This is a genomic window from Serratia sp. CY82433 (assembly GCF_052166535.1).
Lineage (GTDB): Bacteria > Pseudomonadota > Gammaproteobacteria > Enterobacterales > Enterobacteriaceae > Serratia > Serratia sarumanii.
This window is the reverse complement of record NZ_JBJNOR010000003.1, coordinates 115,343-454,652: the sequence shown is the minus strand read 5'-3', so window position 1 is coordinate 454,652 and position 339,310 is coordinate 115,343. Positions and strand designations below refer to the sequence as shown.

Annotated in this window: 327 protein-coding genes, 2 tRNA genes, 1 other RNA gene, 2 pseudogenes and 1 riboswitch (1 of these 333 only partly in view); of the genes and pseudogenes, 136 read left to right on the top strand and 196 right to left on the bottom strand. The window is 59.7% G+C overall.

Annotated elements, in window-relative coordinates:
* Window positions 1-209 (bottom strand): annotated as a pseudogene (locus ACJ8PI_RS18410) (transketolase); the annotation flags it as partial.
* 238 nt (window positions 210-447) lie between these two features.
* Here ACJ8PI_RS18410 and ACJ8PI_RS18405 point away from each other — a divergent pair.
* Window positions 448-1,200: a M48 family metallopeptidase gene (locus ACJ8PI_RS18405; RefSeq protein WP_164134835.1), complete on the top strand. Its 753-nt coding sequence runs from the start codon at window positions 448-450 to the stop codon at window positions 1,198-1,200.
* 41 nt (window positions 1,201-1,241) lie between these two features.
* On the opposite strand, the gene ACJ8PI_RS18400 is transcribed toward ACJ8PI_RS18405, so the two are convergent.
* The 14 genes from ACJ8PI_RS18400 to ACJ8PI_RS18335 form a co-directional block, all read right to left on the bottom strand.
* The gene (locus tag ACJ8PI_RS18400; RefSeq protein WP_164134854.1) at window positions 1,242-2,882 is read right to left on the bottom strand and encodes a thiamine pyrophosphate-binding protein; all 1,641 of its coding nucleotides are present in this window, start codon (window positions 2,880-2,882) and stop codon (window positions 1,242-1,244) included.
* Between the two features lie 52 nt (window positions 2,883-2,934).
* Window positions 2,935-4,404 (bottom strand): aldehyde dehydrogenase, encoded by a 1,470-nt coding sequence (locus tag ACJ8PI_RS18395; protein ID WP_049195191.1) that lies wholly within the window; start codon window positions 4,402-4,404, stop codon window positions 2,935-2,937.
* Between the two features lie 16 nt (window positions 4,405-4,420).
* Window positions 4,421-5,215, bottom strand: coding sequence for an aspartate dehydrogenase (locus ACJ8PI_RS18390; protein WP_049195190.1), 795 nt, complete (start codon window positions 5,213-5,215; stop codon window positions 4,421-4,423).
* 15 nt (window positions 5,216-5,230) lie between these two features.
* The gene (locus ACJ8PI_RS18385) at window positions 5,231-6,025 is read right to left on the bottom strand and encodes an SDR family oxidoreductase (RefSeq protein ID WP_164134836.1); all 795 of its coding nucleotides are present in this window, start codon (window positions 6,023-6,025) and stop codon (window positions 5,231-5,233) included.
* Window positions 6,022-6,840 (bottom strand): alpha/beta fold hydrolase, encoded by an 819-nt coding sequence (locus ACJ8PI_RS18380; RefSeq protein ID WP_164134837.1) that lies wholly within the window; start codon window positions 6,838-6,840, stop codon window positions 6,022-6,024. The genes ACJ8PI_RS18385 and ACJ8PI_RS18380 overlap by 4 nt, the downstream gene beginning before the upstream one ends.
* Complete coding sequence (locus tag ACJ8PI_RS18375) at window positions 6,840-7,364, bottom strand: cupin domain-containing protein (RefSeq protein ID WP_004937634.1); 525 nt, start codon at window positions 7,362-7,364, stop codon at window positions 6,840-6,842. Before ACJ8PI_RS18375 ends, ACJ8PI_RS18380 begins: the two co-directional genes overlap by 1 nt.
* Window positions 7,365-7,396: 32 nt before the next feature.
* Window positions 7,397-8,653: an MFS transporter gene (locus tag ACJ8PI_RS18370; protein WP_033635897.1), complete on the bottom strand. Its 1,257-nt coding sequence runs from the start codon at window positions 8,651-8,653 to the stop codon at window positions 7,397-7,399.
* 23 nt (window positions 8,654-8,676) lie between these two features.
* Window positions 8,677-9,888 carry an NAD(P)/FAD-dependent oxidoreductase gene (locus tag ACJ8PI_RS18365; RefSeq protein ID WP_164134838.1) on the bottom strand — a complete coding sequence of 404 codons (1,212 nt, stop codon included), beginning with the start codon at window positions 9,886-9,888 and terminating at the stop codon, window positions 8,677-8,679.
* The gene (locus ACJ8PI_RS18360) at window positions 9,885-10,826 is read right to left on the bottom strand and encodes a VOC family protein (RefSeq protein WP_164134839.1); all 942 of its coding nucleotides are present in this window, start codon (window positions 10,824-10,826) and stop codon (window positions 9,885-9,887) included. The genes ACJ8PI_RS18365 and ACJ8PI_RS18360 overlap by 4 nt, the downstream gene beginning before the upstream one ends.
* Before the next feature lie 109 nt (window positions 10,827-10,935).
* Window positions 10,936-11,730 carry an IclR family transcriptional regulator gene (locus ACJ8PI_RS18355; RefSeq protein WP_004937625.1) on the bottom strand — a complete coding sequence of 265 codons (795 nt, stop codon included), beginning with the start codon at window positions 11,728-11,730 and terminating at the stop codon, window positions 10,936-10,938.
* Window positions 11,731-11,766: 36 nt separating this feature from the next.
* Complete coding sequence (locus tag ACJ8PI_RS18350; RefSeq protein ID WP_033635901.1) at window positions 11,767-12,522, bottom strand: SDR family oxidoreductase; 756 nt, start codon at window positions 12,520-12,522, stop codon at window positions 11,767-11,769.
* Window positions 12,519-13,562, bottom strand: a complete 1,044-nt coding sequence (locus tag ACJ8PI_RS18345; RefSeq protein WP_033649620.1) for an aromatic ring-hydroxylating oxygenase subunit alpha — start codon at window positions 13,560-13,562, stop codon at window positions 12,519-12,521. Before ACJ8PI_RS18345 ends, ACJ8PI_RS18350 begins: the two co-directional genes overlap by 4 nt.
* Window positions 13,563-13,582: 20 nt before the next feature.
* Complete coding sequence (locus tag ACJ8PI_RS18340; protein ID WP_004937617.1) at window positions 13,583-13,891, bottom strand: recombinase-like helix-turn-helix domain-containing protein; 309 nt, start codon at window positions 13,889-13,891, stop codon at window positions 13,583-13,585.
* Between the two features lie 2 nt (window positions 13,892-13,893).
* Window positions 13,894-14,211 carry a non-heme iron oxygenase ferredoxin subunit gene (locus ACJ8PI_RS18335; RefSeq protein WP_004937614.1) on the bottom strand — a complete coding sequence of 106 codons (318 nt, stop codon included), beginning with the start codon at window positions 14,209-14,211 and terminating at the stop codon, window positions 13,894-13,896.
* A gap of 399 nt (window positions 14,212-14,610) precedes the next feature.
* Here ACJ8PI_RS18335 and ACJ8PI_RS18330 point away from each other — a divergent pair, with 399 nt between their 5' ends.
* Window positions 14,611-15,852, top strand: a complete 1,242-nt coding sequence (locus ACJ8PI_RS18330) for an MFS transporter (protein ID WP_049212884.1) — start codon at window positions 14,611-14,613, stop codon at window positions 15,850-15,852.
* Window positions 15,853-15,961: 109 nt separating this feature from the next.
* Here the strand turns inward: ACJ8PI_RS18330 and ACJ8PI_RS18325 are convergent, their stop codons facing one another.
* The 3 genes from ACJ8PI_RS18325 to speA form a co-directional block, all read right to left on the bottom strand.
* Window positions 15,962-16,114, bottom strand: coding sequence for a Hok/Gef family protein (locus ACJ8PI_RS18325; RefSeq protein ID WP_193146725.1), 153 nt, complete (start codon window positions 16,112-16,114; stop codon window positions 15,962-15,964).
* Window positions 16,115-16,449: 335 nt separating this feature from the next.
* Window positions 16,450-17,370 (bottom strand): agmatinase, encoded by a 921-nt coding sequence (gene speB, locus ACJ8PI_RS18320; RefSeq protein WP_004937606.1) that lies wholly within the window; start codon window positions 17,368-17,370, stop codon window positions 16,450-16,452.
* 195 nt (window positions 17,371-17,565) lie between these two features.
* On the bottom strand, window positions 17,566-19,542 hold the full coding sequence (speA, locus tag ACJ8PI_RS18315; protein WP_033649617.1) for a biosynthetic arginine decarboxylase: 1,977 nt from the start codon (window positions 19,540-19,542) through the stop codon (window positions 17,566-17,568).
* Between the two features lie 909 nt (window positions 19,543-20,451).
* On the opposite strand from speA, the gene metK reads away from it, so the two are divergent.
* A complete protein-coding gene (gene metK, locus ACJ8PI_RS18310; RefSeq protein WP_016926681.1) occupies window positions 20,452-21,606 on the top strand; it encodes a methionine adenosyltransferase in 1,155 nt (384 codons plus the stop codon).
* A gap of 123 nt (window positions 21,607-21,729) precedes the next feature.
* Here metK and ACJ8PI_RS18305 read toward each other — a convergent pair whose 3' ends face one another.
* The 7 genes from ACJ8PI_RS18305 to hrpB form a co-directional block, all read right to left on the bottom strand.
* The gene (locus ACJ8PI_RS18305; RefSeq protein WP_039567912.1) at window positions 21,730-21,882 is read right to left on the bottom strand and encodes a Hok/Gef family protein; all 153 of its coding nucleotides are present in this window, start codon (window positions 21,880-21,882) and stop codon (window positions 21,730-21,732) included.
* A gap of 311 nt (window positions 21,883-22,193) precedes the next feature.
* Window positions 22,194-24,182: a Fe(3+)-hydroxamate ABC transporter permease FhuB gene (gene fhuB / locus ACJ8PI_RS18300; protein WP_164134841.1), complete on the bottom strand. Its 1,989-nt coding sequence runs from the start codon at window positions 24,180-24,182 to the stop codon at window positions 22,194-22,196.
* Window positions 24,179-25,087 carry a Fe(3+)-hydroxamate ABC transporter substrate-binding protein FhuD gene (fhuD, locus tag ACJ8PI_RS18295; protein WP_164134842.1) on the bottom strand — a complete coding sequence of 303 codons (909 nt, stop codon included), beginning with the start codon at window positions 25,085-25,087 and terminating at the stop codon, window positions 24,179-24,181. The genes fhuB and fhuD overlap by 4 nt, the downstream gene beginning before the upstream one ends.
* Entirely contained in the window at window positions 25,087-25,884 is a 798-nt protein-coding gene (fhuC, locus tag ACJ8PI_RS18290; protein ID WP_164134843.1) for a Fe3+-hydroxamate ABC transporter ATP-binding protein FhuC, read from the bottom strand. Before fhuC ends, fhuD begins: the two co-directional genes overlap by 1 nt.
* A 47-nt stretch (window positions 25,885-25,931) precedes the next feature.
* Entirely contained in the window at window positions 25,932-28,130 is a 2,199-nt protein-coding gene (fhuA, locus tag ACJ8PI_RS18285) for a ferrichrome porin FhuA (protein ID WP_060453161.1), read from the bottom strand.
* Window positions 28,131-28,381: 251 nt separating this feature from the next.
* On the bottom strand, window positions 28,382-30,874 hold the full coding sequence (gene mrcB / locus ACJ8PI_RS18280) for a bifunctional glycosyl transferase/transpeptidase (protein WP_164134844.1): 2,493 nt from the start codon (window positions 30,872-30,874) through the stop codon (window positions 28,382-28,384).
* Window positions 30,875-30,992: 118 nt separating this feature from the next.
* On the bottom strand, window positions 30,993-33,431 hold the full coding sequence (hrpB, locus tag ACJ8PI_RS18275; RefSeq protein WP_193146624.1) for an ATP-dependent helicase HrpB: 2,439 nt from the start codon (window positions 33,429-33,431) through the stop codon (window positions 30,993-30,995).
* Window positions 33,432-33,620: 189 nt separating this feature from the next.
* Here hrpB and thpR point away from each other — a divergent pair, with 189 nt between their 5' ends.
* From thpR to folK, 6 genes are all read left to right on the top strand, one after another.
* Window positions 33,621-34,163, top strand: coding sequence for an RNA 2',3'-cyclic phosphodiesterase (gene thpR / locus ACJ8PI_RS18270; RefSeq protein ID WP_033649609.1), 543 nt, complete (start codon window positions 33,621-33,623; stop codon window positions 34,161-34,163).
* Entirely contained in the window at window positions 34,160-34,867 is a 708-nt protein-coding gene (gene sfsA, locus ACJ8PI_RS18265) for a DNA/RNA nuclease SfsA (protein ID WP_004937572.1), read from the top strand. Before thpR ends, sfsA begins: the two co-directional genes overlap by 4 nt.
* Window positions 34,868-35,050: 183 nt before the next feature.
* Window positions 35,051-35,506: an RNA polymerase-binding protein DksA gene (gene dksA, locus ACJ8PI_RS18260; RefSeq protein WP_004937569.1), complete on the top strand. Its 456-nt coding sequence runs from the start codon at window positions 35,051-35,053 to the stop codon at window positions 35,504-35,506.
* Window positions 35,507-35,578: 72 nt separating this feature from the next.
* A complete protein-coding gene (gene gluQRS / locus ACJ8PI_RS18255; RefSeq protein WP_060439194.1) occupies window positions 35,579-36,490 on the top strand; it encodes a tRNA glutamyl-Q(34) synthetase GluQRS in 912 nt (303 codons plus the stop codon).
* Between the two features lie 61 nt (window positions 36,491-36,551).
* The gene (pcnB, locus tag ACJ8PI_RS18250) at window positions 36,552-38,099 is read left to right on the top strand and encodes a polynucleotide adenylyltransferase PcnB (RefSeq protein ID WP_072008431.1); all 1,548 of its coding nucleotides are present in this window, start codon (window positions 36,552-36,554) and stop codon (window positions 38,097-38,099) included.
* The gene (folK, locus tag ACJ8PI_RS18245) at window positions 38,099-38,599 is read left to right on the top strand and encodes a 2-amino-4-hydroxy-6-hydroxymethyldihydropteridine diphosphokinase (protein WP_060436638.1); all 501 of its coding nucleotides are present in this window, start codon (window positions 38,099-38,101) and stop codon (window positions 38,597-38,599) included. The genes pcnB and folK overlap by 1 nt, the downstream gene beginning before the upstream one ends.
* 5 nt (window positions 38,600-38,604) lie before the next feature.
* Here folK and qseC read toward each other — a convergent pair whose 3' ends face one another.
* Window positions 38,605-39,963 carry a quorum sensing histidine kinase QseC gene (gene qseC / locus ACJ8PI_RS18240; protein ID WP_048321935.1) on the bottom strand — a complete coding sequence of 453 codons (1,359 nt, stop codon included), beginning with the start codon at window positions 39,961-39,963 and terminating at the stop codon, window positions 38,605-38,607.
* Window positions 39,960-40,622, bottom strand: a complete 663-nt coding sequence (gene qseB / locus ACJ8PI_RS18235; RefSeq protein ID WP_004937550.1) for a quorum sensing response regulator transcription factor QseB — start codon at window positions 40,620-40,622, stop codon at window positions 39,960-39,962. Before qseB ends, qseC begins: the two co-directional genes overlap by 4 nt.
* 166 nt (window positions 40,623-40,788) lie before the next feature.
* Here qseB and panB point away from each other — a divergent pair, with 166 nt between their 5' ends.
* From panB to panD, 3 genes are all read left to right on the top strand, one after another.
* Window positions 40,789-41,583 carry a 3-methyl-2-oxobutanoate hydroxymethyltransferase gene (gene panB, locus ACJ8PI_RS18230; protein WP_041036647.1) on the top strand — a complete coding sequence of 265 codons (795 nt, stop codon included), beginning with the start codon at window positions 40,789-40,791 and terminating at the stop codon, window positions 41,581-41,583.
* A 23-nt stretch (window positions 41,584-41,606) separates the two neighbouring features.
* Window positions 41,607-42,461 carry a pantoate--beta-alanine ligase gene (gene panC / locus ACJ8PI_RS18225; RefSeq protein ID WP_074026744.1) on the top strand — a complete coding sequence of 285 codons (855 nt, stop codon included), beginning with the start codon at window positions 41,607-41,609 and terminating at the stop codon, window positions 42,459-42,461.
* A 145-nt stretch (window positions 42,462-42,606) separates the two neighbouring features.
* Window positions 42,607-42,987: an aspartate 1-decarboxylase gene (gene panD, locus ACJ8PI_RS18220; RefSeq protein WP_004937544.1), complete on the top strand. Its 381-nt coding sequence runs from the start codon at window positions 42,607-42,609 to the stop codon at window positions 42,985-42,987.
* A 34-nt stretch (window positions 42,988-43,021) separates the two neighbouring features.
* On the opposite strand, the gene ACJ8PI_RS18215 is transcribed toward panD, so the two are convergent.
* The 3 genes from ACJ8PI_RS18215 to ACJ8PI_RS18205 all read right to left on the bottom strand — a co-directional run bounded on the left by ACJ8PI_RS18215 (window position 43,022) and on the right by ACJ8PI_RS18205 (window position 46,170).
* Complete coding sequence (locus ACJ8PI_RS18215; RefSeq protein ID WP_033635920.1) at window positions 43,022-44,302, bottom strand: polysaccharide deacetylase family protein; 1,281 nt, start codon at window positions 44,300-44,302, stop codon at window positions 43,022-43,024.
* Window positions 44,303-44,479: 177 nt separating this feature from the next.
* On the bottom strand, window positions 44,480-45,250 hold the full coding sequence (locus ACJ8PI_RS18210) for an ABC transporter permease (RefSeq protein WP_033635921.1): 771 nt from the start codon (window positions 45,248-45,250) through the stop codon (window positions 44,480-44,482).
* Window positions 45,247-46,170, bottom strand: coding sequence for an ABC transporter ATP-binding protein (locus tag ACJ8PI_RS18205; RefSeq protein WP_049196066.1), 924 nt, complete (start codon window positions 46,168-46,170; stop codon window positions 45,247-45,249). The genes ACJ8PI_RS18210 and ACJ8PI_RS18205 overlap by 4 nt, the downstream gene beginning before the upstream one ends.
* Window positions 46,171-46,380: 210 nt before the next feature.
* Between ACJ8PI_RS18205 and can the strand changes: the two genes are divergently transcribed.
* On the top strand, window positions 46,381-47,037 hold the full coding sequence (gene can / locus ACJ8PI_RS18200; protein ID WP_033635923.1) for a carbonate dehydratase: 657 nt from the start codon (window positions 46,381-46,383) through the stop codon (window positions 47,035-47,037).
* A 37-nt stretch (window positions 47,038-47,074) separates the two neighbouring features.
* Here the strand turns inward: can and hpt are convergent, their stop codons facing one another.
* Both hpt and cueO read right to left on the bottom strand, forming a co-directional pair.
* A complete protein-coding gene (gene hpt / locus ACJ8PI_RS18195) occupies window positions 47,075-47,611 on the bottom strand; it encodes a hypoxanthine phosphoribosyltransferase (protein ID WP_048234659.1) in 537 nt (178 codons plus the stop codon).
* Window positions 47,612-47,709: 98 nt separating this feature from the next.
* Window positions 47,710-49,377 carry a multicopper oxidase CueO gene (cueO, locus tag ACJ8PI_RS18190; protein WP_164134845.1) on the bottom strand — a complete coding sequence of 556 codons (1,668 nt, stop codon included), beginning with the start codon at window positions 49,375-49,377 and terminating at the stop codon, window positions 47,710-47,712.
* Window positions 49,378-49,594: 217 nt separating this feature from the next.
* On the opposite strand from cueO, the gene ACJ8PI_RS18185 reads away from it, so the two are divergent.
* The 3 genes from ACJ8PI_RS18185 (at window position 49,595) to speD (ending at window position 51,752) form a co-directional block, all read left to right on the top strand.
* Window positions 49,595-49,942 carry a YacC family pilotin-like protein gene (locus ACJ8PI_RS18185; protein ID WP_004937515.1) on the top strand — a complete coding sequence of 116 codons (348 nt, stop codon included), beginning with the start codon at window positions 49,595-49,597 and terminating at the stop codon, window positions 49,940-49,942.
* A gap of 124 nt (window positions 49,943-50,066) precedes the next feature.
* Window positions 50,067-50,930, top strand: coding sequence for a polyamine aminopropyltransferase (gene speE, locus ACJ8PI_RS18180; RefSeq protein WP_041036651.1), 864 nt, complete (start codon window positions 50,067-50,069; stop codon window positions 50,928-50,930).
* Window positions 50,931-50,957: 27 nt separating this feature from the next.
* Window positions 50,958-51,752: an adenosylmethionine decarboxylase gene (speD, locus tag ACJ8PI_RS18175; protein WP_004937510.1), complete on the top strand. Its 795-nt coding sequence runs from the start codon at window positions 50,958-50,960 to the stop codon at window positions 51,750-51,752.
* A gap of 32 nt (window positions 51,753-51,784) precedes the next feature.
* Here the strand turns inward: speD and yacL are convergent, their stop codons facing one another.
* The 6 genes from yacL to pdhR all read right to left on the bottom strand — a co-directional run bounded on the left by yacL (window position 51,785) and on the right by pdhR (window position 62,547).
* Complete coding sequence (yacL, locus tag ACJ8PI_RS18170) at window positions 51,785-52,147, bottom strand: protein YacL (RefSeq protein WP_004937507.1); 363 nt, start codon at window positions 52,145-52,147, stop codon at window positions 51,785-51,787.
* Window positions 52,148-52,286: 139 nt separating this feature from the next.
* Window positions 52,287-54,884 carry a bifunctional aconitate hydratase 2/2-methylisocitrate dehydratase gene (acnB, locus tag ACJ8PI_RS18165; RefSeq protein WP_164134846.1) on the bottom strand — a complete coding sequence of 866 codons (2,598 nt, stop codon included), beginning with the start codon at window positions 54,882-54,884 and terminating at the stop codon, window positions 52,287-52,289.
* A 514-nt stretch (window positions 54,885-55,398) separates the two neighbouring features.
* The gene (gene lpdA / locus ACJ8PI_RS18160) at window positions 55,399-56,823 is read right to left on the bottom strand and encodes a dihydrolipoyl dehydrogenase (protein WP_004937500.1); all 1,425 of its coding nucleotides are present in this window, start codon (window positions 56,821-56,823) and stop codon (window positions 55,399-55,401) included.
* A gap of 233 nt (window positions 56,824-57,056) precedes the next feature.
* Window positions 57,057-58,940 carry a pyruvate dehydrogenase complex dihydrolipoyllysine-residue acetyltransferase gene (gene aceF / locus ACJ8PI_RS18155; RefSeq protein ID WP_060423006.1) on the bottom strand — a complete coding sequence of 628 codons (1,884 nt, stop codon included), beginning with the start codon at window positions 58,938-58,940 and terminating at the stop codon, window positions 57,057-57,059.
* 13 nt (window positions 58,941-58,953) lie between these two features.
* The gene (gene aceE / locus ACJ8PI_RS18150; protein WP_039567225.1) at window positions 58,954-61,617 is read right to left on the bottom strand and encodes a pyruvate dehydrogenase (acetyl-transferring), homodimeric type; all 2,664 of its coding nucleotides are present in this window, start codon (window positions 61,615-61,617) and stop codon (window positions 58,954-58,956) included.
* A gap of 165 nt (window positions 61,618-61,782) precedes the next feature.
* On the bottom strand, window positions 61,783-62,547 hold the full coding sequence (gene pdhR, locus ACJ8PI_RS18145; RefSeq protein WP_004937490.1) for a pyruvate dehydrogenase complex transcriptional repressor PdhR: 765 nt from the start codon (window positions 62,545-62,547) through the stop codon (window positions 61,783-61,785).
* 631 nt (window positions 62,548-63,178) lie between these two features.
* Between pdhR and ACJ8PI_RS18140 the strand changes: the two genes are divergently transcribed.
* Window positions 63,179-64,555, top strand: coding sequence for an amino acid permease (locus tag ACJ8PI_RS18140; protein ID WP_164134847.1), 1,377 nt, complete (start codon window positions 63,179-63,181; stop codon window positions 64,553-64,555).
* Window positions 64,556-64,618: 63 nt separating this feature from the next.
* Here the strand turns inward: ACJ8PI_RS18140 and ACJ8PI_RS18135 are convergent, their stop codons facing one another.
* From ACJ8PI_RS18135 to ACJ8PI_RS18125, 3 genes are read right to left on the bottom strand one after another with little or no spacing between them, the layout of a single operon-like run.
* Entirely contained in the window at window positions 64,619-65,854 is a 1,236-nt protein-coding gene (locus tag ACJ8PI_RS18135; protein ID WP_164134848.1) for a cytochrome c, read from the bottom strand.
* On the bottom strand, window positions 65,851-66,405 hold the full coding sequence (locus ACJ8PI_RS18130) for a (2Fe-2S)-binding protein (protein ID WP_033635931.1): 555 nt from the start codon (window positions 66,403-66,405) through the stop codon (window positions 65,851-65,853). The genes ACJ8PI_RS18135 and ACJ8PI_RS18130 overlap by 4 nt, the downstream gene beginning before the upstream one ends.
* Window positions 66,402-69,191: a xanthine dehydrogenase family protein molybdopterin-binding subunit gene (locus ACJ8PI_RS18125; RefSeq protein ID WP_060426998.1), complete on the bottom strand. Its 2,790-nt coding sequence runs from the start codon at window positions 69,189-69,191 to the stop codon at window positions 66,402-66,404. The genes ACJ8PI_RS18130 and ACJ8PI_RS18125 overlap by 4 nt, the downstream gene beginning before the upstream one ends.
* A 208-nt stretch (window positions 69,192-69,399) precedes the next feature.
* On the opposite strand from ACJ8PI_RS18125, the gene ACJ8PI_RS18120 reads away from it, so the two are divergent.
* Window positions 69,400-69,984 carry a nucleotidyltransferase family protein gene (locus tag ACJ8PI_RS18120; RefSeq protein ID WP_033649596.1) on the top strand — a complete coding sequence of 195 codons (585 nt, stop codon included), beginning with the start codon at window positions 69,400-69,402 and terminating at the stop codon, window positions 69,982-69,984.
* A gap of 8 nt (window positions 69,985-69,992) precedes the next feature.
* Window positions 69,993-71,045: an XdhC family protein gene (locus tag ACJ8PI_RS18115; RefSeq protein ID WP_101427351.1), complete on the top strand. Its 1,053-nt coding sequence runs from the start codon at window positions 69,993-69,995 to the stop codon at window positions 71,043-71,045.
* On the opposite strand, the gene ACJ8PI_RS18110 is transcribed toward ACJ8PI_RS18115, so the two are convergent.
* Together ACJ8PI_RS18110 and fumA are read right to left on the bottom strand one after the other, a co-directional pair.
* Window positions 70,969-71,835 carry a helix-turn-helix domain-containing protein gene (locus tag ACJ8PI_RS18110; protein ID WP_164134849.1) on the bottom strand — a complete coding sequence of 289 codons (867 nt, stop codon included), beginning with the start codon at window positions 71,833-71,835 and terminating at the stop codon, window positions 70,969-70,971. The two genes, ACJ8PI_RS18115 and ACJ8PI_RS18110, sit on opposite strands and share 77 nt — an antisense overlap.
* Window positions 71,836-71,985: 150 nt before the next feature.
* Window positions 71,986-73,632: a class I fumarate hydratase FumA gene (gene fumA, locus ACJ8PI_RS18105; RefSeq protein ID WP_033649593.1), complete on the bottom strand. Its 1,647-nt coding sequence runs from the start codon at window positions 73,630-73,632 to the stop codon at window positions 71,986-71,988.
* 372 nt (window positions 73,633-74,004) lie between these two features.
* On the opposite strand from fumA, the gene ACJ8PI_RS18100 reads away from it, so the two are divergent.
* From ACJ8PI_RS18100 to ruvX, 6 genes are all read left to right on the top strand, one after another.
* A complete protein-coding gene (locus tag ACJ8PI_RS18100) occupies window positions 74,005-74,517 on the top strand; it encodes a SprT family zinc-dependent metalloprotease (RefSeq protein WP_060441036.1) in 513 nt (170 codons plus the stop codon).
* A gap of 101 nt (window positions 74,518-74,618) precedes the next feature.
* Entirely contained in the window at window positions 74,619-75,314 is a 696-nt protein-coding gene (gene endA / locus ACJ8PI_RS18095) for a deoxyribonuclease I (RefSeq protein ID WP_164134850.1), read from the top strand.
* Window positions 75,315-75,383: 69 nt separating this feature from the next.
* A complete protein-coding gene (gene rsmE / locus ACJ8PI_RS18090) occupies window positions 75,384-76,115 on the top strand; it encodes a 16S rRNA (uracil(1498)-N(3))-methyltransferase (protein ID WP_033635938.1) in 732 nt (243 codons plus the stop codon).
* A 10-nt stretch (window positions 76,116-76,125) separates the two neighbouring features.
* Entirely contained in the window at window positions 76,126-77,076 is a 951-nt protein-coding gene (gene gshB / locus ACJ8PI_RS18085; RefSeq protein ID WP_047729854.1) for a glutathione synthase, read from the top strand.
* A 141-nt stretch (window positions 77,077-77,217) separates the two neighbouring features.
* Entirely contained in the window at window positions 77,218-77,781 is a 564-nt protein-coding gene (locus ACJ8PI_RS18080; protein ID WP_033635940.1) for a YqgE/AlgH family protein, read from the top strand.
* A complete protein-coding gene (gene ruvX / locus ACJ8PI_RS18075; protein WP_015379046.1) occupies window positions 77,781-78,203 on the top strand; it encodes a Holliday junction resolvase RuvX in 423 nt (140 codons plus the stop codon). Before ACJ8PI_RS18080 ends, ruvX begins: the two co-directional genes overlap by 1 nt.
* Here the strand turns inward: ruvX and ACJ8PI_RS18070 are convergent.
* The gene (locus tag ACJ8PI_RS18070; protein ID WP_164134851.1) at window positions 78,200-79,222 is read right to left on the bottom strand and encodes a type IV pilus twitching motility protein PilT; all 1,023 of its coding nucleotides are present in this window, start codon (window positions 79,220-79,222) and stop codon (window positions 78,200-78,202) included. The two genes, ruvX and ACJ8PI_RS18070, sit on opposite strands and share 4 nt — an antisense overlap.
* A 20-nt stretch (window positions 79,223-79,242) precedes the next feature.
* On the opposite strand from ACJ8PI_RS18070, the gene ACJ8PI_RS18065 reads away from it, so the two are divergent.
* From ACJ8PI_RS18065 to hemW, 6 genes are read left to right on the top strand one after another with little or no spacing between them, the layout of a single operon-like run.
* The gene (locus ACJ8PI_RS18065) at window positions 79,243-79,950 is read left to right on the top strand and encodes a YggS family pyridoxal phosphate-dependent enzyme (RefSeq protein ID WP_033649587.1); all 708 of its coding nucleotides are present in this window, start codon (window positions 79,243-79,245) and stop codon (window positions 79,948-79,950) included.
* 19 nt (window positions 79,951-79,969) lie between these two features.
* Complete coding sequence (proC, locus tag ACJ8PI_RS18060; RefSeq protein WP_049213489.1) at window positions 79,970-80,791, top strand: pyrroline-5-carboxylate reductase; 822 nt, start codon at window positions 79,970-79,972, stop codon at window positions 80,789-80,791.
* A 31-nt stretch (window positions 80,792-80,822) separates the two neighbouring features.
* A complete protein-coding gene (locus ACJ8PI_RS18055) occupies window positions 80,823-81,377 on the top strand; it encodes a YggT family protein (RefSeq protein ID WP_033635944.1) in 555 nt (184 codons plus the stop codon).
* Window positions 81,374-81,664: a DUF167 family protein YggU gene (gene yggU, locus ACJ8PI_RS18050; protein WP_004948014.1), complete on the top strand. Its 291-nt coding sequence runs from the start codon at window positions 81,374-81,376 to the stop codon at window positions 81,662-81,664. The genes ACJ8PI_RS18055 and yggU overlap by 4 nt, the downstream gene beginning before the upstream one ends.
* A 17-nt stretch (window positions 81,665-81,681) precedes the next feature.
* Complete coding sequence (locus ACJ8PI_RS18045) at window positions 81,682-82,275, top strand: XTP/dITP diphosphatase (protein WP_033635946.1); 594 nt, start codon at window positions 81,682-81,684, stop codon at window positions 82,273-82,275.
* Window positions 82,268-83,410 carry a radical SAM family heme chaperone HemW gene (hemW, locus tag ACJ8PI_RS18040; RefSeq protein WP_033654661.1) on the top strand — a complete coding sequence of 381 codons (1,143 nt, stop codon included), beginning with the start codon at window positions 82,268-82,270 and terminating at the stop codon, window positions 83,408-83,410. Before ACJ8PI_RS18045 ends, hemW begins: the two co-directional genes overlap by 8 nt.
* Window positions 83,411-83,446: 36 nt before the next feature.
* Here hemW and ACJ8PI_RS18035 read toward each other — a convergent pair.
* From ACJ8PI_RS18035 to trmB, 5 genes and pseudogenes are all read right to left on the bottom strand, one after another.
* Window positions 83,447-83,533 (bottom strand): annotated as a pseudogene (locus ACJ8PI_RS18035) (DUF2442 domain-containing protein); the annotation flags it as partial.
* Window positions 83,534-83,649: 116 nt separating this feature from the next.
* Entirely contained in the window at window positions 83,650-84,372 is a 723-nt protein-coding gene (locus ACJ8PI_RS18030; RefSeq protein ID WP_033654660.1) for a DUF2884 domain-containing protein, read from the bottom strand.
* Window positions 84,373-84,402: 30 nt separating this feature from the next.
* Complete coding sequence (gene glsB / locus ACJ8PI_RS18025; RefSeq protein ID WP_164134852.1) at window positions 84,403-85,326, bottom strand: glutaminase B; 924 nt, start codon at window positions 85,324-85,326, stop codon at window positions 84,403-84,405.
* A 95-nt stretch (window positions 85,327-85,421) separates the two neighbouring features.
* The gene (locus ACJ8PI_RS18020) at window positions 85,422-85,748 is read right to left on the bottom strand and encodes a YggL family protein (RefSeq protein WP_025304256.1); all 327 of its coding nucleotides are present in this window, start codon (window positions 85,746-85,748) and stop codon (window positions 85,422-85,424) included.
* A complete protein-coding gene (trmB, locus tag ACJ8PI_RS18015; protein WP_033654659.1) occupies window positions 85,748-86,467 on the bottom strand; it encodes a tRNA (guanosine(46)-N7)-methyltransferase TrmB in 720 nt (239 codons plus the stop codon). Before trmB ends, ACJ8PI_RS18020 begins: the two co-directional genes overlap by 1 nt.
* 177 nt (window positions 86,468-86,644) lie before the next feature.
* On the opposite strand from trmB, the gene mutY reads away from it, so the two are divergent.
* The 3 genes from mutY (at window position 86,645) to mltC (ending at window position 89,154) form a co-directional block, all read left to right on the top strand.
* Window positions 86,645-87,745 carry an A/G-specific adenine glycosylase gene (mutY, locus tag ACJ8PI_RS18010; RefSeq protein ID WP_239509802.1) on the top strand — a complete coding sequence of 367 codons (1,101 nt, stop codon included), beginning with the start codon at window positions 86,645-86,647 and terminating at the stop codon, window positions 87,743-87,745.
* Window positions 87,742-88,014 carry an oxidative damage protection protein gene (locus tag ACJ8PI_RS18005; protein WP_004937404.1) on the top strand — a complete coding sequence of 91 codons (273 nt, stop codon included), beginning with the start codon at window positions 87,742-87,744 and terminating at the stop codon, window positions 88,012-88,014. Before mutY ends, ACJ8PI_RS18005 begins: the two co-directional genes overlap by 4 nt.
* A gap of 63 nt (window positions 88,015-88,077) precedes the next feature.
* Window positions 88,078-89,154 (top strand): membrane-bound lytic murein transglycosylase MltC, encoded by a 1,077-nt coding sequence (gene mltC / locus ACJ8PI_RS18000; protein WP_033649581.1) that lies wholly within the window; start codon window positions 88,078-88,080, stop codon window positions 89,152-89,154.
* A 50-nt stretch (window positions 89,155-89,204) separates the two neighbouring features.
* Here the strand turns inward: mltC and speF are convergent, their stop codons facing one another.
* Window positions 89,205-91,370 carry an ornithine decarboxylase SpeF gene (gene speF / locus ACJ8PI_RS17995; RefSeq protein WP_041038110.1) on the bottom strand — a complete coding sequence of 722 codons (2,166 nt, stop codon included), beginning with the start codon at window positions 91,368-91,370 and terminating at the stop codon, window positions 89,205-89,207.
* A 705-nt stretch (window positions 91,371-92,075) separates the two neighbouring features.
* On the opposite strand from speF, the gene ACJ8PI_RS17990 reads away from it, so the two are divergent.
* Window positions 92,076-92,151 (top strand) — tRNA-Phe (locus ACJ8PI_RS17990).
* Between the two features lie 702 nt (window positions 92,152-92,853).
* Here ACJ8PI_RS17990 and ACJ8PI_RS17985 read toward each other — a convergent pair.
* The 10 genes from ACJ8PI_RS17985 to ACJ8PI_RS17940 all read right to left on the bottom strand — a co-directional run bounded on the left by ACJ8PI_RS17985 (window position 92,854) and on the right by ACJ8PI_RS17940 (window position 101,434).
* Window positions 92,854-93,396, bottom strand: a complete 543-nt coding sequence (locus ACJ8PI_RS17985) for a helix-turn-helix transcriptional regulator (protein ID WP_041036684.1) — start codon at window positions 93,394-93,396, stop codon at window positions 92,854-92,856.
* 93 nt (window positions 93,397-93,489) lie between these two features.
* Window positions 93,490-94,473 (bottom strand): fimbrial protein, encoded by a 984-nt coding sequence (locus ACJ8PI_RS17980; RefSeq protein WP_239509790.1) that lies wholly within the window; start codon window positions 94,471-94,473, stop codon window positions 93,490-93,492.
* A gap of 62 nt (window positions 94,474-94,535) precedes the next feature.
* The gene (locus ACJ8PI_RS17975; protein WP_041036686.1) at window positions 94,536-95,048 is read right to left on the bottom strand and encodes a fimbrial protein; all 513 of its coding nucleotides are present in this window, start codon (window positions 95,046-95,048) and stop codon (window positions 94,536-94,538) included.
* Between the two features lie 46 nt (window positions 95,049-95,094).
* Complete coding sequence (locus ACJ8PI_RS17970; RefSeq protein ID WP_070099209.1) at window positions 95,095-95,598, bottom strand: fimbrial protein; 504 nt, start codon at window positions 95,596-95,598, stop codon at window positions 95,095-95,097.
* A gap of 13 nt (window positions 95,599-95,611) precedes the next feature.
* Window positions 95,612-96,274, bottom strand: a complete 663-nt coding sequence (locus ACJ8PI_RS17965) for a fimbrial protein (protein WP_041036688.1) — start codon at window positions 96,272-96,274, stop codon at window positions 95,612-95,614.
* Window positions 96,275-96,309: 35 nt separating this feature from the next.
* Window positions 96,310-96,843, bottom strand: a complete 534-nt coding sequence (locus tag ACJ8PI_RS17960) for a fimbrial protein (RefSeq protein WP_077791485.1) — start codon at window positions 96,841-96,843, stop codon at window positions 96,310-96,312.
* Between the two features lie 56 nt (window positions 96,844-96,899).
* Window positions 96,900-97,655, bottom strand: coding sequence for a fimbria/pilus periplasmic chaperone (locus ACJ8PI_RS17955; RefSeq protein WP_154232823.1), 756 nt, complete (start codon window positions 97,653-97,655; stop codon window positions 96,900-96,902).
* A gap of 14 nt (window positions 97,656-97,669) precedes the next feature.
* On the bottom strand, window positions 97,670-100,210 hold the full coding sequence (locus tag ACJ8PI_RS17950) for an outer membrane usher protein (protein ID WP_041036690.1): 2,541 nt from the start codon (window positions 100,208-100,210) through the stop codon (window positions 97,670-97,672).
* A gap of 44 nt (window positions 100,211-100,254) precedes the next feature.
* A complete protein-coding gene (locus tag ACJ8PI_RS17945) occupies window positions 100,255-100,797 on the bottom strand; it encodes a fimbrial protein (RefSeq protein WP_223479952.1) in 543 nt (180 codons plus the stop codon).
* 91 nt (window positions 100,798-100,888) lie between these two features.
* A complete protein-coding gene (locus tag ACJ8PI_RS17940; protein ID WP_041036694.1) occupies window positions 100,889-101,434 on the bottom strand; it encodes a fimbrial protein in 546 nt (181 codons plus the stop codon).
* Window positions 101,435-101,942: 508 nt separating this feature from the next.
* Here ACJ8PI_RS17940 and ACJ8PI_RS17935 point away from each other — a divergent pair.
* The gene (locus ACJ8PI_RS17935) at window positions 101,943-102,719 is read left to right on the top strand and encodes a transcriptional regulator (RefSeq protein ID WP_049235435.1); all 777 of its coding nucleotides are present in this window, start codon (window positions 101,943-101,945) and stop codon (window positions 102,717-102,719) included.
* A 136-nt stretch (window positions 102,720-102,855) separates the two neighbouring features.
* On the opposite strand, the gene ACJ8PI_RS17930 is transcribed toward ACJ8PI_RS17935, so the two are convergent.
* The gene (locus ACJ8PI_RS17930) at window positions 102,856-103,341 is read right to left on the bottom strand and encodes a hypothetical protein (RefSeq protein WP_164134651.1); all 486 of its coding nucleotides are present in this window, start codon (window positions 103,339-103,341) and stop codon (window positions 102,856-102,858) included.
* Window positions 103,331-104,089, bottom strand: coding sequence for a winged helix-turn-helix domain-containing protein (locus tag ACJ8PI_RS17925; protein ID WP_033636029.1), 759 nt, complete (start codon window positions 104,087-104,089; stop codon window positions 103,331-103,333). Before ACJ8PI_RS17925 ends, ACJ8PI_RS17930 begins: the two co-directional genes overlap by 11 nt.
* A gap of 886 nt (window positions 104,090-104,975) precedes the next feature.
* Between ACJ8PI_RS17925 and ACJ8PI_RS17920 the strand changes: the two genes are divergently transcribed.
* The 12 genes from ACJ8PI_RS17920 (at window position 104,976) to ACJ8PI_RS17865 (ending at window position 120,237) form a co-directional block, all read left to right on the top strand.
* On the top strand, window positions 104,976-106,271 hold the full coding sequence (locus ACJ8PI_RS17920) for a lysine N(6)-hydroxylase/L-ornithine N(5)-oxygenase family protein (RefSeq protein ID WP_164098149.1): 1,296 nt from the start codon (window positions 104,976-104,978) through the stop codon (window positions 106,269-106,271).
* A 50-nt stretch (window positions 106,272-106,321) separates the two neighbouring features.
* The gene (locus ACJ8PI_RS17915) at window positions 106,322-107,206 is read left to right on the top strand and encodes an ATP-grasp fold amidoligase family protein (RefSeq protein ID WP_060426977.1); all 885 of its coding nucleotides are present in this window, start codon (window positions 106,322-106,324) and stop codon (window positions 107,204-107,206) included.
* Window positions 107,207-107,809: 603 nt separating this feature from the next.
* Window positions 107,810-108,724, top strand: coding sequence for an alpha/beta hydrolase (locus ACJ8PI_RS17910; RefSeq protein ID WP_164134652.1), 915 nt, complete (start codon window positions 107,810-107,812; stop codon window positions 108,722-108,724).
* Window positions 108,725-109,151: 427 nt separating this feature from the next.
* Window positions 109,152-109,562: a GNAT family N-acetyltransferase gene (locus ACJ8PI_RS17905; protein WP_004937348.1), complete on the top strand. Its 411-nt coding sequence runs from the start codon at window positions 109,152-109,154 to the stop codon at window positions 109,560-109,562.
* A 27-nt stretch (window positions 109,563-109,589) separates the two neighbouring features.
* Window positions 109,590-110,279, top strand: coding sequence for a helix-turn-helix transcriptional regulator (locus tag ACJ8PI_RS17900; RefSeq protein WP_060422946.1), 690 nt, complete (start codon window positions 109,590-109,592; stop codon window positions 110,277-110,279).
* A gap of 20 nt (window positions 110,280-110,299) precedes the next feature.
* A complete protein-coding gene (locus ACJ8PI_RS17895) occupies window positions 110,300-111,601 on the top strand; it encodes a cytosine permease (protein ID WP_033649111.1) in 1,302 nt (433 codons plus the stop codon).
* 529 nt (window positions 111,602-112,130) lie between these two features.
* Window positions 112,131-112,745 (top strand): helix-turn-helix domain-containing protein, encoded by a 615-nt coding sequence (locus tag ACJ8PI_RS17890; protein WP_033636033.1) that lies wholly within the window; start codon window positions 112,131-112,133, stop codon window positions 112,743-112,745.
* Window positions 112,746-113,642, top strand: a complete 897-nt coding sequence (locus ACJ8PI_RS17885; protein ID WP_004937338.1) for a queuosine precursor transporter — start codon at window positions 112,746-112,748, stop codon at window positions 113,640-113,642.
* Complete coding sequence (gene queF, locus ACJ8PI_RS17880; RefSeq protein WP_033649092.1) at window positions 113,620-114,459, top strand: NADPH-dependent 7-cyano-7-deazaguanine reductase QueF; 840 nt, start codon at window positions 113,620-113,622, stop codon at window positions 114,457-114,459. The genes ACJ8PI_RS17885 and queF overlap by 23 nt, the downstream gene beginning before the upstream one ends.
* A 123-nt stretch (window positions 114,460-114,582) precedes the next feature.
* The gene (locus ACJ8PI_RS17875) at window positions 114,583-116,730 is read left to right on the top strand and encodes a phosphocholine-specific phospholipase C (RefSeq protein ID WP_060453172.1); all 2,148 of its coding nucleotides are present in this window, start codon (window positions 114,583-114,585) and stop codon (window positions 116,728-116,730) included.
* Between the two features lie 86 nt (window positions 116,731-116,816).
* A complete protein-coding gene (locus ACJ8PI_RS17870; RefSeq protein ID WP_033636036.1) occupies window positions 116,817-117,953 on the top strand; it encodes an ABC transporter substrate-binding protein in 1,137 nt (378 codons plus the stop codon).
* 160 nt (window positions 117,954-118,113) lie between these two features.
* Window positions 118,114-120,237, top strand: a complete 2,124-nt coding sequence (locus ACJ8PI_RS17865) for a TonB-dependent receptor family protein (RefSeq protein ID WP_197772320.1) — start codon at window positions 118,114-118,116, stop codon at window positions 120,235-120,237.
* A 27-nt stretch (window positions 120,238-120,264) separates the two neighbouring features.
* Here ACJ8PI_RS17865 and ACJ8PI_RS17860 read toward each other — a convergent pair whose 3' ends face one another.
* Window positions 120,265-121,161, bottom strand: a complete 897-nt coding sequence (locus ACJ8PI_RS17860) for a LysR family transcriptional regulator (RefSeq protein WP_025304273.1) — start codon at window positions 121,159-121,161, stop codon at window positions 120,265-120,267.
* A 272-nt stretch (window positions 121,162-121,433) separates the two neighbouring features.
* Here ACJ8PI_RS17860 and ACJ8PI_RS17855 point away from each other — a divergent pair, with 272 nt between their 5' ends.
* The 8 genes from ACJ8PI_RS17855 (at window position 121,434) to ACJ8PI_RS17820 (ending at window position 132,429) form a co-directional block, all read left to right on the top strand.
* Complete coding sequence (locus ACJ8PI_RS17855; RefSeq protein ID WP_164134653.1) at window positions 121,434-122,750, top strand: M20 family metallo-hydrolase; 1,317 nt, start codon at window positions 121,434-121,436, stop codon at window positions 122,748-122,750.
* Window positions 122,747-124,198 carry a M20 family metallopeptidase gene (locus ACJ8PI_RS17850; protein ID WP_060439216.1) on the top strand — a complete coding sequence of 484 codons (1,452 nt, stop codon included), beginning with the start codon at window positions 122,747-122,749 and terminating at the stop codon, window positions 124,196-124,198. The genes ACJ8PI_RS17855 and ACJ8PI_RS17850 overlap by 4 nt, the downstream gene beginning before the upstream one ends.
* Before the next feature lie 99 nt (window positions 124,199-124,297).
* Entirely contained in the window at window positions 124,298-125,824 is a 1,527-nt protein-coding gene (abgT, locus tag ACJ8PI_RS17845; RefSeq protein ID WP_164134654.1) for a p-aminobenzoyl-glutamate transporter, read from the top strand.
* Window positions 125,825-126,004: 180 nt separating this feature from the next.
* Window positions 126,005-126,931 (top strand): aminoimidazole riboside kinase, encoded by a 927-nt coding sequence (locus ACJ8PI_RS17840; protein ID WP_041036709.1) that lies wholly within the window; start codon window positions 126,005-126,007, stop codon window positions 126,929-126,931.
* 195 nt (window positions 126,932-127,126) lie between these two features.
* Window positions 127,127-128,536: a carbohydrate porin gene (locus ACJ8PI_RS17835; RefSeq protein ID WP_164134689.1), complete on the top strand. Its 1,410-nt coding sequence runs from the start codon at window positions 127,127-127,129 to the stop codon at window positions 128,534-128,536.
* 63 nt (window positions 128,537-128,599) lie between these two features.
* On the top strand, window positions 128,600-129,970 hold the full coding sequence (locus ACJ8PI_RS17830; protein ID WP_033654840.1) for a sucrose-specific PTS transporter subunit IIBC: 1,371 nt from the start codon (window positions 128,600-128,602) through the stop codon (window positions 129,968-129,970).
* The gene (locus tag ACJ8PI_RS17825; RefSeq protein WP_442528142.1) at window positions 129,970-131,364 is read left to right on the top strand and encodes a sucrose-6-phosphate hydrolase; all 1,395 of its coding nucleotides are present in this window, start codon (window positions 129,970-129,972) and stop codon (window positions 131,362-131,364) included. The genes ACJ8PI_RS17830 and ACJ8PI_RS17825 overlap by 1 nt, the downstream gene beginning before the upstream one ends.
* Window positions 131,365-131,394: 30 nt before the next feature.
* Window positions 131,395-132,429 (top strand): LacI family DNA-binding transcriptional regulator, encoded by a 1,035-nt coding sequence (locus ACJ8PI_RS17820; protein WP_060438203.1) that lies wholly within the window; start codon window positions 131,395-131,397, stop codon window positions 132,427-132,429.
* Window positions 132,430-132,487: 58 nt separating this feature from the next.
* On the opposite strand, the gene exbD is transcribed toward ACJ8PI_RS17820, so the two are convergent.
* Together exbD and exbB are read right to left on the bottom strand one after the other, a co-directional pair.
* Window positions 132,488-132,910: a TonB system transport protein ExbD gene (gene exbD / locus ACJ8PI_RS17815; protein WP_004937307.1), complete on the bottom strand. Its 423-nt coding sequence runs from the start codon at window positions 132,908-132,910 to the stop codon at window positions 132,488-132,490.
* A 3-nt stretch (window positions 132,911-132,913) separates the two neighbouring features.
* Window positions 132,914-133,891, bottom strand: a complete 978-nt coding sequence (exbB, locus tag ACJ8PI_RS17810) for a tol-pal system-associated acyl-CoA thioesterase (RefSeq protein WP_072264955.1) — start codon at window positions 133,889-133,891, stop codon at window positions 132,914-132,916.
* 430 nt (window positions 133,892-134,321) lie between these two features.
* Between exbB and metC the strand changes: the two genes are divergently transcribed.
* Window positions 134,322-135,533: a cystathionine beta-lyase gene (gene metC, locus ACJ8PI_RS17805; RefSeq protein ID WP_164134655.1), complete on the top strand. Its 1,212-nt coding sequence runs from the start codon at window positions 134,322-134,324 to the stop codon at window positions 135,531-135,533.
* 130 nt (window positions 135,534-135,663) lie between these two features.
* On the top strand, window positions 135,664-136,326 hold the full coding sequence (locus ACJ8PI_RS17800; protein WP_033636044.1) for a DedA family protein: 663 nt from the start codon (window positions 135,664-135,666) through the stop codon (window positions 136,324-136,326).
* Window positions 136,327-136,393: 67 nt separating this feature from the next.
* On the opposite strand, the gene ACJ8PI_RS17795 is transcribed toward ACJ8PI_RS17800, so the two are convergent.
* On the bottom strand, window positions 136,394-137,281 hold the full coding sequence (locus tag ACJ8PI_RS17795) for an AraC family transcriptional regulator (protein WP_194243347.1): 888 nt from the start codon (window positions 137,279-137,281) through the stop codon (window positions 136,394-136,396).
* Between the two features lie 226 nt (window positions 137,282-137,507).
* On the opposite strand from ACJ8PI_RS17795, the gene yqhD reads away from it, so the two are divergent.
* The 3 genes from yqhD to ACJ8PI_RS17780 all read left to right on the top strand — a co-directional run bounded on the left by yqhD (window position 137,508) and on the right by ACJ8PI_RS17780 (window position 140,531).
* Complete coding sequence (gene yqhD, locus ACJ8PI_RS17790) at window positions 137,508-138,671, top strand: alcohol dehydrogenase (protein ID WP_060426964.1); 1,164 nt, start codon at window positions 137,508-137,510, stop codon at window positions 138,669-138,671.
* Window positions 138,672-138,958: 287 nt separating this feature from the next.
* Complete coding sequence (gene dkgA / locus ACJ8PI_RS17785; RefSeq protein WP_033654835.1) at window positions 138,959-139,783, top strand: 2,5-didehydrogluconate reductase DkgA; 825 nt, start codon at window positions 138,959-138,961, stop codon at window positions 139,781-139,783.
* A 142-nt stretch (window positions 139,784-139,925) separates the two neighbouring features.
* Window positions 139,926-140,531, top strand: a complete 606-nt coding sequence (locus tag ACJ8PI_RS17780; RefSeq protein WP_033649078.1) for a transglycosylase SLT domain-containing protein — start codon at window positions 139,926-139,928, stop codon at window positions 140,529-140,531.
* A 63-nt stretch (window positions 140,532-140,594) separates the two neighbouring features.
* Here the strand turns inward: ACJ8PI_RS17780 and ACJ8PI_RS17775 are convergent, their stop codons facing one another.
* Together ACJ8PI_RS17775 and ACJ8PI_RS17770 are read right to left on the bottom strand one after the other, a co-directional pair.
* Window positions 140,595-142,763, bottom strand: coding sequence for a YgiQ family radical SAM protein (locus ACJ8PI_RS17775; RefSeq protein WP_164134656.1), 2,169 nt, complete (start codon window positions 142,761-142,763; stop codon window positions 140,595-140,597).
* A gap of 80 nt (window positions 142,764-142,843) precedes the next feature.
* The gene (locus ACJ8PI_RS17770) at window positions 142,844-143,578 is read right to left on the bottom strand and encodes a GntR family transcriptional regulator (RefSeq protein WP_033636050.1); all 735 of its coding nucleotides are present in this window, start codon (window positions 143,576-143,578) and stop codon (window positions 142,844-142,846) included.
* A 658-nt stretch (window positions 143,579-144,236) separates the two neighbouring features.
* Here ACJ8PI_RS17770 and ACJ8PI_RS17765 point away from each other — a divergent pair.
* Window positions 144,237-145,634, top strand: coding sequence for a purine-cytosine permease family protein (locus ACJ8PI_RS17765; RefSeq protein ID WP_025304294.1), 1,398 nt, complete (start codon window positions 144,237-144,239; stop codon window positions 145,632-145,634).
* A complete protein-coding gene (locus ACJ8PI_RS17760; RefSeq protein WP_049196192.1) occupies window positions 145,631-146,563 on the top strand; it encodes a PfkB family carbohydrate kinase in 933 nt (310 codons plus the stop codon). The genes ACJ8PI_RS17765 and ACJ8PI_RS17760 overlap by 4 nt, the downstream gene beginning before the upstream one ends.
* Before the next feature lie 33 nt (window positions 146,564-146,596).
* On the opposite strand, the gene ACJ8PI_RS17755 is transcribed toward ACJ8PI_RS17760, so the two are convergent.
* Both ACJ8PI_RS17755 and xapA read right to left on the bottom strand, forming a co-directional pair.
* The gene (locus ACJ8PI_RS17755) at window positions 146,597-147,847 is read right to left on the bottom strand and encodes a nucleoside permease (protein WP_033636053.1); all 1,251 of its coding nucleotides are present in this window, start codon (window positions 147,845-147,847) and stop codon (window positions 146,597-146,599) included.
* An 81-nt stretch (window positions 147,848-147,928) separates the two neighbouring features.
* Complete coding sequence (gene xapA / locus ACJ8PI_RS17750; protein WP_041036721.1) at window positions 147,929-148,750, bottom strand: xanthosine phosphorylase; 822 nt, start codon at window positions 148,748-148,750, stop codon at window positions 147,929-147,931.
* 137 nt (window positions 148,751-148,887) lie between these two features.
* Between xapA and ACJ8PI_RS17745 the strand changes: the two genes are divergently transcribed.
* Window positions 148,888-149,799, top strand: a complete 912-nt coding sequence (locus ACJ8PI_RS17745) for a LysR family transcriptional regulator (RefSeq protein ID WP_060453181.1) — start codon at window positions 148,888-148,890, stop codon at window positions 149,797-149,799.
* Between the two features lie 17 nt (window positions 149,800-149,816).
* On the opposite strand, the gene ftsP is transcribed toward ACJ8PI_RS17745, so the two are convergent.
* From ftsP to parC, 3 genes are all read right to left on the bottom strand, one after another.
* A complete protein-coding gene (ftsP, locus tag ACJ8PI_RS17740; protein ID WP_039569305.1) occupies window positions 149,817-151,232 on the bottom strand; it encodes a cell division protein FtsP in 1,416 nt (471 codons plus the stop codon).
* Between the two features lie 132 nt (window positions 151,233-151,364).
* Complete coding sequence (locus ACJ8PI_RS17735; RefSeq protein ID WP_033636057.1) at window positions 151,365-152,099, bottom strand: 1-acylglycerol-3-phosphate O-acyltransferase; 735 nt, start codon at window positions 152,097-152,099, stop codon at window positions 151,365-151,367.
* Between the two features lie 246 nt (window positions 152,100-152,345).
* Window positions 152,346-154,619, bottom strand: coding sequence for a DNA topoisomerase IV subunit A (parC, locus tag ACJ8PI_RS17730; protein ID WP_039569308.1), 2,274 nt, complete (start codon window positions 154,617-154,619; stop codon window positions 152,346-152,348).
* 315 nt (window positions 154,620-154,934) lie between these two features.
* Here parC and ACJ8PI_RS17725 point away from each other — a divergent pair, with 315 nt between their 5' ends.
* Window positions 154,935-155,516 carry an NAD(P)H-dependent oxidoreductase gene (locus tag ACJ8PI_RS17725; RefSeq protein WP_039569311.1) on the top strand — a complete coding sequence of 194 codons (582 nt, stop codon included), beginning with the start codon at window positions 154,935-154,937 and terminating at the stop codon, window positions 155,514-155,516.
* Window positions 155,517-155,549: 33 nt separating this feature from the next.
* Window positions 155,550-155,858 carry a putative quinol monooxygenase gene (locus tag ACJ8PI_RS17720; RefSeq protein WP_033638602.1) on the top strand — a complete coding sequence of 103 codons (309 nt, stop codon included), beginning with the start codon at window positions 155,550-155,552 and terminating at the stop codon, window positions 155,856-155,858.
* A gap of 5 nt (window positions 155,859-155,863) precedes the next feature.
* On the opposite strand, the gene ACJ8PI_RS17715 is transcribed toward ACJ8PI_RS17720, so the two are convergent.
* The 6 genes from ACJ8PI_RS17715 to nudF all read right to left on the bottom strand — a co-directional run bounded on the left by ACJ8PI_RS17715 (window position 155,864) and on the right by nudF (window position 161,300).
* Window positions 155,864-156,778 carry a LysR substrate-binding domain-containing protein gene (locus ACJ8PI_RS17715; RefSeq protein WP_039569315.1) on the bottom strand — a complete coding sequence of 305 codons (915 nt, stop codon included), beginning with the start codon at window positions 156,776-156,778 and terminating at the stop codon, window positions 155,864-155,866.
* Window positions 156,779-156,861: 83 nt separating this feature from the next.
* Window positions 156,862-158,757: a DNA topoisomerase IV subunit B gene (gene parE, locus ACJ8PI_RS17710; RefSeq protein WP_025304305.1), complete on the bottom strand. Its 1,896-nt coding sequence runs from the start codon at window positions 158,755-158,757 to the stop codon at window positions 156,862-156,864.
* A gap of 46 nt (window positions 158,758-158,803) precedes the next feature.
* Window positions 158,804-159,388, bottom strand: a complete 585-nt coding sequence (yqiA, locus tag ACJ8PI_RS17705; protein ID WP_025304306.1) for an esterase YqiA — start codon at window positions 159,386-159,388, stop codon at window positions 158,804-158,806.
* On the bottom strand, window positions 159,388-160,215 hold the full coding sequence (cpdA, locus tag ACJ8PI_RS17700; protein ID WP_079656808.1) for a 3',5'-cyclic-AMP phosphodiesterase: 828 nt from the start codon (window positions 160,213-160,215) through the stop codon (window positions 159,388-159,390). Before cpdA ends, yqiA begins: the two co-directional genes overlap by 1 nt.
* A 27-nt stretch (window positions 160,216-160,242) precedes the next feature.
* The gene (locus ACJ8PI_RS17695) at window positions 160,243-160,668 is read right to left on the bottom strand and encodes a DUF1249 family protein (protein ID WP_004937244.1); all 426 of its coding nucleotides are present in this window, start codon (window positions 160,666-160,668) and stop codon (window positions 160,243-160,245) included.
* Window positions 160,668-161,300, bottom strand: coding sequence for an ADP-ribose diphosphatase (nudF, locus tag ACJ8PI_RS17690; RefSeq protein ID WP_033649068.1), 633 nt, complete (start codon window positions 161,298-161,300; stop codon window positions 160,668-160,670). Before nudF ends, ACJ8PI_RS17695 begins: the two co-directional genes overlap by 1 nt.
* 347 nt (window positions 161,301-161,647) lie before the next feature.
* On the opposite strand from nudF, the gene hasF reads away from it, so the two are divergent.
* Window positions 161,648-163,165: a multidrug efflux transporter outer membrane subunit HasF gene (gene hasF, locus ACJ8PI_RS17685; protein WP_033649067.1), complete on the top strand. Its 1,518-nt coding sequence runs from the start codon at window positions 161,648-161,650 to the stop codon at window positions 163,163-163,165.
* A 150-nt stretch (window positions 163,166-163,315) separates the two neighbouring features.
* Window positions 163,316-165,265 (top strand): dihydroxyacetone kinase operon transcriptional regulator DhaR, encoded by a 1,950-nt coding sequence (gene dhaR, locus ACJ8PI_RS17680; protein WP_164097513.1) that lies wholly within the window; start codon window positions 163,316-163,318, stop codon window positions 165,263-165,265.
* 4 nt (window positions 165,266-165,269) lie between these two features.
* Here the strand turns inward: dhaR and dhaM are convergent, their stop codons facing one another.
* The 4 genes from dhaM to ACJ8PI_RS17660 are packed head-to-tail and all read right to left on the bottom strand — an operon-like array spanning window position 165,270 to window position 169,576.
* On the bottom strand, window positions 165,270-166,700 hold the full coding sequence (gene dhaM, locus ACJ8PI_RS17675; protein WP_049212938.1) for a dihydroxyacetone kinase phosphoryl donor subunit DhaM: 1,431 nt from the start codon (window positions 166,698-166,700) through the stop codon (window positions 165,270-165,272).
* Window positions 166,701-166,711: 11 nt separating this feature from the next.
* A complete protein-coding gene (gene dhaL, locus ACJ8PI_RS17670; RefSeq protein WP_033636066.1) occupies window positions 166,712-167,344 on the bottom strand; it encodes a dihydroxyacetone kinase subunit DhaL in 633 nt (210 codons plus the stop codon).
* 9 nt (window positions 167,345-167,353) lie between these two features.
* Window positions 167,354-168,424, bottom strand: a complete 1,071-nt coding sequence (gene dhaK / locus ACJ8PI_RS17665) for a dihydroxyacetone kinase subunit DhaK (protein ID WP_033649064.1) — start codon at window positions 168,422-168,424, stop codon at window positions 167,354-167,356.
* Between the two features lie 51 nt (window positions 168,425-168,475).
* The gene (locus ACJ8PI_RS17660; RefSeq protein ID WP_039569331.1) at window positions 168,476-169,576 is read right to left on the bottom strand and encodes a glycerol dehydrogenase; all 1,101 of its coding nucleotides are present in this window, start codon (window positions 169,574-169,576) and stop codon (window positions 168,476-168,478) included.
* A gap of 353 nt (window positions 169,577-169,929) precedes the next feature.
* Here ACJ8PI_RS17660 and ACJ8PI_RS17655 point away from each other — a divergent pair, with 353 nt between their 5' ends.
* Both ACJ8PI_RS17655 and ACJ8PI_RS17650 read left to right on the top strand, forming a co-directional pair.
* On the top strand, window positions 169,930-170,592 hold the full coding sequence (locus ACJ8PI_RS17655; RefSeq protein WP_164097514.1) for a DUF1190 family protein: 663 nt from the start codon (window positions 169,930-169,932) through the stop codon (window positions 170,590-170,592).
* A gap of 3 nt (window positions 170,593-170,595) precedes the next feature.
* On the top strand, window positions 170,596-171,756 hold the full coding sequence (locus tag ACJ8PI_RS17650) for a glutathionylspermidine synthase family protein (RefSeq protein WP_033649062.1): 1,161 nt from the start codon (window positions 170,596-170,598) through the stop codon (window positions 171,754-171,756).
* Window positions 171,757-171,803: 47 nt separating this feature from the next.
* Here the strand turns inward: ACJ8PI_RS17650 and ygiD are convergent, their stop codons facing one another.
* Window positions 171,804-172,586, bottom strand: a complete 783-nt coding sequence (ygiD, locus tag ACJ8PI_RS17645) for a 4,5-DOPA dioxygenase extradiol (protein WP_033654819.1) — start codon at window positions 172,584-172,586, stop codon at window positions 171,804-171,806.
* Window positions 172,587-172,908: 322 nt separating this feature from the next.
* Between ygiD and ACJ8PI_RS17640 the strand changes: the two genes are divergently transcribed.
* Window positions 172,909-174,441: an alkaline phosphatase gene (locus tag ACJ8PI_RS17640; RefSeq protein ID WP_164097515.1), complete on the top strand. Its 1,533-nt coding sequence runs from the start codon at window positions 172,909-172,911 to the stop codon at window positions 174,439-174,441.
* Window positions 174,442-174,494: 53 nt separating this feature from the next.
* On the opposite strand, the gene ribB is transcribed toward ACJ8PI_RS17640, so the two are convergent.
* Entirely contained in the window at window positions 174,495-175,148 is a 654-nt protein-coding gene (gene ribB / locus ACJ8PI_RS17635; protein ID WP_033636071.1) for a 3,4-dihydroxy-2-butanone-4-phosphate synthase, read from the bottom strand.
* A gap of 109 nt (window positions 175,149-175,257) precedes the next feature.
* Window positions 175,258-175,418: riboswitch (FMN riboswitch) on the bottom strand.
* 147 nt (window positions 175,419-175,565) lie between these two features.
* Here ribB and ubiK point away from each other — a divergent pair.
* Complete coding sequence (gene ubiK / locus ACJ8PI_RS17630) at window positions 175,566-175,841, top strand: ubiquinone biosynthesis accessory factor UbiK (protein ID WP_033654817.1); 276 nt, start codon at window positions 175,566-175,568, stop codon at window positions 175,839-175,841.
* A 57-nt stretch (window positions 175,842-175,898) separates the two neighbouring features.
* Here ubiK and hldE read toward each other — a convergent pair whose 3' ends face one another.
* The 3 genes from hldE to ACJ8PI_RS17615 form a co-directional block, all read right to left on the bottom strand.
* On the bottom strand, window positions 175,899-177,329 hold the full coding sequence (gene hldE, locus ACJ8PI_RS17625; protein ID WP_043148025.1) for a bifunctional D-glycero-beta-D-manno-heptose-7-phosphate kinase/D-glycero-beta-D-manno-heptose 1-phosphate adenylyltransferase HldE: 1,431 nt from the start codon (window positions 177,327-177,329) through the stop codon (window positions 175,899-175,901).
* Between the two features lie 77 nt (window positions 177,330-177,406).
* Window positions 177,407-180,244, bottom strand: a complete 2,838-nt coding sequence (gene glnE, locus ACJ8PI_RS17620) for a bifunctional [glutamate--ammonia ligase]-adenylyl-L-tyrosine phosphorylase/[glutamate--ammonia-ligase] adenylyltransferase (RefSeq protein ID WP_164134657.1) — start codon at window positions 180,242-180,244, stop codon at window positions 177,407-177,409.
* Between the two features lie 45 nt (window positions 180,245-180,289).
* Window positions 180,290-181,597, bottom strand: coding sequence for a CYTH domain-containing protein (locus ACJ8PI_RS17615; protein WP_164134658.1), 1,308 nt, complete (start codon window positions 181,595-181,597; stop codon window positions 180,290-180,292).
* Between the two features lie 278 nt (window positions 181,598-181,875).
* On the opposite strand from ACJ8PI_RS17615, the gene ACJ8PI_RS17610 reads away from it, so the two are divergent.
* Both ACJ8PI_RS17610 and ACJ8PI_RS17605 read left to right on the top strand, forming a co-directional pair.
* Window positions 181,876-182,496, top strand: a complete 621-nt coding sequence (locus ACJ8PI_RS17610) for a TIGR04211 family SH3 domain-containing protein (RefSeq protein ID WP_019453078.1) — start codon at window positions 181,876-181,878, stop codon at window positions 182,494-182,496.
* Window positions 182,497-182,618: 122 nt separating this feature from the next.
* Entirely contained in the window at window positions 182,619-183,863 is a 1,245-nt protein-coding gene (locus ACJ8PI_RS17605) for a multifunctional CCA addition/repair protein (RefSeq protein WP_164134659.1), read from the top strand.
* 39 nt (window positions 183,864-183,902) lie between these two features.
* Here the strand turns inward: ACJ8PI_RS17605 and bacA are convergent, their stop codons facing one another.
* Together bacA and folB are read right to left on the bottom strand one after the other, a co-directional pair.
* A complete protein-coding gene (gene bacA / locus ACJ8PI_RS17600; RefSeq protein WP_164134660.1) occupies window positions 183,903-184,727 on the bottom strand; it encodes an undecaprenyl-diphosphate phosphatase in 825 nt (274 codons plus the stop codon).
* 136 nt (window positions 184,728-184,863) lie between these two features.
* A complete protein-coding gene (gene folB / locus ACJ8PI_RS17595) occupies window positions 184,864-185,223 on the bottom strand; it encodes a bifunctional dihydroneopterin aldolase/7,8-dihydroneopterin epimerase (RefSeq protein ID WP_033636077.1) in 360 nt (119 codons plus the stop codon).
* 107 nt (window positions 185,224-185,330) lie between these two features.
* On the opposite strand from folB, the gene plsY reads away from it, so the two are divergent.
* Complete coding sequence (gene plsY / locus ACJ8PI_RS17590) at window positions 185,331-185,969, top strand: glycerol-3-phosphate 1-O-acyltransferase PlsY (RefSeq protein ID WP_033636078.1); 639 nt, start codon at window positions 185,331-185,333, stop codon at window positions 185,967-185,969.
* A gap of 30 nt (window positions 185,970-185,999) precedes the next feature.
* Here the strand turns inward: plsY and tsaD are convergent, their stop codons facing one another.
* Window positions 186,000-187,013: a tRNA (adenosine(37)-N6)-threonylcarbamoyltransferase complex transferase subunit TsaD gene (gene tsaD, locus ACJ8PI_RS17585; protein WP_033649054.1), complete on the bottom strand. Its 1,014-nt coding sequence runs from the start codon at window positions 187,011-187,013 to the stop codon at window positions 186,000-186,002.
* A 325-nt stretch (window positions 187,014-187,338) separates the two neighbouring features.
* On the opposite strand from tsaD, the gene rpsU reads away from it, so the two are divergent.
* The 3 genes from rpsU to rpoD all read left to right on the top strand — a co-directional run bounded on the left by rpsU (window position 187,339) and on the right by rpoD (window position 191,438).
* Window positions 187,339-187,554, top strand: coding sequence for a 30S ribosomal protein S21 (rpsU, locus tag ACJ8PI_RS17580; RefSeq protein WP_001144069.1), 216 nt, complete (start codon window positions 187,339-187,341; stop codon window positions 187,552-187,554).
* Window positions 187,555-187,690: 136 nt separating this feature from the next.
* Window positions 187,691-189,439, top strand: a complete 1,749-nt coding sequence (gene dnaG, locus ACJ8PI_RS17575; protein ID WP_025304325.1) for a DNA primase — start codon at window positions 187,691-187,693, stop codon at window positions 189,437-189,439.
* A 157-nt stretch (window positions 189,440-189,596) separates the two neighbouring features.
* A complete protein-coding gene (rpoD, locus tag ACJ8PI_RS17570) occupies window positions 189,597-191,438 on the top strand; it encodes an RNA polymerase sigma factor RpoD (protein WP_033636080.1) in 1,842 nt (613 codons plus the stop codon).
* Between the two features lie 74 nt (window positions 191,439-191,512).
* On the opposite strand, the gene mug is transcribed toward rpoD, so the two are convergent.
* Window positions 191,513-192,001, bottom strand: coding sequence for a G/U mismatch-specific DNA glycosylase (gene mug / locus ACJ8PI_RS17565; RefSeq protein WP_033649053.1), 489 nt, complete (start codon window positions 191,999-192,001; stop codon window positions 191,513-191,515).
* Between the two features lie 146 nt (window positions 192,002-192,147).
* On the opposite strand from mug, the gene ACJ8PI_RS17560 reads away from it, so the two are divergent.
* A tRNA-Ile gene (locus tag ACJ8PI_RS17560) sits at window positions 192,148-192,223 on the top strand.
* 175 nt (window positions 192,224-192,398) lie between these two features.
* On the opposite strand, the gene ACJ8PI_RS17555 is transcribed toward ACJ8PI_RS17560, so the two are convergent.
* From ACJ8PI_RS17555 to ACJ8PI_RS17425, 27 genes are all read right to left on the bottom strand, one after another.
* Window positions 192,399-192,827, bottom strand: a complete 429-nt coding sequence (locus ACJ8PI_RS17555) for a type II toxin-antitoxin system PemK/MazF family toxin (RefSeq protein WP_319861372.1) — start codon at window positions 192,825-192,827, stop codon at window positions 192,399-192,401.
* 9 nt (window positions 192,828-192,836) lie between these two features.
* The gene (locus ACJ8PI_RS17550; protein WP_319861373.1) at window positions 192,837-193,121 is read right to left on the bottom strand and encodes a hypothetical protein; all 285 of its coding nucleotides are present in this window, start codon (window positions 193,119-193,121) and stop codon (window positions 192,837-192,839) included.
* Between the two features lie 249 nt (window positions 193,122-193,370).
* A complete protein-coding gene (locus ACJ8PI_RS17545; RefSeq protein ID WP_319861374.1) occupies window positions 193,371-193,601 on the bottom strand; it encodes a DNA-binding transcriptional regulator in 231 nt (76 codons plus the stop codon).
* Between the two features lie 90 nt (window positions 193,602-193,691).
* Window positions 193,692-194,840 (bottom strand): phage late control D family protein, encoded by a 1,149-nt coding sequence (locus ACJ8PI_RS17540; RefSeq protein WP_319861375.1) that lies wholly within the window; start codon window positions 194,838-194,840, stop codon window positions 193,692-193,694.
* Complete coding sequence (locus tag ACJ8PI_RS17535; RefSeq protein WP_319861377.1) at window positions 194,837-195,322, bottom strand: phage tail protein; 486 nt, start codon at window positions 195,320-195,322, stop codon at window positions 194,837-194,839. The genes ACJ8PI_RS17540 and ACJ8PI_RS17535 overlap by 4 nt, the downstream gene beginning before the upstream one ends.
* Window positions 195,323-195,326: 4 nt before the next feature.
* The gene (locus ACJ8PI_RS17530) at window positions 195,327-198,173 is read right to left on the bottom strand and encodes a phage tail tape measure protein (RefSeq protein ID WP_319861379.1); all 2,847 of its coding nucleotides are present in this window, start codon (window positions 198,171-198,173) and stop codon (window positions 195,327-195,329) included.
* Window positions 198,166-198,288 carry a GpE family phage tail protein gene (locus ACJ8PI_RS17525; protein WP_023456045.1) on the bottom strand — a complete coding sequence of 41 codons (123 nt, stop codon included), beginning with the start codon at window positions 198,286-198,288 and terminating at the stop codon, window positions 198,166-198,168. Before ACJ8PI_RS17525 ends, ACJ8PI_RS17530 begins: the two co-directional genes overlap by 8 nt.
* A gap of 32 nt (window positions 198,289-198,320) precedes the next feature.
* On the bottom strand, window positions 198,321-198,602 hold the full coding sequence (locus ACJ8PI_RS17520; protein ID WP_060418393.1) for a phage tail assembly protein: 282 nt from the start codon (window positions 198,600-198,602) through the stop codon (window positions 198,321-198,323).
* Window positions 198,603-198,656: 54 nt separating this feature from the next.
* The gene (locus ACJ8PI_RS17515) at window positions 198,657-199,166 is read right to left on the bottom strand and encodes a phage major tail tube protein (RefSeq protein WP_023447563.1); all 510 of its coding nucleotides are present in this window, start codon (window positions 199,164-199,166) and stop codon (window positions 198,657-198,659) included.
* 15 nt (window positions 199,167-199,181) lie between these two features.
* Window positions 199,182-200,351 carry a phage tail sheath protein gene (locus ACJ8PI_RS17510; RefSeq protein WP_319861433.1) on the bottom strand — a complete coding sequence of 390 codons (1,170 nt, stop codon included), beginning with the start codon at window positions 200,349-200,351 and terminating at the stop codon, window positions 199,182-199,184.
* A gap of 276 nt (window positions 200,352-200,627) precedes the next feature.
* Window positions 200,628-201,047: a tail fiber assembly protein gene (locus ACJ8PI_RS17505; RefSeq protein ID WP_319861382.1), complete on the bottom strand. Its 420-nt coding sequence runs from the start codon at window positions 201,045-201,047 to the stop codon at window positions 200,628-200,630.
* Between the two features lie 5 nt (window positions 201,048-201,052).
* The gene (locus tag ACJ8PI_RS17500) at window positions 201,053-204,064 is read right to left on the bottom strand and encodes a phage tail-collar fiber domain-containing protein (protein ID WP_440530927.1); all 3,012 of its coding nucleotides are present in this window, start codon (window positions 204,062-204,064) and stop codon (window positions 201,053-201,055) included.
* Window positions 204,065-204,073: 9 nt separating this feature from the next.
* The gene (locus ACJ8PI_RS17495; protein ID WP_015379109.1) at window positions 204,074-204,607 is read right to left on the bottom strand and encodes a phage tail protein I; all 534 of its coding nucleotides are present in this window, start codon (window positions 204,605-204,607) and stop codon (window positions 204,074-204,076) included.
* Window positions 204,600-205,508, bottom strand: coding sequence for a baseplate assembly protein (locus ACJ8PI_RS17490; protein ID WP_319861384.1), 909 nt, complete (start codon window positions 205,506-205,508; stop codon window positions 204,600-204,602). The genes ACJ8PI_RS17495 and ACJ8PI_RS17490 overlap by 8 nt, the downstream gene beginning before the upstream one ends.
* 4 nt (window positions 205,509-205,512) lie before the next feature.
* On the bottom strand, window positions 205,513-205,863 hold the full coding sequence (locus ACJ8PI_RS17485) for a GPW/gp25 family protein (protein WP_033639346.1): 351 nt from the start codon (window positions 205,861-205,863) through the stop codon (window positions 205,513-205,515).
* Window positions 205,860-206,489: a phage baseplate assembly protein V gene (locus ACJ8PI_RS17480; RefSeq protein ID WP_319861385.1), complete on the bottom strand. Its 630-nt coding sequence runs from the start codon at window positions 206,487-206,489 to the stop codon at window positions 205,860-205,862. The genes ACJ8PI_RS17485 and ACJ8PI_RS17480 overlap by 4 nt, the downstream gene beginning before the upstream one ends.
* A gap of 72 nt (window positions 206,490-206,561) precedes the next feature.
* Complete coding sequence (locus ACJ8PI_RS17475) at window positions 206,562-207,008, bottom strand: phage virion morphogenesis protein (protein WP_197813216.1); 447 nt, start codon at window positions 207,006-207,008, stop codon at window positions 206,562-206,564.
* Window positions 206,995-207,468, bottom strand: a complete 474-nt coding sequence (locus ACJ8PI_RS17470) for a phage tail protein (RefSeq protein WP_319861386.1) — start codon at window positions 207,466-207,468, stop codon at window positions 206,995-206,997. The genes ACJ8PI_RS17475 and ACJ8PI_RS17470 overlap by 14 nt, the downstream gene beginning before the upstream one ends.
* A complete protein-coding gene (gene lysC / locus ACJ8PI_RS17465; RefSeq protein WP_241016074.1) occupies window positions 207,440-207,670 on the bottom strand; it encodes an Rz1-like lysis system protein LysC in 231 nt (76 codons plus the stop codon). The genes ACJ8PI_RS17470 and lysC overlap by 29 nt, the downstream gene beginning before the upstream one ends.
* Window positions 207,564-207,992 (bottom strand): Rz-like lysis system protein LysB, encoded by a 429-nt coding sequence (gene lysB / locus ACJ8PI_RS17460; RefSeq protein ID WP_319861387.1) that lies wholly within the window; start codon window positions 207,990-207,992, stop codon window positions 207,564-207,566. The genes lysC and lysB overlap by 107 nt, the downstream gene beginning before the upstream one ends.
* Window positions 207,989-208,501, bottom strand: coding sequence for a lysozyme (locus ACJ8PI_RS17455; protein ID WP_319861388.1), 513 nt, complete (start codon window positions 208,499-208,501; stop codon window positions 207,989-207,991). Before ACJ8PI_RS17455 ends, lysB begins: the two co-directional genes overlap by 4 nt.
* Window positions 208,485-208,694, bottom strand: coding sequence for an HP1 family phage holin (locus ACJ8PI_RS17450; protein WP_118891667.1), 210 nt, complete (start codon window positions 208,692-208,694; stop codon window positions 208,485-208,487). The genes ACJ8PI_RS17455 and ACJ8PI_RS17450 overlap by 17 nt, the downstream gene beginning before the upstream one ends.
* Before the next feature lie 2 nt (window positions 208,695-208,696).
* Window positions 208,697-208,900 (bottom strand): tail protein X, encoded by a 204-nt coding sequence (locus ACJ8PI_RS17445; RefSeq protein ID WP_172574965.1) that lies wholly within the window; start codon window positions 208,898-208,900, stop codon window positions 208,697-208,699.
* Window positions 208,900-209,388, bottom strand: coding sequence for a head completion/stabilization protein (locus tag ACJ8PI_RS17440; protein ID WP_319861389.1), 489 nt, complete (start codon window positions 209,386-209,388; stop codon window positions 208,900-208,902). Before ACJ8PI_RS17440 ends, ACJ8PI_RS17445 begins: the two co-directional genes overlap by 1 nt.
* 93 nt (window positions 209,389-209,481) lie before the next feature.
* On the bottom strand, window positions 209,482-210,222 hold the full coding sequence (gpM, locus tag ACJ8PI_RS17435; protein ID WP_060387513.1) for a phage terminase small subunit: 741 nt from the start codon (window positions 210,220-210,222) through the stop codon (window positions 209,482-209,484).
* A gap of 3 nt (window positions 210,223-210,225) precedes the next feature.
* A complete protein-coding gene (locus ACJ8PI_RS17430) occupies window positions 210,226-211,407 on the bottom strand; it encodes a phage major capsid protein, P2 family (RefSeq protein WP_319861390.1) in 1,182 nt (393 codons plus the stop codon).
* 33 nt (window positions 211,408-211,440) lie between these two features.
* The gene (locus tag ACJ8PI_RS17425; protein WP_319861392.1) at window positions 211,441-212,286 is read right to left on the bottom strand and encodes a GPO family capsid scaffolding protein; all 846 of its coding nucleotides are present in this window, start codon (window positions 212,284-212,286) and stop codon (window positions 211,441-211,443) included.
* A 160-nt stretch (window positions 212,287-212,446) separates the two neighbouring features.
* Between ACJ8PI_RS17425 and ACJ8PI_RS17420 the strand changes: the two genes are divergently transcribed.
* Window positions 212,447-214,219 (top strand): terminase ATPase subunit family protein, encoded by a 1,773-nt coding sequence (locus ACJ8PI_RS17420; protein ID WP_319861393.1) that lies wholly within the window; start codon window positions 212,447-212,449, stop codon window positions 214,217-214,219.
* Entirely contained in the window at window positions 214,216-215,232 is a 1,017-nt protein-coding gene (locus tag ACJ8PI_RS17415) for a phage portal protein (protein ID WP_319861394.1), read from the top strand. Before ACJ8PI_RS17420 ends, ACJ8PI_RS17415 begins: the two co-directional genes overlap by 4 nt.
* A gap of 159 nt (window positions 215,233-215,391) precedes the next feature.
* Here the strand turns inward: ACJ8PI_RS17415 and ACJ8PI_RS17410 are convergent, their stop codons facing one another.
* The 16 genes from ACJ8PI_RS17410 to ACJ8PI_RS17335 form a co-directional block, all read right to left on the bottom strand.
* Window positions 215,392-216,105, bottom strand: coding sequence for a hypothetical protein (locus ACJ8PI_RS17410; RefSeq protein WP_060426798.1), 714 nt, complete (start codon window positions 216,103-216,105; stop codon window positions 215,392-215,394).
* 2 nt (window positions 216,106-216,107) lie between these two features.
* A complete protein-coding gene (locus ACJ8PI_RS17405) occupies window positions 216,108-216,923 on the bottom strand; it encodes a hypothetical protein (protein WP_060426800.1) in 816 nt (271 codons plus the stop codon).
* 402 nt (window positions 216,924-217,325) lie between these two features.
* Complete coding sequence (locus ACJ8PI_RS17400) at window positions 217,326-218,327, bottom strand: phage exclusion protein Lit family protein (protein ID WP_319861395.1); 1,002 nt, start codon at window positions 218,325-218,327, stop codon at window positions 217,326-217,328.
* A gap of 118 nt (window positions 218,328-218,445) precedes the next feature.
* Complete coding sequence (locus tag ACJ8PI_RS17395) at window positions 218,446-219,330, bottom strand: hypothetical protein (protein WP_440530929.1); 885 nt, start codon at window positions 219,328-219,330, stop codon at window positions 218,446-218,448.
* A 392-nt stretch (window positions 219,331-219,722) separates the two neighbouring features.
* The gene (locus tag ACJ8PI_RS17390; RefSeq protein WP_319861397.1) at window positions 219,723-219,947 is read right to left on the bottom strand and encodes a hypothetical protein; all 225 of its coding nucleotides are present in this window, start codon (window positions 219,945-219,947) and stop codon (window positions 219,723-219,725) included.
* 15 nt (window positions 219,948-219,962) lie between these two features.
* Entirely contained in the window at window positions 219,963-220,160 is a 198-nt protein-coding gene (locus tag ACJ8PI_RS17385; protein ID WP_319861398.1) for a hypothetical protein, read from the bottom strand.
* A 73-nt stretch (window positions 220,161-220,233) separates the two neighbouring features.
* Window positions 220,234-222,447 carry a replication endonuclease gene (locus ACJ8PI_RS17380; RefSeq protein WP_319861399.1) on the bottom strand — a complete coding sequence of 738 codons (2,214 nt, stop codon included), beginning with the start codon at window positions 222,445-222,447 and terminating at the stop codon, window positions 220,234-220,236.
* Window positions 222,444-222,725 (bottom strand): DUF5405 family protein, encoded by a 282-nt coding sequence (locus ACJ8PI_RS17375; RefSeq protein WP_117287275.1) that lies wholly within the window; start codon window positions 222,723-222,725, stop codon window positions 222,444-222,446. Before ACJ8PI_RS17375 ends, ACJ8PI_RS17380 begins: the two co-directional genes overlap by 4 nt.
* Window positions 222,726-222,734: 9 nt before the next feature.
* Window positions 222,735-222,908 (bottom strand): hypothetical protein, encoded by a 174-nt coding sequence (locus ACJ8PI_RS17370; protein ID WP_319861437.1) that lies wholly within the window; start codon window positions 222,906-222,908, stop codon window positions 222,735-222,737.
* The gene (locus tag ACJ8PI_RS17365; protein ID WP_442528141.1) at window positions 222,848-223,060 is read right to left on the bottom strand and encodes a TraR/DksA C4-type zinc finger protein; all 213 of its coding nucleotides are present in this window, start codon (window positions 223,058-223,060) and stop codon (window positions 222,848-222,850) included. Before ACJ8PI_RS17365 ends, ACJ8PI_RS17370 begins: the two co-directional genes overlap by 61 nt.
* Window positions 223,061-223,071: 11 nt before the next feature.
* Window positions 223,072-223,383 (bottom strand): DUF5405 family protein, encoded by a 312-nt coding sequence (locus ACJ8PI_RS17360; protein WP_319861401.1) that lies wholly within the window; start codon window positions 223,381-223,383, stop codon window positions 223,072-223,074.
* A complete protein-coding gene (locus ACJ8PI_RS17355) occupies window positions 223,383-223,625 on the bottom strand; it encodes a DUF2732 family protein (protein WP_319861402.1) in 243 nt (80 codons plus the stop codon). Before ACJ8PI_RS17355 ends, ACJ8PI_RS17360 begins: the two co-directional genes overlap by 1 nt.
* Before the next feature lie 63 nt (window positions 223,626-223,688).
* On the bottom strand, window positions 223,689-223,991 hold the full coding sequence (locus tag ACJ8PI_RS17350; RefSeq protein WP_319861403.1) for a hypothetical protein: 303 nt from the start codon (window positions 223,989-223,991) through the stop codon (window positions 223,689-223,691).
* Between the two features lie 11 nt (window positions 223,992-224,002).
* Window positions 224,003-224,182 carry a phage filamentation protein Fil family protein gene (locus tag ACJ8PI_RS17345; RefSeq protein WP_319861404.1) on the bottom strand — a complete coding sequence of 60 codons (180 nt, stop codon included), beginning with the start codon at window positions 224,180-224,182 and terminating at the stop codon, window positions 224,003-224,005.
* Between the two features lie 10 nt (window positions 224,183-224,192).
* Entirely contained in the window at window positions 224,193-224,702 is a 510-nt protein-coding gene (locus tag ACJ8PI_RS17340; protein WP_319861405.1) for a phage regulatory CII family protein, read from the bottom strand.
* A gap of 31 nt (window positions 224,703-224,733) precedes the next feature.
* Window positions 224,734-224,997 carry a hypothetical protein gene (locus tag ACJ8PI_RS17335; protein ID WP_072009646.1) on the bottom strand — a complete coding sequence of 88 codons (264 nt, stop codon included), beginning with the start codon at window positions 224,995-224,997 and terminating at the stop codon, window positions 224,734-224,736.
* Window positions 224,998-225,132: 135 nt separating this feature from the next.
* Here ACJ8PI_RS17335 and ACJ8PI_RS17330 point away from each other — a divergent pair, with 135 nt between their 5' ends.
* Both ACJ8PI_RS17330 and ACJ8PI_RS17325 read left to right on the top strand, forming a co-directional pair.
* The gene (locus tag ACJ8PI_RS17330) at window positions 225,133-225,720 is read left to right on the top strand and encodes a phage repressor protein CI (RefSeq protein ID WP_193168753.1); all 588 of its coding nucleotides are present in this window, start codon (window positions 225,133-225,135) and stop codon (window positions 225,718-225,720) included.
* Window positions 225,720-226,718, top strand: coding sequence for a phage integrase (locus ACJ8PI_RS17325; RefSeq protein WP_319861406.1), 999 nt, complete (start codon window positions 225,720-225,722; stop codon window positions 226,716-226,718). Before ACJ8PI_RS17330 ends, ACJ8PI_RS17325 begins: the two co-directional genes overlap by 1 nt.
* Before the next feature lie 96 nt (window positions 226,719-226,814).
* Here ACJ8PI_RS17325 and ACJ8PI_RS17320 read toward each other — a convergent pair whose 3' ends face one another.
* Window positions 226,815-227,936 carry a PIN domain-containing protein gene (locus ACJ8PI_RS17320; protein ID WP_319861407.1) on the bottom strand — a complete coding sequence of 374 codons (1,122 nt, stop codon included), beginning with the start codon at window positions 227,934-227,936 and terminating at the stop codon, window positions 226,815-226,817.
* A gap of 419 nt (window positions 227,937-228,355) precedes the next feature.
* On the opposite strand from ACJ8PI_RS17320, the gene aac(6') reads away from it, so the two are divergent.
* Window positions 228,356-228,796, top strand: a complete 441-nt coding sequence (gene aac(6') / locus ACJ8PI_RS17315; protein WP_164134667.1) for an aminoglycoside 6'-N-acetyltransferase — start codon at window positions 228,356-228,358, stop codon at window positions 228,794-228,796.
* Here aac(6') and ACJ8PI_RS17310 read toward each other — a convergent pair whose 3' ends face one another.
* Window positions 228,797-229,513, bottom strand: coding sequence for an HPP family protein (locus ACJ8PI_RS17310; protein WP_049234204.1), 717 nt, complete (start codon window positions 229,511-229,513; stop codon window positions 228,797-228,799). It lies immediately after the preceding gene.
* Window positions 229,514-229,684: 171 nt separating this feature from the next.
* On the opposite strand from ACJ8PI_RS17310, the gene yfcF reads away from it, so the two are divergent.
* On the top strand, window positions 229,685-230,320 hold the full coding sequence (gene yfcF / locus ACJ8PI_RS17305; RefSeq protein WP_041036793.1) for a glutathione transferase: 636 nt from the start codon (window positions 229,685-229,687) through the stop codon (window positions 230,318-230,320).
* 73 nt (window positions 230,321-230,393) lie between these two features.
* On the opposite strand, the gene ACJ8PI_RS17300 is transcribed toward yfcF, so the two are convergent.
* The 3 genes from ACJ8PI_RS17300 to ACJ8PI_RS17290 are packed head-to-tail and all read right to left on the bottom strand — an operon-like array spanning window position 230,394 to window position 234,426.
* Window positions 230,394-231,635 (bottom strand): aromatic amino acid transport family protein, encoded by a 1,242-nt coding sequence (locus tag ACJ8PI_RS17300; RefSeq protein WP_039569357.1) that lies wholly within the window; start codon window positions 231,633-231,635, stop codon window positions 230,394-230,396.
* A gap of 58 nt (window positions 231,636-231,693) precedes the next feature.
* On the bottom strand, window positions 231,694-233,148 hold the full coding sequence (locus tag ACJ8PI_RS17295; protein WP_041036795.1) for an NAD-dependent succinate-semialdehyde dehydrogenase: 1,455 nt from the start codon (window positions 233,146-233,148) through the stop codon (window positions 231,694-231,696).
* Window positions 233,149-233,160: 12 nt separating this feature from the next.
* A complete protein-coding gene (locus ACJ8PI_RS17290; RefSeq protein WP_164134668.1) occupies window positions 233,161-234,426 on the bottom strand; it encodes a 4-aminobutyrate--2-oxoglutarate transaminase in 1,266 nt (421 codons plus the stop codon).
* Window positions 234,427-234,547: 121 nt separating this feature from the next.
* On the opposite strand from ACJ8PI_RS17290, the gene pdxR reads away from it, so the two are divergent.
* Complete coding sequence (gene pdxR, locus ACJ8PI_RS17285; RefSeq protein WP_033654788.1) at window positions 234,548-236,038, top strand: MocR-like pyridoxine biosynthesis transcription factor PdxR; 1,491 nt, start codon at window positions 234,548-234,550, stop codon at window positions 236,036-236,038.
* Between the two features lie 15 nt (window positions 236,039-236,053).
* Here the strand turns inward: pdxR and ACJ8PI_RS17280 are convergent, their stop codons facing one another.
* A complete protein-coding gene (locus ACJ8PI_RS17280; RefSeq protein ID WP_164134669.1) occupies window positions 236,054-237,673 on the bottom strand; it encodes an ABC-F family ATP-binding cassette domain-containing protein in 1,620 nt (539 codons plus the stop codon).
* A 307-nt stretch (window positions 237,674-237,980) separates the two neighbouring features.
* Here ACJ8PI_RS17280 and ACJ8PI_RS17275 point away from each other — a divergent pair, with 307 nt between their 5' ends.
* Window positions 237,981-240,002 carry an oxidoreductase gene (locus ACJ8PI_RS17275; protein ID WP_164134670.1) on the top strand — a complete coding sequence of 674 codons (2,022 nt, stop codon included), beginning with the start codon at window positions 237,981-237,983 and terminating at the stop codon, window positions 240,000-240,002.
* 193 nt (window positions 240,003-240,195) lie between these two features.
* Here the strand turns inward: ACJ8PI_RS17275 and rlmG are convergent, their stop codons facing one another.
* On the bottom strand, window positions 240,196-241,335 hold the full coding sequence (rlmG, locus tag ACJ8PI_RS17270) for a 23S rRNA (guanine(1835)-N(2))-methyltransferase RlmG (RefSeq protein ID WP_164134671.1): 1,140 nt from the start codon (window positions 241,333-241,335) through the stop codon (window positions 240,196-240,198).
* Between the two features lie 230 nt (window positions 241,336-241,565).
* Between rlmG and ACJ8PI_RS17265 the strand changes: the two genes are divergently transcribed.
* From ACJ8PI_RS17265 to sstT, 7 genes are all read left to right on the top strand, one after another.
* Complete coding sequence (locus tag ACJ8PI_RS17265; protein WP_164134672.1) at window positions 241,566-241,856, top strand: type II toxin-antitoxin system RelE/ParE family toxin; 291 nt, start codon at window positions 241,566-241,568, stop codon at window positions 241,854-241,856.
* A gap of 14 nt (window positions 241,857-241,870) precedes the next feature.
* Complete coding sequence (locus ACJ8PI_RS17260) at window positions 241,871-242,194, top strand: HigA family addiction module antitoxin (RefSeq protein ID WP_033636093.1); 324 nt, start codon at window positions 241,871-241,873, stop codon at window positions 242,192-242,194.
* Window positions 242,187-242,699 carry a M48 metallopeptidase family protein gene (locus tag ACJ8PI_RS17255; protein WP_033636094.1) on the top strand — a complete coding sequence of 171 codons (513 nt, stop codon included), beginning with the start codon at window positions 242,187-242,189 and terminating at the stop codon, window positions 242,697-242,699. Before ACJ8PI_RS17260 ends, ACJ8PI_RS17255 begins: the two co-directional genes overlap by 8 nt.
* A gap of 50 nt (window positions 242,700-242,749) precedes the next feature.
* Window positions 242,750-243,730: a Gfo/Idh/MocA family protein gene (locus tag ACJ8PI_RS17250; protein WP_103799136.1), complete on the top strand. Its 981-nt coding sequence runs from the start codon at window positions 242,750-242,752 to the stop codon at window positions 243,728-243,730.
* Between the two features lies 1 nt (window position 243,731).
* Window positions 243,732-244,463 (top strand): glutamine amidotransferase, encoded by a 732-nt coding sequence (locus ACJ8PI_RS17245; RefSeq protein ID WP_164134673.1) that lies wholly within the window; start codon window positions 243,732-243,734, stop codon window positions 244,461-244,463.
* Between the two features lie 252 nt (window positions 244,464-244,715).
* A complete protein-coding gene (locus ACJ8PI_RS17240; protein WP_033649013.1) occupies window positions 244,716-245,690 on the top strand; it encodes a TerC family protein in 975 nt (324 codons plus the stop codon).
* Between the two features lie 256 nt (window positions 245,691-245,946).
* A complete protein-coding gene (gene sstT, locus ACJ8PI_RS17235) occupies window positions 245,947-247,182 on the top strand; it encodes a serine/threonine transporter SstT (protein WP_033649012.1) in 1,236 nt (411 codons plus the stop codon).
* 54 nt (window positions 247,183-247,236) lie between these two features.
* Here sstT and ACJ8PI_RS17230 read toward each other — a convergent pair whose 3' ends face one another.
* The 3 genes from ACJ8PI_RS17230 to ACJ8PI_RS17220 are packed head-to-tail and all read right to left on the bottom strand — an operon-like array spanning window position 247,237 to window position 250,380.
* Window positions 247,237-248,724 (bottom strand): UxaA family hydrolase, encoded by a 1,488-nt coding sequence (locus ACJ8PI_RS17230; protein ID WP_033654795.1) that lies wholly within the window; start codon window positions 248,722-248,724, stop codon window positions 247,237-247,239.
* 20 nt (window positions 248,725-248,744) lie between these two features.
* Window positions 248,745-250,157, bottom strand: coding sequence for a glucuronate isomerase (gene uxaC / locus ACJ8PI_RS17225; protein WP_164134674.1), 1,413 nt, complete (start codon window positions 250,155-250,157; stop codon window positions 248,745-248,747).
* A gap of 55 nt (window positions 250,158-250,212) precedes the next feature.
* A complete protein-coding gene (locus tag ACJ8PI_RS17220; RefSeq protein ID WP_154067248.1) occupies window positions 250,213-250,380 on the bottom strand; it encodes a hypothetical protein in 168 nt (55 codons plus the stop codon).
* Window positions 250,381-250,457: 77 nt separating this feature from the next.
* Here ACJ8PI_RS17220 and ACJ8PI_RS17215 point away from each other — a divergent pair, with 77 nt between their 5' ends.
* The 11 genes from ACJ8PI_RS17215 to ACJ8PI_RS17165 all read left to right on the top strand — a co-directional run bounded on the left by ACJ8PI_RS17215 (window position 250,458) and on the right by ACJ8PI_RS17165 (window position 257,990).
* Window positions 250,458-251,756, top strand: coding sequence for an MFS transporter (locus ACJ8PI_RS17215; RefSeq protein WP_033636101.1), 1,299 nt, complete (start codon window positions 250,458-250,460; stop codon window positions 251,754-251,756).
* A gap of 119 nt (window positions 251,757-251,875) precedes the next feature.
* Complete coding sequence (exuR, locus tag ACJ8PI_RS17210; RefSeq protein WP_033636102.1) at window positions 251,876-252,652, top strand: transcriptional regulator ExuR; 777 nt, start codon at window positions 251,876-251,878, stop codon at window positions 252,650-252,652.
* Window positions 252,653-252,838: 186 nt separating this feature from the next.
* Window positions 252,839-253,285 (top strand): hypothetical protein, encoded by a 447-nt coding sequence (locus ACJ8PI_RS17205; RefSeq protein ID WP_033636103.1) that lies wholly within the window; start codon window positions 252,839-252,841, stop codon window positions 253,283-253,285.
* A gap of 135 nt (window positions 253,286-253,420) precedes the next feature.
* Window positions 253,421-254,101, top strand: coding sequence for a DedA family protein (locus ACJ8PI_RS17200; RefSeq protein ID WP_033636104.1), 681 nt, complete (start codon window positions 253,421-253,423; stop codon window positions 254,099-254,101).
* Window positions 254,098-254,472 (top strand): EnvZ/OmpR regulon moderator MzrA, encoded by a 375-nt coding sequence (mzrA, locus tag ACJ8PI_RS17195; RefSeq protein ID WP_004937130.1) that lies wholly within the window; start codon window positions 254,098-254,100, stop codon window positions 254,470-254,472. Before ACJ8PI_RS17200 ends, mzrA begins: the two co-directional genes overlap by 4 nt.
* Window positions 254,473-254,713: 241 nt before the next feature.
* Window positions 254,714-255,085, top strand: coding sequence for a DUF1090 domain-containing protein (locus tag ACJ8PI_RS17190; protein ID WP_033649008.1), 372 nt, complete (start codon window positions 254,714-254,716; stop codon window positions 255,083-255,085).
* A 164-nt stretch (window positions 255,086-255,249) separates the two neighbouring features.
* The gene (locus ACJ8PI_RS17185; RefSeq protein ID WP_004937125.1) at window positions 255,250-255,555 is read left to right on the top strand and encodes a DUF883 family protein; all 306 of its coding nucleotides are present in this window, start codon (window positions 255,250-255,252) and stop codon (window positions 255,553-255,555) included.
* 2 nt (window positions 255,556-255,557) lie between these two features.
* Window positions 255,558-255,959 carry a phage holin family protein gene (locus tag ACJ8PI_RS17180; protein WP_033636106.1) on the top strand — a complete coding sequence of 134 codons (402 nt, stop codon included), beginning with the start codon at window positions 255,558-255,560 and terminating at the stop codon, window positions 255,957-255,959.
* On the top strand, window positions 255,956-256,243 hold the full coding sequence (locus tag ACJ8PI_RS17175) for a YqjK-like family protein (RefSeq protein ID WP_004937121.1): 288 nt from the start codon (window positions 255,956-255,958) through the stop codon (window positions 256,241-256,243). Before ACJ8PI_RS17180 ends, ACJ8PI_RS17175 begins: the two co-directional genes overlap by 4 nt.
* A gap of 294 nt (window positions 256,244-256,537) precedes the next feature.
* Complete coding sequence (locus ACJ8PI_RS17170) at window positions 256,538-256,933, top strand: DoxX family protein (protein ID WP_004937119.1); 396 nt, start codon at window positions 256,538-256,540, stop codon at window positions 256,931-256,933.
* A gap of 70 nt (window positions 256,934-257,003) precedes the next feature.
* Window positions 257,004-257,990 (top strand): glutathione S-transferase family protein, encoded by a 987-nt coding sequence (locus tag ACJ8PI_RS17165; RefSeq protein ID WP_060431400.1) that lies wholly within the window; start codon window positions 257,004-257,006, stop codon window positions 257,988-257,990.
* A gap of 51 nt (window positions 257,991-258,041) precedes the next feature.
* Here ACJ8PI_RS17165 and ACJ8PI_RS17160 read toward each other — a convergent pair whose 3' ends face one another.
* A complete protein-coding gene (locus ACJ8PI_RS17160; RefSeq protein ID WP_004937113.1) occupies window positions 258,042-258,938 on the bottom strand; it encodes a LysR family transcriptional regulator in 897 nt (298 codons plus the stop codon).
* A 107-nt stretch (window positions 258,939-259,045) separates the two neighbouring features.
* On the opposite strand from ACJ8PI_RS17160, the gene ACJ8PI_RS17155 reads away from it, so the two are divergent.
* Complete coding sequence (locus ACJ8PI_RS17155) at window positions 259,046-259,747, top strand: pirin family protein (protein WP_164134675.1); 702 nt, start codon at window positions 259,046-259,048, stop codon at window positions 259,745-259,747.
* Window positions 259,748-259,804: 57 nt separating this feature from the next.
* Here the strand turns inward: ACJ8PI_RS17155 and rnpB are convergent.
* Together rnpB and rsmI are read right to left on the bottom strand one after the other, a co-directional pair.
* An RNA gene (gene rnpB / locus ACJ8PI_RS17150) (RNase P RNA component class A) lies at window positions 259,805-260,182 on the bottom strand.
* A gap of 41 nt (window positions 260,183-260,223) precedes the next feature.
* Window positions 260,224-261,087 (bottom strand): 16S rRNA (cytidine(1402)-2'-O)-methyltransferase, encoded by an 864-nt coding sequence (gene rsmI / locus ACJ8PI_RS17145; RefSeq protein ID WP_074026945.1) that lies wholly within the window; start codon window positions 261,085-261,087, stop codon window positions 260,224-260,226.
* A gap of 62 nt (window positions 261,088-261,149) precedes the next feature.
* Between rsmI and ACJ8PI_RS17140 the strand changes: the two genes are divergently transcribed.
* The 4 genes from ACJ8PI_RS17140 to dolP are packed head-to-tail and all read left to right on the top strand — an operon-like array spanning window position 261,150 to window position 264,763.
* Complete coding sequence (locus ACJ8PI_RS17140) at window positions 261,150-263,186, top strand: penicillin-binding protein activator (RefSeq protein ID WP_164134676.1); 2,037 nt, start codon at window positions 261,150-261,152, stop codon at window positions 263,184-263,186.
* Window positions 263,183-263,536 carry a YraN family protein gene (locus tag ACJ8PI_RS17135; protein WP_086556960.1) on the top strand — a complete coding sequence of 118 codons (354 nt, stop codon included), beginning with the start codon at window positions 263,183-263,185 and terminating at the stop codon, window positions 263,534-263,536. The genes ACJ8PI_RS17140 and ACJ8PI_RS17135 overlap by 4 nt, the downstream gene beginning before the upstream one ends.
* Before the next feature lie 51 nt (window positions 263,537-263,587).
* Entirely contained in the window at window positions 263,588-264,178 is a 591-nt protein-coding gene (diaA, locus tag ACJ8PI_RS17130; RefSeq protein ID WP_004937103.1) for a DnaA initiator-associating protein DiaA, read from the top strand.
* Between the two features lie 9 nt (window positions 264,179-264,187).
* Window positions 264,188-264,763 carry a division/outer membrane stress-associated lipid-binding lipoprotein gene (dolP, locus tag ACJ8PI_RS17125; RefSeq protein WP_033636114.1) on the top strand — a complete coding sequence of 192 codons (576 nt, stop codon included), beginning with the start codon at window positions 264,188-264,190 and terminating at the stop codon, window positions 264,761-264,763.
* Window positions 264,764-264,802: 39 nt separating this feature from the next.
* Here the strand turns inward: dolP and mtgA are convergent, their stop codons facing one another.
* From mtgA to arcB, 3 genes are all read right to left on the bottom strand, one after another.
* Window positions 264,803-265,534, bottom strand: coding sequence for a monofunctional biosynthetic peptidoglycan transglycosylase (gene mtgA, locus ACJ8PI_RS17120; RefSeq protein WP_060430954.1), 732 nt, complete (start codon window positions 265,532-265,534; stop codon window positions 264,803-264,805).
* Window positions 265,531-266,184 (bottom strand): isoprenoid biosynthesis glyoxalase ElbB, encoded by a 654-nt coding sequence (gene elbB, locus ACJ8PI_RS17115; protein ID WP_060439242.1) that lies wholly within the window; start codon window positions 266,182-266,184, stop codon window positions 265,531-265,533. Before elbB ends, mtgA begins: the two co-directional genes overlap by 4 nt.
* A gap of 226 nt (window positions 266,185-266,410) precedes the next feature.
* Window positions 266,411-268,762, bottom strand: coding sequence for an aerobic respiration two-component sensor histidine kinase ArcB (gene arcB, locus ACJ8PI_RS17110; RefSeq protein ID WP_164134677.1), 2,352 nt, complete (start codon window positions 268,760-268,762; stop codon window positions 266,411-266,413).
* Between the two features lie 411 nt (window positions 268,763-269,173).
* Between arcB and ACJ8PI_RS17105 the strand changes: the two genes are divergently transcribed.
* Window positions 269,174-269,881 (top strand): acid phosphatase, encoded by a 708-nt coding sequence (locus ACJ8PI_RS17105; RefSeq protein ID WP_041036815.1) that lies wholly within the window; start codon window positions 269,174-269,176, stop codon window positions 269,879-269,881.
* Here ACJ8PI_RS17105 and ACJ8PI_RS17100 read toward each other — a convergent pair.
* Window positions 269,876-270,808, bottom strand: a complete 933-nt coding sequence (locus ACJ8PI_RS17100) for a TIGR01212 family radical SAM protein (protein WP_103799133.1) — start codon at window positions 270,806-270,808, stop codon at window positions 269,876-269,878. The genes ACJ8PI_RS17105 and ACJ8PI_RS17100 overlap by 6 nt on opposite strands.
* A gap of 691 nt (window positions 270,809-271,499) precedes the next feature.
* Here ACJ8PI_RS17100 and gltB point away from each other — a divergent pair.
* The 3 genes from gltB (at window position 271,500) to ACJ8PI_RS17085 (ending at window position 278,038) form a co-directional block, all read left to right on the top strand.
* Window positions 271,500-275,960 carry a glutamate synthase large subunit gene (gene gltB, locus ACJ8PI_RS17095; protein WP_039569401.1) on the top strand — a complete coding sequence of 1,487 codons (4,461 nt, stop codon included), beginning with the start codon at window positions 271,500-271,502 and terminating at the stop codon, window positions 275,958-275,960.
* A gap of 14 nt (window positions 275,961-275,974) precedes the next feature.
* Window positions 275,975-277,393: a glutamate synthase small subunit gene (locus tag ACJ8PI_RS17090; protein ID WP_033649001.1), complete on the top strand. Its 1,419-nt coding sequence runs from the start codon at window positions 275,975-275,977 to the stop codon at window positions 277,391-277,393.
* Window positions 277,394-277,558: 165 nt separating this feature from the next.
* Window positions 277,559-278,038, top strand: a complete 480-nt coding sequence (locus ACJ8PI_RS17085) for a hypothetical protein (RefSeq protein ID WP_033649000.1) — start codon at window positions 277,559-277,561, stop codon at window positions 278,036-278,038.
* 62 nt (window positions 278,039-278,100) lie between these two features.
* Here ACJ8PI_RS17085 and sspB read toward each other — a convergent pair whose 3' ends face one another.
* The 5 genes from sspB to zapE form a co-directional block, all read right to left on the bottom strand.
* The gene (sspB, locus tag ACJ8PI_RS17080; protein WP_004937084.1) at window positions 278,101-278,601 is read right to left on the bottom strand and encodes a ClpXP protease specificity-enhancing factor; all 501 of its coding nucleotides are present in this window, start codon (window positions 278,599-278,601) and stop codon (window positions 278,101-278,103) included.
* Between the two features lie 5 nt (window positions 278,602-278,606).
* Window positions 278,607-279,248 carry a stringent starvation protein SspA gene (gene sspA, locus ACJ8PI_RS17075; RefSeq protein WP_025304366.1) on the bottom strand — a complete coding sequence of 214 codons (642 nt, stop codon included), beginning with the start codon at window positions 279,246-279,248 and terminating at the stop codon, window positions 278,607-278,609.
* Window positions 279,249-279,572: 324 nt separating this feature from the next.
* Window positions 279,573-279,965, bottom strand: a complete 393-nt coding sequence (gene rpsI, locus ACJ8PI_RS17070) for a 30S ribosomal protein S9 (RefSeq protein WP_004937080.1) — start codon at window positions 279,963-279,965, stop codon at window positions 279,573-279,575.
* Between the two features lie 15 nt (window positions 279,966-279,980).
* Window positions 279,981-280,409: a 50S ribosomal protein L13 gene (rplM, locus tag ACJ8PI_RS17065; RefSeq protein WP_004937079.1), complete on the bottom strand. Its 429-nt coding sequence runs from the start codon at window positions 280,407-280,409 to the stop codon at window positions 279,981-279,983.
* Window positions 280,410-280,673: 264 nt separating this feature from the next.
* Window positions 280,674-281,801 (bottom strand): cell division protein ZapE, encoded by a 1,128-nt coding sequence (gene zapE, locus ACJ8PI_RS17060; RefSeq protein ID WP_033648999.1) that lies wholly within the window; start codon window positions 281,799-281,801, stop codon window positions 280,674-280,676.
* 231 nt (window positions 281,802-282,032) lie between these two features.
* On the opposite strand from zapE, the gene zapG reads away from it, so the two are divergent.
* From zapG to degS, 3 genes are all read left to right on the top strand, one after another.
* Window positions 282,033-282,434: a Z-ring associated protein ZapG gene (zapG, locus tag ACJ8PI_RS17055; protein WP_004937074.1), complete on the top strand. Its 402-nt coding sequence runs from the start codon at window positions 282,033-282,035 to the stop codon at window positions 282,432-282,434.
* A 180-nt stretch (window positions 282,435-282,614) separates the two neighbouring features.
* Window positions 282,615-283,985 (top strand): serine endoprotease DegQ, encoded by a 1,371-nt coding sequence (gene degQ / locus ACJ8PI_RS17050; protein WP_033636125.1) that lies wholly within the window; start codon window positions 282,615-282,617, stop codon window positions 283,983-283,985.
* Window positions 283,986-284,073: 88 nt separating this feature from the next.
* Complete coding sequence (gene degS / locus ACJ8PI_RS17045; RefSeq protein WP_033636127.1) at window positions 284,074-285,132, top strand: outer membrane-stress sensor serine endopeptidase DegS; 1,059 nt, start codon at window positions 284,074-284,076, stop codon at window positions 285,130-285,132.
* 71 nt (window positions 285,133-285,203) lie between these two features.
* Here the strand turns inward: degS and murA are convergent, their stop codons facing one another.
* From murA to mlaF, 7 genes are all read right to left on the bottom strand, one after another.
* A complete protein-coding gene (murA, locus tag ACJ8PI_RS17040; protein ID WP_004937068.1) occupies window positions 285,204-286,463 on the bottom strand; it encodes a UDP-N-acetylglucosamine 1-carboxyvinyltransferase in 1,260 nt (419 codons plus the stop codon).
* Window positions 286,464-286,518: 55 nt separating this feature from the next.
* Window positions 286,519-286,773 (bottom strand): BolA family iron metabolism protein IbaG, encoded by a 255-nt coding sequence (gene ibaG / locus ACJ8PI_RS17035; protein WP_004937066.1) that lies wholly within the window; start codon window positions 286,771-286,773, stop codon window positions 286,519-286,521.
* A 140-nt stretch (window positions 286,774-286,913) separates the two neighbouring features.
* The gene (gene mlaB / locus ACJ8PI_RS17030; protein WP_016930202.1) at window positions 286,914-287,216 is read right to left on the bottom strand and encodes a lipid asymmetry maintenance protein MlaB; all 303 of its coding nucleotides are present in this window, start codon (window positions 287,214-287,216) and stop codon (window positions 286,914-286,916) included.
* Window positions 287,216-287,845 carry a phospholipid-binding protein MlaC gene (mlaC, locus tag ACJ8PI_RS17025; RefSeq protein WP_033636128.1) on the bottom strand — a complete coding sequence of 210 codons (630 nt, stop codon included), beginning with the start codon at window positions 287,843-287,845 and terminating at the stop codon, window positions 287,216-287,218. The genes mlaB and mlaC overlap by 1 nt, the downstream gene beginning before the upstream one ends.
* 14 nt (window positions 287,846-287,859) lie before the next feature.
* Window positions 287,860-288,408 (bottom strand): outer membrane lipid asymmetry maintenance protein MlaD, encoded by a 549-nt coding sequence (gene mlaD / locus ACJ8PI_RS17020; RefSeq protein ID WP_164134678.1) that lies wholly within the window; start codon window positions 288,406-288,408, stop codon window positions 287,860-287,862.
* 4 nt (window positions 288,409-288,412) lie between these two features.
* Entirely contained in the window at window positions 288,413-289,195 is a 783-nt protein-coding gene (mlaE, locus tag ACJ8PI_RS17015; RefSeq protein ID WP_004937059.1) for a lipid asymmetry maintenance ABC transporter permease subunit MlaE, read from the bottom strand.
* A gap of 4 nt (window positions 289,196-289,199) precedes the next feature.
* Window positions 289,200-290,015 carry a phospholipid ABC transporter ATP-binding protein MlaF gene (mlaF, locus tag ACJ8PI_RS17010; RefSeq protein ID WP_028127533.1) on the bottom strand — a complete coding sequence of 272 codons (816 nt, stop codon included), beginning with the start codon at window positions 290,013-290,015 and terminating at the stop codon, window positions 289,200-289,202.
* 303 nt (window positions 290,016-290,318) lie between these two features.
* Here mlaF and ACJ8PI_RS17005 point away from each other — a divergent pair, with 303 nt between their 5' ends.
* The 13 genes from ACJ8PI_RS17005 to ACJ8PI_RS16945 all read left to right on the top strand — a co-directional run bounded on the left by ACJ8PI_RS17005 (window position 290,319) and on the right by ACJ8PI_RS16945 (window position 299,380).
* Window positions 290,319-291,296 (top strand): calcium/sodium antiporter, encoded by a 978-nt coding sequence (locus tag ACJ8PI_RS17005; RefSeq protein ID WP_025160120.1) that lies wholly within the window; start codon window positions 290,319-290,321, stop codon window positions 291,294-291,296.
* 16 nt (window positions 291,297-291,312) lie between these two features.
* Entirely contained in the window at window positions 291,313-292,299 is a 987-nt protein-coding gene (kdsD, locus tag ACJ8PI_RS17000; RefSeq protein ID WP_033636133.1) for an arabinose-5-phosphate isomerase KdsD, read from the top strand.
* A 17-nt stretch (window positions 292,300-292,316) separates the two neighbouring features.
* Complete coding sequence (gene kdsC, locus ACJ8PI_RS16995) at window positions 292,317-292,871, top strand: 3-deoxy-manno-octulosonate-8-phosphatase KdsC (protein WP_021505108.1); 555 nt, start codon at window positions 292,317-292,319, stop codon at window positions 292,869-292,871.
* Window positions 292,868-293,446 carry an LPS export ABC transporter periplasmic protein LptC gene (gene lptC / locus ACJ8PI_RS16990; RefSeq protein ID WP_033636134.1) on the top strand — a complete coding sequence of 193 codons (579 nt, stop codon included), beginning with the start codon at window positions 292,868-292,870 and terminating at the stop codon, window positions 293,444-293,446. The genes kdsC and lptC overlap by 4 nt, the downstream gene beginning before the upstream one ends.
* Entirely contained in the window at window positions 293,415-293,954 is a 540-nt protein-coding gene (lptA, locus tag ACJ8PI_RS16985) for a lipopolysaccharide ABC transporter substrate-binding protein LptA (RefSeq protein ID WP_004937045.1), read from the top strand. Before lptC ends, lptA begins: the two co-directional genes overlap by 32 nt.
* 6 nt (window positions 293,955-293,960) lie before the next feature.
* Window positions 293,961-294,686, top strand: coding sequence for an LPS export ABC transporter ATP-binding protein (lptB, locus tag ACJ8PI_RS16980; protein WP_004937040.1), 726 nt, complete (start codon window positions 293,961-293,963; stop codon window positions 294,684-294,686).
* A gap of 52 nt (window positions 294,687-294,738) precedes the next feature.
* Complete coding sequence (gene rpoN, locus ACJ8PI_RS16975) at window positions 294,739-296,172, top strand: RNA polymerase factor sigma-54 (protein ID WP_033648997.1); 1,434 nt, start codon at window positions 294,739-294,741, stop codon at window positions 296,170-296,172.
* 23 nt (window positions 296,173-296,195) lie between these two features.
* The gene (gene hpf / locus ACJ8PI_RS16970) at window positions 296,196-296,483 is read left to right on the top strand and encodes a ribosome hibernation promoting factor (protein WP_004937038.1); all 288 of its coding nucleotides are present in this window, start codon (window positions 296,196-296,198) and stop codon (window positions 296,481-296,483) included.
* 155 nt (window positions 296,484-296,638) lie between these two features.
* Entirely contained in the window at window positions 296,639-297,100 is a 462-nt protein-coding gene (ptsN, locus tag ACJ8PI_RS16965; protein WP_016930212.1) for a PTS IIA-like nitrogen regulatory protein PtsN, read from the top strand.
* 129 nt (window positions 297,101-297,229) lie between these two features.
* Entirely contained in the window at window positions 297,230-298,084 is an 855-nt protein-coding gene (rapZ, locus tag ACJ8PI_RS16960; protein ID WP_164134679.1) for an RNase adapter RapZ, read from the top strand.
* Window positions 298,081-298,353 (top strand): PTS phosphocarrier protein NPr, encoded by a 273-nt coding sequence (gene npr, locus ACJ8PI_RS16955; RefSeq protein WP_033648996.1) that lies wholly within the window; start codon window positions 298,081-298,083, stop codon window positions 298,351-298,353. The genes rapZ and npr overlap by 4 nt, the downstream gene beginning before the upstream one ends.
* Window positions 298,354-298,649: 296 nt before the next feature.
* Window positions 298,650-298,961: a type II toxin-antitoxin system HigB family toxin gene (locus tag ACJ8PI_RS16950; protein ID WP_033636137.1), complete on the top strand. Its 312-nt coding sequence runs from the start codon at window positions 298,650-298,652 to the stop codon at window positions 298,959-298,961.
* The gene (locus ACJ8PI_RS16945) at window positions 298,958-299,380 is read left to right on the top strand and encodes a helix-turn-helix domain-containing protein (protein WP_033636138.1); all 423 of its coding nucleotides are present in this window, start codon (window positions 298,958-298,960) and stop codon (window positions 299,378-299,380) included. The genes ACJ8PI_RS16950 and ACJ8PI_RS16945 overlap by 4 nt, the downstream gene beginning before the upstream one ends.
* Before the next feature lie 4 nt (window positions 299,381-299,384).
* Here ACJ8PI_RS16945 and ACJ8PI_RS16940 read toward each other — a convergent pair whose 3' ends face one another.
* From ACJ8PI_RS16940 to ACJ8PI_RS16895, 10 genes are all read right to left on the bottom strand, one after another.
* Complete coding sequence (locus ACJ8PI_RS16940; RefSeq protein WP_033648995.1) at window positions 299,385-301,301, bottom strand: BglG family transcription antiterminator; 1,917 nt, start codon at window positions 301,299-301,301, stop codon at window positions 299,385-299,387.
* A gap of 51 nt (window positions 301,302-301,352) precedes the next feature.
* Window positions 301,353-302,567 (bottom strand): lactonase family protein, encoded by a 1,215-nt coding sequence (locus ACJ8PI_RS16935; RefSeq protein ID WP_164134680.1) that lies wholly within the window; start codon window positions 302,565-302,567, stop codon window positions 301,353-301,355.
* Between the two features lie 94 nt (window positions 302,568-302,661).
* Entirely contained in the window at window positions 302,662-303,402 is a 741-nt protein-coding gene (gene dagF / locus ACJ8PI_RS16930; RefSeq protein WP_004937022.1) for a 2-dehydro-3-deoxy-phosphogluconate aldolase, read from the bottom strand.
* The gene (locus ACJ8PI_RS16925) at window positions 303,399-304,517 is read right to left on the bottom strand and encodes a DgaE family pyridoxal phosphate-dependent ammonia lyase (RefSeq protein WP_049234180.1); all 1,119 of its coding nucleotides are present in this window, start codon (window positions 304,515-304,517) and stop codon (window positions 303,399-303,401) included. The genes dagF and ACJ8PI_RS16925 overlap by 4 nt, the downstream gene beginning before the upstream one ends.
* Window positions 304,501-305,640 (bottom strand): amidohydrolase/deacetylase family metallohydrolase, encoded by a 1,140-nt coding sequence (locus ACJ8PI_RS16920; RefSeq protein WP_164134681.1) that lies wholly within the window; start codon window positions 305,638-305,640, stop codon window positions 304,501-304,503. Before ACJ8PI_RS16920 ends, ACJ8PI_RS16925 begins: the two co-directional genes overlap by 17 nt.
* A 60-nt stretch (window positions 305,641-305,700) precedes the next feature.
* Entirely contained in the window at window positions 305,701-306,351 is a 651-nt protein-coding gene (locus ACJ8PI_RS16915; RefSeq protein WP_033636148.1) for a DUF4310 family protein, read from the bottom strand.
* A gap of 11 nt (window positions 306,352-306,362) precedes the next feature.
* Complete coding sequence (locus ACJ8PI_RS16910; RefSeq protein WP_004937006.1) at window positions 306,363-307,139, bottom strand: DUF4311 domain-containing protein; 777 nt, start codon at window positions 307,137-307,139, stop codon at window positions 306,363-306,365.
* 30 nt (window positions 307,140-307,169) lie between these two features.
* Entirely contained in the window at window positions 307,170-307,466 is a 297-nt protein-coding gene (locus tag ACJ8PI_RS16905; protein WP_033636150.1) for a DUF4312 family protein, read from the bottom strand.
* On the bottom strand, window positions 307,466-307,831 hold the full coding sequence (locus tag ACJ8PI_RS16900; protein ID WP_033636151.1) for a glycine-rich SFCGS family protein: 366 nt from the start codon (window positions 307,829-307,831) through the stop codon (window positions 307,466-307,468). Before ACJ8PI_RS16900 ends, ACJ8PI_RS16905 begins: the two co-directional genes overlap by 1 nt.
* A 36-nt stretch (window positions 307,832-307,867) precedes the next feature.
* Complete coding sequence (locus ACJ8PI_RS16895) at window positions 307,868-308,194, bottom strand: glycine dehydrogenase (protein ID WP_089185451.1); 327 nt, start codon at window positions 308,192-308,194, stop codon at window positions 307,868-307,870.
* A gap of 444 nt (window positions 308,195-308,638) precedes the next feature.
* On the opposite strand from ACJ8PI_RS16895, the gene rnk reads away from it, so the two are divergent.
* A complete protein-coding gene (gene rnk, locus ACJ8PI_RS16890) occupies window positions 308,639-309,049 on the top strand; it encodes a nucleoside diphosphate kinase regulator (RefSeq protein ID WP_004936993.1) in 411 nt (136 codons plus the stop codon).
* A 37-nt stretch (window positions 309,050-309,086) separates the two neighbouring features.
* On the opposite strand, the gene ACJ8PI_RS16885 is transcribed toward rnk, so the two are convergent.
* From ACJ8PI_RS16885 to ACJ8PI_RS16875, 3 genes are read right to left on the bottom strand one after another with little or no spacing between them, the layout of a single operon-like run.
* Entirely contained in the window at window positions 309,087-309,875 is a 789-nt protein-coding gene (locus tag ACJ8PI_RS16885) for a sulfite exporter TauE/SafE family protein (protein ID WP_047570414.1), read from the bottom strand.
* Entirely contained in the window at window positions 309,868-310,749 is an 882-nt protein-coding gene (locus tag ACJ8PI_RS16880; protein ID WP_033636154.1) for a formyltransferase family protein, read from the bottom strand. The genes ACJ8PI_RS16885 and ACJ8PI_RS16880 overlap by 8 nt, the downstream gene beginning before the upstream one ends.
* Window positions 310,746-312,200: an FAD/NAD(P)-binding protein gene (locus tag ACJ8PI_RS16875; protein ID WP_164134682.1), complete on the bottom strand. Its 1,455-nt coding sequence runs from the start codon at window positions 312,198-312,200 to the stop codon at window positions 310,746-310,748. The genes ACJ8PI_RS16880 and ACJ8PI_RS16875 overlap by 4 nt, the downstream gene beginning before the upstream one ends.
* A gap of 283 nt (window positions 312,201-312,483) precedes the next feature.
* On the opposite strand from ACJ8PI_RS16875, the gene ACJ8PI_RS16870 reads away from it, so the two are divergent.
* The gene (locus ACJ8PI_RS16870; RefSeq protein ID WP_041036839.1) at window positions 312,484-313,266 is read left to right on the top strand and encodes an AraC family transcriptional regulator; all 783 of its coding nucleotides are present in this window, start codon (window positions 312,484-312,486) and stop codon (window positions 313,264-313,266) included.
* A gap of 4 nt (window positions 313,267-313,270) precedes the next feature.
* Here the strand turns inward: ACJ8PI_RS16870 and cybC are convergent, their stop codons facing one another.
* Window positions 313,271-313,657 (bottom strand): cytochrome b562, encoded by a 387-nt coding sequence (cybC, locus tag ACJ8PI_RS16865; protein WP_164134683.1) that lies wholly within the window; start codon window positions 313,655-313,657, stop codon window positions 313,271-313,273.
* A gap of 138 nt (window positions 313,658-313,795) precedes the next feature.
* The gene (gene pmbA, locus ACJ8PI_RS16860) at window positions 313,796-315,136 is read right to left on the bottom strand and encodes a metalloprotease PmbA (RefSeq protein ID WP_033648986.1); all 1,341 of its coding nucleotides are present in this window, start codon (window positions 315,134-315,136) and stop codon (window positions 313,796-313,798) included.
* Window positions 315,137-315,315: 179 nt separating this feature from the next.
* Here pmbA and yjgA point away from each other — a divergent pair, with 179 nt between their 5' ends.
* A complete protein-coding gene (gene yjgA / locus ACJ8PI_RS16855; RefSeq protein ID WP_004936968.1) occupies window positions 315,316-315,864 on the top strand; it encodes a ribosome biogenesis factor YjgA in 549 nt (182 codons plus the stop codon).
* A 30-nt stretch (window positions 315,865-315,894) separates the two neighbouring features.
* On the opposite strand, the gene ACJ8PI_RS16850 is transcribed toward yjgA, so the two are convergent.
* The 5 genes from ACJ8PI_RS16850 to aaeX all read right to left on the bottom strand — a co-directional run bounded on the left by ACJ8PI_RS16850 (window position 315,895) and on the right by aaeX (window position 320,055).
* Entirely contained in the window at window positions 315,895-316,194 is a 300-nt protein-coding gene (locus ACJ8PI_RS16850) for a barstar family protein (RefSeq protein ID WP_004936963.1), read from the bottom strand.
* Between the two features lie 5 nt (window positions 316,195-316,199).
* Window positions 316,200-316,661, bottom strand: a complete 462-nt coding sequence (locus tag ACJ8PI_RS16845; protein WP_047570407.1) for a ribonuclease — start codon at window positions 316,659-316,661, stop codon at window positions 316,200-316,202.
* Window positions 316,662-316,941: 280 nt separating this feature from the next.
* Window positions 316,942-318,909, bottom strand: coding sequence for a p-hydroxybenzoic acid efflux pump subunit AaeB (aaeB, locus tag ACJ8PI_RS16840; protein ID WP_164098124.1), 1,968 nt, complete (start codon window positions 318,907-318,909; stop codon window positions 316,942-316,944).
* Complete coding sequence (gene aaeA / locus ACJ8PI_RS16835) at window positions 318,909-319,844, bottom strand: p-hydroxybenzoic acid efflux pump subunit AaeA (RefSeq protein WP_033648981.1); 936 nt, start codon at window positions 319,842-319,844, stop codon at window positions 318,909-318,911. Before aaeA ends, aaeB begins: the two co-directional genes overlap by 1 nt.
* A 7-nt stretch (window positions 319,845-319,851) precedes the next feature.
* Complete coding sequence (gene aaeX / locus ACJ8PI_RS16830) at window positions 319,852-320,055, bottom strand: p-hydroxybenzoic acid efflux pump operon protein AaeX (protein ID WP_004936952.1); 204 nt, start codon at window positions 320,053-320,055, stop codon at window positions 319,852-319,854.
* A gap of 314 nt (window positions 320,056-320,369) precedes the next feature.
* Here aaeX and aaeR point away from each other — a divergent pair, with 314 nt between their 5' ends.
* Window positions 320,370-321,281 (top strand): HTH-type transcriptional activator AaeR, encoded by a 912-nt coding sequence (gene aaeR, locus ACJ8PI_RS16825; protein ID WP_033636163.1) that lies wholly within the window; start codon window positions 320,370-320,372, stop codon window positions 321,279-321,281.
* On the opposite strand, the gene ACJ8PI_RS16820 is transcribed toward aaeR, so the two are convergent.
* On the bottom strand, window positions 321,272-321,616 hold the full coding sequence (locus tag ACJ8PI_RS16820) for a hypothetical protein (protein ID WP_049234169.1): 345 nt from the start codon (window positions 321,614-321,616) through the stop codon (window positions 321,272-321,274). The genes aaeR and ACJ8PI_RS16820 overlap by 10 nt on opposite strands.
* Window positions 321,613-321,888 carry a zinc ribbon domain-containing protein gene (locus tag ACJ8PI_RS16815; RefSeq protein ID WP_049234168.1) on the bottom strand — a complete coding sequence of 92 codons (276 nt, stop codon included), beginning with the start codon at window positions 321,886-321,888 and terminating at the stop codon, window positions 321,613-321,615. The genes ACJ8PI_RS16820 and ACJ8PI_RS16815 overlap by 4 nt, the downstream gene beginning before the upstream one ends.
* Before the next feature lie 207 nt (window positions 321,889-322,095).
* Here ACJ8PI_RS16815 and uriH point away from each other — a divergent pair, with 207 nt between their 5' ends.
* The gene (gene uriH, locus ACJ8PI_RS16810; protein ID WP_033636166.1) at window positions 322,096-323,037 is read left to right on the top strand and encodes a uridine-preferring nucleoside hydrolase UriH; all 942 of its coding nucleotides are present in this window, start codon (window positions 322,096-322,098) and stop codon (window positions 323,035-323,037) included.
* Between the two features lie 693 nt (window positions 323,038-323,730).
* Window positions 323,731-325,413, top strand: coding sequence for a PglL family O-oligosaccharyltransferase (locus ACJ8PI_RS16805; RefSeq protein ID WP_164134684.1), 1,683 nt, complete (start codon window positions 323,731-323,733; stop codon window positions 325,411-325,413).
* Window positions 325,414-325,458: 45 nt separating this feature from the next.
* On the opposite strand, the gene ACJ8PI_RS16800 is transcribed toward ACJ8PI_RS16805, so the two are convergent.
* The 10 genes from ACJ8PI_RS16800 to csrD all read right to left on the bottom strand — a co-directional run.
* Window positions 325,459-326,223: a CDP-diacylglycerol diphosphatase gene (locus ACJ8PI_RS16800; RefSeq protein ID WP_041036851.1), complete on the bottom strand. Its 765-nt coding sequence runs from the start codon at window positions 326,221-326,223 to the stop codon at window positions 325,459-325,461.
* A gap of 122 nt (window positions 326,224-326,345) precedes the next feature.
* A complete protein-coding gene (tldD, locus tag ACJ8PI_RS16795; protein WP_047570394.1) occupies window positions 326,346-327,791 on the bottom strand; it encodes a metalloprotease TldD in 1,446 nt (481 codons plus the stop codon).
* A gap of 7 nt (window positions 327,792-327,798) precedes the next feature.
* Window positions 327,799-328,659: a deaminated glutathione amidase gene (nit1, locus tag ACJ8PI_RS16790; RefSeq protein ID WP_033636170.1), complete on the bottom strand. Its 861-nt coding sequence runs from the start codon at window positions 328,657-328,659 to the stop codon at window positions 327,799-327,801.
* On the bottom strand, window positions 328,656-332,459 hold the full coding sequence (gene yhdP, locus ACJ8PI_RS16785) for an AsmA2 domain-containing protein YhdP (RefSeq protein ID WP_164134685.1): 3,804 nt from the start codon (window positions 332,457-332,459) through the stop codon (window positions 328,656-328,658). Before yhdP ends, nit1 begins: the two co-directional genes overlap by 4 nt.
* 87 nt (window positions 332,460-332,546) lie before the next feature.
* Complete coding sequence (gene rng / locus ACJ8PI_RS16780) at window positions 332,547-334,016, bottom strand: ribonuclease G (RefSeq protein ID WP_016930237.1); 1,470 nt, start codon at window positions 334,014-334,016, stop codon at window positions 332,547-332,549.
* Window positions 334,017-334,054: 38 nt separating this feature from the next.
* The gene (locus tag ACJ8PI_RS16775) at window positions 334,055-334,639 is read right to left on the bottom strand and encodes a Maf family protein (RefSeq protein WP_041036858.1); all 585 of its coding nucleotides are present in this window, start codon (window positions 334,637-334,639) and stop codon (window positions 334,055-334,057) included.
* 10 nt (window positions 334,640-334,649) lie between these two features.
* Window positions 334,650-335,138 carry a rod shape-determining protein MreD gene (gene mreD / locus ACJ8PI_RS16770; RefSeq protein WP_004936918.1) on the bottom strand — a complete coding sequence of 163 codons (489 nt, stop codon included), beginning with the start codon at window positions 335,136-335,138 and terminating at the stop codon, window positions 334,650-334,652.
* Complete coding sequence (gene mreC / locus ACJ8PI_RS16765; protein WP_033636173.1) at window positions 335,135-336,160, bottom strand: rod shape-determining protein MreC; 1,026 nt, start codon at window positions 336,158-336,160, stop codon at window positions 335,135-335,137. Before mreC ends, mreD begins: the two co-directional genes overlap by 4 nt.
* Before the next feature lie 94 nt (window positions 336,161-336,254).
* A complete protein-coding gene (gene mreB / locus ACJ8PI_RS16760) occupies window positions 336,255-337,298 on the bottom strand; it encodes a rod shape-determining protein MreB (protein WP_003855260.1) in 1,044 nt (347 codons plus the stop codon).
* A gap of 413 nt (window positions 337,299-337,711) precedes the next feature.
* A protein-coding gene (csrD, locus tag ACJ8PI_RS16755) for an RNase E specificity factor CsrD (RefSeq protein ID WP_033636174.1) crosses the window boundary here: on the bottom strand, window positions 337,712-339,310 show its 3' portion. Its footprint extends 336 nt past the window's final position; 1,599 of the gene's 1,935 nt are visible here — the last part of the coding sequence; its start codon lies beyond the right edge, outside the window; its stop codon occupies window positions 337,712-337,714.

Sequence of the window (339,310 nt, the reverse complement as noted above, 5' to 3'; positions counted from 1 at the left end):
AACATGGAGCCGTGGCCGTTGGAGAGCACGAAACGGTCGCGGTCAGCCCAGTGCGGGTTAGTCGGGTTGTGGTTGAGGTAGTCACGCCACAGGACTTCGGCGATGTCCGCCATGCCCATGGGGGCACCCGGGTGGCCGGAATTGGCTTTTTGTACGGCGTCCATGCTGAGTGCGCGGATGGCGTTGGCAAGCTCTTTACGAGAGGACATGTTTTACTCCAGGTCGGATAAAAAAAGCAGTCAAGTTCCCTATTTTCTCAGACTCCACATCACAACGGCAATCCCTAATGCCAAATGAGAGCGAGTTCACCACTTATTAGCACGATTGGACGCTTTTTCGGAATAACACTATTCTCGCCCCGGCTGGCGTACACTAGGCTCTTGCAACAAGATTTCCTCCAAGCAAAATGACTCTTTTACCTTGTTACCTTCACAGGAAGATGGCGTTATGAAGATCCGTACCTCTTTGATTGCGTTGGGCATTGCCACCTTGGCAACCGGCTGTCAAAACCTGAATACCGAAACCTTGATGCAGTCCGGCGCGCAGGCGTTCCAGGCGGCGACCCTGAGCAACAACGACGTTAAGGCCCTGAGTGATAAATCCTGCGCCGAGATGGACAGCAAGGCACAAATCGCGCCGGCCGACAGCACCTACGCCAAGCGTCTCAACAAAATCGCCGCGGCGCTGGGCGACAACATCAACGGCACCCCGGCCAACTACAAGGTCTACGTGACCAAAGACGTCAACGCCTGGGCGATGGCCAACGGCTGCATCCGCGTCTACAGCGGCCTGATGGACATGATGAACGACAACGAAGTCGAAGGCGTGCTGGGCCACGAAATGGGCCACGTGGCGCTGGGCCACACCCGCAAGGCGATGCAGGTGGCTTACGGCACCGTGGCGCTGCGCACCGCTGCGTCCTCCGCCGGCGGCGTCATCGGCTCGCTGTCGCAGTCGCAGCTGGCGGACATCGGCGAGAAGCTGGTCAGCGCCCAGTTCTCACAGAAGCAGGAAAGCGAAGCAGATGATTACTCGTTCGATCTGCTGAAAAAGCGCGGCATCGATCCGAATGGCCTGGCCACCAGCTTCGAAAAACTGGCCCAGATGGAAGCCGGCCGTCAGAGCAGCATGTTCGACGACCACCCTTCTTCCCAAGCGCGTGCGCAGCACATTCGCGATCGCATCGCGTCAGAGAAATAACCACGAAAACGCCCGGCAATCGCCGGGCGTTTTTTATCGTCTCAATACAGGGTTTTCTGCGGCGGTCCGGCGAAGGTCAGCGGCCCGACCTGCTTCATGTCCACCTCGACCACCGACGGCCCCGGGTAGTTGATCGCCTCGGCCAGCACGCCGTTGAACTGCGACGCCGCGTCCACCTTCCAGGCTTTCAACCCCATCGCTTCGGCGACCTGGGTAAAGGCTGGCGTATGCAGCTCGTTGTAATACTGACGCCCGGCGAAGTACTTGTCCTGAATGCCGCGCATCACGCCATAACCGCCGTCGTTCATGATAATCAGGGTGATGTTCACCTGTTCCTGCGCCATGGTCGCCAGCTCGCCCAGGCCCAGCGCCAAACCACCGTCGCCCACCAACCCCACCACCTTGCGCTGCGGGTTGGCAATCGCGGTGCCGATGGCCATCGGCAGCCCCATGCCGATGGCGCCGGCCAGCGAGTGAATGTTGCACAGCGGCGAGATGGCACGGAACAGACGGCTGCCCCAGACGCTGCCGGAAACGGTGATATCGCGTACCAACAGCCCGTCCTGCGGCAGCGCGGCGTCGATGGCATCGTTGAGTTTGGCGTATTCGCCGGACTGTTGGCGCAGCGCGCGCTCCGCCTGCTGCACCGCCCCCGCGATCTCGGCATCCCACTCGGCGTTGACCTTCTCGCCGGGGCTCAGCCGCGCCGCCAGCGCCGCGAGCAGCGCCGCACAGTCGCCGTTGATCTGTTCATCGGCCAGATAGTTGCGGTTGGCCGCCGCCGGATCGATGTCAATCTGCACCAGCGGGCGCGGCAGCGGCAGCGTCCAGGTACGGGTTTCATTGCTGCGCAGGCGCGAACCGGCCACCAGCGTCAGATCGCACTGCGTCAGGATCGCTTCGATGCTCGGTGAGTTATGGAACGCCCGCAGGCTGCGCGGATGGCTGTCCGGCAGAATGCCGCGCCCGTGGGTGCTGGAGATCACCGCTACGCCGGCGTCCGCCAGCTTGCGCACCGCGTCGCCGCAGGCCAAGGCGCCGCCGCCCAACCACAGCAGCGGACGCTTGGCCTGTTTCAGCCGCTGATGCAGCCGTTCCACCGCCGCATCGTCCGCCTGCGGCAGCGGCGCCGGCGCCAACGGCTCGGTCAGCACCGAACGGGAAACCAGGCTGCTTTGAATATCGATCGGGATCTCGACCGCCACCGGGCCGCAGGGCACGGTTTGCGCATCCAGGATCGCCCGCTGGATCACCGCCACCGCCTGCTCCGGCGAATTGACCCGGTAAGCGCGTTTGGAGCAGGCGCGCAGGAAGCCGAGCTGATCGCGGGTTTCATGAATAAAACCGGCGTCGGCGTCCAGATAGGCTTTTTCCACCTGGCCGGTGATATGCAGCAGCGGCGTGTTGGCGTTGAGCGCCTCAATCATCGCCCCCACCGCGTTGCCGGCGCCGGCGCCGGTGCTGGTCAACGCCACGCCCAGGCCGGAGAAGCGCCCGTGCGCGTCGGCCATGGTGACCGCCCCCGCTTCGCCGCGCGCCGGCACGAAGCGAATTTTATCGCGCTGCCCCACCGCATCGGCGATCGGCAGATTATGAATCGAAATGATGCCGTACATCGCCGACACCGCGTACTGTTCCAGAGTCCGGGCTATCGCCTCGCCAACCGTGATTTTATCGCTCATCATCTGCCTTCTTAGGGTATTCGTTATTAGGGTTATGCGTAGAGGTGTCGGCCTAGTCGCTCCAGCGGTTCACCTGATGGCTCAGCGCCAGATACACGCTTTTCTGCTGCATGTAGGCCTTGATGCCGTTCAGGCCTTTTTCGCGGCCCAGCCCGCTCTCCTTGAAGCCGCCGAACGGCGTGGAAATCGAGAACGTTTTGTAGGTGTTGACCCAGACGGTGCCGGTTTCCAGCCGCTCCGCCAGCGCCATCGCACGAGGGAAGTCGCGGCTCCAGATGCCAGCCGCCAGGCCGTACACCGAGTCGTTAGCCTGTTCAGTCAGCTGTTGCTCGTCGTCGAACGGCAGCGCCACCAGCACCGGGCCGAAGATCTCTTCCTGGCAAACGCGGGCGTCGTTGTTCAAGCCTTCGATAATGGTCGGCAGGTAATAGCTGCCGCTCGCCAGTAGCGGATCGGCCGGCACTTCGCCGCCGATGATCACCCGGCCGCCCTCCTGCCGCGCCAGCGCCACGTAGTCCGCTACGCTTTGCCGATGTTTGGCGCTGATCAGCGGGCCGAGATGCACGCCCGGCACCAGCGGGTTGCCGATGCGCAGCCCCGCCGTCAGTTCGGTCAAGCGCGCCAGCAGCGGCTGATACAGCGAACGATGCACGAACAGCCGCGAACCGGCGATGCATGCCTGGCCGGCGGAGCTGAAAATGCCATAGCAGATGCCGCGCGCCGCCTGTTCCAGATCGGCGTCCTCCAGCACGATGGTCGGCGACTTACCGCCCAATTCCAGCGAAGTGGGGATCAGCTTGTCGGCGGCGATGTGCGCCAAATGGCGCCCGGTACTGGTCCCGCCGGTAAAGGCGATCTTTTTCACCAGCGGATGGCGCGCCAACGCCTCGCCGATCACCGAACCTTTGCCCGGCAACACGCTGAGCAGCCCGGCAGGCAGGCCCGCCTGTTCGAACAGTTCGGCCAGCTTCAGTGCCATCAGCGGCGTGGCTTCGGCCGGTTTGAGCACCACCGCGTTGCCCGCCGCCAACGCCGGCGCCACCTTCTGCATTTCGCTGGCGATCGGCGAGTTCCACGGCGTAATGGCGGCGATCACCCCCATCGGTTGGTACTGGCTGAGCGTCATCACCTCGGCGCTGCGCGGGGTCGGCAACTCGCCTTCCAACACCTCGCAGGCGGCGGCAAAGTAGCGCGCGGTCGCCGCCGCGCTGGCCACCAGCCCGCGGGTCTCGGCCAGCGGCTTGCCGTTGTCGCGGGTTTGCAGCTCGGCCAACTGCTCCTGCTGCGCCAGGATCAGGTTGCTGACGCGGTAGAGGATCGAGGCGCGTTGATGCGGCACCAGCCCGCGCCATTCCGGCGCGCGCCAGGCGCGCTCCGCCGCTTCCACCGCCTCGTTCACGTCCTCGACGTTGGCGGCGCGCAGCCGCGCGTTGACGCTGCCGTCGGCCGGGAATACCGAAGCCATCTCTTCGCCACGCCCTTCACGCCAGCGCCCGGCGACAAAAATATTCAATCGTTCCATGCTCCGCTCCTGCCGTTCAGGCAATAAAACCGCCGTCCACCAGACGGCGGCAGGCTTGTACCGCGCTCAGCGCCGCCAGGGTTGATGTTTTGGGATTGCTCGCCAGCGGGGTGCCGCTCAGCTCGATGTGAAATTCGCCAAAGTCGCCGCATACCTGCAGACGATGGGTATTGCGCCGGGTGGCGGGATCGACCTGCAGGCGCACCCGGGTGGCGTCCATCCCCAGGCCGTTGAGCGCAATGGTGGCCGCCACGTTGGCATTGGCCGGGAACAAACGCGCCGCTTCGCGCGCCGACCCTTCGAAAAATACCTGCGCTTCGCTCACCGCATCGAGGTCGATCAGCTGCTCCGCCGGGCTGCCTCGCCAGCTGGCCGGGCTTTTGCTGGCCTGATAAGTCACGCTCTCCAGCCCGCCTTCGCGCGCCGACGCCAGCCCATCCATCCCCGCCACCGCACCGGACAGCACGATCAGCTGCCCGTGATGGCGGCGGCAAACCTGCTGCAGCCGCTGTTGCAATGCGGCGTCCGCCAGCGCGCCGGTCGAGATCAACGCCAGCGGCCAACCGCGCTGCAGCACCGCTTCGCCGAACTCCGCCACCGCCTGCTGGCTGGCGCACTCCAGTACCAGATCCGGCCGCTGCAAACACTGCTCGGGATGGGTCAGCGCCTGCACCCGCCCGCCAAAGGCCGCGGCGATCGCCGCATGATGAGCTGCGCGCGCCAGGATCCAACCGACCTCCACGCCTTCCGGCAAACGGGCGATCACTTCCTTCGCCATCGAGCCGTAGCCAATCATCATGATCTTCTTCATCTTTATCGGCCCCTGCTACACATGGCGGTTAAAGCCGCCGGATACGTCCAGCGCCGCGCCGGTGGTAAAGGAAGCCAGCGGCGAAGCGAGGAACAGCAGCGCCTGCGCCGGCTCCTGCGGCTTGCCGAGGCGCTTCATCGGGATGCCGCGCCGTTCGGCGATCGCCGCCGTCCACTGTTCCCAGCTTTGATCTTTATCGCTGCGCTCGTCGAAACGGCGGCGCCACTGGCCTGACTCCACCATCCCCAGCAAGATCGAGTTAACGCGAATGCCCTTGCCCACCAGCTCTTTCGACAGCGTCAGCGTCATGTTGAGCAGCGCGGCGCGCGCCGCCGAGGTGGCGATCATGTGTTCTTCCGGCTGCAGCGCCAGCAGCGAGTTCACGCAGGTGATAGACGCGATCGCCGACCGTTCCAGCGCCGGTAAGAACGCCTGCACCGGGTTGATCACGCCGAACAGCTTCAGCTCGGCCTCATGCAGCCAGGCTTCGCGCGGCGTCTGGTCAAAATGGGCGACGAAGCCCTGACCGGCGTTGTTGATCAGCAGATCCACGCCGCCGAAATGCGCCGTCACCTGAGCGGCGAACTGCGCCACCTGCTGCGCGTCCAGCACGTCGCAGCGCAGCGCCAGGATCCCCGCCTGCGGAAACTCCGCACGCAGGCTGGCCTCCGCGCCGGCCAGTTTGTCCGGATCGCGGCCGCAGAACGCCACCTTCGCCCCTTCGGCCAGCAGCAGCTTCAGGGTTTCGAAACCGATGCCCGACGAGCCGCCAGTCACCACCGCCACCCGGTTTTCAAGCTGAAAATTCATCGTTGGATTGCTCCCGTAAAGTCCCGCAGATAGCGGTTGAAACACGCCGACGCGTCGAGGTAGCTGGCATGGCCGGCGGCGGCGATCAAACGCAGCGTCGCGTCCTGCTCACGCGCCAGCTCGGCCGCCTTCTCCGGCGGCGTAATGCGATCCTGTTCACCACACCACACCTCCAGCGGGCCGCGATAGCGCGCCAGATAGCGGCCGATATCGTCGTTGGCCAGCATCCAGGCGGCTCTCAGAAAGCCGTCGGGATCGAGCTGCTGCATGCCGTTGCGCACCCAGGCGATGTCCTGCGGATCCGCCCCTTCACGCAGCAAGGCCGCCGCCCGCTGCTCGCCGTAGCCCACCGGCCCCAGCGTCTCTATCATCTGTTGGCGCTGGCCATAGACCTGCCGGCGTTTTTCCTCCGGCGCCGTGGCATAGCCCTGCGCCGGATCCGCCAACGCCAATCCGCATAACCCGTCCGGATAGCCGGCGGCATAGGCGCTGCCGATCAGCGCCCCCAGCGAATGGCCGACGATCAGCGGCTGCGCCAGCTGCAGCTCATCTATCAGCGCCGCCAACGCCGCCGCATAACCGGCGGCATCGGCCTGCGGATGCGCCAACGGCAGGCTGCCGCCGTAGCCCGGCGCGTCCCACGCCAACAGACGGTGGCCATCCGTCAGGCCGCTATCGTTGAGCTGCTTGATCCACGAGGCCGATCCGGAGCTGATGCCGTGCAGCAACACCACCGGCCGCCCCTGCCCGGCCTCGCGCCAGCTCAGGGTATACGCCCCGCAGCGCGCCCGTTGGCGTTGCGCCAGGCCGTTCATCAGTTGCGCTTCACTTTGGATAGCGGATGATCCGCCGGATAGGTCGGGATCTCCGGCTTGGCGGTGCCGAGCATCACGCACATCAGCGCTTCTTCCTCACCGTGGTTGAACAGGCCGCGATACACCCCCGCCGGCACCGAGATCAGATCGCGCTCTTTCAGCCTGGTTTCGTAATACTCTTCGCCGTCCTGGATCATCAGCGTGATGCTGCCCTTCAGCATGAAGAACACTTCTTCCACGTCGTCGTGCAGGTGCAGCGGGCCCTCGCACTTCGACGGCAGCACCATGGTGGAGAAGGTGAAGTTGCCCGCCGGAATGGTGTTGGCGTCGCTGGCCACGCCGGTAGCGCCGGTACCGATGTAGCGCATCTGCGCGCGGCGGTATTTCGGGTCAAAGTCGGCCTGGAATTTCAGCGCGTTCCAGTCGTATTTACGGCCTTCGAAACGGGCGATGCGCGACTCTACCCAGTTTTCCATCGACAGATCCTGCGGCTTGACGCCGGCTTTGTTCTCAACCTGAGACATGTTGTCACTCCTCTGTTGAATCGATTGATTAATCAGTACTTTCTCAGTAACGGCAGCAGAATGAGGCAGCCGACGAAAGCCATCACCACCAGGAACAGCAGGCCGTTATCCATATTGCCGGTAGCGGCGATCAACGCCCCCATCAGCACCGGCGCCAGCGCGCCGGCAAAATTGCCCAACCCGTTGAAGATGCCGCCGGCGGTGGCGCTGACCTTGCTGCTGGTCGCCTTCGCCAACAGCGCGAAAATATTCGGCGCGCCGGCGCCCCACATAAAGGTGCTGAAGGCCATGGCGGCGATTACGCTGTAGGTGCCCTGCAGGTGCAGCACCACCGCCAGACCGAGGCCGGCGCCGCACAGCGACAGGAAACAGGCCAGCGCGCGCCGATCCAGCTTGTCCGACAGCCAGGCGCCCAGCACTTCGCCAAGCAGCATGGCGATGAACGGCAGCGAAGAGAGGTAACCGGCATGCTCCAGATGAATGCCTTTCCCCTTGATCAGGTAGCTCGGCAACCAGCCGTTCATGCCCCACAGGTAGGTCAGGAAGGCGATGTTGAACAGGCAGATCATCCAAAAGTGCGGGCTGCGCAGCAGCTCGCGGCGATGCTGTTTACGTTCGGACACCGCCGGCTTGGTCGCCGCCGCCGGGCGCGCGACGTTCAGGTGGCGCATGCCGAACAGCACCAGCAACATCACCGGCAGCGTCAGAAACGCCATAAAGAAGAAGGTGGCCTGCCAGTCGAAGGTATTGAGGATGTACAGGGTGACCGGGAAGCCAAGCGCGGCGCCCAGCGGCGTGCCGAGCAGCCACAGCATGGTGGCGCGCGCCTGCAGCTGCGGCGGGAAGGCCTGACGAATAATGGCGTAGGCCATCGGCAGCAGCGGCCCTTCGGCGATGCCGAGCAGAATGCGCAGCGTCATCATGGCGTGATAGGAACGCGTCATCCCCATCAACACCATCAGCACGCCCCACACCACCATCATGCCAATCAATACCTTGACCGGATTAAGCCGATCGCCGATGCCGCTGAGTAGCATCGAGGAAATGCCGTAGGAGAACAGAAACGCGCTCATCAGCAAACCCAGCCGCGCCGGGTCAAACCCGATGCCCAACGCCTGCTGAAACTCACTATCGGAAAACAGCGCCGCGATGCTGATCTTGTCGAAAAACGCCAGCAGCACGCAGGCGAACAGCGCGATCGGCACCGACCAGCGCACCCGCTGCTGCGGATTTTCGGCAACGGCTTCCCCCGCCCGTCCAGCGCGGGCGTCAATGTCTTGCGTAGTCATAAAACGCTCCCGAGGTTCGGGCGTTATTTCAACGCCATCAAAGAAAACTCCGCATCCGCCAGCTGCTGCGGATCCAGCACCCGGCCGCTCGCCAGCCAACGCTTGCCGAGCTTGATGGTGCGCGCATCGTTGAACGCCACCATCTGCACCAGCTGCCGATCGGCGTTCAGCGTGAAGAACACCTGCGACTGCGGCGTGCGGCGCACCACATGGTGCACGCCGCCGCTCGGCACGCCGAGGATCTGGATATTGGCGTCGTATTGATCCGACCAAAGCCAGGCCACGTCGTCATACGGTGCGGCGAAGGCGTCGAGCATCGCGCAGGCGGTGCTGATGGCCTGATTTTGCGCGTAGGCCCAGGACTGCAGGCACAGGCCGAGCGTCGGGTGGCGCGCCACGTCACCGGCGGCGAAGATCGCCGGATGGCTGGTGCGCCCCTGGCCGTCGACCACGATGCCGGACTCGATCGCCAACCCGGCGCTGCGCGCCAGTTCGAGATTCAGCTCGACGCCGATCCCCACCACCACCAGGTCGAAGGCCTGCGGATCGCTGACTTCACTGCCGATCCAGGCGGCGCCGTCGCGATCTTCCAACGAGATCTCGCCGCAGCCGCACAGCACCGTGACGCCCTGCTGACGATGCAGTTCGAGCAACGCCTGTGAAACGTCGGCGCCGACGCTGCGCATGCACAGCGCGGGCTGGCGTTCAAACACCGTCACCTCGGCGCCGAGACGGCGCGCGGAAGCGGCGATCTCCAGCCCGATCCAACCGCCGCCAACGATCGCCAGGCGGCGGCAACCCTGCAGGCCCTGCCGCAACCGAGCCGCATCGTCCCAGGAACGCAGCGTCATAACGCGCGGGTGCTGCGCCCAGGCGGCGCCCGGCAAACGCGGCCGACCGCCGGTGGCGATCAGCAACTGCTCGAACTGCAGCCGTTGCCCGTCGCTGAGCGTGACGATTTGCTGTTCTGCATCGATGAACTCGGCGCGCAGCGGGCGGCGCCAGTCGATATTCAGCTCCGCCACCGTCTGTTCGCTGAACAGCCGGCTGAGGGGAGCCGCGGCATCCAGCAGCGCCGCTTTCGACAGCGGCGGCCGCTCGTAAAAATCGTAGGGTTCGTCGCTGACCACCGTCAGCCGGCCGCTGTAACCGCGATCGCGCAGCGTCTTGGCCGCCCAGCCGCCGGCCTGGCCGCCGCCGACGATGACGATGCCCACATGTTCCGGCCGGTTCATAACGCCGCCGCCTTTTTATGCTGGCGGCGCGTGTCGTGATCGATGCCGCCCTCTACCGCCCATTCGGTGAAGGAGACCAACGAATGCTCCAGCTCGCGCGGCCGCCAGTTTTCCGTCAGATAATCATCGTTGGTGTAGTACTCGAACGCGCCGCCGGTCGGGCTGTTGACGTACCAGAAATAAGCCGAGGAGATCGGGTGGCGGCCGGGGCCGATAAAGGTGCTCCACTTCTCCTTGTTCATGGCGATGCCGCCGCCGATCACTTCGTGGATATCGCGCACGGTGAACGCCACGTGGTTCAGACCCCGTGGGCGGTTCGGCAGCTTCAGCAGGAACAGGTTATGGTGGCCGCCGCGCGCCTGGGTGCGCAGGAAGACGGCGCGATCGATATAGCGATCGGAAACCTGGAAATCCAACAGCTCGCGATAGAAACGCTCGGTCGCCGCCAGGTCCTCAACGAAGAACACCACGTGGCCAATGTTGATCGGCTGCGCCTGCGAATAGACCGGGCTGGGTTGATCGATGCGGCGCACGTCGCCCCATTGGTTGATCGGCGTGACCGGCACCTCGACCGCCTGCTGGCGGCTGACGACGAAGCGCAGCGTCATGCCGTTGGGATCGAGGCATTCCAGCTCTTCTCCCACCTGACGGAAGCCGGGCATCAGCGCCAAACGCGGCTGCAGATGCGCCAGATCGGCAGGCGAGGCCACGCCCCAGGTCATGCGGCGCAGGGTTGAACCGCCCTCAAACGCCGCAGGCAGCGCCGCACTTTGCAACGGATGCAGGACAACCCGCGCCCCGCTCAGGGTGGTGAATTCGCGCTGCGGTTCGCCCCAATGTTGCGTGGCGGGCTGCAGGCCGAAGTCTTGCATGAATTTTTCGCAGGTTGGCAGATCTTCGACGCCAAATTCCAGTTTTTCGATTCCGATTACGCTCATTGTTCAGCCTCACGTTCTCGCTGCATACGGTTTTCAGGCATGAGTGAACCCCGGCCCCTGTTTGCTACGGGCCTTATCCCTGCCTGAGTAAAAGAGTCGGTCCTGTCGGTTAGCCGACGTTGGCCTGCGGCGGCGCGCCGAGGAAGCCGGAAATTTTCTCCGCCGCGTCGCGTACTTCCATGCGCAGCCGCTCGCGATCCGCTTTCGGGATCTCATCGGACGGCACCATGATGCTGACCACCGCCTCGACCCGCTGCTCGCGGTTGAAAATCGGATAGACGATCGAGGAGATGCCGTGGCGGAAGAACGACTCGCCGATCACATAGCCGCGCGCTTTGTCTTGCTGCACCATCTGCCACAGCGTTTCGCGATCCGCCGGGGTGCCCGGCGCATTGCCCGGCAGCTGCGCGTCCGGATAAAGTTGTTCGAACTCGCTGCGGGTGGCGCTGGTCAACAGCATGCGGCCGAGCGAGGTTTGATGCACCGGCAAGCGAGTGCCGACGCTGACCTGATTGATCTGCGAACCGGCGGCGCTGACGCGGGCGATGTAGATAACGTCGCGCCCATCGCGGATCGCCAGATGACTGCTGCACTGGCTGCGATCGCGCAGCTGCTCAATCACCGGCTGGCCGGCCTGCGCCACGTCCAGCGACGCGATGTATTCAAAGCCGAGGCGCAGCACCTTGATGCCGAGCGCAAAGGTGTTGGTGCGCGGATTGCGCTCCAAAAAGCCCAGGTGCTCAAGCGTCTGCACCACGCGGTAGGCGGTGGCCTTCGGCATATCGACCAGGCGATGCAACTCGGCGAAAGTCATTTCCTTATGCTGCTCGCCAAACGCCAGCAGCAACTGCAACCCGCGATCCAGCCCCGGGATCAGATACTTACATGCTTGCTCGTCCGCCATTTCTCGCTCCTGCGCTGTGCGCCGGCCCTGCGGGCCTCAGTTGAATACGAAGCCGCCGTTGACCGGCAGCAGTTGGCCGGTGACGAAATCCGCCAGCGGCGACAGCAGATAAAGCACCGTACCGTTCACATCGTCCGGGTGCTGCGCCCCGGCCAGCGCGCGCCCCTGCTCGTACAGCTGATGACGCTCGGCGGGCACATACTCGGTGGCTTCCACCCGCGTCAGGCCCGGCGCGATGGCGTTGACGCAGATCCCCTGCGGGCCCAGCTCGCGCGCCATCGATCGGGTCATCGCGATCAGCGCGCCTTTGCTGGCGACATAGGCCATCAGACGCGGCGCGCCCCACAGCGCAGTGTCCGACGCCACGTTGACGATCTTGGCGTGCGGGCTGCGCGCCAGCAGCGGCACCGCCGCCTGGCTCACCAGCCAGGTGCCGCGCACGTTGACCTGCATCACCCGATCCCACAGATCGATATCGTATTCCATCATGGTTTTGCCGCCGACGCCGGTCGCCAGCGCCGCGTTGTTCACCAGACCGTCGATCCCGCCGCCTGCGGCGATCTTCTCGAACGCCGAGCGGATCGAATCCGGTGACGCTAGATCGATCGTCTGCGTTTCCACCTGAGCGCCCTGCTCGCGCAGCGCAGCGCCGCTCGCCGCCAGCTCATCCGCCAGAATGTCGCACATCACCACCTGCGCGCCGGCGGCGGCGATGGCGGCGGCGAAGCTGTAGCCCAGGCCGCGCGCCGCGCCGGTGACAACAATGCGTTTGCCGTTCAACAGGCCGTTCACTGCGCCGCCTCCCGCTCGCGCAGCGTCGCCAGCTGTTTCTGCGCTTCTTTCTGCATCAGGCGGCGCAGGCGCGAAAGGCCGACGTCGTGCTGGTACAGGTATTCGCGGCCGCGGGCGTTAGGCGCCATATTTTCAAGCACGATGCGATCCTGCTCAAGCACGTCCCAATGCAACGATTCCAGGCGGTTGCGGTACATGAAGCGCCACATGTCGCGCTGCCAGTCTTTGACCTTGCGGATGCGCCAGAAGAACACCCGGCAGTGATCCTTGTCTTCCGGCACCACCATGCCGATGATCCAGAAGTGACCGCCCGGCCCGAAGCGCTTTTTGTACGGGATCGACAGGCGCATCCAATACGCGCCGCTGTTGCCGAACTCCACCCAGTCGAAGTTGACGCCAATCTGGCCGTTTTTCTTGAAGATAAACCCGCTGTCGGTCGGCTCCAGCCCCATATCCGCCTTGCGGTCCCCTTCCGCCATCGAGTGCGAGGAGGAGTGCAGGTAGGTGCCGTGCATCGGATCCATCACGTTTTCCAGGGCGTATTGGTAGTTGCAGTTCCAGCTGGCGGTGCACAGGAAATTGCTGTACGACGCTTCGTCCGCCAGCTCTTGCGGGAAAGTCAGCTCCGCCGGCGCTTCATCCGCCGTCACGCCGAAATAAAGGAACACCGCGCCGTAGGCTTCTTTGGCCGGGTAAGACCGCAGGCATTTTTGCCCCACCAGCGGGCAACGATCCACCGCCGGCACGTCTTTCACCGTGCCGTCGCCGCCGACCTCCACCCCGTGATACCAGCAGGCGATGCGATCGCCGAGGTTCCATCCCATGGAAAGCCGCGCGCCGCGGTGCGGGCAGCGGTCTTCCAACGCGTGGATCTGGCCTTCACCGTCGCGCCACACCACGATTTGCTGCTCCAGACGGGTGATGCCGACCGGATTGTTGCCCACTTCCCAGCTGGCCAGCACCGGATACCACATGCCGCGCAGCCCCTGGTCAAGATAGTCCTGCAAGCTCTGTTCGGAGGATGTTGTATTTGCTGTCATTGTCTTCTCCCGGATGTGGCTCAGAAACCGTTAACGTGAAGGAATTCGCGGAACGTCGCCTCATTCCACGGTTGGCCGCTGCGATCGAACAGGCGGCGCTGATTCAACGCGCTGACGATCTGCTCCAGCTCTTCCGCGCCCTGATCGAAGATCGTTTCCAGCGCCGCCACCAGGGCGGTTTCGAAACCGTCCGGCACACGAGCACGGTTTTGCCAGATCACGTTGCGAAATTGGCCCGGCTGATGGATTTGACCGTTGCCGCCTTCGCGGGCCGGCGTCACCTGTTGGGTGTCCGGCAGCCAGGGATTGAAATCGGTGATGTGCTGCATGATTACTCCTCCGCGATAAAGGTGATCTGGATTTGGTTGTCGACCACCCGGGTGGGATAGGTTTGCAGATCGCGGCCGCCCGGCTCGCGCAGGCACTGGCCGGTGCGCACGTCAAACAGCGCTTCGTGCAGCGGGCACTCAACCTTGCCGTCGTCTACAAACCCCTGGCTGAGCAAGGCATAGGCATGCGGGCAGACGTCTTCCAGCGCGTAGTAGTTACCGTCGAGCAGGTATACCCCGATCTCTTTTCCTTCCACTTTGCCGGAAAAAGGAAAATCTTCTTTCACCTGAGACACTTCGCACACATTCTTCCAGCTCATTGCTTTTATCCTCTATCTGATTGTTTCATATATGAAACTCAGTTTCTTATTTAATACAGTCACTATAAGTCTGGCGAAACTTTCGTCAAGCGAGCGGAACGGCAAATGTTAATGAAAGGTTGTTTAAAAATGACAAATGCGGGAAGGATCACGAAATAATGCACCGATATGAAAAACCTATGTCAGTTGTGCGCTCCCCTGCTAATTTATGGCAAAAAACGCGTTGATTCCGGCGACGCATTGCGCGTAAAAGTGTTTTCTCTCTGTCTTTCACACCCTATTTGATAACAATAATTTTACATCAATCAGCCTCATCCTCCCGCGTTTGCGCTAACTGGCATCCTCGGGTGAGTTTGCTGCTGCCTGAATTCGTCAACCGCTCGCACTGAGGAACGCGCCGTGCAACAACGTCAACGCTGGTTTGGAGTGATCGCCCTGCTGTTTCTGATCGTTATCGCCTATGCGGATCGGGTCAATATCGCCGTGATGTTGGTCAATCCCGACTTCCTGCAACACTTCCAACTTGGCGGTGACCGCGCTCACCAGGGCACGCTGATGACGGTGTTTTTGCTCGGCTACGGGCTGTCCGCCATGTTGCTGACGCCGTTTCTGGAAACGCTGATGGGCTACCGCCGCGCGCTGACGCTGAGCGTGGTGCTGTGGGCGCTGCTCACCGCCGCCTCGCCGCTGGCGGGCTCGCTGATGCTGCTGTGCGTGGTGCGCGCGCTGCTTGGCGTCAGCGAAGGGCCGCTGTTCTCGCTGAAGACCATGTACATCGGCGACCATTTCGCCGCCGACGAGCGCGGCAAGCCCAACGCGGTCAGCGCGCTGGGCGTTTCGTTGGGGCTGGTGCTCGGCTTTCCGCTGGTGAGTTTTCTGATGGCGCACTTCGGTTGGGCGATGTCGTTTCACCTGCTGGCGCTGCTCAACCTGCTGCTGGGGCTGGCGCTGGTGCGGCTGTTCGTTCACCCGCTCCCCTTATCCTCATCTTCACGCCCTGCCGATCCGCAACCGGTGCTGAACCGCGTCTGGCGCACCTTTGCACTGGCCTGGCGCACGCCGATGCTCGGCTGGATCCTGCTGATCGAGATCGCCACGCTCAGCTATCTGTGGGGCTCCAGCGCCTGGCTGCCGGCGTATCTGACCGATGAAAAGGGGTTTTCCATCAAGCAGATGGGCTGGATGGCCGCGCTGCCTTTCATCGTCAGCATCGCCTCCAAATACCTCGGTGGCGTGTTGCTCGATCGTATCCGCCCTTATCAGGCGCCGCTGATCTTCGTCTGCGGCGGCGCAGCGACCGCGCTGTGCATTTATGGCGTGATGCACAGCCATCAGCTTGGCTGGATCGCCTTCTTTCTGCTGGCGGCCAACGCCTGTTGGGGGGCGCAGGGCGCGGCGATACCCACGCTGCTGCAACATTATGCGCGGCCGGAGGCGGTCGGCAGCGCCTATGGGCTGATCAACGGCATCGGCAATCTGTTCTCGGCGTTTGTGCCGATGGCGATGGGCATGGTGATGGCCAGCCAGGGCAAGGTGTCTTCAGGCTTTGCGGTGCTGATCGCCTCGCAGTTGCTGACGCTGCTGGCGGGCGGCGCGCTGTTTGGCCGCATGTTGCTGGCGCAGCAGATGAAGCGGGCATAAACCCGTTTCTCTGCCCTGTGCGGCGGAAAACCGAAAGCGTTGAGAGGGTGCTCGTGGATCTGGACGCCAACAGCCAGCAGACGGGGAACATCCCCGTCGCCGGGTTGCCTTACCGTTCGGATTCGTAAGCCAAAATGGCCGCAACCTCCGTGTTGCCCGATCGGATCCGCAGCTCACACAGCGTACTGCGAGTTCTCCATGCCAGTGATATTACCGTGGCACAAATAACCACCAATTTTAACAGGCTCCGTTTGTTCGGCATCATGCCTTCTTCTCCTTGCCTCGCGGCGGGTAAGAGGCTAACTTAACGTTGTCTGGCGTTAGAGTTGGCCTCGGGTTGATGGATATCGACTCGGGGCTTTTCTCTTTGTACCTTTCACGCAGGCTCCAGATACAAAGATCCAGAGCACCCGCGCGCAGTATATTCATCCTCCCCACTCTCCCGATTCCTTTTTACTGACTCAGTTTCATTTCTGCGCGGTGTTGTGCAAAGGCGTTGCAACGGACTGAAAAGGGCAGCGCGGATGGCGACAAATGCAATAAAAAAAGCGGCTCCATACGATGGGAGCCGCTTTTTCAGCGAGGAGTAGCCTGGCGTCAGGCGTGTTTCTTGGCCGCCTGCAGGTACAGCATCTCCAGGCCCAGGGTCGCCGCGGCCAGCGCGGTGATCTCGGACTGGTCATAAGCCGGCGCCACTTCCACCACGTCCATGCCGACGATGTTCAGCGACTGCATGCCGCGCACCAGCTTCAGCGCGCGATCGGAGGTCAGGCCGCCGATCACCGGCGTGCCGGTGCCCGGTGCGAACGCCGGATCCAGGCAGTCGATGTCGAAGGTCAGATACACCGGCATATCGCCGACGATGCCCTTGATCTGGGTCAGCAGGTCGTCCACGCTGCGATCGTTCACCTGCGCGGCGTCCAGCACGGTAAAACCGTTGTCATGATCGAACTCGGTACGAATGCCGATCTGCACCGAGTGGTGCGGATCGATCAAGCCTTCGTTCGGGGCATGGTAGAACATGGTGCCGTGGTCGAACTTGCTGCCGTTGGCGTAGGTATCGGTGTGGGCGTCGAAGTGCACCAGCGCCAGCTTGCCGAAATGCTTGGCGTGCGCGCGCAGCAGCGGCAGGGTCACGAAGTGGTCGCCGCCGAACGAGAGCATGCGCTTACCGGCCTTCAGCAGTTTCTCCGCGTGCGCCTGCAGCTTGTCGCTCATGTCTTGCGCGTCACCGAAGTTGAACACGATATCGCCGCAGTCAACCACGTTCAGCCGATCGCGCAGATCGAAGCTCCACGGCCAGCGGTTGCCTTCCCAGGCCAGGTTGGTGGACACCTGACGGATGGCCGCCGGGCCGTGACGGCCGCCGGCGCGACCGGAGGTCGCCATGTCAAACGGAATGCCGGTGATGACCCACTCTGCATCGCTGTCGTAAGGCATGAAGTTCAGCGGAAAGCGCAGGAAACCAAAGGCGTTGGACACTAATGAATTATCGGACTGATGGCCTAAGGTGCTCATAGTAAACCCTCGTAGTTCAACAAGTTGCCGGGCGCAGAGGCCGGGCCGTTACAAAAAAAAAATCCCTCCCGCGTCGTTAGCCCGACGAGAAAGGGATTTGTTCGATGTTTGTTTCGGTGCTACCGATACGGCTGATTATGGCCGCATTTTATCCATGCTTCAAGGGGGCCGATATCGCCCCCCTGAAGAGGGCAGTTACTCGTCTTCCAGATACGTGTAGCCGTACAGGCCGGCTTCAAACTCTTCCAGGAATTGCGCCTGCAGCTCGCTGTCCAGATCGGTTTCTTTGACCTGATCGCGGAACTTGGCCAGCAGCGCACCCGGATCGAGCTGCACGTACTCCAGCATGTCCGCCACGGTGTCGCCCTCGTCGGACAACTCGGTCTCGACGCTGCCGTCCGGGAACACGTACACGTCAACCGAGGCGGTGTCGCCGAACAGGTTGTGCATGTTGCCGAGGATCTCCTGGTACGCGCCGACCATGAAGAAGCCCAGCGCCGGCGGGTTCTCCGGATCGTACGGCGGCATCGGCATGGTGGTCGCCACGCCGTCGCCGTCGACGTAATGGTCGATAGTGCCGTCGGAATCGCAGGTGATGTCGAGCAGCACCGCACGGCCTTCCGGCGGCTTATCCAGCCCTTCCAGCGGCAGCACCGGGAACAGCTGATCGATACCCCAGGCATCCGGCATCGACTGGAACAGCGAGAAATTGACGTAGAACTTGTCCGCCATGCGCTCTTGCAGCTCGTCGATGATTGGACGGTGCGCGCGATTGCTCGGATCGAGCTGCTGCTGGATCTTGTTGCAGATGTTCAGATACAGCTGCTCGGCCCAGGCGCGCTTGGTCAGATCCAGCATGCCGTGCGCGTATTGGGTATGCACGTCGTGCAGATCCATCTGGCTGTCGTGCAGCCATTCGCGCAGCGAGCGGCGGTTCTCCGGCTCGTTCATTTCCAGCCAGGTTTCCCACATGCTTTCCAGCGCGCGCGGCGCGTCGGCTTCCGGCGGCAACGGTTCGCTGAATTCGTTGCGCTCGACGCCGATCACGTTGGAAACCAGCACCGTATGGTGCGCGGTCACGGCGCGGCCGGACTCGGTGATCACCGTCGGGTGCGGCAGGCCGTGTTCGTTACAGGCATCGCCGATACCCCAAATCACGTTGTTGGCGTATTCGTTCAGGCCGTAGTTCACCGAGCAGTCGGACTGCGAGCGGGTGCCTTCGTAGTCGACGCCCAAGCCGCCGCCCACGTCGAAGCACTGAATGTTGACGCCCAGCTTGTGCAGTTCAACGTAAAAGCGCGCCGATTCGCGCACGCCGGTGGCGATATCGCGAATGTTGGCCAGCTGCGAGCCCAAGTGGAAATGCAGCAGTTGCAGGCTGTCGAGACGGCCCGCTTCGCGCAGGGTTTCCACCAGCTTCAGCACCTGCACCGCCGCCAGACCGAACTTGGATTTTTCGCCGCCGCTCGACTGCCATTTGCCGGAGCCCTGCGACGCCAGGCGCGCACGCACGCCCAGGCGCGGCACCACGTTCAGCCGCTCAGCCTCTTCCAGCACCAGGTTGATCTCGGACATCTTCTCGATCACCAGGTACACCTTGTGCCCCAGTTTTTCTCCGATCAGCGCCAGGCGAATATATTCACGATCTTTATAGCCGTTACAGACGATCACCGAGCGGGTCATGCCGGCATGCGCCAGCACCGCCATCAGCTCGGCCTTGGAGCCGGCTTCCAGCCCCAGCGGTTCGCCGGAGTTCACCAGCGACTCAATCACGCGGCGATGTTGGTTCACCTTGATCGGATACACCAGGAAATAGCCGCCCTGGTAACCGAAAGACTCACGCGCGCGTTTGAACGCGGCGTTGATCGAACGCAGGCGATGCTGAAGGATCTGCGGGAAGCAGAACAGCGCAGGCAAACGTTGGCCGTCTTGCTGGCGCGTTTTCACCAGTTCTGCCAGATCGACGCGCGCCTGCGGGACATCCGGGTCCGGGCACACGCTGATATGGCCCAGCTCGTTGACGTCATAGTAATTGTTGCCCCAGTAGGCGACGTTATAAGTACGCAGCATCTTGCTGGCATTACGATCATTCATGGCAACCTCCTGCATGGAGCGCAAAGATAAAGACTCGCCCGCAACCGGCGGGCGGTGAATCAACAGATCATCAGACATGGTTCGCCTCACATTCCGCACTGACGAAACCGTCAGCCACTATCGCAGCTACCACCCGCGAGAACAACCCAACAAGCCGCGCTGGCGGCAGCGAAGAGAACCGCCGTTCGCGGTCAGCGATCGGTTTATCACTCATATAATTGTAAGACACCCTGTTCAAACCTCGTGAATCGGGCCAAGAAACATCCCACAGGAAGGCTGCAGGCTACCCTTGTTCAGTTCTTCAGACGACCGTTAGCCGGCCCGAGAATCCTGAGTAGCGGCCAAGTGTTTATCGCACCTGGTAAGTGACAAAGAGACAAGACGGGAAATAGCAGAAGAATGTGCGCCAGAACGGCACTGCTGTTGGGAACCAACAACCGGTAGACAACGGATCATTAATCCAACCACCTCCACGCGCGCCGTTCGGAGTGAACGACCAAGCCTCTAAAATAGTGTAAGAACGTGACCGTTCGATGAAGCGGCGGCGCTCACGGCGAACGCCTGCGACGGATAATAGCGCAACGGCGGCGAATGCAAAGCGGAAGTTTATCGCGCCTTCCCCCACTCAAGACCGCCGTACTGTGCAGCAAATGAACCGCGCGCGCAGTTTATACCGGTAAGCAGGTGAAAAAGCAAAATGAAAATTCGCCGAAAACTGTTTCAAGCGATGAAAATGGCGCCAACCCGTTTGCGCAAAAGAGCGAAAGCGCAAAAAATTACTGGCAATCTGGCTAAACCCTGACCTAAAATAGACGTCCAGATGTTAATCCATCTATACTGGTTAACTGATAAACTGCTTAACGGCTTTGCCTGAGGGGCGTTGCAGGATGCATCTCGCGCCATCAGCGGAAGACCCTTCGCTTTGATGCCGGATCTCCAGCGCTGTGCAGTAATTTCTAACCCGTCTTATGCAAGGTAAAGAACACAATGGCTAAACACCTCTTCACGTCCGAATCCGTCTCCGAAGGACATCCCGATAAAATCGCCGATCAGATCTCCGATGCCGTCCTCGACGCCATCCTGGAACAAGATCCGAAGGCGCGCGTCGCCTGCGAAACCTACGTGAAAACCGGCATGGTGCTGGTCGGCGGTGAAATCACCACCAGCGCCTGGGTCGATATCGAAGAGATCACCCGCAAGACCGTGCGCGAGATCGGCTACGTTCATTCGGACATGGGCTTTGACGCCAACTCCTGCGCAGTATTGAGCGCCATCGGCAAACAATCCCCGGATATCAATCAGGGCGTTGACCGTACCGATCCTCTCGAGCAGGGCGCCGGCGATCAGGGCTTGATGTTTGGCTACGCCACCAACGAAACCGACGTGCTGATGCCGGCCCCGGTGACCTACGCGCACCGTCTGGTGCAGCGCCAGTCCGAAGTGCGTAAAAACGGCACCCTGCCGTGGCTGCGTCCGGACGCGAAGAGCCAGGTGACCTTCCAGTACGACGACGGCAAAATCGTCGGCATCGACGCCGTGGTGCTGTCCACCCAGCATTCCGAAGATATCTCGCTGAAAGATCTGCAAGAAGCGGTGATGGAAGAGATCATCAAACCGGTCCTGCCGGCGGAATGGCTGACGGCGGGCACCAAATACCACATCAACCCGACCGGCCGTTTCGTTATCGGCGGCCCAATGGGCGACTGCGGCCTGACCGGCCGTAAGATCATCGTCGACACCTACGGCGGCATGGCGCGCCACGGCGGCGGCGCCTTCTCCGGTAAGGATCCGTCCAAGGTTGACCGTTCCGCGGCCTACGCGGCACGCTACGTGGCGAAAAACATCGTTGCCGCCGGCCTGGCCGATCGTTGCGAAATCCAGGTGTCTTACGCTATCGGCGTAGCGGAACCGACCTCCATCATGGTGGAAACCTTCGGTACCGAGAAAGTGCCAACCGAACAGCTGACGCTGCTGGTGCGCGAATTCTTCGATCTGCGCCCATATGGCCTGATCCAGATGATGGATCTGCTGCAGCCGATCTACCGCGAAACCGCTGCCTACGGCCACTTCGGCCGCGAGCACTTCCCGTGGGAAGCGACCGACAAAGCCGCGCTGCTGCGCGATGCCGCCGGCCTGAAATAAGCCCCGACATCAACATGAAAACGGCGAGCCCTGGCTCGCCGTTTTTTTTGAGCGGATGGGTGCTCCTGGATCAACGCATCGACTGCCGGCCGGCGGAGGCACCGCCCCCGCCGCCGGGTTGCCTTACCGTTCTGATTCGTAAGCCAAAATGGCCGCAACCTCCGTAGTGCCCGCTCGGATCCGCAGCTCACACAGCGTGCTGCGGGTTATCCATGCCAGTGATATTACAGTGACACAAATAATCACCAGTTTTAACGGGCTGCGTTTGTTCGGCATCATGCCTTCTTCTCCTTGCCTCGCGGCGGGTAAGAGGCTAACTTAACGTTGTGACGCGTTAGAGTAGGCCTCGGGTTGATGGATATCGACTCGGGGCTTTTCTCTTTGTACCTTTCGCAGAAGCTCCAGAGACAAAGATCCAGAGCACCCGCCCGCAGTATATTCATCTCACCGCCACGCCTCGCGTTCCTTTTCGCACGCAATATCGTTTTTGCGCATCCGTTCGCAGCGCCTTGCAACATCATGAAAAATAAAAAAGGCCCAGCAACGCGGAGCCTTTGATGACAGAGAAAACGCAGCCGAGATGCCGCTTACGAGGTCTGCTTACGCAACAGATACACGAAGTACGGTGCACCGATAAAGGTCGCCAATAACCCGGCGGGGATCTGATACGGGAACAGCAGCATCCGTCCGCACCAGTCGGCAAACACCATCAGCAAGCCGCCCAGCAGCGCGGCGATCACCATTTGCGGCAGCGCGCGGCGGAAGCCCAGCATGCGCGCCATATGCGGCGCCATCAGCCCGACAAAGCTCAGCGGCCCTACGGTCAGGGTCGCCATCGCGGTCAGGGTGGCAGCCAGCAACAGAATGCTCAACCTCGCCGGCGTCAGCGCAATGCCCACAGAACGGGCGGTGGCGCCGCCGAGCGGCAGGATGGTCAGCCAGCGGCGGCACAGCGGCGCCAATACCAGCAATCCGGCGGCGATCAGCGCGGTGCGCAGCGCCTGCGCCGGCTCCACCGAATAGGTCGAACCGGAGAGCCAGGTCAGCAAGCCCCCCATACGCGGATCGCCGCTGGCCAACAGCAGGAAGATGACGGTGGTAAAGGCGGTGCTGAGCGCGATACCGGCCAGCAGCATGCGTTCGGTCGAGAAACCGCCGCGGCCTGCGGCGATCATGATGATCAGCAACGTGGCGGCCGCTCCCAGACTGCCGGCGGGCAGCAGCCACACGAAGGCGTCGCCCGGCACCATAAACAGCATCATCACGACGCCAAAAGCGGCGCCGGAGCTGATGCCCAACACTTCCGGGCTGGCCATCGGGTTGCCGGTCAACTTCTGGATCAGCGTGCCGGCGACCGCCAGCATCATGCCCGCCGCCAGCGCCGACAACACCCGCGGCCAGCGCCACGGCAGCAGAGCGTCCAGTTCCGCGCCCAGGCTCCAGTGCCAGCCGCCGGCATTTTTGCCCAGCATCAGCGCCAGCGCCAGGCCGATCAGCAGCACGAGGCCGCCCACCAGGATCCAGCCGGGCAGATTCCCGCGTTCGGCAGGCACCTTGTCGCCGAGGTTCATCGGCGGCGGCGTGGCGGCGCTGCGCAAACGCGGCAGCAGCCACAGCAGCAGCGGCGCGCCGAACAGCGCGGTGGCTGCGCCGGTCGGGATCTCGCGCCACACCTGCGTTACCCCGAGCATCACCTGATCGGTCAGCCACAGCAACAGCGCCCCCAGCAGCGGCGCCAGCATCATGCGGTGCGCCAGGCGGCGAGCCCCCAGCATCTTCGCCATCAGCGGTGCAAACAGGCCGATAAAGCCGATAACGCCCACCGCGCTCACCAACATGGCGCTGAAGATGATGGCCAACCCCAAAGCACAGAAGCGCGCCATCGATAGCCCTAACCCCAGGTTGCGCGCCACACCGTCGTCCAGCCCCAGCAGCGTCAGCGGGCGCAGCAACAGCGCCGCCAACAGGCCAGCCACCAGCAAACGCGGCAGGAGGAACCGCACGGCGCTCCAGTCCTGTTGGTTCAACGCGCCGGTGCCCCACAGGAACATGCCCTGCAGCTGATCGTAATTAAACAGCGCCAACAGGCTGTTGACCGCGCCGCAGTACAGCCCCAGTACCAGCCCGGCCAGAATCAGCGTGACCGGCGACATCCGTTTGCCCCAGGCGACGCCGAACACCAGCCCGCCCACCACAATCGCGCCCACCATAGCGGCCAACTGGCGGGTAAACTCACCTCCCGGCAGCACCCACAGCGTGGCGATGGTCAGGCCAAGCTGCGCGCCGGCGGCGACGCCGAGCGTCGACGGCTCCGCCAACGGATTGCGCAACACCTGCTGGAACAGCACGCCGACCAACCCCAGACCGGCGCCGGCCAACAGCGACACCGTCAACCGCGGCAACAGGCTGTAATGGAACAGCATTTGCCGCACGTCGTCGATGTCCGGCGCGCTGAGCGCCCGCGCCCATTGCGCCGGCGGCAGCTGCTGCGCCAGGTTGTATATCGTCAGGCCACCTGCCGCCGCCAGCAACAGCAGGATCAGCGTCAGCGGCAATTTCCGGATGCCCGAACTCATGACGCACTCTCCTGAGCCTGCGCCAACAGGCGGCAAAACCGCATCGTCGACAGCGTGGCACCGTAGAACCACACCGCCGGCACCTGCCGCAGCTGGTTTTGCCGCACGAAGGGCAACGACTGCCACAGCGGCGTCGCGCTGACCTTGTCCATCATCGCCTGATTACCGTGATCGAGATAGATGACCCGGGCATTACGCACCGTGGCCAACCGTTCAATGCCCACCACCGCCGTGCCCCAGAAATTGGTTTCTTCCTGCCAGGCGTTGCGGATGCCCAGTTGATCCATCGCCTCCTGGAACAGGCTTTTCTGGCCGATGATCAACGCATGGCGCGTGTCGATCAGCGAAAACAGCAGCAGCGGTTGCTGGGTGTAGCTTTGCAGGCGCTGACGCGCGTCCTGCATAAAGCGGTCAAACTGCGCCAGGTGCTGTACCGCGCGGCTTTCTATGCCCAATCGTTGCCCCAGCGCCATCAGCGACTGGCGGGCGACGGTCAGCGGTTTGCCGCTGCCGTCGTTGAAGCCAAAGCTCATGGTTGGCGCGATGGGTTGGATTTTTTGCGGCGTTGGGCCATAGCCTTGCGACAGCAACACCAGCGAAGGCTGGAGCTGCTGCAGCAGTTCGAGGTTAGGTTCGGTGCGCTGGCCGACGTCGACCACCGTCGCCGGCAGCTTCGGCTCCGCCACCCACAGGTTGTAGTTATGCACATCGGCCACCGCCAGCGGCGTCACGCCCAATGCCAACAGCAGTTCGATCGGCAGCCATTCCAGCGCCGCAACGCGGGCGATATCCGGCGGCGCATCCGCCGCTCGGCCGGGCAACGAACCCAACAGCGGCGACAGCGCCAGCGCCATCAACAAACGGCGGCGCAGCGGATCGTGAGAAGAAGTGAATGCAGAGGACATCAGTAGACAAAACTCACCGGCGCGCCGCCGCTCGGGTGCGGCAACGTGCCCATAGGAATACCGTAAATTTGTTCCAGCACCGGCCCCTGCATCAGTTCCAGCGGGCCGCCCTGGGCGATCATTTCACCGCCGCGCAGCGCCACCAGATGGTCGCAGTAGCGTGCCGCCATGTTGATGTCGTGCAGCACGGCGATCACCGTGAGATCGCGTTCGCGGCTCAGGCGCTGGATCAGCGCCAGCACCTCGACCTGGTGCGCAATGTCCAGCGCCGAGGTCGGTTCGTCAAGCAGCAGGCAGCGGCTGTCCTGCGCCACCATCATCGCCAGCCAGGCGCGTTGGCGCTCGCCGCCGGAGAGGCTGTCCACCAGGCGGTTGGCGAACGGCTTCAGCCCCACCAGCGCGATGGCCTCCTCCACCAATTGGCGATCGTTGGCGCCAAAACGCCCCAGCGCGCCGTGCCACGGATAGCGGCCGACGGCCACCAGCTCGCGCACCGTCATGCCTTCCGCCGCCGGCAACTGCTGCGGCAGGTAGGCCACCTGGCGGGCGAAGGATTTGCTGTCCCACTGCGCCAATGGCTGCCGATTGAGCAACACCTGGCCGCCGCTGGGCGCATGATGCCGCCCGAGCAGTTTCAACAGGGTGGATTTACCGGAACCGTTATGGCCGATCAGGCCGCAGACTTTGCCCTGGGGAAAACTGAGCGACAGCGGTTGCAACAGCACCCGGCCGGGGACGGCGAAGCTGGCGTTATCCAGCGCGAAGGTCGCGCCGAGATTAAGAAGTTTGTCCTGCATAGATCCTGCTTTGTCCGGGGCGACGCAGTGCCGCCCCGGCTATCCGGTTAGAAACGGAAGGTTGCGGTGGCGACCACCTGGCGTTCTGCGCCCCAGTAGCAGCCATAGGTAGCAAAGCAGCTGGAGACATATTCCTTATCAAACAGGTTGTTCACATTGATGCCAATCGAAGAGCCCGGCAAATTGAAACGCGCCAGATCATATTTTATCGCGGCATCAAACACCGTGTAATCCTTCACTTTAAACGTATTGGCCTCGTCACCATAGCTGGAGCCAACATAGCGAACGCCTGAACCCAAGGTCAAACCGCTAATCGCAGTTTCATGGAAGGTGTAATCCGCCCACAGAGAAGCCATGTGTTTAGGGATAGCGGAAGGTGTATTCCCCTGTAGCGAAGTATCTTTAGTATATTCAGCATCCGTGTAGGTGTAAGAGCCCAACAGATTGAGGTTAGCCGACAAGGCCGCTTTCGCCTCCAACTCAATCCCACGAGAACGGACCTCCCCACCCTGGACGCTAAAGAACGGATGTTCTAAGTCAGCCACTTTATTGTTGGTTTTAGTCAACTGGTAAAACGCCACACTGGCGGTGATCGGACGATCCTTAGGTGCGTATTTAACCCCAGCCTCATACTGCTTGCCTTTAGAGGCAGCAAATGTATTGCCTGAGAAATCAGTGCCTGAGGTTGGCTCAAACGATTCGCTGTAGCTGACATAAGGCGCGATGCCGTTTTCGAAAACATAGTTCAAGCCAGCACGGCCGGTAAACTGGTTATCCTGCTGCTTAGAGACGGAATTCTGGTTCAGGCGATTGGTGCTGTTGGTATCGCTCCAATCATAGCGCCCCCCCATCGTCAGAACCCAGTTGTTCCATTCAGCCTGATCTTGCACATACAGGCCGGTCTGCTCCTGACGGTTAACCTGACTGGCACCACCGGTAATGGTATAGCTCCGATTGCCGTACTGTGGAGCGATGACATTCAGATTGGATGCACTGCCATATTGATACACAACATCATTGCGCATACGCATATAATCCACACCCATCAACAAGATATGGTCAACTTGCCCGGTCGCAAATTTAGCCTGTGCCTGTGTGTCGACCGCAAAGCTGGACATATGCTCTTTGGAATTCATCACGCCACGCTTCAGCTCAGCTGAATTATCTGGATCAATGCCTAGGCCGTAAATAGAACGGTAGTCCACATCCATTTTCGAATAACGCAGGTTTTGGCGCACGGTCCAAACATCATCAAAACTATGCTCAAAGGCATATCCGACCATTTGCTGCTTGCGGGAAATGTTGTTATAGCCAGGCTCACCATCGTTGAAACTGGTCGGTAACTTACCGTTGATACCATTTTGCACCGTACCTTCTTTCGGCAACCAGCCATAGAAGCCAACGCTAGGATCATCCTGGAAGCTGCTGAGGAAAGTCAAAGAAGTGCGATCATCAGGTCGCCAACTGAAGGAAGGAGCAATAGCATAACGTTTACTTTTCTCGCCAACCTGCTGCTGATCTTCATCGCGCGCCACCCCCGTCAGACGATATGAGTAAACCCCCGCATCATCCAAAGCGTCACTGAAGTCAAAACCGGTCTGGAACAGATTATCTGTCCCCATTTTGAATTGAACTTCGCGCAGCGTCTCTGTTGTCGGCCGCTTACTGACCAGCGCGACCACCCCACCAGGGTTGCTTTTGCCGTACAATACCGAAGACGGTCCGCGCAGTACTTCCGCTCGCTCAAGGAAGTAAGGGTCTATCTGATAAATCGAATAGTTATCGTCCTGCAGTTTCAGGCCATCCAGATACATATTGGTACCTACCGAGCTGAAACCACGGATGTTCACTGCATCATAGGCGGTGGAGGCACCGCGATTTCCAATCATCACACCTGGCGTATAGGCCAGTGCGCCCTTCACCGTATCCGGCTGACGCATGTCCATCTCTTCACGCGTCACTACGGAAACGGACTGCGGGTTCTTCTCGATTGGCGTATCGGTTTTGGTACCGGTGGCGCTGCGTTTGGCGACATAGGTGCCGACCGGCCCCCAGGCGCTTTCCTGCTGGGCGGTATTGCTGCCGCCCACAACGGTAATCGTGTCTTCCTTGGCGGCCGGCTTGGCGTCGGCGGAAAAAGCCGGCATCGCCAGCGTGCCCAACGCCGCAGCGACGGTGATCGCTAACGCGCTGACGGGGGTACGGCCCTGCTTGGCCGCGGATGACGAAAGACGCTTGGTCGGCATAGTTGATTTCTCTGATGAATTATTAAATGAAGAATGTAAACGATAATAATTATTATAAGCGTCGCATTTTATGCAGAAGCCAAATTAAACTGCAAGCCGAATTCATGGGGCAAATAGGTTAAGGATTAGGCGCTTAGCCATGCGGTTAACAGGGAAATAAAACGAGCGAAAAAATAAAAAAGCCCGCAACCAAGGTTACGGGCTTAATAACAAAGAAAAAATTTTCACCGGGGCCGACGCCCCGGTAGCGATTACTGGCCGAACATATCCTTGATCCAGCCGGCGACGCCATCGCCATCTTTTTGCTCACCCGCCGCCGGTTGCTGCTGTTGCTGCACCGCCGCCTGGCTGGCCTGGCACAATCCCTGCGGATTGTCGGTCCAGACCGGGATGGTGCGCCAGCTGCCGCCGCCGCAGATAAAGTTGCCGGCAGAGTCGATGCTCATCTGGTTAATGCCTTCCGGCGGCTGCAGCATCAGCGGCAGCGGCGTCTGGTTTTCCAGATAACGACGATACAGGGTCAACGCGCCGTTGGCGCCGGTCAGCTTGGCCGGGCCGTTGTTGTCGCGCCCCACCCAGGCGATCGCCACTTCCTTGCCGTCGATGCCGGCGAACCAGCTGTCGCGCAGATCGTTGGTGGTACCGGTTTTCGCCGCCAGGTTGTAGTTCGGGAACTTCACCGACAGCGAGCGGGACGTCCCGCGCGCCACGCCTTGCTGCATCGCGTACAGCGTCAGGTAAGCGGCCTGCGCCGGCACCATGCGTTCGGCCTGCGGGAAGCTCTGGTACAGCACCGTGCCGTCTTCGGCGATCACCGAACGCACCGCCGACAGCGGCGCACGGTTACCGCCGCTGGCGATGGTCTGGTACTCCTGCGCGACTTCCATCGGCGTCAGGCCGATCGCCCCCAGCAGCATCGAAGGCACCGGATTGATCTCCGCTTTCGGGATGCCCAGACGTTGCAGCGTGGCGCTGATTTGATCCAGCCCCACCGACAGGCCAAGGTTCACCGTCGGCACGTTCAGCGAGTTGGCCAACGCATCCACCAGCATCACCTGACCGCGGAATTTGCGATCATAGTTGTTCGGCTGCCAGACGGCGCCGTTCGGCTGTTTCAGCGACAGCGGCGCATCCGCCAGCCAGGTGTTGAGGCGGTATTTATCCGGTTCGGACAGCGCGGTCAGGTACGTCGGCGGCTTGGCCAGCGAGCCGACCAGCCGGCGCGCCTGCATGGCGCGGTTGAAACCGGCGAACTGCGGATTGGCGCCGCCGACCATGGCGCGCACTTCACCGCTGAAGCGATCGACGATCACCATCGCCGCTTCCAGATCCTGCACGTGACGCGCAGCGCGCAGCGCCGGGATGCCGTCTTCGACCGCTTTTTCCGCCGCGTCTTGCGACACCGGATCCAGCGTGGTGAAAATCTTCACGCCGGACAGATCATTCACCTTATCGCCCAGCCTGGTCTGCAGCTCCTGACGCACCATCTGCATAAAGGCCGGCTGTGGCGTAATGACGCCGCCTTTCGGCTGCACGCCCAGCGGACGCGCGCTCAGCATGTCATACAGCTCGCCGTCGATCACGCCCTGGTTCTGCAGCAGCTTGAGCACCAGATTGCGGCGTTCCAGCGCCAGTTTCGGGTTACGCCACGGGTTATACAGCGACGCGCCCTTGACCATGCCGACCAGCAGCGCCTGCTGATCGAGGCTCAGCTCGTCCACCGGACGGCCGAAGTAGTACAGGCTGGCCAACGGGAAACCGCGGATCTGGTCGCTGCCGCTCTGGCCGAGGTACACCTCGTTCAGATACAGCTCCAAAATGCGGTCCTTGCTGTAACGGTAATCGACCAGCAGCGCCATATAGGCTTCGTTGGCCTTACGCCACAGCGAGCGTTCGTTGGTCAGGAACAGGTTCTTCACCAGCTGCTGCGTCAGGGTACTGCCGCCCTGCACCGCACGGCCGGCGGTCAGGTTGGCCAGCACCGCGCGGCCGATGGAGTACGGGCTGATGCCGTCATGCTCATAGAAGTGGCGGTCTTCCGTGGCGATCAGCGTATCCACCAACAGATCCGGGAAACCGGCGCGCGGCACGAACAGACGCTGTTCACCGTTTGGCGACTGCAGCATGGTGATCAGGCGCGGATCGAGGCGGAAGAAGCCGAAGCTGCGGCCGCTGTCCAGGTTTTCGATCTTAGCCAGACGGTTGTTCTGGAAATCGAGACGGGCGCGGATCTGCCCTTCTTTACCATCCGGGAAATCGAACGGGCGGCGCAGCATCTCGATGCTGTTGGCCTGCACGGTAAACTCGCCCGGACGCGTCATGCGGCTGACCTGGCGATACTGCATGCCTTCCAGCAGGTTGACCATTTCCTTCTTACTGTACGGCATGCCCGGTTCCAGGTTGACCATGCGGCCGTACACTGCCGCCGGCAGCTGCCAGACTTTGCCGTCGATACGGCTGCGGATCTGGGAATCCAGATAGACGCCGTAGATCGCCAACAGGACGGCGATCACCAGGATCAGTTTGATAATCAGGCCGAGCCAGCGGCGTTTTTTACGCGGCGGAGTCGCTTTTACCTTACGCGGCATGCGTTCCTCCTCCTCTTCATACTCATCATCGTCATACTCGTCTTCTTCGTAATCGTCATAATCGTCGTCTCGGCGACGGCGCGGCGTCTTGCGCGACGCGGTATTTTTTGGTTGTTTTCCTTTGCGCCCGATGGGCTCGCGGTCATCCCCAGCCATGGCTGTTGTTCTCCGAGCTTGCCGACACTGCCGGCCATGATTAGTCGCTTAATCTGTGCCTACGCCGCAGCGCTGACCAGAAGAAACATCTGAATTCCAAACCTTGAATGATCGCGACCTACTGATATTTCTTCGTTCGGCGCGTCGGTACCGCCGTGGCCGGATCGTCCGGCCAAACGTGTTTCGGGTAGCGGCCCTTCATCTCTTTTTGCACCTCGCGGTAGGCGCCTTGCCAGAAGGCCGCCAGATCGCCGGTGATTTGCAACGGCCGGTGCGCCGGTGAGAGTAACTCAAGCACCACCGGGATGCGACCCTCCGCCAACATCGGGCTGCGCTGCTCGCCGAACACCTCCTGCAAACGCACCGCCAGCGCCGGCGGTTTGCCGGCCTCATAACGGATCGGCAGGCGGCTGCCGGTCGGCACAGTGTAATGAGTGGGTAGCGCATTATCCAGCCGCTGCTTTTGCTGCCAGTCCAGCAGGCGGGACAGCGCCTCAGCGATGTTGACCTGCTTCAAGCCGCGCAGATCGCGCACGCCGTTCAGCGACGGCAACAGCCACTGCTCCAGCGCCGCCAGCAGCGGCTCTTCATCCATCGCCGGCCATGCCGCCTCCGGCAGCCAGGCTTGCGCGCACTGCAGGCGCACCCGCAATTGTTCGGCGGCGCCCTCCCAGTTGAGCACCGCCAGCCCCTGCGCACGCACCCAATCGAGCAGCGCCTGCTGCAGCTCTTCGTCCGCCGGTTTGGCCAGCGGCTGGGCGCGCAGCGTCAGACGGCCGATCTGCTGGCGCTTCCAGGCGCGCAGCGTGCCCTTCTCGTCATCCCACTCCACCGCCGTGCGCTGCGTGACGATCGCCGGCAGCTGCGCCGCCAGCGCGTCGATGTCCACCGGCAGCGCCAACAGGATGCGCGCATCGGGGCTGTTGTGGCCCTGCAACAGGCTGGGGACGATGAGCCAGGGCGCGCGCGACAGCGCCTCATCCTGATTCATCGCCGCCCCCATGCCGTTGGCCAGCAGGTAGCGGCCGTCCTGGCCTCGCCGCTGGGCGATGCGATCGGTAAACGCCGGTGCCAACAGCCGCGGCGCCAGATCGACGTCGACTTGCCCCGCACGTTGCGGCAGGCGTTTGGCCAACTGCGCGGCACGCTGCCGCCAGTTCGGTTGCGGGCGGCTCAGCCAGTAGCCGATATCCATCTGCCCGCCGCGCGGCGGTTCTTCCAGCAATGCCGCCAGCAACGCCGCCGTCGCCAGGCCGTCGGCACTCAGCGCCGCGCCGGCGGTCAGCATCGCCGCCAGCCGCGGCTCGCATCCCAGCGCGGCCATCTGGCGCCCCGGTGCGGTAAGTTTGCCACCGTCATCCGTGGCCCCCAGCCGGTGCAACAGCGCCCTGGCCGCTGCCAATGCGGCGGCAGGAGGCGCATCCAGCCAGGTCAGCTGCGCCGGGTCGTGGCAACCCCACTGCAACAACTCGAGCCAAAAGCCGGTGAGATCGCTCTGTAAAATGTCCGGTTCGGCGTGTTCCGCCGCGCGCTCCGCCTGTTCTTTGGCGAACAGATGCCAGCAAATGCCCGGCTCCAGACGCCCGGCGCGCCCGGCGCGCTGCACCATCGAGGCCTGACTGATGCGCTGCGTCGCCAGCCGCGTCAAACCGTTGCGCACGTCGTAACGCGCCACGCGTTCCAGGCCGCAGTCCACCACCAGCCGAATGCCCTCGATCGTCAGGCTGGTTTCAGCGATGTTGGTCGCCAGCACCACCTTGCGGCGGCCAACCGCCGCCGGCTGAATCGCTTTTTGCTGCTGCGCCAGAGGCAGCGCGCCATACAGCGGGCAAAGATCGGTATCGCTCGCCACCTCGCCGGTCAATCGCTCCAGCACCCGATTGATCTCCGCCACGCCCGGCAGGAACAGCAGCAAAGACCCCGGCTGTTCGGCCAGCAACCGCTTCACCGCCGCCGCTACGCCATCTTCCAGCCGCTGATGGCTGGCCAACGGCTGATATAAACGTTCAACCGGGAAGCTGCGCCCCTCGGACACCACCACCGGCGCTGCCGGCAGCAGTTGCGACAGGCGCGCGTTGTCCAGGGTGGCCGACATGATCAGCAGTTTCAGATCGTCGCGCAGCCCTTGCTGCACGTCGAGCAGCAGCGCCAGCGCCAAATCGGCCTGCAGGCTGCGTTCGTGGAACTCATCGAGGATCACCAGCGACACGCCCTGCAGTTCGGCGTCCTGCTGCAGCATGCGGGTGAGAATGCCTTCCGTCACCACTTCCAGCCGGGTCTGCGGCCCGCTTTTACTCTCGGCGCGCATGCGGTAGCCCACGGTCTGGCCGGGCTCCTCCCCCAGTTGCTGCGCCAGGCGATAAGCGACGTTTTTCGCCGCCAGCCGCCGCGGCTCCAGCATGATAATGCGCCCCGGCAACCCGGCCTTAGCCAGGATCTGCAGCGGCAACCAGGTGGATTTACCGGCGCCGGTCGGGGCGTGCAACAGTACCTGAGGAGCGGACTGCAACGCAGCCAGCAACTCATCAAGCACCGCGCTGACGGGCAATGAAGACACTGAACTCTCCGTGGTGGTTAACGTTAAACGGCGTACAGTGTAGCATTAGCTTTGCCCCCGTAGCCTTTCAAACTGCGGCGTCGTTAGCTATAGTACGGAGCTCGTCCAGGCGTCCCGCTTCGCGCGAGGCCGCTGCAAGCCGCATTCAAATCTGTTCCTGACGGATTTGTCATTATTTACCGAGCCCCCATGTCCAATTCGCGCCGCCTGTTTTTCGCCCTGTCCTTGCCTGATGCCCTGCAACAGCAGGTGATCCGCTGGCGCGCCGAGGCGTTTGCGCCGGAGGCCGGCCGGCCGGTGGCGGCGGCTAATTTGCACCTGACGCTGGCGTTTCTCGGCGAAGTCACCGCGCAGAAAGAGCTGGCGCTGCGCAAACTTGCCGGCCGCATCGTGCAACCCGGCTTCAGCATGCGGCTCGACGATCTCGGCCATTGGCCGCGCCCCGGCGTGGTCTGGCTCGGTACCCGCCGCGCGCCGCGCGGGCTATTGCAGCTGGCCGAACTGCTGCGTTCGCAGGCCGCCCGCAGCGGCTGCCATCAAAGCGCGTTGCCGTTCCATCCGCACATCACGCTGCTGCGCGCCGCCACCCAGCCGGTGGCGATCCCGCCGGCGACGCCGGGCTGGGCGTTCAGCGCCGACGCCTTTTCCTTGTATGAGTCGGTGTTCGAAAACGGGCGCACCCGTTACCAACACCTCGAACAGTGGCCGCTGGCCACGCAGGCATCCGCATGATTTTCTCTCCACCGCTGCGTTCCGCCACGCTGATAAAACGTTACAAACGCTTTCTGGCGGACGTGATCACCCCGGAAGGGGAAACCTTTACGCTGCACTGCGCCAATACCGGCGCTATGACCGGCTGCGCCACGCCCGGCGACACCGTTTGGTACTCCACCTCGGATAACCCCAAGCGCAAATACGCCCACAGCTGGGAACTGACCCATACCCAACAGGGGCACTGGATCTGCGTCAACACCCTGCGCGCCAACGCGCTGGTGCGCGAGGCGATCGAACACAATTTAATCAATGAATTATCCGGTTACAGTAAAATCAGCGGCGAAGTGAAATACGGCGGTGAAAACAGCCGTATCGATTTGTTATTACAGGCAGAAAATCGGGTTAACTGCTATATTGAAGTTAAGTCAGTCACATTACTGCAACAACAACGTGGTTACTTTCCTGATGCGGTAACGCTCAGAGGGCAAAAGCACCTGCGTGAGTTGCTCAGCGTGGTTGAAAGCGGGCAACGGGCGGTGTTGTTCTTTGCCGTGTTACACAGCGGTATTGAGCAGGTCGCACCGGCACATCATATAGATGAGCGCTATGCGGCGCTGTTGGCACAGGTCCGGCAGTTGGGAGTGGAAGTGGTTTGCTACGGGGCAAAGTTATCACCTGACGGTATTTATCTCTGCGATAAGCTGCCGTTTTTTATCGATTAGCGCGGTCGGGTCCCTATAAATAGACAACCGGCCAGCACGATCGCCAAATACGCCCTCCTTCACACGATTGTCAAGCGGGCGACAGGAATAATTGCCAACCTACCTTCCTTCTGTTATTTATAGCGGCCTGTTTTTCCCCCGCATTGGGGATTCGATAGTGCGTGTGTATGTAGGAGAAGCAACATGCAAGAAGGGCAAAACCGTAAAACCTCGTCCTTGAGCATTCTCGCCATCGCTGGGGTGGAGCCGTACCAAGAGAAGCCGGGCGAAGAGTACATGAACGACGCCCAGTTGTCGCATTTCAAGCGCATTCTTGAAGCGTGGCGCAACCAGCTCAGGGACGAAGTGGACCGTACTGTATCGCATATGCAAGAAGAGGCAGCCAACTTCCCTGATCCGGCCGACCGTGCTACCCAGGAAGAAGAGTTCAGCCTTGAACTGCGTAACCGTGACCGTGAACGCAAACTGATCAAAAAGATCGAGAAAACGCTGAAGAAAGTGGAAGACGATGATTTCGGCTACTGCGAATCTTGCGGCGTGGAGATCGGCATTCGTCGCCTCGAAGCGCGTCCGACCGCCGATCTGTGCATCGACTGCAAGACGCTGGCTGAGATCCGCGAAAAGCAGATGGCCGGCTAATACCGTTGTTACCGCTGCGGCGTGCGCACCCGCGTGCGCCGCACAGAGAAAAGGGAACCACTCCCCTCTGATATGCAAGAAAGTCATTATGTGGGGCGCTTTGCCCCATCGCCTTCCGGGGATCTGCATTTCGGTTCGCTGATTGCCGCTCTGGGAAGCTACCTTCAGGCTCGCGCCCAACGCGGGCAGTGGCTGGTTCGCATCGAAGATATCGACCCGCCGCGCGAAGTCCCCGGCGCCGCCGCTCGCATCCTGTCCGCGCTGGAACATTATGGTCTCCACTGGGACGGCCAGGTCATCTATCAATCCCAACGTCACGACGCCTATCGCGCCGCGCTGGATCTGTTGCAGCGTCAGGGGCTCAGCTATTACTGCACCTGCACCCGCAGCCGCATCCAGCACATCGGCGGATTGTACGACGGCCACTGCCGCGATTTGCAGCTCGGCCCACAGGGCGCCGCCATCCGCTTGCGCCAGACCGCGCCCGTTTACGGGTTCCACGATCGCCTGCAGGGAGAATTGCACGCCGATCCGGCGCTGGCGGGGGAAGACTTTATCATTCGCCGTCGCGACGGGCTGTTCGCCTACAACCTGGCGGTGGTGATCGACGACCATTTTCAGGGCGTGACCGAGATTGTGCGCGGCGCCGACCTGATCGAACCGACGGTGCGCCAAATTGCCCTCTATCGCCAGCTGCAGGCGCCGGTGCCCGCCTATGTGCATCTGCCGCTGGCGCTGGGCGCCAACGGCATCAAGCTGTCGAAGCAAAACCATGCGCCGGCGTTGCCCGCCGGCGATCCGCGCCCGGTGCTGGTCGCCGCGCTGAAATTTCTGCGCCAACCGCTGCCGGAAAGCTGGCAAGATCTTGACCTGCCATTATTATTGAGCTGGGCGGTCGCACATTGGCGGTTGGAAAACGTGCCGCGTCAGGAGGCTATCCCTCTGGATGAAAACACGCCGGCATTCTCAAAGGAGCCATGGTGAGCTATGATTAGCCGCTATTTTTTGTTAGCTCCATTTTTATCAGTCACTATCGAGGTGTACCATTTTTACCCGAGTAGCCAACTTCTGTCGTAAGGTACTGACCCGCGATGACAAGCTGCCCCGCGACGACGCGGCGGCCGGCGATAAAAACGTAGTCCGCGAAGAGCGTGCCGCGGCGCCAAGCCGCCCTGCGCCGCAGCCGCGCGCCGCCGATAACGGCAGCAACGCCCCTGCCCGCCGCTCAACGCCGCGCAAGCGTCCGCCTTTTCCTATCGCCGAGAGCAACGACTCGATGACCGTGATCCCGCGCGAACAGCACTCGATTTCCCGCAAAGACATCAGCGAAAATGCGCTGAAAGTGCTTTACCGCCTGAACAAGTCCGGCTACGAAGCCTATCTGGTCGGCGGCGGCGTGCGCGATCTGTTGCTCGGCAAAAAGCCGAAAGACTTCGACATCACCACCAACGCCACGCCGGAGCAAGTGCGCAAGCTGTTCCGCAACTGCCGCCTGGTCGGCCGGCGCTTCCGCTTGGCGCACGTGATGTTCGGGCCGGAAATCATCGAAGTGGCCACCTTCCGCGGCCACCACGAACAGAACCCGGAATCCGACAAGAACTCGTCTCAGCAGGCGCAAAACGGCATGCTGCTGCGCGACAACATCTTCGGTTCGATCGAGGAAGACGCCCAGCGCCGTGACTTCACCATCAACAGCCTGTACTACGGCGTGGCGGATTTCACCCTGCGCGATTACGTCGGCGGCCTGAACGATCTGAAACAGGGCGTGATTCGCCTGATCGGCGATCCGGAAACCCGCTACCGCGAAGATCCGGTGCGCATGCTGCGCGCGGTGCGCTTCGCCGCCAAGCTGGATATGCGCATCAGCGAAGAGACCGCCGAGCCGATCCCGCGCCTGGCCTCGCTGCTGCATGAGATCCCGCCGGCGCGCCTGTTCGAAGAATCCCTCAAGCTGCTGCAGGCCGGTTACGGTTTCCAGACCTACCTGAAGCTGTGCGAATACCAGCTGTTCCAACCGCTGTTCCCGCTGATCGCCCGCAACTTCACGCCGAACCACGATACGCCGATGGAGCGCATTCTGGTGCAGGTGTTGAAGAACACCGATCACCGCCTGCAGAACGACATGCGCGTCAACCCGGCGTTCCTGTTTGCCGCCATGCTGTGGTACCCGCTGCTGGAGCACGCGCAGAAGCTGGCGCAGGAAAGCGGCCTGGCCTACTACGACGCCTTCGCGCTGGCGATGAACGACGTACTCGACGAGCAGTGCCGCTCGCTGGCCATCCCGAAACGCATCACCACGCTGGTACGCGATATCTGGCAGCTGCAGCTGCGCCTGTCCCGCCGCCAGGGCAAACGCGCGCACAAGTTGATGGAACACCCGAAATTCCGCGCCGCCTATGATCTGCTGGCGCTGCGTGCGGAAGTGGAAGACAACCAGGAGATGCTGCGTCTGGCCGAGTGGTGGGGCGAGTTCCAGGACGCCACGCCGGCGCGGCAGAAAGCCATGCTGAGCACCCTGGGGGACGATCCGGCGCCGCGCCGCGCGCGTCAACGCCGCCCTCGCCGCCGGACACCGCGTAAAGAAGGGGCATAATGATCCGCGTTTATATCGCGCTGGGCAGCAACCTGGCGCAGCCGCTGCAACAGGTTAAAGCCGCACTGGAGGCGCTGGAGCATCTCCCGCGCACCCGGCTGGTCACCTGTTCTTCGTTTTACCGCACCAAGCCGCTGGGGCCGCAAAACCAGCCGGACTTTCTCAACGCGGTGGTGGCGCTGGATACCCTGTTGCCGCCCGAACAGCTGCTCGACCATACCCAAGCGATAGAACGCAATCAGGGGCGCGTGCGCAAGGATGAACGCTGGGGGCCGCGCACGCTCGATCTGGACATCATGCTGTACGGCGACAAGGTGATCCATACCGAGCGCCTGACGGTGCCGCATTACGGTCTGAAAGAGCGCGAATTCATGCTCTACCCGCTGGCGGAAATCGCTCCCGATCTGATTTTCCCCGATGGCGAGCCGCTCGCCAGCTGCCTCAAGCGCGTACCGGAAAACGGCATGGCGCTGTGGCATCAGCCAAAACTCAAGTCCTGACCCGCCTACAACGTCAGCCGCGCAACGAACCCGCCCGCCGGGCGATTGGCAAAGCCGATCTGTAAACCATGCAATCCGGCGATACGCTGCACGATCGAGAGGCCCAGCCCGCTGCCGGTTTGCTCCTGCCCCGGCGGGCGATAGAAGCGTTCTCCCAGCCGCGCCAGATGCTCCGTGGTGACACCCGGACCGTCGTCCTCCACCGTCAGCGAACGTTCGCTCAGCGTCACGGTGACGACGCCGCCCTGCGGGGTATAGCGCACCGCGTTATCCAGCAAGTTGCGCAATAGCAGCGACAGCAGCAAGGTTTCCCCCTGACGCGGCGGCGGCGTTCCCTGATGTTCATAGCGCAGCGTCACGCCCGCCGCATGGGCCTGCCGATCCTGCTCCGCCAGGGTCATCGTCACCAGTTCGTTCCAGTCGATCGGCGCCAGTTCGGCCAGATCCGACAGCGAATCCAGCCGCGACAGCGTCAGCAGCTGATCCACCAGCCGGGTGGCGCGATCGATGCCGACCGTAAGATTGTCCAGCGCGTGCTCGCGCATCGGCGCATCGTCCCCCGCCAGTTGAACCACTTCGGTCTGCACCCGCAGCGCCGCCAGCGGGCTGCGCAACTCGTGCGCGGCATCGGAGGTGAAACGCCGCTCCCGCACCAGCAACGCGTTGATGCGAGCGAACAGCGCATTGAGCGCATCCACCAGCGGACGCACCTCGGTCGGCACCTGGCGCGCGTCCAACGGCGTCGCGTCATCGGGCGCGCGCCGGCGCAAACCGGCCGCCACCGCGCGCAGCGGCCGCAGCTCGCGCCCGACCATCAGCGCGATCAGCAGCATCAGCACCGGCAGCGTCGCCAGCCAGGGCACCAGCTGGCCAGTCACCATGCCCAGCGCCATATCGCGCCGGTAATCCCACTCCTGGCCGACCACGATGCGATAGCGCCCATCCGGGCTGGTCAGCCACAGCAGGCGCCAGCTGTCGTCATCGCCTTTGCGCTCGCCGTCGGTAAAACCTTCACGTTCCCCGTCAAACAGGAAATCGGCGCCGTTCTCGCCGTCGTTGAGCAGCATCTTGCCTTGGCGATCGAAGATGGCGAACGCCAGCGCGTCGTCGTCCTGATCGCCACGCTTGCCATGATGCACCAGCTTCTTGGTTTTCGGCAGGCTGCGCGCGCTTTCATCGGCCAGCAGATCGCCGAGGTTGGCGGTCGCCAGCCGTTTGGCGAACAGCATCTGCTGGGTGTCGAACACTTCATTGATGGTGTTGCGCGACATCACCCAGGCCACCACGCTGGCGGTGCACCAGGTCATCAGCGCCAACAGGCTGAAGATCAGGATCAAACGCAGCCGCAGGCTGAGACGCTTCACGGCGCATCCCCCAGCGTGTAACCCACGCCGTGAATGGTGCGGATGAAGCCGTTGCCCAGCTTGCGCCGCAGGTGGTGAATATGCACCTCCACCGCGTTGCTGCTCACCTCGTCGTCCCAGTTGTACAGCTTCTCCTGAATCAACGGCCGCGCCAGCACCCGCCCCTTGTTGTGCAGAAACAGCTCCAGCACCGCCAACTCGCGCGGCGTCAGCGTCACCGGCTCGCCGTTGCAGCTCACGCTGCGGGTGGCGCTGTCAAACACCACGTTGCCGTGCGTCAGCTGCGGCATCAGTTGGCCGTGGCGACGGCGGATCAGCGCCTGCAGGCGCGCCGCCACTTCGGCCAGCGCGAACGGCTTGCACAGATAATCGTCGGCGCCGCTTTGCAGCCCGCTGACCCGCTGCTCCAGCGCATCGCGGGCGGTGAGGATCAGCACCGGCACGTCCTGCCCGGCCTGGCGCCACTGGCGCAGCAGATCCAGGCCATCGAGGCCCGGCAGGCTGAGATCGAGGATCACCGCGTCGTACGGCGCGCTGTCCAGCGCATTTTTGCCGACGGCGCCGTCGGTGAACCAGTCCAGATTGAAGCCGAGTTTGGTCAGCCCGGCCTTGATGCCGTCCCCGATCAGTTTGTCATCTTCGATCAGCAGAATTCGCATGAGTATCCCTTTTCAGTCATTGCGCCATTGCACCACAAGGTTCTTAAGAACCGCTTAAGCATGGCGATCCGCGCTACCCACCCCGATCGGGTTACAGTAGAATGGCTGCACTTTTTTGCAGCCTGGGCCTGCGCAAGCCGCACGCCCCGTTTCAGGAGACGTTGTGATGAAACCCACCACCGTGACCCACTTGCGCCAGTGCAAACAGGAGCAACGCAAGTTTGCTACCCTTACCGCCTACGATGCCAGCTTTGCCAAACTGTTTGAAGAGCAAGGCATCAAAGTCCTGTTGGTGGGCGATTCGCTGGGCATGACGCTGCAGGGCCACGACTCCACGCTGCCGGTCACCGTCGCCGACGTAGCCTACCACACGCGCGCCGTGCGCCGCGGCGCGCCGGCCTGCCTGCTGCTGGCCGATCTGCCGTTCATGAGTTACGCCACCCCGGAACAGACCTTCGCCAACGCCGCCGAGCTGATGCGCGCCGGCGCCAACATGGTGAAACTGGAAGGCGGCAGTTGGCTGTGCGACACGGTGAAAATGCTTGCCGAGCGCGCGGTGCCGGTGTGCGGCCATCTGGGCCTGACGCCGCAGTCGGTCAACGTGTTCGGCGGCTATAAGGTGCAAGGGCGCGACGAACTGGCCGCCAAACAGCTGCTGCAGGACGCGCAGAACCTGGAGCTGGCCGGCATTCAGCTGCTGGTGCTGGAATGTGTGCCGACCGAGCTGGCGCGCCAGATCACCGAAGCGCTGTCCATTCCGGTCATCGGCATCGGCGCCGGCAACGGCACCGACGGCCAGATCCTGGTGATGCACGACGCCTTCGGCATCACCGGCGGCCACACGCCGAAGTTCGCCAAGAACTTCCTGGCGCAGAGCGGCGATATCCGCACGGCGGTGCAGCACTACATTCAGGAAGTGGAACAAGGCCTCTACCCGGCGGCTGAACACTCTTTTAACTAAGCGATGGTTCCAGGAGTCACCCAATGATTATTATCGAAACCCTGCCGATGCTGCGTCAGCAGATCCGCCGCTGGCGCCAGGAAGGCAAACGCATCGCGCTGGTGCCGACCATGGGCAACCTGCACGACGGCCATATGACGCTGGTCGATGAAGCGCGCGCCCGCGCCGACGTGGTGGTGGTGAGCATCTTCGTCAACCCGATGCAGTTCGATCGGCCGGACGATCTGGCGCGCTACCCGCGCACGCTGCAGGAAGACAGCGAGAAGCTGACCCGCCGCGGCGTCGATCTGGTGTTCGCGCCAGCCCCGGCTGCAGTCTATCCGCAGGGGCTGGAGCAGCAGACTTACGTCGACGTGCCGGGCATCTCCACCATCCTGGAAGGCGCAAGCCGGCCGGGCCACTTCCGCGGCGTTTCCACCATCGTCAGCAAGCTGTTTAACCTGGTGCAACCTGACTTGGCCTGCTTCGGCGAGAAGGATTACCAACAGCTGGCGCTGATCCGCAAAATGGTGGCGGATATGGGTTACGACATCGACATCGTCGGTGTACCGACCGTGCGCGCCAAAGACGGCCTGGCCCTCAGCTCGCGCAACGGCTACCTGACCGCCGAAGAGCGCAAGGTAGCCCCGCAGCTGAGCAAAATCATGAATGGGCTGGCGCAGCAGTTGGCCAATGGCGAGCGCCATATCGAAACGCTGCTGGAACAGACCGCCGAGCAGCTGCGCGCCGCCGGCTTTACGCCGGATGAGCTGTTTATTCGCGACGCCGACAGCCTGCAACCACTGACGGTGGACAGCCAGCGGGCGGTGGTGCTGATGGCCGCCTGGCTGGGCAAGGCGCGTCTTATCGACAATCAGCAGGTCGATCTGACGCTGTAAGCCGTTTTTTATACTGTCGTCACCCTTGACCGCTGACCATTGGTAGACAATGGTGGGGCAATCGGTGACGATAGAGATTGCAGGGATGCAGGAGAGATGTTCAACCCCAGCGCCTGTGAAGGCCGATATTCAGTTAGGTAAAGCTATGATACGTACTATGCTGCAAGGCAAGCTGCATCGCGTCAAAGTCACTCAGGCTGACTTGCACTATGAAGGGTCCTGCGCCATCGACCAGGATTTCCTGGAGGCCGCCGGCATTCTGGAATATGAAGCGATCGATATTTACAACGTGGATAACGGCCAGCGCTTCTCCACCTACGCCATCGCCGCCGAGCGCGGTTCGCGCATCATTTCGGTTAACGGCGCCGCCGCGCGCTGCGCCTGCGTGGGCGACAAACTGATCATCTGCTCCTATGTGCAAATGACCGACGCCGACGCCCGCCAACACCACCCGAAAGTCGCCTATTTCGAAGGTGACAACAACCTGCAGCGCAAGGCGAAAGCCGTGCCGGTTCAGGTCGCCTGATACTAAAACGGGCGCCTTACGCGCCCGTTCTTCCTTACTGCACCACCACCGTGCCCGGCTTGTTGGCTATCCGATCCGCCATGGTCTGGATCGAGTCGGTGCGCAGAATATACAGCCGCTTCAGCGTATAGGGGTTATCCCCCGGCTTCACCTTGCCCTGCACCGTGGTCACCGCCAGATGGAAACCGGCGTCCTGCGCCGCCTGGATCGCCCGCTGGTTATAGCCGCCGAACGGGTAGGACAGATACAGCACGTGCGGGTTGAACTGCGACAGCGCGCGGCGCGAGCGCTCAAAATCGAACTCGATATTGTGCAGCGAACGGCTCAGCAAAATCGGCTGGCGATTGCCGTCGGTGCGGTGCAGGAAGTGAGTGTGCGACTGCACGTCGAACACGTCCTGAATCTGCTTCAGCTCCGAGACGCTCATAAACTGCAGCGAGTCCGGGTTCCATTTCTGCGGGTGGCGTTTGATGCGCGAAGAGATGATGAACGCCGTGGCGCGGAAACCGTAATCCTTCAGCACCGGGTAAGCGTAGCGATAAACCGATTTCAGCCCGTCGTCGAAGGTCAGCACGATCGCCTTGCCCGGCAGGTTGATCTGGTTCTTCAGGTAGGCTTCCAGCTGATACAGCGAAATGGTGTCGTAACCCGCCTGCTTCAGGTAGGTCATCTGGTTGCTAAACGCCACGTCTGAGGTGGTGGTCGAGGTGTGGCGGAAGCGCTTGTTCTCTTCGTTTTTCAGCAGGTGATGATAGGTCAGCACCGGTATGCCGCTATCTATCTCGCAGTCCAGCTCATTGACAAACCCCAGCCGCTCGCCGATGTTGACCTCGTACCAGGTGTTGTTCAGGCGATCCTTCAGCTTGCCGATGATCGGATAGCGCAGGTTGCCTTCCAGCGTGCCCAAGACCTCGCTGTCCTTGTCCGCCGCGGTATAAACGTCGATCGTTTTTTGGGTGATCAGATTCTGGTTGGTCAGCGGTTTGTTCAGCTCGCCCAGATCGTCTTGTACCTTGCGCGACTTCTTCAGTTCGCGCACGTCATCTTTATCGATAAAGCCGGTGCCGTGCCCGAATTTGAATTCGTAGTATTCCGCATCCGCCGGGAACACCTGGATCAGCTGCCCGCGCTTCACTTCTCCTACCGGGATCACATGCTCGCCCACCAACGCATAGACTTCGCTATCGCGCTGCGCTTCCATGTATTCAGATTTAACCGCGCCGTCTTCCGACAGCAGATTCGCCAGGCTCACAGGGGAAACCAACGACATCAGAATGCCGAGGAAACCAGCCGCTAACGTGTATTGAGGCCGCATGATGATGTTCTACTTACGAGTGCGTAATGACTAAAGTGAAGGAAATGTGGAGCGCCAGCATAGCACGATTTGAACAACGGGGAACTAGCGGTTATTTGAGCAATTCTATTGATTTACGCGCCGCCTGCGCCAAATCAAGAAAAGCGCCCCCGCCGAAAAAGCGGGGGCGCGATACCATCAGCTGCGCAGGCCGCGGCCGCGCTCGATCAGGTACCAGGAAAGCAGGTAAAACACCGCGATAAACGCCAGCAGCACCGCCATGGTGAACGCCAGCGGCACGTCGTTGATGCCGAGGAAACCGTAGCGGAAACCGCTGATCATATAGACGATGGGGTTCAGCTTGGACACCGCCTGCCAGAATGGCGGCAGCAGCGACAGCGAGTAGAACACCCCGCCCAGGTAGGTCAGCGGCGTCAGCACGAAGGTCGGGATCAGGCTGATATCGTCGAAGGTGGTGGCGAACACCGCATTGATCAGCCCCGCCAGCGAGAACAGGATCGCCGTCAGCAGCAGCGTCAGCGCAATCACCCACCAGGCGTGCACCTGCAGCGGCACAAAGAACAGCGAGATGATGGTCACCAGCACGCCGACGCAGATGCCGCGCGCCACGCCGCCGCCGACATAGCCGGCGATCACCACGTGGGTCGGCACCGGCGCCACCAGCAGTTCCTCAATGTTGCGCTGGAATTTGGCGCTGAAGAACGACGAGGCGACGTTGGCATAGGAGTTGGTGATCACCGCCATCATGATAAGGCCGGGCACGATGAACTGCATGTAGCTGAAGCCGTGCATATCGCCGATGCGCGAGCCGATCAGATTGCCGAAGATGATGAAGTACAGCGTCATGGTGATCACCGGCGGCACCAGGGTCTGGATCCAGATGCGCGCGAACCGGTTCACCTCTTTGGCCCAGATGCTCTGCAAGGCCACCCAATACAAACGCGTCATGCTTTTTCTCCATTGCCGTTAACCAGGGTGACAAACAGTTCTTCCAGGCGGTTCGCCTTGTTGCGCATGCTCAGCACCTGCACGCCCTGCGCGCTCAGTTGGGTGAACAGGCCGTTCAGCCCCTGCTCGCGCATCACTTCCACTTCCAGCGTCGAGGTATCCGTCAGGCGGCTGTGGTAACCGTCCAGCTTCGGCAACGGGCTCTTCGCCGCCAAATCGAGGATGAAGGTTTCCGACTTCAGCTTGGCCAGCAGCCCCTTCATCGAGGTGTTTTCCACCAGCTCCCCGTTCTGGATGATGCCGATATTGCGGCACAGCATCTCCGCCTCTTCCAGATAGTGGGTGGTGAGGATGATGGTGGTGCCCTGGGCGTTCAGCTCTTTCAGGAAGCCCCACATCGAGCGACGCAGCTCGATATCCACCCCGGCGGTCGGCTCATCGAGGATCAGCAGCTTCGGCTGATGCATCAACGCGCGGGCGATCATCAGGCGGCGCTTCATGCCGCCGGACAGCATGCGGGCGCGCTCGTTGCGCTTGCCCCACAGATCCAGCTGATTGAGGTATTTTTCGGCGCGCGCCATCGCTTCACGCCGCGTGACGCCGTAGTAACCCGCCTGGTTCACCACGATCTGCAACACGGTCTCGAACGGGTTGAAGTTGAACTCCTGCGGCACCAGGCCGAGCTGGCGCTTGGCGTTGACGATGTCTTTATCGATGTCGTAACCGAACACCCGCACGCTGCCGGTCGTTTTGTTCACCAGCGAGCTGATGATGCCGATGGTGGTGGATTTTCCGGCGCCGTTTGGCCCCAGCAGGGCATAAAAATCCCCCGCTTCGACGCTCAGGTCGATACCGCGCAGCGCCTTGACGCCACCGGCGTAAGTCTTGGTCAGCTGCGCTAATTCCAGTGCATAATTCATATGTAAAATAGTACCTTATGACGATGAGTATGCCGCCGCGCCCCTGTTTGCGAGGCTTGAAACACTAACGATAATCCTAGCATCGGCGACGTTTTCACTGAGTCGAATCCGTGCGTAAAATGAGGCTGCACCACTGTTCCGATTTCCAAAGTGTGACGCTTACCCTATATTACCCCAACGCAATCTGTCCGTTACGGGTCAATCACCTCCATGAAAGAAATCGAAGAGCTTATCGCCAACAACCAGGCCTGGTCGGCCAACATCAGCCAGGAAGACCCGGAATTTTTTGAACGTTTAGCCCAGGCGCAAAAGCCCCGCTTCTTATGGATTGGTTGCTCTGACAGCCGCGTTCCCGCAGAACGCCTGACCGGCCTCGAGCCGGGTGAACTGTTCGTCCATCGCAACGTGGCGAACCTCGTTATCCACACCGATCTTAACTGCCTGTCGGTGGTGCAGTATGCGGTAGATGTGCTGGAAGTCGAACACATCATCATTTGCGGCCACCTGGGCTGCGGCGGCGTGCAGGCGGCGGTGGAAAACCCGGAGCTGGGGTTGATCGACAACTGGCTGCTGCACATTCGCGATCTGTGGTACAAGCACAGCTCGCTGCTGGGCGAGCTGCCGCCGGAGCAGCGTTTCGACATGCTGTGCGAGATCAACGTCATTGAGCAGGTATACAACCTGGGCCACTCCACCATCATGCAGTCCGCGTGGAAGCGCGGCCAGAAGGTGATGATCCACGGTTGGGTGTACGGCATTCAGGACGGCCGCCTGCGCGATATGGAAGTGCTGGCGACCAGCCGCGAGAGCCTGGAGATGGGCTACCGCAAAGCGATAGCCAAACTGAAGCAGGATAAGGGCATATAACCCCGCCGCGGGCGCGGCTGGCCGCGCCCCACATCAATTACTCGTCCAGCAGCACCACTTTGCCGACGTACGGCAGGTGACGGTAGCGCTGAGCGTAGTCGATGCCATACCCCACCACGAACTCATCCGGGATCGAGAAGCCGACATATTCGACCGGCACCTGCACTTCACGGCGCTCAGGCTTGTCCAGCAAGGTGCAAATCGCCAGCGATTTCGGCCCGCGCAGCGCCAAAATCTCGCGCACTTTGTTCAGCGTGTTACCGGAATCGATGATGTCTTCCACGATCAGCACGTCTTTGCCGCGAATGTCTTCGTCCAGATCCTTGAGGATCTTCACGTCGCGGGTGGTGGACATGCCGCTGCCGTAGCTGGAGGCGGTCATAAAGTCGACTTCGTGCGGCACGTCGATGGCGCGGCAGAGATCGGCCATGAACATGAAGGAGCCGCGCAGCAGCCCGACCAGCACCATGTCGCTGCCGCTGTCGCGGTAATGTTCGGTGATCTGGCGGCCAAGTTCGGCGATACGGGTCTTAACTTCCTGCTCGGAAATCATTACGTCTACAGTGTGTTTCATAGTATTCAGGTCAGTTGCCGGAAGAAAGGCGCAGAGTTTAGCATAGCCTTTTGCCGGTGGCGACGCGAGCGCGCCGCCACCTGAGCGACGGGCCGCGATCATTCGCCGACGGTGAAGCCCATCATCATGCCGGTATCTTCGTGCTCCAACAGGTGGCAGTGGGCCATGTACGCATGTTCGCTGCTGGCCGGATGGTCGAAGCGCACCAGCACTTCGCTGCGCCACCCTTCGACGCGCACCGTGTCCTTCCAGCCGCTGCGATGCGCCGCCGGCGGTTTGCCATTTTCCGACAGGATACGGAACTGGGTACCGTGAATATGGAACGGGTGCAACATCATGTCGCCCTCGCCGGAAATGGTCCACTTCTCATACTGGCCCCGTTTGGCGGCGAACATCGGCTTGGTCATGTCGAAGGCCTTGCCGTTGATCATGTTGCCGTGGCTGAAATCGAACGGTTTGGCTTTACCCTGCGCGCCACCGTGATCCATCCCGGCCATCTTGCCATGATCCATGCCCTTCATGTTGCCATGATCCATGCCCTGCATGCCGCCCTTTTCCATGCCTTTCATGTTGCCGTGGTCCATGCCTTTCATGTCTCCACCGCCCATCGCGCCATGATTCATGCTCATGCCGGCCATCGCCTGGTGACCATAACGATCCATCAGCGCCTGCATGCCGAGCATATCCAGCTGCGGATCCATCATCAGCTGCAGCCAACGCTCCTGGATACCGGTGGCAGCGGGTAATGTCGGCAGCTTCACCAGGCTGTCCGGCATGGTTTTGATGCCCTGCGCCAGCGACGGCTGAATGCGCAACACCGGCAGCGGTTGATCGAACGGCGCCAGCGTCATACCCATCTGCTTCACCGGCAGCGTCACGATGTCGAACGCTTTCCCGTCGGAGGCATCCACCAGCACTTCAAAACGTTCGCCCATCAGCATCGGCAGCTCGGTCAGTTTCACCGGCTCCGTCAGGAAACCGCCGTCGCTGGCGATGACATACAGCGGACGGTTGTCACTGGCCGCCAGATTCAGCGAGCGGGCGTTGCAGCCGTTGAGGAAGCGCAGACGCAGCCAGCCGCGCGGCGCCAAATGTTGCGGATACTGCGCGCCGTTGGTGAACATGCGATCGCCAAACCAGCCCACCGCCGCGCTCATCACATCCAGGCGGTATTCGATTTGTGCGTCTTTGCCCAACCGCTTATCTTGCAGGATCACCGGAATATCATCCTGCCCCCAGGTTTTCGGCAGCGGCAGTTTGGCGCTCTCCTCATCTTCCAGCAGCACCAGCCCCGCCAGCCCCATCATCACCTGGCTGCCGGTTTTACCGTGGGTATGCGGGTGGAACCAGCAGGTGGCCGCCGGTTGATCGACAGTGAAATTCACCGTGCGCGTCGCGCCGGGATGAATCAATGCCTGCGGGCCGCCATCGACGTCGCCGGGAATTTCCAGGCCGTGCCAGTGGACGGTGCTGGCCTCCGCCAGGCCGTTTTTGATATCGACCGTCACCGGCTGGCCACGCTGCAGCTGCACCGCCGGCCCGAGCAGCGCGCCGTTGAATCCCCAGGTTTTGGTGGCGGCGCCGGGCAACCAGCGGGTTTCCCCCGCCTGCAGCGCCAGCGCAATTTTTCCCTGCGCGTCCGGCGTCAACAACGGCGGCACCGGCAGGGCCGGCCGATCGGCCGCCCAGGCGGCCCGGCTCCATAACGGCAATGTGCTCGCAGCGCCCAGTGCGGCGGTTAATTTAATAAAATCACGGCGTAACATCGCTGACTCCCTTTTCTCAGTGACATAACTCAATGCCGCCAGCCTAAACCTTCCCCCTGGCGGAAGGTCAAGCCTTTCCTGGCGGTATTTTAAGCTATGCCTCACAATCAAGAGAATATGGCTGGCAAACGCAACGCCGGCCCGGCAGCAATAAAATTTGGTGCCTTTACAGGCAAGTGTGGTAACGTCAGCAAACGACAAACAGGCCTATTTCATGATGAAAAAAACAACGTTATCGATGCTGTTGCTGGCGATGCTGGGCTTCTCCAACGCCAGTCTGGCGCTGAATGAATCCGAGGCGGAAGATCTGGCCGATCTGACGGCGGTATTTATTTATTTGAAAAATGATTGCGGCTACAACGATTTGCCAAACGCGCAAATCAAACGCGCCATCGTCTATTTCGCGCAACAAAACCGCTGGGATTTGAGCAACTACAACAGCTTCAATATGAAGGCGCTGGGCGAAGACAGCTATCGCGATCTCAGCGGCATCGCCATTCCAACGCCCAAGAAGTGCAAATCGCTGGCGCGCGACTCTTTGAGCCTGCTGGCCTACGCCAACTAATTCCTTCCCCTTTCCCGCCCGCCTAACGCTCTCTCTGTCTGAAATTCAACCGTGCATCGCCAGGCAGAGTTAGCTATGATGTTGCGCCGATTTTTCATGGCTGTTATTACGGAGTTTCCCGCACATGACCCAGAAAGAAATTTGGTACGAAACGCTGCATACGGGCTTCGGCCAGTATTTCTCGGTAGAGAAGGTGCTGTACCGCGAGAAGACCGATCACCAGGATCTGGTGATCTTCGAGAACCCGGTGCTGGGGCGCGTGATGGCGCTCGACGGCGTGGTGCAAACCACCGAGCGCGACGAGTTCATCTATCACGAAATGCTGACCCACGTGCCGCTGCTGGCGCACGGCGCGGCGAAGAAAGTGCTGATCATCGGCGGCGGCGACGGCGGCATGCTGCGCGAAGTCAGCCGGCACCCTGGCGTGGAGCAGATCACCATGGTCGAGATCGACGCCGGTGTCGTCGAGTTCTGCCGCCAGTACCTGCCCAACCACAGCGCCGGCGCCTATGACGATCCGCGCTTCAAGCTGGTGATCGACGACGGCGTCAACTTCGTGAACCAAACCGACGAAACCTTCGATGTGATCATCTCCGACTGCACCGATCCGATCGGCCCCGGCGAAAGCCTGTTCACTTCGGCGTTTTATGAAGGCTGCGCCCGCTGCCTGAATGAGGGTGGCATTTTCGTCGCGCAGAACGGCGTCTGCTTCCTGCAACAGGACGAGGCGGTCAACAGCCACGCCAAACTGAGCCGCTACTTTACCGACGTCAGCTTCTATCAGGCGGCGATCCCGACCTATTACGGCGGCATCATGACCTTTGCCTGGGCGAGCCAGAACCCGGCGCTGCGCCAGCGCGATCTGCCTACTCTGCAACAGCGCTTTAACCAAAGCGGCCTACACTGTCGTTATTACAACCCGGCAATTCACGTCGGCAGTTTTGCCCTGCCGCAATATTTGCTCAATGCCCTGAACGTAACACGTTAAGCGAGAAGATAAAGGAGGTGGCCCAAATTGCATAAGCTAAAACTGCACGGCTTCAACAACCTGACCAAGAGCCTGAGTTTTTGTATTTACGATATTTGTTACGCCAAGACCGCGGACGACCGCGACGGCTATATCGCCTACATTGACGAACAATATAACGCCAACCGGCTGACCGAGATCCTGAGCGAAACCTGCTCGATCATCGGCGCCAATATTCTGAACATCGCGCGTCAGGACTACGAGCCGCAGGGCGCCAGCGTCACCATCCTGGTCAGCGAAGAGCCGATCGATCCGAAAGACGTCGATACGTCGGAGCATCCCGGCCCGCTGCCGAACACGGTCGTTGCGCACCTGGACAAGAGCCATATCTGCGTACACACCTACCCGGAAAGCCATCCGGAAGGCGGGCTATGCACCTTCCGCGCCGATATCGAGGTTTCGACCTGCGGCGTCATTTCGCCCCTCAAGGCGCTGAACTACTTAATTCACCAGCTGGAATCCGACATCGTCACCATGGACTATCGCGTGCGCGGTTTTACCCGCGACGTGAACGGCGTGAAACATTACATCGATCATGAGATCAATTCGATCCAGAACTTTATGTCGGAAGACATCAAGGCGCTGTATCACATGATGGACGTGAACGTTTACCAGGAAAATATCTTCCATACCAAGATGTTGCTGAAAGATTTCGATCTGAAGCACTACCTGTTCAACGCGGAACCGGAGGCGCTGAGCGCCGCCGAACGCAAGCAGATCACCGATCTGTTATGGAAAGAGATGCAGGAAATCTATTACGGCCGCAATATTCCGCATCTGTGATGGAAAGGGCGCGGCACGCCGCGCCCTGATGCTTAGTATTTCAGCATGAAAGAACGATAGGCCTTCAACACCAGCAGGAAGTCCTCAACGCCGCAGAATGAGAGGCTTTCTTCGTCGTAGTAATTCATCCCCTCTTCCATTTCATCGCCCTCGAACTCCAGCTGATTGGCGCGGATCATCACTTCTTCACCATCCATCAGCAGCGTATATTCATGGCCTTCCAGCTGCCATTGACGTTCACTGCCTTTGACCTCGGCCGCACCGGCTTCAATCCGGTCCAGCAGGTTGAAATCGCCTTTGACTTCTTCGTTGATCCAGTGGCCAATCGCTTCATGCCCCATCGAAAATCTGACGATCACCTGACCGGTGACGTCACGCAGAAATTCGTAATCCATAGCATGCCCTCCTGAGCCCTTTTTCTTAGTGTAAACATAAATGGCGGACTAACTCAGTGAGCGCTCGCAAAGTTGGCAACTGAGCAAAATAAAACGGGAGGCCAAGGCCTCCCGTTAAACAGTTGCGCAATATAGCGGCTTACACGGCGGTTTGGAAGATCACGCCGTCGGCTTTTTCGGTGTACTGCCCCAGCTGGTCAAAGTTCAGGTAGCGGTAGGTATCCGCCGCCGTCTTGTCGACCTGCGCCATATAGGTCTGGTACTCGTCCGGCGTCGGCAGGCGGCCCAGCAGGGACGCAACCGCAGCCAGTTCGGCAGACGCCAGATAGACGTTGGCGCCGGTGCCCAGACGGTTCGGGAAGTTACGGGTCGAAGTGGAAACCACCGTCGCACCGTCCGCCACGCGCGCCTGGTTGCCCATGCACAGCGAGCAGCCCGGGATCTCGATACGTGCACCGCTCTTGCCGAAGACGCTGTAGTAGCCTTCTTCGGTCAGCTGAGACGCGTCCATCTTGGTTGGCGGCGCCACCCACAGACGGGTTGGCAGCTGGCCCTTGTGCTGATCCAGCAGCTTGCCGGCCGCGCGGAAGTGGCCGATGTTGGTCATGCAAGAACCGATGAACACTTCATCGATTTTGCTGTTGGCCACGTCGGACAGCAGGCGCGCATCGTCAGGATCGTTCGGCGCGCACAGGATCGGCTCCTTGATCTCGTTCAGATCGATGTCGATCACCGCCGCGTATTCCGCATCCGCATCGCCTTCCAGCAGTTGCGGATCCGCCAGCCATTTTTCCATGCCCTGAATACGGCGCTCAAGCGTACGGCGGTCGCCGTAACCTTCGGAGATCATCCACTTCAGCAGCACGATGTTGGAGTTCAGGTACTCTTCGATCGGCGCCTTGTCCAGCTTGATGGTACAACCGGCGGCGGAACGTTCGGCGGACGCATCGGTCAGCTCAAACGCCTGCTCGACCTTCAGATCCGGCAGGCCTTCGATCTCCAGGATGCGGCCGGAGAAGATGTTTTTCTTGCCCTTCTTCTCGACGGTCAGCAAGCCTTGCTGGATCGCGTAGTAAGGGATAGCGTGCACCAGATCGCGCAGGGTGATGCCCGGCTGCATTTTGCCTTTGAAGCGCACCAGCACCGACTCAGGCATATCCAGCGGCATTACGCCGGTCGCGGCGGCAAACGCCACCAGGCCGGAACCGGCCGGGAAGGAGATGCCGATTGGGAAGCGGGTGTGGGAATCGCCGCCGGTGCCGACGGTGTCAGGCAGCAGCATGCGGTTCAGCCAGGAGTGGATCACGCCGTCGCCCGGACGCAGCGAGACGCCGCCGCGGTTCATGATGAAGTCAGGCAGCGTGTGGTGCGTGGTCACGTCGACCGGTTTCGGGTACGCGGCGGTGTGGCAGAATGACTGCATGACCAGATCGGCGGAGAAGCCGAGGCAGGCCAGGTCTTTCAGCTCATCGCGGGTCATCGGGCCGGTGGTGTCCTGAGAACCGACGGAGGTCATCTTCGGTTCGCAGTATTCGCCAGGGCGAATGCCGGCGACGCCGCAGGCGCGGCCGACCATTTTCTGCGCCAGCGAGAAGCCTTTGCTGCTGGCGGCGACCGGCTTGGCGATACGGAACACATCGCTGTGCGGCAGACCCAGCGCTTCGCGCGCCTTGGTGGTCAGGCCGCGGCCGATGATCAGCGGGATACGGCCGCCGGCGCGCACTTCATCCAGCAGCACGTCGGTTTTCAGCTCGAAGTTGGCGATCAGCGCGCCGGTTTCGTGGTTGCGCACTTCACCTTTGTATGGGTAAACGTCGATCACGTCGCCCATGTTCAGCTCGGACACGTCCACTTCGATCGGCAAGGCGCCGGCATCTTCCATGGTGTTGAAGAAGATAGGCGCAATCTTGCCGCCCAGCACCACGCCGCCGCCGCGCTTGTTCGGCACGTGCGGGATATCGTCGCCCATAAACCACAGCACGGAGTTGGTGGCGGATTTACGGGAAGAACCGGTGCCGACCACGTCGCCGACGTAAGCCAGCGGGAAGCCTTTTTTGTTCAGCAGCTCGATCTGTTTGATCGGGCCGACGCTGCCCGGCTGATCCGGCACGATGCCTTCACGTTCGTTTTTCAGCATCGCCAGCGCGTGCAGCGGGATGTCCGGGCGCGACCAGGCATCCGGCGCCGGAGAAAGGTCATCAGTGTTGGTTTCGCCGGTGACTTTGAACACGGTGACGGTGATCTTTTCCGCCAGCTCAGGGCGCGACAGGTACCATTCGGCGTCGGCCCAGGACTGCATGATCTGCTTGGCGTGCGGGTTACCGGCCTTGGCCTTCTCTTCCACGTCGTAGAAGTTGTCGAACATCAGCAGCGTGTGGGACAGCGCTTTCGCGGCGATAGGCGCCAGCGTTTCGTTATCCAGCGCTTCGATCAGCGGGTGAATGTTATAGCCGCCCTGCATGGTGCCTAACAGTTCAATGGCTTTCTCGGGGGTAACCAGGGGGGATGTCGCTTCACCTTTGGCGATGGCCGCCAGGAAACCTGCTTTGACGTAGGCGGCTTCGTCGACGCCCGGTGGAACACGGTTAATCAGCAGGTCTAACAGGAATTCTTCTTCGCCTTTTGGCGGATTCTTCAGTAGTTCGACCAGCGCGGCCATTTGGGTGGCGTCTAGCGGCTTAGGGGCGATGCCCTCAGCAGCACGCTCGGCTACGTGCTTACGGTATTCTTCTAGCACGACGTTCTCCTCGCTCTCATTGTCATTTATTGTGCCTGGCGTATATGCAAACCGGGTTTATACCCTTGGGGTTTCACTCTGTGGCTAGGCGATCGGCCCGTAAAGGCCCCGAAACGGTGATTGGGGCAAACAGACACGGTCAAACAGCGTTACAGCATGAAAGACTGATGGGTAGAGCGCACGGCGATATTGATGCCATCTATCCTGACGGGGCACTGCTGTCGATGTCCTGGACTGTAAGGTACAGTGCCCGGTTCCGCTCAGCCAGCATATCAGGATTTGAAACGGTTGTTAATTCGTTCACATAAAAGCAACATTAAATCTTTGCTGAATCGTTGAGCGCAGCGTAATCGGCTGCCGGACTAGCAGGGCATTATATCCATATAATTAGAATGGATATAAGCAGAGGGATCGAAATTTGGCGCGGCGGCCACAAAAATACCGCTTTCTGAGTTTGAGCAAAAAAAACGGCTCCTTATCAGGAGCCGCTTGTTAACCGGTCAAGCCAGCAGAATTACTTCTTCTTGGCTTTCGGGTTAGGCAGGTCGGTGATGCTGCCTTCGTAGATCTCCGCCGCCAGGCCCACGGATTCGTGCAGGGTCGGGTGAGCGTGGATGGTCAGCGCGATGTCTTCCGCGTCGCAGCCCATCTCGATAGCCAGACCGATTTCACCCAGCAGTTCGCCGCCGTTGGTGCCGACAATCGCGCCACCGATGATGCGGTGAGTTTCTTTGTCGAAGATCAGTTTGGTCATGCCGTCTGCACAGTCGGAAGCGATCGCACGGCCGGAAGCCGCCCACGGGAAGGTGGAGGTTTCGTAGCTGATGCCTTTCTCTTTCGCTTCTTTCTCGGTCAGACCCACCCATGCCACTTCCGGCTCGGTGTAAGCGATGGATGGGATCACTTTCGGATCGAAGTAGTGCTTCATGCCGGCGATAACTTCTGCGGCAACGTGGCCTTCGTGCACGCCTTTGTGCGCCAGCATCGGCTGACCGACGATGTCGCCGATAGCGAAGATGTGCGGCACGTTGGTGCGCAGCTGTTTGTCGACGTTGATGAAGCCACGCTCGTCAACTTCAACACCGGCTTTGCCGGCATCCAGCAGTTTGCCGTTCGGCACGCGGCCGATCGCCACCAGCACCGCGTCGTAACGCTGTGGTTCTGCCGGCGCTTTTTTACCTTCCATCGTGACGTAGATGCCGTCTTCTTTGGCTTCTACCGCGGTCACTTTGGTTTCCAGCATCAGGTTGAACTGCTTGCTGATACGTTTGGTGAAGACTTTCACCACGTCTTTATCTGCCGCCGGGATAACCTGATCGAACATCTCAACGACGTCGATCTGTGAACCCAGCGCATGGTATACGGTGCCCATTTCCAGGCCGATGATGCCGCCGCCCATAACCAGCAGACGCTCTGGGACGGTTTTCAGCTCCAGCGCATCGGTGGAATCCCACACGCGTGGATCTTCATGAGGAATGAATGGCAGTTGGATCGGGCGAGAACCTGCAGCGATGATGGCGTTGTCGAAGTTGATGGTGGTTGGGCCGTTTTCGCCTTCCACAACCAGGGTGTTAGCGCCGGTGAACTTGCCCAGGCCGTTGACCACTTTCACTTTACGGCCTTTCGCCATGCCAGCCAGACCGCCGGTCAGCTGAGTGATGACTTTTTCTTTCCAGACGCGCACTTTGTCGATGTCGGTTTTCGGCTCGCCGAAAACGATGCCGTGTTCGGCCAGCGCTTTGGCTTCTTCGATCACTTTGGCAACGTGCAGCAGTGCTTTGGAAGGGATACATCCCACGTTCAGGCAAACCCCGCCCAGAGTGGAATAACGTTCAACCAGAACGGTTTCAAGACCTAAGTCAGCGCAACGAAAGGCTGCAGAGTAACCTGCCGGGCCCGCCCCAAGTACCACGACCTGAGTTTTAATTTCAGTACTCATCATGACCTCTTAATTGATTGTCCGGCGGGTCAGACGTCATTTTTATTGCTAATCGATCTCATAACGCCCTTCATCCACCGGGACGCTTACACCGCGAGCAGTTTACAGAATTGTTAATAATCTGCAAAGCGTGTTCGAGTGACCCGTGTCTCAACAATTTTGTCGAGTTATGCAAAATCCGACAAAACTGCTACAGAATCGTCAGGGGCGCAGCATGCTGCGCCCCTTTTGCATTACATCACCAGACGGCGAATGTCGGACAGCATGTTGTTGATGATGGTGATGAAGCGCGCACCATCGGCACCGTCGATAACGCGGTGGTCGAAGGACAGCGACATCGGCATCATCAGGCGCGGCATGAACTCTTTACCGTTCCAGACCGGCTCCATCGCAGACTTGGAGACGCCCAGGATAGCCACTTCCGGCGCGTTGACGATCGGCGCGAAGTGGGTCGTCCCGATGCCGCCCAGGCTGGAGATGGTGAAGCAGCCGCCCTGCATCTCGCCCGCGGTCAGCTTGCCGTCGCGCGCTTTCTTGGAGATGGTCATCAGTTCGCGAGACAGCTCGGTGATGCTCTTCTTGTTCACGTCCTTGAACACAGGAACCACCAGGCCGTTCGGGGTATCTACCGCCACGCCGATGTTGATGTATTTCTTCAGCGTCAGCTTCTGACCGTCTTCGGACAGCGAGCTGTTGAAGCGCGGCATCTGCTCCAGAGCGGCAGCAACGGCTTTCATGATGAACACGACAGGCGTGAACTTCACGTCCAGCTTGCGCTTGGCCGCTTCTTCGTTCTGCTGTTTGCGGAACGCTTCCAGATCGGTGATGTCGGTTTTGTCGAAGTGAGTCACGTGCGGGATCATCACCCAGTTGCGGCTCAGGTTCGCGCCAGAGATCTTCTGGATGCGACCCATTTCGACTTCTTCGATCTCGCCGAACTTGCTGAAGTCCACTTTCGGCCATGGCAGCATGCCTGGCAGACCGCCGCCGGCAGCGGCCGGGGCCGCTTCAGCGCGTTTCACCGCGTCTTTCACGTAAGCCTGAACGTCTTCGCGCAGGATGCGGCCTTTACGACCGGTGCCTTTCACTTTCGCCAGGTTAACGCCGAATTCACGCGCCAGACGACGAATGACCGGGGTCGCGTGCACGTATGCCGCGTTCTCGGCGAACTCGCCTTTGTCGTCAGCTTTCGCAGCCGGAGCGGCGGCTTTAGCAGCGGCCGGAGCCGGCGCAGCTTCCGCTTTAGCGGCTGGAGCGGCGGCAGCGGCAGGCGCAGCGCCTTCCACTTCGAACACCATGATCAGGGAGCCGGTTTTCACTTTGTCGCCGGTCGCGATCTTGATCTCTTTAACGGTCCCCGCGAACGGTGCAGGCACTTCCATGGAGGCCTTGTCGCCTTCCACGGTGATCAGAGACTGCTCGGCGGCAACCTTGTCGCCCACCTTAACCATCACTTCGGTCACTTCGACTTCATCACCGCCGATATCCGGCACGGCGACGTCTTTGGCCGCAGAGGCCGCAGGCGCTGCAGCGGCAGCCGGTGCTTCAGCCGCAGCCGGGGCCGCAGCGGAAGCGGCGCCGGCCACTTCGAACACCATGATCAGGGAACCGGTTTTCACTTTGTCGCCGGTCGCGATCTTGATCTCTTTCACGGTGCCCGCGAACGGCGCAGGGACTTCCATGGAAGCCTTGTCGCCTTCCACGGTGATCAGGGACTGCTCGGCTTCCACCTTGTCGCCCACTTTCACCAGGATCTCGGTCACTTCGACTTCGTCGGCGCCGATGTCCGGCACGGCAACGTCTTTGGCCGCAGCGGCAGCCGGGGCAGCTGCTGCTGCCGCCGGTTTTTCTTCCGCTTTCGCCGCCGGTGCAGCTTCCGCTGCGCCTGCCGCTTCGAAGATCATGATCAGTTTGCCGGTTTCGGTTTTATCGCCGACCGCCACTTTGATCTCTTTCACCACGCCCGCCTGCGGGGATGGCACTTCCATGGAAGCCTTGTCGCCTTCCACGGTGATCAGCGATTGTTCCGCTTCAACTTTATCGCCGACCTTCACCAGAATCTCGGTGATTTCGACTTCATCTGCACCGATGTCCGGTACGTTGATTTCGATAGACATTATTCAGTACCTCTTAGGCCAGACGCGGGTTAACTTTTTCCGGGTTGATGTCGAATTTCTTGATTGCATCGGCAACCACAGAAGCTTCGATCTCACCGCGTTTAGCCAGTTCACCCAGAGCAGCAACCACCACGTAGGATGCATCGACTTCGAAGTGGTGACGCAGGTTTTCGCGGCTGTCCGAACGACCGAAGCCGTCGGTGCCCAGTACGCGATAGTCGCTGGCCGGCACATAAGTACGAACCTGTTCGGCGAACAGTTTCATGTAGTCGGTAGAAGCTACCGCCGGCGCGTCGCTCATCACCTGAGCGATGTAAGGCACGCGTGGCGTTTCGGTTGGGTGCAGCATGTTCCAGCGCTCGCAGTCCTGGCCGTCGCGCGCCAGTTCGGTGAACGAGGTCACGCTGTAGGTGTCGGAACCCACGCCGTAGTCCTTCGCCAGGATCTGCGCAGCTTCGCGCACGTGGCGCAGAATGGCGCCGGAGCCCAGCAGCTGTACCTTGCCTTTGCTGCCTTCCAGCGTTTCCAGCTTGTAGATACCCTTGCGGATACCTTCTTCCGCACCCTGCGGCATCGCAGGCATGTGGTAGTTTTCGTTCAGCGTGGTCAGGTAGTAGTACACGTTTTCCGGGTTGTCGCCATACATGCGCACCAGACCGTCGTGCATGATCACCGCCACTTCGTACGCGTAAGCCGGATCGTAAGAGATGCAGTTAGGGATGGTCAGAGACTGAATGTGGCTGTGGCCATCTTCGTGCTGCAGACCTTCGCCGTTCAGGGTAGTACGGCCCGAGGTCCCGCCGATCAGGAAGCCGCGCGCCTGTTGGTCGCCCGCTGCCCAGCACAGGTCGCCGATACGTTGGAAACCGAACATCGAGTAGTAGATGTAGAACGGAATCATCGGCAGATCGTTGGTGCTGTAGGAAGTCGCTGCGGCCAGCCAGGAAGAGGCTGCGCCCAGTTCGTTGATGCCTTCCTGCAGGATTTGGCCTTTCTCGTCTTCTTTGTAGTAAGCCACCTGTTCACGGTCCTGCGGGGTGTACTGCTGGCCGTTCGGGCTGTAGATACCGATCTGACGGAACAGACCTTCCATACCGAAGGTACGCGCTTCGTCGGCGATGATTGGCACCAGGCGATCTTTGATCGACTTGTTCTTCAGCATCACGTTCAGGGCACGCACGAAGGCGATAGTGGTGGAGATCTCTTTGTTCTGCTCTTCCAGCAGCGAGCTGAAATCTTCCAGCGCCGGCATTTCCAGCTTCTGGGTGAACTCCGGCAGACGCGTCGGCACGTAGCCTTTCAGCGCCTGGCGACGTTCGTGCAGGTATTTGTACTCTTCGGAATCTTTCTCGAAGGTGATGTACGGCAGTTTTTCGATGTCAGCATCGGCAACCGGCACGTTGAAACGATCGCGGAAGTGGTGAACCCCTTCCATGTTCATTTTCTTCACCTGGTGAGCGATGTTTTTACCTTCCGCGGTTTCACCCATGCCGTAACCTTTGATGGTGTGGGCCAGGATAACGGTCGGTTTGCCTTTGGTGTCCTGCGCTTTTTTCAGTGCAGCGAAGATTTTCTTCGGATCGTGACCACCACGGTTCAGCGCCCAGATTTCGTCGTCGGTCATGTCTTTGACCAGCGCCGCGGTTTCCGGGTAACGGCCGAAGAAGTGCTCGCGCACGTAAGCGCCGTCTTTGGATTTGAAGGTCTGGTAGTCGCCGTCCAGGGTCTCGTTCATCAGCTGAACCAGTTTACCGCTGGTGTCTTTACGCAGCAGTTCGTCCCAACGGCCGCCCCAGATCACTTTCAGCACCTGCCAGCCTGCGCCGGAGAAGATGCCTTCCAGTTCGTTGATGATCTTGCCGTTGCCGGTGACCGGGCCGTCCAGGCGCTGCAGGTTGCAGTTGATGACGAACACCAGGTTGTCCAGCTTCTCGCGGGTCGCGATGGTGATGGCGCCTTTGGATTCCGGCTCATCCATCTCGCCGTCGCCCAGGAAGGCGTAAACGGTCTGCTCAGAGGTGTCTTTCAGGCCGCGGTGTTCCAGGTATTTCAGGAACTTCGCCTGATAGATGGCGCTGATTGGGCCCAGGCCCATGGATACGGTCGGGAACTGCCAGAATTCCGGCATCAGCTTAGGATGCGGGTAAGAGGACAGGCCTTTGCCGTGCACTTCCTGACGGAAGTTGTTCATTTGTTCTTCGGTCAGGCGGCCTTCAAGGAAGGCACGCGCGTAAACGCCCGGAGAGATGTGGCCCTGGAAGTACACCAGGTCGCCGCCGTCTTTCTCGTTGCGTGCGCGGAAGAAGTGGTTAAAGCAGACTTCATAGAAGGTCGCGGAAGACTGGAAGGAAGCCATGTGGCCGCCCAGCTCCAGGTCTTTTTTGGATGCGCGAAGAACGGTCATGATCGCGTTCCAACGGATCGCAGAGCGAATGCGGCGTTCCAGATCCAGGTTGCCTGGGTAGGCCGGTTCGTCTTCTACCGCGATGGTGTTGACGTAGTTGTGCGCTGCAGCACCGGCCGCAACGTTAACGCCGCCTTTGCGGGCTTCTCCCAATACCTGATCAATCAGAAACTGAGCTCGCTCAACACCCTCTTCACGGATGACCGATTCGATCGCCTGCAGCCAGTCGCGGGTTTCGATCGGATCCACGTCATTGTTTAAACGTTCTGACATGGTGGTATTCCTTATCTGTCTAATGGTTTGTTTGGAGCCTGTCTTCCTGTGCTCTGTGCAAAAACACACGAAGACAGGCCCATCAGTTTAGTTGCCGCTTAAGTACTTAACTAAGTACCTCGAACTTAACCCCCGCAGGCTGGTGTACCCTGAAGAGGACAGCTCTTAATCCTTGCGTTGCTGGAGACGCCGTAGCGATCTCTCGCGCCGAGTATGCTCCCGGCTGAGATCCAGCAAGATTTCCTCGATAAACGCCAAGTGGCGATGCGAGGCTTCACGGGCCTTTTCCGGCTCGCGTGCCACAATCGCCTCAAAAATTCCGGCGCGGTGGCTGCTCACTTTTGCCAACATCTCACGGCGCGAGTAGAGCAATTCAAAGTTCTGACGCACGTTCTGTTCCAGCATCGGCCCCATGCAGCGTAGCAGGTGAAGTAACACAACGTTGTGGGCAGCTTCGGTCACGGCGATTTGATACTGCATGACCGCATCGGCTTCGGCGTCGAGATCGCCGCTGTCTTGAGCCTGTTGAATCACGATATGGCAGTCGCGGATGCGCGCCAGATCTTCATCGGTGCCGCGCAGCGCCGCGTAATAGGCGGCAATGCCTTCCAGCGCGTGACGGGTTTCCAGCAGATCGAACTGTGATTCGGGATGGTCGGCCAGCAGCTCGGCCAGCGGATCGCTGAAGCTCTGCCACAGATTAGTTTGCACGAAGGTGCCGCCGCCCTGACGACGCAGGAGCAGCCCTTTCGCTTCCAGGCGCTGAATGGCCTCTCTCAGAGAAGGACGGGAGACATCAAATTGTTTCGCCAGTTCGCGCTCCGGAGGCAGTTTTTCCCCTGGGCGCAGTGTCCCCTCGAGGATCAGATATTCGAGCTGTTGCTCGATAACATCTGACAACTTGGGTTGGCGGATTTTGCTGTAGGCCATGAGTGAATTCTTCTCTGCGAATGGCGCGGAGTCAATTGGTAATACCAATTTCAAAAACGTGACGGTAAAGTAACAAAGTATTCACCTCCTGTCCATACGGGCCTTGATCGAAATCAGGTTACCCGCACATTTTAACACCCCGCTGAAAACCCCGCTGCAAACCGGTAACGCCGTGATGGTATTACCATTTACGCGCCGGGTTGGGGATTTAACTTTTACCAAACCTTACGCAAGGAAGAGTGCAAACTTTTTGCCCAAGTTTTATTGCATGGTTATGACGCTTTAATGAATGGCTATTTGGCGAGTAGCGCCACGGTGATTCGTTCATTATTTGAACGCGCGCCGCCGCTCGGATCTACGTTATTTTTGCGCATTATGTGATTTGTTGCTTATTTCATGCACTGAATCCTTCCCGCCGTCACACAACCCGCATTTTGTTTCCTAAACTGCTGCAATCTTAATCACTCACACGACAAAGCAGGTGCAAACCGACGCGCATAACATTATTCTCTGCCAAACGGTAGCGGCGCCGTGGAATTAATAGCTATAACGCCGTAAATAAAACAAAACACACATCGTAACCACTGCTTTACAGGCAGGTGGGCATTCACAACGACAGAGGGTTTGATTGATGGATGGTCAACAGCATGGTGACCAGCTGAAACGCGGCCTGAAAAACCGCCATATTCAGCTCATCGCCTTAGGTGGCGCAATCGGCACCGGGTTATTTCTCGGTATCGCTCAAACAATAAAAATGGCCGGCCCGTCAGTGCTTCTCGGCTACGCCATCGGCGGCTTCATCGCGTTTCTGATCATGCGCCAGCTGGGGGAGATGGTGGTGGAAGAGCCGGTTGCCGGTTCCTTCAGCCACTTCGCCTACAAATACTGGGGCAACTTCGCCGGCTTCGCCTCCGGCTGGAACTACTGGGTGCTGTATGTCCTGGTGGCGATGGCGGAACTGACCGCGGTCGGCATCTACGTGCAGTACTGGTGGCCGGAGATCCCCACCTGGGTTTCCGCCGCGGTATTCTTCCTGGCGATCAACGCCATCAACCTGGCCAACGTCAAAGTTTACGGCGAGATGGAGTTCTGGTTCGCCATCATCAAGGTGGTGGCGATTATCGGCATGATCGTGTTCGGCGCCTACCTGCTGTTCAGCGGCATGGGCGGCCCGGAGGCCACCGTTACCAATCTGTGGGCGCAGGGCGGGTTCTTCCCGAACGGCGTCATGGGCCTGGTGATGGCGATGGCGGTGATCATGTTCTCCTTCGGCGGCCTCGAGCTGGTCGGCATCACCGCCGCCGAAGCCGACGACCCGCAAAAGAGCATTCCGAAAGCCACCAATCAGGTGATCTACCGCATCCTGATCTTCTATATCGGTTCGCTGGCCATTCTGCTGTCGCTGTACCCTTGGGGCAAAGTGGTTGAAGGCGGCAGCCCGTTCGTGCTGATCTTCCACGCGCTGAACAGCAACCTGGTGGCGACCGTGCTGAACATCGTGGTGCTCACCGCCGCGCTGTCGGTGTACAACAGCTGCGTCTACTGCAACAGCCGCATGCTGTACGGCCTGGCGCAGCAGGGCAACGGCCCGAAAAGCCTGTTGAAGGTCGACGGCCGCGGCGTGCCGGTGGTGGCCATCGGCATTTCAGCCCTCGCCACCGCGCTGTGCGTGCTGATTAACTACCTGATCCCGGGCCGCGCCTTCGAACTGTTGATGGCGTTGGTGGTATCGGCGCTGGTGATCAACTGGGCGATGATCAGTCTGGCGCACCTGAAGTTCCACGCCGCTAAAAATCGCGAAGGCGTGGTGCCGAAGTTCAAAGCCTTCTGGTACCCGTTCAGCAACTACCTGTGCCTGCTGTTCATGGCCGGCATCCTGGTGATCATGTACCTGACGCCGGGCATTCAAATCTCGGTGCTGCTTATCCCGGTGTGGGTGGCGATCCTGGCCGTCGGTTACGCCATCAAACAGCGCAGCCAACGCGTCGACGGCGTCACCAGCCGTTGAACCCCGTGACCGCGCGGTAAAATGGCCCGCTGATGCGGGCCATTTTTTTCGCCTGAACGCCGCTTACTTGCGCAACGCTTTCACCTGTTCGGCGGTGATGTCCGCCGGCAAGCCGCCCCAGGTCACGCGCAGATAATTCACCAGCTCCGCCACGTCGGCATCGCTCAGCCGTTCGCCGAAGCCCGGCATGCTCTGCATGCTTTCGCCGTTCGGGAACTGCTGAGCCGGCAGGCCGTCCAGCACCGACACGATCAGGTTCTTGCCGTCCACCTGGCGCAGCGTGGCGTTATCGCGCATCGCCGGTGCGACGTGCGGTTTGCCCTCGCCTTCGCGGGCGTGGCAGCCGGCGCACTGATCCAGATAGGCCATGCGCCCGGCATCACTGCCCTGGCCCATTTTCACCGGCACCGCCGCCGGCGGCTGCTCGCCCATCAGATACAGCGCCAGCGCCTGATGGTCTTCCGGCGTTAAATGCCGGGTGCTGAGATCCACCACCATGTGCATCTCGCTGAAGGCGGAACCCTGCGGCGCGAGGCCGGTGCTGAGGAAGCGGCTGATGTCCTGCGGCGTCCAGCCGCGCTGCGCCAGGCCGTGCGGCGTAATGTCCGGCGCCATGAAGCGGCCGAGATCGCCGCCCTGCATCGGCTTGGCGAGATCCATCTGCCCCAGCGCGCCGCGCGGCGTGTGGCATTCGCCACAGTGGCCCAGCACGTCGGCCAGATAGCGGCCGCGCTGCCATTGCGGCGAGCTGCCCTGCGAACTGGCCGGCAGCGGATCCTGGCTGCGGAACAGCAGGTTCCAGCCGATCAGCGCCATGCGCTGGTTGAACGGGAACGGCATCTCGTTGGCCGGAATGGCCACGTCCACCGCCGGGCGCGTCATCAGGTAAGCGTAGATGTCGTCGGCGTCCTGACGTGACATGCCCTTGTACGAGGTGTAAGGCATCGCCGGGTACAGGTGTCGCCCGCCCGGCGCCACGCCCTGCGTCAGCGCCAGGAAGAAGTCGTCCCTGGTCCAGCGCCCGATGCCGTGGTCGGCCGACGGCGTCAGATTGCTGCCGTAAATCGTGCCGAACGGCGTTTCCAGCGGATAGCCGCCGGCCAGCGGCGCCCCGCCGCTGGCGGTATGACAGGCGGCGCAGTCGGCGGCCTGCGCCAGATAGCGGCCGCGGGCGATCTGTTCGGCGCCGGCGGTCACCTGCTGTACCGGGCCGTCGTAACGGCGGTTTTCCCGCCACCACAGCAGCGCAATCACCACGATCGCCACCAGCAAAATCAATACTGCGAGACGTTTTTTCATTGCGCCGTCTCCTTCAGCAGGCCCGGCGTTTTCAGCACCACGTCGCGCACCGCTTCGTAGTAGCGCACGTAGCCGGTGCAGCGGCAGATGTGGCTGTCCAGCGCCTGCTCGATGGCGCTTTCCAGCTGCTCGCGAGCGATAGGTTCACGCTTGAGCTTTTCCACGAAAATGGTGGCGGCATTGACAAAGCCCGGCGTGCAGTAGCCGCACTGGAAGCTGTAGTGCTCCAGAAACGCCTGCTGGATCGGCGATAGTTCAACCACCTCGCCCTGCTCGTCCACCCTGGCGTGGCCTTCGACGGTACGCACTTTCTTGCCGTTGAAGAAATGCGCGCCGGTGATGCAGGTGCGCACCTCTTCACTGGTGCCGCTCGGGTGATCGACGATCGCCACGCAGGCGTGGCAAATGCCCTGCCCGCAGCCGAGGCGCGAGCCGGTCAGGTCAAGGTATTCGTGCAGGAAATCGATCATCATCAGGCCTTCCGGCACCTCGATCGGGCCGTACTGCTTCTGGTTGATGGTCAGGGAGATCGGCTGGGTTTTAATGCTCATTGTAATACCTCACGAATATTTTCTGCACGAACGGGCAAATCACGGAAACGGTGGCCGGTGGCGTCGGCGATGGCGTTGACCAGCGCGGCCACGATCGGGATCATCACCACCTCCGCCATGCCTTTCGGCGGATCGGTTTCCGACAGCGCCGGCAGGATGTCGCCGCTCTGCTTCCACACCGCCACGTCGCTGGCGCGGGGCAGGTGGTAACGGTTGAAGTTCCAGGTGCCGTTGCCCGGCCCGTCTTCGTACAGCGGTAAATATTCGTGCAGCGCATGGCCGATCCCCATCGCCAGCCCGCCCTGCAGCTGGCCGGAAACCAGTTCCGGCACGATCAGGTTGCCGCACTCCATGATCGAATGGTGATTCAGCAATTCCACCTGGCCGGTGGCGATATCTACCGCCACTTCCGCCAGCGTGCCGACGGCGCTGTAGTAGGTCACCGCCGCATTGTTACGCTGGGTTGGCGGGTAGTAGACCTGCCCACGCGCCAGCGGTTTGAATTCGCCGCCGGCGTTGCGCAGCGCCATGCCGTCGATCGGCAAGCGCTCGCTTTTGCCGTTCAGCGTGAAATCGGCCTCCGCCCACTGCCAGCGGTTGAAGACGTGTACCGCCGCGCCGGTGACGCCGCCCATCTGATAGGCCGTCTTGGCCAGCAGCTCGAGGCTCAGCACCGACATGCCCGCCGCCGTCAGGCCGCCTTCGACCCAACGCGCATCTTCACGCCGCACCACCAGCGGCGCCGCCTGGCCGCCGCCGATGCCGGCCTGCCACAGCGCCATCGCCGCCGGCCACAGGCCGTGATCGAAGATCAGGCGCGCCGCTTCGCGGGTGCTGTGCGAGAAGTAATAGGCCGAGTTGCTGGCGCTGGACGGCGAACAGTAGCTCGGCGTCCAGTTAGGGTTGGTTTGCAGCTTGTCCTGCTCCTCCTGCGACATCAGGTAGGGATCGCCGCTGGTGACCATCGGCAGCACCGACCAGTCGGTGACCGAGAAATGCGCTTCGTCGGCCGGTTTGCCCAGCCACTGCGCGCACAGCACCGACTGCGAGGTCGACATGCCGGTGCCCATCTCCGCGCCGCTGTGATGCAGCGTGATGCGGCCGTCTTCGCTCAGCTCCACCCGGGCGAACGAGGTTTCCGCCCCGGTGCCGAAGTCTTTCTGCACGCAGCCGAAGCCAACGCCATAGCGCTTGCCGGGATGGCGGCTCTCAAACTCGGCCTTGCGTTCGGCGCGCTTGAGCCACATCTCATGCTTCGCCGCCTTCTCCAGCACTTCATCGGCGCGGATCGCACCGGCCGGGATCGCCCCCTGGGTGTTTTTCATGCCGGATTTCAGCACGTTGCGCAGGCGGAACTCGATCGGGTCGATCTTCAGCTCGGCGGCCAGCTCATCCACCATCATCTCGGTGGCGGCCATGCTCTGCAGCGTGCCGTAACCGCGCGCCGAGCCGGCGTCGATGGCGCGTGAGGCCAGCCCGACCGACGACAGATCGCTTTTCGGGAAGTAGTAAATCGACTGCGCGGCGGTCGCGCCGACCATCACCACCGAAGGGGTAAAGTTGCTGCGGCCGCCGCCGTCCGCGGTCATGTCGCCGAGGAACGACTGCATGACGCCGGTCTGCTTATTCACCGCGATGCGGTAATTCATGTCGAACGCGTGGCGCTTCAGCGCCGTCTGGAACTGCTCGAAGCGGTCGTTGGCCAGGCGCACCGGGTGGCCGTCGCCGTACATCGCCGCCACCGCGCCGTAATACGGGAAGTTGTAGTGATCTTTCGAGCCGTAGCCCACGGTGTAGCACGGGTGCAGGATAAGCTGTTTCACCGGCGGGTTGCGCTTGGCCAGCATGCGCGGCATCTCGTCGGCCACTTCCTGCGGCGACTGGGTCGGCACCACCAGATGCAGCGTTTGCGTCTCGGCGTCGAACCAGCCGTTGGCGTTGTCCGGCTCCAGCGCCGAGGTGTCGATCGACTGCGTGGTGTAGCGGCGCGACATCACCAGCCAATCGGCCGGCGGATTGGCCATCTCGTCGGCGATCAGGCCCGCATAGCGCATGCCTTCCTGATCCAGCTTGCCGCCCTCGCGCCCTTCCGGCCACACCGGCAGGTGTTTTTTCATCGACACCGGGAAGATCGGCGTGTCCTTCAGGCTGGAGAAGCGATCGTCGTCGAACGGTTGATCGCCCCCCACCCGCACATAGCGGAAGCTGCCCCAGGGATCGCGCTCCAGCGGGCCGGTGACCGCGCCGTATTTGATGGTTTCCTCACGGAATTTCAGCTTGTCCTTGGCGAAGCGGAAACGGGCGAAGTCGTGATAGATCAGTATCGCCACCGCCTGGCCGAGATAGGCCGGGGTTTTGCCGCTCGGCAGCAGCATGTCGTCGCCGTAGAACGCCGGGAAGGCCAGGCCGTCGCGCGCCAGATCTTCCGCCGTCACCAGGCGATCCGGCTGCAGGTCGTCCCCCAGCAGCGACAGATCGACGCCCTCGAACAGCCGGTCGGCTTTAGTGACGCGAAGAATGAAGGCGTGCGCCTGTTTCTGCGGCCAGTGCGGCATGTCCACCGCGCGGATATCGCGCGCGAACACCTTCTGCCCCATGACCTTGGCGCGGCCGTCGATACGGAAACGGACGCGTTTGGTCTGCGGATCCCAGTTGGGTGACTGGAGGATTTTTTGCTCGAACAGCGCGGCGTAGGCGCGGCTGTACAGGGGCGCGAGGTACACGGACACCCCCGCAATCACGGCGCCTTTGATAAAGCGGCGCCGCGACGGGTTGAAATTGCTCATAAATAAGTCCTTCACGTCTTTCTTGTAATTGGTTTTTGTTCGCGGTGTTGTTGCGCAAACGCTGACGACCTTGCCGTAGACGTCATAAGCATATGCTTATAACTAAAATTATGTGATGATTAACAGGCTGTTTTCAACAAAAAAACATTTACAAAACACAGGTAGTTTGTAGGCTAATAAATAATTTGCGCAAACGCGGACTTCAACCATGACCACGGGCATTGTCATTACCGCCGCCGGACGCGGGGAGCGCTTTATTCAGGCCGGCGGCCGGGGCAACAAATTGAACGCCGGATTTGCCGATGCGGCGGGCGAGCGGCGATCGCTGTTCGAACACACCCTGCGCCAGGCGCTGGCCTCCGGCCTGCCGGTACAGGTGGTGACCCGGCCGGATAATCTGCCGGTGCTGGCCGCCTGCGCCGCCAACCAGGTGCCGGTCACCCTGCTCGCCAGCGCGGGCCTCGGCGACTCGATCGCCGCGGGCGTTGCGGCCACGCCGCACTGGCAGGGCTGGCTGATTCACCTGGCCGATATGCCGTTCGTCGGCGCCGATGTTTTCCGGCAGGTGGCGGATGCCTTACGGCAGCACGCGATCGTGCGCCCCTGCTATGCGCAACAGCCCGGTCATCCGGTCGGCTTTTCCGCTCTATTGCGCAAACCCCTTTGCCAACTGCGCGGCGATAATGGCGCGCGTGAACTGCTGCAAGGCGCGGCAGTGCACCTGCTGCCGCTTGAGCAACCCGGCGTCGTGCAGGATATTGATCTTCCATCGCAACTCCCGGCCAGCGAGTAAATTCACCTATGCAACATCTTGACGTCACCGTGGTCAGCCAGGCGATAAGCTGGCTGCAGCAACAGCCGGTCTGGTTATGTACCGTGCTCAGCACCTACGGCTCTTCGCCGCGCTCGCCGGGCGCGCTGATGGCGGCGACCCGCGATGGCCGCTACAGCGGCTCGCTGTCGGGCGGCTGCGTGGAGGAAGATTTTTTGCGCCGCGTGGCCGCCGGGGAGTATCAGGCGGCCAGCCAGGTGATTCGCTACGGTGAAGGCGGCATGACGCCCAACGTGGCGCTGCCCTGCGGCGGCGTGCTGGACGTGCTGATCGAATACCTGCCGGCGAGTGAAGCCAGCATCGCTTACCTGCGGCGCATCGCCGGCGCGCTGGAAGGGCACCACGCGTTGATCAAACGCCTGACGCTGCCCAACGCCTGCCACAGCCTCGAGCAGAGCCACTTCACCAGCGCCACCCAGGTCGAACGCCGGCTTGAGCAGATCACCCTGCACATCGCGGCCGCGCCGCGCCTGCTGATCGCCGGGCTGTCCAGCGTGGCGCTGTACTGCGCCGATTTCGCCGTGGCGCTGGGGTTTGAGGTGCTGGTGTGCGAGAACCGCCCGGAGGCGCTGGATAACTTTGCCGCCGAGCTGAAACCGGGCGTGACGTTGCTGCGTCAGTTTCCGGCCAAATTCATTGAGGAAGGGGGTTGCCACGCCAATACCGCCGTCGTGGCGCTGACCCACGATCCGCGCATGGACGACCTGACGCTGATGGAAGCGATCCACACCCCGGCGTTTTACATCGGCGCCATGGGCTCGCTCAGAAACAGCGCGCGGCGGCGCCAGCGTTTGCAGCAGATTGCCGAATTCACCCCGCAGGAGCTGGAACGCATCCATGCGCCGATCGGCCTGCCGCTGGGCAGCAAAACCCCGGCGGAGATCGCCCTGGCGGTGATGGCGGCGATCGTGCAGCAAAAAAACCGGCTGCCGGCCGCCGACGAGCTCAATGCAGCGGCACCACCGGCACCAGATGCTGCAACTCCAGATGCAGCTCCTCTTTCCCGCTCAGCGAATAGCTGAACACCGTAATGTCCGGCCCCTCTCCGCGGGCCAACCCCATTTCGGGCAGCACCTGCGTGTAGATTTGAATGATGTGGTCATTGAGCGCCACCGGCTTGCCGGAATAGCGAAAACGGCAAAACTCGCCCTGGCTCTCCGGCAACGGCTCCAGCACCACGCCTTCGCGCAGCGGGTATTCCGTCGTCACGCCCAGGGTATAATCGACCCTGACCCGCTCGCCGTCCGGCACCAGTTGGGTAAACGAATAGGTTTGCGTCGGGCGCTCGCCCAATAAGGTATAGAACTGCGCCCGCAGCGCGCTGCGCTGCGGCAGGTGCGACTTGTCCAGCTTCTCGATATCCAGGTGATAAGCGTACTGCTTGCCGTGAAAGGCGTATTGCCCGCTGGCGATGCTGACGCGTTCGACCTGAATATCGCCCGGCTGGCTGGCCGCCAGCGAACGCACCAGATTACTGAAGTCCTGCTTGCGGGCATGGCGATAGACGCTGGGCGATTCGGCGAAGTGTTTCTTGAAACAGCGCGAGAACGTCTGCTGGTTATCGAATTGGTATTCGACCGAGATATCGAGGATGCTCTTCTGCGTGAAACGCAAGGCGAAGGCGGCGAGATAGAGGCGGCGAGCGCGGATATACGAAGCTAACGATAATCCGGTCTGCTTCTTGAACATGCGCTGCAGATACCATTTCGTATAGCCTGACTTGGCGGAAACGATATCCAACGACAGCGGATTGGTCAGATTATCCTCAATCCAGACCAGCAATTCCTTGATATGACTTTCCTGCGTACTCATGTGCTTGCCGAGCCTTCTGTTGCCGATATTCCATTAGTCGAATTTTAGTGCTGTCCGCGTAGGGTATACAGGTTAAAACTCGCCGTCCAGCAGGCTACAGGACTTTACACAATCCCCTTCACCGCCCGCAGGCGGCGAAGGGGGCCGCGCTTATTTCAGGCAGCTGGAGCACTGACCGGCCTGGATCTTCTGGAAGAAGTCATTGCCTTTGTCATCCACCAGGATAAACGCCGGGAAATCTTCCACCTCGATTTTCCAGATCGCTTCCATGCCCAGCTCAGGGTACTCCACGCACTCCAGGCTCTTGATACTCTGCTGCGCCAGCACCGCCGCCGGGCCGCCGATGCTGCCGAGATAGAAACCGCCGTGCTTGTGGCAGGCATCCGTTACCTGCTGGCTGCGGTTGCCTTTCGCCAGCATGATCATGCTGCCGCCGTGGGATTGCAGCAGATCGACGTAGGAGTCCATACGCCCGGCGGTGGTTGGCCCCAACGAACCGGACGCGTAGCCCTCCGGCGTTTTGGCCGGGCCGGCGTAGTAGATCGGGTGATCCTTGACGTACTGCGGCAGGCCTTCACCGCGATCCAGGCGTTCTTTCAGCTTGGCGTGCGCGATATCGCGGCCGACGATGATGGTGCCGCTCAGCGACAGGCGGGTGGAAACCGGGTACTGCGACAGCTGTTTGAGGATCTCGGCCATCGGACGGTTGAGATCGACCTTGATCGCCTCGCCCTCCCCGGCCTGGCGCAGCTCCTGAGGAATGAATTTCCCCGGATTGTGCTCCAGTTTTTCCAGCCAGATGCCGTCGCGGTTGATCTTGCCTTTGATGTTGCGATCCGCGGAGCAGGAGACGCCCATGCCGACCGGGCACGACGCGCCGTGGCGCGGCAGGCGCACCACGCGGATATCGTGCGCGAAGTATTTGCCGCCGAACTGCGCGCCCAGACCCAGGTTCTGCGCTTCTTGCAGCAATTCCGCTTCAAGTTCCAGATCGCGGAACGCCTGGCCATGCTCGTTGCCTTCGGTCGGCAGACCATCGTAATACTTGGTCGAAGCCAGCTTGACGGTTTTCAGCGTCGCTTCCGCCGAGGTGCCGCCGATGACGAACGCCACGTGGTACGGCGGGCAAGCCGCGGTGCCCAGCGTGCGCATCTTGTCGACCAGGTAATTTTTCAGTTTGCCCGGCGACAGCAGCGCCTTGGTTTCCTGATACAGATAGGTTTTGTTGGCGGAACCGCCGCCCTTGGCGATGCACAGGAACTTATACTCTTCACCGTCCACGCTGTAGAGATCGATCTGCGCCGGCAGGTTGCTGCCGGTGTTGACCTCTTTGTACATATCCAGCGCGGCGTTCTGCGAATAGCGCAAATTCTCTTGGATGTAGGTGTTGTACACCCCGCGCGACAGCGCGGCTTCATCGCCGCCGCCGGTCCAGACGCGCTGGCCCTTTTTGCCGACGATGATCGCCGTGCCGGTGTCCTGGCAGGTCGGTAAAATACCCTTGGCGGCGATTTCTGAGTTACGCAGAAATTGCAGCGCAACGTACTTGTCGTTTTCGCTGGCGTCCGGATCTTTGAGGATATCGGCCACCTGCTGCTGGTGCGCCGGGCGCAGCATGAACGAGGCGTCGTGGAACGCATGCTGGGCAAGCAGGGTTAACGCTTCAGGGGCAACTTTCAGAATTTCCTGGCCTTCAAATTCGCTCACGGAAACGTGGTCGCGGCTCAGCAGGTAGTATTCGGTATCGTCTTTCTTCAGCGGGAACGGATCTTGATAGTGGAACGGTTTATTCGACATTGATCTCTCACTTGCAACATCAGCTGCGTTAAATTCACACTTGCGGCGCACGGCTCGGCGCCTTGTCAAAAAACTGCCTCCACCTTACGTATTTTTAATCAGTCAGTTATTGCGCCAAATCGCAAAATAACCGCTCTTTGCGTAAGGGATTACCACAGGCGGCGTTTCAACCTTGCTCGGTGAGAACTGCGGGTACAGGCTCATCATGCACGCTTTATTATCCCGCAGTTAACACATTGATTACAATCCATCGGCGGCGATCGCCTTATCAATGTGGCGAAAAACCGGCGCGCAGCGCCAAGAAAGCGTCGGATGCGGATTTAGGCCGGGGCATATTGTCAGCCGCCGCGCCATTGCTTAAGCTAGGCCGCAATGAACAAACCAAGAATCCCCATCGCGCTGCAACAAGCGGTGATGCGCTGCCTGCGAGAAAAGCTGCAGTTGGCACGCCGGCATTTTGCCGTCGAGTTCCCCGAACCCAGCATCGTCTATCAGCAACGCGGCACCAGCGCGGGCACCGCCTGGCTGCAAAGCTGGGAAATCCGTCTGAACCCGGTGCTGCTGCTGGAAAACCAACAGCCGTTTATCGATGAAGTGGTGCCGCACGAGCTGGCGCACCTGCTGGTGTTTCGCCAATTCGGCCGGGTGGCGCCGCACGGCCGCGAATGGCGCTGGATGATGGAAAGCGTACTGCTGACCCCCGCCAGCCGCACTCACCGTTTCGAAACCGCCTCGGTGCAAAGCAAAACCTTCCCCTACCGCTGCGGCTGCGGACAGCACCAGCTCACCATTCGCCGCCATAACCGCGTCCTGCGCGGCGAAAGCGAATACCGCTGCCGCCGGTGCGGCGAAAAACTGAAATTTCTTGCTAGCGAGAACATTTAGTTAAACGATTTATACGTTAAAACAAGCAAATATCGCCATTTGCCACTGCCGGCAAGTTCCGTTACCCTGCCTGCTTTTCCAATTTTGAGCTGTTTTGGAATATGCTTCGCAGAATTTTGTTTATGGCGGTTTTCGCCGCAAGCGCCGTACAGGCGCACGGCATCAATAATTTTTCTCAGGCCAAGGCGGCGGCGGCCAAGATTAACCAGGATGCGCCGGGCAGTTTTTACTGCGGCTGCCGCATCGACTGGCAAGGCAAGAAGGGCATCCCGGATCTCGCCGGCTGTGGCTATCAGGTGCGTAAAAACGCCCAACGCGCGCAGCGTATCGAGTGGGAACACGTGGTGCCGGCCTGGCAGTTCGGCCACCAGCTACAGTGCTGGCAGGACGGCGGGCGCAAGAACTGCAACAAAGACGCCACCTATCGCCAGATAGAAACCGATCTGCACAACCTGCAGCCGGCGATCGGCGAAGTGAACGGCGACCGCAATAACTTCATGTACAGCCAATGGAACGGCGGCGCAGGCCAATACGGGCAATGCCCGATGAAGGTGGACTTCAAGAATAAACAGGCGGAGCCGCCCGCCCGCGCCCGCGGCGCCATTGCCCGCACCTACTTCTACATGCGCGATCGCTACCAGCTGCGGCTGTCACGCCAGCAAACCCAGCTGTTCGAGGTGTGGAACCGGCAATATCCGGTGAGCCAATGGGAATGTCAGCGTGAAGCACGTATCGCCAAGGTGCAGGGCAACCACAACCCCTATATTCAACAGGCTTGTCAGCAGCGGAAAAGCTAACCTACTATAGCCTTTATCTTTCATGGCGCCGCCAACCCGCGGCGCCGTTTCGTCAGGATCAGACTACCCATGCGCATACCCCGCATTTACCATCCGCAGCCGTTGACCGATCGGGCGGAGATCGCCCTGAGCGAGGACGCCGCCAACCACGTCGGCCGCGTGCTGCGCATGAGCGCCGGCCAGGCGCTGCAGCTGTTCGACGGCAGCAACCAGGTGTTCGACGCCGAGATAGTTCGGGTGGACAAAAAGAGCGTGCTGGTGCGCCTCGGCGACGGCCGCGTGGATGACATCGAATCGCCGCTCAACCTGCATCTGGGCCAGGTGATCTCGCGCGGCGAGAAGATGGAGTTCACCATTCAGAAGTCCATCGAGCTGGGCGTCAACGTCATTACCCCGCTGTTTTCCGAGCGCTGCGGCGTCAAACTGGACGGCGAGCGTCTGGCGAAGAAAATCCAGCAATGGCAAAAGATCGCCATCGCCGCCTGCGAACAGTGCGGCCGTAACCGCATTCCCGAAATCCGCGAGGCGATGTCGCTGGAAGCCTGGTGCGCCGAGCAGGACGGCAGCCTGAAGCTCAACCTGCATCCGCGCGCCAGCCACAGCATCAACACGCTGCCGCAGCCGGTAGACCGCGTCCGCCTGCTGATCGGCCCGGAAGGCGGTTTGTCCGCCGACGAAATCGCCATGACCACCAACCACGGATTTACTGATATTCTGCTGGGGCCACGCGTGCTGCGTACCGAAACCACAGCGCTCACCGCCATTACCGCTCTGCAGGTCCGCTTCGGCGACCTGGGTTAAAGGAGAAAAGATGATTAAGCTCGGCATCGTGATGGACCCTATCGACTCCATCAACATCAAGAAAGACACCAGCTTCGCCATGCTGCTCGAAGCGCAGCGCCGCGGTTACGAATTGCACTACATGGAGATGAACGATCTCTATCTGCACGCCGGTGACGGGCGCGCCCGCACCCGCCTGCTGAGCGTGAAGGAAGACAAGGAGAACTGGTTCAGCTTCGGCAGCGAGCAGGATCTGGCGCTGCACGATCTGGACGTGATCCTGATGCGCAAGGATCCGCCGTTCGATACCGAATACATCTACGCGACCTACATTCTGGAGCGCGCCGAAGTCAAAGGCACGCTGGTGGTCAACAAGCCGCAAAGCCTGCGCGACTGCAACGAGAAGCTGTTCACCGCCTGGTTCCCGGAACTGACGCCGGACACGCTGGTCAGCCGCAGCGCCGCGCACATCCGCAAATTCCACCAGCAGCACGGCGACGTCATCCTGAAGCCGCTGGACGGCATGGGCGGCGCGTCTATCTTCCGCGTGAAGCAGGACGATCCTAACCTGTCGGTGATCATCGAAACCCTGACCGAACACGGCAGCCGTTTCTGCATGGCGCAGAACTTCCTGCCGGCGATCAAGGACGGCGACAAACGCATTCTAGTCGTCGACGGCGAGCCGGTGCCTTACTGCCTGGCGCGCATTCCGGCGCAGGGCGAAACCCGTGGCAACCTGGCGGCCGGCGGCCGCGGCGAAGCGCGTCCGCTGAGCGAGAGCGACTGGAAAATCGCCCGCGCTGTCGCGCCGACGCTGAAAGAGAAAGGGCTGATCTTCGTCGGCCTGGACGTGATCGGCGATCGCCTGACCGAAATCAACGTGACCAGCCCAACCTGCGCGCGCGAAATTGAGGCGGCATTCCCGATCTCGATTACCGGCATGCTGATGGACGCGATTGAAAAGCGCCTGGCGGCGAAGTAATGCGCCTGCGGGCGGCAAGCCGCCCGCTATCCAGCATCGCGCCCGCCAAAGCCGCCTTTTCGCGGCTTGAAAGGCGGCGGGTATAGCCGCATACTGGCGGCTGTTTATTTTCTCACCCATTGATTACCTTATACTAACGCCATGAATTTACAGCACCATTTTCTGATCGCCATGCCCACCCTGCAGGATCCTCGCTTCAAGCGCTCGGTGATTTACGTCTGCGAGCACAACGAAGAAGGCGCCATGGGTTTGGTGATCAATAAACCGGTGGAGCAGTTCACGGTAGCCACGGTATTGAGCAAGCTGAAGATCATGCCGCCTGCGCGCGATCCGGCCATCAGCCTGGACAAGCCGGTGTTCGCCGGCGGCCCGCTGGCGGACGATCGCGGATTTATCCTGCATACGCCGCGCCACGGCTTCGGCGCCAGCATTCAAATTTCCCCCAACACCATGATCACCACCTCGAAAGACGTGCTGGAAACGCTCGGCACCCCGGAACAACCGGACGACGTGCTGGTGGCGCTGGGTTATGCAGGTTGGGAAAAGGGCCAGCTGGAGCAGGAGGTGTTGGAGAACGCCTGGCTGACCATCGAAGCCAACACCGACATTCTGTTCCGCACGCCGATCGCCAGCCGTTGGCGCGAGGCGGGGAACCTCCTGGGTATCGACATTCGCAGCATCGCCAACCACGCAGGACACGCCTGATGAGCAACCGCACCATTATCGCCTTCGACTTCGGCACCAAAAGCATCGGTGCGGCCGTCGGCCAGGAGTTGACCGGCAGCGCCCGCGCCCTGCCGGCCTTCAAAGCGCAGGACGGCTCGCCGGACTGGCTGAAAATCGAAAAGCTGCTGAAGGAGTGGCAGCCGGATCTGGTGGTGGTCGGCCTGCCGCTGAACATGGACGGCACCGAACAACCCGTGACCGCCCAGGCGCGCAAGTTCGCCAACCGCCTGCACGGCCGCTTCGGCATCCAAATCGATCTGCATGACGAGCGCCTGAGCACCGTGGAAGCGCGCGCCAACCTGTTCGATCGCGGCGGCTTCCGCGCGCTCGACAAAGGCAGCGTGGATTCCGCCTCTGCGGTGGTGATCCTCGAAAGCTGGTTCGAACGGCAGCTGGGTTAACCCTCCGTTCCCTCCTCCGCACTCTCCCCCAACACGCCGGCGTCGATCCGCTGCTGCAAACCTTGCTCAAAGGTTTGCATGCCGGACTGCGCGCCGGTTTGCAACACGCTCGCCAACTGATGGGTTTTCCCTTCGCGGATCAGGTTGCTGACCGCCGCCGTCGCCGTCAGCACCTCAAAGATCGCCACTCGCCCGCCGCCGGGCCGCCTCATCAGCTTTTGCGCGATCACCGCCTGCAGGCTGCCGGCCAGCTGGGCGCGCACATAGGGTTTCTCTTCCGCCGGAAACACGTCCACCAGCCGTTCCACCGCCTGCGGCGCGCTGCGGGTGTGCAGCGTCGCCAGCACCAGGTGGCCGGTCTCCGCCGCGGTGAGCGCCAGCCGAATGGTGGCAATATCGCGCAGTTCGCCCAGCAGGATCACATCCGGATCTTCGCGCAGCGCGGCGCGCAACGCCGCATCGAAGCTTTGACTGTCGCGGCCGATCTCCCGCTGCTGGATCAGCGAACGCCGGCTGCGGTGCAGGAATTCGATCGGATCCTCCAGCGTCAAAATGTGCCGCGGCTGGTGTCGGTTGATCTCGTCGATCATCGCCGCCAGCGTGGTGGACTTGCCGCTGCCGGTGGCGCCGGTGACCAGGAGAAGCCCGTTGTCGCGCCGCAGCAGCGCCGGGACGATGGCCGGCGCCGCCAGCTCGGCAAGCGAAGGCGCCTGCCCGGCGATACGCCGCAACGCGAGAGACATCCCCGCGCTTTGCTGAAAAACGTTGGCCCGCAGCCGTTCCCCGCCCGGCCGGTGCAGCGCCAGATCGACCTGCCCCAGCCGCCGCAAGCTCTCGCGCTGCTGCGCATTCAGCAATCCGTCGCAGAGGGCCTGCACGCCTTGCGCCGTCAGCGTTGGCGCCGCCGCCAGCGGCTGCAGTTCACCGTCGATGCGCAACATCGGCGGATGACCGGCACAAAGGTGCAGATCGGAAGCATTATGCTTTACACTAAGGGCCACGAATTCATCGATATCCATATCACTCTCCCGGGTCAATAATGAGCACTATCCAACAGAACCTGCAGGATGTCAGAAACCGCATCGCGGCCGCCGCGCAAAACTGCGCGCGGGCGCCAGAAGAAGTTGCCCTGCTTGCAGTCAGCAAAACCAAACCTGTGGCGGCGATCGAAGAAGCCATCGCCGCCGGCCAGCGCGCCTTCGGCGAGAACTACGTGCAGGAAGGGGTAGACAAGATCCGGCATTTCGCCGAGTCGCCGCAGGGCGGCGAGCTGGTGTGGCACTTTATCGGCCCGCTGCAATCCAATAAGAGTCGGCTGGTGGCGGAACACTTCGCCTGGTGCCATACCGTAGATCGGCTGCGCATCGCCCAGCGCCTGAGCGATCAGCGCCCGGCCGGCATGCCGCCGCTCAACGTGCTGATTCAAATCAACATCAGCGACGAGCAAAGCAAATCCGGCATCGCGTTAAGCGAACTGCCAGCGCTGGCCGAAGCGATCGCTGCGCTGCCGAACCTGACGCTGCGCGGCCTGATGGCCATCCCGGCGCCAGAAGCGGATTATCAGCGGCAGCTGGCGGTATTCAACCAGATGAACGACGCATTTCTCGCCCTGCGTCAGCGTTATCCGCAGGCCGATACGCTATCTATGGGCATGACGGACGATATGGCGGCAGCGATTGCCGCAGGCAGCACCCTGGTGCGCATCGGCACCGCAATTTTTGGCGCCCGCGACTACTCGCAGGCCTGACAAACAGACGAGGGATTTGATGCAACATCGCAAGATTACCTTTATCGGCGCCGGCAACATGGCGCGTGCAATCATCGCCGGCCTGGTGGCGGGCGGCTATCCGGCCAAATCCATCAGCGTCTGCGCCCCTTCGGCGAAAAACCGCGATGCGCTGGCGGCGGACTATGGCATCGTCAGCAGCGGCGACAACGTCGCCTGCGCGCGCGCGGCCGAAGTAGTGGTGCTGGCGGTCAAACCGCAGATGATGGCCGACGTTTGCCAACCGCTGCGCGAGCAGGTCGATTTCAGCGGCAAACTGGTGCTGTCGATCGCCGCCGGTATTCAGGTCAGCCGTTTCTATCAGCTGCTCGGCGACAAGCTGGACATCGTGCGCATCATGCCCAACACCCCGTCGTTGGTCGGCAAGGGCATGAGCGGGTTGTACGCGCCGGCGCAGGTCAGCCAGCAGGATCGCGACTACACCGGTGATTTAATGGCGTCGGTCGGTAAAGTTTGCTGGGTCGATGACGAAAATGGCATCAACGGCGTGATCGCTGCCGCGGGCAGCGCCCCGGCCTATTTCTTCCTGTTTATGGAGGCGATGCAAAAAGAGGCCGAACGTATGGGCTTCGACAGCCAGACCGCGCGCGATCTGGTGCAGCAGGCCGCTTCCGGCGCCGCCGCGCTGGTGGAAGCCAACCCGGATACGCCGCTGGGCACGCTGCGCGAGCAGGTGACCTCCAAAGGTGGCACCACCGCCGAAGCGCTGCGGGTGTTCAATGAACGCCATCTGCCGGAAACCGTGGCGCAAGCGATGCAGGCCGCCGTTTCCCGCGCGCAAGAGATGGAAAAATTATTTTAAATAACCATGAGTTAAGGAGAAGGACCACTTCATGCTAACGCTGACTTTCCTGGTCAAGACCGTTATTGATCTGTACGTGATGGTGCTGTTGCTGCGCATTTGGATGCAGTGGACACGCACCGATTTTTACAACCCGTTCTCGCAGTTTGTGGTGAAGATCACCCAGCCGGTGGTCGGCCCGCTGCGCCGCATCATCCCGTCGCTGGGGCCCATCGACAGCGCTTCACTGCTGCTGGCGTTCCTGCTGATGACCATCAAGTACCCACTGCTGCTGCTGATCCAGGGCGGCGCGATGTCGCTCAGCCCCTATAACCTGCTGTTCGGCCTGATCTCGCTGGTTAAGTCTGCCGGCTACCTGATCTTCTGGGTGATGATCATTCGTGCGCTGATGAGTTGGATAAGCCAGGGCCGCAGCCCGATCGACTATGTAATGTACCAGCTTACCGAACCCTTGATGGCGCCGATCCGTCGCATTATCCCGGCGATGGGCGGCATCGACTTTTCCGCCATGGTGGTGATCCTGATCCTCTATCTGATCAATTACCTGGGCATGGATCTGTTCGGCGAGATCTGGTTCCTGCTGTGAGTGCAGTCACTCCGGTGCTGGACGGGCTGGCGATCAGGCTATATATTCAGCCGAAAGCCAGCCGCGACCAAATTATCGGCTTGCATGGCGACGAACTGAAAGTCGCCATCACCGCCCCGCCGGTCGACGGCCAAGCCAACGCCCATTTGATCAAGTTTATCGCCAAGCAGTTCAAAGTGGCGAAAAGCAACGTCACCATCGAGAAAGGCGAACTGGGGCGGCATAAACAGTTACGCATCGTGAATCCGCAACAGATCCCCGCCGTGGTCGCGGCGCTCATCGAATAATTTTCAAGGTAGTCATTATGCAAAAAGTCGTTCTTGCCACCGGTAACCCGGGCAAAGTGCGCGAACTCGCCGACCTATTGGCCGATTTCGGCCTGGACGTGGTCGCGCAAACCGATCTGGGCGTGGAATCCGCCGAAGAAACCGGGCTGACGTTTATCGAAAACGCCATTCTGAAAGCGCGCCATGCGGCACAGGTCACCGGCCTGCCGGCGATCGCCGACGACTCCGGCCTGGCGGTAGACGCGCTGGGAGGCGCACCGGGCATCTACTCCGCGCGCTACGCCGGTGAAGACGCCGACGATCGGCAGAACCTCGACAAGCTGCTGGCGGCGCTGAAAGACGTGGCGCCAGGCCGGCGCGGCGCGCAATTCCACTGCGTGCTGGTCTATCTGCGCCATGCGCAAGATCCGACGCCGCTGGTGTTCCACGGCAGCTGGGCCGGCGAAATCACCGAGCAAGCCGCCGGCGAAGGCGGTTTCGGTTACGATCCTGTCTTCTATGTGCCGGAGCTGGGCCGCACCGCCGCCGAGCTGAGCCGCGACGAGAAGCGAGCGATTTCGCACCGTGGCAAGGCGTTGAAGCTGATGTTGGAAGCCATGCGCAATGCTTAAGCTGCCCCCGCTGAGTCTCTACATCCACATCCCGTGGTGCGTGCAGAAATGCCCGTACTGCGACTTCAACTCCCATGCGCTGAAGGGTGACGTGCCGCATCAGGAGTATGTCGATCATCTGTTGGCGGATCTGGATGCCGACCTGCCGCTGGCCGGCGGCCGGGAGATAAGCACCATCTTCATCGGCGGCGGCACCCCCAGCCTGCTGAGCGCCGAGGCGATGCAAGCCTTGCTGGACGGCGTGCGGGCGCGCATTCGCGTCGCCGACGACGCCGAAATCACCATGGAGGCCAACCCCGGCACCGTGGAGGCCGATCGCTTCAGTGGCTACCAGCGCGCCGGCGTCAACCGCATCTCCATCGGGGTGCAAAGCTTCAGCGCCGAGAAGCTGACCCGCCTGGGGCGCATCCACGGCCCGGAAGAGGCCAAGCGCGCGGCGACGCTGGCGACCGGCCTCGGCCTGCGCAGCTTCAACCTCGATCTGATGCACGGCCTGCCGGATCAGTCGCTGGAAGAGGCGCTGGACGATCTGCGCCAGGCTATCGCCCTCAATCCGCCGCACCTGTCGTGGTATCAGCTGACCATCGAGCCGAACACCCTGTTCAGCTCGCGCCCGCCGGTTTTGCCGGACGACGACGCGCTGTGGGATATCTTCGAACGCGGCCACCAGCTGCTGAGCGCCGCCGGCTATCAGCAATATGAAACCTCGGCCTACGCCAAGCCGGGCTACCAATGCCAGCACAACCTCAACTACTGGCGCTTCGGCGACTATCTGGGGATCGGCTGCGGCGCGCACGGCAAGGTGACCTTCAGCGACGGGCGCATCCTGCGCACCGCCAAGACCAAGCACCCGCGCGGCTTTATGCGCGGCGACTACATGGACAAGCAGCATGAGGTGGCGGCGGCGGATCGGCCGTTCGAATTCTTCATGAACCGCTTCCGCCTGCTGGAAGCCGCGCCGCGCGCCGACTTCGCCAACTACACCGGGCTGGCGGAAAGCGTCATTCGCCCGCAGCTGGACGAGGCGCTGGCCAAAGGCTATCTGGAAGAAACCGCGGAGCACTGGCAGATCACCGAGAAGGGCAAACTGTTCCTCAACTCGCTGCTGGAACTGTTCCTGGCGGACGACGAGTAAAAAAAAGCGCTGAATAATCAGCGCTTTTTTTCATGTTCAGGCGGCATTATGAGGGCGATGCGTCACGTCGCCACGCCCCTTCAGCAATCCCTCAACGGAAACATCCTCGTCCAACGCGTCCCAAAGCTGACGCGTTTAGCCGTACTCATGCCAAGCCTCCAAAAACAATGCCTGATAGGTATCAACCAGAATTTCGCTTCGCCTCAGCGTCTCTGATATGGATATGCGATATCTATCCGTTACTTCAACGCCTTCAGCAGATCCTTGCGCTGGGTTTCCAGTGCGGTGACGCGGTTGCAAACGTCGCGGCCGAAGTTCTGGAAGTCCTGCTCCTGGTTGTTCCATTCGTTCTGGATCGCCTTCTGCAAGCCGCCCAGGTTGCCCATGATCGCCTGTAGCGGATTGCCGCCGCTGTTGGCGGCCTGTTTGACGCCCATCTCGTTCAGGCTGTCCTGCAGCACCCCGCCCATGCTCTGCTGCACGATGTTGCGGCCGTCCTGTTCCACCTGGTCAATAGCCTTGTGGTGGAAGGTCAGGCCGTCGCTGCGGTGCTCAATGATGCGGTTCATCTGCTGCTTCAGCTGGCCGTTCAGGGTGGTCAGCCGGTTGCGCACGTTGCTGTTGCTGCCCAGCTCTTTGACGATCACCTTATCCAGCGACGAGCGGGCTTTCTCCAGGTGCTGCTGCGCGCCGTCGTCGATCCACGGCAGCTGCTTGCGCAGCGCGCTCTGGTAGCTGAAGGCTTTCTGCCGCTGGCTGTCGTTCAGGCTCAGCGCCTGGCCGTTGCGGATCACGTCGCCATCCGGCGAAATTTGCAGGTCGCCGCTGGCGCCTTTCACCTGCACGCTCTGCGGGCTGATGATCACATCATCCTGGGGTTTAACGCTGCATTGGTACTCGGCGTGGGCCTGCGCGGCAGTCGCCGCCAGCAGCAGTAAGGCTAACCCGGTTTTCTTCAACATAGCTTCTCCTGACTCCCATCCAGATTGGGATTAAAAAATCGAACGACCGATACGTTGAGACAACAGTTCCAGCGCCGCAGTTCCCGCCAGCGAGTTGCCGGAAGCATCCAGCTCCGGCGACCAGACGACGATCGACAACTCATCCGGTACGATGGCCACGATGCCGCCACCCACGCCGGACTTGCCCGGCATCCCCACCCGATAGGCGAATTCGCCGGCGCCGTCGTACATGCCGCTGGTCATCATCAGAGCATTGATCTGCCGGGCCTGCAGCGGGCTGATCACCGCCTCGCCGCTGAGATCGCGGCCGCGATTGGCCAGATAGACGAAGCTGCGCGCCAGCTCCACGCAGCTCATGCGCAGCGCACAGTAGTGGAAATAGGTTTGCAGGACGGTGATCACGTCGTTCTCGAAGTTGCCGAACGACTTCATCAGGTAGGCGATGGCCGCATTGCGATCGGAGTGTTCGAACTCGGAGCGCGCCACCCGCAGGTCATAGGCCAGGTCGTCTTCGCCGGCCAGCTGGCGCACCACCTCCAGCATCCGCTGTTTGGGGGCGCTGAGCCGGGTTTGCAGCATGTCGCACACCACCAGCGCGCCGGGGTTGATAAACGGATTGCGCGGTTTGCCCTGTTCCATCTCCAGCTGCAGCAGCGAGTTGAACGGCAGGCCGGAAGGCTCTTTGCCGACGCGCCGCCAGATCTCAGGCTCCTGATAGCGCGTCAGCGCCAGCGTCAGGCTCAGCACTTTGGAGATCGACTGAATGGAGAAGCGCTCCGCGGCGTCGCCGGCCTGGAACAGTTCGCCGTCCACCGTGCAGACGGCGATCGCCAGCCGATCGGCGGGCACCTCCGCCAACGCCGGGATGTAGTCGGCCACTTTCCCCTGGCCAATCAGCGGGCGCACCTGTTGCAGGATATCCTCCAGCAACGCGTTATCCAATGTTGTTACCACCTCGGTCACACTCCGGGCAAAACAAAGGCGCCGTTAAGGCACCTTAGATCAATAAAACGGCGCGGCGCGAAGCCGCGCTCATCGGGCAAGCGCGATCAATCCCACCAGATATCGAACAGATCGCTGACCTTAACGTCGCTCAGTTTGCGCGCTTCCAGCCAGTTTTTCACCAGCTCGCGATGCTCGTCGGTGCAGTGGCCGATCTTCTGCAGGCAGATCAGACCTTCCCACTGCAGGTAGCCGCTGCCGTCAAACGCCAGGCCGTTCGGCTCGATCACTTCATCGATGAAGGTATCGAGCGTGCTGTCGATGTCCTCCACCGACGTGCCTTCGGCGAAGCGCCAGGCTACGGAGAAACCCAGCTCCTGAAATTCTTCAATGTGCAACTTTTTACGTAAACGACGACTGCGGTTCTTAGCCATTATTCTTTCCTCTCAAACATCAAGTCCCAAACGCCATGTCCCAGGCGCTGGCCGCGTAATTCAAATTTCGTCAGTGGGCGCGAATCCGGACGCGGCACGTAATCATTATCGCTGGAAAGATTACGGTAGCCTGCGACCCCGTTCATAACCTCTAACATATGTTCCGCATAAGGTTGCCAATCGGTGGCCATGTGGAAGACGCCGCCGGTCTTCAGCTTGCGCAGCACCAGTTCGACAAACGGCGTTTGCACGATGCGGCGCTTGTTGTGGCGCGCCTTGTGCCACGGATCGGGGAAGAACAGCTGCACCATGTCCAGCGAGCCGTCCGGGATCATGTTTTCCAGCACCTCAACCGCGTCGTGGCACATCACGCGCAGGTTGCTCAGCTTCGCCTCGTGGGCGTCGGCCAGGCAGGCGCCCACGCCCGGCGAGTGCACCTCAATCCCTAAAAAGTTCTGCTGCGGGTTGTTGCCCGCCATGGTCACCAGCGAGGCGCCCATGCCAAAACCAATCTCCAGCACCGTCGGCGCGTCGCGGCCGAACAGTGCGGCGAGATCGACAGCGTCAGCCTGATACTCCACGCCCATCACCGGCCAATAGTTCTCCAGCGCGTGCTGCTGGCCTTTGGTCAGCCGCCCCTGGCGGCGGACAAAACTGCGGATACGGCGCATCGCGCGGCCGTTCTCATCAAATTCCGGGGAGATGACGTCATTAATCATAGTGCTTTCTGTCTGTTTGGCTGCCAATTAGGGAAACGCGCATTATGCAAAGATACATTGGTTTAGCAAGTGTTCATCTTCTGTACCCGCCGTGCGGCGTCGGAAAGTTCCGGTTTACAGCACCATGACTCTATGCTGCAATCTCGCTTCATTTTCTGCCGGATAACGACGCTGCTCATGATGCAAGCACAACAATTCGCACAGGTGGTGCTTGACTGGTATCAGCGCTACGGCCGCAAGACCCTGCCGTGGCAGCTGGAGAAAACCGCCTATCAAGTATGGCTCTCCGAGGTGATGTTGCAACAGACCCAGGTTGCCACCGTCATTCCTTATTTTCAGCGCTTTATGGCCCGTTTTCCCAACGTGCGCGCGCTGGCGGAGGCCCCGCTGGACGAAGTGCTGCATCTGTGGACCGGCCTCGGCTATTACGCCCGCGCCCGCAACCTGCACAAGGCGGCGCAGACCATTGTCGCACAGCACGGCGGCGAGTTCCCGACAACCTTCGCAGAAATCGCCGATTTACCGGGCGTCGGCCGTTCCACCGCCGGCGCGGTGCTGTCGTTGGCGCTGGGCCAACACTATCCGATCCTCGACGGCAACGTGAAGCGCGTGCTGGCCCGCTGCTACGCGGTGGAGGGCTGGCCGGGCAAGAAAGAGGTCGAAAACCGGCTGTGGAAAATCAGCGAAGAGGTCACCCCGGCGCAGGGCGTCGGCCAGTTCAACCAGGCGATGATGGATTTGGGCGCCATGGTCTGCACCCGCTCCAAGCCCAAGTGCGAACTCTGCCCGCTCAACGTCGGCTGCCTGTCTTACGCCAACCACAGCTGGGCCAACTACCCCGGCAAGAAACCCAAACAGACCCTGCCGGAAAAAACCGCCTACTTCTTATTGCTGCAGCACGGCGAGCGCGTGTGGCTGGAACAGCGCCCGGCGGTGGGGCTGTGGGGCGGCCTGTTCTGCTTCCCGCAGTTCAGCGCGCGCGTCGATTTGGAACTCTGGCTGCAGCAGCGCGGTCTGAAAGGCAAGCGCCTGGAACAGCTGACCGCGTTTCGCCACACGTTCAGCCATTTCCACCTCGATATCGTGCCGATGTGGCTGTCGCTCGACGCGGCGGGCAGCGGCATGGATGAGGACGCGGGTCTCTGGTATAACTTAGCGCAGCCGCCGTCGGTCGGGCTGGCGGCGCCGGTAGACCGTCTGTTGCAACAGTTGGCGAAGCAGCCCCCGATCCAACAAAACTTATATGGCGATAGCGCCATCGATGAGGAATTAGCATGAGCCGCACCATTTTTTGTACTTTCCTGCAGCGCGACGCCGAAGGCCAGGACTTCCAGCTTTATCCCGGCGACGTCGGCAAGCGCATCTACAACGAGATCTCCAAGGAAGCCTGGGGCGAGTGGATGAAGAAGCAGACCATGCTGATCAACGAGAAAAAGCTGAACATGATGAACGTGGACGACCGCAAGCTGCTGGAAGAGGAAATGATCAAGTTCCTGTTCGAAGGGCACGACGTGCACATCGAAGGCTATACGCCGCCGAGCGAATAACGCTGTTGGGGCCAGGCGCTGGCCCGCTTCAATCCTCTTATACTTCTTCCAAACGGCTTTAAGATGAAGAAAATTTTAGCTTTGCTCGTAATAGCGCCTTTGCTGATCTCCTGTTCCGGCAAAAAAAGTGAAGAAATCAACGAAGCCTGGATTAAAGATACCAACGGCTTCGACATTCTGATGGGCCAATTCGCCCACAACATCGAGAACATCTGGGGTCTGAACGAAGTTCTGATCGCCGGGCCGAAAGACTACGTCAAATATACCGACCAATACCAAACCCGCAGCCACATCAACTTCGACACCGGCGCCATTACCATCGAGACCATCGCCACCACCGATCCGGCCGCGCACCTGCGCCAGGCGATCATCAGCACGCTGCTGATGGGTGACGATCCGGGCTCCATCGATCTCTATTCCGACGCCAACGATATCCAGATCAGCAAAGAGCCGTTCCTGTACGGCCAGGTGCTGGATAACAAGGGCGCGCCGATCCGCTGGGAATGGCGCGCGGCGCACTTCGCCGATTACCTGCTGCAGACCAAGCTGCAAAAACGCACCTCCGGCCTGCACGTGATCTACTCGGTCACCATCCAGCTGGTGCCGAACCACCTGGACAAACGTGCGCACAAATACCTGCCGATGGTGCGCAAGGCGTCGGAAAAATACGGCGTGGACGAGTCGCTGATCCTGGCTATCATGCAGACCGAATCGAGCTTCAACCCGTATGCGGTGAGCGGTTCGGACGCGCTGGGCCTGATGCAGGTGATGCAGCACACCGCCGGCAAGGATGTGTTCCAGATGCGCGGCAAGTGGGGCACCCCGAGCCGCAGCTACCTGTTCGATCCGGAGAACAACATCGACACCGGCACCGCCTACCTGGCGATCCTGCAGAACAACTACCTGGGCGGCATTCAGAACCCGACCTCGCGCCGCTATGCGGTGATCACCGCCTACAACGGCGGCGCCGGCAGCGTGCTGCGGGTGTTCTCCAGCGACAGAACGCGCGCGGTGGGCATCATCAACGCCATGCAGCCGGGCGACGTGTATCAGACGCTGACCACCAAGCACCCGGCCGCCGAGTCGCGCCGCTATCTGGTGAAAGTGAATACCGCGCAGAAGAGCTACCGCAGGAAGTAACGCGTTCCGCGTGGATAAATGGAAAGGGCCGGTGCGAACCGGCCCTTTTTCTATGGCTTGATCATATAGCCGAAAATGCGCTTCCAGCCGTGATCTTTTTTCTCGATGTAGACCCCCTGCAGCTCCGGCGAGAAGCCCGGCAGGCGGTTGATGCCCTCTTCCAGCGCCAGGAAGTAACGCTGCACCGCGCCGCCCCACACTTCGCCCGGCACCACGCACAGCACGCCCGGCGGGTACGGCAAGGCGCCTTCCGCCGCGATGCGCCCTTCCGCCTGGCCGATCGGCACCAGCTCGACGTTATCGCGGATAAACTCCACGTTGGCGTCCTGCGGGTTCATCACCACCGGCGGGAAATGATCCTGGCGGAACATCTCCTTTTGCAGCTGTTTGACGTCGAAGCTGACGTACAGATCGTGCATCTCCTGACACAGCCGGCGAATGCTGTAACCGCGGTAGCGCTGCTCGTTCTTGCGGTACACCGTCGGCAGCACCACGCTCAGCGGCGCGTCCTCTGCAACATAGCGCTCGAACTGCGCCAGCATCTCCACCAGCTGTTCCATCTTGGCCGGGTTCTCCGCCGGGGTCAGCAGGAACAGGATCGAGTTGAGATCGCACTTCTCCGGCACGATGCCGTTCTCGCGCAGGAAGTTGGCCAGAATGGTGGCCGGCACGCCGAACTCGGTGTATTGGCCGGTCGCGGCGTCGATGCCCGGCGTGGTCAGCAGCAGCTTGCACGGATCGACCAAATACTGATCCTGGGCATAGCCTTCGAAGCCGTGCCACGTCTCCCCCGGCACGAAGGTGAAGAAGCGCGCGTCGTTGGCGATAAGGTCAGTATCGTGATCCTGCCAGTCTTTGCCCGCCACCTGCAGCGGAATAAACGGCTTCAGCTGCGAGCAGCGCTTGAGCAGCTGTTTGCGCGTCTCGATGCCCAGCTTGACGCAGTCCATCCACATGCGGCGCCCGGCGGGGCCGGCGTGCATCTTGGCGTTGACGTCCAGCGCGGCGAACAGCGGATAGAACGGGCTGGTCGACGCATGCAGCATGAACGCGTTGTTCAGGTGCTTGTGGTTGCAGTGGCGCTTTTGCCCCTTGATATGATCGTCTTTCTTGTGGATCTGCGAGGTCTGCGAGAACCCCGCCTGCTGTTTATGCACCGACTGGGTGACGAAAATGCCCGGGTCGTGTTCGTCCAGCTCCAGCAGCAGCGGCGAGCACTCTTTCAGCATCGGAATAAAGCCTTCGTAACCCACCCAGGCGGAGTCGAACAGGATGTAGTCGCACAGATGGCCGATGGTGTCGATCACCTGGCGAGCGTTGTAAATCGTGCCGTCGTAGGTGCCGAGCTGAATGATCGCCAACCTGAACGGCCGCGCCGCCGCGGCCTTCTCAGGCGCCACTTCGCGGATCTGCTCGCGCAGGTAACGTTCGTCGAAGCAGCGCGCGTCGATGCCGCCGATAAAGCCGAACGGGTTGCGGGCGGTTTCCAGATAGACCGGCGTGGCGCCGGCCTGGATCAGCGCGCCGTGGTGGTTGGATTTGTGGTTGTTGCGATCGAACAGCACCAGATCGCCACGGGTCAGCAGCGCGTTGGTCACCACCTTGTTGGCCGCCGAGGTGCCGTTGAGCACGAAATAGGTTTTATCGGCGTTGAACACCCGCGCCGCGTGCTTTTGCGCATCCTTGGCCGATCCTTCGTGGATCAGCAGATCGCCCAGCTTGACGTCGGCGTTGCACATGTCGGAACGGAACAGGGTTTCACCGTAGAAATCGAAGAACTGCCGGCCGGCCGGGTGCTTGCGGAAGAACTCGCCGCCCTGGTGCCCCGGGCAGGCGAAGGTCGAATTTTCCATCTCGACGTAGGTCTTCAGCGTTTTGAAGAACGGCGGCAGCAGCGCCTGCTCGTAGGCGTCGGCGGCGGCCTCCAGCTGCGCCATGTAGAACGGCTTGCTGGCGCCGGCCAGCAGCGCGAAGACCCCACTGACGAACGGCAGATAGTCCGGCGAGAGATGCTCATCCCCTTCCACCGCCACAAAGGTCGGGATGTCGAACCCCGTCGCCTGCAAGCGCGCCAGAATACCGGCGTTCACGTCGGCGACCGACACCACCACCGCCGCCACGTCGGTGTAGTCCGTCTGCTCTACGCGCACGATCTGACGCAGCGTCTCAATGGTGGCGACCAGGCTGGCGCTGGTCGCGATTTTCAATTCTTTCATCATGCTGACTCTCAAACGGTGAAGGATGAGGGTGTGCCACCGGCACGGTAATGAGATAACGCGGTTATCCCGGTAAAAACGATACCCGGGCACGGCAGCATAAGCGGCGTGCGTGACCGGCTCATGATCGGCGATCATCAGGCGGCTATCGGGAAAACTGGTCTTGGCAGCGTCCGACAGGCATCAGTAAAATCAGGGCCGCAGCGCTGGCTTTACGCATGCCTAACAGCGAGCATCAGGCGGCCTTACCGCATGGCCGGCAGGCGTATTCGGGCGGATGGCGTACGGAGGAAACAACGGCGGAACGGTGGCGGCGTCAGATGTCTGGTGCGCAGCAGCGCTTGAGCAACAAAACCAGTCATGCCAATAACCCTCTGGCTTATAAGAAGCGGGAACACCGTCAGGGAACGGAGAGTGCTAAAATTTGCGCAATGATTGCATGATTCGTTGCGGGGTTCAAGCAAGAATCGCCTTGATTGAACGCTCGTTGATTAAATCATAATGCATTGTTATTTAATTAAAAAATAAGAATACACGCTCTTACTGGCAGTATAAATACACGTTTTATATGCATATTTATTGAAAGGCGATATCCCCCCGCCCCCCATCCCGCCGGGTTCGCTGCCTGAAAATAGAGCAACCGATCGGCTTTGTGACAGAAAGCGATTGACGCCATCCGGCCAATACGGTTTAATGCGCCCCGTTGCCCGGATAGCTCAGTCGGTAGAGCAGGGGATTGAAAATCCCCGTGTCCTTGGTTCGATTCCGAGTCCGGGCACCATATTCAGAAGAACCCGCCTATGGCGGGTTTTTCGCTTTCTGGGGTACGGACTCTCCATCGAACTGCGTTCGATTATTCGGCCTGAAGGCCTCACCCTGCGGGCCAGCGCTAAAGCGCTGTTCAACGCGGCGCCAGCGCCGGTTGTCCGAGTCCGGTCGCCCTATTCAGAAGAACCCGCCTATGGCGGGTTTTTCGCTTTCTGGGGTCGGACTCTCCATCGAACTGCGTTCGATTATTTGTCAGGTACGCCATGCGTTAAGCGATAGTGATCAGGGTCGGTTACAGCCAGGCAATCATCAATGGCAGAAAGGTTGTTGTGCAGCATACCAGCCTGGGCTCGTATCAGGCGGAAAACACTCTGGTTAGCCTATTCTGTTGGTTAATCAGCAAGTGGCCGTCGGCGAGGAAATGCCTTTCCAGGTGTGAATGAGCAATACCCCGGCGCTTCTTACCGATACCCAAGATGAATAAGCCGGCTTGGTCGTTTATTAAAATTTAACTCGCTATCTCCTACCATAAAATTTTATGACGGCTAATAATCAGCCGTTTTTTCCTGACTAATTTAATATGCATATAAAAAGACAACAGGCTAAATAAAAATAGTATTGCTGCAGAAAGCAAAAAAAACACTTAAGTTCCTTTTGTTAGAAAAAGAAAGCTCTAAAACTGCTAAAATAGTAAGCCATCATTTTCAAAAAAAGATTAGTCATCTTGCGATATTAACCAATACATAAATTCTCGGTGGCGATTCAGCATCAGTTTTTTCATCACCGACCGTTTATGGCTATGTACCGTTTTTACACTGACGCCGATCTCCCTGGCCGTTTGCGATTGATCCATCCCTCTTCGAAGGTGACTGATCACCTGACATTCGCGATACGTAAACGGATGAGACACCAATGGACGTATCACTCCATGACAATTAGCAAAAAGATTCGTCAGCAACGCGCTGAGCGCCTCTCTTCCCCATGTGCGCAACAGCACAAGCGATCGGTCTTCATGGATGCCGGACTTTCGCTCCTTGATCGCCACAATATGCGACGCAGCGCCATAACGCCATAAAACCCGCCAATACTGGATACGCAGCGCCGATGAGACAAAAACGATATCGGGATGTTCTTCATCATCTGAGGTTAGAAAGCGCACGCGTTTCGCGTACTCCTGCGCATATTCCTCAATAATTAGCCGCAGGCCAACGGCAAAATAGCCGTTCTCATCATCAATAAGAACTTTTATTGAGCTCATTCTCTCCCCTTTTAAATCTCATACGCTTTTATATAAAAGATGAGTATCCAAAACCTCTATTAATATAAAATCGGCCCTTCCCTAAGGGGGAAGTCAAGGTACGCTGAACACTAACGTTGCAGAACCGGAAAATGGCCCCGTATTTATCTCATTAAAAGGAACGTTCTTTTTTATCGGTACGAAGGTCAACGTGTCACTGCCCATACCGTTCACAATTTTTGAATTAAAAATTTCATTGGGCTTTATGACCTTACCTTTATACAGCATGGCAATGCCAATGTTCGCATTTGAAGTTTGAATTGCCTCAGAGGAAAATCCACTTGTATTGCCGACTAAACGAACCGCGATATCCTGACTGGCATTAGAGCCTTCGCAATAATAATCGAGATTCTGATTCTGCTTAATCACTGCACTGTCCACGCTAGTGGTGAAGTTGTCCTGGCTGATCGGCCCAAAATCGACATTTATCTGTTTGGCTTTATTGATGGTGCAGCTAGTCGTAGCAAAGTAGGCGTCATTATCAGCAACCACATCCCATATATAGGGGCCACACAGGGGGCAGCCCGGCTGATTGTTACTTTGTTCCATATAAAACCGCACTAATACATCACCTTTCTGTATAAAAACATCCTGCGAAGGGTTCTTACCCACCTTAATATATAATCCAATGGGAACCTGGTAATACGGAGACCATCGTCCGCCGCCCATAGCAAGCACCGGTTTATCTAAATCAAGCCGATTTCCTGGTATATCATAATAACTAGACGCTAATTTCACACCAACAGTAAAAGGGGATAACTCAGGCTTTACAACAAGCACTGTTTTCAGCCTCATTTCATCCCACCAATCCTCACTCCAGCTCTCATTTTTACAAGAAATTTGACTGAGACTGGATAGCTCATTTTTCCCATTAACCAAGTTAGGACCAATTTTGACTCTGAGCGGAACTGGCGTATTGGAACCACCCTGCGGAATCACTCCACCATCACTGCTTTTACAGGTGAAGGCTTGCGCCTCACTTACCAATAAAAAGAGCAGTGCGCTCAATAACACATAAGGGGAATAAGTTTTACACATGAAGTCATTTCTCAGTAATTATTCACAATAAGTAAAATAAAACCGACTGCCTTTTACGGTCTCTAAAGATAATCCGCCAACAACGTCGCCGTAACGCTGAATTCGCCCGATGGCAATTCTGCCCCTGCTCTTTTAACCGGCACCGCCTGCAACATCGGCGGGCTGTCAATTGCAATATCGATGCGCTTATTTAATTCAAGCGGTTGACCATTCTGCAATATACGGAGCGCCAAATCCGGAATGTTGGTTTGCAGAGCCGCCGTATCAAAGCCGCTGACTGGCCCGAAAAGCGTCAATCCCAACGCCATCCCGCCACCGCCCTGCTCACAGGTAATGCGGTAGTTGATCAATTGCAGGTAATTTTTACCATCCACTTTACTCACCCCTACCCGATCGCCAAAATCAACTTCAACGGTTTGCCCATTGTTGATCGTGCAAGGCGGTGGGGCATTCAGCGTGCCGTAAAAGACCATATCCGCGGTGGCTGCAGCCTGAGCCGCGCCGGTTTGCATCAATGCCAAGAGAGCCAACGCGCTCAGGCGTTTCGCTCTTATCGCTTTCCAATACGGACACATCGCTGGGCTCCTTGAAGAAAATATGTTTTGCGCCTCAATCCGGTCGCTACTGATAATCCACCAGCATGGTCGCCGTAGCGTAAAACGAGCCGCCGGACAGCTTCGCATCGTGACGTTTAACCGGCACAGCCTGCAGCAACGGCGTCTCGGGATAAATAAACTTAAACCAGCTATTAGGCGCCACAGGTTTGCCGTTGACGCGTAGCTCGACAGCCAAGTCAGGCATCGTGGTCGTTCGCAACGCATGCTGGTTGAAATCAGAGACATCGCCCTGCAGCTGCATGCGAAGCGCATTCGGGCTGTTACTATGACACTCCAGCGTATAATCCAACGATTTCAGGTAATTACTGCCATCGATACGAGTAGTGACTAGATCGTTGCCAAAATGAGTGACTATTGCCCGTGTACCGTTAATTGAGCAAGGCATCGGCGCAGTCACGGTGCCGCTGAAAGAGATGGCGGTATCCGCCCAAGAGGCGCCGGCGGGTATAACCGACAATGCCAAAAACAGCCATGCCGCCACCCGGAGTTTTCCTCTCACACTTGCCATTTATTTCGCTCCGTCAGTCATAATTCAGCCTGAAATCTATCGTTGCGGCATAAGCACCGGCCCTTAATGGCGCCGGGGTTCGTTCCGGCGCCACCTTATACGTAAGTACATTGTTCCCCTGCTCAAGCAATAGCGGGGCGCCGCGTTCACCCAATCGGGCATCACGCCCCGCGGCATCCGTTACCCGCAGCCCGATGCCTGAAACGCCCACCAATTTGACCAACTGCGGATTATCCGCATCCGCAGGAGCACTGAAACCGATAGTGACCGCCGGTTGATAAGGCGCCCAGCTCAAAGAGCCGGTGCGTTCATCTCTGGTGCCGGCGCCTACGCTGCGTAGGCAATCGCGTAACCTCAAGGAAAATGCCACCGGTTCACCACGATCACCGGCCCGCCGCAGCTGCGCGGTGCCGATATCGCCCAAACGAATGTCTTGCCTGGCACTGTCCATCTCCAGCCGACAGGCGCTTTCCGTCAAAGCCCCTCTCACATGCAGCACGCCGTCGGCGCCGTAGGTATCGAGATCGTTTGCCGCTTGCGCTGCAGGCATAAGCCACAGCGTTGTCATAATAATGAGTGGCACCATCAGCGCCAGCCCGCCCAATACGGCGTAATAGCAGAGTTCGTAAGCAACATATGAATATGAGCGATGCACTCTCGCTTTTTCCCTTGTCATATCATCCCCTCCTGAGTAACTGTCGCAGCCCGCCTTCACTCATATTCCAGACCGAAAGTGGTGACGGCTGAGAATGCGCCAAGACTGATTTTCTTTTGCGCTATCGCCTCCCCCTCCGCCTGGATGTAAACCTGCAGTTGCAAACTGTTGGTGCCGTTAACCAGCGCATAGCCTTGACCTGGCTTGTTCAATACGACGGGTTTCCCCTCCGCCGTCGCTATCCCTAAGGCGATGCCGCTGGCCTGGCTGCCGCCATCCAAAGCCAGCAGGCCGGGCAAGGCGGCGCTTTCAGTACCGCTAAACGTGAGCTTTACCGTTTTTCCCACGCTGACGTCGCAATCCTGTAAGGTCAGGCTAAACGGCTTTGCCGGTGTGCGACTGTGCATGTAGAGGTATTTGTCAATAACCGGATCCAACTCCAATTGAATATCTTCATCGCCCATTCGCAACGTACATGGCTCCGTAACCAACGCTCCGTGCAATAACATGTTGTCCGTCGTAGCGACTGAACAATACGAACTCATGCTCGCGCTCAGGGCGAGCGTCAGGCGCAATAACAGGCTTTTCATCTGCCCCCCTAGGCTTTGAACACTGGTACTGACGTCAACCAATCGCCATCTCGTCATTAAGACGATTTTTTCTCCGGCGCCACCGAGCAAGTCCCGCCGCGACAGTTAAACGCCAATTGCGGACGGCCGCCGTAGTCGTTGATGTAGGTCAGCACCGGGCTACCGCCTACGCTGGAGGCGCTCACCGTCAACGGTATCTGCCCCTTCGGCGGCACCATAAACGGTTCAAAATTATGCGGGCCGGCCGCACCTTTGCCCCTGGCCGCATCGACGATAGTGACGTAATACGGCGTCGGGTTATTGACGATGTACTTGTCGCCCTGTTTGGTCAGCGTCAGCTGCTCCTGCCACGGCGCGGCATTGCGTTCCGGCGCGATCGCCGCCGGGCGGTAGAACAGCTTGATGCGCGTCTGCAGCGCAATCTGCAGCGAGTTCGGCTTGTTGCTCTTCGGCGGGATCTCGCGCAGGTTGAAGTAGTACAGCGTCTCCCTGTCCTGCGGCAGCATCTTCGCCGCCGGCAACGCCTGGATCTTCACCTGGCTCGGCTTGCCCGGCTCGATGCGCTGCACCGGCGGCAGCACCGTCAGTGGGCTCTGGATCTTGTTGCCCTGCGCATCTTCCAGCCAGCCCTGCGCCAGGTACGGCAGCTGCTTGTTCTGGTTGCTGACGCTCAGGCTCACCGACTGCACGCTGCCATCAAACACCACCCGGGTGCGATCCAGCGCGATGGCGGCATTCGCCGCAGGGGCCAAAGCCCCCGCCAGCAGCGAAGTGGTAGCCAGCAGGCCGATAACGTGACGTTTGCTCATCATAAAAACTCCTAAATTCAGTGTTCGTTGCCGCCGTCGCCCGCGCTCAGCGCCCGACACGGCAGCAGTAAATTGGTGGTCAACATCTCCGCCGGCAGCGGCGTCGGCATCTGCACCTCGCACTGCCCCGCCCCGCCCCAGCGCACCGTCATGCGCTCGCCGGCGTTGATGCCGCTCAGGTAAACGCTGCCGCCGTCGTTGACGATACCGGTCTCCTGCTTGCGGGCGTTCAGCACCGTGGCGCCGAACGGCGGCTCGCTGCCGTCCGCCAGCCTGATCACCGCCATCGCCTTCTCCCCGGCGATCACCGCGAACTTGCGGTAACCAATAGCCCCTTCCGTCAGCGTCGCCTGCACCACCGATTTGGTGGCCTCGGCGTTATCCCCCAGCTTGTCGAGATCGATGCTGGCCTTGTTGCGGTAGTAACTGTTGACGTCCGTCACTACCGCCTTACCCCAGCGATTGGTCGCCGCGGCGCTGCCATAGCCGCGCACCGGCACCCCGCTCACGCCTTCGGTATCCAACAGCAGCCGGGTGCTGCCCGGTATGTTGCTACGGTGCAACGCACCGCCTTCGGCGGTCAGCGTCATGCCCCCCTGTGCCGACAGGCCGATCGCGCTATACCTGTCCTGCTGATAGCTGGCGTTGGCGCTAACGCGCGCCATATCGCTATCGCGGGTGTAATAGCCGCTCAAATTCGCGCCGCTGCGCGAGCCGCCGGCGCTGAGCTGGTAGTTGCTGCGCTCGTCGAGGCGATCGTAATAGCTCACCCGATGGGTGTTGTCGCCGCGGTTAAGCGTGGCGTTATAGCTGACGCTGGCGCCATTGCCCCACGGCACCGACAGCGACAAATAGGCGCCGTCGTCGTTACGCTCGTTGTAGCGGTTGCGGTAAGCCGTTAGCGACAGACTCAGGCTTCTGAACCGGCCAATATCGAAATAACGCGACATCGTCAGGTTGTAACGATCGTTAGCCGGCCGATCCCAATAGGTCTGGTGGTTATAGTTTAAGTACGCGCTCAGCCCCAGCTCGCGCAGTTGCTGGCTATAGCTGATGGTGTACATCTCCTTGCTGTTGCCGAACCGTCGCCCGAACTGACGAGCGTCCAGAAACTCACTCATGCTCATAAAGCTCTGCTCCGAGAAACGGTAGCCGGCGAAAGTGACCTGGCTGTCCAGCTCGTCGAAACTCTTCGAGTAACTGAGCCGGTATGATCCGCCGCTCAGCGTCTCACGGTCGTAGGGCAATCTGGCGCGCGACTGGGTGATATCGAATGACATCGCGCCCAATAGCATCAGATCGCGGCCGATGCCCAGCGCCGCAGCATTGTAATCCCCGCCCAGCAGTGCACCGCCGTACAGCGACCAACCGTTGCTCACCCCCCAGGAAAACTCGCCGGTGCCGAACAACGGCCCTCGATAACGGTGATTCATATCGGAGGGTTTGCCCAAAGCCAGCTTATAGCGCACTGACCCGGGACGAGTCAGATACGGGATGCTGGCGGTGTTCATCGTGAACTCTTGTACGCTGCCATCCTGTTCTTCCACCCGCACATTCAATTCACCAGACACCGCATCATCAATATCCTGAATGCGGAACGGCCCCGCCGCGACCGTGGTTTCGTACAGTACCCGTCCTTGCTGACTGATGATTACCTTGGCGTTGCTTTTCGCCACGCCCACCACCTCCGGCGCATAGCCGCGCAGGTTGGGCGGCAACATACTGTCGTCGGAACGCAGGCTCACGCCGCCGAAGCGGAAACTGTCGAACAGCCCGGAATCGAGATAATCTTCACCGGCGGTCAATTTCGAACGCAGCGCTGACAAAGCCCGATAAGCGTAGTAACGGCTCCATTCCAACCGTTTTTCCGCGCCCTGCCCGGCCCCGCTTTGCTGGCTGATGCTCGCTTGCCAGTCGGCCCGCAGCCGCCAGGCCCCCATGTTGGTGCCCGCCGTGCCGTTGCCGCTGGCATTGTATGACCGCGTACCGCCCTTTAACTGACGTTGCGCCTGCGCATTAAGGTTGTAATCGAGCAGCACTCCCGGTATGCCTTCGTCCCAGCGAGATGGCGGCTCCCAATCCTCCGAGATATAGTCCAGATAAGCCTGTGGGATGCTGAGATACAGCGACGACGACGCCAGATCGCCCCGCACCTCCATGCCCTTCAGGCTGGTTTCATTCAGACACTCTCCCTGGTGCCACCAGGTCAGTTCCTTCTGCATCGCCTCTTTCAGCCCCAGCTGTGCCACCAGCGCCCGGTTTACACAGGCGCGGCTACCGTTGGGATCATCCTCAGGGACATAAAAAGGCACCTGTTGCTCAGGAAGATCGCTTTTATTCACATGCACCGTCATGCCGTAAGTCCCCGGCATAATGTAACCGCCGCGCGTAAACTGGCTCAGATCGATGTTTTTGCGATCGTTTATATCCAATACGTCGGTATTGAATTGGATTTCCTCCACGGCTCCAGCATTGGTCACCAGGCTGCCCAATGCCAGCGCTATCCAGACGCTCAGAATGGGTAAACGAAACGGCTTTCCTGCAGACAAAAACATCATATTCAAACCCTTTACTATAAACGTCCCTGAAATAGCCGGCCGACTCAGTAATAATCCATTTTGAATCTCACCGAAGTAAAATACTCACCCGATCTAAATGGCTGCCTGTTAGTCATTAACTTCATGACATAATCCAATCGACCATTTTTAAATGAATTATTACTTAGCGGCAGAGGTATTCCCGGCCTGACGATATTGCCATCCACATCGCTGATAGCCAGTGCCACACCCGACGCCTTCCCCCCCACACCAAACATCTGCCCGTCAACATTGCCGTCAAAAGTTATCTGAAACTGTCTCCATTCAGATATTGAGTTACTCCCCAGCGCTGAAATACAATTCACCAGATGGATACTGAAGGGGGTTTCTTTTCCTTGGCCACCCGGATAAATATCCGAAAATGACGTAACATCCAGATCAAAAACTTGTTCACGGCTCTCTGTAGCAATGGCACAAGCAGCATCATTAATGGCGCCCTGCATGTTTATCCGCCCCTGAAAAAGAGGGGAAGATATAGCTGTTCCCTCAACGCTTAGCACTCCCAAAAACAGGAGAACTCTTTTCACACCTTTTAAACCAAGTTTCATTACCATTCCCTTTTGAAATAACGTTTATTTATAAATGGCATGCGAGTTCCCCCGCATGCCGATAATCACGCGTATTTCACCGGGTAATAGATTACTGATATGCCAGAGTGAAATCGGCTACGGCTTGGAATTCCCCAGGAACGATGACCGAATCAGAAGCCGAGCTGCCCTGCAGATAAGCAGCAAAGCTCAGTTTGTTACGGCCATTTTGCAGTTCAATCGCATTGGAAGCTTTGCCCAGTTCGATCAGGTTCTTGTTAGCATCGGTAATAGCAATACCTGCGCCTTTCGCCTCACCGGTAATAGCCAGCAGTTTTTTGTCGGTTTCCGAAGCGGTACCGTTGAACGTCAGCGTAACGGTGTTATTTTTCCCTGGCGCTTCCGTTTTCAGATCGCAGCCTTCCAGCTGAATATGAAAATCGCGCGGGGTCGATGCCTTGCTACCGTTTTTCAGCGCCACGTTGGAGATGGCGCCCAGCTCAACGGTCTGATCGATTGACTCAGGCGCGATGGAACATGGCGCATCGATAATGGAACCGCTGAAGGTCACAGTACCACTGCCCTGATTAGCAGCATGAGCCAGAGAAGAAACACCAAACGCCATAACGGCAGCCAGCATGATTTTATTCAGTTTCATATAACCAATTATCCTTAATCGTATTAATACATAAGGTATTTTCTTAACAATGAGTAATGTGTATCAACGGCCTGGCCTGATGTTTTAAAAAACCAAGCTGCCTTTTCACGCGGCTATTACTGATGTAGTGGATAACCATGGTTAATAGGTCAGCCACATACTATTCAAGGAATAAACCAATTACTCTCCTGTTTTTCCCAACCGATGAAATCCTCCATCGCCGGGGTGAAGCCACTTTAGCGCCCCTGCCGCAATCTTGAAATATTATTTCATCAAACACGATAAATACGAGATTAAAACCCAATAAACACCATTAAATTACACATAGAATCTAAAAATGACATCTTTTAGTTCAATAATTAGATCTCCATAAAAAATTCATTATGGATAAATTATCACTTAGTGACAGATATCAATATTATTGGAAAACACAGAGAATCAGGGTTATTGAAAAATATAACCTCTCAGCGCAAAATCCCTTCCCGAAACAAAAAATGAGAGGATTCCTATGATTTTCATTATAAACGGAAGGGTTAAGTTCAATGAATACGAAGGAACCCTGGAGAGCGTCAATGCCCCGCACAATATGCAGCCGCTAGCGGCCGCGGCTTGCCGTTTGCTTTCTATTTTCGTCAGGAACAATGAAATGTTGATTAAGCGTCAACAATTACTTGAAGAGGTCTGGGAAGAACGAGGACTAAAAGGAACAAACAGCAACTTGAATAACTATATCTCACTGTTGCGTCGCCATCTGGCGCAACTTGGCGAGACGGAGTTGATAATCACTTACCCCCGGCAAGGCTTTAAGTTCGTTGCAAAAAAAATTAGCCGACACGCCACTGCCGAACCGGAAAAAGAACAAAACATAATGGAGGAAACCGCTGTTCCCACGCAACCGCCGGGGCAAGCCGCCCCCAGAGGGCGTGGTAGCGGAAAATTATTATCGGCCTGGCGGCAGTTTCAGAGTTGGAATAAATGGGTTAATCTCATCCTATTCATCAGCATCGCTGCATTGATCATGGCCAGCCATCAGTACTCCGTGCGTAACAACCTATTCAGCGGCACTCAGTTCGCGGGTTGCCAAATATACAACATGGGGTGGGATTACCCAGAGAAGGAAACGGTAACCGACATGGTAAAGGCCTATGTCAATTGCCAGAAAAAGACTAAAGTTTATTACTACAACAAAATCACGCAGGATAACAGGCAGTTTGAAGAGAAAATGCTCGTATCCTGCCGAGAAAACGCAGGCCGCCAACCTTGCGAAGTGGTTTATATTCCATAATTGAGTAACGTTTTTCACTACCAGTGATACAAAAACAGCAAGATGTCCGTTCACGGACACGTTCAACCTGCCGTTATTTGCTATACACGCCATCACCAACCACATCCCATAATCGTCTCATTATGGGATGTTCCCATCATTTTCTGGTTACGGAACATAGCAGCTCAGGCTGCCTGCCGTAGTACATAATAAAATTGTCATCATTCAATTTGACAATTTTTAAAACATAGTAATGTTTTTCCTCACCCAACAGAAAGGTCTGCGCATCGGAGTAGGTGAAGTTATCCATGGGTTGAAGGATTTTCTTCTCTATGGCGACATAGTAGTACCCACGATGATAGTGATACTTCGTTTCGAGCACGCGGGCTATCACCTGCTTCTTTCCATCCCGATAGGCTAAACCGTTAAGCGTAATGGTCGCGCGGCGCCATCCCGAACGCACGATGTTCACGTACAAACCGCTGGTTACCGTCCCATTCGGCGTCATGCGCGTCGTCGATAAAGACGCATTGCACTCAGGGAAATCTCGCGAGGCGGTCAATAAATAAATCAATATAACAATAACAAGGGCAATAGCAGCAGATAATGCCAGGTAGAAAGCGCGGCGCGAGCTAACCTTCATTGATCACCTCAAACTCATCTTCACAGTGCGCATCCATATTCTTAACGCGGTGTTTCGGGCAATACGAGATGAAATCAATCAGCTTTTTGTAGTTCGTATAATGGTATGTCAATCGAGAGTAATAAACCGTTGCCGGTACATCACAATCAAAACCACGGCTTTTGAGCCTTTCCAGGGCGTCGGCAATATACCGCTCGTCGATCCGCTCGCTGGCGTTCAGCGTCTCCACGCGGCAAGATTTGTAGCTGGCGATCTGGGTCTGATAAGCGGTGTCGTAACGTTCGGTGAAAAAGTAAACGCCCGCCAATACCAACGCAATCCCGATAAACAGCAGCGTTACCTTAGGTAAAATGGCATCGCAACGGCGCCGGACGGGTAAAGGCGCGGCAGGAACGCTTTCGTCCTGCGTCATATTGTCCGCCACGGAATGAATGCTGGCGGCGGTAAACATAAATCCCTGCCTCGGCACGGTAACCAGAATTTCGCTCTCTCCCAAGCCGGCAAATGTACGGCGCAGGCTGGCGATATAGTTGTTCAGGTTACTGTTCGAGGCCGTTTTGCCATGATCGTCCCAGACGGTGGAAAAAATAAAGTCCCGGCTAATCAAGATGCCGTTATTTTTTACCAACAGCGCGAGCAGACGATTGGCTATCGTGGTGAGCGTCACCGGTTCGAGGTTCTCCTCCGCCAACGCCAGCGTCGAGTTATCCTCATCGAAGATAATTCGGTTATTGATTAAGAACCTCATAATCGCTCTCTTAGACCTACTCCTGGCGCGGATTATAGCTGAAACATAAGAATCTTCCTATCACACGAACAATTAACCGCCGCGCGGTTAGACAAGTCTTTCTCACAACGTAACCGCGTCGAGCGTGACGGCCAGCCTCTCTGACCTTCCGCCGGCATTGAGCCGGTGTCCACTAAACAAACAGCGCATTTTGCATGCAGTATGAGCAATCTTTGCTCAGCCGATCAGTGCCCGCAGGGAGGGAATGCTTAGGATTCAGGAGGGGTACAGCGAAGGAAGAGGCTCACTGCAGCAGGAAAAACCCCTGCTCACTGGCTCGCCACACCATTACAAGTAATACTTCAACACATTGAATTATATGACAAAAAACAAATCACAACAGGCTGATTTCATAATTTCACTTTTAATTTCATATTTTCAAAACGCCCTCTGCTTCTAATATCATGTTATTTCACCTTCCCAGGACGCATTTTAGGGCTATTCTAGGCAACGAATACTTGATCCCAGAGACATAAGACGAACGCAGACCAGCGTCGACACGAGAACAACTGATGAAAACCCAACGGCTTTTCTTTTCCCTGGGTTGGCGTTTTTATGGAATGATAAATAAGACTTTATCGGATTTATACCTAAACGAGTTAATTATAAACATACGCAAGCTTTCATTGGGACTTTCATGGAAAGAAATACGCCCGTAGCCTTTACCTGATGTGCTACCGAATTCTAAACGGGCATTTAAATAATGCGGTATTTTTTGGCCCGCACACCTTTTAATTACATTTAATTCGTGAAGCTTACTTATAAGAAAAAGGCAGCCTGGTTGCTATAAGCCGCCCTTCTGCAGCCGTATTTCTGGGTATTATTCTCATTATACTGGAGCTTATTAATGAATCAGCGTTTGGATATCATCGGTATTGGCCTTGGCCCGTCGAATCTTAGCCTGGCGGCCTTAGGGAGTGAAATAGAGGGATTTACGGGGCAATTCCTGGAACGCAAACCCCATTTCTCCTGGCACCCAGGGATGATCCTGGCGGATTGCAGCATGCAGACCAACTTTTTAAAAGACCTGGTGAGCGCGGTTGCCCCAACCAACCGGTACAGCTTTCTCAACTATCTGGTAAAAAACAGGAAGTTCTACCGTTTCCTGACCACGGAACAGCGCACCGCATCGCGTGAAGAGTTTGCCGATTACCTCTCCTGGGCCGCCGGCGGCATGCGCTCATTAGCATTTAATCAAGACGTTCAACGGGTCGAGTTTGACGATCGGCAGCGTCAGTTTGTGGTGACCACCTCGAATAAGGTCTTCCACGCCAGGCACGTCAGCATTGGGATTGGCAAGAAAATAAAGTTGCCTGATTGCGTGACGGTGCAAAGCGATCGCTGTTTCCATGCCAGCGAAATGATGCTGCGTAATCCCGATCTGACAGGCAAACGCGTGGCGATCGTCGGCGGCGGCCAGAGCGGCGCCGACCTGTTCCTGAATATTTTTAAAGGGGAATGGGGGCAACCGGAACAGCTCGACTGGATATCGCGCCGCAACAATTACAACGCGCTCGATGAAGCGGCCTTTGCCAACGAATATTTCACGCCCGATTACGTCGAGAGCTTTTACTCGCTGGATAGCGTGGCCAAGCGGCATATGCTGGCCGAACAGAAGATGACCTCAGACGGCATCACCAGTGAGTCGCTGCTGGCGATTTATCGCGCCATGTACCACCGCTTCGACGTCCTGCGCGAGAAATTATGGGTGCGCCTGCTGCCCAGCCGTTCGCTGACGGCCGTGAAACACACGCTGGATAACGCCTACCAACTCGAAACGCGCCATCATCTCGATCACGGCGAAGAAGCCTTCAAGGCGGACGTGGTGATCTTTGCCACCGGTTACCAATCGGCAACGCCAGAGTTCCTTGAGCCTTTGGCCCACCGTTTGCTGACCACTGCGGATGGCGAATACCGCATCACCCCCGACTTTACCTTTGAGTGGGAAGGCCCTGCGGAGAACTGCTTATTCGCCATGAACGCCAGTATGCATCATCACGGCATTGCCGATCCGCAGTTGAGCCTGATGGCGTGGCGATCGGCCCGTATTCTTAATCGCGCTTTAGAACAACAGCCGTTTGATCTGAGTACAACGCCGAGTGCAATTCAATGGCGAAGTGAAGGTGTCTCTCCCACGTTTTAATCGCGAGCACGCCTTAATCATTATCACAGCGCTATGATGGAATGACGTATATGAAAAGACAAATTATTAAATTTATTATAAAGCAGCTGGCCGTATTGGCCCCCGAATTCAAGGCCAGATTGCTCTACAAAAAAGCGTTTGGCAAACCGTTAAACTTGCAGACGCCGTCCACCTGGAATGAAAAGATCAATCACCTGAAGTTGAATGGCTATAGTCACAATGCGTTGGTAAAGCAATGCGCAGATAAATATGCGGTGAGAGAGTACATCAAAGAAAAGGGGTGCGAAGAGATCCTGAATGAATTGTACTTTGCCTGCGATTCAGTAAACGATATTCCGTGGGACACGTTGCCGGACAAATTTGTGATCAAAGGGAATCACGGTTCCGGGTATAACCTGATTTGCCAGAATAAAAAATTGCTGAATATCACGAGCGCCAAAAAATTGATCGACGGCTGGATGAAAGACGATTATTGGAAAACCTATGTAGAACTCAACTACAAAGGGATACAAAAAAAGATCATTGGCGAGAAGTATATCGAATCGGCCAATGGTCACGGGCCTGAAGACTATAAGATCTATTGCTTCCGCGGCGTGCCTTACTGCACCTTACTGTGTGTCGGCAGGGATACCGGGTCGCCGAAGTATTACTTCTTTGACAAAGATTTCAAGTTTCTGTGCTACAGCGATGACTGCCTGGCATTGAGCCAGGAAGAAATAGACGCCTTCGTGAAGCCAGAAGGCTACGATGAGCTGTTTGAGTACGCCTCACGCTTGTCGGCGCCCTTCGAGTTTGTTCGCGTTGATTTCTACATCTCGCAAGGCCGAATCATTTTTGGCGAGCTGACCTTTACCCCTTCCGCCGGGCTGGATACGGATATCCTGCCGCCGACCGATGTTTTGCTTGGCGAGATGCTGACGCTGCAACAGCACTGATTTTCACCTGGCCCCACGGTGAAGATCGGCAATACCTGCCGGCATGTTCGCGGCCTGCCGGCCGGTATTGCCCTGAGGGTTATCGGGCCGCCGATCTCGCCGGTTCATGCCGCCGTTACAGCAAAACCCCTGCCGGCAATCCCTGGCAACCCACGCCCGCCCCAAGAACAATACCTCAGCCAGACCACATAACCATTTGAAAAATAATGGCATTAAACGATTAATAAGAATCACTTACATATTTATAATAAAATGTTCTATATGTATAGGAAGCTATAATATAAGATACCGGAAAGTTTCCCTGGTGTTGTTGTGTGTCTTTGCCCTATTTTATAGGGCTTTTTTTGCTCAAAATCGTTGATAACCGTGTGTTTTCATCCGCCCTCGCCGTTTCTCCTCCAATAAAAATCATAACCATTTCTAATTAATGCTAATCCTTCTTATTCCTGACTTACCAATAATAACAATGAGTTGCTATTAGCCCGGCAAAGCAACTGGCGGCGCGCTTCCGGGTTTCGCGGCCGGAATGTCCACCCTAAAGGTAGGTTTTTGCCTGACGCGAACGGATGCTACTATCGGCCTTTTTCGAGGATGTTGATCCGCATGTTCTTGCCCAACCGGCATTTTATCTCCGCGCTTCTGGCGCTCGCCATCGGCCTTTGGCTGCCGGGCTCCGTGCTGGCCAGGCCCGATTTGGAACGCAAGATCGGCACTACCGTAGCCGATAGCGATTCTACGGATTATCGTTTCAGCGATCTGCGCTTCACCTCCGCCGATGGCCAACGGCATTACCGTGTTCGCATCGCCCAGCCGCGTCGGGCGCCTGCGCCTGACGGCTATCCAACGGTTTATTTCCTCGACGGCAATGCGGTGCTGATGGAGTTGAACGCCGCCTTACTGGCCAAATTGGCAGCGGCGAAGCGGCCGCCGGTGCTGGTGATGATCGGTTATGACAACGATCTGCGCATCGATGCCGCCGGCCGCGCCTACGACTATACGCTCCCTCTGCCGGCAGGCATGAAGAAAGCGCCGCGGGCCGGCGGGGGCGCGGATGCGTTCCTGCAATTGATTGAAACTCGGATCAAACCGGCGATCGCCGCCAAAATGGCGGTCGATCCGCAGCGGCAAACGCTGTGGGGCCACTCCTACGGCGGGCTTTTCGTTCTGCACACGCTGTTCACCCATCCCGCCGCCTTCCAGCGCTACATCGCCGTGGAACCCTCGCTGTGGTGGGGTAACGGCATGATCCTGCAAGAAGCGCAGCAGATGACGGAACGACGTGCGGTGCCGGCGACAAGGCTGCAACTGTGGATTGGCCTGGCGGAACGCGATCGCGCGGCTCCGCCCGGCGTGAAGAGCCCCACTCTGCCGGCGGATGCAACGCATTTGCTGGCCGAACAGCTGGCGCAGCTCGGCGGTCTCACCGTCGGCTATCGGGAGTGGCCCGCCTTAGGGCACGGCGCCATGCTGGGCGCGGCCATCGAGCCGGCGCTGAGCAGCGTCATCGCAGAGGACTGAATCCGCGTCTCAGAAGGTATCGGCCACATTTTCATCTGCGGCGCATATCTTCTGATGAGAAGAGTGTTTACTATCTGAGACGGTGAAGGGTGGTCGCGGATGGGGGCGTCAAAAAACAAAGTGGCTCCCCCGTCGGCAAGTGAGCTTGCTCTATCCGGTGGAGCCATACAGTACTGCAGTTTTCCCGGTGGGGCCCTGGTGAGGCGCAAGTAGGAATAGATGGTGTTGGCAGGGCATTTCAGCGTTTTAATACCGCCTGTTTCACTATTTTCTTCTCCCTGTGACGCCTACTATAAGCGCCCGCTCACCGGGTGGAAAAGGGTGAAAACCACCCTTGAAATACATTAATTAAAGTGATATTAGAAGCGGTTGGAGCGAAAGCGCCTAGTTCGGTTTTGAATAATTAAATCAGGGAATTATATTAAAAATGAATATTAATATCACCGACAAACCCAACCCGCAGGATGAAGAGTTCGTTATCGACAGCCTTTGGGCGCACAATCACAAAACCCAGCCCGTAGACATTCACCCGCTGTTCCTGACCGTCACCGACGACAACCAGCAGATCGTCGGCGGCCTGGTCGCGCGCACCTGGTGGGGCGGCCTGGAAGTGCAGTATCTGTGGGTCGGCGATCAATGCCGCAAAAGCGGATACGGCCGCCAATTGATGGAGCTGGCCGAAGAAGAAGCCCGCAAGCGCGGTTGCCATATGGCCTATGTCGATACCTTCGATTTCCAGGCCAGAGGCTTCTACGAAAAACTGGGCTACCGGGTCTACGGGGAGCTGGGCGACTATGCGCATCGCCACACCCGCCATTACCTGGCTAAAAGCCTGTAACGCAGCCTGAGCGGCACAGAGGTGGGTATGGGTTCATCGCATAAAGATAATGAATCTTATTTTAAGGGCCTCATCACCATGATGGAGCACCTGAGCGAACCCTGGGGCATCAAAGATCAGCTGTCCCGCCACCTCTATATGAACCGCGCCGCTTATCTCTATACCAATACGCCGCTGAATTTCGACGTCGCCGGTAAATATGACCACGAATTCCCCGCCGACTGGGCCGACTCCGCCGCCGACTTTATCGAGCATGACAAGATGACCGAAGCGGCGCGCGATCGGGTCACGGTCATAGAAACGCACTACTGGTACGGCAAAGACAGCCTGACGCCGTTTATCAGCGAAAAGCTGCCGGTGTACAACGATGACAAACAGGTGATTGGCGTGATCTGGAACGCCAAGCCGATGAACAGCCTGTCGCCGCTGAAATACATCAATCAGCAAAAACCCAGCGTGTTGACCACCGAAGTCAATAACGAGCTGTTCACCCGTGCCGAACTCGATGTCATTTTCCTTATGCTGCAACGATTTACGGTGAAAGAGATCGCCAAAATCTATAACGTCAGCAATAAGACCATCGAAAACCGCATTTATAACATTTACCAGAAGGCCAACGTGCATACTCAGCAGCAATTTGAGGAATACTGCAAATACGCCAATCTGGATAACTACATTCCCGATCGCCTGATAACCAAAGGCATTCAGTTTATTTGAACCGCAAGGAAGATCTCACCGTGATAAAGATCGAAGATTATCCGCTCACCCGGGTGCCGCAGGATAAACGAGTTTCGTTTTTAAGCGTGGCCATCGTACATATGGGCATGTTGACCGCGCTGGACCAGTTCATGCTCGGCGCCGTACTCGGCAACTCCATGACGCTGATTGACGCCTTCACCGCCATTTTCGTCGGCAGCCTGATCTTCGGCGTGGTGACCTACGGCCTGGGGCTGGCGGGCATGCGCGAAGGCATTTCCGGCAGCCTGCTGGCGCGCTGGTGCGGCTTCGGCCGTCTGGGCTCGGTGCTGATCGGCGTGGTGGTGGCCGTCAGCCTGCTGGGTTGGTTCGGCATTCAGAACGCCATTTTCGCCAAGTCGCTCGACTTCGCGCTCGGCAATAAGCTGGGCTTCGGCCTGGCCGCCGGGCTCTCGGGCACGCTGTTAACCATCCTGGTGGCATTCGGCTTCAAGGCGCTGCGCATCGCCGCCCGTATCGCGGTGCCGATGTTCATCATGCTGGTGGCCTATATTTCGGTGACCGCGCTTTCCGGCCATAACCTGCAGGAGATCATCCAGCTGGCGCCGCCGGGTGAACCGCTGACCATCAGCGCCGGCATCACCATCGTCGTCGGCGGCGCCATCGTGGCCAGCCTGATGACCCCCGATCTGACCCGTTACTCCAAAAACGGCAAGCACGTGCTCGGCGTCACGCTCTTCACCATCATCGCCGGCGAGTTCGTGGTGAACGGACTGGCGATCCTGATCGCCAAAACCCTGGGCACCGCCGATGTGGTCACCATCATGTCACAAGCGGCCGGCGGCGCCGGTTTGCTGGTGGTGGTGTTCTCCACCCTGCGCGTCAACGATCTCAACCTGTACTCTTCTTCGCTGGGCATCGTCAACGCGGTGGAAGGCATCACCGGCAAAAAGCTGAAGTACACCTACACCACGTTGGTGATCGGCATTCTTGGCACCACGCTGTCGGTGCTGGGCATTCTTGACCGCTTTGTCGACTTCCTGACGGTGCTTGGCGTGGTCTTCCCGCCGATTATCGGCATCATGCTGGTGGACTATTACCTGCTGCGCAGCCACCGCAAGATCCTGGACGAGAGCCGCCGTACCGGCCAGCTGCCGAGCGAAACGCCGACCATCGGCTGGGCGGCGATCGTCGCCAGCATCGTCGGCGGCGCCGTTGGCCTGGCGACCGAATGGGGCGTGCCGACCATCAACTCTCTGGTGGCCGCCAGCCTGCTGTATTGGGTGCTCAAACTGGCCTTCAGCCGGGCGCAAAAACCGCTGGCCTCACAGAAATCGCTCTGATTTTCGCGCACGCGTTAATGCACTCCTCCGGTAACGGGGGAGTGTTTGATGCTCGAAAAGGGAGATTCAGTGCAAAAGAATAGGCCGATCGCGCAGACAAACGGCCGTGGTAGTTAGGGTCCCTGGTGTCGGTAGCAAGCTATCCATTATGCTCAGAGTGTGGCAACGCCCCCTCTGGGCTTTTTATTATAAAAATTGTTGGCTTCCGTGTTTGATCATAAAGAAAAACTTCAGCTTGCATGAACAGTAGCCCATGAAATCGGTTTTGGTCAACATAAAAGTAAACATAAAACCGGCTTTTGTGTTCACTTTTCCATAAGCAAAACCTAATCAATTGATTTACACGGCTTTATCTTTCGCACAGAGAAAGCAGGCCATCCCCGCTGACATCACTGCGCTAAACGGCTGACGAGAAACAATAATTACCGCCAATAATCAGCCTGTTACCCGCGCGTCCGCGCCTTTTTATCTGGACAACGCCAGTGCGTAGGATATAGTGAAGCCTGCGTAATGTTTGTAAGGACAGCCAATGAAAACCACCAACGCACAGCGCAAAATCAACATCATTAAAAATATTGAATATCTGATGCGTACCCGCGGTGAAACCAAGGCTTCCTTTTCCAATCGCAGTGGCCTGACACGCACGACTCTCTACAAAATTCTTGACGGAAGAGTGAACAACGTTCAGCAATCCACCGTGAATCGGATCTCCGATTTCTTCGGTGTCTCCTGTGAAGAGATCGAAGACTACGATCTGGAAAAGCTGGAGCTGCTCAACGAGACGCTGTCCACCGAGGGCAACAAGAACCCTTCCGCCATTCCGGTGATCCCGCAGTCGCGCTATCTGGCCGTCTCGCAACGCAAGATCGGGCAACTGGTCACCGAGTTTCCTCTGACTTATTTCTTCGGCGATGAGTCGAACATGTTGGCAATGAAAATAGAGACCGAAATTAAAGGGTCATTTATTCCCGGCGAGATCATCATCATAAAACGTCCGCCGGTACTGATTTGCGATTCGCCTTTGCTGTATCACTCGGGAAAAAGCGGCTTCTTTGTGGTTGACGACAAAGACAGCGAAAGCATGGACAAACGCCCTCAGGACACCGTGCAATTCCTGGGTTACATCGTTGGAGAAAGGTTATAAATGGAACCGAATCAGAAGTTCAAGCTGTTGGGCTTCACCCGGCATGGCACCATCGCGGCCAATGTCATGGTATTGGCCACCGGCAAAACCATTACCATGGGGCTGAATGAGCTGGCCGACAGCGAAATATCGGAAGATCTGAGCCGGCACGAGCTGCAGGCGCTGTACCGCAAACTCTATGGCGACAACCAACAAAAAACCGCCTACGAGCTCAGCGATCGCCACGAACGCTCCTGGTACGCCTACCTGATTATTACCGTGGCGCTCAGCGTGATTTACATTTTCTCAACGCTGTGCGGCGTCAAGCCGATCCAAATCCCGGTGCTGAATCTCATCACGCCGCCGGCGATCTTCATCTACCCGCTCACGTTCATTCTGGTGGACATTCTCAACGAATTCTACGGGTTGCGGCTGGCCAGGCGCACCATCATCATCTCGTTTATCGCCAACCTGACCTTTGTCCTGGGGGTCTGGGTGACGACGCTGGTGCCGAGCATTCCGCAGTGGGAGTACAGCGAGACCTACAACGGCATCGTACACAGCATCATGGCGGTGCTGGTGGCCTCGTCGGCGGCCTATCTGATCTCCGAGAACGTCAACTCCTACCTGCTATGCAAAATCAAAGAGTTGACCAACTCCCGCTACCTGTTTGTGCGCGTGATCACCAGTACCGTAGTGGCTTCGGCCATCGACAGCGTGGTGTTCTGTACGCTGGCGTTCTACAACGTGCTGAGCTGGGACATCATCAAAACCATGATCCTGTCGCAGTTCCTGATCAAGGTGGTTTACGCCCTGCTGGGCGTCGGGCCGATCTACGCCACCCGCAGTCTGTTTAACCGCTACATCAATACCGAACAAGCAAAGGGCAATGAATATGCATATCCAAAAGCAAGATAAGATCACCCATCTTGGCGCCAACTCCGATTATCCGGATCAATATGCTCCCGCATTGCTCGAAGCCTTGCCGCGCGCGCGCGGCCGCGATCTGATCGGCGTGGACGAGCGGCAGCTGCCGTTCAGCGGCTTTGATCTGTGGACCGCCTTCGAGCTGTCCTGGCTCAACGCCAAGGGTAAGCCGGTGGTAGGCATCGGCGAATTTACCTTCCCGCACTCCTCGTCGAACCTGATCGAATCCAAGTCGTTCAAGCTGTATCTCAACAGCTTCAACCAAACGCGCTTCGACAGCGTGGAACAGGTGAGCGCCGCCATGCAGCAAGATCTGTCGCAGGCGGCCAACGGCCAGGTCACCGTCAAGCTCTATCCGGGGCTGGAAGGTTACCCGGCGCAGATCGATCGCCTGCCGGGCATCAATATCGACGATCTGGATATCGCGGTCGACGACTTCGCCTTCAAACCGGAATACCTGAGCGGCGCGGCCGAGAGAGGGGAACCGGTGTCGGAGACGCTGTCTTCCAATCTGCTGAAATCCAACTGCCTGGTCACCAACCAGCCGGATTGGGGCAGCGTGGTGATCCGCTATGAAGGCCGCAAAATCGATCGCGAAAGCCTGCTGCGCTACCTGATCTCCTTCCGCCAGCACAACGAATTCCACGAGCAGTGCGTCGAGCGCATTTTCAACGACATCAAGCAGAGCTGCCGCCCGGAAAAACTCAGCGTGTTCGCGCGCTACACCCGCCGCGGCGGCCTGGACATCAACCCCTTCCGCAGCGATTTCGAAACGGCGCCGGCGCTCGGGCGCCTGATCAGACAGTAAGCGTTATCCCCCAATGCTCCCGCCGGGGAGCATTGTTTCCCTCGCATTCATCTCCCTGTTATTTTTCGCCATTATCGTCGTCAGCGGCTATCTTCAAAGCACACTGACGGAGATTAACGACGCATGCCTGACCTTTCACGCAGAGACATCCTGCGGGCTGCCGCCATCGGATCGGCTTTCTCGCTGTTGCCCGCCTCGATTCGCAAAGCGCTGGCCATTCCCGCCAATAACCGCACCGGCACCCTGCGCGACGTCGAACACGTGGTGATCCTGATGCAGGAGAATCGCTCTTTCGACCACTACTTCGGCACCCTGCCTGGCGTGCGCGGCTTCAGCGATCGCTTCACCATTCCACTGCCCGGCGATCGCCACGTCTGGCAGCAGCAGGGCGCCGAGCGGCTGGTGCTGCCCTACCACCTGGACAGCAAACGCGGCAACGCCCAGCGCGTCACCGGCACGCCGCACTCGTGGGTGGATGAGCAAGCCGCCTGGGATCACGGCCGCATGAGCGCCTGGCCCACCTACAAAACGCCGGCCTCGATGGGCTACTACCGCCAGCAGGAGCTGCCGTTCCAGTTCGCGCTGGCCAACGCCTTTACCCTGTGCGACGCCTATCACTGCTCCATTCACGCCGGTACCAACACCAACCGGCTGTTCCACTGGACCGGCACCAACGGCCCGTCCGCCGCCGACGTGGCGGTGGTGGTCAACGAGTGGGACAGCCCCGGCCCGGCGGAGATTGGCTACCAGTGGACAACTTATCCGGAACGGCTGGAGGCAAGCGGCGTCAGCTGGAAGGTGTATCAATTCCTGCCGGACAACTTTACCGACAACCCGCTGGCGGGTTTTCGCCAATACCGCGCCGCCAGCATTCAGGTGGGCAATCCGGCGCGGCCGCCGAAAGACTTCAACGCCTTCGTGCCCTACAGCGATGCGCTCAACGAGGCCGCGCCGCTGTACAAGGGCAACGGCAACACCCTGCCGGCCGCCGACGGCAACGATCTGGACGCCATGCTGGCCGGATTTCGCGCCGACGTGCAGCAGGGCAAACTGCCGCAGGTCAGCTGGATCATCGCGCCGGCGGCCTATTCGGAACACCCCGATCCCTCCAGCCCGGTGCAGGGCGGCTGGTTCACCCAAGAGATCCTCAACGCGCTGACCGACAACCCGGAGGTGTGGAGTAAAACCGTCCTGCTGGTCAACTACGACGAAAACGACGGCTTTTTTGACCATATGCCTTCACCTTCCGCACCCTCGCTGCGCGAAGACGGCAGCTTCGCCGGTAAATCGACCGTGCCGTTCGACACCGAGATCTTCCAGCACGTGGCGCCGCCCGGTTCGCAGGATCAACCGCCGCCGGACGGCCGCATCTACGGCCCCGGCCCACGGGTGCCGATGCTGGTGCTGTCGCCCTGGAGCCGCGGCGGCTGGGTCAATTCGCAGGTCTTCGATCACACCTCGGTGCTGCAATTTTTGGAAAAGCGCTTTCAGGTGCATGAACCCAACATCAGCGCCTGGCGCCGCGCGGTGTGCGGCGATCTCACCTCGGCGTTCAACTTTGTCGATCCTAACGGCGAAGCGCTGCCGAGCCTGCCCGCCACCAGCCGCCACGCCGCCGACGGCCTGCGCCTGCGCCAAGAACAGCTGCCGCAGGTGCCGCTGCCATCCCCCGCCCACCAGCGTTTGCCCCATCAACGCCGCCTGGCACGCCCTTCCCGCGCGTTGCCGTACCAGCTGCACGTCGAAGCCACCGTCGCGGCCGAGCAGCGCCGCGTGACGCTGAACCTGTTCAATACCGGCGAGCAGGGAGCGGTGTTTCACGTCTACGATCGGCGGGATCTGACGCAGATCCCGCGCCGTTTTACCGTCGAGGCGGGTAAGGCGGTCAGCGACGACTGGCTGGCGGAGAGTGAGTACCATCTGTGGTTGCTCGGCCCCAACGGCTTTCATCGCGAGCTGCGCGGCGCCCTGAGCCGGCCGCAGCCGGAGGTGCGTTTGCGCCCGACGGGCCGCAGCCTGCTGCTGCAGCTGAACAATCCGGGCACCGAAGCGATAGCGGTTACCCTCGAACGCTGCCCCTACACGCAGCAAGGGCCGTGGCCTATCACGCTGCCGGCGGGCGGCAGCCACCAGCAAGCGTTTGACACCCGTGCCAGCGGCGGTTGGTATGACCTTACGCTGCAAGGCGCCGACGGCTGGCTGCGCCGCCTGGCGGGGCGGCTGGAGGATGGCGAACACAGCGTCAGCGACCCGCTGATGGGCCAGGGGTAATCGATCGGCATCAAGGGAGTTCAAAAAGCGAAAGGATATCGCTTATCATTGCGTTCTCGTTCCCAGCCGATTACCCAAGGATCTTCATGCCCGCTGTTCTTATCGCCAAAGCCGGCCGCTGGTTGGCCGCCTGCGTTTTGCTGTTGGCCGGCGCCGCTCAAGCCGCGCCTATCGTCGTCACCGATGTCGCCGGCCGTCAGGTCACCCTGCCGCAACCGGCCAAACGCGTTATTCTGGCCGATGCCCGCGCGCTACTGGCGCTGAATATTCTGCACCCGCAGCAGCCGCTGAAAAACATCATCGCCTGGGACAACTCGCTGAAGGTCAAAGCACCGGATCTGGTTGAGGCCTATGCGAAAAAATTTCCGCAGGTCATGCAAATCCCTACCTTCGACAACCCTTACACCAGTGATTTCAGCGTGGAAAGCGCGGTGGTGCGCCAACCGGACCTGATCATTTTCGACATCGGTCTGCTGAGCAAATTGAAAGACAGCGGCGTACTGACCCAGCTGGAAAAAGTCGGCATCCCGGTGCTGATCATCGATTTTCGCCAGCAGCCGCTGACCAACACCGTCGCCAGCATGGCGCTGTTGGGTAAAGTGTTTGACGAGCAGCCCAACGCCGACGCCTTTATTCGCCTCTATCAGCAGCGCCTCGAGCTGGTGCGCCAGCGCGTCGCCACGCTGAAACCGGAGCAGCGCCCCAGCGTCTTCATCGAGCGCAGCGCCGGCATCAAAGGCGATCAGTGCTGCAACACCTTCGGCAAAGGCAGCTTCGGGCAGTTCATCGATACCGCCGGCGGCAACAATATCGGCAGCAAGCTGTTTTCAGACATGGGCGGTGAAGTGAACGTCGAGCAGGTGATCAGCAGCAACCCGGATTTCTATCTGCTGACCGGCGCCGACTGGAGCCGCGGGCATCGCGGCACGCTGGCGGTGCCGCTGGGTTACGCTACCGATATGGCCACCAGCCAAAAGAAACTGGCGCATCTGCTGGATCGCACCGGCATTAACGTGCTGAAAGCGGTGAAAGAAAAACGCGTGATGGCGATTTACCATCAATTTTACGACACGCCGCTCAACTTTATCGCCGTTGAGGCGATCGCCAAATTCCTGCACCCGGCGCTGTTTAAAGATATTGATCCGCAAGCGGATATCGAAATGGTGCATCAGAAATTCACCGCGCTGGATTACAGCGGCGTCTTCTGGCTTACGCCGCAATAACCCCCGCCAGGGCCCGCCAGCCGGGCCCTGTTTCCCGCATTCATTATTTAGTTACCCACTTAACTATCCCGTAACAATTCTATTTACTTGCCAATAATTATCATTAAGATTGTCTTTTCTAAAAAAACACATCCGGGTCTGAAACTCTTAAGGCATTATTATGTCACCTCTTTTTCGGCTTTCCCTGCTGTCGGCTGCCATCGCCGTCGCGTTCCCTGTCCTTGCTACTGATAATTCATCTCAGAACGATACCGACACTGTGACCGTCGTCGGCAACTGGCTGGACAACCCTGATACCAGTTCGGTGCTGCTCAACCATCCGGGCGCGCGTTCCATCGTCACCCAGCAGCAGATGCACGAACAGGGCGACCAAACCATCGCCGACAGCCTGCGCGGCGTACCCGGCGTGCAGGTGCGCGACAGCAACGGCACCGGCGGCAGCGACATCTCGCTCAACGTCGGCGTGCGCGGCCTGACTTCGCGTCTTTCTCCGCGCTCCACCATTTTGATGGACGGCGTCCCGCTGGCGGTCGCGCCTTACGGCCAGCCGCAGCTGTCGATGGCCCCGCTGTCTATCGGTAATCTGCAATCGGTGGACGTGGTGCGCGGCGGCGGCGCGGTGCGCTACGGGCCGCAGAACGTCGGCGGCGTGATCAACTTCGTTACCCGAGACATTCCCAAAACGTTTGGCGGCACCGCCAGCGTACAAACCCAGGGTGCCAGCCACGGCGGCCTGAAGACCCTGACCAGCGCCTCCGTGGGCGGCACCGCAGACAACGGCTTCGGCGCCGAGCTGCTCTACTCCGGCCTGCACGGTCAGGGCTACCGCGACAACAACGACAACACCGACATCGACGATTTCATGCTGAAAACGCGTTATGCGTTCAGCGATCGCGACGAGCTGCTGGCCAATTTCCACTACTACGACGCCAAAGCCGGCATGCCGGGCGGGCTGAGTGCCGCGCAATACGCGCAAAACCCGTTCCAATCCACGCGGCCGTGGGACCAGTTCGAAGGCCGCCGCAAGGATATGTCGTTCAAGTACAAACATCAGGAAGACGACAAACAGTTCGAAGTGTTGACCTACTTCACCGACAGTTATCGCGGCAGCAACATCGAATCGGAAGGTACCGGCAAAAACGCGGGCCAGCGGCGCATGGTCTCCTATCCGCGTCACTATTCAACCTGGGCTATCGAACCAAGCTATTCGCAGGTCTTCCGCTTCTGGGATATGGCGCACGAAATCACCCTCGGTTACCGTTACCTGAATGAAACCATGGATGAAAAGGCGTCGCGTTCGGCCTGGTATAACCCGGCGGATATCGGCTCGACGCCGGAGACCCCGGACTATTACCAGCACACCTCCGGCGGCACCGCGGCCAACGCGTTCTATATCGACGACACCATCAACGTCGGCAACTGGACGGTCACGCCGGGCCTGCGTTATGAAAGCATCCGCACCCACGTGGACGATGCCTTCAACAACATCAGCCGCGAGAAAAGCTACAGCGAACCGCTGCCGTCCTTGAACGTGATGTACCACCTGTCCGACGCCTGGAAGCTGTTCGCCAACGCCAACACCTCGTTCGGCAGCATGCAGTATTTCCAGCTGACCAAAGGCGGCAACGGCAACCAACCTGCGCCGGGGCTGACGGCGGAGAAAGCGCATACCTATGAATTCGGCACCCGCTACGACGACACCGTGGTCAAAGCCGAAGCCACGCTGTTCTACATCGACTTCGATAACCAGCTGCAATACATCAGCAACGACGTGGGCTGGACCAATATGGGCGCCACCAAGCACAAAGGTATCGAGCTGGCGCTCAGCTACGATCTCAGCGAGCTGAACCGGGCGCTCGACGGCGCCAGCGTCTATACCAGCTATACCTACACCAAGGCCAGCACCGATAAGGGCGACTTCGCCGGTAAAGACCTGCCGTTCTACTCGCGCCAGGTCTATACCGTCGGCACGCGCTACGCCACCGGCAGCTGGGTATGGAATCTGGACGGCTACGCGCAGTCCAAACAGCATTCGCCGGGCACCGGGCCGGAGTACGTCACGCAGGAAAGCGCCGATGGTCAGTTCGGCGATATCGCCGGCTACATGGTGTGGAATGTGCGCGGGGAATATAACTTCGGGCCGCAGCTGTCGAACCTGACGCTGGGCGCCGGGGTGAAAAACCTGTTCGATCAGCGTTACTTCACCCGCTCCAACGACAATAACTTCGGCAAGTACGTCGGCGAACCGCGCACCTTCTTCGTGCAGGGGTCGATCGCCTTCTGATACCGAGGCCCCGCCGGGGCCTCGGTATCACCGACAGTAAAGGCGAAACAGGCGCGCCAGGTGCGCGCCCATCGGCGTCAAAGTGGTGTCCTTGCGTTGGATAAGATAAAACGTCGCTTTCGGCAGACTCTCTTCCAGCTCGAGCGGCACCAAATGCTTGCCCAGAATCGGATCCGAAATCACGTCCACCGACAGAATGCTAACAAAATCGCTCTGCGCCACCAGGCTGGTACAAGCCATAAAGGTCTCGCAGGTCACGCTGATCGACGGCGCCATGCCCAAGTCCCCGAACAGATCGTGCAATAACCGGTAATAACTGCCTTTCGGTGTCGGCATGGTCCAGTCGCAGTGCTGCAGCTGTTTCAGCGAGGTCGCCCCCTCCATCGGATGCCCTTTGCGCACCACCACCCGATACTCTTTTTCCATCAGCCGTTCGTACTGCAACTCGTTGTCGAGGCTGCTGGGATAGTAGGTATTGACGGTAAAATCCAGCTCGCCCTGGCGCAGTTCAGGGATCATCGACACCAGCTGCCCCTCGACGATGCGCACCTTCACGTTGGGATACTCACGATGAAACTGCGTGACCACCTGCGGCATCACGGTGCGCGCAATGCTGCCACCAACGCCGATATTCACCGTGCCGCCCGCCAACCCCAGCCGCTGCTGGATATCTTCCTGCGCCACCCGCAGCTCTTCAAGGATCAGGCTGGCATGCTGGAAAAAGTTATCGCCGCAGTCGGTCAAGACCACACCCTGGCTACGGCGAATAAACAGCTTGGCGCCCAGCACCTCTTCCAGCTCCTGAATGGCCTTGGTCAGTGCAGGCTGGGAAAGGCGTGAGGTGCGGCTGGCGGCGCGGATGCTGCCCTGGCGGCTAACGTCCACAAATGCACGCAATTGGTGCAATTTTATCGAGGCTGGCATAGGCGAAAGGCGATAACCGTTATTTATCAATAGCAAGATATTGGCATCTTATTTAGCCAGATTCCATTGTGTACATTCGGAAAAAACATAATAAATAACCAAATTCTTATTTCGCTTAATTAAGCGCATTTTCTGCGCCAATAAGCGCCATTCACGGCAGTTAGTAACCAAATACACCTTTTTCTTTGCAATAGCTTCACCGTCTGATTTCAGTTCAGAGCATAACTGCTGCCTGGAGCGATCCAGCGCGCGATAACTTATGAGATATCACTATGACTAATTCGCTTTCGATGTTGGTGGCCGATTTGTACCCGCAATTACAGGCCTGGCGCCGCGACTTCCATCGCTATGCCGAGTCCGGCTGGTTTGAGTTCCGTACCGCTACCCTGGTGGCGGAAGAACTCGATCGGCTGGGTTATCGCCTGCAGCTGGGCCGCGAGGTCATCAAGGCAGAGTCTCGCATGGGGCTGCCTTCGTCCGATGAGCTGGAAGCGCAGGAACAGCGCGCCCGCAATCAGGGGGCGTTGGAAAAATGGTTGCCGCACTTTTCCGGCGGCTTCGCCGGCATCGTCGCAACGCTCGATACCGGCCGCCCCGGCCCAACCATCGCCTACCGCGTGGATATGGACGCCCTCGATCTCAACGAATTGCTGGAACCCGAACACCTGCCGTTCCGTGAAGGCTTCGCCTCTTGCAACAGCGGCATGATGCATGCATGCGGTCATGACGGCCATACCACCATCGGCCTGGGGCTGGCGCACGTCTTCAAAAGCCTGGAGCTCCAGCTTAGCGGCACCGTCAAACTGATCTTCCAGCCGGCGGAAGAAGGCACCCGCGGCGCAAAATCGATGGTGGAGGCCGGCGTGGTGGACGACGTCGATTTCTTCACCGCGGTGCATATCGGCACCGGTGTGCCGGCCGGTGAGCTGGTGTGCGGCAGCGACAGCTTTATGGCCACCAGCAAGCTGGACGTCACCTTCCGCGGCGTCGCCTCCCACGCCGGCGCCAGGCCGGAAGACGGTCGCAACGCTCTGCTGGCAGCGGCCCAGGCTGCGCTGGGGCTTTACGCCATCCCGCGCCACAGCAAAGGCAGCTCGCGCATCAATGTCGGCGTGCTGCAGGCCGGCACCGGCCGCAACGTGATCGCCGATCGGGCGTTTATGAAGGTGGAAACGCGCGGCGCCACCAATGAGATCAACGCGTTCGTCTATCAGCAGGCGCTGAACGCCATCGAAGGCGCAGCCAAGATGCACGGCGTCGCCTGCGACATCGCGCTGATGGGCGCTGCGCAGAGCAGCAAACCGACCCAACCGTGGGTGGATTACATCCGCCGCCTGGCACAGCAGGTAACCGAGCTGACCTCGGTGGTCGATCGCCGCGAACAGGCTGCGGGTTCAGAAGACGCCACCTACATGATGGAGCGGGTGAAATCCCGCGGCGGCCAGGCCTCATACGTCATTTTCGGCACCGAGCTGAGCGCCGGGCACCATAACGAAAAATTCGACTTCAACGAGCAGGTGATGGCGGTGGCGGTGAAAACGCTGGCATCGCTGGCGCTGAACCTGCCGACATTCGGGAGCGAAGCATGAGCAACTCAGCACTGCAGGCATTTATCGACGACTACATTGACCAACGCCGGCCCCGCTTCAGCGCGCTGAGCGACGCGATTTGGGACCACCCGGAAACGCGCTTCAACGAGACCTATTCCGCCACGTTGCTGGCCGATGCGCTGGAGCAGGAAGGTTTCTCGGTCGAACGCGGCGTGGGCGACATCGAGACGGCGTTTATCGCCAGCTACGGCAGCGGCCACCCGGTCATCGCGCTGCTGGGCGAGTACGACGCGCTGGCCGGGCTGAGCCAGCAGGCGGGCCGCGCCACGCCGCAGCCACTGGTGGAAAACGGCAACGGCCATGGCTGTGGCCACAACCTGCTGGGCACCGCGGCGCTGGGGGGCGCCTTCGCAGCCAAGGCGTGGATGCAGCAAAACCGGCTGACCGGCACCCTGCGCTTCTACGGTTGCCCGGGCGAAGAAGGCGGCTCCGGCAAAACCTTTATGGTGCGCGAAGGCCTGTTCGACGACGTCGACGCCGCCCTCACCTGGCACCCGGAAGGCTTCAGCGGCATGTTCAATACCAGTACGCTGGCCAACATTCAGGCGGCGTTTCACTTCAAGGGCGTCGCCGCCCATGCCGCCAACTCGCCGCACCTGGGGCGCAGCGCGCTGGACGCGGTGACGCTGATGAATACCGGCGCCAACTTCCTGCGCGAACATATCGTGCAAGAAGCGCGGCTGCACTACGCGGTCACCAACACCGGCGGCAGCTCCCCCAACGTGGTGCAGGCCGACGCCGAGGTGTTGTACCTGATCCGCGCGCCGCAGCTCGACCAGGCGCAGGACATTTACCAACGGGTGATTAACATCGCCAAGGGCGCAGCACTGATGACTGACACCCAGATGGAAGTGCGCTTCGACAAGGCCTGCTCCAACTATGTGCCGAACCGCAGCCTGGAACACGCGATGTATCAAAACCTGTGTGATTTCGGTCTGCCCGAATACAGCGACGCCGAACGCCGCTTCGCCGAGGAAATCCGCCAGACGCTGAGCCGCGACGATCTGCGCAACGCCAAACTCAACATTGCCCGCACCGGCGGCGCAGCCGGGCGCGAGTGGGTGCAGTTGCTGGGAGAAAAGGTGCTGATGGACGAGGTCGCTCCTTATGTGGAATCCGACGACCTGCTGTACGGTTCTACCGACGTTGGCGACGTAAGCTGGGTGGCGCCGACTGCCCAATGCTTTAGCCCCTGTTTCGCACTCGGCACCCCTCTGCACACCTGGCAACTGGTGGCGCAGGGCCGCACCGCTATCGCCCATAAGGGCATGTGCCTGGCCGGCAAGGTGATGGCGGCGACCGCCATCGATCTGCTGAGCGACAGCGCTCTGCTGGCGCGCTGCCGCAGCGAGTTTGAACGCCGGCGCGCCGAACAGCCGTACCGCTGCCCAATCCCGCAGGGGGTGAAACCCTCCCCATTGAAATAGCATGAACAGACAGGCCCGGAGAACCGGGCCACTAAGCATAATTATAAATAAATCAAATAATAACAATCACACAACAGAGCAAACACAGAGGGTAAAATCATGAGTGAGGCCACAACGCCAATCAATAAAAGCCCCGGACGCGTTTTTTACTGGGTGGAACGCATCGGCAATAAGATCCCCAATCCGTTTTTACTGTTCGTCTATTTGATCCTGGTGCTTATGCTGGCCACCGCGCTGTTTTCCTGGCTCGACGTGGCGGTGAAAAATCCGGCCACCGGCGAGCTCATCAAGGTCAATAACCTGATGAGCGTGGCGGGCATGCAGTGGATATTTCCCAACATCATCCATAACTTCAGCAGCTTTGCGCCGCTGGGGGCTATTTTGGCGCTGGTGATAGGCGCCGGCCTGGCGGAAAAGGTCGGCCTGCTGCAGGCGCTGATGTATAAAATGGCCTCGCGCGTCAGCGCCCGCTACGCCAGTTATATGGTGCTGTTTATCGCCTTCTTCAGCCATATCTCGTCGGACGCCGCGCTGGTGGTGATGCCGCCCCTTGGCGCGCTGATGTTTGTGGCGGTGGGCCGCCACCCGATAGCCGGACTGCTGGCGGCGATCGCCGGCGTCGCCTCCGGCTTTACCGCCAACCTGTTGATCGTCACCACCGACGTATTGCTTTCCGGCATCAGCACCGAAGCCACCAAAGCGGTGGATGGCGCGGTTCACGTTAGCGTAATCGACAACTGGTACTTTATGGCCACCTCCGTGATCGTGCTGACCATCGCCGGCGCGCTGCTCACCGACAAGTTTATCGAGCCCCGGCTGCCGAAGTGGCAAGGCGGCGCCGAAGACAAAATCACAGCGCTGACCCCACTGCAAAACCGGGGGCTGATGATGAGCGGGATCGCCGCGCTGGTGTTTATCGCCATCATCGCCGCTCTGGTGGTGCCGGAGGCCGCGCCGCTGCGTGACCCGAACACCGGTTCGGTGATCCCTTCCCCGTTCATCAAGGGCATTGTGCCGATCATCATCCTGTTCTTCTTCACCGTCGCCATTACCTATGGCGTAGTCACCAAACAGATCCGGCGGCCGGATGACATTCCCCACCACTTGCTCGATCCGATGAAAAGCATGGCGGGTTTTATCGTGATGGTGTTTCCGCTGTCGCAGTTCGTGGCGTTCTTTAACTGGAGCAACATGGGCAAGTTTATGGCCGTCGGCCTGACCGATATGCTGGAAGCCGCCGGCATGAGTGGCGCGCCGGCATTTCTCGGCCTGATGTTCCTCTCCGCCTTCCTGTGCATGTTCATCGCCAGCGGCTCGGCGATCTGGTCAATTTTGGCGCCGATCTTCGTGCCGATGTTTATGCTGCTCGGTTTCCACCCGGCGTTCGCCCAGATGATCTTTCGCATCGCCGACTCTGCGGTGCTGCCGCTGGCGCCGATGTCGCCGTTCCTGCCGCTGTTCCTCGGCTTCCTGCAGCGCTACCGCAAAGACGCGCAGCTCGGCACTTATTACGTGCTGATCCTGCCCTATCCTGTGGTGTTCTTCAGCGTGTGGATTTTGCTGCTGCTGGTTTGGTATGCGCTTGGGTTGCCAATCGGCCCGGGCGTGTATCCGAAACTGGGCTAAACCGCCCCGCTACCTCGCCCCCGAGCCGGCTCGCGGGGCGGGTTCTCTTCCCCCCGCCCCCCGAAAAAAAATTGATCTTCCTCACCCTCTCAACGCCCCAGCGCATTATTTCATTGCCTTGCTAAACCGGTTCTTCTATTTTAGCACCCCATCTGACAAGGACAAAAACAGGGATTAAGCATGATGAATCGCGTATGGGTACTGGGCGACGCCGTGATCGACCTGGTGCCGGAAAATGCCAACGGTTATCTCAAATGCCCCGGCGGCGCGCCGGCTAACGTGGCGGTGGGTATCGCCCGGCTCGGTGGCAACAGCGCTTTTATCGGGCGAGTGGGGCAAGACAGCTTCGGCGCCTTTTTGCAGCGGGTGCTGAGCGATGAAGGGGTGGATATCGGCCATATGCGGCCGGATCCCGAACACCACACCTCCACGGTCGTGGTGGATCTCGATCTGCAGGGTGAGCGCTCATTCACGTTTATGGTGCAGCCCAGCGCCGATCTGTTTTTGCAGCCCGACGATCTGCCGGCTTTCCAACGGGGCGAATGGCTGCACCTCTGCTCCATCGCGCTCTCGCAGGAGCCCAGCCGCAGCGCGGCCTTTACCGCAATGGAACGCATTCGGGCGGCCGGCGGCCGGGTCAGTTTCGATCCCAACATCCGCGAAGAGGTCTGGCGCCAGCCGGAAGCGCTGCGCCCCTGCCTGCAAAAGGCGCTGCTGCTGGCGGACGTGGTGAAACTATCGCGCGAAGAGCTGGCTTTCATCAGCCATCTTGACGATCTGGAGAACGCCATTCGCTGGATGATGCAAACCTATCCGCTGCGCCTGCTGCTGGTGACGCTGGGCGGCGACGGCGTCTGCGTACACGATGGGCAGCGTCTGCGCCATTTCCACGCGCCATCGATCGTGCCGGTCGATACCACCGGCGCCGGCGACGCCTTCGTCGCCGGGCTGTTAGCGGCGCTGGCGCGCCTTCACGAATTGCCGCAGGAAGCGCAATGGCCGGCGGTTATCGCCCAGGCCCAGGCCTGCGGCGCGCTGGCCACCACCGCCAAAGGCGCCATGACCGCCCTGCCCCGCGCCGACGAGCTGGCCGCTTTCCTGCGTTGATCCACAGCATTCACGGCGATCCGCAGGTTCGCCGTGCTCTTTTACCCACGATTTGCGCGCTCGATCACAATAGCTGAATCGGGTTAGCTAACTGAGTTGCCAGCTCGCTTCGCTCTCGTTATCTTTCGCCATGAAAAACCGGTTTAGCAATTTAGCAAACAATAATAACAACCCTTACCCGGATGATAGACGATGATGAAAAAACTCAGCTATTTGGCGATAACAACAGGGCTTTTCCTCTCCGCTTCCAGCGCAGCGGCCTCGGGCAGCGGCAGCATCGAGGCGCGTCTCAACGCGCTGGAACAACGTCTGGCGCAGGCGGAACGGCGCGCCGCACAGGCTGAAACCCGCGCGACGGCGGCGGAACGTCGGGCGCAACAGCTGGAACAACGCACCGCCAACACCGAACGGCAAGCCGCGCAGATTGCGCAGCAGGCCGCCACGCCGGAAACGCCGGTTGCCCCGGCCAGCGCGCTGCAGCTGAGCGGATTCAATGACCTGAAACTGTACGGCGACGTGGAGTTCAATCTGGACGGCGCCAGCCGCAGCGGCCAACTGACGTCGCTGAAAGGCAGCGACCACAAGGACTGGAAGCCCGGCAACAAAGAACGTTGGGATATCAACGGCCGCATTCTGGTCGGGCTGGACGGCTACCGCCGCAATCCGGACGGCAACTTCTCCGGCTTCAGCGTGCAGCCGCTGGCGGACATGACCGGCAAAATGAACCTGGACGACGCCGCCTTCTTCTTCGGCAATGAAAAGAACTGGCAAACCAAAATCGGCCGCTTTGAAGCCTACGACATGTTCCCGCTGAATCAGGACACCTTCATTCAATACTCCGGCAATACCGCCAACGATCTGTACGCCGACGGCTTCGGCTATATCTACATGATGAAAGAGGGCCGCGGCCGCAGCAGCAGCGGCGGCAACCTGATGCTGAGCAAATACGCCGGTGATGTCTATTTCGAGCTGAACACGCTGGTGGAGGACGGCACTTCGCTGTTCCAGGACAACAGCTACCACGGCAACGCCCTGGACAATAAGAAAAACGTCGCCTATTTACGGCCGGTGATCGCTTGGAAAAAAGACGCCTTCAGCATCGCGGCGGCGATGGAAAGCAACGTGGTGAATAACGCCTACGGCTATCGGGACAGCCAGGGCCGTTTCGTCGATCAGTCCAAGCGCAACGGCTACGGCATGACGATGAGCTGGAACAACAGCGCCGCCGATCCGGACAACGGCGTGGTGGCCAACCTGAGCACCGCCTATCTGGATGCCTCAGGCGAGCAAGACTTCACCGCCGGCGTCAACGTGCTGTGGCGGCGCTTCGAACTGGGTTATATCTATGCCCATAACAATATCAAAGAGTTCAATACCGCCGGGATCGCCGCCGATATCCACAACCCGCTCAGCGAACCGGGCAACTACGACATCCACACCGTTCACGCGTCGTATCAGATACCTGACATTATGAATATGAAGAATTTCAATCTGTATTTAGGCGCCTATGTGTCGCTGCTGGAGGCCAACGCCGACAACAAGATCGCCAACGGCGACAACGGCCAGCGTTACGGCATGCGCGCCAGATTCAAGTATTTCTTCTGACATCGATTCACGGCGCTGCGCCGCAAACGGCGCGGCGGCATTTTTATTTAGCAAGGGGACAACATGGACATTACCGCAACCGCCAACGCGCTGTTGCCGCTGCTTGGCGGTAAAGAGAATATCGCCAGCGCCGCCCACTGCGCCACGCGCCTGCGTCTGGTGCTGGTGGACGACAGCAAAGTGGACAAAGAGGCCATCGGCAAACTGGACGGCGTCAAAGGCTGCTTCAGCAACGCCGGTCAAATCCAGGTGATCTTCGGCACCGGGCTGGTGAACAAGGTGCATGCGGAATTCATCAAGGCGGCGGGCGTCAGCGAATCCAGCAAGGCCGAAGCCGCCGATATCGCGGCGAAAAAGCTCAACCCGCTGCAGCGCATCGCCCGCCTGCTGTCGAACATCTTCGTGCCGATCATTCCGGCGATCGTCGCTTCCGGCCTGCTGATGGGGCTGCTCGGCATGGTGAAAACCTACGGCTGGGCCGATGCCAACAGCGCGCTGTTCATCATGCTGGATATGTTCAGCTCAGCGGCGTTCATTATCCTGCCGATTCTGATCGGCTTCACCGCCGCACGCGAATTCGGCGGCAACCCCTATCTGGGCGCCACGCTCGGCGGCATTTTGACGCATCCGGCGCTGACCAACGCCTGGGGCGTCGCCGAGGGTTTCCACACCATGAACTTCTTCGGTCTGGAGATCGCCATGATCGGCTATCAGGGCACCGTGTTCCCGGTGCTGCTGACGGTGTGGTTCATGAGCGTGCTGGAAAAGCGGCTGCGCAAGGTGATCCCCAACGCGCTCGATCTGATCCTGACGCCGTTCCTGACGGTGGTCATCTCGGGCTTTGTCGCCCTGCTGTTTATCGGCCCCGCCGGCCGCGCGCTGGGCGACGGCATCTCCTTCGTGCTCAGCACGCTGATTGCCCATGCGGGCTGGTTCGCCGGGCTGCTGTTCGGCGGCCTCTATTCCGCTATCGTCATCACCGGCATTCACCACAGTTTCCATGCGGTAGAGGCCGGGCTGCTCGGCAACCCCAATATCGGCGTCAACTTCCTGCTGCCGATCTGGTCGATGGCCAACATCGCGCAGGGCGGCGCTTGCCTGGCGGTGTATTTCAAAACCCGCGACGCCAAAATCAAAGCCATCGCGGTGCCGTCGGCCTTTTCCGCCATGCTCGGCATCACCGAAGCGGCGCTGTTCGGCATCAACCTGCGCTTCGTGAAACCGTTCCTGGCGGCGCTGGCGGGCGGCGCGCTCGGCGGCGCCTGGGTGGTGGCCAACCACGTCGGCATGAACGCGGTCGGGCTGACGGCGATCCCCGGCATGGCGATCGTGCAGGCCAGTTCGCTGGTCAGCTATATCCTCGGCCTGGCGATCGCTTTTGGCAGCGCCTTCGTGCTCTCCCTGCTGCTGAAATATAAAACGGACGCGCAATGATGGAAGAACTCAGCTTAATCAAACAGGCGCTGCGGGCGGTAATGAACGGCCAGCCACGCGCGCTGCGCGATCCGCACCGCCCGGCCTGGCATCTGGCGCCCAGCGTTGGCTTGCTGAACGATCCTAACGGCTTTATCCAGCACAACGGCGTTTATCACCTGTTCTATCAGTGGAACCCGCTGGGCTGCGATCATCGCAACAAGTGCTGGGGACACTGGCAATCGACCGATTTATTGCGTTGGGAACATCAGCCGGGCGCCTGTTACGACAGCCACGGCTGTTACTCCGGCTCGGCGGTGGTGGCGGAAGACAAAATCACGCTGATCTACACCGGCAACGTGAAATTCCCCGACGGAAAGCGCACCGCTTACCAATGCCTGGCTCAGGAAAGCGATCGGGGCGAATACCGCAAACTCGGGCCGGTGCTGCCGCTGCCGGAGGGCTACAGCGGCCACGTACGCGATCCGAAAGTGTGGCGTCATCAGGATGCCTGGTACATGGTGCTCGGCGCGCGTGACTTGCAGGATCGCGGCAAGGTGCTGCTGCTGCGTTCCTGCGATCTGCGCGACTGGCAAGCGCTGGGGGAGATCGCCGGTTCCGGCCTGAACGACCTGGGTGAATTCGGCTACATGTGGGAGTGCCCGGATCTGTTCTCGCTGGACGGCGACGACGTGTTGATCTGCTGCCCGCAGGGGCTGGCGCCGCAGCCGGAACGCTATCTCAACCGTTATCAGGCCGGCTATCTGCTCGGTAAGCTGGATTACCGGCAGGCGGCCTTCAGCCACGGCGAATTTCGCGAGCTGGACGCCGGCTTCGAGTTCTACGCGCCCCAGACGACGCAGGCGGAAGATGGCCGCCGCCTGCTGTTCGGCTGGATGGGCGTGCCCGAGCAAGATGAAGAAGCCCACCCGACGCGCCGTTACGGCTGGATCCATACCATGACCTGCCCGCGCGAGCTGTCGCTGCAGCATGGCCGCCTCTACCAGCGCCCGGCGCGCGAGCTGCAACAGCTGCGCGGCGAGCGGGCTGGCTGGCAAGGCCACGCCGATGACGCCCCCGCCTATGCGCTGGGCGCCGCGGAGCTGCAGCTGACGCCGCAGGGCGCGTTCAGCGCCGACTTTGGCGACGCCATGACGCTGAGCTGGGACGGCGAACGGCTGCAGCTGACGCGTGCTTCCCTGGCCGACGGTAGGCCGGAGCACCGTTACTGGCGCGGCCCGGTCACGCATCTGCAGCTGCTGTTCGATCGTTCCAGCGTGGAGATTTTCATCAACCACGGCGAGGCGGTGATGAGCGCGCGCTACTTCCCGGCAGCTGAACCGCAATTGCGGCTGAACGGGAGCGCGCCGCTGGCGTTGGAATACTGGCCGCTGACGCCATGCATGCTAGAATGACGCATCCTCCGATGACTTCAGACGGCGTCAGTGAAAAAAAATAAACGCATTACCATCAGTGACATCGCCACGCTGGCCGGGGTGTCGAAATCGACCGCCAGCCTGGTGCTGAACGGCCGCAGCAAGGAATACCGGGTGTCCGACGACACCCGCGATCGCATTCTGGCGCTGGCGCACGAACACCATTATCAGCCCAGCATCCACGCCCGCTCTTTGCGCTCCAACCGCAGCCACACGCTGGGGCTGGTGGTGCCGGAGATGACCAACTACGGCTTTGCGGTGATCTCGCGCGAGCTGGAAACGCTGTGCCGCGAGGCCGGTCTGCAGCTGTTGATCGCCTGTACCGATGAAAACCCGGCGCAGGAGATGATGGCGGTGAACAGTCTGGTGCAGCGGCAGGTCGACGGCCTGATCGTCGCTTCCAGCCAGTTGAACGACGCGGAATACCAGAAGATCAACGCCGGGCTGCCGGTGGTGCAGATGGATCGCCTGATCGCCGGTTCCGAACTGCCGCTGGTGATCACCGACTCGGTTAATGCGACCGCCGACCTGGTGGAGAAGGTCGCGCGCCAGCATCCGGATGAGATCTATTTTCTCGGCGGACAGCCGCGCATTTCACCGACTCGCGATCGGCTGGCCGGCTTCCAGCTTGGCCTGGAGCGCGCCGGCGTATCGTGCAAACCGGAATGGATCATCAACGGCAGCTATCACCCCAGCTCGGGTTACGAGATGTTCGCTCAGCTGTGCGCGCAGCTGGGGCGTCCGCCCAAAGCGCTGTTTACCGCCGCCTGCGGCCTGTTGGAAGGGGTATTGCGTTATCTGACTCAGCATCAGTTGATGGAGAGCGACATCCACCTGTGCAGCTTCGACGATCACTACCTGTTCGATTGCATGACGCTGAAAATAGACACGGTGGCGCAGGACTGCCGGGCGCTGGCGCAACATAGCTTCAGCCAGGTCACCGCGCTCATCGACGAGCGGCCGCTGGAACAGAACGCGCTTTATCTGCCGGGCCGTATCCACTGGCGCCATGCCGGTTCGCGGGCGTTGTTGGCCGGGGAGTGATATTTCTGAATCAATAAAAAAGGGCGCCTGAGCGCCCTTTATCATCGTTTTGCTGCCGCTACTTGGCGGCGCCTTCCATGCCCACCAGCCCCACTTTCAGGTAGCCGGCTTTACGCAGGGTGTCCATCACGCTCATCAGCGTTTCATAGTCCACGCTCTTGTCCGCCTGGAAGAAGATGGTGGTTTCTTTGTTGGCCTGAGTGCGTTGATCCAGCACCGAAGTCAGCTGATCGGCATTCACCGGCTGATCGCCAACGTAGAGCTGCTTGTCGGCCTTCACCGACAGGAACACCGGTTTTTCCGGCCGCGGCTGCGGTTTGGCGGAAGAAGCCGGCAGATCGACGCGGATATCTACCGTTGCCAGCGGCGCGGCCACCATAAAGATGATCAACAGCACCAACATGACGTCGATAAACGGCGTCACGTTGATTTCATGCAGTTCGCCGCTGTCGTCCAGATCTTCATTTAAGCGCATCGCCATTACTCACCCCGCCCGCAGTTGGTGTGCGTGCTGTGAGCGCTTGGCTTCCGCCGTAGCGGCCAGATCCAGATCGCGGCCCTGCAGCAGCAAGACCTGCGCCGCCACGTCGCCTACCTGGGCGCGATGGCCGCTGATGACGCGGGCAAAGATGTTGTAGATAACGACGGCAGGGATCGCCGCGACCAGGCCCAGCGCGGTCGCCAGCAGCGCTTCCGCGATGCCCGGCGCCACGACCGCCAGGTTGGTGGTCTGCGAATGGGCGATGCCGATGAAGCTGTTCATGATGCCCCACACGGTGCCGAACAGGCCGACGAACGGCGAGATGGCGCCGATGGTGGCCAGGAAACCGTTGCCGCGGCCCATGTTGCGGCTGTAGGCCGCCACGCGGCGCTCGAGGCGGAAGCCGGTACGCTCTTTGATGCCGTTGTTGTCGCTGGACTCTGCGGACAGCTCCAGCTCATTTTGCGCGTCGTTCAGCAAGACAGCGCTGACGCTCTGCGAGCCGAAGTTTTGCGCCAGCTCGGAAGCTTCATCCAGCGAGCGCGCGTCGGCCAGCGCCAGCTGTTCGCGGCGCAGGCGGCGTTTGGCGCGCAGCAATTCACTGCCTTTGGAGAACAGAATGGTCCAGGTCACGATCGAGGCCAGCACCAGGCCGATCATTACCGCTTTCACCACCGCGTCGGCGTGCTGATACATGCCCCAAACGGACAGATCCATGCCGCGGGTTTCCGGTGGCTGGATCGTTGGCGCCGGGTTCACCGGCGTGATGCTCTCCGGCGCGGCGGCTGCAGGTGCAGGCGCGGTGGTCGGCGCAACGCTTTCGGTAACGGCCGGATTGGCCGCCGGCGCCGCCTGCGCGCTGCCGGCCAGCCCCACGACCAGCACCATTGAAGCCATCAGGCTGCGGCCAAAGGCCTTGCCCCACTGCGCCCGGCCCTGGCCGAACGATCCTTGATTTAAATTCTTGCCAGCCGTTTTCACGCTGTGCCTCCACCCATTACCGATCAAAATTAAGGAATAATTCAGCGTGCGATCATATCAAACCAACCGGGGATTGATAGTAGTTCTCATTATTATTTACCAAATAAACGAGAAAATTTTAGCCAACCCCGCGGCAAAGCGCCAATCCGCGTCCGTTCACCGCCAAACGCCCCTTTTATGGGGTTATTTCGTTACTTTTCCCCCACAACGGCGCAACAAGGCCACGCTGCCGAACGGCATCCGACCGATGAATGGGCTTCTCTCTCGCCGCTCGGCAGAAGGATTAGGCGAGAAATGCGCAGTCGGCAGCCAATTATAGCCGTTTCTGTATCTGGAAGTTAAAACGTCTGGATGGCTATATTGACTCATGATACCGTAAGGGCTATCGCAAACGGGCACGTGCAGAGCAACCAGAGGTGAGCCAGGTACCATGACGTCAAAACATATCGAAACCACGCTGATCGGCGCCGGCCGCGGCAAGCGCTACACCCAGGGCTCCGTCAATCCCGTCACGCAACGCGCCTCTTCTTTGGTCTTCGACTCCGTCGCCGCCAAAAAACACGCCACCGCGCAGCGCGCCCACGGCGAGCTGTTTTACGGCCGACGCGGCACCCTGACCCACTTCGCGCTGCAGGATGCGATGGTGGAGCTGGAGGGCGGCGCCGGCTGCGTGCTGTACCCCTGCGGCGCGGCGGCGGTAGCCAATGCGATCCTGTCGTTCGTCGGCGCCGGCGATCACCTGCTGGTCACCGGCTCGGCGTACGAACCGACCCAGGATTTCTGCACCCATATCCTCGGCCGCATGAACGTCAGCACCACCTATTTCGATCCATTAATTGGCGCCGATATCGCCACGCTGATCCAGCCCAATACCCGCGTGGTGTTCCTGGAATCCCCCGGCTCCATCACCCTGGAAGTGCAGGATATCCCGTCGATGGTGCAGGCCATCCGCGCGGTGGCGCCGGAGGTGGTGATCATGATCGACAACACCTGGGCGGCGGGCGTGCTGTTCAAGGCGCTGGATTTCGACATCGACATTTCGATTCAGGCCGGCACCAAATACCTGATCGGCCATTCCGATTACATGCTCGGCACCGCCGTCGCCAACGCGCGCTGTTGGGATCGGCTGCGCGAGTACTCCTATCTGATGGGGCAGATGGTGGATGCCGACACCGCCTACATGGCGAGCCGCGGCCTGCGCACCCTGAGCGTGCGCCTGAAGCAGCACGAGCGCAGCAGCATCGAAGTCGCCAACTGGCTGGCGGCACGGCCGGAGGTGGCGACGGTCAATCACCCGGCCCTGCCCAGCTGCAAGGGCCACGAGTTCTACCGCCGCGACTTCAGCGGCTGCAACGGGCTGTTCTCCTTCGTGCTGAAAGAGCGGCTGGATGATGCGCAGCTGGCCGCCTACCTGGACAACTTCAGCCATTTCAGCATGGCCTACTCCTGGGGCGGCTTCGAGTCGCTGATCCTGGCCAACCAGCCGGAAGAGCTGGAAGCGATCCGTCCGGCGGGCGGCGTCGATTTCTCCGGCACGCTGGTGCGCCTGCACATCGGCCTGGAGAACGTCGAAGACCTGATCGCCGATCTGGCGGCCGGCTTCGATCGCCTCAACGGCGTGCGCCAAGACGGATTCCGGTAATTTTCTTCGCCTTGTTTAATGTCGGCTTAAGCTATTAGCGGTACACTAATCGGGTAACTGTCAGATACGGTAACCGCCGCATCCTGGAGAACGTGACCCCGGGCGCAACCGGCATGCAACAGGACATAAAATGGATGTATTACGAGAGATTATTCATGCGCTTTGGCAGCAGGACTTTATCGCCCTCGCCGATCCAAGCGTAATTTGGGTGGTTTACGCCGTACTTTTCACCACCCTGTTTTTGGAAAACGGACTGCTGCCCGCCTCCTTCCTCCCCGGCGACAGCCTGCTGCTGCTGTCGGGCGCGCTGATCGCCAAAGGCGTGATGGGCTTTGCCCCCACCCTGCTGATTCTGACCGCCGCCGCCGGCCTCGGCTGCTGGCTGAGCTATATCCAGGGCCGCTGGCTGGGCCACACCGGCCTGGTGAAGAGCTGGCTGCTGCAGCTGCCGGCGCAGTACCACCAGCGCGCGCACAACCTGTTCAATCGCCACGGGCTGACGGCGCTGCTGATCGGCCGCTTCCTCGGCTTCGTGCGCACGCTGCTGCCGACCATGGCCGGCATTTCCGGGCTCAACAGCTCGCGCTTCCAGGTGTTCAACTGGCTGAGCGCGGCGATCTGGGTCTGTGCGCTGGTGGGCCTCGGCTACGCTTTCAGTCAAATCCCTCTGGTAAAACGCTACGAAAGCCAGGTGATGACCGGCCTGATGCTGCTGCCGCTGCTGCTGCTGTTCGTCGGCCTGCTGGGCGCCATGCTGGTGATCTGGCGCAAAAAGCGCGCTTCCTCTTCCTAAATCCGGCGCGCTACAGCGCCTTCTCGACCAGCGCCAGGCAAGATCGCCCTGCCCCGGTAAACGCGGCTCAGCCCTCCAGCAGCAGCGGGTTGGCCTCGCGCAGCCGGGCGACTTCATCGCTCGGCGTCATGCCGAACAGCCGCTTGAATTCACGGCTGAACTGCGACGCGCTCTCGTAGCCGACGCGGATCGCCGCGGTGCTGGCCTTCAGGCCGTCATGCACCATCAGCAGGCGCGCCTTATGCAGCCGGTACGACTTCACGTACTGCAGCGGCGAGGTGTTGGTCACCGCTTTGAAATTGTGGTGGAACGCCGAGACGCTCATGTTGACCTCGCCGGCCAACTGCTCGACGTTGAGGTTGTCGGCATACTGATGTTCGATGCGCCGCAGCGCCTTGGCGATCTGGCTGAAGTGGGTATGGCGATTGACCAACTCCTGCAGCGACGCGCCGCAGGTGCCGCGCAGCACGTAGTAAAGGATCTCGCGCACGATCTGCGGCCCCAGCACCCGGGCGTCGAGCGGCTTGGCCATCACGTCCAGCAGGCGTTCGGTGGCGCACAGCAGCGCTTCCGTCAGCTCGGCCAGGTTCACCCCGTTGCTCTCCGCCCGCGGTTGCATCAGGTAGTCGTCGTCGCCGATGTCGATCAGCAAATCCTGCAGCATTTGGGTATCGATATTGACCGCCAATCCAACCAGCGGCAGTTCCGGGCTGGCGAAGGTTTCGCATTCGAACGGCAGCGGCACCGTCATCAGCAGGTAGTTGCGCGGATCGTACTGGAACACCTTACTGCCGCAATAGCCGACCTTGTGCCCCTGAAAGATGATGACGATCCCCGGTTCGTACATCACCGGTTGGCGCGGGCAGTGGCGATCGACATACAGGATCTTCACCCGCGGCACCGGCGACGGCGTGTAGCCGTTGCCGGTGGCGATAGCCATCGCCTGGCGCGCCATGCGGCTGCGCTGCGCATCGATTTCAATCACGGAAACACCCTCTTACAGTCAGAACGATTCGGCATAAATCATAATTTAAAATTCGCTATTCCTACAGAGGATTGTAGAAATAGGCAAGAACCAAACAGGAATGTGCATTGTGCGCTGCCGGCAGGTTGCTGACAATACGGGCCAGAAACCTTTGCGCCGCGTTGGCGCCCGCCTGACAGAAAGAGAGAAATCAACCATGCAAAACTTCATTCTGCATACCCCAACCAAAATCCTGTTCGGCAAGGACCAAATTGCCGAAGTGGCCGGCCAGATCCCGGCGGACGTACGCATCCTGATCACCTACGGTGGCGGCAGCGTGAAGAAAAACGGCGTGCTGGATCAGGTGTATAGCGCGCTGGCCGGCCGCGACGTGCGGGAGTTCTCCGGCATCGAGCCGAACCCAACCTACGAAACGCTGATGAAAGCGGTCGAGGTGGTGAAGGCGGAAAACATCGATTTCCTGCTGGCGGTCGGCGGCGGGTCGGTGGTTGACGGCACCAAGTTCATCGCCGCCGCCGCCCGTTATACCGCCGACGGCGACGCCTGGCATATCCTGCAGACCGTCGGCAGCCACATCGCCGACGCGGTGCCGATGGGTTGCGTGCTGACGCTGCCGGCCACCGGTTCCGAATCCAACAGCGGCGCGGTGATCACCCGTAAAAGCAGCGGCGACAAGCAGCACTTCTTCTCGCCGCTGGTGCAGCCGCGCTTCGCCGTGCTGGATCCGGTGGTGACCTATTCGCTGCCGCCGCGCCAGATCGCCAATGGCGTGGTCGACGCCTTCGTGCACACCCTGGAGCAGTATCTGACCTACCCGGTCGACGCCAAGGTGCAAGATCGCTTCGCCGAAGGCCTGCTGCTGACCCTGCTGGAAGACGGCCCGCGCGCGCTGGCCGAACCGGAAAACTATGCGGTGCGCGCCAACGTGATGTGGAGCGCCACCATGGCGCTGAACGGCCTGATCGGCGCCGGGGTGCCGCAGGACTGGGCAACCCACATGCTGGGCCACGAGCTGACCGCCATGCACGATCTCGACCACGCGCAAACGCTGGCCATCGTGCTGCCGGCGCTGCTGCACGAGAAGAAAACGCAGAAGCGCGCAAAACTGCTGCAGTACGCTGACCGCGTTTGGGGCCTGCGCGAAGGCAGCGAAGACAGCCGCATCGACGGCGCCATCGCCGCCACTCGCGCCTTCTTCGAGCAGATGGGCGTACCGACCCGCATGGCGGATTATCAGCTCGACGGCAGCAGCATTCCGGCGCTGCTCGACAAGCTGCATCAGCACGGCATGACCGCCCTGGGCGAGCATCAGGACATCACCCTGGACGTCAGCCGCCGCATTTACGAAGCGGCGCGTTAATCGCAAAACGGCGATTTTTTGCTAGGCTTTAGTCTCCGTCAGCCATTTTTCGCCGCATCCGGCGCCCGGCCGATCACCGGGTGCCGTCAGGCGCCTCAGCGCGCCGCCGATCGTTTCGCACCACCCGTCTTACCGCTCATTCGCAGGGAGAGCGGCGAGAAAATCGCCCTCCCGCCACCGCTGAAATTAGGCTGGCAAACCCGGCAACCGCCCACTTTGCCAACTAGAATTTATCTATAGCCGTTTCGGTGCCGCAGGCGCCGCAATCCGTACACAAGGAGATGCGCATGACAACGCAACAACCCATCATCAAACTCCACGATGGTAATCTGATGCCGCAGTTGGGTCTCGGCGTTTGGCAGGCGAGTATTGAAGAGACCACCCGCGCGGTGAGCAAAGCGCTGGAGATCGGTTACCGCTCCATCGACACCGCCGCGATCTACAAGAACGAGGAAGGCGTCGGCGCCGCGCTGCAGTCCAGCTCGCTGCCGCGCAGCGACCTGTTCATCACCACCAAGCTGTGGAACGACGATCAGGGCGATCCGCTGGCGGCGCTGGAAACCAGTTTGGAAAAACTCAAGCTGGACTATGTGGATCTGTATCTGATCCACTGGCCGCGCCCGCAGCAGGATCAATACGTCTCCGCCTGGCGCGAACTGATCAAACTGCGCGATCAAGGCCTGGTGAAAAGCATCGGCGTATGCAACTTCCATACGCCGCACCTGCAGCGCCTGCTGGATGAAACCAACGTGGCGCCGGTCGTCAACCAGATAGAGCTGCATCCGCTGCTGCAACAGCGCCAGCTGCGCGCCTGGAACGCCACGCACCACATCGCCACCGAATCCTGGAGCCCGCTGGCGCAGGGCGGTGAAGGGGTGTTCGACCAGCCGCTGATCAAGGCGCTGGCCGAGAAATACGAGAAAACCCCGGCGCAGATCGTGGTGCGCTGGCACCTGGACAGCGGCCTTATCGTGATCCCGAAATCGGTCACGCCGTCGCGCATCCGCGAAAACTTCGAGGTGTTTGATTTCAAACTCGATAAGGACGAACTGGGCGAGATCGCCAAGCTGGACATCGGCAACCGCCTCGGGCCGGACCCGGATACCCTGTAAGTCCTCCCCAAGCCCTCTCCCGTCGGAGGGGGCTTTTCCTTTCCGCACATTGCTCCCTTGCGCCGCCTGACGTTATGATGACGACGCCGGAGGCTCCGCCCGCCGGTTAATACCGTTAAAAAACAGACAAGCACGGAGCACCATGAAATTCTCTTTCTCACACGGGTCACGGCTGGGCATGCTTTGCATCATGCTGGTGCTGGCGGGTTGCGCCGGCAAGAAACAGCGCGTCAGCTACGATCGCCACGCCTTCGACAGCGCCATTAAAGACGCCGCCAGCGAATACGGCGTAGACGCCAAGCTGATCACCGCCATGATCCAGGTGGAGTCCGGTTTCAACCCCGCCGCAGTGAGCAGATCCAATGCGATCGGCCTGATGCAGCTGAAAGCCGATACCGCCGGCTGCGACGCCTATCGCTACAAAGGCAAACGCGGTTGCCCGGACGATGACGATCTGCTGGATCCCGACACCAATATCGATCTCGGCGCCGCCTATCTGGCCACCTTGCAAAAACAACAGCTTAAAGGGATCGCCAATCCCGTTACGCTGCGCTACGCCACCATCATCGCCTACGTCAACGGCACCGGCGCGCTGCTGCGCACCTTCTCCAGTAACCGCCAGCAGGCCATCGCGATGATCAACAACCTGTCGCCGGAAGCCTTTAACTGGCACGTGCGCAAATACCATCCCGCTCCGCAGGCGCCGCGCCATTTGATGAAAGTGGAAGCCGCCTACGATCGGCTGTGATGAGTAAAAGTAAAAAGGAGAACCCGAGGGTTCTCCTTTTTGTTTGCGCCCGCGGCGTGGCCGTTACGGCTTGGCTTTGCGAATCGGTTTGCGCGGCGGCCGGTTGGACGGCGTGCGCTGCCGATTGATATCGGTATGTTTGGTCAGCGCCGGCCGGGTATGGCGCTGCAGGCGTTTCGCTTCACGCTGCTCGTCGATGCTCGGCGCCGGCACCAGACACTCGCGGCGGCTGCCGATCAGGTGCTTCAGCCCCATCTCTTCCAGCGCGGCGCGGATCAGCGCCCAGTTGGCCGGATCGTGGTAACGCAGCAGCGCCTTGTGCAGGCGGCGCTGGCGATCGCCGCGCGGCACCACCACGTCTTCGCTCTTGTACCCCACCTTGCTCAGCGGGTTTTTGCCGCTGTAATACATGGTGGTGGAGTTGGCCATCGGCGAAGGATAGAAGTTCTGCACCTGATCGAGGCGGAAAAGGTTCTTCTTCAGCCACAGCGCCAGGTTCACCATGTCTTCATCGCGGGTGCCCGGGTGCGACGAGATGAAGTACGGGATCAGGTACTGCTCTTTGCCCGCCTGCTTCGAATAGTGATCAAACAGCTGCTTGAAGCGATCGTAGCTGCCCATGCCCGGCTTCATCATCTTCGACAGCGGCCCTTCTTCGGTGTGCTCCGGCGCGATCTTCAGGTAGCCGCCGACATGGTGGGTCGCCAGTTCCTTGATATAACGCGGATCTTCCACCGCCAGATCGTAACGAACCCCGGAAGCGATCAGGATCTTCTTAATGCCCTCCAGCGAACGCGCGCGGCGATACAGCTTGATGGTCGGCTCGTGGTTGGTGTCCATATAGGTGCAGATCTCCGGATACACGCACGAGGCGCGGCGGCAGGTCTGCTCGGCGCGCGGGTTGGTGCAGCGCAGCATATACATGTTGGCGGTCGGGCCGCCGAGATCGGAGATCACGCCGGTAAAGCCCGGCACCTTGTCGCGGATCTCTTCGATTTCGCGAACGATCGAATCTTCCGAACGGCTCTGGATGATGCGCCCTTCATGCTCGGTGATCGAACAGAACGAGCAGCCGCCGTAGCAGCCGCGCATGATATTCACCGAGAAACGGATCATGTCATAGGCCGGAATGCGATCCTGGCCGTAGGACGGGTGCGGCACGCGCTGATAAGGCAGCGCGAAGACGCTGTCCATCTCCGGCGTGGTCAGCGGGATCGCCGGCGGGTTGATCCACACGTAGCGGTCGCCGTGTTTCTGCATCAGCGCACGGGCGCAGCCCGGGTTGGTTTCATGGTGCAGAATGCGCGAGGTATGCGCATAAAGCACCTTGTCGCCCTTCACTTTCTCGAAGGACGGCAGCAGCACATAGGTCTTCTCCCACGGCTTCGGCTTGGCGGCGCGCACGGTGACAGGCTTGGCTTCCGGCTCTTTCGGCTTGGCGCCGTCGGCGCACGGCAGATCGTCGCCGTACGGGTTCGGGATAGGTTCGATGCGGCCCGGCTTGTCGAGGCGGGTGGAATCCACGCCGCTCCAGCCCGGCAGCGCTTCTTTGCGCATTACGGCGGTATTGCGAATATCGTGGATGTCGCCAATCTTCTCACCGGCGGCCAGGCGATGCGCCACTTCCACCAGCGGGCGTTCACCGTTGCCGTAGATCAGCATGTCGGCCTTGGAATCCACCAGCACCGAGCGGCGCACGGTATCCGACCAGTAATCGTAGTGGGCGATGCGGCGCAGGCTGGCTTCGATGCCGCCCAGCACGATCGGCACGTCTTTGTAGGCTTCTTTACAGCGCTGGCTGTAGACCAGGGTGGCGCGATCCGGGCGTTTGCCGCCGACGTTGCCGGCGGTGTAGGCATCGTCGTGGCGCAGTTTGCGATCGGCGGTATAGCGGTTGATCATCGAGTCCATGTTGCCGGCGGTGATGCCGAAGAACAGGTTCGGTTTCCCCAACCGCATGAAGTCTTCTTTGTTGCTCCAGTCCGGCTGCGCGATGATGCCGACGCGGAAGCCCTGCGCTTCCAGCATGCGGCCGATGATCGCCATGCCAAAGCTCGGGTGATCGACATAGGCGTCGCCGCTGATGATGATCACATCGCAGCTGTCCCAGCCCAGTTGATCCATCTCTGCTCGCGACATCGGTAAAAACGGCGCGGTGCCAAAACATTCCGCCCAATAAGGCTTATAGGAAAACAGTTCACGATCGGGTTGGATCAGGCTGGTGGTGCTCATTCTGCTGCTCTTTTTACAGGTTAATTAATCGCCGGGCGGCGATTATACGCACTAGCTGCAAAAAGAGCATGGTTATTTCGCTAACCGTTCACTTCGAATTCATAAACGTCGCTGCGGCACAAGATATCGCTGAACTCCAGCGCCTCACCCTGGGCATTGCGGCTGGTCTGGGTGATGTGCAACAACGGCGCGCCGCACGGCACGTTGAGCAGCTCGGCAACCTCGTCGCTGCAGGATACCGCCTTCAGCAGAAAGTGTTTATCTTCGGGCACGATGCCGCGCGATTGCCATAACGCATACAGCGAATGTTCCAGCTGCCCCGGTTCGGGCAGGAAGCGCGGCGGAATATAGGTGGTTTCCAGCGAGACCGGGCTGCCGTTCAGCAAGCGCAAACGCCGCAGTTTGACCACCTCATCCCCTTCCGCCAGCCCCAGCGCCGCCGCGGCCTTGGCCGGCGCGCCGACCCGGGTGCGCAGCAGCCATCGATTGCTGACGCTGCTGCCGTGACGCAGCGCCTGAGCGGTGAAACCGCTGTCCTTATCGAGGGAATAGCCAATGTGCATCGCCACGCGGGTGCCAACGCCCTGCTGTCGCAAAATCAGCCCCTTCTCCTCCAGCAGTTTCATCGCCTTGCTGACGGTGACGCGCGACAGCGCCAGGCCTTCCGCCATCTGCCGTTCGGGCGGCAAAAACGCCTCCGCCGCCAGCACCTGCTGCCTGATCGCGGTTTCTATCGCCATCGCCAGCTGAATATAACGCGGCGCTACCGCCCCCTGCGCCAGATGGCCACGCAGCCAGGCCATAAAATCCGTCATTCGCCCGCCCTCTTACCTATGCCATTTGTCTGGATTTCGTTTTTTATCCTATCGCCGATCCGGCGATAAGCCCCTCACCTTAACTAAAATATCGCTAATGTTTTCAGAGTGGCATCACAAATTTTGCCTAATGGACTTTCATTGGATCTAGATCGCGCGTAATCTGTGCTTATTGATGTTGATACATCAATCGCACCAACACCAGGGACCCACTTTAAAAACAATAAAAAACCCGCTGCCAGCCCTAAAGGATACCCTTGATGGCCGGTAGCGGGGATATACTGTCAGCACAAACGGCCGAGAATAAGCAACGTAGCTAATGGATAGCTTGCTCACTGCTCATAGCCACATCACAGGATCCCCTCGCGGTGGGCGCAACGGATCGATGTCGGCAAATAGAAACGTTCCCGCTTCGCCAAACCCCGCTGCAGACCCACTCTTTGACTACACTCATTGGCGCCGTGCGGCCGACGTGCCTCACCCGATAAGGCGGATACCGCCCTCACTTTGACAGACCCGGCGGTATCAGCCGCTACACACTGCGCGGAATCGGCGTCTTCACCGACAACGGAATAGCCGGCGTCAACCGCGCCAACGGAATCGATTTTCAGTCAACTGCGGCGGCCCTCGCGGCCCTGCGCTACAGGGATCATTTGCTATGACCGATATCAATCGCAATGAAGCATGGAAGGTAGAAAGCACCGGTATCGATCGGGTGCCGGACGCGGAACAGACCGGCAAGCCCATCGAGCTGTTTTGGATCTGGTCGGCGGCCAATATCGGCATTCTCGGCGTGGTGTACGGCGCCATTATCGTCGGCTTCGGCTTATCCTTCCTGCAATCGGTACTCGCCGCGCTGGTCGGCGTCGCCAGCTTCGTGCTGGTCGGCCTCACCAGCTTCGCCGGCAAGCGCGGGCGCACCTCTACGCTGACGCTCTCGCGGGTGATTTTCGGCCTGAAGGGCAACGTGGCGCCCACCCTGTTCAGTTGGATCAACCTGATGGGCTGGGAAGCAGTCAACGTGATCACCGGCACCCTGACGCTGGCGGCGCTGTTCGAGGCCTTCGGGTTGGGTAGCAGCCACCTGCTGACCGCGCTCAGCCTGCTGCTGTTCGGTGGGCTCACTGTCGTCGTCAGCCTGCTGGGGCAAAATACCGTGGTCTGGATGCAAAGCTGGTTCAGCCGCATCTTCGGCACCATGACGCTGATCGTGGTGCTCTATATCCTGTTCAACACCGAGTGGAGCCAGGTGCTGGCGCTGCCTTCCGGCAGCTGGTTGACCGGCTTCCTGCCGGCGGTATCGGTGATTGCCGCCGGCACCGGCATCAGTTGGGCGATCGCTGGCGCCGATTACAGCCGCTATCAAAGCCCGAGCTCGTCGAGCAAAAGCATTTTCGCCGCGGTAATGGGCGGCGCCTGTTTGCCGCTGATGCTGCTGATGCTGGCCGGCATCCTGCTTTCCGTGCAGCTGCCCGATCTGGCCAGCGCCGCCAACCCCATCGCACTGATAGGCTCGGTGCTGCCCGCCTGGATGGCCATTCCTTATCTGCTGGCCGCCACCGCCGGCATCGTCACCATCGCGGTGCTCAGCCTGTATTCCGCCAGCCTTAACCTGCTGACCATCGGCGTGCAGGTCAAGCAGTGGCTGGCGGTGTCGATCGACGCGGTGGTGGTGTTGGGCATCGCCCTGTATGTGCTGTTCATCTCCGGCGATTTCATGGGGCCGTTCATCTCCTTCCTGGTGTTCTGCGGCGTCTTCCTGGCGGCCTGGGAGGCGATTTTCCTGCTCGATTACCTGTGCCTGCGCCGCCGCCACGGGTATGATGGCAACGCTTTGTACGGCCTGCATGGCCAGAACCGCGGCGTGCGCAAAGCCCCGCTGTTCTGCTGGTTCCTCGGCGCCCTGTGCGGCCTGCTGGTCACCAAAACCGGTTTTATCGACGGCCCGCTGGCCAAAGGCCTGTTCGCCGATTCCAGCCTGGGGCTGTTTGTGTCGTTCGCGGTGAGTCTGATCGCTTACGGTCTGTACCTGACCCAACGCAGAGAACATCAATGAGTGAGTGGGAAGCTGTAACACCTGTCCTGGTGATTGGGGGCGCGGTCGGCGATCTGGTGATGACGCTGCCGCGCCTGCCGACCAGCGGCGAAGATATCGAAGCCCAGCCGCAGGCGCGGCAAATCGGCGGCTGCGCGTTCAACGTGGCGCGCGCGCTGGTGCGCCTGGAAACGCCGGTGATTAACGGCATGCCGGTTGGCAACGGTGAATGGGGCGCGGCGGTCGAAGCCGCCATGGGCGAGCTGGGGCTGGAGGTGCTGCTGCGCCACGGCCAGATGGACAACGGCTGGTGCCTGGCGCTGGTGGAGCCGAACGGCGAACGCACCTTCATCACGGTTTCTGGCTGCGAAAGCCAATGGAATAAAGCGCAGCTGGCGACGCTGCCGCTGACGGAGCACACCCTGATCTACGCCAGCGGCTACGAGCTGGCGGGCGAAAGCGGCGAGGCGCTGCGCGAGTGGCTGACGCGTATGCCGTTCGACCAACCGCGCCTGATCGATCCCGGCCCGCGCATCGCTCAGCTCAGCGAAGATTTCTTCGCCATGCTCAGCGACAGCCACACCCTATTGACACTCAACCGCGACGAAGTGACCGCGCTGTGCGGCGCAGGCGACGCCGTGGAGGCCGCGCAGCGCTATGCCGCCGCCCGTAACCTGACGCTGGTCTGCCGCCTGGATCGCGACGGCGCGTGGATCTGCGACGGCCGCACGCCGCCGCTGCACGTGCCCGCCTATCCGGTAGACGTCGTCGACACCATCGGCGCGGGCGATGCCCACTGCGCCGGTTTGCTGGCGGGCCTGTCCGCCGGCTGGCCGCTGCCGCAGGCGGTCGATCTGGCCAACCGGGTCGCCGCTTGCGTGGTGGCCAGCCTCGGCGCCGCCAATCCGCCGGACCGGCAGCAGTTGCAACAGCGCTTCCCGCAGGCCTGACGTTTCAGGGCGCAGCCAGCTGCGCCCCCAGTCTTACTGCGCCGCTACCGCACTCTCCTGCGGCGGGTGGCGATAGTTGAAGCTCAACGCGAACACGATCCCCAACACCAGCGTATACAGCGCAAACACCAGCCAGATGCTCTGCCAGTCTTTCACGCCGTCATGGCTGAAGAAGTCCACCACCTCGCCGCTGGCGAGCGCCCCCAGATAGGCGCCCAAACCGTTCACCATAGTCATGAACAGCCCCTGCGCGCTGGCGCGGATCCGGCGATCGGCCTCTTTCTCGACGAAGATGGCGCCGGAGATATTGAAGAAGTCGAACGCACAGCCGTAGACGATCATCGACAGCAGCAGCAGAACGAAACCAAAGCCGACCGGCGTGCCATAGGCCAGGAACAGGAAGCGCAGCGTCCAGGCCGCCATGCTGATCAGCATCACCTGCTTGATGCCGTAACGGCGCAGGAAGAAGGGAATGGTGAGGATAAAGAACACTTCGGAGATCTGCGACAGCGACAGCAGCACCGCCGGATACCGGACGCTGAGGCTGTCCTGATACAGCGGGTTGAGCGACAGATCGTGCAGGAACGGGTTGCCGAAGGTATTGGTTATCTGCAGCGCCGCGCCAAGTAACATGGCGAACAGGAAAAACAGCGCCATGCGCCGCTGGCGGAACAGCACCAGCGCATCCAGCCCCAGCACGCTCACCCAGCTCTTCGACTCGGCCGCGCGGTTGGTCGGGCAGCGCGGCAGCGTCAGTGAATAAGCGGACAGCAGCAGCGACGCCGCAGAAGCCAGATACAGCTGCAGATTGCTGAGCTCGATTCGGCTAAAGCCGACCAGCCACATCGCCAGAATGAACCCCACCGTGCCGTACACCCGCACCGGCGGAAAGTCCTTCACCGTGTCAAAGCCGTGCTTCTCGAGGCAAAAATAGGAAATGGCGTTGGAGAGCGCGATGGTCGGCATATAGACCATGGCGTTGAACAGCATCACCCAGAACATCAGCATCGGTTGCTCGACCTGCGCCGCGCAGTACAGCGCCAGCGCCCCGAGCAGGTGACAAAGCGCATACAGGTAGTTGGCCTTCATCCACCGATCGGCGATGATGCCCGCCAGCCCCGGCATGATCAGCGCGGCGATGCCTTTGGCGCTGTAAACCATCCCCACCTGCATGCCGCTGAAATGCAGCGTGTTGATCATGTAGGAGCCCAGCGTCACCAACCAGGCGCCCCAGATAAAGAACTGCAGGAAAATCATGACCTTCAATCGTGCTTTTATCGCCATCGCCATCACCTTGTTATTATGCTTTCAACGATGATTGGTGCGGCGGGCCCCCTGCAGCCCGCCGCCGGTTTGCCTGCGGTGTTACAGCGTTTTGAACAGCTCGCGGATCAGGCGCATGAAATCGTCCGCCGCCAGCGCCGCGCAGCTGAGCGTTTGTTCATGGGAGAGCGGCGTATCCGACAGCCCTTCGGCGTAGTTGGTCATCGCGGACACCACCAGCACCTTGAGGCCGCAGTGGCGCGCCGTCAGGACTTCCGGCACGATCGACATGCCCACCACGTCGCAGCCCAGGGTCTGCATCATGCGGATCTCCGCCGGCGTTTCGAAATTCGGCCCGGTGTAGGCGGCGAACACCCCTTCCGCCAGCGGAATGCCCGCGCTTTCGGCCACCGCCGCCAGCCGGGCGCGCAGATCGCGATCGTAGGCGTTCGCCAGGCTGAAGAAGCGCGGCCCGAAGCGCTCGTCGTTGGCGCCGACCAGCGGCGATTCCGGCATGAAGTTGATGTGATCGGTGATGGCCACCAGGCTGCCCGGCGCCACCGAGCGGCGCAGCGAACCGGCGGCGTTGGTCGCCAGCAGGAATTCACAGCCCAGCAGTTTGAAGGTGCGCACCGCGGTGGTCATCACCTGCATGCCGCGCCCTTCATAGAAATGACCGCGCCCTTTCATGCACAATACCGGCACGCCTTCCAGCTTGCCGGCGACCAGCTGCCCGGCATGGCCGGCGACGCCGCTCACCGGGAAGCCCGGCAGCTCCGCGTAGTCGATGGTGACGGTTTCGGTCATCACCTCCGCCAGGGCGCCGAGTCCAGAGCCGAGAATCAAGGCCGCTTTCGGCTGGAAACCCGGCAGGCGTGCGCGGACGACATCGGCGCAGGTAAAAGCATCTTCTTGATTAAACATCGTATTCTCTCTTTCAGCGGGGGATAATAATCCCCATAGTAGAGAGCGAGGCGCGGCCGAGACCAATACATTCTTAGCGGCCGATTTATTCCATTTACCTATAAGTTGAGCTGCGTCACAAGGAGGCGATACCCCGGATGAATCAGCCCCATACCCTGCCCGATCCCGGCCGGATTAACTTCCGCCTGCTGCACTATTTCCGCGTAGTGGCGGAAGAGATGAACTTCACCCAGGCGGCGCGGCGGCTGAATATGTCACAGCCGCCGCTCAGCAAGCACATCAAGGAGCTGGAAAGCCAGCTCGGCGTGGTGCTGTTCAAACGCACCACCCGCTCCATGACGCTGACACCGGCCGGCCGCACGCTGCTGCGCAACGTCGAGCGGCTGCTGGATCAGGCCGACAGCGCGCTGCATCAGGTGCAACAGATGGGGCGCGGCGAAGGCGGCCACATGGTGGTCGGCATGGTCGGCACCTCGGCCTGGGGCGGCCTGATCGCGGCGCTGCGGCGGTTCAGCGAGCAAAACGCCGGCGTCACCTGGTCGTTGAACGAGCTGACGCCCAGCCAGCAAATCGCCGCGCTGCAAAAGCGGCATATCGATATCGGGGTCTGGCGAGAGGCGCAGCAGCAGACGCTGCCGGGGTTGACCTGCCAACGCTTGGCGAGCGAGAGCATCGCCGTGGTGCTGCCGCTCGATCATCCGCTGGCGCAGCAGGAAAGCATCCCGTTGGCGGCGCTGCAGAACGACAGTTTCATCGTGCTGCCGCCGCACGAGGCCAGCCTGGGGCTGTATCTGCACAATCTGTGCCTGCAGCAGGGATTTTTGCCGGACGTCGCTTATCAGGTCAACGAACCGCAAACCCTGCTGGCGCTGGTGGCGGAGGGCTGCGGCATTACGCTGCTGCCGGACAGCTACGGCCGCATCCCGTGGCCCGGCGTCCGCTTTTGCTCGCTGCAGCAGGCGCCGCCGGCGGATCTGTACGCGGTTTACCGCGCCGACAGCGTCACGCCGGTCGTAGAGGCCTTTCTGGAGATGCTGCGGGCGCCGTAAGCGGCCCGCAGCGCAGATTACATCGTCGGCTGCACCATCAGCTGGCCGGCGGTGCCGCGATCGGCCATCTCCAGCGTCTGGCTGTAATACAGGAACGGGAAGTGTTCGGAGGTAGGTTGGTTGAAATACACCAGCAGCTCGACGTCGCCATCGACCCAGACGGTGTCCTTCCAGCCGCGATCTTCCGCCATCGGCTGCGCGCCGTTGACGCGTTTGATCAGGAACTGCACGCCCTGAATATGGAACGACTGCGGCGTATCCGCATGAATGTTCCAGCGTTCCCAGGTGCCTTGCTGCGCCTGCACGTCGATGCGGTTCATGTCCCAAATCGCGCCGTTGATGCCGACGCCGCCGTCGCCCAGGCGGAAATCGCGGGTGCGGCTGGCGCTGCCGTCCAACAGCTGATCCGCCAGCAGGCGCATCGGCAGGTTGTCGGTCACCAGCGGCAGCAGGCCGGTCGGGCGCAGCGTCAGCACCTGGGTGGACACCAGAATGCTCGACGGCTCGAACAGGCCGCGCAGGCGATCCATGATGCCCGCCGCTTCACCGGCGGTGATGGTCACCTCCTCGCCCTTCGACATGTCGATCAGCACTTCCCGGCGTTCGCCCGGCGCCAGCGACAGCTGCTGCACCGCGACCGGCGCGGGCAGGAAGCCCTGATCGCTGGCGATCACGTTGAATGGGCGCCCGTCGCTGAGCTGCAGGGTATAGCGGCGCGCGTTGGAGGCGTTGAGCAGGCGCAAACGCACCCAGCCGCGCGACACCTCGACATACGGATTTTGCACGCCGTTGACCAACAGCGTATCGCCGACGAAACCGCCCTGCGACGGCGCATCGTATTGCGGCGTGCCGAAGTTATCGAAGCGCTTGTCCTGAATGATCAGCGGGAAATCGTCGACGCCGTAGTGGTTGGGCAGCGGCAGCGCTTTGCTGACGGCATCCTCCACCAGCCACAGCCCGGCCAGCCCGTTGTAAACGTGCGGCGCCATACGGTTCGGCGTATTGGCGTGGTACCAACAGGTGGCCGCCGCCTGACGAATAGGCAGCACCGGCGACCAGTCGACGTTGGGCGACATCATGCGCGGCGCGCCGCCCATCAGCGTGCCCGGCACCTGCAGACCGCTAACGGTCATCGCCACCGGCTCCTGCAGGCGGTTGCTGTAGATCAGTTTGACGTCGTCACCGCTGTAAACCCGCACCGTCGGCCCCAAATACATGCCGTTGATGCCCCACACCGCCGCCTTGCGGTTATCCATAAACGCCCAGTGGGCGCGCTGCAGGGTCAGGAACAGCGGTTGACCGCGGCGAGACTCCAGCAGTGGGGGGATGGGTAATGGGGTCTGCGTTCCGCTCGCCTCTGCCCTCAGCGGCACGGCGCTCGCGCACAGCGCCAGGCCCGATGCCTGTATAAACTGACGTCGACTGAGTGACATATTTTCTCCATGAAAAGCAATAACTAAACCGTGTGCAAAACCCAAACGCCCGCCAATCAAGATTAGCAGGCGCTCAGGCGTTAACGGCGCTGAACGCCAATTAAAAACGTATTCTTTGAAGCCGGTAGACTCTTATTTTTTGGCGGCGTTGCGCTGGGCGACTTCGGCGTCCAATTGGGCGATTTTCGCCTCCATCAGCTCGCGGCAATGCGCCGCCAGCTCGCGCACGTTTTCTTTGCCGTATTTGCTGGTATCCACCGGCGCCAACATCTCGACGATCACGTGACCGTTATTCCAGCGATTAAGATTTATATTACCGCTGGTGGTCGATACGCAGATCGGCACAATCGGCACGCCGGCGGCGATGGCCGCGTGGAACGCGCCGGTTTTAAACGGCATCAGCCCGCGACCGCGGCTGCGGGTCCCTTCCGGGAACATCCAGATCGAAATGTCTTTCTTTTTGAACTGCTCCGCCACCTGGGCGATGGTGCCGTGCGCCTTGGCGCGATTATCACGATCTATCAGCAGATTACCGGTCAGCCAATACAGCGGGCCGAAAAACGGGATCCACACCAGACTTTTTTTGCCAACGGTCACGGTGCGCGGCTGCACGATATTGGCGGCCGTCACCATGTCGTAGTTATTTTGGTGGTTGGCGATATAGATGCAGTTGCCGTTGTTGGCCGCATCGGCCGGCACGCGGGTTTCAACCTTGATGCCGAACAGCGTCGACAGGCGGCCGAAAAGGTGGCCGAAGGTCGCCACGTGGCGGGGATTGCGCGGGCTGAACAAGCAATAAACAGAACCGAAAATACACACCAGAATACAGAAAAGAGTGGCGAGAACGGCACGCAAAATCAATAACATAACAACCTCATTAGCACACTGCCAACGCAGTTTACTTCGCTGCGCAGATTCCTTTACTCATTATTTGCCGGCCAGGCGATAAGCACGCCGATGTCGCCTGCCTTTCTCGCTATTTTCCCGCCAGCCGGCAATACGCACAATAATTTTATGCGCAGAAATGTTAACTATTTGGAAAATAAACGCCAGTAAAAATAAATAAGGCGGCCACAGCATGCTGCGACCGCCCGTTAACGCTGGCGCCAACGCTTACTCTTCGCTGTCGCCGCCCGACGCCCGCATCGGCGCATCCACTTCGACGCGATCGATGCGCTGCAGGCCGCGCGGCAGCTGAGTGCCCTTGCGCCCGCGCTCGGCGCGGAATTTCTGCAAATCCTCCGGCCGCAGCGTCAGCTTGCGTTTGCCGACGTGCAGCGTGACGGACGCCTGCGGCGGCAGCACGAACAGCCAGGCCAGCTTGTCGTCACCGGCCGCCGCCTGGGCTGCCGGAATGGAGACGATCTTGTTGCCTTTGCCCTTCGACAGCTGCGGCAGATCGGCGACCGGGAACATCAGCATGCGCCCGGCGGCGGTGATCGACAGCAGCATGTCGTCTGCGCCGTGGATTTCCATCGGCGGCAGCGCCCTGGCGTTGTCCGGCAGCGTGATCATCACCTTGCCGGCGCGGTTGCGCGCCACCAAATCGTTGAAGGTGCAAACGAAGCCGTAACCGGCATCGGACGCCATCAGCAGCTTCTGATCGTCGGCCGCCATCAGCACCTGCTCAATAGTGGCGCCCGGCGGCGGCGTCAGCTTGCCGGTCAGCGGCTCGCCCTGCCCGCGCGCCGAAGGCAGCGTCATCGGATCGAGCGCATAGCTGCGCCCGGTGGAGTCGATGAATACCACCGGCTGGTTGCTCTTGCCGCGCGCCGCGCCGCGGAAGCTGTCGCCGGCCTTGTAGCTCAGGCCGGCCGGATCGATGTCGTGGCCCTTGGCGCTGCGCACCCAGCCCATTTCAGACAGCACGATGGTCACCGGCTCAGACGGCACGAAGTCGTGCTCGCTCATCGCCTTGGCTTCCGCACGCTCGGTCAGCGGCGAACGGCGATCGTCGCCGTAGGTCTGCGCATCGGCCTGGATCTCTTTCTTGATCAGCGTGTTCAGCTTGCGTTCGGACGCCAGCAGCGCCTGCAGCTGATCGCGCTCTTTCGCCAACTCATCCTGCTCACCGCGGATCTTGACCTCTTCCAGCTTGGCCAGGTGACGCAGTTTCAGCTCGAGGATCGCTTCCGCCTGGGTATCGGAGATGCCGAAACGCTGCATCAGCACCGGCTTCGGCTCATCTTCGCTGCGGATGATGTGGATCACCTCGTCGATATTGAGGAACGCCACCAGCAAACCTTCGAGGATATGCAGGCGTTTCAGCACTTTCTCGAGGCGGTAGTTCAGGCGGCGGCGCACCGTGTCGCGACGGTAGGCCAGCCATTCGGTGAGGATCTCCACCAGCCCTTTGACCTGCGGGCGGTTATCCAGACCGATCATGTTCATGTTGATGCGGTAGCTGCGTTCCAGATCGGTGGTGGCGAACAGGTGGTTCATCACCTGTTCCAGATCGATACGGTTGGAGCGTGGCACGATCACCAGACGCGTCGGGTTTTCGTGGTCGGACTCATCGCGCAGATCTTCGACCATCGGCAGTTTCTTGGCGCGCATCTGGCTGGCGATCTGCTCCAGCACCTTGGCGCCGGACACCTGGTGCGGCAAGGCGGTGATCACCGCGCTGCCGTCTTCTTTCTTCCACACGGCGCGCATGCGCACCGAGCCGCGGCCGCTCTGGTAAATTTTGCGGATTTCATCGCGCGGGGTGATGATCTCGGCTTCGGTCGGGAAGTCCGGCCCCTGCACGAATTCGAGCAGATCGTCGAGCGAGGCGCCCGGCTTGTCGAGCAGCGCCACCGCCGCGGCGGCGACTTCGCGCACGTTGTGCGGCGGAATGTCGGTCGCCATGCCGACGGCGATACCGGTGGTGCCGTTCAGCAGGATGTTCGGCAGGCGCGCCGGCAACATCTTCGGCTCTTGCAGCGTGCCGTCAAAGTTCGGGATCCAGTCGACGGTGCCTTGCCCCAGCTCGGCCAGCAGCACTTCGGCGTATTTGGACAGGCGCGATTCGGTATAACGCATCGCCGCAAACGACTTGGGATCGTCCGGCGCCCCCCAGTTACCCTGGCCGTCCACCAGCGGATAGCGGTACGAGAACGGCTGCGCCATCAACACCATGGCTTCATAACACGCGCTGTCGCCGTGCGGGTGGTATTTACCCAGCACGTCGCCCACGGTGCGGGCGGATTTCTTGAATTTGGCGCTGTTGTTCAGCCCCAGCTCAGACATGGCGTAGATGATGCGGCGTTGTACCGGCTTCAAACCGTCGCCAATGTACGGCAACGCCCGATCCATGATGACGTACATGGAATAGTTCAGATAGGCGTTTTCAGTGAATGTGTGCAGCGGTAAACGCTCTACACCATCATGAGTCAGATCACTCATTACTCAATTATCCTCAGACCGTGGCTTGGCAATCCCTGGACGACAATAAGGCATCGCTTGTCGATTCTGCCCGCGATAGTAACCCATCTGCGGGGTGGCTGTCACAGTTGGCGCAAGGATCGCCGGCCGAAGGCGCTGCCGCCGGGACGTTTAGGCAAAATTCCATCGCGATTGTTGATTAAGAATCAATACTGTTGTGTCTGTCGTCACGTTTTTACTTGCCTGGCCAGCGATTACACTCTCGTTCAGCAAGCTGTTTTTGCGCACCGCAGCGGAAAACGGCATCTATCTTAACTCTGACGGGAGACGCAAAAGATGAGCAATATCCTGATTATCAACGCTAAAAAGCAATTCGGCCATTCCAACGGCGAACTCAACCAAACCCTGAGCGACGTGGCGGAAAGCTTCCTGCGCGATCTGCAGCACGAGGTGCAGGTCACGGTGGTCGACGACGGCTATGACATCGAAGCCGAAGTGCAGAAATACCTGTGGGCCGATGCGGTCATCTATCAGATGCCGGGTTGGTGGATGGGCGAGCCGTGGATCCTGAAAAAATACATCGACGAAGTGTTCACCGCCGGCCACGGCAGCCTGTACGCCAGCGATGGCCGCACCCGCTCCGACGCCGCCAAGAAGTACGGCTCCGGCGGCCTGATTCAGGGCAAAAAATACCTGCTGAGCCTGACCTGGAACGCCCCGCTCGAAGCCTTCACCGATCCGAACCAGTTCTTCCACGGCGTCGGCGTCGACGGCGTTTACCTGCACTTCCACAAGGCCAACCAGTTCCTGGGGATGGAAGCCTTGCCGACCTTTATCTGCAATGACGTGATAAAACAACCGGATATCGAAACGGACATCGCACGTTATCGCGAGCATCTGGCGGGAATTTTTGCTTAACTGGCAGCGAAGGGCTTAACCAACGAGGTAATGATGATCACCGTAATCGCAGAAATCAAAGTCAAACCCGGCCACCGCGCCACCGTGTTACAAGCCATTGAAAAACTGGTGCCGCTGGTGCTGGCGGAAGAAGGCTGCGGCGAATACACGCCGATGGTAGACAGCCACACGCAGGCTCCCTGGCAGAAACTGTCGCCGGATTCGGTGTTTATGCTGGAAAAATGGCAAAGCCAGGCGCATCTGGAAAAACACCTGCAGATCGACCATATGCTCAAGCACCGCGAAACCATCAAGGACTACGTGCTGGGCACCGAGATCTACGTGCTGGAAAACGCGCTGTAATCCCTTCAGAGGCCCTCTGCGGCCTCTGGCGGCTCTCCCTCAAGGCGGGCGCTGACGTAGTCGAGAAAACAGGTGAGGCGCGCCGCCAGCTGGGCGTCGTGGTAATACACCGCGTTGATCGGCTGGCGCACGTCCAGCGTCTCCCGCACCAGCAGCGGTACCAGCCGGCCCGCTTCCCGATCGCGGCGGGTCATGAAGTCCGCCAGTTGGACAATGCCCGCCCCGCGCAACGCCAACTCACGCAGCGTCTCCCCGCTGGAGGCCGAGATCGTCGGTTCGATGGCGAAATACCGCGCCTGCCGGTAACGCAGCGGCCACTGGTTCAGCGATTCCGGGTAGGTGAATCCCAACAGGCAATGGCGGTGCAGATCTTCCACGCCGCGCGGTTCGCCATGCCGTTGCAGGTAATCCGGACTGGCGAGGATGCGCAACCGGCTGTGCCCCAGCAGGCGCGCATGGAGCGTGGAGTCACGCAGCGCGCCGATGCGGATCGCGATATCGGCGCGTTTCTCCAACAGGTCGATATTGCGATCGTCGGTGTCCAGCTCCAGCTCAATCTGCGGATAACGACGGCGGAACTCCGCCACCATCGGCACCAGCACGTGCGCCATGAAAGGGGCGGCGGCGTTGACCCGCAGCCGACCGGCGGGCAGCTGGCGCCGCAGCGCCATCAGTTCTTCGGCCTGATCCACCGAACGCAGTATTTCGCGCGCAGGCGCCAGGAAGCTCTGCCCTTCTTCGGTCAGGCTCAGGCGACGCGTAGTGCGGCGCAAGAGCGTAGCGTCGAGTTTCGTTTCCAGGCGGCTGAGTGCGCGGCTGACGCCGGAGGTGGTTTGGCCGAGCCGATCGGCGGCGGCGGTGACCGAACCGCTGTCGACCACCGCAGTGAACGCCAGCAGCTCTTCGAGGGTGATCTTCACGCGGTTCGCCCCAGGTTGACGGGCGCCGCATGCAACGCCCTGCGGGAAAGCAGGCCCGGCGTTTCACCGGGCCAGGGTCAGGCTCAGACCGCCAATTCGGCCATGTCGCCCTTGTCTTGCAGCCAGTTGCGGCGATCTTCCGAACGCTTCTTGGCCAACAGCATGTCCATCACCGCCAGCGTCTGATCGACGTCATCCTCTGCCACCGTCAGTTGCACCAGACGGCGGGTGTTCGGATCGAGGGTGGTTTCGCGCAGCTGCAGCGGGTTCATCTCGCCCAGCCCTTTAAAGCGCTGTACGTTCGGCTTGCCCTTCTTGCGCTTCAGCTGTTCCAGCACGCCGGCTTTCTCTTCTTCATCCAGCGCGTAGAACACCTCTTTACCGAGATCGATACGGTACAGCGGCGGCATGGCGACATAGACGTGGCCGCCTTTCACCAGCGAACGGAAGTGGCGCACGAACAGCGCGCACAGCAGCGTGGCGATATGCAGGCCGTCGGAGTCCGCATCCGCCAGGATGCAGATTTTACCGTAGCGCAGTTGGCTGAGATCTTCGCTGTCCGGATCGATGCCGATCGCCACGGAAATGTCGTGCACTTCCTGCGAGGCCAGCACTTCGTCCGAGGAGACTTCCCAGGTGTTCAGGATCTTGCCCTTGAGCGGCATGATCGCCTGATATTCACGATCGCGCGCCTGCTTGGCCGATCCGCCCGCCGAGTCCCCTTCCACCAGGAACAGTTCGGTCATGGCCAGATCCTGCGAGGTGCAGTCCGCCAGCTTGCCCGGCAGCGCCGGCCCGCTGGTCAGCTTTTTGCGCACCACTTTCTTGGCGGCGCGCAGGCGGCGCTGGGCGCTGGAGATCGCCAGCTCGGCCAGCTGTTCCGCCGCCTGAACGTTCTGGTTCAGCCACAGGCTGAAGGCGTCTTTCACCACGCCGGAAACGAAGGCCGCGCACTGGCGCGAGGAGAGACGCTCTTTGGTCTGCCCGGCGAACTGCGGATCCTGCATCTTCACCGACAGCACGTAGGCACAGCGATCCCAGATATCCTCCGCCGACAGCTTCACGCCGCGCGGCAGAATGTTGCGGAATTCGCAGAACTCGCGCATCGCGTCCAGCAGCCCTTGACGCAGGCCGTTGACGTGGGTGCCGCCCTGCATGGTCGGGATCAGGTTGACGTAGCTTTCGGTCAGCAGCTCGCCGCCTTCCGGTAGCCACAGCAGCGCCCAGTCCACCGCTTCGGTGTCCCCGGCGAAATTGCCGACGAACGGCGCTTCCGGCAGGGTAATCAGGCCGTTGACCGCTTCCATCAGGTAGTCGGTGAGGCCGTCCTGATAGCACCAGCGCTGTTCGGTGTTGTTCACCTTGTCGATGAAATAGATCTCGACGCCGGGGCACAGCACCGCTTTGGCTTTCAGCAGGTGAGTCAGACGCGACACCGAGAAGCGCGGGCTGTCGAAGAACTGCTCATCCGGCCAGAAGTGCACGCTGGTGCCGGTGTTGCGTTTGCCGCAGGTGCCGGTCACCGTCAGATCTTGCACCTTGTCGCCGTTTTCGAAGGCGATGCCGTAGACGTTGCCGTCGCGGCGCACGTTGACTTCCACCCGCTTCGACAGGGCGTTGACCACCGAGATCCCCACGCCGTGCAGGCCGCCGGAGAACTGGTAGTTTTTATTCGAGAATTTACCGCCGGCGTGCAGCCGGCACAGGATCAACTCAACCGCCGGCACGCCCTCTTCCGGGTGGATGTCCACCGGCATGCCGCGGCCGTCGTCGATCACTTCCAGCGACTGATCGGCGTGCAAAATCACGTCGATGCGCTTGGCGTGACCGGCCAACGCTTCGTCGACGCTGTTATCGATCACCTCTTGGCCGAGGTGGTTTGGGCGCGTCGTGTCGGTATACATGCCGGGACGACGGCGCACTGGTTCTAGACCGCTGAGTACTTCAATGGCATCAGCGTTATAGCTGGATTGAGTCATCGTTGATTATTTTTTCGTGGTTAAAGGGAGGTGCCGGAACGGTCCGTCAGACCGCGTTTAGCCCTAAAAAATCCACAATCTGGGGGAAGTAGTGCTCGAAACCGACGAAGGCGTGGTTTCCACCCGACTCCACCGTTTGCCGACACGCGGTGTAATACGCCACTGCCTGGCCGTAATCGAGAATTTCATCGCCCGTTTGCTGCAGCAGCCAGATTAAATCCGGCGACTCCAAGGGATCGATCTGCATCACTTTCAGATCGTAAACGTGCCGAGACTCTAACACATATTGCTGGCCGGTGTAGGGGTTCTCGTTGGCGCCGAGATAGTCGACCAGCAGCTCAAACGGCTTGACCGCCGGGTTGACCACCACCGCCGGCAGTGAAAAACACTGCGACAGCCAGGTGGCGTAATAGCCGCCCAGCGATGAACCGACCAGCCCGAGCGTTTGGCCGGCGCGCTCCAGCACCATATTCTCCAGCATCTCGGCGGCCTCCGCCGGAAAGGCCGGCAGTTGCGGCACCAGCATTTCGATATCGGGATGGTGCTCGGCCAGCCAGGCCTTGAAGGCCACCGCCTTGGCCGACTGCGGCGAACTGTTGAAACCGTGCAGGTAGAGCAGTGTCGAAGGCATCAGTATCCATCCGAGTCCATATCGGGGCGGAAATCGTCGTTTTCCAGGCGGAACACCTGCGTCTCGACGCGGCCGTCCGGCAGCAGATCGAGGTAGCGCCAGCCGGGGGAGACGTCGTCAATGGTGAAGTTCGTGCAGTGCGGCTTGAATTGCACGCAGGTGGACGGCGTCGCCAACAGGCGTCGGCCCTGCCATTCCAGATCCAGATCCTGGTGAATGTGCCCGCACACCACGGTATTCACTTTCGGATAACGCAGCAGGATCGCGCCCAGCATATGCGGGTTGCGCAGGCTGTGCTGATCGAGCCAGGTGCAGCCGGAAGGCAGCGGATGATGGTGCAGCAGCAACAGCGTATAGCGCTCGGGGTGAGCCTGCAGGCAGCGCTCCATCCACTCGAGCTGGTATTCGCTCAATTCGCCGTGCGGCACGCCGAACACCTGGCTGTCCAGCATCAGCACCTGCCAGCTGTCGCCCAGCAGCACCTGTTTGGAAGGCGCGATGCCGGCGGCGGCCAATGCATCGACCATCGCCGGTTGAAAATCATGGTTGCCCGGCAGCCACACGCAGGGAGCCGGCAATTGCGCGATGCCGGCGGCGAAGTGGCGGTAGGCCTCTTGCGAATGATCCTGCGCCAAATCTCCCGTGGCGACGATCAAATCGACGTCGCGGCGCTGCGCCTGGATGGCGTCCAGCACCGCGTGATAGCTGCGATAGGTATTGATGCCGAGCAACGTCTCGTGTTCGCCGGCAAAAAGGTGGGTATCTGTTATTTGTAGAATCCTGACCGCGGTCCCACTCGCCACGGGCAGTTTAAACAGGCTTTCCAAATGGTGTCCTTTGTTATTTCAGTCTGTCTAACAAACCGGAACCGCCATCGCTCCATGCGCCAAACAGTAGCGCAGCCAATCAGCAAGAAACTGGTTAATTTGATGCTTTTCGTCGCGTTGATGCAACTTTTTATTAGGATAATCATAACGCGCTTTAAAGCGATAGATCTGCTGACTGGAACACACTTCCGCAACCATGGCGTCATGGTACAGCCGCACCGTCATCGCGGGCAGGCTCCAGTAGCTGACCGCCGGAAAGATCTGCTCGATCTCCACCAGCGACGTGTAACGCGTGGACTCAACGATGGTCAAACGATAGCCGGCGCCGTTCACCTGATAAGTCACCGTTTCGCCCGCTTCGTCGTTGCGCGGCAGCAAGCGGCGCAATTGCGCGAAGTTGGTTTCGCACAATCTCATCATTTCGGGGAAATCAGGGGTATAGCGCTGTTTCATTAGTTGGCCCACTCTTTTCTCAACGATTCATGGTGCAACGCCAGCCATTGCAATGCAATCACTGATGCGGCGTTATCGATCGCGCCCTCCTCAACCCAGCGGTAAGCCTGCTCACGGCTGACCACGTGGACGCGGATATCTTCATGTTCTTCCGCCAGGCCGTGGATGCCCTCGGCGGTACCGGCGTCCACCTCGCCGACCATGATCGACAGACGTTCGCTGGTGCCGCCTGGGCTGGCCAGGTAGCTCAGCACCGGCTTGCAGCGCCCGACCACCACGCCGGCCTCCTCCTGCGCTTCGCGGCGGCACACGTCCTCGACGCTTTCGCCGGTCTCGATCATACCCGCCACCATTTCCAGCAGCCAGGGCGAATGGCTGGTATCAACCGCGGCGATGCGCAGTTGTTCAATCAGCACAACCTCGTCGCGCACCGGATCGTAGGGCAGCAGCACCGCCGCATGGCCGCGTTCAAAAATTTCACGCGTGATTTCAGGGCTCATTTCGCCATTGAACAACCGATGGCGAAACCGGTATAAATTGAGTGAAAAAAAACCACGGTACAGCGTCTCGCGTGCAATAATTTCTACATCTTTTTTCTCGAAAGTAACGGGCGACGGCTGCGAACGGTTCATGCGCGAATTCTCCTGCTTGAGTATGCCGATAAAATAATCGGTTTTGATGACAGAAACAGCGGGACTCTCCGCCGCGGCTTTATGTTAGGCTGTTTTCCGCCGCCGGATGCGGCACGTTTGTGCGCTCGCAGGTAATAGCGGGAAACAATCCGGATTGTCAGCCATAATATCAGCTGCAGTCGACCCGGGCAGTACGCCAAGGTAAATGGGCGGTCTGAAAGGTAAAAGTTACGTGAGATGGCACATTCAGCCACCTGATGCGTACCCCAGACTCTGCTAGAATCGGCAACTATTTCGTCTATCGTCAGCGCTAACATAGCAATATTGCTGCACAACAAGGAATGCAAATGAAGAAACTGCTCCCCCTTCTTATCGGACTGAGCCTGGGCGGCTTCAGTGCAATGAGCCAGGCAGAGAACCTGCTGCAGGTCTACAAACAGGCCAGGGAAAGTAACCCGGATCTGCGCAAAAGTGCTGCTGACCGCGACGCCGCATTCGAAAAGATCAATGAAGCGCGCAGCCCGTTGCTGCCGCAGCTCGGTTTGACCGCAGGTTACGATTACACCAACGGTTATCGTGACAGCAATGGCGTTAACAGCAACGTGACCAGCGGTTCGTTGGCGCTGACGCAAACTATTTTCGACATGTCGAAATGGCGCCAGCTGACGCTGCAGGAAAAGACCGCCGGCATCTCCGACGTCACCTTCCAGACCGCTGAGCAGCAGCTGATTCTCAACACCGCCACCGCCTACTTCAATGTGCTGAAGGCGATCGACACGCTGTCCTATACCCAGGCGCAGAAAGATGCGGTATACCGCACGCTGGATCAAACCACCCAGCGCTTCAACGTGGGCCTGGTGGCGATCACCGACGTGCAGAACGCCCGCTCGAACTATGACACCGTGCTAGCGGCGGAAGTCTCCGCCCGCAACGATCTGGATAACGCGCTGGAAACGCTGCGCCAGGTGACCGGGGCCTTCTACCCGGAGCTGGCCTCGTTGAATACCGATCGCTTCAGTACCCAGCGCCCGGAAGCGGTGAACAACCTGCTGAAAGAAGCGGAAGCGCGCAACCTGAGCCTGCTGTCCGCCCGTCTGAGCCAGGACCTGGCGCGCGAGCAAATCCGCGCAGCCCAAACCGGCTATATGCCGACGATTGACGTCAGCGCATCAACCGGCATCAGCAATACCAAATACAACGGCTCCAACACCGGCGGCGCGAATGCCGCACGCTACAGCGACTCCGATGCGGGCCAAAATAAGGTCGGCATCAGCTTCAACCTGCCGCTGTACAGCGGCGGCGCGACCAACTCGCAGGTCAAGCAAGCGCAGTACGGCTTCGTCGGCGCCAGCGAGCAGTTGGAAAGCTCACACCGCAGCGTGGTGCAGACCGTGCGTTCGTCGTTCAACAACGTTAACGCCTCGATCAGCAGCATCAACGCCTACAAACAGGCGGTGATCTCCGCGCAAAGCTCCCTGGACGCGATGGAAGCCGGTTATCAGGTCGGTACCCGCACCATCGTCGACGTGCTGGACGCCACCACCACGCTGTACAACGCCAAACGTCAGCTGTCCGACGCGCGTTATACCTATCTGATCAACCAGCTGAACATCAAGTCGGCGCTCGGCACGCTGAACCAGAACGATTTGCTGCTGTTGAACGGCGCGTTGGGCAAACCGGTGTCGACCGCACCTGACGCCGTGGCGCCGCAGAATCGCGCGCAGGACGCCTATGCAGACGGCTATCAGGACAATGCGCCGATGCAGCAAACCGCGGCGCCGGTACCGGCGGCCACTCGCGCATCCGCGCCGGCCGTTACCACCAGCCAACCGGCTCGCAACAGCGGCAACCCATTCCGCAACTGATGCGCGCACATTGATAAACACGGGGTTCGGCCTGCGCCGCGCCCCGTTTTTTTTGCCTCGGTTTCACCACTTCTGCCCGCCGTCTCACAGCCGCCGCCACGTCAGGTGGTATCATCGTCACTCTCGTTTTCGCAGTCTGGATGAGGTTCGATGGACAACGATTCACGCTGGCAGCGGCTGATTAACGACGGCGAACTGCCGCCGCCGCTGCGCCCGGCACAGGCGGTTTACGCCTCCTGGCTGCGCTGCCGCAGCCTGATGCAGCCCGACGTCTGGCAAGCACCGCACCGCGCTCAGGGCGCCACCTTCGAATCGATTTGCCGCCGCAAGAACGATCTGCTGACGCTCGGCCAGGCGGCGCTGGAAGACGCCTGCGAGTACATGGAGCCACGTCGTTGTCTGTTGATGATCCTCGACGAGAGCGGCTGCATGCTGTGGCGCTGCGGCGACGCCCAAACCTGGGAACATTTACAGCAACTGGGGTTCGCCCCCGGCGCTTACTGGGCCGAAGGGCAGATCGGCACCAACGCCCCGGCGCTGGCGGCAACGGAAGGCCACCCGGTGCGGGTAAGCGGCGGGGAGCACGTGCGCCGGGCGCTGCACGGCTGGTCGTTCTGCGCTACGCCGGTCTACGACAACAGCGGCCGCCAGCGCGGTTCGATCGCGCTGGGCTGTCTGTTGGCCGACTGCGCCGCCGGCGATCTGTCGCTGACGCTGGCCATCGCCCGCGAAATCGGCAACTCGCTGAACGCCGACGGCCTGCTGGCGGAATCCAACCGCCATCTGAATCAGCTTTACGGCCTGCTGGACGGCGTGGACGACGGCGTGATGGCTTGGGATCACCGCGGCTATCTGCAATACATCAACCAGCGCGCCGCCGCCCTGCTGAAGCTGGACGAGCAGCAGAGCCAGGGCAAACCGCTGGCGCAGCTGCTGACGCTGCCCGCCCTGCTCAAGCGCGCTATCGCCGACCGGCAGCCGCTGCAACACGTCGAAGTCACCTTCGAAAGCCAGCGGCAGTTTATCGCCGCCCTGCTGACGCTAAAGCCGATTTTCGACGGCGATCGCTGTAGTTTCATCGCCCTGCTGCACCCGCTCGAGCGGCTGCGCCAGTATGTCAGCAGCCAGTTGGGGCGCGTCAGCCACAGCTTCGAGCAAATGCCCTCCGCCTCGCTGGAGATGCGGCGGCTGATCCGTTACGGGCAGCAGGCGGCCAAAGGCCAGCATCCTATCCTGCTGCGCGGGGAGGAAGGGATTGGCAAAGAGCAGCTCAGCCAGGCTATCCACAACGCCGGCGAACGCGCCGCCGGGCCGTATATCGCCCTCAACTGCCAGCTGCTGCCGCAGGCGCAGGGGCTGCGTGAACTGCTGGGCAGCGACGCCAACGAAGAAGAGGCGGGCCAGCTGAGTAAATTCGAATTGGCCAACGGCGGCACGCTGTACCTCGAACAGATCGAATACCTGCCGGCGGAGATGCAGTCGGCGTTGCTGCAGGTGCTGAAAACCGGCGTGGTGATCCGCCTCAATTCCAGCCGGGTGATCCCGGTCGATGTCCGAGTCATCGCCGGCAGCGCCGCCGATCTGCCGCTGCTGGTGCAGCAAAACCGCTTCCGCCGCCAGCTGTTTTACAGCCTGCAAGCCTTCGAGATCCAGATCCCGCCGCTGCGCCAGCGGCTGAGCGATATTCCGCTGCTGGTCAAACACCATCTGCGCGCGCTGGAGCAGCATTTTCAGTGTCGCTTTCGGGTGGATGACGAAGTGATGGCCCAGCTGGCGCTCTACCTGTGGCCGGGCAACGATTTGGAACTGAAAGGGGTGGTGGAGCGCGCGGCGATGATCTGCCACGGCCACCACATCCAGCTGGCGGACCTGCCGGCGCACCTGCTCGGCCAGCCGTCGCTGCTGGAAAGCGATCCGCAGCCCGGCGCGCCGCTGCTGACGCTGACGGACATGGAGCGCCAGGCGATCCTGCGCGCGGCGACCGTCAGCCGCGGCCAGCTGACGGAAATGGCGCAGCTGTTGGGCATCGGCCGCACCACCCTGTGGCGGAAGATCAAACAGCACGGGATCGACATCCGCCAGTTCAAGCTGCGCGCCTGAACGCCTAGTGGCTGAGCTGCAACACCCCGCGCGCGGCGTCCAGCATCGCCTTCTGCCCGCTGCGGGTTTTGCTCAGGCAATCCTGCATGCCGACCACCATCGGCATGCCCATCGCCTTCGCCAGAATGGCGCTGTGCGACAGGGCATTGCCGCCGCTCAGGCAGATGCCGAGCACCAGCCGCCTGTCGAGCATCACCACCTCCGAAGGCATCAGTTCGTCCATCACCAGTATCGACGGCTCTGCCAGCGCAATCGTCGGTAACGGCAGCCCCTGCAGATGGCACAGCGTGCGGCGCAGCATGTCGCGCACGTCCAGTTCGCGCGCCCGCATATAGTCGTCATCCAGCTCGCGGTACTCTTCGGCGATCGCCTCCAGCACCTGTCGCCAGGCCTGCTCGGCGTTGCACAACTGCTGCGCGATGCGGGTGTACGCCGCCTGCTGCAGATCCGGATCGTCCAGCAGCATGCTGTGGGCGCCGAAGATCGCCGCCTGCGGCTTGCCGATCAGCGTGCCGGTGCGTTCCGCCAGCCGGTTCAGATCGCTCAGGGTGTGCTGCAGCGCCTCACGCAGGCGTTGCTGTTCGCCCAACACCTCGTCCGCGCCAATCCGTCGATCGGCGGTTGGCGGCCAGAAGCTGTGGGCCTGGAACACCGGCCCGCTGGTGACGCTTTCCGCCACCGGGATACCGTGCAGCGAAGGCTGCTGCCGCTCGGAGACCGTCTCGCCGAAATGCTGTTCCGCCAGCGCGTTGAACGCCGCCAGCGCCTCGTCCGCCTGCGCGCCGTCGGCGATCAGGCGAATAGTATCGCCGTGGCGCACCTGCAGCAGCGCCAGCTGATTGAGGCTGCGCGGGTCGACGCACTGCCCCTGCTTTTCCAGCACCAGCTCGGCCTTGAACGGCGCCAGCGTCTCGACCAGCCGCGCCGCCGGGCGCGCGTGCAGCCCGTGCGGGTTCTGCACCGTCCAGGTTGCGCTTTTGCCCTGCGCCAGCGGCAAAGCCGCGCTTTTCGCGGCCGGCGAGCCTTCGCCCAGCTGCGCCTGTTTGGCCTGCAGCGCGCCCTGCGCCTCCGCCACCACCTGCTCCAGCGAGGCACCGGAGTTGGCGGCCACCACCGCCGCCAGCGTGCCTTCGACCAGCGGCGCCGCACACAGCCGCACTTTGACAGCCACGTCCGGATCCAGCAGATCGAGCGCGGTTTCGGCGCTGAGCAGCGCGCTGCCCAGATCCATCAGCACCAGAACGCCGTCGCCGTCGGCGACCGCTTCGATCGCCTCCATCACTTTGACGGCGTCCGTGCCGATCGGGTGCTGCTCGTCATCCACGCCCGCCGCCAGCGCCAGTTTGCAGCCGTCGCCGCGCATCATCTGCCGCGCCAGTTGCTCAACGCCGCGCGCCAACAACGCGCTGTGCGAAACCACCACGATATTAATCATCTCGCCTCCTGCTAGCTGCCGGCGACCTCGGCCAGCGTTTTCATCATCAACATCACCGAAGTGGCACCGGGATCCTGGTGGCCGATGCTGCGCTCGCCCAGGTAACTGGCCCGCCCCTTGCGCGCCTGCATGGTAATGGTGCTCTCCACCGCCCGCTCGGCGCTGTCGGCGGCGCGCTGCAACGCCTCCGCCACGCTCAGGTTCTGCTGCGCGGACTGCCCGAGGCTTTCCACTACCGGCCACCAGACGTCGCACATGGTCTTGTCGCCCGGCTCCGCCTTACCGCGCATCACCACGCCTTCAACCCCCTCTTGCATCATTTGATGCAGCTCCGCCAGATCCAGGCTTTGCTTGGCGTTCGCCGCCTGCGCCGCGCGGATGAAGAAGGTGCCGAACAGCGGGCCGCTGGCGCCGCCCACGCTCGACAGCAGCGTCATGCCGGTGTTTTTCAGGATGAAGCCGATATCTTTGTCCGCCACCGACGGCAGCTTTTCCACCACCTTGTTGAAACCGCGATTCATGTTCAAACCGTGGTCGGCATCGCCGATCTCGGTGTCGAGCCGGGTCAGAAAATCGCGCTCCCGGCTGAACACCTCGCCGCAACGCATCAGCCAATCGACAACCTGTTGTTTGGTCAACGCCATGATTCCTCCTCAGCAACCCCAACGCAGCGCAGGCGTTTTCACCGGCGCATCCCACAAGGACAACAGCTCGTCGTCCACGTTCAACAGCGTGATGGACACGCCCTGCATATCGAGCGAAGTGCAGTAAGAGCCCACCAGATTGCGCTCAATGATGATGCCCGCCTCGGCGCAGCGCTCCGCCAGCCGATGGTATACGCCGTACAGCTCAGACAGCGGCGTGGCGCCCAGGTTGTTGACCAGCGCGATCGCCCGATCGCCGCGCGTCAGCGGCTGCTTGGTCTGCATTTCGTCGCGCCACTCGCCCTGCTGACGATCCCAGACGCGGATCGTGCGCTGATAGTGGCCGTGGTCGATCAGCGTATGGAACATGTCGTCCACCGCCGCGTTCAGCGTGGTGAACGGGCGGCGCGCAATGCCCGGCTCGCCGTGAATGCCGACGCCGAACTCCATTTCGTTCTCCGCCAGGGTGAACGACGGTTTGCCGGCGGCTGGCACGGTACAAGCGCCCAGCGCGATGCCGATTGAGTGCCCGTGGTTGTTGATGCGATGCCCTAACGTCACCACGCTGTCCAGATCGTCGCCGCGCGCCGCGGCGGCGCCCAGCAGTTTCTCCATCAGCACGGTGTTGGCCACCCCGCGCCGCCCGGCGGTAAACAGGCTGTCTTTGACCGCCACGTCGTCATCCACCAGCACCGTCGCCACCGCGACACCGCTGTCGTGCAGCAGCTCGGTGGCGGTTTCGAAGTTGAGCACGTCGCCGGTGTAGTTCTTGATCAGCAGCAGCACCCCGGCGCCGCCGTCGATCGCCTGACCGCACTCGTACATTTTATCCGGCGTCGGCGAGGTGAAAATCTCGCCCGGGCAGGCGCCGTCGAGCATCCCTTCGCCGACGAAACCGCAGTGCATCGGCTCGTGGCCGCTGCCGCCGCCGGACAGGATCGCCACCTTGCCCGCCACCGGCGCGTCGGCGCGGGTCACGAACAGCGGATCCGCGTGCACCAGCAGCTCGGGATGGGCCTCCGCCAGCCCCTGCAACTGCTCTTCCAACACCGACTCGACCTGATTAATCAGTTTTTTCACGATGGTTTCCTCTGTAAGAACAGGGGCGCGGCGCACCGCGCCCCAACGATATCAATGACGCTGCAGCCAGGCGGCGCCCAGCCGATCCGCCGTCAGGATCGCCGCCTGCACGCCCGCGGGAGTAACCTTGAACGGCATGTTGTGAATGGTTTCGCCGGCGGCGCAGCTGGCTTCGGCCACCGCCATCATCTTCGCCGCCGCATCGCCGGTGACGCCCATCTGCGCCAGCGAGATCGGCAGGCCGATGCCATGACAAAACGCCAGCACGGTTTCAATCTGCGCCATCGGGCTGTTCTGCAGCACCAGCTGCGCCAGAGTGCCGAACGCCACTTTCTCGCCGTGATACAGGTGGTGGCACTCTTCGAGCACGGTAAAACCGTTGTGAATGGCGTGCGCCGCCGCCAGCCCGCTGCTCTCGAAGCCGATGCCGCTCAGATAGGTATTGGCCTCAATGATGCGTTCCACCGCTTCCGTCACCACGCCGGCCTCGACCGCCAGTTTGGCTTTCACCCCTTCCGCCAGCAGCGTGTCGTAGCACAGCCGCGCCAGGCTGAGCGCCGCCAGCGTCGATTTGCCGCCGGCCATGCTGGTGGCCTGGGCGTCGAAGCAGGCCTGCGCCTCGAAATAGGTGGAAAGTGCGTCGCCCATGCCGGCCACCAGCAGGCGCACCGGCGCTTTGGCAATGATGGCGCTGTCCATCACCACCATGTCCGGGTTGCGCGGGTAAATCAGGTACTCGGCGAATTCGCCCTGTTCGGTGTAGAGAACCGACAGCGCGCTGGTCGGCGCATCGGTGGAGGCGATGGTGGGAATGAGCACCACCGGCAGCTGTTGGTAGTGCGCCACGGCCTTGGCGGTGTCGAGCGTCTTGCCGCCGCCGACGCCGATCACCCCGCGGCAGCCGTGAGCCTGCAGCTCATGGCCGAGCCGGTCTATCTCCTTGCGGCAGCATTCGCCGTTGAAGCGCGCCGCATGATGTTTCACGCCGTGCTGCTGCAGGCTGCCCATCAGGGTGTCGCCCGCCAGCTGCATCACGAAGTCGTCGGCGATCACCAGATAGTGATCGGCGAGGGATTTGGCGTATTCGCCGACGGCGGCCAGCGCATTGGCGCCCTGAATATATTTGCCTGGTGACTGGATGATTCTCAACATAACCGGATCCTTGTAGGGAGTTGGCGATGGTAACGTTCAGATATCAGGTGATGACGCGCCGACTTCGCCGCCGGCTTGTTGTTGTGCTTCGACTATGAGCGCCCGCCGCCCGCCTGGCGAGCCTCGCGATTTTTGTTCCATTATGGAACATCATCATAGCGACAACGTTTCATGATGAAACGCCAACGCGCGTTTTTTCGCCGCGAAAGCGAACTGGCGCACACCCCAACGTATAACTGCGTAAAGAGTCGATTCTGCGGGCGTTTCAGCTTTAATTTTGACCATGTTTCCCCTATCCTTAGCGCCACTACTGGGAAAGGGCGAAAACAGCCCGCATGATGGGATTGATAACGATGAAACGGACAAAAAACATCAACCAAGAGACGTTCCGCAAATCCTGGCGCAGCTACCGTATCGCGCCCGTGGCTTTGGCGATCAGCGCCGTCTTTATGCTGGCCGGCTGCGAGAAGAGCGATGAAACGGTCTCCCTGTATCAGAATGCCGATGACTGTTCGCGCGCCAATCCTTCGATGAGCGAGCAGTGCACCACCTCCTACAACAACGCCCTGCAAGAAGCGGCGAAAACCGCGCCGAAATACGCCACCCGCGAAGACTGCGTCGCCGAGTTCGGCGAAGCGCAGTGCACCCAGGCGCCGGCACAGGCCGGCATGGCGGCGGAATCGCAAAGCAGCGGCAGCTTCTGGATGCCGCTGATGGCGGGCTACATGATGGGCCGCCTGATGGGCGGTTCCGGCTTCGCGCAGCAGCCGCTGTTCACCTCCAAGAACGCCGCCAGCCCGGCGAACGGCAAGTTTGTCGACGCCAGCGGCAAGAGCTATGGCCCGGCCACCGCCGGCGGCCGCACCATGACGGTGCCGAAAACCGCCATGGCGCCGAAGCCTGCGGTCACCAACACCGTGACCCGCGGCGGCTTCGGCGAGACCGTAGCCAAGCAGACCAGCATGCAGCGCAGCAGCGCCACCTCCAACTCCGGCTCTCGCAGCATGGGCGGTTGATGCATGAAACGTATTGCTATTACCGAGCGCCCGGACTGGCGTGAAAAAGCAACCGAGTTCGGTTTCCGTTTCCACACCATGTACGGCGAGCCGTACTGGTGTGAAGACGCCTATTACCAGTTCACGCTGGCGCAGATTGAAGAGATCGAAAGCGCCACCGCCGAGCTGCACCAGATGTGTCTGCAGGTGGTGGAAAAAGTGGTCGGCAGCGACGAGCTGATGGCCAAGTTCTGCATCCCGAAACACACCTGGGAGTTCGTGCGCAGTTCGTGGCGCACCAATCAGCCGTCGCTGTATTCGCGTCTCGATCTGGCCTACGACGGCGTCAACCCGCCGAAGCTGCTGGAGAACAACGCCGATACGCCAACCTCGCTGTATGAGGCGGCCTTCTTCCAGTGGCTGTGGCTGGAAGACCAGATCAACGCCGGCAAGTTGGATCCGGAATCGGATCAGTACAACAGCCTGCAGGAGAAGCTGATCGAGCGTTTCGCCGAACTGAAAGCGCATCACGGCTTCGGCCTGTTGCACCTGGCGTGCTGCCAGGACAGCGAAGAAGATCGCGGCACGGTGCAATATCTGCAGGACTGCGCGCAGGAAGCCGGTCTGCCGACCGAGTTCCTGTTCATGGAAGAGATTGGCCTCGGCGAAAAAGGCCAGTTTACCGATCTGCAGGATCAGGTGATTGGCAACCTGTTCAAGCTCTACCCGTGGGAATTCATGCTGCGCGAGATGTTCTCCACCAAGCTGGAAGACGCCGGCGTGCGCTGGCTGGAACCGGCCTGGAAGAGCATCATCTCCAACAAGGCGCTGCTGCCGCTGCTGTGGGAAATGTTCCCGAACCACCCGAATCTATTGCCGGCTTATTTCGCGCAAGACGATCATCCGCCGATGGATCATTACGTCACCAAGCCGCTGTTCTCACGCGAAGGCGCCAATATCCAGATCGTCGAAAACGGTCAGGAAGTGGCGCGCGTCGATGGGCCGTACGGTGAAGAAGGCATGATCGTGCAGCAGTTCCATCCGCTGCCGAAGTTCGAAGACAGCTACACGCTGATCGGCAGTTGGCTGGTGAACGATCAACCTTGCGGCATCGGCCTGCGCGAAGATCGCGAACTGATCACGCAGGATCTGTCGCGCTTCTATCCGCACACCATCCTCGGCTGATAGCCCCGCCGAGACCAAAACGCCAGTCTCTGACTGGCGTTTTTTCTTTAGCCCACCTGCACCGACAGCATGCTCAGCGCTCCCATTTCGATACCGTCGATCGGCACGCTGATGGCCTCTTTGCCATCCCAGCCGCCAAGCACGTACAGCAACGGCAGATAGTGTTCCGGCGTCGGATTCGACAGCGCCGCCCCCTCATGGCGCATGAAATCCACCAGAGGATGGTTTTCACCCCGATAACGCAGGTTATCCCGGACAAAGTTATTGAACGATTCCGCCCACGGGTAGGCGCTGGTATCGCCCTGCCATTTCACCATGCGCAGGTTGTGCACCACGTTGCCGCTGGCGACGATCATCACGCCCTCATCGCGCAGCGCCGCCAGTTTGCGCCCCAGCTCATAGTGATAGGCCGCCGGCTGCGTGCCGTCGACGCTGAGCTGCACCACCGGGATGTCAGCATTGGGGTACATCTTGATCAAGACGCCCCAGGTGCCGTGATCCAACCCCCACTCGCCGAGATCGGCCGTCACCGGCACCGGCGCCAGCATTTGCTGCAGCTGCGCAGCCAGCGCGGGAGAGCCCGGCGCCGGATAACGGGTATCAAACAGCGCCTGCGGGAACCCGCCGAAGTCGTGAATGGTTTTGGGTTTTTCCATCGCGGTGACCGCGGTGCCGCGGGTATACCAATGCGCGGAAACCGCCACGATCGCCTTCGGGCGCGGCAATGACTCACCCAACGCACGCCATGCCCGGGTGTAGCGGTTGTCTTCCAGCACGTTCATCGGGCTACCGTGGCCAAGAAACAGTGCCGGCATACGAGAGGTGTTCATAGGGAGATCCTTAGTTCAAATTGTGCTATGCCGCTACATTACGCGCTTTGCCGCGCCAACACAGCCGGATAACCGTGATGAAGATCTTCAATAAATTTGAATTAAAAGCGGAGGAATGCGCCGGCAGACAGAAAGATAAAAATTTAATATATTTCAATAGATTAATAATATCAGTGAATGCCATGACATTACTGCCACACAGATCTAATTTGTGAATAATTTATGTATTTTTTGTTAACGCGATCTATACACTCCTCCTCTGCCGACGGGAGCAGGCAACCCCGCCGCGCGATGGGAATTACGTCTCACCAAGGAGGAATTCATGTTCAGACTCACACTGGCAACCCGCCTGGCGCTTTCCATATCCTTGCTCACCGGCTGGACGGCCACCGCCGGCGCGGCGGACAACGCGCAGCTGACGCAGCGCGAAGATCCTTACTTCCTTCAGGCGCAAGCTCAGCTGCAACAGCGGCTGAAACAGACGCCAAACACCAACCGCGCCAAAAACGTCATTCTGGTGGTCGGCGACGGCATGGGGTTTTCCACCGTGACCGCCGCCCGCATTTTTGAAGGGCAGCAGCGCGGCGTGGACGGCGAATCCAACGTGCTGGCCTGGGAGGCCTTCCCCTATCTGGCGGCGGCCAAAACCTACTCCGCCGACGCCCAAATCACCGACTCCGCGCCCAGCGCGGTGGCGATGACCACCGGCGTCAAAACCATCAACGATCTGATGGGCCTCAACCATACGGCCACCCTCAACAATTGCGAGGATCAGCAAACCAAGACCGTCACCACGCTGTGGGAGATGGCCGCAACGCTCGGCATGGCCACCGGCGCCGTGACGACCGCCACCATCACCCACGCCACGCCGGGCGCGACCTATGCCCATATCGCCAACCGCGATTGGGAATCCGACGCCAAAATGCCGGCAGCGGCTCTGGCCGCAGGCTGCCGCGATATCGCGCGCCAGCTGGTGGAAATGAAGTACGGCAACGGCCTTAACGTGGCGATGGGCGGCGGGCGCACCAACTTCCTGCCCGATAGCGTGAGCGATCCGGAATACCCCGGCAAGAAAGGTGCCAGAAAGGATGGCCGCGATCTGACGCAGGCCTGGCTGCAACGCTATGGCGAGCGCGGGCAATACGTCTGGAATCAGGCGCAGTTCGACAAAATCGAACCGGGTAAGGTCGATCATCTGCTGGCCCTGTTCGAGCCGTCGCACATGAACTTCGAGCACGATCGGCGGCAAGACGCGGCGGGAGAACCCTCGCTGGCGGAAATGACCAGCAAGGCCATCGATATTCTGGCCAGGAATCCCGAAGGCTACCTGCTGTTGGTGGAGGGCGGACGCATCGATCACGGTAGCCACAACGGTAACGCCTACCGTACGCTGAGCGACGCGGTCGCCCTGAACGAGGCGGTGAAAACCATCGTCGACAAGGTCAACCTGGACGAAACCCTGGTGATCGTGACCGGCGATCACAGCCACACATTGACCATCGCCGGCTATGCCAAGCGGGGTAATCCTATCCTCGGCATTTCCGTCGGCGTCGACGGCAAACCGCGGCTGGGCAGCGACGGCAAGCCTTATACCACCGTCGGTTTCGCCAATGGCCCCGGCGGCACGATCCCGCTGACCGAACGCCCGACATTGACCATGGAACAGGCCACCGCGCCCGACTTTATTCAGCCGGCGCTGGTGCCGCTGAAAAGCGAGACCCACGGCGGGGAAGATCTCGGCATCTACGCCATCGGCCCCTGGGCCCATCTGTTCCAGGGTACGGTGGAAGAGAACTACACCTTCCACGTGATGAATTACGCCAGCCGCATCGGCGAACGCCTGTCAGAACGATAACCACAAAAAAGCCGCGTTACGCGGCTTTTTTTATCGTTGAAAGCGACCGGCTATCAGCTGGCCTTTTTCTCGTGCGCCTGACGGTAGGCCACCAGATCCTCGATGGTCAGCACCACCATGTCGTGCTGTTTGGCGAAGGCGATCACTTCCGGCGCGTGCGCCATGCTGCCATCGTCGTTGGTCAGTTCACACAGCACGCCGGCAGGTTTGAAACCGGCCATGGAAACCAGATCGATGGTCGCTTCGGTGTGGCCGCGACGGCTCAGCACGCCGCCCGGCTGCGCGCGCAGCGGGAACACGTGGCCCGGACGGTTCAGATCGCTCGGCTTGGCGCTGTCTGCCACCGCCGCACGGATGGTGGTCAGGCGATCGGAAGCGGAAACCCCGGTGGTCACGCCCTGCGCCGCTTCGATGGTCACGGTGAAGGCGGTCTGGAATTGGCTGGAGTTGTTGGTCACCATCATCGGCAGCTCAAGCTGCTGACGGCGTTCTTCGGTGATGCACAGGCACACGATACCGCTGCCGTGGCGAATGGTCAGCGCCATCTGCTCAACGGTCATGGTTTCCGCGGCGAAGATCATGTCACCTTCGTTTTCACGGTTTTCATCATCGAGCACCATTACGCCGCGCCCGTTGCGCAGTGCGTCGATCGCGCGTTCAACGCGTTCTGTCGGCGTGCCGAAGTCTGAAAGTAGCGTCTGATTCATGGTAAAAAACCTCATTAAAAATTATGGATTACCAGAACCAGGGCGATCTTGAGGAGTAGCTAGCAATAGCTAAAAAAATAACGCAAGCGGGCGCAAGCCCGGCAGATACCGTTACTCTCTCCCATCCGGACTATAACCGTCGGCCCCGGAATTGCACCGGATCTGCTGACCTCTAACCGGCCTTTACAGGCTGGCTGAGCGCTCGCGGGCTTTCACCGTAGAAGGTGATTTACCGCCGGTGGGGACTTTCACCCCGCCCTGAGAATAAGCAGGATGACTATAACGCTAATGGGTAGACAGGGCAATTGGCAAAAGCACAATTCGGCCACGCGCGGCGAATGCGCTTAATGGTGTTTATCCGGCGGGCAACTCGCATTACACTAAGCGGCAGCAATTAAACTCTGAAAGGGATACGCCATGATTGACCCGAAAAAAATCGAACAAATCGCACGCCAGGTTCATGAGTCCATGCCTAAAGGCGTTCGTGAATTCGGGGAAGACGTTGAGAAAAAAATCCGTCAGGTGCTGCAGTCGCAGCTGACCCGCCTGGATTTGGTTAACCGCGAAGAGTTCGACGTGCAGACTCAGGTGCTGTTGCGCACCCGCGAGAAGCTGGCGCTGTTGGAACAGCGCCTGGCCGAGCTGGAAAGCAAGCTGAGCGCGGCACCGGCCGCCAAGCAGGAAGACGAATAATTCCCGCCAAGGGCGCGCACCTGAACCGCGCGCCCCTGTTCTTTCGGTCGCCCGGCGTTAGCCGCGCCCGTCTTTGATCGCTTTGATGATGTTGGTGGTCGACAGCCCGTCTTCAAAGTTCAACACTTTGACATCGCCGCCGTTGGCCCACACTTCCGCACTGCCGGCAATCTCTTCCGGTTTGTAATCGCCGCCTTTCACCAGCAGATCCGGCAGAATGTCGGCGATCAAGCGCTGCGGCGTGTCCTCTTCGAACGGCACCACCCAATCCACCGCTTCCAGCGCGCCCAGCACGATCATGCGATTCTCCAGCGCGTTGACCGGGCGTTTTTCCCCTTTCAGGCGTTTGGTCGAGGCGTCGCTGTTCACCGCCACGATCAGGCGGTCGCCCAGCTTGCGGGCGTTGGCCAGATAGGAGACGTGGCCGGCGTGCAGAATGTCGAAAATGCCGTTGGTCATCACCACTTTCTCGCCGCGCTGACGCGCCTGAGCAACAGCGGTTTTCAACTGCGCTTCGGTCATCACGCCAAAGCCGGTTTCGGCCCGGCCGCGCACCGCGTTTTCCAGCTCGATTGGCGACACGGTAGAGGTACCGAGCTTACCCACCACCACGCCGGCGGCGGCGTTGGCCAGGAAGCAGGACTCTTCCAGCGAATTGCCGGCGGCCAGCGAAGCGGCCAAGACGCCGATCACGGTGTCGCCGGCGCCGGTCACATCGAACACTTCCTGCGCCTGGGTCGGCAGGTGCAGCGGTTCAATGCCAGGCTGCAGCAGCGTCATGCCGTGTTCGGAACGGGTGACCAACAGCGCCGACAGCTCGAAATCCGCCACCAGCTTCATGCCGCGCGCCACCAGTTCCGCCTCATCATTGCAGTGGCCCACCACCGCTTCGAACTCGGACAGGTTCGGCGTCAGCAGCGTCGCGCCGCGATAGCGTTCGAAGTCAGAGCCTTTAGGATCGATCAGCACCGGAACCTTGGCGGCGCGCGCCAGTTGGATCATGCCCTGCACCTGGCTGAGCGCGCCCTTGGCGTAATCGGACAGCACCAGCGCGCCGATCTGCGGCAGCGCCTGCTGAATGCGCTCCAGCATCGGCTGAGGATCGACGTTGGAGAAGCCTTCTTCGAAGTCGAGACGGATCAGTTGCTGGTTGCGCGACAGCACGCGCAGCTTGGTGATGGTCGGATGGGTCGGCACCGAGACGAAGTCGCAGCGCACGTTGACTTCATTCAGCTTGGCGCTCAGCGCCCGCGCCGCATCGTCGATGCCGGTCAGGCCCACCAGGCGGGAATTGGCACCCAGCGAAGCGATGTTCATCGCCACGTTAGCCGCGCCGCCGGGACGCTCTTCGATGGTGTCGACCTTGACCACCGGCACCGGGGCTTCCGGTGAGATGCGGCTGGTCGGCCCATACCAATAGCGATCCAACATGACGTCACCGACCACCAGCACACCGGCGCGGCGAAAATCAGGCAGCGTAACTTTCATCCGATAACTCCAAAAAAGAACAAAATTTTAGTGGCGCAGATATTACCACAGACCGCCGGAATACCCGCAAAAAGGTATTAATCCAGCCATTTGGCCCAGCTGGCGCGCACCTGCTCGCGCTCGGCGGTGAACAGCTCGCTGCCGACCTTGCCGGAATGCTCCTGCAGCGCCAGATGGTGGATCTCGTCGCGCATGGTGACATAGGCCTGGGTCAGCGCGCGCGCCTCCTCTTCCGGCATGATGTCGTAATTGGCCATCAGCTCGAAGATGCGCACGTTGTCTGACCAACGCGTCAGCCGCGGTTCACCCGGCGCATAGCGTAAGACCAGATATTGGGCGATAAATTCGATGTCGGTAATGCCGCCCTCATCGGTTTTGATATCAAACAGATCGCGCTGCTTGTTGCCGAGATGGTTGCGCATCTTTTCGCGCATCTCGCGCACTTCGCGCTTCAGGGTCTCCGCATCACGCGTTTTGCACAGGATTTCGCGCCGAATCGCGTCGAACTGCTGGTGCAGCGCCGGGTCGCCGTGCACGATGCGCGCGCGCACCAGAGCCTGATGCTCCCAGGTCCAGGCTTCGTTTTGCTGGTAATCGGCGAACGCCTCGACGGTGCTGACCAGCATCCCCGCGGCGCCGGAAGGCCGCAGACGCGCGTCCACCTCATACAGAATGCCGGAGGAAGTGCGGGTGCTGAACAGATGCATCACCCGCTGCGCCAGCCGCAGGTAGAACTGGCGGCCGTCGATGCAGCGATCGCCGTCGGTCATCACCTCCGGCGGGCAATCCAGCAGGAACACCAGATCGAGATCGGAACTGTAACCCAGCTCCCAGCCGCCCAGCTTGCCGTAGCCGATCACCGCAAAGCCGCGCCCTTCGCGCTCCTGCAGATGGGTCGGCTGGCCGTAGCGCGCCACCATGTCGCTCCAGGCCTGTTGCACCACCGCGTCGATGATCGCCTCCGCCAGATAAGTCAGGTGGTCGCTCACTTTCATCACCGGCAGCGCGCCGGCGATATCCGCTGCGGCGATGCGCAGCTGCTGCGCCTGTTTGAACTGGCGCAGCGCCTCCAGCTTTTGCTCTTCGTCGTCTTCCGGCACCCGCAGCAGGTACTGGCGCAGCTCGCTGCGGTAGGCGTCCAGCGCCACCGGCTGATACAGCGTGGCCGGATCCAGCAGTTCGTCCAGCAACAGCGGGTAGCGCGACAGTTGGTTGGCAACCATCGGCGAAGCGGCGCACAGACGGATCAGATGGCTGAGCGCCGCGTGGTACTCCACCAGCAGCTCGAGGTAAGTGGTGCGGGTGACGATGCTGAGCAGCAGCTGTGCCAGCCGCACCAGCGCGGTCGGCGCGTCCTGGCGCGGGCACACCTCCGCCAGCAGGCGCGGCATCAGCTGATCGAGCACGTCGCGGCCGCGCGGGCCGATGGTGCGCTTGTCGACGTCATGGCGGAAATCGGCGATGGTGCGCAGCATCTGTCGGCGCCCCTCTTCGTCCAGGTGCGGCGTCAGCGGCGCCAGCTCGTTTTCCTCCAGCGCGTCCTGCCACAGGCTGTGATAGTGCTGGTAGTCGGGATCTTCGCCGATATCCGGGCTATCGTCGCCGATCAGATCGTCGAACACCGCCCGCACCGCCTGCATGTGCACCTCCAGCGTCGCCATCAGCGCCGGCCAATCCGCCAGCCCCATGCCGCAGGCCAGCCGCGCTTGGTCGAGCGCATCCTGCGGCAGCGTCTGGGTTTGCTGATCGCCGATCGCCTGCAGCAGATTCTCCAGCCGCCGCAGGAACAGGTAGGCGGCGCTCAGCGCCCGCACCTGCTCGGCCTCCAGCAGCCCCAGCTCACCCACCGCCTGCAGCGTCGGCAACAGCGAACGCCCCTGCAGCGCCGGCTCACGGCCGCCGCGGATCAGCTGAAATACCTGGGTGATGAATTCGATTTCGCGAATGCCGCCTGCGCCCAGTTTGATGTTGTCCTTCAGGCCGCGCCGCCGCACTTCACGGGCGATCATGCCCTTCATGTTGCGCAAAGACTGGATGACGCTGAAATCGATATAGCGACGGAACACGAACGGCCGCAGCGTTTTGCGCAGCTCCTGGCTGTAGGCGTCTTCCGCACCGCCCATCAGGCGCGCCTTCACCATCGCATAGCGCTCCCAGTCGCGCCCCTGCTCCTGATAGTAGTCTTCCAGCGCCGCGAAGCTCATCACCAATGGGCCGCTGTCGCCGAACGGCCGCAGCCGCATATCGACACGATAGACGAAGCCGTCGATGGTCTGCTGATCCAGCGCCTTGATCAGCCGCTGGCCCAGGCGGGTGAAGAACTGGGCATTGTCCAGCTCGCGCCGCCCGCCCTGGGTCTGGCCGTTTTCCGGGTAGGCGAAGATCAGATCGATATCCGACGAGAAATTCAGCTCGCCACCGCCCAGCTTGCCCATGCCGAGGATCAGCAGCGGCTGCGGCTCGCCGGCGGCGTTGCACGGCGTGCCCCACTCGCGGCAACAGGTTTGGTACAGCCAGTCGCGCGCGCTGACGATCAGCGTCTCTGCCAGCCCGCTCAGCTGCAGCAGCGTTTCTTCGGTCGAACACAGCCCCTGCGCCTGCGCCCAGGCAATGCGCACCAGCGTTTCACGGCGAAACAGACGCAGCGTGCGCATCAGCTGCGCCTCATCGCGCACCTCTTCCAGCTCGTCCTGCAGCCAGGCGGCATAGTGTTGCCACTCGCCGGGGGCCGGCGGCTGTTCGCGCAGCGTCGCCAGCCAAGCAGGCTGGGCGAGCAGTGCGTCGCTGACGAAGTCGCTCGACGCCAGCACCCACTGCTCCTGCTCGCTAAAGGCGCTGTCCGCGCCGTGAACTTCCTGAAAACGCTGCACAACCTGCTGTGCCTGAGCCTGTAACGCGGCTGAAAGTGGCGACATAGTGTATGACCCGTTCTGCGGCCCACGGCTGGCGGGCCGGCTTGATTAACGAAGCGCGCCGTTTAACCAGAATGGCGCATGCGATAAGGCCTGTTTGCGGCTGGCTTCATACCAGCCCTGGCGGCGCTCGCTCAGCGCCGCCTGCAGTTCGCGCCAGGCCTCGATATAAGGGCCGGTCTGCTCGTCGGGGTAGGCGCCCGACAGCAGGACCAGCGCCGAAATCTGACGCGTCAGGCGCGGCAATTGTTCCTGATATTCATCTTCGTTCAGCGTACGGCTGAAGGCCTCTTTCAGCTCCGCGCCGCTGCGCCCCAGCATGATGTCGCTGAAGCGTTTGAAAGAACCGTCCAGCTTGGCCTGCCCTTTGGCGTCGATAAACGGCCGCCAGGCGCCGCTCACCAGCCATGATGTGAGCGCTAACTTACATTGCAGGTAGGCCGCGCTGTAGCACAGGCTCTCTGGTTGCGCGGCTTTGTCCGCCAACAGCGGCTCGAGCTCGGTCAGGCGGGCGCGCAGATCGGCGCTGGCCTTGCGCGGCACCAGGCCGCCGAAGATCACCAGCGCCTGGCGGATCGTGCCGACCGCCTCAACCACCGAGGCGCGCGCCTGCGCGTCGCCGCGCAGCCACAGCTCTTCATGGTACTGCCAGTGGCTCAGCGCCAGCTCGAAGGCGGCGATCATCCCCTGTTCGACGGTCGCCTTCGTCGCCGGCTTCAGCACCCGCAGCGGGCGCACCTCACGCGGCGGATTGCCCTGCGCCAGGTGGTAACCGCGCGCCGCCTTGCTCAGGCTGCCCTGACGCAGCCCGTCGTGCGCCGCCAGCTCACCGGCCAACGCCAGCAGATCGGTGGTATTGCCTTTCAGCAGCTCCAGCTCGATCTCGCTCAAGGCTTCGCTCTGGTCACCGGCGCGCACCTCGCCCTGATCCAGGCCAATCTCTATCTCGCTTTGGCCGTAAGTAACCACCCACTTCTCACGCACGAAATCGGTACGGAACAGCGGTTGCAACGCCTGCTGCAACGCTGCGATATCGCAATCCTGCGGCCAAATGTCGGCAGGAAACTGCGCCAACGCCAGCTGCGGCTCGGCGATAGCGACATTGTATTCCGGGCGCTGGTGCAGGCCGCCCACCACTTTACCGGCGGTTTTGATGGTCATCTCATAGCGATCGTCGAAACCGCGAATGCGCAGCCCCATGTCGTGACGGCGCAGGAAGTTGTCGGCCGTTTCGAAGTAGATGTTGGTCAGTTTTTGCGGCGCGGAATGCTGATGCGGCCAGGCGGCGAGCCAGTGTGGCAGAGCGGCCACCGCTTGCGGCGCGGCGATGAATTTCAGTTCAATTTCAACGGTCATAATTCTTTAACACCAATAAGTTATGCATTCACGTCGGTTTCAGCGCGGCGCATTCGGCCCGCCGTATGCTGCCCACTGACGCACAGTTGCCGTTATCTTACCGCGATTCTCGGCGCCTTAACCCTGCTAACTGTAGAAAAAACCTGTTACGTTATAAAACACTGCGCAACTCACAGAATCAGCCACAGTAAGATAGTTCTCATTCCGGTTTTGGCGTTGCGTCGTCAGACTGAACCCTCTACTATCGTTCCATAAATTCACCCAGAAACGATGAACTAATGCAGAAATTACGCCTGATTTGCCTTGCCGCGCTGAGCTTCAGCATCACTTGGGCCGCACATGCCGAAGATAAACGCTATATCTCCGATGAGTTAAGCACTTACGTCCATAGCGGCCCAGGTAATCAGTACCGTATTGTCGGCACTCTCAACGCCGGTGAAGAAGTGACCCTGCTGAGCGTCAACGACAGCACCAACTACGGCCAGATCCGCGATCCGAAAGGCCGCACCACCTGGATCCCGCTCGACCAGCTCAGCCAGACGCCAAGCCTGCGCACCCGCGTGCCCGAGCTGGAACAGCAGGTGAAAACCCTGACCGACAAGCTGGCCAACATCGACAACACCTGGAACCAGCGTACCTCGGAAATGCAGGAAAAAGTCGCGGGCAGCGACAGCACCATCAGCAGCCTGCAGAAGGAAAACCAGGATCTGAAAAACCAGCTGGTGGTCGCGCAGAAGAAGGTCAACGCCGTTAACCTGCAGCTCGACGACAAGCAGCGCACCATTATCCTGCAGTGGTTCATGTACGGCGGCGGCGTCGCCGGCGTCGGTTTGCTGCTGGGCCTGCTGTTGCCGCACCTGATCCCGCGCCGCAAGAACAACAACCGCTGGATGAACTGATCTCAGTATCGTTCAGTTTGAGTATGGGCGCCTGCGGGCGCCCTTTTCATTGGCGCCGACATCCCGCGGCCAATTCATGTAATCTGATAGACAGAGCCTTACACGATATTCAGGAGTCAACAGTGCAGATTTATCTGGTCGGCGGCGCCGTTCGCGACAGCCTGCTCAATATTCCGGTGGTCGATCATGATTGGGTGGTGGTGGGCGCCACGCCGGCAGAGCTGCTGGCGTTGGGCTACCAGCAGGTCGGCAAAGATTTTCCGGTGTTCCTCAACCCCGACTCCCACGAGGAGTACGCGCTGGCGCGCACCGAGCGCAAATCCGGCCAGGGGTACACCGGTTTTACCTGCTATGCCGCGCCGGACGTGACGCTGGAAGAAGATCTGCTGCGGCGCGATCTGACCATCAACGCCATCGCCCGCTCCGCCGAAGGAGAGCTGATTGATCCTTACGGCGGCGTGGCCGATCTGCAGGCGCGCGTGCTGCGCCACGTTTCCGACGCGTTCGGCGAAGATCCGCTGCGCGTACTGCGCGTGGCGCGATTCAATGCCCGCTTCGCCCATCTGGGTTTTCGCATCGCCGACGAAACGTTCGCCCTGATGCGCCAGATGGCGCACAGCGGTGAACTGGCCGCGCTGACCGCCGAACGCGTCTGGAAGGAAACCGAAAAGGCGCTGCAAAGCCAGAGCCCGCAGGTCTATTTTCAGGTGCTGCGCGATTGCGGTGCGCTGGCGGTGCTGTTCCCGGAAATCGATGCGCTGTTCGGCGTGCCGGCTCCCGCCAAGTGGCACCCGGAGATCGACACCGGCGTACATACGCTGATGGCGTTGGCGATTGCCGCCCGCCTCACGCCGGAGGTGGACGTGCGCTTCGCCACCCTGTGCCACGATCTCGGCAAAGGGTTGACGCCGAAAGAGTTCTGGCCGCATCACCACGGCCACGGCCCGGCGGGCGTGCGGCTGGTCGAAGCGCTGTGCCAGCGGCTGCGGGTGCCCAACCCGGTACGGGATTTGAGCAAGCTGGTGGCCGAGTACCATGATTTGATCCACACCGTGAACAAGCTGCGTCCGGAGACCCTGTTGAAGCTGTTCGACGCCATCGACGTCTGGCGCAAACCGCAACGGCTGGAGCAGATGATCCTGACCAGCGAAGCGGATGCGCGCGGCCGTACCGGCTTTGAGGAGAATCCTTATCCGCAGGGCGACTATCTGCGCCAGGCGTATCAGGTGGCGAACGCGGTATCTATTAAAGAAGTGGTAGCCAGCGGGCTGCAGGGCACCGCGATCCGCGACGAGCTCAAACGCCGTCGCCAGCAGGCGCTGGCCGACTGGAAGCTCAATCAAACCATCCTCAACGATCAGGCATAAAAAAACCCCGCAGAGCGGGGTTTTTTCCTGGCATCGGGCTTACAGGAACACCATGTAAACCACGGCCGCCACGATAAAGCGGTAGATGGCGAACGGCACGAACGAGATGCGTTTGATCAGCGACAGGAAGGTTTTGATCGCAATCAGCGCCACTACGAAGGCAGTAACGAAACCGACGGCGAACATCGGCAGGTCGCCCCAAGTCAGGAAGTGCAGGCTCTTATACAGATCCAGGCCGCTGGCGCCTATCATCATCGGCACCGCCAAAATGAAGGAGAACTCGGACGCCGCATAGCGGTTCACGCCCACCAGCATACCGCCGGCGATAGTGGAACCCGAACGGGAGAAGCCCGGCCACAGCGCCAGGCACTGGAAGCAACCGATCAAAAACGCCTGCCGGTAGGTGATGTCATCCAGCCCTTCCGCACGCGGCTTCTTCGGCTTCAGCCATTCCGCCGTCAACAGCAGCAGGCCGCCGACCACCAACGCGTACATCACGTTTTTCGGCGCGAACAGCGATTTAATGACATCGTGGAATATCAACCCCAGCACCACTGCCGGGATCATCCCCAACAGGATGTGCCCCAGCTTCAGCTGGCCGCGGGTTTTGCCCTCGTGCTCCACCGGCTTGCCGCCGAAATGGATGCCGATCAGGCCGAACAACCGGCGCCAGAACATCACTACCACCGCCAGGATCGACCCCAGTTGGATGATGACTTCAAAGGTCTTGGCTTTGTCGCCGGTAAAGCCCAGCCACTCGCCAACGATGATCATATGCCCGGTGGAAGACACCGGCAGAAATTCGGTTAATCCCTCGACAACCCCAAGAACAAACGCAATAAACAGTGAATGCATGTCCGTCATGTGCTTCGCTCACCCCATAAATTTGCGACTAACATAAACATAAAAAAGCGGCAGTGCTTAAAGACAATGCCGCTAAAACAATTCTCAGGATTAAGACCAGCTTAACGGTCTTTCGTTGCAAGCAGATGACATAAAATCATGCGGGACGAGTGCCGCGCTCAATGATCACGCCGACCCGATTGGCATGTGCTACAGCGCCCGGTTTGCTGACCTTAATACGGACCCACGGGGAATTGAAGCGCTGAAGCAAAATTTCGGATATTTCCTCTGCCACGCGTTCCACCAGCGCGAACCGGTTCGATTCAACGTGCCGGATCACGGCGTCGCTGACGTCGGCATAGCTCAGACAGTCAGTTACGTCGTCGCTGGCGGCGGCCGGCCGGTTATCCCAGCCCATTTCGATATCGAACACCAGCTTCTGACGAATGCCCTGTTCCCACTCATAAACGCCAATGGTGGTAATTACGGTAAGCTCTTCAATAAATACGATATCCATCACGTCATTCTCTGTTTTTGGCCTTGCCGGATACCACTTCCAGCGGAATGTGCGTATTATCCATGGATGTTGCGAGTAAAACGACCATTATTAAACGGAACCGCGTTATGAGTGCTACCGCGCTTGGCATGATTATCTTCGCGTATCTGTGCGGCTCGATTTCCAGTGCGATCCTGGTTTGCCGGATCGCCAGGCTGCCGGATCCGCGTGAACATGGCTCAGGAAACCCCGGGGCGACCAACGTCCTGCGCATCGGCGGCCGGCTGGCGGCGGCGGCGGTGCTGGTGTTCGATATTCTGAAAGGGATGCTGCCGGTCTGGCTGGCCTACAAGCTCGATGTGCCGCCGCTGTACCTCGGTCTGACGGCGATCGCCGCCTGCCTGGGGCACATCTATCCGGTGTTCTTCCACTTCCGCGGCGGTAAAGGCGTGGCGACGGCGTTTGGCGCCATCGCACCTATCGGCTGGGATCTGACCGGCCTGATGACCGGTACCTGGCTGTTGACGGTGCTGCTCAGCGGTTACTCTTCGCTCGGCGCCATCGTCAGCGCGCTGATCGCCCCGTTCTACGTCTGGTGGTTCAAACCGCAGTTCACCTTCCCGGTAGCGATGCTCTCCTGCCTGATCCTGATGCGGCATCACGACAATATTCAGCGCCTGTGGCGCGGCCAGGAAGGCAAGATTTGGGGCAAGCTGCGCAAGAAGAAAAACGACGCTGATAACGGCGACCAGCCGAAAGACGAATAGCAGAAGGGCCGGATAATCCGGCCCTTTGTTTTATACCGCAGGCAATTCCGCCAGCGGCCAGCGCGGCCGCACCGAAACGCTCAGCTCCGGGTTGGCGCCGCTCTTCAGGCGCACCATGCCGGCATAGGCGATCATCGCGCCGTTGTCGGTGCAAAATTCCGGGCGGGCATAGAACACTTCCCCACCGCGTTTATGCATCATCTCCGCCAGTTTGGTGCGCAGCGTGCGGTTGGCGCTTACGCCGCCGGCCATCACCAGGCGCTTGAAGCCGGTCTGCTCCAGCGCGCGTTTGCATTTGATCGCCAGCGTATCCACCACCGCATCCTCGAAGGCGCGGGCGATGTCGGCACGCGTCTGATCGTCGTTGCCGTTGGAGCGGATGGTGTTGGCGGCGAAGGTTTTCAGCCCGGAGAAACTGAAGTCCAGCCCCGGACGATCGGTCATCGGCCGCGGGAAGGTGAAGCGCCCCGCCGTGCCCTGCTGCGCCATCTTCGACAGCATCGGCCCGCCGGGATAATCCAGGCCGAGCAGCTTGGCGGTCTTGTCGAACGCTTCGCCGGCCGCGTCGTCGATCGACTCGCCCAGCAGCTCATACTCACCGATGCCGGTGACGCTGATCAGCTGGGTGTGGCCGCCGGAGACCAGCAGCGCGACGAACGGGAATGCCGGCGGATTGTCTTCCAGCATCGGTGCCAGCAGGTGGCCTTCCATATGGTGCACCGGCACCGCCGGCACGTTCCAGGCGAACGCCAGCGCGCGCCCGACGGTCGCGCCGACCAGCAGCGCCCCCACCAGACCCGGCCCGGCGGTGTAGGCCACGCCGTCGATGTCGGCCGGGGTCAGGTTGGCCTCTTTCAGCGCCGCCTGAATCAGCGGCACGGTTTTGCGCACGTGATCGCGGGAGGCCAGTTCCGGCACCACGCCGCCGTAGTCGGCGTGCAGCTTCACCTGGCTGTATAATTGGTTGGCCAACAAACCGGTTTGATCGTCATACACTGCAATTCCGGTTTCATCGCAGGACGTTTCTATACCCAGTACTCGCATTACATTTCCCATCATTCACGTGCGGCCGCCAGTCTACCACATTCCGCCGCATTTACCGCCGGCGCGGCGCATCTTGTCACCGGCTCGCACCTATGTCGATGATTCATCCAGAAAATGCCCAGGCGATTAAACACGAGCATTTTTTTCTGATTAGTCTATAATCAGCGCCCGGTGCAAAATTGCGCACGTTGCGGCAGAGCGACGCGGGTTTCAATTTGCTGTGGTGCTTTACAAAGCAGCATCCATTGGAGTAAAATTCCGCACCATTTTGAAAAGGCTGGCGCTTGGCCAGCAACAAACCGAATTTTATTGAGGTGAGAGGCACATGCCGGTAATTAAAGTACGTGAAAACGAGCCATTTGACGTTGCTCTGCGTCGTTTCAAACGCTCTTGCGAAAAAGCGGGTGTTTTAGCTGAAGTTCGTCGTCGTGAGTTTTATGAAAAACCAACTACCGAACGTAAACGCGCTAAAGCTTCTGCTGTGAAACGTCACGCGAAGAAACTGGCTCGCGAAAACGCACGCCGCACTCGTCTGTATTAATTCTTCGGGGGCAACCCCACCGCGTGAATTTCTGATTTTCAAAATCGCGCAGACCGAGTAGTTGCATACGAAGGCCGTGCTTTCCGAAAGGAATGCGCGGCTTGTTCTCGTTTATAGGCTAATGAAGTAAGGGCTTATGGCTGGACGAATTCCGCGCGTATTTATCAATGACTTGCTGGCTCGCACCGACATCGTCGATCTGATCGACGCCCGCGTGAAGCTCAAGAAGCAAGGCAAGAACTACCACGCGTGCTGTCCGTTCCACCACGAAAAGACGCCTTCATTTACCGTTAATGGCGAAAAGCAGTTTTATCACTGTTTTGGGTGTGGTGCGCACGGCAACGCCGTCGACTTTTTGATGAATTACGACCGGCTTGAGTTTGTCGAAACCATCGAAGAGCTGGCGACCATGCACGGGCTGGAAGTGCCTTACGAAGCGGGCACCGGGCCAACCCAGATCGAACGCCATCAGCGCCAGAGCCTGTACCAACTGATGGAGCAGCTCAGCGCGTTCTATCAACAGTCACTGCAGCAGTCCTCCGGGGCACCGGCGCGCAGCTATTTGCAGCAGCGCGGATTAAGTGACGACGTTATTCGCCATTTCGCCATCGGCTTCGCGCCGGCGGGATGGGACAACGCCCTGAAGCGTTTCGGCCGCGACGCCGACTCGCGCCGCGCATTGAACGATGCCGGCATGCTGGTGACTAACGATCAGGGGCGTTCGTACGACCGTTTCCGCGAACGGGTGATGTTCCCCATCCGCGACAAACGCGGGCGCGTGATCGCCTTCGGCGGCCGCGTATTGGGCGATGGCATGCCGAAGTACCTGAACTCGCCGGAAACCGAAGTTTTCCATAAGGGCCGCCAGCTTTACGGCCTGTATGAAGCACAGCAGAACCACCCTACCCTGCAGCGGCTGCTGGTGGTGGAAGGGTATATGGACGTGGTGGCGTTGGCGCAATTCGGCATCGATTATGCCGTCGCCTCGCTCGGAACCTCGACGACGGCTGAACACATTCAGCTGCTGTTCCGCGCCACCGACAACGTCGTCTGCTGTTACGACGGCGACCGCGCCGGCCGCGAAGCGGCATGGCGGGCGTTGGAAACCGCGTTGCCGTACCTGAACGACGGGCGCCAGCTGCGGTTCATGTTTTTGCCTGACGGCGAAGACCCGGACACCCTGGTGCGCAAGGAAGGTAAAGAAGCCTTCGAACAGCGAATGGAGCAGGCGCAGCCGCTGTCCACTTTCCTGTTCGAAAGCCTGCTGCCGCAGGTGGATCTGAGCAGCCCGGACGGGCGCGCTAAGCTGAGCACGCTGGCGCTGCCGCTGATTACTCAGGTGCCGGGCGAAACGTTGCGCTTGTACCTGCGCCAGGAGCTCGGCAACAAGCTGGGGCTGCTGGACGATAGCCAGCTCGACAAGCTGATGCCCAAGCAGGCGGAAAATGCGAATCCTTATCAGGCGCCCCAGCTAAAACGCACAACCATGCGTATACTGATAGGGCTACTGGTGCAAAATCCGCAGTTGGCTACACTTATCCCTTCGCTTGAAGGGCTGGAGCAGACCAAACAGGCGGGATTGCCGCTGTTCGTCGAACTGGTGCAGACCTGTTTGGCGCAGCCGGGCCTGACGACCGGGCAATTGCTGGAGCTGTATCGCGACAACAAATTCAGCCAGCAGCTTGAAACCTTGGCGACCTGGAACCATATGATCGTTGAGGATATGGTCGAGCAGACCTTTTTGGATACGTTGGCCAGCCTGTACGACTCGGTGCTCGAGCAACGGCTGGAAACGCTGATCGCCCAGGCCAGAACGCGCGGCCTGAGCCCGGAGGAACGTGAAGAAGTCCGTTCCCTCAACCAGGTTTTAGCGAAGAAAAACTGAATACCAAACGGCTTAAGTGCCGATAATTGCGAGGGCAGAGCCCTGCACAGTGCCGCCATAGTGGGCCGCGGCGATAACGAAAACGCCCCAAATGCTATTGTTGGCGGTTTCGCCGACCGACACCAACCTAAATACTCTGAAGTGTGGATACCGTCTTATGGAGCAAAACCCGCAGTCACAGCTGAAGCTACTTGTCACCCGTGGTAAGGAGCAAGGCTATCTGACCTATGCTGAGGTCAATGACCATCTGCCGGAAGATATCGTCGACTCCGATCAGATCGAAGACATCATCCAGATGATTAACGACATGGGCATCCAGGTGATGGAAGAAGCACCGGACGCCGATGACCTGCTGCTCGCCGAAAACTCGAACAGCACGGACGAAGATGCGGAAGAAGCCGCCGCACAGGTTCTGTCCAGCGTGGAATCCGAAATCGGCCGCACCACCGACCCGGTGCGCATGTACATGCGCGAAATGGGTACCGTCGAACTGCTGACGCGCGAAGGCGAAATCGACATCGCCAAGCGCATCGAAGACGGCATCAACCAGGTGCAGTGCTCGGTTGCCGAATACCCGGAAGCCATTACCTACCTGCTTGAACAGTACGATCGCGTCGAAGCGGGCGAAGCGCGCCTGTCCGACCTGATCACCGGCTTCGTCGATCCTAACGCGGAAGAGGACATCGCCCCAACCGCCACCCACATCGGTTCCGAACTGTCGAGCGAAGAGCAAGACGACGACGAAGAAGATGAGGATGCCGAAGAGGACGACACCGAAGACGACAACAGCATCGATCCTGAGCTGGCGCGTCAGAAGTTCGCCGAGCTGCGCGATCAGTATGAAGCGACGCGCTTGGTGATCAAGAAGAACGGCCGCAGCCACGCCAGCGCCGCGGACGAGATCCTGAAGCTGTCCGAAGTGTTCAAGCAGTTCCGCCTGGTGCCGAAACAGTTCGACTTCCTGGTCAACAGCATGCGCACCATGATGGACCGCGTTCGCACCCAGGAACGCATCATCATGAAGCTGTGCGTTGAACAGTGCAAAATGCCGAAGAAAAACTTCGTCACCCTGTTCGCCGGCAACGAAACCAGCGATTCCTGGTTCGAAGCCGCGCTGGCGATGGCCAAGCCATGGTCGGAAAAGCTGAAAGACGTGGCCGAAGACGTGCAGCGCAGCCTGCAGAAACTGCGTCAGATCGAAGAAGAAACCGGCCTGACCATTGAGCAGGTCAAAGACATCAACCGTCGCATGTCGATCGGTGAAGCGAAAGCGCGCCGCGCGAAGAAAGAAATGGTTGAGGCCAACCTGCGTCTGGTTATTTCCATCGCCAAGAAATACACCAACCGCGGCCTGCAGTTCCTGGATCTGATTCAGGAAGGCAACATCGGCCTGATGAAAGCGGTAGACAAGTTCGAATACCGCCGCGGCTACAAGTTCTCGACGTACGCCACCTGGTGGATCCGTCAGGCTATCACCCGCTCCATCGCCGACCAGGCGCGCACCATCCGTATTCCGGTGCATATGATTGAGACCATCAACAAGCTCAACCGTATTTCGCGCCAGATGCTGCAAGAGATGGGCCGCGAGCCGACGCCGGAAGAGCTGGCCGAGCGCATGCTGATGCCGGAAGACAAGATCCGCAAAGTGCTGAAGATCGCCAAAGAGCCAATCTCGATGGAGACGCCGATCGGCGACGACGAAGATTCGCATCTGGGCGACTTCATCGAGGATACCACCCTCGAGCTGCCGCTGGATTCCGCGACCTCGGAAAGCCTGCGTTCCGCCACCCACGACGTGCTGGCCGGCCTGACCGCGCGCGAAGCGAAAGTGCTGCGCATGCGTTTCGGTATCGACATGAACACCGACCACACGCTGGAAGAGGTAGGGAAGCAGTTTGACGTTACCCGTGAGCGTATCCGTCAGATCGAAGCCAAGGCGCTGCGCAAGCTGCGTCACCCAAGCCGCTCCGAAGTGCTGCGCAGCTTCCTGGACGACTAAGTCCGGCTGCCGCAGCAAAAACAAAAACCCCGGCCTGCCGGGGTTTTTTTATGCCCTGAATACGCCTCGCCGCATCATTGCAGCGCCAGGAACAGCTCGCGATAGCTGGCGGTAAGCTGCTCCAGGGTGGCGCGGTTCAATCCGCTGGGGTTGGGCAATACCCACACCTCGGTTTCCCCCAACGTCAGCGTCTGCTTGCCCCAGGGCGCATTTTTCACCCCGAAGGCGGTGGTGAACGCCTGCTTGCCCAAAATCGCCAGCGCGCGCGGCTGATAGCGCAGGATCTTCTCTTGCAGCGCCTCACCGCCGCTACGCAGCTCGTCGCGCGACAGCTCGCTGGCCGCCACCGTCGGGCGCGCCACCAGCGCGGTAATGCCGCAGCCGTTGTCCTTCAACTGCTGCCACTGCTCCGGCGCCAGCTGGCTCTCGGTAAAGCCGGCCTGATGGATCACCTTCCAGAAGCGATTGCTGCCGTTGGCGAAAGGATAGCCCTGATGGGCGGAAGAAAGACCGGGGTTGATGCCGCAAAACACCACCCGCAGATTGGGCGCCAGAAGTTCCATGAGTGTCGTGAGTCCATTGCAGGGATTTACTGCGGTTATCGCAAAATCCGCCAGCAATTACAACAGGCTAGAACTGTGCAGAAAAGCAACATACGGGCGAGTAACAGTAGACCGCCGCTTAAGGATTCCCTATAATCTCGCGGCTTGGCCCCTTAGCTCAGTGGTTAGAGCAGGCGACTCATAATCGCTTGGTCGTTGGTTCAAACCCAACAGGGGCCACCAATTTTTTGCTTGTATAACATAAAATTAATCAAGTCTAACCGCTGGCTTTTTTGTTTAGTGAAATGGCGATGGCGATGAAATGGCGATGAATTTTTAAAGACAATGATTTTTCGTGCATAAAAAAACCCGCCAGAGTATGACGGGGTTTCTTTTTCTTCTGGTAGATGGATGTTACCTAAGCTGCCTTTTGTACTTCAGCGTCTGCACGCCTAACAGCATCCATGTAAGTCGGATGTAGTGCACCCATTACCGGCGACGTCGTAGCATTCCCATTTTTTATGGGGGCGAGATCAAACCAGTCGCTATCGTAAGGAAGGTCGATGCGAACAGACATATCGAACTTCGTATCATAAGCCAGCCCTGATAGGGCAAAACCGGGATCTACCTTTTTGAGTACAAACTCAGTTGGATAAATCCTGTGTGTTTTCTGGCTCGTCCCATAGACAACCATCACTTCGTGGTCTGCCTCTGACACCTTCAAGATCAATGCAGGTCGTGGTTTCGGGCCGGGTTGGCCGGGATTTCTTGGTAACTCAGGGTAAAGGCACCAAACAATATCACCGGGTTCTGGCAGTTGTGGAAAAGGTTTAGCAGCGGTCGTCATTCTCTCTCCTTATAAAAGACTCTTATTAAATCGCTCCTCCGATTTTCCGCTAGCCGTTGAGCGTTCACGGATGGCACGGATTTGCGCGGTTGTGAGTGGGCCATCATCTCTCTCGTAATGCGGCAAAAAAGCATCTGCCAGTTTACGAAGTGCCATGTGGGTTAACTCGGTTTTGGTCATTCCTGTTACCGTCATCAGCTTTTCAAGCGTGAAACCGCTGATAGCATTCGGCGTATCTTGTTCGCGTAAGCGAAGGACAAAGTCGCCGGTTTTTTTAACGACGTGTACTGTCATATTTGATTACTCCGGTTTGTTACTAAGTTGACTATCTTTCACCTCTCTTGCAGTTATTCGAATCTTCGAATGATTAGATTGATTATATTGATCATTTTTTATTCCTTTTTTATGCTTGGGGATGTTACTTTTACTACATCGTCAAGATATCAAATTGATATATCTTAGTCAAGCACATTGATATCAATTTAATATCTTAATCTTAGGTAGAAAAACTCACACCTCACGCGGTTATGCTTCTATAGCTTGTTACATCCACATAACCTGTTGCTGCCCTGCAATACTGACACCTACAGGGTGTGGTGGTGCTGCTGTTACATGCCCCGGCGTCATAATTGCACTGTCGTAAGTCTCCATCGTCTTAAATGTGTGACCACAGTTGATGTTTTGGCACTGATGGTACCGCTCTTTCGTGTGTTGACTCAGATAGCGGCTAGTGCGGGCATGTGCTGCCGTTTGGCATAATGGGCAATGAAACATGATTAACTCCTCATCACTAATTCAATTTCGGCCGATAATACCCCCCAAGATTAGAAACAAAATAAACTTTAAGTGAATTTACAATTCACTTTATGTGACTTCATAATTCACATCCGACAGCAAAACCTCAAACTCCAGTGCCGTCGTAAAACCGCCGTTACTCAAATTGTGCGTAACTTTGCTCACTATCCAGTCTTGCGCATCGATCGCCGCTTTAAACCCGCTGACGCGTACCGGCGTTTCCGGGGTGATGTTGGCCCGGCCCATCGCCAGCGACAGTGAGAACTCAGCCACACCGCGCTGAAGCTTTTCCCACTTGGCCTGTGCGGCGCGCATCGCGGCGGCCTTGGTGGCGTAAATTTTGGTGATCGCAAACACGTTATCGTCAGCCCCCACCAGATAGTCGCCTTTCGCCGCCTCCGCCGGTTTCCCCGGTTTTTTACTGCTGCCCGGCTTCGCCTTCGGGTGTTGCAGCGCACGCAAATGCTGCTCTTTTGGCTTGCGCTGCAGCTTCACTTTCTTCGGCTTCGGCTGTTTTGTGTTGAGCCAGCTCGCCGTAACGCCTGTGTAGGCATCCCGATCGGCAATGCTGAAACTGTGCTGATCGCCATCCTGCCGGGTGATGGTATACACCGGCAACGGCTTCCCGCCTACCGTGGCGCCGTTCCCCGGTCGCAACAACAGCAGAGTGCCATTTTTCACCGCCGCCACCGCGCCGTTGAGCGTTGCGAGTCGGGTAATAAATGCCGCGTCCGTCTCCTGCGTCTGGTCAATATGGCTGATTTTGATGGTGCCCAGACCGGCGGCCAGCGAGGCTTTCAGCTTATTGCGCGCAGCCACCTTCTGCACAATGTCGCCCAGGGTGGTGTCGTGGTAGGACTCATCGCGCCGGGTGTTCAGCGAGCCGCGAAAATCCGCGCTACGCGCGCGAATAGTCAACGTGTCCGGCGCGCCCCGGTGTTCGACCTCATCGACCGTAAACTGGCCTTTTGGCGTCAATGGCGAGCCTTGCCAGCCGAGCGCCAGCGACAGCACCGCATTGCGCTGAGGCATCGCCATCAGTCCGTCGCTGTCGTCCAGTTCGATGTCGAGCTGATCAGCCTCAAAGCCCCGGTTATCCGTCAGCGATAGAGAAATCAGCCGCTTGCGGATGTTCTGCGTGATGTCGTTATCCTGCAGCAACAGCGAGAAATCCGGGGCAACTCGCGCCCCGGCTGGCAGGCTTACGCCGGTGATCATGATAACAACCCTCCCATCTCTCCGGCGGCCTTCCCGGCCATCTCTCCGGCTTTATCGTACAGTTCCCCGGCCTGCTGGCGCAGATCGCCAAACATCGCCGACAGGGATTCATCGACCCGCTTCATGTTGAGCGTGAACTCTGTGCGGCGCGGGCTGCCGTCGGCGAAAAACTCGGAGTGCGTTTCAGAAATCGACTCGATCACAAACATGCCGTAAATCGTGCCGGTGCCTTCAATCAGCGGCCACGCCCGGCCCTGCTCGGCCATCAGTTGCAGCGTCGGCAGTGACCAGCGGCCGCCGGTGATCTCCGGCAGCAGCACCCCGGACAGCGTAATTTTTTCCTCATCCATCCCCAGAAATTGCGCCGCCGGGCGCAGGCCAACGCGGCCGTTGCTCGGCCAGCGATATTCCGCGTTGCGGTTCATGGATTGATACGGCAGCGTCTGCAGCATAAAAACAAACAGGCCCAGCGTTAACATCATGGTTTTACCCTTCGTAGTTCATGCGGCTACGCGCGGCCGCCGCGTGTTTGCGTCGTTCGGCCTCAAGCTGGCGCGAGACTTCGCGCGCAATGGAGGCCGCATCTTGACCGGGGGCGCCGTACACCTGAATCGTGATCGGGGCTGGCGCCGTAGCGGATGCGGCAGCCGGGGCCGACGCCATCACCGGCGTTGACAGCGATAACATCGCCGCCGACAGCGCCGCCGTTTTCCGGCGCCCGGTGACGTTGGCCGGGCCGTTGACAATCTCCGGGCCACGCTCGCCGACGATGCCGAACTGGCCGCGCGGGATGATGCCGCCCTTGTCGAATGCCCCCGCATAGCCCGGCCCCGGCATCAGCTCAGGCGCCGGGCGATTGTATGAAATCGCCGGGTTAACCTCCGCCTCATCGTCGCCAAATTTCATCCAGTCCGGCAGCATATCCGTGAGGCTGGAAAACTTGTCTTTCAGCGCCTGCCAGCGCTCGCTAATGCCGTCAATGACCCCGTTAATCATGTTCATCCCGGCTTCTTTGAACTGCCCCGGCAGCGCTTTAGCCCCATTTACCAGCCCCTCCCATTTGCCATTAAGCCAGCCAGTCAGCCGATCCCATGCCTGAACCGTGGCGGCGCTCAGCGCCAGCCATGCCGCGTTAACACGCTCGCCGATGGTGTCCCAGACGGCGGCGGCACGCTCCGCGATACCGCTCGCAACGCCCCAGATGCCGGTCAGCAGGCCGGGCAATCCGCCCAACAGCTGCAGCGGCAGGCTCAATCCGGCCGCGATCCACTCACCAAACATGCGGCCATAGCGCGCGGCGGTCTGGAGTTCGGCCTGTGAGGATTTCACCGGCTCGATCAGCTTGCCGAACCACTGCCACACGTTGCGCACCATGCTAAGCAGCGGCGTAAATGCGCCTGCCAGCGGGACAAGCGCGGCGCGCATCGGCGCGAAAGCGGCGCTGAAGCCTTCGCCGATGCCCGTCAAAAAGGCGCTGATAGGCTCCCAATATTTACGGATAGTCAACGCCACACCGGCAATCACCGCCGCCGCCGCAACCACCGGCAAGGTGATCACACTGAATGCGGCCGCAATCCCGGCGCCGACGGTGGTAAAGACCGTTCCCAGCAGCCCGGCCCCGGCGATCAACATATTGACCCCGGCCATCACCGGCCATGCAATAAGGCCCAGCGCAGCGAGGCCACCGATCAGGGCCGTAACGCCCGCCGTGACTTTCACCAGCGTGCCGACCAGCTCAGGATTGGCCTTCACCCATGCCCCCGCCTTGGTGAGCCATTCGGTGGCGGAAACCGTGAGTTTGCGCAGCGCTGAATTCTGGCCGTCGAACACCTCAATGCGCACGTCCTCCCACGCCGAAAACAGGTTTTTCAGGTCGCCGTCGAGGTTGTCCACCTTCACTCGGGCAATCTGGGCCGTAGCCCCTTTTGACTGGGTGACGGTGCTGTGTTTTTCGCTCAGCTTGCCGTTACCGGCGGCGTCAATCAGCTTGATAGCGCCTTTCATCGCCTCTTCGCCAAAAATGACTTTCAGGTATTCGGCCTGCTGCGCGGTGCCGAGCTTGTTGGTTTTAAACGAGCCGTTAATTTTCTTGAGGATGTTCGCGATCGGCAGCATGTTCCCTTTGCCGTCCTTTGTTTTTACGCCCAATTCTGACAACGCATCAGCCGCCTGCCCGACGGGCGCCTGTAACCGCGTAAACATCGCACTGGCCGCCGTACCGGCCATAGACCCCTTGATGCCGTTATCTGCCAACACGCCCAGCAAGGCGGTGGTGTCCTCGATACTGGCCCCAGCCGCCTCGGCGATCGGCGCGACGTACTTCATCGCCTCGCCAAAATCCATCAGGTTGCTGTTCGAGCTGGTGAAACCTTTAGTCATCACATCCGCGACGCGCTGGATCTCGTCTATCGGCATGTTAAACGCCGATTGCATGTTGGTGATGATGTCGGCCGCGTCGGCGATGTCCAGATCGGAGGCCAGCGCCAGATTTACCGTTGATTCGGTCGATTTCAGAATGGCATCGCCGTTAAAGCCAGATTTCGCCAATACGGATTGCGTGCGCGCGACATCCGTCGGCGAAAACGCGGTCGTGGCGCCAATATCCCGCGCCTGCTGGCGAATGGCGGCCAGTTGCTGGTCGTTCTTCGATAGTCCGAGCGTGGCTTGCGTGTCTGACATCTGCCTGTCGAACTGCACCCCCGGCGCAATAAACGCCCCTTCAGCGACCAGCCCGGCGGTAGCGATACCCAGCCCGGCCGCGCTGGTATTACGGACAGCCGCAGTTGCCGATTGCCCGGCCCGGTAACGCGCGCCGACGCGATTAACCTGCTCTTGTTTCTTGCTCAGGCGATCCAGCTCGCCGCGCTGGCGGCCAAGCGCTGTCGTAGCTTCGCTGGCGCTGGCCTTCAACCGGCGCTGTTCTGCGCTCAGGTTCCGGGTAGCGATGCCGTCAGCGTTGAGCGCGTCACGCTGGCGCTGCACCGACTGGCGCAGGCCGTTGTATTTCGTTTGCAGCTCGGCGGCGGCGCGCTTTGATGCCTCCAGCAAGCGCGCTTGCTGCGCCGTGGGCTTTTCCGTCGCCTTGAACTGGACGGCCAGCGCGGCCGCCTCTTCCTTGGCTTTCTTCAGTGCCTTGCCGGTAACGGCAAGCTGTCCCTGCGCCTTGCGAAACCCGTCAATCCGGGCGCTTTGCGCGTCCAGAGCCTTGAGGGTTTGCTGCGTGGTTTTGATGTCACCGGCAAGCTGTTTGCTTGCCTGTTGGATACTCTTTAGCGGGCGGGTGGCTTGGTCTACGGCCTTCAGCAGCACCTGTAGCTGCAGGCTTTTACTCATCGTGATTAACTCCGCTGCGTTGTAGTGCCAAATGGCGCCAGTTCAACAGCTCCGTGAGCGTCATTCCGGCCATTTCAGACGGCGGCCAGTGGAAGATCACCGCGATGTCCGCCATCAGGTCATCAACGCCCAGCCGGGCGTCGGGGATTACGCCGCCGAGTTCGGCGACAAAAAACCGACCACTTTCCCGGCCAGCGCCACCAAATCCGGCAATTCCAGGCGCGCGCATTCTTCTTTGGTCAGGTTCGGCACGGTCACACGCGGCAGCACAACCAGCAGCGCGTCAACGTCAGCATTGGCGATCGCCGCCAGCCCGACGCCGCGCAGCGCGCCCGCGTTCGGTTTAATTACCTGCACCTCGGTGATGGTGGTTTCACCCCGCTGGATCGGGGTGTCGAGGGTAACGGTATTTTCTTTTGCGTCTTTCATGGTGTTCTCTCAAATCAGGGGGAAAAGGGCCAGCCCGCCGGGCTGGCACAAAAACTACAGGCCGATCGCCTTGCGATGCTCGGCCAGCCGGTCAACGCCGTTGACCTTTTCGACCATGTTCACGGTATCGACTTCGATCAGCTCTTTGCCGTCCACGGTCAGCTTGAAGTAAGTACACTCGGTGGATACCTTGGTTTCGGTATCCTCGCCCTGCTTGTACTCGCCAAAATCAATTTCCTTGTGGCGACCACGCATCACCACTTCCACAGCGGACACCTCGCCGGTGTCGTCGCGTTGGAAGGAACCGGCAAAGCGCAGCGGCACGGCATCGACGGCGCCCCACTGCTTCAGCACCAGCTCATCAATGCCGCCCATCGACCACTCAACGGCCAGCGCGTCATCGTCCAGCCCCATATCGATGGAGGCCGCGCCGTTCATGCCGCCGCCCCGGTATTTCTCCAGCTTGCGGGTGAGCTTCGGCAGCGTCAGCGAGGACACTACGCCCATGTAGCTGTAGCCGTCGTTGAACAGGTTCAGGTATTTCAGTTTTTTCGGCAGTGCCATGTTCTAACGTCTCCTTTAGCGGTTCACGGATGCGGCTAAGTTCGCCAGATAGCGATCGGTGATGCGCTGGCGCAGGGTTAAATCTTCGAGCGGTGGCACCGGCGTGTAGTCGTAATCGATAAACAGCTTGCCCGCCTTCAGGGTTGCGACAGTGTTGGCGCTTTCGTCGTACCAGCAATTACCGTCGATAATCAGCCCGGCGGATTTCAGCTCGCGGAACTTCGCGTTGATGCCATCAATCATGTCGCGCACAAGCGTAGGCGTCACCGGACGGTCAACGGCCCATAAATGCGCCTCAGCCATCGTGTCGGCCAGCACCTGCGCGGTGCGGGTGTAGTTCTCGAACATGAACAACGGATCATCGGAACAGGTGCGAGAACCCCAGAATTTAAAGCCATCTTTGCGGATCAGTGTGGTAACGCACGCCTCGTTTAACAGGTCGGCATCGGTGCCAGGCGCCTGCAAATCCCAGAACACGCTTGCGGTGATGCCGGTCACGCCGTTAACGCCGACGTTTGAAAGCGTCTTATGCCAGCCTGTTTCCGTGTCAATTTTGGCACGCAGGCCCAGCGCGCGGGCGGTGGCATAGGCGATGTCGCTCTGGTTGGCGGTGGTGTTCCAGCTGACAAAATCCGGCCAGATCAGCATCAGCTCGCGCTGGCTGAAATTGTCGCGGTACTTGATAGCCTCCTGCACGGTTTTGCAGCCGTAGGCGCTGATATAGCCGAACGCGCGCAACTGTTGGCAAATCCCGGCCAGCGCCGTCGCGACCTCCTGATTATCCAGCCCCGGCACGCCGAGGATGCGCGGCTTAACGCCAAGTTCTGCCTGCGCAGATAACAGCGCTTTCATGCCGGTGTAACGGCCTTCGGCATTCGCGCCGCCGATGATGTTGGAGGTGGTTTCCGACGCGTCTTTACCGGTGGCAACGCGAACAACCACCGTGACCGGCTTCGCCTGTTCGGCAATCGCCCGCAGCGACGCCGCCAGCGTGCCTTTTTTACCGGCCTTGCCGGAAGCGGCCAGCACGTCGGTGATAAGTACCGGGGTATCGAGCGGGAAAACCGACGCGTCGGCATCCTCCGCAGTGCAGACCATGCCGACGATTGCCGTCGATACGGTGGAAATAACGCGGGTGCCGTCGTTGATTTCGACGACGCGCGCGCCGTGATGATAATCGCCCATTAATTTGCTCCGGGTGGTGAGTAGGTGCAGGCATGATGACGCCCGGCACGCCGGGCCGCACGCGGTGGGTGCTGGAAGGCCGACCAGACAACAGGCAGGGCCGGATTGGGGGATTTTGAGGAAATAACGATCGTTCGCGCCGATCAATAACGCCGTATTGATCTATGCAATCAATTGGACGGATTTTAGCCGGACGGGGTAAGGTCGAAAGGTAACGACGCGGCAACATCAGGGAACGCCGCAAACACAAAGCCCGCATCGCTGCGGGCTTTTTTCTTAGGTGCCGGGCGCCACCAGCCAGTCAATATCCGGCGCGTCCTGCGGGTTGATGCGGCTCAACTGCACCCGGTAGATTTTCCAGCGCTTGAGCTGGGCGGCTTCTTCCTCCGTCGCCATCCCCAAATCATCCGCATCCTGCAGCGGCGCCAGCGCTTTTGAGGCCAACGCCATCAAGGATGTTTTACGACGCTCGGCACTGGCGCGCTGTTGCTCGGCAGTCGGTGGCGGGATGTCCACCCAGCACGGTCGCCCCTTCGATGATCCACGCTGTTTCCCTTGCGGCGGTTGACCGGTGAACGACTGAAAAACAGCCTCATCGACATCAATACCGTCATCAGGCCAAGCCCCGACTGCGGCGTAATCTTCCAGCATCGAGAGCGGGTAAAACGCATTATTTTCAGCACTATAGACATACATACTTTTTATTTCCCAATCGCAAACCACGTCATGCCGCTATCCCAATCGGTGCGCACGTCGTTGCTGTAGCATTGTTTGTTCCAGTTAAAACCCTGCGTGTTATGGCTGCCAAGTTGCACACCATAATCGTAATACTGATCCCAGGTGCTTCTGTCCGGCCATGCTGGCGTCATCAGGATCGGCCCGACCCATTGGGTAAACGGGATATTGAAAGACTGCCAAAGGTTTGCACTTTCGTTAATCCCCGGTGTGTATGTCCTGCCATATTGGATCAAGATGCCGGTGTTCTCGTCTCGCCACCACCCCGGCCCTTCATGCGTTCGGTTCGCAAAGGAACCCCAGTCAACACGGCCGTTGATATTGATGTTCAGCCAGTCACTTAGATAGCCGCCCCATTTTGAACCCTGAATATTTCCGTCAGGGTGCCACGTCGTCCCGCTGGAGGTGGTGATCGCAGGCCATTTACCGCCGATATGAATACCCGACTCAAAAGCGGCGCCGCCGGTTCTGACATCCACAGAGAACGGACGCAGGGCGTTGAATGTGCCGTATTGGTCATTTTCGTTTGTCAGCAGCAGATAAAGCCGGTTGCCGTCATTGCGCCAGAAGGAACCGAACCCGCCGCCGACCATGCGATAATTATCAATATGGGTAGATTGGATCTCCGCGCTGGTCTTTAGCGTCCCGGTTAACTGCCCGCCGGTCTTAGCCAGATAGCGGCCATCCGCTTCAGTTTTGTTCCACGCATTAACGTCACCGGCCAACAAATTCACATCAGCGGACAACGGCTTACCGTTCACCTTGATAGAGCGCAGCGCGTATTTCTGCGCGGCCTGCGCGTCGGTCAGGGCGCCAACGTCGGCCGCCGTTGGTTTACCGGCCGTTGAGTAATATTGCGACCAGCCACTAAACGAGCCGTTATTATTCGTAGCCGCATAGAGTTTGTTGCCGTTGCCATGACCGATGAACAGATAGTGAATAAATCGCTGATTTCCCGGCTCTGTGGTTAAGGTAGATTGATTAGTCGTCACATAAAGAGAACCCCACGGGACGGGCGTCCATGAACTATTCTCAACACTCCAGACACCCGCCGAGGTTGGCATATCTGCACCATTAAGAACGCGCTGAACCCCCATCCGGGCCGCAAAGTTGTTCCGGTGATCCGCGGCCTGAACGTCGGCAAGCGTCGGCTTAAATTCTGTGGTGTAGACCTGCGCCCATTTTTTTGCCGTTTCCGGGTTATCATCACGCATTGAGCGCAGATGGAAATCCGTATTGCCGGAGCCGATCGCAAACTGCACGTTGCGATAACGGTTTAATTTGAAGGTCAGCAAATTGCCGAGCGCTTCTTTCAGTGGGTAGCCTTTCGATTGGGTTGCCAGTTGTTCCAGCGTGAACCCGTTCGGCCGCGTCAGGTCATCGTCAGCATTTACCGGCGGCGCGGACTCGCTGGGGAATGCCACGCGCGGCAGGTTTAGCGTGTTGCTCATCGTGTCGCCGGTTCGCTTCACATAGCGGCCATCAGCTTCGGTCTTATTCCATGCGTTGACATCACCGGCCAACAGGTTAACGTCCGTAGACAGCGGCTTGCCGTTCAACTTGATAGAGCGCAGCGCGTATTTCTGCGCGGCCTGTGCGTCCGTCAGGGCGCCTACATCTGCCGCCGTTGGCTTGTAGTCCGTGGTGTACACTTGCGCCCAGCGCGTTGACGCAGGGCTATCTTTTCGCAGGGAGCGCAGATAAAACGCCAGATCGCCGGAGCCGACCGCAAACTGAACGTTGCGGAATTCGTTCACTTTGCCGGTAAACAACACCCCCATGCCGCCCGGCACGGGATAGCCTTTGTTGGCCGTGGCAACCAATGATTCAACGGTAAAACCGTTCTCACGGTTCACATCAGTATCGGCGTTAGCGGTATTTTCGTTCGGGAACACGACACGCGGCAGCGCTAACGGGCCGCTCATTGTGTCGCCGCTCTGTTTTACAAATCGGCCATCGGATTCTGTTTTACTCCATGCACCAACGTCTGCCGCCGTCGGTTTGTAATCAGAGGTATAAATACGGCTCCACTTTACTATCCCTGACGCATTGGAGCCGCCGAGGAACCCCGCACCGCTATTAGATACTCCCATGTAGGCAGTAGAAGGGCCACCGTCGCAAGGTAGTGAGAGAACACCGTAAACCCCGTTTCCCGGCGTATTCTGTGAAGCACCGTTTACACGATAAATTTGAGCGTTATTGCAATACGCGTTATCAAAATGCCGTGGCCCCGCCCCCAGACCAAACGCGCCGACGGCCATCAGTTGGCCACCCTCAACACCCACGTTTTTTGTCGCAGCATCGCCCAGCGCCAGATTGCCACGCGCGGCGGCTTTATTCGGCAGGTCGGACAGATTAGCGTCCTTTTTCAGGCCCGCATCGCTGACCATTTTAAGCGCCTTCGGCGTGCTGGCTTTCGTTTCGTCGGCGCTGGTCGTCGCGCTGCTCAGCTGCACCAGCCCTTTCGCCGTGGTGCTGGCGTCCGGGTGATTGCGGGTTTTCTCATGCTCGGCGATCGCGTCGGCCACAAAATCCTTGGTCGCCAGCACGGTGTCGCCACCGGCGATCACCTGAATCGCCTCGGTGCTGCTGACAATCAGGATCATGCGCAGCGTCTGCGTGCGGCCGCTGCCCTCTTCCAGCTTCGGCTTGTAGCTCTCCGCCATGTTGCTGACGGCAATCAGCGTCCCGGCCTCGTCATAGAGGCCCATTTCACGCAACCACCACCCGCCGACGTTCGCCGGAATAATCATCTCGGCCAGAATGTGATTTTTCAGCGTTTTGTCGATAGTCAGCCCGTTGAGCGCCGCGCGGTATTTCTCGTTAACGAGTTTTGTTTGCGCCGGGTTGGGTGTCGGCAGCGTGCCGTTCCCGTCGCCGACGGCCATACGGGCAATTTTCAACTGCGTGCCGCCCGCGCTGGCGGCGGCAATCTTGGCCGCCCCGGCGGTGGTAATAATCGCTTTGTATTTGCTCATGATTTTCTCTTATCCGGGGTAAACGGTAATAACATCGCCATCAATGGCGGCCGCGCCGGTGTAAATCCGACCGGGGATGTCCTGCAAAATATTGAGGCCGATCAGGTGACGGCTCAGTGGCTTGGCGTCGGCAATCAGGCGCTCCATTTCCTGATACATTTCCTCGGTAATGCCGGTTTCCAGCACGCCAATATCCAGCCGGAATGTGCCGGGCGGATCGGCGCCGTCGGTGTGGAACCACTCAATGACATTAATCAGGTAGCCGAGCGGCTCCACCACGCGGCGCACGGCGCCGATGGTGCCCTTGTGCCTGTGAATGTAGAACGCTGCCGAAACCACGCCCCGCTTCACGTCCTCCGGCCACGCCTCATCCCAGCGATCGACAGAGAACGCCCACGCCAGATAGGGCAATAGATGCACCGGGCAGGTTTTCGGGTTCCACAGATCACGCAGGGGAACCGGCACGCGCTCCAGCTCAGCACACGCGGCGGCGGCGGCAACTTCCAGCGGTGAGGAGCCGACAGGCAATAGGCGGTTAGTCATCGGCTCGCCCTGGGGTAATGTTCACGCCGGTGCAGTAACCCGCCTGCGTTTTATCCAGCACGATGTCAGCAGCAGGCTTGATGATTTCCACATGTTCGACACCTTCAACGGTCAATGCCGCATTCATGCTTGAGCGCCGGATACTGCGCCCGAGGCGCCGCATATTTTGCACATAGGCGCGTAGCCGTTTGTTTGCGGTGTCAAGGATGGGCGCCACTTCCGGGCCGGGATACAGGTATAAAACGGCCTCGATAACATACGGGGCAATTTTGGCTGATTGCACGATGACGCGATCGGCGACCGGGCGAACGTCCTCATCATTCAGCACCACGCTGACCGCCTGCAACAGTTCCGGGCTTGCGGTGCCGTCGCCGTCTCGTGACAACACGGTGACGGTCACGTTAGCTGGTGATGGGCTGATTGCCGTCACATCAGCCACCCGACCATCGGCCGAGCGGGCGTGAAAACGGTAGGAACCGGCCGAACCTGCTGTGCTCATCCCCTCAAACGCGTCTTGCAAGCGCAGGCGGTAATCTTCATCCGCTTCCATAACTGCCGGTGTCGGCGGAATGGTGCTCTCATCCGCCGGGGCGATCACCAGTCGCGGCGTGTTGAAGTTGGCGCCGAACTGGTCGAGGTCTTCGCCGGTGGAATACGCCAGCATCACCGCTTTCGCGGCATCGTTGACGCGCTGGCGTAGAATTACCTCGCGGTAGGCGTTTTCCTGCAACAGCTTAACGATCGGCTCCGACTCCAGCGCCAGCGTGCGCGCGACGGCCTCCCGTTGTTCCTCCGGGTAAAGCGAAATCAGCGTCGCCTTACGCTCGGCCAAAATGTCTTCATAATCCAGCACCTCAACGACGATCGGCGCGGGCAGCTGTGAAAGGTCAATCGTTGCCATGGTTTCAGCTCACAGGAACAGACAGCGACAGCGCGCCGGGGGCATCGGTGCGGGTGCCGGTGATGTCGATCACCATCTTGCCGTCATAGGTGGTATTAAAAGCGATGCCGGTCAGCTTGACGCGCGGCTCCCATGCCAATATCGCGCTGTAGCAGGCGGCCATAATCTGCAGGCGCAGCGCGTCGTTTTGCGGCTGGTCGAGCAGCTCAGAGAGCAACGAGCCATAAGCCCGGCGCATCGGGCGCGAGCCCTGCGGCGTGATCAGGATGTCCGCAACGGACTGGCGAATATGCTCGATGTCCGTCAGCGTGCGGCCGGTGCCTCGGTTCATGCCGATATATTTGGCGCTGTTCATGTTGGTTTCCCCGTTTTCCCGCCGCCGGTCTGGACGCCGCCGTGGGCGTGCGTATCAACAACAACGCCGTTGGATGAGAACGAGCCGCCGCTGTGCTCAATGTTCCCGCGCATCGCCCCGCCTTTTTTCACTTCCAGCGTGCCGGTGGTGAGTTTGTTGGTGCAGACCACCTCCGGCGCATCGAGCGTGATTTTGTCAGCCGTAACGATCACCACTTTGGTGCTGGCGGTGATGGACTCCGACGCCTGCACATCGGCAGTTTTAATACCGGACACGCTCAGCGCGCCGGTTTCCGGTTCGTACTCGATCACGGCGCCATCAGGGAACGAGATATGTAGCGCATCCGCCGACGCCGACGGAGCCGGGAAGTCGTCGGAGAAAATGCCGCACAGCACAAACGCGGTATCAAGTTCGCCACCCAGCGCAAAGATCAGCACCTGCTCACCGACAGAAGGCGCCGACCAGCTGCGAGTACGCCCGGCGCGACAGGTTAGCCAGTTGAGCCAGTCGGTAAGATTGCCGCCGGTTTCGACGCGGCACAGGCCGTTATCAAGGTCAACGGTGCTCACGGTGCCGATGCGGATCAGGTTGCGCAGCAGGCGCAAAATGTCGTGTTGATTGTTCATGCTGGAAGGATGCCGCCCGGCGCGGGCGGCGACAACGCGATGAGGTTGGAAGATCGGAGGCACAACAGGGGGTTATTCAGCGAGGTGTTCTATCACGGCCGTTTCTATGATTTTGACGTCATCCGGGCCAAATCCCAGCAACGGACGGGCCTCATATTTTACCGCTTCGCTGTGCGACGTCGGCCGATCACGCAGGCCGTAATGGTGAACGTTTACCATGCGTTTCACACGCCCGACAAACTCAACCACGGCCGCATCGCTGTTGCCTTTGGCCTTCAGATAGCGCGCGGTACGCAGCTTCGAGAACATCGCCCGATCGCGCAGGCGCTTTTTGTTGCGAAGCCGAGTTTTGCGCGGCGCGTAAGGTGTTCCGTCCGGCGCCTGCTGGCGCTTGATATGTTGCTGTTGACCGGCGCGCAGGCGCTTTGACACAGCGACGGCCAGCGACTTTCGCGACTGGGGCGACAGCTTGGCAATCAACCCGGCCAGCCGGGTGTCAAAGGGGTTAAGCTCGTTCATTCCACTCACTCACTAATTCGCCGTGAACAAAGAGCTGCATCGGCCGCGTCACGTCCTCCGGTAACGGCGGCTCCGGCAGGTGCTTAACGTGCAGTGCGCCGTCCTGTTCGCTGACCACGACACGCTCGGTCAGCTGCAGCGACACGCTGAAATCATAAGAGCCGTTGTTGTTGAAGTCGCTCGCAAAAGTGAAGCCGGTGCGGCGCTTTTCCTCCGTTGCCATGATGTCCGGCTGGTTTTCCCGTAGCCATGCCTGAATCGGTACCATGATTAAATCCAGATCGCCGGTGTAGTCCAAAAACAGCAGGTTCAGCGTATAGCGGTACTCATGGGACAGCGAGGCGGCAAGCGTGGCGGCCACATTGCCGCGCTCTACCCGAACTTGCAGATTTTCAGGGTTGCGCTGTAGCCACGGCAGGCAGTTTGTCAGCTCAGCGCGGAGCTGTTGCGGTTTTATCATCGTGTTGTTCCTGACACTGTTTTATCGTTTCGACCTGCACCGCGCAGGCCGCCAAGGCGTTTTCAAGCTGGCGAATATCGGCGCTCAGATCGCCGTTAGTCGCCGGGCGGCTGGCCGGGATTTGGCACGGACTCACTTTCGGACAGCCAACGTAGATAATCCGCGGCGCCGGTGAAGCCGGGGCGCTGGTGCAGCCGGGCAACGTCAGCAGGCAAAGCAGTGTTAAACCAGTCCCGTAATTGCTGATTTTCATTGAGTAACCTCTGTATTTTCTGCTCGCGCGTCAGTGCCAGCCGGTGCGCGGCGGCGAGATCGTCCCTTAACTTTTCCTCTTCCTGCGCCAGCCGACCGGCCTCCGCCTGCAGCGTGTCGATCGCCGCGCGGGTATCGGTCAGAGCCGCCGCTATCCGGCCGTTTTCCTGCCGGGCGCTTTCCAGCCGTTCCCCCAACGTGACAACCTGCCATTTCATCCAACCGGCGACGACCAGCGCCAGCACCAGAAACCAGCCGATCGCGCGGCTCATGGCGTGGCCCCGATAAGGCAGTGGGCCAGCTCCGCCGCCCGGCGCCGTTCCAGTCCCGGCGATTTGAAGCCGTTGACGAACACCCAGCGCGGCAACTGCTGGCACGCGCTGCGCCAGTCCTGCCGCTTGATGAAACCGGCCAGCGTAGAGCCACAGGCGGCCGTGACGCCGACGTTAAAGGCAAAGGACACCACCGCGTCATAAACCGGCGGCGGCATCGTGACAGGCATACAGCGGCCTATGCCGCGCTCCACGCGATACACGTCGGCGACGAGGTTAACGGCAGCTTGGCGCTCGCTGATAACCTTGCCGGGCTTTACCCCGGCCGTGTGGCCGATGCCGCTTGTCCAGACGCCCGCCTGACACTGGTAAGGGGATAAACGACAGCCCTCGAAATCGGCCAGCAGGCGCAACCCGGCCTCAGAGATCTGCAGCGCGCTGAATTGCGGCAACATCACCGCCAACGCCAGCACGGCGGCCACGCTGCAGCGCTTAGCGATTGAGTTCATCGTAAACCCTCCGGCTGACGCCCAATTTGTTCAACAGCTGGTAGCTTTTTCGGCGGTAGTACCAGTTAACGAGGAACGTCCCAACGCCCACGGCGGCGCCGACCATAAAGGCGATGTCCTGCGGACTGTATCGACCAATCCAAGCGAGAAAGGCCGCTATGGTATAGGCCACCCACGACGTAATTTTCTCCATTGCTAATCCCATAAATTGACGGTTTCACGCTGCGGCGCGGCGGTCACGTCCGGCAGCTCGACCGGGTGGCCGTGGGGCAAAATCGCCCCGGCAGCGGCCAGCCCTTCATTTAGCGAATAGACCTGCTCAACCACGCCCTGTGTGCGCCCGTAGTAGCGCCAGCAAATCGCATCAACGGTGTCGCCCTGCAGGGCGTGGACTCTCATCAGAGCAGCCCGATGATGCAGTGGCTACGCTCGGCCACGTTACTGATCGCGTTGCGGGCGTTGCGCCACAGCTCGCCGATCGAGGATTCGACCACATCAGCCTTGCGGCCGCCGGTGGCGGTAGTGTCGAAACTGCGGTATTGCTCCGACAAAAGCGCCATCGTGATCGCGCTGACCGCGTTGCGGTACTCGCTCACCCGCACGCTTTCATCATCGATTTCGTCGGCGGGTACATCCTCAAGCCGCTGATAACCGTCGGCCATCTTGTCCCGGCGGAAAGTGAACAGCTCGGCGTTCACCTCCGCGATCGCGCTTTTAATCACCATGCGCAAACGCGGGGCGGTGATCGTTCCTTCAATGCGCATTACGTCGCGCACGTCTGCCGGGTTAATATCCGGGAAGAAAAAGACGTTTTTAACGATCGGCTCATCCTCCGGGCGCGGTGCTGGCGCGTCCGGGCGTGGCCGTTGGATCACAACGGTGCTCATATGACCTCAGAAAAGTAGGGGGCGGTGGACGACGGCGTTAACGAGGTGAAACCTGTCGCGGCCGTCGTGCCGCCCAGCGCGGGGCGCGTTCTTTTAACCGGCGGTTTTAATCGCCTTTCGTGGGCGCCCGCGTTTAGCCGGAGTTGCGGCAGCTTTACGCGGGCGTGCGGTTGTTTTTTTGGCTACTGGCTTCGGCTTCAACGCGGTTTCGCATTTTTGAGCCTCTTTCTTCACCCCGGCATTGCTATCAAGCTGCATTGCGCGCGTCAGGTGTTCTAATGCCTGCGCATGATCGCCTTTATCTCTGAGGATGAGGCCGGTCACTTTATGCAGCTTGGCTTTCACCACATCCGGCATATCTTCATTCGCGATCATGGCAATAGCCGTTTGCATATCGCTAAGACTCACGGCGCTACCGCTCTTGCGAAGGCGCTCTGCAGACGCTGCAATTTCCTCAGCAAACAGATACGCGGCCGGGCGCTTGTTGTTTGGAGTTTTCAGGCGATGTTTCAACGCATAAGGAGCGATCTGTAATGCGCCCGGAATATCATCCGCATCGAGCTTCCACTGCATGACAGTCATCAAGATGTCATCCTGAGCGCCTCGGCCTTCTGCCAGTACGCCCGCCACCCAAGGTGCATATGCGGGAAGCATTGCGCGCTTGTGTTCGGCTTTCTTCTCTACGGAATAAATCTGTTTTAATTTGGTGCGGTCAGCGGCCAGCCTAACGAGCATTTGCTCATAGACGTTTGCATGACGCAGCGGATTATCGACCCGCTGCGCAGCCTCCATGGCCGAGACCCGCATCATATGACGCTGTGCGGGACTCACCATGGCTTATGCCTCCGTGTTGCCGTCAGTATCTTTTTGACTGTGATCGGATGCCTCTGGAGCGGCACCGGGTTCCGTTAGCGATTTCATCGCCTTCACCAATTCAGCCGCGAATACATTGGCGATCTTCACTTCCGGCGGGCCTTCCTCTTCAGGCTCCAGAATCTCGATATTCTCGATAAGGCAACCGGCGGAGTAATCTTCGATAACAAAATCGACCTTCACCTGTTCGTAGTTTTCCACCTGATCCAGTTTCGGGTTTTCGACAATGTGGCGGCGGTGTCCATCCTCGTACAGATAGATAGAAATGTTATCCAGCGAAGTGATGAAAATGCTGTTAGCCGGGAAGAACGGCGCTCGCACCGCTTGCAGCTGGCCCATCGTTTTCTGGCTGACAATCAGCTCACCGGCCAATTCTTCACTGTTCGGCTGTAGCTTGTTAATTTTCGGGAAATATTTGTCGGTCAGAATACGGCGCCCACAAATGACAACCAGCTCCGGGTTTTCACGGTGGATTTCGTCGATAAGCGACTCATGCGCATCCATCACAAGCGCATCAAGGTTGGCGTAATGCCCACCTTTACCGATCTTGATGGTGTCGGAGATAACGGTGCCGTCTTTGGCAGTTACTTTATCCATCACACGCGCCGGGGCGTCATTACGGTATTTCTGCAACCAGCCGACAGCCACATCCTGCAGGAGCGGGTTCTTTTTCCGATCAGACGTTGGGGCGCGCATAATACCGTTAAAACCAATCGTGATGTAGTCGAGCGCTTGGCGTTTGATAATCGCATTGCGAATGCGGATCTGGAAATCTTGATAACGCGCCCACAGGTCAAGCTTGTTATATTTCAGGTGATAATCGAAGTTCACCGGCTTACAGAAATAGCGGTACGCATCCATTTTGGTGAAATCTGCGGTTGTTCGCTCAACCCCACTATCCGTGTCGGCGGTGCTGGCAATCGTGCCGTTAACATCCATACCGACTTTTTCTTCAGTCAGCTCGCCAACCGGCACCATATTAATAAGCTGCAGGAACGAGGTTGATTGCTGGATTTTCTCAAATAACTTTTGAGTAACAGACGGTTCAACGTTAAATTTTTTGCCGAGGTCAGCAACGTCAACGCCATTAAGTTCAGCAAGGCGAGACAAGTATTTATTGAATTGCAGGCGAGTTCCGTTACGCATTATTTTTTATTCCTGTTCGAAATTTAAGAAGTATCAGCAGTCGGTCAAATTGGCTTCCGCACCATCACCGCCGGTGGCGTGCGGGCGTCGCGGCTGAGTAAAGTTTTCAGTGCGATCGAGCGTGTTTTGCAGCGAGGAAAATTTCTCCTGCTCTGTAGCGATTTCACTTTGCAGCCCTGCGATCTGCTGTTCCAACTGCGCAAAACGCGCTTCAACACTTTCGCTATTGCTCTGCACCTGCTCGGCGACAGCCGTCACCGCGTCATGCACATCATTGAATCGCGCATCGTCGCTGGCCTGTTTACGGCTAAACATGCCTTTTACCCGATCGGTTAAGCTGCTCAGCAGGCTGTCGGGGACATCCTCAAACTCGAGTAGCGCCTCAGATGCCACAGAGAACAAATCACCCGGCTCTAATTTTTTACCGGCCAGTGGGTTAGCCTTAGCACGGGCGCAGAATTCCAGATATTCAGTGCCGAGGCTGGCCGGGTCATCCGTCACCGCCAAGCCGATCAGGTAACATTTGCCGGTATTGGCAAAGTTCGGGCGGATCTCCATGGAGGTGTAAACCTTCTGCATAGCCTTCACCATGCCGACCAACTCATCCGTTGGGGTCATCTTGGCAAACAGCGCCCATTTGCCATTGAGGATTGAATCGTCTTCAATCTTTTCTGATTTCAGCTCGACCACATCGCCCAGGCGTTTGAAATCGCCGTTAGGAAACAGCCCTTTGATGTGCTCCAGATTGATACGGCAGCCATAAACGCGCGAGTCGAAGCTTTCCGCCATTTCTTGAATATCGTTGCCGTCAATCACGCGGCCATCGCAGGTGTCGCCTTCAACACCAATGCGAAACCATTTTGAAACTTTCTTTGCCATGTAAGCGGCTCTCCGGTTGTTGGGTTCGGGGCCATCTTGGGGGGAAATGCGAGAAGCCTCAACGCGATACGGTTGGAAGATCTGAGACACAACAGGGACTTAAGGCGAGCCTCCGTTGCCTTGCGTAGCCTTGCCCTCGAGATTTAAACGAGGGCATATCATGCAAATTCAAACTGACACGACGTTGCTTAGCGATCCGCGCCGACAGGCCGCTTTGCTCTATTGGCAAGGCTTTTCCGTGAAGCAAATCGCCGAAATGCTGAAACAGAAGGCGCCGACGGTGCAGAGCTGGAAACAGCGCGAACGCTGGGACGACATCGCGCCGATTTCTCGCGTCGAAACCAGCATCGAGGCGCGCATTATTCAGCTTGTTCTGAAGACGAAAAAAGAAGGCAGCGACTACAAAGAAATCGACCTGTTAGGGCGGCAAATTGAGCGCCTTGCACGGGTTAATCGCTATATGGCGACCGGCAGCGAAGCCGACTTAAACCCCAACGTGGCAAACCGCAACAAAGGTGAACGTAAAAAGCCCACAAAGAACTTTTTCAGCGATGAGGCGATCGCCAAACTTAAAGAAATTTTCTTTGCGGAATCCTTTGAATATCAGCTCGGTTGGCACAAAGCAGGTTTAAAGCATCGCATCCGGGACATTTTGAAATCACGCCAAATTGGCGCGACATTTTATTTTGCTCGTGAGTCGCTGTTACGCGCTTTAGATACCGGAAATAATCAGATTTTCCTCTCGGCCAGTAAAACGCAGGCTTACGTTTTCCGTGAGTACATTATTCAATTTGCCCGAAAGGTTGACGTTGATCTTACTGGCGATCCTATCGTACTCGGTAATAACGGCGCCAAGCTGATTTTCCTTGGCACCAATTCGAACACCGCGCAGAGCCATAACGGCGATTTGCTAGTCGATGAAATTTTCTGGATCCCCAACTTCCAGAAATTGCGCAAGGTCGCCTCTGGTATGGCGTCACAAAGTCACCTCCGCACAACCTATTTTTCCACCCCTTCGACACTGGGACACGGTGCTTTCGCGTTCTGGTCTGGCGAGCTTTTTAACCGTGGGCGAAAACATGCCAGCGAGCGCGTAGAAATCGACATCAGTCACAGCGCGTTAGCCACTGGCAAATTGTGCCCTGACGGCCAATGGCGGCAGATCGTGACCATCGAGGATGCGCTACGCGGTGGCTGTAACCTTTTCAATCTTGATGTGCTGAAGCAAGAAAACAGCGCCGAAGACTTCCGCAATCTGTTCATGTGTGAATTTGTGGACGATAACGCCTCCGTTTTCCCATTCGAGGAACTTCAGGATTGCATGGTTGATAGTTTGGTTGAATGGACGGACGTTAACCCTTACGCCGATCGGCCATTCGGTTATCGGCCGGTGTGGATCGGTTATGACCCATCCCATACCGGTGATAGTGCCGGTTGCGTGGTACTGGCGCCGCCCATAGTGGCAGGAGGTAAATTCCGCATCATCGAACGCCACCAATGGAAGGGGATGGACTTTGCCACGCAAGCCGAGTCTATCCGGGCGCTGACCGAAAAATATGAAGTCGAATACATCGGCATTGATGCAACCGGCATCGGCCAAGGTGTTTTCCAGCTGGTGCGCGCGTTCTACCCGGCCGCACGCGAGATCCGTTACAGCGCCGAAGTAAAAACCGCGATGGTGTTAAAGGCCAAAGACACGATCGGCAGCGGCCGGCTCGAGTACGACCTCGCACACACTGACATCACCAAATCGTTTATGGCGATCCGCAAAACCATGACAGCCAGCGGACGCAGCACCACCTATGAAGCCAGCCGAAGCGAGGATGCAAGTCACGCAGATGTTGCATGGGCAACGATGCACGCGCTGTTAAACGAGCCGCTTACCGCCGCTAACGGGCAAGTCTCCACCTCAATTTTGGACTTCAACTTATGAGTAACCACAAGATAAAAGAAAATCAGGCCGTCACGCGGGCCGATCAGCAAGTTGAGGCGTTCACCTTTGGGGAACCTTCGCCCGTACTGGATCGGCGCGATATTTTGGATTACACCGAATGCATCGGTAACGGAAAATGGATTGAGCCGCCAATTAGTTTTTCTGGGCTCGCTAAAAGTCTACGTGCTGCCGTGCACCACAGCTCGCCGATCTACGTTAAGCGTAATATTTTGACAAGCACCTATATCCCGCACCCGTTGCTTTCTCAGCAGGATTTCAGCCGTTTTGTTTTGGACTATCTGGTATTTGGCAACGCATTTTTAGAAAAACGGATGAGCGTCAGCGGCAAGCTGCTGAAGCTGCAAACCTCCCCGGCCAAGTACACGCGCCGAGGGGTTGAGCCGGGCGTATATTGGTTTGTCCAGTCCTTTGCAGAGCCTCACTGTTTTGCACCTGGCGGAGTCTTTCACCTGTTGGAACCTGATATTAATCAGGAGCTTTATGGCATGCCTGAGTATCTCAGCGCGCTTGACTCAGCGTGGTTGAACGAATCCGCCACGCTGTTCAGGCGTAAGTATTATCAGAATGGCGCCCATGCGGGTTACATCATGTATGTGACCGACCCAGCGCAGAGTAAAACCGATATTGAAGCCATGCGATCGGCGATGTCGAGTTCAAAAGGACTGGGGAATTTTAAAAACCTCTTTCTCTACGCCCCGAACGGTAAGCCCGACGGCATCAAGATCGTGCCATTAAGTGAGGTCGCAACAAAAGACGATTTTTTCAATATAAAGAATGTCAGTCGCGATGACTTATTAAGTGCGCATCGCGTACCACCACAGATGATGGGAATTATACCAAATAACACTGGAGGTTTTGGTGATGTGACAAAGGCCGCTCAGGTTTTTGTACGAAACGAGCTAATACCATTGCAGGAACGAATAAAAGAGGTAAACGAATGGATCGGTGAAGAGATTATGTGCTTCAGCACATACAATTTATCGAATAAATAAAGACTCATCGTATACGCCGTCACTATATCGACGGCGTATCACGGAGACCAGCATGTAAATACACCCTCCCTCCTCGAAGAAAGGAAAGCATGCCAACCAGAAACAAACTTTTTCAAACGAAATTTCAAACACAAAACATAACCCCATTTTATATGAGCATCAAGGAGCAGGTAAAAAATTACTCTTATACCTCCGTAACTCCTTAGATCCTAAAACATCACTTTTCTCTATATACAATATACTATCCCAATCATAAACGCAGGTTGATAGCACCAAAAGCCTTATCAAATGGTAGTCAGTCAAATTAATTAAAACCTCATAGTACTCCTTCTGTTCTTCCCCACTGAGTTTATCATCAATCAACTTAACTAATAAATAGAAATGCCGAACTGCAGAGTATATGGCATCTGAACCATCTATATCATTTATCTTTGCTCTTAGTTCATCCAGTGCCATCTTTTTTTGATTACAGTCAAAAATCATCTCCTCTAAGAAAGCAACAGCATCAGACGACACTTTAATCTCATCGCCCGCATCAACATTCCTAAGTTTAAAACCCATGAAGTAGGTGCGTTGTGAATCAATTAGATTATAAAACCTAACCTCGAAATTTTTAAAGTGATCGAGCCGCTCTTGCCTCCTATTTTCATCTAGAATACTTGTATTCGCCTCTCTTTGTAAGTTTATTGTCTTGACTAACAAGACAATAGAAAGAAAGGTCAGTATTGGGTTTATAACTCCACCAAGATAATCACCAAATTGCCCCCATACTTCTGTGCTTTTGGAGATTTTCCCTTCCATACCAAAGTTAAAGTAATAGAAAGAAATAACCAAAGCTATAAATAAAAAACCTATGTAAACTATTTTTTTCATCTCTATGCAATCTCATTTATGAAGTACTTCACAACTTCGCCACTTGTCAGCTTCAAATCCTTTACTTTTAATTTAATGTAGTTCCAATTTTCTTTATTTAACCCATTATTACTATGTAAATTAGCTGTGATTTTTTTCTTAAACTCCAATGGAACAAATCTCAATCCTTTGGCCAACCCAAACGCAGTTGTTTTATCATCATCCTTTACTATCAACCGCCCGTTCCCAGTCATTGAGTTAAATCTCGTGAATATAGCAGTGATTTCATAATCTTTATCCCCTTCCTTGGTTTCAGTAATGTGTTTTGCAGTTTTAGGGGTCAATGTAGCAATTCTTTTATGACCTCCTCTTGGTTTATGATTAAGTTCTACATTAAAACTATTCATGGCCGTAATTTTATGCATGTCAACCAAACCGCGCCTTAAAACGTCTAAAAGCTTATCTTCTACTTCCTCGAGATCATCAACCACCTCTTTTGCCATCGGGCTAAGATCATCAGAAGGGATAAATAAAGATTCAGCTATATAAAAAGCCATGACTTCACAGAATGTATCATTACCTATTTTTCTTAACCTTCTCTTTAATAGTGGCTCATTAACCTCAATACAGAAATTTTGCCCATAAGAACTTTTAAAACTTTGCTTTAGCTGGGTACGAACATCATTAATACTTGTTCGACGCTCTGACACTTCTTTTTTTAAAATAGCTTCAGCAAGCGTTGATACAACTCGTGATGTTCCCGATAACGTTTTCAACCCATAATCCATATCTACATCGTTATCGCCACTCTTAATCACAATATCAAAATTTATATTCAATTTGACTCACCTATCCATGTTATCCTAATCCCTTGATTTAACCTCTCTACATCATAGATTTCAACATAATATTTATGGTTTATTCTGCTCTGCGCGCAATGCTATCCCCGCCTCGCCTGCCCGCTTCATGTGTCGCTTTTAATGCACTTGTATGATCCGGCGCGATCCGCGCCAGTGCTGGCGCTGCGGGGGTAAACGTCAAACCGGATTATCATGCAAATTCATGCACCTAATGCATGCATAGGGTATTTAGCTGTATTAGCTCAGACTTGAGCTGGCAACATTACCTAGCAGAGCACATAACAGTCCGCTCTGAGCGAGAGCGGACATACACACCTCAGGCCAAGGTATATGATGTTGCAATAATCGGTCTGCAAATTATTTCGCATACATGTTAACGACTCAAAACTCAATACATGGAACCAGAGGCCAGATGTTTTTCAATGCTGCGAACATACAAGTCACTATTGCTTCCAGAGCCTCGTCCTTTGGGTGTTTTAATAGATCATTGACTTTATCCATCCTTTCCTTGAGTGAAGGGTGTGTATCCGAAGCATCCCAATTATCTTTCGTTAATAAAGCAAGGCTGAATAAGGCGCAATAAATCGCAAGTTTCCTTTTTCTACTCACCAGCAATGCATCATCCCCTGATTTATTACAATAGTCATTCATTTTGTCAATAATGAATTTTGTAGCAAACTCATCACATGATAACTCTTCTGTATGTGCCTGTTTTTGGGTAAAGTTATGTGGGCAATAACTAGTCCCATCCTGCTGGTGAATAATATGCCTAACTTCATGCAAAAAAGCCCAGGCTGTAGAAATAACGGCAATTTCAGCAGTACCCCGATTAATCGGGTCTGTCCCTACGTCAGGGAACACTCCTGGTTCAGGAACTCCTGCAGGAAATGGTTTTTCATCAGAAAAATCGTCTTTAGCAGAATTTTCAAAGCAATCAATTAAATTATAAAAATTGCTGAAATCTGCAGTGGCAATGTCTTCTGTATTACTAATAAAATTATTCACCATAACCTCCAAGCTCAATTGCATTGATTGTAAGGATATCAGCTCAGATGAATAATTGTTAAATATTTCATCCCTGCTTTTTATAAACTCCTCCACCTTATTATTCTTATCTTCAATTATTGCCGTATAGCCTGAGATTGCGGAAAAGGCACCGATCCAAAAAACACGCAAAACTCGGTGATTAAATCTTATGAACCTAAACAAACCAGCATCAAATATATATTTACCTTCTGAATTTTTATCAGCGTGAATTTGGAAGTTAATTTGAAAATTAGACCATAGTTCGTTAATTTCATTTTCCCTTTCAGGTATTGAACCTGAAAACATTTTATGTATAGCATCTTGAACACTATCATTTCCACAATATGCTTCTGACATTACATTCACCATTCAATTTGAAAATATTTGGGTATAGTTTTATAAAATCTTATTCTACAGTTATATAACGCAAATCTTTAATCCAGGACCTTTTAAATACAATGCAGAATAAATAAAATTAATAAAGAATATCTTTCAACTCAGCTTTGACAGTATTAATGTCAACTATCAGAAATGGTTCTACACCTAAAAGTTTCTCACCACGAAGAATAGACATGAACTCATAGAGTGCTATTATATGTTTTTGTGCCTTTGTTTTTATTGCAAACTGTTTTTCAATAGACGAAAGCGCATTACAACCGTCACTACCTCCATATACAGCCCTCATGATGTAATTACTACAAAAAAATCTTATTCTATTATCTGATCCTTCATATTTCTCTCTATCTGTTTCATCGCAAAGATCTCTAAGTATTGAATAAACTTTACTCGTCACTTGTTCCAAAAAAACAACACTTCCAGCACCACCATCTTTAAATGGATGAGCGAAAATATTATTTCTGAGCTTTAGAGCACCTGATGACTCTATTCTGTTTCGCAGATCATTCAGATAAACGTAGGCATCTTTTAATTTATCTGAATCCAATATTTTTAAAGCGTGCCTCTTTTCATTTTCATTAAATTTATTACTATCACCTTCCAATGCATCTATATTAACCAAGGCTTCATATAACTTGGCATACTGCATGATAATCTGATGTCCGAATGACTCATTTCTAGCGTAGTAGAAGTTGGTATCTTTTGGCCCTCTATCTAAATTGATAATCTTCACCTCCTCTAATAACACCATTGAACTAAATGTTGACCCAGCATTAATCATAGAATGATAAATATAACTTAACGCTAAGTATCTATTGACATAAAACTGAAAGTTTATTTTGAATTCATTGTAAGCCTGAGTGTATAACTTGGTTTTTTCTATACCATCAGAAAACAAAGAGTCAAAGGATGAACTTCCATTTATGGCATAATTCCTTATTAAGAAGCGCAGTATGATATCCATATTTTTATTTTTCAAAGCACAACCTCAATATATAAATAAAAATTAGCTTCACATTTAACCCGAATGGGGGAATTTTACATATAGCAGATTATATTTCAATGGTTTTTTTGTGACTTTATTTATTGGAATTTTCAGCTACCTCTAACAACTCATCTAAATTCTACATATTCTTAGATGGATAAAATCGATGAGTCACGCATCTTTGGCACATACCCCACGTTTACGATCACATACGCATTCTGTCTTGTGGCATCAACTGCACTACTGAGCTTACTCGTTTGCGACGAGCAGAATCTGCAGCGCTCTGAGATCCTCCTTTTGCACAGAGCTGCCCTGTTAGGTTAAGCTCTGTGCTGTGACAATGTTAGATCAATTCTGAGCTAATACAATTTTTAGCACAGATAAAGGTATGTATTGTGCTGATAGCGCCCCTCTTCAATCAATTTGAAAACGTGGCCAGACTTATTTTTTATGTAGTAGTTCGCCTCCTCTGGGGTAACGTGCGTTCCTTGCTTTGTCGCGGCATGTATAAAGTCTACCGTCTTAATTCTGCGGCCTTTATCGGTTGATTTCAGCGCTTCTATAAACGCCCCGGCCATGCGTAAATCTCGTTTCATACGTCACCTACTGGATCAAGAAATAGTCGCGAGTTGTTTAATCACCGCTGCTTTTTCCGGGTCGATGTTAGTTTTCATCTCCTCGGCCAATTCCGAAATCCATATCAATGCGATGTCTTTATCTTTTGCTTGGCTCTCATAACAAACCCCCAGACGGGCGATGAGTTCAATACGTTCCAAAAAAACCATTTCTTCCGCTGCTGGTAAATGCACCCTGTTCCTCCGATGCTTAATAACTGTATGCATATACAGTATTAACCATAAATTTTGCTTCCGCAACTAATTATTAAAAACCTGCCCAATCATTAACCGGCTCATACTGCATTGAAATATCACCAAATTTAACTTTAGCACCACGTGCTAGCGCTTCCAGCTCCCAACGCTGGGCAGCAATGTCGTGCCGGGCCAAATCTGCCCGAATTACTCCCAACCGATCACGTTCTACCGTGGTCAACCTTGCTGAAGGGGCCATATCTGGCAAGTGATAAGGGTCAAAACTACGCTGTGATTTCTTTATCTGTGACGGAATAGACCGTATACGGCTCATAACAGACCGTGTAACGATCATGTCATTCCAGTCAATCGGTGTTTCCGGTGGGTGCTCCAGCACTGCCACAGCCTCTTCAGGCTCACTATCCTGCGTATTGGTAGCGCCTTTGCTGTCGACCAACCCACAGTTATTGACAGGACTCCGAGGCGCGCCGGAGGCGCTTTTCAAAGTCAAAGGCTCAACGGCAACGGCTTTAGCGACGATGCGCCATTGCGTGGTGCGGGTTTCATAAACGCGATCGGCGCCGATGTGCGGAGCAAAAATCCCCGCGATTTTCTGCACTTCTTCGTCATAGGCGTTGCGCTCGTCGGTAACACGGCGGGCTACACGCACAGTCTGATCGTCACGGGCAACGTTAGGGCCGCCCTGGGCCAGAATGTAAGCGGCAAAGTCACCGGCATCAGCAGCAGCGCGCACCGCCTCAACGGTTTCGTCAAACTCATCGGCCAGACTGACAGAGCGGATCTTGCGGCACTCACGCCATGCGCCGCGCGACGGCAGGCCGATAAAGTGGAATTGAGGGATACGCCACGTTGACGCCCACGCGGTGACGGCGGCGGCCGTATCAGTCAACAGCTCGCCAGTTTCATGATCGCGCTCGCCGTCCAGCGCGTAGCCGTCGATGTTTTTTGCAATGTATTTGGCGATATAGCCCGCCGCACCGCCTTTGTTCAGGTGCTTGCAGTCAAAACGGTTTTTGGCGGCGCCGCGTTCGTCCCCATCTTCAGCCATGGCATAACGGCGCATGATGTCGATCACCTGCTGGCGCTGTTTTTTGGAGGTAAACAGCATCATATGCCAGTGCGGCGTCGCATCATGGTGCGGTTCGACAACGCGCACACCGTAGACCTGCAGGCCCGCATCTTTAAACGCCGTGCGGATCTTGCTAAACAGCTGCACAAGATAGCGCTGGCCGTCTTTTGGCGTGTAGGCTTCATCGTCCCACTTGTGGTTAAAATGCACCTTCGGGCTGCTCTTGCCGACGGCGCGCGTCGGGTGATATTTGGATGGAGTGGTGATGGTGATGAACATCCCTTTATCGCCACGGATAGCGGCGGCCTGCTCAACACCAGCGATCATCGCCATTAACTCCATACGACGGATTTCCGGGTTAGAGATACTCGCCATCACCTTGTCTATCAGGCTGAAACGTTCGCCGGTTTCGACGTTCTCTAGCTCGCGGCTGTTCAGATAATCAAAATTGGACTGGCGGCGGGCTTTCACATCCCGGATTGCCTGCCGACTGGCGTATGACGACGCCCCGCGATTCACATTACCGACGGCGATCAGCAATGCCTCCCGCCAGCGTGTGCGCTGGGCCTTCAACTGACGTTCCCACCATTCGGAATTAACCAACCGCTGCAAACTGGCAATCGCTGACCGGGCATCCAGTTTGCCTTTGCGGTATTTGCGCCAGTGCATAGGGGTGATGTTGAAGGCGCGCGCCATACCGGCAATGCGGCCATAAAATTCTGATTGGGTGGCATCTTCGAAAAGCCCGGCATTGTCGCCGCCGTTCTCCGCCACAAACTCATCGCAGTAATCTGCGTAATTCTGCAGAAGTTGACCGGCCACGCGATCGGCAAGGCGGCGGATCTCTTTGTCATCCATGCCGGGCAGAGCTGCGTAATTATCGACTTCAGCAGAAAACCGCATTGACGCGGCGAGGTTCATCGCATTTTTGGCGCTCACCGTTTGCAGGCGCGGCCAGATGCGGCGATCGAACTGGAATACCAGCCATTTGTTGGCGTCGTGCAACCCTTTGCTCTTGAGCAAGTTGGTGTAACGCGTCAGGAACATGGCGCTGAGGAAGCGCGGCAGGCGGCGGATATTGGTTAAAACAGCTTGCCCCTGAGCGAGTTCCTCACGGGTAAGCGGTCTTACCGGCCCGGCAACAGCCGGGCGCGGTTCGTTCCATGGGTAAGCGTAGGCGGTAGCCGCTTGGCTCATTGAACTTTCGCCGCCTCACATGCAGCAAAAGCCTCTTGGCACAAATTGCCAATGCGGCCTATCTCCGCGCCCAGTGATGCAATGCTATTAACACTGGAATTACGAACGCTGTGATGAATAAGGCCGTTCACAAGCTGGTTAATCGTAGGGTAATAGCCGATAGCCTCGTAACGCTCTTGACCTTCGCTTTTTCCTGTTTTCCCTACCTTCACCGTATTAAGAATGAATTGCAGGTTATCGCTGGTGATAACAAACTCAGAGCCGATTTTAATTTCCATGTTATTTCCTTAATCGTAATTTTGGTTTTCTGGTCTGCGTACAAATTCTGAATCACTGAAATCAGCCGCAATAAAATGACCTGCCAGCAATGCCAGCAGGCCGAACAAAATAGAGAACTCAGTCATGCCTTCCCCGCGTAAAGGTGATTTTGCGTCTCGCGGATCTGCTGACAGCTTACGCATGTATCAACGCCGGGAACGGCAGCACGGCGTGCGGCAGGAATCGGAGCGTCACATTCTTCGCAAACGAAAGCAGAAGTCAGCGCAGAGGATTTGCGGGCGTTGGCGATCTGCGCGTTTAGAACCAGCGCTTGCCGCTCCTGTTCGTAGTCCATCAAATCGGCCATTAGTGCAACTCCGATTTTTTATTCAGTTGAATTAGAGCCTGTCGCCCTAATTCCGCGACACGGTGCGATTCTTTAATGACATCGTTAATATTTGTAATTGATTGATGAAATACGCCTCGATTAACGGATAAATTAATCAGGTCAGAGATCAGCTTTAACTCATTAGAGTAAACCGCTCTTGTTGGATAATGTTTCTCCTTGGTTTCTTTGTCTGTTTTTACATCCGCCAGAATTAAAGCTTCCGGGTTAGTCCCTTGCGCTTCAATTTTAATGATGGCGAAGGTGCCATTAACTTCAACCACGTTAGCCATTAGTGCAGCTCCTGCGCTTGATTCTCTATCGACTCGGCCTCTTGGCGGAGCAGCTCTACAGCCTCGGCAGCCGTTAAGCCGTTCTTAGAGATATGTGCAGCCAAACGTACCAAACGAGCAGCGGCGAGATCGGCTTGGTTCTTACGCTCATCAAGGCGGGCGTTATCAAGCAACACAGCCACCTGTGAAATATCGCCACCTTCCTTTGCCGGGTCTAACCCTATAAAAATCACATTCGACATATTTAACCCTTATTTCAGACAAAGCGATGCCCGGCGGGTTAACGCCAGAATTACGCAATGCAGTTAATTAACGTTTAATTCGCAATCATCATCACTGATAAATCGCGGCAAGGTTTTTGATAAATCAATCAGGTCATTCAGCGCCCACACAATTTGTTTACGCTCTGAATAACTCATTTCTGCAAACTTCATTTTTATATGCCGCTCTTTCAGCCCGGCATGAAAACAAAGAGTTCTGCGGATATGTTCCGGCGACTTATCAAAAGCCTCTTGCGCCTGATTCTGCTTATGAGGGAACAGCTCACGCTTAATCTGTGAAATGCGCTTAATGCCGATCGCTTTTTGTGTTTCAGTAGCCAACAACATGACAGCCCCAATTAACGGCAAAACAAACGGCGCAGCGGTGAAACAGGCTTAGCCGTTGACAGGCCGCGCAGTAAGGCCGCCTGATCGTGACGTGGGCGCCAGCGCTTGCCGCCCGGCAGTTCAATAAAACCGTGTCCAAAATGTCGCGATGGGCTTTGTTGTTTCAGCAGTGGAGCGATAGAAATAACCACGGTGATCACCTCAGCTTAAACCAGCAACAGCACTCAGCCCGCTGATCACGTCAACGGTGGAGGCCAGAGCCGGGGTTGATTGGATGCGGTTCTGAACGGTCAGGCCGATCAGCGACAAATGGCGGATCGCTGTGTTTACGCTTTCAAGCAGTGCGCTTTTGCGTACCGGCGTTTTGTGGTCGCCCTGCACGGCGGCGGCGGCAACGCTGCCAACTGCGGCCGTAGCCTGCAGTGCATACGTTGGAATATTCCCGGCGCAAGCCTCATTGACGGGCACGGACGGCATGCAGTTTATTTGTGCCAGCAATGCATCAATCAGGCTGGAATCCTCTGTAGCGTCAGTGATCGCCAGCAGTTCAGCACAAGTGAGCTGATGCGGCTGACCCGGACTCAGTTTGTTGCGCAGCGTCTGGACGTTCATGCCGAGATGTTTAGCCAGCGCCGTCACATTGTGGCGTGCTGGAAACTGTCGGCAGGCTTCATCGAAGTGCGGATGTTTAGAAATGGCGTAATCAAACATACTTTGCCCCCATAAATTCACTTAAAGTGAATCACGCACCGATGACGAGTTGAAAACGTGAATGGCCTAGCGCTTTACGTAACTGATCTTCTTTCCAGCGGGCGTAGTAGATACGGATCGGGCCACCTGCTTTTGTGCAGCCTTTACGGATAGTGCGGGGTTCGATGGGTAACTGCGGGTTGTCTCCTGTTGTCCAACGATAAACAGTTCGAAGAGAGACACCTTCCAACTCGGCAAATTGCTCGGTAGTTACGATCGGTGCGGGTACTTTGAAGATTGCGATTTCAGAAGCCATATTGCATGATTCCCTATTTGCCAATACTTGCAATTAATGGTCATCCGTTTGCCAACATTTGCCATTAATTACCTTAGGTTTAGCCGCATACTAATGCGCAAAAGCCGCAACAGTCAATACGTGGATGTGAATTTTATGGAAATCGATTCAGGAATCAGTAACGAGCATGTCTTAGACAGGATTTGTGATGTCTACGGTTACGCCCAAAAAATACAGCTCGCCCGGCACTTCAACATCGCCGCCAGTTCCCTGCAAAACCGCTACACTCGGGGCAGTATCTCCTATGACTTTATCGTCCATTGCGCCCTCGAAACTGGAGCCGACATTGGATGGTTACTTACCGGGAAAGGAGATAAATTCGCAAATGGCAAAACTCCGCCCGCTTTCAAAACTGAGGATTTATTCATCAAGACATTCACATTGAGTGAAGGAAAACTAGTTGATGAGTCAGAAATGCGAATTTCAAAATCACTCTTTAGTCGTGTTCCCCTTAATCCACAATGCCTCCGTTCAGACAACGTGATTCACTTCCTTGAGCTTGAAGCCTCGCTCTCTGATGGCTCATGGCTTGTAGATATTGAGGGGGCAAAAAGCATCCGTGAGTTAACAGTTCTACCGGGAAAAAAGTTACATGTGGCTGGCGGCAAAGTACCGTTTGAGTGCGGGATTGATGAGATAAAAGCGATTGGTAGGGTAGTAGGAATATACAGCGAGGTTAATTGATGGCTGTCCGTAAAAATCCCGCTGGCGGCTGGGTTTGTGAACTTTATCCGAACGGTGCGAAAGGTAAACGTATCAGAAAAAAATTCGCCACCAAAGGTGAAGCCCTAGCCTTCGAGCAATACACGGTTCAAAACCCGTGGCAGGAAGAAAAAGAAGACAGACGCACTCTTAAAGAGTTAGTTGACGCTTGGTATAGTGCCCACGGTATCACTCTGAAAGATGGTCTCAAACGTCAATTAGCAATGCACCACGCTTTTGACTGCATGGGTGAACCGCTTGCAAGAGATTTTGATGCACAGATGTTCTCTCGCTACCGTGAAAAAAGGCTTAAAGGCGAGCATGCGCGCTCAAATCGCGTGAAAGTAGTTTCTCCGCGCACACTTAATCTTGAATTAGCCTACTTTCGGGCTGTATTCAATGAGCTAAGTCGCCTTGGAGAATGGAAAGGTGAGAACCCTTTAAAAAATATGCGTCCCTTCCGTACAGAAGAAATGGAAATGGCTTGGCTCACTCAAGACCAGATCAGGATACTGCTTGCAGAGTGCAAACGCCATGAGCATCCAGATTTAGAAAACGTTGTGAGAATATGCCTCGCCACTGGTGCTAGATGGTCTGAGGCTGAGGGATTGCGTAAAAGGCAGCTCGCTGAATGCAAAATTACTTATACAAACACAAAGGGTAGGAAAAACCGTACCGTACCTATCAGCAAAGACTTCTATAATTCTCTACCTGAAGATAAAAAAGGTCGGCTCTTTTCTGATTGCTATGGCGCATTTCGTTCCGCTTTGGAAAGAACAGATATTGAATTGCCAGCGGGACAACTTACCCATGTTTTGCGCCACACCTTCGCGAGTCATTTTATGATGAATGGCGGTAACATTTTGGTATTGCAGCGCGTACTCGGCCATACTGATATCAAAATGACGATGCGATATGCGCACTTTGCTCCAGATCATTTAGAGGATGCAGTAAAGTTTAATCCACTTAGCGAGTTATAGTTAAAATCAACAAGCAGTTAAAATAAAATCATTAAAAAATGAAGGTTTAGGGTATAAAAAGCGATAAGCAGAACCACCTGCTTATCGCAAACTTATTTAATTATAATCATCATATTCTAATTCTAGGTATCCAAAATGAATTGATTTCAATTTATCAATAACCTCAACATTATCTATTTCAAGGTAAGCTATGTCTTCTTTAGCCTTATCAAGGTCACCTTCAAAGGTAATGAGAATTCTACATTCAAAACTCTCCTCTACATCTTTTGTAACGCTATCTAAGTATAATTGGTCATGATCAATCGAGTCATATTGATAAAGTGAAAATGTGCCTTCTGCATTCAGTTCAACATTAATCAAAGCTTCTACAACTATCGATGATTCAGTTTTCTCAATTAGTTTTAATTTATCATCAGATGTTGTGAAGTCTTCAAAGGTTACATCAACACCTTCAGGTTCCCAATTGAAAGGTGAATCTGCATCTTGATCAACATAGTATCCAGTAAATACACTTTCCAACTGACCTCTCAATTGCACTCCAAATTTACTAGCATTTAATAATTGGAATTCAGCCTCTAATTTTTTCACCACTATAAATGGCGCATCTTTATTATTGAAGTAATCTAATGCATCAGCAAGACTTTCATTATAATCAAGACATTCCGAGTCTTCACAATAACTTTTCCAATCTCCATCTTTTGCAACAGCATAAATAACCTCACCATTTTCTTTCGCCCAATGCTCTAATGCAAGTAAAGCTATAGCATCAGGGAATTCATTTTTCTTTTTCCCAGTAACTGCAAATGGTGGTTTATTATTAAAGTAATTATCCCTTAATTCAGCAACGCTAACATAGTCAGCAGAATCCAGAACAATAGCTCCAGTCCTCTTCAGGAATGCATTGACTCTTGAATTCGCTAGATCATTTATTTCTGGACTATCAATTAATTGCTGTTTTGCATCAATCAACAAGCTACCTTCGAAGAACAGATGCTCATTAGCCTCATCAAGCGCTTTTTGCAAAGATGTTTTGCTATTAATAGTTTTCTCATGCAAATGCTTTACAAGCTCATTAACGATGATATCTGTCAGAACAAACTTCGTCGGCGAATCATTAAATTGCTTTAATTTCCCAAGCAGACCTTTCTCTAGTTTTAATGCATTACCATCAAATATTGAGGTATCTAAAGTTATCGCTGTATAATTTTTCTCATTCATTGCAAAACTTCCTATCTATGATGGTTTGATTCGTTCGAATTTTATCATTGGCCTAATGAATGAAAAACCACGAAATCGTGATGAACATCACACCAATAGTCAAAGAATAAATTTCTCAGATTCGCAGTCTTAAACATATGGCGATAAAGTGGCGATAGAAATGGCAAATAAAGAGCAATCGCTGGCAAACAGTGGCAATGTATGTCAATGATAAACAACGTAAATTATTGATTTTCGGTTGTTATGGTAGGAACTCATAATCGCTTGGTCGTTGGTTCAAACCCAACAGGGGCCACCAAATTTTTGCTGTTTTCACAGCCTTACAAGCCATCCTGTCCGGGGTGGCTTTTTTGTTTCCCGCCTGCGTGCCACACTTCTCTCTCGGCATTCTCGTTTATTCCGACCCATAAGGATCCCGCATGATCGTCATCTGCGACCACGACAACCTCGACGCCTGGCTGGCGCTGCGCACCGCGCTGTGGCCGTCCGGCTCGCCTGAAGATCACCGCGCGGAAATGCGCGAGATACTGGCTTCACCGCACCACACCGCGTTTATGGCGCGGAGGCTGGACGGCGCTTTCGTTGGCTTTGCCGAGGTCGCGCTGCGCTACGATTACGTCAACGGCTGCGAATCGTCGCCGGTGGCGTTTTTGGAAGGGATTTATACCGCCGAACGCGCCCGCCGCCAGGGCTGGGCCGCGCGCCTGATCGCGCAGGTGCAGGAGTGGGCGAAGCAACAGGGATGCAGCGAGCTGGCGTCGGATACCGATATCGCCAATCTGGACTCCCAGCGCCTGCATGCGGCGCTGGGCTTTGCCGAAACGGAGCGAGTAGTGTTTTACCGCAAAACGCTGGGCTGATCAGGCAATTTTGCTTTGCCGCTGATGCGCCAGCTGCTCGGCGCGCAGCAGGATCTCCTGCAAATCGTCCTCGTCGATATCGAACAGATCCCCCTCCATCAGCGCCTCGTGCAGATCGCCACGGGTGATGGACACGGCATCGATCGGCAGATTGGCCGGCTTGGCCTCCGCCGGCGCCAGCGCGTGCGGGTAGCGTCGCCCGGCCAGGTTATTGAACAGAATGGCCAGCGCCGCCAGCAGCACCGAGTTCAGCAGCACCGGGTACAGCACGAAGTGGTAGCCCATCTGATGAATGCCGGGGCCGCCGAGGATAGCGGTGAGCGCCACCGCGCCACCCGGCGGATGCAGGCAGCGCAGCTTGAACATCAGGCCGATGGCCACCGCCGCCGCTATGCCGCAGGCCAGCCCCGGATCGGGGATCAGCAGGCCGGCGCTGACGCCCACCGTCGCCGCCAGCGCATTGCCGCCGACGATCGACCAGGGCTGCGCCAGCGGGCTGTTGGGCACGCCGAACAGCAACACCGCCGAGGCGCCCATCGGCGCGATAAACCACAGGTTCACCTCGCCCAAAATAAAGTGGCTGATCCAGCCGGCGAGCATCAGCCCCAAACCGGCGCCGACGCTGGAAATCAGCATCTCTCGCTTGCCCACCGCCAGCGGGTGCGGCCACAGGCGCGCACATCCCACTTTCACTCGCTCTATCCACTGCGTCTTCATGTTACCCAATACGGCTCAATTCACGTGTTGGCAACAAATATATCACATCATCCGGAAGGAACTCACGGCGCTGCAGGCCGCGGCATCAAACAACTTTTGGCCTAACAGATTGATTTTTAGCCATCCCTCGACAATGATGAATGTTCTCCCCTTAACCCCGAGGAACCGCCGATGTCTCAACCGATCACCGAGCTTTACACCGACAGTGAATTTTTCAGCCCGTACGCCATGTCCGCCTTTGTCGTGCTGACGGAAAAAGGCATTCCGTTCACCGTGAAGACGGTGGATCTGGCGAAAGAAGAGAATAAAGAGGCGGCCTACGCGGCGCTGTCGCTCACCCGCCGGGTGCCGACGCTGGCCATCGGCGAGTTTCAGCTCTCGGAGTCTTCGGCGATCGCCGAATACCTGGAGGACATCCATCCGGCCCACGCCGTGTACCCGCGCGACGTGAAGCTGCGCGCCAAGGCGCGCGAGATCCAGGCCTGGCTGCGCAGCGATCTGCAGCCGATCCGCGCCGAGCGCTCGACCGAGGTGGTGTTCAACAACGGCAAGTTCCCGCCGCTGTCCGAAGCCGCGCAGGGGGCCGCACGCAAGCTGATCGACGCCGTCGAAAAGCTGTTGAGCCATGGGCAGGATAATCTGTTCAGGGAGTGGTGCATCGCCGACACCGATCTGGCGCTGATGCTCAACCGGCTGGTGATGCACGGCGATCCGGTGCCGGAGCGCCTGCGCCACTATGCACACAAGCAGTGGCAGCGCCCGTCGGTGCAGGCCTGGCTGGCGCTGTCGGCAAAGCGGCGCGCCTAAGAAAAAAATCGGCGGCCACGACGCCGCCGTTCTCAATGCCGAGAAACAACATCACTGCTTGAGGGAAGGCAAATCACCATCCAGAGGGCAGATAGCCTAACAATGAAGCGATGGCGTACACCGCGCTGGCCAGGTACAGCAGCACAATGCTGATCTGCAGCAGCGGGTGCGTGATCCAGTTGCACTGCCAGCGCGGCGTCTGGTCGCCATGTTTGCGCGCGCCGCGCAGGATCAGCATCGGCATGATCGACAGGATCACCCCGCTGAACACCCCGGCGAAGTAGAGCGCGTTGACGAACGACACCAGCCCGCTGTAGGCCAGCGCGAACGGCGGCACCACCACCAGCAGCAGCACGCCAAAGCGGCGCAGCGGCAGCTCGTCGTTGCCCAGCCTGAACTTGTCGAAAATATTGGTCAGGAAGCTGCCGCCCAATCCCCAGTAGGAAGTCAGCATCGCGCACAGCGCGAAGATGTTGGCGGAGAAGAACGCCCACTGCCCCAGCGCCTGGCCCCAGGAGATGGTGGCCACGTCGGAGATGCCATCCAGCCCGCTGAGCGCGATCACCGACATCGGCACCGCCGCCAGCAAAATGAAGGTCACCGCCATGCCGACGATGATCGCCTTCGGCAGCTGCTCCGGCTTGTCGGCAAAGCCGCGCGCCATTTCCGGCACGATGTACTGCGCCGAGAAGCAGAACACCACCACGTTGAACACCGGCACCATAAAGCGCCAGTCGCCGTCCAGCAGGTTGCGCATCTGGGTGGTGTCTTTCAGCAGCGTCGCCGCCACCAGCGCGGTCAGCATCACCACCATGCCGATGCTGATGAACTTCTCGCCGCGGCCGATCGCTTTCAAACCGAGATACAGCACGCCGGCGGCAGGCACGAAGAACAGCAGGCTGCCCAGCGCCGGCGAGATGCCGAACAGCGATTGCAGCAGCTTGCCGCTGCCGGTCATGTAGGCGGTAAGCGCCCCGACGCTGTTGACGCACACCGAAGCGAACATCAGCCAGGCGCCCAGGCCGCCGACGTAGCGCTTCGCCAGCCCGCTCAGCTGCAGATGCGCGCGGGTGCGCAGCGTGGATTCGGCGACGTACAGCATGGTGATGGTGGTCAGGCTCCCCACCAGCACCAGCCAGAACAGCAGCGGCAGGAAACCGGCCTTGCTGGAGGCGTAGGCGATGGAGAGCACCCCGGCGCCGATATTGGTGCCGACGATCATCGCCACCCCTTCAAGGAAACTTAACGATTTGGCGGGTGCAGGTGCTCGCACCCCGGCGGCAAGCGCCGGAGAAACAGAGGTATTATCAGACATGCATCATCCTTTATCGCCCGGCGACGCTGGCCGCCGGGATGGGTTAACGTCCTGACGCTCAACGGCTCACATCGATACACAGGTATTTCAGCTCCAGATATTCTTCTATCCCGTAGCGCGATCCTTCACGCCCGAGCCCTGACTGTTTCACGCCGCCGAACGGCGCCACTTCGTTGGAAATCAGCCCGGTGTTGATGCCGACCATGCCGTACTCCAGCGCTTCCGGCACGCGCCACTGGCGCGCGGCGTTCTGCGTGAACAGGTAGGCGGCCAGGCCGAATTCGGTGTCGTTGGCCATGGCGATGGCTTCCGCCTCGTCATGGAAGCGGAACAGCGGCGCCACCGGCCCGAAGGTCTCTTCTTTGGCGAAGCGCATTTTCTGCGTCACGCCGGTCACCACCGTCGGCTGGAAGAAGGTACCGCCCAGCGCGTGCGGCTGGCCACCGGTGGCGATCTGCGCCCCTTTGATCAGCGCGTCGTCGATATGGCTCTGCACCTTCGCTACCGCATCGCTGTCGATCAGCGGCCCCTGGGTGGTGCCTTCCTGGCTGCCGTCGCCGACTTTCAACTGCTCGACCGCCGCCACCAGTTTCTCCGCCAGCCGCTCGTAGATGCCGTCCTGCACGTAGATGCGGTTGGCACAGACGCAGGTCTGGCCGCTGTTGCGGAACTTGGAGGCCATGATGCCCGCCACCGCCGCGTCCAGATTGGCGTCGTCGAACACGATGACCGGCGCGTTGCCGCCCAGCTCCAGCGACAGCTTCTTGATGCTCGGCGCGCACTGCGCCATCAGAATGCGGCCGACCTCGGTCGAACCGGTAAAGCTCAGCTTGCGCACCATCGGGCTGTCGCACAGCACCTTGCCCACCTGCGCCGCTTCCCCAGTCACCATCTGCAACACGCCGGCGGGAATGCCGGCGTCCTGCGCCAGCTTGGCCAGCGCCAGCGCGGTCAACGGCGTTTGCTCGGCCGGTTTGACGATGATGGTGCAGCCCGCCGCCAGCGCCGGCGCCACCTTGCGGGTGATCATCGCCGCTGGGAAGTTCCACGGGGTGATGGCCGCGCACACGCCGATCGGCTGCTTCACCACCACCAGGCGCTGCGAAGCCTGCGGCGCCTGCAATACCGCGCCGTCCACCCGCTTGGCTTCTTCGGCGAACCAGGTGATGAACGACGCGGCGTAGGCCACTTCGCCGCGCGCTTCCGCCAGCGATTTGCCCTGCTCGGCGGTCATCAGCTGCGCCAGATCTTCCTGTGCGGCCAGCACCTTGTCGGCCCAGGCCAACAGCAGCACAGAACGCTGCTTGGCGGTCAGCTGTTTCCAGTCGTTTTGCGCCCGCTGCGCCGCCGCGATCGCCTGCTGGGTTTCCTCTTCGCTGACCAGCGGAATGCTGGCCAGTTCGGCGCCGGTGGCCGGGTTGATCACCGCTTCGCGCTTGCCGCTCAGGGCATCGCACCATTCACCGTTGATCAGACACTGGCTGCGCAACAGCTCGGGATTGTTCAATTTCATGCCGTTCGCTCCTTAGTGAGCCAGCGCGCGGGACAGGATGCCCATCGCCTTGGTGAACTGATCGTCCGGGATGGTCAGCGGATACAGGAAGCGGATCACGTTGCCGTTCACGCCGCAGCTCAGCAGCAGCAGCCCTTCTTCCATCGCCTTCTGCTGAACCTGACGGGTGATATCGGCAGATGGTTTACCGGTGGCCGGATCGTTGAACTCCACCGCCACCATCGAACCTTGCGCCCGCACATCCGCAATCGCCGGGCTGGTTTTGCGCGCCTGCTGCAACACTTCCACCAGGTGCTGCCCCAAACGCTGGGCGCGCTGGCACAGCTGCTCTTCGTCGATCACGTCCAGCACCGCGTGCGCCGCGGCCACCGCCAGCGGGTTACCGGCGTAGGTACCGCCCAGCCCGCCCGGCGCCGGCGCGTCCATCACCTCGGCGCGGCCCGCCACCGCCGACAGTGGCATGCCGCCCGCCAGGCTTTTCGCCATGGTGATCAGATCCGGTTTAACGCTGTAGTGCTCCATGGCGAACAGCTTGCCGGTACGGGCGAAGCCGGTCTGTACTTCGTCGGCAATGAGAAGAATGCCGTGCTGGTCGCACAGCGCGCGCAGCGCCTGCATAAAGTCGGCCGGCGCCACGTTGAAACCGCCTTCGCCCTGCACCGGCTCCAGCACGATCGCCGCCACCTGCTTGGGATCGATATCCGCTTTAAACAAGCGATCCAGGCTGTTCATCGCGTCTTCGGTGGTCACGCCGTACAGCGCGTTCGGGTACTGGCCGTGGAACACCGAGCCGGGGAATGGGCCAAAGCCCAGTTTGTAAGGCGCCACTTTGCCGGTCAGCGCCATGGTCATGTAGGTGCGGCCGTGGAAGCCGCCGCCGAAGGTGATCAACCCCGGGCGGCCGGTGTAGGCGCGGGCGATCTTCACCGCGTTTTCCACCGCTTCCGCACCGGTGGTGAAGAAGGCGGTTTTACACGGGCCGGCGATCGGCGCGCGCTGGTTGATGCGCTCCGCCAACGAAACATAGCTTTCGTAAGGAACGATCTGATAGGCGGTGTGGGTGAAGGCCTGCAGCTGCTTTTCAATCGCGGCGATCACCTTCGGGTGGCGATGGCCGGTGTTCAGCACGGCGATCCCCGAGGCGAAGTCGATCACTTCATTGCCTTCCACATCCCACAGCGTAGCGTTCTCTGCGCGCTCGGCGTAAAAACCACACATCACGCCCACTCCGCGCGGGGTGGCGTCCTGACGGCGTTGGTTCAATTCTGCGTTTTTCATGCTGTTCTCTCCGGTCGGTGCCAGTTACACGTTTCGTTCACATTCGTGAAACAATGCCGTTTATTTACACAGGATGTGGCCCTATAATCGAGTGCCAGTTAAGAATAATTGAGGGATCCAATTGCGCTCATTGAGTGGTGATCTGTTGCTGCAGCGCCTCGGCGAGCAGCCCGATGACAAGCTGCACAAGCGGCTTTACAACGCGATCCGCACCAGCATTCTCGACGGCAGCCTGCCGCCCTCCAGCCGCTTGCCCGCCTCGCGCGATCTGGCGCAGGAGCTCAGCCTGTCCCGCAACACCGTATTAACCGTTTATGAACAACTGTTGGCGGAAGGCTACGTATCGGCGCGCGCTGGCAGCGGCACCTTCGTCGCCGACACGGTGCCGGACAGCTGCCTCTCCACCGGCGGCGCGCCGGCCGACGGCAGCGGGCAACCGCGGCGCGTCGAACTGTCCGAGCGCGGCGCCACGCTGCTGCACCACGCCAGCGCCAGCCCCAAACAGTGGGGGGCGTTCATTCCCGGCGTGCCCGACGTCAACGCCTTTCCCCATCAGCTGTTCAGCAAGATCCAGGCGCGCCTCAGCCGCCGCCCGGCGCCGCAGCGGCTGACCTACAGCAATCAGGGCGGCAGCCCGGAGCTGCAGCATGCATTGGTGGAGTATTTACGGGTGGCGCGCTCGGTGCGTTGTTCGCCGGAACAGATCCTGATCACCGAGGGCATTCATCAGGCGATCGATCTGGTGACGCGCATGTTGTGTAATCCGGGGGATGACGCCTGGATCGAAGAGCCGGGCTATTGGGGGATCCGCAATATCCTGCGCATCAATGCGCTGAACATCTGCCCGCTGGCGGTGGACGAAGCCGGGCTGGTGCCGCCGGAGCAGCCGACCACCCCGCCCCGCCTGATTTTCGTCACTCCGTCGCACCAGTATCCGCTCGGCTCGGTGATGAGCCTGGCGCGGCGCCAACGGCTGCTGGCGCTGGCGCGCAACGCCGGCGGTTGGATCGTCGAGGACGATTACGACAGCGAATTCCGCTTTTCCGGCCAACCGATCCCGGCGCTGCAAGGGCTGGAGGCCGACGCGCCGGTGATTTACATCGGCACCTTCAGCAAAACGCTCTATCCGGCGCTGCGCCTCGGCTATGTGGTGTTGCCGCCGCCGCTGGTGCAGGCGCTGAAAACCGCCCACGCCGAGCTGTACCGCGGCGGGCACCTGCTGATCCAGAGCGCGCTGGCGGAGTTTATTCAGGCGGGGCATTACACCGCGCATATCCGCCGCATGCGGTTGCTGTACGCCCGGCGGCGCGCCTTCCTGACCGGCTTGATCGAACAGCACCTCGGCAAACAGGCGCTCAGCGAGTTCAACAGCAACGCCGGGCTGCATCTGATCCTCAACCTGCCGGACGAGGCCGACGACGTGGCGATCGCCGCCGCCGCCGGCGCGCGCGGGGTGCTGGTGCGGCCGCTGTCACGCTACTACATGCAGCCCAACCGCCGGCGCGGCCTGCTGATGGGGTTTGCCTGCGTACCGGAAGAGCAGATGGCCGCCGCCTTCACCCAGCTGCTGGCGTGCATCAACGCGCCCGAAATGAAAAAGGCGGCTCCTTAGGGCCGCCTTCGCGCGTTACCAGGCCTGAAGCCGCCAACCGTCCGCCTGCCGGTGCAGACGGTGCGTCGGCCGCAGCGCCTGCAGGAAATCTTCGTCGTGCGACACCACCAGCATCGCGCCGGGGAAATCCGCCAGGGCGGTTTCGATCGCCAGCGACGACGCCAGATCCAGGTGGTTGGTCGGTTCGTCCAGCAACAGCAGCTGCGCCGGTTGCCGCCGCCACAGCGCGCAGGCCAGCGCCGCCTTCAGCCGTTCGCCACCGCTCAGCGAACCCAGCGGCAGCGCGATGCGATCGGCGCCAAGCTGCAACTGCGCCAGCCGGGTGCGCAACGCGCCTTCCACCAGCGGCGAATCCTGCAGCCCGAGATGCTCCATCACCGACAGGCTCGGGTCGAGCTGCGACAGGGTTTGATCGAGATAGGCCGTCGACAACGGACAATGACAATGGCCGGCAAGCGGCGCCAGCTGGCCGAGAACGGTCTTCAGCAAGGTGGACTTGCCGCAGCCGTTAGGGCCGGTCAACGCCACGCGCATCGGGCCGTCGATCCGCAGATCCAGCGGCGGCGCGCTGACGAACGGCAGCTGCAGCTGTTCGAGCACCAGCACCTGCTTGTTCGCGCTCACTTCGCTGCCCGGCAGCGCCAGCAACACCGGCTGTTCCTCTTCCACCCGCTGATAGGCCTCGCGCACCGCCGCATCGAGGCTGTCGCGCTGGTCCTGATGCTGTTTGCGCAGCGTGCCGAGGCTCTCCTTCGCCGCCGATTTGTAGGCCACCCGCTCGAAAGAGGCGATATTGAGCGTATCGACGACGCGCAGCGTTTGCGCCGAGCGCCGCTGGCTCATGTCGTGCTCTTTCTGCTGACGCGCGCGGGTGCGGCGGCGCTCCTCGCGCGCATGCTCCAGATCGGCGCGCGCCGCCTGCTGCTCCGTGTCGCGCTGGCGGCGGTAGTCGTCGTAGTTGCCGCCGTAGCTGCGCAGCGCGCCGGGCGTCAGTTCGACGATGCGCTCCATACGCCCCAGCAGTTGCCGGTCATGGCTGGCGATCAGCAGCCCGCCCTGCCACCGCTCCAGCTGCTGATACAGCCAGGCGCGCCCGGCGCTGTCGAGGTGGTTGGTCGGTTCGTCCAGCAGCAGATAATCCGCCTCCCCCAGAAAAGCGCCGCACAGCGCCGCGCGCATTCGTTCGCCGCCGCTCAAATCGCATGCGGATCGCAACGGATCGAAGGCCGGCAGCCCGGCGGCGGCGAAGGCGCTTTGCAGGCGATCGTTGAGATCCCAGCGCCCTTCCAGACGATCGATGTCGTCCGCCAGCGGCAGCCCCTGCTCGATGCGCGCCAGCGCGGCGAACACCTCGCCGTAGCCCAGCAGCTGCGCCAGCGTGGTGTCGGCCGCGATCTCCGGCTGCTGCGCAACGTAAGCCAATGCGGCATGGGATTCGACGTGCCCGTTGCCCGGCCGATCCAGCCCGGCGATCAGGCGCAGCAGCTGGGTTTTGCCGACGCCGTTGCGCCCTACCAGGCCGCAGCGCTGCCGATCGAAAGCGAGATCCAGCGGGCCGAACAGCGTTTCGCCGTCAGCAAATTGGCAGGTCAGTTGATGTAAAACGAAATAAGGGGACTGCGCAAAATGAGCCATAAGCACTCCTGAATGAGATCAAAACATCCCCACAGGGCGCGGGAGCGCACGGCGTGGGACCAGATATCAACAGGTGTGGTTGTTCATTTTCGGTTATGGCTCCGCAGAGAGAAGGAATTTGCAACGCGCAAAGGTTAACCGATCTTTTGTTCGTTATGCAAACAGTGTCTGAGATTCATGACGTCTATCACATTCGGCGCAACGCAGATTCCCAAGCGGCGCGACAACGGCTAGATTTATCTCATCCGACCACTTGTGTTCACATAATTATAACAACGGGCCCCGATTTCACCCGATGGAGAGTGCAATGAGCAATTACCCTCACCTGCTGGCGCCGCTGGATCTCGGCTTCACTACCCTGAAAAACCGGGTGCTGATGGGATCGATGCATACCGGCCTGGAAGAGCTGCCCGACGGCCCGCAGCGCCTGGCCGCGTTCTATGCCGAGCGCGCCGCCGCCGGCGTGGCGCTGATCGTCACCGGCGGCATCGCCCCGAACGAACAGGGCGTGGTTTTTCGCGGCGGTTCGATCCTCAACAGCGAGGAGCAATTGCCTCACCACCGCCCGGTGACCGAAGCCGTCCACCGGGCGGGCGGCAAAATTGCGCTGCAGATCCTGCACACCGGCCGCTACAGCTATCAACCCAAGCTGGTCGCCCCTTCCGCCCTGCAGGCGCCGATCAACCCGTTTACGCCGAGCGCGCTCAGCGAAGCGGAGATCAAGCAGACCATCGCTGACTTCGCCCGCTGCGCGGCGCTGGCGCAGCAGGCCGGCTACGACGGCGTGGAAGTGATGGGATCCGAAGGCTATCTGATCAACCAATTCTTGACGACGCGCACCAATCAGCGCGACGACCAATGGGGCGGCAGCTTCACTAACCGTATGCGCTTCGCGGTCGAGACCGTCAGGGCAGTGCGCCAGGCGGTGGGCGCGGAGTTCATTCTGATCTACCGGCTGTCGATGCTCGATCTGGTGGAAGACGGCTCCAGCTGGCAGGAGATCGAACAGCTGGCGCTGGCGGTTGAACAGGCGGGCGCCACGATCATCAATACCGGCATCGGCTGGCACGAAGCGCGTATTCCGACTATCGCTACCATGGTGCCGCGCGCCGGATTCAGCTGGGTGACCCGCAAGCTGATGGGCAAGGTCAGCATCCCGCTGATCACCACCAACCGCATCAACGATCCGGCGGTGGCCGAGCAAGTGCTGGCGGACGGCTGCGCCGACATGGTGTCGATGGCGCGTCCGTTCCTCGCCGACGCCGCCTTTGTGCAGAAAGCCGCCGAGGGGCGCGCCGACGAGATCAATACCTGCATCGGCTGCAACCAGGCCTGTCTCGACCAGATTTTTGAAGGCAAGCTGACTTCCTGCCTGGTCAACCCGCGCGCCTGCCGCGAAACCGAAATGCCTCTGACAATGACGGAGAAACCGAAAAAACTGGCGGTGATCGGCGCCGGCCCCGCCGGGCTGGCCTTCGCCACCACCGCCGCCAGCCGAGGCCATCAGGTGACGCTGTTCGACGCCGCCGAGCAGATCGGCGGCCAGTTCAACATCGCCAAGCAGATCCCCGGCAAGGAAGAATTCCATGAAACCCTGCGTTACTTCCGTCGCCAGCTGGCGCTGCGCGAAGTGACGGTCAGGCTGGGCGTCAAGGTCGAGGCGGCGGATTTAAGCGAATTCGACGAAGTGATCCTCGCCTGCGGCATCGTGCCGCGCACCCCGGACATCCCCGGCATCGGCCACGCCAAGGTGCTGAGCTATCTGGACGTGCTGCGCGATAAAAAACCGGTCGGCCAGCGGGTGGCGATCGTCGGCGCCGGCGGCATCGGCTTCGACACCGCCGAGTACCTCAGCCAGCACGGCGTGTCCAGCAGCCTGGATCAGGCGGAATTCAACCGCGAATGGGGCATCGACGGCCGCCTTGAGCAGCGCGGCGGGCTGGCGGCGCAAGGGCCACAGGCACCGCGCGCCGCGCGGCAAATCTACCTGTTGCAGCGCAAAACTAGCAAAGTGGGTGAAGGCCTGGGGAAAACCACCGGTTGGATCCATCGCGCCAGCCTGGCGATGCGCGGCGTGAAGATGCTCAACAGCGTCAGCTATCGGCTGATCGACGACGAAGGGCTGCACATCACCCGCGCCGAGCAGGACAGCTGCCTGCCGGTGGACACGGTGGTCATCTGCGCCGGGCAGGAACCGCGCCGCGAGCTGCAGCAGCCGCTGCTGGCGATGGGGAAAACCGTGCATCTGATCGGCGGCGCCGACGTGGCCGCCGAGCTGGATGCCCGCCGCGCGATCGATCAGGGGACGCGGCTGGCGATGGCGCTGTAAAAAAGGGGCGCACAGCGCCCCTGACATTGATGACAAACCTCATCCCCATGCCGGGTGGCAGAGAGCAGCGAATAGAAAACAAGGAAAATCAATTTATTGATTTTCGGCTGATAACCACAAAGGGGGAAAAACCACGCTTTTTCCCCCCTTTGTCAACAGCATGAGGGGCGCACAGCGCCCTTGGTCATCACGCTCAGCGACGCGCGCCGGATTTCACCGCTCTCAAGATCACGAACTTCTTGTTCGAGGCCACCAGCGTGCAGTTGCCGAACAGACGCTTGAGCTTCTGGTGATAGTCGAGGTGGCGGTTGCCGACGATGCGCAATTCGCCGCCCACCTGCAGACAGCGCTTGGCGTCGCAGAACATCTGCCAGGCGGTGTGATCGGTAATGGCGTGCTGCTGGTGGAACGGCGGGTTGCACAGCACCGCCTGCACGCTTTCGCGCTCGATGCCCGCCAGCGAATTGTTCACCTCAAACTGGCAACGATCCAGCTCTTGCGGCAGGTTGTGCTCCACGTTCAGTTCGCTGGAGGCCACCGCCATGTAAGATTCATCGACGAAGGTCACCTGCGCTTCCGGGTTTTGCGCCAGCGCCGTCAGGCCAATCACGCCGTTGCCGCAGCCCAGATCGACGATATGGCCGTTCAGGCCGCGCGGCAGATGCTCCATAAACAGGCGCGCGCCGATATCCAGGCTGCCGCGCGAGAAGACGTTGGCGTGGTTATGGATAAGCCAATCGGTGCCGTCCAGCGGCCAGTCGGTGGTTTCCGCCACCGCCGGCGGGACGATGTCCGCCGCCTGGCAGAAGATCAGGCGCGCTTTCTTCCACGCCAGGCTGGTGCGCGTCGGGCCCAGCACCTTTTCAAACAGCTGCATCGTCGAGGTATGTACGTCGCGCGCCTTGGCGCCGGCGACGATCAGCGTGTCTTCGGTCACGACGTGGCGCAGCGCGCGCAGCTGCTGCTCCAGCAGCGCCAGCGCTTTCGGCACGCGAATCAACACCACCGCCGGCGCCGCCGGCAGCTCGGCCAGGCTGTCCAGCAGCGTAACCTGCTCGGGATCCAGCCTGTTGAGCTTGAGGTTGTGGCGCGTCGCCAGCTGGCTCATGTAGGAGTCGCTGACGCTGTAAGGGCGATGCGCGTGCAGCGCACAGGCCAGGGTGCCGAAGTTATCGTTGAAAATCAGCACCGGACGGCCGCCGATATCTACGTTTTCAAGCTGTTGCAGCAGATATTCGTCCGCCGCTTCCCACGCCTGCAGTTGGGTGGATTCTTCCTGTTGGGGATAACGCTCCAGCTCAAGTTGCTGTGTTCCCAGATCGAGTTGGCTCATTGCCCCTCCTGACTGATAAAATTTGGGCTGTTTATCCCCTAAAAACGCCCGTCAGTAAAATGTTTTTTCGGATAAATTGCGTATTGCGCCGCGTATCTGAAAACCCGCGCTCCTTTTCTCCTTGAACAACATTAATCTTTCCCTCCCGAGCACCCATGTCGACGTTTTTTTAACCTGACGGGGTGTAACTTTAAATGTTACACTGCCAGTCCCTATGGAAGGGGGAAAGCATGATTAAATCTTTCCGCGATCGCTACCTGGAGCAGTTCTATCTGGGAGGCAGACGCAGCCGTCTGATCCCCGGTACGCTCGAGCGGCAGTTGGCCAGAAAACTCGATATGTTGACCGCCGCGCAGCAAGAGCGTGATTTGCATCACCCCACGGGTAACTATTACAAACGGCTATTCGGGCCATTTCAGGGGTGGTCAAGCCTGCGCGTCAATATGCACTGGCGGCTGATGTTCCAGTGGCGGCATGATGCCGCTGAAAAAATTTACCTCGATCCTCACCAAGATACCTGAACGAGGGGGAACCTATGTTGGAAACCACGACTCGCGAACCCACCACGGTGGGAGAAGTGCTGCAGGAAGAATATTTAACGCCGCTAGGCATCGGCCAGGAGGAACTGGCAAAGGTATTGGGCGTCACCCGCGCTACTGTCAATCGCCTGTGCAACGGGCATCGACGCATGAGCGTTGCCGAGGCCAATCTGTTTGCCGATCTGTTCGAAACGACCGCTGACTTTTGGCTAAACCTGCAGGCGGCACACGATCGCTGGGAAGCCAGACAGTCCGATGCGCAGCGTGTGCGGCTGCGGCCAATCAAAGAAATACTGGGGCGCAATATTACTCATGCATGACACCGAACTCGCCTACCTGCAAGGCTACCCAACGCATCTGCAAAGCCAGGTGCAGCAACTGATCCATCAAAACCGGCTGGGAGACGTGCTGCTGCAGCGCTACCCGCAGGTGCACGGCTGCACCACCGACAAGTCGCTGTATCAGTTTACCGTCGATCTGAAAAACCAGTATCTGCGCAACGCCCAGCCGCTGAGCAAGGTGGCCTACGACAGCAAGATCCACGTCATGAAGCACGCGCTTGGCCTGCACACCGCCATCTCGCGCGTGCAGGGCGGCAAACTGAAGGCCAAGGCGGAAATCCGCGTGGCGACGGTGTTCAAGGTCGCGCCCGAACCCTTTTTGCGCATGATCGTGGTGCATGAGCTGGCGCACCTGAAAGAGAAAGATCACAACAAGGCGTTCTACAGCCTGTGCTGCCATATGGAGCCGGATTACCACCAGCTGGAGTTCGATACCCGGCTGTATCTGACGCACCTTTCGCTGTTCGGCGAGCTGTATGCATAGCGAGTGAGGGCGTGATAATCTGCGGTTTTAGGCCTGGACCGGAGCTCGCCATGATTCGCTTTGCCGTCGTCGGCACCAACTGGATTACGGAACGTTTTATCGATGCCGCCCATGAAAGCGGCAAACTCAAGCTGAGCGCCGTGTATTCACGCTCGCTGGAACAGGCGCAGGCATTTGGCGCCAACTATCAGGTCACGCAGTTTTTCGACTCGCTCGAGGCGATGGCGCAGTCTGACGCCATAGACGCGGTGTATATCGCCAGCCCCAATTCCCTGCACTGCCCGCAATCGCTGCTGTTCCTGCGCCATAAAAAGCACGTGATCTGCGAAAAACCGCTGGTCTCCAACCAGCGCGAAGCGGAACAACTGGTCGCCTGCGCGCGGGAAAACCAGGTGGTGCTGTTCGAGGCGTTCAAAAGTGCCTATCTGCCGAATTTCCTGGCGCTGCAACAGGCATTGCCGAAGGTCGGCCGGCTGCGCAAAGCCTTTATCAACTATTGCCAATACTCTTCGCGCTACCCGCGCTACCTCGCCGGCGAGAATCCCAACACCTTTAACCCGCAGTTTTCCAACGGGTCGATCATGGACATCGGCTACTACTGCCTGGCCAGCGCGGTGGCGCTGTTCGGCGCGCCGCAGTCGGTGCTGGCCAGCGCCACGCTGCTCGATACCGGCGTGGACGCCCACGGCACCGTCTGCCTGAACTACGGTGATTTCGACGTCACGCTTTCCCATTCCAAGGTCAGCGACTCGGCACTCCCCAGCGAGATCCAGGGGGAAGAAGGCACGCTGATTATCGACAAGATTTCCGAGTGCCAGGGCGTGGCGCTGACGCCGCGCGGCGGCAACCGGCAGGACCTGAGCCAGACGCAGCACATCAACACCATGTTGTATGAAGCGCTGGCCTTCGCCGAGCTGGTTGAACAGCGTCAGGTGGAACATCCAGGGCTGGAAAATTCGCTGATCGTCGCCCGCCTGCTGACCGACATCCGCCGCCAGACCGGCGTCGTTTTCCCCGCCGACGGAGAATGAGATGAAACCGCTGCTCGTGATGCAAACCGGCGACGCGCCGCAGGCCATTCGTCAGGAATTGGCCAACTTTGAAGGCATGTTCCTGCAACAGGGCAACATCGACGCCGAACGCGCGCACATCGTGCATCTGCCCGCCGGCGACCGGCCGTTGCCGCCGGCCGCCTATTGCGGCGTGGTCATCACCGGCTCGCCGGCGATGGTGACCGAACGGCTGCCGTGGAGCGAGGCGGCCGCCGAATGGCTGCGTCAGGCGATGGCGATCAAACTGCCGCTGTTCGGCGTCTGCTACGGCCACCAGCTGTTGGCCTACGCGCTCGGCGGCGAAGTGGGCTATCACCCGCAGGGCATGGAGGTCGGCACGCTGGAGATCGAACTGCTGCCCGCCGCGGCCGACGATCGGCGGCTCACCCTGCTGCCGCCGCGATTCAAGGCCAATCTTATCCACTCGCAGAGCGTGCTGACGCCGCCCGCCGGCGCGCAGAAGCTGGCGCGTTCGCAGCAGGACGCGCACCAGATCCTGCGCTATGGCGATCACGCTCTGACCACCCAGTTCCACCCGGAATTCAACGGCGCGGTGATGAGCCAGTATCTGCAGTGGCTCGGCGAACTGCATCCCGAGCAGCAAGCCCGCTATCAACAGCAACAACAACAGGTTAGCGACACGCCGTTCAGCCGCCTGCTGCTGCAGGGATTCGTCGTCAGCCTCGGCGCGCAAAAAGCGATGGCCGGCTAACGCGATTCACGTTGACCGCCGACACATTTTGCATTACTTTCTGCTCTGCAAAGGGGAGTAACTTCATTGCCGGTCAATCGTCATTACGATGCGCAAGCATCCGGTTACCGGGCAACCTGATGTCAAAGGTGTAACCACCTTCATCAACGTTGTAAGTGAGACCTTGCCGGAAGGCGAGGTTTGCTTGCAGCGTTCACAGAGCGGCTGGCGTCTTCCGACGTTGGCCGTTTTTGTTTTTGAAGGATACCTCTGATGATGAATTCCGTTGGCACACCGTGGTTATGGGGCAGCTTCGCCGCCGTCATAGTCGTGATGCTCGCAATCGATCTCCTGTTGCAGGGCCGTAAAGGCGCGCACACCATGTCTATGAAGCAGGCCGCCAGCTGGTCGCTGGTGTGGGTCAGCCTCTCCCTGCTGTTCAATTTCGGTTTCTGGTACTACCTGAATGAAACCGCCGGGCGCGCCGTCGCCGATACCCAGGCGCTGGCCTTCCTTACCGGCTACCTGATCGAAAAAGCGCTGGCGGTGGATAACGTGTTCGTCTGGCTGATGCTGTTCAGCTACTTCGCCGTGCCGGCCAACCTGCAGCGGCGGGTGCTGATCTACGGCGTGCTGGGGGCGATCGTGCTGCGTACCATTATGATCTTCGCCGGCAGCTGGCTGGTCAGCCAATTCCAGTGGCTGCTGTATCTGTTCGGCGCCTTCCTGCTGTTCACCGGTATCAAAATGGCGCTGGCGAAGGAAGATGACTCGGCGATCGGCGACAAGCCGCTGGTGAAATGGCTGCGCAGCCACCTGCGCATGACCGACAACCTGGAAGGCGAGCGCTTCTTCGTGCGCCGCAACGGCATCCTGTTCGCCACCCCGCTGGTGCTGGTGCTGATCCTGGTAGAGCTGAGCGACGTGATCTTCGCGGTGGACAGCATTCCGGCGATCTTCGCCGTGACCACTGACCCGTTCATCGTCCTGACCTCCAACCTGTTCGCCATCATGGGCCTGCGCGCCATGTACTTCCTGCTGGCCAACGTGGCGGAGCGTTTCTCGATGCTGAAATACGGCCTCTCGGTGATCCTGGTGTTTATCGGCATCAAGATGCTGATTATCGACTTCTTCCACATCCCGATCGGCGTATCGCTGGGTGTGGTGGCGGGCATCCTGACGCTCACCTTGCTGATTAACGCCTGGGTCAATCGCCGCAACGATCGACTGGCGAATAAACAACCATAATCTGTTATCCGGGGCGCTAGTCGCCCCGTGATTGTTTGGCAATTCCCCCAAAACGCCAAACGTTATTGCGATCACACAAATGTAACCAGTATGTTATCAAGTGTTGATCCGCGCTTAGAATTTCACCTTCGCCTCTTTCCAACATCATTCGATTGCTGAATACTGATTCGGCAAACACACTTAGTTACAGAATCATATAAAGCCACCCGGCGTCGTTCCCGCCGCGGCGGCCAGATAACATCAGGAAGAAAGCACTATGCAAAAACTACTACAAAAGATCACGCAGGGTAGCCTGGTCAAACAAATCATGGTCGGCCTGGTGGCCGGCATTCTGTTGGCGCTGGTTTCGCCGGCGGCGGCCTCCGCCGTTGGCCTGCTCGGTTCCCTGTTCGTCGGCGCGCTGAAGGCGGTGGCGCCGGTGCTGGTGCTGGTGTTGGTGATGGCCTCGATCGCCAACCATAAACAGGGGCAGAAGACCAACATTCGCCCGATCCTGTTCCTCTACCTGCTGGGTACCTTCGCCGCGGCGCTGGTGGCGGTCGTCGTCAGCTTTATCTTCCCTTCCACGCTGGCGCTGAGCACCGGCGCGACGGACATTACCCCGCCGGGCGGCATTGTGGAGGTGATGAAGGGCCTGTTGATGAGCGTGGTGGCCAACCCGTTCCATGCGCTGATTAACGCCAACTACATCGGTATTCTGGCGTGGGCCGTCGGGCTGGGGCTGGCGCTGCGCCACGCTTCCGAAACCACCAAGGGGCTGATCAACGACATGTCCCATGCGGTCACGCTGGTGGTGCGCGCGGTGATCCGCTGTGCGCCGCTCGGCATCTTCGGCCTGGTGGCTTCTACGCTGGCGGAAACCGGTTTCGGCGCGCTGTGGGGCTACGCCCAATTGCTGATGGTGTTAATCGGCTGCATGCTGCTGGTGGCGCTGGTGCTCAACCCGCTGATCGTTTACTGGAAGATCCGCCGCAATCCGTATCCGCTGGTGTTCGCCTGCCTGCGCGAGAGCGGCGTCACCGCCTTCTTCACCCGCAGCTCGGCCGCCAACATCCCGGTGAACATGGAGCTGTGCAAGAAGCTGAACCTGAATGAGGACACCTACTCGGTTTCCATCCCGTTGGGCGCAACCATCAATATGGCCGGCGCGGCGATCACCATCACCGTACTGACGCTGGCGGCGGTAAACACGCTGGGCATCGCGGTGGACGTTCCGACCGCCCTGCTGCTGAGCGTGGTGGCCGCCCTCTGCGCCTGCGGCGCCTCCGGCGTGGCCGGCGGCTCGCTGCTGCTGATCCCGCTGGCGTGCAACATGTTCGGCATTCCGAACGACGTGGCGATGCAGGTGGTAGCGGTCGGCTTTATCATCGGCGTGCTGCAGGATTCGGCGGAAACCGCCCTCAACTCCTCCACCGACGTGCTGTTCACCGCCGCGGCCTGCCAGGCGGAAGACCAGCGGCTGGCGAACGAAGACCCGCTGAAGGTGCGTTAATCCCACCCTGGCTGCATTGCAAAGGCGCTCTTTCGAGCGCCTTTTTTGTCAGCCTTACAGCGTCACTCCGCTTTTAAAGATCGCCAGCTCGCGGAAATCGTTGGCTTCATTGCGCGCCGGACGGCCGTTGGCGATCTCGACGATCAGATCGACGAAGCGGCTGAGCAAGGTCTCCATCGCCACCCCGTGAACCAGACCGCCGGCGTCGAAATCGATCCAGTGCGGTTTCTTCGCCGCCAGCTCGCTGTTGGTGGCCAGCTTCACCGTCGGCACAAAGCCGCCGTACGGCGTGCCGCGCCCGGTGCTGAACAGCACCATATGGCAGCCGGCGCCGGCCAGCGCACTGGTCGCCACCGCGTCGTTGCCCGGCGCGCTGAGCAGATTCAACCCCGGCACGCGCAGCCGCTCGCCGTATTTCAGCACGTCCACCACCTGGCTCAGTCCCGCTTTTTGGGTGCAGCCAAGCGATTTCTCTTCCAGCGTGGTAATGCCGCCGGCCTTGTTGCCCGGCGACGGGTTCTCGTATATCGGCTGTTGATGGGCGATGAAATAACGTTTGAAATCGTTGATCATGTCGACGGTTTTGTCGAAAGTCTCCCCATCGCGGCAGCGGCTCATCAGAATACGCTCGGCGCCGAACATCTCCGGCACTTCGGTCAGCACCGTGGTGCCGCCATTGGCGATCACATAGTCGGAAAACCGTCCCAGCAGCGGGTTGGCGGTAATGCCCGACAATCCGTCCGAACCGCCGCACTCCAGGCCGAACTTCAGCTCGCTCAGGCGGCCCGGCTCGCGGCGATCGTGGCGCATCTCACGGTACAGCTCGTGCAGCAGCCCCAGCCCGGCCTCCACCTCGTCGTCCTGCTGTTGGCACACCATAAAGCGCAGCCGCCGCTCGTCCGCCATCCCCAGCGTGGCGCGAAAGGCCTCCACTTGATTGTTCTCGCACCCCAGCCCGATCACCAGCACCGCGCCGGCGTTGGGATGGCGCGCCATGTTTTGCAGCATGATGCGGGTGTTGGCATGATCCTGTCCCAGCTGCGAGCAACCGAACGGATGGCTGAACAGATGCACGCCGTCGATCCCCTCCGCCTGCGTTTGCTGCAAAAAGCGCTGCTGGATCTGGCGGGCGATGCCGTTGACGCAGCCGACGGTCGGCACGATCCACAGTTCGTTGCGGATCCCCACGTCGCCGCCGGCCCGGCGGTACAGCTGCACCTCGCGATCCGCCGCCTGCGGCGGCAACGCCGGAAACTGCGGCTGGTAACGGTAGCTGTCCAGATCGCTCAGGTTGGTTTTGGCGTTTTGCGAATGAATATGTTCCCCGGGCCCGATGGCCGCGAGCGCGTGGCCGATCGGCTGGCCATATTTGATGATGTCCTCGCCCTTTGCGATCGGGCCGAGCGCAAACTTGTGCCCGCGCGCCACCGGCTGCGCCAGTTGAACGCGCTCCCCGTCCAGCTCAACCGTTTCTCCGGCGGCCAGATCGCGCAGCGCCACCGCCACGTTATCCTGCTCGTGAATCTTTATCGTACTTTGCATAAACCGGTCCCAGATAACGGCTACGCCAGTTCAATGGCGAAATAGTTTTTGGCGTTGTCGAAACAGATGTTTTTCACCATCTCGCCCAGCAGCGAGAGATCCGCCGGCGCTTCGCCGTCCGTCACCCAGCGGCCGATCAGCTGGCAAAGAATGCGGCGGAAGTATTCATGCCGCGTATACGACAGGAAGCTGCGACTGTCGGTCAGCATGCCGACGAAGCGGCTCAGCAACCCGAGCTGCGCCAGCTGCGTCATTTGGCGCTGCATGCCGTCCTTCTGATCGTTGAACCACCAGCCAGAGCCGAACTGCATCTTGCCCGGCGTGCCTTCCCCCTGGAAATTGCCGATCATGGTGCCGATCACTTCGTTATCGCGCGAGTTGAGGCAATAGAGAATGGTTTTCGGCAGGCCGCCCTGCCGCGCCTGGGCATCCAGCAGCCGCGACAGCGGCTCCGCCAGCGGCCGATCGTTGATCGAGTCGAAGCCGATATCCGGCCCGACGGCGGCCAGCATGCGGCTGTTGTTATTGCGCAGCGCGCCGATATGGTACTGCTGCACCCAGCCGCGGCGCCGGTATTCGCCGGCCAGGAACAGCAGCACTGCGCTTTTGAACTGGGCGCTCTGTTCCGGGGTCGGCAGCTCGCCGTTCAGGCGGCGCAGCAGGATCGCATCCAGCGCCGCTTCGTCGGCCTCGCCGAACACCACCACGTCCAGCGCATGATCGGCCACCTTGCAACCGTGGGCGGCGAAGTGATCCATGCGCTTGTACAGCGCGTCGCACAGCGCGCTGAAGCGGCCGATGGCGGTGTCCGCCGCTGCCTCCAGCTGCCGCAGATAGTCGTTGAAGCCAGGCGCATCGATGGCGAAGGCCTTGTCCGGCCGCCAACTCGGCAACACCTTGATATCGAAGCTGTGATCGTCGGCGATCGCCCGATGATGGCGCAGATCGTCGATCGGATCGTCGGTGGTGCCGACCATTTTCACGTTCATCTGCCGCATGATGCCGCGCGCGCGAAACTCATCCTGCGCCAGCAGCGCATTGCCGCGCTGCCAGATCTCATCCGCCGTGGCCGGCGACAGTAGCGTTCCGGTGATGCCGAACGGCCGACGCAGCTCCAGATGCGTCCAGTGATAGAGCGGATTGCCGATGGTGTGCGGCACCGTGGCGGCCCAGGCGTCGAATTTCTCGCGATCGCCCGCATCGCCGGTGCACAGCCGCTCCGCCACGCCGTTGGTGCGCATCGCCCGCCATTTATAGTGATCGCCCCGCAGCCAGATATCGTAAAGGTTGCTGAAGCGGGTATTCTCCGCGATCTGCTGCGGCGGCAAATGGCAGTGGTAATCGAAAATCGGCTGGTCCGCCGCGTAGTCATGATACAAACGCCGGGCAAATTCGCTGTCCAGCAGGAAATCTTCGCTCAAAAACGTCGCCATCTCGGGCTCCTTACCTTACTTGCCGTGCGGCATGGGGATCGAATCACAAAAGTTATCACACCAATTTCAATGAGCGTCCAGCATATTTTTCTCGACGCCTGCCGTTTTGCTGTCCCTCAACCCCTTTTCTGCTCGTTTTTACGGCAAACTTGCGCCATAAATGCGCTATTTCATCGGCGACAGTATCGCTCAGGCGAATAATTCCTTTTGTGATATCACTCAACTTTTAAACCTGTATGACAGGTTATTGTCTCGCCAGCCGCATCGTCGGCCATACCTTCAAACGGGGAGACATTTCGGATGCGTAAAATTAAAGGGTTACGCTGGTACATGATCGGGCTGGTGACCGTCGGCACCGTGCTGGGTTACCTGACCCGCAACGCCATCGCCGTGGCGGCGCCGACGCTGGAAGATACGCTGCACATCACCACCCAACAGTATTCCTACATCGTCGCCGCCTACTCCGCCTGCTACACCGTGATGCAGCCGGTGGCGGGCTATGTGCTGGACGTGCTGGGCACCAAGGTCGGCTACGCCATGTTCGCCATTCTGTGGGCGCTGTTCTGCATGGGCACCGCGCTGGCCAACAGCTGGGGCGGCCTGGCGCTGGCGCGCGGCGCGGTCGGCATGGCCGAGGCGGCGATGATCCCCGCCGGGCTGAAGGCCAGCAGCGAGTGGTTTCCGGCCAAAGAGCGTTCGATCGCCGTCGGCTATTTCAACGTCGGTTCGTCGATCGGCGGCATGATCGCCCCGCCGCTGGTGGTGTGGGCCATCGTGGCGCACAGCTGGGAGATGGCGTTCATCATCACCGGCGTGCTGAGCCTGATCTGGGCCATCTGCTGGCTGCTGTTCTACAAACACCCAAAAGATCAGAAGAAACTGAGCCAGGAAGAACGCCGTTACATCCTCGAAGGCCAGGAGGCGCAGCACCAGACCTCTAACGCCAAAAAAATGTCCGCCTGGCAGATCGTGCGCAACCGCCAGTTCTGGGGCATCGCGCTGCCGCGCTTTCTGGCGGAGCCGGCCTGGGGCACCTTCAACGCCTGGATCCCGCTGTTCATGTTCAAGGCCTACGGTTTTAACCTGAAAGAGATCGCCATGTTCGCCTGGATGCCGATGCTGTTCGCCGATCTCGGCTGCATCGTCGGCGGCTACCTGCCGCCGCTGTTCCAGAAGTATTTCAAGGTCAATCTGATCGTCTCGCGCAAGCTGGTGGTGACGATGGGGGCGGTGTTGATGATCGGCCCCGGCATGATTGGCCTGTTCACCAGCCCTTACGCGGCTATTGCGCTGTTGTGCGTCGGCGGCTTCGCCCATCAGGCGCTGTCCGGCGCGCTGATCACCCTCTCTTCCGACGTGTTCGGCCGCAATGAGGTGGCGACCGCCAACGGCCTGACCGGCATGGCGGCCTGGACCGCCAGCACGCTGTTCGCGCTGGTGGTCGGCGCCCTGGCGGACACTCTCGGCTTCAGCCCGCTGTTCGCCGCGCTGTCGGTCTTCGATATTCTCGGCGCCATCGTCATCTGGACGGTGCTGCAAAACCGCCCGGCCGCCGAAGCGCAACCGGCCGCGCTGCAGCCGTCTCCGGCGCGCAGCTGATCCCGTCGCCCGGCCCCCGCGCCGGGCCTTCTGCTCCTCTGGCAGCGGTGCCGAATAAGTGGTATAACAAATCCGATGGCCACGCGCCCCTTCCCACCGCACCGTATAGAGCATTCACTATGGAATTCACTGAAACCAGACGCCTGTATCAGCAACTGGCCGCCGAGCTTAAACAACGCATCGAAAGCGGCCGCTACCCGGTGGGCGACAAGCTGCCGGCCGAGCGATACATCGCCGAAGAGATGAATGTCAGCCGCACCGTGGTGCGCGAAGCGATCATCATGCTGGAAGTGGAAGGCTATGTGGACGTGCGCAAGGGATCCGGGATCCACGTGGTGTCCAACCAGCAAAAACACCTGGTGGTGCCGGGCGACAGCATCGAGTTCGCCACCGCCGGCCCGTTTGAGCTGCTGCAGGCGCGCCAGCTGATCGAAAGCAACATCGCCGAATTCGCTGCCACCCAGGTGACCAAGCAAGATATCGTGCAGCTGATGGAGATCCAGGAGCACGCCCGCAAAGAGGATCGCTTTCGCGACTCGCAGTGGGATCTGAAGTTCCACGTGCAGGTGGCGCTGGCCACCCAGAACACCGCCATGGCCACCATCGTGGAAAAAATGTGGGTGCAGCGGGTCAACAACCCTTACTGGAAGAAACTGCACGAACATATCGACGAACGTTCGATCGCCAGCTGGTGCGACGATCACGATCAGATCCTCAAGGCGCTGATGCGCAAAGATCCTTACGCCGCCAAACTGGCGATGTGGCAACACCTGGAAAACACCAAGCAGATGCTGTTCAACGCCACCAGCGACGATTTCGAATACAATGCCGACCGCTATCTGTTCGCCGAGAATCCGGTGGTGCATCTGGATGGCGTGAGCCACGAACCGAAATAGCCACGGCGGTCAAAAACCGTCGGCTTATGTCAGGTAATGTAAAATCCGCTGAATCGATGCCGGAACCGCCGTTTGCCGTGTACTATTTCACCGTCGGCAACGTAGATTTCCCTGTTGCCAATCGTGCTATTTTGGTAGAGTTAGCCCACTTTTTTACCCATTGCTGCGGGGGCGGGACGCGAATAAATGCGCTGGTTGTTTGCCATGCTGATTGCTGTTTTTTGCTGGACCGGTTCGGTCTCCGGCCAACAGCTATGCGTGGCGTCACCCAAGCCAACCCCCAGCGCGCTGAGCAGCCTGCCGCTGCTGGCGGAGCCGGCGCTTTCCCCCTATGATCATGTGTATCGGGCACCGGCCGAAGCGCGCCGCAAAGCCCCCGGCAAGTTGCCGCTGCTGCTGCCCAGAGCGCACTCTTTCCCCGGTTCGCTGCTCGCATCCTCCCTGCCGGCGCCGGTCTATACCTTGGCCGCAGAGCCGGGCTACCGAATTCGCTTCCCTCGCCAGGACACTCCGGCTCCCAACCGGCTTGCCCAGGTCGACTGGATGCTGGACGCCTCCAGGCAACAGAGTCGGCAGGCCGGCTGGAAAGAAAGTAACATGCAGTACCGTGGCACGCTGACTTATCACCTATGACCGGTGTCGCACCGCTAAAAACCTTAAAGCAACGCCGTTTCATCGTTATCAGCATTCAGGATCGCCGCGCGCTTTCAGCCCACGCCCGTTCCGCCGCTGAGATAAAAATAAACAATGACGTTTTAGGAACACCGGATGGACATCATTAAAGAACTGATACATGCCCTGTGGCAGCAGGATTTTGAGACGCTGGCGAACCCTTCGTTGGTGTGGACCCTCTACATCCTGCTGTTCATGATTCTGTTTTTGGAAAACGGCCTGCTGCCGGCCGCTTTCCTGCCGGGTGACAGCCTGCTGATCCTGGTCGGCGTGCTGATCGCCAAAGGCACCATGGGCTTCCCGCTGACCATCGTCATCCTTACCGTCGCTGCCAGCCTGGGATGCTGGGTCAGCTACATACAGGGCCGGTGGCTCGGCAATACGCGAACGGTGCAAGGCTGGCTTTCGCACCTGCCGGCCCACTACCATCAACGCGCTCACAACCTGTTCCACCGCCACGGGCTTTCCGCCCTGCTGGTCGGCCGCTTCCTGGCCTTCGTGCGCACCCTGCTGCCGACCATCGCCGGCCTGTCCGGCCTGAGCAACGCGCGCTTCCAGTTCTTCAACTGGATGAGCGGCCTGCTGTGGGTCTTGATCCTGACAACGCTGGGCTTCGCACTGGGCAAAACCCCGGTGTTCCGCAAGTATGAAGATCAGCTGATGTTCTGCCTGATGATGTTGCCGCTGGTATTGCTGGTGGTCGGGTTGATCGGCTCGTTGATCGTGCTGTGGCGCAAGAAACGCGCCAGCGGCCAGAACCCGGGGAAAGGGGCGTGACAGCAAAGCGCCCGCGCTGGCAATACGTCCTGATGATCGCGCTCGCCCTGCTGGCGTTGGCGACGCTGTTGGTGCCCTGCATGGTGCGCACCGAGAGCGAGCTGCGCATTCGCGCCAGCCAGCAAGGGCTGTCGCTGCCCGACGGTTTTTACGTCTACCAGCGCCTGGATGAGCGCGGCATCCGCATCAAAAGCATCACGCCGGAAGGCGATGGCCTGGTCATCCGTCTGGATTCGCCGGAGCAGCAGTTGCTGGCGCGCGAAGCGCTGCAAACCATCCTGCCGCCCGGTTACCACATCGCGTTGAGCGAATCCCCCGTGCCGTCGCATTGGGTACGCGAATTTGCGCGTTCCCCACTCAATCTGGGATAATCCCCCTTCATATGAAGGGGTTTCCTTTCATTGCATTATTTTCATTTTCATTCGCACCGATTAGCTCAAGAATTAATCAGTCAGCACCGAGTCACGGCTGATTCTTTGGGGGCGCGCCGGTTTCATGACTATGCTGAAGGGTAACTTCAGCCGGCGATGAACGCCCTCCTCTCGCGCTGCCGCCTTCGGCAGTCAGGAAAGCGGGTGCCTGTTCAGGCATCCCATGAAAAGGAACTGAAAGATGAAATTACGCCATTCACTGTTACTGCTGTTGCCACTCTGCACGCTGCCGGCCCTCGCTTCGGCCGCTGAGGGCGGCTGCGCCGCCAAAGCGCAAGACATCCAGCAGCAAATCGACTATGCCACCCAGCACGGCAACACCCACCGCGTGGACGGGCTGAAAAAAGCACTGAGCGAAGTGCAGACTCACTGTACCGAAGCCGGCCTGCAGGCCGAACGCCAGGAAAATATCGCAGAGAAACAGCGCAAGGTCGACGAACGCCGGCAGGAGCTGAAAGAAGCGCAGCAAACCGGCAAGCTGGACAAGGTCGCCAAGAAGCAGCAGAAGCTGGCGGAAGCGCAGGCTGAGCTGAAACGCGCTCAGGCGGAATAATTTTTTTGTACCAGCGGATTTATCGATGAGAGCCCCATCACACGGGATTTATTAAGCATATGGGATTGATGCCTGGTGTTATCTGCTGGCCATCACCCCTTTGCTCCGGCGAAAAAATCCGCTATGTTAAAAGTCTGTCGAAATAAACGTTAAGGAATAATCACATGGCACATGATTCAAATGCAGAAAACTTACGCGCTGAACTGAAGTCCTTAGCCGATACGCTGGAGGAAGTGCTGAACTCCTCTACCGACAAGCCGAAAGCCGAGCTGGAGAAGCTGCGCTCGAAGGCGGAAGGCGCGCTGAAAGAGACCCGTGCTCGCCTGAGCGACGCCGGTGACAAGCTGGCTTCGCAAACCAAGCAGATCGCCGGCCAGGCCGACGACTATGTGCGCGACAACCCGTGGACCGGCATCGGCATCGGCGCGGCGGTCGGCGTGGTGTTGGGCGTGCTGCTCGCGCGTCGTTAATCATGGCTGAACAACCGCAAGTGCGCGCGCAGGGCCCCGCTAAAGGGGTCCTGGATATCGGTCAGCGCATCATCACGATCCTGGTCGGCATGGTGGAAACCCGTGTCCGGCTGGCGGTGGTCGAGCTGGAAGAGGAGAAAGCCAACCTCATTCAGCTGCTGATCATGGCCGGTATGACGCTGCTGTTCACCGCCTTCGGTTTGATGAGCCTGCTGATCCTGATCTTCTGGGCCATCGATCCGGTCTATCGGCTGATGGCGCTGGGTGCCACGACCGGCGTGCTGCTGTTCCTGGCCGTGGTCGGCACCATTTGGACGCTGGTCAAGGCCCGTCGCACCACGCTGCTCGGCGCCACGCGCAAGCAGCTGGAACTCGATCGTGCCGAACTGGAGCGCGAGCCATGAGCCGCCGCCGCTATCTGGAATGGAAAAAAGAGAGGCTGATTCGCCAGATCCAGCAACAGCGTCTGGATCTGGCCGAACACAAGTCTTTATGGCTGGAAAAGACCGAACGCATCGACCGCGGCTGGCAGACGGTGTTTGGCCTGCGCCGCTATCTGGTGCTCGGTTCAAGCGTCATGGCGCTGTACGGCATCCGCCACCCCAGCAAGATGATCCGCTGGTCGCGCCGCGCTTTCGGCGCCTGGAGCGCTATCCGACTGTTTAAAAAGACCTTCTCCGCCAAGTAAGCCCCGCGCTTTTCCTTCAAACATCCTGTTGCTCCGCCCTCGCTTTCCCCCTAAAACAGCGCTGCTTATCCCGAGGGCCGGGCAACCTGCTGACAAGCGTCAGTTTATTAGCACGCTAAAGATTCAGATTTTTTGAAAAATTACGACAGTTTTACTTGCTAACAACCTGAGCACTTCCCGCTTAACATTCACTCCATCAATTCGAGACGGAGCGGACAGGGTAAGAGACCCGCTACGCCGCCCGTTGATATGACTACCGCCGAACAGGCACACAAAAACACGTTGGAGTAGATGATGAAAAAATTAGAAGATACAGGTTTGTTGGTTGCTCGTATTCTGATGCCAATCCTGTTTATCGTGGCAGGCTACGGCAAAATGGGTGACGCTTATGCCGGTACCCAACAGTACATGCAATCGATGGGCGTGCCTGGCTTCTTGCTGCCACTGACCATCCTGCTGGAATTTGGCGGCGGTCTGGCGATCCTGTTCGGCTTCCTGACCCGTACCGTGGCGCTGTTCACTGCCGGTTTCACCATTCTGACCGCGCTGCTGTTCCACACTGACTTTGCGGAAGGCGTAAACCAGCTGATGTTCATGAAAAACCTGACCATCGCCGGCGGCTTCATCGTGTTGGCGGTCGCAGGCCCTGGCGGCTTTAGCATCGACCGTCTTCTGAACAAGAAATGGTAATCTAAACTGTCATTCAGGGCCCGGCATGCCGGGCCCTGTCGCTTTTCACTCGGACACCAAGGAGATTCCCATGGGACAACTCGTCGATGGCGTTTGGCAAGACATCTGGTATGACACGAAATCTACCGGCGGCCGTTTCAAACGTTCAACCGCTCAGTTTCGCAATTGGGTGACCGCCGACGGTCAGCCGGGCGAACACGGCGCGGGCGGCTTCCAGGCCGAAGCGGGCCGTTATCACCTGTACGTTTCTCTCGCCTGCCCCTGGGCGCACCGCACGCTGCTGATGCGCAAACTGAAAGGGCTGGAGCAGATCATTCCGGTCTCGGTGGTGCACCCGCTGATGCTGGAAAACGGCTGGACCTTCGGCCAGGATTTTCCTGAAACCACCGGCGATCCGCTGTATCACGCCGACTTCTTGTACCAGATCTACCTGCGTGCCGATCCGCACTACAGCGGGCGCGTAACCGTGCCGGTGCTGTGGGATAAACAGCAGCAAACCATCGTCAGCAACGAATCCGCCGATATCATCCGCATGTTCAACAGCGCGTTTGACGGCGTGGGCGCCCGCGCGGGCGATTACTACCCGGCCGAGCTGCGCGGCAAAATCGATGAGCTGAACGGCTGGATTTACGATCAAGTGAACAACGGCGTGTACAAGGCCGGTTTCGCCACCAGCCAGGAAGCGTATGACGACGCGGTCAACGGGGTCTTCAACGCGCTGGAACGCCTGGAGCAGATCCTGGGGCAGCACCGCTACCTGACCGGCGATCGGCTGACCGAAGCCGACCTGCGTCTGTGGACCACGCTGGTGCGCTTCGATCCGGTGTACGTCACCCACTTCAAGTGCGATAAACACCGCATCAGCGACTACCTGAACCTGTACGGTTTCCTGCGCGACATCTACCAGATGCCGGGCATCACCGAAACGGTCAGCCTGCCGCACATTCGCAACCACTACTACCGCAGCCACGCCACCATCAACCCGCACGGCATCATTTCCATCGGGCCGGCGCAGGATCTGGACGAGCCGCACGGCCGCGACCAGCGCTTCGCCTAAGGCAAAAAAAATCCCCTTGCCGCCCGGCAAGGGGATGTCATCCAACCGGCGTTAGCGCTGCGCGAACAGGCGCGGAATTTCGCGCAGGAACCAGGCTTTCGCCTCCCCCATGCTGTCGCGCCGCCAGGCCATGATGATATCGGCTTCGCGGCTGTATTCCGGCCCCACCACGCGCAGCCGCCCGGCTTCGATATCTTTCTCCACCATCGGATATGGCATGGTCGCCACCCCTAACCCGGCCAGCAGCGCCAGACGCTTGTCTTCGATGGTGCTCACCGTCAGACGCTGCTGCTTATCCAGCAGCTGCACGGTCAACACCGGACGCTCGCGGGCGGTATCCGCCACCGCGATGCCGCGGTATTTCACGCGGGTCACCTCGGACAGCGGCTCCGGCTCCTGGTGGATAGGATGATCCGGCGCGGCGACGTAAACGCTCATCACCTTGTACAGTTTGCGGGTGTTGATCTCCGACGACGCGCGGAAGTGCATGTCCGGCGCGATCACGATGTCGGCGCGCCCCTGCTCCAGCCGTTCCCAGGCGCCCGCCAGCACCTCGGTGAAAATCGACACCTGGGTGTTGGCCTTCAGCGCCAGCTTGTCCACCAGCGGAAACAGCAGGCTCGGCGGCGACAGCGCTTCGCTGACGATGGTCAGGTGGGTTTCCCAACCGCGCGCCAGCGCTTCGGCGTCGGTGGTCAGCTTGTCGGCCGCTTCCAGCAGCACCCGCCCGCGCTCCAGCAACATGCGCCCCACGTTGGTGAACTTGGTGCGGTGGCCCGAACGGTCGAACAGCACCACGTCCAATTCTTCTTCCAATTTTTGCATGGTGTAGCTGAGCGCCGACGGCACCCGGCCCAATTCGTCGGCGGCCGCGGCGAAGCTGCCGCGCCGGTCGATCGCGTCCATCACTCTCAGCGCCTCAAGCGTGAGCGCCCGATCTCTGGCCATCACATCCCTCTGTCAGGAAATTTGAATATGCCGACCAGATTAACTGGCTAACAATCCGACGTCCAGATGCTTACCATTTGGATAATGAATTTAGAGAGCCGATTGCCATGATCACATGCAGAACAGCACAACAATGCGGGCAAGCTGACTTTGGTTGGCTGCAGGCTCGCTACACCTTTTCCTTTGGTCACTACTTCGATCCCAAACTGATGGGCTACGCGTCGCTGCGGGTGCTGAATCAGGAGGTGCTGGCGCCGGGCGCGTCGTTCCAGCCGCGCACCTATCCCAGCGTGGATATCCTGAACCTGATCCTGCAGGGCGAGGCGGAATACCGCGACAGCGACGGCAACACCGCGCGCACCAAAGCCGGTGAAGCGCTGCTGCTGGCCACCCAGCCGAGCCTGAGCTACAGCGAACAGAACGTCAGCAGCGATACGCCGCTGACTCGCCTGCAGCTGTGGCTGGACGCCTGCCCGGAACGCAACAACGAGCGGGTGCAGCGCCTGACGCTGCCGGCGGCGGGCAACCTGCTGCTGGCCTCGCCGGACGGCGCGCAGGGTAGCCTGCAGCTGCGCCAGCAGGTTTGGATCCACCATCTCGATCTGCAGCCGGGCGAAGAACAAACGCTGACGATTAACGGGCCGCGCGCCTATTTGCAGTCGATTCACGGCACCATCGCCGCCACCGGCGAGCGCCACGAAGAACAACGCCTGACCTGCGGCGACGGCGCCTTCGTGCGCGAGGAGAATCGCCTGACGATCCGCGCCGAGACGCCGCTGCGTGCGCTGCTGATTGATCTGCCGGTGTAAGCCGGCCGGAAAACGAAAAACCCCGCGCAACTGGCGTTGCGCGGGGTTTTCTTTTGTCGAGGGAGTTGACCGGTAAGCCGGGTTCTGTCGTGGACAGTCATTCCTCTAGGCCAGCAATCGCTCACTGGCTCAAGCAGCCTACCCGGGTTCAGTACGGGCCGTACCATGTGAACCCCTATTTGGCCTTGCTCCGGGTGGAGTTTACCGTGCCACGAACTGTTGCCAGCCGCGCGGTGCGCTCTTACCGCACCCTTTCACCCTTACCTGATCCCGCTTGCGCGGGCCATCGGCGGTTTGCTCTCTGTTGCACTAGTCGTAGGCTTGCGCCTCCCAGGCGTTACCTGGCACCCTGCCCTATGGAGCCCGGACTTTCCTCCCCTCCATCTGTCTCCCCGAAGAGGACGGCAATGAAGCGGCGACTGTCTGGTCAACTCCGGCGCGGATAGTAGCGTCGCGGCGACGGCAGGTCAACCGCTTTACGGCTGTTGTTGCTCCAGCGCGTGCTTATACAGCGCATTTTTCTTCACGCCGTGGATTTCCGCCGCCAGCGCCGCCGCCTTTTTCAGCGGCAGCTCTTTTTGCAGCAGCGCCAGCGTGCGCAGCGCCTCGAGCGGCAACGCATCCTCCTGCACCTTGTGGCCTTCGACGATCAGCACCATCTCGCCGCGGCGGCGCACTTCGTCTTCCTGCACCCACGCCAGCAGCTCGCCCACCGGCGCGCCGTGGATGGATTCCCAGGTTTTGGTCAGCTCGCGCGCCAACACCACATAGCGCTGCGGGCCCCAGACGGTAACCATGTCCTGCAGGCTTTCCAGCAGGCGGTGAGTGGATTCGTAGAAAATCAGCGTGCGCGGTTCCTCCGCCAGCGCCATCAGCGTATCCTTGCGCCCCTTGGTTTTCGCCGGCAGGAAGCCCTCGTAGCAGAAACGGTCGGAAGCGACGCCCGCGGCGCACAGCGCGGTGGTGGCGGCGCAGGCGCCCGGCAGCGGCACCACGCGAATGCCGGCCTCGCGGCAGCGGCGCACCAGGTGATAACCGGGATCGTTGATCAGCGGCGTGCCGGCGTCGGACACCAGCGCGATGCTCTGGCCCTCCTGCAGTTTCGCCAGCAATTGATCGGCCTTTTGCTGTTCGTTGTGATCATGCAGCGCGAACAGACGCGCGTTGATCGCGAAGTGTTGCAGCAGCAATCCGGTATGGCGCGTGTCTTCCGCCGCGATCAGATCAACGCTTTTCAGTACCTCTAACGCACGGTGGGTGATATCGCCCAGATTGCCGATTGGGGTGGGCACCACATACAGCGTTGATGCAGAAATGACTGATTGTTGGTGTTGATTCATTGTTTCATCCGGGTTGCCGATTTAATATTGAGCATCTTGAAAAAAACATCACTGGATACAGTATGCTTTCCTCAACATTCGTTCGTACCAAAGCAGGGCGTTCCAAGCCTGTCCGACTTACCGCAGTCATCGCGGCCGCCCTTTTCCTGGCAGGCTGTCCAAGTCGGGCCCCGCAAACGCCGCCCGCCAATATACAGGACGAAGCGAGCGCCAGCTCCGATTACTACCTGCAGCAGTTGCAGCAAAGCAGCGATGATAACAAGGCTGACTGGCAATTACTTGCTATTCGCGCCTTGCTGCGTGAAGGAAAACTGCCGCAGGCCGGCGACCAGTTGAATCAGCTGCCGAAAAACCTCAGCGGCGCGCAGCAGACTGAACGCCAGTTGCTGACCGCCGAACTGCAGATCGCCAACAAGAGCTACGTCAGCGCCCGCAGCACGCTGGGCCACCTGGACAGCGGTTCGCTGTCGCCGAATCAGAAGGTGCGCTACTACCAGGCGCAGATCGCCGCCAATCAGGGCAAAGCGTCGCTGCCGTTGATCCGCGCCTATATCGCCCAGGAGCCGTTGCTGACCGGCAAACCGCATCAGGACAACCTGGATCAGACCTGGCAGGCGCTGCTGCAGCTGACGCCGCAGGAGATGAACAGCCTGGTGATCAACGCCGACGAGAACGTGCTGCAAGGCTGGCTGGATCTGCTGCGCGTCTATCAGGACAACAAGCAGGATCCCGATCTGCTGAAGGCCGGCATCAAAGACTGGCAGAACCGTTATCCGAAGAACCCGGCGGCCAAAACGCTGCCGGCTCGCCTGAACCAGGTGCTGAACTTCACCCAGGCCTCCACCTCGAAAATCGCCCTGCTGCTGCCGTTGAACGGCCAGGCGAAAGTGTTCGCCGACGCCATCCAGCAAGGCTTCGAAGCGGCGAAAAACGGCGGTTCCATGCCGGCGCCGCAGCCTCAAGCCGCGCCACCGGCCAGCGCACCGGCCCAAACGGCGCCGGCCGTTCAGGCCGCCACGGGTGACATCAACGCCAACGGCGCGGTCAGCCCTTCGGCGCAAGAGAGCCAACCTGCCGTGACCGCCGCGCAACCCGCTGCGCCGTCCAGCGCGCCGATAACGCCGCCGCAGGCCGCCAACGCGCAGGTCAAAGTGTACGACACCACCAGCCAGCCGCTGGCCGCCTTGCTGAGCCAGGCGCAGCAGGATGGCGCCACCCTGGTGGTCGGGCCGCTGCTGAAAGAGAACGTCGATCAGCTGTCCGCCAGCACCACCACGCTGAACGTGCTGGCGCTCAACCAGCCGGAAACGCCGAAGGACAACCTGAACATCTGTTACTTCGCCCTGTCGCCGGAAGATGAAGCGCGCGACGCCGCTCGCCACATCTGGGAACAGCAGAAGCGTCAACCGCTGCTGCTGGTGCCGCGCGGCGCCTTCGGCGATCGCGTCGCCAAGGCCTTTAACCAGGAATGGCAGAAGCAAGGCGGGCAAACCGTGCTGCGTCAGGACATCGGCTCCGCCGGCGAGCTGCGCCAGATGGTGAACAGCGGCGGCATCCGCATGACCGGCACGCCGATGTCGAGCGCCCCGGCGCCGCAGAGCGTGACCATCGCCGGGCTGACCATTCCGGCGCCGCCGAGCGACGTGCCCGCCGCAACCGGCGGCGTCGACGCGGTGTATATCGTCGCCACGCAGTCTCAGCTGACGCTGATCAAACCGATGATCGACATGGCCACCAGCTCGCGCGGCAAGCCGGCGATGTACGCCAGCTCGCGCAGCTACCAGGCCGGCGCCGGCCCGGACTTCCGTCTGGAAATGGAAGGCCTGCAGTTCAGCGATATCCCGCTGCTGGCCGGTTCAAACCCTCAGCTGTTGCAGCAGGCCAGCGCGCGCTTCCGCAACGACTACTCGTTGGTGCGCCTGTATGCGATGGGGATGGATGCCTGGACATTGGCCAACCACTTTGCTGAAATGCGCCAGCTGCCGGGCTTCCAGGTTTCCGGCACCACCGGTATGCTGAGCGCGTCGCCGAACTGCGTGATCAACCGTAAGCTGCCTTGGCTGCAATACCGTCAGGGCACGGTCGTTCCGGTCTCTTGAACCCACGCGCCTCAGGGGCGGGCTATGAGTTACTGGCCCGCCGTCACCTGGAACACGCCGGGCTCACCTTCTGCGCCGCCAACGTCGCGGTGCGCGGCGGTGAGCTCGACCTCATCATGCGCGACGGCGCTACCTGGGTATTCGTCGAAGTGCGCTACCGCCGCAACGACGCCTTCGGCGGCGCGGCCGCCAGCGTCACCTTTCGCAAACAACGGCGGTTGCTGCACGCCGCCGCCGTCTGGCTGGCGGGGCGCGGAGCCAGTTTTGACACATCATCTTGCCGTTTTGATGTTTTGGCCATTACCGGTAGCCAGTTAGAATGGATACCCAACGCCTTCAATGCGGATTAATCGGGGTTTTGCGGCGCAGACCGGCCCTTTGACTTAGTGGATTAATACAACGTGCTGGATAGAATTAAAGTCTGTTTTACCGAAAGCATCCAAACCCAGATCGCGGCGGCGGAAGCATTGCCGGACGCCATTTCCCGCGCTGCGATGACGCTGGTTCAATCCTTACTCAACGGCAACAAAATCCTGTGCTGCGGCAACGGCACCTCGGCGGCCAACGCGCAGCACTTCGCCGCCAGTATGATCAACCGTTTTGAAACCGAGCGCCCCAGCCTGCCGGCCATCGCCCTCAACGCCGACAACGTGGTGCTGACGGCGATCAGCAACGATCGGCTGCACGACGAAGTGTACGCCAAGCAGGTGCGCGCGCTCGGGCACACCGGCGACGTGCTGCTGGCGATTTCCACCCGCGGCAACAGCCGTGATATTGTGAAAGCGGTCGAGGCGGCCGTCACGCGCGATATGACCATCGTCGCGCTCACCGGCTACGACGGCGGCGAGCTGGCCGGGCTGCTCGGCCAGCAGGACGTCGAGATCCGCATCCCGTCGCACCGCAGCTCACGCATTCAGGAAATGCATATGCTGACCGTAAACTGCCTGTGCGACCTGATAGACAACACGTTATTCCCCCACCAGGACGATTAAGGAACTGAGATGAAGCTAAAAGCCACATTTGCAGTGCTGTCCAGCGCCCTGCTGTTGCAAGGCTGTATCGCCGGCGTCGTCGTCGGCAGTGCGGCCGTCGCCACCAAAACCGCCACCGACCCGCGCAGCGTAGGGACCCAGGTGGATGACGGCACGCTGGAAGCCAGGGTCGAAAACGCCCTGAGCAAAGACCAGCAGTTGAAGAAAGATGCCCGGGTGGTCGCCACCGCCTATCAGGGCAAGGTGCTGTTGACCGGCCAGTCGCCTAACGCCGATCTCACCGCGCGCGCCAAGCAGATCGCCATGGGCGTGGAAGGCACGAGCGAAGTGTATAACGAAATCCGTCAGGGCACGCCGGTCAGCCTGAGCACCGCGTCCTCCGACACCTGGATCACCACCAAGGTGCGTTCGCAGCTGTTGACCAGCGATACGGTGAAATCGTCCAACGTGAAGGTCACTACCGAAAACGGCGAAGTGTTCTTGCTGGGCCTGGTCACGCAGCAGGAAGGGCAGTCGGCGGCGCAGATAGCCAGCCAGGTCAGCGGCGTGAAGCACGTCACCACCGCCTTTACCTATGTGAAATAATCCGCTTGGCGGGAACGGCGCCCTGCCGTTCCCGCCCGTTTAATCCAGCGAGTTCTCGCGTAAAAACGCTTCCCCGCCCAGCTGCCGCATCTGGCGCATGATCCACTGTTGACGCTGCACCACATAGCCGGACGGCGCATCGGCCCTGAAACGATGCGGATTCGGCAATACCGCCGCCAGCAGCGCCGCTTCGGCCGCGCTCAGCCGTTTAGCCGGCTTATGGAAAAAGCGCTGTGAAGCCTCCTCCACGCCGAATACCCCGTCGCCGAACTCGACGATGTTCAGATACACCGTCAGAATGCGCCGTTTGGTCCACACCAGCTCGATGCCCGACGTCAATCCGGCTTCCAGCCCTTTGCGCAGCCAGCTGCGGCCATCCCACAGAAACAGGTTCTTGGCGGTTTGCTGCGACAGCGTGGAGGCGCCGCGGATGCGCGTCGGGCGCTTCTCGTTGTGGCTGAGCGCCTTTTCAATGGCCGCCACGTCGAAGCCCCAATGGTCTGGAAACTTCTGATCCTCCGCCGCCATCACCGCCAGCGCCATTTGCGGCGAGATGTCGTCCATCGACACCCAGTCCGAATGGGCGACGTAGCCGAAGTCGCCGCTCAGCCAGGCGCTGACTTGCCGCTCCGCCATCACGGCGGAAAACGGCACCGGCAGGAAGGCGAAGAGCACAATGCCCAACGCCCACAGGCCGAGGATCGCGATGACGCCGCGCTTCAGCCAATACCACGGGCGCAGCCGCCGCCACCCGCCGAGCGATTTTCTCATTCGGCCAGTTCCAGCACCCGCGCCACCAGCTTATCGATGCCGAGGGCCGCCTGCGCGATCGACGGCGCCAGCATATAGGCCGGCGTGGTCACGATCTTGTGATCGCTGTCCACCACGATGTCGTCCACCGGGCAAATCACCGGTTCGCCGCCCATGGCGTCAATCACTTCTCCCAGGTCCGGATCGTTGCCAATGGTCAGCCGCGCTTGTTGATCCAGCAGTTTCGGCAACAGCGCCGGCGCGATGCACATCAGGCCAATTGGTTTGTTGGCCTTATGCATCTCGCGCGTCAGGCGCGCCAAATCTTCATCGACCCAACATTCCGCGCCGGCTTCGGCGAAATTGCTGAGGTTCTTGGCGGCGCCAAAGCCGCCGGGCACGATCAGCGCATCCAGCTGCGCGGCCTCCGCCAGCCTCAGCGGCTGCACCGCGCCGCGGGCAATGCGCGCCGACTCAATCAGGACATTGCGCGTCTCCGCCATCTCATCACCCGATAAGTGATTAATAACATGGCGTTGTGGTTTATCAGGCGCAAAGCACACCGCCTGCGCGCCGGCACGATCCAACGCCAGCAGCGTCAGCACCGCTTCATGGATCTCCGTACCGTCATAAACGCCGCTGCCGCTGAGGACTACACCCACCTTTTTCATCACTCTTACTCCTGTCGCTGCTGTCAACTGGTTCGTGCTCGGAGTTGACAAACACTAATCTACATCACACATTTTAATGAATCTTCTAACAAGAGCGCTTACATTTGCTATGTTGTTGGCTGTATGATGTTTAGGAATTCGCTACAACCTGCTCGACCAGAACACTGAAACCAATACGCAGGTTCACAATTTCCCTGGTGTTGGCGCAATATTCGCGCACCCCGGCTTAGGTCGGGGTCATTTTTTTTTCAGCGTTCTCTACCCAAGCCCGCAGTACCTGCACATCGTTGCGCCACTCTTGCTTCAACTCATCCACCCAGTCCTGCACGTTATCCCACCAGGCCGGCAGCGTCGGCGTTTGAATCTGCTGCGCCAGCTGCTGCAGATGGCGCAGACCGACCGAACCGGCGGCGCCCTTGATCTTGTGCCCTTCCTCGGTGATGCCTTTCTGATCGCGCGCCGTCATGTTGGAGTCCAGCACCGCCAGATAGCCCGGCATCATCTGTTCGAACATCTCCAGGCTTTGGTGGATCAGCTGCGGGCCAACCAGATCCATGTACTGTTCCAGCATCGCGGTATCGAGTAACGACTCATTAATCTGCATCGCCTTGTGCTCCGTTTTCTTTGAAGTGTGAGAAGGTTGATGATCCCAATAGTGTTTGATGACCTGGGTCAATGCCGGCACCGACAGCGGCTTGCTCAGCACATCGTCCATGCCCGCCTCGAGATACTCTTTTTTGTCTTTCAGCACGTTGGCGGTCAGCGCAACCAGCGGCGGCAGCGCCTGACCGGCATAGCGCTCACGCAGCGCCCGGGCGATGTCCAGCCCGGTCATGTCCGGCAGTTGAATGTCCAGCAGCACCAGATCGAACTCGTCCGGATCGAACATCGCCAGCGCATCGTGGCCGTTCATCGCCACTTCGACGCTGTTGCCCAGCTTCTCCAGCACCGAGCGCGCCACGATCACGTTCAGTTCGATATCCTCCACCAGCAGGATGTGCAGCGCCGGCAACGGCAGCTCCTCTTCCTCCGGCGCCGCGCTGACGGCTTCCTGCACCGCCGGCGCCTGGATGGTCAGAGTGAAGCAAGAACCGTGCCCCTGTTCGCTGCGCACGGTGATGTCGCCGCCCATGCTCTGCGCCAGCCGCTTGGAGACCGCCAGCCCGATGCCGGTGCCGGTGGCCGGGCGGCCGCCGCGCTGATCTTTCACCTGGTAATACATGGCGAAGATCTTGTCCTGCTCGTCCTGCGGGATGCCCATGCCCGAGTCTTCCACCTCGAACACCAGCTTCTCCTGCGCCTCGCGCCGCACGCGCACCACGATTTGCCCCTGCTGGGTGAATTTCACCGCGTTGCCGATCAGGTTCCACAAAATCTGCCGCAGGCGCGTGCCGTCGGTCACGATCTGCTGCGGCAGCGGCGTTTGCGGCTCCATGATGAACTGCAGCCCTTTCGGCTGCGCCAGCAGGCCGGAGAGATTCTCCAGATCCGCCAGGAAACCGGTGAAGTCCACCGGCTGGTTGTCGAGCTGCACCTTGCGCCGCTCGAGCTTGTCCATTTCGATAATGTCGTTGAAGATATTGCCGAGGGTGATGGCGCTGACGTGAATGGTCTTCAGGTATTTCAGCTGCTCGTCGTTCAGCTCGGTATCGAGCAGGATGCGGCTCAGGCCGACGATGCCGTTAAGCGGCGTACGCAGCTCGTGGCTGATGGTGGAGATAAAGGTGGTCTTCTCCCGGCTGGCGTTCTCCAGCGCGTCCTGGTAGCGCTTACGCTCGGTAATATCGCGGCCGAAGCCCATCAGCCCGTGGCGTTTGCCCACCCGGTCGTAAAACGGCACCTTGCGCAGTTCGAAACAGGCCTTGCGGCCGTCGGGATACACCAGCCATTGTTCGTAGGTCAGCGAGACGTTGTGGCGGAACACCTTCTCGTCGGTCTCAATGACCTTTTCGGCGATCTCCTGGCCGTAGACGTCGAACGGCGTCAGGCCGATCAGCTGCTTCTCGCTCTTGCCGGTCAGCAGCTCCATCGCGCGGTTGCAGCCGGAGAACTCTTTGTCTTCGTTGCGGTAGTAGACCAGGTCCGGCGAGGCGTCGAGGAAGGAACGCAGCAGCGCCGACTGCTGGCCCAGCTCAATCTGCGCCAGCTCGCGCTGTTCCATCTCTTCCGTCAGCTTCTCCATCACCTGCAGACGCTCTTCTTCCGCCTTGATGCGATCGGCGATCTCCTGATTCAGCTGGCTGATATTGTCTTTGAGCTGCTGATTGAGCTCCAGATCGCGGTGGCGCATCTCTTCCAGCTTGTCCACCAGCCGCGCCAGCCGTTGGCGCGACTCCTCCAGCTGCTCCACCACCACCGAGAGGAAGTAGACCGCCCACGGGGTGATCAACAGGCCGAAGAAGATTGAACGCACCACGTCGATGCTTTCCACTTCGCCGCGCAGCAGCATGGTCACCGCCATCTGCACCACCATCGCCAGCACCACCAGCGCCGAGGCCAGCAGCAGCGAGAAGCGCACCAACCCCAGTTTCACCATTAAATCAACGTAGTACTGGGCCAACACCCGGATTTGCTTCATAGCGGCTCCCATCAGACACAATCTTTTGAATCATACCGTAAATTTTTCCGCCGTGTCTGAGAGTCAAGTCCTGCTAACGGAAAATAGCGGCGTCTGGCGTGCATCGGGCGGTTCATTGCCGTCGACACCGTGGAAAAGCACGTTGATCAATCCGCTCATACTTAGGGATTAATCACTTGTAACTAAAAGACTTTTTATGTGACGCACCCCACACCTCAGCCGCTTGAGAAGGCCTTTCCGTTAATATATTAATGATGCACCGTGCATGACGCATGCTTTAGCAGACACGGATAGCGAAGCCCTAAGGCTTGAAGTAAGGGAAAGGATGTTATCCCGCGGTTTACTTTCACCGGCAGCAGCGTTGTGGCCAGCCCGGCAGGCTTCCCCATTTCCCTGACGTGAGGATTGACCATGTTAACCATCTATCGCACTACCCTGTTCGTCCTGTCTTTGACCGTTATTTTGCCCCTGAAGGCCGCCACTGCCGTGACCGGCTACCTGAGTGCAGAGCAACGGCAAATCGCCACGCTGTTGCCGCCGCCGCCTTCAACGGATACGCCGCAGAATCGGGCGGATCTGCAGGCGGTGCTGGCCATTCAGGCTAACCGCACGGCGGAACAAATCGCCAAAGCCAAGCGGGATGACCACCTGGAAGACGCCGCCTTCCCCTTCGCCCACGAGATCTTCGGCCCGACCTTTACCGTCGATCGCCATCCGCTCACCGCCGCCCTGTTCCGCCGGGTCTATCAGGACTTTGAACAAAGCCTGATGCCCGCCAAGGCCTTCTATGGCCGCCCGCGCCCCTATGAGGCCGACAGCCGCGTGAAACCGCTGCTGCCGCCGCCGGAAGGCGATTCCTACCCTAGCGGACACGCGATGGACAGCTACCTGACGGCGCTCCTGTTGGCGCAGATGGTGCCGGAAAAACGCAGCGCGCTGTTTGAGCGGGCGGCAAGCAATGCGCAAAGCCGGGTGATTGCCGGCGTTCACTACCCGAGCGATCTTGAAGGCGGCAAGTTGGCGGCGACGGCGCTCGCCGCACGACTGCTGGCGAATCCGCAACTGCAGGCCGATCTGCAGCGCGCCCGCGTGGAGGTGCGCGCCAACCTGCAGTTATAACGTCGGTGAATAATGCAGGGCGGCATCCAGCGCGCTGCCCTGCCCGCCGTATTGCTGCAGATAAGCGCCCACCGCCTGCATGCCGCGCCAGCGGTTTTCGCACCACAGCGGCGCCAGTAGCGTAGGCCGACGGGCGCTGGCGGACAGGCGGTGATACACCACCTCGCCCGGCGTGTGGCGGATCATCTCCCCGGCGCTGACGGCGTAATCTTCCAGCGCCAGTTCGGGCAAGCGCCCGGCGCGCCACGCGCGGGCCAGGGTGCTGCCGGTAACAACGTGCAGCGGATGCAGCTTGATGCCATCCACGCCGCTCTCCACCACCCGCTGCAGCGTGAGCAGATGATCGCGCTGGGTTTCTCCCGGCAGCCCGACGATCAGATGGCAGCACACCTTCAGCCCGCGCTGCCGAGCCCGTTGCGCGGTCTGCTGATAGCAGCGGAAATCATGGCCGCGGTTGATGCGTTTGAGCGTTTTATCGTGCGCCGTCTGCAGCCCCAGTTCCAGCCACACTTCATAACCCTCTTCGCGATACCCCGTCAGCAGATCCAATGCGGCGGCCGGCACGCAGTCCGGGCGAGTGCCGACGCACAGGCCGACCATGTCGCTCTGCGCCAACGCCTGCCGATACATCGACGCCAGCAGTTCGACCTCCGCATAGGTGCTGGTATAGGCCTGAAAATAGGCCAGATAGCGCCGCGCCCGGTCGACCCGCGCGGCCTGCTGCGCCAGCTGTTCGGCGATACTTTGCCGCTGCATCGCCTCATCGGCGAATGAAGCGACGTTGCAAAACGTACAGCCGCCGCGCCCCAACGTGCCGTCGCGGTTAGGGCAGTTGAATCCGCCATGCAGCGTGAGTTTATGGATCTTTTCGCCATGGCGGCGCTGGAGATCTGCGCCAAACATATTGACTAATTGCGGCAACTGCATAATCTTGGTGATTCTCTGTGTTCAAAGCCGCGATGCTAATAAGAAACGGCTTTTCCCGCGATGACAGAGATCAACGCTTTCCCCGCAAGGCGCCACCAGGCATAACTATTCATCATAACCGCAAATAAATTCACTATAATTCTGATGAATTATTCTAATCGTCACGCAACCGTTAACGGCAATATGACAACACGGTGAAAAATAGTCATAAACATCAACTAAGCAATATCTTATAGAATAAAACTCTGCCATTAACCCCCGCACTAGCATGGTGCAGAGATTAAGGGGTTGCACTATAGTGAGACAGCTCACACTTCTGCGGGGATCGGCGTTGCCCCACGATAGTGCAAAAATGCATTAAAAACCTTATTTTTCAAATAAATAAATACCATAAATTCAATAAGAATCTATCTTAAGCCCACATTTGACCTGCGAATTCTTTCTCGCTAAGTTGGAAGTCCGCTGGAAGCTTTCTGGACGGGCAAACGTCTCGTCATATTTATGCAGTAATTGAAGACTCCCTCTTAAAACAAGTCCTATACCACTTGTGAGACCGTCACGAGAGGCCATTGATGGAGGGCGGAAAAGCAGATTGGCGGGGTTAACTTGCTGATTGGACTTCTGCCTGAAATTGGGAAGCCCCCTCGCAGTAGGTTGTGAGAGTCACGCAGAGCCTGGGGAGGTTCACGATATGTTGTACGATAAATCCCAAGAGAGGGACAACTGTGGTTTCGGCCTGATCGCCCACATAGAAGGCGAACCTAGCCACAAGGTGGTGCGCACCGCCATTCACGCGCTGGCCCGCATGCAGCACCGCGGCGCGATCCTGGCCGACGGCAAGACCGGCGACGGCTGCGGCCTGTTGCTGCAAAAACCCGATCGCTTCTTCCGCATGGTGGCGGAAGAGCGCGGCTGGCGTTTGGCCAAGAACTACGCCGTCGGCATGATGTTCCTCAGCCAGAATGAAGAGGAAGCGCGCCTCAGCCGCCGCATCGTGGAAGAAGAGCTGCAAAACGAAACGCTGTCGATCGTCGGCTGGCGCGAAGTGCCAACCAACCCGGACGTGCTGGGTGAAATCGCCCTCTCCTCCCTGCCGCGCATCGAGCAAATCTTCGTTAACGCCCCGGCCGGCTGGCGCCCGCGCGATATGGAGCGCCGCCTGTTCGTGGCGCGCCGCCGCATCGAGAAACGCGTGCAGGACAACAGCTTCTACGTCTGCAGCTTCTCCAATCTGGTGACGATCTATAAAGGCCTGTGCATGCCTGCGGATCTGCCGCGCTTCTATCTCGATCTGGCGGACCTGCGCCTGGAATCGGCCATTTGCCTGTTCCACCAGCGCTTCTCCACCAACACCGTGCCGCGCTGGCCGCTGGCGCAGCCGTTCCGCTACCTGGCGCACAACGGCGAAATCAACACCATCACCGGCAACCGCCAATGGGCGCGTGCCCGTACCTACAAATTCCAAACGCCGCTGATCCCGGATCTGCAGGCCGCCGCGCCGTTCGTCAACGAAACCGGCTCCGACTCCAGCTCGCTGGACAACATGCTGGAGCTGCTGCTGGCGGGCGGGATGGATCTCATCCGCGCCATGCGCCTGCTGGTGCCGCCGGCCTGGCAGAACAACCCGGACATGGACGGCGATCTGCGCGCCTTCTTCGACTTCAACTCGATGCACATGGAGCCGTGGGACGGCCCGGCCGGCATCGTGATGTCCGACGGCCGCTACGCCGCCTGTAACCTCGATCGCAACGGCCTGCGCCCGGCGCGCTATGTGATCACCAAAGACAAGCTGATCACCTGCGCCTCCGAAGTCGGCATCTGGGATTACCAGCCGGATGAAGTGGTGGAAAAAGGCCGCGTCGGCCCCGGCGAGCTGATGGTGATCGACACCCGCAGCGGCCGCATCCTGCACTCGGCGGAAACCGACAACGATCTGAAAAGCCGCCACCCGTATAAAGAGTGGATGGAGAAAAACGTCAAACGCCTGGTGCCATTCGAAGATCTGCCGGACGATCAGGTCGGCAGCCGCGAACTCGACGACGCGCAGCTCGAAACCTACCAGAAACAGTTCGGCTACAGCAGCGAAGAGCTGGATCAGGTGATCCGCGTGCTGGGCGAGATCGGCCAGGAAGCCACCGGTTCGATGGGCGACGATACCCCGTTCGCCGTGCTCTCCAGCCGGCCGCGCATCGTTTACGACTATTTCCGCCAGCAGTTCGCGCAGGTCACCAACCCGCCGATCGATCCGCTGCGCGAAGCGCACGTCATGTCGCTGGCCACCAGCATCGGCCGTGAAATGAACGTGTTCTGCGAAGCCGAAGGCCAGGCGCACCGCCTGAGCTTCAAATCGCCGATCCTGCTGTACTCCGATTTCAAACAGCTCACCACGCTGGAAGGCGAATACTATCGCGCCGAGACGCTCGATCTGACCTTCGATCCGCAGCAGCAGGATCTGGAGCAGACCATTCGCGCCCTGTGCGACGAAGCGGAACGCAAGGTGCGCGAAGGCGCGGTGCTGTTGGTGCTGTCCGACCGCGCCATCGCGCCCGGCCGCCTGCCGGTCCCGGCCCCGATGGCCGTTGGCGCCGTGCAAACCCGCCTGGTAGAGAAAAGCCTGCGCTGCGACGCCAACCTGATTGTTGAAACCGCCAGCGCCCGCGATCCGCACCACTTCGCCGTGCTGCTCGGCTTCGGCGCGACCGCCATCTACCCGTACCTGGCCTATGAAACCCTGGCCAAGCTGGTGGACAGCCAGGCGATCGACAAGAAATACCGCGACGTGATGCTGAACTACCGCAACGGCATCAATAAAGGCCTGTACAAGATCATGTCCAAAATGGGCATCTCGACCATCGCCTCTTACCGCTGCTCCAAGCTGTTCGAAGCGGTCGGCCTGCATCGCGATCTGGCGGATCTGTGCTTCCAGGGCGTGGTCAGCCGCATCGGCGGCGCCAGCTTCAGCGACTTCCAGCAGGATCTGCAGAACCTTTCCAAGCGCGCCTGGCTGAAACGCAAACCGCTGGAGCAAGGCGGCCTGCTGAAATTCGTGCACGGCGGCGAATACCACGCCTACAACCCGGACGTGGTGAACTCGCTGCAAAAAGCGGTACACAGCGGGGAATATAGCGACTATCAGGCCTACGCCAAGCTGGTGAACGAGCGGCCGGTCGCCATGCTGCGCGATCTGCTGGCCATCACGCCGAAAGGCGAACCGATCCCGGTCGATCAGGTTGAACCAGCGGAGTCGCTGTTCAAACGCTTCGACACCGCGGCGATGTCGATCGGCGCACTGAGCCCGGAAGCGCACGAGTCGCTGGCGATCGCCATGAACGGCCTCGGCGGCTTCTCCAACTCCGGCGAAGGCGGCGAAGATCCGGCGCGCTACCGCACCAACAAGGTGTCGCGCATCAAACAGGTGGCCTCCGGCCGCTTCGGCGTGACGCCGGCCTACCTGGTGAACGCCGACGTGATCCAGATTAAGGTGGCGCAGGGCGCCAAACCGGGCGAAGGCGGCCAGCTGCCGGGCGACAAGGTGACTCCGTACATCGCCAGACTGCGTTACTCGGTGCCGGGCGTAACGCTGATCTCCCCGCCGCCGCACCACGACATCTACTCGATCGAAGATCTGGCGCAGCTGATCTTCGACCTGAAGCAGGTCAACCCGAAAGCGGTGATCTCGGTGAAACTGGTGTCCGAGCCGGGCGTCGGCACCATCGCCACCGGCGTGGCGAAAGCCTATGCCGATCTGATCACCATCGCCGGTTACGACGGCGGCACCGGCGCCAGCCCGCTGTCCTCGGTGAAATACGCCGGCTGTCCGTGGGAGCTGGGCCTGGTGGAAACCCAGCAGGCGCTGGTGGCCAACGGCCTGCGCCACAAGATCCGCCTGCAGGTGGACGGCGGCCTGAAAACCGGCGTCGACATCGTCAAGGCGGCGATCCTGGGCGCGGAAAGCTTCGGCTTCGGCACCGGGCCGATGGTGGCGCTGGGCTGTAAATACCTGCGCATCTGTCACCTCAACAACTGCGCGACCGGCGTCGCGACTCAGGACGACAAGCTGCGCCGCGATCACTACCACGGCCTGCCGGAACGCGTGACGAATTACTTCCAGTTTATCGCGCGTGAAACCCGCGAGATCATGGCGCAGCTGGGCGTGAGCCAGCTGGTGGATCTGATCGGCCGCACCGAGTTCCTGACCGAGCTGGACGGCATTTCCGCCAAGCAGAACAAGCTGGATCTGGCGCCGCTGCTGAAAACCGCCACGCCGCATCCGGGCAAAGCGGTGTACTGCACCGAAAGCAGCAACCCGGCGTTCGACAAGGGCCTGCTGAACAAAGAGCTGCTGGCGCAGGCGCAGCCGCATATCGAAGCGAAGCAGGGTAAAACCTTCTACTTCGACATTCGCAACACCGACCGCTCCGTGGGCGCCATGCTGTCCGGCGCAATCGCCGACGTGCACGGCGATCAGGGCATGGCGGCCGATCCGATCAAGGCGCACTTCTCCGGCACCGCCGGGCAGAGCTTCGGCGTCTGGAACGCCGGCGGCGTCGAGCTGACCCTGACCGGCGACGCCAACGACTATGTCGGCAAAGGCATGGCCGGCGGCAGCATCGCGGTGCGTCCGCCGATCGGCTCCGCCTTCCGCAGCCATGAAGCCAGCATCGTCGGCAACACCTGCCTGTACGGCGCCACCGGCGGCAAACTGTTCGCCGCCGGCCGCGCGGGCGAACGCTTCGCGGTGCGCAACTCCGGCGCCATCACCGTGGTGGAAGGCATCGGCGACAACGGCTGCGAATACATGACCGGCGGCATCGTCTGCGTGCTGGGTAAAACCGGCATCAACTTCGGTGCGGGCATGACCGGCGGCTTCGCCTACGTGCTGGACGAAGACGGCGAGTTCCGCAAGCGCGTGAACCCGGAGCTGGTGGAAGTGCTGGATGTCGATCAGCTGGCGATCCATGAGGAGCACCTGCGCGGCCTGATCACCGAACACGTGCAGGCGACCGGCTCTTCCCGCGCGGAAGAGATCCTGGCCAACTGGCCGGAGTGGGCGCCGAAGTTCGCCCTGGTCAAACCGAAGTCCAGCGATGTCAAAGCGCTGTTGGGTCACCGTAGCCGTTCCGCAGCCGAGCTGCGGGTGCAGGCGCAGTAAGAGGTAGGTCATTAATGAGCCAGAACGTTTATCAATTTATCGACCTGCAGCGTGTTGATCCGCCAAAGAAACCGCTGAAGATCCGCAAAATCGAGTTCGTCGAGATCTACGAACCGTTTTCGGAAACCCAGGCCAAGGCCCAGGCGGACCGCTGTCTGTCCTGCGGCAACCCGTATTGCGAGTGGAAGTGCCCGGTGCACAACTACATCCCGAACTGGCTGAAGCTGGCCAACGAAGGCCGCATCATGGAAGCGGCGGACCTGGCGCATCAGACCAACAGCCTGCCGGAAGTGTGCGGCCGCGTGTGCCCGCAGGATCGCCTGTGCGAAGGCTCCTGCACCCTGAACGACGAGTTCGGCGCGGTCACCATCGGCAATATCGAGCGCTACATCAGCGATAAGGCCATCGAAATGGGCTGGAAGCCGGACATGTCACACGTGCAGCCGACCGGCAAGCGCGTGGCGATCGTCGGCGCCGGCCCCGCCGGGCTGGCCTGCGCCGACGTGCTGACCCGCAACGGCGTCAAAGCGGTGGTGTATGACCGTCATCCTGAGATCGGCGGCCTGCTGACCTTCGGCATCCCGGCCTTCAAGCTGGAAAAGGAAGTGATGGTCAAACGCCGCGGCATTTTCAGCGAGATGGGCATCGAGTTCCAGCTGAACACCGAAGTGGGCAAAGACGTCAGCATGGAGACCTTGCTGAGCGAGTACGATGCGGTATTCCTCGGCGTCGGCACCTATCAGTCGATGCGCGGCGGCCTGGAGAACGAGGAAGCGCAGGGCGTGTACGACGCGCTGCCGTTCCTGATCGCCAACACCAAGCAGCTGATGGGGTATGAAGCCGATCAGCACGAGCCTTACGTCAGCATGGAAGGCAAGCGGGTGGTGGTGCTGGGCGGCGGTGATACCGCCATGGACTGCGTGCGCACCTCGGTGCGCCAGGGCGCGACGCAGGTCATCTGCGCCTACCGCCGCGACGAAGCCAACATGCCGGGCTCCAAGCGCGAAGTGAAGAACGCCCGGGAAGAAGGGGTGGACTTCCAGTTCAACCTGCAGCCGCTGAGCATCGAACTGAACAGCGCCGGCCGCGTGGCCGGGGTGAAAATGGTGCGCACCCAGCTGGGCGCGCCGGATGCCAACGGCCGTCAGGCGGCGGAGCAGGTACCGGGTTCCGAACACGTGATCGACGCGGACGCGGTGGTGATGGCGTTCGGCTTCCGCCCGCACCGCATGGACTGGCTGGCGGCGCACGACGTGCAGCTCGATAAACAGGGCCGCATCCTGGCGCCGGAGGGCAGCGACAACGCGTTCCAGACCAGCAACCCGAAAATTTTCGCCGGCGGTGACGCGGTGCGCGGCTCCGACCTGGTGGTGACAGCGATTGCCGAAGGCCGCAAAGCGGCAGATGGCATCATGAACTACCTGGAAGTGTAAACCTTCCGTACCATCGGAGGCCCGGCATATTGCCGGGCCTCCGTTTTTAGCCTGCCACGCTTTGTCACCCCTCCCCCTCTCCTCACCGTCTCAACGCGCTATAGTATTGAGTTGGCACCATTGCGGGGCGCGGCTGCGCCTGACACCGAGATAAGGATAGCGAACATGAAATGCTCCATTTCCCTGTTGGCCGGCGCGCTGCTGGCCGTCAGTTTCAGCGCTTCAGCCATGGCGCTGGATTCGCAGGAGGTTGGTTACAATATCGAAGCGCGCGGCGCGCGGCCGGTCGTGGCTCAGTTAGGCAAGGCCGGGCAGTTCAACGCCGTGGAAAACAGCATCCGGCTGGGGGACGACAATTGGATTGCCCTGGCGCCCAAGCTGGCCGGCGGCGGCAATGCCGGCTTTACCGCCGGCATCAAATCGGCCCTCTCCGCCGCCCTGATCTACAATCCGGCGGCGGTGTTGCAGGCGCTCAACAAAGGCAACGATCTGCCGCTCAATGACATTTGCACCGCGCCGCCGGAAGTGCAAGGCGACACCGCCGTCACCAGTTTCCGCCAGCGCGCAACCCGCGCCTTGTCCACCGTGCGCGTAGGCGATCTCAGCGCGCCGCGCGATGCCTGCATTGCCGCCTTGAAAGGCTGATTCATTTCTGCCGGGCAAAAAAAAGCACCCCATAGGGTGCTTTTTCGTTTGTTCGCGCGGGCTTATTTCACCACGCGCAGCGCCGGGCGGCCACCGCGCGGCGGCTGCGGCGGTTCGTCGTCCGGGCCGTTGTCTTCCGCGGTGTCCGGGCGATCGCCGTCGATCACGGACATCAGCGTTTCCGAAGGGATCGTCTCATTGTCCAGGCCTTCGAACACGCCTTCGCTCTCGTCGTAGGCGGCTTCCGGTTCGAACATCGTGCCGGCACCGTTTTCACGCGCATAGATCGCCAACACGGCGGCCATCGGCACCGAAACCTGACGCGGCACGCCGCCGAAGCGCGCGTTGAACTGCACGTCTTCGTTGCCCAACGCCAGGTTGCCTACCGCCCGCGGCGCGATATTCAGCACGATCTGGCCGTCACGCGCGAACTCCATCGGCACCTGCACGTCCGGGCGAGTCACGTCGACCACCAGGTGCGGCGTCAGCTGGTTATCCAGCAGCCAGTCGTAGAACGCCCGCAGCAGATACGGGCGACGCGGCGTCATCTGAGACATGTCCATCGCGCTTAGCCCCGGGTCTGCAGGCGCATTTCACGCTCGGCTTCGGTCAGGGAAGCCAGGAAGGCGTCGCGTTCGAAGACGCGGGTCATGTAGCCTTTCAGCTCTTTGGAGCCGGCACCGCTCAATTCGATGCCCAGCTGCGGCAGACGCCACAACAGCGGCGCCAGGTAGCAATCCACCAGGCTGAACTCTTCGCTCATGAAATACGGCGTCTGACCGAAGATCGGCGCGATCGCCAGCAGCTCTTCACGCAGTTGGCGACGGGCGGATTCCGCTTCCTGGCCGCTGCTCTTCTCGATCTTGTCCATCAGCGAGTACCAGTTCTTCTCGATGCGCAGCATCATCAGACGGCTCTCGCCACGGGCAACCGGGTAAACCGGCATCAGCGGCGGGTGCGGGAAACGCTCATCCAGGTATTCCATGATGATGCGGGATTCATACAGGGTCAGTTCGCGATCGACCAGCGTAGGCACCGTCTGGTAAGGGTTGAGGTCAATCAGATCTTGCGGCAGGTTATCCATTTCGACCTGCTCGATCTCGACGCTGACACCTTTCTCCGCCAGTACGATGCGTACTTGATGGCTAAAAATGTCGGTCGGGCCAGAGAACAGCGTCATTACCGAACGTTTGTTGGCAGCGACAGCCATGAAAACCTCCAAGTTATCTAGAAAATACTGCGAATAGCCAACTGACAGGCTGCTATCCTGAATAATCTTGCCGCAGGCCGGCAGCACGCAGCGCGACCCGAGCCCATGAAAAACCGGCCCAGGGGGTCAACTGCACGGCGAACAGGCGCAAAAGTGGGTGATAGTTTACCAGATTTTGCTTGTTTTGTGGGGGCGGTGCGGCGAATTCATGTTGAATTGTCTGATATGCCACAGATTTTAGTCGGGGATGGCGGATTTCAGGCATAAAAAAACCCGGTGAAGCACCGGGTTTTTGCGTAAATCGCACTGCCGAAGCAGCGAAAATTAACGCTTGGAGAACTGCGGACGACGACGTGCTTTACGCAGACCGACTTTCTTACGTTCAACCTGACGAGCGTCACGGGTGACGAAGCCAGCTTTACGCAGTTCAGAACGCAGAGTCTCATCGTATTCCATCAGTGCACGGGTAATACCGTGACGGATAGCGCCAGCTTGACCGGAGATACCACCACCTTTAACGGTGATGTACAGATCCAGTTTGCCAACCATGTCGACCAGTTCCAGCGGCTGACGAACTACCATGCGGGCAGTTTCGCGACCGAAGTACTGTTCCAGGCTGCGCTGGTTGATAACGATGTTACCGTTGCCCGGCTTGATGAAGACGCGAGCGGCGGAGCTTTTGCGGCGACCAGTGCCGTAGTATTGATTTTCAGCCATTGCCATTAATCCCGATTAAATGTCCAGAACTTGCGGTTGCTGTGCCGCGTGATTGTGCTCGGTGCCCGCGTAAACTTTCAGTTTACGGAACATAGCACGACCCAGCGGGCCCTTTGGCAGCATGCCTTTAACCGCGATTTCAATCACGCGCTCAGGACGGCGGGCAATCATCTCTTCAAAGGTCGCTTGCTTGATACCACCGATGTGGCCGGTGTGGTGGTAGTACACTTTGTCTGTACGCTTGTTGCCGGTTACAGCAACTTTGTCAGCGTTCAGAACGATGATGTAATCACCGGTATCCACGTGCGGGGTGTATTCCGCTTTATGCTTGCCGCGCAGGCGACGAGCCAGTTCAGTAGCGAGACGGCCTAAAGTTTTACCATCTGCATCAACAACGTACCAGTCGCGTTTTACGGTTTCTGGTTTAGCTGTAAAAGTTTTCATTAGAAAGCTTACCCAATAATTAGTTACACGTTGGTGAACACCCAAACGCTCGAAAACAGTTGAGGCTCACACGACCATACAAGTCCAGCAAACCTACCCCTTCGAATAGCCATTGCCGGCACTATAAAGTTTTTGGGAAAAAAAACTTTGTTGTAACGTGGGGTCGCAAGATTATAGAGAAGTCGCTCACAAAGATCGAACGGTTTTTGAATGGAAAATAAATTTATCGCCGGCGGCAGGCAACCGGCGATAGGCCCGGCGGACTCAGGGCAGATGCGGCAGCTTGAGGTACTCTTCGCTCTGCATTTCCTGCAGGCGCGACAGGCAGCGCTGGTACTCGAACTTAAGCCGTTCCCCTTGGTAGATCTCGAACATCGACGCCTCGGCGCCGATCACCAGCTTGACGTGCCGCTCGTAGAATTCATCCACCAGCGCCAGGAAACGGCGCGCGGTATTCTCTTTCAGCGGCCCCATCACCTGCACATTATACAGGATCACGCTGTGATACAGCCGCGACAGCGCAATGTAATCCAGCTGGCTGCGCGCCTCTTCGCACAGCGTGTGGAAATCCACCGCCAGCACGCCGTCCACCGAACGAATGGCCTGCAGCGGCCGATGGTTGATCTGCAGCACCGGCGCCTCCTCCCCCGCCTTGCCCGCCAGTTTGACGAACATCCGATCCAGGGTCGCGCGCGTCTGGTCGTTCAGCGGCGTCAGATAGAGGTGAGCCTGGGTCAGGGTGCGCAGACGATAGTCGATGCCGGCGTCGACGTTCATCACGTCGCAGAACTCGTTGATCAGATCGATAGCCGGCAGGAAACGCGCCCGCTGCAGGCCGTTGCGATACAGATCGTCCGGCGGGATGTTCGACGTAGCCACCAGCGTGATGCCGCGGGCGAACAGCGCCTGCAGCAGCGTGGCCAGCAGCATGGCGTCGGTGATGTCAGACACGAAGAATTCGTCGAAGCACAATACGTCGGTTTCGGCCTTGAAGCCGTCGGCGACGATGTCCAGTGGGTTTTCCCGCCCTTGCAGCTCGGTCAGCTCTTCATGCACCCGCAGCATGAAGCGGTGGAAGTGCAGACGCATTTTGCGATCGCCCGGCAGGCTGTGGAAGAACATGTCCATCAACCAGGTTTTGCCGCGCCCGACGCCGCCCCACATATACAGCCCCTGCACCGGGCGCTGCGGCGCCGTTTCGCCGCCTTTGCCCAGCAAACGGCTGAGCTTGCCGCGCAGCCCGCCGGCCGGCGCGCTCGCCGCCGGTTTTTGCAGCAAGGCCTGATAAATGCGATCCAGTTGAGTGACGGCCCGGCGTTGAACCTCATCGGCCTGATATTCCCCCGCCTCCAGCGCCTGCTGGTAGCGAGATAACGGTGATAGTGCCTGCATCTGTTCGATGTTCCCTAAGAACGCTTAGAAATTATTTAGCCAACGTTGGCGGCAAGTTGATGCCGATTCGCACCGTTATCGCCACAAATGCCCGCTGCGGGCGCCGCTGAAAACCCTGTAAACACTGGGTGGAAGCGCATCAGGATTCCACTCTGACAAGGTTAACGGTTATAGTGGATATTATTAAGTGAAAAATCCCTGCGGAACAACGAAGTCAAAATAGGAGTCATCATGACCTGGGAGTATGCGCTGATTGGTTTGGTCGTCGGTATCGTGATTGGTGCGGTGGCGATGCGTTTTGGCAACCGTAAATTACGTCAACAACAAGTCCTGCAGAACGAGCTGGACAAGAGCAAAACCGAGCTGGAAGAGTACCGTCAGGAGCTGGTCGGCCACTTTGCCCGCAGCGCCGAGCTGCTGGACAACATGGCGCGCGATTATCGTCAGCTGTATCAGCACATGGCGAAAAGCTCCAACAACCTGCTGCCGGATCTGCCGATGCAGGAGAACCCGTTCCGCTATCGCCTGACCGAAGCGGAAGCGGACAACGATCAGGCGCCGGTGGAAATGCCGCGCGACTATTCTGAAGGGGCCTCCGGCCTGCTGCGCGGCCAAAGCGCGCGCCGCGACTGATATCCCTTCTTCACCCGCGGGGCCACCCGCGGGTTTAACCCCGTTTGTACCTTATTGACCTTCCTTCGCATTACCTTTACTGAACTTTGCACGCAAATTCACGGTCTTACCCTTCACTATGACAAGGTGATTGCCTTATCATCAAATTTTCATCGGCAGGTATTGAGAGAGTTATCATCAATGAAGAAAAAGTCGTTAATTCTTAGTGCATTGGCAATGAGCCTCGGCCTGGCGCTCAGCGCCGCACCGGTGGCCAACGCGGCCCTGCCCGTCGCCGTTCAGGGGCAGCCGCTGCCGAGCCTGGCGCCGATGCTGGAAAAAGTCTTGCCCGCCGTCGTGAGCGTGCATGTCGCCGGCACCCAGGTGCAGCGTCAACAGCTGCCGGAAGAGTTCAGACGCTTCTTCGGCCCCAATTTCCCCGGTCAGCAGCAGAGCTCTCGCCCGTTTGAAGGGCTGGGCTCCGGCGTCATCATCGACGCTGCCAAAGGCTACGTGCTGACCAACAACCACGTCATCAACAACGCCGATAAAATCCGCGTGCAGTTGAACGACGGCCGCGAACTGGACGCCAAACTGGTCGGCCGTGATGAGCAATCCGACATCGCCCTGCTGCAGCTCAGCGACACCAAAAACCTGACCGCCATCAAGATGGCCGATTCCGATCAGCTGCGCGTCGGCGACTTCGCCGTGGCGGTCGGCAACCCGTTTGGCCTGGGCCAAACCGCCACCTCCGGCATCATCTCGGCATTGGGCCGCACCGGCCTGAATCTGGAAGGGCTGGAAAACTTCATTCAGACCGACGCCTCGATCAACCGCGGCAACTCCGGCGGCGCATTGGTCAACCTGAACGGCGAGCTGATCGGCATCAATACCGCCATTCTGGCGCCGAGCGGCGGCAACGTCGGCATCGGCTTCGCCATTCCGAGCAATATGGCGCAGAACCTGAGCCAGCAGCTGATCGAATTCGGCGAAGTGAAACGCGGCCTGCTCGGCATCAAGGGCAGTGAAATGACCCCGGACATGGCCAAAGCCTTCAACACCGACGCGCAGCGCGGCGCCTTCGTCAGCGAAGTGCTGCCGAAATCCGCCGCCGCCAAGGCCGGCATCAAAGCCGGGGATATTCTGGTTTCCGTCGACGGCAAGCCGGTGAACAGCTTCGCCGAACTGCGCGCCAAGGTCGGCACCACCGCGCCGGGCAAAACCCTCAAGGTGGGCCTGCTGCGCGACGGCAAACCGCAGGAAGTCTCGGTCACGCTGGACAACAGCGAGAGCGCCTCGACCAATGCCGAAACGCTGTCGCCGGCGCTGCAGGGGGTTTCCCTCAGCAACGGTGCGCTGCCGAGCGGCGACAAGGGCGTGAAGGTGGAGAACGTGGATAAAGGCTCGACGGCGGCGCAAATCGGCCTGCAAAAAGGCGACGTGATCATCGGCGTCAACCGCCAGCGCGTGGACAGCATCACCGCGCTGCGCAAGGTGCTGGAAGCCAAACCGCCGGTGATGGCGCTCAATATCGTGCGCGGTAACGAAACCATTTATCTGCTGCTGCGTTAATTTGTGCAAAAACCGGGCTCGGTGACATACTGCGCCCGGTTAACTCATGCTATCCTCCGAACATCGTTCACCACACCACGAAAACTCCATGTTTGCTAAGCTCTTGCGTTCTGTCGTTATCGGTCTCATCGTTGCCGGCCTGCTGTTGGCCGCTCTGCCCGTGCTGCGCTCTTCCAACGGCCTGTTTGCAGAGAAAACCGAGAATACCAGCGACGAAACGCCGGTGAGCTACAACAAAGCGGTGCGCCGCGCCGCGCCCGCCGTGGTGAACATCTACAACCGCAACCTGAACGGCGCCGCCAACGTGCTGTCGCTCGGTTCCGGCGTGATCATGAACGAACGCGGCTATATCATCACCAACCGCCACGTGATCAAAGACGCTCAGCAGATCACCGTGGTGTTGCAGGATGGCCGCCGCTACGAAGCGCTGCTGGTCGGCTCCGACGGCCTGACCGATTTGGCGGTGCTGAAGATCGATCCCGGCAACCTGCCGGTGATCCCGACCAATAAAAATCGCGTTGCCCACGTCGGCGACGTGGTGCTGGCAATCGGCAACCCGTACAACCTGGGGCAGACCGTGACTCAGGGCATCCTCAGCGCCACCGGGCGCATCAGTATGAGCACCACCGGCCGGCAGACATTCCTGCAGACCGATGCCTCAATCAACCGCGGCAACTCCGGCGGCGCGCTGGTCAACTCGCTGGGCGAGCTGATCGGCATCAATACCCTGACCTATGACAAAATCACCGACGGCGAAACGCCGGAGGGCCTCGGCTTCGCCATTCCGATCGAACTGGCCACCAAAATCATGGACAAGCTGATCCGCGACGGCCGCGTTATCCGCGGCTATTTCGGCATTCAGGGTAAGGAGATCATTCCGCTGCGTTCCTCCAATTCCGGCATCGATCGCCTGCAGGGCATCATCGTGACCGAAATCACGCCGAACGGCCCGGCGAGCAGCGCCGGTTTCCAGATCAACGACATCATCATCAACGTGGATAACAAACCGGCGGTGTCCGTGCTGGAGACCATGGATCAGGTGGCGGAGATCAGGCCGGGCACCGAGATACCGGTTATCGTGCTGCGCGACGGCAAACGCATTACGTTGAAAATGACGGTGGGCGAATTCCCGGAAGACAATAATTAAAAAAGGGCCGGCATTGATAGCCGGCCCTTTGATTTTCATCCTGCCGACGCAGCCGCGCCGGCGCTAATGGCTTACTCGCCTTTCACGCGCTCGATGTTCGCACCCAGCGCGCGCAGCTTGTCTTCAATACGCTCATAGCCGCGATCGATGTGGTAGATACGATCGACGACGGTCACGCCGTCGGCGATGCAGCCGGCGATCACCAGGCTGGCGGAAGCGCGCAGATCGGTCGCCATCACCTGAGCGCCGGACAGCTGCTCAACGCCGTGGCAGATCACGGTGTTGCTCTCGATTTCCGCGTGCGCGCCCATGCGGATCAGTTCCGGCACGTGCATGAAGCGGTTTTCGAAGATGGTCTCGGTGATGACGCCGGTGCCTTCCGCCACCAGGTTCAGCAGGCTGAACTGGGCCTGCATGTCGGTCGGGAAGCCCGGGTGCGGCGCGGTGCGCACGGTGACCGCTTTCGGGCGTTTGCCGTGCATGTCCAGGCTGATCCAGTCTTCGCCCACTTCGATATCGGCACCGGCTTCGCGCAACTTGGCCAGCACCGCATCCAGTGTGTCCGGACGAGTGTTGCGGCACATCACTTTGCCGCCGGAAACCGCGGCGGCGATCAGGAAGGTGCCGGTCTCGATGCGGTCAGGCAGCACGCGGTACACGCCGCCGCCCAGACGCTCGACGCCCTCGATGGTGATCTTGTCGCTGCCGGCGCCGCTGATCTTCGCGCCCAGCGTATTGAGGAAGTTGGCGGTATCGACAATTTCCGGCTCACGCGCGGCGTTCTCGATAACGGTGGTGCCGGTCGCCAGGGTCGCGGCGCTCATGATGGTCACGGTCGCGCCCACGCTCACCTTGTCCATGACGATGTGCGCGCCCTTCAGGCGGCCCTCGACGGACGCCTTGACGTAGCCTTCTTCCAGCTTGATCTCGGCACCCAGCTGCTCGAGGCCGGTGATGTGCAGATCGACCGGACGCGCGCCGATCGCACAGCCGCCCGGCAGGGAAACCTGACCGCGGCCGAAACGCGCCACCAGCGGCCCCAGCGCCCAGATGGAAGCGCGCATGGTTTTCACCAGATCGTAAGGGGCGCAGAACTCGTTCACGCCGCTGGCGTCCACGAAGACAGAACCGTTGCGCTCAATCTTGGTACCCAACTGGTTGAGTAGTTTAATGGTGGTGTCGATGTCCTTCAGTTTGGGGACATTCTGCAGCTCGACCGGCTCTTCCGCCAACAGGGCGGCGAACAGGATCGGCAGGGCGGCGTTTTTGGCCCCGGAAATAGACACTTCACCGCTCAGGCGAGTCCGACCCTGCACACGAAATTTATCCATCTGACTACTCTCTGTTATCTAATCTGAAGCTGCCCGCCCGGCAGGGCAAACAGCCTTAAAATCCGTTGAGTTTGCGGTCTCGCTGCCACTCTTCAGGGGTGTACGCCTTGATAGACAAGGCATGAATGCGGTTGTCCGCAATGTATTCCATCAGCGGTGCGTAAACCGTCTGCTGTTTTTTGACGCGGCTCATGCCGGCGAACAATTCGCCGACCACGATCGCCTGAAAATGGCTGCCGTCGCCCGTCACATGTACTTCATCCAGTGCCAATGCCTGCATCAGCACGTCTTTAATCTCGTTGGTTTCCATAGTATCCAGTTCTGCCGCTAAAGGATCATAAACAGCCTAGTATCTTAGTGGAATACGATGTTTTCTTAAACTAAAGAAAAAGCCCCTGCATAACAGGGGCTTTGTATCGTTTTACCACGTAAGGGCGGCGTAAAACGCCGCTAACCGGCGGTATCGACAGGCATTATCGCCTGCAGGTTGTAGAGCGCAATCAGCGTTTTCAGGCGCTCGGTGGCGCCGAAAATTTTCAGCGCGACGCCGCGCTCGCGCTGCTCTTCCTGCAGATGCAGCAACAGTGCCAGCCCGGCGGAGTCTACGCGCTGCAGTTGCGCCACGTCGATCGCGGTTTTATCCGCCATCAGCGCGTCGCGCTGCCGCCACAGCGGCTGCAGCGTTTCCCGGTCCAGTTCACCGCGCAGGATCAGCGTCTGCTGCTCTGATTCGAAGCTGAGCGCTGCCGACATCAGTTTTTCTTGTCCAGCGTGATAGGCTGCGCGGCGGCGGCCTGCAGCTGTTTGGTCAGGCCGTCGATGCCCTGAGTACGCAGCGTGGACGCCCACTCGTTCTGCTTGGTGGTGATCATGCTGACGCCTTCGGCGATCATGTCATAGGCCTGCCAGTAGCCGGTTTTGCTGTTCTTGCGCCATTGGAAATCCAGACGCACCGGCGGGCGGCCGCCGTTGTCGATGATGGTGACGCGAATGGCCACGATGTCGGCATTGCCCAGCGGCTGTTCAGGCGCGATCTGGTAAGTCTGGCCGTGATACATCGCCAGCGCCTGGCCGTAAGCCTGCTCCAGGTAAGCCTGGAAGGCGGTGAAGTAAGCTTCGCGCTGTGCAGGCGTCGCCTCTTTATAGTAACGGCCCAGCACCAGCGCGCCGGCGTATTTCACCTGCACGAACGGCATCAGTTCCTGATGCACGATGGAACGCAGGTAGTTCGGGTCCTGCTTGATCTTCGGCTGTTCATTCTTCAAACGGCTGAAGGTCTTCTGCGCCGCTTCTTGCATCATGCTGTAAGGATTGGTTTGGTCGGCTGCGCTCGCCAGCGGTGCAACCACCAGCAGAGCCACCATCAGTAAACGTTTAAACATGCAGGTATCCTCTCTTAATGATTTGGAACAGCGGGTTGCGGTGCGGCACCGGCAGCCGGCTCAGCGGCCGCGTCTCCCGGTTTGGCGCTGTCCTGACCGCCGCTTTTATACAGGAACTGGCCGATCAGGTCTTCCAGAACCATGGCTGATTTGGTGTCCTGAATGGTGCCACCGTCTTTCAGGATGGCGGTGCCCATATCAGGATCTTCGAAGCCCACGTTAAGCGCCAGATATTGCTCGCCCAGCAGGCCGGAGGTGCGGATCGCCAGCGAGCTGGTATCCGGGATTTGGTCGTACTTTTTCTGGATATCCAGCGCCACGCGCGGCGTGTAGGTTTTCGGATCGAGCTCGATGTCCGCCACGCGGCCGATCACCACGCCACCGATCTTCACCGGCGAACGCGGTTTCAGGCCGCCGATGTTGTCGAACGTCGCGTAAATGCGGTAGGTCGGCTCGCTGCCGATCGATTTAAGGTTCGCCACCTGCAGGCAGATAAACACGATGGCGCACAGCGCGATCAGCATAAATGCCCCAACCCAGATTTCACTCTTCTTCGTTTGCATCGAATCAATTCCCAAACATCAGTGCTGTCAGCACGAAATCCAATCCCAACACCGCCAGTGACGAATGCACCACGGTACGCGTCGTCGCCCGGCTAATCCCTTCAGAGGTAGGCACGGCGTCGTACCCGTTGAAAATGGCAATCCAGGTTACGGTAATGGCGAATACCACGCTTTTGATCAGGCAGTTGAGCAGATCTTTTTTCCACTCTACGGCGCCCTGCATCGCCGACCAGAAGAAGCCGCTGTCGATGCCCTTCCAGTCCACGCCGACCACCGAGCCGCCCCAGATGCCGATCGCCACGAAAATGATGGTCAACAGCGGCATGCTGATCAGCCCCGCCCAGAAGCGCGGCGCCACGATGCGCCGCAGCGGATCGACCGCCATCATCTCCAGGCTGGAGATCTGCTCCGTCGCCTTCATCAGGCCGATTTCCGCCGTCAGCGCGGAACCGGCGCGGCCGGCGAACAGCAGCGCCGTCACCACCGGCCCCAGCTCGCGCAGCAGCGACAGCGCCACCATCATGCCGAGGCTGGCCTCGGCGCTGTAGGTGGTGAGCACGATATAGCCCTGCAGGCCCAGCACCATGCCGATGAACAGCCCGGAGACCATGATGATCAGCAGCGACTGCACGCCGACGCTGTAGAGCTGTTTCAACAACAGCGGCCACTGCTTGCCGGGTTCCGGCCGGCCAATCAACGCGTTGAACAGCATCAACCCGGCGCGGCCGAAGCTGGCGCTGGTGTTGATGCCACTGCGCCCCAAGGACGCTAACGCTCTTAATAACATGAGCTTATTTACTCCCTAAGCCTAGCAGTTCGGTCTGATAATCCCCGGCCGGATAGCGGAACGGCACCGGCCCATCCGCTATACCATCCAGGAACTGGCGCACGCGCGCATCAGGATTGTTCTGCAATTGCTGCGTGGTGCCTTCGGCGATCACCCGGTGATCGGCCACGATGTAGGCGTAGTCGGCGATGCTCAGCACCTCCGGCACGTCGTGCGACACCACGATGCAGGTAATGCCCAGCGCATGGTTCAGCTCGTCGATCAGCTTGACCAGCACCCCCATGGTGATCGGATCCTGGCCGACGAAAGGTTCGTCGAACATGATCATCTCAGGGTCCAGCGCGATCGCGCGCGCCAACGCCGCCCGGCGCGCCATGCCGCCGGAAAGCTCATTGGGCATCAGCTGGGCCGCGCCGCGCAGCCCCACCGCTTCCAGCTTCATCAGCACCGTGCTGCGCAGCAGGGGTTCAGGCAGGTTGCTGTGCTCGCGCAGCGGGTAGGCCACGTTTTCGAACACGGTCAAATCGGTGAACAGCGCGCCCGACTGGAACAGCATGCTCATCTTTTTGCGCGCGTCGTATAACTGACGGCGGGACAACGCGGGAATGTTGTCGCCGTCGAACCAAATCTCCCCGCTGTCCGGCGCCAGCTGGCCGCCTATCAGGCGCAGCAGCGTGGTTTTGCCGATGCCCGATGGCCCCATGATCGCCGTGACCTTACCGCGAGGCACCGTCAGGTTGATGTCTTCAAATATCCGTCGGTCGCCGCGCGAGAAGCTCATGTCGCGCACTTCGACCAAATTATCTGCCTTTTGGAGCATGTTAATGGACCCTTTACGACTCATCTTTTGCTGAATCTACCCGTGATGTTAAAGCAATGGGCGCAATCCGTCTCATCTTTACAAAAACTTACTGCCATTTCGCAACCAATGGTGCCATTGGTTTTACTTTTCCGCGCCACCCGGTCAAAATTGGCGCCATAACGAAAAAAAACGAAACTGTTCAACTATTAGCCGGGAAAAACCGTTGCTGCGGCTCACGCGCGCGCAACGGAGGGCAAGCAATACCGCCGCATTGACGGCTTTAACCAACGAACCGGGATAATACCCGACAAAGGACCCTGCATGTTTCTCGCGATAGCATTATTAATCGTTGGTTTATTTCTACTGGTGTATGGTGCAGACCGCTTAGTTTATGGTGCTGCCGTGATTTCCCGCTCGCTCGGCGTCCCGCCGTTGATCATCGGCATGACCATCGTCGGCATCGGCACTTCGCTGCCGGAGCTGATCGTGTCCACCACCGCCGCGCTGAACGGGCAGATAGATATGGCCGTTGGCAACGTATTAGGTTCCAACATCACCAACATCTTATTGATCCTGGGTGTGGCGGCGCTGATTCACCCGCTGGCCGCGCGTTCCGAGATACTGCGGCGCGAACTGCCGTTGATGTTAGCGGTCACAGTATTGTGCGGTTTCGTGTTGATGGACGGCACCCTGAGCAGGCTGGACGGCGTGCTGCTGCTGGCCGCCGCCGCCGGCTTCATCCTGCTGATGCTGAAAATCGCCCGGCTGGCGCAGCGCGAGGGCAGCGACAGCCTGACCATGGAGCAGATCGCCGAGCTGCCGCAGGACAGCAGCAACACCGTGGCGGTGCTGTGGCTGGTGCTGGCGTTTATCATTCTGCCGCTCTCTTCCAGAATGGTGGTCGATAACGCGACGGTGATTGCGCACTATTTCGGCCTGAGCGAACTGGTGGTCGGCTTGACCATTATCGCCATCGGCACCAGCCTGCCCGAATTGGCTACCTCCATCGCCGGGGCGCTGAAGGGCGAGGATGATATGGCGATTGGAAATATCATCGGCTCCAATATTTTCAACACGGTGATCGTGCTGGGCGTCCCCGCCCTGCTGTCGCCGGGCAGCGTAGACGCCGCCGCCTTCCAGCGCGATTACTGGGTGATGCTGGCGGCCAGCGTGCTGCTGAGCGTACTGTGCATCGGCCGCAAGCATCGCATCGGTCACCTGGCGGGCGCTCTGTTATTATGTGGCTTTATTGCGTATCTTGCGGTGCTGTTCTTTAACCCTTTCAGTACTTTCGGCTAAACCGACGGGAATGAGTATGTCGAACATTGAGTTGCAACCGGGCTTCGATTTTCAGCAGGCCGGCAAAGAAGTGCTTCAGATAGAGCGTGAAGGGCTGGCTCAGCTCGACAGCTACATCAACGCAGACTTCACCCGCGCCTGCGAAACGATCGCCGCCTGCGGCGGCAAAGTGGTGGTGATGGGCATGGGCAAATCCGGCCATATCGGCTGCAAGATCGCCGCGACCTTCGCCAGCACCGGCACGCCCTCATTCTTCGTTCACCCGGCGGAGGCCAGCCATGGCGATTTGGGCATGGTCACCCCACAGGACATCGTGCTCGCCATCTCCAACTCCGGCGAGTCCAGCGAGATCCTGGCGCTGATCCCGGTATTGAAACGCCAGCAGATCACCCTCATCTGTATGACCAACAATCCGGAAAGCTCGATGGGCAAGGCGGCGGATATCCACCTGTGCATCAAGGTGCCGCAGGAAGCCTGCCCGCTGGGGCTGGCGCCGACCACCAGCACCACCGCCACGCTGGTGATGGGCGATGCGCTGGCCGTCGCGCTGCTGAAGGCGCGCGGTTTCACGCAGGAAGATTTCGCGCTGTCGCATCCGGGCGGCGCACTCGGCCGCAAACTGCTGCTGCGGGTTAGCGATATCATGCACAGCGGCGACGAAATGCCCCACGTCAGCGCCGACGCCTCGTTGCGCGACGCGCTGCTGGAAATTACCCGCAAAAATCTGGGCCTGACGGTGATTTGCGACGATTTGATGAAAATCGCCGGCATCTTCACCGACGGCGACCTGCGCCGGGTATTCGACATGGGCATCAACCTGCACGAGGCGAAGATCGCCGACGTCATGACGCCGGGCGGCGTACGGGTGCGCCCCAACATCCTGGCGGTCGATGCATTGAACCTGATGCAACAACGCCACATCACCGCGCTGCTGGTTGCCGATGGCGACCAGTTGCTGGGTGTGGTACATATGCATGACATGCTGCGCGCCGGCGTCGTTTAATTAAGGAATAGAACGGAATGGGTATGGTAGAAACCTGCTACGGGCCGGTAGAACAAGAGGTTATGGCGCGTGCCGGGAACATCCGCCTGTTGATTTGCGACGTTGACGGCGTGCTGTCGGACGGCCTGATCTTCATGGGCAACAACGGTGAAGAATTGAAAGCGTTCAACGTGCGCGACGGCTACGGCATCCGCTGCTTGAAAACCTCGGACATCGAGGTGGCGATCATCACCGGTCGCTCCGCCAAGCTGCTGGAAGACCGCGCGCAGACGCTCGGTATCACCCATCTGTATCAGGGGCAGTCCGATAAGCTTTTGGCCTTCCGCGAACTGTTGGATAAACTGTCGTTAACGGCGGATCAGGTCGCCTATATCGGCGATGACCTGATCGACTGGCCGGTAATGGCGCAGGTCGGCCTGGCGGTCGCGGTGGCGGACGCCCACCCGCTGCTGACGCCGCGCGCCCACTACGTCACCCGCATTGCCGGCGGCCGCGGCGCGGTGCGCGAACTGTGCGACATCATTCTTTTGGCTCAAAATAAGCTGGAGGACGCCAAAGGGCTGTCGATATGAGTAAAACCAAACTGTGGATCACCATCCTGTTGACGGTGATCGTTCTGGCGCTGATCGGCTGGAACATGACGGATTTTAGCGACGACACGGCCCCTGGCCCGGTCAACGATAAGGATCCGACCTACCAGAGCCAGCACACGGTCACCGTGGTGTACAACCCGGCCGGCAAGCTGAATTACAAACTGGTGGCGGAAGACGCGAAGTATTACACCGCCGGCGAGCTGAGCTGGTTCACCCAGCCGGTAATGACGCTGTTCGATGAGAATGCGGTGGCCACCTGGTCAGTTCGCGCCGATCGCGCCAAACTGACTAAAGACCGGATGCTGTATCTGTATGGTCACGTCGAGGTAAACAGCCTGACCACCACCTCGCAGCTGGAAAAAATTAAGACGGACAACGCTCAGGTAAACCTGGTCACCCAGGACGTCACCTCCGATGACGAAGTCACGATTTACGGGACCAATTTTACCTCTAACGGCATGAAAATGCGTGGGAACCTGCGGACCAAAACCGCTGAGCTGATTGATAAGGTTAAGACCAACTATGAAATTCAGAACCAAAAACCAACTCCGTAACCTGTTGCTCGGCAGCTTAGTTTTGGCCGCCAGCGCCCCCGCTCTGGCGCTGAAATCCGACTCCAGCCAGCCGGTCAGCATCGACTCGCTCAAGCAGTCGTTGGACATGCAGAGCAACGTCAGCACCTTCACCGACAACGTGGTGATCAAGCAAGGCACCATCGATATTCGCGCCGACAAGGTGGTGGTCACCCGCCCGGGCGGAGATCAGAATAAGACCTATATTGAAGCGTTCGGCAACCCGGTAACCTTCTACCAGATGCAGGACAGCGGCAAGCCGGTCAAAGGCCACGCGCAGAAAGTGCGTTACGACGTGGCGACCCAGCTGGTGACCCTGACGGGCAACGCCTATCTGGAGCAGCTCGACAGCAACGTGAAAGGCGATCGCATCACCTATCTGGTGCAACAGCAGCAAATGCAGGCGTTTAGCGACAAAGGCAAACGCGTGACAACGGTTCTGGTACCGTCGCAGTTGCAAGACAAAAACGAGCAGAAAAAGAGTAACTAATCACTTATGGCAACACTCATCGCAGAAAACCTGGCGAAAGCCTACAAGGGCCGTAAAGTTGTCGAAGACGTCAGCCTGAAAGTGAAATCCGGCGAGATCGTCGGCCTGCTCGGGCCGAACGGCGCCGGTAAAACCACCACCTTCTACATGGTGGTCGGCATCGTGCCGCGCGACGCCGGGCGCATCGTGATCGACGAAGAAGACATCAGCCTGCTGCCGCTGCACGCCCGCGCGCGCCGCGGCATCGGTTACCTGCCGCAGGAAGCGTCGATCTTCCGCCGCCTGAGCGTGTACGACAACCTGATGGCGGTGCTGGAGATTCGCCCCGACCTCACCAGCGAACAGCGCGAAGACCGCGCCAAGGAGCTGATGGAAGAGTTCCATATCTCCCATCTGCGCGACAGCCTTGGCCAGGCGCTGTCCGGCGGTGAGCGTCGCCGCGTCGAAATCGCCCGCGCGCTGGCGGCCAACCCGAAATTCATACTGCTGGACGAACCCTTCGCCGGGGTGGATCCGATTTCCGTTATCGATATCAAGAAAATCATCGAGCACCTGCGTGACAGCGGCCTGGGCGTGCTGATCACCGACCACAACGTGCGCGAGACGCTGGACGTGTGTGAACGCGCCTACATCGTCAGCCAGGGCAAACTGATTGCCCACGGCACGCCGGATGCTATTCTGGCCGACGAGCAGGTTAAACGCGTTTATCTGGGCGAAGAGTTCCGCCTCTAAGCGCCGGCGCGCCCTGCGGGGCGACACCGTTAACGGAAGTAGACAGAAAACTATGAAGCAAGGTTTGCAACTCAGGCTCAGCCAACAGCTGGCCATGACTCCTCAGCTCCAGCAGGCGATCCGCCTGCTGCAGTTGTCCACGCTTGAGCTTCAGCAAGAAATCCAGCTGGCGCTGGAGAGCAATCCGCTGCTTGAACAAACCGATCTGCACGACGAAATCGACGCCAAAGAAACCCAGGAGACCGAGGGGCTCGATACCCGCGAGGCGCTGGAACAGAAAGACATGCCGGAAGAGCTGCCGCTGGACGCCACCTGGGATGAGATCTACACCGCCGGCACGCCGTCCGGCACCGGCACCGACTACAGCGACGACGAACTGCCGGTCTATCAGGGCGAGACCACCCAAACGCTGCAGGATTACCTGATGTGGCAGGTGGATCTGACGCCGTTCTCCGATACCGACGCCGCCATCGCCACCTCCATCGTCGACGCGGTGGACGACACCGGCTATCTCACCGTGCCGCTGGAAGACATTCTGGAAAGCCTGGGCGACGAGAACGTGACCCTCGAGGAAGTCGAGGCGGTATTGAAGCGCGTGCAGCGTTTCGATCCGATCGGCGTCGCCGCGCGCGATCTGCGCGATTGCCTGCTGGTGCAGCTCTCCCAATACGCCAAAGACACCCCTTACCTGGCCGAAGCGCGGCTGATCATCAGCGACCATCTGGATCTGTTGGCCAACCACGACTTTCGCAGCCTGATGCGATCAACCCGGCTAAAAGAAGATACACTGAAAGAAGCGATGCTGCTGATTCAGTCGCTCGATCCGCGCCCGGGGCAGTCGATCAATACCGGCGAGTCGGAATACGTGATCCCGGACGTGCTGGTGCGCAAGACGCAGAACAAATGGACGGTCGAGCTCAACGGCGACAGCGTGCCGCGTTTGAAGATCAATCAGCAGTACGCCGCGCTGGGCAACAGCGCCCGCAGCGAAGCCGACGGCCAGTTTATCCGCAGCAACCTGCAGGAAGCCAAGTGGCTGATTAAAAGCCTGGAGAGCCGCAACGAGACGCTGCTGAAGGTCACCCGCTGCATCGTCAGCCAACAGCAGGCGTTCTTCGAGCAAGGTGAAGAGTTTATGAAACCCATGGTGCTGGCGGATATCGCCCAGGCCGTGGAGATGCATGAATCGACGATCTCGCGCGTCACCACGCAGAAGTTTCTGCACAGCCCGCGCGGCATTTTTGAATTGAAGTATTTCTTCTCCAGCCACGTGAATACCGACAGCGGCGGCGAAGCCTCCTCGACGGCGATCCGCGCGTTGGTGAAGAAATTGATTGCGGCGGAAAACCCCGCCAAGCCACTCAGCGACAGCAAGCTAGCCACCCTGCTCGCCGATCAGGGGATCATCGTGGCGCGGCGCACCGTCGCCAAGTACCGAGAGTCTTTGTCCATCCCGCCGTCGAACCAGCGTAAACAGTTGGTTTGACCTCTATTGAGAAGGAAGACACTATGCAGCTCAACATTACCGGACACCACATCGAAATCACCGATCCGTTGCGCGAGTTCGTGAACAACAAGTTCGCCAAACTCGAACAGTATTTTGATCGCATCAATCAGGTGTATGTTGTATTAAGTGTGGAAAAAGTGCAGCAAATTGCGGAAGCAACGGTGCACGTGAATGGAGGCGAGTTGCACGCCACCTCGGAAGACGAGAATATGTATGCCGCAATTGATACGCTGATCGACAAATTGGCACGTCAATTGAACAAACATAAAGACAAATTGAAGCAACACTGACACCCTAACCCACTCCATGAGGCGGCATCCGTCGCCGCCTCGCCCTTCGGCGCGTGACCCGCATGGGTGACGCGCCGAACGGTAATCAGGGTTAAAACCGACGAAAAACCGCCTTGCCGGGTGCGCCCGGCGGCGCGGTTTTAAGTGAAGATGAGATGAACAACGAATATATGCAATTAAGCTCGGTGTTAAACATCGAGTGCACCAAAAGCTCGGTACACTGCACCAGCAAGAAGCGGGCTTTGGAAATTATCAGCGAACTGGCCGCCAAACAGCTCAATCTGCCTTCGCAGGTGGTGTTTGACGCGGTTCTCACCCGGGAGCGCATGGGCAGCACCGGTATCGGCAACGGTATCGCCATTCCCCACGGCAAACTGGAAGAGGACACACTGCGGGCCGTTGGCGTGTTTATCCGTCTCGACCAACCCATCGCTTTCGACGCTATCGACAACCAGCCGGTCGACCTGCTGTTCGCGCTGCTGGTGCCTGCCGATCAGTGCAAAACCCATTTGCATACCCTGTCGCTGGTCGCCAAACGCCTGGCCGACAAAACCGTATGCCGCCGCCTGCGCGCCGCGCAAAGCGACGAAGAACTTTACCAAATCATCACCGAGTAATGTCCGGCCGGCGTGACTTCCAGCCCGGATAACGTTACTGTTTCACGATGATGGATCCGGCCTCGGCCGGAATAACAAAGTTTCCACCGGTGGCGATGAACGCCGCCGCGATGCCAGGGGAGTTGCCACATGGTGCTGATGATTGTCAGCGGCCGTTCCGGTTCCGGAAAATCCGTCGCCTTGCGGGCGCTGGAAGACATGGGTTTTTACTGCGTTGACAACCTGCCGGTGGTGCTGCTGCCGCAGCTCGCCAATACGCTGGCGGAACGCAATATCTCCGCGGCGGTCAGCATCGACGTGCGCAACATGCCGGAATCGCCGGAAGTGTTCGAATACGCGATGACTCAGCTGCCGGACAGCTTCTCGCCGCAGCTGCTGTTCCTCGACGCCGATCGCAACACGCTGATCCGCCGTTACAGCGACACCCGCCGCCTGCACCCGCTCTCCAGCAAAAACCTGTCGCTGGAAAGCGCCATCGACGAAGAGAGCGATCTGCTCGAACCGCTGCGCTCGCGGGCTGACCTGATTATCGACACCTCGGAAATGTCGGTGCACGAGCTGGCCGAAATGCTGCGCACCCGCCTGCTGGGCAAGCGTGAGCGCGAGCTGACCATAGTGTTCGAATCCTTCGGCTTCAAGCACGGCATCCCGATCGACGCCGACTACGTGTTCGACGTGCGCTTCCTGCCGAACCCGCACTGGGATCCGAAGCTGCGGCCGATGACCGGTCTGGATAAGCCGGTCGCGTCGTTCCTCGATCGCCATACCGAAGTGCACAACTTCATCTACCAGACCCGCAGCTACCTGGAGCAATGGCTGCCGATGCTGGAAACCAACAACCGCAGCTACCTGACGGTCGCCATCGGCTGTACCGGCGGCAAGCACCGCTCGGTGTACGTGGCGGAACAGCTGGCCGATTACTTCCGCTCGCGCGGCAAGAACGTGCAGTCGCGCCACCGCACGCTGGAAAAGCGCAAACAATGACGGTCAAACAGACGGTTGAAATCAAAAACAAGCTGGGCATGCACGCGCGCCCGGCGATGAAACTGTTCGAGCTGGTGCAAAGCTTCGACGCCGAAGTGATGCTGCGCAACGAAAGCGGCACCGAAGCCGAGGCCAGCAGCGTCATCGCGCTGCTGATGCTGGACTCCGCCCAGGGCCGGCATATCGAAGTCGAAGCGACCGGCCCCGACGAAGTCAACGCACTGGAGGCGGTCGTCGAGCTGTTCAACTCCGGGTTTGATGAAGATTAGCCGCTGAAGCCCTCCCGCGAATGCGTCGCACCGACGCGTTCGTTCTCTTTGCCTTCTCTCCCTGACACGATCTCCCGCTTTTCACTTTGCGTATCCGCTTCCAAAGTCAGCCGTAACTGCCTGTAAATGCGAAGTATTGATTTACCCGCACGGCGCTAACCGCAATAGTATGCAACGACAAAAACGGGCTGCGGCCGGGTATTTCCCTCTCACTGTGAGCGGGGATGATAAGTTTACAATTTGTGAACACCTAAGACAGTCGCTATAATGTTCACCAGGCAGGAATCGAGGGAGCGATGCATATCATTTCCAGGGAGCCGTTCAATAACGCAACCAAGCAATACCCTAATGAAGCCGCTGCTCTCGAGGCCATTTATAAAGCGTTGCGACGCGGCGAGTTCCGCACGCCGGACGAGTTAAAAGCGCTTTTTCCTTCGCTCGATCGTATGAAATACAAAGAGAAATGGTGGGTCATTGACGTCGGCGGCAACCACCTGCGGATTTTGTTCTTCGCCAGCTTCGAGACACAGAAAGTCTTCATAAAGCATATCGTTAGCCACGCCGAGTACGACAAGCTGATGCAGCACTATCGAAGGAGTTCATCATGATTACAGATGCCATTAAGGCCGCCGATGCGCTGCTGCGCGCCGTGCCCTTATTGCAGGGCAGCAGCTCTCAGCAAGACTACCGGGAAGCGCTCGAATTGGTGGAATATTTGCTGGAAAACGATGAACACCATCCGCTGATTGACATGCTGGCAAAAAAAATCGCCGAATATGAAGATAACAGCGCCGAATTTACCGCATTCAATCAGCGTATCGCCCAACTCCCGCAAGGAGTGGCCGCGCTTCGCGTATTGATGGAACAACACCAACTTAGCCAAAGTGATTTTGAACATGAGATCGGTAAAAAGTCGTTGGTCAGCCAAATCCTGAGTGGCAAAAGATCGCTGACCATTCCGCACATTATGGCGCTGGCCAAACGCTTCAATCTGCCCCCGGCCCTCTTCCTGCCGGAAGCGGATTAGCCCCTCAGCTCCGGCTCAGGCAGTCCAGCGCCACCGCTTTAAAGCTGTCGAAGCTGTCGCTGCTCAGCAGGCGGCTCATTGAGCGTTCACGCACGAAGGTGACAAACAGCTCGTAGATCGCCATCGCCTCTTCATAGTCGCTCTTGCTGATCGCCAGCAGGAAAATCACGTGCGCGACCTCGCCTTCTCCCCAGGCGACGCCCTGCGGCGCCAGCAGCGTCACCACCACGGTCTTTTTGGCCAGCAGCCCCAGCGAGTGCGGCAGCGCGATGCCCTCGCCCAGCAAGGTGGAGACGATCGCCTCGCGTTCGACCACCGACGGATAAAAGTCCGCGCCGACGTACCCTTCCCGCTCCAGCTGGCCGCACACTCGGCTGAACAGTTCCGCCTGCGTCAGCGGCTCGTTGAGCACCATGAAATGCTCGGCGTCGAAAAACTTCTCCAGCATGTACGGTCGGGTGCGATCCACCAGCACCAGCTTGCCCAGCTGCTCCAGCTGGTAATCGGTTGGGAACGGCGACATCACCACCACCGGCTTGTTCTTTTCGCCGATGCGGGCGTTGGAAATCACGAAGTCTTCGTCGATATGCGCAAGCATCTCGTAATCGCGCAGCGAGACGATGCGCGTCATCACCAACTGCGGATACTTACGCGCAATCTGCGCCTGGATCATGCGCACCGTCGAGTTGCCGGTATCGCACACCAGCATCACCTGCGGGTGGCGTTCATAACCGATGTTGTAATGCCGCTCCAGCCCCACGCCGATGTGCAGCACCAGGTAGCCTATCTCATTCTCGCTCAGGGTATAGGGGGTGTATTTGCCCCAGCTGGAGACCGCCGCCAGCGTCACGTCGTAAGCCATCGGATAGTGCTGCTTGATGTTGGCCAACAGCGGATTGGGGATATTGATCTGGTATTTCACCCGCGTAATCATGGTCTTGATATGGGTGAGCAGATCGGCCCGCAACTGCTCGTCGCCCTGCAGGTTGTAGTTATAGTGTGCGTTGATGTAGGACAGGATGTAGTCCACCAGCGCTTCTTCATCGTCGGCGTTGATCTCGGTCGGCTGCACGTCCTGCACGCGCCGCGCGGCGATATTGACCCGCAGATAGGCCTCTTCGGCCATCGAGATCTCTTTGCCGGAGGCCGAACGCAGTTCCGCCGCCAGGCGGGTCGATACCTGGCGCACCGCGTCGTCGCCGTCTTCCACCTCGAAGTCCGGCAGCGGATAGCCGTCGTTGATGCGCCGCAGCGCCACCGCGCAGTAGAAGATCAGGTACTGCTCGCCCTCGTCGGTCAGGCGAATGGCGTATTGCGACAGCAGCGGGTGCAGCAATCCGGCGAACGCCGCTACCTGCGGCTGCAGCAGGATCTCGTTGTTGAGCAGCGGGTTCTCGGCGTCGGCCAGCTGCAGTTGGAACAGCAGATCGGTCAGGCAGGCGCGGATCGCCATCTCCGTGCCGAACAGCTTCATGCCGTAACGCGGCTTGGTTTCAATCGTCAATTGATAGTGCGCCAGACGCTCTCTCACCTCAGCCATGTCGTTTTGCAACGTACCGCGGCTGACGAACCACTCGTCGGCCAGATCTTCCAGTTTAAGGGAGAAGGCTGAGGTCAAAAAACGCACCAGCAGATAATGCACACGCTCCTGCGCGCTGCGCGGGGTGGCATGCTTGCGGCGCTCCTGATGCTGCAGGGCGCTGAACAGCGCGGCGTTATCGACCTGCAGACGATAGCCGGCACCGCGGTTATGCACGAAACGCGCGCCGTATTTGTCCAGAATCTCGTTCAGCGCGGTGATGTCCGCCCGCACCGTGCGGGTGGACACGGCGAAACGCTTCGCCAGCTCATCCTGCGGCAAAGTCTCGGTTTGCAAAGCATCGAACAAGTAAGCCAAACGCGGGTAAGGAAATCGCACCATTCTGTGTCCGTCAATCAGGCGACCCGCCCGGCGAACCGGGCGGGCCACGGGTTACTTCGGCGGCGGCAGGAACACCATTTGCGAGGGGCTGCCGATCGGTAGATAACCGCCCACAAAGCTGAGTTTGCCGTCCGTCGGGTTTACGCTGAAGCGGGTAACGTTATCGCTGCGCTGGTTCAGCGCATACAGATAGCGGCCATCCGGGCTCAGCGCCAGCGAACGCGGATAATCGCCGCGCGTCCAGGTTTCCGCCACCGGTTTCAACTCACCGCCGGCGCCCACGCTGAACTGGGCAATGCTGTTATGCAGCCGGTTGGCGACGTACAGCGTGTCGCCGTTCTTGCTGAGCGCCAGCCCCGAAGCGAAGCTGGTGCCCTGATAGTCGGCGGGCAGCGCGGAAACCGCATGCAGTTGTTTCAGAGTACCTTTTTGGCGATCAAAACGGTAGCTGGTCAACGTCGAGGCCTCTTCGTTCACCAGCAGCACGGTTTCGCCGTCCGGATGGAACACAAAGTGACGCGGACCCGCGCCGGCGGAAGAGGCGGCGATCCACGGCGGATCGTTCGGCGTCAGCCGGCCGCTCACGGCGTCAAAGCGCCATTGGTAGATGCGATCCAACCCCAGATCGGTGGAGAACACGAACTTGCCGCTCGGATCGCTGGCGATCATATGGGCATGTGGGCCATTGTGATCGCTGATGGCGAAGCTGCCGTTCACCGCCGCCGCCGGTTTGGCCGCGCCCGCCGGGCCCTGCTGTTGCTGCACCGAGCTGGCGGCGCCCAGGCTGCCGTCCGCTTCGATCGGGAAAGCCGCCACGCTGCCGCTGACGTAGTTGGCCACCAGCAGATGGCGCCCGTCCGGTGTCGATGAGAGATACACCGGCCCCGCTCCCTGCGAATCCACCTGGTTGAGCTGCGTCAGGCCGCCGTCGGCCGGATTGACCCGGTAAGCGGTGATGCCGCCGTGCTTGCCGCCGTTGAAATCGGCCACTTCGCTGGCGACATACAGCGTCTTGCCATCGGCGCCCAGCGTCAGCTGCGCCGGATTCGGCACTTTGCTGACCAGCGTAGTGTGGCTCAGCGCGCCGCTGGCCGGATCGACCTGCACCCGGTAAACGCCTTCGCCGTTGGGATTGTAGGTGCCGATATAGGCGAAATGAGATGACGTGGAATTCATTGCATCCTCAGCATGCAGCGCCGGGCCGGTCACGGCCAGCAGCGCCAGGAACAACGCGGTGCGTCGGGTTGGAGCCTGCCAGTTTCGCATAGTTATCCTCAGACCTGAGTATAGGTAACGGCGCGGCATGCCGCGCCAGGGGAAAGCCTTCGCCTCCCAGCCTTTACCTCATCCCATTGCGCGTTCAGCCCACCAGCTTTTTGGTCATCGCCAGCAGGGTTTTCACGTCCTGCGGGCGCGTGTCGCCGCTGGCGGCGTCGATGATCGAACTGTAGATATGCGGGATCACGCGTTTCACGCCGGCCGCCAGCGCGATCTCGACGATCGGCTCGTAGTTCTCCAGATCGATGCCGCCGGTCGGCTCCAGCATAAAGTCATGCTCGGCGCAGGCCTTGGCTACGTACTGATATTCGTCCTTGCACTTCAGGCCGCCCATCGGGAAATACTTGATGGAGCTGCCGCCCATGTCTTTCAGCAGGGCGATGGCGGTTTCCACCGGCACGATGCCGTCCGGCGCCGCGGCGCTCAATGGGCCGGTAGAGATCTTCACCCAACCGACGCGGCCGGTTGGCGACACCAGGCCGTTGACCACGCTGTCGTTCTGGCCCAGCAGCGCGCGGCTGGCGCCAACGCCGGTAAACACCTGGTTGACGTGCTGCGGCTGCACCTGCTGAGCGATCAGGCTGACCATCGCCGACTGCTTCGGATCGCCGGCGCCCAGTCCGACCGAGAGCGCGTTGTCGATCAGGCGCGCATAGCGCAGCATGTCGGTCACCGCGCTGTCGACGTCCGGGTAGTTCTTGGAGAGCACGCCCACCAGCACATGGCCTTCCGCCGCGGCGTAGATGTCCTGCGCATTGGCTTTGGAGCCGGCCAGCACGTTCAGGCAGACGCGGTCACGATAGTAGTTAGGCTGCAGCTTCATGCTTGTTTCTCCGTAAACAGGTTTTTGATACAGGTAAAGACGGTCATCAGCTGTTGCTCATCGACGCTGCGCACGTCGACCTCAATCTTGCCCTCGTTGGCCTTGTAGCCGCGGAAGTAGATGGCGATGTCGCCGGTTTTCAGCGCCTGGACGATGTCATAGGTCGACCGCCCCAGCACCGCTTCGTCGAAGGCGATCTCGGCGCGGGCGATATCGCGGCCGGCGCTGTCCCAGACGGTTCTGGCGCTGACGCCGGTCAGGGTGTTGAGGCTGTCGAGGAACGGCGTCATCCGCGCCACCATCTGTTGCCCGGTGGTTTTCTCAAGCGTCAGATAGCTTTCGATCGCCTGCGTCAGGCCGAGGATGCCCTCTTTGCCGACCTTCATCGCCCGACCGATGCCACCGGACTGCAGCTTCACCCACTCGACGTACTGTTTCTTGCCGATAACCAGGCCGCTGGTCGGCCCCTCGATGGCTTTGGCGCCGCTGTAGATCACCAGTTCGGCTCCCATCTGGTAGTAACACATCAGATCTTCTTCCGCCGCGGCGTCGACGATCAGCGGCAGGTTATGCTTGCGCGCCACCACCGCCGCCTGTTCGACGGACAGAATGCTTTTCTGCACGCAGTGGTGCGATTTGACGTACAGGATCGCCGCCGTCTGCGGCGTGATGCAGGCTTCAATCTGCTCCGGCGAACATTCATTGGCGTAGCCCGCTTCCACCACCTTGCCGCCGCCCAGCGCCACCATGGTGTCCACCGGCGCGCCGAAGTTGACGTTGTGGCCGCGCGGCAGCACGATCTCGCGCGGCACGGCGATCGGCGCCGAGTGCAGGTTCACCAGCAGATTGGCGTTATCTTTGACGATCACCGCCGCCACCGACTGGGCGATGCCCGCCGAGGCGCAGGAAACGATCACCGCGTCCTCCACGTTGAGCAGATCGGCGATGTAGGCGCCGGTCTTGTTGACCAGATCCTTGATTTCGAAATAGTGATTCAGGCCGTAGTCAACGGCGTCGATCACATCCTGGCGCGGCGTGGAAACGCCGAGAATGGTCATGCGGCCGGAGGTGTTGATCACCTGCTTCAAACCGTATTTTTCATAAATCGAAGACATCGCTTGCCTCCCCTTGTTCGGTTAATAGGATTTCCCCGGCCACCACCGCGGCCAGCGGCACCAACAGCTGTTCGCCCTCGGCGGTTTGCCCTTCGGCGTCGGCGAACACCTGCGGTTCGCGGCGCAGTTCAAACAGCGTGAAATCGGCGTCATAGCCCGGCTCCAGCCGCCCTTTGCCGCTGAGCTGCAGCGCCGACGCGGCGTTCTCCGTCACGCAGGCGATCACCTGCGGCAGCGTCAGGCCGACGCTGAAAAATTTGGACATCACCGTCGCCAGGCTGTGCACCGGCCCGTTTATGCGGTTGCGGCAGTAAATATCGGAGCTGATGGTGTGCGGCAAAATGCCCAGCTTGATCGCCTGGCGCGCCACCTCGAAGCTGAAGCTGGCGGTACCGTGCCCCACGTCGAGCAACACGCCGCGCCGCAGCGCGCGCTGGATCGACTCGCGCAGCGTGCCCGCCGGCGTCAGAATGCGGTTCGGTTTGCCGTTGTAGCAGTGGGTGATGATGTCGCCACGGGTCAGCAGATCGGCGATCTCGTCCAGATCCGGCGGGTTGTTGCCGATATGCACCATCAGCGGCAGTTGGCGGTTTTCCCGCTGGATCTCTTTGGCCAACACCAGCGGCCGGGTGCCGTTCTTGCCCACCACGCTGCTGCTCATGCGCGCCTTGATGCCGATAATGAAACCGGGATGGCTGGCGATAGCCTGGCCGGCCTCGCGCTTGTCGATGTCCGTCAACTCCGCCAGCTCGTTCTGCCGCAGCAGGCCGATGCGCGAGATGTTGAGGAAGGCGAACACGTTGGTTTTGGCGCTGCGCGTCAGCTGATAAAAGGCGTCGATATCGTCGGCGCCGGTGCTGCCGGCATCGACTACGCTGGTGACGCCGCTGGCGACGCCGACCCGATCCGGCTCGTCATGGTAAATCGGCGAGTCGGGATAACAGTGCACGTGCGCATCGATCCAACCGGCGCTCAGGCGGCAGTTGCCCGCCAGATCCAGTTGGCGAACGGCGCTGACGTCCGCCGCCAGCCGCCGGACCGAGGCGATTTTGCCGTCTTTCACCGCCAGATCGATCAGCGTGTCGTCCGCCAGTCTGGCGCCTCTGATTACTAAGTCATACATACCGCATTGCTCCTGTTAGCCCGGGCGCCGCCGCATCGGGCGGCGCCTGGCGCAGGCCTCTCAAGAAATGGCTACCGGGAAGATCGCCCCCAGGATCATCGCGCCGAGGATCGCTCCGCCGGTGATCGGTTTACCCCAGATATAGAACAGCAGCGCGCCGAGCAGCGAACCGATGCCGATCGGGATCGAGGCGGTCATCGCCGACAGGATGATCAACGGCCCGAGGAAACGGCCCGACGAGTTGCCCGCGCCCATCATCACGTCCGCCCCGTAGGTGGAGTTGCTCTGATTGATGGTGAATTTGCGCGCCAGGATGATCACGTAACCGATCGCCAGGCCGATGACCAGGCCGGTCACCAGCGAAGCGGCGAAGTTGGCGACCGGGAACACGATGCCGGCTCCCAGCAGCAGCGCCGGCACGCCCAGCCCGACGCCGGTCTGGATCGCGCCACCGATGTCCAGGATGCCCACCAGCGAGCCTTCGATGATGCGCGCGAACAGGAAGCTGGCGCCGAACGCCGCCACCGCGCCGTATACGCCGGTATCCATCCCCGCCCGCAGCATGGAAACGAATGCCACTTCGTTAAAGGCGCCGATGCCGTACAGGTAATACATGTGCGTCCCGGCGAACACGCCGGAGGACAGCAGGCCAACAAAAATCGGGAATGACCAGTCGGCGTACCAGAAGCCTTTTTGGGTTTGCTCTTCCATCATCCCGCTCCTTATTTACCGCTCAGGGTGTTGTGAATGGCGTCCAGCCAGCCCGGCACGCCGAGGCTGAAGGACTCGAGAACTTTCATGTCGAAGCCGCGGAAGAAGCCGCTCAGCACGAACAGCAGCACGATCACCGCCATCATGATCTTGGTGATCTTGTTCCAGCCGCTCTCTTCCACGCCTTTGCCGATCAGAATGCCCAGCACCAGGCCCGGCACGGCGTTGCCCATGATCAGCTGCGCCAAGCCGCCGAAGATGGTGCCCCAGAAGCCGGAACGGCGCCCGGCGTCGATCGCCGCCAGCCAGAAGATCACTGGCATCACGGTGTTCACCAGCAGGTTGGCCGCCGGCACCAGCACCTTGATCGCGGTGACCTGCAGCGCGGCCGGCACGGCGGAAGCGGTGGTATTGAGGAAGGCCACCACCAGCATGCCGATGATGCCGCAGGCGATGGCCATTTTTTTCGGATCGTGCAGCGTTTGCGCCAGATTGCGGTTCTTGACCATCAGGGCCGCCGCGCCCCAGTGCGGGATGATGCGGTGGTCGACGTCCTGCGTGAAGGAACCCGCCGCCACGGAAGACGCCCAGGCGTTGAAGAAGAAGCCCAGACCGAATGAGAAGTGGGAAGCCGGATCGCCCTCGCAGGAGTTCAGCTCGCCCAGGGTGCGAAACGCCCCCATGCCCTGTGTTGTCGGCGCGTGGAACATGCGTGCGGCGCCGGCCCCTACGCCGACCCCCACCAACCCACCGATAATAATCGATTTAAATAAGATGATTAAAAACATCAGTATACCCTTTCATTTATGCTAACGTTTTTATTTCGTGACGAAGACAACCTTCTCGGTATTGATAATGGTTACGTTCACGGTTATTTCCAGAGAAACGGCATAGCTCTTTCTTTCACGCGGCAAAAAGAAGAAAAGAAATTTCTCTTTAGTTATTTTCTCTTCCGCTCTCACGACGCTGACGTCCTGCGGCTCGATACGCAGCAGAATATTGTTGGTGGACTTTAATACCGCGCCCTGCACATTAGCCAAGGCGGAAGCAAAAGCTTTCGCTTTGCTATCGCCTTTACCCTCCACCTTTACCGATGTGGTATATTGCTCTTTCATTATGGATTGCCATGTTTTTTGATGTAGGCTTCCACCAGTTTCTGGCCCAACTCTTCTTTATCCATAAAGCCGAAGCCCAGCACGTTGCAGCCTTCGTTAATTGCCGTCACGCCCTCTTCCACCGAACGCATACCGTATTTGGCTTTGTAGCCGTGTTTGGTTTGCGCGGTAATCGCGCCGGCGCCGCCGCTGCCGCAAAAAGAGATGCCCAGCTGCGCGTTTTCCGCTTTCATGACGTCACCCAGCTTCATATCCGCCGCCACGCCGGGGATAACCACCGCTTTTCCGCCTGCGTTTTCAACGCCCTGGCCGACTTTTTGCCCTTTACCCAAACGATCGCCGATCACTACGGTAATTTGACCCATGGTATATTCTCCTGATTGAAATCGATGCGTTAACCGCTATGCGTTATTATCTTTCGCCACTTCGAAGTGCACTGACAATAAATAGGCTTCTTCGATAGGCAATGTGCCAAACTGATTCACCACGCGCTCCGCCATTTGCATGGATTCGGCGGAGATTTCGTCGAACAACGATTTATCCACCTCCGGCAACGGCTCGCCGGTTATTGAACGCAGCACCATGGCGCGAATATGCGATTCCAGCATCTGTTGCTGCACCGCATTGGTATAAATATTTTCAGCATTCAGCATCGCGGCAATATCCGCCAACACCCGAGCGGTGATCTCACCGGCTGCGCTGACATCGGATTGTTCAATTTCTTTTATCGAAGCAGATCCATCATTCACTTTTCAGTACCCCTAGATCCCACATTAATCAGTAAGCCGTAAAGCGCATCACCTGAATAACCCGCTTTCTGTGATGTCTTTACCCTACCCCCGGTAGGATTTTCTGTGTAGACCGGTTTTTTCCAGTTCGAAGTGGAAATCGCATGACGCGCGGGGATCCATTTCGCAAAACGGCGCTGCGGTGAAAAAGTTAATGAGATAACAAATAGATAACCGGGCTAACCGTTTCTTTCGCCACAATTGACGATAAAAGCCTTCGTGATCGGGATCTCTTTCTTTTCTCGTCCCAACCGCCTACTATCAATGGGACAAATCGACATTACCCACACCCCCGCTCCTCTGGCGCGGGGGTGTTGCTTTGTGTTGTTTTTCCGAATTTATGGGTGCACAGACTGGCACCCTTTGATTTGACTGGAGAGTGGAATGACCAAACCCATCATTACTATTAATGAGCTGGATGCGGAACGCCTGGATGCGCTATTGGAACAACCGGCCTTTGCCAACACCGACGTCGCCGCCGCGCTGAACGACGAGTTGGATCGCGCGGAAATCCTGCCGCCGGAGAAAATGCCGGCCAACGTGGTGACCATGAACAGCCGCGTGCGTTTTCGCGATCTGCACACCGATGAAGAGCACGTGCGCACGCTGGTTTACCCGGCATCGCTGAAAGACAGCCACGATCAGCTGTCGGTGATGGCGCCGCTGGGCGCAGCGCTGCTCGGCATGCACGTCGGCAAGCAGATTTCCTGGCAATTGCCGAACGGTGAAGAAGCGCGGATTGAAGTGCTGGAATTGCTGTACCAGCCGGAAGCGGCGGGCGAATACCACCGTTAAGCGGTTCTCAGGGCGGCATCCGGCCGCCCTTTCTGTTTCAGACGCAGATAGCGATCAGCACGGCGATCAGCAGCAGCACGTAGATTTTGGCATGCAGCGCATCGCTCACCTTAGGCAAACAGCGCCTGGCAAATACGATCCCCGCAATTCCCGCGGCCACCAGCACCCCCAGAATTTTCAGATTGACGTAGCCCAGATACTGCGGCCCGCTCATCTCGCGCCACCCCAACACGATATACATCAGCGCGCCGATCACCGCCACCGGGATCGACAGCGGGTTGGCGGCGCTGACGCAATACTTCATGTCGTAGCCATGGCGGCGCAGCAGCGGCACCGTCATCACGCTGCCGCCCACCCCCAGCAGGGTGGCGATGCCGCCGATCAGCGGCCCGCCGCCCCACAGCGTGGCGGGGGAAAGTTCGGCGCGCGCCGGTTTGATCAAAAAACCCCGGCGGAACAGACAGTCGGCGATGGTCACCGCCATATAGGCCACGAATAGCCCGCGGATCACGCCGTCCGCCAGCAGCGAGGAGGCGAACGCGCCCAGCGCCGCGCCGATGCCGATGAAAAAGATCAGCGGCACGATGGTTTCGCGCAGCAGGTTGCCGCTGCGCCAGTTGGTCAGCGTGGCGTAACTCGCGTTGAGGATCATCACCGCCGTCGAGGTCGCCACCGCGATATGCATCGCCTGGCCGGGCTGCTCGCCCGACGCGGAGATCAGGTGATAGACGAAGGGCACCACCACAAAGCCGCCGCCGAAGCCGAACAGAATGGTGGTGATGCCGGTCAGAAAACCGGCACCCAGTACAATCAAGGTTTCAATCATGGCCGTGCGCCCGCACGAAGTCGTCGAACCCGGCGCAGAACTGCCCCGCCAGCGGGTGGAAACGATCGCCGACGAACAGCCCCAGATACTGCTCGCGCACGGCGTCATGGTCCACCAGCTCAATGCCCGCCTGTTCCGCCTGCGCCAGCGTCTGCGCGTCCGGGAAGCCCCAATAGCGCGAATCGCCCTGCTTTTCCGCCGCGATCGCTTCGCTGTGCTCCGCCAACATCAGCTGGCGCGCCAGGAAAGAGCCACTCTGCACGCCCAACAGCATCATGTTTTCCAGGAACGACAGATCGTGCCGCAGCTCGGCGGGCAGGCGGGCGATAACCGGGCCGGCGTCCCAGTGCTCATCCATTTCATGCAGCGTTACCGCACAGTCCCTGTCACCGTTCATCAACGCGCGGAACAGCGTCATCACCCCACGATAACGCGGCAAGTCCCCCGGATGCAGGTTCCAGAGCAGCTTGCCGCGTCGGCTGAAGGCGCGCACATAGTCGGCGGAGAATTTCTGATAACAGCGCAGGGAGATCACCCCATCCATATGCCCCAGGCTGCTGATAAACGCGGCGTCATTGATGTCGAGAACGCGATGCGCTTTGACCCCGGCGGCGGCCAGGAACAGGGCCGGCGGCTGATAGGCCCCCTCGCAGGCGGCGGCGTTGCGGCCAACGAACGGGAACACGAAATCGTTCAGCACTTCGCGCTCATACAGCCCCAGGCGGCGAACCGCCGGCTCCTGCGTGCGCCCGGCGCTTTTCGCCAGGGGGAAATACACCGTAAAGGCACACTCGCCCTTCAGGGTGGCGATCAGATCCTGACACACCAGCCAGGAGAAAATGTCGTTACCGACAAAGAGCGCTACGTTTTTCATGCTTCAGCCTTCTTTGCGTTGAAAATAGGGTTGTTGAACACGATCTTGCTGATATCCCGCGTGATGGACTCCATCGCCGAGGTGTAAAAAAGATCGCCCTTGGCAGGCGCGCCGAGCGAGTAGAGATGCTGCTCGCGGCCGCGTCGGTCGGCGATTTTCAGCGTGTGCGGGTTGCACTTCACGCCGCCGAACAAGTTCTCTTGCACCAGCCCGTCTTGCAGCAGTTGCTGGCTCAGACGGTTGGGCGGCAGTTGATAGGACGGCGTGGTGCAGTTGAACAGATACTGCGCATGTACCCGCGCCTCATGGCAACGAAGGATAAACCCGTCCGTTCCCTTGCTGATATCCGCCAGGCCGCCACAGGCGCGCAGGCGTTGGCTCTCCAACGCCGCTACGATCTTGTTGGCGTTCTTGATCGGCATGGCGTGCCGATTGCGCATCCAGGAGGAGTTGTAAAAGCGCATGAAGACCTGCCGGTTGTTGGCATCCATCTTGACCCAGGCGGCGCACACCGCCGGGTGGATCGCCGCCAGATAGCTGCAGATATGCTCCCGGGCAAAACGCGCGCGATCGAGGCTTTCCGCCAGATCGCGGTAACAATCGCGCCTTTCCCCCAGCGCCGAGAGCACCGTCAACCGCTCCGGCCCCGGATAGTGGCGCGCCAGCGCGGCGTTGATCGCATGCACCAGGTGATGCGCGTCAATGAAATCGCGGCCGGCGACAAAGCGCCGCACCCCCTCCACAAACGCCTCCGGCGGCGGACGCATCAGCGCCGGCTGCACGCTGGGGAACAGGCCCGAGCGCGACAGGGCGCAGATGTCGGTCGCCCCCAGGCGCTCCATCAGCTCAACGATGGCGTCAATCGCCGTCAGGCTGCAGCCGATCACGCCGATGCTCGAATAAGGGTTGATCGGCGGCAGATCCTGGTGGGCCTGATAAGCGATCACCCCATCCACCGGATAGAGACATTCCGGCGGGTTGTGCCCCGAACACAGCACCAGCGCGTTCATCTGTTCGGCGCCGCCACAGGTGGTGGTCAGCCGGTAGCCGGCCTCCAGCGGCGCGATGGCATTCACTTCGGCGGTCACGAAATTCAGCGCTACGTTGCTGTCCGCCGCCATATAAATCGTCATGTCGCGAATAAAATCGAGATATTCCCGATACAGCCAGCGCGGCGGATAACGATCCTGGCAAAACTGTGGGAAATGCATGGCGATCCAATCGACGAAGTGCGCATCGTCGAAAATATCCGCCGACATATTTTCCGGCGTCATATTTAATATATGGCTGTCAAAATCGCTGCTGTATGCCATACCGCCCTTGAAGCCCTGCTTGTCGAACACCGTCAGGGAAAGCGGCCTTTTGCAATGATTAACCGACTTATTTTTTATAAAGTTATACGCAAAAGCGATCCCGGCGGCTCCGCCGCCAACCACACCGAACTTATACATGAAATATCACCTTATAGTCATTGAACTGCGCTAAGAACTATTGCTTCAGGTGTTGGAATAAAAAGACGCTTTATTCCTTATTAACTTCTTGTATTGCGAGAACGAAAATCTTCGTCCCACCCCGGTGTGAAAACTTGCACGGGCTATATGGCCGATAAAATAGCGGCGCCCCGAACAAGCGTTATTTTTCTGCTCCGATAGTAGGGCGACGGCCGTTGGCTTGCTTTATATGAAGGGCCAACTATCATTGCGTTTCGGCCAATCTGCCCGCCAAAGGGAACACATGCGCAACGTCCGCATTGATGACATCGACCACGTAACGCGCGCGGTGATCGCCATCGGCACCGATTATCCGCCGGGGCACCTGCTGCCGATGCACAGCCACCGGCGCGCGCAGTTGTTGTACGGCGCCACCGGCGTCATGCACGTTTTCACGCAGCAAGGCAATTGGGTCGTCCCGCCGCAGCACGCAGTGTGGCTGCCGCCGCAGATGCCGCACGCGGTGAGGATGGTCGGCGTCACCACCCGCAGCCTGTATCTCGAACCCGGCGCGTTGCCCGCCGAACGGCCGCAGGTCTGTCAGGTGGTCAGCGTCACCCCGCTGATGCGCCAGCTGTTGATGGCGGCGGTGGATATGCCGCTGGAGTATGCACAAGAGGGGCGCGACGGAGCGCTGGCGACGCTGTTGCTGCATGAGCTGGCTCGGCTGCAGCCCTTGCCCCTGCACATTCCGCTGCCCGCCGATCCCCGGCTGGGCGAGCTGTGCCGCGCCTTTTTGCAGCACCCCGACGCCCACGACTCCGCGCAGCGGTGGGCCCCTCGTCTGTACATGAGCATTCGCACCTTCAGCCGCTTCTTTCGCGCGCAGACCGGCCTGCCGTTTTCGCAATGGCGCCAGCGCGCCTGCGTGGTGCTGGCGTTGGCGCTGCTGGCCGAAGGGCGCAGCGTAACGCAGGTGGCGATGGAGATGGGATATGACAGCAGCGCGGCGTTTTCAACCATGTTTCGCCGCGTGCTGGGGCAGGCGCCCTCCTCCTATCTGACGGAAGACGGGCGCGACGGTTGACGGGTTAGCGGAATTTCTTGTGGTTGGCGTCGCGGGTTTGCTTGAAGCCCTGCGCCAGCTGCTTCGCTTCGGCGACTTTGCCCTGGTTAGCCATCGCCAGCGCCTGATCGATCTGGCCGATCAGGGTATCCAGCCCGTGACGAAAATCTTTCATCTCCGGGCTGTCGGCGGCTTTGTCTTCCAGCTTCGGCGGGGTGCCCTGTTTGGCGTCCTGCGCGGCGGCGCGCATGTTTTGCAGGCTCTGTTTGAGGGTGGCGGCGGAATCGGTATTCAGCACCGTTTTGTAGTTTTCCGCCAGGGTGTCCATATCGTCGCCCAGATCGGCGGCGACCGCCAGCGAGCTGGCTGCCAACAGCGTCAACGCCGCCAGCGCTTTCAGGGTATTCTGCATGTTTGCTCACCTTCCAGTTATTGTTTTAATTAACCCACCGTTACCATAGGCAAGGCCGGGCAAAACCGAAACCGGAGATTTGTAAGCAAGGTTGAGGCGGGATAACGCGCGACCGGCGGGCGCCGGCCGCGCCGCGGATCACTGACCGGCGATCTTCATTTCCGGCAGCAGCACCGAACCGCACTGGATATTGCTGCGGGTTTCGATATCGCTGCCGACGCTGACGATGTTGCGCAGCATGTCTTTCAGGTTGCCGGCGATGGTGATCTCGCTGACCGGATATTGGATCTCGCCGTTTTCCACCCAGAAACCGGCGGCGCCGCGCGAGTAATCGCCGGTGACGCCGCTGACGCCCTGGCCCATCAGCTCGGTGACCACCAGGCCGGTGCCAAGCTGTTTCAGCATGCCGGCGAAGTCAGCGCCCTGCCCGGCAATGCGCCAGTTATGGATGCCGCCGGCATGGCCGGTGCTGTGCAGGCCCAGCTTGCGCGCCGAGTAGCTGGTCATCAGCCAGGTTTGCAGCACGCCGTCCTTGACGATATCGCGCCGCTGGGTGCGCACGCCCTCGCTGTCGAACGGCGTCGACGCCAGCCCTTTCAGCAGGTGCGGATGCTCTTCGACGGTCAGCCACGCCGGCAGGATCTGCTTGCCGAGCGAGTCCAGCAGGAAGGTCGATTTGCGGTAAACGCTGCTGCCGCTGATGGCGCCCACCAGATGACCGAACAGCCCGGTGGCCACCTCGGAGGCGAACAGCACCGGCGCCTTCATGGTCGACAGTTTGCGCGGCGCGAGACGCGCCAGCGTGCGGCGGGCGCACTCCTGCCCCACCCACTCGGGGCTTTGCAGATCGCCCATCGCACGGCCGATGGTGTAAGCGTAATCCCGCTCCATATCGCCGTCCTGCTCAGCAATGACGCAGCTGGACAGCGAGTGGCGGCTGGAACAGTAGCTTTGCAGCATGCCGTGGCTGTTGCCGAACACCTTGATACCGTAGTGGCTGTTGAAGCTGCCGCCTTCGGTGTTGGTGATGCGCTTGTCCGCCGCCAGCGAAGCCTGCTCGGCGCGAGCCGCCAGCTCGATGCCGCGCTCGGCGTCCAGCTCGATCGGGTGGAACAGATCGAGATCCGGCGCCTCGAACGCCAGCAGATCTTTCTCCGCCGGGCCGGCGCAAGGATCCTCAGAGGTGTAGCGCGCGATATCCAGCGCCGCCTGTACGGTGCGGGCGATGGCGTCCGGGCTGAGATCGGTGGAAGAGGCGCTGCCTTTGCGCTGGCGGTGATACACGGTGATGCCCAGCGCGCCATCGCTGTTGAACTCGACGTTTTCCACCTCGCCGAAGCGGGTGCTGACGCTGATGCCGGTCGATTTGGTGACCGCGACTTCCGCCGCGTCGGAACCGGCGCGGGCCAGCTCCAGCGCCTGAGAGACGGCCTGTTCCAGCGCCTTGCGCTGTTCTGCAACTTGAGTGACTACTTTCATCAATCTGCCATAATTAATCAGAAAACCGTTGAGAAAAGTGCCGGAGCGGCGTAGTTGTGCACGCGGAGCGGCGCGCAAAAATCCTGAGATCTCTGCCGTTGAGTCTAACAGGAACCGCGTTGAATTTCGCATAAAGCCGGCAACCTGTTAGGATTAGCCTCTTTTTAACGGAGCCTACCATGAACAAACAGCCTGAAGACTGGCTCGACGATGTCCCGGAGAATGAAAACGAGGACGATGACGAGATTATCTGGGTCAGTAAAAGTGAGATTAAACGTGATGCCGAAGCGCTGAAAGACCTGGGGGCCGAAATGGTCGATCTGGGCAAAAACGCGCTGGACCGCATTCCGTTGGACGAAGATCTGCGTGCCGCCATCGAGCTGGCGCAAAAGATCAAGAAAGAGGGCCGTCGCCGTCAGCTGCAGCTGATCGGCAAGATGCTGCGCGCCCGCGATATCGAGCCGATCCAGACCGCGCTCGACAAGCTGAAAAACCGCCACAACCAGCAGGTTTCGCTGTTCCATAAACTGGAAGCGCTGCGCGACCGCCTGGTGGAAGAAGGCGATGACGTCATTCCGTCGATCCTGGATCTGTATCCGGCCGCCGATCGCCAACAGCTGCGTTCACTGGTGCGCAACGCGCAGAAAGAGAAGGCTGCCAACAAGCCGCCTAAGGCTTACCGCCAGATCTTCCAATACCTGCGCGAGCTGGCCGAAGCGGCCGACTAAGCGCCGCCGCCATCCCGGGATGAAGCCGTTTCATCCCCGGTGATGGGCCGGCTCGCCGCTGCTTTCGCGGATATTGAAGCGCAGGCTGCCTTCCAGCTCTTCTTCCGCCTCTTCAAACAGCAGAATGATCGCGCCGAAACGACGCTTGCTGCGGGCATTCAGGTGAGTGAACTCGATTTCCACCGGCAGGCCGATATCGCCGGTCACCACGTCCCACAGCGCGTCGAGGTTGGCGCCGAACCCCTCGTCCAGCGCAAACTTGTGCGCGAAATCGCGGTAGAAGGTCGGCACATCCTGGATCTGTTCGAAATCAAACTCTACTTTTGCCATCAAACTCACTCCACACGAATGAAGTTTTTGTAATGGTCGCGCGTGACGAAGATCAGACCGTCGCTCGAATACAGCAGGCGATCGGCGCCGCGCCGGCCACACTGATAATTGATGTCCGCTTCGCGCCAGACCCGGCCGCCGGCGCTCGGCAGTTGCCCTTCACGGTTAGAGAACCGATCGCCGCCGATCGCCTTGCCCGGCAATACCGCACAGAGGTTGCCTGAACGCGGATCCCAGCCCTGCTCGCGCGCCTGCTTCTTGGTGACGTAATAGCCCGGCAGCCGCTGATGCTGCTGCAGGTAACTCACCACCGTTTGCTGCTGCGTGAGCCGATCGATGCTCTGCTGCTGCCCCGCCGGCGCCACCGCTGCGTTGCCGTCGATCGCACGGTGCTCGTTGCCGCGCAGCGCGCTGAAGACGGCGATGACCACGGCGATGACAATCGCCAACAGAATCCGCTTGTTCATGACATTCCCTGAAATTATGCCGCCGAAGGCGCCGCAGCGCCCCCAGGCTAGTTAGCTATATAGTCGACCAGGATGAAACTAAGATGACCGGCACGTCACATTTTCGCGGCGGTAAGAGTTTCATCCATTCATGACAATGATGCCACTTTCCAGCCGTTCTGGCACTCGGAGTCGCTCTGAAAACGGGCCGCCCCACATGAGACGGCCCGCCGTGCCAGGCGCTGCTTTCAGTATAGTCGGGGAAGGCGCCGCACAACGCGGCGCAACAGGCGGGAACGCATCAATCGATCAAGGCGTGGCGATAGCGATGCAGCATGTCGGCCAGGCGCTTCACCGGCCCGGTGACGCTGAGCGGCGCCTGATTGTCTACCAATTTTTGCTGGTACTCGTTCATTTCACCCAGCAAGCGATCGTAGTAATAGGCGCGCTTGACGTCGTTTTTGGCCGAGACCACCCGATCGGCGGTGCTGCGGATCTGGCGGTGGAAGGCCGACAGCTCTTCGCTGACCGGAATCTCCGCCCGCTGCATGCGCTGGTGGGCGATGATCAGGTTCAGCGCCAGACGATACTTGGCGATGTCGTTCGGGAACATCATCAGCAGCTGGTTAAGCTGTTGATACAGCGCAGGCAGGTGGTTCTGCCGACGGCGCGCCGCCTTGGTGGTCAGCGCCGACACCGCGCTGCTGACGAACTGGTTGAGCAACGTGCGGCCGGTGCGTTCGCGCGAATTGTCGCGGATCAGCAGCAGCACCATCAGCCCGACGCAGCTGCCGAGGAACTGGCCGAGCGCTCCGTCGAGAAACTGGGTGACGTTGAACTCCATCGGGTTGCTCAGCACCAGAATGTTGATGGTCCCCGCCAGCAGCCCCAGCGAACCGAGCCGCCGCTTCTGCACCTCGATGCCGATGAAGAACGCCAGCAGGCCGAGGCTGAGACACAGCAGCAAAATGCTCTGCTGCGTCGCCGGCAGGATCACCATGAAGAACAGGGAGCCGACCGGGATCGCCGCCAGCATGCCCAGCACGAAATCCATCGCCACCATGCGCGGCGCCGGGGTGCGCATCGCCAGCGAGGTGATTACCGCAATGATCACCATAAAGCCGCTGCCGGACGTCCAGCCGGTCCACAGCCACAGCAGGCAGCCGAACGCCGTGGCCACAAAGGTGCGCAGGCCGTTGATCATCGCATGATGCCCTTCCGCCGAGGTCGGCTTGACCACGGTTTCATTGCTCAACACGTCCTCTTCCACCGCGCTGATGCTGCCGTTGGTGTGTACGCCCTTCGACAGCAGCAGGTAGCGCGTTGCCGCGCCGACCCAGCCGGTGAGGGTCGGCAGCGTTTCTTCGGAGCGATGCGTGGTCAGCACCTGGCGCAACAGCTTCATGCGCCTGTGGATCTCCTGCGGGGTTTCCGCCGGCACCATCATTTGCTCCCGCAGGCTCGCTTGCAGCGCGTCCGGGTGATTCAACAGGATCAGGTAGGTTTCGCAAGCCTGGGTAATCAGCGTCAGCGACAGGGTATGCAGCGCCTTCACCCGGCGATTGACCTTCTGCCAGCGCGAAGACTCCATCATCAGGTTGTTGCGCATGCCGTCCAGCGCCGTGGTGCTCTTCACCAGATTGCTCCAGGCGCGGTCGATGTCTTCTTTGTCGGCGTTGCTGATGCACATCTGCATCAGGCGATAGTGATCCACCAGCAGCTGATCCACCGCCCGATCGATATCCTGCTTGATCGAACGCGGCGAGAACAGCAGATCCGCCAATACGGCGCTGACGATGCCCAGCACGATCTCGCTGCAACGCTCGATGGCGAACTGCGGCGCCTCCAGCAGATGGGCCTCGCTGGTGGCGACCGTCACGATGATGATCAGCGCGGTATAGCCGGCCAGGCCCCAGGCGTAGGAGTTCTCGACCTTGATCAGTGAAGAGAGCCAGGTGCAGAAACCGGCCCAGATGCAGCACAACAGCAGCATCACCACCGGCGCGCGGGCGGTGGTGATGATAATGAGCAGGCCGACGAAGCAGCCGATAAAGGTGCCGATAATGCGCAGCCAGCCGCGGTGGCGGATGGCGCCGGAGAAGGGTTCACCGCCGGCGGCAAAGGCCGGGCCGGCGGCGACGATGGCGGCGGTCATCGCCGACCAGCGCGGGGTTTCCAGATTGAGATGGAAGCCGACGAACAGCGCAAACACAATCGCGAAGCTGAGCTTGAAGGCGAATCTCAGCCGGATAAAGGTTGGGCTATTCATTAGCCGAACTCACGCAGCCGGTGCATCAGGCGCACAAAAGGCGAGCCGCTGTCGGCATTGCGATCGTTCTTGCCGACGATCACCACGGTGGCGGTGGTGCCGGCCGGGTACGGATGCTGTTGGTCCTTGGCGTCCAGCAGGATCTTCACCGGCACGCGCTGCGCCAGGCGCACCCACTCCAGGTTGCTGTCGATCGAGGCCAATCCTTTGTTGTTCACCGTGCTGCTGCTGTTGTTCACCGCCGCCGCCACGCTGTCGACGGTGCCATGCATGATGCGGTTGCTGCCGAGCGGGGTGATCTCCGCGCGATCGCCCTTATTCAGGCCGTTCAGCTTGGTTTCTTCCAGATAGGCCAGGATGTAGAAGGAGTCTTTCTTCACCAGCGCCACCGCCACCGAACCGCGGGTGATGTATTCGCCGGCGTGTACGTTGAGGTTGGTGATCCAGCCATCGGCCGGAGCGCGCACCGTGGTGCGTTCCAGATCCAGCTGCGCCAGCTCACGCGTCGCCACGGCCTTCGCCAGCTGGTGTTGCACGGTCTGCAGCGAGTTGTTCGACTGGTCGATTTCTTCCTGCGACATCGCCTGCACGCCCAGCTTCACGCGGCGGCCGGCCTCGCGCCGCTTTTCCGCCGCCAGCGTCTGATAGTAGGCGACGTCGGCACTGGCTTGCGCCAGCGCCTGCTCATAGCGCGGCCGATCGACCACGAACAGCACCTGCCCTTTCTTCACCAATTGGTTATCCACCACCGGCACATCGGTCAGCAGACCGCTGACGTCCGGCGCGATCGCCACCACGTCGGCGGTGAACTTAGCGTCACGCGTCCACGGCGACTCGGTGTAAAACACCCAGGCCTTGAATACCGCGACGATGCCCAGCAGCACAAGAATCAAAGTGATCGCGATTCGGGTTATTTTTATCGAAAAATTTTTCACAGCGACCTCAAACAAAAAGACATGAAATCAGATAAAACAAGCAGCAATACAGCGCGGTGTTAAAAAGCGCCGGATGCCAGACAAAATCGTAAATCCCCGTCGGCTGCAGCAGGCGGCGCAAGAGGAAAAACAGCGCCAGCGACACCAGCAGCTCGAAAAACACCGGCGGAAACGACAGTCCGAAGATGACCATAACCGGAAGCAAACTCATCACTTTTTCCTTATTGTTCACTGCGCCGGGGAAAGACAGGTCTCGCCATTCACATTCTCTTTACATTTTAGCGTGCGCGCGCCACAAATCTTGACCAGGCAGCTTGTCCAGGTCACGAACCCGAAAAAAGGTTAAACTTTGGGGCAGACATCCACGACAGGGATTGCGAGGGTGCCGGAGGAGCGGCAGGATTGCGTTGCCGATCGCTCTCGCACGTTGGTAAGGTCTATTCACCCGACCACGTTATATTAGCCTGCTTACTATCAAGGCATCAACAATCTGTGATCTAAATCACTTTTAAGCCAGAGTGAATAATGGAAAGATTAAAACGGATGTCGGTATTCGCCAAAGTGGTTGAGTTCGGGTCGTTTACCGCGGCCGCGCGCCAACTCGGCATGAGCGTTTCATCGATCAGCCAAACCGTCTCGAAACTGGAAAATGAGCTGCAGGTCAAGCTGTTGAACCGCAGCACGCGCAGCATCGGCCTGACCGAGGCCGGCAAAATCTACTATCAGGGCTGCCGACGCATGCTGCAGGAAGTCAGCGAAGTGCATGAGCAGCTGTATGCGTTTAACAATACCCCCGCCGGCACGCTGCGCATCGGCAGCTCATCCACCATGGCGCAAAACGTGCTGGCGAACATGACCGCCGAGATGATGAAAGAGTACCCTGGCCTGACGGTCAACCTGGTGACCGGCATTCCGGCGCCGGATCTGATCACCGACGGGCTGGATCTGGTGATCCGCACCGGTGAGCTGCAGGACTCCAGCCTGTTCTCCCGCCGCCTGGGGCAGATGCCGATGGTGGTGTGCGCCGCCAAAAGCTACCTCAGCCAGCACGGCACGCCGCAAAAGCCGAGCGACATGGTCAACTTTTCCTGGCTCGAGTACAGCGTGCGGCCCGACAGCGAATTTGAACTGATGTCGCCGGAGGGCATCACCACGCGCATTTCCCCGCAGGGGCGCTTCGTCACCAACGACTCCTCCACCATGATCCGTTGGCTGAAAAACGGCGCCGGCATCGCCTACGCCCCGCTGATGTGGGTGATCGAAGAGATCAAGCGCGGCGAGATCGAGATCCTGTTCAAAAGCTACCATTCGGATCCGCGGCCGATCTACGCGCTCTATACCGAGAAGGACAAACTGCCGCTGAAGGTGCAGGTGTGCATCAACTACCTAACCGACTATTTCGAACGCGTGGCGGCGGTCTATCAGGGCTATCGTTGAGCGGCGCTCAAATAGCGGTGCGCCAGCGCGCCCAGCAGTATCAACGCCAGCATGCCGAGGCCCCACAGCAGCCAGACGGCGTAGCCGGCCCAGTTCAGCAGCAGAGGAAAATAGCTCGCCAGCCCGCTGCCCAGCTGTTTCAGCCACGGCAGCCAGGCGTCCAGCACCGCCTGCGGCACCAGGCTCAGCGCGCCGTTCACCGGCAGCGATGCGCCGCCGGCTGCTTCCGCCAACGCCGGGAGCCAGGCCAGCACGCCGGCTACGCCCCAGGCCAGCAGCGTCCATAGCGCCATGGCGCCCAGCAGCAGCGCTAGCGTCCAACCGCCCCGGTTCACGGCACACCGCCGCCGCACTGCGGGCAAAAGCGGCTGCCCGACGGCAGCGGCGCGGCGCACTGGCCGCAGGTGGCGCTCAGCGCGGCAAACGGCTGACCGCAGCGGTGACAATAACGCGCGCCAGATTTATTCACCGCCCGGCATTCCGGACACTGCGGCCCCGGCTCGCCATGCTGGTTATAGCGGTTGCCATGATGCCCGCCGCCGTGGCCCGCGCGCTGATGACCGCGGTTAATACCGCCTTGCCCCAACAACCTTTTCAGTAAGCTCATCCCGCCTCTCCTCTGTGCATTGACGCTGAAGCTCACTGTAAACCCTGGAGTAACCTCCAGGGTAAAGCCCGGCGAGCAGGCTTTACGTTTCATTACATCGTAAAAGTGGCAAGGCTTTGATGCCGTTAACAAAAGCACCATCGGCATTATCCCACGCCGCCGCGCTGCGTTATGCTGCGGGAACCTCTCCCTGCATCAGGAATAACCATGAAAAAAATCATACTGGACTGTGACCCGGGGCATGACGACGCCATCGCTCTGTTGCTGGCCTGGGGCAATCCGCAGATCGACCTGCTGGCGGTCACTACCGTAGTGGGTAATCAGACGCTGGACAAAGTGACGCGCAACGCGCTGGCGGTGGCGCGCATCGCCAATATCACCGGCGTGCCCTTCGCCGCCGGCTGCCCGCGCCCGCTGGTGCGCAATATCGAAGTGGCGCCCGATATCCACGGCGATTCCGGCCTCGATGGCCCGGTGCTGCCGGAACCTCACCTGCAGTTGGACTCGCGCCACGCGGTGGATCTGATCATCGATACGGTGATGGCCCACCCGCCCGGCAGCGTGACGCTGGTGCCGACCGGCGGCCTGACCAATATCGCTATGGCGGTGCGCAAAGAGCCGCGCATTGCCGAGCGGGTCAAGGAAGTGGTGCTGATGGGCGGCGGCTACCATGTGGGCAACTGGAGCGCGGTGGCGGAGTTCAATATCAAAATCGATCCCGAGGCGGCGCACATCGTGTTCAACGAAAAATGGCCGCTGACCATGGTCGGGCTGGATCTTACCCACCAGGCTTTGGCCACGCCGGCAGTCTGCGCGCGCATCGCCGCCCTCGGCACCCGGCCGGCCGCCTTCGTCGGCGAACTGCTGGCATTCTTTGGCCGTATGTACCAACAGGCGCAGGGCTTCAGCGCCCCGCCGGTACACGATCCTTGCGCCGTCGCCTACGTGATCGATCCGAGCGTCATGACGGTGCGCAAAGCGCCGGTGGATATCGAACTCACCGGCACCCTGACGCTGGGCATGACGGTCGCGGACTTCCGCGCGCCGCCGCCGCCGGACTGCCACACCCAGGTCGCGGTCAAACTGGATCAGGATAAATTCTGGGATCTGGTGGTGGATGCGCTGGAACGGATTGGCGAAGTGGAGTGAGGTCTGTGAAGCGTGGATTAACGCGCTTTTACAGGCGCGTTAATCCGTCTTGCGGCACGGCAACAGGGATAGGGGGATCATCACCCCTTTATTTCCACAGCAACAGAACAATCTTAATAAAATGGATTTAAATAAAATTTAAAAACAACAAATAAAAAACAAGAAGAATCTTAATGAAAAATAAATACAGGTTCAATAAAGAAAGTATAAAATAAAAATAAAAAACAGCGGTAAATAAAACCACGATCGCCGTGCCGTCATTGGCAACAACGATTTAACAAGAAAATGCTTATCTCATTGGCTACATCGCCTGTCGGCCCAGGCGTTCGTTGTCGCACACACGGCGTTTTACTACATACAAAAAAATCCCAATGTTTTGATTTAAATACAAAAATAAAATAAAAGATTAAAAATTGACTGGAGCAAGATGAATTTGAGAAAATGACAACCCTGTTTTTTCAAACAAATAAAACACCCTTTGCAGGCAACTGAAATACGGCTTACCCCTTTTTATATAAACCGTCCCCGCGCTCACAGGGGAAAAACTTATTTATCGCTTCAACAGGAAGTCTTTTCAATTTCCATAAAAAATTTTAGGTATTGAAGCTTCAGCGAATTTAAACACCAGGATAAGGATAGGGAATCCTAATAATATGCATTCAATGATCGATATCGAAACATGGCAGGTTCACCATGACCGATAAAACCGCCATTAACGCACCGGCTATCGCCGTGCTGCCCCTGCTGCTGATCTGGATGGCGGCGATCCTGCCGTTTTATCACCCCAACATGGGCGGCGGCGGCCTGGCGCTGCCGCAAAACATTCTGGCCTGGAGCGCCATGGCGCTGACCACGCTGCTCGTGACCGCCAGCGTTTGCCTTGGCCGTACCCGTCTTTCGCTTACCCCCACGGCACGCCTGTTGCTGCTCGGCATCGCCGTATTGGCGCTGCCGCTGCTGTATACCCGCCCCGAGTGGCGCGAAGACGCCCTGTGGCGCAGCGCCGGTTTGCTCGGTGGCTGGCTGTTCTATGTCGCCTGCCTGCAGCTGCGCCTCACCACCCGGCAACGCGATCTGTTGCTGTACGGCCTGCTGTTCGCCGTAAGCGTTCAGGCATTACTGGCGGCGCTGCAGCTGTTCGCCCCCTCGCTGGCCTGGGTGGCCCCCCACGGCCGCCGGGTCTATGGCGTCTTCCAACAGCCGAACGTGCTGGGCAGCTTTATCGCCACCGGGCTGGCTTTGGCGCTCTGGCTGCTGCTTGCCCCCCTCTCCACGCCGACGCGGCGGCGGCAATTCCCGCTGCTCGCCCTGCTGGCCGCTTTCTCCGCCCTGCTGGTGCTGATCCAGTCGCGCGCCGCCTGGCTGGGCGGCGCCCTGGCGGCGGCGCTGCTGCTGTGGCGTTTTGCCCGTCAGCGCCCAGGCGCAAGCCGCTGGGCCGGCGGCGCGCTGCTGTTGGGCGTGGCGGCCGGTCTCACGGTGCTGTTCACCGGTCTTGGCCTGGATAGCCGCGCCGGCCTGATCGGGCGGGAGCTTTCCAACAGCGCGCGCCTGACCATGCTGCATGACGTCGGCGCCATGATCCTGGCCAAACCGCTGCTGGGCTGGGGCTACGGCGGCTTTGAATACAGCTTCGCGCACTTCCGTCTGCAGGAAATGCCCTGGCGAGAAGTGCTGGAAGTCGCCGGGCATCCGCACAATGAAATCTTGCTGTGGTGGGTTGAGGGCGGCCTGCCGGCGCTGGCGGGGATCGTTATCGTCCTCGTCGCCGGCGCGCTGCTGCTGAAACGCGCCTGGCAACGGGATCGCGAACAGCCGGGCGGTGCGCGCGTCGGGCTGTTTCTGGTGCTGTTGCCAATGCTGGTGCACACCCAGTTGGAATACCCTTTCTATCTGTCTGCGCCGCATTGGCTGGCGTTTCTGCTGCTGCTGGCGCTGCTGGACGGCCAAACCGGCGAGCCCCGCCCACTGCCGTTCGCCAAAGCCCTGAGCCTGCCGGTGGCGATGGCGGCCATCGGCGTGTTGGTGATGGCGATCTTCGCCTGGCAAGGGCGCATGGCGCTCACCCAATCGGAACGCACCATGCTGGCCTCCATCGACAGCATCGAGCAGATGCCGCCGCCGGCCGCCTGGATCTACCGGGAGCGCAAAACCTTCGACGAGCAATCTCACGCGCTGCTGGTCTATAACCAAACGCGCGATGATGCCCTGCTGACCGGCTATCGGCAGTGGGCCAATGCCTATCTGCAGCGCCGTATCGACGCTAACGTCTATGCCACGCTGATCATGATTTTGCGTTATCAGGGCGCTCAGGCGGAAGCAGACGCCCGCCAGCGGGAAGCCGCTTTCCTGTTTTCGCGGGATGCGCGGTTTAGGTAGGAAGAATAAGGTGAGAGCGCGTCGCTCTCACCTGTCGTCTTGAGATTAACGCGGCAAAATCGCGCACGTTTTATCCAGCAGCGATTCTACCGAGGCGCGGTTGCCGACATCCCAGCCGCGCTTCGAGGCCAGCAAGATAAAACCCCGTTGGCCGGCAAACGTGGTCGGGACGACGGCCACGCCATACTCCGCCAGCTGCGGCGGCGACAGATGAAAATAATCCGCAAGATCCTTAATCGGGTAGATGCCCATCGCGGTCGGCTGCATCACGCGGCGGGCATAGTAGGTGTGGCGCAGCAGCTTATCCGGCAAGGGGCGCCATTGTTCCTGTATGTAGGGGCGTTCCGCCTGCAGCTGGCGCCGCACATCCTCGCGCAGACAGGTCAGGTGAATGTGCAATTGGTTCTGGCTGCGGCCGTAAGCGGAGTTGATCGCCATGCCCAGCCTGTCGTCCGGCACCGGCCCGCCATACTCGGCGGCCAGCCGGTAACGCATCAGCCATGCATAGCCAAAATAGTCCGTTCGTTCTCCGGCCAGCAGCAGCGGGCTTTCAATGCCGGAAAGCGGCGCCGTCGGCACCAGAATGAAATGATAGGGATAACGCGGGTTTTGCAGCACGCTAAAGCCCTGCGCTTTCCCCTGCGGCATATAAATCTGCTCACACGGGGCCGGATCGCGCTTTTGCTGATAGTTGGCCATGCAGAGCTTATCGACCACGCCCCACAGCGCATCGGAACGGGCGCAGCCCGTCAGGGACAGAACGCCCAGCAACAGCAGCCAACGCCGGGCGGAGAAAGCCCAACGCGCCATCCTCGTATTGTTCCGTTTTTTCGCCACGTCAATTTCATTCCATCACTGGGCGCAGGCGCGCCTGCAAGGGCCGCAACATGGGGAATGGATAAGGAGCCAGCGCGTGGCCCCTTGAGGAAAGATTACGCCGTGCCGCCGACGGTCAGCGTATCCAGTTTCAGCGTCGGTTGGCCGACGCCCACCGGCACGCTCTGGCCTTCCTTGCCGCACACGCCCACGCCTTTATCGAGCGCCAGATCGTTGCCGACCATCGAGATCTGCTGCATCGCCTCGATGCCGGAGCCGATCAGCGTCGCCCCCTTCACCGGTTTGGTGATGCGGCCCTTCTCGATCAGGTAGGCTTCGGTGGTGGAGAACACGAACTTGCCGGAGGTGATGTCCACCTGGCCGCCGCCAAAGTTCGGCGCGTACAGGCCGTATTCGACGCTGGCGATGATCTCTTCCGGCGTCGATTGGCCCGCCAGCATGTAGGTATTGGTCATGCGCGGCATCGGCAGATGCGCGTAAGACTCGCGGCGGCCGTTGCCGGTCGGCGCGACACCCATCAACCGCGCGTTGAGTTTGTCCTGCATGTAGCCTTTCAGCACGCCGTTTTCGATCAGCACGTTGTACTGGCCCGGTACGCCTTCGTCGTCGATCGCCAGCGAGCCGCGGCGCCCTTGCAGGGTGCCGTCATCCACCACGGTGCACAGCTCGGAAGCCACCAGTTCGCCCATATGGCCGCTGAACACCGAGGTGCCGCGCCGGTTGAAATCGCCTTCCAGGCCGTGCCCCACCGCCTCGTGCAACAGCACCCCCGGCCAGCCGGCTCCCAGCACCACCGGCATATTGCCGGCCGGCGCCGCCACCGCGCCGAGATTGACCAGCGCCATGCGCACCGCTTCTTTGGCATAGGCATCGGCGCGCACGTCGCCGTCGACGGTTTCCAGGAAATAGTCGTAACCGAAACGGCCGCCGCCGCCGCTGGAGCCGCGCTCACGCTTGCCGTCCTGCTCCACCAGCACGCTGACGGAGAGCCGCACCAGAGGGCGAACGTCCGCCGCCAGCGTGCCGTCGGTGGCGGCCACCAACACCTGCTCGTAAACGCCGGTGATGCTGGCGTTCACTTCCTGCACCCGCGCATCGGCGGCGCGCGCCACTTTATCGACGCGGTGCAACAGGGCGATTTTCTCTTCGCGCGGCAGGCTTTGCAGCGGATCGAGCAGCGGGTACAGCGCCCGGTAACCGATTTCGCCCAGGGTGTGCGCCCGCCCGTCGCCCTGCTCGCGCACGATGCTGCGCGCCGCCTGGGCGCTCTGCTGCAGCGCATTCAGGGTGATCTGATCGGCATAGGCGAAACCGGTTTTCTCGCCGCTGACGGCGCGCACGCCGACGCCCTGGTCGATATTGTAAGAGCCATCCTTGATGATGCCGTCCTCGATCACCCAGGCTTCGTGATAGCTGGACTGGAAATAGAGATCGGCGTAGTCGATACGGCGTTCTGCCAGTTGACCCAGTACCGAGTACAGGTCTTGATGACTCAGCTTGTTGGTAGCGAGTAACTGCTCACTGACAAACGTCAGGCTCATAATGGTTTCACTCTTGATTGGAGGATAACGTGTCAGACGGCGCCGTCAGCGACGTCTGGAATCGATTGTGCTGCAGCACCGGCATCTGTTGCCGCAGGGGCTGCAGGCTTGTGGTGTCCACGCGCACCTTCAGCGCCGCCACGGCGTCCGGGTTCTCGGCCAGCACCTTGCCCCAGCCGTCGACAGCCAGCGTGTGGCCCCAGGTGCGGCGGGTCGGCCCGTGGCGCCCCACCTGCGCCGGCGCCAGGATCATGCACTGGTTTTCGATCGCCCGGGCGCGCAGCAGGATTTCCCAATGCGCCTCGCCGGTGACCCGGGTAAAGGCCGCCGGCACCGAAATCAGTTCAGCGCCCTGCGCCCGCAGCGCCTGGAACAGCGCGGGGAAGCGCAGATCGTAGCATATGGTCATGCCCAAACGCCCGACCGGCGTATCCACCACCGTCAGATGCTGCCCGTGCTGGTAGGTATCCGACTCGCGGTAGTGGGCGTGCGCGTCGTTGATGTCCACATCGAACATGTGCAGCTTGTCGTAGCGGGCGCGGATCTCGCCCTGATCGTCGAACAACAGGCTGCTGGTGGTGATAAGCTCCGGGTTTTCGCGGCTGATCAAGGGCATCGAGCCCACCAGCAACCACACACCATAGCGGCGCGCCAGTTCGCGCACCGCGTTCTGCAGCGGGCCATCGCCCTGTTTTTCCGCCTGTTGGCGATAGGCTGCGGAGTTGGCGAACAGCAGCGCGTTCTCCGGCGTCATGACCAGTTTTACCCCGGCATTGAGCTGCTTGATCTGCTGTTCAATCTGGGCCAGGTTATCGCGCACCTGATCGCCACTGCACAACTGCAACAACGCAACGTTAGCATTCCTCATGACGCCTTATCCTCCTTTGCCTTACGAAGTACCTCATTGATCTTCGGCTGGTCGAGATCGCCGCTGATATGGTAACGAATCAGCGAAATCTTGCTCCACAGCGGCCCCAGCACCTGCGAGGCGGCGAACACCGCCGCGCCGACGATCGGGTTAACGACAAACGCCGTGGCCACGCCGACCGTCGCCGAAATCGCCGGCGCCACCACCGCTTCCATATCGATGCGGCGGCGCGCCAGATCGATCTGGCCACTCATGGCGATATCCGCCGCCAGGCCGTCGATCAATAGATTATCAGTATGCATTATGCCATCTTTCAGCCAGGCGGTGCTGCGGATGGAATCAAAGTAGAAGCCTTTGCCGAAGGTATCGCTGAAATCGAACTGCAGCTTGCGCAGCAAGGCGTCGAAGCTGACCAGTCGCAGCAGCTGGCCGGCTCGGCCGCCGCCCATGCTGTCGATCTCGCCCTTGCCCATTTTGACCTGCAGCGCGCCGCTCAGCGTATTGACCTGCGGCTGCCACGGCGCGCCGCGCCAGTACAAATCGAAGTCCACGTCGTAAGGCGCGCCTTTCAGCGGGATGGTGATGCCGAAAAAGGCGGCGGTTTCATCGATCTTGCCGCCGAGCAGCTTGCCTTTCAGCGAGCTGCGCTCTTCCTGCGCGTTCTGCTTCCACAGGCCGGTGGCGCTCATGCGCCCTTTGCCGGTATCGACCAGGCCGTGATCCAGCGTCAGGGTATCGCCCCGATTGCTCAGATCCGCCTCGACCTTGCCGAGGTTCTGCCCCAGCACCCAGCACGACTTGCAGCGCAGCATCAGCGAAGGCCAGTCGCGGAAGCTGACTTTCTCCGGCGGCGGTGGCGGCGAACCCGCCGCGCTTTTCGTCTCGGCGAACTGCGGGTTGTAGTACAGGTAGTTGATATCGGCGCGCCACGGCCCGCGATCGGCCACCCGCAGGCTGCCGTCCACTTCATCGCTCTTGGCGTTCACCACGGTGGCGCCCAGCTGTTTTTCGGCCGACAGCGTCAGCTTATGCCAGGCCTGGCCGCCCAACAGCAGCTGCGGCGTGGTCAGCGCCACGGTGGTGGGGAAGCTGAAACCGCCCACCTGACCGCTGCCGCCGCCCTGTTTCAGCGCCGGCGCCAGCAGCGCCAGCCATTGCTCGCCGTCCAGCGCCGGCAGGTTCAGCGTCATCGACTTGCCGGCCGGCAGCGGCGGCGTGCCGCCACCGTTGGTTTGCCAGGCGGCGCGCACCAGATTCACCTGTTTTTTGTCGAAGTTCCATTCGCTGTTGAAGCGGTTCTGCTTGCCCGCACTGCCGGTCAACATGAAGCCGTTAAGACCGCCTTTGACCTTGACGCTCACCGGCAAGGCTTCGCCCGGCGCCTTGTCCAGCGGCGAAGGTAAGTGACTGCTCACTTTCCTTAGGTCTGCGTCAAGGCCGATATCGTAGCTGGCCGAGCCCTGATGCGGCAACGTGATGGCCACCTGACTCTGCCAGGGCGCGCTGCCGCTGAGCGCATCGGCGGCCTCTTTCGGCAGGCCGGGGAACTTGCCCGGCTGCCAGTCGCCCTTCAGGCCGACGTTGACCTTGTAGTCACGCTCGCCTTCCTGGGTGGTGAAGTTGAGCGCCACCGGCTGCCCGAACCAGGTGGCCGACAGCGGGTCGCTCTGCAGGTTGCCGTTGTCGAAGCGGAACTTGCCGCTGAGCTTTTGCAGTTCGCTGTCCAGCGGCTTGATCAGCAACGAATTGTTGTTCAGCGCCACTTCACCGGTGGCTCTGACCTGCTCGCCGTCCAGGGGAATATCGAGATGTAAGCGCCCACTGACATCACCGCCAATCTGCAGCTGATCCAGCGCCGCCCCCAGCGAATCGTGCAGCGGCGTCTGCATGAAGTAGTCGTGCACATCGCTGCCCGCACCCGCGACTTCGGCGTCGATCAGCAGCCGCTCTTTCAGGTAATCCGGGATCACCGCGCTGATATTTTTGCCCGCCACCTTGCCCAGCCGGGTTTGCGGCGCATGCATCCACAATCCCTCGTTGGCGAAGTCGAGGTCGATCGCCAAATCGGTCAGCGCCGGCCAGCCCGGTTGGAACTGGAAGGTCGCGTGGCGCAGCGGCACGAAGACTTCGAACTGCCCTTCGTTCTTACGGTACGGGAAGTGCTGCGGATCGCCGGAATAAATCAGCGTGGCGTTATCCACCCGGCCGCCCTGAATGGCGCCGCTCAGGTAGTCCACCAGATGCTTGCCCATCAGCGGTTCCGGGAAATAGCGCCAGGCCTCGGCGCCGTCATACAGGCGGATGCCCGCCAGGATATTCAGCCACGGATCGCCCTTGGCCGGCTGCTGATAACGGAAATCGCCGTTGACCCACAGCGACTTCGCCTTGACGTCCAGCCCCTGGCTCGCCAGCTCCCAGCCTTGATCGTTGTAACGCCAGGTCAGCGCGCCGCGCGCGCTGCTGATTTCAAGCGGCGCACGGAACATATCGCCGTAAGGCAAGGTGCTGCCTGCCAGCCCCAGCGTCAGGCGGCCGTTCTCCACCCCGCCGCTCAACGCGCCGGAGAAGTGGTTGACGCCGGGCAGCAGCTCCCAACGCTGCCAGCTAACATCGCGCCACAGCGCCTGGAAACGGCTCTTTTCCGGCTGCTTCAGCGGGATGTCCAGCGCCAGGGCTTCCATCTTCCCCTGCGGCTGCAGATCGTTCCAGCGATCGAGCACGTCCGGGCTGAGGAACGAGAAGGTCGGCAGCAGCGCCGACAGGCGCTCCAGCTGAAGGTTAGTCGCGCGTACCCGCAGCTCTTCATTCTGCGCCGGCCCCATGAATTCGGTGTTTTCCGGCAGCCACAGCGCGGATAGCGCGCCCTGCGGCCAGGCCTGGCCGTCGGTGCTCAACCGCAGCTGCGGCACGTCGAGCTGCCAACCGGTGCCCTGGCGGCGCAGCGACAACGCCAGATTGTCCACGTCCAGCCGGTGCTGCGCGGCGCCGGTATCCCAGTTGGCCGCCCCCTGCTTGAGCAACGCATGGCCGCCGGCAATCTCGCCGTTCTGCACCTGCAGCCAGGCCGCCAGGCTGAAGTCGGCGCTTTCCAGCCCGGTGTTAGCGCGCAGCCAGCGGGTAAACCAGGGTTTCATGTCGATGTTATCGGCCTGCAGGTAGACCGTGCCGGTGTCCAGCAGGCCCTGATTATCGCGCAGGTCCATGCGCAGCTGCACCACGCCGTGCTGGCCGTTCAGCGTCGACAGGCTGATCTGCCCCTCGGCGCGGTGGCGCTCGCGGCCGTTGAGCCAGGTCAGTTGGGGAATGTCGAATTCGGCGCGCGCGCCGGCAGGCGTCAGGAATGAGATACGGCTGTCGCGCAGATCGAAATGGTCGAGCTGGCGCAGCATCAGATCGCCGATTTTGCCCGGCTCAAGGCCTTCGCCCTGCCGGTCGCCGCCCAGCGTGGCGTTCAGATCGAGGCGGAATTGATAGAAGGTCAGATCGCGGAACTGCCAGCGCCAGTGCAGCAGCGATTGCCACACGTCCAGCGCCAGCGTCACGCGTTCGATATGCACATCGCTTTTGGGCAGCGTGGCGCTCAGGTTGCGCATTTCAAGCTGTGGGCCGAACGTTTCCCAGCTGCCCTGCAGGAAATCCATCTGCACGGGCACGCCGGACAGCTTCTCCACCTGCGCCAGCAGTTGGGGACGGTAGTCGTTCAGCTTCGGCAGCATCAGGCGCAGCCCGCTGATCAGCAGCGCCACAATCACGATTAGGGTGGCGCCTGTTGCTAACAGAATCCCAGGCAGTCGCCTCACGCAGTTCTCCTTGCTCCGCTGCCTGGCAACGGGAATATCTATGCACTGACGGGCCCGGCATGCCGGGCCCTTACGATGTCGGACGGGCTACATCATGACGACGTCGAACTGCTCCTGGCTGTACAACGGTTCGATCTGCACCTTCACCTGTTTGCCGACGAAGATCTCCACTTCGGCCAGCGCATGCGACTCTTCGCTCTTCAGCGCTTCGCCGACCGCCGCGGAGGCGTATACCAGGAAGCGATCGGAATCGTAAGCATGGTGCACGCGCACAATCTCGCGCAGGATCTCGTAGCACACGGTTTCCACCGTTTTCACGGTGCCGCGCCCATTGCAAGTAGGACAATCGTGACAGAGCACATGTTCAATGCTTTCACGCGTGCGTTTACGCGTCATTTCAACTAAGCCTAGCTGAGAGAAGCCGTTGATCGTGGTTTTTACCCGATCTTTACTCAACGCCTGCTCCAGCGAGTGCAGCACCCGGCGGCGATGCTCTTCGTTGTTCATATCGATAAAGTCGATGATGATGATGCCGCCCAGGTTACGCAGCCGCAGCTGGCGCGCGATGGCCTGCGTCGCCTCAATGTTGGTATTGAAGATGGTTTCGTCGAGGTTGCGGTGGCCGACGAAGGCGCCGGTGTTGATGTCAACGGTGGTCATCGCCTCGGTCTGATCGATGATCAGATAGCCGCCGGACTTCAGCTCCACCTTACGCTCCAGCGCGCGCTGGATCTCGTTTTCCACATCGTACAGATCGAAAATCGGCTGGCTGCCGGTATAGAGCTCGAGCTTGTTGGTGATGTCCGGAATGTACTCGCCGGTAAACTCCACCAGCAGATCGTGCGTCAGCCGCGAATCGACGCGGATGCGATCCAACGCCGCGCCGGCGAAATCGCGCAGGATGCGCTGCGCCAACGCCAGCTCGCCGTACAGCTTGTATTTGGTCTGGTTGCGCTTCTTGCGCTCCATCACCTTGGTCCACAGCCGTTTGAGGAACGCGGCGTCCTGCGCCAGCTCTTCCTCGCCGATGCCTTCCGCCGCGGTGCGGATGATAAAACCGCCCAGCTCGTCGCAGTGCGGCGCAACGATGGCTTTCAGGCGCTCGCGCTCGGCTTCGCTTTCAATGCGCTGCGAAACGCCGACGTGCGCCGCGCCCGGCATGAAGACCAGATAGCGCGAAGGCAGCGTGATGTCGGTGGTCAGGCGCGCGCCCTTGGTGCCGAGCGGATCTTTCACCACCTGCACCATCAGGTCTTGCCCCTGGCGCACCAGCTCGGCGATGTCGCGCACGTGGAAGTTTTTCCGCTCGTCGCCGGCGACGCATTCGGTATGCGGCATGATGTCGGAGGCGTGCAGGAAGGCGGCCTTGTCCAGGCCGATGTCGACGAACGCCGCCTGCATCCCCGGCAGGACGCGGCTGACACGCCCTTTATAGATGTTGCCGACGATGCCGCGTTTGGATTCGCGTTCGATATGGATCTCTTGCAGAATGCCGCCATCGATATAGGCGACCCGCGTTTCAGACGGTGTGATATTAACCAGTAGCTCAGCTGTCATGCCTTCTCCTCAGAGCCGGTCGATAATGGCAGCGCCCATCAACCGGTTCTTACATCACGTAATGCGACAAAATTACTGAGCAGCTCATGTGTTTCGACCAGCGGCAGACCAACCACCGCGTGATAACTCCCGGTTATCGTTCTGACGAAACAACCACCCTTTCCTTGAATTCCATAGGCGCCCGCCTTATCCATCGGTTCGCCCGTAGCAATATAGTCGCGGATATCCTGTTGTGACAGGCTGCGGAACGTCACGTCGGTCACCACCAGCTGGCAGCGCACGTCGTCGCGATCGGCGATCGCCACCGCCGTCATCACCTGATGCTGCTTGCCGGACAGCGCCGCCAGCATTTCCGCCGCATGGGCTTCGTCGCGCGGCTTCTCCAGCACCCGGCCGTTGAGCACCACGATGGTGTCGGCGCCCAGCACCGGCCGATCTTCCTGCGCCAGCGCTACGCCGGCTTTGGCCTTGTCCTGCGCCAGGCGGCGCACATAGGCTTCAGCGGCTTCGCCTTCCCGGCGCTGCTCTTCGGTATGCGTCAGCAAAATGTCGAACGACACGCCGAGCAGGGTCAGCAGTTCACGTCGACGTGGGGAGCCGGAGGCCAGATAAAGCGAAGTCATTGAGATACCCTTACTGTACGGCGAACTGACGGCGGATTTTGCGCATCAACAGGAATAACCACGGCCACAAAATGCCGTTTACCACACTACTCCAGAACACCTCTGGGCGGAAAGAGACGTTGATCACTAAAAACTCAGCCCAGAACACCACCACGTCCATCGACAGCGACAGCAGCACGACGATCAGCGCCTGTTGCCACAGCGCCATATTGCGGAACAGTTGGAATTTGAACGCCACCAGATAGGCGATGATGCCCAGCGCCAGCGCGCGCACGCCCAGCGTGGAGCCGAGGATCAGATCCATGATCAGCCCCAGCACGAAGCCGGTGCCGACGTTGACCCGGTGCGGCAAGGCCATCACCCAGTAGATCAGGATCAACACCAGCCAGGAAGGCCGGAACATGTAGATCTGCTCCGGCCACGGCATGATTTGCAGCACCAACGCCACCAGGAACGACAGCCAGATTATCCAGCGCCCGTGGCTGCGGTAGCTGTTCATGGCACCACTCCCGCCGCGGCAGGCTGAGCTTGGGGCTGGACAGAGGCCGGAGCCGCGGTTTGCGGCGCCACCCCGGTGGCCGGAGCCGGCAGCTGCGGCCCGACGGAGCCGGCAGGCGGCAGCACCTGCGGCATCATCTGCATCAGGCGTTCATTGGCCACGCGGTGCACTTCGTCCGGCGGCAGCGGCATGTCGCCGTTGCGATCGGCGCCCCACAGCAGCAGCAGGTAGCGCAAGCGCTGCAGACCGGCGGTCGGCCGCGCCTGAATCACGGTGTAAGCGCGCTGGTTATCGACCTTGACCGAGGAAACCACCGCCACCGGATAGCCTTCCGGGAAGCGGCCGCCGAGGCCGGAGGTGACCAGCACGTCGCCAACGCGGATATCGGTGTTGTTCGGCAGGTGCTCCAGCTGCAGATCGTCGGCGCAGCCGCTGCCCGCGGCGATCACCCGAATATCGTTGCGCAGCACCTGGATCGGCAGCGCGTGCGAGGCGTCGCAGATCAGCAGCACGCGGCTGGTGACTTTCGCCACCGCCACCACCTGGCCGACCACGCCCTTGTCGCTGATCACCGGCTGGCCTTCATAGACGCCGTTGTCCGACCCTTTGTCGATCACCACCTGATCGCTGTAAGGATCGGAGCCGGTGGAGATCACCTGGGTGACCATCTTGTGTTCGTCCTGGCGCAGCGGAGAACCCAGCAGCTCGCGCAAGCGGGCGTTTTCCTGCTTGAATTGGCCAAGAAGAAGAATATCGCTGTTTTTCAGCAGCAGTTCCTGCCGCAGAGCGCGGTTTTCCAGCTCCAGCTGTTGGCGGGTGGCCAGCGTTTCTGACACGCTGTCCAAAACTTTACGCGGCCCGTTGGCCAGAAAATAGAAAGGGCTGACTGCGGTGTCCATGTAGTTGCGTATCTTCACGAACGTGCCGAGCCGGCTGTCGGCAACGATCAGGCCAATGGCCGCGATCACCGCCAAAAAAAGTCGCAGTTGCAGGGAAGGCCCCCTGCTAAAAATCGGCTTCATAAATTATGCGAGTTCCTCGACAACAGAAAGAGGAACCGTACCCGATTCTCGCTGTGCGCATTCATCCGATACGATTCCTCCTTCCAGGGGCTGACTATTCTTCGCTGAACAAATCGCCGCCGTGCATGTCGATCATTTCCAACGCCTTGCCGCCGCCGCGCGCCACGCAGGTCAGCGGATCTTCCGCCACCACGACCGGGATGCCGGTTTCTTCCATCAGCAGGCGATCGAGGTTGCGCAGCAGCGCGCCGCCGCCGGTCAATACCATGCCGCGTTCGGAAATGTCGGAGGCCAATTCTGGCGGGCACTGCTCCAGCGCAACCATCACCGCGCTGACGATGCCGGTCAGCGGCTCTTGCAGGGCTTCGAGGATTTCATTGGAGTTCAGGGTAAAGCCGCGTGGTACGCCTTCGGCCAGGTTACGGCCGCGGACTTCGATTTCGCGCACTTCATCGCCCGGATAGGCAGAACCGATTTCGTGCTTGATGCGCTCGGCGGTCGCTTCGCCGATCAGCGAGCCGTAGTTGCGGCGCACATAATTGATGATGGCTTCATCGAAGCGGTCGCCGCCGATGCGCACGGAAGAGGAGTACACCACGCCGTTCAGCGAGATCACCGCCACTTCAGTGGTACCACCACCGATATCCACCACCATGGAACCGGTCGCTTCGGAGACCGGCAGACCAGCGCCGATCGCCGCCGCCATCGGCTCTTCAATCAGGAACACTTCACGCGCGCCGGCCCCTTGGGCGGACTCGCGGATAGCGCGGCGTTCAACCTGGGTCGCGCCGACCGGCACACAGACCAGCACGCGCGGGCTTGGGCGCATGAAACTGTTGCTGTGAACCTGTTTGATAAAGTGCTGCAGCATTTTTTCGGTCACGAAGAAATCGGCGATCACGCCGTCTTTCATCGGGCGAATAGCCGCGATGTTGCCGGGGGTGCGGCCCAGCATCTGTTTGGCGTCATGACCGACGGCCGCGACGCTCTTTGGGGAGCCGGCACGATCCTGACGAATGGCAACCACCGAAGGTTCATTCAGTACGATGCCTTGCCCTTTAACATAAATCAGGGTATTGGCGGTACCCAAGTCGATGGACAAGTCGTTGGAAAACATGCCACGAAATTTCTTAAACATAACGAAAGGATAATCCTGCAAGCTGGGGGCGGAAAATAAAATCCGCCTACTTTACCAACCACACGAAGCAGCGACAAGGCGCAAAAACGTTCTACTTCGGTGAAAAATAGTCTGTATTGTTTCTGCTCGAATGCACGGAAATTGGATGAGGCCTGAATTCCCTGAACAAAGGCTCAGTTTACCACCCTGTCAACGCACGAAACGGCGTAACACAGCTCATAAAATCTAACATATTCCCTGATTGCCGCCGATGGTAAGCACCTACCAACGCCAACCAGATAAAAGCTGACAAGAGCCTATCTCAAATAGGCGTCGTTGTCGCAGGCAGATTGGAGAAAACTCCAAAATGACGGGTGACATGGCCCAGATGGATCCGGCGCTCATTCTACGTCAATTTTTGTCCGGCAATCAGCTTAAACGCGATAACGACGTGAATATTTTTTACGCCCCGCGTCGATCGGTTCCGGCGGCGCGAAAAAGTCGCCCTGCCCGCCGTGGATCCCGCGCTCTTTCAGCGTCTGCCACTCGTTGCGCGTGCGTACGCCGGCGGCGAACACCTGCGCGCGCGTGCCCGCGCAGGCGCCGGTCAGGCTCTGCACGAACAGCTGGTTTTCGTCCCGCTTATCGATGCTCCGCACCAACCCCGGGTGGAGCTTGACGATCTCCACCTGCAGCGACTTGATATAGGACGTACTGACCACGGTTAAACCCGCTTTGGACACCGCGAGGCGGCAGCCCAGCCCTGACAACAGCCTCAGCACCGGACGCAAACGGTCGATATGTTGACACACATCTGCCTCCGCAAGTTCAATCAGAATTCGCCGACGTTGACTTTTTTCGCACTGCAGCAATGTATCGCGCAGCCAGCGCTGGAAAGAGCGCTGCAAAATCGAGTCCACGCACAGCGGAAACGCCAGCGTTTCCTCGGGCCACTGCGTCAACAAGGGAATGATGCGGCTCACCTGTTGGCGATCGTAACTTTCCGCCAGCCCGAGCTGCTGCACCAGCGGCATATATTCCGCCGGCAGCAATTCCTGGGTGCCGTCATAGATCCGGCTCATGATCTCGCGATGGTGCACCTCGCCCCCCACGGTCACCGCCGGTTTCTGATACAGCCGCGGGCCGCCGCGCGCCAGCACCTGTTCCAGCAGCGTGCGCCATTTGACGCTGCCGCGCCCCTTTTCCGGCACCTGGCTGTCGTACACATACCACCCGTTTTCGCCCTGCAGCGTAGCGTGGCGCGTCGCCTGCTCCGCATAATCGATCACCTGCTCGGTGGTTTGACCGCTGCGGTACGCCACGATGCCGATGTGCAGGAAGGCCTCGCGGTCGATCAGCGCTGTGGAAGGCAAGGCATCGATGGCGTTGACCAGCTGTGAGGCGATGCCGTCGGCCTCCTTCAGGGTTCGATGCGGCAACAACACGGTAAAATCGCTGTGGAAGTAGCGCGCCAGCAGCGCCGACGGATAGCGCATCACGAAGGTAGACAGCAGATTGACCAGCGAATACATCAGCTCCTGCACCGCCACGCTGCCGTGCGTCTCGCGCAGGGTCTCGAAATCGGGCAGCCGCACCATCATCACGATGCCGTGCGAGCCTTCGTCTTCCAGCTGAGTGGTCAACTGGTTATCGAAGAACAGGCGATTATTCAGCCCGGTTTTGGCGTCCTGCGCGGCAAAGGCGCGGATCAGCGTATCGACCCGGCTGCGCTCTTCCCGCGCTTCCGCCAGATCGGCCAGCAGGCGATCGAGCGCGCCGCTGACGTTGGCCGGCCACTCACGCACGTCGCCCTGCATGACGTTTTCACGCTCGCCGTTCAGAATGCGCCGCGCGCGGCGTTCCAGACGATCTTCGCCGTCGGCCTGCTCACGCAGCCAGCGCAGGCTGAACAGCAAAACCACCACCATCACGACGATCGACAGCGTGACGGCGGCGGTGGATTGCAGCGTGCGCACGTCGCTGGCGAAGGGGTCGCGGTAGGTGATGTGCAGCGTGCTGCCCGGATGCTGCAA

Excerpts from the sequence above, each read along its gene's own strand:
- ACJ8PI_RS17165 (WP_060431400.1), top strand. The coding sequence starts at position 257,004 with ATGGGACAACTCGTCGATGGCGTTTGGCAAGACATCTGGTATGACACG.
- ACJ8PI_RS18205 (WP_049196066.1), bottom strand. The coding sequence starts at position 46,170 with ATGAATTATGCACTGGAATTAGCGCAGCTGACCAAGACTTACGCCGGT.
- metC (WP_164134655.1), top strand. The coding sequence starts at position 134,322 with ATGACGTCAAAACATATCGAAACCACGCTGATCGGCGCCGGCCGCGGC.
- yjgA (WP_004936968.1), top strand. The coding sequence starts at position 315,316 with ATGAACAAACAGCCTGAAGACTGGCTCGACGATGTCCCGGAGAATGAA.
- speF (WP_041038110.1), bottom strand. The coding sequence starts at position 91,370 with ATGAAAGAATTGAAAATCGCGACCAGCGCCAGCCTGGTCGCCACCATT.
- ACJ8PI_RS17375 (WP_117287275.1), bottom strand. The coding sequence starts at position 222,725 with ATGGAAATTAAAATCGGCTCTGAGTTTGTTATCACCAGCGATAACCTG.
- ACJ8PI_RS16805 (WP_164134684.1), top strand. The coding sequence starts at position 323,731 with ATGACCGATAAAACCGCCATTAACGCACCGGCTATCGCCGTGCTGCCC.
- exuR (WP_033636102.1), top strand. The coding sequence starts at position 251,876 with ATGGAATTCACTGAAACCAGACGCCTGTATCAGCAACTGGCCGCCGAG.
- rpsU (WP_001144069.1), top strand. The coding sequence starts at position 187,339 with ATGCCGGTAATTAAAGTACGTGAAAACGAGCCATTTGACGTTGCTCTG.
- gltB (WP_039569401.1), top strand. The coding sequence starts at position 271,500 with ATGTTGTACGATAAATCCCAAGAGAGGGACAACTGTGGTTTCGGCCTG.
- ACJ8PI_RS17540 (WP_319861375.1), bottom strand. The coding sequence starts at position 194,840 with ATGATCACCGGCGTAAGCCTGCCAGCCGGGGCGCGAGTTGCCCCGGAT.
- ACJ8PI_RS17985 (WP_041036684.1), bottom strand. The coding sequence starts at position 93,396 with ATGAGCTCAATAAAAGTTCTTATTGATGATGAGAACGGCTATTTTGCC.
- gshB (WP_047729854.1), top strand. The coding sequence starts at position 76,126 with ATGATTAAGCTCGGCATCGTGATGGACCCTATCGACTCCATCAACATC.
- ACJ8PI_RS17800 (WP_033636044.1), top strand. The coding sequence starts at position 135,664 with ATGGATGTATTACGAGAGATTATTCATGCGCTTTGGCAGCAGGACTTT.
- ACJ8PI_RS17955 (WP_154232823.1), bottom strand. The coding sequence starts at position 97,655 with ATGATGAGCAAACGTCACGTTATCGGCCTGCTGGCTACCACTTCGCTG.
- ACJ8PI_RS17870 (WP_033636036.1), top strand. The coding sequence starts at position 116,817 with ATGCCCGCTGTTCTTATCGCCAAAGCCGGCCGCTGGTTGGCCGCCTGC.
- ACJ8PI_RS17745 (WP_060453181.1), top strand. The coding sequence starts at position 148,888 with ATGAATCAGCCCCATACCCTGCCCGATCCCGGCCGGATTAACTTCCGC.
- ACJ8PI_RS17340 (WP_319861405.1), bottom strand. The coding sequence starts at position 224,702 with ATGTTTGATTACGCCATTTCTAAACATCCGCACTTCGATGAAGCCTGC.
- ACJ8PI_RS17865 (WP_197772320.1), top strand. The coding sequence starts at position 118,114 with ATGTCACCTCTTTTTCGGCTTTCCCTGCTGTCGGCTGCCATCGCCGTC.
- ACJ8PI_RS18045 (WP_033635946.1), top strand. The coding sequence starts at position 81,682 with ATGCAAAAAGTCGTTCTTGCCACCGGTAACCCGGGCAAAGTGCGCGAA.
- ACJ8PI_RS18130 (WP_033635931.1), bottom strand. The coding sequence starts at position 66,405 with ATGAGCATTAAAACCCAGCCGATCTCCCTGACCATCAACCAGAAGCAG.
- ACJ8PI_RS17335 (WP_072009646.1), bottom strand. The coding sequence starts at position 224,997 with ATGGCTTCTGAAATCGCAATCTTCAAAGTACCCGCACCGATCGTAACT.
- aceE (WP_039567225.1), bottom strand. The coding sequence starts at position 61,617 with ATGTCAGAACGTTTAAACAATGACGTGGATCCGATCGAAACCCGCGAC.
- gluQRS (WP_060439194.1), top strand. The coding sequence starts at position 35,579 with ATGCAAGAAAGTCATTATGTGGGGCGCTTTGCCCCATCGCCTTCCGGG.
- ACJ8PI_RS17485 (WP_033639346.1), bottom strand. The coding sequence starts at position 205,863 with ATGAACAGCGCCAAATATATCGGCATGAACCGAGGCACCGGCCGCACG.
- ACJ8PI_RS17280 (WP_164134669.1), bottom strand. The coding sequence starts at position 237,673 with ATGGCTCATTTTGCGCAGTCCCCTTATTTCGTTTTACATCAACTGACC.
- arcB (WP_164134677.1), bottom strand. The coding sequence starts at position 268,762 with ATGAAGCAAATCCGGGTGTTGGCCCAGTACTACGTTGATTTAATGGTG.
- yacL (WP_004937507.1), bottom strand. The coding sequence starts at position 52,147 with ATGGATTACGAATTTCTGCGTGACGTCACCGGTCAGGTGATCGTCAGA.
- ACJ8PI_RS17505 (WP_319861382.1), bottom strand. The coding sequence starts at position 201,047 with ATGTATGTCTATAGTGCTGAAAATAATGCGTTTTACCCGCTCTCGATG.
- fhuA (WP_060453161.1), bottom strand. The coding sequence starts at position 28,130 with ATGCCGACCAAGCGTCTTTCGTCATCCGCGGCCAAGCAGGGCCGTACC.
- ptsN (WP_016930212.1), top strand. The coding sequence starts at position 296,639 with ATGAACAACGAATATATGCAATTAAGCTCGGTGTTAAACATCGAGTGC.
- sspB (WP_004937084.1), bottom strand. The coding sequence starts at position 278,601 with ATGGACATGTCTCAGATGACGCCGCGTCGCCCGTATCTGCTGCGGGCG.
- ACJ8PI_RS18385 (WP_164134836.1), bottom strand. The coding sequence starts at position 6,025 with ATGAATTTTCAGCTTGAAAACCGGGTGGCGGTGGTGACTGGCGGCTCG.
- ACJ8PI_RS17725 (WP_039569311.1), top strand. The coding sequence starts at position 154,935 with ATGAGCAATATCCTGATTATCAACGCTAAAAAGCAATTCGGCCATTCC.
- fhuC (WP_164134843.1), bottom strand. The coding sequence starts at position 25,884 with ATGCAGGACAAACTTCTTAATCTCGGCGCGACCTTCGCGCTGGATAAC.
- ACJ8PI_RS17855 (WP_164134653.1), top strand. The coding sequence starts at position 121,434 with ATGACTAATTCGCTTTCGATGTTGGTGGCCGATTTGTACCCGCAATTA.
- dkgA (WP_033654835.1), top strand. The coding sequence starts at position 138,959 with ATGACAACGCAACAACCCATCATCAAACTCCACGATGGTAATCTGATG.
- ACJ8PI_RS17850 (WP_060439216.1), top strand. The coding sequence starts at position 122,747 with ATGAGCAACTCAGCACTGCAGGCATTTATCGACGACTACATTGACCAA.
- ACJ8PI_RS17885 (WP_004937338.1), top strand. The coding sequence starts at position 112,746 with ATGGAACCGAATCAGAAGTTCAAGCTGTTGGGCTTCACCCGGCATGGC.
- thpR (WP_033649609.1), top strand. The coding sequence starts at position 33,621 with ATGTCCAATTCGCGCCGCCTGTTTTTCGCCCTGTCCTTGCCTGATGCC.
- ACJ8PI_RS17555 (WP_319861372.1), bottom strand. The coding sequence starts at position 192,827 with ATGACGACCGCTGCTAAACCTTTTCCACAACTGCCAGAACCCGGTGAT.
- ACJ8PI_RS17085 (WP_033649000.1), top strand. The coding sequence starts at position 277,559 with ATGAAATGCTCCATTTCCCTGTTGGCCGGCGCGCTGCTGGCCGTCAGT.
- ACJ8PI_RS17950 (WP_041036690.1), bottom strand. The coding sequence starts at position 100,210 with ATGATGTTTTTGTCTGCAGGAAAGCCGTTTCGTTTACCCATTCTGAGC.
- ACJ8PI_RS17415 (WP_319861394.1), top strand. The coding sequence starts at position 214,216 with ATGAGTAACCACAAGATAAAAGAAAATCAGGCCGTCACGCGGGCCGAT.
- mlaE (WP_004937059.1), bottom strand. The coding sequence starts at position 289,195 with ATGTTATTAAGAGCGTTAGCGTCCTTGGGGCGCAGTGGCATCAACACC.
- ACJ8PI_RS17915 (WP_060426977.1), top strand. The coding sequence starts at position 106,322 with ATGAAAAGACAAATTATTAAATTTATTATAAAGCAGCTGGCCGTATTG.
- ACJ8PI_RS17100 (WP_103799133.1), bottom strand. The coding sequence starts at position 270,808 with ATGCAGTTGCCGCAATTAGTCAATATGTTTGGCGCAGATCTCCAGCGC.
- murA (WP_004937068.1), bottom strand. The coding sequence starts at position 286,463 with ATGGATAAATTTCGTGTGCAGGGTCGGACTCGCCTGAGCGGTGAAGTG.
- ACJ8PI_RS18335 (WP_004937614.1), bottom strand. The coding sequence starts at position 14,211 with ATGAGCTGGAAGAATGTGTGCGAAGTGTCTCAGGTGAAAGAAGATTTT.
- hldE (WP_043148025.1), bottom strand. The coding sequence starts at position 177,329 with ATGAAAGTTACGCTGCCTGATTTTCGCCGCGCCGGTGTGCTGGTGGTC.
- ACJ8PI_RS17660 (WP_039569331.1), bottom strand. The coding sequence starts at position 169,576 with ATGTTGAGAATCATCCAGTCACCAGGCAAATATATTCAGGGCGCCAAT.
- ACJ8PI_RS17475 (WP_197813216.1), bottom strand. The coding sequence starts at position 207,008 with ATGAACGAGCTTAACCCCTTTGACACCCGGCTGGCCGGGTTGATTGCC.
- ACJ8PI_RS17550 (WP_319861373.1), bottom strand. The coding sequence starts at position 193,121 with ATGACAGTACACGTCGTTAAAAAAACCGGCGACTTTGTCCTTCGCTTA.
- ACJ8PI_RS17450 (WP_118891667.1), bottom strand. The coding sequence starts at position 208,694 with ATGGAGAAAATTACGTCGTGGGTGGCCTATACCATAGCGGCCTTTCTC.
- ACJ8PI_RS17910 (WP_164134652.1), top strand. The coding sequence starts at position 107,810 with ATGTTCTTGCCCAACCGGCATTTTATCTCCGCGCTTCTGGCGCTCGCC.
- kdsC (WP_021505108.1), top strand. The coding sequence starts at position 292,317 with ATGGGTATGGTAGAAACCTGCTACGGGCCGGTAGAACAAGAGGTTATG.
- fumA (WP_033649593.1), bottom strand. The coding sequence starts at position 73,632 with ATGTCGAATAAACCGTTCCACTATCAAGATCCGTTCCCGCTGAAGAAA.
- ACJ8PI_RS17720 (WP_033638602.1), top strand. The coding sequence starts at position 155,550 with ATGATCACCGTAATCGCAGAAATCAAAGTCAAACCCGGCCACCGCGCC.
- ACJ8PI_RS17410 (WP_060426798.1), bottom strand. The coding sequence starts at position 216,105 with ATGAAAAAAATAGTTTACATAGGTTTTTTATTTATAGCTTTGGTTATT.
- ACJ8PI_RS17655 (WP_164097514.1), top strand. The coding sequence starts at position 169,930 with ATGAAACGGACAAAAAACATCAACCAAGAGACGTTCCGCAAATCCTGG.
- ACJ8PI_RS17155 (WP_164134675.1), top strand. The coding sequence starts at position 259,046 with ATGATCACATGCAGAACAGCACAACAATGCGGGCAAGCTGACTTTGGT.
- sfsA (WP_004937572.1), top strand. The coding sequence starts at position 34,160 with ATGATTTTCTCTCCACCGCTGCGTTCCGCCACGCTGATAAAACGTTAC.
- ACJ8PI_RS17920 (WP_164098149.1), top strand. The coding sequence starts at position 104,976 with ATGAATCAGCGTTTGGATATCATCGGTATTGGCCTTGGCCCGTCGAAT.
- ACJ8PI_RS17650 (WP_033649062.1), top strand. The coding sequence starts at position 170,596 with ATGAAACGTATTGCTATTACCGAGCGCCCGGACTGGCGTGAAAAAGCA.
- pdhR (WP_004937490.1), bottom strand. The coding sequence starts at position 62,547 with ATGGCCTACAGCAAAATCCGCCAACCCAAGTTGTCAGATGTTATCGAG.
- ACJ8PI_RS18375 (WP_004937634.1), bottom strand. The coding sequence starts at position 7,364 with ATGTCTCAGGTTGAGAACAAAGCCGGCGTCAAGCCGCAGGATCTGTCG.
- ACJ8PI_RS17835 (WP_164134689.1), top strand. The coding sequence starts at position 127,127 with ATGAAAAAACTCAGCTATTTGGCGATAACAACAGGGCTTTTCCTCTCC.
- ACJ8PI_RS18325 (WP_193146725.1), bottom strand. The coding sequence starts at position 16,114 with ATGCCGAACAAACGGAGCCTGTTAAAATTGGTGGTTATTTGTGCCACG.
- tsaD (WP_033649054.1), bottom strand. The coding sequence starts at position 187,013 with ATGCGAGTACTGGGTATAGAAACGTCCTGCGATGAAACCGGAATTGCA.
- ACJ8PI_RS16845 (WP_047570407.1), bottom strand. The coding sequence starts at position 316,661 with ATGAACAAGCGGATTCTGTTGGCGATTGTCATCGCCGTGGTCATCGCC.
- ACJ8PI_RS17265 (WP_164134672.1), top strand. The coding sequence starts at position 241,566 with ATGATTAAATCTTTCCGCGATCGCTACCTGGAGCAGTTCTATCTGGGA.
- queF (WP_033649092.1), top strand. The coding sequence starts at position 113,620 with ATGCATATCCAAAAGCAAGATAAGATCACCCATCTTGGCGCCAACTCC.
- ACJ8PI_RS16940 (WP_033648995.1), bottom strand. The coding sequence starts at position 301,301 with ATGGTGCGATTTCCTTACCCGCGTTTGGCTTACTTGTTCGATGCTTTG.
- ACJ8PI_RS17215 (WP_033636101.1), top strand. The coding sequence starts at position 250,458 with ATGCGTAAAATTAAAGGGTTACGCTGGTACATGATCGGGCTGGTGACC.
- zapE (WP_033648999.1), bottom strand. The coding sequence starts at position 281,801 with ATGCAGGCACTATCACCGTTATCTCGCTACCAGCAGGCGCTGGAGGCG.
- sstT (WP_033649012.1), top strand. The coding sequence starts at position 245,947 with ATGCAAAAACTACTACAAAAGATCACGCAGGGTAGCCTGGTCAAACAA.
- hasF (WP_033649067.1), top strand. The coding sequence starts at position 161,648 with ATGAAGAAACTGCTCCCCCTTCTTATCGGACTGAGCCTGGGCGGCTTC.
- ACJ8PI_RS17395 (WP_440530929.1), bottom strand. The coding sequence starts at position 219,330 with ATGGATATCATACTGCGCTTCTTAATAAGGAATTATGCCATAAATGGA.
- mlaF (WP_028127533.1), bottom strand. The coding sequence starts at position 290,015 with ATGCTCCAAAAGGCAGATAATTTGGTCGAAGTGCGCGACATGAGCTTC.
- ribB (WP_033636071.1), bottom strand. The coding sequence starts at position 175,148 with ATGAATCAGACGCTACTTTCAGACTTCGGCACGCCGACAGAACGCGTT.
- ACJ8PI_RS18210 (WP_033635921.1), bottom strand. The coding sequence starts at position 45,250 with ATGACGCGTTTGTATTGGGTGGCCTTGCAGAGCATCTGGGCCAAAGAG.
- ACJ8PI_RS17535 (WP_319861377.1), bottom strand. The coding sequence starts at position 195,322 with ATGATGTTAACGCTGGGCCTGTTTGTTTTTATGCTGCAGACGCTGCCG.
- ACJ8PI_RS17970 (WP_070099209.1), bottom strand. The coding sequence starts at position 95,598 with ATGGCAAGTGTGAGAGGAAAACTCCGGGTGGCGGCATGGCTGTTTTTG.
- ACJ8PI_RS17420 (WP_319861393.1), top strand. The coding sequence starts at position 212,447 with ATGCAAATTCAAACTGACACGACGTTGCTTAGCGATCCGCGCCGACAG.
- ACJ8PI_RS16775 (WP_041036858.1), bottom strand. The coding sequence starts at position 334,639 with ATGACTTCGCTTTATCTGGCCTCCGGCTCCCCACGTCGACGTGAACTG.
- rpsI (WP_004937080.1), bottom strand. The coding sequence starts at position 279,965 with ATGGCTGAAAATCAATACTACGGCACTGGTCGCCGCAAAAGCTCCGCC.
- mreC (WP_033636173.1), bottom strand. The coding sequence starts at position 336,160 with ATGAAGCCGATTTTTAGCAGGGGGCCTTCCCTGCAACTGCGACTTTTT.
- mlaC (WP_033636128.1), bottom strand. The coding sequence starts at position 287,845 with ATGTTTAAACGTTTACTGATGGTGGCTCTGCTGGTGGTTGCACCGCTG.
- ACJ8PI_RS18390 (WP_049195190.1), bottom strand. The coding sequence starts at position 5,215 with ATGAAGAAGATCATGATGATTGGCTACGGCTCGATGGCGAAGGAAGTG.
- lysB (WP_319861387.1), bottom strand. The coding sequence starts at position 207,992 with ATGAGCCGCGCGATCGGCTGGTTTCTGGTGCTGGCGCTGGTCGTCGCC.
- nudF (WP_033649068.1), bottom strand. The coding sequence starts at position 161,300 with ATGAACCGTTCGCAGCCGTCGCCCGTTACTTTCGAGAAAAAAGATGTA.
- ACJ8PI_RS17470 (WP_319861386.1), bottom strand. The coding sequence starts at position 207,468 with ATGATAAAACCGCAACAGCTCCGCGCTGAGCTGACAAACTGCCTGCCG.
- ACJ8PI_RS16910 (WP_004937006.1), bottom strand. The coding sequence starts at position 307,139 with ATGTTTTTAATCATCTTATTTAAATCGATTATTATCGGTGGGTTGGTG.
- dhaL (WP_033636066.1), bottom strand. The coding sequence starts at position 167,344 with ATGGCGTTGACCAAACAACAGGTTGTCGATTGGCTGATGCGTTGCGGC.
- ACJ8PI_RS16915 (WP_033636148.1), bottom strand. The coding sequence starts at position 306,351 with ATGGAAGAGCAAACCCAAAAAGGCTTCTGGTACGCCGACTGGTCATTC.
- gpM (WP_060387513.1), bottom strand. The coding sequence starts at position 210,222 with ATGGTGAGTCCCGCACAGCGTCATATGATGCGGGTCTCGGCCATGGAG.
- ACJ8PI_RS16885 (WP_047570414.1), bottom strand. The coding sequence starts at position 309,875 with ATGATTGAAACCTTGATTGTACTGGGTGCCGGTTTTCTGACCGGCATC.
- ACJ8PI_RS17755 (WP_033636053.1), bottom strand. The coding sequence starts at position 147,847 with ATGGCGATAAAAGCACGATTGAAGGTCATGATTTTCCTGCAGTTCTTT.
- parE (WP_025304305.1), bottom strand. The coding sequence starts at position 158,757 with ATGACTCAATCCAGCTATAACGCTGATGCCATTGAAGTACTCAGCGGT.
- zapG (WP_004937074.1), top strand. The coding sequence starts at position 282,033 with ATGACCTGGGAGTATGCGCTGATTGGTTTGGTCGTCGGTATCGTGATT.
- dnaG (WP_025304325.1), top strand. The coding sequence starts at position 187,691 with ATGGCTGGACGAATTCCGCGCGTATTTATCAATGACTTGCTGGCTCGC.
- ACJ8PI_RS17350 (WP_319861403.1), bottom strand. The coding sequence starts at position 223,991 with ATGTTGTTGGCTACTGAAACACAAAAAGCGATCGGCATTAAGCGCATT.
- aaeB (WP_164098124.1), bottom strand. The coding sequence starts at position 318,909 with ATGAATAGCCCAACCTTTATCCGGCTGAGATTCGCCTTCAAGCTCAGC.
- ACJ8PI_RS17770 (WP_033636050.1), bottom strand. The coding sequence starts at position 143,578 with ATGACGGATTTTATGGCCTGGCTGCGTGGCCATCTGGCGCAGGGGGCG.
- ACJ8PI_RS18405 (WP_164134835.1), top strand. The coding sequence starts at position 448 with ATGAAGATCCGTACCTCTTTGATTGCGTTGGGCATTGCCACCTTGGCA.
- ACJ8PI_RS17545 (WP_319861374.1), bottom strand. The coding sequence starts at position 193,601 with ATGTTTCATTGCCCATTATGCCAAACGGCAGCACATGCCCGCACTAGC.
- ACJ8PI_RS17170 (WP_004937119.1), top strand. The coding sequence starts at position 256,538 with ATGAAAAAATTAGAAGATACAGGTTTGTTGGTTGCTCGTATTCTGATG.
- ACJ8PI_RS16815 (WP_049234168.1), bottom strand. The coding sequence starts at position 321,888 with ATGAGCTTACTGAAAAGGTTGTTGGGGCAAGGCGGTATTAACCGCGGT.
- ygiD (WP_033654819.1), bottom strand. The coding sequence starts at position 172,586 with ATGAACACCTCTCGTATGCCGGCACTGTTTCTTGGCCACGGTAGCCCG.
- ACJ8PI_RS17360 (WP_319861401.1), bottom strand. The coding sequence starts at position 223,383 with ATGGCTAACGTGGTTGAAGTTAATGGCACCTTCGCCATCATTAAAATT.
- ACJ8PI_RS17830 (WP_033654840.1), top strand. The coding sequence starts at position 128,600 with ATGGACATTACCGCAACCGCCAACGCGCTGTTGCCGCTGCTTGGCGGT.
- lptC (WP_033636134.1), top strand. The coding sequence starts at position 292,868 with ATGAGTAAAACCAAACTGTGGATCACCATCCTGTTGACGGTGATCGTT.
- ACJ8PI_RS17615 (WP_164134658.1), bottom strand. The coding sequence starts at position 181,597 with ATGACCGTTGAAATTGAACTGAAATTCATCGCCGCGCCGCAAGCGGTG.
- ACJ8PI_RS17825 (WP_442528142.1), top strand. The coding sequence starts at position 129,970 with ATGGAAGAACTCAGCTTAATCAAACAGGCGCTGCGGGCGGTAATGAAC.
- lptB (WP_004937040.1), top strand. The coding sequence starts at position 293,961 with ATGGCAACACTCATCGCAGAAAACCTGGCGAAAGCCTACAAGGGCCGT.
- ACJ8PI_RS18055 (WP_033635944.1), top strand. The coding sequence starts at position 80,823 with ATGCTAACGCTGACTTTCCTGGTCAAGACCGTTATTGATCTGTACGTG.
- ACJ8PI_RS17640 (WP_164097515.1), top strand. The coding sequence starts at position 172,909 with ATGTTCAGACTCACACTGGCAACCCGCCTGGCGCTTTCCATATCCTTG.
- ACJ8PI_RS17290 (WP_164134668.1), bottom strand. The coding sequence starts at position 234,426 with ATGAAAAACGCAGAATTGAACCAACGCCGTCAGGACGCCACCCCGCGC.
- abgT (WP_164134654.1), top strand. The coding sequence starts at position 124,298 with ATGAGTGAGGCCACAACGCCAATCAATAAAAGCCCCGGACGCGTTTTT.
- ACJ8PI_RS17495 (WP_015379109.1), bottom strand. The coding sequence starts at position 204,607 with ATGACTAACCGCCTATTGCCTGTCGGCTCCTCACCGCTGGAAGTTGCC.
- ACJ8PI_RS17455 (WP_319861388.1), bottom strand. The coding sequence starts at position 208,501 with ATGAACTCAATCGCTAAGCGCTGCAGCGTGGCCGCCGTGCTGGCGTTG.
- ACJ8PI_RS17775 (WP_164134656.1), bottom strand. The coding sequence starts at position 142,763 with ATGAGCACCACCAGCCTGATCCAACCCGATCGTGAACTGTTTTCCTAT.
- ACJ8PI_RS17390 (WP_319861397.1), bottom strand. The coding sequence starts at position 219,947 with ATGAAACGAGATTTACGCATGGCCGGGGCGTTTATAGAAGCGCTGAAA.
- ACJ8PI_RS16950 (WP_033636137.1), top strand. The coding sequence starts at position 298,650 with ATGCATATCATTTCCAGGGAGCCGTTCAATAACGCAACCAAGCAATAC.
- ACJ8PI_RS16925 (WP_049234180.1), bottom strand. The coding sequence starts at position 304,517 with ATGTCTTCGATTTATGAAAAATACGGTTTGAAGCAGGTGATCAACACC.
- nit1 (WP_033636170.1), bottom strand. The coding sequence starts at position 328,659 with ATGAGGAATGCTAACGTTGCGTTGTTGCAGTTGTGCAGTGGCGATCAG.
- rpoD (WP_033636080.1), top strand. The coding sequence starts at position 189,597 with ATGGAGCAAAACCCGCAGTCACAGCTGAAGCTACTTGTCACCCGTGGT.
- ACJ8PI_RS16800 (WP_041036851.1), bottom strand. The coding sequence starts at position 326,223 with ATGGCGCGTTGGGCTTTCTCCGCCCGGCGTTGGCTGCTGTTGCTGGGC.
- lptA (WP_004937045.1), top strand. The coding sequence starts at position 293,415 with ATGAAATTCAGAACCAAAAACCAACTCCGTAACCTGTTGCTCGGCAGC.
- ACJ8PI_RS17190 (WP_033649008.1), top strand. The coding sequence starts at position 254,714 with ATGAAATTACGCCATTCACTGTTACTGCTGTTGCCACTCTGCACGCTG.
- ACJ8PI_RS17530 (WP_319861379.1), bottom strand. The coding sequence starts at position 198,173 with ATGAGTAAAAGCCTGCAGCTACAGGTGCTGCTGAAGGCCGTAGACCAA.
- metK (WP_016926681.1), top strand. The coding sequence starts at position 20,452 with ATGGCTAAACACCTCTTCACGTCCGAATCCGTCTCCGAAGGACATCCC.
- ACJ8PI_RS17380 (WP_319861399.1), bottom strand. The coding sequence starts at position 222,447 with ATGAGCCAAGCGGCTACCGCCTACGCTTACCCATGGAACGAACCGCGC.
- kdsD (WP_033636133.1), top strand. The coding sequence starts at position 291,313 with ATGTCGAACATTGAGTTGCAACCGGGCTTCGATTTTCAGCAGGCCGGC.
- dksA (WP_004937569.1), top strand. The coding sequence starts at position 35,051 with ATGCAAGAAGGGCAAAACCGTAAAACCTCGTCCTTGAGCATTCTCGCC.
- ACJ8PI_RS17400 (WP_319861395.1), bottom strand. The coding sequence starts at position 218,327 with ATGTCAGAAGCATATTGTGGAAATGATAGTGTTCAAGATGCTATACAT.
- uriH (WP_033636166.1), top strand. The coding sequence starts at position 322,096 with ATGAAAAAAATCATACTGGACTGTGACCCGGGGCATGACGACGCCATC.
- ACJ8PI_RS17760 (WP_049196192.1), top strand. The coding sequence starts at position 145,631 with ATGAGTGAGTGGGAAGCTGTAACACCTGTCCTGGTGATTGGGGGCGCG.
- ACJ8PI_RS18360 (WP_164134839.1), bottom strand. The coding sequence starts at position 10,826 with ATGAGCGTAATCGGAATCGAAAAACTGGAATTTGGCGTCGAAGATCTG.
- aceF (WP_060423006.1), bottom strand. The coding sequence starts at position 58,940 with ATGTCTATCGAAATCAACGTACCGGACATCGGTGCAGATGAAGTCGAA.
- hpt (WP_048234659.1), bottom strand. The coding sequence starts at position 47,611 with ATGAAACACACTGTAGACGTAATGATTTCCGAGCAGGAAGTTAAGACC.
- ACJ8PI_RS18100 (WP_060441036.1), top strand. The coding sequence starts at position 74,005 with ATGAACAAACCAAGAATCCCCATCGCGCTGCAACAAGCGGTGATGCGC.
- rng (WP_016930237.1), bottom strand. The coding sequence starts at position 334,016 with ATGACAGCTGAGCTACTGGTTAATATCACACCGTCTGAAACGCGGGTC.
- ACJ8PI_RS17795 (WP_194243347.1), bottom strand. The coding sequence starts at position 137,281 with ATGGCGCGCCAGGCGATGGCTATCGCCACCGGCAACGGCTACACGCCG.
- ruvX (WP_015379046.1), top strand. The coding sequence starts at position 77,781 with ATGAGCAACCGCACCATTATCGCCTTCGACTTCGGCACCAAAAGCATC.
- ACJ8PI_RS18135 (WP_164134848.1), bottom strand. The coding sequence starts at position 65,854 with ATGAAAAAACGTCTCGCAGTATTGATTTTGCTGGTGGCGATCGTGGTG.
- ACJ8PI_RS18215 (WP_033635920.1), bottom strand. The coding sequence starts at position 44,302 with ATGCGGCCTCAATACACGTTAGCGGCTGGTTTCCTCGGCATTCTGATG.
- ACJ8PI_RS16945 (WP_033636138.1), top strand. The coding sequence starts at position 298,958 with ATGATTACAGATGCCATTAAGGCCGCCGATGCGCTGCTGCGCGCCGTG.
- ACJ8PI_RS17735 (WP_033636057.1), bottom strand. The coding sequence starts at position 152,099 with ATGTTATTGATTTTGCGTGCCGTTCTCGCCACTCTTTTCTGTATTCTG.
- ACJ8PI_RS17200 (WP_033636104.1), top strand. The coding sequence starts at position 253,421 with ATGGACATCATTAAAGAACTGATACATGCCCTGTGGCAGCAGGATTTT.
- ACJ8PI_RS17440 (WP_319861389.1), bottom strand. The coding sequence starts at position 209,388 with ATGAGCACCGTTGTGATCCAACGGCCACGCCCGGACGCGCCAGCACCG.
- parC (WP_039569308.1), bottom strand. The coding sequence starts at position 154,619 with ATGAGTGATCTGACTCATGATGGTGTAGAGCGTTTACCGCTGCACACA.
- glnE (WP_164134657.1), bottom strand. The coding sequence starts at position 180,244 with ATGTCGCCACTTTCAGCCGCGTTACAGGCTCAGGCACAGCAGGTTGTG.
- mlaD (WP_164134678.1), bottom strand. The coding sequence starts at position 288,408 with ATGCAAACGAAGAAGAGTGAAATCTGGGTTGGGGCATTTATGCTGATC.
- ACJ8PI_RS18305 (WP_039567912.1), bottom strand. The coding sequence starts at position 21,882 with ATGCCGAACAAACGCAGCCCGTTAAAACTGGTGATTATTTGTGTCACT.
- cueO (WP_164134845.1), bottom strand. The coding sequence starts at position 49,377 with ATGTTACGCCGTGATTTTATTAAATTAACCGCCGCACTGGGCGCTGCG.
- ACJ8PI_RS17355 (WP_319861402.1), bottom strand. The coding sequence starts at position 223,625 with ATGTCGAATGTGATTTTTATAGGGTTAGACCCGGCAAAGGAAGGTGGC.
- ACJ8PI_RS17525 (WP_023456045.1), bottom strand. The coding sequence starts at position 198,288 with ATGGCGGACATCGCGGTGATCTTCCACTGGCCGCCGTCTGAAATGGCC.
- ACJ8PI_RS17295 (WP_041036795.1), bottom strand. The coding sequence starts at position 233,148 with ATGAAATTGAACAATCCCGAGCTGTTGCGCAGCCAGTGTCTGATCAAC.
- dhaM (WP_049212938.1), bottom strand. The coding sequence starts at position 166,700 with ATGATTAATATCGTGGTGGTTTCGCACAGCGCGTTGTTGGCGCGCGGC.
- mreD (WP_004936918.1), bottom strand. The coding sequence starts at position 335,138 with ATGAACAGCTACCGCAGCCACGGGCGCTGGATAATCTGGCTGTCGTTC.
- ibaG (WP_004937066.1), bottom strand. The coding sequence starts at position 286,773 with ATGGAAACCAACGAGATTAAAGACGTGCTGATGCAGGCATTGGCACTG.
- dolP (WP_033636114.1), top strand. The coding sequence starts at position 264,188 with ATGAAGCTAAAAGCCACATTTGCAGTGCTGTCCAGCGCCCTGCTGTTG.
- ACJ8PI_RS17515 (WP_023447563.1), bottom strand. The coding sequence starts at position 199,166 with ATGGCACTGCCGAAAAAACTGAAATACCTGAACCTGTTCAACGACGGC.
- ACJ8PI_RS17160 (WP_004937113.1), bottom strand. The coding sequence starts at position 258,938 with ATGGCCAGAGATCGGGCGCTCACGCTTGAGGCGCTGAGAGTGATGGAC.
- mtgA (WP_060430954.1), bottom strand. The coding sequence starts at position 265,534 with ATGAGAAAATCGCTCGGCGGGTGGCGGCGGCTGCGCCCGTGGTATTGG.
- folK (WP_060436638.1), top strand. The coding sequence starts at position 38,099 with ATGATCCGCGTTTATATCGCGCTGGGCAGCAACCTGGCGCAGCCGCTG.
- hpf (WP_004937038.1), top strand. The coding sequence starts at position 296,196 with ATGCAGCTCAACATTACCGGACACCACATCGAAATCACCGATCCGTTG.
- exbD (WP_004937307.1), bottom strand. The coding sequence starts at position 132,910 with ATGGCGATGCGCTTAAATGAAGATCTGGACGACAGCGGCGAACTGCAT.
- mutY (WP_239509802.1), top strand. The coding sequence starts at position 86,645 with ATGATGCAAGCACAACAATTCGCACAGGTGGTGCTTGACTGGTATCAG.
- ACJ8PI_RS18345 (WP_033649620.1), bottom strand. The coding sequence starts at position 13,562 with ATGACAGCAAATACAACATCCTCCGAACAGAGCTTGCAGGACTATCTT.
- ubiK (WP_033654817.1), top strand. The coding sequence starts at position 175,566 with ATGATTGACCCGAAAAAAATCGAACAAATCGCACGCCAGGTTCATGAG.
- ACJ8PI_RS18080 (WP_033635940.1), top strand. The coding sequence starts at position 77,218 with ATGAATTTACAGCACCATTTTCTGATCGCCATGCCCACCCTGCAGGAT.
- ACJ8PI_RS18355 (WP_004937625.1), bottom strand. The coding sequence starts at position 11,730 with ATGGCGGACGAGCAAGCATGTAAGTATCTGATCCCGGGGCTGGATCGC.
- ACJ8PI_RS17090 (WP_033649001.1), top strand. The coding sequence starts at position 275,975 with ATGAGCCAGAACGTTTATCAATTTATCGACCTGCAGCGTGTTGATCCG.
- dhaR (WP_164097513.1), top strand. The coding sequence starts at position 163,316 with ATGGACAACGATTCACGCTGGCAGCGGCTGATTAACGACGGCGAACTG.
- ACJ8PI_RS17325 (WP_319861406.1), top strand. The coding sequence starts at position 225,720 with ATGGCTGTCCGTAAAAATCCCGCTGGCGGCTGGGTTTGTGAACTTTAT.
- ACJ8PI_RS17905 (WP_004937348.1), top strand. The coding sequence starts at position 109,152 with ATGAATATTAATATCACCGACAAACCCAACCCGCAGGATGAAGAGTTC.
- ACJ8PI_RS17975 (WP_041036686.1), bottom strand. The coding sequence starts at position 95,048 with ATGTGTCCGTATTGGAAAGCGATAAGAGCGAAACGCCTGAGCGCGTTG.
- dagF (WP_004937022.1), bottom strand. The coding sequence starts at position 303,402 with ATGAAGCTGCAGCCTAACTACTATCGTGACCGCGTCTGCCTGAACGTG.
- ACJ8PI_RS17890 (WP_033636033.1), top strand. The coding sequence starts at position 112,131 with ATGAAAACCACCAACGCACAGCGCAAAATCAACATCATTAAAAATATT.
- ACJ8PI_RS17480 (WP_319861385.1), bottom strand. The coding sequence starts at position 206,489 with ATGAACAATCAACACGACATTTTGCGCCTGCTGCGCAACCTGATCCGC.
- trmB (WP_033654659.1), bottom strand. The coding sequence starts at position 86,467 with ATGATTAATGACGTCATCTCCCCGGAATTTGATGAGAACGGCCGCGCG.
- ACJ8PI_RS17930 (WP_164134651.1), bottom strand. The coding sequence starts at position 103,341 with ATGAAGGTTAGCTCGCGCCGCGCTTTCTACCTGGCATTATCTGCTGCT.
- ACJ8PI_RS17695 (WP_004937244.1), bottom strand. The coding sequence starts at position 160,668 with ATGAAACAGCGCTATACCCCTGATTTCCCCGAAATGATGAGATTGTGC.
- ACJ8PI_RS17260 (WP_033636093.1), top strand. The coding sequence starts at position 241,871 with ATGTTGGAAACCACGACTCGCGAACCCACCACGGTGGGAGAAGTGCTG.
- proC (WP_049213489.1), top strand. The coding sequence starts at position 79,970 with ATGCAACATCGCAAGATTACCTTTATCGGCGCCGGCAACATGGCGCGT.
- ACJ8PI_RS17140 (WP_164134676.1), top strand. The coding sequence starts at position 261,150 with ATGCTTTCCTCAACATTCGTTCGTACCAAAGCAGGGCGTTCCAAGCCT.
- ACJ8PI_RS16920 (WP_164134681.1), bottom strand. The coding sequence starts at position 305,640 with ATGTATGACTTAGTAATCAGAGGCGCCAGACTGGCGGACGACACGCTG.
- ACJ8PI_RS17445 (WP_172574965.1), bottom strand. The coding sequence starts at position 208,900 with ATGAGAGTCCACGCCCTGCAGGGCGACACCGTTGATGCGATTTGCTGG.
- speA (WP_033649617.1), bottom strand. The coding sequence starts at position 19,542 with ATGTCTGATGATCTGTTGATTCACCGCCCGCCGGTTGCGGGCGAGTCT.
- hemW (WP_033654661.1), top strand. The coding sequence starts at position 82,268 with ATGCTTAAGCTGCCCCCGCTGAGTCTCTACATCCACATCCCGTGGTGC.
- ACJ8PI_RS17185 (WP_004937125.1), top strand. The coding sequence starts at position 255,250 with ATGGCACATGATTCAAATGCAGAAAACTTACGCGCTGAACTGAAGTCC.
- lpdA (WP_004937500.1), bottom strand. The coding sequence starts at position 56,823 with ATGAGTACTGAAATTAAAACTCAGGTCGTGGTACTTGGGGCGGGCCCG.
- ACJ8PI_RS17860 (WP_025304273.1), bottom strand. The coding sequence starts at position 121,161 with ATGCCAGCCTCGATAAAATTGCACCAATTGCGTGCATTTGTGGACGTT.
- ACJ8PI_RS17300 (WP_039569357.1), bottom strand. The coding sequence starts at position 231,635 with ATGTCTGATAATACCTCTGTTTCTCCGGCGCTTGCCGCCGGGGTGCGA.
- ACJ8PI_RS18030 (WP_033654660.1), bottom strand. The coding sequence starts at position 84,372 with ATGTTGAAGAAAACCGGGTTAGCCTTACTGCTGCTGGCGGCGACTGCC.
- ACJ8PI_RS17980 (WP_239509790.1), bottom strand. The coding sequence starts at position 94,473 with ATGTGTAAAACTTATTCCCCTTATGTGTTATTGAGCGCACTGCTCTTT.
- ACJ8PI_RS17330 (WP_193168753.1), top strand. The coding sequence starts at position 225,133 with ATGGAAATCGATTCAGGAATCAGTAACGAGCATGTCTTAGACAGGATT.
- ACJ8PI_RS16935 (WP_164134680.1), bottom strand. The coding sequence starts at position 302,567 with ATGCGAAACTGGCAGGCTCCAACCCGACGCACCGCGTTGTTCCTGGCG.
- panD (WP_004937544.1), top strand. The coding sequence starts at position 42,607 with ATGATACGTACTATGCTGCAAGGCAAGCTGCATCGCGTCAAAGTCACT.
- rpoN (WP_033648997.1), top strand. The coding sequence starts at position 294,739 with ATGAAGCAAGGTTTGCAACTCAGGCTCAGCCAACAGCTGGCCATGACT.
- qseB (WP_004937550.1), bottom strand. The coding sequence starts at position 40,622 with ATGCGAATTCTGCTGATCGAAGATGACAAACTGATCGGGGACGGCATC.
- ACJ8PI_RS17255 (WP_033636094.1), top strand. The coding sequence starts at position 242,187 with ATGCATGACACCGAACTCGCCTACCTGCAAGGCTACCCAACGCATCTG.
- cybC (WP_164134683.1), bottom strand. The coding sequence starts at position 313,657 with ATGCAGAATACCCTGAAAGCGCTGGCGGCGTTGACGCTGTTGGCAGCC.
- ACJ8PI_RS17230 (WP_033654795.1), bottom strand. The coding sequence starts at position 248,724 with ATGCAAAGTACGATAAAGATTCACGAGCAGGATAACGTGGCGGTGGCG.
- ACJ8PI_RS17780 (WP_033649078.1), top strand. The coding sequence starts at position 139,926 with ATGAAATTCTCTTTCTCACACGGGTCACGGCTGGGCATGCTTTGCATC.
- ACJ8PI_RS17105 (WP_041036815.1), top strand. The coding sequence starts at position 269,174 with ATGTTAACCATCTATCGCACTACCCTGTTCGTCCTGTCTTTGACCGTT.
- ACJ8PI_RS17610 (WP_019453078.1), top strand. The coding sequence starts at position 181,876 with ATGCAGAAATTACGCCTGATTTGCCTTGCCGCGCTGAGCTTCAGCATC.
- ACJ8PI_RS17180 (WP_033636106.1), top strand. The coding sequence starts at position 255,558 with ATGGCTGAACAACCGCAAGTGCGCGCGCAGGGCCCCGCTAAAGGGGTC.
- rsmI (WP_074026945.1), bottom strand. The coding sequence starts at position 261,087 with ATGAATCAACACCAACAATCAGTCATTTCTGCATCAACGCTGTATGTG.
- rplM (WP_004937079.1), bottom strand. The coding sequence starts at position 280,409 with ATGAAAACTTTTACAGCTAAACCAGAAACCGTAAAACGCGACTGGTAC.
- yqiA (WP_025304306.1), bottom strand. The coding sequence starts at position 159,388 with ATGCCTTCGACACTGCTCTACCTGCACGGTTTCAACAGTTCGCCGCAG.
- elbB (WP_060439242.1), bottom strand. The coding sequence starts at position 266,184 with ATGAAAAAGGTGGGTGTAGTCCTCAGCGGCAGCGGCGTTTATGACGGT.
- speB (WP_004937606.1), bottom strand. The coding sequence starts at position 17,370 with ATGAGCACCTTAGGCCATCAGTCCGATAATTCATTAGTGTCCAACGCC.
- endA (WP_164134850.1), top strand. The coding sequence starts at position 74,619 with ATGCTTCGCAGAATTTTGTTTATGGCGGTTTTCGCCGCAAGCGCCGTA.
- ftsP (WP_039569305.1), bottom strand. The coding sequence starts at position 151,232 with ATGTCACTCAGTCGACGTCAGTTTATACAGGCATCGGGCCTGGCGCTG.
- ACJ8PI_RS17875 (WP_060453172.1), top strand. The coding sequence starts at position 114,583 with ATGCCTGACCTTTCACGCAGAGACATCCTGCGGGCTGCCGCCATCGGA.
- ACJ8PI_RS17005 (WP_025160120.1), top strand. The coding sequence starts at position 290,319 with ATGTTTCTCGCGATAGCATTATTAATCGTTGGTTTATTTCTACTGGTG.
- ACJ8PI_RS17960 (WP_077791485.1), bottom strand. The coding sequence starts at position 96,843 with ATGAAAAGCCTGTTATTGCGCCTGACGCTCGCCCTGAGCGCGAGCATG.
- ACJ8PI_RS17175 (WP_004937121.1), top strand. The coding sequence starts at position 255,956 with ATGAGCCGCCGCCGCTATCTGGAATGGAAAAAAGAGAGGCTGATTCGC.
- folB (WP_033636077.1), bottom strand. The coding sequence starts at position 185,223 with ATGGATATCGTATTTATTGAAGAGCTTACCGTAATTACCACCATTGGC.
- aaeR (WP_033636163.1), top strand. The coding sequence starts at position 320,370 with ATGGAAAGATTAAAACGGATGTCGGTATTCGCCAAAGTGGTTGAGTTC.
- ACJ8PI_RS17840 (WP_041036709.1), top strand. The coding sequence starts at position 126,005 with ATGATGAATCGCGTATGGGTACTGGGCGACGCCGTGATCGACCTGGTG.
- ACJ8PI_RS18395 (WP_049195191.1), bottom strand. The coding sequence starts at position 4,404 with ATGGAACGATTGAATATTTTTGTCGCCGGGCGCTGGCGTGAAGGGCGT.
- aaeX (WP_004936952.1), bottom strand. The coding sequence starts at position 320,055 with ATGAGTTTGCTTCCGGTTATGGTCATCTTCGGACTGTCGTTTCCGCCG.
- degS (WP_033636127.1), top strand. The coding sequence starts at position 284,074 with ATGTTTGCTAAGCTCTTGCGTTCTGTCGTTATCGGTCTCATCGTTGCC.
- tldD (WP_047570394.1), bottom strand. The coding sequence starts at position 327,791 with ATGAGCCTGACGTTTGTCAGTGAGCAGTTACTCGCTACCAACAAGCTG.
- ACJ8PI_RS18110 (WP_164134849.1), bottom strand. The coding sequence starts at position 71,835 with ATGAGTACGCAGGAAAGTCATATCAAGGAATTGCTGGTCTGGATTGAG.
- ACJ8PI_RS16875 (WP_164134682.1), bottom strand. The coding sequence starts at position 312,200 with ATGTATAAGTTCGGTGTGGTTGGCGGCGGAGCCGCCGGGATCGCTTTT.
- pmbA (WP_033648986.1), bottom strand. The coding sequence starts at position 315,136 with ATGAAAGTAGTCACTCAAGTTGCAGAACAGCGCAAGGCGCTGGAACAG.
- rsmE (WP_033635938.1), top strand. The coding sequence starts at position 75,384 with ATGCGCATACCCCGCATTTACCATCCGCAGCCGTTGACCGATCGGGCG.
- bacA (WP_164134660.1), bottom strand. The coding sequence starts at position 184,727 with ATGACGGACATGCATTCACTGTTTATTGCGTTTGTTCTTGGGGTTGTC.
- ACJ8PI_RS17935 (WP_049235435.1), top strand. The coding sequence starts at position 101,943 with ATGATTTTCATTATAAACGGAAGGGTTAAGTTCAATGAATACGAAGGA.
- plsY (WP_033636078.1), top strand. The coding sequence starts at position 185,331 with ATGAGTGCTACCGCGCTTGGCATGATTATCTTCGCGTATCTGTGCGGC.
- ACJ8PI_RS18120 (WP_033649596.1), top strand. The coding sequence starts at position 69,400 with ATGACCACGGGCATTGTCATTACCGCCGCCGGACGCGGGGAGCGCTTT.
- ACJ8PI_RS17275 (WP_164134670.1), top strand. The coding sequence starts at position 237,981 with ATGAGCAATTACCCTCACCTGCTGGCGCCGCTGGATCTCGGCTTCACT.
- ACJ8PI_RS16905 (WP_033636150.1), bottom strand. The coding sequence starts at position 307,466 with ATGAAAGAGCAATATACCACATCGGTAAAGGTGGAGGGTAAAGGCGAT.
- ACJ8PI_RS17250 (WP_103799136.1), top strand. The coding sequence starts at position 242,750 with ATGATTCGCTTTGCCGTCGTCGGCACCAACTGGATTACGGAACGTTTT.
- ACJ8PI_RS17425 (WP_319861392.1), bottom strand. The coding sequence starts at position 212,286 with ATGGCAAAGAAAGTTTCAAAATGGTTTCGCATTGGTGTTGAAGGCGAC.
- ACJ8PI_RS17370 (WP_319861437.1), bottom strand. The coding sequence starts at position 222,908 with ATGCGTAAGCTGTCAGCAGATCCGCGAGACGCAAAATCACCTTTACGC.
- can (WP_033635923.1), top strand. The coding sequence starts at position 46,381 with ATGAAAGAAATCGAAGAGCTTATCGCCAACAACCAGGCCTGGTCGGCC.
- mrcB (WP_164134844.1), bottom strand. The coding sequence starts at position 30,874 with ATGGCTGGGGATGACCGCGAGCCCATCGGGCGCAAAGGAAAACAACCA.
- yfcF (WP_041036793.1), top strand. The coding sequence starts at position 229,685 with ATGTCTCAACCGATCACCGAGCTTTACACCGACAGTGAATTTTTCAGC.
- ACJ8PI_RS18065 (WP_033649587.1), top strand. The coding sequence starts at position 79,243 with ATGAGCACTATCCAACAGAACCTGCAGGATGTCAGAAACCGCATCGCG.
- ACJ8PI_RS17925 (WP_033636029.1), bottom strand. The coding sequence starts at position 104,089 with ATGAGGTTCTTAATCAATAACCGAATTATCTTCGATGAGGATAACTCG.
- ACJ8PI_RS18185 (WP_004937515.1), top strand. The coding sequence starts at position 49,595 with ATGAAAAAAACAACGTTATCGATGCTGTTGCTGGCGATGCTGGGCTTC.
- ACJ8PI_RS18140 (WP_164134847.1), top strand. The coding sequence starts at position 63,179 with ATGGATGGTCAACAGCATGGTGACCAGCTGAAACGCGGCCTGAAAAAC.
- npr (WP_033648996.1), top strand. The coding sequence starts at position 298,081 with ATGACGGTCAAACAGACGGTTGAAATCAAAAACAAGCTGGGCATGCAC.
- ACJ8PI_RS17510 (WP_319861433.1), bottom strand. The coding sequence starts at position 200,351 with ATGGGCGATTATCATCACGGCGCGCGCGTCGTCGAAATCAACGACGGC.
- rapZ (WP_164134679.1), top strand. The coding sequence starts at position 297,230 with ATGGTGCTGATGATTGTCAGCGGCCGTTCCGGTTCCGGAAAATCCGTC.
- mreB (WP_003855260.1), bottom strand. The coding sequence starts at position 337,298 with ATGTTTAAGAAATTTCGTGGCATGTTTTCCAACGACTTGTCCATCGAC.
- ACJ8PI_RS17965 (WP_041036688.1), bottom strand. The coding sequence starts at position 96,274 with ATGACAAGGGAAAAAGCGAGAGTGCATCGCTCATATTCATATGTTGCT.
- uxaC (WP_164134674.1), bottom strand. The coding sequence starts at position 250,157 with ATGGCGACGTTTTTGAGCGAAGATTTCCTGCTGGACAGCGAATTTGCC.
- ACJ8PI_RS17310 (WP_049234204.1), bottom strand. The coding sequence starts at position 229,513 with ATGAAGACGCAGTGGATAGAGCGAGTGAAAGTGGGATGTGCGCGCCTG.
- sspA (WP_025304366.1), bottom strand. The coding sequence starts at position 279,248 with ATGGCTGTCGCTGCCAACAAACGTTCGGTAATGACGCTGTTCTCTGGC.
- ACJ8PI_RS17320 (WP_319861407.1), bottom strand. The coding sequence starts at position 227,936 with ATGAATGAGAAAAATTATACAGCGATAACTTTAGATACCTCAATATTT.
- ACJ8PI_RS16900 (WP_033636151.1), bottom strand. The coding sequence starts at position 307,831 with ATGGGTCAAATTACCGTAGTGATCGGCGATCGTTTGGGTAAAGGGCAA.
- ACJ8PI_RS18070 (WP_164134851.1), bottom strand. The coding sequence starts at position 79,222 with ATGGATATCGATGAATTCGTGGCCCTTAGTGTAAAGCATAATGCTTCC.
- mlaB (WP_016930202.1), bottom strand. The coding sequence starts at position 287,216 with ATGTCGGCAGCGCTCAGCTTCGAATCAGAGCAGCAGACGCTGATCCTG.
- fhuD (WP_164134842.1), bottom strand. The coding sequence starts at position 25,087 with ATGTCCTCTGCATTCACTTCTTCTCACGATCCGCTGCGCCGCCGTTTG.
- mug (WP_033649053.1), bottom strand. The coding sequence starts at position 192,001 with ATGGAACTTCTGGCGCCCAATCTGCGGGTGGTGTTTTGCGGCATCAAC.
- speE (WP_041036651.1), top strand. The coding sequence starts at position 50,067 with ATGACCCAGAAAGAAATTTGGTACGAAACGCTGCATACGGGCTTCGGC.
- ACJ8PI_RS18125 (WP_060426998.1), bottom strand. The coding sequence starts at position 69,191 with ATGAGCAATTTCAACCCGTCGCGGCGCCGCTTTATCAAAGGCGCCGTG.
- ACJ8PI_RS16870 (WP_041036839.1), top strand. The coding sequence starts at position 312,484 with ATGCGCAACGTCCGCATTGATGACATCGACCACGTAACGCGCGCGGTG.
- rlmG (WP_164134671.1), bottom strand. The coding sequence starts at position 241,335 with ATGAGCCAACTCGATCTGGGAACACAGCAACTTGAGCTGGAGCGTTAT.
- ACJ8PI_RS18020 (WP_025304256.1), bottom strand. The coding sequence starts at position 85,748 with ATGGCTAAGAACCGCAGTCGTCGTTTACGTAAAAAGTTGCACATTGAA.
- ACJ8PI_RS17245 (WP_164134673.1), top strand. The coding sequence starts at position 243,732 with ATGAAACCGCTGCTCGTGATGCAAACCGGCGACGCGCCGCAGGCCATT.
- mltC (WP_033649581.1), top strand. The coding sequence starts at position 88,078 with ATGAAGAAAATTTTAGCTTTGCTCGTAATAGCGCCTTTGCTGATCTCC.
- fhuB (WP_164134841.1), bottom strand. The coding sequence starts at position 24,182 with ATGAGTTCGGGCATCCGGAAATTGCCGCTGACGCTGATCCTGCTGTTG.
- ACJ8PI_RS18400 (WP_164134854.1), bottom strand. The coding sequence starts at position 2,882 with ATGAGCGATAAAATCACGGTTGGCGAGGCGATAGCCCGGACTCTGGAA.
- yqhD (WP_060426964.1), top strand. The coding sequence starts at position 137,508 with ATGCAAAACTTCATTCTGCATACCCCAACCAAAATCCTGTTCGGCAAG.
- ACJ8PI_RS18365 (WP_164134838.1), bottom strand. The coding sequence starts at position 9,888 with ATGAACCGGCCGGAACATGTGGGCATCGTCATCGTCGGCGGCGGCCAG.
- panC (WP_074026744.1), top strand. The coding sequence starts at position 41,607 with ATGATTATTATCGAAACCCTGCCGATGCTGCGTCAGCAGATCCGCCGC.
- ACJ8PI_RS18370 (WP_033635897.1), bottom strand. The coding sequence starts at position 8,653 with ATGACTACGCAAGACATTGACGCCCGCGCTGGACGGGCGGGGGAAGCC.
- ACJ8PI_RS18005 (WP_004937404.1), top strand. The coding sequence starts at position 87,742 with ATGAGCCGCACCATTTTTTGTACTTTCCTGCAGCGCGACGCCGAAGGC.
- ACJ8PI_RS17500 (WP_440530927.1), bottom strand. The coding sequence starts at position 204,064 with ATGAGCAAATACAAAGCGATTATTACCACCGCCGGGGCGGCCAAGATT.
- panB (WP_041036647.1), top strand. The coding sequence starts at position 40,789 with ATGAAACCCACCACCGTGACCCACTTGCGCCAGTGCAAACAGGAGCAA.
- ACJ8PI_RS17430 (WP_319861390.1), bottom strand. The coding sequence starts at position 211,407 with ATGCGTAACGGAACTCGCCTGCAATTCAATAAATACTTGTCTCGCCTT.
- degQ (WP_033636125.1), top strand. The coding sequence starts at position 282,615 with ATGAAGAAAAAGTCGTTAATTCTTAGTGCATTGGCAATGAGCCTCGGC.
- rnk (WP_004936993.1), top strand. The coding sequence starts at position 308,639 with ATGACCAAACCCATCATTACTATTAATGAGCTGGATGCGGAACGCCTG.
- ACJ8PI_RS17240 (WP_033649013.1), top strand. The coding sequence starts at position 244,716 with ATGATGAATTCCGTTGGCACACCGTGGTTATGGGGCAGCTTCGCCGCC.
- ACJ8PI_RS17940 (WP_041036694.1), bottom strand. The coding sequence starts at position 101,434 with ATGAAACTGAATAAAATCATGCTGGCTGCCGTTATGGCGTTTGGTGTT.
- ACJ8PI_RS17520 (WP_060418393.1), bottom strand. The coding sequence starts at position 198,602 with ATGAAAGACGCAAAAGAAAATACCGTTACCCTCGACACCCCGATCCAG.
- ACJ8PI_RS18380 (WP_164134837.1), bottom strand. The coding sequence starts at position 6,840 with ATGAACGGCCTGGCGCAACGCCAACGGGCGCGCTGCGGGGCGTATACC.
- ACJ8PI_RS17945 (WP_223479952.1), bottom strand. The coding sequence starts at position 100,797 with ATGAAACTTGGTTTAAAAGGTGTGAAAAGAGTTCTCCTGTTTTTGGGA.
- ACJ8PI_RS16850 (WP_004936963.1), bottom strand. The coding sequence starts at position 316,194 with ATGGCAAAAGTAGAGTTTGATTTCGAACAGATCCAGGATGTGCCGACC.
- ACJ8PI_RS18340 (WP_004937617.1), bottom strand. The coding sequence starts at position 13,891 with ATGCAGCACATCACCGATTTCAATCCCTGGCTGCCGGACACCCAACAG.
- ACJ8PI_RS17365 (WP_442528141.1), bottom strand. The coding sequence starts at position 223,060 with ATGGACTACGAACAGGAGCGGCAAGCGCTGGTTCTAAACGCGCAGATC.
- xapA (WP_041036721.1), bottom strand. The coding sequence starts at position 148,750 with ATGTTTAATCAAGAAGATGCTTTTACCTGCGCCGATGTCGTCCGCGCA.
- ACJ8PI_RS17490 (WP_319861384.1), bottom strand. The coding sequence starts at position 205,508 with ATGGCAACGATTGACCTTTCACAGCTGCCCGCGCCGATCGTCGTTGAG.
- ACJ8PI_RS18115 (WP_101427351.1), top strand. The coding sequence starts at position 69,993 with ATGCAACATCTTGACGTCACCGTGGTCAGCCAGGCGATAAGCTGGCTG.
- ACJ8PI_RS17205 (WP_033636103.1), top strand. The coding sequence starts at position 252,839 with ATGCGCTGGTTGTTTGCCATGCTGATTGCTGTTTTTTGCTGGACCGGT.
- ACJ8PI_RS16880 (WP_033636154.1), bottom strand. The coding sequence starts at position 310,749 with ATGAAAAACGTAGCGCTCTTTGTCGGTAACGACATTTTCTCCTGGCTG.
- ACJ8PI_RS17900 (WP_060422946.1), top strand. The coding sequence starts at position 109,590 with ATGGGTTCATCGCATAAAGATAATGAATCTTATTTTAAGGGCCTCATC.
- ACJ8PI_RS17765 (WP_025304294.1), top strand. The coding sequence starts at position 144,237 with ATGACCGATATCAATCGCAATGAAGCATGGAAGGTAGAAAGCACCGGT.